Source organism: Pseudomonas sp. G7(2022) (assembly GCF_052660475.1).
In genome coordinates this window covers 2,527,916-2,989,288 of record NZ_CP109659.1, presented here as the reverse complement: position 1 = coordinate 2,989,288, position 461,373 = coordinate 2,527,916, and the positions used below count along the sequence as shown (strand labels likewise).

Below are 461,373 nucleotides of genomic sequence, written 5' to 3'. Positions count from 1 at the left end.
GTACGTCTCTGGGAGAACCCGGCCAACCATGTGGAGCTGGCAGGTTCGCTCATGATCAGTAGTGGGTCTGATGCTTTTCTCTACACGCCTTCTCAAGGGTTGCAGCAGCTCGAGGACTATCGGGATCTGAAAGCGACCCTGCAAAGCAAATTCATCACCAAAGGCCACGAAGACGAACTCTATGCGCTGCTGAGCCTGGAGGAGCGCAGCCGCTTTCTGGGTTTCGATCAGCCTCAGGTTTCGGGGGACCGGGTAGCCGGCGAGGTGTTCGGGTTCCTGAGCGAGTCGATCATCACCAAGCAACGACAGAACCTCGAGTATGCCCTGCAAGTGTTTCGCCTCGCCGACGGAACGGTGAACCTTCACGCGCTGTTCGACAAAAGCCTGGATATCCGCTCGATGATTCACCAGCGCTTGCAACGACTCGATGTGCAGGGACGCTGGAGCACACAACCGCTCTGGTCCGGCAGTCAGCAGCCTTCGCTGCTCCTGGCCGACAAGGCCCGCGCAGCCATCAAGACGTTCCATGCCGTCGAATCTCCTCTTCTGGAGAAACTCGCGAAGCAGCCCATGACAACCCGCGATGCCCAGCGCGACTGGTTTGAAAATATCAAAGCGGATCTGGCGCACGCCTGGTTCGTCGGCGTGAATGGCGAAGCCCGGCTCAGGGCGTCGAGCGGCAGTCTGCCTGCGTGGGCCCGTGCCGTCGTCGAAACCGTCATCGATGCCGATCGGCCGAGCCGTACGGAACGTCAGGGAGTCGGAGGCTTTCGACCCGATGCCTACGCCCTGACGCTTGAGGCTCCCGACGGCAGGACAGTCTGGCGCCTGGCCCATTGTGTGTTCATGACCGAGCGCGGAGGCCTCGACGCCCATCATTCCGGGCGTACCGTGCTATGGACGCCAGCGCTGGGACTTGAGGTGTTCGATAACGTAGCCCGCGCCCGACAAGCACTGCGCCGGCGATTGCTCGACAACGTTGAAAGACTGTCACTGCTGGAAAACATCTCGCCCGCACAGTATCAACCGCATCAGCTCTATACCTTGGGACAGTTTCAGATCATCAATCGCAATGTGTTGCATGAGCGCATGCAGTCGGGGATCGAGCACTATCTGGCGTGCTGCGAACAAGTGCGTCAACGCATGGATGAAGGGGCGAAACGGGAAAAGGCACTTGCAGTACTGCGCCAGATACCGCCCGGAACCAATCTGCGTCTGGCGATTGAGCATGCCCGAGCCATCGAGAATCAACAGACTTTTCCAGCCTGGCTCAGCACGGCTCCGGTCCGTGATCAGAAACGACACATCGAGCTGCTGGAGCGGTGGAACCGCAATGTCATTGATGACAAGGATTACCTGACTGGCGTTACGCCGCTGGCCGATCATGTCGAACAAGCATTGAAGACTTCGCTCGACCTGCGTTTTCCGGGCGAGCATCTCGATCCCCGGCAGATCGAGATCATCCCCGATCTGGCATTGGCCGGCCCGCCCCTCGATCTGGTCGAGTTTGCCCTGAATCACGTCAACGTACTCCAGGGCACGGGGTACCGGGTGGTTTCGAAAACCGCCGAAACCTTGCCTCCCGGACTGGATCGCAACGCCGTCGATCAATTGTTGTTGTCGCTGGAGATTCCGGCTACCTACGGTCAAAAAGTGATGGCCGCCCTCTCGACGGATACGGTCGAAAGTCGTGAGCGCAAGCAGCGCTTTTTCCACCAGGTGCCCTGGCAACTGATGCAACACGCCCATGCGTTGAAACTGCAGCAGCACCTGTCTGCTGGCGCCTATACGCAAGTCTGCCAGGGACTGGACATGCCCGATGGCTACGCCCGAGCCACCGTTTCTGGTGCGCACGTCGTCGTCAGTCCGCTTTCGCTGATCAAGACCCCGGGGGCAAGTGCCGAGACCGCAGCAGGGCTTTATGTTTTTGCTCCGGGTCAGAATAACGTGGGGCCGCTGGTCCTTTACGCACCGTATGCTGAACAGGTGTTTCAGGAGTTCAAGAACGAAGAGGCGCTGATCGCCGCACTGAATACACCGGGGTCTCTACAGAATTTGCTGCTTCGGCGCTTGCCTGCCGGACGACGAGCCATCTTTCGCAATCTGCTGGCCGCCACGGCGGGTCAGACCAGCGAGATGACGCTGGCGAGCCGCCCGATCGAAGGCAACCTGTTGGAGCAGTTGTACAGCGATAACCTCAAGCTCTTGCAACAGCAGCTTGAATCACAGGTCGAGCGCGAAGCGCAGTCCGATTGGGATACGGCCAAAACGCTGTTCAGCGGTGGAATCAGGCTGGTGTCGAATACGCTGCAAGGCAAACTGGCCATCGTGCCGTTTCTCTGGCGCGCCTACGAAAACTTCAAGGATTCGGCCGAAGCCTTGCAGAACCATCACTGGAAACAGGCGTTGAAATCCTTTATTGCCGGTGGCGTGCAGATGGTCCAGATGGCGCTGTTGCCGCAAATATCGGCCGGGGCCGAGGTTGCCGAGCTGGAAACCGACGAGCTTGCGGGGTCCGATATTGGCGACGTCGAACCGGCCTCGCCGATGCGCACCCTGATGCAGTCATCAGAAGTCATCGACGTTCAACTCAAGGATCTTGCCTATGATTCGGCGGCGGGCACCTACCGGCAACCGGCCAGCCATCGAGATTATGCAGCCATCGATGGCAAGGTCTATCAGGTCACGAAGAGTGACGCGTCCTGGCAACTGGCAGGTGCAGGAAAATACAGCCCACTGTTTCAGAAAAAAGGGCTGGCCATGGTTCGTGTGCCGGCTCACCAGAGCGTTCACTACGGCCAGGCTTTCAGGAAACTGGCCGGCCGGCCCAGCCTCTCGAACCTGCGCCACTCAATGTTGAACGTCGAGGCGCGCGGGATGGATGAGATCCGCCTGAAGTACCCGGAAAAGGCCAGAGTGCTGGTGAACGCCATCGATCTCGCCCGACGCTACGCTTTCTACTGCCTGCATAACCTGACTCTCCTGCGCCACGGCACTGAGAATCTTCGGGTGAGCCGTTTTCTTGAAAGCTTCTTTGATGTACCTGCCATCGACACCGCAATGCTTGCCAAGATCAACAATGCGATCCTGCCGATCTGTCGGGCATTGGTGGATCCCGCCGACGAGTTGCTGGATACCGACCGTTTCGTCGTCGGCTCGAACAGGCTCATGAACGACGTGATTGCATTCGTGCTGGACGGTGACGCAAAAAAAATAGTGCATTTCACCGAACACTTTTTCGATCAGCAACTGGATCAGTACAAGATCTACCTGATGGAGCCGTTCGATATCGATGCCCATGCACAGGCATCAACGCTGATTCACGAATTTTCCCATCAGTTCAGCAAGGCGCTGGACATTGCTTCATTAAGAGCCCGGGAGCCGTTCAGCGACCTGATCTCGACCCTCACCGCTTCCGGAGCCCTGCTGTTTCAGGAACTGGTGTTCGATCAGGTATCGGCCTTGTCACTGAATACCCCTCGGGCTCAACTGTTCGCGGAATGGAATACCACACTCAAGTCCTGGATCAGCATCGACAACATCCCCGAAATGCAGCTCATCAGTGACGAAGTTCTAAGGTTGACGGGCAGCCAAACCATTGAGGAGGCGCGCAACGCCTTCCTCGATCCGCAGAGGCCGGACGTACGAATCGACGTCATCCTGCGCAATGCCGACTCCATCGCCCGCCTGATCTGTGAAATCGGCAGACAGCTCGATCCGGTTCAGTCTCCTTGAAACAGGCAGAGCGCGGGCTCGATGCCCGCGCATTCCTTGAGGGCGACCGCAAATGCGAAGAGTGCGCTTTTGATCAATTTTTCACTCGATTCATGAATACTGTTCTCAATACATCCTGTTTTGAGGAGGTATGACGGGGAAACCGGCCCCCATTGATGGGAAATCGCCATGACGGCGGTTCTCGCCACCTTCCCGTCAAGGTTAGAATGCAGTAAATCAGGACGAGTCAATGACCCAGAACACCCTATCCGAAGCTGAATACGATGCGATCACCGATGCCGCTGCGCATTGGTGCATGCGCCTGCACGCCGTCGACTGCACCGCCGAGGAACGGCGGGCGTTCGAACAATGGCGCAATGCGCACCCGCTTCATGCCTTCGAATACGAGGCCATGCTGGAAATCTGGGAGGTTGCCGAACATTTGCCGCGCCCCGAACCGGCGGCGGTCATATCGATCAGCCAACCACCCCGCACCTGGCGCCAATACGCGGCAGCAGCCTGCGTTTGCGCGCTGGCGCTGCCACTGACAGCCTGGGCCGGCTGGAACCTTGGCTGGCTGCCCGACAGCTATCAGCACTTCGCAGCCACCGACACGGTTCGCCATGTCACCCTTGGCGATGGCAGTCAGGTCGAGTTGAACCTCAACACCGATCTGACCTTCAGCAACTACAAGAACGAGCGTCGCGTCACGCTGAAAAAGGGTGAAGCCTTCTTTGAAGTCAGCCATGACCTGAGCCACCCGTTCATCGTCAAGGCGGCCGAAGGCAGGATTCGCGTCACCGGTACCCGTTTCAACGTCTGGATGTATGAAGACCAGGTCAAAGTGAACCTGGTCGAAGGTTCGGTGCTGGTCACCAGCAACACGCAGCTGTCGGGTGACGGTCTGCGCCTGGGTCCTGCGATGCAGGCGCGCTACAAGCATGGCGACGACATGCCGCAAATCAGCCAGACCTATGCGAGCGACACCTCATTGGCCTGGCGCAACGGCAAACTGGTGCTCGACAACCTGGCACTGAGCGAAGCCCTGCCGCTGATCAACCGTTATCTGGACAAACCGCTGATGCTGGCCGATAGCGCCACAGGCTCGATCCGGGTCGGCGGCATCTATAACGTCAAGGAGCTGAACAGCTTCGCCAACTCGATGCCCAAGGTCCTGCCGGTGTTCATCACCCGCAACCAGGAAGGCAATCCGGTGATCAATCCGATGCCTCAACAGCCACCAAAAAGCTGAGGCCGCTCCTGTGAGGGAGCGGCCTTCAGTGGTTGATGCAACATCGTGACGACTGATTACTGCGCCGCCACGTTCCCCGTTTTATCCGGTTCTTCACGCACGCTTTGCACCTGATACTGCGGATCCGCCTTGATCTGCTGCTCGGTGAACGGCAAGGCGCTCCACTGTTTTTTCGAGAAAGCCTCCGTCTGGTCTCTGGAATATTTCGACGCCGGATCGCTGGACAATGAAAACGCAAGCAGACCCTGAGCGTGCGGCCCCATGTCGTCGAACGTTACCACTTGCAGGTAACTGGTGCCGCTGACCACTTCCAGTTTGCCGTCTTCACGCGCAACGCTCTGGATCGCGTTATAGATACCCAACGTGCCCGGCCCGCCATGGATCGGCGTCTGCTGGCCGCCGCTGCTGGCCACCTGAACATCGCCCCAGCGGGTTTGCGCTGTCAGCCCCATCTTGTCGGCCGACTCGGCTGACGCCAGCATTGCCTCGCGCAGCGCGCCGGCCACTTCGGGCTTTTCGACCGCCAGACCGCGCGGGGTGTGTTGCGCGTCTTTCGGGTCGAACGGTACGCGCCAGACATCCGGCGACTCCTGCAAGGCTTGCATGATGGACTGGAAATGCACCAGTCCGATTCCCGAATCCAGGTTGGCTCGACCATCCCATGCCTTGAGACTGGCGCACACAAGCTTCAATGCCACTTCGGCCGCGCCAGGCGTACCACAGAACTGCAACAGATCCGGCAGCACCTGGCCGGCCAGGTACACCTGATCGTCCATCACCATATGCTGCAGATCCTGCACCGACACCGGCCCTTTTTTGCCCAGGCTCGCCAGACGATCCAATGCAAACCGCGAACGCAGGCCCAGTGGCTGGTCCTGCTGGCTGATCAGCGGAGAAAAACCGGTCAGCGGTTGTGCCGGGTTGGCCAGCCACGCCGAATCGTTGGAATGCTGGACAAAGTCCTTGCGCAGCAGTTGCGGCAATTGGCTGGCTGCAAAGATTCCCTTCTGTGCCGCTTGTGGATCGATGCCCCAGGCGCAGTCACTGTTGGAGCCGTCGAGCACGATCATTTGCAGGCCGATACGCGGGTCGCTGCATCTGGCGAGTTTGTCGGCACTGACGTTCGGCACCACCGACAGGTTCATGTAAAGCGTCTGGCCTTTGTCATCCACTGCCAGGGTATTGACCCACGGGATGCCCTGAATCCTGTGTACCGAATCCTGCAACTCCTTGAGGCTGGCGGCGTGGTTCATCGCGTACCACTGCGTCAGCACGCGGTCGTTGTCGAGGTTGGCATCGCGCAGGCTGTAGGCGTATTGATTGTCCCAGTCGAGCTTGCCCGGCCACTGCACGATCGGGCCGAATTGCGAGCTGTAGATGTCCCGCGAGACCGGCACGACCTGGCCATCGGCCTGTTTGACCTGAACGGTGACGGTCTGCTTGCTCAATGGCAGGGATTTCCCGTCCAGCATGTAGCGGGTCGGATCCTGCGGATCAAGTTGCAGGCGATACAGGGTGAAGTGTTTGGACGCGTCGACGGTATGGGTCCAGGCCAGGTGCTGGTTGAAGCCGATATTGATCATCGGCAGCCCCGGCAACGCCGCGCCCATCACATCCAGTTTGCCGGGAATGGTCAGGTGCATCTGATAGAAACGCATGCCGCCGCCCCACGGAAAATGCGGGTTCGCCAGCAGCATTCCACGGCCATTGAATGAGCGCTCGCTACCCACCGCCACCGCGTTGCTGCCCCGGTCCAGGGCAAAACGTTGCAGGCGTGTGGCAGCCAGTCGATAGGCCCGAACATCCTGTCCGACCTGAGCGCTGGCCTGCGGTGGCGCGGCGCCTGCCAGTGCTTCGGCGAACTGTCCGACGCCGCCCTCCACCAGCAGCCGGCGTGTCAGCTTCACCAGGTCTTGGGCGGTCATATCCCGCACCCACTCGCCCTGACACTGTTGTGGCAGCCCCTGCTGGCGACGCTCGGCCAGATAGCGGTTGTAGCCGGCGGCATAACCTTGCACCAGATCACGCACCTCGACCGGCTGTGCCTGCCAGAAGGCATTGACCGCCTGCGGGGTGTTGAGCCATTGGAAGAACACATCGCTGACGCGGTTCTCGCGCTCTTCGACCGTGAACTGCTCGGGTCCGAAATAACGTGAACGCTCGCCGTTGACTGTCACGATCTCGTTGGCCAGCAGGCACAGATTGTCCTGTGCATAGGCGTAACCGATGCCGAATCCGAGGCCACGCTCGTTCTGCGCACGGATATGCGGTACGCCAAACCCTGTGCGCCGAATGTCGGCCCCGGCCTGGGTGGCAGGACTGAACGCCTGCGCCGACAGGCTCAGCCCGAGAAACATGCCGGCAAGGGTCAGCCCGGTTAACTGCCTGGAAATAATCACGCTCGCTCCTGATCGAAATGCCTGAGAGCGGATCCTCGCGTATCGAACCTTTGAGGGGCGGCGGATCCGTTCTGGAAAACACCCACGCGTCCACGCGCAATGAGCCTGACCGGGAAACGAAACAGATGAAAAAAAATTTAGCGGATTTACCGTCCGCTCAAAGCCTTGATCACGCGGAAAAGACGAATCAACGACAAATTTTCTACATTTTTCGCTTCATGATTTGTCGGGCTGATACGTCTTGATTAGAGAGAGCACCAGAAACCCTTCCTGATCAGGCTCTGAAAAGGAGTAATCGCATGTACAACCTGCAACTACCATCGGACGGTAGCCAGGCACCACAAGGAGCTTCCATGGGTTCGCACGCCGGCGTACTCGGACAACGGGCCGAACGCCACGGCAATGAACGTATTCGTCTGCTGCTCAAGAGCTTCGGCCTGCGCACCAGTCTGATTCGCCTGAAAGTCATCGACGCCTTGCTGATCGCCGCCGAAAGCGACCGGAGTCTGGGCGTGCGCGGTGTCCACAGCCAATTGCTGGACCTGGGCATTCCGCTGTCGTTTCTCAGTGTGCGCGAAGTGTTGAAGCGCCTGTGCGCCGAAGGCGTGATCACCTTCAACGCCGACAAGAGCTACAGCCTGCATCCACAGGCTGCTGCCGTCCTCAACAGCCACTGAATTCCTTCTTGAGCGCCGTCAGGGTTTGACCTTGCGGCGCATCACGCCGTTGATCACCACCACGACCACCGCCACACCGATGGCGATGTACTGGAACATTTTTTCGCTGAGCATCCCGGCGTTCTGCATCCACGACAGGCCAAGCATGATTGCCAACACGCAGAGAGCGATCAGAATCGAGTATTTCAAACGTTGCGACTGGGTCATTACGGGTTCCTGAAATCCTGGAAATGTATCGGGTTTGTATCGGCGCTGATGCCATGCGCATACCGACTCACGGGGATGCGCCGCTGCAAACGAGGTCTCATGTTACAGCCGATAGAGCTTTGGCTCCATGCGGCGTCAACCATGAGGACTTTTGAAATGCTGCGTCGAATCACCTGGCTGATTCCAGTTCTGGCACTGCTCACACTGAGCGGCTGCATCATTTTCCCCCACGGCGGCTGGCATGGCGATCATCGCTACTATGGTGGAGGCCCTGGTTACTACCAGCATCGGTAAATCCGACCTTTGCAGAGCACCGACTACGCTCTCTTCAAATGAAACATTTAATTGAATACCATAAAAAATGCCCACGAGGATGTGGGCATTTTCCGTATATATCCCGGCTCAAAATGTCGGATGTTTCGCAATCCCGAGTAAGTAATCCGTCAACCGCAATACCCCGCAAACCTGCGACATACTGAGTAGTAGCTACGACGTAGGAACCTTGCTCCCCTCTCCCTACCCTTTGCGCTCCCTCTCTTGAAGGCATGGAAGCGTATGCAAAGAACCCTCATTGAACTCCCGCCGCTACAGATCCTTGGCTTTTGCCTGGCGATTTCACTGTTCGAAGGACTGACCTATATGGCCAGTGATCTGGTGATGCCTGCCATGCTCACGGTCACCCAGGACCTCGATGCCGACCCACGCCATATCCCCAATGCGTTCAATCTGTATCTGATCGGAGGCGTGTGCCTGCAATGGCTGATCGGGCCGCTGTCCGACCGGTTCGGCCGCCGCACGCTGCTGCTTGTCGGCTGCGCGCTGTTCGGGATGACCTGCGCAGCAGCGGTCGCGACACCCGGTATCGAAGTTTTCAACGCATTACGGCTGTTGCAAGGCATGGGCCTGGGATTCGTGGTGGCCGTCAGCTACCCCGCGCTTCAGGAAGTGTTCTGCGAGGCGGATGCCGTACGGCTCATGGCGCTGCTTGGCAACATCGCGTTGCTGTCGCCATTGCTCGGCCCGTTACTCGGCAGTCTGTTGCTGGAATGGCTGAGCTGGCGCGAGCTGTTTCTGGGTCTGAGTCTGGCCGCCGCCATCGCGTGGCTCGGGCTCTATGCCTGCATGCCTGAAACCGTCGGGATCGTCCGGCGCGATGGCAGGCAGCAGGCGCCGGTTCCACTGTCCTGGCACCAGACTCGCCTTCGATACGCGGCGCTCTTGCGCACCCCGATGTTCCTCGGTGCAAGCCTTGCACTCGGGCTGATGAGCCTGCCATTGATCGTCTGGATCGGTCTTTCCCCCCTGTTGTTGATCCAACTGCTGGGGCTGTCGACTCAAGAGTACGCCTTATGGCAGATCCCGATCTTCGCGGCGGTCATCGCCGGCAATCTGATCCTTGACCGTTTGCTGGCATCTCGCGAACTGCCGCAGCTGATTCATCTGGCGCTCTGGCCGTTCTGCCTGGGACTGCTGATTCTGCTGGCCGGCGCGCTGACCAGCGCCAGCCTTGGCCTGTTGATCTGCGGTCTGGTGCTGTACGCCGTGGGACTGGGCATGAGCAATGCCGCGCTCTATCGGTTGGCGCTGTTTTCCAGCGATGACAGCAAAGGCCTGGTGTCGGCGGCGATCGGCATGATCTCGATTGCAGTGATGGGCGCCGGCGGCTCGATCATCGCCGCGATCGGCGGGGGCTCCCGCCTTGAATCCTTCGCCTTGTGGGCCGCGCTGGGTGGTCTGCTGAGCCTTCCATTCCTGTACCGGTTTCTTCGGGCCTCCCGCCAGGAAACCGTCTCCTCGACACATCCATAAGGACATCCCATGTTCCATTTCCCTCACAGCGACGCGCTCTGTGCGTTGACGCAACCCTATTGCGCGCAATCCATGCCAGCGGGGTTGTTCGACCAGGCCATGGCCGAAATCTGCCGGTTTCACTGTGACCACACGCCCGGTTACGAACACTGGTTGAACGCCAACGGCCTCACCGTGGCCGACGTGGACAGCCTCGACGACTGGTCGCAACTGCCCCCGGTCTTCGCCAGTTACTTCAAACAGCAGCAACTGCTCAGCCCGACCGGTGCAGACGCTCTGGAGCTGACATCGTCAGGCACCAGCGGCCAGAAAAGCCGCATGCGCTATGACAAGCGCAGCCTTGAGGCCGCCCAGTTCATGGTCGAACGGATCTTTAACCACTATGGCTGGGACAACCCGCAGACACCGTGCAATTACTTGCTCCTGAGCTACGAGCCCGAGTCCGGCAGCCGCCTGGGTACGTCCTTCACCGATCAGTTTCTGTGCCGGTTCGCGCCCGTCAATCGCGTGGCCTATGCACTGCGCCACACAGGCGGCGGTCATGAGTTCGACGGCTTTGGCGTGATCGCCGCATTGCAGTCCTTCGCCGATGAAGGCTTGCCGGTGCGGATCTTCGGCTTCCCTGCCGTTCTTTGGCAGACCCTGCAACGGATGCGGGCCACCGGGGTGGCTGATCTGCAACTGGCAGAAGGCTCGCTGGCACTGTTTGGCGGCGGCTGGAAGACCCATGCGGCGCAAGAGATACCCCGTCAGCAATTGTACGAACGTATCCACCGCCAATTGGGCATCAAGATGTCCCGCTGCCGTGACGGTTACGGCGCGGTCGAGCATCCGGTGCCGTATCTCGAGTGCGCTCACCATCGTTTCCATGTTCCGGTCTATTCGAAGGTCTTCGTGCGCAATCCATCTGACTTCACGGTTCAGCCTTACGGCCGTCAGGGCTTGCTGAGTTTTGTCTCGCCTTACATTTCGTCGAGCCCGGCCCATGCCGTGGTCATGAGCGATCTCGCCACCCTGCATCCGGGCACCAGCTGTAGCTGCGGTCTGGCCACCGACTGGTTCGAACTGCATGGCCGCGCCGCGACCACGGCCGGCAGAAGCTGCGCCATGGCCGCCTCTGAATTGCTGGGGAAGCACTGACATGTACCTGATCAACGGACAGCTCCACACCGACTGCACCTTCGACGCCGCACTGCAACAACTTGAACTGGATTTGCCACAACGGTTGGCCAAGGCGCTGGACACGGCGATCGTCCTTGACGCAGCGGCCACCTTTGCCGCACGCCTGCAGAACCCGGATCTGGCATTGCCCCTCGACGCTGAACAACGCCAGTCGCTGATCGAGTTCTGCCAACCGGATGCGCTGCGGCAAAAGCTTTTGCGCGAACTCGGCGAACAACCGGGCAGCCTGCGCCGCTTCGATTATCGTCAGCCGCGCTTCGAGCGCTGGAGCCCACTGGGCCTGGTGGTTCACATCACCCCCGGCAATGCGCCGCTGCTGGCGTTCTGCGCCGTGATCGAAAGCCTGCTGGCCGGCAACGTCAACTGGTTGCGCCCCAGCAGCAGCGACCAGGGCCTGACGGCGCGATTGCTCCACGCTTTGACGCAGTGTGATGCGACCGGCCAGATCGCGGGGCATGTCGCGGTCGTTCCGGCAACCACCGCCCGGATCGGCCAACTCTGCCAACGCGCAAACGGCGTGTCGGCGTGGGGAGGCGAATCGGCGCTGCAAGCCATCCGCCAGCAACTGGCACCCGGATGTCGCTGGATCGACTGGGGCCACCGTATCAGCTTCGTCTACCTGACACCGGCAGCGGTCACACCGGCGGCCCTGGACGCCGTGGCCGATGAAGTCTGTCGCCTTGACCAGCAGGCCTGCTCCAGCCCGCAATGGCTGCTGGTGGACAGTGACGACGAAAGCACCCTGCGTTCCATCGGCGAAGGCCTGGCCGAGGCGTTCGAACGCCGCGCCCGACACTGGCCGGCCCTGTTGCCTTCGGTTCAGGAAGCCTCGGAAATCACCACCCGCACGGCGATGGCACGCCTGGCTTACAGCTTTGCCGGGGCCACCGGTCATGTCTGGCAGGCACCGGACTGGCGAGTCATCTGGACCCACGACCCGCAACTTGGCCCCTCCCCCCTGTTTCGCAGCCTGTTGCTCAAACCACTGCCACGCACGCAGCTCACGGACACACTGTTGCCTTGGCGAAACGTGCTGCAAAGCGCCGGTCTGATCTGCACTGAACACGACATCGCCGAGCTGGCCCAGACGCTGATTGCCGCAGGCGTCACACGGGTCACCCCGGTACACGCGATTCACGACGGCTACGAAGGCGAACCCCACGATGGCGTTTATGCCTTGCAACGCTTGAGCCGACGCGTGTCGGTCAGCCTGCCGGGCACCACGCTGGCAACCCGCGCCACGCTCGACCCTGTGCCGACGTCCCCCGGCGTGGCCGACTTGCCGATCATGAGCAAAGACGGTTTTGTCACCCGCCCGATCCACCCGGCGGCCCGGTTGTACTTCCGTTCCGGCGGCAGCAGCGGCACTCCTGCGCTGTCCGGCTACAGCTACCGGGATTTCGATCGGCAGATGCGCGCCAGCGCCGACGGCTTGTTCGCGGCCGGTCTCGACCCGAACCGGGACCGGGTGATGAACCTGTTCTTCAGCGGCGGGCTGTACGGTGGCTTCTTCAGTTTTTCCAAGGTGCTGGAACTGCTGGGTGTCACACACCTGCCGATGGGCGCACCGGCCGATGACGACTATCGCGACATCGCGCAGTTGATCATCGATCAGCGCGTCACCGTACTGGTTGGCATGCCCAGTACTCTGCATCGTTTGTTTCTAAACGAGCAGGCACGGCTGCGGGACTATGGCGGGATCGAAAAGGTATTTCTCGGTGGCGAACACCCTGGCGAACAAAGCCTTGCGCTGATGCGCGACTGTGGCGTCAGGCTCATCCGTTCGGCCATTTACGGCAGTGTCGATGCCGGGCCGCTCGGCCACGCCTGCCCGGCCACCGGCGATGGCGTGTTCCATTTGATGAGTGATATCCAGCATCTGGAAATTGTCGAATTCGACGCCGATCGACCAGTGACCGGTAGTGAAACCGGACGCCTGGTATTCACCTCCATCGAACGGGAGGGTCAGGACGTCCAGCGCTACGACGTCGGTGACAGCGGCCGCTGGCTACCCGGCAATTGTGACTGCGGCCTGCCCACTCCGCGCTTCGAACTGTTGCAGCGGCACGGCAGACTCGTGCGCATCGGTACGGACTTCATCTGCCTGTCGCAACTGGCAGAGCATCTGCAGAGCGATTTTCAGTTGATCCTCGAACATGCTCCGGACGGCCTGGAACGCATGCGGTTTCGCAGCCCACGGCAACCCGATGATGTGCAGCATCGCCTGTCGGGCTATCCGACGCTGGCCACGCTCATCCAGACAGGCCTGCTGACGGTAGAGGTGGAAGTCTGCGGCAGCACCGAATTCACCCGCAACAAACACAGCGGCAAGACGCCGCTGCTGATCGACAATCGGGGCATTGGTCCCGGCGCAAACAGGCAAGGAGCCAATGATGAACACACGATTTGAACTGGAAGAACTGGTGACGTTTGCGCGACAGCATTCAGACTTTTATGCACGCCATTTTGCCGGGCTTCCCCGGCAGATCCCATCGCTGGAAAAACTGCCGGTGATTGACCCCGTTCAATACTGGAAAGGCAGTCATGACCTCGACCAATGGCCTGTCCTGACCGCGCCGCTGAATGACGCGCTGATCTTCAAAACGGGAGGAAGCACCAGTGCCGGGAAGTTTTCACTGTTCCGGCGCGAGGAGTGGCGAACACTGGTGACGGACTTCGGTCGCAGCCTCGACGCGCAGTTGAGCACCGGGGACCGGGTCGCCAACCTGTTTTTTGTCGGGGATCTGTATGCCAGTTTTATCTTCACTCACGATGCGCTGACGCATATGGAAATCGAGGTCGTCGAGTTTCCGTTCACCGGCCATGTCGCCTCGGGCGCCCTGGCCGATGCGATTGCCCGGCACCGGATCAACGTGCTGGCAGGTGTGCCCGCCCATCTGCTGACCTTCGCAGCCTGGCTCGAGCAACAAGGTCAAGTCCTCGAAGGCGTCACCACCCTGCTCTACGCCGGCGAAAGCCTGTTTGACGCACAGTTGCAACGACTCAGGCAGGTGCTTCCCAATGCCCGTGCAGCCTCTATCGGCTACGCCAGCGTGGACGCCGGGTTCATCGGAGCCAGCCATCGTGACTGCGACCTGGGAGAACATCGGGTCCCCGAACGCCACGCTGTGCTGGAAATTCTCGATGAGCAGACCGGCGAAGTGATCGAGGAATGCGACCGTGTCGGACGCCTGGTGATAACCAACCTGACGCGCCGGTTGATGCCTCTGATCCGCTACCCGGTCGGCGACCGGGCCTGCTGGCGAGAGCCGAGCGGGACATCCCGGCGCAAGTTCGCGCTGATGGGTCGTTGCGCCGACAGCCAGCGAATACGGGTGGGTATTCTGACCCTGCTGCCGCAGGCGATCGGCGAGACCGTGCGGCGGGTCACCGGGAGCGATGATTGGCAACTGGTGATCGAGCAGGATGAGGCGATGGATATCCTGCGCCTGCACTGGGCACCGAACGCCATGACTCCGGCAATGGCTGAAACCGACCTGACGCTGCACCGTGCATTGATCGAAGACTATCCGTTGATCGAGCAACTGAGCGCCGATCACTTGCTGGCGTTGCAGGTTCGCTGCTGCCCGGTTCAGGAACTGGTACGTCATCCACGCTCCGGCAAACGTCAGCGCGTGCTGGACCGGCGCGACTATAACGCCTCTGGCAAGGAGCGTTGCTGATGGAGTCGATTACCCTGCGAGGTTACCGCGCCAGTGACGCCGCCGCCGTGAGTCGTCTGTTCAGAAAGATCTATGGCGATCATTACGCCCAGCCGCATGTCTATCTGCCCCGCATGATCAGTCAGAACCATGCCGACGGCCACTGGCACTCGTTGGTGGCGGTGACGAAGGATCAGGTGGCGGGACATGCCACGTTGATTCTCGACCAGGGATCGTCCGTCGCCGAACTGGCGCTGAGCGTGGTCGATGAACAGTTCCGTGGTCGGAACATCGCTACGCGACTGAGCCGACATTTGCTGATCCATGCGCAGGCGCTCGGTTATCAGGGGGTCACGATCAAGCAGATGACCCATCACCCCTACACGCAGAAAATGGCCACCAGTCTTGGTTTTCACAACACCGGTCTCCTGCCCGATCATGCTCCGTCGCCCTTTGGCGCGGCCGGGACGGAATCGCTCGTTTTGGGTTACGCCCCCGTCGATGGCTATCGGCGCCCGCTGCCGGCGTTGACGTGGCCGCGGGAATGCCGTGAGTTCATGCAGCAGATGTGCGAGGTGTTCGGAACGCGGTTGAACGTTTCGCCCTGGATCGGCGCGCCGGCGCAGCTGAAACAACAATGGGGGCGTTATGACGGAGTCTTCAGTGAAGTCGACGACAGTTTGCTCAAGCAATTGCAGCAACTGCCCGCCCATTGGCTGATATCGATCAGGCTCAGGCTCGCACAGGGTTTCGACAATGCCTGGCGCCGGCTTTCGGCGATCGGGTTCGTGTTCACCGGAATGGCGCCCGATGGCCGGGGTGAGGGATGGCTGGCGCTGTTTCATCGCGGATTCCAACCCAGGCCCCTGACCCTGCATTGCCCACAGATGCAGCGCTTGCATGACGACATGCAGCACCGGCAACTGACCGCTCCATAAAATGAAAAGGCCCGCTCCGTTCCCGGGCGGGCCTTTTTTCATGCCTTGGCTTTGACACCTTGATCGGTTGGAGGCTTGCGTTCCCCACCCTGACCGTAAGTCTTCAAGTTCTGCAGCACATAGATGGCTTTCTTGTACTCGGGGATCAACGTATTCGCGTACTTGTTACCTTTGAGATTGTTGTTCTGGATGGTTTCCAGCTGCGTCGCGAAATACTCCAGCGCATTGAACTTGGCGTCCGGATCCTTCTGTACGCCGAAGCGATCAAACTTGTCGCCGGCGTTGAGCAACGTCATGGACGTGATCTCGGAAATCAGGCCCCGGCTGCGCAACATTGCACTCAGGCTGCCCAACTGCTTGGCTGAAACACTGGTGGGATCGAAACCCTTGATGTTCTTGTGCAGCCCCTGCTTGTCCATCTCCGCCGTATTGATCGCGGTGGGGTCGTTACCGACCAGCGCCAGCATCTGCTTGACCTTCAGGCTTTGAGAAACCGGTTTGCTTGAACTTGCGGTATCTCGAACCAGCAAACCCGCCTTGGGTTGCCAGGCGCCGGTATAACCAACGGTCATGAGCGTGCTCCTTGCGAAAAGAACATGAAAAATATCCTTGTGGAACGTCTTGAATTGCCCGGAGTATCGGCCGGCAAACGAATGCCACCAACCCATTTTTCACTTTTTTACAATTTATGTACATTTCCGATACAAATGAATGCAAGCCCCAGATTTACTGATCCGAAGCCCTTTTCCCGGCTTCAATAAAATCGACTTTTTACTCTAACAAACGGGCTGGTTAGTTTTAATGTGTCGAGCCTGTTACTGGCCGATCAACGTTCCGGGAATCTTTTAGTACGCCAGTACCTAAAGCTTCCTCGCGTCGCGACGATATGTAAGGGATACCCCTACTGTTTTGCTCCCATCCCCTAATAAGAACGTTGCTCAAGGACCGGTCTCCATGCCCGCATTCCGTACCATTCAGGCTCGCTATACGTTGTTTCTGGTTCTGTTCATCCTGTTGCTGTCGGTCCTGACCGTGGTGGGCATCAGCCAACTGGTCGCCCCCAAACTGCGCCATACCGAAGAGCAAGTCGTGCTCAACCGCATCGCCGAGGTCGCCCAGCAGATCCAGGGCGAACTGAACAAGGTTCAGTCGCAGCAACGCAGCATCACCCAGACCATTCCCCTGCTCGACAGCGCCGCCATCGATACCGTGCTGCCGGGGCTGGTGGATCAGTACGGCGAATTGAAGGTGTTCGGCGGTGGTATCTGGCCGTTGCCCGGTCAGCGTGAGGCGGGACGCAACAAGTTCAGTACCTTCTGGCACCGTGACAGCTCCGGCAAGCTCGCCGTGAACACCTTCTGGAACAGCGACGCGGCCCCCAACTACTACGACCAGAGCTGGTACAAGGGCGGCATGCAGACCCCGCGCGGGCAATGCGCCTGGGCCGCTGCCTATAAAGATGATGCGAGCGCCGAGCCGCGCACCAACTGCGCCATGGCCATCCAGAAAAACGGCAGCGCCTGGGGCGTATCGACCATCGATGTGACCCTGGGCTTCTTCAACGACCTGGTGGCGCGCAAGGAAAAAGACCTCAACGCCGAAATGCTGATCGTCGAGGCCGACGGCAAGATCATCAGCAACAGCTCGCGTATCAGCGGCCCGATCGTGTTGAAGAACATCAGCGAACTGGCCGCCGGTTCTACCTTCGCCAGCCAGGTCAAGGCTGGCCTGCAGAATCGCGATCAGGCGCAGCGTGTCGAATTCGACAACAACGGTGAAGCCAGCACCTTCTTCATGCGCCCGATCGAAGGCACACCGTGGTTCCTCGCCACTGCACTGCCGACCAAAATGCTCACCGCGCAACGTGACGACGTACTCAGCAGCCTCAGCCTGTTGCAGATTCCGCTGGTGATCCTGCTGGTGCTGCTGCAGGTCTACGCCATTCGCCAACTGGTTTCGCGCATGAAAGCGCTCAAGGCCAACATCGATTCGCTGTCCAGCGGCGATGCCGACCTGACCCGCCGCATCACCATCCGTGCCGAAGACGAACTCGGTGCCATTGGCCATTCGGTCAACACCTTCATCGCCTATCTGCAAAACATGATCGGCGAGGTCACCCAGGCTACCGGCGCCATGGCTTCGAGCCTCGACAACCTGCAGCGCACCTCGGCACACACCAGCCAGATCCTGCTGCGCCACGCCTCGGAAACCGACCAGACCGTTACCGCCATCAACGAGATGAGCTCCACTGCCGAAAGCGTCGCGCAAAACGCTGCCGAAACCGCGGCGTTTACCCAACGGGCCAACGAAAATGCCGACCGCTCTCGGGTCGTGGTGGGCGAAGCCACCAGCAGCGTCGTCGCGCTGATCGATGAAGTGGCCAGTGCGACGCACAAAGTCGAAAACATGCAGCAGGACGCCCAGCGCATTACCGAGATTCTGGGGGTGATCGGTGCGATCGCCGGGCAGACCAACCTGCTGGCGCTCAACGCCGCCATCGAGGCTGCCCGCGCCGGCGAACAGGGGCGCGGTTTCGCCGTGGTCGCCGATGAGGTACGTGCCCTCGCTGCCCGGACCCAGGCCAGTACCTCGGAAATCAACGAAATGCTGACCCGCCTGACCCAGGGCGTAAGTTCCTCGGTCAGCGCCATGGAAAACACCCAGGCCAGTTGCCAGTCCGCTGCCGACGCCACCGCCCGGGTCACCAGCGGGCTCGACGACATGGCCGGCTCCGTCAGCCATATCAACAGCCTCAGTGCCCAGATCGCCACGGCCGCCGAACAGCAAAGCGCCGTCACCGAAGAAATCAATCGCAGCATGGTGCAGATCCGCCACATGGTGGATGAGCTGGTGCAAAGCGGCCAGGCCAGTGAAACCAATACCCGCCAGCTCCTGGAGGCCAACGGTCGGGTGAGCGCAATCATGGGCCGGTTCAAGGTCAGCTGACGGATTTGTCATCTCGCACTCAGGAGGCTGTCAGCTTTGATCTACGATCATGCTGACAGCCTGCCTTGTATCAACTGGAAACACTCCGTTGATGCCGGGTCGGAAAAACCGGTCAAAATGCGTTCTTTTTGACCGTCACCCGAGTCGAGAACCCTGCATGAAAAACCCTCTGCGTCTGGCCGCCCTGAGCGCCCTGCTCCTTTCCTCCCTGGCGCAAGCCGCCGACCTCATCCCGATCGAAGTCCATCGCGACGCCAACTGCGGTTGCTGCAAGAAGTGGATCAGCCACCTGGAGGCGAATGGCTTCAAGGTCGAGGATCACGTCGAGGCGGACATGAGCTCCTTCAAGCAACAACACGGCGTACCGCCACGCCTGGCCTCGTGCCATACGGCGATCATCAACGGCAAATTCGTCGAAGGCCATGTGCCCGCCGAACAGGTGCTGGCGCTGAGCAAGCGTGACGACCTGCTGGGCGTAGCCGCACCGGGCATGCCGATGGGCTCGCCGGGCATGGAGATGGACGGCATGAGCGATGCCTATCAGGTGATCGGCCTCAAGAAGGACGGTGCCGATGTGGTGGTGGCGGATTACCCGGCCCATTGATGACGGCGGGTTATCTCGGGCTGTTCCTGGCCGCGTTTGGCGCGGCGACGCTGCTGCCGCTGCAATCGGAAGCCGTGCTGGTCGGGCTGCTGGTCAGCGATCGTTACTGGCTGTGGGGGCTGTTGGCCGTGGCGACACTGGGCAATGTCCTCGGTTCGCTGGTCAACTGGTGGCTGGGGCGCGGGCTGGAACGGTTTCAGGACCGCCGCTGGTTTCCGGTCGGCCCGAAGCACATGGCCCGCGCCCGTGTTCACTATCAGCGTTATGGTCACTGGTCGCTGCTGCTCAGCTGGCTGCCGGTCATCGGCGATCCCCTGACGCTGATCGCCGGGGTCATGCGTGAACCCCTCGGGCGCTTTCTGCTGATCGTCACCCTCGCCAAAGGCGCTCGCTACGGGGTGCTGGCGATGCTCACCCTCGGCTGGCTCGGTTGAACGTTCTGCGGTGGACGTTGCCTGTGTTTAACGTCGCCCTAATCCGGCCGTTCCAGCATCGGCCGATTTCCTGTGGAGTTGTCCCATGTCTGTGTCGCTGACCCGCTGGCTGCCCGGCCTGTTGCTGACCGCTGCCTTGCCCCTTTTCGCCCATGCCGAAGGCCCGCAGTACGGCCCGCAATTGCAAGGTTTCGAGTATCCCTACACCCTCAAGCACTTTGCCTTTCAGTCCCAGGGCCAGTCTCTGCAGATGGGTTACATGGACGTCGCCGCCCACGGCAAGGCCAACGGGCGCACCGTGGTGCTGATGCACGGCAAGAATTTTTGCGGCGCGACCTGGGACAGTTCGATCAAGGCCCTGAGCGAGGCCGGTTACCGGGTGGTGGCTCCGGACCAGATCGGTTTCTGCACCTCCAGCAAACCCGAACATTATCAATACAGCTTCCAGCAACTGGCGGCCAATACCCAGCAAATGCTCAAGGCGCTGGGCATTCAGAAAGCCACCCTGCTCGGCCACTCCACCGGCGGCATGCTCGCCACCCGATACGCCCTGCAATACCCGGATCAGGTCGAGCAACTGGCGCTGGTCAACCCGATCGGCCTGGAGGACTGGAAAGCCCTCGGCGTGCCGTGGCGCAGCGTCGATCAGTGGTATCAGCGCGAACTGAAAGTCACCGCCCAGGGTATTCGCGACTACGAGCGCAGCACTTATTACGACGGTCGCTGGAAGCCGGAATTCGACCGCTGGGTGGACATGCTCGCCGGCCTGAGCAACGGGCCGGGCAAGACTCAGGTCGCATGGAACTCGGCGCTGATCTACGACATGATCTTTACCCAGCCGGTGTACTACGAGTTCAAGGATCTGAAGATGCCGACCCTGTTGCTGATCGGCACGTCTGACACAACGGCCATCGGCAAGGACATCGCACCGCCCGAAGTGAAGGCGAAAATCGGTCACTACGAGGTGCTGGGCAAGCAGGTGGCGAAGCTGATCCCGCAATCCACACTGGTGGAATTCCCCGGCCTGGGCCACGCGCCGCAAATGGAAGAACCGACGCAGTTCCACCAGGCGCTGCTCGACTGGCTGAACAAAACCAATCCCGTTCGTTGAGGAGTCAAGGCTGATGGCGGTGCAGATTGCAGTAATCGATGACTGGCAGGACGTGGCGCGGGACGTGGTCGACTGGTCGGTGCTGGACAGTCTCGGTGAAGTGACCTTTGTCCATGAGTACCCGGCGGACAACGCCACACTGGCCGAACGACTGGGCCGGTTCGAGGTGATTTGCGTGATGCGCGAACGCACGCGCTTCGATGAGGACCTGCTCAAGCGTTTGCCGAACCTGAAACTGCTGGTCACGGGCGGCATGCGCAACGCAGCGCTGGACATGCCGGCCGCGGCCCGACTCGGAATCAGGGTCTGCGGCACCGACAGCTACAAACACGCCGCACCGGAACTGACCTGGGCGTTGATCATGGCCGCCACCCGCAATCTGGTGAACGAGGCCAATGCCCTGCGTGCCGGACAATGGCAGCAAGGTCTGGGCGGCGACCTGCACGGCAAGACCCTCGGTATTCTGGGGCTCGGCAGTATCGGCCAACGGGTCGCGCAGTTCGGGCAGGTGTTCGGCATGCGCGTCATTGCGTGGAGCGAAAACCTTACCGCCGAGCGCGCCGAACAGGCCGGCGTCACTTATGTCAGCAAGCAGCAATTGTTCGAACAGGCTGACGTGCTGTCGGTGCATCTGGTGCTCAGCGACCGCAGCCGTGGTCTCGTCGATGCCCAGGCGCTGGGCTGGATGAAGCCGACCGCCCTGCTGGTCAACACGGCACGCGGGCCCATTGTCGACGAAGCCGAGCTGATCAAGGCCTTGCAGAAACAACGCATCGCCGGGGCGGCTCTGGATGTATTCGATCAGGAGCCTTTGCCGGCACTGCACCCGTTTCGCACGCTGGACAATGTACTGGCCACGCCTCATGTCGGGTACGTCAGCCGACAGAACTATCAGCAGTTCTTTTCGCAGATGATCGAGGACATTCAGGCCTGGTCGGCGGGAGATCCGCTTCGCCTGCTGAACTGACCTTCGTCCCATTCGCGGGCAACCCCTGCCCGCGAAGCAGCACCCACTGACCGCACGCCAACATTCCTGCACGCACCGCAACAGTGCGCACACACTTTTCTCGCGCCCGAAAACGTGACTGACCGGTCACCAATTTGCATCATCGATGCCGCCAGACATGCACTTCGTCGGGGCGCGTCTCGTCCCCAAGCCACGGTTTTTGCGACCTCGCAAAAGATTGTCGAACAATTCGTCCGATTGCCCTGGCCCGCTCTAGGATCTGGCCTAGACTGGTTTTCGCGAGGCGAAACCGACCGGTCACAACGCGGAAATTTTGTCGAAACTTTTGCTGATCGCGACGGGTCATCTGAAAGACAGGGCCAAAGCGACTGGTTCATTCCTTGCAACGGCCCCTTCACCCATTCTGCTTGCGCGTGTTGGGTAGCGTTTGCTCACCGATGCGTGGCGCGTTTGCGCCCGGCCACAGGACCTGGCCGTGGACATCGCTTGTTCAAGACAAGAATCAGATCAAAAAAGACGGGAGATTCATATGATCAGTGCGGCATTGGAAATTCAGGGAGAACGGGCTCATCAGCCGATGGGTGAATCGAGCACCGTAAGCGTTCCCGGCAGCCGGTCGATCAACGTCCCGAGCACCAAGACGCTGACGCCAGTGGCCAGTCAGAACCCCAACAAGAAGAAAGTGTTGTTCGTGACCTCGGAAATCGCCGATCTGGTGAAGACCGGCGGTCTGGGAGACGTTTCTGCCGCCCTGCCCCGCGCCATGGCGCATCTGCATGATGTCCGGGTGTTGATCCCCGGTTATCCGCAAGTGATGAACAGCGAGAATCCGATCCACATCATCGGTGAACTGGGTGGCCACGCCGCGCTGCCGCCTTGCAAGATCGGGCGCATGGACATGCCTGACGGTCTGGTCATTTATGTGTTGATCTGCCCTGAACTGTATGCCCGCGACGGCGGCCCTTACGGTGCCAACAACGGTCGCGACTGGCCGGACAACCACATCCGTTTCGCCCGACTGGGTCTGGCCGCCGCCGATATCGCCGCCAACCTCGCGCAAATCCACTGGTGCCCGGATCTGGTGCACGCCCACGACTGGCCGGCCGGGCTGGCGCCTGCCTATATGCACTGGCGCGGGCAACGCACGCCGACCCTGTTCACCATTCACAACCTCGCTTATCAAGGCGTGACCAGCCTGGGCTCGTGCCCGGAACTCGGGATCCCCGCCCATGCCCTGCAACAGGAAGGCATGGAGTTCTACGGCAAAATGTCGTTCCTCAAGGCCGGCATGGCCTATTCGAGCCACATCACCACGGTCAGCGCCACCTACGCGCAGGAAATCACCACCCCGGATTTCGGCTGCGGTCTCGACGGTTTTCTCGCCGCCAAGACCCAGCAAGGCTTGCTCAGCGGCATCCCCAACGGTATCGACGAGAGCTGGGACGCCGCCACCGACCCGCACCTGTTTGCGCCATTTGCCATCGGCGACTGGGAAGGCAAAGCCGTCAACGCCGCCCACGTGCGCGAATTGTTTGGCCTGCAAGACTCCAAAGGCCCGCTGTTTGCCGTGGTCTCGCGTCTGGTCTATCAAAAAGGCCTGGACCTGACCGAAGCCGTGTCGGAATACATCGTCCAGAACGGTGGCCAGATCGCGATCATCGGCCGTGGCGAGCCGGAAGAAGAACAGGCCATGCGCGAACTGGCGCTGCGCTTCCCCGGCCAGATCGGCGTGCGCATCGGCTTCAACGAAACCGACGCCCGACGCATGTTCGCCGGCAGCGATTTTCTGCTGATGCCTTCGCGATACGAGCCTTGCGGTCTGAGTCAGATGTACGCCCAACGCTTCGGCTCGCTGCCGGTAGCGCGCAACACTGGCGGGCTGGCGGACACCATCGAAAACGGTGTCACCGGTTTCCTCTTCAACGAATCGACAGCGGACAGCTACCGCGAAGCCCTGAGCCGCGCGTTCAAGGTCTTTGCCTTTCCCGAACTGCTCAACGCCATGCGTTGCCGGGCGATGGCGGCACCGTTCAACTGGTGCAAGGCCGTCGAACCCTACGCCGAACTCTACGAACAACTGGTGGCCAAGGCGCTGGGCAAAACGCACCACAAATAACCAGGGAGGTTTTCAACGATGCCGTCACGGACACCTGAAAGCTGGCCCCACGGCGCGATCATGCTGGATGCCGACCACACACAATTCGCGCTGTGGGCGCCGGATGCATTTTACGTCAGCGTCGAGCTGGACAACGGCCAGTCCCTGCCCATGCTGCCCCAGGGCGAGGGCTGGTTTGTCATCAAGACCCGCTGCCCTGCCGGCAGCCGCTACCGTTTCAACATTGATGGCGAACTGGAGGTGCCCGACCCGGCCTCCAGGGCGCAGGACGGTGACCTGGACCGTCACAGCGTGGTGGTCGATCCGCACCTCTATTCCTGGCGCAACACCACGTGGCAAGGCCGCCCCTGGAATGAAGCGGTCATTTATGAACTGCATGTCGGTGCGCTCGGCGGGTTTGCCGAAGTCGAGCAGCATCTGTCACGCCTTGCCGGGCTCGGTATCACCGCCATTGAACTGATGCCGATCGCGCAGTTTCCCGGCGATCGCAACTGGGGCTACGACGGCGTGCTGCACTATGCGCCTCAAGCCAGTTACGGCACGCCGGAACAACTCAAACACCTGATCGACAGCGCCCACGGTTATGGTCTGGCGGTGATCCTCGACGTGGTCTACAACCACTTCGGCCCCGACGGCAATTACCTGCATCGCTACGCCAAGGGCTTTTTTCGCGAAGACAAACATACCCCGTGGGGCGCGGCCATCGATTTCCGTCGTCGTGAAGTGCGGGACTTCTTCGTCGAAAACGCACTGATGTGGCTGCTGGAATACCGTTTCGACGGCTTGCGCCTGGATGCGGTGCATGCCATCGAAAGCCCCGACTTCCTGCCGGAACTCGCACGTCGCATACGTCAGCAGATCGACCCGTCCCGGCATGTCTGGCTGACCATCGAGAACGAACTCAACCAGTCAAGCCTGCTTGAGGAAAATTACGACGCACAGTGGAACGACGACGGCCACAACGCCCTGCATGTATTACTCACCGGTGAAACCGACGCCTATTACGCGGACTATGCACTGCAACCCACCGAGCAACTGGCCCGCTGTCTGAGCCAGGGTTTCGTGTTTCAGGGTCATATCACTCGCCACGGCGAACCCCGTGGCGAGCCAAGCGAGCATCTGCCCTCCACCGCCTTCGTGCTGTTCCTGCAGAATCATGACCAGATCGGCAACCGCGCCTTCGGCGAGCGCTTGCATCAATTGGCCGACCCGCGCGCAGTGGATGCTGCGACAGCGATGTTGTTGCTGTCGCCGATGATTCCCCTGATGTTCATGGGCGATGAATACGCGGCCCAACAGCCATTCCTGTTCTTCACCAGCCACCATGGCGAACTGGCGAAGCGGGTGCGCGAAGGTCGACGCAATGAGTTTGCGGCATTCAGTGCCTTCTCGGATCCGCACAAGCGCGAGCAGATTCCCGACCCCAACGCCGAGCAGACCTTTCACGCCTCACAACCGCGTCTGATGGGTAACGGCACACCTCGGCAACAGACAACACTGGCGCTGTATCGCCGGCTGCTGCAATTGCGCCATCAATACATCATTCCAAACCTGTCCGGCACTCAAGCACTCGGCGCCCAAGTGCTGGGGCCTGGCGCCGTCAGCGCACGCTGGCGACTGGGTGATGGCAGCGAGCTGCGAATCGACCTGAACCTCAGCGACACGCCAGTGGTCAACCTTCCACAGACCGAATCGGTGTGGCTGTTTCGCCAGCCATCCGACGCCGGCCTGTCGGATGAGGGGCAACTGCCCCCGTATTGCGCGCTCGTCAGCCTCACGGCCGCAACCCCTTTGCTACCCCTGGATGGAGAGCGCCTATGAGCGATGCGCAACTGGAAATTCTCGCCAGCCGAGCCGGCCTTGCCGTCGACTGGATCGACGCCAACGGGCGAGCGCAAAAAGTCGCCCCGGCGGTGCTGCGCAATGTGCTGATCGGCCTCGGTCACCCGGCCGGAACGGCCCAGGAAATCGACGCCAGCCTGCTCGAACTGCAACAGGTACAGGAAAATCGCCAGCTACCGCCGCTGCTCACTGCCGATGTCGGCGTGGGCGTGGATCTGGTCCGCTATTTCGAACCCGAGACCCCATGCGAGATTCACCTTGAGGACGGCTCGCGACTGAGCCTCAAGCTGGATGCCCGGGCCGTGCTGCCCGGCGAGATTCCGGTCGGCTACCAGCAAGTGCACATCGCCGATCAGCAATTCACTCTCGCCGTGGCACCGCAACGCTGCTTCAGCGTGGGTGACGCGGTGGACAACCCGATCCCTCGCGTGTGGGGGTTGAGCGTGCAGCTTTATGGCTTGCGCCGCCCCGGCGATGGCGGTTTCGGCGACACTCAGGCCCTGGAAGAACTGGCCCGGGTGGCCGGCGAGCGCGGCGCCGATGCCTTGGCGATCAGCCCGCTGCACGCGATGTTCAGCGCCGATACCGGGCGCTACAGCCCTTACTCGCCGTCCAGTCGGCTGTTTCTCAATCCGCTCTACGCGGCGCCGGGTGCCATTCTCGGTGAGCGTGCGCTGCGCGATGCGATTGAGGCGGCCGGCCTGGCCGATCAATTCAAGCAGCTTGAAGAGCTGCCCCTGACCGACTGGCCGAAAGCGGCCGATGCCAAACTGAAACTGCTGCAAGCCCTGTATGACGGTTTCATCAGCGGCGAACATCCGCTGCATGCCGATTTCTCCAGCTTCCGCGATGCCGGCGGTGAAGCGCTGGAAAACCACTGCCGCTTCGAAGCTATTCAGGAAATGCGCGCCGCCCGTGGCGAAAGTCTCGACTGGCGCCAATGGCCGGAACACTGGCACGACCCGCGCGGCGCCGCACTTGGCGCGTTTGCCGAAGAATACGCCGAGCGCATCAGCTATTTCGCGTTCTGCCAATGGCTGATCCACCGTTGCCTGGAGCGCGCCCAGACCGCCGCCCGCAGCGCCGGCATGGGCATCGGTCTGATTGCCGACCTGGCCGTGGGTGCCGACGGCGCCGGCAGCCAGGCCTGGAGTTTTCAGGATGAACTGTTGGCGTCGCTGACCGTCGGTGCACCACCGGACATTCTCAATCGCTCCGGCCAGGGTTGGGGTATCTCGGCGTTCTCCCCGGAAGGTCTGGTACGCAATGGCTTTCGAGCCTTCATCGACATGCTGCGCGCCAACTTCGCTCATGCGGGTGGTTTGCGCATCGACCATGTCATGGGCCTGCAACGGCTGTGGGTGATTCCCAACGGTTCAGCGCCGGCGGACGGCGCGTATCTGTATTACCCGGTGGACGACCTGCTGCGCTTGCTGACCCTCGAATCCCACCGCCATCAGGCGATTGTGCTGGGCGAAGACCTCGGCACCGTGCCCGATGGCCTGCGGGAAAAGCTGATCGCCCGGGCCATGCTCGGCATGCGCGTGCTGTTGTTCGAACAGGACAACACCCATTTCAAACCGATCCTCGACTGGCCGGACAACGCTTTGGCCACCACCAGCACCCACGATCTGCCGACGCTCAATGGCTGGTGGCATGGCCGGGATATCGACTGGAATTCGCGACTCGGGCTGATCGACGCCAACGGCGAAATCGACTGGCGCCGCTACCGCGAACGCGAGCGTGAAGGCCTGCGCGGCGCCTTGAGTCAGGACCCGCAAAACTTTCGCGAGGAATCCCACGAGGCCGATCAGGTAGTCGACGCCGCTGTGCGTTTCCTCGGCCACACCCGCGCGCCGCTGGTGCTGCTGCCACTGGAAGACGCGCTGGGCCTGGACGAACAGGCCAACCTGCCCGGCACCATCGACACTCATCCGAACTGGTCGCGACGCTTGCCCGGCAACAGCGAAACGCTGCTCGATGGCGTCGATGCTGCGCGACGCCTCGAGCTGCTGGCCTGTGCCCGCCTGCAAGCCGCCGAGCGTGACCAATGAGTGCAGTACAAAACCAGACCTTGAGAGCCACGGTGCGCCTGCAGTTTCACAAGGGCTTCACCCTCGATGAGGCGGTGCCGCTGGTGCCGTACTTTGCCCGGCTCGGCATCAGCCATATTTACGCCTCGCCGCTGCTCGCTGCCCGCGCCGGCTCCATGCACGGCTACGACGTGGTCGACCCGACCCGGGTCAATCCCGAACTGGGTGGCGAACCGGCGCTGCGCCGACTGGTCGCGGCCTTGCGCGAACACGAAATGGGGCTGATCCTCGACATCGTCTCCAATCACATGGCAGTGGGCGGCGGTGACAATCCTTGGTGGCTCGATCTGCTGGAATGGGGCCGGCTCAGCCCCTATGGCGAGTTCTTCGACATTCAATGGCACTCGCCCGACCCGTTGATGGAAGGCCAGTTGCTGCTGCCTTTCCTCGGCACCGATTACGGCATTGCGTTGCAGGACGGCACACTGCCGCTGGTGTTCAACGCCGAATCCGGCACCTTCCACGTCGAGCATTACGAGCATCACTTCCCGATCTGCCCCGGCGATTACGGCGAACTGCTCAAGCCCGATGAGCCGGCAAACGAAGCCCTCAAGTCGCTGGCGGACCGCTTCAGCAGCCTCAGCTACCAGACCGATGCCCGCTCGCTGTCAATATCGCTCAAGGAAGAACTCCAGCAACTGGCCAGCGACCCGCACATCCTGCAAGCCATTGAGCACCATCTCACGCGCTACGACTCCAAGACCGAAGACGGCTTCCAGCGCCTGCATCAATTGCTGGAGCGGCAAAGCTATCGTCTGGCGAGCTGGCGCACGGCGGCGGACGACATCAACTGGCGGCGCTTCTTCGACATCAACGAACTCGGCGGCCTGCGGGTCGAGCGGCCTGCGGTATTCGAAGCGACCCACGGCAAGATCTTCCAGTTGATCGAAGAAGGCCTGATCGACGGTTTACGCATCGACCACGTCGACGGCCTCGCTGATCCACGGGGTTACTGCCGCAAGTTACGGCGACGCCTCGATTTTCTGGCACCCGGGCGACACTTGCCGATCTACGTCGAGAAAATTCTCGGGGCTGGCGAAACCCTGCACGCCGACTGGGCGGTGGATGGCAGCACCGGTTACGAGTTCATGAACCAGCTGTCGCTGCTGCAACACGACCCGGACGGCGAACACGTGCTCGGTGACTTGTGGCAACGCCGCACCGAGCGCCCCGCCGCGTTCATCGAAGATGCCCAACTGGCGCGCCAGCAAATCCTCAACGGTTCGCTGGCCAGCGACTGCGAAAGCGTTGCCCAGGCGCTGCTGCAAGTGGCGCGGGACGACCTGATGACCCGTGACCTCACGCTCGGTTCGATCCGCCGGGTGTTGCAGGCGCTGATCGTGCACTTCCCGGTGTATCGCACCTACATCAGTGCGATGGGTCGTACGACGCAGGACGACGTGTTTTTCCAGCAAGCCATGGACGGTGCGCGTCAGGCGCTGAGCGAAAGCGACTGGCCGGTGCTTGAGTCTGTGGCCGGCTGGCTCGGCGGCCAGCCATGGCGGCGCAAACCCCGTGGGCGTTCGCGCAAGCTCCTGCGCCACGCCTGCGTGCGCTTTCAGCAACTCACCTCGCCCGCTGCCGCCAAGGCCGTGGAAGACACCGCGCTGTATCGCTCGGCAGTGCTGCTGTCGCGCAATGACGTGGGCTACAACACCGAACAGTTCAGCGCCCCGGTCAGCGACTTTCATGCGACAAACCAGCAACGCCTGGCGACATTCCCCGACAACCTGCTGGCCACCGCCACCCACGATCACAAACGCGGCGAAGACACTCGCGCACGATTGGCCGTGCTCAGCGAGCGCAGCCACTGGTATGCCGAACAGGTCGAGCTGTGGCGCGCCCTCGCCCGGCCGCTGCGCAATGACGATCAGATGCCGTCGGCCGCTGACGAGTTGATCCTTTATCAAGCGTTGCTCGGCAGTTGGCCGCTGCAATTGCGCGGCGATGACCACGGTGGATTCGCTGAGTACGCCGGACGCATCTGGCAATGGCAGCAAAAGGCTCTGCGCGAAGCCAAGTTGCAAAGCAGTTGGAGTGCGCCGAACGAGGCTTACGAAAACGCCGCCCAGTCATTCACCGAGCGGCTGTTGCTCGCGCCCGAAGGCGAGCTGCTGCGCGGGGCGCTGGCCAAGAGCGCCAACAGCATCGCCGCTGCCGGCGCCCTCAACAGTCTGGCGCAAACCTTGCTGCACATGACCGTGCCGGGGGTGCCGGATCTGTATCAGGGCAATGAACGCTGGGACTTCAGCCTGGTGGATCCGGACAACCGTCGGCCAGTGGACTATGCCGCCAGGCAGCAGGCGCTGCAGGCACCAGGGCCGGTTCAGGAACTGCTGGTGAACTGGCGCGACGGACGAGTCAAGCAAGCATTGATCGCCGAGGTGCTGCGCCTGCGCGCCGACTACGCCCAGTTGTTTCGTCAGGGTTCGTACCAGGCCCTCGAGGTGCTGGGCAGCCAGGCGCACAACGTGCTCGCGTTTGCCCGCGAGCACGAGGGGCAACGGGCCATCGTCATCGTGCCGATCCGTTGCGCAACCCTGCTGGAAAACGGTGCCGTACCGCAGGTCGATGCGCTGCGCTGGGGCGATACGTGGGTTGAATTACCGTTCGCCGCCTCCGACGAAAATCTGAAGGGACTTTTTTCGAGCACCGCAGTCACAAAAAACAGGGAGCTGGAGGTCAGCGCTGCGCTGGGGGACTTCCCGGTCAATCTGTTTATCCAACACTTCTAGAAGCATGAGTTCAGTTCAGGAGCATTGCGATGAGTACCGACGATAAACGCATCCGCGAATTCGCCTATCAGATCTGGGAATCCGAAGGTAAACCCGAGGGTCAGGACGCCCGCCACTGGGAGATGGCGCGCAAACTGGCCGAAGCCGAGGCATTGGCGCCCAAGAAATCGCCGAAAGCCGCCGGCAGTAAAACCGCTGGCAAGACCGCCACCAGCAAAGCCGTCGATGGCAAGGCACCCGCTGCCAAACCCAAGGCCACGACGGCCAAGGCCAAGCCTGCCGGTGTCGCCAAAGTGATTCCCCCGGGCGAAAAAGCCACCGAGAAAAAGCCCCGCGCGCCGCGCAAGCCGCCTGCGGTCTGACGCTCCCCGAACCATTGATTTGAGTAACCGTGTGGCGAGTTCGCTCGCCACCGAGGGCTGACTCGTCCTCGAAAAAAACCACCCCCGATTTTTTTGCAGGAGCACCTATGACCCGTCCAAAGAAAGCCGAGCCCGCCGCGCACCCCGAACCCTCGCGAATCCGTGAAGGTCTGCCCTTCCCGCTCGGCGCAACCTGGGATGGTCTGGGGGTGAACTTTGCGCTGTTTTCCGCCAACGCCACCCGGGTCGAACTGTGCATTTTCGACGATGCCGGCGAGGTCGAACTCGAACGCATCGAGCTGCCGGAATACACCGACGAGATTTACCACGGCTACCTGCCCGATGCGCATCCGGGGCTGATCTACGGCTACCGGGTCTACGGTCCGTACGACCCGGCCAACGGACATCGCTTCAATCACAACAAGTTGCTGATCGACCCGTACGCCAAACAACTGGTGGGCGAGTTGAAATGGTCCGAAGCGCTGTTCGGCTACACCATCGGCCACCCGGATGCCGACCTCAGTTTCGATGAACGCGACAGCGCGCCCTACGTGCCCAAATGCAAGGTCATCGACCCGGCGCACACCTGGGGCAACGACCATCGCGTCAGCGTGCCTTGGGACAAGACGATCATTTACGAGACCCACGTGCGCGGCATCAGCATGCGCCACCCGTCGGTGCCGGAAAATGTGCGTGGGACGTTTGCCGGGCTGATGGTCGACGACGTGCTCGAACACATCCGCAAACTGGGTGTGTCTACCGTCGAACTGTTGCCAATCCACGCTTTCGTCAACGACCAGCACCTGCTGCACAAAGGCATGACCAATTACTGGGGCTACAACAGCATTGCGTTCTTCGCCCCGGACCCGCGCTACCTGGCCAGCGGCAAGATTGCAGAATTCAAGGAGATGGTCGCGCACCTGCACGAAGCCAATCTCGAAGTCATCCTCGACGTGGTCTACAACCACACTGCCGAAGGCAACGAACAAGGCCCGACCCTGTCGATGCGCGGGATCGACAACGCCTCGTACTATCGATTGATGCCGGACGACAAGCGCTTTTACATCAACGATTCCGGTACCGGTAACACCCTCGACCTCAGCCATCCGTGTGTGCTGCAAATGGTCACCGACTCGCTGCGCTATTGGGCCAGCGAAATGCACGTCGACGGCTTCCGTTTCGACCTGGCGACCATTCTCGGTCGCTATCACGACGGTTTCGATGAACGTCACAGTTTCCTCGTGGCCTGCCGCCAGGATCCGGTACTGCGTCAGGTGAAAATGATCGCCGAGCCTTGGGATTGTGGTCCGGGCGGTTATCAGGTTGGTAACTTCCCGCCAGGCTGGGTCGAATGGAACGACAAGTTCCGCGACACCGTGCGCGCCTTCTGGAAAGGTGACGACGGCCAGCTCGCCGACTTCGCCAGCCGCATGACGGCCTCCGGGGAAATGTTCAACCAGCGTGGTCGGCGGCCTTACTCATCGGTGAATTTCGTCACCGCCCACGACGGTTTCACCCTCAACGATCTGGTGTCCTACAACGACAAGCACAACGAGGCCAACGACGAAAACAATCAGGACGGCAGCAACAACAACCTGTCCTGGAACCACGGCGTCGAAGGCCCCACCGACGATCCGGAAATCAATGCGCTGCGCCACCGGCAGATGCGCAACTTCTTCGCCACGCTGCTTTTGGCCCAAGGCACGCCGATGCTGGTGGCCGGCGACGAATTCGCCCGCACCCAGGATGGCAATAACAACGCCTACTGCCAGGACAGCGAGATTGGCTGGGTCAACTGGGACCTGAGCGAAGACGGCAAGGCGCTGCTGAAATTCGTCAAGCGCCTGATCAAGTTGCGCCTGGCGTATCCGATCCTGCGCCGCGGGCGTTTTCTGGTCGGCGAATACAACGAAGATATCGGGGTCAAGGACGTGACCTGGCTGGCACCGGACGCCACGGAGATGACCACCGAGCACTGGCACGATGCGCACAACCGTTGTCTCGGCATGCTGCTCGATGGCCGTGCCCAGGAAACCGGCATCCGCCGCAAGGGCGCCGACGCGACGTTGCTGCTGGTGGTCAACGCCCATCACGACATCGTCAACTTCACTTTGCCGGAAGTGCCTGAGGGCAGTTTCTGGACCTGCATGGTCGACACCAATCAACCTTCGATTCGTGGCCAGGAACGCTTCGAATTCGGCCACGAGTACTCGGTCACCGGGCGCTCGCTGTTGTTGTTCGAGCTGCAACGGGAAGAGGAAGACTGACATGGAGCTGTCTGACTATCTGGCACTGCGTACTCTGGACTATGGCGATACCGCCGCCCTTGGACGCTGCCTGCGGGAGATGGTCGAGGCGGGACTGGATCGTCTGCCGTTGCCCGGCAGCGGTCGCACGCTGGAACGCTGGCAACGGCTGGCCGAGGTCGGCGGCCATGATTTGGGGTTGTGCAAACTCTACGAAGGCCATACCGATGCGCTGGCCATCATCGAACAACTGGGCGGTTCACCAACCCCCGGCAGCACGTGGGGCATGTGGGCCGCCGAACCACCGCAGGCACGGGTCCGGGTCACGCCTTCGGGGCATATGGTGCGATTGCACGGGCGCAAGGCGTGGTGTTCCGGTGCGGCAGTGCTCAGCCATGCGCTGCTCACCGCCTGGGATGACGACGATCGCCAGCAACTGGTAGCGGTGGCGCTCGATCAACCGGGTGTGACCGTCACCGACCAAGGCTGGCAAGCCATCGGCATGGCGGCCACCGGCAGCGTCGAGGTGCTGTTCGACAATGTCGAGGCGCAGGCCATCGGCAACCCCGGGGACTACCTGCAACGACCGGGGTTCTGGCACGGCGGCATCGGCATCGCCGCCTGCTGGTACGGTGCCGCGCGGGAAATTGCCGAACGCCTGCACCGGCATTGCGCCAGACGCGAAGAGCCCTACGCACTGGCCAGTCTGGGTGCGGTCGACGCCGCGTTGCAGGCCGCTGCCCAGGTCCTGCGCGTCAGTGCGCTGGACATTGACTGTCACCCTCAGGCCAACGCCGAATTGCTGGCGCGGCGGGTCCGTGCGGTGGTCGAGCAAGCTGCCGAACAGATCATCCATGATACCGGGCACGCGCTGGGGGCCGGGCCGTTTTGCAAGGATCGACATTTCGCGCAACTGATCGCCGACCTCCCGGTGTATCTGCGCCAGAGCCATGCCGAACGCGACCTCGCCTCACTCGGCCAACTGATCGCCCTGCAACCGGCTGAGGCATGGGCGTTATGAAAAACAATCCGATCGTCGGCAAGGGTACGAGTCTGGAGCAATGGCAAGCGTCCCGTCAGTTGGCGGCGCTGGACAGCATCGACATTCTTGATCTCGTACCACCGGGCTCGCGGGCCGTGGTCATCGCGCCTCATCCAGATGACGAAGTGCTGGGCTGCGGCGGTCTCCTGCAACGGCTCGCCGCTGCAGGGCGTGTGCTGCAACTGATTTCGGTCACGGACGGCAGCGCCAGTCATCCCGGATCTGCACGCTGGCCCGTGGAACGCTTGAGCGTGGTACGTCCGCAGGAATCCGCCGAGGCCTTGCGCCGCCTCGGCCTGCCGATGCATCAGTTGCAATGGCTTCGCGGCGGCTTCCCCGACACCCAAGTGGCGGCCCGCGAGTCTTCACTCTGCGACTATCTGACAGGCTATCTGCAAGCCGGCGACGTGGTCTTCACCACTTGGCGCGAGGACGGCCACAGCGACCACGAAGCCGTCGGCCGTGCCAGCGTCGAAGCGGCCCGGCACGTGGGGGCGATTTGCCACGAACTGCCGGTCTGGACCTGGCACTGGGCAGACCCGGAAGACGCCAAAGTGCCTTGGGAGCGGGCGCGAAAAATCGCCCTGACAAAAATGCAGGTGGCGCGCAAACGTCATGCCGTGCACGCCTTCGCCAGTCAGCTGGAAGGCGATCCCGACGCGTGCCTGGCGCCGGTTCTCCCGCCGCATGTGCTCGACCGACTGCTGCAACCGTTTGAAGTGGTGTTTCTGTGAGCGTCGAGGATCGTTACTTCGAGGGGTTGTTCGCCGACAACAATGACCCTTGGGGCTTTCGTCAGCGCTGGTACGAGCAACGCAAACGTCTGGCCACCCTGGCAGCCCTGCCCCGGCCGCGCTATCGGGCAATCTTCGAACCGGGTTGCGCCAACGGCGAACTGAGCGCAGCCCTGGCCGAGCGCTGCGACCGGCTGTTGTGCTGCGACACCAGTGGCGCGGCGGTGAATCTGGCACGCACCCGGTTGAGCCTGTACGAACATACCGAAGTCCGGCAATGTCGTCTGCCGGGGGACTGGCCCGATGAGCAGTTCGACCTGATCGTTTTCAGCGAAATCGGCTATTACCTGGATCGGCAGGATCTGACCGTCGTGATCCGCCGGATCAATGACTCCCTGACCGCCGACGGGCAGTTGCTGGCCTGTCATTGGCGGCCGGCCATCGAGGGCTGCCCGCTCAATGCGCGCCAGGTGCACGACCTGATCCACGAACAGTTGCACCTGCCGCGACTGGTGCTGCATCAGGAAGCGGATTTCCTGCTGGAAGTGTGGAGTCGCGATCCCCGTTCAGTGGCCACGCTGGAGGGCCTGCGATGATCGGTATCCTGATCCCTGCGCACAACGAGGAGGAACGGCTCGATGACTGCCTGCGGGCGGCCCTGCGCGCTGCCGCCCATACCCTGCTGGGTGGCGAGCCGGTCGAGGTGCTGGTGGTGCTCGACAGTTGCACCGACCGCTCGGCAGAGGTCGTCAGTCAGTACCCGGTCCTGACGCTGAGCATCGACGCGCGCAATGTCGGCAAGGCGCGAGCCTGCGGCGCACAACACCTGCTTGAGCGGGGTGCGCGCTGGATCTCCTGTTCGGACGCGGACAGTCGTGTCGCCGACGACTGGCTGGTGGCACAGCTTGGACTGGGGGTCGACGCGGTATGCGGCACCGTGACGGTCGAGCACTGGCAGGATTCCCTGGATGACGCGGCGCAGATTCATTATCACCGCCACTACCAGGCCCGCGATGGGCACCGGCACATCCATGGCGCCAACCTGGGAGTCAGCGCGCAGGCCTACCGGCGCGCCGGCGGGTTCGAGCCCCTGGCCTGCGACGAAGACGTGCAACTGGTGCGTCAACTGGAACGTTGCGGGGCCAGCATCGCCTGGAGTCATCGGCCGCAAGTCGTCACCAGCGCCCGTCTCGACAGTCGCGCACGCGGTGGCTTCGGCGACTATCTGCGACAGCTGGCACAGACTGAATAAAAAAAAGCGGATCAGATTGATCGGCGGCGCGACGAATCGCCGGTCTTGAGCAATACTCTGCATCGCGGCAATCCAGGGTTCGGAGCGCTGCCGGGTTATCAACCAGCCTTCAAGGGTCAAGCACGCGTGGCCGTGCGCGACGGAAGGCCCGACACCACAAGGATGTCCTGCCCCATGAAACCGTTATCCCTCAATGAAAGCGGCCTGCCTGCACAAATCTGGAACAGGGCGGCGCAACTCGACAACATTCCCGTCATCAGCACCCATAATCTGGTCCCGGCCGGCGCCCGCGCCGTGGTCATCGCCCCTCACCCCGGCGACGAAGTGGTCACCTGCGGCGGCCTGCTGCAACTGCTGTGCAGTCTGGGTCATCCCCTGCAATTGCTGTCGATCACCGATGGCAGCGCCAGCCATCCCGGTTCGCGTCAGTGGTCGGAGAAACGCCTGAGCGTATTTCGCCCTCAGGAAAGCGTCGAGGCCTTGCGTCGCCTGGGCTTGCCGATGCACAGCCTGAAATGGGTCCGCGGCGGCTTCACCGACAATGCCCTGCTCGACCAGGAAGCCCTGTTGACCGGGTTCATCTCCCGTTACCTGCGCCCCGGCGACGTGGTGTTCAGCACCTGGCGCGAAGACGGCACCGACGATCATGAAGTGGTCGGCCGGGCCAGCGCCGAGGCTGCCCGCCAGGTCGGCGCGGCCTACCACGATGTGCCGGTCTGGGCATGGCACTGGCCGGAGCGCGATCAGGCACAGATTCCCTGGCACCGCGCACGCAAGCTGCGCCTCGACACCTGGACCGTCGCGCGCAAGAGCCACGCCACTCATGCCTACGCCAGTCAGCTCAATGGCGAACCGGCGATCGGCATTGCGCCGCTGTTGCCCAAGGCTATTCTGGAGCGCATGCGTTTGCCCTATGAGATCGTTTTCGTAGAGTGATCAACGGCCGCGGGCGCCTCACTCAAAGTGAACTGCCCGCCCTCCCGGCCAGTCGCATGAACAGGCAGTCATGATTCAGAGGAGTGACCGTGTCCAGCGACCCCAAGCGTCATGCCATCGACGCACAACCCTTGAACCCCTCCGTCATCCATCGCCTGCGCGTGCTGACGGTCAATACACACAAGGGTTTCACCGCACTCAATCGGCGTTTCATTCTTCCCGAGCTGCGTGAGGCCGTGCGCAGTACCCGTGCCGACCTGGTGTTCCTTCAGGAAGTGGTGGGCGAACACGAGCGGCATTCCAGTCGCTACAACGAATGGCCGCAGACCTCGCAGTACGAATTCCTCGCCGACAGCATGTGGAGCGATTTTGCCTACGGCCGTAATGCGGTCTATCCCGATGGGCATCATGGCAACGCCTTGTTGTCGAAATATCCGATCCGCGAATATCGCAATCTCGACGTCTCGATCACCGGCCCGGAACGACGCGGGTTGTTGCACTGCATACTGGATGTGCCGGGACATGCCGAAGTGCATGCCATCTGCGTGCACCTGAGCCTGCTCGAAAGCCATCGGCAATTGCAGTTGCAGCTGCTCTGTCAGTTGCTCGAATCCCTGCCAGACGATGCGCCAGTGATCATCGCCGGCGATTTCAACGACTGGCAAATGCAGGGCAACGTCGCCCTCGCCCGTCGCGACTACCTGCATGAAGCCTTCGAACGTCATCACGGCCGGCCGGCCAAGACCTACCCCGCACGCTTTCCGCTGTTGCGACTGGACCGGGTCTACCTGCGCAATGCCAGCAGTCACGATCCGCAGATTCTCGGCAGCAAACCCTGGACGCATCTCTCCGATCACCTGCCGCTGGCCGTCGAGGTGCATTTGTAAGCGCACTATTGACAGCCCGGTGGCGTTTCGATGGAGCGGGCACGTCAAAGCGCCCCCGTGACAGACCGACTGTCGGCTGCTGTCGGCCTCACTCGAACGGCTGAGGCAGCGATTCACCCTACAAACAAGAGCTTATATAAATACGTAAAAACAAAAGCTTGCGACTTCCGTTTGAGATCGACGACTCATCGTTCATTTTCTTGACGCAGTGTCAGCGGTCTTCTTAGCTCTACCTTACTACCCCCGGAAACACTACCCGGGGCGAGCCCCGGAGATTCGTGAAAACGAGCCCCCAAGGTTCGCCTCGCTCCATTCGGTCGCCCCTCATTCGGGTAGGAGAGACGCCAAGGCGAGACACCGCATGCGATAGCAAGGCAGACGTTCATGAAAACCTCACTCACTTCACAAGAGATAAAAATCACCTTCTGCACCGTTTCAAGCTCCCTCCTGCTGTGTTCGTCCATGGAGGCGCAGGCCGGCCCTGCGGCGGACGAAACCTCGCCCTGGTATCGGCAGGACGTCACCGTCCTGACCCTGCCTGAAACCATCATCACCCCCGATCCGCCGCGTACAAGCCCGCGCCCCGACCTGCGCGGCTCGAACCTGATGACCGAGGATCCGGCACCCTCGGCCTGGGATCAGCTTTACGGACAATCTGATCGTCAGGCACAACCCGACGCCCTCGGCCCGGGATTTACGGCTTCCGGTTCCACAGCAATCAAAGGGCCACCGGTCTTGACTCTGCAAGGCAGCGGCGGGCCGACCCAGCGGTTCGGGTTGATCGGTGGCACCACGCGGATTCTGGCAAATGGCAGCGGGCTGATCGTCAACAGCGCTCTCGCCGACCCGACCACCGATATCCTCAACCTGCAAGGCCAGAGCCTCGGCGCCTATTACAGCCTGACCGGGTCCGAAGGCTGGCACGTCGACCTGTCAGCCAGCGGTGGCCGGGTCAGCGGGTTCAGTCGCAATGAACAAGGCGCGCGCCTGGCCACCGAAGGCAGCGCGCTGACGTTCTCCGTGGAAGGCGGCTTCCCGATCGGCCTGGGCGAAAACTGGGTGGTTGAACCGCAGGCGCAATTGATCAATCAGCGAATTACCCTCGACACGCCTTACGCCGGCTCAGGCCATGCATCGTCCAGCGATCTTTCGTCCTGGAGCGGCCGGGTCGGAGCGCGCCTCAAAGGCAGTTACGACCTCAGCGGCCTGCCCGTGGAACCCTACGTGCGCACCAACCTCTGGCACACGGTGTACACCGGCAACACGGTGACCCTCGATCAAGTGGACAAGATCAGCAGCAGTCGCAAGTCATCGACGGTGGAATTGGGCTTGGGTCTGGTGGCAAAGGTCACGCCGACCGTGAGCCTGTACGTCAGCGCCGACTACAGCAGTGATGTGGATGACAATGATCTGAACGGGTTGATCGGCAGTCTGGGGGTGCGGATGCGCTGGTGATATCCGGATCATGAAGGACCTTGTGGGAGCTGCGTATCGACGACTCGACTGGCCAGCCGAATCGCCGAACCGCAGCGGGGTTAACGGTGTCTGGCCTACCCCTCCGGCTTGAGGATCAACACCGCCAGCGGCGGCAGATTCAGCTCCAGCGACAACGCCTGGCCGTGGCTGGGCACCTCTTCGGCATACGCCCCGCCACCGTTGCCATAGTTGGAACCCGCATAGGTGTCGGCATCACTGTTGAGCAACTCCTTCCAGCGTCCGGCAAACGGCACACCCACCCGATACGACTGACGCGGCACCGGCGTGAAGTTGGCCACCACCAGCACCGGCGTCCCCGCCTTGCTCCAGCGCAGCCACGCATAGACGCTGTTGATCGCATCGTCACCGATCAACCACTGGAACCCTTGCGGTGCATCGTCCTGCTCATGCAGCGCCGGTTCTTCGCGGTACAAACGATTCAGGTCGCCAACCAGTTTCTGCACGCCTTTGTGCTCGGAATACTGCAGCAGATACCAATCCAGCTGCTGATCGTGATTCCACTCGCGCCACTGGCCGAACTCGCAGCCCATGAACAACAGTTTCTTGCCCGGATGGGTCCACATGAAGCTCAGATAGGCGCGCAGGTTGGCGAACTTCTGCCAGCGGTCGCCGGGCATCTTGTCGATCAGCGAGTGCTTGCCGTGTACCACTTCATCGTGGGAGATCGGCAGGATGAAACGCTCGGACCAGGCGTACACCAGACCGAAACTCAACTCGTTGTGATGATGGGCGCGGTACACCGGATCCTGCTGGATGTAATGCAGCGAATCGTGCATCCAGCCCATGTTCCACTTGTAGGCAAAACCGAGCCCGCCCTGTTGGGTACTCTGGCTGACACCCGGCCACGCCGTGGATTCCTCGGCAATCACCAGCGCTCCCGGTGCCTCCAGCGCCACCACATCGTTCAGATGACGAAGGAAGTCGATGGCCTCCAGGTTCTCCCGGCCGCCATGACGATTGGGCACCCACTCGCCGGCCTTGCGCGAATAGTCGCGGTAGAGCATCGACGCCACTGCATCGACCCGCAGGCCGTCGATGTGGAAATGCTTCAGCCAGTGCAGTGCCGACGCCAGCATGTAGCCATGCACTTCGGTGCGACCCAGGTTGTAGATCAGCGTGTCCCAGTCCTGATGAAAGCCTTCCAGCGGGTTGCCGTATTCGTACAGCGCGGTGCCGTCGAACTGCGCCAGACCATGGGTATCGGTCGGAAAATGCGCCGGCACCCAGTCGAGAATCACCCCGATGTCAGCCTGATGGCAGGCGTTGATGAACGCCGCGAATTCGTCCGGCGTGCCGTAACGAGCGCTCGGCGCGAATTGCGACAGCAGCTGATAGCCCCAGGAACCACCGAACGGGTGCTCCATGATCGGCATCAGTTCGATGTGGGTGAAACCCAGTTCCTTCACGTAGGGAATCAGCCGCTCGGCCAGCTCCGGCCAGGTGTACTGACGGGCAACTTCTCCCAGATCGTCCAGCTCGCATTGCCAGGATCCGGCATGCAGCTCATAGATCGACAGCGGCGCATTGTGTTGCTGGCGCTCGCGGCGGCCGGTCATCCAGTCCTGATCCTGCCAGTCGATCTGCAACGGCGAGGCGACTTTGGACGCGGTATCCGGCGGCAGGCTGGTGGCCAGTGCCATCGGGTCGGCCTTCAGCGGCAGGATGCCGTGGGCGCCGAGGATTTCGTACTTGTACAGCTCCCCCGCTTGCAGGCGCGGAATGAACAGCTCCCAGACCCCGGACGGATGCCGCAGACGCATCGGATGACGTCGCCCGTCCCAGACGTTGAAGTCGCCGACCACCGACACCCGCCGGGCATTCGGTGCCCACACGGCAAACCGCACGCCATCGACGCCATCTATGGTTTTCAACTGTGCGCCGAGGCAACTGCTGAGATCGCGATGGTTGCCTTCGGCGAACAGATACAAGTCCATTTCACCGAGCAACTGGCCAAAGCTGTAGGGATCTTCGGCGACCTGTTCGCCACCGGCCCAGCGGGTGCGCAACAGGTAAGGCCGTACGCCCTCGAAATGCCCGACGAACAGCCCCGGCGTTTCGGTGGCGTCCAGCGGACCAATCTCTTCGCCAGTGTTTTTGTCCAGCACCGAAACGCTCAACGCGCCGGGCAGATACGCCCGGATAAACTGCCCCCCGGCGCCATCGCCGTGGGGGCCAAGAATGGAAAACGGGTCTTGATGTTCTGCGCGCACCAATGCATCGATATCTTTTGCAGTGGGCAGCAATCTTTCTTTAGCGTGACCCTGTTCCCTGTTCGAGAAACTCATGACTACTCTCCATCAAGATCGGAAAAGGGTTCCAGCCCCGTCAATAACCCATACAGGCCGTGCAACGGCACGGGCAGCCAGGTGGGGCGATTTTCGGCTTCATAGGCCACTTCGTAGGCCGCTTTCTCCAGACCGAACAACGCCAGTGCGGCGTCGGCACCTTCAGGATCTTGCCAGGCATGATCAAGACTAGCTGCCGCTTGGCGATATGCCTGGAGAAATGCTTCCCGGGCTTCGCGCAGGTAACGCTCCGTGACCCGCCGACGCGCGGCTTCGGCCTCGGGGCTGTTGTCGACGTTGTGCACATTCAGGGCCATGGCGGCGGCATAGTCGAAGGAACGCAGCACCCCGCTGACATCCTTGTACGGACTGTGCTTGCCTCGGCGCTCGGCCAGTGGCCGTGCCGGCTCACCTTCGAAATCGATCAGATAGGCGTCGCCCTTGATCACCAGCACCTGCCCCAAATGCAGGTCGCCATGCACGCGAATCCGCAGGCCGCCAGCCGACTGCTTCGCCAGTTCCTGCACATGGGCCAAGATGGTTTTCTTGTGGTCGAGCAAGCGACCGACCAGCTTCTGATCCGTCGCGTCGAGTTCACCCTGATGTTGCTTGAGCAGCTTCAGCGCGTGCTCGACCTGAGCCGCGACATCCTTGCCGGTCGCCTGCGCGTCCTTGGTCAAACTGACTTGCGGTGCGAAGTCCTTGTTGTCGCTCGGCGCTGCCAGCACCTGATGCATTTCCCCCAGACGCTGGCCGAGCATGCCGGCGAAATCCTTCAACTCACCCAAGGCATTGTAGTGTTGCGCCTGTTCGGAAACGGCGTCGGCCAGTTCATCGCGCAGCGCCCGTTCGAGGTTGTTCTGTGTCCATTCCCAGGCGTCGCCCTGATTGCTCAAGTAGCCCTGCGCAATCATCAGCAGGTTGTCTTCGCCCTTCCCGTCGCGGCGAATCACCGAACCCAGCAGCGGAGAGATATTGGCAAATCCGGCCGCGGTCAGGTAAGCGCTCATCTCCAGTTCCGGGTGTACGCCAGAAGCGACTTTGCGGATCAGCTTGAGCACCAGACTGTTGCCGATCACCACCGAACTGTTGGATTGCTCGGCGGACAGATAACGCACTTCGGATTCCGCGCCGAGACCGAGTTTTTCCAGCTCAGGCGTTGCCTCGAAACGGATCTCGCCATCGCTGGATTCCAGCACCGTCCCGGACTGCATGCCTTGCAGCACTGCGCGAATAAAGGCTTCGAGGCTGAATGCATCGGTAATCAGCCCGACCTGACGCACCCGACGCACCCGCGCCAGGGCCAATTGCTGCGGCAACGCCGGCCCGACCTGATCTTCGGAAATAAAGCCGAACGGCAATTGATAACGACTGGACTGCCCGCCGCTCTGCACTTCGATTTCGCTGAGCAGCACCGGATGCTGCGCATCGCCGAAGCGCACGCCGTAGGCCAGCTTCACGTGTTCGATGGCAGCATCCTTGCCGGCGAACCAGCGGCGATTCTGCAGCCAGTTTGGCAGGATGCCCTGTTCGAGGGTGGCTCGTGATGGCGCTTCGAGCAGTTCTTCCATGCGTTTTTTCAGCACCAGCGTGGTGAAGTCCGGCAGACTCTGCGCGGGCTCGACGTGCCAGCTCGGCATCTGGTTTTCCGCCGCCAGGCCGAACCAGTAGAAGCCGTAAGGCGCCAGGGTCAGCAGAAAGTTGAGCTGGCCGATGGGCGGAAATGCGTTACCACCGAGCATCTCCACCGGCACCATGCCGACGTAGGCCGACAGGTCCAGCTCCACCGCCTGGGCACTGCGCGAGACGTTGGCCACGCACAGGATGATTTCGTGTTTGCCATCCGGGCCGGTGTATTCGCGGGTGTAGGCCAGCACGCGACGGTTGGCCGGCGAGAGCATTTTCAGCGTGCCACGACCGAATGCCTTGGATTGCTTGCGCACGGCCAGCAGACGGCGAGTCCAGTTCAGCAGCGAATGCGGGTCACCGGCCTGGGTTTCGACGTTGACCGACTGATAGCCGTATTGCGGGTCCATGATCGGCGGCAGGACCAGACTGGCCGGATCGGCGCGGGAGAACCCGCCGTTGCGGTCGATCGACCATTGCATCGGCGTGCGCACGCCGTCGCGGTCGCCGAGGTAGATGTTGTCACCCATGCCGATCTCATCGCCGTAATACAGGGTGGGCGTGCCGGGCATCGACAGCAGCAAACTGTTGAGCAGCTCGATGCGGCGACGGTCGCGCTCCATCAGCGGCGCCAGACGTCGGCGGATGCCGAGGTTGATCCGTGCGCGGCGGTCGGCGGCGTAGTAATTCCAGAGGTAGTCGCGCTCCTTGTCGGTGACCATCTCCAGCGTCAGTTCATCGTGGTTGCGCAGGAAGATCGCCCATTGGCAATTGGCCGGGATCTCCGGAGTCTGGCGCAGGATATCGGTGATCGGGAAGCGATCTTCCTGGGCCAGCGCCATGTACATGCGCGGCATCAGCGGGAAGTGGAACGCCATGTGGCATTCGTCGCCATTCACGCCCTCGGCGTCGGTGTCACCAAAATACAGCTGGGTGTCTTCCGGCCATTGGTTGGCTTCGGCCAGCAGCATGCGATCCGGATAGTTGGCGTCGATTTCGGCGCGGATCTGCTTGAGGACGTCGTGGGTTTCCGGCAGGTTTTCGTTGTTGGTGCCGTCGCGCTCGATCAGGTACGGAATGGCATCCAGGCGCAGGCCGTCGATGCCCATGTCCAGCCAGTAGCGCATCACCGACAGCACGGCTTTCATGACTTGCGGGTTGTCGAAATTCAGATCGGGCTGGTGCGAATAGAAACGGTGCCAGAAGTACTGCCCGGCCACCGGGTCCCAGGTCCAGTTGGACTTTTCGGTGTCGAGAAAAATGATCCGCGTGCCGTCGTATTTCTGATCATCATCCGACCATACATAGAAGTCGCGAGCGGCCGAACCGGGTTTGGCCTTGCGGGCCCGCTGGAACCACGGGTGCTGGTCGGAAGTGTGGTTGATGACCAGCTCGGTGATGACACGCAAACCACGCTTGTGGGCCTCGGCGATGAACCGCCTGGCGTCAGCCATCGTCCCGTAATCGCTGTGCACACCCCGGTATTCGGCGATGTCGTAGCCATCATCGCGCCGTGGCGACGGGTAGAACGGCAGCAGCCAGATGGTGTTGACGCCAAGGTCGGCGATGTAATCGAGTTTGGCGATCAGGCCGGGAAAGTCGCCGATTCCGTCGTTGTTGGAGTCGAAAAAGGATTTGACGTGAACTTGATAGATGACCGCGTCCTTGTACCAGAGCGGGTCCTTGATGAAGGTGGCAGCCTTGGGTTTCTTCGCCATATGAAACTCCTGTTGAATTCTGTTGGGGCGCCCACGATCAGGAAGCAGTAATGCGCCAGATTCCAAACGGCTGATACGCCGGGTCGATCCGCATGAACTGGTACTTGCCGTGCCAGTCCCAGCGATGGCCGTTCATCAAATCTTCGCCGTGGGTGGTGGCATCATCCGCCAGGCCCATTTCCCACAGCGGCAGCTCGAAATTCGCCTCCTGCACGTTATGCGGATCGAGGCTGACGGCCACCAGAATGAAATTGCTGCCGTCCGCGCTGCGCTTGCCGAAATACAGAATGTTGTCGTTCCAGGCGTTGTAGACCTTCAGGCCCAGATGGCTGTGCAACGCCGGGTTCTGCCGGCGGATGCGGTTGAGCTGGGCGATCTCGGCAATGATGTTGCCGGGCTGGTTGAAGTCGCGGACGCGGATTTCGTACTTCTCCGAATCGAGGTATTCCTCCTTGCCCGGCACCGGTGCCGATTCGCACAGTTCAAACCCCGAATACATGCCCCACAGGCCCGAACCCATGGTCGCCAGCGCCGCACGGATGAGAAACCCGGGACGCCCCGACTCATGCAGGAACGCCGGGTTGATGTCCGGGGTGTTGACGAAGAAATTCGGCCGATAGCACTCGCGCCAAGGTGATTCATTGAGTTCGCTGAAGTAAGTCGCCAGTTCGGCCTTGGTGTTGCGCCAGGTGAAATAGGTGTAGCTCTGGGTGTAACCGACCTTGCCCAGTCGCGCCATCATCGCCGGCGTGGTGAACGCTTCAGCGAGGAAGATCACCTCCGGGTGCAGTGCGCGCACATCGGCGATCAGCCATTGCCAGAACGGCAGCGGCTTGGTGTGCGGATTGTCGACGCGAAAGATCTTCACGCCCTCCTGCACCCAGCCGACCACGATGTCGCGCAGCTCGACCCACAGGCTCGGAATCGCTTCCGGCGCATAGAAGTCGACGTTGACGATGTCCTGGTATTTCTTCGGCGGGTTCTCCGCGTATTTGATCGTGCCGTCCGGCCGCCAGTTGAACCAGCCCGGATGCTGCTTGAGCCAAGGGTGGTCCTGGGAACACTGGATCGCAAAGTCGAGGGCGATTTCCAGACCGTGCTCGGCAGCGGCAGTCACCAGTCGACGAAAATCCTCACGGGTGCCGAGCTGCGAGTGAATCGCTTCATGCCCGCCCTCTTCACTGCCGATCGCATACGGGCTGCCGGGGTCGTCGGGGCCGGCGGTCAGGGAATTGTTGCGGCCCTTGCGGTGGCTGCGGCCAATCGGGTGGATCGGCGTGAAATACAACACGTCGAAACCCATGTCCTGAATCATTGGCAGACGCGCGTGTACGTCATTGAAGGTGCCGTGGCGGGCGGGATCGTCGGTGATCGAGCGGGGAAACAACTCGTACCAACTGGCGAACTCGGCGAGTTCACGCTCCACGTCCACCGGGAATTCACTGCTGATGCTCAAATAAGGGCGGTGATCGGCCTCGGCCATCAACTGCGCACTTTGCGGGTGCAGAAACAGCGCGACCTGCTCGGTTTCGAGCAGGCCGGACAATTCGTGGTGCAAGGCTGCCAGTTGTTCGCTCAGCTGACCTTCGCTGCGCTCGGCGGCTTGCTGCACCATGGTGCGTCCTTCTTGCAGCTCAAGGCTGACCGGAACGGCGGCGGTGTGCTTCTTCTCCAGCTCGTATTGAAAACTGGCGAACTGGTCGATCCAGGCTTCGATCAGGAACAAGTACCGGCCCATGCGCTGCGGCTGGAACACTCCGCGCCAGCCGTTGTTACCCTGATCGCTCATGACTTCGGTTTGCCAGGTTTCATCGCCCTCTTCGCGCCAGCGGATACGCACCGCCAGTTTGTCGTGGCCGTCGGCGAACACCTTGCTGGTGACCACGATCTTGCGGCCTGCGATTGCCTTGACGGCAAACTGTCCGCCGTCGAGGGTCGGCGCGGTGTTTTCTATGACGATACGCGGCAGCAGCAAGGCCTGCGACAACGGTATATGCGGGTTGTAGCTCTGTTCTGAGGGTTTTTCAGCAGTCATTGAGCATCTCTCCTTAACGCCCCAAGGACGCTCGTTTGCCTGTTTGGCGATCACGGCCGGGCCTGCGCCCGATGATGAACTCTCTCAGGTTCCGAGCGACTCACGCCGGGAAAAGTTCACAGGGATTTGCCCCGCCACAAAATCGGATCGATTTCGCAGTGAAGTGGTCAATCCACTTAAGCACTTCCCACGCCAAGTGCCACACGGAGGTTCACCCGATGACTATCCCGATTCCAGCCGAAACACCCGATCCGAACATCGATAAACCGACCCTGCCCGAGACCGAGCCGCAACCGATTCCCGAACAGAAACCGCCAGGCTCCACGCCACCGCCCAAGGAAGAACCGCCGACGACCATGCCGCCGGTAATCGTCTGATCAGCGCGGGTCGTTGTGGTCTTTCTCGATGCGGTCTTTCTCGACGTGATCGTTTTCGAAGACTCTGACGATCCGTGGCATGACACTGAAGATCCCCCAAGCGAGCAATGTACTGAGCAGCGCCGTCGCCTCGCGGCCCAGACCGGCCGCGACGCCGATGGCGGCGGTCATCCACAGGCCCGCAGCGGTGGTCAGGCCTTTGACGTGCCCTTCATCGCCTTCGTGATTTTTCAGAATGGTGCCGGCCCCCAGAAAGCCGATACCGGCAATCACGCCTTGTACCACCCGGCTCATCGCGTCGGCCTGCGATCCGGACAATTGCGGCACCAGTACAAACAGCGCCGCGCCGAGGGCCACCAGCATGTGCGTTCGCACCCCGGCGGCCTTGCCCTTGTGCTCGCGCTCGAACCCGAGAATCCCGCCCAATATTGCCGCCATCAGCAGACGCACGGTGATCCGGGTCAGTTGCGACGCATCGCCGATATCGGCGAATTCCGCTTGCAGGGTTTCCCACACTTCATGCCACCAGGCGTTCATCGTGCAGTCCTTTTAATGCGTTGATAGTGGATGGACAGCGCCGACCATTAATCGGTTGCGTCGAACGATCTGCAGAACCTCGCACCCTAACGTTTCAGACTCCCGTGAAAAAAGGACAACGCCATGCCCCTTCGTATCGATGAAAGCAATCCGGAATCGAAAGTCTGTTTTTTCACCGTTGAAAATGGTGAGGAAATCCGGATCTGCGACACGCTGGAAGTCAGGACAGATAGCGAAAAAGCCATGTCGTTCGTCGAAGTGGAAGGACGGCGCATCTACGTCACCGAAGCCGAAGCTGACGCCTTGACCGTCGCAGGCGCCAGGGACGGACGCAAACACCTGAAGGCTGACGACAGTGATTCGGTGATTTGACTGACCCCGGTCAAGAACTGGCGCAGACGTCTGGGATAGGCCTCTGCGCCATAGCCTGCGGGCTGCTTCAAGTTGTCGCAGGCGTGGGTGCAAATCCCATCTGATACGCTTTTTATTGAAATACCTGAGTCTGTTATGCAAACAGATCGGCGCTCATAGTTCACTGGCCTGATGGAGGCTGATGAGCGAACGACCATGAGCGAACGAATCCCCGTCCGAACCGTAGAAGCATCTCCCCAGATAAAAAAAGTACCGGCGCGCCCAATGAAGGCGAAACACGCCACCAGCGACAACCAGATTTTCACCCGCAGCTTCACCGGCCTGTTCCGCACCTTGCGCATGAGCGGCGCGGGGTTTCTGTTTCTGCTGTTCTTCGGCACCGTGTGGCTGAACTGGGGTGGGCGTCAGGCGGTGCTCTGGGACCTTTCCGAAAGCAAATTCCACATCTTTGGCGCGACCTTCTGGCCACAGGATTTCATTCTGCTGTCGGCGCTGCTGATCATTGCCGCGTTCGGCCTGTTCGCCATTACCGTGTTCGCCGGCCGGGTCTGGTGCGGTTACACCTGCCCGCAGAGTTCGTGGACGTGGATTTTCATGTGGTGCGAGAAGATCACCGAGGGTGAGCGCAACCAGCGGATCAAACTGCAAGCTGCGCCCTGGAGCCTCAACAAACTGGCGCGGCGTGCGGCCAAGCACACGTTGTGGCTGGCGATCAGCGTGCTCACCGGCCTGACCTTCGTCGGCTACTTCACCCCGATCCGCCCGTTGGCCGAAGAACTGCTGACCCTGCAGATTGGCGGGGTCAGCCTGTTCTGGGTGCTGTTCTTCACCGCCGCCACCTACATCAACGCCGGCTGGCTGCGCGAAGCCGTGTGCATGCACATGTGCCCGTATGCGCGGTTCCAGAGCGTGATGTTCGACAAGGACACACTGACGATTTCCTACGACGCAGCTCGCGGCGAAAACCGCGGCCCGCGCAAACGCGAGGTGAAACCGGCCGAAGCCGGCCTCGGCGATTGCATCGACTGCCAGTTGTGCGTGCAGGTCTGCCCGACCGGCATCGACATCCGTGACGGCCTGCAAATGGAATGCATCGGTTGCGCAGCGTGCATCGACGCCTGCGACTCGATCATGGACAAGATGAATTACGCCCGTGGCCTGATTCGCTACACCTCCGAGCGCGAGTTGCAGGGCGGCAAGACGCACTTGCTGCGCCCGAGATTGATTGGCTACGTCGCGGTGCTGGTGGTGATGATCGGCGCCCTCGCCCTGGCACTGGTCGAACGGCCGATGGTGTCGCTGGACGTGACCAAGGACCGGGGCCTGTTCCGTGAAAACGGTCAGGGCCAGATCGAAAACATCTACACCCTCAAGGTCATCAACAAGACCCAGCAACGCCAGGATTACAAGCTGACGCTGTTGGACGGCGACGGCTTCCAGCTGCAAGGCAAGACCGAGCTGAGCCTGGCGCCGGGCGAGATCGTCGATGTACCGGTGTCGGTGGCGATGACCACGGAACGTGCGGCCAGCAGCTCGCAGACCTTGAGCTTCAAGATTGCCGACAGCGATGAGCCCGCGATTTATAGCGTGGCGAAGAGCCGGTTTGTTGCGCCGATGAATCGGTGAGGCTTTAAGATGGCGGCGGTTTCGGGGGGGGGTTGTAGTGTGTCAGTGCGATTGGCCCTCACCCCAGCCCTCTCCCGGAGGGAGAGGGAGCCGGCTGCGATGTCTCGCGCTACACATCGACCTGAAAAACCGGGTCGATTATGGATTCACAGCAGAACGTTCAGGTCGGCGTAACTCTGAAGCATCCCGCAATCAGTCCCCTCTCCCTCCGGGAGAGGGCTAGGGTGAGGGGCTTTTCCCTGACACTCTACACATTCAACCAGCACCAAGGCCCCCGATGAAACGCTACGAAAAATTCGCCGATGACATCGCTGAACTGATCCGCTCCGGCGTCCTCGGCCCCGGCCAGCGGGTGCCGTCGGTGCGCTACGCGAGCCAGACCTACGGCGTCAGCCCGTCCACGGTGTTCCAGGCCTACTACCTGCTGGAGCGTCGCGGCCTGATCCGCGCCCGGCCGCGCTCGGGTTACTTCGTCAATACCCATGCCCCGAGCCCGTTCTCGGAGCCGGTGATCAGCAGCCAGGTCAACGAGTCCACCGAGGTCGACGTCAGCGAACTGGTGTTCTCGGTGCTGGAATCGATCAAGGACCCGAGCACCGTGCCGTTCGGCTCGGCCTTTCCCAGCCCCGAACTGTTCCCGCTGCAACGTCTGTCACGCTCGCTGGCCAGCGCCGCACGGGAGATGGACCCGCGGATGGTGGTCACCGACATGTCGCCGGGTAACCCGCAACTGCGCCGGCAGATCGCCCTGCGCTACATGGTCGGCGGCCTGATGCTGCCGATGGAAGAATTGCTGATCACCAACGGCGCCCTCGAAGCGCTGAACCTGTGCCTGCAGGCGGTGACAGAACCCGGCGATCTGGTGGCCATCGAAGCCCCGGCGTTCTATGCCAGCCTGCAAGTGCTGGAGCGGCTGAAACTCAAGGCTGTGGAAATCCCCGTACACCCGCGCGACGGTATCGACCTCGGCGTGCTGGCCCAGACCCTGGAACGACACCCGATCAAGGCCTGCTGGTGCATGACCAGTTTCCAGAACCCGATGGGCGCGACCATGCCCGAGACCAAGAAACAGGAACTGGTGGAACTGCTGAAACAGCATCAAGTGCCGCTGATCGAAGACGACGTCTACGCCGAACTCTATTACGGCCAGCAGGCACCCAAACCGGCCAAGGCCTTCGACACCGAGGGTCTGGTGATGCATTGCGGTTCATTTGCCAAGAGCCTGGCCCCCGGCTACCGCATCGGCTGGGTCGCCGCCGGACGCTACGCACAGAAAATCGAACGCCTGAAACTGATGACTTCGTTGTGCGCCTCGATGCCGGCGCAAGCAGCCATCGCGGACTACCTGCAACATGGTGGCTATGACCGCCACCTGCGCAAACTGCGCTACGCCCTGGAAGAACAGCAAAGCGCCATGCTCGCGGCCATCGCCCGCTACTTCCCGGCGCAGACCCGCGTGAGCCAACCCGCCGGCGGGTATTTCCTGTGGCTGGAACTGCCGCCGCAAATGGACTCGTTGAAGTTGTTTCAGATGGCGTTGGCGCAGGGGATCAGCATTGCGCCGGGGCCGATTTTCTCGCCGACTCAACGATTCAGGAATTGCATCCGGTTGAATTACGGCAGCCCGTGGACCGAGAGTTCAGAGAAGGCGATGGAGACGCTGGGGCGGATTGTACGGTCGTTCTGACGGATTGTTGTTGCCACGGGTATCGCCTGATGATCGTTCCCATGCTCTGCGTGGGAACGATCATTGGAATACTTAACGGCCGCCGCCAAGATCGACGAAAGTTCCGGTGGCATATGAAGCCTTGTCCGACAGCAACCAGACAATCGCCTCCGCCACCTCATCCGGCCGCCCGCCACGGGCCATCGGAATGGCCGATTCCAGTTTGCTGACCCGATCCGGATCGCCGCTCAACGCGTGGAAATCGGTGTAGATGTACCCCGGACGCACCGCGTTGACCCGAATCCCCTCTCCCGCCACTTCCTTGGACAGGCCGATGGTGAACGTGTCGAGGGCCCCCTTGGACGCGGCATAGTCGACGTACTCGTTCGGCGAGCCCAGGCGTGCGGCGACCGAAGAGACGTTGACGATGCTGCCACCCTGCCCGCCGTGTCTGGGCGACATGCGCAGGATCGCGTGCTTGGCGCAGAGGATCGGCGCCAGGACGTTGGTTTTCATGATTTTGAGGATGCGGAATTCCGACATTTCCTCGACCCGGGATTTATGCCCGACTGTGCCGGCGTTATTCACCAGTGCAGTGACCCGGCCCAGCTCGGTGTCGACCCGGTGAAACAGGCCGATCACTTCGTCTTCAATGCTGACGTCGGCGCGTACCGCGATGGCCGTGGCGCCACGCGCGCGTACCTGATCGAGTACGTGGTGAGCCGCCTGCTCGTCAGACTGATAATTGATGCAGATCCGATAGCCTTGCTCGGCAGCCAACAGCGCGGTGGCGGCTCCGATTCCGCGCCCGCCACCGGTGATCACTATGACTTTATCCATGCTGGCCTTCCCCCCCGATGTACACGTAACAGTCGGGGCAAGAATAACCGTCATTGCAGGGTTTTGCATGGCCTGCGTCAGCCGTTCAGCTCGCCGCCAATTGTTTGCCGCGTGCAATGTCCTGCAGGAAGCGGTCGGCCGGCATCGGGTGGCCGAGCAGGTAACCCTGCAGCGAATCGCAGCCCAGTTGCGTCAGGAAGTCCTGCTGCACACCGGTCTCCACGCCCTCGGCGACAATGCGCAGACCCAGTGCCTGACCGAGCGCGACGATCGCCGAAACGATGGCCGCGTCATCGCTGTCGTGCTCCAGGTCGCGGACAAAACCGCGATCAATCTTCAGCTCGTTGGCCGGCAGGCGCTTGAGGTACATCAGGCTCGAATAACCGGTGCCGAAGTCATCGATGGACAGGTCAACGCCCATGTCCGACAGTTCCTGCAACACTGTCATGCTCGCGTCGGCGTCGCTCATGGCGGTGGTCTCGGTGATTTCCAAGGTCAGGCTGTTGGCCGGCAAATGGTGCGTGGCCAGCGCCTTGGCCACGCTGCGCACCAATCCGGCGTGACAGAACTGCAGAGCGGACAGATTCACCGCGATCCGCCAGTCGGTGTAGCCCAGCACGTACCACTCGCGCATCTGCCGGCAGGCTTCATTGAGTACCCATTCGCCGATCGGAATGATCAACCCGGTTTTCTCGGCCAGATCGATGAACTTGTCCGGCATCAGCATGCCGTGAACCGGATGTTCCCAGCGCAACAGTGCTTCGGCACCGACCGGGTGGCCATCGGCGGCATGGAACTTGGGTTGGTAATGCAGGCTGAACTGGCTGTGCTCCAACGCCGCGCGCAGATCCTGCAGCAGTTGCAGTTGCTTGCGGGCGTTACTGTTCATCGAGACGTCGAAGAAGCTGTAGCCGTTCTTGCCGCCGCCCTTGGCGTGGTACATCGCAGCGTCGGCGTTCATCAGCAGTTCCTGGGCGCTCTGGCCATTGCCCGGATACAGGGCGATGCCGACGCTGGCGGAAATCTGCAGGTCATGTTCGGCGACCCGGAACGACTGCGCGATCAGGCCCACCTGACGTGCTGCCAGACCCAGCGCGTCGTCAGGCTCGGCCAGGCGCACCAGCAGCACAAACTCATCGCCGCCAATCCGCGCCAGCGTGTCGAGGCTGCGCAAATCTTCACGCAGGCGCACCGCCACTTCGCGCAGCAACTGGTCGCCCATGTGGTGACCGAAAGCGTCGTTGACGGGTTTGAAGCCGTCCAGATCGATGAACATCAGCGCAAAACAGCCGCCCTGTTCGTTGACCTTTTTCATCGCCTGATTGATCCGGTCGTCCAGCAACATCCGGTTCGGCAGCCCGGTCAGGGTGTCGTGCAAAGCCAGCTGGGTGAGTTCGCGGTTGGCCACGGTCAACGAATGGGCCAGATCAGCGGTGCGGGCTTCGAGGCGCGCGTCGAGAATCGAGGTCAGCAGCGCGATGGCCAGCACCGCCAGCGTGGTGATCAGCACCAGGTTGTCCAGGCCATTGCCATTCAGACCGCTGAGCACCGCGCCGCAGAAACTGCCTTCGGGAAACCGCGCCGCCGCCATACCGGTGTAGTGCATGCCGACAATCGCCACGCCCATGACAATCGCCGCCCCGGCACGGAACAGCCGCACATAGGGCGAATGCTGACGCAGGCGAAAGGCGATCCACAGCGCTGCCGCCGACGCGCCGACGGCGATCAGCAGCGAGGCGCCGAACATTGTCGGATCGTAGTCGATGCCCGGTTGCATGCGCATCGCGGCCATGCCGGTGTAATGCATCGCGCTGATGCCGGCGCCCATGATCAACGCGCCAAAGGCCAGTTGCCAGGCCGGCAGTTTCGGCTGGCTGACCAGCCACAGGGCAAAACCGCAGGACAGCACGGCGATCAGCAATGAAAGCGCCGTGATCGAAATGTCGTAGCCGAGGCTGATCGGCAGCGTGAACGCCAGCATTCCGATGAAGTGCATCGACCAGACGCCGACGCCCATGGCAAACGCCCCGCCGGCCGTCCATATATGCACGGCGCGTCCCTTGGCGGTGGCAATGCGCCCGGTGAGATCGAGCGCGGTGTAGGAAGCGAGGATCGCCACACACAGCGAAATGAAAACCAGGGTGAAGGAATAGCTACCGATGAGCATGAGAATTCTCGTGACCACCCCACCGTACTGCTTCCGTTCTCGGCGGGGCCAAATGCGCCGATTGTACTGATTGCAAAAAAGAATTCACTGACAAAGTAATCAAATGGCCATCAACCCGATGAAACGCTTGTTTGATCGTCTGACAAGGCTCTAATTCAGGGTCTTGAGAAGATCGTCCGCCTCGCCGGCAGATCATTCCCACGCTCCGCTTGGGAATGATCATGGCCTCACGTCAGCGGTTATCAGTGGTTTCCAACTGCCCGTCCCAGCCACCGCCCAGCGCCGCGATCAACTGCACGCTGGCAATCAAGCGGCTCTGCAGGATATTCAGGACAGTGCGCTCGTTGCTCAACGCCGTGGCCTGCACGGTCACCACATCGAGATAAGCAATCACCCCGGCCTTGTACTGGTTTTCGGTCAGACGCAGGGAATCCCGTGCCGCATCGAGGGCTTCCTGGCGCACGGCCGCTTCGTCTTCGTACACCTTCAACTGCACCAGGTAATTTTCCACCTCGCGGAAGCCGTCGAGCACGGTCTGGCGGTATTTGGCCACGGTCTGGTCATACACGGCTTCGGTACGGTCCACTTCCGCCGAGCGTCGGCCACCGTCGAACAGCGGCAGACTCATTTTCGGCCCAACCGACCAGAAACGGTTCGGCAGACTGATCAGATCCCGCGAAGTACTGCTGCTGTAGCCGCCGCTCATGCTCAGGGTGAAGTCCGGGTAGTACGCGGCCTTGGCTACGCCAATATTGGCATTCGCTGCAATTACCGAGCGTTCCGCCGAGGCGATGTCCGGGCGCCGTTCCAGCAGTTGCGACGGCAGGCTCAACGGAATCTGCGGCAGCTTCGGAATGTCCTGGGTTTCGGCGAGCTTGAACTGCGCCGGCGGCTGGCCGGTCAGTACCGCAATGGCGTTTTCGAACTGCGCCCGCTGCCAGATCAGGTCCACCAGATCGCCCTGGGTGGATTTGAGTTGCGTCTGTGCCTGGGCCACGGCATCACGCCCGGAGATTCCGGCGTTGTATTGGTTCTGGGTCATTTTCAGCGAACGTTCGTAGGCTTCCACCGTCGACTCGAGCAAACGCTTCTGCTGATCGATCACACGCAACTGCAGGTAGTTCTGCACCAGTTCCGACTGCTGGCTCAGGCGCATCGCCGCCAGATCGGCGAAGCTGGCCTGCGCGCTGGCCTCGTCGGCCTCCAGCCCCCGGCGCAACTTGCCCCAGACATCGGCTTCCCAACTGACGCCCAACTGGGCGTTGTAGGTATCACGAATACCGCTGGACGAACTGCTCAGGCTCGAACTGCTGCTGCCGGTGCCCTGGCTGGAGCGGGTCTTGCCTAGGCTCAGGTCGAGCGTCGGGTAAAACGCTCCACGGGCATCGCGCACCAAGGCCTGGGCCTGACGGTACTGCGCCTCGGACTGGGCGACGGTCTGGTTGGAACGGTTGAGCTTTTCCACCAGCTCATTGAGCTGACGGTCGCCATACAACTCCCACCAGGCGCCCCGGGCCAGGGAATCCGAGGGACTGGCCTGACGCCAGCCCTTGGCCTCTTTGTACTGGGCGACTTCGGCGGTCTGCGGGCGCTGGTAGTCCGGGCCGACGGCGCACGCACTGAGCATCGCCACGCACAGTGACAGGCTCAGCAGACGCGAGCCGCGGACACTGGCCAGTTGGATAAGCGAACGGTCATTCATAGCGGAGTTTCCAGTGCGGCATCGGTACGTACGCCACGCCACTTGTTGAAGCGGTGACGGGCCTTGTCGAGATAGAGGTAAACCACAGGTGTGGTGTAAAGGGTCAGAATCTGGCTGAAAATCAGACCACCGATAATGGTCAGGCCCAGTGGCTGGCGCATTTCCGCGCCTTCGGCACGGCTGAGCAACAACGGCAACGCGCCGAGGATCGCCGCCAGCGTGGTCATCAGGATCGGCCGCAGGCGTTGCAGACAGGCACTGCGAATCGATTCCAATGGCGCCATGCCCTGATGACGCTCCAGTTGCAGCGCCAGGTCGATCATCAGGATCGCGTTCTTCTTCACCACACCGATCAGCAGGAACAACCCGAGCAGCGAAATCAGGCTGAACTCGCCGCCCAGCACGTAGATCGACAACAGCGCGCCAACCCCGGCCGACGGCAGTGTCGACAGGATCGTCAGCGGATGAATGTAGCTTTCATACAACACGCCCAGCACCAGATACACCGCCAGCAGCGCACCGAGGATCATGAACGGCTGGCTCTTCTGGGTGGCCGCGAAGGCGTCGGCGGTGCCGGCCATTTTCGCGATCACGTCTTCCGGCAGGCCAACCTTGGCAATCGCCCGCTCGATGGCCGCACTGCCCTTCTCTACCGTCACGCCTTCGGCCATGTCGAACGCGATGCTTTCGGAGGCGAACTGGCCTTCGTGGCTGACCCGGTCGTCTTCCAGGCTGCTTTCGTAATGGGCAATGGTCGACAACGGAATCCGCGCGCCATCGGCAGTGATCACCTGCACCTGATTGAGCGTGACTGGGTCCTGGGCGTATTTCGGATTGACCTCCATCACCACCTGATACTGGTTGAGACTGTCGTAGATCGTCGAAATCTGCCGCTGGCTGTAAGCGTTGTTGAGCACGGCGGTGACCATGTTCATGTCCACACCCAGGCGCTTGGCCTGATCGCGGTCGACGATCAGCGTCACCTGCTGCGCACCGCGCCCTTCACGGGCGTCGATGGCGGTCAGTTCCGGCAAGGCGCGCAATGCGGTGACCACTTTCGGGTACCACTCGCGCAGGGCCCCAAGATCGCCGCTTTGCAGGATGTAGCTGTATTGCGAGGTGGTCTGCTCACGGCCACCGCCGAACTGCAGGTCCTGGTCGGCCATCAGCATCAATTGCGCGCCGGGCACCTTGGGCATTTCCTTGCGCAGGCGCTCGATGACTTTCTGCGCCGAGATATTGCGCTCCTTGATCGGCTTCAGGCGCACCAGCATGAACGCGTTATTGGTTCCGTTGGTGCCACCGATGAAACCGGCAACGCTCTCGACCGCTTCGTCCTTGAGCACGGCGCGGCGGAAGGTTTCCATTTTCGGCTGCATCACGCTGAACGACAGGCCGTCGTCACCGCGCACGAAACCGATCAACTGGCCGGTGTCCTGTTGCGGCAGGAAGGTCTTGGGCACCACTACATACAACGCGACGTTCACGCCGACCGTGATGATCAGGCTCAACAGTGTCAGACGTCGGTGACGCAACACCCAGTCGAGGCTGGTGGCGTATTTGCCGACCATCCAGTCGTTGGTGCGCCGGCTCCAGCGTTGCAGACGGTTTTCCTGGCCCGGCGTGTGCGGCTTGAGCCAGCGGGCACAGAGCATCGGTGTCAGGGTCAGGGAAACCACCAGCGACACCACGATGGCGGCGGCCAGGGTGATGGAGAATTCACGGAACAGGCTCTCGATGATCCCGCCCATGAACAGGATCGACAGGAACACCGCCACCAGCGACACGTTCATCGACAGCAGGGTGAACCCGACTTCCTTGGCCCCCAGATACGCGGCCTTCATCGGCTTGACGCCTTCGTCGATGTGCCGGGAAATGTTTTCCAGCACCACAATGGCATCGTCCACCACCAGCCCGGTGGCGAGAATCAGCGCCATCAGCGACAGGTTGTTCAGCGAGAATCCGTAGAGGTACATCACGGCAAAAGTGCCGACCAGCGACACCGGCACCGCCAGAGTCGGGATCAGCGAAGCACGGAAATTGCCGAGGAACAGGAACACCACCAGGATCACCAGCGCCACGGCGATCAGCAAGGTCATCTCGGCTTCGTGCAGCGTGGCCTTGATCACCGGCGAACGATCCATCGCCAGATTCAGCTTCACGCTGGCCGGCAACACGGCCTGTAATGCCGGCAACTGCGCCTTGATCTCGTTGACCGTCTCGATGATGTTGGCGCCGGCCTGCCGGTTGATCACCAGCAACACCGCCGCATCGTCATTGAAGAAACCGCTGTTATAGCGGTCTTCCACGCCATCGCTGACCTTGGCCACGTCCTTCAGACGAAGCGCGGCACCGCCGTTGTAGTGGATGATCAGCGATTCGTAGTCCTTGGCCTTCTCCAGTTGATCGTTGGCCTGGATCTGCCACAGGCGCTGGTCGTCCTCGACCGAGCCCTTCGGCCGGCGCACGTTGGCGCCGGCGATGGTCTTGCGCACATCGTCCAGCGCCACGCCGTACTGGTTCAGGGCCTGGGGTTCGAGTTCGATGCGTACCGCCGGCAGGGAGCTGCCGCCGATCTGCACCTCGCCCACGCCCTGCACCTGGGACAGGCTCTGGGACAGGATGGTCGAGGCCAGGTCGTAGAGCTGGCCTTTTTCCAGCACATCCGAGGTCAGCGACAACACCATGATCGGCGCCTGTGACGGGTTGACCTTCTTGTAGGTCGGCATGCTGCGCATCCCGCTCGGCAGCAGGTTGCGCGAAGCGTTGATTGCCGCCTGCACTTCCCGCGCCGCGCCATTGATGTCGCGGTCGAGGTCGAATTGCAGAATGACCCGTGTCGAACCCTGGCTGGAACGGCTGCTCATGGTATTGACGCCGGCGATGGCGCCGAACGAACGCTCCAGCGGCGTAGCAACCGTGGACGCCATGACTTCCGGGCTCGCGCCGGGCAGACTCGCCTGCACCACGATCACCGGGAAGTCCATTTGCGGCAGCGGCGACACCGGCAGCAGGCCGAAGCTCACACCGCCCAGCAGCATGATCGCCAGGCTCAGGAGCATGGTCGCCACCGGGCGCTTGATGAAGGGACCGGACAGGTTCATGGCTGTTCTACCGGCTCCACGGCCGAAGGCGCACGGCCAAAACGCCGGCCGAGACGATCGAAATACAGGTAGATCACTGGTGTCGTGAACAGCGTCAGGATCTGGCTCACCAGCAATCCGCCGACCATCACCAGACCCAGCGGCTGACGCAATTCAGCACCCGAACCGGTGGCCAGCATCAACGGCACCGCGCCGAACAACGCGGCCAGCGTCGTCATCAGGATCGGCCGGAACCGCAGCAGCGCCGCCTGATAGATCGCCTGCTCCGGCGCCATGCCTTGAGTACGCTCGGCGTCGAGGGCGAAGTCGATCATCATGATCGCGTTCTTCTTGACGATACCGATCAGCAGGATGATGCCGATGATCGCGATCATGCCCAGGTCATTGCCGCTGAGCAGCAGCGCCAGCAACGCACCGACCGCCGCCGAAGGCAAGGTCGACAGAATCGTGATGGGGTGGATGTAGCTCTCGTAGAGCACGCCGAGCACGATGTACATGGTCACCACCGCCGCCAGAATCAGCAGCAAGGTGCTCGACAGCGAGGCCTGAAACGCTTCGGCTGCACCCTGGAACTGGGTCTGCACGCCGATCGGCATGCCGATGTCTTTCTGCACCTGCTCGATGATGTCCACCGCATGCCCCAGCGCCACACCGTGGGCAAGGTTGAAGGACATCATCACCGCCGGGAACTGGCCGATGTGAGTGATCGCCAATTGCGCCTGACGCTCCTCGACATGGGCCAGGCTCGACAACCGCACCTGACCGCCATCGGTGGTCTTGACGTGAATCTGATCCAACGCCTGCGGGCCGATCTTCTCCCCGGCCTGAGCCTGCAGAACCACGCGGTACTGGCTGGCCTGGGTGTAAATGGTCGAGATCTGCCGCTGGCCAAAGGCGTCATACAGCGCATCGGTGATGTTCGCCACCGACACGCCAAGGCGCGAGGCTGCATCGCGGTCGATCACCAGGAACACTTGCAAACCCTTGTCCTGCAAATCACTGGCGACGTCGGTCAGCTCCGAACGCTGGGCCAATGCCTCGACCAGCCGGCCGCTCCAGAGGCTGAGCAGTTCGGCGTCCGGCGACGACATGCTGAACTGGTACTGGGTGCGGCTGACGCGGTCTTCGATGGTCAGGTCCTGCACCGGCTGCATGAACAGGCGGATGCCGACAAGCTTGTCCAGCTGCGGTTGCAGGCGGGCAATCACTTCGGTCGCCGTCAGATCACGCTGGCCATGGGGTTTGAGGTTGATCAGCAGGCGACCGCTGTTGAGCGTGGCGTTGTCGCCGTCGACGCCGATGTAGGACGACAGGCTTTCCACCGCCGGGTCTTCGAGAATCACCTTGGCCAACGCCTGTTGACGCTCACCCATGGCAGCAAAGGAAATCGACTGCGGCGCCTCGGAGATGCCCTGGATCACCCCGGTGTCCTGCACCGGGAAGAAGCCCTTGGGCACCACCATATAAAGGAACACGGTCAGGGCCAGGGTGCCGATGGCCACCAGCAGTGTCAGCGGCTGGTGCTTGAGCACCCACTGCAACTTGCGCCCGTAAGCGGCAATCATCCAGTCGATGAACGCACCGCTGGCTCGGTAGAAACGGCCCTGTTCATGTTCTTGCGGCTCACGCTTGAGCAGGCGCGCGCACATCATCGGCGTCAGGGTCAGCGAGACCACCAGGGAAATCAGGATCGCCACCGCCAGGGTAATGGCGAATTCGCGGAACAACCGCCCCACTACGTCGGCCATGAACAGCAGTGGAATCAGCACCGCGATCAACGACAGGGTCAGGGAAATCAGGGTGAAGCCGATCTGCTTCGCGCCCTTGAGCGCGGCCTGCATCGGGCTGTCACCCTCTTCAATGAAACGGGCGATGTTCTCCAGCATCACGATGGCATCATCGACCACGAAACCGGTGGCGATGGTCAGTGCCATCAGGGTCAGGTTGTTGACCGAGAATCCGGCCAGGTACATCACGCCAAACGTACCGATCAGCGACAGCGGAACCGCTACTGACGGAATGATGGTCGCACTGGCGCGACGCAGGAACAGGAACGTCACCATCACCACCAGCGCGATGGCGATCAGCAGCTCGTGCTGCACGTCGGTGACCGAGGCGCGGATGGTCTGGGTGCGGTCGGTCAGCACGGTCACTTCGAGGCCCGCCGGCAGGTTGTCGGTGATGCTCGGCAGCAGCGCCTTGATCCGGTCGACCACCTCGATCACGTTGGCGCCCGGCTGGCGCTGGATATTCAGCAACACTGCCTGATTCTGGTTGGCCCACGCCGCCAGACGCTCGTTTTCGGCGCCGTCGACGATCTGCGCGACATCCTTGAGCCGCAGCGGTGCGCCGTTCTTGTAGGCCAGGATCAGGTTGGCGTAGTCCTTGGGCGAAGTCAGCTGGTCGTTGGCATCGAGCATCGACACCCGCGTCGGGCCGTCGAAGTTACCCTTGGGCTGGTTGACGTTGGACGCACCGATCAGCGTGCGCACGTCCGACAGGTTCAGGCCGTTGGCCGCCAGTGCCTCCGGATTGACCTTGATCCGCACCGCCTGACGCTGACCGCCGGCGATGCTGACCATGCCGACGCCGCTGATCTGGGCGATCTTCTGCGCCATGCGCGTGTCGACCAGATCGTTGAGCTTGGGCAGCAGCATGGTTTTCGAGGTAATCGCCAGGGTCAGCACCGGGGTGTCCGCCGGATTGACCTTGTTGTACACCGGCGGCGCCGGCAGATCGGTCGGCAACAGGTTGGTTGCGGCGTTGATCGCCGCCTGCACCTGCTGTTCGGCGACGTCCATGTTGATGTCGAGGCTGAAACGCAGGGTCAGCACCGAGGCTCCGCCGGAACTGGTCGAAGCCATTTGCGTCAGGCCCGGCATTTGCCCGAACTGACGTTCAAGCGGCGCGGTGACGGCGCTGGTCATCACGTCCGGACTGGCGCCCGGGTACAACGTCATGACCCGGATGGTCGGGTAATCCACCTGCGGCAAGGCCGAAACCGGCAGCAAGCGATAGGCGATCAGACCGGCCAGTACGATGGCCAGCATGCTCAGCGTGGTGGCGACCGGGCGGAGGATGAACAGACGCGAAATGTTCATGCGCCCTTCTTGGCCTTGTCGGTGACGGCAGCATCAGGAGCGCTGGCGGCGGACTTGCCTTGCAGGTGTCCGGTCGGCGTGGTCGGCACATCCTGACTGTCGTTGACCACTTCCACTTCACTGCCTTCCTTCAAGCGGTCTGTGCCTTCCAGCACCACGCGGTCGCCGGCGGCCAGGCCTTCGGTGACCACGGTGTTCTGCCCGTCGCTGGCGCCGATCTTCAACTGGCGGATGGTCACTTTCCTGTCGCCGTCCAGCGCGTAGACGAAGGTGCCGTTGGTACCGAACTGGATCGCGGCCGATGGCGCCAGCAGCACGCCCTTGAGGGTGTCGGCCAGCAGGTGAACGTTGACGAACTGGTTGGGGAACAGCGATTGATCGCGGTTTTCGTAGCGCGCCTTGAACTTCAGGGTGCCGGTCGTCACGTCGATCTGGTTGTCGAGGCTTTGCAGCACGCCAGTGGCTTGCAGTTTGGTATCGCCACGGTCCCAGGCTTCAGCGGGCAGTTTGGCGCCGCTGCGGTAGCGGGAGAGCACGGTTTCCAGGCTGTTTTCCGGCAGGGTGAACGCTACACTGATCGGCTGGGTCTGGGTAATGACGGCGAGGAACGTGGTGTCATTCGCGGCCACCAGGTTGCCGACGTCGAGTTGGCGCAGACCGACGCGACCGGCAATCGGCGCGCGGATCTTGGTGAATTCGAGGTTGAGCTTGGCGTCGTTGACCGCCGCCTGGTTGGTTTTCACGGTGCCGAGGTATTGGCCGACCAGTGCTTCAGCGGTGTCCAGGGTCTGCTTGGCGATGCTGTCTTCCTTGTAAAGACCGCGATAGCGCTCGACATCAACCTGGGCGTTTTTCAATTGCGCCTGATTCTGCAGCAAGGTGCCTTCAGCCTGAAGCAAGGCGTTCTGGTACGGACGCGGGTCGATCTCCGCCAGCAGGTCGCCGGCCTTGACCATCTGCCCCTCTTCGAAATAGATCTTCACCAGTTCGCCGCCGACCCGGCTGCGCACGTTGATGGTGTTCAGCGCGGTCACGGTGCCCAGCGCCTTGTAGTACAGCGGGAAATCACCGGTGACCACGGGCGCCACGCGCACCGGGATCGGACCCGCCGCCCCGCCGAAGCCCGGACGCATCATCCCCGAACGACCGGTGTGGCCGGCTTGCGCCTTCTCGCCGCCCTCCTTGTGGGCCGATCCGGCAGGCCAGAATTTCCAGCACAGGCCGGCGATGACCAGCAGGACCAGCAGACTGAGCAGCCAGCGACGAGAGTTTCGGGAAGACGATTGCATGGAGTGATTAACCATTGGGCGCGTGGGCTTCTTTTACGGAAGGCTGAACGATAAGCACTGGTGGGGGTAAAGCAAAGCGGCTTTACCGGCAATTTACCTTCAACTTACGTTTCAAGGTGTGAGCCAAAACACTGATACACAAATGAAAACGGCCTGGACAGGGCCAGGCCGTTAACAATTGTAAAGCGCTTGTTTCAGAACACTTATTTCAATACAGCCAGCGCTGCATCGTAGTTCGGCTCTTCAGCGATTTCCTTGACCAGCTCGCTGTGCAGCACGTTGTCGTTTTCGTCCAGCACAACCACCGCACGGGCGGTCAGGCCTTTCAGCGGGCCGTCAGCGATGGCCACGCCGTAGTTCTCGATGAACTCGGCGCCACGCAGGGTCGACAGGTTCTGTACGTTTTCCAGACCTTCGGCGCCGCAGAAGCGGGCCTGGGCGAATGGCAGGTCAGCCGAGATGCACAACACCACGGTGTTGGCCAGGTCGTTGGCCTGGGCGTTGAACTTGCGCACGGAAGTGGCGCAGGTCGGGGTGTCGACGCTTGGGAAGATGTTCAGCACTTTGCGCTTGCCGGCGAAGTCTTTCAGGGTGACGTCGGACAGATTGCCGGCTACCAGGGAAAAGGCTGGCGCCTTGGAACCGGCTTGTGGCAGTTGGCCGTTGACTTGAACCGGGTTGCCTTTGAGAGTGACTTGAGCCATGAACGGAGTCCTTCTTAACGTTGTTGGGAAAGCATGCAAGAGGCGGAAGTTAACCACGAAATTGTCCGACGACCTATGCCTGAACCGAAATTGGTCGGTGTAGAGCGTACCGCCCTCACCCGCCGCCACCGTCTGCATCTTTTATTTAACGGGCTGTCGATTCAAGCCCTAGCCGTTCGACAAAGCAGTGAATCCCTCACTTTCCAGCGGAGAAACACCATGCGCTTCATGATCATTGTCAAAGCCAGCCAGGATTCCGAAGCCGGCGTGATGCCAAGCGAGCAATTGCTCACCGATATGGGCAACTACAACGAGGAACTGGCCAAGGCCGGCATCCTGGTCTCGGCCGATGGCCTGCATCCAAGCAGCAAGGGTGCCCGCGTACGTTTCAGCGGGGAAACACGCAGCGTGATCGACGGCCCTTTCGCCGAAACCAAGGAGCTGATCGCCGGTTACTGGATCTGGGACGTGAAATCGAAGGAAGAAGCCATCGAATGGGTCAAGCGCTGCCCTAATCCCATGCCGGGCACCGAGGCCGAAATCGAGATTCGCCAGATATTCTGCCCGGAAGATTTTGGCGCCGAATTCACTCCGCAACTGCGCGAGCAGGAAGAACGGATTCGCGAACAGGCCAAAAAGCACTGACAGTCCACTCTGCTCCCGACCGGCCTCCACGACTCACGCCGTGGAGGTCATCAGGCCCGCCTTATCTGGACTTCATTTTCAGATAGGACTGGTGCATGTCCGACGCCCAGCCATCGATCACGGCTTTAACGTCATCGGCCTTCATTACCTGAGAATCGTTTTCCAGAGGTTTACCGGTGCCCTTGCGCACGACCTGCGCCACCACCTTGTTGTTGCCGCCATCGATGAACACTGCTTCGGTGGCCAGGGTGGTTTCCTGATCGCGACTGCCGCTGGCAGTGGTGACCGCTGCCGCCACCAAAGCAATCGGGATCACTTCATAGGCACGCAGGCCTTCGGTCTTGCTGTTGACGGCGGTGATGGCCGCGCGCACAACGATCACACCCGGGCCGGGCCCGCTGGCCAACGGCAGAGACTTGCCCACTTCACGCTTGAGCGCCTGATCATAGTAAGCAGTGATACCATTGAGGGTCTGTTGCGGGATTTTTGCCGTTGGCTGAGGCTTGGGATACAGCTGGGTCGGTTCGATGTAGACGCTGGTGTACTTGTTGATATCGAGTTTGGGATCGACCCAGCGCATCACCTCGGCACCGGACGGTGACTTGGCCTCCTTGAGCTGGCTGTAGTCCTTGAGGAAGCCTGAATACTCATCCGGAGCGACGGTTTTGCTGGAGCAACCCACCACGCCAAGCGAGGCAATGCATAGGGTGCTCATCATTAAGGCTAGCTTCATGCTGTAACTCCTGTCAGAAGGCCTGATTTATTGCATGGGGAGTTACAGGTATAGCTAAAACCACAGGCTTTGCGCTTTGCCGGACGGGAAATGAATCCCGCCCCCGGACTGAAGCACGATAAAACCCGATTCAGATCAGATTCACCAGGTCGACGTTTCCCCGCTGCGCAACGCCATCTCCCGCCGGCTGTTGAGCCGCATCGCCTTGATCAGCGACACGGTGCCCACCAGCAACAGCGCCGCGCCGAACAGGAAGTCGATGTTGTACAGCTGGAAATCCTGCACCGGCCCCACCAGCACTGTGCGCACCACGCCGATTCCAACCAGCGTGGCCAGGAAGTCGATTCCCGGCTCGTCGCGGTAGAACACCAGCAACAACGGCAGGCACAACACCAGCAACATCAGCAGCACCACCACCTTGAACGAACCTTTACGCTCGACGCTGAACGCGCACTCGTGGTGGCCGTAGGCTTTGTAGTCTTCGTCGCGGACCACCGAGTTTTTCTCGTTGATGTAGTCGGCGCGGTTGTACTTCTGGATCGGCGTGAAGGTGTTGGACATCTCCATCAGCGTGGTGATGTTCTTGAAGCGCAGGTCGATGCGCTCGTTACCCTTGAGGTAATACAGCACCGGTTTGTAGCCGTAGCGATAGGTGTCGAAAGGGAACTCGGTGACCCGGCCGTGAACGCCGATCGGGCGCGATTCGAGCTGGGCGAAGGCGCTTTTGTCGGTCGAAGCGAGGTTGCGGCTCAGGGGCAGGACTTTCACTTGCTCAAGGAAGATCGGCGTGACGCCGTACGTCCACTGCAACGGTTCCAGGCGCAGACGCAGTTCGTTGCGACCCAGGTCATAGCGGTTGAAGGTGCGCTCGGACACCACCACCGCACCGCTGAGCATGAATTCGCCGCGCAGGTTGTTGGTGATGCGCAGGGTCAGTTGATCCTTGCCCAGCAGCGCCGCTTCCGTGTTCGGCGGCGTGCCGCACCATGCGGTGCTTTCGCCGACACCGCCAAGCTGGCCGCCGCGGTTTTCGTTGAACACATAGATGTAACCGGCCCACAGCGTCAGCATCAACAGCAACGCGGTGAGGCCCAGAATCTTTTTGCCCGGACCCACTGATCAGACTCCCTTCTTCGTTCCGTCGTCCAGCCGAAAACCCGCTGGCGACGGGGACTCTACCAAAAGGCCAGCATCGACCCAAGGAAAAATCCCCGATTCATCAGGGTTCTAAGGGTTTCCCCTGCGTCACCTGCGCCGAAACAACGGCCGCGGCTCGATCACCGAGCGCCCGTACAACACGCTCATTCCCGCCAGTCCCTTGAGCGCATCCTCGGCGGATTTGTCCTCGCGCACCGCAAAGCTGTCAAAACCGCACTGGCGCATGTGGCTCAACTGATCACGCAGCACATCGCCAATGGCCCGCAACTCGCCTTTCCAGCCGAAACGACTGCGCAACAGGTAGGCCTGGCTGTAAGCGCGGCCGTCGCGAAAGCTCGGGAAGTCGAGGGCGATCAGCGGCAGCGATGCCAGCCACGGCAACAGGCTTTCAACGCCGTCGTCCGGGCCCAGCCAGACCGCATGGCGCGAGGGGGATTCGAGCCAGTGGGCCAGCGGCAGAATCAACATTCCGGCGCCGGACTCTATTTCAGGCGAGCGGATCAGCGTCCACGGATCATCCAGCACAATCCGCGCCCCGCACTCCTCCATCCGCAGCAGATTGTTCATGCCGATACCTCCAGGGCTTTCGGGTAAACCCGCTCCTTGAATGGCTCCAGCCCGATGCGCGCCACGGTATCGACGAACAGCTCTTCCGCCTCGCGATAACGCACGAAAGTGCCAATGATCCGCTCGATCACCTGTGGCACCTCGTCGGCGCTGAACGACGGGCCGATGACTTTGCCCAGTGCACTGTTTTTGCCCTGGGCGCCGCCGAGGGTGATCTGGTACCACTCGCTGCCGTTTTTATCGACGCCCAGGATCCCGATGTTGCCGATGTGATGATGGCCGCAGGCGTTCATGCAGCCGGAGATGTTCAGGCTGATGTCGCCCAGATCATGCAGGTAATCGAGGTTGTCGAAACGCGCCTGAATCGCCTGGGCAATCGGGATCGACTTGGCATTGGCCAGCGCACAGAAATCGCCGCCGGGGCAGGCAATGATGTCGGTCAACAGGCCGACGTTGGCGGCGCCCAGGCCCTGCTCTTTCGCCAGTTGCCACAGCGCGAACAGCTCGGACTTGGGCACATCCGGCAGTACGATGTTCTGCTCGTGGGCGATGCGAATCTCGCCGAAACCGAAACGCTCGGACCAGTCGGCCACCGCCAGCATCTGCAAACCGGTCACATCCCCCGGCGGTGAAGCCAGGCCCGGTTTGGTCGACAGCACCACGCTGGTGTAGCCCGGCATTTTATGCGGTTGCACGTTGCGCGCGACCCAGCGGGCGAACGCCGGGTTGTCGGCCAGGTGCGTGCCGAAATCCAGATCGGTACCCGCCAGCGTGCGATAGTTCGGCGGCACAAAAGCACTGGCAACCCGCAGGTATTCATCCTCGGTCAGTTGCGCCGGGCCGTCCTTGAGGTGTTGCCATTCTTCTTCGACTTCTTTGGCAAACGCTTCAATTCCCAGCGCCTTGACCAGAATCTTGATCCGCGCCTTGTACTTGTTGTCGCGCCGGCCGTGGCGGTTGTAGACCCGCAACACCGCCTCGACGTAGGACAGCAAGTGCTGCCAAGGCAGGCCGTCGCGGATCTGCAGACCGAGGATCGGCGTACGCCCCAGCCCCCCGCCGACAATCACTCGCAGCAACATCTGCCCGTCATGACCGGGGTAAAGGTACAGGCCGATGTCATGCATCATGATCGCCGCGCGATCCTGCTTCGCCGAGCAGATGGCGATCTTGAACTTGCGCGGCAGGAACAGGAATTCCGGGTTGATCGTCGACCATTGCCGCAGGATCTCGGCCAGCGGACGCGGGTCGATCATCTCGTCTGCCGCCACTCCGGCGAAGGCTTCGGTGGTGATGTTGCGCACACAGTTGCCCGAGGTCTGGATCGCATGCATGTTGACCTGCGCCAGACGTTCGAGAATGTCCGGCACTTCGTGCAGTTCGATCCAGTTGAACTGCATGTTCTGCCGGGTGGTGAAGTGGCCATAGCCACGATCGTAGTCACTGGCAATGCTCGCCAGGGTGCGCATTTGTTCGGCACTCAGGGTGCCGTAGGGAATCGCCACCCGCAGCATGTAGGCGTGTTTTTGCATATACAGGCCGTTTTGCAGGCGCAGCGGCAGAAATTCTTCTTCGCTCAACTCCCCGGCCATGAAGCGCTCGACCTGATCGCGAAACTGCGCAACGCGCTCGAACACCAGCGCCCGGTCGTAATCATCGTATTGATACATCGGCCTACTACCTCGTCAGGAATTTCCTGTGGGAGCGAGCCTGCTCGCTCCCACAGTTTTGTAAAAGCACTATGACGTTGCAGCGCAGCCTGTTACAGATTCACCTGAACGCATAAAAACCGTATCAGGGCGCGGCAGATGGCCGCAGGCAGCGCCTGGATCTGATCCGCATAAATGAACAATTCCTGAGCCTGTTTTGTTTCCGGTGGGGTTTCTACAGTGCAGCTCGTGCCAGACCGGGTGGCCTGGCAAGACTTTGCAACCGTGGATGAACTGACCATGAGCACAGCAACAATCGGACAGGCTTATAACTACAAGGTCGTCCGCCAATTCGTCATCGCGACTGTTTTCTGGGGTGTCGTGGGCATGGCGATGGGGGTATGGATCGCCTCGCAACTGGTATGGCCGGACATGAATCTGGACTTGCCGTGGACCACCTTCGGCCGCTTGCGACCGTTGCACACCAGCCTGGTGATTTTTGGTTTCGCCGGCAGTGCGCAATTCGCGGCCAGTTACTACGCGGTACAGCGTACCTGCCAGGTGCGGCTGTACTCGGACAAACTCGCCGCGTTCACCTTCTGGGGCTGGCAATCGGTGATCGTGATCATGCTGGTCACCCTGCCGATGGGCTACACCACCACCAAGGAATACGCCGAGATCGAGTTTTCCGGCGCAGTGTGGATGGCGGTGGTCTGGGTTGCATACGCCATCGTGTTCTTCACCACGGTGGTGCAACGCAAGACCAAACACATCTACGTCGGCAACTGGTTCTTCGGTGCGTTCATCCTGGTGATTGCCATGCTGCACGTGGTCAATCACCTGTCGATTCCGGTGGACTGGTTCAAGTCCTATCCGGTGTATTCCGGCGCCACCGACGCCATGGTGCAATGGTGGTACGGGCACAACGCGGTGGGTTTCTTCCTGACCACCGGGTTCCTCGGGATGATGTATTACTTCGTGCCCAAGCAAGTGAATCGGCCGGTGTACTCGTACCGGTTGTCGATCGTGCACTTCTGGGCGCTGATCACCCTGTACATCTGGGCCGGCCCGCACCATTTGCACTACACCGCGCTGCCGGACTGGGCGCAGTCGCTGGGCATGGCGATGTCGCTGATCCTGCTGGCCCCGAGCTGGGGCGGGATGATCAACGGGATGATGACCCTCTCGGGCGCCTGGCATCAGTTGCGCACTGACCCGATCCTGCGCTTCCTCGTCCTGTCGCTGGCGTTCTACGGCATGTCGACCTTCGAAGGTCCGATGATGGCGATCAAGACGGTCAACGCCCTCTCCCACTACACCGACTGGACCATCGGCCACGTGCATGCCGGTGCGTTGGGCTGGGTGGCGATGATCACCTTCGGCGCCACCTATCACATGGTGCCCAAAGTCTTTGGCCGCGAGCGCATGCACAGCACGCCGCTGATCAACCTGCACTTCTGGCTGGCGACCATTGGCACGGTGTTGTACATCGCGTCGATGTGGGTCAACGGGATTACCCAGGGCCTGATGTGGCGGGCGATCAACGAGGACGGCACGTTGACCTACTCGTTCGTTGAAGCGCTGCAGGCCAGCCATCCGGGGTTTGTCGTACGGTTTGCCGGCGGGGTGTTCTTCCTGACGGGCATGTTGCTGATGGCCTACAACGTATGGCGCACGGTGCGGGTGGCGGATGTTGCGATTGCCCACCGTGAAGCGCAGATCGCCTGATCAAGGGAGCTGGTCATGTTCGATATTGTCTTGAATGTATTGGGCGTGCTGTTTCTGTGGCTGTCAGTGGAGTACTGCCTGCGCCACGAAACGGCTGAAAGCCTGGATGATGCGAGTCTCACGCCGTTTGCCGATGATCCGGAGGTGGCGCGGCGGGTTGAGTTGGCCACTGGCAAGACTGTGAAGGCAGTGGCGCCGGAGGTGGCGCAGCCGGGGTGGGTCAATCTTGAGATGTGAAGTGTGTCAGGGGCAGCCCCCCTCACCCTAGCCCTCTCCCGGAGGGAGAGGGGACTGACCGAGTTGTTTACTCGAAATACACCGACCTGAAATATCGAAGGTGAATGCAATATCAACAACGACGAAGATCTGCTCCCTTTCCCCCTCGCCCCCTTGGGGGAGAGGGCTGGGGTGAGGGGGTAAGCTTTTGATCTTAGGTGCGGTCTCGGGGAATCAGGCTCTGCAATTGCTGCGCGAGAAAATTCGCATCGAAAACAAAGGTATCCGGGTCTTTCAACCCGTTGGTCTTACGCCACTGCCACTCCCCGCCCGGCAACCCCACCAACGAAACACTCCCGTACCGCGCCGCCGTCAGCCCCATCACCGCCAGCGAAATCTGCCCGCCACTGCCCATCACATCCGGCACGAACTCCACCGATTTGCCGGCGATCACGATGCTCAGTTTTTCAGTCTTGAAGGTTGAGGTCTCAACCGGAATGCTCGGCCCGAACGCCACATAAGCCTCCCGACCCACCTCCAGCAAACCCGGCGCCTGCACCGGCTCCAGCCATTGCTGAATCTGCCCGAACAATTCGGTAATCCGTGAGGCCCAGGTCGCCGATTGCGTCTCGAACAGTTGCTTCTTGTGCGCTTCGCTGTCGGCATAGTGGCGAAGCATTTCGCCCAGCTGCTGTACGTCGTCCATTGCGGTGTTCCTTCAAGGAAGCAGTGCTGCGGACGTCGAGCATGGCAGATGCCGAGGTCGACCGTGCAAGTCATTTGCCTGCACGATCGCCACTTCGGCCATGGACTGACAAAAGGTCAGCGCTTGCGCAACCGCGCCATGCTCAGGGTGTCGACCCATTGCCCGTCACGCACCGCATAATCGCGGAACAGGCCTTCGGTTTCGAAGCCGAACTTGCGATAGAGACCAATGGCCGCTTCGTTGTCGGCGTACACCGAAAGCTCGACCCGGTGCAGGTTCATCCAGTTGTCCGCAATCTCCAGCGCCGCCGCCAACAACGTCGAACCGACACCCTTGCCCTGCCACGCCACCGCGACGGCCATGCCGACACTGCCGGCATGGCTGCGGCGAATCCGCGAAAAAGCCTCCAGCCCGAGATGCCCGATCACCGCACCTTGATGCAGCGCCACCAGCTTCACCATCCGTTCGTTTTCGGGCATCAGCCGTTGGCGCCAGATCTCGGCAGACTGAAACGGCATCTGCAACACCTGCCGGGTCACGGCCGGGTCGTTGTAAAGCGCGGTGACGCCTTCGACGTGGGACTCGCTGAAGCGTTCGAGGTGAATGGCGGGGTTGTGCTCAGGCATGATAGATCCCTCCTGGATCAGTGCGTGGCCGGTCACTGTAAACCGGCGCAACTGATCCAGGCGAGACTTACTCGAACCACTCCTGCCGCTCATTGAAAGTGCGTTGAATCAACTCCACCAAGGTCTGCACCTCCCCGACATTCTGCGACTCACTGTTCACCGCCAACCACGCCTGCAACCGCATCGCCTCCCCAAACAACCCCGGCAACGCCACCAGCCCGCGATCAAACCGGCTCATGTACATCGGCAGCAACCCGATGCACGCGCTGCAACGAATCATCTCCAGCATCAGCTCGTAAGACTGCATCTGCACCACCCCGGCCAACCGCTGTTCGACCAGCTCATTCCACGGCCGGAAGCTGTCGATCTGCCGGTCATGCTGCCATTGCACCAGCATGAAATCGGCGAGGTCATCCGGACTTTCTGGCCGTGCAGTGACACGGGAATAGCGTTTGGCGATGTGCGGCTGGTATTCCAGTTGCGCGAGGCGTTGCGGTTCGCTGGTGGCGAAGGTCGGGCCCGGATGCGGGTTGTCGCCGTGGGCGAGCCAGAGCACGATGTCGGCGCTGACCGCATGCAGGGCCAGTTCGCTGTCGAGGGCGATGATTTCCAGGCGCACGCTGGCGTTGCGGCGCAACAGTGCGATGAGGTCGCGGCCGAGGATGTCGTGCAGGATCGATTCGGCGACGGCCAGTCTTATCAGGGGTTGCTCGATCACCGGAAGTTTGCGCTCGTGAGCCAGGGCGATCAGTTGCGCCTGCAATTGCTGGCCTTCGCGGGTCAGCGTCAAGGCACTGCCCTGAAAGCTGAACAGCGCGCATTGCAGTTGCTGTTCGAGCTGCGCCAGTTGTTTGCGCAGCAAGGTCGAGCGCACGTTGAGGCTGCGGGCGGCTTGCATGAAGCAGCCGCAACGGGCGCTGACCAGAAAGTATTGCGCGACGTCGCCGTCGAGGGTCGCGGCTTGCGCCAGCCAGGGTTCTTCCTTGTCCTGTGGCCAGCGGAAATCGGCGCTGCTCTGTCGTGCTGCGGGTTCGGTGAATGACATCGATGACTCCCTGTCGATCTTTGTATTTTTGGAAAACGTCACGGCTCTAATGTGGGAGCGGGCTTGCTCCGGGCGGCGTTCCGACGAAAGCGGTGTGTCATTCAACGAATAAGTTGTCTGGCATGGCCCCTTCGCGAGCAAGCCCGCTCCCACAAGGTTCAGAGGTGGACCTGAATTACAGTTTTTCCTCCAGCACCTTATTGAGCTCGGCCCCGTCAATGCTCAGCGTCGCGGTGTTGAGCATGCCGTCCAGATAGGCCTGGGCGATCTGTTCCTGACGCTGTGCCCGCAAGGCCAGGGTCAGTTGATCGCGCAACTCGTCGAGGGTCGCGGTGCGGGCCGGTTGTTGTTCGGTGAGTTTGATCACGTGGAAACCGGCGCTGCTTTGAACGGGATCGGAGACCGCGCCAACCTTGAGTCGCGCCACCGCACCACGCACTTCCGGCACCAGTTGCTGCAACGGTTGAAGGCCAGTATCGCCCCCGCGTTCGGCAGTCAGGCGATCCTGAGAAAACTCCTTGGCCAGTGCTGCAAAGTCCGCCGGGGTTGCCTGGGCTTTCTTGCTCAACTCCGTTGCCTGCTTGCGCACGGCCTCAAGGTTCTGCGGCTCATTCACCCCAAGGAAGATCTGGCTGACCCGATACAGCGCCGGCGTCTGCCAGTTGGCCTTGCCCGCGTCATACGCCTGCTGCAACTCGGCGGCGCTCGGATAGTCCGCCGGCACTTTGCTCACCGACTGCAAATAGTCGCGAAACACGATCTGTTCGGTGGCGGCGCGGGTCTGCCGAAGCACGTCCGGACGCTGCGCCCAGCCTTGGGCATCGGCCTGTTCGAGCACGGCTTTTTCGGCCAGGCGTGAACGAATCCAGCGCTCCAGCGCCTCACGATTACCGCGCAGTTGCTCGCGGGTCTGTGGCGGTACGGCGGCCAGCAGCGCCTGCAATTCCTCCGGCGACACCTGCTGATTGCCCAACCGCGCCACCGCAGGCCCACTGTTCGCCGTAATGACCGGCGCCGGTTGCTGGGCGGCGACCGGGTCATTGCCCGGCCGCACCACCAGCGCCACGGCCGCCACCAACAGCGCCACCGCAGCGGCGCTGATTACCATGGCAGGTTTGGTCACAGCGCGACTTCCTCTTGCTCAACCTTTGGAGCCTGGGCGGCAGCAGCGTTCTGGGTGAAATCACGCAGGTACACGATGAATTCCTGAAGCAGGCGATCCCACAATTCCAGGTTGCCGCGCAGGTAATCGCTGCTCACGCCCGCGGCCAACACCACGTCCATTTCCATCACCAGAAACTCGCCCTGCAACGACAACCGGGCAAACCGGCGGGTTGCGTTCCACTGCTCGGCCACACCGGCCGGCAACTCACCCTGTACGCGCAAGGCGCAGCTGAAGGTGAAGTCGACATAGCTGCCCTGCTCCGCCACCGCCGGGTTGCCGAAACGCACGGCGTAACCGATGCCCTGACTGGCGCTGAGCAACTGGACGATGCCGTTCTGTTCGGTCTGGTTGACGCGGTAACCGGCGGCTTGGAGCACTTCGGTCAGGGATTGCGGGGAGACATGGGAGATCAATTGAGTCATGACTTCTTCCTTGTTTATGAGTCTTTTAATCAGTGCGCGATCGCAGCTTGCGGCGCATCGAATTGAGTCTTGTACAGTTCATCGCCGAAGCCCTGAGCCAATTCATCGAACTTGACCCGGGCGCTGCCGGCGAAGGGCTGGCGGATCTTCATCACCTCGGCCACATCGATGTTTTCGTAGGCGGCGAGAATCTGCTTGGCCACGCCGTACATCTGCTGATTCTTGACCGAACATTGCTGCACTTGTGTGTCACGTTCAGTCAATTGCGCTTGAAGCTTAGACCGTTCTGCCTCTTTGGCACGGGCCATGACCAACAGCTCGTCGTAGGCTTTCTTGAATTTGCCGGTCTGCTCGTTGCTGGCCGCCACCTGCGCCTGAGCCTGGCTGTGCAGGCTTTGCTGCTGCCCGGCCAACTGCTCGGCCAGGCCTTTGGCCTTGGCCAGTTCGGCGGTCAATTGCTTGATTTGCGCCTGGGCTGCCTTGGCTTCGTTCTGCGCCGCCAGTTGCGCGGCGCTGGCCTGGGCCTGCTGGCTTTGCAGGGTTTGCAGTTGCTGGGTGGTGCTGCGCAACTGGGTGCGCAGACGCTCCTCCATGCCTTCGGCACTGGCCCCGCTGGCGACCAGCAATCCAAGTCCGAGCAAAAAGTACCGAGTGTTCATATCCCTCTCCCGGCGCCTTAGAAGCGCGTGTTGATCTCGAGCTGCAAGACGTCGATGTCGAACGGCGCGCCATACACCGCTTCGGTGCTCATCCAGCGACCGGTGGCGTAGACGTTCTTCGCCAGACCGTAGTTGCCACCGAGTATGTAGCCTTTGGCGTTAGTGCCGCCGAGGTGGAACGACGAGTCGTTGAAGCCGTCCGGCAAGGCGTCAGGCTGGATGTACTTGTAGCCGGCGAACAGGTTCCAGTCGCCCTGCTTCTTCAGGTCCAGCGCATTGCCGAGGGTGAACTGCACCATCCACGCATTGGCACCGCTTTCGATGTTGCCGTTGCTGTCGAGGTTGTTGACCAGTTGCCCGGCCGACCGCTTGCGCATATCGCCTTCGTCGTAGCCGAGGTTGTGGATGTAGTTGCCCTGGCTGCGCAGTTTGAAGTCTTCCGGCAGGTCGGCATCCCAGACCAGGTTCAGGTCCAGCAGGTTGAACTCGGAAGCGAGGCCAACGAATTGCGGCTGCGGCGTGGTCGTCGGGTTAAGCGGGTTCGGCGTGATGTCGCGCAGCAGGAACACACTGTTGCCCTTCTGCATGAACGCCGCACGCGTGCCGTCGCTGTCGCAACCCGGTGCGCCGGCCCAGGGTTCGCAGGGGCTGGAGCGCTCACCCTGGATGTCCTGGAAGCGGTAATAGGCCAATGCGCCTTTCAAGCGGTTGTTGCTGTTGATCGCCCACTTGGCGCCGACCTGTGCGCCGTACAGCCATTTGTTGTCGCTTTCTTCCTTGTCGAAGCCGTTGCTGGTGGTGGTGTCGTTGGTGTAATCCACCGGGAACGCGCCGACGGTACCGAACACACCCCAGTCGCGGCTCAGCTTGTGGTCGAAAATCGCCGCCACGCCATCGAAGTTCAGGTCGTTGGAATACAGCATGTCGGTAGACATGAACGGGTTGGCGAAGCGGCCACCGGTCAGGGTCAGTTCATCCGACGGTTTCCAGGTCAGGTAACCCTGATCGAGCCAGATGTCTTTCTTGGCAAAACCGCCGCCGAGGTTTTGGGTGGTCGACACCGGGTTGTTGTCCGAGCCGGTGCCGATGCGGATGCCGGCGGTCCATTGCGGCGAAATGTCCGCTTTCATGCCCAGCCGCGCGCGCAGGCGAAACAGGTTGGTGCGGTCTTCACGGGTGTTGAGCAACGGCGGCAACGCGGTGCTGCTGTTGGGGTTCACGTCGTACGGGCCGTTGTTGTTGAGCCTGGCGAAGTCGACGATTTCGTTGCTGTTGCTGCCCGAGTAGTAGCGCGATTCGTCACGCAGGCGAATGTCGCCGTCGAAGCTGATGCGCGACGCCCAGTCCGGGAAGGTGTTGGGCGCGGCCCAGTTTTCCTGCTTGGCGGTCGCCATGACTTCAGCCTTGACCTGATCACGGATCTGATCGCGCACCGCAGCCGGCACGTATTGCACCCGCACATCGCCCGGTGCGGCGACCGGCCCGGCGGCCACAGCGGTGGACGCCGCGGCCTGCTTGGCCTGGGCCGCTTCGTTCTGGGCCTGGGCGATCAGTGCGTCGGCCTTGTCCTGTTTCAGAATGCCCTGCTCGACCAGCAAGCGGATCAGATTGATCGTGGCGTTCTCCGAGGGCGCTGGCGCTGCCGCGGCCTGACCGACCAGGGTCGCGATGACCATGCCGACCGCCAGGGACAATCGATTCACGTTGGAAATCATCTGCACACAACTCCTTTTCATACAGCTTTATGAATTCGGTTAACCCGGACGCCGCCCTTGCAGGGACATGCGCACAGGCAAGGTGATGGAGGCCGGTGGCCGTTCGCTTAAAGCAGGCGCATTGCGCAGCGCGGCGAGCACTTGCGTATCGATTTCGGGATTGCCGCTGGACTTGACCAGCTCGACCCGGGTGATCTCGCCGACGCTGCTCAGCCACACATCGGCCTGCAGCGAAAACGCGAGGTTGCGCAGGTCGGGGTTCTCGCGCAGCAGCTTCTGGAAGGTGAACGCGAGGAACTGGCTGTACGTGCCGTTGCCCAGTCGCCCACCGCCGGACCCGGCCATGCCGCCGCCCTTGCCCGCGCCGATGTTGAAGGCGTCGCTGCCGCTCTGGGCGTCGCCGTCAATCTGCATCGGGTTGGCCAGGTCGTCCGCCGGCGATGGCGGCGCTTCTTCCTCGGGTTTCACTTCCTGTGGCTCGGGTGTCGGCTCCGGCTCGACGACTTTTTCTTCCACCGGGGTTTCCGGTTCCGGCGGTTTTTCCGGCGGCGGAGGTGGTGGTGGCGGCAACGGAATGATCGTCGGCACCTTCGGCGCTTCCCGGCGGATGCCGCTCATGTCATTGGCCCACTGCCACAACAGGAATGCCGCAATGGCGCCCAGCAGCAGTCCGGCGCCCCACTTCACGTAACGCAGTGGCGACTTCTTCACCGGCAAAGGCTCGATTGGCATCTGTGCGGTCATGACTCAGCCCTGCGTCGGTTTGCCGGTGACGAGACCGACCTGGGACAGTTCGAGCCGGCGCAACAGATCCAGCACTTCGATAACCTTCTGGTACTGCACCGTGGCGTCGCCGCGCACGATCACCGGGAAGTCCGGGTTCTGCGCCTTCTCGATGCGCAGGCGCTCTTCCAGTTCAGGCAACGTCACCGGGTAGGAGTCGAGGAACACCTGGCCGCCGTCGTTGACCGAAATCGCCTTGGTCTTGGCCTCGGACAGCGACACGGCGGCGCTGGCCTTGGGCAGGTTGATCTGGATCCCGGAGACCTGCGCGGTGGCGGTGAGGATGAACATCACCAGCACCACCATCAGCACGTCCACCAGTGGCGTGATGTTGATGCTGTCCACTGCGGCATCTTCGTCATCGTCGTGGGAGGCATTTACGGACGCCATGTCAGTGCTCCTCAGGCCGGTACGGAGTGGTTGGCGTGATGGCCGCGCTGATGCGCCGCTTCACTGGACTGGCCTTCGCCGTGCATCTCCGCCAGCCGGGTGATGAACTCGTCGACGAACACGCGCATGTCGGCGCTGACTTCCTTGTTGCGGGTGATCAGGCGGTTGTAGCCAAACAGCGCCGGGATCGCGACGAACAGACCCATGGCGGTGGCCAGCAACGCGGCCGCCATACCCGGCGCGATGGCGTTGATGTTGACGTCGCCGGCCATGGCCGTGCCGAGGAACACCACCATGATCCCCAGCACGGTGCCGAGCAGACCGATATATGGGCCGCCAGCGATGGCGTTGGACAGGGTCGAGAGTTTCGAGCTCAGTTGCTGGTTTTCCCGGGTGCGCACGCCGTCCATCGAGCAGCGGATCGCTTCGATGGTCGCCGCCGAAACCGACGAGGTGTCGGCGCCCTGCTCGCGGCGGGTGCGGATCTCTTTCACTGCCACTTGATACAGGCGCCACAGCGGCGAATGCTGCAAACGCTGGGCGAGTTGCGTGTCGTTGGCGAACATCTCCAGTCGTGTGCCGACCTTGGCGAATTGCACGCGGAAGTCTTCGTTGGCGGCAGTGACGCGGCTGAGGGTGCGGTTCTTGCGCAGCATGATGATCCACGACTGGAACATCATCAGCACCAGCACCGCGATGATCACCCATGCGTCTACCGGTACCGCGTTGAGCAGGAAGCCGAGGCTGCCGAAACCGAAGCCGGACTGTTCTTCATCGACGCCATAGGCGACCAGTTTCGACTCGGCGCCCTGGGAAGTGGCGTCGGCCAGCAACAGCGGTGCCGGACGGGCGACTTTCGACAGGCGCAGTTCGTCGATGGCGCCCACGAACGGCTGGAAAGGACCCTCGTGCAGATCCGCTCCGATAGCCATGACCGAGTTGAACGCCGGCATCGCCTGGGCCAGTGCCGCGCCTTCGCGACCGTTGATGTACAGCGTCACTTTTGCGCCTTCGGCGGTCAGGGCGACGTGCTGCCATTGGCCCGGATTCAGCGGCTGGGTGGCGACAGCGCGCTGGCCGTCGATCTCCACGAACGGCACGCCCTGACTCACACCGACCAGCAGGCTGTTGGCGCCTTCGCGGCGGGCCAGAATCAGTTGTTCGCCGTTGGCCTGATCCAGTCGCAGCCAGGCACTGAAGGTGAACGCGCTGCCGGCGTTGTGCTGCAACGACGGACTGGCCGGCAACAGCAACGGCTGACCGCTGAACTGCAAGGCACGCCCTACCACGCCGTCAATCGCGGCGCCGGTCGCACTCTGCGCGGTGTTGCCATAGGCGGTGGTGTCTTTGGCCGGGGTGCCGGTGGCGCCGTCGAAGTGGTAGAGCGCGGTGTAATTCGGATCGAACGTCAGTTGGCCATTGCCGGTGGCCGGGGCCTTCTGGTTGCCGTAATACATCCAGATGTCCTGACGCTGACCGCCCTCGACATTCGGCACATCGACCCAGATCAGCGCCATGCCCATCAGCGCGTCGAAGCTTTCGATCTGGTGGTTGAGCACGGTCTTGTCGTCGGCGGCGACGAAGCGCAGGTCCGAGCCGTCCTCTTTCACGCCGTCGAAGGTGAAGTTGCCGGTATGCAGGCGCACCAGCAGCGCGGTACGGCCGAGGGCCTGATTGATCGCGGCGCCTTGCGGCGTGGTGTCGACGGCGATCTGTTTGCGGTAGTGCCAGTCGTCCTGCCACCAGGCCTGGGCCGTGGCCGGGAGCACAAAGCCCAGGCAGATCAACAACGAAAGGAAAAGGCGCTGCATGGAAGTGCTCCTTGTTAGAAAGTGGCCTGAAGGTTGAAGTGCAGGCGCGATTCCTGTTTCGAGGTGTTCGGCCCTTCGAGTAACGGGTAGCCCCAGTCGAGGCTGCCGGACAGCCATTTGCTCAGGCTGGCGCGGGTGCCGAGGCCGACACTGGCCAGGGCGTAACTGGCGTCCTGGTCCGGCAGTTCGTCGCGCAGGTACAGTTGCGCGCCTTCGGCAAAGGCGTAGAAACGCCAGTCCTGCATCCAGGTGCCGGTGTACTTGGCCAGCGACGGTGTACGGACTTCCTGACTGAACAACACACCGTCATCACCGGTGCGCTCGGCGGCCAGATAACCGCGTACCGAAGTCGCGCCGCCGGCAGAGAATTGTTCGTTGGAGACCAGCGGCCCCGACGCCAGCTGGAACGCGGCTTTGCTCGCGCTCTGCCAGTCGCTGTCGAAGGTCCAGGTGAAACTGGTGTCGCCCTTGAGCACGGCGAAACTCGGTTTGGCGCGGTAGCGCTTGTAGTCGAACTCTTCGTCGGAGCTGCCGTAACCGAAGAGGCTGCGGGTGGCCGCGACCAGGCTCAGCCCCAGGCCTAACTGGCTTTTTTCGCTGTAGCGAAAGCCGTTGTAAGCGAAGGTGAACGGCGCGTACTTGAGCGGCACCTGGTCGCTCTCGCCGGACAGGGTCAGACGTTCGTCGAAGTCCTTGAAGTCGATGCCGGCCGACAGCGAGTTCGACCAGTTGCCGCTGGACGGGATCGTGTAGATCGCCGCTACGCCATAGGAATGGCCCTTGCCGAGCACGTTGCTGCCGCCGATGGTGGCGACGTTGCTGTCGGACTGATAACCGGAGAACTGCACGCTCCAGCGGTCGGTCAGCGGCGCGCTGTAGGAGCCGGACCAGACCTTGGCGTTGTCGGTGTCCTGCGGCGCGGTGAAGTAAGTCAGGTTGATGCTGTGGCCGAGTTGCCAGAGGTTGTTGTAACCGAGGCTGGTGACGGCACGAAGCTTTTCGGTGTCGGCGCTGTAGTCGTTGTTCAGCCCCACGCTGGCGGTCCATGGGTTCTGGTCTTCGACCTGCAAGTCCACGTCCATGGTGCCGGGGCGCTGACCTTCGCGAACCAGCGGCATCACCTGCCGGCCCGGGGTCTTGTTGAGCTGCGCCAGTTCACCCTGAACCTTGGCGAAGTCCGGCACCTCGCCTTCCTTCAGCGCCGGAACGTTGTCGCGGATGTCCAGCGGCGAATAGTGTTTGGCGCCGACCACCCGCACCCGGCCGACCTTGGTTTCGCTGACTTGCAGGTAGACGATGCCATCAGCCACCGCCTGCTCCGGCAATTCGACGAACACCGATTGGTAGCCGCGTTCCTGATAGGCCTTCTGCAACGCATCGCGGGCGCCTTCAATGTCGCTCAAGGCTTTTTGCGGGCCGAGGAACGGGTACACCGCTTCCTCGATCGCCCGCGCATCGAGCACGGTATTGCCACGCACAAAGTATTCGTTGACGTCCACCAGACGCTGCGCCGCTGCGTTTTCGGCCTCATCGGCGAACACCGGCTGCACGCCGGCCGTCACCAGCAGCCAGCCCCACAGCGCCAGCCGTGACGTGAAAATCTGCTCCACACTACCCCCTGAAATTCGCGATGAACCTGTTGGCGTCTCTGTTGCGTCAATTGCTGGTCGCTGTTAATTGCTGACTTGCGGGGCGCAGGCGTGCTTGCCCAGCCAGGTGTGCAGCAGCGCGAAGTTCAACGAGAACTCGGGCATTTGCAGCAGCGCGCCGCAGAACACTTCGCCGATGATTTTCTGGATGAGCTGCACCGCACGCGGCTCGTTGAGCAGCGTGGCGATGTCGCGACTGAGGACGTTGAAGCTCCAGACTTTCTGGTTTAGGCCCAGGCCAACGAACCAGCGGAACAGCAGGTTGTAATTGAGTTGTTCGTAGAGCTGCTGCTCGCTGGGCACCGAATACAGCAGTTGCAGGAGCAGAATATGCATCACCGTTTGCGCCGGGATCAGCATGCCGGGTTGGGCATTGAGGTCGTGCAGGAGGTCGCCGTGAGCGTCGAACAGGTCATCGATCTGCGGGCGCAACAGCACCAGCGAATGACCCGACGGAATGTAGCTGGAGACCTCTTTCAAGGCACCCTGCCAGTCATCCTGCGACACGATCCAGACCCACGGCGCGCCGTAGCGATACACCGAAACCGGCTTCTTGCGCGCGGCTTCGACGATCTTCGACAGGCGTTGATCGAGTTCCTGCATGCCCACTTTCGAGTAGCGTTCCATAGTCCCCATTGCCTCACTCCCGGCGTCCCGCCTCGGCTTGTGAAAAGCGCCCAAAGGGCCCCTCAAGCGCGTTACATAGGCATGACCGGACTGGCGATGTGCTACCGAACTTTTGTCATAAAAGCTTCATTACAGAAATTGATCGGGGAATTGCAGACACCACAAAACCTTGTGGGAGCGGGCTTGCTCCGGGCGGCGCTCCGACGAAAGCGGTGTGTCTGTCACTTAGAGAGTGGCTGACGGGACGCCTTCGCGAGCAAGCCCGCTCCCACAGGGTTATGGGTTTTTTTCAGAAAAACATTCCGTCAGGTGTAGACGGGCCAAATGTCGACGATCTTGCCACCACGCACCGCCAGCAAGTCACCGAATTGCAGGAGGACGGCCTCGGTCTGGGTCGGGCGCAGGAACACCTGATCCTCCACGGTCAAGCCAACGGCATTCGAACCATTGACCATCTCCTGATTCGAGCTACGGCCGTAAACACCATTGCTCTGCAATCCCGGCGGCGATTCGAACTCGGCCATCCAGTTGCCGCCGTAGATGAAGAAGGTCTGGCGCTGGTTGGTGTCCCACCACGAGAACAGCTTGGACTTGTTGTCCAGCGCCGGGATGTTCACCGCTCCCGTGCTTTTCAATACTGGCGTCGCGATGTAAGTGGCTGGTACGTGTTCAACCAGTGACGGCAGATCGTAATGAGTCGGCTTGAGCATCGCCGTCCCCACCGACACTTCGCTGCTCAGGCTCTCGTTTTCATGCATGCGGTAACTCGGACTCCCCGCAGTGTTCAGGCACAGGCCGTCATGCCACAACGCCGGGTACTGTTGCCGGGTGAAGTCGACACAACGCTGATAAATCACCATCACTTTGGCGAACAGTTCTTCGGGCGAACCAAGAATCCCCGGCACGCCCATGCCCACGAACGGGTCGTAGCCCATGAACCCGGCAAACTCCAGGTGCTGCGGGTTGGCGGCGATCAGCGCGAGCATCTGCCCGAGCACGTTAAGGTCACTGACGCCGCCCCGGTGCAGGCCGACGTCCAGCTCGATATTGATCCGCATCCGCGTGCCCAATCCCTGAGCCAGTGCAAAGTATTGCTGCAGACGTTCGGGGCCGTCGAGCAGCCATTGCAGTTGTTTCGCGGGATCGAACGGACCTTTGTGGGTTTGATAGAACAGCTCTGCCGAGCGCACCGGCAGTGGCTTGCCGAGCAGGATGTCCGACTGCGGGAAGGTGACCGCATCGTGGTTGAGAAATGGCTGATGAAACGACATCAGTCGCTGCGTCCCGGCGCGCTGGCCGATGTAGCTGAGCAGGCCCGGTGACGGCAGAGATTTTTCCACCAGCCGCAGTTGCTTGCCGCCACGTTTGACCGAGCGCATGACCACATCAATGTTGTGATCGAGGCGATCCAGGTCGATCAGCAACACCGGCCGCATCGGGCCTTTGGTCTTGAGTTCATTGTTCAGCGCCCGGAAATATTCGCTGTAAGGCCCGCCGCGATCCCCCGGTCGCAGCCATGCGCCAACCCCCACCAGCAAAGCGCCAACACCCAAAGTCCCGAGCACGAAATTACGTCGATTGACCGCCATCAGCTCACCCCCAGAATCGACGACAGATGCCCGTTGAGAAACTTGCCGCTGGGGTCTAGCGCCTGGCGTACCTGAATGAATTCCTGCCAGCGCGGATAGAGCGTTTGCAACGTGCGGGCATTGAGCGTGTGCAACTTGCCCCAGTGCGGGCGGCCGTTGTACTTCCAGAAGATCGGCTCGACGGCGGCGAAGAAGTTGTGATGGTCCATCTGGTAATGCTGGTGGACCGAGATCGAACAGCTGTCGCGGCCCTCGAACATGCTCAGCGGAATATCGTCGGCCTTGACGTAGCGGTACTCGATGGGAAACCAGGTGCGCAGGTCCTTGTCGCGGATCAGTTTGAGAATCTCGCGCAGACACGCCGGGCCGTGTTCGGCGGGCACCGAATATTCCATTTCGTTGAAGCGCACGGTGCGCACGTTGGCGTAGATGTCGAACGAGTCGCCGATCCGATCCTCGAAACTCGCCAGATGCCGCAGGTTGTTGAGCAGCGAACTGCGCAGGCTCGGGAAGTCGCTGCCGTATTTGTCGATCTTCTCGATCAGCGTCACGAACTCGTTGCCGCCCTCCTCTTCGGGCGGGATCGGCGGTGTGGCTGGATCGGTGGTTTCGTTGAGGGCGATGGACAGGGCGTAGTCGGAATGGGTGACAACGAGCATTTCCCAGTGTTGGTTTTCGCTTGTGTTCTTGTCCAGGTCTTCCAGCAGCTCTTCGGTTTTGGCGATCCACTGGGTTTCTCGCAGGCGATAGGCCGGGCGGTTTTGCAGGCGAATTCTCGTCGCCACGCCCAGCGCGCCGAGGGATACCCGGGCGGCGTTGAACACTTCGGGATGGCGTTGGCTGTCGCAGTCCAACACCTCGCCGCTGGCGGTCACCAGTTGCATCCCGCAGACGTGAGCCGAGTAGGACTGGAAGGTTTTGCCGGTGCCGTGGGTTGAGGTGGAAATGGCCCCGGCGAGGGTTTGATAGTCGATGTCGGCCATGTTTTGCAGAGCCTGGCCGACGTCCTTGAGCGGCCTGCCCATGCGCGACATCGGCGTGCCGGCGGCGAATTCGGCTTGCAGGGTTTTCGGGTCGTGATCGAGCAGACCGTTGAAGTAGCTCAGCGACAGCAGCGTGCCGTCGGTGGGTACCAGCGCGCTGAAGGAATGCGCCGAGCCGACCGGGCGAATTTTGCCGGGGGCCTGTTGGATGACTGCGGTCAATTCATCCAGATTCTTCGGTGCCACCCGCGCCGCCGGCAGGCAACTTTGCCCGCCCGACCAGTTGCGCCAGGGAATCAGCCGCGGTGCGCGCATCAACTGGCCCAGCGCCGGATTGGAAGCCAGCGCGCTGAACGCCCCGACGATGCTTGCCCGTTGCAACAACTGCCGGCGTGTCAGATCTATCGGCATGCCAGGATCCTTATTGTGGAAGCGGCTGGTCGGCCATGAAGCCGATCAACTGAAGGAATTGTTCTTCCGAACACTCGACGCACTGGCCCATCGGCGGCATGCCGTTGTAGCCATTGATGGCGTGGTCGAGCAGCGTATCGGTGCCCTGCCGGATGCGCGGTTCCCAGGCCTTGCGGTCACCGGTCAGCGGCGCATTCGCGGCGGGGTTGGCGTGGCAGAGCTGGCAGCTGTTGGCGTAGATCTGCGCCAGCGCCGGGTCGGATGGCATGGCGCTACGGGCGGTGCCGGATGAGGTCGGGGGTTTGGCATCTTCGCCGCAACCGGCCAGTGCAACGGCCAGCATCAGCAGCCAGGTGAATCGGAATGCCCGCATAAAGATCCTCGCGTGAGGTGCTGCGTATTGTTGTGATCACACCATAAGGCAGCGACGGCCGCGGGTTGAGGGCATTGCGGGACAGTGAGGGGGGCATCCGGGGCCAGTCAGGGCTCATGCCCGCGTGACATTCCCGTGACATTTGCGGGTTTAAATTTCAGTGAATTCAGGCGTATAACCTGTAAAGCCTTTTCCAATCGGCCCGCCGACATCTTCTACGGGGTAGCGACATGACCACAGCAAACATCCTTGGCAATCTGTTCCCTTCTGTCAGCGACATCCCGGAAAAATACCGCCTCGACGGTCAGATCGAGCAACGCGAATATCTGGTCGACGGCGAGTTGCGCCGCTGGGACGGCCCGCTCGCCACCGTGCGCAGTCCGGTCTATCTGCACGGCGACAACGGCGACGAACAAGTGATCCTCGGCAGTACGCCGCTGCTGGACGCCGACACCGCCCTCACCGCCCTCGACGCCGCCGTGCGTGCCTACGACCGTGGCCAGGGCCTCTGGCCGACCCTGCGCGTGGCCGAGCGCATCCAGCACGTCGAAGCCTTCCTCGGGCGCATGCGCCAACAGCGCGACGCCGTGGTGAAACTGCTGATGTGGGAAATCGGCAAGAACCTCAAGGACTCGGAGAAAGAGTTCGACCGCACCTGCGACTACATCGTCGATACCATCAACGCACTGAAAGAACTCGACCGCCGCTCCAGCCGCTTCGAGCTGGAACAGGACACCCTCGGCCAGATCCGCCGCGTACCGCTCGGCGTGGCGCTGTGCATGGGGCCTTACAACTATCCGCTGAACGAAACCTTCACCACGCTGATTCCAGCGCTGATCATGGGCAACACCGTGGTGTTCAAACCGGCCAAGCTCGGCGTGCTGCTGATCCGTCCACTGCTCGAAGCCTTCCGCGACAGCTTCCCCACCGGCGTGATCAACGTGATCTACGGCAGCGGCCGCGAGACCGTCAGCGCGCTGATGGCCAGCGGCAAGATCGACATCTTCGCCTTCATCGGCACCAACAAGGCCGCCAGCGACCTGAAAAAACTGCACCCGAAACCGCACCGCCTGCGTGCAGCATTGGGGCTGGATGCGAAGAACCCCGGCATCGTCCTGCCCGAGGTGGATCTGGATAACGCGGTCAGCGAAGCGGTCACCGGTTCGCTGTCGTTCAACGGCCAGCGCTGCACTGCGTTGAAGATCCTTTTTGTGCATGAAGACGTGGTCGAAAGCTTCATCGAGAAATTCAACGCGAAACTGGCCAGCCTCAAACCGGGCATGCCGTGGGACAGCGGGGTTTCGCTGACGCCGCTGCCGGAATCGGGCAAGGTCGATTATCTGCACAGTCTGGTGGCTGACGCGCACAGCAAAGGCGCCCAGGTGGTCAACCCGAATGGCGGTGAAGCACGGGCCTCGTTCTTCTACCCGGCAGTGCTGTACCCGGTGACGCCGCAGATGCGTGTCTATCAGGAAGAACAATTTGGCCCGGTGGTGCCAATCGTGCCGTACCGTCATCTCGATACCGTGATCGACTATGTTCTGGAATCGGACTTCGGCCAGCAACTGAGCATCTTCGGCACCAATCCGGTGGCCGTCGGCCGACTGGTCGACACCTTCGCCAACCAGGTCGGGCGGATCAACCTGAATGCCCAGTGCCAGCGGGGCCCGGACACCTACCCGTTCAACGGGCGCAAGAACTCCGCCGAAGGCACGCTGTCGGTACACGATGCGCTGCGGGTGTTTTCGATCCGCACCCTGGTGGCGACCAAGTTCCAGGAGCCCAACAAGGACCTGATCAGCGAGATTATTCGCGGGCGGGATTCGAACTTCATCGCCACCGATTACATCTTCTGAGGAGGAATAAACGCTGAGCACTTTCAGCCCCCACCGCTGGCCGCCGCTGTTGCGGCGGATCCTGCGGCCGCTGCTGGACCCCTACCGTCGCTACCGACACGCACGGTTGATTCACGCGGTGCGGGTGGCGCTGGGGTTGCTGGCGACCATCCTGCTGACCACCGGCATCAACCTGCCCCACGGCGAATGGGCGTCGGTGACCATGCTCGTGGTCATCGGCGGCTTGCAGCACCACGGCAACATCGGCAAGAAAGCCGCCGAACGCGCCACCGGCACCTTGATCGGCGCCGGCGTCGGTCTGTTGCTGGTGGCGCAACAGGCGTGGCTGGGCATGCCGTGGCTGACCTATTTTGCAATGGCGGTGGTGTGCGGATTCTTCTCGTATCACGCCATCGGCAAGGGCGGCTACACCGCCCTGCTCTCGGCCATCACCGTTTTCATTGTCGCCGGGCATGGCGACAATCCAATCACCGACGGGCTGTGGCGCGGGGTCGATATCCTGATCGGTATCGCCCTGGCCCTGGCCTTTTCCTTCGCCCTGCCGCTGTACGCGGTGTATTCGTGGCGCTACAACCTGGCCGATGCCTTGCGCGATTGCGCCACGGTGTACGGGCGGATCATCAGCGGTGAACCGGTTTCGGCCGATGAACATCTGAAACTGATGGGCCGGTTGAACACCGTGATGGTGCAACTGCGCTCGTTGATGCCGTCAGTGTCCAAGGAAGTGAAGGTTTCGATGACCGAACTGGACGCGATCCAGCGCAACCTGCGCATGTGCATCAGCACGCTTGAAATCCTCGGCAATACCCGGCCGGACACCAGCGATCCTGAAGCGATGGCCCACCTGCAATCGGCCTTGAAGGCCGAGCACCGGCAGATCCGTGTGCAACTGATCGGCATGGCCCGGGCCTTGAAAACCGGTGCGACCCAGCGCCTTGGGCGCCCGCTGGAGTTGCCGGACGCCAGCCTCGACGCGCCGGTCTACAGCCCGCTCGACGGTTACCGTCTGCTGACCCGGCAACTGGCGTCCAACATCGGCGAGATGCGCCAGCGCCTGGCGAAAACCGCACCGCGCTGGAACATCTGAGCGTTACTGCGCCGCCAGACGCCGCGACTTGAAGCCCCAGCCCTGTTGCATCCCGGCGGCGGCCAGCAGGATCGCCGCCACGCCGATCCATTGCAGGGTCTGCAGTTGATGGCCGAAGGCGAACCAGTCGACGAAAATCGCCGCAATCGGATAGATGAACGACAGTGCGCCGGTCAGTGCCGTCGGCAGTTTCTGGATCGCGCCGTAGAGCAATACATACATCAGACCGGTGTGAACGATGCCCAACGTCACCAGGCTGGCCCAGGCAATGGGCGCCTGCGGCAGCGCTGAAAAATGTGCGAACGGCGCGAGCAGCAGCACGCCGGTGCAGACCTGGATCAACGCAATCAAGTGCGGGGGAGTGCCGGTCAGGTGCTTGATGATCAACGCGGCAATGGCGTACAGAAACGCCGCCCCCAGCGCCAGCGCGATCCCCATCAGGTAATCATTCCCGCCCTCGCCTTGCCCGCCATGGGCACTGACGATGGCCAGCATTCCCATAAATGAAATCCCCAGCCAGAACAGCTTTTGCAGGGTGATTTTCTCGCCGAGAAACAGGGTGGCCAGTCCCACCAGCATGAACGGCTGCACGTTGTACACCGCCGTGCCAATGGCGATCGAAGCCCGGGAATACGAGGCGAACAACAGCACCCAGTTGCCAACAATCGCCATGCCGCTGAGCACCGCCAACAGAAACGTGGTGCGGGTCAGAATGCCCGGGCGCAAGAAACCGAAAGCGGCGCAAATCAGCAGCAAAGTGCCGGAACCGAATACACAGCGCCAGAACACCACATCGAGTACCGGTTGACCGGACACCAGCACGAACCAGCCGATCGTCCCGGATATCAGCATGGCAGCGGTCATTTCGAATGAGCCGCGCCGGATTGTTTTTTCCATCATCAATCTCCTTAATGTGTGGCAAAAGTATGCCAAGCGAGATCGGGGCTTCTCCAGCGCAAAAGGCAGGCTAAACTCGATTTCTGCCTTTTTTATCAAGGGTGGTTTTCGCCATTCACCTAATGCGGGAGTTTTTTTTGCATGACCGACGATATCGACCAGATTCTGATCGGAGCCTTGATGGAAGACTCCCGACGCTCGCTCAAGGCCCTGGCACAAATCAGCGGATTGTCGTCACCGAGCGTGGCCGAGCGCTTGCGCCGGCTGGAGGAGCGCGGCGTGCTCAAGGGCTACACTGTGGAGATCGACCCGAAATGCTTCGGCTACCAGTTGCAGGCCATCGTCCGGGTGCGCCCGTTACCCGGGCAATTGCAGGAGGTGGAACGGCAGATCCTGTCGATTCCCGAGTTCACCGAGTGCGACAAGGTCACCGGCGAGGACTGCTTCATTGCCCGTCTGCATGTGCGGTCGATGGAGCAACTGGACACCCTGCTCGACCGCCTCAATACCCTGGCCGAGACCAATACGGCCATCGTCAAGAAAACACCGGTCAAGCGACGGTTGCCGCCGATGGCCTGAATACTTTTCAAGCATGTACGGTGTAAATTGTGGTTTTTCCGGCTAAGGAACGGCGATATGAAAACGCAGGCAATGATGCTGACAGCACTGATGCTCGCGGGGTGCGGGACGGTGCAGACCGTGGCGTTCAGCGACAGGGTCTCCGTGAATCAACTGAAGAACCAGAAAACCTACTGTGGTGCCGTCCCGCGCATCTACAGCGGCGCGACTTACGATTTTTGCATGCTGCACGCAGAAAAACCGGATGACGTCGATGCGTTCAACTACAAGAACGCTTCTCCCGGCCTGCTGGTCGATGCGGCGGTCTCGGGGGTGCTCGATACCTTGCTGCTGCCCTACACGATCTACAAGCAACACACCGATGGCAGCATGATCATCAATTGATCGTCTGATCACGTTTTTGCAGGCAACAAAAAACCCGCTTTCGCGGGTTTTTCGTTAACGCCGATTCAGTCGATCAGTCGTCGCGGCTCATGATGCCGAAGATCTGCAACAAGCTGATGAACAGGTTGTAGATCGATACATACAGGCTGATGGTCGCCATGATGTAGTTGCGTTCGCCGCCGTGGATGATGGCGCTGGTCTGGAACAGAATGCACACCGACGAGAACAGCACGAAACCTGCGCTGATCGCCAGTTGCAGGCCGCTGATCTGGAAGAACATGCTCGCCAGCGTCGCACCCAGCAACACGAAGAAACCGGCGGTGATGAAGCCACCGAGGAAGCTCATGTCCTTGCGGGTGATCAGCACGTAGGCCGACAGACCACCGAATACCAGTGCCGTCATCGCGAAGGCGGAGCTGACCACTTCAGCACCGCCCTGCATGCCCAGGTAACGGTTGAGGATCGGGCCGAGCAGGAACCCCATGAAACCGGTCAGGGCAAACGCCGACACCAGGCCCCAGGCCGAATCACGAAGCTTGTTGGTGAGGAAGAACAGACCGTAAAAGCCGATCAGCACCACGAAAATGTTCGGGTAACCGACGCGCATCTGCTGGGCCACGAAAGCCATCACACCGCTGAATGCGAGGGTGAGTGCCAGTAGGCCATAAGTGTTGCGCAGGACGCGGCTAACCTCTAGCTGCTCAGCCTGCACGCTGTTGTGAACTGCGTAATCCTGTTCGCGCATGGCGACACTCCTGTTGGTTTGAAACGTTCAGTCGCAAAGATCATAACAGACGCTCTGTAACAAGCCATGCACAGAGTTTGACAGTGTGTTTCATTCAGGTATTATGGCGCCCGCAACGCAACGGAGGTGTGGCCGAGTGGTTTAAGGCAACGGTCTTGAAAACCGTCGACTGTAACAGGTCCATGAGTTCGAATCCCATCGCCTCCGCCATCTTATGTATGACAAAGCCCTGATTATTCAGGGCTTTGTCGTTTCTGGGGGCTCAGATTTTTGGGGCTTTTTTCGAAGCGTTACAAAACTTTTTGCAACGCGTTACAAAACTTTCCCCTCTCCGGCATCCTGCCGATCGTTAAAACACTCTTCATGTAACACGATGCTACGCTGGTTCTTTGGCTATCAAGGAAACCAAAATGCCCAACTCAGACCTACTCCCTTCCCTACTCTTCAAGATCAACGAAAACCAACTCGCCCCCGAAGCCGCCATCATGGAGCTATCGAATTGGGTAGAGCAGCGCGGGTCGGCCGATGTCGCCGATAACGTCCGCGGGGCCCTCTGGGCGATCGACAAGAACGAAGAGTTCATCAAGATGACCTTGGCAGTTCTAATGACGCCCGACTGACAGCTCGTCGCCTCCACCTCGCCCACCTGCTCCATCTTGATTACTGTGCATAAATACAGCACTTGTACAGCGAACCCCGCAGCATGAATTTCGACGAAGCAAAAACCCTACGGCTCCAAAGATGGCGCGCGACCCTCGACGGTCACGACTTCCGTCTACAGAACCCAGAGGGTCATCGGGAAACCCTCCACGAGATGACAGCGACGCTCCTCGGTGAGGGCTTGATCGACCGGCTTGAGCAGTTCGACATGAACGAAATGGCAGACGCCGCTTACTGGCACGCCGTCGAGGAGATGCAGAACTCGCTCGGACACTACCGTGGCGCATCGACCTATGATGTCGTTCAGATCGATAACGGCAATCTGCTGGGCACTATCAGCCGGTCAATCTTCAACTTCAAAAGTGATGAGCCGCGCGGCGCTTCCTCCGCCTACGACGGAAAGGTCTACTCTGACGCCGATGGTGTGAGGCTAACCTTGGGACTTTCCCGAAAGATTGGACGGATTACAGGCTTGGTGCTGGAAATGAATGGGCGCCAGTATCAGTTGGTCGAGACCGAACGAATGATCGCCGGCATCACCTACCACTCTCTCTCTGACGCTGACGCCTATCGAGCGCTTATAGATGCTGCGCAAGTCGCGCAGGAGGAACGAGATCTGCGCGCTTCGAAAAGGTGCGGCCTCACATTGAGTCGGCAGCTTTCCGCATTTGCACTGCCTGCCTTGATCGCTTTGATGCGCGCGATGATTGCCAGGCCTGCGCCGGAAAAGGTTTTGTGACGAAGACAGCGCCATTAGGTCTACGCTGATAGATCGATGCGAGAAACGGGCAATGTGCGGACGACTCTCCCAGTGTAGCGGCATTCACGACATCGTTGCAGCGCTGAGCATGCCGAACGCCCTGATCAACTCGACCGGGGAGCAATCCTTTGAACGGTACAACGCAGCGCCGACTTTCTAGCTCGCTCTTTCAAATAAAGAATGCTAGTTCCTGCACGCCGATACGGTCCGCCAGGGATGGCCCCGCACTGACCAAGGATTGCACAAAGTTTTTTCGATGCCGTAGAAAGGTGGGCAGACCGACACCTTTGGAAGATTAAAATCGTTGAGCACGTAAAAACGGATGAAGTGTTAGGTCTTTTTAGATCATTAAATCTCATGATAGGCTCCGACTTGAAAGACTGTTACGCTCTCAAATTGATGCTACAACCCACAACGCCTAAACATGAGCACATAACATGTCACAGAAGATGATTTTCCTCTCACACATACACGAAGAAAAAGCACTTGCACTTATCATACAGCAAGCGATAGTAGAAGAGTTCAGCGGCTTTGTTGATGTTTTTGTTTCATCAGATGGAACCAGCATTCCAGCTGGTGCAAACTTTCTAAAAAAAATAGAAAATGGATTAACCAACTGCGTAGCAGCAATATATTTAATAAGTAACACATCCGTTAAGCGAAACTGGATAAACTTTGAGCTCGGAGCGATATGGATAAGAAACCTGATTAACATAAACGAAGAAAAAAATGAAATCCCTTTGCTTCCGATATGCCATTCAGGAGCTTCACCAAGCACTCTGCCTTCACCTCTGAATAATCTAAATGCCATATCGGGCAATCAAGCGAGCCAGCTTGAATTCGCATTCAAATCACTACAATCTGCGGTAGGCGGTAGAGGAAAACTAAAAACAGATTTCAACAAACTGGCAGAAAAGCTAATTGATTTTGAGTATACACACAACCTAGGTGCAAATATAGCAACAGCGATTAAGCTTTTACTCCCAGCAAAAGAGCTAAAAGGACTAATTGAAAGTTGCGAACGCTTAGATCCAACGAGGCAAGAGCTCTGCTTGAAATTAGAAAACATTGAAAACTCGATTATCAAGAAAGTACGGGCAATGGCTAATAACGAACTACATTCAATTATAAGAATCGAGTCAATATCGTCAGGTTTTGGGTTTGGGCCGAATGGCTCCGTCAGCATGGAGTCAATTAATATGTATTTGTCACCAAAACTTATTGTCGATGCAAAAAAACTGATACTTGACATTTAATAATCTCCAACTCCGACCACTCGGCGGTTTCGGCACATCGCAAATCAACAGCTTTTGAGTTGAGGCCCTACTGCCGACTCAATGCGTTGATGTAGTCCTGACACGCATGCAGCGCGATCAATCCCCGGTCGCCGGTGTCGGTGATGGCGATAATTCTTTGAGCATGCGCTGGGTCAAGTCGGGCGCGTACTGCTGCATGATCCACGCCGCCGGCGCCGGAGGCGGCTGGCATCCCAAAGCCTTTGGTTGCGTCGAGGAGGACTGACAGGCGGACATCAGCAGTGGCAAGGCGATTGCGCAGGTGATCTTGGTCACGTTGGGCATCAGTCATTTTCCTAAAGTAGGTTTGCTCGCTGGCCGACAGCCGCTGCTCGAGCGCCAGCCGCTTAACTTGCTCAGCCTGCTGCGTGGCGGCGGCGGCCTGAGTCAGTTGATTGAGGGTTTCGGCGTTCAACCGCGCCTGCTCGGCCAGTTGCCGCCCGTACCGCCAGTCCTGAAACTGCCAGGCACTGCCAGCGCCGATCAGTACCAGCGCCAGCACAACAACTGTTTTCCACGGGACGGCGATCACACCAGCACCGCCTGCGCACGCGACCAAATCTCCAGTCGATCCTGTAAACCATTCAGACCGCCATTAATACGGCGAGTGATGGTGTTGAACTGGTCTCGGTCAGCCAGATCGTTCAGCCCATTCTGCTTCCAGAACCACGCTGCTGACATGGCGGCATACTGGGGCAGTTCCAGCAGCTCCGGCTGAGTGATCAGGTTAAGGCCCAACGCCTCGCCACAAGCGGCATAGTTCGCCCGGCCGGTAATCTGGATCAGACCCCGGCCACGATATTTCGAACCATCACCGGGTTGGGTATTGCCCAGATCTGCGCGCCCCTCGTATTTCGCTTGAGCCGGGGTCGGTCCCCAGATCTCACGAACGTAGCGCAGCTGTCCAGATTCATGGCCGAGCTGGGCGATGAACGCGGCAACACGCTTTCTACCGACGATTTGGTAGCGTTGCATTGCTGTATTCAGGACAGGTACAAAAACGCCCGCGACTGGGCGGGCGTTGGGGAGGATCTGCAGCAACTGCTGCTGACTGATAGCCATACAAACTCCAGACATAAAAAAGCCGCACTAAGGCGGCGATGGGATGTGGTTACTGCTTCTCGATGTTCACAACCTTGAGTGGTGGTTTTGGCCCTTTCTTTTTCTTGCCCTTGGATTTACCGGCTTTGCCGGCATTGCATTCGACCGTGGTGGACCAGCCGGACTGGGTGAATACCTGCTCAACCGAATCCGCCAGGTATTCGCCATCAAGCCCGACCTTGAAACCCTGAGCGATGATCGGACGCTCGGCGAAGATGTCCGTCCGGCCGGGCATTTCAAGCCGCACATCGGCGGTCGAGCGGTTGAACGCTGACAAACGGGCCTTGGCCGCCGCTTCAGCAGCGCCCTTGTCTGGGTAGATATGGCGGTCGGTATGCACTGCCGGCAATCCGTCCGGAGCGTCATCGTTGTCGATGGTAACCACCGCGAGCTTGCCGTTCTTTTTGTCCTGATGCTTGGTGGCCACCGCCTTGTGCGAATTGCGATCGCCGAGACTGAATTGCCAGCGGCTAAGGTCACTGCGGGTCAGCGTGATAGCGCCAAATGCTTTGCCGCTGGCCGTCTGGCCACCTTGGCGCGGCATCACCAACAGCTTGCCGTCGGCAACCTTGGCCGTGCAGTCGTATTGCTTGGCTAGACGGGTGATGAAATTAAAATCGGACTCGTTGAGCTGGTCGACCCGGGCGACCTTGGTCGACACCGGACACACCGGCGTCCAGCCATTGCGCGCGGCCACGTCAGCCACGATCTTCGACAACGGCACGCCTTCCCAGCTTCCGCTACGAATGGTCTTGCCACTGCCACGTACGTCGCTGGCCTTGCCCTTGATCACGATCGTGTCCGGCGGGCCTGACACCTCGACCGTGTCGACGGTGTAACTGCCCATACGCGTCAAGGTCGTTTCGGCATAGCCCAGGTAGATCTCGATTGAGCTGCCACGCCGTGGCAATTGCACTTGCCCATCACGGTCGTCGATACGCAACTCAAACTCGTCGGACTCCATGCCCGGCTTGTCAGAGGTGCGCAGCAACAACAGCCGATCATTGATCTTCGCCGTGACGTCGGCCCCATCGGCGACAATTCGAAACATCGGAGTCATGGTTTTTTCCAATAAAAAACCCGCACAAGGCGGGCCAGAAAAACAAGGTGGCGTTACGCGTAACGCGACGCGGCGCCGGCGAAGGCATCGCCCCAGGTCAATCCCACAAACTAACGCCTTCATTGGTCGGACTGGGCAGATCCGGCAGGACGATGATCACGCCCAACCGGAAAGGCTGAGGCTCATCGGCCAGCCCCTGATTGGCATCGAACACGGCCTCCACGCTGCCATTCAGATGGCCGTAAACGTCGTTGCAAATGACATCGAGCATGTCGCCGTCAGACGTCCTGCATATCGTCGCCATAACGCTCAAACTCCAAAGTAAAACCCTGTTTGCGGGCAATCCCGCCGTGCAGCAGTGCGGACTGTTCCTCGTTGATGTTTTTCAGGCACCACGTCCCGATCACCTCGCCATAGCCCGTAGTCAGGGTCAGCGGCTGCAGCCTGGCCCCGATGGAACGCAGCGTGTCGAGCTGCTTTAAACCGCCTTTGAAGCCCGGATAGATGGTGCCCTTGAGCGTCAACTTTTCATCGCCCATACCGATGGCCTGCTTCGCCGGCCGGCGCGTCAGCCGCTCCTGCGAAGCCCAGCGGAATTCGGTCGAACGGCTCAGCTCGTCGAAAGCTGCCGTGTCCAGATTGAAGTAATACGGCTCAATCTTCGGATCGCGCGGCTGAATGATCATCAGATGTGGGAACGGCTTCACCGCCTCCGGTGCCGGCGTGGCCTCCACGGCAAAGGAACTGGTGGGCACGATGTTGGCCAGCGACGGACTGACCTTGCCGGCGACGTTGTTGATCGCCGTGGCTGCCTTGCCGGCCTGCTCCTTCAACGTGCCCAGCCGATCCTGCACTTCAGCCGCCGCCCGGGTGGCGCGGCCGTAGACCGCGACCACTTGACCAACCTTGGCCTGGGCTGCGTCGACGCCGCGCATCACCCGCTGAAGTTTGGCGCCGATGGCCGGACCAACAAACGGGATGTTCTCCAGCTCGGACGCGGCGCCGGTCAGTTCGCGGATCGCACCGTTGACCGGGGTCAACATGCCGTCAGCACTGCGCCGTCCGGTTTCCGCTGCCTCGACCAGGTACTTCAGGCTCGATTGCATCTGCTCCATGTAAGCCATGAAACCTCCTTAGACATGGGGTTCGTCGTACAGCTTGGCGGCGTTACTCTTTGCCGCATCCGCCATCATTCGCTGCATGTGCGGCATCAGGTCCTGCGCCAAGGTTTGCGGGTCCTTGACATCACCCTGCACCGTGACCGGCATGCTCAGCGAGTACTGAAACTGCTGGTCCACCTTGGCCGGCACCGGTTTTTCTGGCTCCTTGGGCTGGATCGCCGCCGCCGATTTGAGCGGCGCCGTCACCGCCATAGAGCGCGCGACATCCCCCAGCGCCGGTCCTTGCTGGCCCGCTGACGCCATCATGAGCGGCGTGGTTGGCACCGGTGCCTTTGCCGTCTGTTCGGGCTTTTCATCCTCGCCACCGAACAGCGATTTACCCAGGGATCCGCCCAGCGCCGCGCCGCCCTGACTGCCGAGGTAAGCACCAATCAGGCCACCAATAGCCGTGCCGATGATGGGCACCACCGAACCAATGGCGGCACCAGCTGCTGCACCGGCCATGGTGCCGGCCAGATTGCCGGCGGCCGCACCGTAGCCTTCGGCTTTTTCGTCCTTGGTCTTGGCGTTTTGAAAGGTTTCAAAAGCCATCGCACCGGACTCCAGCAGCGTGCCGCCAGGAATGACCTTGGCCGCCTTGCCGACCTTACCGACGGATTCTGCAACGACGCCGAGCTTTGACAGCACCCCACTTGGAACGGCAGGGGCTGATGGCGTCGGGATCGAAACAGGTGGACGCGGAGCCGGAACAGATGGACGTGAAACCGGAACAGGTGGACGAGGCACAGACGGGCGAGGCCCTCTCGAACTCGGCAACGACCGACGCCGAGCGCTGCGCCTTGACCCACGTCCACGTCGGCGCGATTCGCCCGACACATCCACACCGCCACCCATAGCACCGGCATTGACGACGAAAACCTTTTTGACGCCGTCGTTACCTGCGCCAGTTTCAGTGCCAAGGCCGCCGCCCGTTGCCGCTTCCTTCACCCGCGAAACAACATCCAGGCCAGTCGCTACCAGATCAAGTTCTCCGGGCTTTTGATTGCCGGCGTCTCTTTCTCTACTGCCACCGCGCGAACCGCGTGCAAGGTTAAGTAGCCCCTTGCTGATTTTGATCGTGCTGAAGATACCTTTTAAGGCGATCAGCCCCGCCCCGACCGTGGCGATACCGGCAACTACCCCGGGCGCGCTATCCGTCAGCGACGTAATGCCTTTAGTAACCTTGGTCAACGACTCGGCCACAGTGTCCGTCACCGGGCGCAGCGCATCACCGATGCTACGCATGGCGTCATCCATCGACTGGGCCATTTCCGCCCATTTCTGCGATGACGACTCACGCCGCTCGGCGAGGTTCTTGTCGAGGATCCCGGTCGCTTCACGCGAATCGTTTTTGAGCTGGCTGTATAGCGCCTTGTTCTGCATGTAGGCCGACAGAGCGGCCTTGACCTGCATGTCGGCGAACAGGTCGCCGGTGCGCAAGGATTCTTCCAGCGAGGCCATCATGGCCTTGGCCTTTTCAGGATCGGCTTGCTCGCTGATTTTTGCCGTGGCCTCGGCCATTTTCGCCGCACGCTTCGGATCGGTCGCCTGAATGTATTTCTGAGCCAGCGCCATACTGGTCTCAAGCGTCGACATGCCGTTCTGCAAACCGGTCTGCATCGACCCCTTGTAGTCGATACCGGCCTTTTCGTAAGCCTTGACCGTATCGCCCGAGCCGATTTTGCCCATCCAGTTTTTCAGGTTGTTGGCCGCTTCATCCGAACTGCCGGCCTGCTTCATCTGCACCTGCAACATGGCACCCAGTTGCGTCACCGCATCCAGGCCGGTGATACCGTTGCTGGCCATGTTGGCCAACAGTTCGGGAAACCACTTGGCCATATCAGCCGCTTCAAAGCTGCCCGCCTGCCCTTGGTAAGCGATCGCCTCCAGCGCCTGCTGCATCTGCTTGGGGTCGGTGATCTTGGCGTTCTGCCCCAGGGCGTTGATCATCTTCGCCGTGTCGACACCGCTGGATCCCTGCCCCACGACAAACTTGGCCGCGACAGGCGCGTATTCCAGCGCCTTGCTCAAGTCCATACCGGCGCCGACCAACTGATTGACCACGTCGGCCACATCGTTGCGCGCCATGCCGGTGTCGCGTGAAGTGTCGATGATCTTGCGCGACATCTCCTGCTCTTGCGGCTTGTTGGCAATGCCGGCCTTGATCGCGATATCACGCACAATCGCGCCGAAATCAGCGCTGACCTTGGTCGGTACCGCCATGGCACCGACGCCGACCACCGCCGCACCGACGGCGCCTTTCATGCCCTGTACGCCAGAATCAATTTGCTGATGCCCTTTGGCTTTCAGCTCGGCTTTGTTGGCCGTCTGCCCCATCGAGCGATAGGCTTTTTCCAGTCGCCCGACCTCGATCCCCTGCTTTTTCAAGCTGTCGAGGTTCGAGTTCAAACGGTTGAGTAATTTGGACGCGCCGGCAGCGCCGGTGTCGTGAGCCTTTTTCCATTCCTCGCGCAGGCGGATGGTGTCGCCAATCGTGCGCTGCAGCACCCGCGCTTTGTTGCCTTCTGCCTCGAGGCGCTTGATGCGCCCGGTCACGTCCTTGAACGCGGCGCCGACCGTGGAACTGACGGCACCGCCGATCACCAGCCCGAGGGCGAGTTTGTTTGCCATGTCATGGCCCTCATGTGCCCAGCACTACCGGTGGCGGCTCAATCCGTGAGCCACCACACCATATCCGCGAACGGCATCGACTGGATCTCGGCGGCGGAAAATCCGGTTTCCGCCGCCAGACGTTTCGCCGCCGACTTGATAACGCTGGGGTTAAAGCCCGTCGTCGTTGTCCATGCGAAAATAGCCGGCCTGCAAGCGGTTAAAATCCACCAGCTTCAGCCCCTCCAGATCCGCGACAGGCGCACCGGACAACGCAGCAAACAACACCAGCTCGCGCTGCTCATCGTCGCCACCCACTTCACGGTTGGCCGCCCGCACGTCGCCCACGGTCGGCGAACGCAAGGCCAGCTTGTCGACGGTCACGCCGTTGATTTCACTCGGACACGACAGCGTCACCAGCACCTGATCGGTGGTCAGCGACAACCATGCCGGCATCGAATCCGAATAATCGGTTTTCGGCACCAGGTGCGAATACGCCGTCTGCACGCGGCGATAGTCGGTCAGTTTGAGGCCTTCCAGATCCTTCAGTCCGACCTCAGCCAGCCCGGCAAACAGCATCAGTTCGCGCTGTTCGTCGTCGCCGTTGGCGGCACGGTCGGCCGCCCGCACCTCACGCACGGTCGGGTTGCGCAGGTTCAACGTCTCGACGTCGATGCTATTGGCTTGGCTTGGACGGGTCAGCGTTACGACGGCACCGACTGCACTGAGCGACAGCCAGGCCGGCAGGTTTTTAGCGATTGCTTGAGTCATCTGAAACTTCCTTACAGGCCGAGCGCGTTGCGCACTTCGAGCAGTTGGTCTTTGCCGTCGATCATCTGGACGCCGGCGACCATGTCGATTTCGTACATCAGGCGTCCGTCGATTTCGAGCTTGTAGTAGGTGACCGCAATCGCGTGTTTGATCTCGGCCGCATCACCGGCTTTCCAGTCACCGAGATCGACCTCTTTGAGGCGACCGCGCAGAGTGGCAACGACCGCTGTCACCGCGCCCTTTTGGCCCTTGAAGGCACCTCGGAACGTGGCGTTGAACGCCGTGCCGTCAGCCAGGCCGAAGTACTTCAGCGACTCGCGGCGCACGCCCTTGGTGACAAACGAGGCTTCCATTTTCTCAAGCCCCTGATCCATATCGATGGGGCCGGCCATGCCGCCGCCACGGTATTCGTCAGTTTTGGTGGTCAACTTGGGCAGCGTCATGCTCGGCACTTCGCCGGCAAAATTTACGCCGTCGACGAACATGTTCGTGTTGTACAAAGTTTGAGGAATCATTTGCTACGCCCCCTTAGGCTGCTTCAAGCACTTCGGTCATCCACTGTTCGGTGACTTCGAAAAGGAAATTCGGGTTTTCTGCCGGCGGCACATCGGTGAAACGGATACGCCAATACACCTTGCCTTGGGCGATCTGGCTGGCCGTGTTCAATTCGGTGTCGGGAAACACTTCAAAGTTGATGATTGCGCCCTGGGCTTTCAGGTCGCGCATGAACGCATCCAGACCGTTGGTGACATCGGTCACGTAGGTCTTGGTGATTGAGCGGTCAACCGCCCACTTGTGCCCGGCCTGCACCGCGTCCATGAGGATGAACAGCGTGCGAACGCGGGTAACGAACGCCCACTTCGGATCGCTCGACAGCGTGCGGTTACCCCACAGGCGATAACCGTCGTCGCGAATGATCGTGGTGATATTGGCGTTGTTGAGCAGGTTGGCCCGGCAGGTCTCGTCGCCGTCCAGGTACTCGACCGCGCGACCGGTACCGGTGATGCCGGTCAACTCCTTGTTCGACGGCGAAGCCCAGAAACCGTATTCAGCATCCGTCCAGGCAAACAGGCCTGCTGCCCAAGCCGAGCCGGGCGCATCGACCGTCGAACTGGTGACGGTGTCCCAATACTTGACGCCCGGGTCGACCATGAACAGGTTGCGACTGCCGAAGTTATCGGCGTAGGCCATGGCGGCCTCATCGGTGGTGCCCGGGCCGTCGATGATGCCGATAGCGCGCAGTTTCTGCGCCACGCTGTCGATGGCCGTGGCCACCGCCTGATTCGCCGTATGGCCCGGCGCGATTAACAGACGCGGTTGGGCGTTGAACAGGCTTTTGCCATCAAGCAGCGCCTGCAGGCCGGTACGCTGACCCGAGGCCAGGACACCGCCGATGATCGCTGAGGTTTGCAGCGCGGCGTCTTCCAGCTTTGGCACGCCGATAGCGACGATCACCGCCTTGGCTTTGACGTAGATCGCCTGACAGGCCTTGGTGATGGCCGAGTCGGCACCGAACGCGGCAATGGCTTCGCGCTCGGTGGTGATCAACTTCAGTTCGCCGGCCTTGGCCGTACCGCCGCCGAGTTGGCCCGGGGTAAAGGTGTCGCACAGGCCGATAATCGACGACGACGGCAGCGAGATGGTGCGCGCCCCCGTCTTGACATCAGTGGTCGTGACGCCGTGAAAGAAACTCATAAAGTCCAATCTCCAGAAACGAAAAAGCCCCGCATAAGCGAGGCTGTGAGGGTGTGCGTTACGCGTAACGGAAAAGAAAACGCCCCGTCAGTGCGGGGCGTCTATTGAAGCTGGCCGGTCATCCACAGCGGTGCGCTCGGTCGATGCTCGGAGAGCGGGAATTGCGAGCCTTGCGGCCAGTCGCGCAACTGCCGGCGATAGGCCTGAAGCTCAGCGTATTGCTCGGCCGTGAGCGAAGTTGCGCCGCTTTCTTCCAGCTCGTCGCGATGCCGGGAAACCAGCGGATCGGACAGGGCCAACTGCGCGTCACGCCAAGCCCGCTCGACCGCCGCCAGTTCGTCAGCAGCGAGCGGCGGCGGATCGATCAGCACAGGCTGACCATCGGGTCGTGACGACATTTTCTTGGGGCTGACCGACAACTCATCGAGCAGCGCCTGCCAAACACTTTCCGACACCTCGACCACGTCCGCCGGCATGTCTGCACCGTGGATCTCGGGGCGATAAGCCCCACAGATGGACGGACTGAAAAATACAACTCTGCTCATCTCTAGTTCCCTATAGCCCGCCAATAGACCTGCCAACCCGCTTGAGCCGCCCCCGACTGATTCTGTACGCGCAACGTACAGCCGGACGCCACCAGATTCGCCCCCATAACTGCGTGCATCAAACACAATGACCCGACGTGCATTGGCGTAATGTTGCGCGGCGCGTTAGGGAACGGAATAGGGAACGTGACATATACATACCCGTTTGCATCCGTAACGCCCGATCCCCACTGCTCAATAAGGCCGTTGGCATTTTTGGCCCACCCCGAGCCGGAAATGCTCGATGCAAACTCCGTGGAGTATTTCAGGGCGGCGGGCCCCTCCTCAAACACCCAATTGGTTTCACCGCACACCAGAACACCAGCCGACCCCGCCGGGATAATGACGCTGTTCACGGTCTTGGCGAGGGCGACGATAATATCCGTCCCTTGCCGGTTAACCACGATGTCGCCACTCGACGAATTCTGAATGTAAAACTTCGACCCGACAGGACTGGCGGTCAACAGCGGAAGCGTCCAGGTTCCAGCCAGAGCGCCGACAATGCGGCGCCCAGCCAATGCAGGCGTTAGCGTAGTGGCCGACGTGGTAATGGTCGTTTGCCCGCTAAAATTCCCCTGCGCTCGCTGCACAAATTCAGTCGTAGCCAACGCCTTGCCGTTATCGAACTGCGGTTGCGTGGTGAAGTGCGCGCCGCCCATCGTGCCCGCAAAGCGAAACATCACCGAGCCGCCAACCAGGCGCCACTGGTCTTGCAGGCGGATGAATTCGGCCGTGTCGCCCAAGGCCAGCACCAACGGGCCGGCCACGCCGGTCGACGTATAGACAACGTCACTCCCCGAACCCACGATTTTCAACCCGCCCGGACCGGCACTGGCCAGCGTGATCGTGGCGCCCTGCGCTACACCCGCTGTCGGTGGCAAGGTCGCCGTGAGCTGCGTAGCGCTGGAGAAACTGTGCAGGCCGCCGACGTGCGACGACGAAAGCACAAGGCTCGCATCGCTGGTCGTGAAGCCCGAGTACTCGAAACCACGACGCTTTAGAAATTCAGTTGTCGCCAGCGACTTGCTGCTATCGAACTGCGCCGGCGTGGGGGCCGTTGGATTGCCGGAGAACGTCGGCGAGAACAACCGGGCGAAACCGTCCGTGATGTTCTTGAACGTCAGCGCGGTGGTGCCTACGACAATCGTGCCATCCGTCACCAGTTGCCAGATCGTGTCGGCCTGAGTAGCGCCGACCTCGACCGCCACCGTCAGGTTCGGCGTCACCTTGGTGCTGTTATCCGCATCCTTGGCCCGCACCCACGCACCCACCGCCACCACATACGGGCCGTTGTCCTTGGCCGCTATTTGGTCTTTCACCAGCACCCGGTCGCCGGCGTTCAGCGAAACCCCGTCCACCACCTGCAAACCGACCAGATTGATATTGGCCGTGGTGGCAGCGCGCACCGACTGCTTGATGTCGAGCTTGCTTAATTCCTCCAGAATCTGCGCTAGCACCCACTCACGGGTCGCCAGCACCACCGCCGGATCAATCTTGAGCGTGATGTTGCCCGTGCTGCTGACCACGAAGTTCATCCGCACTACTTGCGTGCGGCCGGAGCCTTGCGACAGCAGCGGCTTGAAGCTCGGCGCACAGTTGGCCACCGCCACCAGATCCCCGTCAGCGTCGTAGAGGCCGATTTCGCGGATCCACTTACCGCCCTCGTCGGCCGGAATGATTTGCTCGGCGATGATCACCGCCGAGTTGACAGGGTCAACCCGTAGCTGATTCAACGGCTTGCGCCGCCACTCGTTGAGCAGCTTGGTCTGATCGGCCGACGGGATCGGATTCGGCGGATCGGCCAACCCGCCCGGGTTGGCATCTCCAACGCCCATTTCCGTGAGCTTCCAGGCAATGCCAAGCGCGTCAGCATTCGCCTGCTTGGCTCTCCCCACGTTCGTGAGGATCGCAAAAAACTGCGAATTCGCATCAATCATAATAAACGTCCAGGGTGTCTATGGTGTGTTCGCGGCCGACCACGCCAAAGCTGCCGGTGACCTCGATGTCACGCATGACGGGTGGGTAAACGTCGATTTCATCGCCGTCGTAGAGGGATACGGCAATGTCTAAATTGCCTTGGGTTTCCAAACTGATCGCCAACCCGACCAACTGGCGACTGACGGGCTTGGCGTCGTCAATCAGGCGATCAAGCTCCTGATACATTTCCTCGGTGATGCCGGTGTCCAGCACGCCAACCTTCAGCGCGAAGGTACCCGGCACACCTTCGGGCACGGTCTGGAACCACTCGACAATCTCGATCAGGTAACCCAGTGGCTCGACCACGCGACGGATCGCCCCGATCGTGCCCTTGTGTTTGTGGATGTAGAACGACGCCTTGATGGCCGCGCGCTTGGTCGCCTCAGACCACCGGTAATCCCAGCGATCGACCGACCACGCCCACGCCAAATGTGGCAGCAGATGCGCCGGGCAGGTGTCGGGGTTGTAGAGGTCGCGCAGTGGGACAATCGTCTTTTCGAAAAACGCGGCCTCCATGGCCCGTTCCAGTTGCGTGCTGTTGAGCGGCAGTAGACTTTTCATATCAGCCCGCCAGCCTCACGTTGTAGCGCGTGCAGAACGCCGCTTGAGCCTTGGTCGGGGCCAAGTCCTGCCACCCGACCAACTCGACCCGGGCAACGCCGGCAACGTGCAACTGAGCGTCAACAGCAGAGCGTGCGACCTCGACGCCCAGCCGCTTACGTGGATTGATCCAGGCTGCCAAGCGGCTCTTGGCCTCGGCCAAACTGGCATCCGCTTCCGGGCCGGCGCCGGCCATATGCAAGATGGCGTCAATCTCGTAGCGGATCACCTGCGCACTCTGCACGGTCACCCGATCACCGACCGGGCGAACGTTTTCGTCATTCAGCGCCGCGTTCACCGTCGCCAACAGCTCCGGCGGCGCTTCGCCCTCCCCGTCCAACCCCAGCACCGTTACCGTAACGTAGCAAGGCTTCGGGCTTTCGGCCGTGGCATCTGCCACCAGCCCCGAGGCGTTACGCGCATGCAGGATGTAGCTGTTACGCGGGCCGGCCGTGGTCAACCCCTCATAGGCCAACTGGATACGCTCGCGAAACGGGTCGTCGTCTTCCATGACCTCGGGCACCGGTGGCACCGCTTGCAGATCCGCCACCTGAATCACCAGGCGTTTCAAATTGACGTTCGCACCCAGGTGATCGAGGTCACCGCCAATGGCATGCGCCAGTAATAACGCCTTGCCGGCGTCATTGACCCGGGCGCGGTTGCCGACCTTGATATAAGCCCCGACCTCAAGCGTCTTGACCACTGGATCGCTTTCCAGCGCGGCCGTCCAGTTGCCGCCCATGTAACCGCGAAACACGCCCAGCCCGTCCTGATAAACCTCTTCAAAGTCCAAAGGCTCCAACACGGTCGGTGCCGGCAACGACGACAGATCAACGGTACTCATGCGGCCACCTCCAACGTGACACTGTCGCCCAGGTACGTCCCGACGATTTGCAGATTGATTTGCCCGCCAATGACGGAGAGGACACGCACCTGGTCGAGCTTCAAACGTGGCTCCCAGCGCCCCAAAGCGCGGGCGACCTCAGCCTGCACGGCGCTTTTCCAGCCCTCGTTAACGGGCAAATCGACAAACCGCCGCAGCTTGCTGCCGTACTCCATGCGGTGTCGGCGACTGCCCAGCGGCGTGCTCAAGATGTCAGCAATGGATTGCCGCAGATGCTTGATGCCGGAGATGGGTTGGCCGGTGTGGCGATCCATTCCGATCATCTATGTCACTCCTTGAACGGCTCGTATTCTTCGCTGGCTTTCAGGAACTTGACCGCCTCGATGTCAGAGGCCGGCACCACGACCGTCGCCTTCTCCACCGGATAGGAACGGTCAGTACCGGGCACGATCACCAGTCGCGACGTGTAGAGCTTGTCGCGGAATTTCAAGAATTCGGGCGATGAGTAAGTTAGGGATGACAATGCCGGTTCCGAGGACGTTTGCGCATCGGTTGAGGTCGTATCGATCTTGGCCATGTGGTTCTCCAGGCATGAAAAAGCCCGCACTGGGCGGGCTGTGGTGAATGAATTAATGCGTGTGGTGGTTGCTGTTGCCGGTGGCGTCGATGATTGCGCCGGCACTGGTGATGCCCTTGGTGACATGCAACGCGCCGTCGATCATCACCGCCGCTTTCAGGTTGATGTTGCCGGTGGTCACGCTCACGGCGGCATCGGTGACGACCGCTTCCGTGCTGGCCACTTTAATGCTGACCGTACCGCTCGGCAGGGTGATGGTGTAGCTCTTGGCCTGCCAGTCGTAGATCAGCGAGCCGCCATCATCAAAACGCCAGACCTCGACATGGTCGCGGTTGTCTGGCGGGGGTCCGGCATTGCCATACAGGCCCGGGACAAACGTGCCTTGTGACACGTCACCGCTGGGACTGATCAAACTGCCCTGCTCGCCCAAAGACGGCGCCCGCCAGTGCCTAGCCTTGCCGGCGGCGATGCTGTGCCAGCGCACCCAAGCGCTGACCCAATCACTGCCATCCGACACGCGACATACCGGCGGCGAAGCGGACAGATCCACCGCTACCACGTAGCAAGCCTTTACCGCCCCGGCGATCATGCGGTCATGCTGGGCGCTCGCGTAGCTGCTCACACATCCTCCGCAGGGACAAAGTCCTCTTTGGCGTCGTTGTTGAATCCGATGAGCAACATGCCCGGCGGCTCGTCAGGCCAGAGCCATTCCTCCGGGCCGAGATAGACTTGCTGCGTCCACTCCACCAGCCACACGGTGTATCCATCCAGGTGCGGCTGGGTCCAGTCCTGCAGCGATTGCACAAACTCGGCGGGTTCAACTGGCAACCCCCACGTCTGCGAACGCAGCAGCACCGCCAACTGCGTCGCCAATTGCACGGCCTGTTGATGATGGTGCGCCTTGATCGGGTCAACGATGATTCGCGCCTCGAACTTGCAGACCAGCGAGGTTTCGCCGGTGCCGATATCGGTACCCGGCTCAATCTCGGCCACTTCCAGAAACACCGCCGGCAGCGACACGCGATCCTTAATGTCTGGCCAAGCGGTGACGGTCTGCACGCCCGGCAAGTGGGTACGCAGATGCTGTTCTACCGCCCGATAAAGCTGGTCCAGGCTGAACGGTTCGTCAGACATTGCCGATCCTCTTGAGGTATTTCTGCAGCTCAAAGTTGAGTTCTTGTTTGAGAATCGCCAACAGGATCTCGTCTGCCTTTTTGACCCAGCTGTCGAAATGCGGCCGGGCTTGCTCAAGCGACACCTTGGCTTTGGCCAGCGGGAAACGACTACCGTTTTCAGCGACCCAACCCGAACTCGGCCCGCGACCGGGTGACACCGTGCTGTCCGGGTAGTCGTCCGCGTTGAAATGCTTGCTGGCCGTGCGGATCCAGATGTCGGGCTTGTTGCCGTAGACCTTCTTGAGAAAGGCACCTTCGTAACGCCGCCCCGCCACCGACACACCACTGCCGGTCTGCCGCGCCCGGCCGATCCGGCTGGATTCGATGGTGTTCAACCCGAACCACAGTTTGCCGCTCGCGGCCGCCCCGGAAACTGGATAGCTGCGCAACCGCTGACGCACCGCCGCTACGGCAATGCGCTCTGACCGGCTGACGGCTCGGGCGATGTGCGTGCGCAACCTACCCAACGTCTTGTTGATCGCGCGCCGATGCGCCGCCGCAGCCGCTTTCGGCACCACCTTGGCAAAGTCCTGAAACGCCTGAAAGTCTGCGGCCGAGGACTGGATGGAGATCATCCCGCCCCCGGCCGAGGGTTTGAAATAGCTGCCGACGCTCATGGCCGTAACCTCAGAATCAGGGCGACCAGCCCGTCACCGCTCGGTTCGAGCTGGATCAGGTCGTAGTCACCGCCGCCGTCCAAGGCAGGCAGGTCAACGCTGACCCGCATTCCCTGTTCCAGACCATGCGAATCGCTGACGCGAATCTCGAAGCGAGGCTCACGCAACCCGGTGTTGAGCTTGCCGAACTTGGGTTGCAGCCAGGGCGCGGCAAACATGCCGAGCACTGGCTCTTCGCGACCCTCGATCCGTGCGGTGTCGCCCAGCGTTTCGAACACCACCGCGTCGACCTCGGCGATCAGATCGCGAAAGCCCACGGTCAGAGTTCCAGCAGGATCTGGGCACGCGGTCGAGTGCACAGGTGCAGTGGGTTGGACTGCGCTTCACCGGCCATGCCTTTGTTGAAGGGTAGCGGCTCGATCATGCTGTAGTACGGAATGCCCTGAGTGTTGACCGTTTCCATGTAGTCGGCCGGTGCAAACACCGAGATGTACAGATCGGGCACGCCTTCGGGAACCAGCAGCGCCTTATCGTCGTGGACGAAAGACACGCCGGCCACCTTGCCACGGTAGCGCTCCCAGATGATGCCGCCGAACTCGAAGCTTTCCCGGGCGTCGCCACGCAGCGCTGCCGCTTGCTGACTGTTGAGGTAGGTCTCTTTGACCGACTTGTGAACAATCAGCTTGTTCCAGAAGTTCTTGCCGCAGAAAGCGCGCGAACCGGTACTGGTCACGCTGCCCAGCGCATCCTCCTGCATGTCCAGCGCCTCACCGCACTTGACCCGCAGCTCGGTACCGGCTTCAGTCAGCCCCATGGACATCTTCTGACGTTGCACACCGAAGCGCTCAAACAAGTCCAGCAGCACCGTCGAACCATCAGCGTCGAGGATCTGGCCGTTGAGTGCGCCCATGCGCTGGAATTCGTGGGTGGCGTCCAACTGACGACGCGCCTTAGCCAGCCGCGCATTGACCACGTCCTGCACCGCCTGCAGCTCAGTGCGAGTGCCGAAGGCGCGGATGCCTTGGATCTCATCCGCCTTGATGGTGAAACGCTCCGGCAGGTGCACGGTGTTGAACGGGATCAGGTTGCGCTTGCTCGCAGCAACCACCAGGCCAGAACCACCGCGCTCACCGGCCGGCACCAGTGCCAGGGTGTCACCGTCCTTTTCAATCTGCACGGTCAGGGTGGTAATGCCTTCCTCGCGGAACAGGCCCAAGGCGCTGATGCGGCCCGGCAGGTAGGGTTGATCATTGAGTGCAGCGGTCAGCGAGGTAACGGTAAACGCTTCGTCTTCAAAAATGGCGATATCGGCCATGGGTACTCTCCAGAAACGAAAAATCCCGCACGCGGCGGGATGCATATAAAGAAGGAAACGTCTTAGCGGACGATCAGGAAATGAGCCGCCAGATCTTTTTCGGCTTCAGGGTCCAGCCCTGTCAGGTGCGCTTCGCTGACCTCAGCCATGCGTGCCACCGCGCGACCACGGCGCACGATGTCCGACTCACCCAACGGCCCGTAAAGGATCGCGATAGCAGATTGGGTGCCGTCTTCGGCGGCCGGATCATACGGCGCAAACTCGCCCGTGGCCGTCACCAGCCCGAGGACTTGGCCCGAATTCAGTGCCGGGCCAGCGGCGACATTGATCGTTTCCCGCGAAATGTTTCCGGCGCCTTCGGACAGCAGGAATTCACCTGCGTGCATCGGTTCCCGTTTGATGTTCATGCTCATGCTCCTTTCGCGCCGCGCGCGGTTCCAGTTTGAGCCGCTTGGCGAGCAGCCCAAATCGAGTTGGGGTCAGGTTGTTTGGCCAGCACCTTGGGCGCCAGGTCGTCCGCCAGCGGCAGACTGTTGTCGATTTCAAAGCCCTTACCGCTGGTGACAATCTTGTCGAACAGACGCGCCCGCACCGCCGGGGCATCCAGACCTGCCGCGACATACTCGGCGCTGAATTCCGGCAGCCGCGCGGCCACGCAGAGGTCGTTAATCGCCTTGGCGCGCTCCAGACCCGCCAAAACGATCTCTTCACTTTCAAGCTGGGTGGACTTGAGCAGCGGCTCGATCAGGTTGCTGATGCCCGCCGCCGTGCAGCGCTGAGTGACCATCAATGCCAACTTGGCCGAGGCCACAACGGGCGGCACCGGCGGCGGATCGACAGGATCAAGATCCGGATCCGGCTCGGGTGCCTCGTCGAGCTGGGCCAGCAAATCAGCCGGTGCGTTCTGGAATCGTTGCAGCACCGCGCCTTGACCGAGGCACGCTTTGACTTTGATGCCGTCGCCGACTTCATCAGCCAGACCGAGGGCCAATGCTTCATTGGCAGTCAGCCAGGTTTCTGCATTAACCATTCGCCGCAGTTCCGCGTCGTCGATGTTGGGCGCCTTGGCCTTATAGGCCGCAATGATCGCCTCCAAGGTTTGATCCAGCACATCAGCGACCCGGCGAAAGTCCTCAGCGTCCCCGCCTGTATAGGTGTAGGGGTTATGAATCATCAGCATGGCGTTCGCCGCGATGACTACGCGGTGTGCACCGCACACGGCCACACTGGCCGCACTGGCGGCCAGTGCATCGATCCGGCCGGTGCAGCGCTCGCCCAGCCGCGACAGCGCGTTGTGCATGGCCAGACCATCGAACAGATCGCCACCGATGCTGTTGAACGCGGCGACTACCGGCGACACACCGTCATCCAGAGCGCGCAGATCCTGCACGAACTGATTGGCAGTGATACCCCACGCGCCGATCTCGCCATAGACGAAAACTTCGATCACTCGATCGGCCGCTTCGCCGCTGGCATTAACGGCATACCAGGTCTTGTCCTTGACCTCGACGCGTTTGCCGGCGCGGTTGTAAATACGCGGTTTCGCGCTCTTGCTCATGGTTGCTCCTTGTCGTCGGTGTCTTCGACGGCATCCAGGGTGTTGTAGTTGAGGCCCAATGCGGTGGCCCGCGCCAGATCGGCAGCGTTTTCCAGATCGACCGTTTCGGCGTCGTAGCCGGTACGCAAGACCATCTCGCTGCGCGACGAAAAACCGGCTCTCACCTCCATCGCTCGCGCCTGCACGTCCTGCACCGGCTGGATGTAGGCCCAGCCTTGCGGTACCCAGCGAGTGCGCAGGTACTGGCGGCGCTTCTGTGCGTAATCGTCCAGCACCAGAACACCCGAAAGCACCGCCATGTCCATCCACGCGGCCCGCACCGGACGGCAAAGTTGATGGACGTACACGCTGAATTGGAGTTGTTCCAGGCGGCGCCGAAACTCGTTGAGTACAACCCGCAGCGCTCGGTCGTTGATTCCGCGCATGTCGCCGGTGAGGATCTCGTAAGGCGTACCGCTACCCGCCGCTGCAGCCATCAACTGCTGACGCATGAAGTCCGGGTAGTTGTTGCCCGCATCCGGCGGTTTGGAAAATTCCACCTCTTCGCCCGGACCGAGTTCCTGCATGGTGCCGGGTTCGAGCGCAACCATGGGCGTGAAGCCGTCGCGGTCCAGATCCAATAACGCACCAGTGACCGGATCGCGTGGAGCCGGACCCGCGTCCGGCGGCGGGCGCGTGATGAAACCGGCGAACAGGTTGGCCACCTCCTGACGGAACAGCACCGCGTCGTCGTAGTTGTCCAGACTGCGTAGCCGTTTCAGAACCGGCGACAATCGCGGCACACCGCGCAACTGGCCAGGTTCGACCGGTTCGAAGATGTGCAGCACCTGCGCGGCCGGGACGCGCACTAGCTGGTTGTAGCCGGCGTTCAACGAGGCCGCATCACGCGGGTGCGACAGGTACATCCAATACGCTACCCGCTTGCCGCCGGGCGTGAACTCGATGCCGGCGCGGATGACGTTGCCGTTCTTGGTGCTCTCGAATTTGTCGTGCGGCACGAACTCCGGCGCCAGAATCTGCAACTGCAGCGGAACCGCCAAGCCTTCGTCCCGACTGCGAGGACGCAAGCGAACAAAGCATTCACCCGATGTTTCCACCGTGCGCGCCACCAGCGCCTGCTGGCCGTAAAAGTCGGTGCGGTCATCCGCATCAGATTCATCAACCCAATCGCTCCACAACTCCTGCAGCAGCTTGCGCAGGGCATCATCATCGGTCGCTGGCCGAGGGGTGATGCCGGTGCCGATCAGGTTGCTGACGCGCTTGTCGATGACGTTGAAGGCATACGGGTCATTGCGAACAGCTGCCCGGGAGCGCGACCGCAAATTGCGCAGTGCCGGGGTGTTGATGCTGTTGATCCCGTTGTCGGGAGCATCCCAGTTAGCGGATCGGCGGCCTTCACCAGCGCCTTCGTAACTGGCCTTGATGTTGGACGGCAGCACAAAGCCGTTACGGGTCAACGTCGGAAAATGTCGGGCCATTAAAGTCCCTTGCCCCCGTGATAAAGGCGGACCACGCGCGAACGTGGCCCGGCGTCGCGTGCCAGCGACGAGCGTATTTCCGCGCGCGCCGCGAGCAGTTCATCGACCGTGCGGTATTCCACGGTACGGTCGGTGTAGCGCACAGTTTTCTCACCGCGAGCAATGGCCGCCTCAACCGCGTCGAGGTGCTTTTTCGTAAATGACATATCAGCGTCTCTTCAGGTAGCCACTGGTGGAGCTGCGGCGTTGTGGGGGGGCCGTTGTCGGACGTGGTTTCACGGCGGGTTGCGGCGCCTGTGGTGCTGCCGGTGTTTCGACTGGCCGGCTGAGCCGCTCGCTCTGAACGGGTTGGCCACTATCGCCCGAAGCCGACTGGATGACCGCCTGCCGAATCCTCGCCCAATCGTGATCTTGGTAGCGATTGATGCCGAGGTAATGGGCCATGGCCAGGTTGTAAACCAACAGGTCGAGCGCTTCGTTGCGCTCGGACTTGCCCTTGGTCCATTCAATGCGTTTATGCCCCCTGACGTAACGGGTAACTTTGCGCTCAGCCACACACTGGGCGAAAAAGTCATCCGGCAGGTCGTTGGCAAAGTGCAGCGCTCCCGGGCCGGTGTCGAATGCATAGCGGTTGTAGATCCAGTCCTTCGCCGTGTCGGTACCGACAATCCATAGCTCGGCGCCATGCCGTTCAGTCAGTCCCTTCCATGTCACGTCGACCATCGAAGGTCGCTGCGCGATCACCGGCCGGCCCCGCTTGCTCGCCCCCTTGATGGCGAACACGCTGCGCCAGCGGCGCATACGACAGAACTGATAGACCTCATCCGTATGGTTACCACCGGAGTCGACCGCAGTCGCCATGATCATCAGCTCAGCACCACAAGGGTGTCGGTAACGGGCCTTGAGTAACTCATCCAGCGCCACCCAGGTGCGCTCATCGGCAGGGTCGCCGGAGATCACTTGAAAGTCGACCACCCAGCGCTCCATGCCAGCACCCCAACCCATCACCATCAGTTCCAGGCGGTTGGCTTGGGTGTCAACAGAAGCGGTCAGCATCAACACGCCGTCGGGCATTGAGCCAAGCCCGTAGCTTTCCAGCCGCGCCCGATCCTTCAGCACATCGGCCGAGGTTTGCTCCTGAGCGCTATCCCAGACCTTGGCCAGACGAGTGTTATAAAACACCTGCATCGGCTCCAGATCGCCTTTGGCCTGAGCCTTTTTAGCCTTCTCGAATTGCTTGGCCAACGAGGCCCAACCGGTCCATCCGGGCGGCGAGTACAACGCATTCAAGTTAAAACCAATGGTTTCGCCATCGCCTTGGGTGTGTGCTCGCCACTCCCCTTTCGCCAGCATTTCGCCCTTATAGCGCTCCTCGATCAGTACGTCGCAGTCGGGGCCGGCACACTGGTAATGCACAACCTGAAAATCCGCCGAGTAATGCAAACGCTCCCACTCCAGAACCTGCATGTGTTCACAGGTTGGGCACGGCACGTAGTAGTAACGCTGATCGCTGACCTCAAACAGATCAGCGATCCGGGACGCCCCCCTGACCGTCGGCGAACTGGAAAAGTAAAATTTTGCGTTACGGCCGAACGTACTGCCGCGAGTCTCGGCCAGTTCGACCGGGTCGCCCTCTTCGCCCACGTCGACACTCCAGCGATCAACCTCGTCGCCGTAGATGTAGCGTGCGGAAAGCTCCGCCAGGTTGGCCGCAGAACCGGCCGTGGTGATGTACAGCGAACCACCCTCGAACTCCTTCGTGTCCATGGTGTTGCGCGCATCTCGCGAGCGGTTGGACGCCACGCGCTCACGAAGCACCGGCGTCGCCTTGATGGTTTTACCAATCCGCGACGATACCCGCTTGGCCAACCCCAGGCTGGGCAACAACGTGAGGATGTTGGACGGTGCCATATGGATCAGCCCGCCGATCCAGTTCAAGGCGATCTGCGTTTTCATCAACTGCGAGGCCACCATGGTCACCACGCGCTTGCACGGGTGGGCAGGTGACAGACAGCGCATCGGCTCACGCGCATAAGGGGTGCGCGAAGTGTGGTATTGACCAGGCTCGGCCGCACCCGTGTCGCGCGGAATGCGCATGTACTCGTCGGCCCACTGATCAATCCAGACATCTGGCTCTGGTCGCTGCCCACGGAAATACGCTTCGCGGTACACCGTCGCACCGTTCGACATTTCTAAGGACATAGGTTTAGCTCGGGGTAATGGCTTGTTGTAGATCTGCTGCTGACAGCCGCTCAGCATCTTCCAGTGTTTGTCGTAAAGCCGACGTCAGACGCTTTTCGATTTGCCATGGATCAGACAGCGAGGCCAGCTCAGGCGCGAGCTGCGGAGCCATTCCAAGCAAAAGATCGCGCAGTAAGCGACCGGCGTTATAGGCCGCATCTTCGACCGCTTTGCGCTCTACCAAGGTGCCTTGGGCTTTAAGGAAGTTGTTTTTTTCCTGAAGCGACAGGTAGTGCTCACGAAGCGCGCGTGACTTTTGAAAGTCGGGTACCCCACCAGAGGGGTCATCTACAAAGTCTGCGATGACTATTTCCAGAGGTGGCTGATCATCCCGTTTCGGACGATTGCGCTCATGTCGAGCGGCGACGCCGGCCTTGCTCGGGTCGCTCGTCATGGCCAGAAGCCGCTCGCTGGCCTCTACATCAATCTTCCCGGCAGCATTCAGAACCAGTCGTTGACTCTTGACCAGCTTGCCAACGTACTGCCGAGACCACCCCTTCAGCTCGCAGTACTCCTTGCGAGTTACAAAAGCCATGCGGCCTCCATCGTCGTGGCTTGTTAAGCCTGTCAACTAACCCGGCTTAGTTGACAAGCCTTCTGACCATTGCGCCGGGGCTGCTGTTTAAGAAAATGAACAGTCATGAAAAAGCCTACAGCCCAATAGAACCGGGGGGGACTTCACTAAAAAACACTGTTTGGAACATGCGAACTCTGTCGCTGGAAACACAGAATTTCTTGTCAACCTGTCAACCGCTGTCAACTAACTTTCCAGCCCTGTGGCTAACGCTTTCCCGCGGGTTTCCGACCCCGTACCCTTCAGATAACCTCAGGGTCCCCGGCGATGTCAGCGCCAGGTCAGGTCGGGTCTCACTTTTGACAGACAACTCCTTCCCGTCATCGCCTATCACGCGGACCTGCATTGACCGATCTCCCTGGAGTATTTGATCGTCAGCGACCTACTCGTCGACTTGAATACCTGCCTTCTTTGCCAAGAACCGGGTGTACAAACCACCGGCTACATCGGCACCAATCACCGCAATGACGATGCCCAATCCAGCAGCCAGGTAGAGGTTGTTCCAGAGCGCCATCGCTAGCAGCAACGTCGCCATACCCAGCAGACCAGATGCGAGAAATCGCAAAGCCACTCGTTGCAGGATTTGCCGAAGAGCAAGGTCGCTTCCTGACGCCCTCAGCATTTCCCCCGACAGGCCCGCCATGCTCAGCAGGATCAAAAGCCAAAGGGGCACATCCGCGAGAGCTTGTTGCTCGGTGCTCATCTGTAGTCCTCGAATAGGTTCGGCCTCCATGTCACTGTCATCCGCGCAGGGCAAAGAGGCAGGCATGGGGCCGAAAACGATAAAGCCCCGCTCAATGGCGGGGCTTGTAAGTAGGTATAAAGAACCCGACTCATTGGCCGGGTTTCGAAAGCGTCTCGCTGCGTTCACAGCAGTTCACGCTGCTATAAAAACAAACCTATTCCGTGCGGAAAAGTGTTTTTTGTCTTCTTATCCGTATAAATCTCGATGGCAACAGAAGATTTTGTACCGCGAGGCGGATAGGCAAGCAAAAAACCACCTATAGGCTATCGTTGACTCCTGCATCGCACTTTTCTGTTTCCGTTTTGGCATGGAGGCAATATGAAAATCGTAAGCGTTAAAATTGAAAATTTCAGATCTATTGAAAATGCGCATTTGACCCTCTCCGACTTCAATATTTTGATAGGCCAAAACAACACAGGAAAAACCAATTTTTTTGAGGCAATAGCTTGGTTTTATACCGGCTCCGGTCTTACTAGCGATATGAAGTACCAGCGAGAGGCAGGGAGAGAGATCATTGTGAGCTTAGAGTTCTCAGGCGCTCAACATGGCGCCGAGAACATGATAAACGAAGCCAATCGGACAAAAATCCAGAACTTCCTATCTGGCGCAGATAACATAGTCGTTACAAGACAAAGTTCAGAGCCAAAAAAACGCGTAGTGGAAATCAATGGTGAAATCAAAAAAAACCCCACCGGATTTGACCCAGCCCTCAATGATTTCCTCCCTAAGTTTGAGTACATCCACACCCGCCAATATTATGAAGAATTCACAAAATATAACCAAAAAAGCGCTGTTGGAATTATGCTCTCATCTGTCATAGAAGAAATATTAAATGACGACCCAAAATACAAAATGTTTCGCAACACCTTCGACGACCTATTTAACGCCGAAGATTCTGCCGTTAATGCTCATTTCAAGGCTTTGGGACACTCCGTAAAAAGCCATCTCGAAAAGCAGTTCTCCGAGTGCTCCAAGGTTTACTTTGAAGTTCTATCCCCGGAGTTTAGCGATCTATTGAAGAAGTTCGAAACAGTTGTCGATGATGGGATCGAGACCTACGCAAGTGAAAAAGGAGACGGGATGCAGCGAGCATTGATGCTCGCAATCATCCAGGCATATGCCGACTATCGCAAAGCGAGAGAGGACGCGGGAAAATCCTTTTTATTCTTCATTGATGAAGCAGAATTGCACCTCCACCCCACGGCCCAAAGAAAGCTAAAAGATGTTTTATTAGAGCTGAGTTCAACCCTTGATCAAGTTGTGATCAGTACACACTCATCGGTCTTCGTCGCCGACTCAAGCAGTCGCGAGTCAGTATTCAAGACAGAAAAGCATGATTGCAAAACGGAAATCTTTAAAACAGACGAGAATGATAAGCCTTATATAATCTACGAATTACTCGGGGGCAGCCCCGCCGATCTGTTACTACCAAGAAATTTTCTGATTGTAGAAGGACCGAGTGAACTTGAACTTTTGACCCGTGTAATAAAGCGCCACTATAATAATCAACCTTCGATACAGATCATTTCTGCCGAAGGCGATACGCACCAAGCAAAACGTTCCATAAATGCAATATCAAAAGCTTACTCTCCAATGGGCACAAGCATTTACAACGAACGTACGATTATCTTATGCGACCAACCTACTGAAAAAGCAAGACCCGGATTTGAACAATTCATTGAGGGTCATATTGACTTACACCGCAGAAATCAAATAGTTGTACTTCCTTTTGGCAGCCTCGAAGAATGCTACCCCGATGAGCAGGGATGGAAACGAAGTGAAGAGCAAACCAAAGGAATGTCCGGCCACCAGAAAAAGCAACTCGCGAAGACTGTTGGCGATGAAATTTCCAAAGAGTCCTTTGAATCTAATATGCCTGCCTTGTTAGATGCTTTAACGAAGGCGTGGAACAACGCCTTTTAAGCACTCAGCCAGGGGGACTCAGAGTCCTCCTGGCATCGCGAAAATCTCAGGCTGCTGTACGCATTTCACCCACGGCACAATCCACCCAAGCCGCCCCTGCCCTAGCCAGCTCCCTCGCCTTACCCTCACTGATCCCATAATGCTTACCGACTTTTACCATTGCCCATTTGGCGCCGTAATAAAGCCAGATGATATCGCCCATTTGTTGATCCCGATGTGCGAGCCTGGCAACTGCATTGTCGATAGCAATCGCCCAGTCATCCGTGATGCAGTAGTTCTTGCTCGCAGACGGCTGGGCTACCGCTTGTCGCATCAGCGCTAAAGTCGGTGACGTGTAACCAGGAACACCCATTCCATCCATCCTCCACCAGCCCCACTGCTCAAGTAGGTATTCGGTGTCCCCCAATGGTCGGCCTGCTGGCTTACGAATCATCATTCTTTCAATCCCCTGTGTAATTTGTTCCGCCCGCTCCCAGGCGGTTCGATTGTTCGTATTGGCTCTGTGGTCCAGCCATGGGTGGCGAAACTTTCAGCGCGGAAATTTCACGCTGAGCGTGCTGCAGTTTGAAACTTAACTGAGTGACTAACTCGTCCGAAGAAAGCACCAGTTTGCTACCCCAAACAACCCAACCTGAGCCGTTGCAATCAGCACAAACCAGCTCATGAAATAGTCCTTTTACAACCGCTTTTCCCTTGCAGATCGAGCAAGGCTCGAGCTCGATCCGTTCCCGCTTAAAGCTAGACACTGGCCTTTTCTGCATGTTTTGAAACCTCGCCTATGGTTGTTTCTTCAGTGGCCTTGCGGGCCTTATGTTCTGTGGCTTGCAGCGAATTACCGGAATCTTCAAATCTAAAGCCGGTCAATCCGTGAATCGCTGCAAAGCCTTTCTGATCTAGATGCGCGTGCCACTGCTCGAGGGCATCACGCTTGCGGCTCATCACGTCCGACTGGATGTAAACCTTCACGTTGTGGCCCATCGCGTGGTTGATCAGCAGCTCACCAATCAGGTGATCGATGCCAAGGTCTGCCCAACCGGTGCGCGCCACCTTGCGCAGGTCGTGGCTGGTCCAATCGCCCTGCCCCAGTCGACGAAACACGGCGCAGCCCTGAGCCTCGCCCAGCGCCTTGCCATTACGTGCCGGGAACAGGCACTGGCCCTCATAGCCTCGAGCGTATTGGCCTTCTCGATACCGGGTCAGCAGCGTGCATACTTGCTCGGTCAGGGGCAGGTGATGCTCGACACCGGTTTTCGTATTCTCGGCCGGGATGAACCATTCGCGTTCGGCCAGGCTGATGTGCGACCAGCGCGCCATCCGGGTTTCACCGATCCGCGTGCCATGGCAGAGCATCATCAGTGCGAGCATCGAATCCAGCGGCGCGGTGCTCATGACTTCGGCCAGTTGCCCGAGCAGGCCTTCCAACTGAACGCCGCGCAGACGGGACGGCTTGATGCCGACCTTTGCCTTAGAGAAGTCGTTGAACCGGATCGCTGCCATCGGGTTGGGCGTGATCATCCCCAGCTTGGCCGCCTGCCGGAATGACAAGGCCAACAGCTGAAACGCGGAACGCACGTAGTCGATGGAAACCGTCTCCTGCAGCGGCCACATCAGCAGGGTGTCGAGAGCGGCCTTGTCGATGCCGATCAGGGGCAGCTCGCCGAGGCGCGGTTTCAGGTGGCACTTGATGATCGAGGCGCCGGTGTTTTTGCGTTTGGTCGACAGATTGCGATCGCGCGACATGCGATCAGCGAACCAGTCCAGCAGTTCGCCAACAGCGGTCCACTTCGACAGGCTCGCACCCTCCCCGGCGGCCAGACGCAGCCGAAGCGACGGCAGCGCCGCTACAACCTGTTTGTGAGTCAGCTCGGGGAACGTGCCGATGGGATTCCACTTGCCCTTCAACACCAGGTACCACGAGCCACCGGTTCGAGCCTTATTGAAGCGCAGGTACAGGCCCTTATTCTCGATGTCGCGTACGTCCTGTACGGTGCCGGCCACTTGGCGCTTGATCTCAGCTTCGGTGATCTTCACCGCGGCGGTACTCATGCGGCCCCCTTAACGGTGAGAATTCCAGTCCTGATCAGGGCTTCGTAGGTTTCGGCGATGGCGCGCGGCACGTCCTGCCAGTCGATCTCGCCGGCGGCGCGGCCGTCGATCACGTCGTGGCAAGCGGAGCACGCGTACACCGCCACGATGTCAAAGCCTTTCATGCCCATGCCCTTCCGCCCGCAAGGCAAATGCGCAAGGACGGTCGTTTCTGGATTGTGATTGCAGATGCCTGGCATCCGGACGGTGCACTCTTGGCCATTTGCCGAGGCGCGAAGCTTCTTCGAGCTCACTCGCATGAAGGCTTCCCCGTCACGACGTCAACGACTTCATAGGTCCCCGGCCACATCCACGAGCCATAACGCTTGGCCATGGCCTCGTCGGCAAACAGCGCCAGCGCGTGATCAGGTGGCGAACTCAAATCGACCTTGAACGAGCAGCAGAACACTGCGAAGCGATAGGTATCGATTTCGGGTACAGCAAGGCGACGGTCACACACGTTCTACCCTCCCCGCACGCATCGCGCGCAAGTTGGCCAAAGCGGTGTTACCCACTTCGGGGTTGCGATCAGGCTTAGGCGCAGCAAGTTCAGCAATAGGGATAGAGCCTAGGGGTTCACCCTTCCAGATCTTCCTGCACTGGGCCAAGTAGTGACGCTCGAAGCTCGCCAAACCAAGTTCACGCGAGAGCAATGGCAGGCCATGAAAACCAGCGGCCGCAGTAGCGTGGTAGACCGCAGCGTGCATCCACTTGGCCGAATCACGCATAGCGGGATGGCAGTTGCGAAGACCCTGGGCGTACGCCTTTTCGACGCTCGGCAATCCCAGCCCTTCAGGGGCAAAGCACCAGCTGACGAAAACCCCGGGCGCCGGAACAAATGCAGACTTACTCGCACTCAGGACGCGCATGCCGTGGTCGATTTGCTCCATCCGGTTGATCCCGGAGCGCATGAACTCGCCGAGCCATTCAAGCTTCGAGGCGTTCATCACGGCCTCAGTCGGCCAAGACTGGCGCCATGCGCCACAGGCACCGCGAAGACGCAGGAACAAATCGTCGATGACAGCTTTGGTCGATGGATCAACCTCGGCCACTACTGGGTCGGACGTCGGCTTGTAGGTAGGGTCGGTTCGCCGTTCGGCAATAAGATCGCGTGCAGATTTCATACCCGAACCCCCTTGGCAGTCCAGTCACCGGTCGCATCCATCTCTTCCTCAATGTCGCCGGACTTCACTGCGCGATCACGCTTGATCCACTTGGCAAGGCGGTGGCACCAGCCGGCGGCGTTGTCACGGGTATCGGGTTTGGCGATGAAGAAACCTTTGAACGAGTTAATCAACTCATCGGTAGCCGATGAGATCGGCAAGCACATCAGGCGAAGCTGGTCTTCCAACTGTTTAGCGCTGAACTCCCAGTCGGCAAACATCGAAAAGCGCTGGCGAGGATCTTCGAGAGCATCGAGAGCTTGTCGATCCTGATCATCGACCACGCCAGAAAACTCGCGCTGCAGCTGCTGTTCGGTTACCTGATGGTTAATTGACGTATTGGGTGCAGCCGCTGCACCCCGCTCTGTCGTAGATTGCACCCCGTTCTGTTGTGGATTGCACCCCGTGCCGTCATTTGCACCCCGTTCCGAACGGGGTGCAGCATTTGCACCCCGCAATATTTGAAGGTCGTAAACGACTGGGCGTCGGTCATGGCGATCAATGTGAACAGCAGCAATCGCCTGATTGCCCTGCTTGATCAGTCCCGACTTCTCCAAGTCATCTAACTTGTAACGCACGGTGCGCTCGGATAGACCGGTGTCCTGAGCCAGAGTGGAAGCTGACGGAAACGCGCCAGTGCCGTTCGATCCGGCATAGTTGGCCAGGCACAGCAGAACGTGCCGTGCGCTAGCATCCTTGAGAACTTGCGTGGGCAAAGACAGCGCCCATGACATTGCTTGAACGCTCACAGCGAGGCTCCGATATTCAATTCGGCAAAACGAGATAACGTGTGTCGCGACACTTTTTGCGATTGACCAAAACGTGTCGCAGGAATGGGGGGATTGCCGGGGGTGACGTTCGTGTTCATAATGTCCCTTCAAGTGTTTTATCGTTTTGAAAGAGCCGGGTTGCAGCCCGGCTTTTTTGTGCCTGCGATTCAGGCGTTATGGGTGTCCAGTGCATCCGTGGTAGCTTTTTTTTCCACACGAAAAGGTCCAAGGAGACCGGACATATGAAGCTGAAAACACTCAACTACCACTCCATCTGGTGGGATTTGGTAGAGCGATTCGAAAACGTTCTGCGTGAAAAGCCAGAAACCCGATGGCAAGGAATGAACAACTACGGCCAGCACTTTCGGCAGGCTTTTCAAAGTTTCAAGCTTTACTGCCTCGCCGAACGAATCGCGACCGACCCAAAATGCCCTTGGGGTCCCTTGTCGCACACAGATGCATTGCGGCTCGCTGTGCTTAACAAGCATCACTGGACTCTTGCTCAGGTTCGTGCTCTAGAAGCGGAAGAGGATTTTCTTTTTCTTCTTCAGCAGGAATTGATTGATCTAGTGCTGGAAGGCGAAGAAGAAGACCCGGTTCTGGAGCTGGTTCAGCAGAGAGGGGCTCTGAAGGATGACTTTGCGCCTCACTTGAAGTCCTTGAATCAATAAGCTGTCGTTGGCGGTTTGCTTGGTCCTGCCAGTCAGCCGCCTGTTGTTGATGCCAGGCAGCTTTCGCCTGATAAGTAATAAAGTCTCCCGACCAAATCACCACCGGGATATGTTCTCCATCGAGTACGGCGATGGCAGCGAGCAGATCCGAGGCCATCGCGCGTGGCGAGCCCGTTACTTGGCGACCGATAGCCTCAATCGCAATCTCTCTCTCGCGTACCGAAAGGGTCGGCCTTGAATATGTAGTGGTCTTTTCAATCATTGCTCTCTCCTCGCTCAGAAACTGACACTTGTGCCTGAGATTCAGGCCACCTTCAGCGATTCGCGCAGAACCTGCAGCGCATCGATTGCCTCAAGGATTGCTTTCTCGCCCTGGGCTTTTTCGTGCTGGCTGATGTGGTTGTCCGCCGCCGCATCGAAAATCAATCGACCAACATCGCCGCACTCGGCGGACAGGAGGCCCAGCGCAGCCATCAACGGCTTGGCAGCCGGCTTCTCACGAGCCACTAGGTCAAAACCGAATTGATCAGCGAGCGCTATCAGTGGGCGCATATCGCCGGTGTGCAGCAAAATCCCGAAAAGATGTTCAATGGTCAGGTGATGCGCCGCGTTGTCCGGGTTCGAGCGCTGGAGCAAGCTCACGTGTGCCATGCACATCTTCCCGGCCAACTCCTCTGCCCCACTTTCCTTGACGGTGGTGTGGCAAGCCCTCAAGAAATCCTCCATTCGTAAAACCTCAAATTTGTTTCCGTGGATGTCTGGCAGTGGCTCGGCGATCATTCGTTCAAGAGATCAACACCAGGATGATTTATGCTGCCGAATGCTTTTTGTCGGCCTTCAATTGGCCATTCGTTACCAGTTCAAGCTGGTACTGACGAAGCTCGGGAATTTCATCACCCCATTGCCTGACTGCCTCGTATGTAATTCCGAGCGCTTTGGCCAAAGGGGCAATCCCTTTAAAATGATTGATTGCGTCGGCACGGTTCATGGCTGACTCCTTTAGGTGCACGCCAATTCAAGCATGCTTGTGTTTACTAAGCAAGCATGCTTGGCAAGCTAACTTGTAGATTGCTCGCATGAAAATTACTGATCGGATTACGAAGCTCGTACTTTCGCGAAAGCCGGAAGTTGGAGCGCGTGGCTTCAAAAGGGATATAGCTAGCACCTGCGGTGTGAGCTATGAGGCTGTTCGTCAGTGGTTTGCAGGCGACACAGGCAACATCAAGAATGAAAACCTAATTGCTATTGCTGAGGGTTACGACACCACAGTGGACTGGCTTCTGTCCGGCAAGGGGGAGCCTCCAAGTCGGAAAGATATGGTTCCATCGAAGGTCGATAGCAAATCATCCGCCGACCTCGTCAGGCAGATGCTCGCGAAACATGGCAACGGGCTGTCTGAAGACGCCCGCCAACGCATAGCTGATGCAGTTGAAGAAACCGCAATAGAGTCGAAGTCAACGAATGTGGTTACCGGGGACTTTTCTCGTCCCGGCCTAGTCGGTGACGAGGTGTGGATTGCGCATTACGACATCCGCGCAGCAATGGGTGGTGGCCAGATCGCTCACGACTTTCCGGAAACATTCCAAGACGTCCGAGTCAGCCCCAAGCACTTACGCGAGCTCGGGGTTGAATTTGCTGAGCACTTCCACCTTAAGATGGTGACCGGCTGGGGTCAGTCGATGGAGCCGACGATCAAACACCGCGATCCGCTGATCGTCGACGTCAGCATTCGGGAATTCGTTGGTGATGGGATCTACCTGTTTTCGTGGGATGACCACATTTACATCAAACGGCTGCAAGTCGCCGATGAGGATCACTTCGAAATGATTTCCGATAACACCAGGCACAAGGATCGAATGATCAGACGTGACTTGACTTTCATCCAGGCGCGCGTGCTTCTCGTTTGGAACGCTAACTTAGTTTGAATCTCTCAACGGGATTCTAACTTCCTAACAGTATCGTGAAAGCTAATATTAATGGGGACTAGTGACATGGATGTTTACATGGTAGCGAGCTCCGACTTGAGGCAAACTAGGGGCATCCGATGGACGATAAAGTAGTCACAGAATTTACAATATCCTACGACGCTAAGGGTCAGTTAGCTCATCACCAAATAAGTGCTAAGGACTTAGGAAGCGCCATCCTTGGCATGGACGAACTAATTACAAAATCGGCAAAAATTGTGAGCAACGGCTCTTCCGAAGCAAATCTGAGTGTAGTAGCACCCGCAAAAAAAGGGTCCCTAGAGATTATTTACTCTATATTTGCAGACCCTCTTACAACTAATACTGTATTAAAATCCATAGGCATAATCGGCGGCGCGGCTGTTGCAGCTAGCGCATCGGCAATCGGAATAATCGATCGCATAAAAGATAAAAAAATTGAAAAAGTCGTTATTAATGCGAGAAAGAAGACAGCTGTCATCACCGTCGATGGAAAAGAAATCGAAACGTCAAGCGATGTGGCACAGCTAGTTTCAAGTAAAGAGATCCGTCAGGCGCTTCACAAGGTTATCCAAGGTCCATTGCAAGGTAAAGACAGCCCAAAGGTTTCTTTCAGGGCTCAAGGTAGCATTACCACTTTACAAGAAGCTGAAATAGTCAATTTTAAACCTATAAAAGCTGACCTGACCGAAAAAGTAAACGTAGATAGCTTTAGAAAAAACATACAGTTCACAAAACTGAATTTCAAAGGTAAACGCGGCTGGAGTATCGCAAGCAAGGATGGCTTTGAGGCTACTGTAACTATCCAAGACGAAGAATTCATGTTGAAGGTCGCCGATAACGAGGAGGCATTCCTTAAAGATAAATTCTACATGGTGAAAATAGAGAAAAAAGAGATCGTTGACCTTAGTGGCACAAGGACGACTTATGCTATAGTTAAAGTTTACGGCGAAGTTAACTAGCCCTCCGAGGTCAGCCTATGTGGACTTATGATTTAATATTACAGGCGCTCGGATGGATCATCTTGATCTCTGGCTTTCCGCTGATATTCATTTATGTCCGAAAAATAACTAGACACTTTTCATATCTTCTTTTTCCGAGAGATATGCTAATCCAATACATTTCAGAAGACGACGAGGTTGAGAGTTATTTACTGAAGCAGTCGATCATCAGAAAAAAACGACTAATCAGGCTCACACAAAAGCAAGCGGAATCTTTAGGGGGCAGCCTGTGAAAAACAATATGTTCATGGCTTTAGCCACTAGCCTCCTCAATGCACTGGCATTGGTTTTGACGCCGATCATAACCACAGTGGAAGCGAAACAAGGTTTAATGGCACTTACAGGGATACTCAGCCCCTTCGTTTCAATCTGGCTACTTAAAATTTATATAAGAGCAGATGACCCCCCAGAGCTAACTCGTAAAATAGCAGCACTCAAAGCGTCGATCAAAATCTGTAAAGAACATCTGAAAGATACAGAAGCAAACGATGCGTTTAAAAAACGTACGCGTTCGCAAATGGAAAAACTCCAATACGCACTTCAAACCGTGCGGAATGACCATGGCAAGTCTCAAGATTACTCGCTTAGCGAGATTCAGCCACCCACGTCGGATAGGTAATAGCTGAGGCCCGCTAAAAAATTCAAAGCCCGCCATCAGCGGGCTTTTTATTGCCTGATCAGAAAGGAGCCAGCTCCTCAAGTTCTTCTGTAACCGCCACTGGCCGATTTTCCACGGCGTTCGCCTCCCAATTCAATGTCACCGATTCATCGTCGTTGAACGTCATGTCGATGCCGTCGGTTTCCAATATCAACCTCATTACCTCCTCCCACTCGCGATCTCCGTCAGTATCCAGGCGATGGATGGTCACCCATCGCTGAAGCTGGGCGATGGGGTGGTTGATCATTTCGGAAACTCGAATTCCTAGCCTCTCTAGTCCTCTCGCCTCTTGACGTACTCCGTTAGCCGAACCTTCATTCCCTTTCGCCATGCTGCCCTCCAAACGAATACTGTATATGCATACAGTACAAAAAATTAGCACAAGCTTGCTTGCATTCAAATGACAAGCATGCTTTTATTTATGCAAGCCGACTTGTACCTCGAACACTAGTGCAACAGGCAGGACGAAAATTCCAATGCTCTTTAACAAACCGCGCAACAAATAACAGACCGTATTGCCTCTACCGGCGACCGGCGAGCAGACAGGCCCGAAAGCCTGCCAACGACAGGAACAACCTGGACGGCTGCTCGATGGTGAAACGCCTTAACCGTGTGAGTGACCCGGCATGCAATGCGCCCCGCCCTTTCCGGCGGTAATAGGACGGACAGCATCACTGAGCAGCCTTCTCGCGAGGGCTGCTTGGGATGACAACCGACAGGTAATCAACCATGAAGCACGCAACAGCAATTGCTCAGGCCGAAATGCACCCTCTGATGCAACAGCGCGTCGATGTTCTGCGCGTCCTGATGATTCGTACCCAGGCAGCACGCGAGACGTTTGCACGACTCGCAGGCCTGGTGATGCCGGAGAAGAAGGTGCGCTTCCAGGTGAGGGTGGTCGGCAAGGCCTTCCATGTCGTCAACCTCTCAACCGGCAAGACCGCGGCGTTTCGCTGGACCTACAAAGCGGCGCTCGACATGGCGATTCAGTTCGAAGAAAAAGCCAACCGGCCAGCAGGAGGTCAGCAGTGATCGGCGTACCCCAACCCAACCCCCGCGACTGCATCGTCGCAAGCCTGAACGAGCAGCTCGATCAGTTCTTTGGCGCCGGCGGCAAGGCCCAGCAAATCCCCAGCGGAGTCACTGGTGATCCAAAGCTGGCATCCACACCGCATCACGACCGTCTGCGAGTCGAGCGCAACAAGATCGCGCCGAAGGTTCGCGAACTGGCCGAAGCCGGCAAGACCATCAGCGAGACGGCCAAGACACTGCACATGCACGTCAAGCGGGTTGCGCTGATCGCCAGCGAGAACGGATTCAAGTTCGACTCATAAAACGCATCAGTAACCGGGCGACGACACGCCGCCGACAGACCTGGCTGGACTTGCCGGCCAGCGGAATTGAAGAGGTAGGCCATGGCCGAGGAAAAGGAATTGACGGAGGAAGCCAAGAAGCAGCGCAGGAAGCGCGAGAAGGCAGCAGCAAGGGACGCTGCGTTGGGCGTCGAGAAGTTTACGGTTGAAGTGGCCGGGGTGTTCAAGCCTGACCTCAAGCGGGTCATGGCAGCGCACGGCATTAACAACCGGCAGGAGGTTTACCACTGCTGCTGATGAACCTGATCGCTGCCGACTTCGAGACTCAGGCCAAGATGCTGCGATGTGTCACGACACCTTTTGTCATAACCGAAAAGGTGTCGCGACTGATCGAGGCAGCCGAAATGAAGTCGCTTGCCGATGATCCGCCTGAGTTGGAAGACGAAATCGCTAACCCGGCATGGCTAGATTAGCCATGCTCGAGGTCAATTGGCCCTGTTTTAATTACCCAATCATTACCTAAGCGAAGTGGTTTGGGCAGAGCATTTTCCCAAAAATTTTGATGCGGGAACAAAAGATATCCTTGCCCATTCGCCATCGGATCAATGTGCACAATGAACTGGGCAACATCTGCAGCGCTCCAGCCGATTTCGGCAGCAATCTTGGCGTGATTTTCAGCGTTACGAATGACCATCGCGAAATCCTTTCGTGAAGTTGAGCCTGGAGCGTAGCTCAGTCAAATAGGAACACACACCCTACTCGATGCATCCAGCAACCGCACGACTCTCCTGAATTTAGTTAGGAATTATGCCTACTAATATTAGTATGGTTAAATTCAAACATAAGATCGTAGCTTAGGGCGGTCTAATTTTTTCCCAGCGCATGCAACATAAAGAATATCGAGCGCATCTACAGCCTCCCTTAAAATTCCCAAAGCATATTCAGGAAACGTGTGAACATATTCATTTAATGATTCATCTTCACAGAGACGTACAATCGAATTTCGAATATGCCTTGCCTCTGCAAGGCATTCGTAGGCGATTTTTGATTTTTCAAAAAGCTTCTTATCGATTACCGCCAAGTCTACGACAGCCTTATCAAATATGGATGAATACACGTTCCATAGCGGACCATACCCGCCCTGCCGGCCCACATGAACAGCAATCTGTTCAGATCCGGATGACGTTCGCCTGTAAGAAATACCAGTGAAATGCTCATCACCGATAGCATGGCAAATGCTAGTCAAATAATTCAATGTCCAGAGGTTTTTTTCGAGTTCCTCAGATAGAAGAATTTTGTACGCTGATATCTTTCTTTTCCGCTCTGAGGACCGCTTAAAAAACTCAACAACTTCTTTAACGATGAACAACACCACTGCGGCCAAAACACTAACAGGTAGTATCGAGTCGATTTTGCTCTGCAATTCAATCATAGAACCCCGGCTATCCGGCCCCATGCCGGCCACCTGTAATACCCCAACCCAAACCAAATTGCCACCGCCGGTCACGGAGGGCGGCGCCTGACTGGAGACATCCCATGCAAGCAGTCATCTACGCGGGCCTGCGAAATGGCGCCCGCGACCAACAAATCTTCGATGCCCTCAACTACAAATATGTGATCGAAGTCGCCAAGGATTTCCAGCTTGCTCCCGGGACTGTGAGGGCGGCGGCGAAGCGCATCTCAAATGTAACCGTCTTCGAGTTGACGCTACTTGGAGGGGGGCAGCCCGATGGCAATCGGCAAAGTCGCTGCCAATTCGTTCCGAAAGGTCGCGCTCTGCGCCTATCGCAACTATCACGGCACCTTCCGCAACCTTGAGCTGCCCTGATGAGTGATCACTGACGGGCACCAGAGTGTCGAGGTAATGGAACTCCGTAGGATCGATATTGGCGAAGTTTCCCTTTAGCGCGCTCTCACCTGATGACTCAGCTTTTGCTAAGGCGCCCTGTAAGGTATTGAAGACTTGATAATATCAATATCATGTAGATAATTATTATCCTTTGTGAATCGATCAAGATTTAACTTTGTCACAAAAGACTTAAGAGAGATATATGCGAGTTCCTGGTCGGCCATTGGGCCAATGTGAATAGCTCGAATACTTTTAGACGGAGCGCTAAGTTCAACGAAGGGAATTAGCATGTTCCCTCGAGTCCTAAAGCTCACTTCTAAGCCGTCCTCTATCTCTGGATCAAGATCATGACCAGCAACAATTCTTACTTCCTGCTCTTCCGAGAAGCTTTGATGTTTGAAAGTCGCGGCCAAGCCAACTAAATTAGAAAATGCCTCATAGCCGTCGCTATCAAGATAGCCGTCATTTTTTAGCATGGAGTCAGAGATAGTCATCAGGCTAGCAAGTGCTACGGTTGATGCCTGAGAGAGTTTTTCAAAATCGTCATATACGCACGCCGAAAGCGCATGCGGAATAGCCTCGGATGAAAACTCAATTGCATAGGAGCCATACGCTCGCCACTGACTCAATAAATCACCAGCCTGGCTGAATGAGCAGATAAAAACAGGCCTATTTTCTATCCCGTAACCTGCTTTCCCGACAAGACCGGCCTCCACATATTCTGCAGCAACACCCAGGAGTTCATGGCGATCTGGAAAAGTCTTAACTTGATGTTTTATATAATCAATCAGAGCGTGAATACCGTTATGCAGCTCTTCTGAATCATTCAGAAAGCGCACATCGGTCAGCCACAGCTTTTCGTTTTCAAGAATCGATTTAACTGCATTTATGTCCGTGTAGTGGAAGAGCTGCATGGCTTGTCCTAAAAAATTCACCCACACGCAATATACCGTCGAGGCCCTCCTATGTCCGCACAACAGATCGACGAAAAGAAACTCGAGCGCGCGATACGCAAGATCAAGCACTGCCTGGCACTGGCCCAGAGCGCCAACGAGAACGAGGCCGCGACTGCACTTCGTCAGGCACAGGCGCTGATGCGCGAGTACCGTCTGACCGAAATGGATGTGAAGTTGAGCGACGTCGGCGAAGTCGAGTCGGACCTTCACCGCGCCAAGCGTCGGCCGGCATGGGATCAGCAGCTGAGCATCGCCGTAGCTGATGCATTCAACTGCACGACCTTGCGGCGTCGGAAGTGGAGCCCTTCGAAAGAGCAAGTCATCGAATGCGCGACATTCGTCGGCGTAGCTCCCGCTCAGAACATCGCCCTGTATGCGTATGAGTCGCTGCACAGAAAGCTCACCCAGGCGCGCAAGGAGTACTGCTCGGCAGTCAGGTCTGGGGTTCGGCGCAGTGCGTATTCAGCTGAAACTGCCGGCGATCACTTCGCTTTGGCATGGGTCTGGGAGGTTCAGTCGAAGCTGAAAGCGCTCGTGCCTCAAGATGATGATGCAGCCGGGCAGCCCGGCAGTGGGCAAGGGCTGGTAGCGATTCAAGCGCAAGACAAGGCGTTGATCAGCGAATTCCTCGCCACCCAGGACATCAAAGAGTCACGGAAAAGAAAGGGCGTCGAGCTGGACATGAACGCCCACATTGCCGGGATGCTCGCTGGCAGCAAAGTAGAGCTGCACGCCGGCCTCGCGCGCGGGGGCGACGAGATTCTGGCCCTATCCGCAAGCGCCTGATCCCACAACCCTCCACCGCCCGGGCATGCCCCGGCATAGGATGCCCATGTCCACAGAAAAAGATGGACATCTCTCGATGTGGTCCGATGGAGCTTACAATTGCTCAAACCTCAGACCTGGATATCTATCATCTGGTAACACCGTGATGTTAAACATGCATACTCCAGGAGTGAAATCCGCATCAAGATACGTCACCGTAAGCTTATCCCCAACTCCGTCCCCGCGCCCTTCAACGTTCAACTTAAAGCGTGCAATATCTTTATTTTCCATCAAGTGCCTGGTCTGACCAATAAATACAAATTGATCAGAGAAATCGAAATTTACACTTGTAACTGGAGAACCCAAATTTTGAACAGAAAATTCTAACTCATGAGTTGACCCCATGTGAGAACCGCCATTGCCAGAAATAACAAAAAGCGGCCGAATTGATTTCGCCCGTTGCTCGCGAGCACTTTGAATACTTTCAATCTCGGTCTTAACTTGCTCACGTGAGATGGCGACAAGTTCTTTCTGTTGTTCAACAGAATTCTGGAGCTCTTGAGCCTGTAACTGTAAAGCAGCTGAGCTTAGTTTTAATTCGCGCCCTTGCTGGATGTAGCCTAAGACCAACCACAAGAACGCTACCGGTCCAAACACGCCAGCAGCGAGATCTCCTATTTCATTCAGTTTCAACGCGATCAGCTCATCAAATTTTGCCCCCATGATGGTGATCGCACCACCGATATACAACGCAGTCAGGTGCGCTGCCCACCACTCCAAGCTTCGGCTGCACCACCATTTCGCCTGATCTGTCCAATACGTTCGAAAACGACCCACGATTTCTTCCTTAAAAAATTTATAACACCATTTTAGCAAGGAAAGGCCACGTAAGGCCTGAACACGATAGCTCCCTCCCCCTTCAAAGTCAGCCGCTATAGCGGCAAGGACGAAGTCATGTCTGAAGAAAACCAAATTCGCCTCAACAGCGCAGCGCGGGACGTCATGGCCGAACGGCAACGCCAAGTGTCCCTCGAGGGCTTTTCGCTGTATCGCGATGACCTTTACGTCAATGGCGAACTTGCCGAAGCGGCGTCCACCTATGCAAGCCTCGCCGGTAAGCCGCGTAGCCTGAGCACGGCCTGGCCCCGTGTAGTCGGAGAGTTCAAGCCGAGTGCAGATCGGCGCCGCGACCTTGTGAAGGCGGCAGCCCTGCTGCTTGCAGAGATTGAGCGCGTCGATCGCGTTGGACTTATCAAACACTGGCCGGTAAAGCGGGATGAAAACGGCATGTTCTGGCATCCGGATCTGCCGTCTTTCGATGAGGGTGACGGCGACAAGTGCAAGAAATGGCTCGACGAACAGGGTTTAGTTGTGAAGATGTCCAGCATTGAAGACGCCCCGGACGAGATATCGGAGCGCTACTTTGACTCCCAAAATCCAGACTGCGGCTATTGGGAACCGGATCGTCCAAATGGCGAAGGCTGGTTCTGCCTTTCGATTCACGACACTGATGATGGCCCGGTCTGTTGGTGGGCGCGACGCGAGGTGACGCCATGATCTTCGCCCCGCTCTACATGGCCTCCCTGATCTGCAGGGGGCTGTGGCGATGAAGGTTGTCCCACACACCGGCTGGGTTAGGCGTCGGCTCGAATCCGCAATCATCCTCTTAGCAGCCTGGATCATCGACGGTCGCAACGTTAAGCGATCGGGCGTCGTCTCCCGCCGCGATAACAATGACATGCGGTACATGGCGGAAAAGCTCGAAGGCATCGCCGATCGCATAAAACGCCAGTACCCGTAATCGCTCCCCCAACTCAACAGCCTGCCAGTGTATGGCGGGCGAGGAATCCTCATGCCCGAATTAACGTACGACCAGAAGCTGGTGGATTACGCAACGGCACCGAAAGCATCGGCCGGCACCATCTGTCAGATCGAGAACGGCGATTTCGTGAAGCACTGGTGCGGGAAGCTGCGCGGCAAGTTCATTCAGGTCGGCCCCACCTGGAAGGCCGCGACAAAGCAGCAAGCAATCGAAAAGGCTCGGGAGTTTCGCGAGCAGTGCCGGGCAGAAGCAAAAGCGAAAGGTTTGTTGCCCGCATAACCCATCACCAACTTCTAACGCCAGGCGCGGCATGGAGCATCACAATGGAAACTGAAATTCTCTCCGACGAGGAACTGGCCGCACTCACCGGCTACAAGGCCCGGGCCTACCAGCGCCGCTGGCTGATTGATCGCCAGTGGGTGTTCGTCGAAAGCCGTGGCAAGCGTCCGCTGGTGGGCCGCATGTATGCCCGCATGAAGCTGGGCATGATCAGCCCTACGATCGCCGATACGAACCCGCCGCCGGCTGCACCGGTATGGACACCAGACTACTCGCGAGTGAACTGATATGCGCCCCCGCAAGGCCGACACACGCAGCTTGCCGCCTCGGATGTACAAGTGGACACGAACACGAAAAAGCGGAAAGGTTTGGATCGCCTATTACTATCTGGATATGACAGGTAAGGCGATCCCGCTGGGCAAGGATCTGGACTTGGCCAGGGTCAAATGGGCGGAGCTGGAGGCGAAGGAAAAGCCGCTTGATCTGCGCACTATGAAAGGCATCTTCGACCGATATATCCGCGACATCGTATCGAAGAAAGCGGCACGGACGCAGAAGGACAATTTGTCGGAGATCAAGCAGCTTCGGCCGATGTTCGACAGCGCTCCCATCGACTCAATCACCCCAGCAACTATCGCAGGGTACCGCGACGCGCGGACCGCCAAAGTTCGGGCGAATCGCGAGATTGCCACCCTCTCCCACGTTTTCAACATTGCTCGAGAATGGGGACTGACGACCAAAGAAAATCCCTGCCAAGGCGTGCGAAAAAACAAAGAAACACCGAGGGACTATTACGCAAATGATACGGTTTGGGATGCTGTTTACATGAAGGCAGCTCAAGAGCTGAAAGACGCGATGGACTTAGCCTATCTGACCGGGCAAAGACCGGCAGATGTCCTGGTCATGAGGAAGGACGATGTCGAGGGAAATTACTTGGGTGTGCAGCAGAACAAGACACACAAAAAGCTGCGTATCCAGATGACTGACGGTGATGAGCCAAACAGTCTAGGCCTGTTGATCGGGAAAATGGCTGAGCGCAATGCTCAGCACATTTGCAGCTATTTGATCGTGAGCGCACGCGGCAAGCGGATGACCGCGAAGATGCTTCGCGATCGATGGGACGACGCCAGAGAAAGGGCCAAGAACGAAGCTGAAGAAAAAGGCGATGTTCAGCTGGCTGAGAAAATCGGAGGCTTCCAGTTCAGAGACATCAGGCCGAAAGCGGCGTCGGAAATCCTCGACGTCGGCGATGCGAGCCTACTCTTGGGGCACACCAAAGGAGACATTACCGAGCGCGTCTATCGACGAATTGGCGCCATTGCCAAGCCATCGAAATAGCCCCAAAAACCGTTACAAAACTCAAAATCTGCCCCTTGTAGAATGCGGGCTGTAGAGGTGTCAAAAAATAAACGTATCGTAACGAAAAGCGGCTACAGGCCCCGGTTTCATTGGCTTTGCATATCGGTCTTGAAAACCGTCGACTGTAACAGGTCCATGAGTTCGAATCCCATCGCCTCCGCCATATTTGATACGACAAAGCCCTGATTATTCAGGGCTTTGTCGTTTCTGGAACTCGCGTTTTTTGGACCTCCCTTTCTGGATCGTTTCCACATCTTTTCGGCTATTTCCGCAACCCTCCCGTTCCATTCCAGCGTTCCAGCCTGGATCAAGAAACTCAGAACTCATCCACAATGGGTATTCGGTGACGTCCGTAGGCAGCTTACGGCCAGAAGCGGATCAGCGTGAATGTCTGCCACGGCCAATACGCACGTTCGGATAAACGACAAAACTGTCAGTGATCCTGCCAGCCGTGACCAGTCAAAAGATGAGTAGTAAGGGGGGCAAAGAGGCACGACAAAGCGGGCCTCGATTTCAAGCTTTTATACCTGTGTCGGATTTATTTTTTCAGTTTGCCCCTTATGGTCAGGACGGATCTTGAACCAGATCGAGTACATCGCGGGCAGGAACACCAGCGTCATGATGGTGCCGACGAGCGTGCCGCCAATCAGGGTATAGGCCAGCGTCCCCCAGAACACCGAGTGTGTCAGGGGAATAAACGCCAGGATTGCCGCCAGGGCCGTCAACAGTACCGGTCGTGCACGTTGCACCGTGGCTTCGACGACAGCGTGAAACGGATCCAGCCCTTCTTGCGCGTTGTGATGAATCTGACCGATCAGAATCAGCGTATTGCGCATCAGGATCCCCGACAGTGCAATCAACCCGACCAGCGCATTGATGCCAAACGGCTGACTGAAGATGAGCAGTGTCGGCACCACACCAATCAACCCTAACGGCGAGGTAAGGAACACCATGATCATCGCCGAGATCGAACGGACCTGCACAATGATGATGACCAGGGTCATGGCAATCATGATCGGCAACAACGGCAGGATCGCCTTGCCGGCCTTGCCGGACTCTTCGATCGCGCCCGCCTGCTCGATCCGGTAACCGGAAGGCAGCTTCTCGATGATCGGCTGCAGTTGCTTCAGCAGCGCACTGGAAACATCCGGTGGCTGCAAGTCCTCGGCAATGTCGCCGCGCACGGTGATGGTCGGGGTGCGATCACGCCGGCGCAGGATCGGATCTTCCATGCGCACATCGACCTCGCCTATCTGCGACAAGGGGATTCGCTGTCCCGACGCACCGACTAAAGTGAAGCCTTCGATTTGTTGCGGATCGAGCCGTATATCCCCCGCTGCCCGCCCCATGACCTGCACTGAACGAATATCTTCACGCACCGCCGTGATCGGTACTCCGCTGAGCAGAAATTGCAATTGCTGTGCAACCGCAGTCGATGTCAGCCCCACTGCCTGCAGACGGTCCTGATCCAGGTTGAAATGCAACGACGGAGTCAGCGGCCCCCAATCAGTGTTCACGGTTCTCATCATCGGGCTGTCTTGCATCACGCCCCGCACCTGCTCGGCGATCACGCGCAACTTGGCCGGATCAGGCCCCATCACCCGGTAAGCCACTGGAAATGGCGAATAAGGACCAAACACAATCTGCGATGCCCTGAGGCGCGCCTCAGGGGCGAGCCCTTGAGCGACCGCGTCACGAAAACGCAATTTGAGGGTTTCCCGTGCCTCCTGACTGTCGGTCAGCACCACGATCTTGGCGAACGACGGATCGGGCAGTTCCGGCGCCATCGCCAGAAAGAAACGCGGCGCCCCTTGGCCAATATAAGCCGTGACGATTTTTGCCTCGTCTTGCTGGCGCAGCCAGGCTTCGACTTTGGCAGCCGTGGCGCTGGTCTGCTCGATGGAAGTGCCGTAGGGCATTTGCACCTCGATCATGACTTCGGGACGGTCAGAGGTCGGGAAGAATTGTTTCTTCACCAGCCCCATGCCCGCCGCCGCCACGAAGAACAGCGCGGTAACCATGCCCGCGACCCACCATTTGCACGCGATGACCCGGGTCAGAACCCGGCGGAAGCGGTTGTATCGCGGCGTGTTGTAGATCGCCGCGTGTCCACCTTCGACTGCCTTGATGTCCGGCAACAGTTTCACGCCCAGATAAGGGGTAAACGCCACGGCCACGACCCACGAAGCGATGAGAGCGATGCCCACGATCCAGAACATGTTGCTGGTGTATTCGCCGGCGGTTGACTGAGCGAAACCGTTCGGCAAAAAACCGATCGCCGTCACCAGGGTTCCGGACAGCATCGGCGCCGCCGTGTGGCTCCAGGCATAGGCAGACGCCTTGATGCGATCGTAGCCCTCCTCCATTTTCACCACCATCATTTCAATGGCAATGATCGCGTCATCGACCAGCAGCCCCAGCGCCAGGATCAACGACCCGAGGGTAATACGGTCGAAGTTCTTGCCGGTGGCTGCCATCACCACAAACACGATCGCCAGGGTCAAAGGTACGGCGGCGGCGACCACCGCGCCGACACGCCAGCCCATGCTGAGAAAGCAGACGAGCATGACCACCAGCAGCGCGACGAAGAATTTGACCATGAACTCGCCGACGGCAGAGTCGATGTTCACAGCCTGGTCGGTGACCTTCGAGAGGCTCATGCCCAGTGGCATTTCCTCATTGATCCTTGCGGTCTCGGCTTCCAGCGCCTTGCCCAGATCAAGACCATTCCAGCCCTCGCGCATCACTACGCCGAGCAACAGCGCATCTTCGCCGTTATTGCGCACCAGAAAGGTGGCCGGGTCTTCATAACCGCGTTCGACCGTCGCCACATCAGACAGCTTGAGTGTCCGCCCTTGCACGACCACAGGGGTGTCGCGGATTTTCTGCAGTTTGTCGAACGCACCATCGAGACGCAGAAAAATCTGTGGCCCGCTGGTTTCGATTGATCCGGACGGGGTCAGCGCGTTCTGACTGTTCAGCGCGGCGAAGATGTCCTGCGGTGACAAGCCCAGGGTCGCCAACCGGTCATGAGAGAACGAAACAAATATCCGTTCGGCTTGTTCGCCGATGATGTTGACCTTCTTCACCCCCGGCACATGCAACAGGCGCTGGCGCATCGACTCAGCATCGCGGACCAGCAAGCGCTGGGGCTCGCCTTTGGCTTTCAGGGCGAACAGCGCAAAGGTCACGTCCGAATACTCATCATTGACCATTGGCCCGATGACGCCCGCCGGCAACTTGATGGCTTCATCTTCGAGTTTTTTACGCGCCTGATAGAACTCCTCCTGCACTTGCGCAGGGGGCGTGCTATCGAGCAACGAGACCATCGTGAAAGCGAGCCCCGGCCGCGTATAGGTTTCCGAGCGGTCGTACCACTTGAGCTCTTGCAGGCGTTTTTCCAGGGGTTCTGCGACCTGATCCTGCATCTCTTGTGCGGTCGCCCCCGGCCACGCCGTGATGACGGTCAACTGCTTGACTGTAAAAGGAGGGTCTTCGGCACGCCCCAACTGGAAGAACGCCAGGATGCCGGCAACGGCAATCAGGAAAATCAGAAAGACTGTAATCGCCCGCTCGCGAACGGCGATGGCGGAAATGTTGAATCGTCCTTCGCTCATGGACGACTCCCGGCAACGGTGGCCGCATCAGGCACAGGCATTCTTACTGACTCACCTTCGCGCAACAGGTGAGCGCCCAGCGCAACGATTTGCTCGCCAACGCGAAGGTCGCCGGCCACTCGGGCCGATTCGTCGCTCAACCCCAGCACCTGAACCGGTCGCCAGGTCACGGTTGGCGGGGTGCCGCCGATAACCCACACTCCAGGGCCTTTACCGGCGTCGTAAAGCGCGGCAATGGGCACTTGCAACGACGCGGCAGGTGTCGAGCCCTCCGCTATTCTGAGAGTGACTGTCGAACCTATCGGTGCATTGGCCAGCGCACCTTCCAGTACATAGCGGGCCTCGAACGTACGCGTCGTGCGGTCCGCCGAATCCGAAAGCAACCTCAGTTTCGCGGTAACAGCCCCCGAAACGTCGCCGTAGCGCGTGGCTTGAGCGGTGGATCCTGCTGCGGGACGCAACGTCTCGGGCAAGTGCACGATGGCCTCGCGTTGCCCTGCCCGCGCCAGTCGAACCACCGGTTGTCCCGGGCTGACGACTTGTCCGGGTTCGGCGAGTGTTTCCACCACAACGCCATCGGCATCGGCGACCAGCACCGCATAACCGGAAGCGTTGCGTGCAACGTCCGCTTGAGCTTCAGCGGCGCTTAGTTGCGCCTTGGCGGTATCTGCGGCGGCTTTGATCTGATCGTAGGCCGATGCGGAAATGGCGCCGGCGCTGACCAGGGTGCGATAGCGGGCTTCGTCATCGGCTGTCTGCCTGGCGCGGGCCCGTGCGGCGATGACCGTCTCCTGCTGCGCGCGCGCCTGCAACCCCAAGTCGATGGGATCAAGCCGCATCAACGGCTGACCGCGCTTGACGGTCTGCCCCGTGTCAACCAGACGCTCAAGCACCTTGCCCGATACGCGAAAGCCCAGGTCGCCCTGAATGCGCGCCGTCACCACCCCCGTAAAAGATCGGGAACCGTCGGCCGCTGCCTGAACGGCGGTGGCCCGGACCAAAGGCGCTTGAGTACGCGGGTCGACTACGGAGGAAGAATCACCGCACGCTACCAGGGCGAGTGGCAACAGGCATGCGGCGATGGGGAAAATTCGGAGCCGGCGCATAGGTTCCCTTACTAGAAATAGGATGATCATCATATTCTCGACCTTGTGACCATTATCGTCAACAGTCACTGCTCATGAAGTATCCGACGCCTCAGCTTTATCAAACCTGCCTAAAATACCCGTTTAATAGGCAATACGTTCACTCGCCCTTGATTGACACGTTGTGACCAATACGTATTATGGTCACATACCTCGTTAAGGAACGCCGATGCCTCCCCTCCGTACGATTACTCTTTTGGTTACCGCCAGCTTCGTGGCAGGTTGTGCGGTGGGTCCGGATTACCGTCGTCCAGACGCCCCGCTTTCGGACCATTACCTGGGGCAGCCCGCTGTCGAACCGCAATCCGGATTGACACCGGACGGTCTCGCCGCCTGGTGGAAAAACTTTAATGATCCGCTGCTGACCGACTTCATCAACCAGGCACTGCAGCAGAATCTGGATCTGGCACAAGCGTCGGCGCGCGTCACCCAGGCAAGGGCCGGCCTGGGAGCCGCAAACGCAGCACTGCTGCCCTCGGCAAACATCAACGCACAGGCGGCACGCGCTTATCAGTCCGTCGAGACGCCACTGGGCCAGGTGTTGAATTCAACACCTGGCTATGACCGTTATGGCAATTCTTACGAGGCCAACCTCGAGGCGGGCTGGGAAGTCGATGTCTTTGGTGGGCTGCGCCGTGGACGTGAGGCAGCACTGGCCGAGTACCAGGCCTCAGCAGCGGGCTTCACCGCTACACGGCTGGCGATCGCCGCGCAAACGGCCGATATCTACATCACCCTGCGCGGATTACAGGCACGGCTGGATATTGCAAACCGGCAAGTCGACACCCGACACGCGTTGCTGGAGAAAGTCCGGTTGCTTTACGGCAAGGGCCTGGCCGCGGAGTACCAGGTGCGTCAGGCCGAGGGTGAATTGTCGCAAGTCCAGGCGACCGTTCCGGTACTGCAAAGCGGTCTGGAAGCAGCCATGAATGCGATGGACGTGCTGCTCGGCACGCCTCCCGGCTCTCACCGCACGCAACTGGCACGTGAGGGCGAAATTCCCGATGTGCCGTCGTTGACTGCGCTGGGCACACCGGCAGATCTGCTGCGGCGCAGACCGGATCTGATCGTGGCCGAACGCCGTCTTGCGGCCTCCAACGCGCGCATCGGTGAAGCCATTGCCGAGTACTACCCGAAATTTTCACTCAGCGCCTTGCTCGGCAGCGCGACAGCCGTATCCGGTGGCAATCTTTTCACCGGCGGCGCAAGCCAGTCGGCGGGTGTGCTGGGTTTGCGCTGGAGGCTATTCGACTTCGCACGCATCAACGCCCAGATCGATCAGGCCAAAGGTCAGGAATCTGAAGCATTGGCGGCCTATCGCCAGTCGGTACTGCGCGCCACCGAAGATGTAGAGAACGCGCTGTCCTCACTGGTGAATCGGCAAGCCCAGACCACTACCCTTACCGGCGGCGAAGCGGCGCTGACTCAAGCTCGCCAGTCCTCGTTCACCGCCTATGAAAGAGGCACCGCCAGCCTGATCGATGTCCTGCACGCCGACGAAACATTGTTGCAGGCCTCCGACGCCAGAGCGCAGGCGCGGACTGAATCGGCCCGTGCGGCGGTGGCGGTATTCAAGTCGCTCGGTGGAGGATGGCAACCCGTTGAGCCGGGTTCTGTAGCGGCGCGCTGAGCAGCAACCCCAGATCGTTTCAAGAGTCGGGAGACACGTGTACTCCCGATCCGCATTTGGCTTGATAGCGCTCAACTAGAAGCGGTAACTGACCGACGTTCCGAACCCGCTGGCACTGTTCTTGTACTTGGCACTGTAGGCACCTCTCGCTGCCGAGGTGTCGTTGACCTCCACGCTTTCCTCCCAAAGATAGGAATACGCGAGATCGATCGTGACATTGTCCACGGGTGTCCAGCCGGCGCCGATGCTGACAACCTTACGGTCGCCCGTCGGAATGCGCGGCCCCCGATTGGTGTTGTTGGCGGGTGACTGATCGACCGAAAACCCGCCACGCAGCACCCATTGGCTGTTCAATTGATAGGCCGCACCGATCGCGTGAGCCCAGGTGTCATGCCAGTTCTGCTCTTCGCTGATCGTCCCCAATTGACCGCTGAGCAAGGGCGGCAAGCCGCTGTTCTCAATCGTCAGCTCCTTGAAGCGGCTCCAGCGCGCCCAGGTACTGCCCACATAAAGCGTCCAGTCGTTGTTGAATTGATGCGTCAGCGAAAAGTCCACCGACTCCGGCGTGTCGACATCCAGCGATGCGTCGTAACTACGGCCGCTGACGCCCAGTACGCTGAAGATCCCATCGGTGACCTTGGTTTTGGCATCCAGGTGGTAACTGACTTTGGAGTGATACGTCAGGCCCAGGCGGGTCTGTTCGGTCGCCTGCACCAGCACGCCAGCATTGAAGCCCAGTGCGGTGTCATCGCCGGTGCTTTTGAGCTTGCCGTCATTGCGCCCCGGGCTGAGTGGATTGGGCACCATGCCCGATATCTCTCCGCCGATACGATTGATGGTCGGCCCGAATCCGATCGACACCTTTTCGTTAAAGGCGTAGCTGATGGTCGGCTGGAAGGTCAGCGTGGTGACTTCACTTTTGTTGGCGTAATAGCGTCCGGCAAAACCACTGCCGTAGTCGGTGATCAGCCCGAAAGGCACATAGAACCCGACACCGAATGCCCAATGTTCATCGATCGGTTTGACGTAATACCCCATCGGTACTGTGGTGGTGGGCACCATGTCGCCGTCTTCCTTTCCCCCAAACGTACTGCGTGTCTGGCTGATGTCCGATTTGGCGAACAGCGTCGCCGCCCCCACGCTCACCTGCTCTCGTTTAAGCCGCGCCATGCCTGCCGGATTGCCGTAGATCGTACTGGCGTCTTCGGCTGAAGAAGATCGCCCGGCAAAACCGGACCCCATCCCGCTGATGCTTTGTTCGTTGAGGGCAAAACCACCGGCCAACACATTGGAGGACACCAGCGCAACGGCCAGGCCGAGGGGGTTCTTGAGCATTATTTTTTTCATTATCTGGACTCTATGGGATCACTGAAAAACAACATCGAGAAAGACAGCGAAGCCATACTATCCAAGTGACCATTTCAGTCAATGGTCACATGAAGCAGAATTCAAAGCCGTACCGGCACGCATGTGCCGGTAACAGGAAATCCGGTTGGGGGATGTCGCGCTCTGGCTCAGCTCACCTGAACTGGTGATCCGAGTTAGCTCAGGGCATCAGGCTACGCAGAATGAGGTTGGAGGTCAGCGTGGGCGCTACCTCGATAAAATCCAGATTGTGCTGCAGCAGCAACGGGTTGACGAAGGGGCGCAAGGCCAGATGAATCGCCTCGACGGTCTCGTCCAGTGGGGTCTTGCGCTCGAACTCTCCGAGCTCCCGCCCTTCACGCACGATGTCGAAGATAAAGCGCTTGATCTGGTCTTCATACATCTGGGCACTGGGCCAGCGCTCCCCGGCGGAAAATGCAGCGATGTCGTAGAGTTTGCGATCATTGAAGAACAGGTCCACACCCGTTGCTATCACGGTTTTCACCAGGCGGCGGAAACGCTCGGTCGGCGAAATCGCCTCTGCGTTAACAGCCTGTTCTACCGCTGCAACGATTTGGCCCAGACAGTTTGAGCAGATCGCTTCGCCGATCGCCTGTTTGGAATCAAAGAACTTATAGATGTACGCCTTGGAAAAACCGATGGCCCTGGCCAGATCGGAAACCGTGGTTTTGCCATAGCCGTATTGGCTGAAGTGTTCATTGGCTGCCGCGACAATCTGATCACGAATGTCGTGATCGACTGGGCCACGAGGGCCGGGCGAAGATAGGGATGGCTGATTCATGGGCGTAGCTTACTCACCCTCTCGAGGACTTACAAATCGTGACCAATGAAACATATAGTCACTAATCGAACATTCGCATACCCTCAGCTCTGTGACAGCGGCACACGACGGTCCTGCAAAGACTCGACAGATCGAGCAATACGCCTACGGCAGCCACCTTGATGTCGCCAAGGTCAACTCTGAAGACCCGGTGCCGGATGTTTGTGCAGTCGTACCGACGCACATGACCTACCAGGATTTCAATCGATAAGCTCTTTGGCCGTGGCTGCCAGCAGACTGCCAACCCGATCCTTCAACGTGTCGATAAAGCGCGTGATTTTTGCATCGACGAACTGCCGGGAGGTATAGACGGCGTAAACGTTGCGCTCATAGGTGTGGTAGTCAGGCAGAACCCGCACAAGCTTCCCGGAACGCAAATCCTCGATGGCCGTGAACCCGGCCAGCAAACCAATCCCCGCCCCCTCTCGAATGGCATGTGCCATCGCATCCATATCGTTGACGCTGAAACTTGGCCCTGTCGGGACAAACGTCGCGTCCCCCGCCTTGCTCCTGAGCTGCCACTCATCCCGCACATAATCCACGGTGCCCAACAGCAGACACTGGTGATCACGCAGGTCTTCAGGCGTCTCGGGAGCCGCATGTCGGGCCAGGTAGTCAGGTGACGCCACCAGCACACAATGGCTGACACCGATCTTTTGGCTGACGTACGCCGAATCGGGTAGCGCTCGAGCAATCAGAATCGAGACATCCAGTTGGTCTTCCAACAGGTTCGGCATGCGTTGCGAGAGCAATAAATCCACCGTCACCTCCGGGAACTGCCGGCGGTACTCCAGCACCGCCCCCGTGACCAGATGCCGAGCCAGCCCGGGGACGCAATGCACACGCATTGTTCCCCGAGGCTCCAGCGCGGCATTGCTGGCTTCGGCTTCGGCACTCTCCAGATCAGCCAGAATTTTCGTGCAGCGCTCATAGAATCGTCGCCCCGCATCGGTGACCGAGAGGCGTCGGGTCGAGCGTTGCAACAGGCGCGCATCGAGCACGTTTTCAAGCGCGGAGACAGCACGCGATACGTTACCCACCGTTGAGTCCAGATGATTGGCCACGGCCGTGAAACTGCCCATCTCGACAACCTTTATGTACACCGACATGTTCGAAAGCTTATCCATCGCGACCTTCCTGTAGATCTGACGCTCACCGTGACAACCCGCTTTTTTCCGGATGCTACACGTTCGGCCCGCGGCTCGATATTACCTCTGCCGACAACAATGATTCCCTTTGGCCCGTCTAAATCGATGGGCTCTCCTTCCATAGACTGGGTTGCACAGGCCGCCCGATCAGGCGCCGGGTTTCATACGAATCTCTGACAACCAACTGAAGGACACAGCATGAAGACTTCCTACGATCCGCTTTATCTTTTCATCGGTGGTGAATGGATCAGTGCCGAAGGGCGCGATACTGCCGCCGTCGTCAATCCGGCAACCAGTCGGGAAATCGGACGCGTCCCACTCGCCACCGCAGACGACCTTGATCACGCCCTTGAAGTGACTCGCCTGTGCTTCGAACAATGGCGTCAGACTGTGCCTGACAAACGCGCCAAGATCCTCAAGCGTGCCGCTGACCTGATCCTCGAACGTGCGCCGCAGATTGCCGCGCAGATGACCTTGGAGGAAGGCAAGCCGCTGAATGAAAGCCTGGATGAAGTGACCCGCGCGGCGGAGTATTTCGAATGGTTCGCCGAAAGCGCCCGGCGTATCGATGGCCGTGTGGTCCCGTCCAATCGTCCAGGCGTATTGCAACTGGTCAAACGCCAGGCCATCGGCCCGGTGGCCGCATTCACACCGTGGAATTTCCCGGCCATCACCCCGGCACGCAAGCTCTCGGCAGCACTGGCCGCCGGTTGCAGCGTCATTCTCAAACCAGGTGAAGAAAGCCCCTCTACAGCGCTGGCCCTGGCGCGTGCACTCGACGATGCAGGATTGCCCAAGGGTGTGTTGCAAGTGGTCTTTGGCGTACCGGATCAAGTGTCCAGCCATCTGATCGCTTCGCCGATCATTCGCAAAGTGACCTTCACCGGTTCGGTGCCGATCGGGCGCCTGCTGTCTGCACGCGCTGCCGAAGGCGTGAAACCCATCACCCTTGAACTGGGTGGGCACGGACCGGTGCTGGTCTTCGAGGATGCCGACATTGAAAAAGCTGCCGTTGAGGGCGTCGCCAACCGGTTTCGCGGCACCGGGCAGGTATGTATTTCATCCACCCGGTTTCTGATCCAGCGTGGCGCCTATCAAGCCTTTGTCGATCAGTTTGTCGCTGCGACCCAAGCGCTGAGAATCGGTGACGGCCTGCATCCGGACACACAAGTCGGACCGTTGGCCAACCCAAGACAGCTGGCCAAGATGGAAGAGCTGGTCGCCGATGCCGTTGAGAAAGGTGCACGGGTATTGGTCGGTGGTGAAGCCTTGTCAGGCGAAGGCTACTTCTTCCAGCCCACGGTTCTGGCGGATGTGCCGATGAACGCCCGCGTCATGCACGAAGAACCCTTCGGCCCCATCGCCGTACTGATGCCGTTCGATGAACTGGCCGATGGACTGCAAGAAGCCAACCGCCTGCCCTACGGACTCTCCGCTTACGCGTTCACCTCCAGCGCGCGCACGGCCATTGACGTTGCCGACGGATTGGAGGCCGGGATGATCGGGATCAACCAATATCGCATCGTCGCGACCGAGCTCCCGTTCGGCGGCATGAAAGAAAGCGGTCACGGCTCCGAAGGCGGCATTGAAGGCATCGAGCACTATCTCACCCACAAATTCATCAGCCAGGTTTAAGGAACTCGCCCATGTCCAAGCTCAATTTCAAAAGTCCTCGGGAAGCCGCGCGCGCGTTCACGCCAAAGCTGTCGCAATTCGTCGACTCAACGCTTTATCCGCACATCTGGAGCGATCCGGCGCTGTCCCCGCGCGACCGTAGCCTGATCACCGTGGCGGCATTGATTGCCGGTGGTCACTCGGAGGAGTTGCCTGCTCACTTACGCCGGGCGGCTGGCAACGGTGTGACCCAAGACGAAATGGCGGCGGCGATCACGCACCTGGCGTTCTATGTAGGCTTCCCTGGCGCCATCACCGCATCGGCTATCGCCAACGCCACGTTCAACGAAACGGAGAACAACTGAATGAAAGCCATCAACATCAAAGAGTTTGGTGCGCCAGACGTCCTGGAACTCGTAGAGGTTGCCAATCCTGAAGTCCGTCCGGACGACCTGCTGGTGCGTGTCTATGCCGCCGGGGTGAACCGTGCAGATCTGACTCACCGGACCGGTGGGTACGGGCATCCGAATTTTGGCGACTCGCTGATCATCGGTCTGGAAATCGCCGGCGAAGTGATCGGCAGAGGGAGCTCGGTGACGGGGTTCGAGGTGGGAGATCGAGTCATGGGCGTGGTCGGCGGCGGTGCCTACGCCGAGTTGGCGCGCATCGATTACCGCATGGCCATGCACATCCCGGCACAGCTTGATTATGTACAGGCGGCGGCCATTCCCGAGGTCTTCGTCACAGCCCATGAAGCAATGATGCATCTGGCTCGGCTCAAGGCTGGCGATTCGGTGTTGATTCACGCGGCCGCTGGCGGCGTCGGCTCCGCCGCTGTGCAGTTGGCTTACACCACAGGTGCCACGGTGTATGCGACGACCGATCGCAGCAAGTTGGCGCGTGTCGAGCATTTGGGCGCTGATGTGGCGATCGACTACAAGACGCAGGATTTCGCTGAGGTGATCACCGACAAAACCCAGGGTCGCGGTGTCGATGTGATCATCGACTTTATCGGTGAGCCCTACTTCGCCCGCAACATCGCGTCCCTTGCACACGGCGGTCGCCTGATTCAGGTGGGCATCCTTGGCGGAGGCGGCAACATGACGGTGGCGCTGGAGGACATTCTTTACCGCCACTTGCAAATCATCGGCACGGTCATGAAGTCCCGCACGCAACCGGAGAAGCACGCCATGATCAAGCGTTTCCGCGAGCACTGGCTTGATCGCTTCGAGGGTGCCGGCAGCCTTGAGCCAGTCGTCGATAGCACGTTTGCGTTATCACGGGCTGCAGATGCTCACCGTCGAATGGAGTCTTCTGAAAACGTCGGAAAAATCATTCTGACGATGCAGCCCGAAGACCTGCTTTGAGCCTGGCCATGATCCATCTGTGCCATAAGCCGGGGATCGCCAGACTGCCCGTTACGCCTCGCTGCTCCGTGCCTGCTGGTTAGTATTGAGAACCGCCCTGCGGTCAAACTCGGCCGTGCGGCTGTTGTCCTCTTATCCGGGGCCAATGACGAAAATGGCATACTCCCCTGAAACTGATCATTTCGGAGACCACTATGCTTCGCGTGTTTGAACGCAGGCTCGACCCTTTCCCACCCGACGAGGCACCGCCACCGCCCGCAGGCCTGTTGCGTTTTCTGTGGGCCTGCACCCGGGGTGCCCGGGGTTATGTCCTTGCGCTGGCGCTGCTCAGTGCCGGCGTGTCGATCTACGAGGCCTGGCTGTTTTCGTTTCTCGGGCAAGTCGTGGACCTGCTCTCGGCCTGGCAGGCCGGTGGCGCCCAGAGTGCGCAGGAGCGTCGGGTGTTGTGGGGCATCGCCATTGTGTTGCTGACCAGCATCGGTCTGGTGGCGTTGCGCACGATGGTGCAGCACCAGATATTGGCGATCAATCTACCGCTGCGGCTGCGCTGGGACTTCCATCGCCTGATGCTGCGACAAAGCCTTTCGTTCTTCTCGGACGAATTCTCCGGCCGGGTCACGACCAAAGTGATGCAGACCGCGCTGGCGGTGCGCGAAGTGCTGTTCACCGTCATCGAAATTGCCCCCGGCATCGGTGTTTACTTCATTGCGATCATCGCACTGGCCGGTGGTTTTGCCCTGAAACTCATGCTGCCCTTTCTTGCCTGGGTCGCGCTGTTCGGGTTGGCGATGCTGTATTTCGTGCCGCGTCTGGGACAGGTCGGGCAGGAACAGGCCCATGCACGCTCCTCGATGACGGGGCGGATTTCCGACGCTTACACCAACATCACCACGGTGAAATTGTTCTCGCACTCCAACCGTGAAGCGCATTTCGCGCGCGCAGCGATGGAGGATTTCAAGCACACCGGTTTTCGCCAGATGCGTCTGGTCAGCCAGTTCGAGATCGTCAATCAGGCACTGGTGGTCGGGCTGATTCTTGGCGCCGGTGGTTATGCGCTCTGGCTCTGGCACCAGGGCCAGGTCGGCGCGGGTGCGGTGGCGGCAATCACCGCCATGGCGTTGCGGATCAATGGCATGTCCCACTGGATCATGTGGCAGATGACGTCGCTGTTCGAAAACATCGGCACCGTGCAGGACGGCATGGAAACCCTGACCCGGGGCCCGAAAGTGCAGGACGCGCCGAACGCCGGCGTGCTGGTGCCTTCCGGCGGCGCCGTGACCTTCGACAACGTGCACTTCAACTACAACGGTGAGCGCCAGGTGCTCGACGGCTTGAGCCTGCACATCCGCGCCGGGGAAAAAATCGGTCTGGTGGGTCGTTCCGGTGCCGGCAAATCAACGCTGATCAACCTGCTGCTGCGCTTCTATGACGTGGACAGCGGTACGATTCGCATCGACGGGCAAAACATCGCGCAAGTAACCCAGGACAGTCTGCGCAGCGCCATCGGCATGGTCACGCAGGATACGTCGCTGCTGCACCGCTCGATTCGCGACAACATCGCCTACGGTCGCCCGGACGCCACCGATGCGCAGGTCCGCAGCGCGGCGATCAGCGCCCAGGCAGACGGTTTCATCAGCCAATTGAGCGACCGCCAGGGACACACCGGATACGACACGCTGGTGGGCGAACGCGGCATCAAGCTGTCCGGCGGTCAGCGGCAACGTATCGCCATCGCCCGGGTGATGCTCAAGAACGCGCCGATCCTGCTGCTCGACGAGGCCACCAGTGCCCTGGACTCCGAAGTCGAAGTCGCCATCCAGGAAAGCCTCGATGACATGATGCAGGGCAAGACCGTCATCGCCATCGCCCATCGTTTGTCGACGATTGCGGCCATGGACCGACTGATCGTCATGGACGAGGGCCGCATCATCGAACAAGGCACCCACGCCGAGCTGCTGGAACGAAACGGCACTTACGCACGCCTCTGGCAACATCAAAGCGGTGGGTTTCTGGGTGAAGAACAAGGGCTGGACGAAGCAATGGACCGGGCGTAAGCCCTCCTGCTTCCCTTCCCTGCAGAACGCTGCTGAAAGCCCTCGACTTGCCTGCGGCGCGAGCCGCGACCGGTTGATCGTCACCCGCGGCCGGCGCGGCGTTTTTCTCTCAGTTGATTTTAATCAAACACGCCTGCGCGTTTCTCGCCGAGATTAATCCTCGAGGTCCGCATGACCGCGTCCGCGGCCAATGCCGACCATCCTGTCTCGTGGAGGCGCGTCATGGCTACTCAACTGCAAGACGTTCAACCGGGCGCTACCCCCGCCCAGCATTCGCCACTGACCGGCAGTTTGCGCAAGAGCGAGCCCAGGCGCCTGACGCTGAGCCTGCTGGTGGCGCTGGTGGTGGGTTCGATGATCGGCAGTGGCATTTTCAGCCTGCCGCAGAACATGGCCGCCAGCGCCGGGGCCGGGGCGATCCTGATCGGCTGGCTGATCACCGGGGTCGGCATGCTGTCCCTGGCTCTGGTCTATCAGAGTTTGTCCAACCGCCAGCCGGCACTGGATAACGGTGTGTTCGCCTACGCCCGGGCACTGGGCGGTGACTTTCTCAGTTTCAACTCTGCCTGGGGCTACTGGATCAGTGCCTGGATCGGCAACGTCAGCTATCTGGTGATTCTGTTTGCCGCGCTGAGTTACTTCTTTCCGGCATTTGGCGACGGCAATAACAAGGCAGCGATTGCCGGTGCGTCGGTCGTGCTCTGGTCGTTGCACTGGATGATCCTGCGGGGCATGCGCACGGCGGCCCGTGCCAACGCCCTGAGCACCGCGGCCAAGATCGTGCCGCTGCTGTTGTTCATCGGTTTTGTGATCGCGGCGTTCCGGCGCGACACGTTCACCATGGACTTCTGGGGCGCACCGGCGCTGGGCAGCACCCTCGACCAGGTCAAAAGCACGATGCTGGTGACGGTCTGGGTGTTTATCGGCATCGAAGGCGCCAATGTGTTTTCTGCCCGCGCCGCAGAACGCGCCGATGTCGGACGCGCCACGGTCATCGGTTTTGTCATCACCCTGTTGCTGCTGATTGCGGTATCCCTGTTGTCACTGGGCATTCTCAAACAACCGGAACTGGCCGCCCTGAAAAACCCTTCGATGGCCGGCGTACTGCAGGCCGCCGCAGGGCCATGGGGTGCCGTGCTGATCAGCATCGGCCTGATTGTTTCGGTCGGTGGCGCCCTGCTCGCCTGGACGCTTCTGGCAGCCGAATCGGTGTTCACACCGGCGAAGGAAAAGGTCATGCCACTGTCGCTCGGCGTGGAGTCCACCCGTGGCGTACCGGTCCACGCCTTGTGGCTGACCAACGGATGCATCCAGCTGTTTCTGCTGCTGACGCTGTATTCGAGCGCCAGTTACCTGGCACTGATTTCCCTTGCCACCTCGATGATCCTGCTGCCCTACCTGCTCAGCAGTCTGTATGCACTGAAAATGACCTGGCAGGGCGAAACCTACGCCGGTCATCGCGCCCTGCAAGTGCGAGACCTGACCATCGCGCTGGTCGCCACGCTGTATTGCGTCTGGCTGCTGTACGCCGCCGGCCCCAAATACATGCTGCTCAGCGCCTTGCTCTACGCCCCCGGCTCACTGATCTACCTGGGCACGCTGAAATCCCGTGAGGGTCAGCCCCTTGGTGGTCCCGAGACAGGTCTGCTGATCATCATCTGGGCCGCAGCGGCCTACGCCGGCTGGATGCTGTGGTCCGGGACGTTGACGTTGTAAGGAGTTCGTTCAGTCCGCGCGGTTCGCCGACAGGACGTCCGGCGCTGCGCCTTCCATCCGAGAGGAGTACCGAAAATGAGCAATTCCGTGAAAAAAATGCAGGAACATGCGGACGCAAAATCGAACAAGGTGCCCGTGACGACCGATCTCTGGCACCCATTGGAGAAGCTGCGGCAACAGGTTGACCACCTGTTCGAGGACTTTAACCGCGGGTCATTGATATCGCCCTTCAGTCGTGGTCTGTTCGATGTCGAGCCGTTCTTCTCGCGTGACTTGTTCTCCCGCAGCATGCCCGCGGTGGACATCACCGAAAAGGATAAAAGCTTCGAGATCACCGCCGAACTGCCCGGCATGGATCAGAAGAACATCGAGATCAAACTGTCCAACGGCAGCCTGATCATCAAGGGCGAGAAGAAGGAGGACAAGGAAGAAAAACGCAAGGGCTATCACTTGAGCGAGCGTCACTACGGTTCCTTCGAGCGGGTGTTCAACCTGCCCAAAGGGGTCGACGCCGAAAAGATCGATGCGCACTTCAGCAAAGGCGTATTGAGCATCTCGCTGCCGAAAAAACCCGAAGCGATGAAAGCGGACAAGGTCGTGCCGATCAAGGGCGAATGAATCCGCAGACGTATGCCCCTTGCCGGGAAACCGGCAAGGGGCTTTTTCTTGGGCCTCAGCCTCTGAAAATGTCGAACGGCTCGATCTTCAGCACCTTGCGAATGCCCAGGTAGCTGGAAAACCCGGCAATCAACAGCACCAGACCAAACGCCAGTCCCAGATTCCAGAAAGTGACGATCGCAGCGTAGTTGGGAAGACAGGTTCGTGCGATGACGATCATCAGAGTCACCAGTCCGATGCCCAGACCATAACCGGTCATCGCGGTGAACATGGCCATGAAGAAGATCATGTAGACCATCTCCCGGTTCTTGGCGCCGATGGCTTTCAAAGCGGCAAACTTATCCAGGTTTTCCAGAATGAAACTGTAGAACGTCTGACCGGAAATCGACAGGCCGACCAGAAAACTGATGATTGTCATCATCAGAATATTGGTCCCGACACCGGTCTGATAGATGTAGAAGTCGGCAATACGCCGGTTGAACTCATCCCTGGTCAGGGCGATGTAGCCCAACCGCGCCACTTGCTGCTTGATGGCTGCCTCACCTTGCCGGCTTCTGGGCTTGAGCAAGATGTATGACACGGTGAAGCGTGTCGTAGGGATGTATTCGATGGCACGCCGGTAGGTTGTGTAAAGCGTCGGCACTCCGGTCAATCCACCGACCAGAACCCTGGCGATGCCGACGATGATGCCCCGGTGGTCGTTGAGCTCGAACGAGGTACCGATGGCAGGGTTGCCCAGTTTTGCGAATTCAGCATCGTGAACCACGATGAACGCGTTTTCGGCGTAGATATCCTCGATGGCGCCCTGCTCCAGGGCCGGACGACCGAGCAGGCTGGTGTCGTCCAGACCAATCACGCTAACCCCTTGATATGTGCCATTTTCCAGGCGCACCTGGGCGCTGCCAATGAATACCGGGACGGCGTATTCCACCTGCTGCATGCTGCGCACTGCGTCCAGCAGGTAGTCCGGCAACGGGATGGCAATCGTCGGGGTGTTGACCGCCGGATCGATGATCCACATCGGTGCTCCGACATTGGTGACCGTCGAATAGGCGCGGTTCAGGATGCCAGCGAACATGGCGGTCATTTGCATCATCAGGAACACCGAGAAGGTGATACCCACCAGTAACGCCGAGAATTTGGCGCGATCATTGACTAGGAGTTTGTACCCGATGCGCAGAATTCCACTGTATTTCATGCCTAGTTTCCGCTAATGCCAGTATCGGGCCGGTTCCACCAGCCACCGCCCAGCGCCACGAACAACGCAACCGTGTCCTGATGCCGCTGCGCCAATGCTTGAAGGTAAGCAATATCGACCTGATGCAACTGCACGTCGGCCACGAGCAGATCCAGATAGGTCACCAACCCCGAGCGATGGTTGGCCTGCAATAATCTCAAGGCCTCTCGGGCAGCGGCCTGCGCCTCGGCCTGCTTCTGTAACGTTTGCGCATCGAGCTCTATTGCCCTGAGCACATCCGCCACCTGCGCGAAAGACTCCAGCACCACTTGTCGGTAGTTCGCCGCTGCTTGCTGATAGACGTCAATTGCCGACTGGCGGCTGTACCACAGGCGCCCTCCCTGAAACAGCGGAATATCGATCGACGGCCCGAAGTTCCAGAATCGTCCGGCACCGGCAAACAGTGAACCGGTGTACGACCCAGCCGCCCCGTAGGTACCGCTCAAGCTGAAGCTGGGAAACATAGCCGCCGTGGCGACACCGATTTGCGCGCTGGCCTGATGCAATTGCGCCTCGGCGGTGAGGATATCCGGACGCTGGCGCACTAGGTCGGAAGGCAGACTGACCGGCAGATCGTGCGGTAACGAAAGTGCTGTCAACCGAATGTCGGGAAGTTTGAGTTCTGCAGGCATCACGCCTTCGAGCGTGGCCAGCAAGTGCTCGCTTTGACTGACTTTCTGTTTCAGCGCCGGTAACGAGGCCTCGTTAGTCGCGATCAGGCTCTGCAGGCTCAATGTCGCCGAATAAGGCACCGTTCCGCTGCGCACCTGAACTTGGGTGGATTGCAGCTGCTGGCGCTGCAAACCGATCAATTGTTCCGTGGCCTCGATCTGCGCGGTATAGGCTGCCCGGGCAATGGCCGTATTGACGACATTGGCCGTTAGCGTGAGATAGGCCGCCTGAGTCAGCCAGGTCTGGCGATCGACCTGGGCCTGCAAGCCCTCCACGGCACGTCGCTCGCCGCCAAAGACATCGAGGGTGTAGCTGATCGTGCCACTGAATATCATCACGTTAAAGATCGAGCCTGCCGTCGTCAGCCCTTGCTGGACCGGCGCGCTGCGCTCACGACTCGCGCTGAAGCGGGCATCGAGCTGCGGATAGAAGACCCCGTGACCGGCTCTGAGCGCGTTCTGGCTTTGACGCAAACTGGCCTCGGCCGCCTGCAAGGTCATGTTATGGGTGATCGCCTGGCGCACCAGTGCATCAAGCGCCGTCGAGTGGAAAAAGCGCCACCAGTCCGGTGTGACCTCACCGCCGGGCACGAACTGTTGAGCCTGGCCCTGCGCAGCAACAGTCCCCGACAGCGGCTCGTTCAGATAGCGCTCTGACACAGGCGTGGCCGGAGGCGAAAAATCCGGGCCGACCGTGCATCCGCTGCCCAGCAACAGGTTCAGTGCAAGGTAGAAGCGCCCAGTGCGGCGTAACCGGTCTACCCTTTCCATTACTTCTGACCTATGAACACATCCACCAACTGCCCCGGGTAGACGTTCGGCAGATCTTTCTTCTCGAAGCGAAAAATCACCGCCAGCACCCTCAGGTCGACTTTTTCCCGGCGCTGGTTGGACAGCTCGATTTTCGGCGATACGTAAGGCTGCACCCGCACGAAGGCCAGCGGCACACGGATGTCCGTGCCGTGAATCAGCATCTGCGCCTGCATGTGCTCGGGCGCTGGTAAACGGGCGATCAGAATCTCGTCCACATAACAGCGCACAGCCAGATGCGCCTGATCGGCGCTCATGACCAGCAGCGGCGCGAACCCTTGGGTGTAAACGTCATAGGCCCCCTGGGGCGATACATAACTGCCCACTGCGCTGTTAACAGTCATCACCACACCGTCCGCTGGCGCCTTGATGAGGTATTGCGCCAGCAACGCCGCCGACGCCTTGAGGGCAGCCTGCGCCTGGGTCACGGAATTGCGCGCGGTGTCCAGGGTATCTTTGCTGATCGATTTCGGATCAATGTTGTAAGACGCCAAGCGCTTGTTGTACTGGTCGCGGGCGGTGGCCAGACTGGCCTGGGCCAGTTCGAAATTGGCGCGTGGCACCGCGTCGTCAAGTGTGACCAGCGGCTCCCCGCGGTTGACGGTCTGCCCCTCCTGCACCCACACCCGAGTTACCGGCGCGGCCACCTGCGGATAGATCACGATATTGCTGCCACCGGGCTGCTCGCCCTCGATGATGCCATTGGCATAGATCGCGCTGGCATCGTTGCTGCTCGCTGGTGCGAAGGCGGGCGGCAGCGGCTGCGGTGTCCGCCCGAGCAGATAGGCGGCGATCAGCCCCCCGAGAACACCGACTACCGCCAGCGTAAACAGCAGGGACTTTTTCACGATATGGCATGCCCGGTTTCGCTGATTCGGCCGTCAGCCATGTAGATGATACGGTCGGCGTACTCGTTGATCCGTGCATCGTGAGTGACAATAAGGATGCAGCGTTGCTGATTGAGTACTCTCTCCTTGACGAACGCGATGATCATTTTTCCCGTGTCCCCATCCAGAGATGCCGTGGGCTCGTCCATTATCAAGATTTGCGGCTCCCCCACGATGGCTCTGGCAATGGCAACGCGCTGTTGCTCCCCTCCGGAAAGCTTCATGGGCAAGATGTTCCCCCGATCCTTCAGGCCCACCACCTCCAGACTCTGGCGGGCCTTCGAAAGCGCATCGTTCCATTTTTGATGCCGAAGGATCAGGGGGATGGCGACGTTCTCGGCCGCCGTCAACCGCGAAAACAAGTGATAGTCCTGGAACACGAACCCGATGTGATCCAGGCGCAGCTCGGCCAATCTGTCGCTGTTCAGGCTCCAGATGTCCAGGCCATTAATCAGCACCGTTCCTGAGTCGGGTCGCAGGATGCCGGAGAGGATGCTCAATAATGTGGTCTTGCCGCTACCCGAGGGGCCGATGACAAACACCATTTCGCCGAACTGCGCGACCAGCGCCACCTGGTCAACCGCTTTCATGCGCGTACTGCCTTTGCCAAACCACTTACACAACCCGCTCGCAACGATGGCCGGGCGGGGGGGCATTATTTGCGACTCGCCTTTTCAAGCATTCGGCTGGCGCGTTCATTGGCCTCATCGGCGGTGCGTTGTGCCTGACTGGCCGCGGCCTGCGCCTGTTCCGCTTTTGAATACGCGGCATCGGCTCTGGATTGCGCAACAGCGGCAGCGCTTTGTGCCGAATCGATACGAGCATTCATTTCTTGCACATGCTTATGACTGCACCCAGCCGTCATCGCCAGAAGGACGCTCAGCACAACAACAGATAAACGCTTGTTCATGGTGGTTCTCCTCAGTTGAGTGAGCCGGGAACACGCCGGCACCCTTCAAAGTATCGGCCCCCCCTGCGCCGGCACTGTGATTTTTGTCAATGAATGGCCAACCCGGCGTGCCGGTTAATCACTCGTCGCAATAATGTGCGCGTGCCCGCTCATCCGGATGAATGCTCAGCGGTGCATCAACCAATCCAGCGAATCTCTGGTGCCTGATGGGCAACAGGCGCCGGCGCGGCTTTCGGATGGCCGACGATGATCGGTGCTACCGGAACCCACGCCTGTGGAAGATTCAGCATTTGCTTGCCCTGTTGAGTATTGAGATACCGCTGGGCAAAACCGATCCAGCAAGTGCCCAGTCCTTCTGCACAGGCACTGAGCATCAGGTTCTGGGCGGCCAGCGCACAGTCTTCGACCCCCCATTGCCCAGGTGCGTCAGCCGAGATCAGGATCAGTACCGGTGCGTGATAGAAAATCTGAAAGTGCTCGTCATCGAGCAACGCGTGAAAGCGCTCTGATTGTGATCCCGGTGCCAGCGTCTTGAGCATGCAGGCTTTCGCCTCGCGTGAAATTCGATCCAGCAACGCTTGGTCGCGAACCACGGTGAATCGCCAGGGTTGTTGGTTCATCGCACTTGGCGCCAAGGTGGCGGCACCGATCAAGCGCAAAATGACCTCTTCATCGACAGCCTGCGCGGTGTATTCACGTGTCGAATGACGGCCAGAAATGGCCTGGTCAATGTTCATAAGCATTCCTCCTACAGGGACCTCCGGCGCGGTGCTACACAGCCAGAACGTTGCAAGGGACCTGATACAGAATGTGTTCGGTGGTACTGCCGAGCAGCTTGTCCAGACCGTGGAATTGCACGCGCCCCATGACGATTACATCCACCTGATGCTCGTCTGTGAACTCGCTGAGCGCTGCAACGGGGTGCCCCACCGCAAAATGCCGGCGATCAGCCGGTACGCCATGCTGACTGGCCCAGTCGAGGTAGGTCTTTTCAAACTCACGGCGCAAGCCTTTAGTCAGTTCGGCGATTTTCAGGCCATCGCCCAGTTCTGCCAGGTATTCCTGCGAAACGTCATAGGCATACAACAGATGCAATTCGGCATCACACTGGATAGCCAGCGCAGTGGCCTGCAGGATGATGCGCTCGTTCAACCGATTATTTTCCAAGCCGTTCGTAGAGACGTCGACCGCGGCTACAACCTTGCACGGTAATGCATGGGCCGCGCCGCCAAGCAGGTACACCGGCACTTGGCATTGGCGCAAAAGATACCAGTCCAGTGGGGTGAAGAATGCACGTTTGAGCAGTGACTCGTGTTGCACTTCCTTAATAAGCAAGTCGGGATTCAACTCTGTAACGTGATCAGAAATCTCCTGTTTTATGTCGTCCGCCCAAGCGACTTCGCAGGTCACTGCTACGCCTCGGCCAGACAGTTTCTCCGCCTGGGACTTCAACCAGTCGCGTTGGTTCTGAAGATAGCTTTCCCGAACCTGTTTCCTGCTGCCCTCGTCAAGTAGCCACAGAATGTCCAGCGTCTTGACGAGGGCGACGATGTGCAATGTCGCACCACTGGCCCTGGCCAGCGCGCCGGCATGGTTGATTGCCGGAGAGCGACGCAGGAGCGGGTTGATGATCAGCAAAAGGCGTTGATATTGGCTCATGATCTGTCTCCCGTCAGGCAGGTCGTGAGACCGGCCTTGCTCAAACGCCCGGCGACACTGCCGGACCTCATTCGCTGAACCCTGGCGGGATCGGCGACTCTTTCTCCGGAATATCCGTCAATATTGCCTCGGTCAGCAGCAGGATGCTGGCCACCGACACTGCATTTTCAAGGGCGATCCGCACCACTTTGGATGGGTCGATGATTCCGGCCTCGTAAAGATCGACGTAGCGATTGACCGACGCGTCGAAGCCAATGTTGCCAGGCTCAGCCAACATCCTCGCGACAACGACGCCGGCATCGACTGCCGAGTTTTCAGCGATGACCCTGGCCGGCGCCTCCAAAGCGCGCCGCATGATTTGCAGACCCGTGCGGGCATCCCCTTCATACTGCATCTCCTCGGCGGCAATCTTCGGGACGGCCTTGAGCAAAGACATGCCGGCACCTGGCACAATGCCTTCGGCGATGGCTGCACGAGTGGCGGAAATGGCGTCATCCAACGCATCCTTGCGGGTTTTCATCTCGGCTTCCGAAGGCGCTCCGACCCGGACCACCGCGACGCCGCCCGAGAGCCTGGCCAAGCGTTCCTGTAGCTTTTCACGGTCGTAGTCGCTGGTGGTTGTCTCCATTTGTGCGCGGATTTGCTGCATCCGCGCCTCGATGGCCTCGCGATTGCCAGCCCCCCCGATCAACGCCGAACTGTCCCTTTGCACCACCACCCGATGCGCCCGGCCCAATTGACTCAACTCGATCTGTTCGAGGGCAAAGCCCAGGTCATTGGAAATCACCGTTCCTGCGGTCAGAACGGCCATGTCCTGCAGCATCTCCTTGCGCCGGTCACCGAAGCCCGGAGCTTTGATCGCCACCGCTCGCAGCACACCGCGTATCTGATTGACCACCAGCGTGGTCAACGCCTCCCCTTCTATGTCATCCGCGATCAACACCAGGGGCTGGCCGCTCTTGGCCACGAGCTCCATCAGGGGCAGCAACTCCTTGAGATTCAGAATCTTGTGGTCGCAAAACAACAGGTAAGCGTCATCGAGTTCCACCTGCATCTTTTCGGTATCGGTGACGAAATATGGCGAGACATAACCTCGGTCGAAGCGCATGCCTTCCATGACCTCGACCACCGTTTCAGTGGTTTTTGACTCCTCGACGCTGACCACTCCTTCAATACCAACCTTCTCCAGGGCATCGGCTACCAGTTGGCCAATGACCGCATCGTTATGCGCGGATAGCGTCGCGACCTGGACCTTTTCCCTGGGCGTACTCACTGGTCGCGACAGCGTCCTCAGCGACTCCACAACCAAAGCGAGTCCGCGATCGAGCCCGCGTTTGAGGTCGATCGCACTGGCACCCGCCACCACATTGCGGATACCGTCCGCGAGGATGGCCTGGGCCAGCACCGTTGCAGTGCTGGTACCGTCCCCCACCGCGTCACCGGTGCGCTCGGCAGCCTGACGCAACATTTGCGCACCGAGATTTTCTTCCGGATCCAGCAGGTCGATGCGCCTGGCGATGGTTACACCATCATTGCAGACTGTTGGATTGCCCCATTTATTCTGAATCAGCACCGACTTGGACTTGGGGCCCAGCGTCACGCGCACGGCATCCGCCAACTGAGTGGCACCGCTGAGAATCCTCTCGCGGGCGGCGCCGCGAAATACCAGCTTGCTGTGAGCCATCGGATCGCTCTCCTGACAATTCCACGTTCAAGCAGGGTCTATTAACCACTCCCGGCGACGTTGACTTTTATCAACAAAGCCCTGAGCAGCCCGGTCCTCCTGTCGCCTCATGCATAAACGCGGACCATTGGCTCGAGCCGCCTCCAGCGCTTGCATCGCAGTTGATAAAAATCAACCTGCTGGAACCCGGATCGCGTCGAAATGAGCGGGTGCGCTTCAGCAAGCGTCAGTTGTTCTGATCATCTCTGGAGAAACATCATGGACAAGTTTCAGCAAAGCCAAAAAAACAAACTGTTCAAGAACGTCTCGCATGACCCTTATAGCGCCCCACGCACGGAGGGCCCTGCCGTTTGCCCGAAATGCGAGGCCGTGTATGCCGCAGGAACCTGGAGCTGGAAACGCCAGGAAAACACCGTGGTTCACGGTGCGCAAACAACGATCTGTCCAGCCTGCCGGCGCATAGAAGACAACAGGCCTGCAGGTATCCTGACCCTGTCCGGCGGCTACGTGCACCAGCACCGTGGGGAAATCGTCCAGTTGATTAAACACACTGAGGAAAAGGAAAAGGCCGAGCATCCCCTTGAGCGCATCATCAAGCTCGATGACGCAGCCGATGAGCTGGTCGTGACCACTACTGGCATTCACCTTGCCAATCGTCTGGGGCACGCCCTGAAAGGTGCTTTCAAAGGCAACTCTGAATACCACTACAGCGATAGCGAATATGGCATGAGCGTGCGCTGGTCCCGTGAGGAATAACCCGGACAGCGGAGTTGTTGTACATCCCCGACTCGACTAACTGCCTGCTCAAGGTCAACGGCCATGCCCATCAATGAATCAACGAACCCTTATGTGGCCAACAGCGACGCCATCAAACACTGCCAGGCACTGTTTCTTGAAGCTGATCGTCTCAGCGATCAAGCCTACTCCGTTCTGGATGAACCCTTTTCCTCCCAGACCATGCTCAAGTTCTCGCTCGCCAAAAAATGTGCAGATGAGAAATATCGGCAGGCTTGGCAAGCATGGCTGCTCGCAAGAGAAAACGCTCAATAGGCTGCTTGATCTGCACGAAGCCTGGCGGTCGCGGCATTGTTTTCAGCGGACTTCAGTCGGGGGGCGAACGCCTGGGACTGACGATGACCGCAGCTGGCAGTCATCGCCAGTTCCCAGATTCTGAAAGGCTGAAGCTCTCGGGACTTGATATAAATCAAACGTCACCCTCGGCGAACACGCGCAATAGAACACTCAGGCCGCGTGCCGAGAGGTGTCTGCCACTCATTTATTCAAACGTTGCGATCCATCTCGAAACAAATCAGCGAATGCAGCCAGCTGAGCCTCAGCGGCTTCAAGCGCGCGTGATGAGCCTTTGAGCCAGGTCTTGTGCAAGGGGCGCAAATCAACTTCAACGAGCGCTTGTTGGCACCATTGATATTGATCGTGCCACTCGCCTAAGGCGAACTGTAATGACTTAAGCGCTCCGGCGGCTTCGCAGGACAAAGGAGAAAACTGCGGAAAGGACTCGGTCAGATAACGAACGCGCTTGACCATCGCCCTGAGCTGATGGCGATCAAACTCTGCATCCTCTAACGCAGCGAGCAAGCGTTTCAATTGCCGGTTAAGGGTTCTCCTGATTCGGGTGGTCAAATACTTCGACCCCTTGTCTATCTCCACGCTACGAAATGCAGAGGGCCAGCAATCCAGCTGGTTCAATAAATTCGCAACGGCGGTGCTTCGAATAATCGTGGAGTAGTGAGATTTCAACCTTGCTTCTCTCAAATTCGCTTGCGAGTGAAAACCACGGTTTTTTAGTTCCTCAATCATTACTTCCAGATCACGTACTGGCGTGGTCAACGCTCCAACCTGTTTTGCAGCATCGATCAAACACAGCACTTCTGGAATGGCGCGAAATGGACGCATCAAGCTTCTGATACGTCGCACAGCAATACGCAGATCATGCAACGCCTCATGATCGGTTCGCGCCTCCAGTCGTGCCATGGCCTGATAGATCCTTACTTGCAAGGTCAGTACCTGCGCGACGATGTCGTCTACAGCTGACATAAGCTTTGATCCCTTTCTGTGTGCCCGCCCCCGCCCCCGTGCAAAAACGACTTGAGCGCTGGAAGTGACCTTGTGTTTAAAACGTTGTGGGATTCCAGCCAGGCTCGACGTGCCTGTGCGACCCCAAAACGCAAATGGGAGAAATCAGCTGCTTGATGCGCATCCGAATTGATGCTGACCAGTACCCCCTGATCCTTGACGTATTGGCATTGCAGATCGGACAGGTCCATGCGTTGCGGTTGCGAATTGAGTTCCAGACAGCAACCTCGTTCAGCGGCGGCCTTGATGATGGCTGAGAGGTCCAGGTTTATGGGGGCGCGCTCATTGATCAACCGACACAGCGGGTGCGCCAGAATCGTGAAATGACGATGGTTTATCGCTCTGAGCAAGCGGCGGGTTTGCTGGCGCCGAGTCAGATTGAAATGGCTGTGGACAGCACCCACCACCAGATCAAGGCGCCCCAGAATATCGTCCGACAAATCCAGGCTACCGTCTTCGAGGATGTCGACCTCGACGCCCTTGAGCAAGGTTATGCCCTGCAATCGATCATTGAGCGCATCGATCTGGTCCATCTGCTTCAGTAACCGGTCCCCGTCCAGACCATGGGCTACCCTGAGGGACTGGGAATGATCGGTGATTGCCAAATATTGCAACCCCGCTGCCTGCGCGGCGAGCGCCATATCTTCCAGGCTGTTGACGCCATCTGATTCAGAGGTATGGGCATGCAAGTCACCTTTGAGATCGCATGACTCGATCAGTCTGGGCAAGCGATTGGAAAGCGCCGCTTCGACTTCACCGCGATTTTCGCGAAGCTCAGGCACTATCCAGGGCAGATCCAGCGCCCGATAAACATCGGTTTCAGTGCTACTGGCTAACCGTTGACCACCTTTGAATACTCCATACTCACTGAGTTTGAGCCCCTTGTTCTGTGCTCTTTGGCGAATAGCGATGTTATGCGCCTTGCTGCCAGTGAAGTACACCAGGGCCGCCCCATACACAGCCGGGTCAACGACCCGTAAATCGACTTGCATGCCTGAACCCAGAACAACGCTGGTACGTGTCTGTCCCTGAACCAGCACAGTGGCAACATCCGGGTGTTTGATGAATTGCTGGCAGACATCAACGCGAGCAGCAACAAGAATATCTATATCGCCGACGGTGTCCCTCATGCGTCGCAGGCTTCCGGCCACGGTCGCTTGTTCGACACCCGAGATCTGCTTCAAATAGCGCGCCAACCGTTCTGCCAATGGCTCGACATGTGCGAGCGGAACACGGCGATCTTTGCCGATTCCTTTCTGCGCTGCACTCAATAACCGGGCCTCCAACTTTTCACCGAAGCCTGGAAGATGGCGAATGCGCCCCTTTTCAGCGGCCTGGCATAACTGTTGTACGGTTTCGATACCAAGATCGTGATAGAGGTGCCTGACCCGCTTCGGTCCCAAACCGGCAATAGATAGCAACTGGGCCAGTCCTTTCGGCGAAGTACTCTGCAACCGTGAAAGCAACGCACAATCGCCAGTGGTAACGATTTCGTTGATCTTGCCCGCCAGGTCGACACCGATCCCAGCCAGTTTTGGCAACGGCTCACCACGCGCGATGATCTTCGCCAGATCGATTGTCAACGCCCTCAGCGTTCGCGAAGCATTACGATAGGCCCTGATCCGGAAAGGGTTGGCATCGTCCAACTCCAGCAAATCGGCAATATCGTCGAAAACCCTGGCAATCTGTTCATTCACTGTGCCCTGGCCGAGCGATGAAGACGGCAGGGTTGCCAATGGCGCGTGTGAGACTCTGTCCGACCGGGGCATGGAAAATCCCGCTGGTGTGGCTATCGATGTCGACAGTGTTGCCAATCCCGATGTGAGTTCGTTGATGTAGATCAGATACGCCCAATGAACGGTCGGACGGCCGGATGTCCGGTTGAGGCCAGGCTGTTTTCATGGTGCAAACGTTTGTAAATTGGCGTTGGGGGCTGCCTGCCTTTCAATGATTAAAGAACTGCAGCCTTTCATTCAACGGGCAAGCGCCTGGCCCATTCAGCATCATGCTTCCACAGAGCATTGATGCAGGCTTCTGCATCTTGCTTTGTTACGGGCTCAAGTGACTGCGGAGCCAGTAAGTGGCTGTCGACCAAGGCAAGTCGCACAACTCCGTTTTTTTTGAGCAGCGCTTTTGCCTGACATTCGCACAAGGATCGCGATAGAACTTCGAGCGAAGGCTCTACTTCGGCCTGTTCGAAATCTACTTCAAAACGCGCGGTACAAAAGTTTACCAACTCCCTCAACGTATGGGCAGCAAAGTGATACGCAGTGAAGTATCCAACCGGCAACAGCAGCAAGATTATCAACAGGTGGGTTGCGTCACGTTTCCAATGCCCTTTGCCCGGTTGGCGCAGATTTCCTGCTGTTGCTCCCCTGCTCCGCCGCCAGTCTTGCACCGCGTGAATCCCTATTGGTTTGTTGGTGTTCATGACCCGGCGCCAATCTCCGCATGTGACCAGAGCATGGAACCGATGACAGGCTGCCCATTGATTTAGATCAACCTGATGCATGCAGCTTACTCATGTTCAGTAATCTGCAGGCTTAAGCACTTCGGGTTATTAATAACAAAAGAAACATGTGCTTTTGATCAATCAAAGCAACGCTGTTGAACAACTGTGGTTGCACGCGTATGGGGCCCGACGTCAATCAGCAAACGCTCGACTTAAAATTGATAAAAATCAATGTTGGCCCCAATAAGTTGCCTCTCAATACAGTCGAGGAGTCGGTCGATAGTCTGTTCCAGTTGTCTTCCTTTGCACTCAATTGAGTCTGATGGGGATCGAGCATGCACTTCCTTGCCTTGGCAGTAGACTACGACGGGACCATTGCCGAAAACGGTAGCGTTCCTGCTCAAGTCTGCGCATCGCTCAGCGAGGTGAAAAAAAGCGGTCGCAAGTTATTGCTGATTTCAGGCCGGGAATTGCAAGCGCTCAAGCATCATTTTCCGCATCTGGATCTTTTTGACAGGGTGGTTGCGGAAAATGGCGCGCTCTTGTACGACCCGAGTACTGATACCGAGGAGCTTATTGCAGATCCCGCCTCAACCGAGCTGGTTGGTCACCTGCGCGCCAAAGGGGTGTCACCGTTGTCGATCGGACAGTCGGTCATCGCTACTTGGCAGCCATTCGAAAATGAAGTGATCAGTAGCATTCACGAGTTGGGTCTTGAACTGCAGATAACCTTCAACAAGGACGCCATCATGATCCTGCCGCCTGGCGTGAACAAAGCGTCCGGCCTTGTTGCAGCGTTACGAGATTTAGGCATATGCGAATTGAACGTGGTCGGAGTGGGCGATGCGGAAAACGACCACTCCTTTCTGTCGATCTGCGGCTGTGCCGCAGCGGTCAGCAATGCCATAGCCTCCATAAAATCCAGCGCTGACCTATGCCTGACGCGTGACCATGGTCAAGGGGTGTGCGAGCTGGTCGAGATGCTTCTGGAAAAAGATGCCGCACTGGTTGGCGTCGAACGCATCGGGGTTCAGTTGGGGCAGTCCACCGATGGGCACCCGTTATGGCTGCCTCCAGAATCGGTGATGTTGGTTATTGGCAATTCCGGGGCCGGAAAATCCAGTTACATCACTTGGCTGACAGAAAGAATGGTCCAGGCTCATCAGGGATTCTGCATCATCGATCCAGAGGGCGACTACCTCACGCTGGAAGACGCGGTGACCATCGGCGGCCTCACTGCGCCCCCGACGACAGAAGATTCCGTGCACTATCTTTTGCAGGCGCAGCTCAATGTGGTGGTCAATGCCCTTGCCCTGGATCTCTCGGCGCGCGTGCAGTTGTTTGGCGACCTGCTGCCTTTTCTTCAGCATTTGCGCAGCACTTCAGGTCGCCCCTACTGGTTGATCGTCGACGAAGCGCATTACATGCTTCCCCACTGTTCAAGTTGGCCGCCCGGCTTTCTCAAGGACATCGGTGCAATCATCGTAGCCCTCGACTTCGACCAGGTCTGCCCGGAGCTACTTGATGGGGTCGACGTGCTGGTGACGCTTGGCAGCACTGCTCGGGAACTGGTCGAGCAATTCGCCAAGCGCATGCAGCGAACTTCCCCTCGGTTTCCAGAGCGAACGCCAGGTCTGGAGCATGCCTGTCTCTGGAGTTTGCACGGAGACGACGAGGTATACCTGATCGAACAGATGCAGCCGCATCAAAAGCACCATCGTCACAGCGGCAAGTACGTTGCGGGAGACGTCGGTGCATGGCGATCATTCTACTTTCCTGCGCTTGGCCGGAGTGCCGCCAACCTGACTGAGTTTTTATCCTGTTTAACGCAAATTGAAGAACCCGGCCTTCGCGAGCATCTCGATGCCGGGGATTTCTCCAATTGGTTTCGCAAAGTGATCCGGGACGATGTGCTTGCCAATAAGACCCGCCTTATCGAAATGGACAAAAGCATGGTCCCCAAAAAGGCGATGGATCAGATCAGACGCATCGTCCAATCGCGCTATCACCTCTGAATCGGCCGGAGTCAGACGCTCAGCCGGTATGCACAACGTTCGTTCAGCGTGCGTCAAGGAAACGGAACAGCTCCTCCTCTTGGTCAAAGTGCAAGCGCACCAGGGTATCGAGCCTGATCAATTGATGCTGAATTTCGTCGGCATCGGCCCTGGCCGGTTCGGCATTGAAGTCACGACTCATGCGCGCCAGCAAATGGATCAGGCGAAAGATCTCTCGGTGGGCGTGACTCATGGCCGACATAGGGTCCTCGCCTGGCAACCGTTGCGTTAAAAGCGGGTAAAGCAGCTGTTCATCATCATGCTCGTGGTGCGCCAATGAGGTTTGTAACTTGTCGACCAGCTCCTGCAGTTCGGTTCGTGCCTGTACAACCGGGCGCCGGGCGAAGTCAGCGGCCAGGTGGTGCAGGTCACTCAGCACGCTGGACAGTTGCCGGTGTTCATCCTGCAGCCGATCAATATGCTCTGCAGTCAGCATGCCCTTTCGACGCCCCCACAGTGGCCCCAATGCCCGCAACGCATTGAGGATAATCAGCACATCAATGCCCTCCTGCACCACAGCGCCGATGAGTGGCGCAAGAAAGCCGAGCGCCGCCGCGACCATGGCCAGCAACGATAGGCCCATGCCGGCCAGCACACCGACGACAGCGATATGACGGGTTCGCTGAGCGATGTCCAGGGCCTCGACCAGACGATCCAGGCGATCGACCAGCAGAACGACGTCCGCGGCTTGTGCCGAAGCGGTTGCACCGCTGGCCCCCATTGCCACACCAACGTTAGCCGCCGCCAATGCGGGCGCATCATTGATGCCGTCACCGACCATCAGCGTGGGGCTGCGCAAACAGCCCTCCTGCACAGCCCGCACCTTATCCTCGGGTGTCAAACCCGCGCGCAGCTCGTCGATTCCGGCAGACATTGCGATCATCTCGGCAGTTTCCGGGCGATCACCGGTGAGCATGACGATTCTCTCGATCCCTTTGCAGCGTAACCGGCGCAGCGTTTGTGGAGTTTCGCGCCGAACAGTGTCAGCGAGGACCAAAAGGCCCGCCAGTTTCCCATCCACTTCGATAAAGCTTCCGCTACAGGCCAGATAATCCATGTGGCGAAGCATGGCGACAGCCCAATCGGTTTCGTAAGCGTCCTGATGAGCAAAAGACAGTGTGCCCAATCGCACCTGCTTACCGTCGATGAGCCCGCAAAGCCCCTCGCCCGGACTCTCCTGCACCTCGGTTGGCAGGCTGAGGGACACCCTGCGCTGTTGCGCTGCCTCGACAATGGCCTGAGAGATGGGATGCGTCGAAGCCTGTGCGAGCGAGGCCGCCAGGCCAAGCAATTGCTGCGGATCGGCCAGTCCATTGACTTCGATCGACTGCAGGCGCGCGTGTCCACTGGTCAGCGTGCCGGTTTTGTCGAAAAACACTTGTTTGATCCCGGCCAGCGCTTCCAGGGTGGCGCCATCCTTGATCAATATTCCGCGCCGCGCGGCTCGGGATATACCCGACATGATCGAAATGGGCACTGCCAGAATCAGAGGACAAGGCGTGGCCACCACCAGCACCGCCAACGCTCGCAAGGGGTCGCCGCTCAGATGCCACGCCAGCGCCGCCACCAACAAAGTCAACGGGATAAAAAACAGTGCATAGCGGTCAGCCAAGCGCACAAAAGGAGCGCGTGAACGGCGCGCCGCCTCGGCCAGCCGCACGATGGCAGCGTAGGTGCTTTGCGCAACCGTTCGCGTAGCGACCAGCAGAATGGGGGCGCCAACGTTGGAGACTCCGCTGGGCAACTGCTCACCTTCTCTTCGGGTCACGGGCAAGGATTCACCGCTGAGTGCCGACTCGTCCAGAATCGCTGTCGGGCTGAGCAAGCGACCATCGACCGGTACAACCTCTCCTAGCCGTACCAGCAATGTCTGATCTGGATGAATCTGTTCAACGGGAATCTGGCGTAAGCCCCCCTTCTCCTGCAACCAGGCAAAACGCGGTGCCCGATCGATAAGCGCACGCAGTTCACGCTCGGCTCGTTGACGGGTAAAGAATTCCAGCGTGCGACCGGTCGCCAGCATCAGAGCGATCACTGCTGCGACCAAAGCCTGCTCGAAAAACAGGGCGGCGCTGATCGACAACAGTGCGATCAAATCCACTCCTGCCTCACGTCGGGCCAATCGCCCGGCAATCTCGACGAGCAGAACCAATGCCATCGTCAGGCTGCCTGCGGCCCAGCAATACGATGCCCAATCATTCTCTTGCGCATGATGTGCAACGACACCAGCCAGCAATGCCAGCGTTGTAAGCAGCAAAAGCATGGGGTCCAGCCATTTACTGAACATTGCTCTTCACGCCTCTGAACCGAATGTAGCCCCGGCTGTTACCGGAGCTCTGCACCCGGGAGTTGTGGTCTTTTTGATTTAGCTCAATGTCTTTCTATCGCTCCAGCGTAGAAAAAAGACATGGGCTTTGCCGGCCCATGCATTTCAGTCACCTGGAAGAGGACAAGATCATGAGCGACATCACCCTGCGCAATACCATTTTGGATGAGCTTGACTTTCAACCCGACATCGATGCCGCCCACATTGGCGTCAGCGTGGAAAATGGCATCGTCACACTGTCCGGCCACGTGAAAAGCTACGCTCAAAAAATCAGCGCCGAGCGCGCGGTCAAGGCGATCAAAGGAGTACGTGCCGTGGCTGAAGAAATACAGGTTCGCCTGGATAAGGGTGCAGGTACGGACGATGACACCATCGCAAACCGTGCCGTCAATATCATCTCGTGGCGTTCCGACACACCCGCCGGCGACATCAAGGTCGTCGTGCAAAAAGGCTGGGTAACCCTGGAAGGCCAGGTGGACTGGCAGTATCAGAAAGAAGTCGCTGAAAGTGCGGTGCGCAAATTGTCAGGCGTTGTCGGGGTGGATAACCGAATCACCCTGCGCCCGAGAGTGAAGGTCGTCGATATCCAACAAAGTATCGAAGAAGCCCTCAAGCGCAATGCCGAAGTTGATGCCAAGGGCATACGGATCAAGGTCGATGGCAGTGTTGTAAAACTCGAAGGCAAAGTGCACTTCTGGCGTGAGCGTGAAATCGCCGAACGAGCAGCGTGGTCGGTGCCGGGCGTCAGCAAAGTGGAAGACCAACTATTGATAGCCTGAATCATGGCCCCGTAAATTCCCTGAATATCCGGGGCTGTCCATGCTACTCCGCCTCCATCGGGGAATCGTGTGTGATCACGACATGCTGATGCTGCCGGGCAACATGAATGAGGAAATTGGCATCTACGTGGACCTGTTTTTTGAGTCCATATGCAGATCAAGTCCGGTGACGGCCAACAGCGCAAGAAAGAACTTGAGCGTTTGGGATTTTTTCGCGTCAAGTGACCGCCGGATGGAGGGCTGAACGGTGAACGCCCCTGAAAATTCCTGGATTGATATTCTCAGCAACGGCCGCCCGGTGTTGATCAGATATGTCACGCAAGCAGATCAAGTTCGTGAATACGCTCTGGTCCGGCATTCGGCGCCTGAGTCCCGGCATGCGCTTTTACTCAGGCAGCAGCACGCCCCCCACCAGACCCAAGCCTGCATCGCGCTGGCCCACGAGAATGGCCGCTTGGTCGAAATTGGCGCCAGTCGCTATGCCGCGATGGGCAAATACCAGTGCGAATGCGCCGTGACCATCGCATCTGGCTGGAAACGCCTCGGTCTGGGAACGTTATTGTTGGAGTACTTGATCGACGCTGCCCGCAGCAATGGCGTCCACCACTTGTACTCAGTCAGCACCTCCAGCAACGCGCCCTTTCGTGAGTTGGCCAGATGTCTGGGTTTTGAAACCCACGACGATCCTTTCGACCCCCATAAGGTCATTCATCGCCTGTACCTGTAACGCCTGTGCAAAGTTTCAAGCCGACGCATCAACTTCTGGTATGACCCGAGCGCCTTGCCGCCACCAGTTGCTCGCCATTCGGAGGACGACACTCATGAACTCTCATACGCACACATTGCTGGACAAATTAATCGGCCAGCGACACTTCCATGACACATCGCACATACCGCCAGTGTTGCGTCAATACGCCGAGCCGCTACCAGACCTGGACTCCCCCGCTTTCGGGGACCTGTTTGATCGCTACGCTGACGCGCGGGTGGTGATGATTGGCGAAGCAAGCCATGGAACCGCCGACTTCTATCGAGCCCGGGCAGTCATAACCCAAAGCCTGATCGAGCGACACGGTTTTAATATCGTCGCAGTGGAAGCCGATTGGCCGGACGCCGGCCACGTAGATCAGTATGTCCGAGGTCTGGCGCACACGGCGTGGACACGCCACATTTTCAGCCGTTTCCCCACCTGGATGTGGCGAAACGGCGAAGTAAAAGCCTTCGCCCACTGGCTGCATCAATTCAACCATCGGCAGAGCCCTGAACATCGCGTCGAGTTTCGCGGCCTGGATGTCTACAGCTTGCGCAACTCCATCCATGAGGTACTGAGTTATCTGGATCGGAATGACCCGAAATTGGCCCAAGAAGCGCGTCGGCGCTATGGGTGTCTGACCCCATGGCAGGATGATCCTTCTTTGTACGGTCATTTCGTCGAGCGTGGCGGCGTGATGCCCTGTGAGCAACCGGTGATCGAGCAGCTCAGTGCCATGCTGGCTGACCAACTGACGGGGCTTGTCCAAAACAACGAAGCATTCTTCAATGCGACGCAGAATGCCCGCGTAGTGATAGCGGCCGAGCAATATTACCGCGCGATCTATCGGGGTTCGGCAGCCTCCTGGAACCTGCGAGACCGGCACATGTTCGATACGTTGCGCGCAGTACTGGAACATCGGGGTCCGCAGGCCAAGGCTGTGGTCTGGGCCCACAACTCCCATATCGGCAATGCCGCCGCCACGGAAATGGGCTGGAAGGGGCAGTTCAATATCGGCCAACTGTGCCGCAATGCCTTTGGACGTGATGTGGTCCTGATTGGTATGGCTACCGACCGTGGTCAGGTCGCAGCGGCCGATGACTGGGACGGCGAGATGTTGATCAAGGACATTCGCCCTTCTCGACCAGACAGCTGGGAACATCAATTTCTCAAGGCCGGGGTTGCAGCATCATTGACGGACTGGCGTGCTCCGCAGCAAAAGGAGCTTCGCAGTGCTCTGTCCGCGGTCTTGCTGGGACGCGCCATCGGGGTGATTTACCGTCCCCAGACTGAACGCTTCAGTCACTACTTCGAGTCAATGCTGGCGGAGCAATTCGATGCCATGATCTGGTTCGAGCAAACCAGGCCGATCACCGCGCTGCCGCTGCCGAAAAACCAGCGACTGGAAGCAGAAGATGAAACCTATCCGTTTGGCGTGTGATGAACCTGAAACGATGTCCAGCGTTATGGTTGACGACTATCGCGAGCAATTGAGTGTTGGCAATCTGCTGCGATAGTAAGAACGACCCACTACGTCGTCCGCAGGTGCTGCTCAAACCAGTCGCCGGCGAGCCTGGCGACTTCTTCCAGCGTGCCAGGCTCTTCAAAAAGATGCGTGGCACCCTCCACGACTTCCATCCGTTGCTCACACCGCAGGATTTGTGAGCTCCGGCGATTCAAGGCCAGTGTCATAGGGTCTTGTGCGCCAACGATCTGCAACGTTGGCGCCTTCACTCGGGCCAGGGCCGGCCCGGCCAGATCGGTTCGCCCACCCCGGCTGACCACTGCCCCTACCACCGACGCCCGCTCGGCGGCAGCCACCATTGCTGCCGCCGCACCGGTACTGGCGCCGAACAGACCAATGAGCAAAGAACACAACTCACGGTCCCGCCCGACCCAATCGATCACATCGATCAACCGTCTAGCCAGCAGGGAAACATCGAAGCGCAGGACCCCGCTAAGATTATCCAGGCGCTGCTCCGGTTCCGTCAGCAAGTCGAAGAGCAGCGAGGCCAAGCCCCGAAGGGCTAATACATCGGCCACGTATTGATTGCGCGGGCTCAATCGACCACTCCCGCTGCCGTGTACGAAGATGACCAGGGCGCGCGCGTTCTCCGGCAAACGCAAATCGGCGGACAATTCAACGCCAGGCAGATCCAGGCATCTAAATTCAGCTTCAGGCATCGCGATGTTCCGTGCAGGAAACGCTCGGCAATTTTCGCTCCCAAGCGCGTTGCAAGAGATCGATGACTTCTTCGTCCGAGGTCTGGGGAAAATCCAGATACCAGTAGCCGATCGACATCATCCAGTCAGGAATGAGCGGACAGATCACTTCGTCCACTTGCATCGATAAATCCTCGACTGTTTCCCGAGGAGCAACCGGTACCGCAACGATGACGCGCTCCGGCGCCTGCATCTTTACCGCCTGGATCGCAGCCATCATCGAAGAACCTGTGGCAAGACCGTCGTCGATCAGGATGACCACCTGGCCCTTTACTTTCGGTGGCGGGCGGGTTCCCCGATACGCTTTTTCACGTCGCGACAGCTCCTGCGCTTCCCTGGCGACCACCGCCTCGAAACCGGCTCGATCGATCGGGTGCGCCCGCAGCGCATCCTCGTTGAGGATTTGTACACCGCCACTGGCTATGGCGCCCATGGCGTATTCGGGGTGCGAAGGGACGCCGAGCTTGCGTACCAGTATCAGGTCCAGCCGCACACGCAGGGCGATGGCGACTTCATAAGCCACTGGGACACCGCCACGGGGCAAGGCCAGGATGATTACCTCAGGCCTGTCAGCGTATTTGAGCAAGGGTTCGACCAAGCGCCGACCGGCTTCGGCGCGGTTAGGCAAGGTCGTTTGCAGTGAGGGACTGTGGATCACGTTAACCTCCTGGGAAGTTGAAGAAGGAAGCTGAACAATGGCGATTCATGACCGCGCTAAACGGCCAGGATGCTGCACGTCACCTGGTACAGGACATGCTCGGTGGTGCTGCCCAACAGTTTGTCCATGCCGTGGCGCTCGACTCTGCCCATCACAATCACGTCCATCTCTCGCTCATCGGCGAACGCTTGCAGCACGGCCACGGGATGCCCCTCGATGAAATGCCGGCGGTCAGCCGGCACGCCATACCGACCAGCCAGGTCGAGGAAGGATTTTTCATGGCCTTGGCGCAACTGACTGTAGAGATCCGGGAGGGTCAGGCCCCCGCCGCCCATATCCCCCAGGAACAGCGCAGATGCGTCGCAGGCATACACCAGGTGCAACTCGGCCTGACACTGGATAGCCAAGCTGGACGCCTGCTGGATGATTCGCTCATTGAGCCCGTCCTCCTGTTCCAGGGTGTCGGCCACATCGACCGCTGCCACTACCTTGCGCGGCAAAGGATGATCACCTTCGCCAGGCAGGTACACCGGTACCGGACAATGACGCAACAGACGCCAGTCCAGTGGGGTAAAGAAACCGCGCTTGAGCGCGGGCTCGCGTTGCACCTGCTTGATCAACAGGTCGGGCTGCATTTCCGCGACATAATCGAGAATGTCTTGCTGCAGGTCATCGGCCCATTTCGCCTCCGCCGTTACCTCAAGCCCCCAGCTGCGCAGGTGACCGGTGTGGTATTCGAGCCAGTTGCGCTGGTCTTGCAGGTACTCTTTGCGTGCTTTTTCCCGATCGCCTTCTTCGAGTAGCGACAAGAGCTTCCAGGTTGGGATCAAGGCGGCGACGTGCAGGCTGGCACCACTGGCCTTGGCCAGCGCGGCGGCATGATCCAGGGCTTTGGACTGGCGCAGGGCCGGGTTGATGATCAGCAATAATCGTTGATACTGGCTCATGATCGGACTCCACGAAGCTTGCTTGTCGCTGCCCGCCACCCTGAACGAACCGCTTGCTGTCCGGTGACCAGGCACCTGTATGGATTTCAGAATCCACCGTGAAGGCGGCCTTGACGTTGATTTATGTCAAGTGCCTGTACCAGCAGGCGACTCGTGGTCAAGCGCTACACCGACAACCTGCAAGTTACCGCTTCAGACGGTGTCGAATGCAATGTGCCGCCCTTCGAGTCGGTAGAGGTCGTGCGCCACGGTGCCACTCGCTGACGGCGATGACGTCAACGCTGGCGGATCGAGGTGCACACCCAAAGGTGCTCACGAGCTTCAATCTGCAGGGGTCAACCGATGACCGCACCGCCCCTCGCGCAGCGCTGTGGTGATCGTTGGCGGTGATAGAACACACGCTTCGCGCCTTCGGCGCATATCGTGTACAGCAGACTGATCGCCAGCACTGATGCCAGGATCGGCAACGGCAAGGGCGCCAACCCCAGCGAAGCGGCCATCGGACTGTACGGCAGTCCGATGGCCAGCAGCCCCACCGCCAAGGCACTGACCATCAGTAGCGTCGCCGGGCGACTGCGATAGAACGGTTTGTAGGTGCGCACAATGAAAATCGTCAGCAGCTGGGTCAGCAGCGACTCCACGAACCAGCCGCTGCGAAAAACCTCGGGCACCATCTGTGACAGCAGGTACAAAGCCGCGAACGTCATGAGGTCGAACAACGAGCTCACCAGCCCGAAGACCACCATGAAATTGCGGATCTGATTGATGTCCCAGCGATGCGGGGTACTTTGCCATTCCCGGTCAACGTTATCGCTGGCGATACCCATGGAGGGGATGTCCGCCAGGAAGTTGTTGAGCAGGATCTGCTTGGCGAGCAGCGGCAGAAAGGGCAACGCCAGCGATGCGAGGGCCATGCTGATCATGTTGCCGAAGTTGGCGCTGGAAACGATGGAAATGTACTTCAAGGTGTTGGCAAACGTGTGCCGCCCCTCTTCGATGCCCTCACGCAGCACGTCCAGATCATGTTCCAGCAGCACGAAGTCGGCGGCCTGCTTGGCCACGTCGGCAGCGTTGTCCACGGAGATCCCGATGTCCGCCACTTGCAGCGCCGGGGCATCGTTGATTCCGTCGCCCATGTACCCCACCACATGACCGGTCTTCTGCAGAGCGCGGATGATGCGCTCCTTCTGATTGGGGTCGACTTCGGCGAACAGGGTCGTGCGCGCTGCCAGGTGCATCAGCGCCTCATCCTTCATCGCCGCCAGCTCGGCGCCGGTCATGATGCGCTCCACAGGCAGACCGACAGCCCGGCCGACATGCCGCACCACCAGGTGGTTGTCGCCGCTGATGATTTTCACCTGCACGCCGAGCCTGTCGAGGGTGGCGATGGTTTCCGTGACGCCCGGTTCCGGCGGATCAAAGAACAACAGGAAACCGCGAAAGCTCATGTCTCGCTCATCCTCGCGGCCATAGTGCATCTGTTCCGGCAGCTCACGCGTGGCAAGTCCCAGGACGCGGAAGCCCTGCTCGCTCCACTCGCCGAAGCGTTGCGCGATCAGTGCCCGTTCAGCGCTGTCCAGTGCCAGGCTCTGGCCCCCACGCCGCACATGGGTACAGACTTGCAACACGTTGTCCAACGCTCCCTTGGTGATCATCAAGCGGGGAGCCGGCGACTTCTGGCTGACCACCACACTCAGGCGCTTGCGCACGAAGTCATAAGGGATTTCATCGATTTTCCGCACCCCGTCGTCCGTCCCCAGGTCTTTGCCCGCCAGGGTGATGGCATCGTCCATGGCATTGCGCATGCCGGTCTGCAGGCTCGCGTTGAGCACTGCCAGTTGCAGAACGCTCGGTGCCGCGATGCCTTCGACATCCATCGCTGCGTCCAGAACAACCACCCCACGGGTCAGGGTTCCGGTCTTGTCGGTACACAGAATGTCGATGGTCCCGAGATTTTCAATGGCATTGAGGTGACGCACGATCACGCCCTTGCCGGCCATGCGCTGCGCACCTTTGGCCAGGGTGATACTGAGGATCGCCGGCAACAGTTCCGGCGACAGTCCGATGGACAGAGCAATCGCAAACATCAGCGTGTCGAGGGGTGGACGATGCAGCAGGATGTTGATGCCGAACACCACGATGGTGATCACCAGCATCACGCGCAGCAGCAGGCCGCCAAAGTGCCGCAGGCCTCGCTCGAACTCCGTTTCCGGAGGGCGTAACGCCAGGGTTCTGGCGATATGACCGATCTCACTGTCCTGGCCGTAGCGGGTCACCAGGACTTCGGCCGAACCGCTGCGCACCGAGGTGCCCATGAACACACAGTTGTGACGCTGCGCGAGGGTGGCTTCCGGGGCGCAGTCCCCCGGTGCTTTCTCCACCGGGTAGGTTTCGCCGGTCAGCAGGCTCTCGCCGATGAAACAATCGAGTGCCTGCAGGATACGACCGTCGGCCGCGATCAGGCTGCCGGCGCTGAGCACCAGAATGTCCCCGGGCACCACATCGCTGGCGGCCACATCCAGCAAGTGACCTTCTCGCCGCACGGTCGCGCGCAAGGCAATCTTGCTGCGCAACTGCTCAACCGCCCGGCTGGCACGATTCTCGTACCAGGCACTGAGCACCGCGCTGATCAGCACAATGCACCCGACGATTGCCGCATCCAGCCAGTCCCCCACCCACACGGCAATACCGGCGCCGGCGATCAGAATCAATACCAACGGCGTGCGCATCTGCTCCAGTACCAGCCTGCCCAGTCCTTGGGGTCGATCCTTGATTGGGGTCGGGGCTCGACGCCGTCGTGCCCTGGCTTGAGCGTGACTCAATCCTGCCGGCCCACTGTGCAAGGTACTGAACAATTGACTGACCGCCGGACTCCAGTAATCCGTGTTGGCCGCAGGGCCGTGCCCGTGGGCGGAGGAATGCCATTCCCGGTGCGCCAGCCAAAGACCGGGAAGCATCGGCAACCAGAACGTCAGGCCGCGAAACAGCAAGGTCGCAGAAAGCGCCACCGCTACATCGATACCGGCCCAGTGCATGGTGACGACGGCAGCCGCCTCGAACGCCCCAAGGCCTCCCGGCACGATGCCGATACTGCGCAAGACGCTGGCGAGCATGAAGCCTGCAAACAGGCCCAGAGGCGGTGCCGAAACACCCAGCGAGCGCACCAGAACCCACAGGGTTGTGCTGTCCAGAAGGATGATTGCCAGTTCCAGCAAGGTGATGCGCAACAGCAGAAGGTGGTTGCGCACCAGGCGCCGGTCCGCGCCGGTCAGCAAGGCAAGGCTTCTGGCAACGATCGCCAACCGTTGGCCGGGCACATGTGTCGTCAGTCGTGCATTACCCGCCAGACCCGGAGTGACAATCGCCAGCAGCAGGCTGAATGCGACGAAGATCACGCAGGTGGTCAGCACGGCCGTCGTGCCGTGCCCCTGAACAATGATGACCGGCAACGCCAGGCCCACTGACAAGGCATAGGCCAGAAAATACCCCGACAGGTCCAGTACCAGACACGCCAGCACCACCGGCCTGGCAAAGCCCAGACGAACAAACGAGGCCACGACAGCGAACGCCCCGCTGATCCCGGAGGATGGCAGCGCCTGGTCGACAAACAGCTTCATCACGCTGAGCTTGCCCGCGACCCACAGGGACAGGTCCTGGCCTGCGGCCTTGAGCACTACGCGAAACACCTGGCCCTGGGCAACGTATGTCAGGGCCTGCAGAACGAAAGCAACGATGAGCCATTGCGGCTGCGCCTGCGTCAGCAAGCGGCTGAAGGACTCGACATCGGTAAAATGCAGAGCAACCGCTACCACCGTCGCAAACATCGCGGCGCCCAGCAGCCAGGTCAGCCACAGGGCCGACCGGCTGTAATGCCGGTCAAGTTCCAGTGCAGGCCGCCGGTGGATCTCTGAAACGGGCGGTTTTAACGCCATGCCGTGCCCCTGCGCATTCATTCGCGTAACGGTTTCGTCTGCCCGTCAGGCCTTGTCTGGCGTATCACCGACAGCGGCCAGTTCGACGCTGTCGCGGTACTCCGGCACCGACACCGACCAGCCCAGCTCCAGACTGATGCGCCGGCGCAGTACGTCCGATGCATTGGGTTCGCCGTGTACCACGAAGGTGTGTTTCGGCGGGCGCTTGAAGCCGCGCAGCCATTGCATGATTTCATCGGCATCGGCATGCGCCGACAGGGTCTGCATCGGCACCACCTCGGCACGGATCGGGACCTCCTGGCCGTGAATGCGCACCGAAGGGGCTCCTGCCACGATCTGTGCACCACGGGTACCACCCGCCTGAAAGCCCGGCATCAGCAGCGAGTTCGACGGGTTGGGTGCCAACGCCTTGAGGTGGTGCAGCACCCGCCCGCCCGTGGCCATGCCGCTGGCAGCGATGATCACCGCCGGCGTGCGCTGCCTGTCCAGTTCGATCGACTCGTCGGTCGAACGCACAAAATGCGTCCCGCTGCACATCCCTTCGCAGCTTTGCGGCGACAACCGGTGTTCGCTGCGAAAGCGCTGGTACAAACGCGTGACATCCGTAGCCATCGGGCTGTTGAGATAGATCGGCAGATCGGGGATCGCATGCTGCTGCTTGAGGCGGTACAAGTGGTACATCAACAATTGCGCCCGGCCCACCGCAAATGAAGGCACCAGGGTAATACCGTGACGCAGCGCCGTACGATTGATCACGTCGGCTAATTGGTGCTCCGGGTCCTCGTCTGGATGCTTGCGATCACCGTAGGTCGATTCCACCAGCAGATAATCCGCCTGCTCGATGGTTTCAGGGGCAAACATCAACGGGTCTTCAGGGCGCCCGAGATCGCCGGAACACACCAGTGTCACCCCGTCAGCGACCACTTCCACGGTGCTGGCCCCCAGAATATGACCGGCCCCGCGCAACAGGACGCTCAGGCCAGGGACGATTTCGACCCGATGGTGCCACTCGATCGGGTGCAACAGTTTCAACGTCTGCTCGGCGTCCTGCTCGGTGTACAGCGGCAATGCCGGCGAGTGTTTGGAGAAACCGTGCCGATTGGCGAAACCGGCCTCCTCTTCCTGCAGGCGGCCGCTGTCAAGCAAGAGGATTTTCACCAGCTCACAGGTCGCCTCTGTCGCATAGATCGGCCCTCGATAGCCGTTGCGCACCAGTACCGGCAGGTAGCCGCTGTGATCGAGATGGGCATGGGTCAGGACAATCGCGTCCAGATCCTGCACAGGTAACTGAAAAGGGTCCCGGTTGTGCAGACGCAATTGCTTGTAGCCCTGAAACAGGCCGCAGTCGATCAATACATGCCGATCCCTGTGATCCAGCAGATACTTGCTACCGGTGACGGTGCCGGCCGCACCCAGAAAAGTGATTCGCATGGCCAATTCCCCAGCCTCGACAAGAGCGTCATTGATCGCTCTTTTTGCCTCGCTGCCCTTTGATTTTTATCAACTGCTCCCCTGACTGGCGCTGCCATCAGTCGAAACCGGACGTGGGTTTGACGATCATCAGGCTGCACGGTGCCCGGTTCGTCAACGTTTCGACCGTACTGCCGACAGAACCATCGACATCGCGGTGATAGGCCGAACCCAGCACCAGCATGTCGAAAGCGTTCTGGCGGGCGAACAGTTCGATCACCTTGTGGGGAATGCCGGTCAGTTGATGCCGGCACGGTTTGCCGATGGCGTAGCGTTCGGCAAGCGCATCGAATGCCTCTTGCTGGGTATCGGTGATCGCCTCGCACAAGCTGTGGTCCAGACTCAATGTCGGCACACTCATCGCAGCGTCCCCCAGCACCGACCAGTTACAGACATTCAACAGGTGCAACGTCGCCCCGGTTGCGTCCGCCAGGGTGGTAGCCAGATCGAGAATCCGGTCATTGAGGCCCTGGGTCAGCTCTTCCAGATGAGAAAGGTCGACGGCTGCCAGTATTTTCGCAGGCATGGAGTTCGCGTTTTCGCTCACCAGGTGCAGATGAGCCGGGCAATCGCGCAGCAATACCCAGTCCAGCGGCCGGTGAAAGGCACGCTCGAGTGCCGGCACATAGTGCATGTCCTTGATCACCAGATCGGCATGGAAGTCATTGATGTATTCGAGCACATGGGCGGGCGTGGTCCTGGCCCACACCACTTCGGTGCTGACGGGCAGTCGGGCGCTGCGCTGAAATCGCGCTTGCTGTTCCAGCCACTGCCGATGCACTTGCAGGTAGCCCTCCCGTGCCTGCGCCATCGCATTCGGGTCAAAGAGCCCCGCCACCGCCAGCGCCTGGACATAATCGAATGCCACGATGTGCAAAAGCGCTCCGGTTGCCCTGGCCAGCGCCTGAGCCCGCTCGAAGGCCGGTGAACGGTTCATCTCGGGGGGAGCAATCAACAAAATACGTTTGAGTTTGAGCATCACTTTCTCCGGCAATGCCTGGCCGGTCCCTGCCAGCCTCACGTCCCTGTTCCGACTCACGGATGATCTCGATTACTTGCGTGCCGCTTTTTCGGCTATGCGTCTTGCGCGCTCATACGCCTCTTGCGCCGCTCGCTGCGCCTGCTCTGCCTTGAGCAACGCCTCATCGGCCCGAAGCCTGGCGGTTGCGGCATTGTCCTCGGCGGACTCCAGTCGAGCGTCGAACTCTTCGGTCTGGCGATGACCGCAACCGCCAGTCGCCGCCACCAGCACACCGAGCACGACAATGACCAAGCGCCTGTTCATGGTTTTCTCCTCGATGGATCAATGCTGAAGATCGTGTCGGTTTGAGTATCTGGCGTTGGCCGCCGCCGGCTCTGATCTTTGTCAAACAAATCGCTCGCTTGCGGCCGCTGCAGCCCGAACAGCCATTGTTGATATTCCTCAACGAAATTTTGTCGCTCAGGCGTAGAAAAAAAACACTGGGCACCTGTTCCCTGCCCTCTCACATCGCCACGAGGAGACCGTCATGAACGACTTGAGCCTGCGCAAATGCATTCTGGAGGAACTCGAATTCCAGCCTGAAATCGACGCTGCCAACATTGGTGTGTCCGTGGAGGATGGCGTGGTCACGTTGACGGGGCATGTCAAAAGCTACGCTCAGAAAGTCAGCGCAGAACGTGCGGTAAAACGGGTCAGGGGCGTACGTGCGCTGGCCGAAGAAATCGAAGTCAGGCTCGAGAGAAATGCCGGTACCGCAGACGACACCATCGCCAGCCGCGCGTTGAAAATCATCCACTGGAGTTCCGACGTACCCGAGGGCGATATCAAGGTCATCGTGCAGGGCGGGCGGATCACGCTGGAAGGCGAAGTCGACTGGCAATACCAGAAGGAAACCGTCGAGCGCTCGGTACGCAAGCTCACGGGCGTCACCGCCGTGAACAATTGCCTGACCCTGCGTCCGCGACTGGACGTCTTCGATATCCAGCAACGCATCGAAGCCGCGCTCAAACGCAATGCCGAAGTCGAAGCCAAGGATATTCGCGTCAAGGTCGAAGGCGATGTGGTGACGCTTGAAGGCCGGGTTCACCTGTGGCGTGAACGGCAGATCGCCGAGCGCGCCGCCTGGTCGGTGCCCGGCGTCAGTCGGGTCGAGGACCATCTGCTGCTGGCATAAACCTCCTCGTCGAGCCATGACCATGAAAAACAATCACCCGTGGAACCTGTCGTATTTCCTGATCGCTTTTGTGGTGCTGGCCCTTGTGCAGTTTCTGTTCGCCGAACGCCATGCCGTGCAAAACATTCCGTACAGTCAGTTCCTGCAGTTGGTGAACGAGCAAAAGGTCAGTGATCTGCGGGTCGAGAAAGACCAGATCAGCGGCAAGTTGCGCGAACCCGTCGATGGCCGTGAACTGTTCACCACGGTGCGGGTGGATTCGACGCTGGCCACGGACCTGGTGCATTCGGGGGTGACGTTCAGCGGCGTCAATGAGAACACCCTGCTCAGCGGGCTGCTGGGCTGGTTGATGCCACTGATCCTGATCATGGTGGTCTGGCACTTTGCGTTGCGCGGTTTCGCTGAAAAACAGGGGCTGGGCGGCCTGATGAATATCGGAAAATCCCGGGCCAAAGTGTTTGTCGAGCGGGATACCGGCGTCACCTTCGCCGACGTTGCCGGGATCGAGGAAGCCAAGCTCGAACTGATGGAGATCGTTTCGTTCCTGAAGGACAAGGCCCGTTATGCCCGCCTCGGCGCGCACGTTCCCAAGGGTACGCTGCTGGTCGGTCCACCCGGTACCGGCAAGACGCTGGTGGCCAAAGCCATTGCCGGCGAGGCTGGCGTACCGTTTTTCTCGATCTCCGGTTCTGAGTTCGTGGAGATGTTCGTCGGCGTCGGTGCCGCGCGGGTCCACGATCTGTTCGAGCAGGCACGCCAGGCCGCGCCGTGCATCATCTTCATCGATGAACTGGATGCGCTGGGCAAGATGCGCGGCGCCGGTGCGTTCGGTGGCAATGACGAAAAGGAGCAGACCCTCAATCAACTGCTCTCGGAGCTGGATGGTTTCGATCCTCGGGAAGGCGTGGTGCTTCTGGCTGCAACCAATCGGCCGGAGGTTCTCGATCCGGCGCTGTTGCGCGCAGGGCGAATCGACCGGCAAGTGCTGATCGACCGCCCGGACCGCAAGGGCCGACAGGCGATTCTCAAGGTACACCTGCAGAAAATCACCGTGGCACCGAACATCGATAGCGAGCGTATCGCCGACATCACCACCGGTTTCACCGGCGCGGATCTGGCAAACCTGGTGAACGAGGCGGCCATTGTCGCGACGCGGCGCGGCGCCGACGAGGTCGACATCGTCGACTTCACCGCCGCCGTGGAACGGCTGATTGCCGGCGTCGAGCGCAAAAGCAGTGTGCTGCGCCCTGAGGAACGCCGGGTAGTGGCTTATCACGAAATGGGCCACGCGCTGGCCGCCAGCCATTTGCCGGCCATGGATCCGGTACACAAAGTCTCGATCGTGCCACGCGCTATCGGCTCACTCGGGTATACCTTGCAGCGACCGACCGAAGACCGCTTTCTGATCAGTTGCCAGATGCTCAAGGACCGCATGGTCGTGCTGATGGCAGGACGGGCTGCGGAATTCCTCGTGATCGGGGAGATTTCCACCGGCGCCGCCGATGACCTGACCCACGCCACGGACATCGCCCGGCAGTTGGTCACCCGCTTTGGCATGAGCCGCGAACTCGGCCAGGCCGTTCTGGAGCGGCGCAACGCGACCTGGCTCGGCGAACGCGTGCCGGGGCCCGGCGAAAAAGACTATTCGGAACAGACCGCGCGGGAAATCGACTTGGCCATTCGCGCCCTGCTGGACGAAGCCTGGCAGCGCGCCAAAGCGCTGCTCGAAAGGTTGCGGCCCGACCTGGATGCCGGCGCCCGCCTCTTGCTGCAAAAGGAAACCCTGACCCCCGAGGAATTCGCCCCGCTACGGCCCCTGCAGCCGGTTGCGCAACCTGTGCGGACTGACACGGCACCGTCCTGAACCGGGAGGCTGGTCAATGCTGGCAGTCACGCTGATCAACACGCTGGTGGTGATCGTCGCCGTAGTCATTCACTACGAATGCTTGCTGCGTCTGAACGATTGGTTGCCGCGCCTGAAACTGTGGCGCCGATTCAGGATTGTCGTCGGCGTGTTTGGCAGCCTGCTGGCCCATGCCATTGAAGTCTGGGCATTTGCCCTGGCGTATTACCTGATGGCGCATTCCGGTAAATGGGGCTATCTGACAGGCAACTTCGACGGCACCTTCATGGACTGCGTGTACTTCTCCTTCACCACCTACACGACCATCGGTTTCGGTGACATTTCCCCGGTCGGCCACCTCAAATACCTGACCGGCCTGGAGGCGCTGACCGGTCTGGTCCTCATTACCTGGACCGCCTCGTTTCTGTTCCTCGAAATGCAGAAATACTGGAAGAGCAAGTAGCCGCTCACGGGGATGACGGAGGCGTCCACTGCCAGTTACGCACCTCGGGCAGGTCCTCGCCATGCTCGATGAGATAGAGCTTGTGCCGCTCCATTTGCGACCAGTAGCGCGCCCGTGCTTCATGTACCTGGTCCTGCAACCGCGGCACGCGCTCGAACACATCGAGCATCAACCGATAGCGATCCAGACTGTTGATCACGGCCATGTCGAACGGGGTGGTGGTCGCGCCCTCCTCCTTGAAGCCACGGACATGGAAATTGTCATGACTGGCACGTTTATAGAGCAACCGGTGAACCAGTGCCGGGTAACCGTGGAAGGCGAAGATCACCGGTTTGTCGACGGTAAACAACGTGTCGAATGCACTGTCCGACAAGCCGTGAGGATGCTGATACGACGGTTGCAGCACCATCAGGTCCACGACATTGATCACCCGCACCCGCAGGTCCGGCACGCAGTCGCGCAACAGGGTCACCGCGGCCAGGGTTTCCAGGGTCGGTACGTCTCCGGCGCAGGCCATGACCACGTCCGGTGCCTGGTCGTCGCGGCAGGCCCAGGCCCAGCGACCGATACCGGCCTGGCAATGGCGTTGCGCCGCGTCGATGTCCAGCCACTGCCATTCCGGTTGTTTGCCGGCCACTATGACGTTGATGTAATGGCGGCTGCGCAGGCAATGGTCGGCCACCGACAGCAGGCAATTGGCGTCCGGCGGCAGGTAGATCCGCGCGATGTCGGACTTTTTGTTCGCCAGCAGATCGATGAACCCCGGGTCCTGATGCGAAAAACCGTTGTGGTCCTGGCGCCACACATGGGAGGTGAGCAGATAGTTGAGCGACGCCACCGGTTTGCGCCACGGTACTTCGGCAGCGGTCTTGAGCCACTTGGCGTGCTGATTGACCATCGAATCGACGATATGGATGAACGCCTCATAGCAGGACAGCAAGCCGTGGCGGCCGGTCAGCAGATAACCCTCCAGCCAGCCCTCGCACACCTGCTCGCTGAGTATTTCCATGACCCGGCCATCGGCACTCAGGTTCAAATCGTCAGGCTCCAGCGGATCAAGCCAGGTCTTGCCGGTGACTTCGTACACCGCATCGAGACGATTGGAGGCGGTTTCATCTGGGCCGAACAAGCGAAAATTGCGGGTCGCCAGGCTGTTCTTCATCACCTCGCGCAGGTACGTCCCCAGTACCCGCGTGGCCTCGGCACGTACACTGCCGGGGGTGTCGAGCGGTACGGCGAAGTCGGCAAACCGGGGCAAATCCAGTGGCCGCAGCAACAGCCCGCCATTCCCGTGGGGATTGGCGCTCATGCGCCGATGGCCCGTGGGCGCGAGCGCCGCGATCTCCGGCATCAGCGTCCCCTGGGCGTCAAACAGCTCTTCGGGACGATAACTGCTCAACCACGCTTCCAGCTGTTGCAGGTGAACCGGCTGGCTGAAGTCGGCCAGCGGCACCTGATGCGCACGCCAGGTGCCTTCGACGCGGTGACCATCGACAAACTGTGGCCCGGTCCAGCCCTTGGGCGTGCGCAATATCAGCACCGGCCAGACGGGTCTGTGCGCCACGGCATGGGCCGGCCGCCGACGCGCGTCACGCTGGATCCGGCGAATCTTCAGCAGCATCGTATCCAGGGTCTGCGCCAGCACCTGATGCACCTGCATCGGATCATCGCCTTCGACGAAGTACGGATCGTAGCCATAGCCGCGCATCAGCGCCGACAGTTCGTCCTCGGGGATTCGGGACAGCACCGTGGGGTTGGCGATCTTGTAGCCATTGAGGTGCAGGATCGGCAGCACCGCCCCGTCACGCACCGGGTTGAGAAACTTGTTTGAATGCCAGCTGGCGGCCAGCGTACCGGTTTCAGCTTCGCCGTCGCCGATCACGCACGCGACGATCAGATCAGGGTTGTCGAACGCTGCACCATAGGCGTGCGCCAGGCTGTAACCGAGTTCACCGCCTTCGTGGATGGAACCGGGAATCTGCGCCGACACATGGCTGGAGAGGCCATACGGCCAGGAAAACTGCCGAAACAGACGCAACAGGCCATTGGCATTGCGCTCGACCGTCGGACAGACCTCGGTGTAAGTGCCTTCCAGATACGTCTGCGCCACCACCGCCGGCCCGCCATGACCGGGGCCGGCAACGAACAGCATGTTCAGGTCATAGGTGGTGATCAACCGGTTGAGATGGGTGTAGATCAGGTTCAGCCCCGGTGTCGTCCCCCAGTGTCCCAACAAACGCGGCTTGATATGGCTGCGACGCAGCGGCATCGCGAGCAACGGGTTGTCCTTGAGGTAAATCTGCCCGACGGCCAGGTAATTACTCGCCCGCCAGTAAGCGTCCAGACCTTCCACTTGCTCTGCACTGAGAAACTCGCTCATGAGATTGCCCGCCGTGGCCGTTCAACAACTGTTCATCGATTCTGGAGACCTGAAACCCGCAAGACTTGATCTAGATCAAGCGTCGCCCTCTGCGAAAACGGTCATTGGGTCACCTGTCCGCAAGCGCTGTAGATGATGGGTGACATATTCCATTGGTCGTTTTTTACCTTTGCCGACGCCGGTTTGAGTGCCGACGAGAGCCTGGCGACTATGCTTACAACACAACGTGATGGGGATCACATTCATGCCCGATACAAAACCACTGCAATTTCGTCAGCTCAAGTCTGCCTGCTCCAACTGCAGTGTGTTGGAACTGTGTTTGCCGATCGGCCTGTCCGGGCAAGAGGTAGAGCGGCTGGATGCGCTGATCGTGCAGCGTTTCAAGGTCAGGAAAGGCGCGGCACTTTATCGCGAGGGTGATCCGCTGCGATCCCTGTATGCCGTTCGCCTGGGGTCATTCAAGACCAACGTGCTGTCCGTCGACGGGCGCGAACAGGTCACCGGGTTTCAAATGCCGGGAGAAATGCTCGGCCTGGACGCCATCAGCACTGACGCGCACGCCTGTAACGCCTTCGCGCTGGAAGACAGCGAAGTCTGCCCGATCCATTTCACCCATCTGGAAAAACTGGCGCAGCAACTGCCCTCGCTGCAGCACAACCTGACCAAGCTGCTGAGCCGGGAAATCGTGCGCGACCACGACATGCTCATGTTGCTCGGTACGATGAACTCCGACGAACGCCTCGCGGCCTTCCTGCTGAACCTGTCGCAACGCTTGAACCAGCGCGGCTACTCGGCGAAAAACTTCGTACTGAAAATGCGCCGCGAGGAAATCGGCTCGTACCTGGGATTGCGCCTGGAAACCATCTGCCGGGGCATCGCGCACCTGCGCGATCAGGGCCTGGTGGAAATCTCCGGGCGCGACGTGAAAATCCACAATCTGGAAGGGCTAAAACAGATGATCGCCGGTTGCCATCGCCCTACCTTGTGCTGATCCCGTCAAATCTGGAGCCTGCCTGTGCGCGCCATGGTTCTGCATTCGCCCGGACAGCCGCTGCAACGGGAAGATCGTCCGGTCCCGGTGCCCGGCGCACGGCAACTGCTGATCAAAGTCCTGGCCTGCGGCGTGTGCCGCACTGATTTGCACCTGCTCGACGGCGAACTGCCGCAAGCGGTGTTGCCACGGGTGCCAGGGCACGAAATCGTCGGTGAAGTCACCGCCGTGGGCGGCGACGTCGCCCCGGAGTGGATCGGGCGACGGGTCGGTGTTCCCTGGCTGGGCTGGACCTGTGGCGAATGCTCGTTCTGTCGCTCGGGCCGGGAAAACCTCTGCGATCAGGCGCAGTTCACCGGCTGTCAACTGGACGGCGGCTACGCCGAGTACACCGTTGCCGACTCGCGATTCTGCTTCCCGATTCCCGATACACTGAGCGACCAGCAGGCCGCGCCACTGCTGTGTGCCGGGCTGATCGGCTTTCGTGCGTTGCAAATGGCCCGTGACGCCCGACACCTGGGGCTGTACGGGTTTGGCGCGGCAGCCCACCTGGCGATCCAGATCGCCCGGGGTCGCCACCAACAGGTGTACGCCTTCACCCGGCCCGAGGATCACGAAAGCCAGGCCTATGCCCGCACGCTGGGGGCCGTATGGGCCGGTGGTTCGGATCAACTGCCGCCCCATCCGCTGGATGCCGGCCTGATTTTCGCCCCGGTCGGTGCGCTGGTGCCTATGGCGCTCTCGGCAACGGTCAAGGGAGGCTGCGTGATCTGCGCCGGTATCCACATGAGCGACATTCCCGCCTTCCCCTATCGTCTGCTCTGGGGCGAACGCAGCCTGCGCTCGGTAGCCAACCTGACCCGTGAGGACGGCACCGCGTTTTTCACCGAACTGCAACACACGCCGGTGCACTGCGACATCACCCGGTTTGCGCTGGATGACGCCAATCAGGCCCTGGCCTGTTTGCGCAGCGGCCGGTTCAACGGCGCCATCGTGCTCACCCCCTGATGCTTTGCCGCACCGCGAGAATACTGCCCGGCACGCTGTACAGCGCCCGCTCGGTGTTGCTGCCGATCAAGCGGTCGATACCCACCCGGTGCACGGTGCCCATCACCACCACATCGGCCTGATACTGTTCGACAAACTCGCTGATCACCGGCACCGGCAACCCCATGACAAAGTGCCGGCGCTCCGGGGGCACGCCATAACGGTCGGCCAGACTGACGAAAGCCATGTGCAACGCCTGGCGCAACTCTTCGGCAAAATCCACGCCCCAGCCGCCACCGACCAGCGGCGCGTCGCCGTTGAACGCAGCCGACAAATCGTAGGCATACAGCAGGTGCAGCGGCGCATCGCACTGCAAGGCCAGGGCATTGGCAGTTTGAATGATGGTGTCGTTCAGGCCGCTGATCTGCGTGGCCGGATCAAACGGATCGACCGCGGCCACCACACGGTGCGGCACCCCGTAACGCGCCTGATTCACCAGGTGCACCGGCACCGCGCACTCGCGCAGCAAGTGGCAATCGAGCGGCGTGATGAACACGCGCTTGAGCGCCGGTTCCAGGGTGACGTCCTTGATCAGCAGATCCGGCTTGAGGTCTTCGACGGCGCGCAGGATGTCCGCCAGCGGGTGCGTGGTGAACACGACCTCGACGGTGGCCTCGATGCCCAGGTCGCCCAGACGCTGTTCTTCATCCGCGACCCAGCGGCGATAGCGACGCAAATAGCGCTGGTAGCTGGCGTCGTCGGTTTTCTCTTCCCACACATGCACCACCGGCACGGGATCGGCAAACGCTCGCACATGCAATACCGCGCCACACGTCTTGGCCAGCGCCACGGCGCGTGTCATCGCCGCAGACGGATGCAGGTTCGGGTCGGCGATCAGTAATAAACGTTGATATTGGCCCATCACACACCTCGGTTCGGACATATTCACCCATGCCAATGAGCCAAGACTGCGCCTGCCATGCCCATGGCCGGGTTGATTTACATCAGAAAGGCGCAAATCAGCGCCACACATCGACGGTCTCTGATCCAGATCAGATTCCGGTCGCGCCAGCGGCGTAGAAAGGACTCAACCGCGAGGTGCATCACCCCGCGCCAACCTGAGAAAAAGCGCCAGGAGGACCACCCCATGCTCACTGTCAAAGACCACAACGAACGCGCTGCTGCGGCCTATGCCGCGGTGTCCGGGCAATACTGGATCGAAGCACTCAAGGATGGTCGCCACATTCTGATCCGCCCATTGGCGCAAAAGGATCGCGAGCGCGAATACGCCTTCATCAAGCGGCTCTCTCCCGAGTCACGGCACATGCGTTTTCTCGCGCAGATCAACGAGCCGGGCAAGGCGATGCTCGACCAGTTGATGGACACCGATAACAAAAAGCGCATGGCTTACATCGCTCTGGTGCACGAAAACGGCCAACTCATCGAAATCGGCGTCAGCCGCTATGCCGCCACTGACGAACACGAATGTGAATGCGCCGTGACCGTCGCCGATGAATGGCAGCACCTGGGGCTGGGGACCTTGTTGATGGAACACCTGATCAAGGCTGCCCGCCGCAACGGTTTTCATCGGATGTATTCGGTGGACGCGTCCAGCAATGCACCCATGCGCGACCTGGCCAGAGAGCTGGGTTTCGAGACGCACCATGACCCCGAAAGCAGCAGTCAGGTGATCCATAGTCTCCACCTGTAAAAAATCACCCCGCGATGTTCAGGCCAACGGTTCATCGCGGGGTGATCCAGCTTCAGCTCTGCGACTGCCCGCCCGGCTTGATCGCAAACACACTGCAGGGTGCGCGATGCAGGAGTTGCTCGGCGGTCGTGCCCAATAACTTGTTCAAGCCATTGTGCTGCACGGTGCCCATGACGATCACGTCCGTGTCATGTTGGCTGGCGAACTCGCAAATGTTCGGCACTGGCGCGCCCTCGATGAAATGGCGCCGCTGCACCTCAACCCCGTGACGCTCCGCCAGCGCGGCGAAGGCTTCATGTTGAGCCGTACCCAAGGATTCATAGAGCCCGGTCGCCAAGGGCAAGGCGCCCACACCCATGTCCGTTGCGTACACCGCAGCCCAGTCATACACATGGACCAGATCCAGGTCGGCGCCACACTGCTCGGCCAGCTTCACCGCCGCATCGATGATCTGATCGTTGAACACCAGATCCTGCTCCTCGCTGCGCAGCACATCGACGATGACCATGATATGGCGCGGCCGAGGGTGGCGGTCATTGGTCACCAGATGCACCGGCACCGGACAATCGCGCAGTAACTGCCAGTCCAGCGGGGTGAAGAACACGCGCTTGAGGGCCGACTCTTCCTGCGCATCCTTGATGATCAGCGCCAACGACTGTTCATGGACGAAATGCAGGATTTCCTCATAAGGGCGCTGCACCCAGAGCACCTCGCTGGTGACCTCGATACCATGCTTGCCCAAGTGTGCAGCCTGCTCCGCGAGCCAATCGCGATGGCGCTGCAGATAACTTTCCCGGGCCACGCTGATTTCTTCGGCGGCAAACAGCCCCGCCACTGCCAGCGCCTGCAAGTAATCGAACGCGACAATATGCAACGGCAACTGCATGACCTGCGCCAGTGCGCCGGCGCGTTCGAACGCCGGTGTGCGCGTCATGGCGGGGGGAGCGACCAACAATAAACGCTGAGTCTGTGACATGGGACACCTCGGCATGCAGCCATCTGAAAGAACACCAGTACAGATTGAGCCATGCAGCCGCAAGCCATTTGATCTTTGTCAGCTTTGGCTGTTCTGCCGGGCAAACCCGTAGATTCCAGACACGCTTCAATGCAGCAAGGTGCCCGCCCACATGGCCAGCGTCAGCAAAAGCTGGCCGGGAATGACATACGCAGCAAACCGCCGGCCGCCGCTGACCCAGGCCACCAGGCACTTGCTCAACGAATTGCTGCTGAAGGCAATCAGCGCTGGCGGGACGATGGCATCGACGGGCAACAGCCCGGCCCTGGCCAGAGACGCGATGGACGCGATGGACGAATGCGCGTCGGCAAAACCGCTGAAGGCTGCGGTCAGCATCACCCCGACCTGGCCAAGGTAGTTGAGCATTACCGATGACACGAGCGTGATGGCGGTCATGGTCAACGTCACGACCACGGCGAGCTTGAGATTGAACGCCCCCCCGCCCTCAAGGGGTTCGTCGGCACCTCCTTGCGACCCGGGAAACATCAGGCATGCGCCATACAACGCGGTGGTCGCCAGCCCGCAGCCCAGCGGTACCCACAGGCTGCGCAACAGCGAGGGGTCCACGGTACCGACAATCAGCGCCATCTGAATCACCGTGGCCAGGTTGGACACGATGGCGGCCGCCGCGAAGGTTCGCACCTGCCCGGGCGCCCTGGCGACGCGCTGCCCCATGGACGCGATGGTGACGGTACTGGAAACAAAACCGGAGGCAATGGCACTGATGGCATAGCCATAACGACTGCCCAGAATTCGCACGGCGATGTGCCCGATGGCCCCCACCAGCATCAGCAATACCGTCAGTGTGCAGAGGGTCCGCAGGTTGATCGCGTGATAAGGCCCGATGTAGCGGTCCGGCGCCAGCGGCAGGATGACCAGTGCCGCCACCAGCAGGACCAGACCGTCGCGCATTTCGGTCTCGGTCAACTGGCTGTTGGCAAAGTCATGCAGTTTTTCCCGGTACGCCAGCAACCCCGCCACCACCACGCCTGTCGCCACCGCCAACCCTGTAGCAGAACCGCACCAGGCGCCGAGCAGCAATACCGTGAGCAAAGCCACTTCGCTGGTGACGCCCGGGTCGTCGCTCAGGCTTCGCCAGTACGCCACGGTGATCAGCGCGGTCAGGCCGAGCGCCACAATCCCCAGCAGCAACGCGCCACCGACCTGCATCGCCACATACCCCAGCAACGCGGTGATGGCGAAAGTCCGCATGCCTGCAAAATCGCGGGTACTGTCGGTACCTTTGTGCCGCTCGCGCTCCAGTCCGATGAGCATACCGATGCCCAGCGCGGCCGCCGCGCCCGCCAGGTCGAGGGATTCATTCACGCTCTGCCCGCCTCTGCTGGCCGCAACCAGTCAACGCTTGCCGCCAACGGCCGCGCGGCGTCCATCGGGACGCCAGCCTTGCACCACCGGCTGCGGCCAGGGATGTGGTGCGTCGATTCGGGCCTGGAGCTGGTCGACGAATGCCCGGGCCTGCTCCAGGCTGTTGAAGCGCACTTGCAGCCGATCCATGTGCACCACCCAGCCATCGGGGCTGTGTCTCTGGATAATCTCGATTTTCATGGACGTCTCCGCAAACCGGACATTCAAGGCGTGATCGCGACTTTCATCACGCCGTTGCGCTGATGGGCAAACAGCTCGTAGGCGGCCTCGATGTCGTCGAGTTTGAAACGATGTGTGACCAGCGGCGACAGATCCACCGCCCCGCTCTGCACCACCGCCATCAACCGGCGCATCCGTTCCTTGCCGCCCGGACACAGGGTGGACACGATGCTGTAATCGCCGAGGCCGGCGGCAAAGGCGTCGAGCGGAATGCGCAGGTCGCTGGAATACACCCCGAGGCTGGACAACCGCCCGCCGGGCCGCAGCACCCGCAACGCCGATTCGAAAGTGCCCTGGGTGCCCAGGGCCTCGATGGACACATCGACGCCACGCCCGTCGGTCAGCGCCATGATCTGCTCGACCACGTTGCCGTCCTTGAAGTTGATCACGTCGGTTGCCCCCAGCCGACGAGCGACATCCATTCGCTGCGGCACGGCGTCAACGCCAATGATTCGCGTAGCGCCCTTGAGGCGCGCGCCTGCCACGGCACACAGGCCGATAGGCCCCAGCGCGAACACCGCGACGGTATCGCCAATATTGATCTCGCCGCGCTCGGCCCCGGAAAATCCGGTGGACATGATGTCCGGGCACATCAGCACCTGCTCGTCCGTCAGGCCCTCGGGAATCGGACACAGATTGGCCAGCGCGTCCGGCACCAGCACGTACTCGGCCTGGCAGCCGTCAAGCGTGTTGCCGAACTTCCAGCCGCCGATGGCCTTGAAGCCGTGCCGGGTGTCCGGGCCGTCCTGGGAGCCGCAGCCGCACAAGCAGGCGTAACTTTGCCCACTCGGCGTGATTGCCCCGGCAATCACCCGTTGCCCTTCGACGAAACCGCGCACCTGCGAACCCAGCCGCTCGATGATGCCCACCGGTTCATGGCCGATCGTCAGCCCTTTGGCCACGGGGTACTCACCGCGCAGGATATGCACGTCGGTGCCGCAGATGGTCGTGGTGGTGATGCGGATCAGAGCGTCCAGCGGGCCGACCTCGGGGATCGGCTTGTCTTCGAGCACGATACGGTTCTTTTCAACGAAAACTGCAGCTTTCATGGTCGCCATCGTCGATCCTCCGGGCCAGCCGTGAACGTGGGGTCAGCATTGAAAGCAGACTGCGCCCGAGGGACACGGCAAAGATTGATAATGGTCAACAATCGGTGGATCAGTCCGCCCCTGACCGCCGATCCGGCCAGATCGGCGGCCACTCACCGGGTTGACAAAAATCAAGGCCCTCCCCACCAGCGTCGGCAGGATAGGCACTAAGCGGTACAGCCCGAGTGCGCGGTCGCTCTCGAGTCCAGACGTTCCTGCATTTGCCTACGGGAGATCTGCCATGTCTGAGCAATCACGCTTCATGCTCGTCGTCTCACCCCTGATGGAAAACAGCCCGGCGTTCGACCGTGCGGCGGCACTGGCCAAAGCCGCGGATGCCGCGCTGCACATCGTGGCATTCGATTATCTGGAGGGCCTGGCAACTGCCGGTCTGGTCAATGAACAGGCGCTGGAACAGATGCGCGTGGGCTATGTCGAGCGGCATCGGCAATGGCTGGAGGATCAGGCCCGCCCTTTGCGCAAACTCGGCGTGCACGTGACGACGGAAGTCGTGTGGGTGGCAAACCCGCTTAAGGAGATCCTCATTCACCTCAAGGAGCAGCCGATGGCGGCCATGATCAAGGCGCTGGAGCACGAATCAGCATTGTCGCGCCTGATGTTCACTCCCCTTGACGTCCACCTGCTGCGCGAATGCCCGGTGCCGCTGCACTTCGTCAGCCACGTACTGCACGCTCTGCCGCGCCGTATCGTCGCGGCGGTCGATCCGTTCCATCGCGATGACCGCTATGTGGGGCTCAATGACCGGATTCTGCGCGAAGCGGCCAAACTGGCGAGCATCTGCAACGCTCAACTCGATGTGATCTACGCCCACGACCTGTCCTCGATAGGCGCAGCAGAATTCGGCTTCGATAACGCCTCGGCGTTCTTTTCCTCGAATGCCGCCAAAAAGCTGTTCGATGCCCAGGGTGAGGCCTTCCGTGATCTGGCTGAACGCAATGACATTCCCGCCGAGAATCAACACATGATCCTCGGCGACCCGGCCAAGGTTCTGTCCAGTTATGCCGATGCGTACGACGTCGATCTCATCGTCATGGGTCGTGTGGCCCACCGGGGAATCGGCCGGCTGGTCGGCAGCACCGTCGAGCACCTGCTCTACAAAATGCCATGCAGCGTGTGGGTGGTAGCCCCGGAAAGCCAGGAGGGCTGAGCCCTCGCCGTTGCACGCAGTGCAGTCCTCAACGTTCGGGACTGCACTGCGGCCCGGACGCCCGCAGTCGTACATGGTTGGGACATGCCGCTCAATGCGATCAACCCACGCGTGGGCGTCGGAATTCTGCTGACGCGCTCTCAGCGATCAGGCTGAACTGCATTGCTACACAGCGATACATAACCCCCCGTTGCACGACACATCCCCGGTACATGCCAATGCAAAAGTGTGGGCCATCGGAGCCTTACCTCCGACTCCACCACTCACACAGGCAGGCATTCTCATGATCAATCAAATCGACACCGTGCTGTACACCGGCAAGACCCGCACCACCGGCGGACGCGATGGCGCCTCGCGCAGTTCCGACGGCAACCTGGACGTCAAACTGTCGCCACCGGGCTCCAATGGCAGAGGCACCAACCCGGAACAACTGCTGGCGGCTGGCTGGTCAGCCTGCTTCATCGGCGCCATGGGCAAGGCGGCAGCTGCGCTGAAGATCAGGCTACCGGCGGATGTGGCGGTGGAAACCGAAATCGATCTGGGCAAGACCGGCGACGCGTTTTTCCTGCAGGCACGCTTGAATGTCAGCCTGCCGGGGCTGGAACCTTCGGTCGCCCAGTCGCTGGTGGAGGCCGCGCACCAGACCTGCCCTTACTCCAAGGCCACGCGCGGCAACATCGACGTGACCCTGCGCCTGATCTGAATCCCGATCCTTCCTATACGCCCGAGGCACTGCCTCGGGCGTTTTGTTTGACTGGGACAGAAGAACTCGCCTGCCCATGCTGACGCGTGGTCACCAGCCCGATAAAGGAAATCGCCAGCGCCAGGCCAATGGTCGAAGTTACTTCCAGACGATGCTCCGGCGTCAGCATCATCACCGCGAGGGCGGCGCAGATGAAGGCCATCACCAGATACGTGAGCCACGGAAACAGCCACATGCGCAAGGTCAGCTCGACATTCTGCCGAAGCAGCATCCGGCGCATACGCAGTTGAGAAACCGCGATCACCAGGTACACCAGCAGCGCAATGGCCCCGGAACTGGCGAGCAGGAATTGAAACAGGCCGGCGGGCATGAAGTAGCTGAGCAGTGTCACCCCGGCGCCGATGACGCTGCTGGCAATCACCGCCGCCCTCGGCACGCCTGCGCCAGAAGTCACTTTCAAGGCCTGCGGTGCATCGCCGCGAAGCCCCAGTGAAAACAGCATGCGCGAAGCGATATAGATCGACGAGTTCATGCAACTGGCCACGGCGATCAGCACCACCACATCGACCATGAATTTGGCGTGGGGAACGTTCATCAGTTCCAGTGCGCGCTGATAGGAACCGACGGACGCCAAAAGCGGATCGTTCCACGGCACCACGGAAATCACCACGAAGATCGACAGCAGATAAAACACGCCGATGCGCCAGATCACCGAACGCGTGGCTTTGGCGATGTTCTGTGCCGGGTTGTCCGATTCGGCAGCGGCGATGGTCACCGCCTCGGTGCCGATGAAACTGAACATGATGGTGATGAACGCGCCGACCACCGCCGACAAACCATTGGGAGCGAACCCGCCATGTTCCTCCATCAAGCGGCTGAGGCCGCTGACTTCACGCTCGGGAATCCAGCCCATCAGCACGGCAAAACCCACACCGATGAAACCGATGATCGCCACGACCTTGGCCATGGCGAACCAGAATTCGAACTCGCCGTATTTGGCGACACTGAACAGGTTGGTGATCACCAGCAGGATGATCGACACCAGCGCAAACAACCACGCATCGACGTGGGGAAACCACTGATTCAAGACATGCCCGGCGGCCAGCGCCTCGATGGGAATGACCAGCACCCAGAACCACCAGTAGAGCCAGCCGATGGTGAAGCCGGCCCAGCGGCCGATGGCCTGATCGGCATAGGTGGAAAACGATCCGGTGTCCGGTCGGGCCACCGCCATTTCCCCCAGCATGCGCATGACCAGCACCACCAACAGGCCGGAAAACAGATACGCCAACAAAACCGCCGGCCCCGCCGCTGCGATGGCGTGTCCGGAACCCACGAACAACCCCGCGCCGATGATTCCCGCAATTGACAACATGGTCACGTGGCGAGGCTTGAATCCCTGCGCCAACTGACCGCTCGATTCCTTCGAATTCAGGCTGTTCATTGTTTTCTTGTTCTCTGATGGACGCTTCACCTTACGTGGCTGAAGTTGAACGCAAATAGCTCGTGTGCGGCATGCCGATGCCTGATTTCGACATGCCCGGTTGACCGTCAGCGAGAAAAACGAGCCTTAGAACTGCTCACGAACGCGGAGCCGATCCCGGGCCTCCCGTAGCACAATCGAAGCGACCGAGGATGAACATACGTTCACCAAAAACATCGTCGGATGCGTCTAGTCTGGGGGTTCCAACATAGTGACTACAGGAGTAACCCACCATGTTCTCGCACGAAAGCATCCCGCTGATCATCCTCTTCATCATCCTGCTGCTTGGCGTGCTGACGGCCGTTCTGCATCCGGTGCATGCGTTTTTCAGTTGGCTCAAGAGGCGCAAGCAAAGGGCATCTGCCGGGGTTGTGAAAGAGGTGGATGTGCGCTGAAGTTCTTTCAGTCTGAGTCGGGCGGCATCGGCCTGCATTGAATCCGCCGACAGCAAAAAAGGCCTGCCACATTGGCAGGCCTTTTCAGTATCCCGGGAGTTATTGCTTGAGGATCAACAACGGCTCACCTTTCTTGACGATGTAAGTCGCCAGTTCCGAACCCTTGTCATTGCCGACGTTCTTCGCGATGTGCGCCACGCCTTCGGGGATGAACAGGGAATCGCCGGCCTTGAGCGTCACCGGCGCACGGCCTTCGAGCTGGTATTCGAAGGTGCCGCTGATGACGTAGGCGACTTCAACGCCCGGATGGGCGTGGCGTGGCGAGGTGATGCCCGGTTCGAAATCGACCCGCGCCTGGATCACTTCGCGGTCCGCAGCACCCAGGTCCTGATGGACCAGATCCGTGCGGCTCAGGCCTTGTTGCCAGTTCTTGGCGGGAGCCGCAGGCTGGGTGTCGGCGGCGTGTGCGAGGCCGGTCATTGAAACCAGTACGGCGGCTGCGGTCATCAGGAGTGTGCGGCGCATGGTGTTGCCCTCTTGCAAGTAGTGAAGTGACGCCTCTACTTTGAAGAGGGCGTGTACCGGGAATGTGTCCCGATACCGGCGCTTGTTGGCTCACTGTGTACGAGGGCGGGATTGATACACGCTCATACAACTCTCACCACCTGCGACAGCCACTGCCTGAACGCCACGACTTTTTTCGATTCGGCGTTCTCATGGGGGGTGACGAAGTAGAAACCCGAGTCGGACTTGAGCCGCAAATCAAACGGCGCCACCAGCCTCCCCGCGCGCAAATCGTCCTCGACGTAGGTCGAACGACCGATGCACACGCCCTGCCCGTCAATCGCCGCCTGCACCGCCATCATGGCCAGATCGAAGGTCAGGCGCGGGCCTTTGGCCGAGGGTGGCGGTTGACCTGCAGCGTTCAGCCAGGCGCTCCAGTCATCGGCAGTCTGCCCGCTGACGTGCAACAAGGTGTGCCGGGCCAGATCGGCCGGCGCTTTGATCGGATCCGGTCCGGCGAGCAGGCGCGGGCTGCACACCGGGAAAATCTCGTCGGCCATCAGCCAGTCGGCGCGCAGTCCCGGCCAGTTTCCGTTGCCGTAGCGGATCGCTGCATCGATACCCCCCTTGCGAAAGTCCACCAGCTCGGTGGATGCACTGATGCGCACATCGATTGCGGGAAACGCCTCGCGAAAGGACGGCAGGCGCGGCAACAGCCATTTGGACGCCACCGACACCAGCGTACTGATCGTCAGGACGCTTTGATTGTTCGCCTCCAGCAAGCGCTCGGTCGAGTGGCGCAGTTCCATGAACGCCGAACGAATACCCGGCAAATAAACATTGCCCTCCTCGGTCAACGCCAATCCGTCCTTCAAACGCATGAACAGGCGAACGCCGAGTTCATCTTCAAGGCGACGGATCTGATGGCTGATTGCGGTTTGGGTGACATTCAGTTCTTCAGCAGCGCGGGTGAAGCTCATGTGGCGGGCCGCGCATTCGAAGGCTCGCAATCCGTTGAGCGACGGCAGTCGGGTGAGCATAGGGCCTCTTCAATCCATGAGATTTTGTCATACGCTAGCACCGCAGATGTCCTTTGCGAAGCGCCGCCACAATGCCGGATTCTGGGCTCTCATTTGAAGGAGATCCCATGAAACTGTACTTCGCCCCCATGACCTGCTCGCTGGCCCCGCATATTGTGCTTCGAGAACTGGCGCTGCCGTTCGAACTGATCCGGGTCAACAACCAGACCAAGCGCACCGCCGACGGCCGGGACTTTCACGAGATCAATCCGAAAGGCTACGTGGCGGCGCTGATGCTCGATAACGGCGAGGTACTGACCGAAGGCCCGGCCATTTTGCAGTACCTCGCCGACCTTTTGCCCGGTCAAACGCTGGCCCCGGCCAATGGCACCTGGGAGCGCTCGCGTTTGCAGGAATACCTGAATTTCATCAGTTCGGAAATTCATGGGGGCAGCGCGCCGCTGTTCAGCCGCGAAATCCCGGAATCCACCAAAACGATCTTCAAACACAAACTCTTCAAACGACTGGATTACCTGAACCGCCTCCTTGCGACCCAGCCGTTTCTGATGCAGGCGTTCGGCGTGGCGGATGCCTATTTGTTCACGGTGCTGAAGTGGTTGCCGACATTCAGTATCGCCATCGAAGACTGGCCGGCGCTGGCGAACTACATGACGCGCATCGCCGAGCGGCCCGGTGTGAAGGCTGCGATAGCGGAAGAGGAAGCCACGCAACCGGTCTGAACGCCCGGTTGCGTGGTCGCTGTCCGGGGCCAGATTCGGCGCGGTGCAGCGGCAGATCAAAGGTGCATTTCGGGATGTGACAGTTGTCGGATGCCCCAACGCGCCTATATTGAAGAAGGTTCAGCCCTCCTTCCCTCGAGCGCCCCATGGCCACGACTGATCACCTGATCATCTGCGAGCATTGCGATTGCGTGTACGAAAAAGCCACGCTCGCCCGCTACCAGAAATCCCTCTGCGCTCGCTGTGGCGGCGTGCTCCAGCGCCACAACAACCTGAGCGTGGAGCAACGTCTGGCCCTGAGTTTCACTGCCGCCATGCTATGGCTGTTCGCCAATTTCTATCCGGTGATGAGCATCAGCATGAAGGGCCTGAAAAACAGCGCGACCCTGTGGGATTCGGTGCTGGCCCTGAGTCAGGGGCCGATTACTTTCATGGCCATGGTCGCGGCGATCTCGATCATCATCGCCCCGGCCTTTCAATTGGTTTTGCTCATCTGGGTATTGAGCTTCGCCCTCGCCTCGCGCCGCTGTCCGGCCTTCAAAGTGTGCATGCGCTGGCTGGAAACGTTACGGCCGTGGAGCATGCTTGAGGTTTGCCTGCTCGGCGCCATGGTCGCGGTGTTCAAACTGGCGGGCATGCTCGATGTGATCCCCGGCATCGGCCTGTTCGCCCTCGCTGTATTGAGCCTGTTGCTGATCCGCATTGCCGGGCGCGACATACGTGACTTGTGGGACATCCTGTGAAACGACCACCGACCGCCAGCGAACTCAATCTCTGCCTGTGCCACAGCTGCGGACTGGCCTGCGACATGACCGACGAGCCGCACCAATGCCCACGCTGCGACGCACCGCTGCACCGGCGCAAGACCAACTCGCTGGCCCGCACCTGGGCCTACATGTTCGCCGCCCTGGCGCTTTACGTACCGGCGAATCTGCTGCCGGTAATGAACACCACCCTGCTCGGCAACGGCGCCGACAGCACCATCATGAGTGGCGTGCTGGAGTTCTGGGACCACGGCGCGTGGGACATTGCGCTGATCATCTTCATCGCCAGCATTGCGGTGCCGGGAGTGAAATTCGTCGCGTTGACGCTGCTGCTGGTCACCGTGCAACGGGACAGTCACTGGGCGCGCCGGGAACGTTCGAAGCTGTATCGATTCGTCGAGCTGATCGGCTATTGGTCGATGCTCGACGTGCTGGTGGTCGCGCTGGTGGCGGCACTGGTGAAGTTCCAGGCGCTGGGAGATATCGAGCCGCGACCGGGAATTCTGTTTTTCGGCCTGGTGGTGGTATTCACCATGCTCTCGGCCATGAGCTTCGATCCGCGCCTGATCTGGGACAAGGCACCGGCCGAAGAAACGGATGAAACAGACGAGCCCCGGCACTCGAATGAACAAGTGCCGGGGCATTGACTGACGCCAGTCAGATCTGCGCGGTGCCGCCGTCGACGAACAATTCGATGCCGTTGACGAAGCTGCTGTCATCCGAAGCGAGGAACAACGCTGCCTTGGCAATCTCGTTCGGCTCACCCAGACGCCCGATCGGCACCACCGACGCCAACTGGTCGAACAGCCCCTGAGCGTGTTCGGCTGGCACCAGCCCCGCCAGACCTGGCGTGCGCACCGGACCTGGGCTGATGGCGTTGACGCGGATGCGCCGAGGTTTCAAATCCAGCAGCCACGACCGGGCGAAGTTGCGCACGGCGGCTTTACTCGCGCTGTAGACACTGAAGTTTTCCGTGCCTTGCACTGAAGTGGTCGATGAGGTCAGCAGGATCGATGCGCCATCGCGCAGCAGCGGCAGTGCCTTTTGCACCGTGAACAACGTGCCTTTCACGTTGGCGCCGAAAATCCGGTCGAAGTGCTCTTCGGTAATCGAGCCCAGCGGCAGCATGTCGCCGCCACCGGCATTGGCGAACAGGATGTCGAGGTGGCCGGCCTTTTCGGCGATTTCGCGGTAGATGCGATCCAGATCGTCCAGTTTTGCCACGTCGCCCTGAATACCGATGGCCCGTGGGCCGATGGCGGCGACGGCTTTGTCCAGCTCGGCCTGACGCCGGCCGGTGATGAACACCGTGGCGCCCTGGGCGACGAATTCCTGCGCCGAGGCCAGGCCGATGCCGGTGGTGCCGCCAGTGATCAGGGCGATTTTGCCTTCAAGTCTGTTGCTCATGATGAATCTCCAGTGACTGTTTCAAGGAAGGTGACGGGTCGCAGGTGAGCCGTTGGAAGCGACTTTAGGCCGATGGATTGATTTGAAAAATCCGCAAAATCGGTTTTGTTTGTACACAGACATGCACAATACTCAGCCCTGTCTTCGATCCATGAGTGCAGCCTGATGAATCAGTTACTGGCGATCCGCGTCTTTGCCCGCGTCGTGGAAAGCGGCTCGTTCACTAAAGCCGCCGACTCGTTGAACCAGCCGAAAACCACGGTCAGCAAACTGATCGGGCAACTGGAAAGTCATCTCGGCGTGCGCCTGCTGCAACGCACCACCCGGCGCCTGACCGTGACGGCCGACGGCGCTTCCTACTACCAATTGACCCAGCAACTGCTGCATCAACTGGACGACATCGATCAGGGTTTCAGTCAGGCCCAGGGACTGCCGCGTGGCAGGATTCGCGTGGACATCGGCGGTTCCACCGCGACCATGCTGGTGATTCCCGAACTGCCGAAGTTCTTCGAGCGCTACCCGGACATTCAGGTCGATCTGGGCGTCAGCGACCGCCCGGTGGACTTGATCAGCGAGCGGGTCGACTGCGTCATTCGCGGCGGCCCGCTGACCGAACAGGCCCTCGCCGTGCGCCGCCTCGGCGAAGTGTCCTGGACCACCTGCGCCACGCCCGATTATTTGCAGCGCCACGGCACGCCGATGCACCCGCTGGAGCTGGCCCGACATCAGATGATCGCTTACCGCTCGGCCTCCACCGGGCGTATCCTGCCGTCGAACTTCCAGCGCAACGGCGAACGCCATCAGATCGAAGGCAAAGGCCTGGTCAGCGTCAACGAAAGCAACGCGCATCTGGCGGCCGGTCTGGCGGGGCTGGGGATCATTCACACATTCAGCTACACAGTCAGGGCGGCCATCGAACGCGGCGAACTGGTGCCGATCCTCACCGACTGGCGTCCGCCGGCGTACCCGTTCCACCTGCTGTATCCGCCGAACCGGCACCTGAGCAACCGCGTGCGGGTGTTCATCGACTGGCTGGTGGAGCGCTTCGCGCAGGTGGACTGAGCCTCGCTGTCGCGCCGATTCGTCTAACCTGACGTTGCAGCCGACGACGTTTTTCCGCAGGCTACGCACCGATCCTGACGCCCATGAAACGGAGATTCCCATGCTCAAACGCACCCTGGCACTGACTGCAGGTCTGGCCCTGTCCTTTTCCACCCTGCTGGCCCAGGCCGCCGACGTGTTGAAAGTCAGCGCGATTCCCGACGAGGCCCCGACCGAACTGCTGCGCAAGTTCGAACCGCTGGGGGCTTATCTGGAGCAGCAATTGGGCATGAAGGTGCAGTTCGTTCCCGTGGCCGATTACCCGGCGGTGGTCGAAGCGCTGGCCACCGACCGCCTCGACATGGCATGGCTGGGCGGTTTCACCTTCGTCCAGGCACGGCTGAAAACCGATGCCACCACTCCGGTGATCCCGCTGGTGCAGCGTGAGCAGGACGCGCAATTCACCAGCAAATTCATCACCGCCGACCCGAACGTGAAAAGCCTCGCCGACCTCAAGGGCAAGACCTTCGCCTTTGGCTCCGTGTCGTCCACCTCCGGCAGCCTGATGCCGCGCTACTTCATGCTCAAGGACGGCATCAAACCGGAAACCTATTTCAGCCGCGTCGGCTACTCCGGTGCCCACGACGCCACCGTTGCCTGGGTCCAGGCCGGCAAGGTCGATGCCGGTGTGCTGAACGCCAGCGTCTGGCAGAAACTGGTGGACGCCGGCAAGGTCGACACCAACAAGGTCAAGGTCTTCGCCACCACCCCGGCCTACTTCGATTACAACTGGACCGTGCGCGGCACCCTCGACCCGGCGCTGGCGGCGAAGATCAAAAAAGCCTTCCTCGCCCTCGACCCGGCCAACCCCGAGCAGAAGAAAATCCTCGACCTGCAAGCTGCCAGCCGCTTCATCGAAACCAGCCCGGACAACTACAAAGGCATCGAGGAAGCCGCCCGCGCCGCCGAACTGCTGAAATGACCCTGAGCCTCAAGCAAGTCTTTCTGCACCACGCCAACGGCGTCGAAGCCCTGCGTGGTGTGGATTTGCAGATCAACAGCGGCGAGCAGGTGGCGATCATCGGCCCGTCCGGCGCCGGTAAATCCAGCCTGCTCAACCTGCTGGCCACCGCGATTCGGCCCAGCAGCGGCGACATCGAAGTGCTGGGCCAGCGGGCCTGGCACTTGTCCGCCCGCCAGCGCCAACGCCTGCGCGCAAAAATCGGCCTGGTGCATCAGGCACCGCCCCTGCCGCCCCGGCAACGGGTGGTGACGGCGGTGCTGGCCGGCAAACTCGGGCAATGGAGCCTGGGCAAAAGCCTCATCAATCTGCTGTATCCGCTGGACATCCCCGGCGCCCGCGCCGCTCTGGCTCGGCTGGATCTGGCAGAAAAACTCTTCAGCCAATGCCAGCAACTGTCCGGCGGCCAATTGCAGCGGGTCGGCATCGCTCGCGTGCTGTATCAGGCGCCGGAGGTGTTGCTGGCCGATGAACCGGTGTCGGCCATGGACCCGGTTCTCGCCGGGCACACCCTGACGGTCCTGTCGCGCCACGCCCGGGAGCACAACGTCACGCTGGTGGCGAGCCTGCACGCGGTGGAACTGGCACTCGCCCACTTCCCGCGCATCATCGGCTTGCGCGAGGGGCAGATCCTGTTCGATTGCCCGTCCGATCAAGTCAGCCACGACATGCTCGACACCCTGTACGCCAACGAACAACTGCATTCCCCGGCGCCGGCCCTGACGCCACTGATTGTGCAGATTCCACGATGCTGACCGCCGACACCCGCGACCCCGCCGCGCTGCCACGGTTGCTGCTGACACTGCTGGCGATTGCCTTGCTGTGGCCGGGCATTCAGCTCAGCGAACTCGACCTCGGCGTATTGCTGCACGCCGACAGCCAGAGCGAAATGGGCCGCTTCGTCTCGACCTTCTGGCCGCCGGCCCATGATCGAGACTTTCTGCAACTGCTGCTCAAGGCCACCCTGCAAACCCTGGCCATCGCCACGGCCGGCATGGCGTTGGCGCTGGTATTGGCGGTACCGGCCGGCCTGCTCGCCAGCCGCGCCTTGTCGTTGTCCGCCGCTTCCCACGGTGGTCGTCCGAGCCTGTTGGGCCGACTGCTGCGCTGGCCGGTGCGCGGGCTGCTGATCTTCCTGCGCAGCGTGCCGGAGATCGTCTGGGCGCTGCTGTTCGTGCGCGCCGTCGGCCTCGGCCCGGCGGCGGGCGTGCTGGCGATCGCCATCACCTACAGCGGCATGCTCGGCAAGGTCTACGCGGAAATCTTCGAATCCACCGACCAACGCCCGGCCCACGCCTTGCTCCAGGCCGGCAGCGGACGCCTCGCGAGCTTCGCCTACGGCGTACTGCCCAACGTCGCGGCCGAACTGCTCTCCTACACCGTCTACCGCTGGGAATGCGCCATCCGCGCCTCAGTGGTGATGGGCTTCGTCGGCGCCGGCGGCCTCGGCCAACAGATCGACCTGTCGATCCGCATGTTCGCCGGCGGCGAAGTCGCCAGCATGCTCCTCACCTTCCTGCTGCTCGTCCTCGGCGCCGACCAACTCAGCCGCCTGCTGCGCTGGAGGCTGACATGAAGCGTCTGATCAACCCGTTGCTGATTGTCGCGATCATCGCCGCTGTCATCGCCTCATTCGCCTACCTGGGCCTCGACCTCGAAGAACTCGGCAGCGCCACCAGCCTGAAACAAATGGGCTCGTATGTGGGCCGCTTCCTGAGCCCTGACTTCAGCGCCGGTTACCTCAACGCCATCCTCCACGGCGCCATGGAAACCTTGGCCATGTCCGCCCTCGGCACCCTCCTCGCCACGGTCCTGGGACTGTTATTGGCACTCCCCGCCGCCGGCCGCTTCGGCTGGTTTTTTCAGAGCGCCGCCCGCCTGCTGCTCAACGGTTTGCGTGCCATCCCCGAACTCGTCTGGGCCGCCCTCATGGTCTTCGCCGCCGGCCTTGGGCCTAACGCTGGCACCCTCGCCCTCGCCCTGCACACCACGGGCGTACTGGGGCGCTTGTTTGCGGAAGCGCTGGAAAACACGCCACCGGAACCGGCGGAGGCGATTCGGTTGCAGGGCGGGAATCCGGTTTTGGCGTTCTGCTACGGCACGCTGCCGAACCTGGCGCCGCAGTTGCTGGCGTACTGTTTGTATCGGTGGGAGAACAATATTCGGATGGCCAGCGTGTTGGGGTTTGTCGGGGCTGGGGGGTTGGGGCAGATGTTGTATGTGAGCTTGAGTTTGTTTCAGGAGGCGCAGGCGGGGACGGTGATATTGGCTATGCTGATTTTGGTGTGGGGGGTGGATTGGTTGAGTGGTTGGGGTCGGGGGCGGTGGGTTAAGGCTTAGACTCAGGTGACTCCCACGTCGGAGGGTCAAGTGCCATTTTTCATTGATTGCTGCAGCCAGCTGCTACATTTGATTGCAAACTGACATTCCTCAGGTTTTCAGGGACGACCCATGCGCATTCAGCACGTAGAGATATCTAACTTCCGAAAACTGCTTTCTGTGCGAATTGACTTCGCTAATGAGACCACTCTACTTGTAGGTGCAAACAATAGCGGTAAGTCCTCGGCCATGCTGGCACTCCGAAGATTTTTGGTATCGAAGGCATCCACATTTCGACTACAAGATCTGACTCTTTGTCATCTCGCCAAGCTGGACGAGATTGGTAAGGTGTGGGAGAAACCACCAGCAAATTTTGAGATTCCTACAGCCAACGAATGGGCCGATTGGCTCCCTACTCTGGATATCTGGGTATCGGCGGATCAAGGAGAGTTTCACTTCATCCGCGATCTCATACCCAGTTTTGCATGGCGCGGCGGGCTTGTAGGAATGCGTTTCCTGCTTGAACCAGATGATATGAACGTTTTGTACACGGACTATCGCAAGGAGCGCGCAAGGGTTGCAGAGCTTGAAGATGCCATAGGGAAAGAAGATCCACCTGGTAAACCGCTGAAGCTATGGCCTCAAAGCCTTCATGACTATTTGAACCGTCGCTTGGGAAGCAAATTTAAGGTTCGTTGGTATCGCCTAGATCCAGAACAACTTAAGAACCCTGATAAGTCGACTCGAATGGCTCTGATGCAGAAATTGAGTGCGACTACTCTGCCTCTGGAAAGTAATCCTCTCAGCGGACTAATTCGAGTGCACGAGATCAACGCACAGCGGGGCTTCGGAGACTATTCGGAAGACAATCAAAGCGATAACACTAGACCCAGCGGCGCTCAAAAACTTTCGGAACAACTCAGATCCTATTACTCCCAACACCTTGATCCTGGTGACAGCCCAGATATCTCAGATCTAGAAGCATTACGAGCGATAGAAGCAGCCCAATCGGCGTTTGATATTAGGTTAAGTAGCAGCTTCGAACCTGCTATCAGGGAGGTCGAGGGATTGGGCTACCCTGGCCGCAATGACCCACGTATCAAAGTCTCAAGTCGTCTAGCAACAACTGATGGTATGAATCATGAAGCAGCCGTCCTTTTTGAGTTGGATTCTGTTCAGGGCGCCCCTGGAGCTCCTCCTCTACACTTACCAGAGACAGCAAACGGGCTGGGATACCAAAACTTAATATCTATGATTTTTCGGCTAATGGGTTTTAGAGATAAGTGGCTAAGAAAAACCAGGGCAGCTACCACCGAAACAATAGACCGCATTGAACCCATTCACCTTGTACTCATTGAGGAACCTGAAGCCCATCTCCATGTTCAAGTGCAACAGGTGTTCGTGCGGCACGCCTACCAAGTTTTATGTCGAGACGGATTACTTGAACGCTACCCAAATCTAAAGACCCAGCTCTTAGTGAGCACGCACTCCAGCCATGTAACTCATGAAGTGGAGTACCAAAATCTTAGGTATTTCAGACGACTCCCTGCTGGGATGTATGACATCCGTGTACCGGTGTCGACAGTCAGTAACCTCTCAAACGTGTTCGGTGACGGAACAAGAACGAAGGAGTTCGTGACTAGATATTTGCGGGCACAGCATGCAGACATTTTTTTTGCCGATGCCGTAATACTGGTAGAGGGTTCAGCAGAGCGAATGATGCTACCGCATTTTTTGCGGAACAAGTTCCCATTCCTTGACCGCTGCTACATCACAACTCTTGATATCGGTGGTAGTCACGCCCATCGATTAAGGCCGTTAATTGACGCTCTCGGCATTCTTACCCTAGTTATCACAGACCTCGATGCTGGACTCGATAAGGCTGCGAAACCGGTGCAAAGAAACGCAGACCAAAACACGAACAATCCGACATTGCGGAACTGGATGAAGCTGATGCAATTGGGCAGCACAGTGGATGAACTTCTTGAACTTCCAGCTAGCCAAAAAGTGCATCAGATCGATGACCTATACTCGGTACGCATAGCCTATCAAACACCTATTCCCCTTCGCCTACCCACTACTGGCGAAGGGATAGAAACACTTCCAAATACCTTCGAAGACAGCTTTGTGCTTAGCAACGTTGAACATTTTGCAAAAAGAACAGACAAGGCTGGCCTTATGAAAGCTTTCGTAAAAATCTTAAATGAAGCGCAAACAGCCGCAGCCATTGGGGAACGTTTTTTCAACGAATTGCGAGAAGGGAAGAAAGCAGAATTTGTGTTGCTAGTGTTGAGTGACGAAAATTTTCCCGATCTCGAAATCCCTAAATACATAAGTGAAGGTCTCGAGTGGTTGGAGTACGGATTGCGAAGTAAGCAAAAGGAGCTGCTCGTAATTCCTCCTGAAAGTACGGGGGTGACTCATGATTAATGCTGCTGTCGCAGATGCCGACACCATCATGCAGACATGTCTAAACTTGAAAGACCCGAAAAGCTTTTTTCTTTACGCCGGTGCTGGCTCAGGAAAAACGCACTCTCTCGTCGAGGCTATACGTGAACTTAAGCACCGTGAGCGTGAACGCCTGACGTTTGAGGGTCGACGAGTTGCAGTGATCACATACACAAACGCGGCCTGCGACGAAATTCTTCGAAGGTTAGAGTTTGATCCACTCGTAGAAGTCTCGACAATTCACGCGTTCGCTTGGCGTCTAATTCAAGGTTTCGACAACGAAATTAGAGAGTGGCTTAGGATCAAACTTGCTCAGGACATTGAGAAGATCGAAGGTGAACTGGCACGCTCGAGAGGCGACAATAAAACCTCTAGAGGGAATAGACGCAAATTACAAAGCAAAATAAGCAGACTTGAGTCGCTCGACGAGATTACGAAATTCATCTACAGCCCTACCGGTGACAACAGAGAGCGGCAAGCACTCAATCACGATGAAGTTATCAAGTTAACTGCCGCATTCGCGCCTACCCCCCCTTTGCTTGATGTTCTAGTAGATCGCTATCCAGTTGTATTGATCGACGAAAGTCAAGACACCCACGCTCCCGTTATGGAGGCCTTTCTAAAAATCCAGCAGTCCACAGAGTCACGTTTCTGCCTGGGACTATTGGGCGATACGATGCAACAGATTTACGGCCATGGAATAACACGCCTCGACAAAGCGATACCGGATGATTGGGCTAAACCCGAAAAGATAGTTAATCGCCGATGTTCTCGTAGGGTAGTAGAACTTATTAACGTGATTCGAAGCACTGCCGACACTCATCAGCAGACCCCAAAACCCGATGCCCTTGAAGGTGTAGTACGCATGTACTGCATCAGTCAAAACCAAGAGCAAGCACCGAACCTTGAGGAAGACATCGCTCATTCGATGGCTGCAATTACCGGCGACAGCGAGTGGGATACTGGTCCTGAGGGCCGGAAAACTTTGATCCTGGAACATAAGATGGCTGGACGCCGGATGGGGTTCGAGAAGCTGTTCAGCCCCCTGTACTCGGTCGAGCACCTTCAGACAGGCCTACTGGACGGCACACTGCCCGCACTTCGTGTTTTCAGCGAAGGTGTTCTTCCCATCATCTCCGCAAAAAACGATCACTTCCTTCTACTTGAAGCCGTACGCTCTCGCTCTCCCTTACTCAGTAAGGATTTTATGCAATCAATAGGGGATCAATCCGCCCACTTGCAGCGCGTAGAGGACGCGACATATTCCCTACTCTCTCTTTTCGATGACAACGATCCAACGCTGATCGAGGTAGCTGCGCTTCTGTTGCAAACTCAATTACTTGATGTTCCTGAAAACCTGTTGGGAGCAATGGTGTTGGAAGTACCTGATGAGGTTCCAGATCCTGAAGATACGAACGCGTTCACCAACTACGCATACCGGTTATTCCTTGAGCGTCCATTTTCGGAGCTAGCAGCCTTTGCGAGTTATACAGATGGTCTTTCACCGTACGGTACACATCAAGGTGTTAAGGGACTGGAGTTTCCACGTGTCATGGTAGTTATTAATGATGAGGAGGCCGGCGGCTTCTTATTCAGCTACGACAAATTATTAGGTGTAAAAGAACCAACAAAAACGGACCGGGACAACGAGCGTGACGGTAAAGACAACGCACTAGCACGTACTCGCAGGCTCCTTTACGTGACTTGCAGTCGAGCCGAAAAAAGCCTGGCGATTGTCGTATACACGCCTCAACCGGCATTGGCCAAGCGGAACGTTGTTGCTGCTGGCTGGCTTCAGGAAAGCGAGGTAGAGATTCTGTAAGGCGCTTTGCTCAGAAAAATGGACGAAACAGCTAAGGGACAGATTTATTTTGAAGAAATAATATCCACCCCCTTTCTCTATCGGATGTCTTGTATTTACTAAAAATCAAGAGTTCTAAAATATGGTATTAACCGACGCATCTTTAGAATTTGCACGCAATCATATAACGTCATTTTACGACACCGATTTTTATCCAAAACCATTTGAGTTTCATGCATTGTGGCATTCGTGGTCTGAAGTCAAAAGCTACCTCCTAGGGACACCGCTCGCCAGCGCACATACAACAAATCCTAGAGTGCTCCCTTGGGCTAAAGCTCGCGGAGGATATAGAATTGTTCATCAGCTAGAACCATTAGACTCATTAATCTACACCGCACTTGTTTACCTAGTGGCTGAACAGGTAGAAGCTGCACGAATGCTGCCATCTATCGCCTGTTCTTACCGAATTGAGGTTGATGACAATAGCTATTTCTCAAAGGGCTCTGGTTTTCCTGCATACAGAGAAAGTTGTGAAAATCTTGGAGACGTGTACGAATACGTACTTTCTACAGACATTAGTGACTTTTACAACCAAATCTATCTTCATCGAGTTGGTAACGTTATTGATTCAGTTGGCGGGCCGGACAACACAGGACGGGAAATAGAAAACTTCCTATCTCGCTTGAACAACAAAGCATCGCAAGGAATACCAATAGGGCCAGCAGCTTCAATTATTTTGGCAGAAGCAATCTTGCTTGACGTAGATCAATTCATTTCAAATCATCATGTCGAACACGTTCGCTACGTTGATGACATTCGAATTTTTTCAGACTCAGAAGAGCAACTATCGGAGATTCTTGAGGATCTTGTTGTTTATCTTCACGACCAACATCGACTTGGATTAGTTTCAGAAAAAACCTCCATCAGGTCATCTGCTCAATTTCTTCAAGAGGAGCTTCAGAATCAGTTTCAAATGGAAAAGCTTGATATATTGAACGAAATAGAGGCTGGCAATCAGTATGGGGCCTACGAGCCTGAACGAGACGATTACGATGATGACTATCAAGAATACGATGAATATGAGAGCTATCCTGAATTGGATGCTCAAGAGGATGATGACGAGGGCGAAAATTTAGGGGCATCTCTTTTAGATGCTCTTATAAGAGCACGCAATTTCGGATATTTAGACTTAGCCGTTTTAAGAGCCATTATCAGAAGAGCTAAGCATGGCCAAATAGCAGAAATCGCAGAAACTATACTCGAGGATATTGAGTTTTACATACCAGTAATTAACGACATCTGTTTATATCTTGTGTCGCTACCTCCACCATCAATAAGAAAAATAATTCCGCAACTATCTTCACTATGTCAAGAAAACAGAATTAATAAACGAAGCGTTCGAGTCTGGATGGAGTGGCTTTTTACTCGAGATACATTATTTTTAGCCGATCAACATATTCGCCGGTATGTTTATCAAGGCGCAACTGCATCCGCTGCCGCTGCCGCATTACTGGAAGGAAACATCGCTTGGTCAAAAGAAGCCAAGCAAAAAGTCTTGACGTCAGCGTCGTGGGACAGAAGAGCCTACATTTATTCGCTCAGAGTCCTTTCAAGGGACGAAGCTGAGAAATATCTAAATTTTGTTAAAAAAAATCCATCTTTAACGCATACCGACAAATGGGTATGCAATTGGGTGCTAGCCGGATGCCCGACATAATAAATACGTCGGCTTGGACAAAATAGAGGACAGGTTTTTTGCAGATAAAGAGGCTCCCTTTTCTTGGTCAGCGAAGGCATTGTGATGGCACGCTTGCGCCTCCCCCCGGAGAGGGGGATTTTTTCTACATTCCGCAAGGAATATGCCCCGTGAAAGACTTCGTCATCAGCGTCAACAACACCGTCCTGTATCTCTCCCTGGCATTCATCTGGCTGGTCGCTATCGTCGCGATTTTCACCAGCGGGTTCTTGCCGGCGCTGGGTATCTTCGTGGCCGGCACCCTGTGCTGGTGCATCATTTCCGGCTTCTGGTTCGTCCAGTCGGCGACCTACGAAGAACTGCGCAAGCTGAACGCTAGCAAAAACTGAAACATCAGGGTGGAACCGCAAGTGCCCCGCCCTACCCTGAGCGCTTGGTTCCGTGCCAAGCGCTCTCGCCCACTGCGAATGGCTCGCATAAATTCCGCATTCTCAGAAGTCCTGAAAATCCCGCCATTCCTTTTTTGCCAATAAAGCCCAGTACTATCTTTCAAGAAATATCCCCGTCTCTTGTCCTCATCCACTGAGTGACTAACTAAAGGAGTTTTGGTTTTGGGACATCTTCTGAATGAGCCGCAGCTGACTGACGTCAGAGCTGCACTCTCCTGGCCTTTCAACGATTTGCCGGTCGAATACGATTATTTAGCGGCGGAGGTCAGAGGCATCGATCCCGATGTGCTCTACGAAATCCTTTATTCAGAGGTCGCACCGGTGTGCTTCACCAACCTTGTGGCCGCTGTGCCTCCAGTATGGACTGGCTTTGATCCAGACTCGCTCAGGGTAATGATCGAGGAAAGACTGGCTGCGAGGGAGAACAGCTGGTTTCGAAGGCAGTTTGATAAGGCGTTGGTTCGTTGGCTGCAATACAACTACGGCTACATCTGGAACGAGATTTCTTCCAGGCTTTGAGTGCTTAAACAGGTTCGTTTAAAGCAACCCGCCGTAACCTCCCCAAGGCTACAACGCCTTGCGTCATTGCCTACGACTACGCCAGAATCCGCCGGCTTGTGCGTCTACGACGCGGGTCTTATTGTTTCCTGGTCACTGAAAAATCAGTGACGGGGTTTGGTAGCCCCGGATTATCGTAGGTTGCATAAGCATCATGATGTGCAGTGTCTGAAAGACTCCGCGTTATGGTGGTCATGCACAGGGCGTCTTCGGGCGCGCCGGTTTCCTATGTCCCGGTCTACCAACCTGAGCATGGCCGCCACCCATCGTTTGGTAGCGAACGTGACGGCTCCCATTGATGACGTAGGAGTTACACCATGATCAAACCAACACCCAACCCACCCGAAACCGACCCAACCTCCCCTTACGAATTTCCCGATTCGAAGAAATTCCACGACGCCGCCGAGCGTGCTCTGGATCACTACCTCTCCCCGTCTTCCCGGGTGATGTCGTGCTGTGTCGATCCCGAGCCGATGTTCCGGGCCAATCCCAAGTACAACACTGAATCCCTGTTGGCCAACGCCAGCGAATCCCTGGGTTCGGCCACCGAGATGTTGAATAACTTTGCGTCCACGCTCGAACCCTCGCATCGCAAGACGGCGTTGGGGATTGCGCAGGTGGTGATGGTCGCCGGGTTGGCGGTGAATCAGGCGCTGGATCACGTCGAAGTGGCGTAAGCGGCTGTCGCTAAAAACAGCCTTGAGCACCTGGCATCGCGCCAGGTGCTTTCCTTCAGGGCCAATGACCCGCCCCCTGCCCTACAGCGCCCGCACCGGAATGCAGATGTCACAGCTCATTTCACCGGTGCGCGGATCGAAAACGGTGGACGCCGTAAACCGCTCGAAGAATGGGCGGTCGTCGCATTGCAGGCCGCTGGACGGCATCCATTCGCGGATCAGCCATGTCCACGCGTTGGCCATGCCTTCGGCTTTCCCTTTGAAACTGGCGACGGCATACCACCCACCCGGCAGCGCTTGCGTATCCACCTGGCCGCTGGCGACGAAATCCGCCGGCACTTCGACGCAGGCGTCATAGCGGCATTTGTCGGGTGGCGTGATCGAGGGGTCGTCATGACCGATGCCGTAACAGGTCCGGTCACCGAGGCCATGGGAATACATCCATGGCGTGATGGTGCTGCGCCAGAATTCGCCGATGGCCGGCCCGTAAGGCCCGATCAAACGTTGATACGCGACGCGTGCTTTGGGTAATTCAATAATGCGTACTTCCATGGCATTGCCTTCCGATAGCCGATTAGAACCGTCAGCTTCGGCGAACGGCCACTCGGCCGCCTGATGGCGATTGCCGAAGACCTGATCAGGATTGCTCTCCCGGCTGCCCGATGGCTGCCTGATCGCGGCCGCCTGAGCCTTCAGCCGCTGAGGCGTCGTGGCGCGCCAGGCCGAGGGCGTGCAGCCGAACTTGAGTTTGAAGGCCCGCGCAAAGGCCTCGCCCGACTGAAAGCCTGTGGCCAACGCGATTTCAAGCACGGTTTCCCGAGTGCCACAGGACAGCCGCAACGCTGCCTTCTCAAGCCGTCGACGCTGCGCATAACTGCCCAGCGTTTCTCCCATCCATGCGGCGAAAATGCGATGAAAGTGAAAACGCGAGAAATTGGCGATGTCGGCCAGATGCGCGCCGTCCAAAGGTTCATCAATGTGCGCGTCGATGTAGTTCAGTACACGATTGATCCGCCGCGCATACTCGGCGCGGGAGGCTTGCGCAGAGGGTTGGTTGGTCATTCCCGAGGCACCGTCCATGTGGCTGTTGAGCCATTGAGTTTCTGCGGCAATCCCGCACCGCCATCCACACTGGATTTACTACGCCGACAACGCTCCGAGCAGTAGCGCACGTCCTCCCAGCAGCGAGCCCATTTCTTCCTCCATGTGAATGGAAGGCCGCAGGTCGCGCAGGTTTTGATGGGGAGCTCGCTTTTTTTCACAGCGACTCCCCATCGTCCAATTGCTTGAGCAACCACTCGCCGCGTTGCCAAAGCGCCTGTTGTCTGGATTCAGGCATGCGGTCGAGGTTTTTGTAGATGATGCTCATGCGTTGGTTGCCGCGCAGTCGGTCGCCATGACGCATTAGAAAGTGCCAGTAGAGCGAGTTGAACGGGCAAGCGTCGTCTGTGGTGCTTTCGCTCACTTTGTAGGCGCAGCCACGGCAATAGTCGGACATGCGCTTGATGTATTGGCCGCTCGCACAATAGGGTTTGGAACCGAGATAGCCGCCATCGGCGTGCATGACCATGCCCAGCGTATTGGGTAGTTCCACCCAGTCGAAGGCGTCCATGTAGATCGCCAGATACCACTCACATATTTCACTCGGTGCGATACCGGCGAGCAGTGCGAAGTTGCCGGTCACCATCAATCGTTGGATGTGGTGCGCGTAGGCATGTTCCAGGCTCTGGCTGATGGCCTGGCGCATGCAGTTCATCTGCGTTTTACTTGTCCAGTAGAACTCTGGAAGCGACCGCGTATTACCAAAGGCATTTCCCTGGGCATAGTCCGGCATCTTCAGCCAGTAGACCCCTCGGACATACTCACGCCAGCCGATCAGTTGTCGAATAAAGCCTTCGGCGGCGTTGAGTGCAATGCTGCCGGACCAATACGCAGACTCCACATCACTGCAAAGCTGGCGAAGATCCAGCAAGCCGATATTAAGTGCCGCGCTTATACGAGCATGAAACAGAAACGGCTCATCGCTGGCCATGGCGTCTTGATAGTCGCCGAAGGCTGCCAGGCCCCAATCGAGAAAGTAATCCCACAGGGTCTGAGCTTCGGCGTGGGTGACCGGATAGTCGAACGTGTCGAGGGCGCCATAGTGACCGGAGAAGTGTTTGGCAACTAACGCCAGCACATCCCGGGTGATTGCGTCTGGCGTAAAACGGGCCGGCGAAGGCGGCCTGACGCCCTTGGGCAAGGCTTTGCGGTTTTCCGCATCAAAGTTCCAGGCGCCTCCGACCGGGGTGCCGTCACCATTGAGTAACAACTTGCTCTTGCGGCGCATCTCTCGATAAAAGTACTCCATGCGCAGCTGTTTTTTGCCCTGCGCCCAGTGAGCAAAATCGGCACGTGAGCAAAGAAAGCGACGATCGGAATGCCACTTGATCGCCAAGCCACAGTCCCTGATTGAATGCTCCAACCGCCAGTCACCGCACTCCGTGATGTGCAGTTCATCCGGTTGCAGGCGTGACTGCCAGCGGCGTAATTCGCTCGGCACGGAGCCGGTATTTTCCGGATCATCGAGCGTTACGTACTGCACCCTGATTCCCCTCTGCCGCAACGCTTCGGCGAAATGACGCATAGCGCTGAAAATCAGCACAATCTTTTGCGGATGATGAGGAACATGGCTGGCCTCTTCCATCACCTCGACCAGAAGCACCGTATCGCGCTCTTGATCCAGCCCCTGCAGAGAGGCGAGGTCGAAAGATAATTGGTCGCCCAGGACGAGGCACAATCGGCGAGTCGTATTCATCAATCAGGTTCCAGTTGATGGGGGCGTACAGGCCCAATGACTGCGTAGATGTGATCCACAGAACGGCTTTCAAGAAGTGAGGGCTTGAATTCTTATACAAGAAATCAGAAATGTACAATTTTATTGCAGAGTATCGACTGCGACACGCCAAGCGCTTCACCAAAACCAATACGGCAAAAACTTCGGCGTAGGCTCGATCATGAGTTCCAGGTGGTAGGTGATGGGGTTGAAGAAGAACATATCCAGTATCAGAAACGCCCCTACCCCAAACGACAGTGTCATGAACTCACGGTAGCGATGCCCGGCGAAGTACTCGCGCCTGGCATGGTAAAAGCTCAACAGCGCAAACAGCCCTGAGCCTGCACCCAGGTAGTTGGGCTGCAATGGGACTTGGGCGAAGTTGTTGTATACCAGCACCGACAACAGCAGGCCCAAACCCAACACTGGCAACTTGAGACAAAACTGCATCAAGCCGTTTTTGGCGCGTACGAATGTCGCTTCATGGCTGACAAAGAGGTAGGCCGCCAACAGGGAAATGGCCGGTGTGATTGCCAGTATGTAGCGTGCTTTCTTGGAGCTTGGGATCGTGAACAGTACGAGCAGTACCAACAGCCACCCCGTTAAATAGAGCAGCAGGTCGATGTCTTTATCGCGGGTCGAGCGGAAGAACAGTTTGTACTTCTTCAGCATCACGTTGATGGCGTAAAACACCGTAATGCCATAGGTAAACAAGCCTGCGGAGAAGTAGAAGTAATAGCGCGGCGCGTGGTCGGAACCGAAGCGTCCGATGCCCTGCATGTTCAGCACTTCTTCCAGGAACGATGGCCCCCCTTGTGCGTAGGCTGCCCATGCCAGCAGCACAACGCCAACGGCAAGAATCAGGCCCGATAAAAATGAAAACAGCAGCAACATGCGCCATTGGCGGCTCAGAACGTAGTAGGCGCCAATCACACTTGCCGGCCCGATCAAACCGATCGGCCCACGAAACGCAAAACCCAACGCCAGGCCCACGAACAGAAACGCCAGGCGCCGCGGGTCTTTTTTTATTTCGGCCGAATAGGCCACGTAGAAGCACATCACCGTAAACAGCGCCGGATAGATATCCAGTGCCAGCGAGTTCACGCCATCGAGAAAGGCCCAGGTCAACAGGCTGAAAAGTACGCCGTAGGCGCCCCACTTCTTGCTGTGCAGCGCCCCCAAACGATAGGTGAACACCAGCATCAGCGACGCGGCCACACAGGACGGAAATCCCATTGAAAGAATGGACACCCGGCCGAACGGCAAGGAAACCAGATAGACCAACAAGGTATTGAGGACGGTGTAGTCGGGATAAGGCTTGAGGTCGTCGGCAATGGGGAACAGCGTGACGCCGTGCAGCAACATGTACTCGGCAAAGTCGACAAAACGTGTGGTGTAGTTGAGAACAGCCGGTTTGTACTGCAACACCATGAACATGGCCAGTGTCATGAAAAAAATGCTCAGGCATGGATTTCTTGCAATCAATCCTTTCAACATGCCTGCCCGCCAAGTGCGCTCTACAACAAGCGGGGCATCATATCGATCCATCGTTAACCCTTTAGTGAAGTTGTTCTTTTTGGCCAGAATCCTGAAGTTCCGATAACGCAGATATTGAAGTTATGTTTTCCGGAAAGTTGAATTTGAGCCTAGCCCACGGCGGGGACTATTCAAGCATGACGCGCCCCAACACTCCCTGAACAAGACGGATGAAAGTCAATAAAAAGCCCGGCCAGACACCTTCGTCATTGACGAAGAGTATCCAGCCGGGCTTTTGGCTGTTCAGTTACTGGTTATTGACGGTGATGTAGGGGTCCCAGGTGTGGTCCGGGCCAATCTGGTTAAGGTCACGGTCGTACAGGGCAAACTCGATGGTGTACCAGAGTTTGCCTGGACTCAGAGCAGTGGCTTGCCACATGGAATACGTTACATCGGTTTTGGAAATGCCGCCGGGAGCCCCCTTGTTCAGATAGATCACCACACCCGGTACGTTGAAAGAGACCGGTGACGAGATGGTGCCTTTGTAATCGCCGCCCTGATGAGGATCGCCGGGCTGGACGTTCTTGATCTGGGCGATGCGGTCGAAGTTGCGCGACAGCGTAGTGGCACGCCAGCGGATGTTGTCGCCGGTTTTGACATCGATCCACAACTCGTTGCCGCCTTCGCCGGTGTTGCCACTGGCATGGGGATCGACGGCATCGCGCGTTACCAGCATGGAAATCGCACCGCCGACGTCACCGGGATGGGCAATCAGGTAATCGGCATCGATATTGACGAGCACGTCGTAAGTATTGGTCGCACTGGACATTTTGCTGCTCCTTGTTGGAATGGCAGAAACGACCGCGCCCGTAAAGGCTGTCCGGCTCATCCGGTCCCTGGATGCGGTCTGCGGAGAACGATAGGAGATGGCTTTGTGATGTCAACGTGCGATCAGTTGACGCGGGGAAAACGCAGCGAAACACGCCGTGACCAAAGTGTTGATCCAGGGCTGCCCGGGGCGATCCCCTCATCGACTACAAGGCAATTTCTGACAGATTGAACTGCAGAAGACGTACAGACTTTGCTGGCGTTTGCCGGGCAACAGTTCCCTTCAGCCTTCATCAGCCTTTTTTGTCGCTGCCTTTTATGTTTTCAATCAGGTCAACCACATAGTCCTGGTTGAAACCCGCGACAAATGACCAGAACAGCAACTTGGCGTAGGCCGCGTACCCTTCTGCATGTTGGCAAAAGATGTCATTGAAGATTTGCTTCAGACATTGTGGATCCTCATCCGGAACGATCACCGGAAACAGATCGCCCCGGATAACGCCGGAAAGGAACAAGAGGTACAACAGCCCCGCCAGTATCCCGCCTATGAACGAAGGCAGGATCAGCGCGAACCATGATCGGGAGAGGTTTTCGATTTCCGGGTCGGTGAGTATCGACAGTCGTCGGTGAAACCCTACATAGCCTCCAACGTTCCCGGCGATACAAACGATAAAAGGCACTTTGTAGTCGGGCAGACTGTAAGTGACGGCAATCGCCAGCACCAACAGGGCGATGAAAATCCAGAATATGCGCTTCCAGATAACGTTGAGGTCTTCCTGACGATTCATGATCAGCTCCCTGATCCTGGCCGTGTACTGATTTTCTAGACGATAGACGAATCCTGTCGCGCACAGGGGGGGGATCAAACCGGAAAATGCCTCGAAGGCCCGCTTCCGAAGCCAGACGCACCCTCGCGGGAGGCCCGATAAAGCAGTCGATATGCCGTCACCAATTGATCCTGATTGAACGCCAGATTGCGGCCGCTGGGGTTGGGCAGGATCCACACATTTGCTCCGCCGAACGTCCTGTCCTGCGCGCCCCATCCAAACGTTTTTTTCCCGGACAAACCGGCATAGGCAGCCTTGCCGAGAAACGCCACATAACGCGGCGCATAACGTTTGATCTTGCGCTCAAAGTCCCCCGCCGCTGCGGTGAATTCCTGCGCCGACAGTTGATCCGCCCGTGCCGTCGGCCGCTCGACCACGGCCGTCAGCCCGCAGTGAAACTGCAGGATCGAGCGATCGTCCTGCGGGCTGAGCTCGTGGGGCGTGAAACCGGCCAGGTGCAAGGTGCGCCAGAAGCGGTTGCTGCGTCCGGCGAAGTGATGTCCCTGCTCTGCCGCCAATAACCCCGGATTGATTCCGCAGAACACCACGGACAGGCCTTCGGTCAGGATGTCCTCAAGCCCGTTCAACCGCAGATCACCTTCACCGCATCGCGCGCCTGACCCGCCAGTTCTTCGCGGGATTTACCGGCGCGGGCGCGGATCGAGATGCTGTGCAGCAGCGATGATGCGAGCATGGCCCGCGCCGCTGCATCGACATCGCCGGTCAGTTCACCGGATTCGATCGCCCGTTGCAGACGGGCTTCAAGATCGGCATCGAGCTGGCTAAGGCGGCGGGACAGCACGTTGCGGATTTCCGGGTCTTCGACCGCTTCGGTGGTGGCTGTGCCGATGGCGAAACAGCCGCGTGGCTGGCCGTCGCCGGAAAAGTAGATCGCCAGTTGCCCTTCGTAAAATGCGATGAGTGCCTGTTCCAGGGTCAGGCTGCTGTCGTTCAGCGCAGCCTGCATGGCGGCGTGGGCGGAGGCCCAGTATTGGTCGAGCGCCTTGATGTAGAGCGCGTGTTTGTCGCCGAACGCGGCGTACAGGCTGGGACGGTTCATGCCGGCGGCGCTGGCGATGCTGTCCAGTGAAGCGCCGGAATAGCCGGTGTTCCAGAACACGCCAAGGGCCTGCTGCAGCGCGGTTTGCGGGTCATAGGCCCGTGGCCGGCCACGGCCTTTTCCTTCTGTCGGTTTATTTTGTGCCATGTCGTACAAATTCCTTGCGGGGAAATGAAGTCGCTCATATTCTTACACCATCGCACAAAATTAAGGAATCAGAAATTCCTTGATCGGCAGGTTTGTTGTAACAGCGCTCGAACCGGGTCCGGCGACGACGAAAACAGCGGCACGGAGTGATCCTCCCCCGCCGCGAATGGATTTGATGACTCACGCATTCAATGCCGTCCAGGCGCCCAGCCTTTTGGAGAGCCGTTCATGACTCAGCAATTCGATCTCACCGCAGAACAAGCCCGCGCTCACCCCATCGACGCGCCGCCGAAAATACCGCTCAAGCAGAGACTGCGTCCGGTCTTCATGTGGGGCCTCCCCGCGCTTTGCGCCGCGATTGGCTACGGCCAGTACGTGGCCAACGAGCCCTTCGTCTCCACCGATAACGCCTACGCCCGCGTGGCCAAGGCCTCGATCAACGCACGGATTTCCGGGCAAGTGGTCGAGATCGCCGTGGACGACAACCAGCCAGTACGCAAAGGCCAGGTGCTGTTTCGCATTGACCCCAAGCCGTTGCAGATCGCCGTCGACCGGGCCGAAGCGCAACTGGCCAACGCACGCCTGCGCATCGACGGGCTCAAGGCCAGTTATCGCCAGCAGCAAGCCGAGCTGCAATCGGCGAAAGCCTCGGCGGATTACGACCAGAAGGAGTTCGCCCGCAAGAAAGCCTTGATCGCCACCGAATTCGTGTCGAAGGCGCTTTTCGAGCGCGCCGAAACTGACCTGAAAGTCTCGCGTCAGCGCATCGCGTCCATCGAGCAACAGATCGCCAACACCGTCGTCGCGTTGAACGGCAACCCGGACATCGCCCTCGACAATCACCCGACCGTGCGCGAAGCCAAGGCTCAGCTCGATGAAGCGCAGTTGTATCTGTCCTACGCCACGGTGACGGCGCCGGACGACGGCATCGTCGCCAAGGTCGATGATTTGCAGGTGGGCAACTACGTCAACAACGGCGCGCCGGCGTTTGCGCTGATTTCCGACCGGGAAATCTGGGTCGAGGCCAACTTTCGCGAGACCCAGTTGACGCACATGCGCCCCGGTCAGACCGCGACCGTCACCCTCGACACCTACCCGGATCTTCCGCTCAAGGCGCACGTGATCAGCATGAGCCCCGGCGCCGGTGCGGACTTCGCGCTGCTGCCGCCGGAGAACGCCACCGGCAACTGGGTGAAAGTGGTGCAGCGGGTGCCGGTGCGTCTGGAACTGGACGAGGCCGACTCTGCCCTGCCGCTGTTCTCCGGCACCAGCGCCACGGTCAAAGTCGACACCGGGCATCGCTCGCCCTGGTGGCATCCGCTCAAGTCGTTGTTGTCTGCGGGTAATTCGTGATGAACAGCTCAACAGCCGATGCGCGGGCACTGCGGTTTGTCGTCCTGCTCGCCACCTATATGCAGTCAGCCAACCTGCCGCTGCCGAACGCCGCGCTGCGCTTGATTCAGGGCAGTCTGTCGATGACCGACGATCAGGCCGGGTGGATTTTCACGTCTTATCTGGCCGCGAGCGCGATCACGATGCCGGTCGCGCAATGGCTGGCCGGACGCTTCGGTTTGAAACGGGTTTACCAGGCCTCACTGCTGCTGTTCGCCCTGGGTCTGTGGCTCGGCACATTGGCCGGCACGCCGCTTGAATTCATCGCTGCCCGCATCCTGCAAGGTCTGGCCAGCGGCGTGATTGCGCCGTTGTCGATGGCCATCGCCCTGGAGACATTGCCAGCAGAAAAGCGCCCTGCGTTCGGGCCGAAATGGACGGCACTGGTGCTGTTCGGCATCGTCAGCGGTCCGAGCATTGGCGGTCTGATCTGCGAGTATTTCGACTGGCGGCCGATGTTCTACCTCAGCCTGCCGCTGACGGCGTACATCTTCATGGTGGTGACTTTGTTGCTCGCCGAGAAGAAAACGGACCAGCGCCCGACGTTCGACTTTTTCGGTTTCGCCAGCTTCACCGCCGGCATGATCGGCCTGCAGATGCTGCTTGATCGCGGCGAACGGCTGGACTGGTTCGACTCGCCGGAAATCTGGATCGAAGCACTGACCTGCGCACTCGGCCTGTACCTGTTCGTCGTCCATACGCTGACCCGCAAGACGCACTTCCTCAGCAAAGGCTTGTTCGGCGACCGCAACTTCATGCTCTCGACTGTGATGTTCTTCGCCTTGGGCTTCGTGCTGTTGTCGACCATGGCCCTGACCTCGCCGATGCTCGATGAAATCCTCGGTTATCCGCCGGACACCACCGGGTTGCTGACCGTCCCCCGTGGCATCGGACTGGTGGGGGCGTTTCTGCTGATGATGCGCGCGCCGGCGTGGATCGATGCCCGGTTATTCGTCGCGGCCGGCATCGCACTGGTGGTGTACGCCAACTGGCTGATGCTCGGTTACTCGCCGCTGATGGACTGGACGCCCGTGGCGGTCAACGGGTTTATCCAGGGCGTCGGTCTCGGCATCCTGATGCCGGCGCTCAGCAAGACCGCGTTCAGCACCATCGACCCCAACTGCGCCCGGAAGCCACCGGTTTCTTCAACCTGATGCGCGTCTACGGCAGCACCCTCGGCGTGGCCGTGGTGCAGATCTTTTTCTTCAACAACACCCAGACGGTGCACTCGGCGCTGGTCAGTCAGCTGACGCCTTATCGCGTGGCCCTGCCGACGTCGTTGCCGGCGCTCGAAGGCCTCAACCATCTGGTCACCCACCAGGCGGCGTTCGTCGCGGTGATGGGCCAATTCAAGATTCTGATGCTGGCGATGCTCGTCGTGAGTCCGCTGGTGATGTTCCTGCGCAAGCCTGTTGCGGCCAACTGATGACGTGGAGTCTGAACCATGAAAGCTTCTATGCGCTTCACCCCGCTGGCAATGCTGGTGATGTTGTCCGCCTGCACCGTCGGCCCTGATTTTCAGCGGCCTGCCGAGAGCCCGTCGCAGCATTACGATCAAGCGGCCGAACAGCATTTCGCCATGGGCCAGCGGATCAACGGCGACTGGTGGGCGGCATTCCGTTCGCCAAAACTCGATCAAGTGGTACGCCGCGCCATCAACGGCAACCTCGAACTGGCGGCAGCCGATGCCACCCTTCGCCAGGCCGCCGCTTCGGTCGCGGCGGCGGAAGGTGCGTTGTATCCGCAGGTGGATTTCGCTGCTTCTGCCGGGCGCCAGCGCACCCACAATGGGCCCGAGCCGGTGGTCTCCAATTTCTACGGGATCGGGCCACGGGTCGCGTTCGATCTGGACGTCTTTGGTGGCAACAAACGCGCGGTCGAGCAACAACAAGCGCTGACCGATCTGCAAAAGCATCGCTACGAAGCAGCCTGGCTGACCTTGACCGGCGACGTTGCCAGTCAGGCACTCGTGCTGGCGTCGGCCAACGCGCAGATCCAGGCCGTGGAAACCCTGCTGGCCAACGACGCGAAAAACCTCGATCTGGTGCGCAGGGCTCAAACGAGCGGCACCACCACCCAAATCGACGTGTCGCTGGCCGAAACCCGCCTTGCACAGGATCGCACGCTGTTGCCGCCCCTCGCCCAACAGCGCGATGCGGCCCGTCACGCATTGTCGATTCTGACCGGCAAAGGCCCGGCGGACTGGATCGCGCCGGACTTCAGCCTCGATGAGTTCGCCTTGCCGTCGAACATCCCGGTCAGCCTGCCATCGGCCATGGCTCGTACCCGGCCGGACATTCTCCAGGCTGAATCCGAACTGCACATCGCCAGCGCGGCGGTGGGCGTCGCGACTGCCAATCTGTACCCGCATGTCGAGCTGTCAGCCTCGCTGATGCAAGCCGCGTCGGGTAATGGCGGCGCCGCACTCTGGGGATTTGCCGCCGGTCTGACGGCGCCGATCTTCAATGGCGGCACGCTCAAGGCTGAACGCGAAGGCGCCGTCGAGGGCTACAACGCGTCGCTCGCCCGCTATCAACAGACGGTGATTCAGTCCTTCGGCCAGGTCGCGGACACCTTGCAGGCGCTCAACCACGGCGCCGAACAAAACCTGGCGCAGGACGACGCCTTGCGTGCCGCCGACACCAGCCTGCGCCTCAATCGCCAGGCCTACGCCCAAGGCGAAACCAGCCTGCTGCAAGTGCTGGAAGCCGAACGCGCCTATCAACAGGCGCTGCTCGGGCAGATTCAGGTGAAGACCGCGCGTTATCTCGACTCGGTGCGCCTGTTCGTTGCGCTGGGTGGCAACTCGGTGGGTGTGCTCGATCAGAAGCTCGCCGCCCGCAAAACCTCAACACTTCTTTAACGGCAGATACCGGAGACGCAACATGACTTACGAAGCTTTCCACGATGAACTTCGCGACACCCGCATGCCGTTGAACAACGGCGCAGGCTCGATGCCGGCCGTGGGATTCGGCACGCTGTTTCGCGACTTGAGCACCACCACCGAAGCGGTCAAATGCGCGCTGGAAGTGGGCTTCCGCCACTTCGACTGCGCCGAGCGCTATCGCAACGAAACGCAGATTGGCGAGGCTTTTGCGCAAGTGTTTTCGGTGGGCGAGATCCGCCGCGAAGACGTGTTCATCACCACCAAACTGTGGAACACCAACCATCGCCCCGAGCGGGTGAAACCGGCGTTCGAAGCCAGTTGCCAGCGGTTGCAGGTCGACTACCTCGACTGCTACCTGATCCACACGCCGTTTGCCTTTCAGCCCGGTGACGATCAGGATCCGCGGGATGTATTCGGGCACGTGATCTACGATGGCGAAACCCGTTTGATCGACACTTGGCGTGCACTCGAAGCGCTGGTGGATGAAGGCCGCTGCAAATCCATCGGCCTTTCCGACATCACCCTCGATGCGCTGAAGGACATTGTCGCCGCCGCGCGGATCAAGCCGGCGGTGGTGCAGATCGAATCCCATCCGTACCTGCCCGAGTGGGAGATGCTGGAATTCTGCAAGGAGCACGGCATTATCCTGCTCGCCTTCGCCCCACTGGGGCATGGCATGGAGCCGAATGTGCTCGAGGATTCCGTACTCACCGGGATTGCCCGGCACGTACGCAAAACCCCGGCGCAAGTGGCCCTGGCCTGGGCGGTGCAGCGGGGTACGGCATTCCTGACGACCTCGGCCAACCCGAGCCGGATTCAGGAAAACTTCGATATCGCGACCTTGCCGCATCGGGCGATGCGCGAGATCAAGGAAGAGATCACGACGCGAATCCGCTTCAACTCGGTGGTCGAGACGGGCGTACCCGGTTTTATCCCCCGCAAAAAGTGACACATGGCAAAGGGGCGGCCTCCTGCAAGGCCGCCCCTATACTCTTTCCACTCTGACTGTTGAGACGACACCGATGGACGTCTTCCAAAGCATGCGCTTCTTCATCGCCGTCGCCCAAAGCGGCAGCTTCACCGCCGCTGCCGAGCTGCTGGACACCAACACCACCAACGTCTCCAAAGCCATCTCGGCTCTCGAAGCACGCCTGCACACCCGGCTGATCAACCGCACCACCCGCCGTCTGGCCCTGACCGAAGCCGGTGTGCGCTATCTGGAACGCTGCGAAAAAATCCTCGATGACGTGCGCGAAGCCGATGAAGAAGCCGGCACCGCCCGGACCCTGCCCGTCGGCCGCTTGAAGATTCACACCATGTCGGCCATCGGCAACCACTACGTGATCGACGCCATCGCTCGCTATCGTGACATCCACCCCACGGTGATGTTCGACCTGACCCTGACCAACCGCGTCCCGGATCTGCTCGAAGAGGGCTTCGACATGTCCATCGTGCTGGCCCGTGATCTGCCGGATTCCGGCTTCGTCGCGCAACGCCTGGGCATCACCTACAGCGTCCTCTGCGCATTGCCTGCCTACGTGGCAAAGCGCGGCCTGCCGCAAACACCCGGCGAACTCTGCGAACACGAGTGTCTGCGCATCGTCAACACGGTGATGCCGGTAGAAAACTGGACGTTCGAAGGCCCCGAAGGCATGGAAACCATCACCATTCCCGTGTCGCCCTTTCACATCAACACCGCCGACGGCATGACCATCGCGATCAGAAAAGGCATGGGCATCGGCATTCAGCCGATTGCTTCGGCCGTGGACGGTTTGAGGGCGGGAACACTGGTGAGGATATTGCCGGAGTACCGGCTGGAGGAGTTGAACCTGTTTGCAATCTATCCGTCGCGCAAGTTCGTCGATGCGAAGATCAAGACCTGGGTGGAATTTCTGAAGCAGTCGATCCCGCAATTGCTGGCATCGGATGAAGACGTCGTTGGAACGAAAGCATTCTGAGCGTGGCTGGCATGGAGTGTCGACCCTCCATCCCTTGCACCGGGCTCAACTGGAACAGCCAGTGCCCATCACTTGATATTGCAGAACGTGGCGCTCGCCATGGGAGTCTTCGTAGGTCATCTGCACCGGCACCGGGGCGCATTCGTTGGCCGGTTCAGTGATGGAAATGACGTGTTCGATGTCCAGATTTGTCGAAGAGCTGTAGGTCTCGACCGGGAGATTCGCCGCGTCCGCGTTATCGGCGTAAGCGTGTGCACCGAAGCTGCCAAGCATTAAGACCAGCGCGATTTTCTTGAGGCTCATGATGTTCACCGTCTCGTTGAGGACCGTGTTTGTTCACGGATTGGAGACGATGCTAAGGGTTGGAGTGGTGCTGAAAAATCGGCTGGCTGGACAAACACTGTTGCTGGATTTCGTATGAATCAGCGTTACGAATGCTCTTGGCGCTTCAGCACTTAAACACCAACGTTTAAAAATCTGAAATTCGATACTTGAGCCTACAAACCCTTGCGCAAGTACCTACAAATTTGCCAGAAAGCGCCGGCTTTCAGAGTTCGCCCTCAAACCGTATGCTTTTTCCGTCACTGCCCATCGACTGAACGCAGAAGACATTCAGGATCGAAGGTTATCCCTTGATCGACTCAAAGAGTGAACGGTTGACGCCATCGTCATCGCTCCCTAATCTGCCCACATCCCGCCCAAGGCAGTAAGCCGTCCTAATCATCCAGGACGTGCCAAACCCTTGGGCGTTTTTGTTTTCAGGAAGAACGCATGCCCACAGCAGTTTTGGTTGACGGCGCCTACTTCATCAAGCGATTTCGAAGGATCGAGCCCCACAATGCATTCAATGCTGAACGGGCCGCTGATCTCGTCCACCGATGGGCGACGGCGCATCTGATAACCAGGATGCCATCTCGCCCAAACTGCCCGGCTTCAAGGCTGCAACAGCCCTCCAGAAAAGACCTTTACAGAATATTCTTTTACGACTGCCCTCCTCTGGACACCAAGCAACACAACCCCATCACAAAAAAACTCGTCGATTTCTCCAAATCAAGAGAAGCCGTGTTTCGAAAAGAGCTGCACATTCGGTTGCGAAGCAAACGAAAACTGGCATTGCGTCTGGGACACCTTTCCAAAGATGTGAAATGGACAATCAAACCTTCGAGGATTGCCGAGCTACTTAAGGGAAAAATCCAGATAGCAGACCTCACCGAAACCGACGTCAGCATCGAGACCCGACAAAAAGGTGTTGATATGAGAATTGGTGTCGATGTCGCATCACTTTCTTTCAAACAACAGGTCGATCAAATCGTCCTGATTGCAGGTGATGCGGATTTTGTACCTGCGGCGAAGATGGCTCGGCGCGAAGGTGTTGATTTCATACTCGACCCGATGTGGCAGAGCATTCCAGATAGCTTGATGGAGCATATAGATGGACTGCGTTCAACATGCCCCAAGCCCGCGCTTCGACCGGTATCAAACGATAACACTGCAGCTTTGAGTTCATCCGAGTGATCCATCCTCTGGCGGGTGGCCAAGGGGATGAAGCTGTTTTGGCCAGGGGGCAGCGGCTACCTTTCCTGAAGCGGTTGCCAAATTCCAGTCTACAAACCGACCTGTGCCCATTTTTCACACTTCAGCGACAACAAATCCGTCTACGCTCCAGCCACCCCCTCTGGAGTGAACGCCATGATCCGCGCCCTGCTCACCGCTTCCCTGCTGCTGGCTATGAGTGTTCCGGCCCATGCGGACGTGACGCCCTTCCCCGCCTCGTTCCGCACTCAGGACATCGCCGTCGACGGTGCGAAAATCCACACGCGCATCGGCGGCAAAGGCCCGGCGGTGGTGCTGTTGCACGGTTTCGGCGACACCGGTGATATGTGGGCGCCGCTGGCGGCGGATCTGGCGAAGGATCACACCGTGGTGGTGCCGGATTTGCGGGGCATGGGCCTGTCGTCGATCCCCGCCGATGGCTACGACAAGAAGACTCAGGCCGGTGATATCCGCGCGGTGCTGGCTTCGCTGGGCATCGAGCATTCGGTGGTGGTCGGCCACGACATCGGCACCATGGTCGCCTTCGCCTACGCCTCGCGGTATCCGCAGCAGACCGATCGCCTGGTGGTGATGGATGCGCCCGTTCCGGGGATTCCGCCGTGGAACGAGATCGTTCGCTCGCCGATGCTCTGGCATTTCGACTTCGGCGGCCCGGACGCAGAAAGACTGGTGGCAGGGCGTGAGCGTATCTACCTCGACCGCTTCTGGAACGAGTTCGCCGGCGACCCGAAAAAAGTCGACGAAGCCACCCGCCAACACTACGCCAAACTCTACGCCCGCCCCGGCGCCATGCACGCGGCGTTCGCCCAGTTCCGCGCGATCCGCCAGGACGCGGTGGACAACGAAGCATCGATGAAGACCAAACTGAAAATGCCGGTGCTGGCGGTCGGCGGTGAGAAATCCTTCGGCAACAACGAAGCCATCGTGATGCGTAATGCCGCCGACAACGTCACCGAACTGGTGATCGCCGGTGCGGGTCATTGGCTGATGGAGGAAGCGCCGGTGGAAACCACTCAAGCGATTCGCAGGTTTATTGCGCAGTGACTGGCAAGCGAATTGGTGTCATCGGTGCGGTTCAGCGCATCTCAGGCCACCGAGTTCAATTATTGACTGCATCAATAACAACCATTAACTCAATGAAGTTCTCATATCGAATCCAAAGCGTAGGATCTGCTCCATACCAACCCACTGCACACGGAGTACAGAACCATGAAACGCCAAACCCTCCTCGGTATCGCCTTCTCGCTCTTCGCCCTGAATGCTTTTGCGGCGACTGAAACCGATCCACTGTTCAGCGATGCTGTTGCCTCTGCGACTCAGACTGATCCACTGTTCAGTGACGCCGTTGCCGCGACTGAAACTGATTCACTGTTCAGCGATGCCGTAGCCGCGACCGAAACCGATCCGCTGTTCAGCGATGCCGTAGCCGCGACCGAAACTGATCCGCTGTTCAGCGATGCGGTTGCCGAAGGTGGTTCTGACCGTCTGATCGAACGTCGTAACGTCTGAATGCAGCGTTTTACAGCAGTACTCGACAAAAGCCCGGCCTTATCCGCCGGGCTTTTTCATGTCTGATGGGTATCTCCCTGTCCTTTGTGGCTATGCAGCTTTCACTCCACGCATTTTTTGGGGGTGATGCGAATCACCTCCGCCAGGTTATCAGCAGGCTGCGAACCGGTACTCAACACCACATCCCGGCGTGCACTCAACTCGATAGGGTATGGCCCGCCCTGCGAGAGCGCCGACCGCGTCCTGGCGGTAAACGCTTCATCGTTTTGCGCATAGAAAATCCACTCCCGCTGGTGTCCACCCGTCACCGTGCAGACCCACTTCGCCAGTCCCTTGTCCTCTACCGCCGGCACTATCAACTTCTCCATTTCAGCCATGCGGATGGCGTCCCGACGCTCCGGTATCACGCCTGTCGATGTGTACTTCCAGACGATCCTGATTTTGAAAGGCAACGCTCGTTTCTCAGTCAGCGATATCGAGTCCAGCCCCTTGTAGATCATGGGTGCGGGGGACTCTGGAAAATCGGATGGCTGATACTTGCTTTCAGAGGCCTCGACAATTTGCTGCTGTGGGGGTTAAACGAATTTGTCGTCGAGAAGCGCTTCGAGCGCCGCCCTGCTTTTGCGTTCTCGATTCGCTACACAATTATCGTAATCAACACTTTTGGCCGGACCAGCCGCCAGGCACGCGTCACGCTCGACCGGAGGCGGCGATTTGGAGCTGGAGCAGCCAGCGACGACTACGCTGACTATCGCCAGCAAGCGGAAGCGGTTTGTGGCGTGCATTACGCCAAAACCGGACCTCATCAGAGAGCGCCCGGTTTTATCAATGACCATGAATAGCTTTTCCTTTAAACCTTGACCTGCTGCTGCAAACCAGCCCAACTGTCACTCATAAAACTTTCCAGCGAACAGAATCGCTGCACAGCGCTGCCATACATTCGATTGGGCATTATCGTCCAAATGAGATCGGTTGCTGGCATGCGCCCATGCAGCTGCCGCATCGAGAAACGCATCAACCGTTCCGTTTTCCCATTCCTGACTATCTGATCGATCTATTGATGAGGGAGCGTTATGTTCCAACAAACGTTCACTGGCAAAATCAGCCCCCAGCGCCTCGACAAATCGAATGAACGACTGCTCATCTCTGACAAGCGCTAACAATTCATCAAGATCTGCAGGCGTGTGCATAGGTTTTCCGGGTAAGGCGTTTTGAGTGAATGCATGCTGCGACAGGGAAACGCGAACGGTCAACTCACCGTCGGACGTTACGGCACAGTTCCTCCGGCAGAAAGGTCTGCACTTTTGCTACGCTGGCGCACCGCTTGCCCCAGGACCCATGGCACATGGAAATTGCCCCGCACTTCATTCTTCATGAAACCGAGTACTGGATCATCAACCACCATCTGGCCAGTGCACTTCCCGGCTATCTGATGCTGGGGACCAAAATCCAAACCAATTCACTGGCCGAGCTGTCGACAGAGGCACTGGCGGAGCTTGGAGGGCTGCTCGCAAGAACTCAGCAAATCATTGAGCGCCATCTGAAGCCCAAGCGCCTTTATATCGGCCGCTTCGGTCATGAACCCGGTCTTCCCCTCCACTTCCATTTCATACCGGTCTATGACTGGGTCGAAGACTTGTTCTGGAAAGACTCCCGCTATCGCTTGCTCGAATCTTTTGCCTACGCCGAGAATCCCTTGCCATCGACCGATGGCGCAGAACTGACGCTGTTCGTTTGGCGAGAATTTGCCGAGACCCCCACACCGCCAGCGATTCAGGGGCGCTCTGTTGAAGAGGTGATTGAGGAACTGCGCAGCGCCTTCAAATGATCAGCTCATCGAGTCGCCCGCTGCGCGGATGACTCAATCGAAGGCGCCATTCAGCACTTCATAAATCAGCCCTGTAGCCAGCGCGACCAGGATCAGATCGGTACCGACCTGCTGCCATTCGTAGCCGTCGTAGTGCGGCAGTCTGCCAACCAGTCGACCATCGAGTTTCTTAGCTATCCCGGGCGGCAGTGGCTTGCCCCGGGCCAGGTTTTTCTGGATGCCGGGCGGCAACGCGGGGCCCGGGGTCCAGTAGCCGCGATACCCGTCAACAATCCCGATCACCCCGGCGTGGTCGATACTCGGGCCATGCCCCTGATAACCGCCTCCGCCTTTTTTCCCCTGATTGCCATGATCCTGGCTGTTATGCGGATTGCCTTTGCCCTGCCCCTTTCCGTTGCCTGGATCGGCCAGCGCGGTCACCGAACTGCTCAGCAGCGCAATACAGGTCGTGGTCGCAATCAACGTGCGTAAACCGGACATGGGTCGCTCCTTGAATGAATGGGTGTCTGTGGATTCTAGTCAGTTTTTTTTACAGGCATGGAGAGATGGCCCTGTCATCGCGGTTTGTGACGATTTTCGATGCGTGCAGCTTTCGGTGCTCCCCGATTCGCGCTTACCATGCGCCCGACTCGTATTATCGCGGGGAAGAAGTCTGGCGCCGCCCCGACTTCAACGAAAAGGAATTCACCCCATGTTCGAACGGAACAAACTGGTTCCAGAATTGATGGTCACGGATCTGCAGGCCAGCCTCGCGTTTTGGGTCTCCTGCCTGGGCTTCAACATCGCTTATCAACGCCCGGAAGATGGCTTCGCCTACCTCGACCTGAATGGCGCTCAAGTCATGCTCGAGCAGGTTGATCCGTATGCAGGCCAATGGCTGACGGCGGAACTGAGCAAGCCCTTCGGAAGAGGCGTCAATCTGCAGATCGACGTTGAGGCGGTTGCCCCCATCATCGAAAGACTGGGCACCGCTCAGGTCCCACTCTATAAAACCTGCAAAGACACCTGGTACCGCGCTGACGCTGTCGAAGTCGGCCAGCGTGAATTTCTCGTTCAGGATCCGGACGGTTATCTCGTAAGACTGGTAGAACGTCTGGGCGAACGTCCCGTTTGCCCGATTTGATCAAGGACGATAAAAACAATGAAAAACGGCAATTTGGCACGGCCTCGAAGGGGCGAATTGCAGTCGCCGGCCATTCCCCTGCTCGAAGAGGATTCGCCCGGCGACGGCATCATCTGTGCGGACAGCGGCGCTCGCTCGCGAGAGGTGATCCAGCAACAGGTGGTGGCGTTGATCGACGGGTTTCTGAGCCGGTCGGCGCAGAACTGATCGCAGTCTTGCCTGCGTATCGTTCATCCGTCAGGATCCCTCCCTTTTTTGACTGGCAGGAGCAATCGTGGAACGTCTTTTCGTTTATGGAACCCTGGGCCCTGGCCGACCGAATGAGCATGTGATGCTGAACATCGGCGGCACGTGGCAGGCCGCTTCGCTGAAGGGGCGTCTGTCGCAGGCCGGATGGGGCGCGGCGATGGGTTTTCCCGGCCTGGTGATTGCCGAGGATGGCGATGTGATCGAAGGCTACGTGTTCGCTTCCGAGAATTTCCACGAACACTGGGCGGCACTGGATGAGTTTGAAGGGGCTGAGTATCAGCGCGTGTTGACCAAGGTGACGCTGGATGATGGGACGGCAATGGATGCCTATGTCTACGCGCTCAAATAGTCGACCTTCGGCCATTTCTCGACGGATGAAAATCCTCCTGGCCGGGCTAGTGTTTTGTGTTGGACTATGGGGTGTTTCCGAGTGGTGGGAGAAGGCGTTGGCGAAGCCTGACTACGCAGCTCATATCAGCCCCGATGGCTGCTTCAGGGTGCAAACTTTCAGACCTTTCTGGTTACTGCCCAACTTCCTTCATCCGCAGGCGCCTCCGGACGACGCCTTCGAAACCCAATGGTTCGTCCGCTGGGAATCTCCCGCGTTTTTCCGTTTGTACGACAATCGCGATGATCAGCTACTTGGCGAAAGCGAAATCTACGATCTGGTGAGTTACGGGAACCGATTGTCTTGGGGGTACGGCAGCGATACCGAGGTTCGCGTCGGCTTGATCACGATCGGCAATACTCGCCCTGATTGTAAAAAGGGAGACTGATGAAGCCATGACGAGCCGCGAACTACTCCATAGCAAAGGCTACACACTGCTCTTTGGAGCGGTTCCGACCATGTGGCTGGCCGCCCTTCGCATCGCATTCGATACCGGCATCAAACCCTCAAACGAATGGCCCGTGCCCCGCGGCATCGACTGGCGCCATTCGCAACTGGACACTGACCCGGTTGTTCAGGCCCTCTGCCGATTGCCACCATTGCTGGCGGTGGTGGGCGAGTTGATCGGCGAACGCTTCTTCCTCTCTCAGGTCGAGGGCCGCGAACCGCTCATCAATGGCGGCCACCAACAGCTGCACCGCGACTTGTCGGCGCAACGCCCCGGCGACACTGTCAACGCGCTGGTGTATCTCGACGACTACGGCCCGGAAAACGGTGCAACCCGCATCGTCCCCGGCAGCCACCGACCTGCACCGGGCGAGCTTGCGTTCGACTTCACTGACGAGTCCCGATCCGTGCAACTGACGGGCAGCGCGGGCGACATCCTGATCTTCGATGCCGACCTGATCCACGCCGGCAGCCTGAACTCCAGCGGTGCACGCCGGCGCACCCTGTTGATCACCTGGTTTTCCGAAGCGCTCTACTCAACGCATCTGGAAACGGTGGGCCTGCGCAACATACAAATGGACACGACTGAGCGGTTCGATCCGGCTGATTTTGCATTCGGGATCGTGACATCATTCATTTGACTTGCTTGCTTCAGGCAACTATATAGTTGCCTGAAGCAAACATATGGGTACCACGCCATGTCCACGATCACCGACCGCGCCGACAGCGTCCGGCAGTTCAACCGCTTCTACACCCATCAGATCGGCGTGTTGCAGGAACACTTGCTGCAAAGCGACTACTCGCTCACCGAGCTGCGCATCCTCTACGAACTCGCGTCCCGGGGCGATCTGACCAGCACCGACCTGCGCCAGATGCTCGGCCTCGACGCGGGCTACATGAGCCGCCTCATCAGCGGCTTCGACAAAAAAGGCCTGATCCAGAAAGTCCCCTGCGCCACCGACGCACGCGCCAGTCAATTGCACATCACCGACCTCGGCCGCGAGATCCTTGCCCCACTGGAACAGGCATCACGACAAGAAGTCATCACCCTGCTCGAACGCCTGTCCGAACCGCAGCAACTGCAACTGATCGCGTCGATGAACCAGATCCAGACGCTACTCGAGGGCGGCCAGTCGACGACCTACCTGCTGCGCGACCCGCAACCCGGTGACATGGGTCTGGTGGTGCATCAGCAGACCGCGATCTACAGCCGCGAGTACGGCTGGAATTCAGAGTTCGAAGCGCTGGTGTCCGAGGTCGTCGCGAAATACCTGCGCGAATTCGACCCCACGGGCGAGCGCTGCTGGATCGCGGAAAAGGACGGCAAGGTGGTGGGCTCAGTGTTCGTCATCCGCCACGACGAAACCACCGCCAAATTGCGCATGCTCTACGTGGATGCCAGTGCGCGGGGCCTGGGGATCGGCAATCGGCTGGTCGAGGAATGCCTGCGTTTTGCCCGGGATGTCGGCTACAAAAAGATGATTCTGTGGACCACCAGCAATCTGGTGGATGCCCGCCGGTTGTATCAGCGGGCGGGGTTTGAGCTGGTTGAGGAAGAGCCGATTCACAGCTTCGGCAAGGAACTGGTGAGTCAGACGTGGGCGATTGAGTTGTGAGGTCTACGCCCAGTCGTTGTCAGGCAGGACGGGACACAAACCACGGGGGATTGCGCCCGGCACGGCTCAGTGCGGACTGGCTGTCGGACGAACCACAATCTCACTCACATCGACATCGTCAGGCTGCTCGATGGCATAGGCAAGCGATCGCGCGATAGCGTCTGCATTGAGCGCCACACGCCGGAAGGCTTTCATTTCCTCGCGGGCCACATCATCCGAAATCGTATCCGCCAACTCGGACTCGACGACCCCCGGGCACACCACGGTGACCCGGATCTTGTCCGTTTCCTGGCGCAGGCCATCCGAGATAGCCCTGACCGCAAATTTGGTCGCACAGTACACCGCCGCTGTCGGAGAAACCGCGAGTCCACCAATGGACGAGATATTGATGACCTGACCAAAACCCTGCGCCTGCATGTCCGGCAAGACAGCGGCAATACCGTGCAGTACGCCACGAACGTTGACATCGAGCATCTGGTTCCACTCGTTGACCTTCAACGAGGCCAGGGGAGACAACGGCATCACGCCCGCGTTGTTGATGATCACATCGACCTTGCCATGTTGCGTCTTGGCGAATGCCACGAATGCGTGCATCGATTGCAGATCCGTAACGTCCAGTGCGCAGGCACTTGCGGAACCACCTACGGCCTGGATCTCGCTGACCAGTTTGTCCAGACGCTCGGTACGGCGGGCACCGAGGACCACATGCGCGCCTTTGGCGGCGATCAACCTGGCCGCCGCTTCGCCAATACCACTGCTTGCACCGGTAATCAGGACGACTTTGTTTTGAATGTTCGACATATCCGTAGCTCCTGCTGTCTGCATTGAGGTTCAGCACCGACCGCTGAAGACGCGTTCGTTGCTGCGGGGTACGTCGAAAAGATTAAGGGCGCGGGCCTCGTCGGCGCGTGCCGAAACCTGCGCCACTTTTGCCTATTCGTGTCTGTGTGCATCGCCTGCAAATTTGTAGCGTAGGGGCGCTCAGGCCCCACGGAACTCGCTGGGCGTTACGCCCACTTCACGCCGGAATACTTGAGAGAAGTGGCTGGGGCTTGAGTAGCCGACCTCCAGCCCGACGTCGATGACGCTGAGGCGGGTTTCCAATAGCAGGTGCCTCGCACGAACCATGCGCAAGCGAATGAAGTACTGCGACGGCGAAAGCCCCGTCGCACGCTTGAACAGGCGACTGAAGTGGTACTCGCTCAGCTCGGCAAGACCGGCCAGTGTTGCCAGGCTGAATTCAGCGCTCAGATGCGCGTTCATGGCGTCGGTGACTTTGCGCAGCTTGTAGGCTTGCAAGGTGTTGACTCGACGCCCGGGCTGGCTTTCAGCGAGATAGCTGCGCACCAGATGCACGGCCAGCGCCTGCGCCAGAGAACGGGCGAAAAGCGCGCTGGGCGAGCGTTCCAGAACCAGTTCAGTGCGCAACTGCTCCATGACAAACGCGACGCGTGCGTCCCGTGCCCCCGAAACATCGCGCAAACGCACAAGCCCGGCGTGCTGACCCGACAGCTCTCGAGACGCTTGCTCGATCAGCGGCAGCCCGAGATAAAGGTGCATGACTTCGAAGGTATCGCCTCCGCGCGTCTGCCAGCGCATTTCATACGGATCTTCGGAACTGGTGAGGAAAAAATCGCCGGCACTGACCTCGGCAGCTTCCCACTCGCCCCCCAATGCGCGCTCCTCTACCGTCGCCGCCCCGGCCAGAACCAGAACGAGCAGCGGTTCCACCACTGCAGGCACGAGAATGGGCTCAGTAACGCTGCGATGGGTGAACAGCTGAATCACGACGTCCGTGATTTCCGAGCGCGAGGGTAACGCCTGGGGTTCACCTGGCAGAAACTCACCCATCGACTCGCCGGTGATGCGCAAGTCTCGAGAAGATGTCGACATCGGTTCCTGGGAGGTGCGCCCGGTATTTGCCATGAACTTGTCCGTTTCAGATTCGGCTGTGCAACGCCAGACAGGACTCGGATGCTTGCCCGCACGCCGCGTCACGCAGACCGGTCGATGATATCGGGCTTTTCCCGTTGGTTGAATCGAGCGCCGAACCTCCCTCACTGACATTCAGCGCAAAACCCCGACAGCGTGGGCAATCTCACGAAAGCCGCGTTCGCCTCGCTGCGAGACAGTAGGCCCGTCGCCGATGACAGCGCCTCCCGGGCGCCAACACGGCTTGTCCCTACTTGATCAAATCGCTGGAGAACATCATGACCGACTTCAAGAACAGCACCCCAAACGAAGTGGCCGGTAAAGTCGCGCTGGTCACTGGCGCGGCCAGTGGCATCGGCAAGGCCATCGCACTGTTGCTGCATGCCCGCGGCGCCCAGGTCATTGCTGAAGATATAAACCCTGAGGTGGAAGCACTGGCCCGCCCCGGCCTGGTCCCCCTGGTGGCCGACATCACTCAGGACGGCGCAGCCGAACGCGCGGTCGCCCTGGCCGTCGAGCAATTCGGACGGCTGGACATTCTGGTCAACAACGCCGGCATCATCATCAACAAACTGGTGATCGACATGACCCGCGAAGACTGGGAACGCATTCAGGCGGTCAACGCCACGGCGGCCTTTTTGCATAGCCGGGAGGCGGTCAAAGCGATGATGCCCAACAAGTCCGGATCGATCGTCAACATCGCGTCCTACGCCTCCTATTTCGCCTTCCCCACCATTGCCGCCTACACCGCCTCCAAAGGCGCGCTGGCCCAACTGACGCGCACCCTGGCACTTGAGGTCATTGGCCACGGCATCCGCGTCAATGCTGTCGGTGTCGGCGATGTGGTGACCAATATCCTCAACAATGTGGTCGATGATGGCCCTGCCTTTCTCGCCCAGCATGGCGAAGCCGCGCCGATCGGCCGCGCCGCCCAACCGGAAGAAATCGCCGAAGTGGTCGCGTTCATCGCCTCGGATCGGGCCAGCTTCATGGTCGGTTCGGTGGTCATGGCCGACGGCGGGATGACCGTCACGGCCGGCTGAGCCGCAACACAACGGCGCCGCACGACAGGCTCGAGCAGGCCGAGAGGATCAGGCAAATCTGCGGCAGTTTCGTCCTAACACCGCTGAGCTCGGCTACGTAATCTGAAAGCACGCAACGGATGCACACAGGCCACGGCAGGCCGCTCAGATGAACAACGTCAATGAGGACTGAACAATGAAAAACGCAAAACGGCTTTCCCTTTCACTGGTGATCAGCGCGGTGGTGGCCTGCGCGATCAACCTTTCCTCGACCAGCCTGTACCTGGCCGCTGAGGGTGCTGATCGAACTCCCGGCATGCGCGTAAGTGAAGGTGGCAGTGATCGTACCCCCGGATTCCGCGTTGCCGCAGATGGCTCGGACCGCACGCCCGGCATGCGCGTAGCTGAAGGCGGCAGTGACCGCACACCGGGTTTTCGCGTTGCCGAAGACGGCTCTGACCGCACGGCTTTGGGTCGTATCTGCTGAGCCGGACAATCGCGGAGAAAAGTGATGAAAGATGCCAAAAAAACCACTCAGGACCATCGTTACGCAGGCATGTGGGTCACCGCAGATGGATTCATCCGTCATGAGCTTCTGACGACTGGTCGTTACGACGAGGCCCGTGGTAAAAACAAGAGCGCCTATCAGGGCCGCTACCAACTGGTCGGTGATTACATCCAGTACTGGGACGACACCGGCTTCACCGCGGATGGCCACTTTCATGACGACGTGTTGTATCACGCCGGAATGATCCTCTATCGGCAATGAGTACTTTGATGATGTCGGGTGAATATCGTCTGCCCGGGCAGTTCCGGGCAGACGCTCATGAACACTTGTGAGAGCCTTGAAATGGAACAAAGCGATGCTTTCATCCTTCAGAACACGGCCATCTACCGTGACGAACTGGTTCGCCTGCTGACGCAACGGTTTACCACACCCGGGATCTATGAGACCGCCATAGCCCCCCTGCATGTGATTCGTTTCGATGCGCCTTCGGAGCTGATCCATACCGTGCACAAACCGGCACTTTGCCTGATCGTGCAAGGACAAAAGGAAATCGGCCTGGGTGACGACCACTACCTGTACGACCCCCTCAGCTACCTGGTGGTGTCGGTCACCCTTCCGGTGTCCGGCCGCGTACTGATGGCCAGCCCGGAGGCGCCCTACCTGTGTATCCGGTTTGATTTCGAGGCCACGGAAATCGCTCAGGTCATCGCCGACGCTCCGCCGGCGGGCATACCGGACGAGCCGGAGCTTGGCCTTTTTCTTGAGAAAGTCGATGTGCCCCTGCTGGAAACAATGCTGCGGCTGGTCCGGCTGCTGGAAACACCGAAAGACATCGGCATGCTGGCACCGCTCGCCCTTCGCGAGTTGTATTACCGCCTCCTGCGGGGTGCGCATGGACGTCGTCTGTACGAGCTTGCCCTCGGCGACTCGCAAACACGGCGAGTAACACGGGCCATCGATTGGTTGAACAACCACTACACCCAACCCTTGCGCATCGAAGAACTCGCCCGGGTCGCCAATTTGGGCAACTCCACATTGCATCATCGCTTCAAGGCAGTGACCGCCATGAGTCCGCTGCAGTATCAGAAACAACTGCGCCTGCAGGAAGCCCGCCGCCTGTTGCTTGGCGAGGGGCTGGATGTGGCAAGCGCCTGTTATCGAGTGGGCTACGAAAGTCCTTCGCAATTCAGCCGGGAATACAGTCGCCAGTTCGGATGCCCGCCCTCCAGAGATGCCAGCCGGGTTCGGCATCCTGCGTGATCGCCTGGCCGGCGGCCTACGGCTGATTTTGAGTCCTCGCGGCCAGAAATATCTCTTCGAAATCACTGTCGGGCAGCGGTCGGAGGCTTAAGTTTCTCCCGGACAAAACGGGTTGCCAGTTGAAGTCGTGCCCTGGGGCTGATTGCCTCCTCGGTTTACCGTTTCTCTGAAGCGTGTTGGCACAAGACAAATATGGATGCGCCAGGCGTATCCACAGGAAAAGCCCGGCATTAAGCCGGGCTTTTGATTGCACCGCAGGTTCGTCTGTCTATTTGTTCAGGCCGCCATATTCGACCCGTTGAGGCTTTTCTTCAGTGAAGCTTTCATCACTTCCATTTCCTTGCCCAACGCCTCGAGCTTCGCATTGCCCAAAAGCTTTTTGGCCTGGGGAAACATCTCGGTTTCCTCTTCCTCGATATGATGTTCCAGAAGCTCTTTGACCACCTTCACGCGGCCGGCGAATTCGGGTGTAGAAGGATCGGTGGATTTCAGGTCAGGCAATACCAGTGAATCCACGGTGCGATGCTCTTCTTTCGCCTCGTAGTACATTTCATCCTGTTCCTTACCGCCTGCTTCCTTGAAAGCCGGATACAGAATCTGTTCCTCGAGCTGGGTATGAATGGTAATTTCCAGTTCAAGCTTTTCGAGCAACTCCGCACGTTTTTTTAATGCGCGATCAGTGGATTCACTGAGTTGATTCAGAATGCCCTTAACTTTTTCGTGGTCAGTTTTCAGAAGGTCGATGGCGTTCATTTGAGGCCTCTATCACGGATTATTGTTCGCCGATCCAGGTCGGCAATTTTCGCGTAATTCCAGACAGACCTCGCATATTGTGTGCCAGCCCCTCAGATTTTAGAGGTCATTAAACATCAACGGGTTGCGCAAGGTGATGGCCAAATATAGGCATGCACTCTGCATGAATGGGGGTTGAGGTTCTTGCAAATAGCGGAAGCGGCCCCGCCCCTCATCGTTTCAAGCTGCCGGTCACGCTGGCGATTTCGACCCCCGCCTCATCTCCCTGCTGGATCCCCCCGCCTGAAACCGCTACCGTTCCCCATCCAGAACAGGAAACCCACGCGCCATGTCCATCGCCGACAACCTCCTGGCCTTCACCCTCGCCGCCACACTGCTGACCCTGACACCCGGCCTCGACACCGCGCTGGTCCTGCGCACCGCCACCGTCGAAGGCAAGCAACAGGCCTTGCGCGCGGCGTTGGGCATCAATGCCGGTTGTCTGTTGTGGGGCGCGGCGGTGGCGTTTGGGTTGGGGGCATTGATTGCGGTGTCGGAGCTGGCCTACAACCTGTTGCAGTACTGCGGCGCGGCGTATCTGGCGTGGCTGGGGTTGAACATGCTGCTGCGCCCTCGCCGCTCGCTGGCGCCCGCCGAAGTCAATGGCAAGCCGAGGGGCAGCTGGTTCTTGAAGGGCATGCTGGGCAACGTGCTCAATCCCAAGGTGGGGATTTTCTACGTGTCGTTTCTGCCGCAGTTTATTCCTCAAGGGCAGCCGCTGGTGCCGTGGACGTTCGGACTGGTGAGCATTCATGTGATGCTCGGGTTGATCTGGTCGCTGGTGCTGATCGGCGCAACACAGCCGCTGTCCGGTTTCCTGCGGCGCGAGAAGGTGATTCGCTGGATGGATCGCACCACCGGGATGATTTTCGTGCTGTTTGCGGCGCGGTTGGCTTTCAGCAAGCGCTGAATCGCCCGAACTTACAGTCAAAAAACAAAAGGGGGATTTTGAATGCTTATTCAAAATCCCCCTCTTCGTTCAATGGCTGAAAGCACGGTACTTCACAGCCATCGCGTCAATTTTGTCAGTGCACACGCTTACCAACGACTTCACCGGTCGCCGCATCTTCCAGCCAAACCTCCAGCCGGTTGAGACCCACATATTGCGAGCGGGCGATGATCTTTTGACCGGGTTTGCCTTCGAACTCCAGATCGGCGAACAGGAAGTGCAACGGCAGATTGTATTCCAGTTGAATCGTGTATTTCCCCGGGATCAGCACTGCACGCTGGGGGGAATCATTCTTGTAGTAGTAAGTGGAAAACGGAATATTCCCCACTTTCTTGTCGTTGATTCTAATGATGTTCAGGTTTGGCTCGCCGTCCCCCCAGGAGCGCTGGGGCCTTCCTGCATAGGTATCGGTTTCGATGACGGTGTAACGGGATTCGTCGCTCGGCTCACCGGACTTTACGTTCGAATACGCAGGCATTTCTGCACAACCCTGCAGGCACAGCAACAGGACGAGCGTCGGTATCGCAATCTTGATCATGGGTAAATCTGCACTGATTGAAAATAAAAAACTGAGGCGCTGAAAGGCAATCAAGCCAAAGCGTTGCTGGTTTCGCCGCGCAAATAAGCAATGAAGCCAGCCCAATCGTGCTGCTGGTATTTTTCCAGCATGCGTTTGGGCAGTTTTATCTGAGACAGGCGCCAATCAATGGATTGCGCCCACTCGGATTCGGCCAGAATTTGCTGGCCCGTGAAGTAGCGAACTTCATCGGCGGTGGTGTTGTAGATCAGAAAGATCCGCTCGGGATTCATGCTGACCGCTGCGCGACTGAGTCCCCGCTGGTTGTTCCAGTTCACGCCGCTTTTGACTTGCACTTCGAAGTATCGGCCGTTGTGCCCGACGATTCCGTCAATGCCTTTATCGTCGACCAGGGATGGGAAAACGTCGAAGCCGGCTTCCAGTAGATAACCCCAGATGGCGAACTCATTGCGTTTGCCGATGGCCAGTTTGTTCTTCATGCCTTGTATCCTTGCACGCTGTCCGAGGAGGCTGTTTGCCAGCCTCACCTCCATGAAGGCCACATGCTATCACTCGCCTCAGAAAAATTCAGACCTTGCCCAGCACATACGGAAATCCGTATATTCGGCTTTCCACATATATAACGGCACTCCCATGCTTGACCCTACCTCCGTTTTCAAATGCCTCGCCGACGAAACCCGCGCCCGGGCCACGCTGCTGATCACCCGTGAGGGTGAGTTATGTGTCTGCGAACTGGTCTGCGCGCTGGACGACAGTCAGCCGAAAATCTCCCGCCATCTCGCGCAGCTGCGCACCTGTGGTCTGTTGCTGGATCGTCGCCAGGGCCAGTGGGTTTATTACCGGCTCAACCCTGACCTGCCCACCTGGATCCGCACCCTGCTTGAAACCACATTGGCCGCCAACACCGCCTGGCTGGAAGCAAACAGCGCGCGTCTGGCCACCATGGGCGACCGCCCGCTCAATACATCTGCCTGCTGCTGAGGACCGATCATGCGCGTTCTATTCATGTGTACCGCCAACAGCTGCCGCAGCATTCTGTCCGAAGCGATGTTCAATCACCTGGCACCCCAAGGTTTCGAAGCGGTCAGCGCCGGCAGTTTTCCCAAGGGCCAGGTGCTGCCGCGCAGCCTGACCACGTTGCAGGAGGCCGGCATTTCCACCGCCGGGTTGAGCAGCAAGGGCAACGAAGCCTTCGAAGACAACCCGCCGGACATCGTCATCACCGTGTGCGACAAGGCCGCCGGTGAAGCCTGCCCGGTGTACTTCGGCCCGGCCCTGAAAGCCCATTGGGGACTGGAGGATCCGTCGGAAATCCGCGGCGACGAGGCTGCCATCCACGCAGCCTTTCACGCCACCCTCGCCCGGATCGAAACCCGCTGCCGCGCCTTCCTCGCCCTGCCCTTCGCCGAACTTGACCGCGATGCCCTCAAGCGCGAGCTCGACCGCATCAGCACGCTGTAACCGGAGCCGACATGACCGACCTGCCCAATCTCGACACAACACTGATTCAGAAAACCGCCCGCAGCGACGCGCACAAACCACGCATTCTGTTGCTCTACGGCTCGACCCGCCCGCGTTCCTTCAGCCGTTTACTGGTGGAAGAAGCCGCACGACTGCTGGAGCACTTTGGCGCCGAGACACGAATCTTCAATCCTTCGGGTCTGCCGCTGCCGGACGACGCACCCGGCGATCACCCGAAAGTCCAGGAACTGCTCGAGCTGATGCAATGGTCCGAAGGCCAGGTCTGGTGTTCGCCCGAACGTCACGGCGCGATGTCGGCGGTGTTCAAGGCGCAGATCGACTGGGTGCCGCTGGCCCTCGGTGCGGTGCGTCCGACCCAGGGCAAGACCCTGGCGGTGATGCAGGTCTGCGGAGGTTCGCAATCGTTCAACGTGGTCAATCAACTGCGCGTGCTGGGCCGCTGGATGCGCATGTTCACCATCCCCAATCAATCGTCGGTACCCAAGGCCTATCTGGAATTCGACGAAGGTAATCGCATGAAACCCTCGGCGCTGTACGACCGGGTGGTCGACGTGATGGAAGAGCTGGTGAAATTCACGCTGTTGCTGCGTGATCGCCCGGACCTGGTGGATCGCTATTCCGAGCGCAAGGAATCGGCTGAGGAATTGATGCAGCGGGTCAATCAGCGGTCGATCTGAATAACCGCAACACCGCGAACGGTGGCCCGTCGCCCGGGTCACCGAAACTTTTCCGCGCCCTCCGGCCCCATCACCTAACCTCAATGTTTGTGTGATCAACCGGACTCGCCCATTCTCATGCGTAATGCATTGAAGTTATTGATGTTCATCACCCTGACGCTGCTCTGTCCGGGTGTCTCGATGGTGTCGGCCGCCGACCTGCCCGGCACGCCCGATGTCGGCGCCCCGCTCCCCGGCGTCACCCAGAATGATCTGCAAGCGTTGCAGCAACGCCTTGACGGCCTCAAGCAGCAAATCTCGTCCGCCAACAATTACAACCAGCTCGAAGGCCCCCAGGATCGGGTGCAGGCGTTCATTCTGGACATCGACCGGTTGTCGACCTCGCTGTTGCCACAACAGGCGCAGCTGACGGTACAACTGGGCGTGCTGGGCGCAGCGCCGACGGAAACGGTAGCCGCCGAACAGGCCGATATCGCCGAACAGCGGGCGGCGCTGATCGAGCAGAAGAACAAGGTCGATACCGCACTGAAAAATCTGGCCACGCTCAAGCAGAACGCCACGGACCTGATCACCCAGATCGCCGGCATTCGCCGCACGTTGCTGGAAAGCGAACTGACCCTGCGCACCGACAGCGTGCTCAGCCCTGATTTCTGGTCGCCGATGATCGATCCCGATCCTGCCGATCGCCAACGCTTGCAGATGTTCGTTGACCAGATCAAGGAAACCGGTACCGAGGCCTGGCAGCCGGAGCAACGGTTCTACACCGGCGTGCTGGTGGTGCTGTCCTTCATTGTCTGGACCCTGGGCCGACGTCTCGCCGACCGTTGGCTGGCGTGGGTGTGCATCCATCGCATGCCCGAAGGCCGGTTGCGCCGCAGCTCGCTGGCCTTCGCCTCGGCGCTGGCGACACTGGCGACCACCGCGATAGCCCTGGAACTGCTGTATTACGCCTGCACCCGGCATGTGCCGCTGCCACCGATGCTGGCGACGTTCTCCGACGAATTCCAGAAAGTCGTGTACGCCTGCGTGATGATTACCGGCCTGAGCCGGGCGTTGCTGTCGACCGAGCACCCGTCGTGGCGGCTGCCGGTGATTGCCGAACCGGTGGCCCTCACGCTCAAGCCTTTCGCCAGAATCCTCGCCGCGACGCTGCTGGTGCTGGTGACGGCGGTGCAGGTCGGCAATGCGTCCGGTATGAGCAGCCAGATCGTGATCACCGGCCGCGGTGTGATCGCATTGGTGGTGTTGGGCATCATCACGGTGCTGCTGATGCGCGTCGGCGAGGTGCGCAAGGAGTTGGCGGCGACAGGAGATGCGCAGGCGACGGGCAATACCCTCGCCGGGGTGATTTACACCGTGACCACGCTGGCGATGGTCATTTCACTCGGCACGTTGTTGACAGGCTACGTATCGCTGGCGCGGTTCATCACCTATGAGTTGGTGTGGGCGTTTATCGTGCTTTCCGGTTTCTACCTGCTGATGCAGTTGCTCAAGGACAGCTGCGAATACTTCTTCTCGCCCCGCCACTCCAGCGGCAAGGCCTTGAAGCAGCTGCTGGGTGTCGGCGACCGGCGACTTGAGCAGGCCTCGACCCTGCTGGCCGGCGTGGGCCGGGCGGCGTTGCTGTTGCTGGCTGTGATCACGCTGTTCGTCGGCGGCATCGGCACCACGCTGGGTCAATTGGCAAACAACATCGGCACCATTCTCGGCGGTGCCGGCCTGCGCAAGCTGAACATCGTCCCCGGTCACTTGCTCAACGCGGTGCTGGCCCTGTTGATCGGTATCTACCTGATTCGCGCCCTGCGCCGCTGGCTCGACAACGAGTTCCTGCCCAAGACCGACATGGACCCGGGCATGTGCGCGTCACTCAGCACGCTGTTTTCCAACATCGGCTACGCCGTGGTGATTCTGTTGACGCTGTCGTCGCTGGGCGTGCAATGGACCAACCTGGCGTGGATCGTCAGCGCCCTGTCGGTGGGCATCGGTTTCGGTCTGCAGGAGATCGTGAAGAACTTCGTTTCCGGGCTGATCCTGCTGACCGAACGCCCGGTCAAGGTCGGCGACCTGATCAGCATCAGCGGCGTCGAGGGCGACATTCGCCGGATCAACGTGCGTGCCACCGAGATCCAGCTCAGCGACCGCTCCATCGTGATCGTGCCCAACTCGCAACTGATTTCGCAGAACCTGCGCAACGTCACCCTCGGCGGCAGCGCCCAGGGCGTGGCGACGCTGGAACTGATGTTCCCGCTGGACATCGACCCCGAGCAAGTCAAAAGCCTGCTGCTCGACACCTACAAAGAGCACGAAACCATCCTCGGCAAACCGGCGCCGTTCGTGCGTTTCAGCAAACTTTCACCCGATGGCATCACGCTGACCGTGACGGGTTATGTCGACAGCCCAAGGATTGTCGGCAAGACCAAGAGTGATCTGTTGTTCGAGATACTCAAGCGGCTGGGGGCGGCGGGGATCGAATTGGCCAAGCCACCGCAGCCGGGCGGTTGAGGCCCTTGAGCCCAATGAGCCGATACCCTCTATAGTCAAATCGCGCACCTCATGGGGATTCGTCAGAAGTTTGCTGTTGGCCGTGTTCGATCAGAACGCCAGTTCCCCTGACAACCCAAGTGAAAATGGAGAAAGTCATGGCCTTGGTCGATCCGCGGAACAACGAATACGACGTGAACAAACTTGGCACTGCCAGCATTGTCGGGCACGTAAGCACTGACAGTGCTCGAATCTGGATTCGCGTCTATAAGGCAGGAGAATGGGCGCTGGTCTGGTCCGAAAAGGCGTTGGTCGGGGACCTGTTCACGCTTGACGACAAACCCATTGAACTGTTCCTCAAAAACCAGGGGGGCGACCCGAAAAACATACTGTCGTACAAGTTCAGTGAAGACTCGGACCTGACCAACACCTTTGATATAGCCAATCTGAAACCGAACACCACCTACTACTATTACTTGATGAGTCAGAAGCCAACGTCCAAGAGCATGTGGCGCAGAACAGAAATCGGATATCAAAAGCTCTACTCCTTTACCACCATGGCGCAATCCATGCCTGACTTCAGCTTTGGATTCTATAGCTGCCATGACCCGTTCAACGCCAATAACAGCAATGGTGCGTGGCCATTGTTTCTCAGCAGGGCCAATAACGCGAAAGTCAGATTTGTCATTGGCGGTGGCGACCAGGTCTATGTGGACTGCCAGGAAAACAAATACTTTCCAGACATCTGGGAATGGCTGCAGAACAACAAGGACGATCTGATCACGGCATTCACAAAAGACGGAAAACTGCTCACCGCTGGTCTTGATGCCTACCTTCTGAGCCTTTACCGCTGGTATTACCGTGTGTACTGGAATTTCCCTCAAATGCAGGAGATCTTTTCGAAAACGCCTCAATACATGATTTGGGATGACCATGAAATCATGGATGGCTGGGGATCGCGAACCAACAAGGAGCGTCTGGAAATTCTTTCAAGGTACTTCAAGAAAGACGACCCAGACATTGACCAGCAACTTATAAACTCGATGTGGAATGCCGCAAGAACAGCCTATTTTGAATATGGCCACAGTCACAACCCTCCCACCAACATTGTCAGGTCGTTATTGAAAACACCCGAAAAATGCGTCTGGGACTATAACTTCATGAAGGGGACAACCCCCTTCTATGTGCTCGACCTGCGCGGGCATCATGATGTTGAAAGGGCCAAAAACAGGCTGCTTGGAGATGATCAGGTTGACCGCTTTCTAGGCTGGCTGGATACGCCGCCCGTCAAAAAATCAAAAATCGTGTTTGTGGTCAGTTCCGTTCCAGTCGTTCACTGGCGATCCATCGTCCTGACGGCAGGGTCCTTGATTAACAGTCTCAAGGACGACTTCATGGATGAATGGGATCATCCCTCCAACCATGTTGAAAGAAACCTTCTGCTGGAAAAGATATTCGCCGCCTTCGATGCCGAAGGCCGGACCCTGGTGTTTTTAAGCGGCGATGTGCATTGTGCTGCCGCCTTCAGGTTGCAGCACCAGATCTATCGCAGGGCCAACGTTTACCAGATTACCTCGAGTGCCATTTCGCGAATGCCCGCCGGGCAGACTGTTTCTGGCGCAATAGCCAAATCCGGTACGCTGAGTGGTAATGACAATGTCCAGTTCGAGCACCTGTTCAGCCATTCGGAAGACAAGAACTTCGCCATTTTCCACGTGAAAAACAGTGATTCGATCACCGTCGATCTGTGCTGGCCTGGCGGCACCGAAGGCGAAGCCGTCATCAAGACCCTCGAGTTGAAATAGACCAAAAAAGGGGCCAGCCGAAACGGTGCTTTGATTCAGGAGGGACTACTGCTCTGGGCACTCGGCTCGATTTCGGTACACGTCGTCGCCTCGCTCGCAATGACTGCGGCGGGGCTGTTGTCCCATCAATTGATTGGCACGCGTCAAGGAGACAAAACCGTACGATGCGGGCGCTTTGTATCTGCTGCGTTAACCTGCATCACTCTTCAGTGGAAAGGCTCGGCGCCTGGCTGGCTTCAGCTTCCATCTTCAAGCGGTCAGCCTTGCTGATGTACTTGGGTTTGTTGCTTTTCGGCGCCAGTTTGGCGTTGGCCTTTCTGGATTTTTCCTTGAAGAGTTGTTGCAGTTTCTTCTGACGGTTCATGGTGTCTTGCCTGGCTTGAAAGTGGATGAATGATATCAGCGTTGGGGCTGTCTCACCCCAGCACGTCATTGATCCAGCGCACCTGCCGCACCAGATCCTGCACCTTGTGCTCGCACACCCCGTGCCGCGCCCGCCCGAAGTGGTTCAGGGTCTGCTGCTTGTGTCGCAACCGGTGCTGCCACTTTGTGACAAACGCAGGGCTGCGCGCCTGCAATTGATGCGGGCCGAAGTACAGTTCTTCTTCGGTGTAGGTCACCGGGTCGCCGCGCTCGGCGACGATGATTTCGTAGTCGAAGCGATTTTCCCGCAGGACTTCTTCGCAGAGGATTCGGTAGTCGTTGTCCATCAGCCATTGCCGCAGGGGTTGCTCGCCGCCGTTGGGTTGCAGGATCAGGCGTTCGTGACCGCTGAGGCGCACCTTGCCGGCCTCGAGGATGTCGCGGATGGTCTCGCCGCCCATGCCACAAATGCTGATCGCGGTGATTGCGTCTTGGGGCTCGATGGCCGTCAGGCCATCGGCCAGGCGCACGGTGATCTTTTGACTCAGATCGTTCTCACGCACAGTGCGCTCGGCCGAGCGAAACGGCGTCAACGCCATCTCCCCCGCCACCGCCGCCTCGATGGCGCCGCGACGCATCAACGCCACCGGCAGGTAGCCGTGATCCGAGCCGATATCGGCCAGGCGCGCACCGGCGGGTACGTGCGCAGCTACACGCTCCAGGCGCATGGACAATGTCTGTTCGTTCAACCGCAACCCCTTTCACTCTGAACGCCCGGCGTTGGTGGCCGGATCGGGGCGCGATTCTGGGGGGCAACGGCGGAGATTTCAAATCCGTGTGGTCGGATTCGTCGCTCGGCCCCGGATCAACGCACTCGACGCGTCAACCACGCACCCCAGAACAGACTGCTGAAAAACCGGGTGGCCTCGCCGAACCCGGCTTCATGCAACAGCTTTTGAACCGCCGCTTCGGAATGCGGAGGATCGGCGCCCTGAAGAATTTTCCCCAGTTTGGCCTTCACCTCATCGGCGCTGGCCCCGTTCTGGCGCCAACGCTGTCCCCACGCTTCCAGTAGCAACGGTTGGCTGGCATACGCGTAGTGATTGCCGGCCACGATCAGCGGAGCACCCGGCTTCAAACGAGCCCGAATGGATTGCAAAAGCGCTCGCTTGGCCTCATCGCCTTCCAGATGATGCAGAACCCCGATCACCGTGGCGGCGTCGTATGACTCATCGGCAGGCAAATCATCGACCGGCCCGAGATGCAGATCCGTTCGCGCCAGCAAGTCGTGTGTCCGCAACTGCTCGGTCGCCGCCGCCAACATCGGCTCGGAAGGATCAACCGCCATGAATCGCCAGCCAGGCTCCAGACCTCCCATGGCGATGATTTCCTGAGCCGTCCCGCCGGCGCCCACCGCCAGAATCCGCGCCGAACCGGCATTACCGAGGCTGGCCGCCAGCATGCACGCGGCAAGGTCATGGCAAGCGTCATAACCCGCCAGCGCAATACGGCTTTGCTTGCCGTATTCATTGGCGCGGGAGGTGTCGAATTTTCCAGTAGAGCAAGATTTCAAGGCAGTTTCTCCGTGTCCTTGAATCACCCTACGTCACGAGCATCGATAATAGAAATTCATTGATTTTATGCGGTGCATTCCTGCCAGGAATGTGGAAGGTATCTCCTGCACTGTCTGCGCGGTTCCCACGCCGAGCCCGAGCGAATCGACAGTTACGCCTGCGACCGAAAAATCAGTAAAGTGGCCACCCTGCACCCGGACAACGACAGAAAGGATCATTGCGTGACATCTCCAAAGGACTGGTGGGACCGGCTGAGGAACAAACCCATGACCGAGCCCACATGGGCGGAGTATCGGCGCAACGAAGCACTGGAACTGCTCGCAAATGCCAATGGCAGCGCTACATGGATTGAACTCAGCACTCACCACAACGGCTTCGTCCGGGAAGTTGCGGTGAGAGAACTCAGTCGCGATTGCTCCCCGCAGGCGCTTGTAGCCCTGATAGAACGGCTCAACGATTGGGTGCCACAGATTCGCGATCTGGCGTTGTCCGGGATGAACAACTACCTGAATCCCGCTCAGGCGCCTGCTTTGCTGTATGCGCTGAACTCGATCATGGCGCTGGTGGCGCGGCAGCGGGTTGACCATGCCCCCACCTACACCGCCGCACGCACTGTTCTTCAATCACCGGAAATCCGCGATGAAGTCTTCGCAGACTTTCTCGTGCGACAAGGCAAAGCCGCGCGCTACCTGTTCATGTTGCTGCTGGAAACGGATTTCGACTCGCAAAGACTTTTGCGTAGCGCCTTGGCTCATAGAGAGCTGACCGTAAGACTGGCTGCCGTGTCGGTCTGTCAGGATCTACCGCCAGCGCAGGCCTCGCCTTTACTGCTTGAGGCCCTGTCGCGTCCGGGTGCCAAGGTTCGTGTCAACATACTCCGCGCGCTCCTTCCCTTGTCCGATGATCCAGGCCAACTGTTGCCGATGGCTTTGCTCGATCCTTCGCCCGCGATTCGCAGCCTGGCGCGTTGGGCTGCGCCACGTTACGGGATCGATGCAACTAAGGTACTGGCACAGCGACTCAGCCAGGATTTCCCCACCCGCAAACGCGAATGGCTTGGCGTACTGGGTCTGGCAGCCGAGCTTGAAATCGGGCTCCAGAAGCATTGGCTGACTGAAGCGCTGAGCTCCATCTACCCCTCCGTGCGGCAGGCTGCTGTTCGCGTGCTGGGCGATGAAGATCTGTCGCTGATGCTCGGGGCGTTGAGTGATCCTTCGGAAAAAGTGTACCTCGCAGCCTACGCGCTATCAGACAAGCAGCCTTGGGCCGTGCTGAATACCAGGGTCGCCGCGAAACTGGATTACGAATGGCATGACCTGCCCCCGCAACGCAGCCGGGCGATCTTGCGTTTGATGTCGAGTTGGCAGCAGGTCGCCTATCTGCTGAAACGGCTGGAAGCAGAACCCGTGGTCGAGACATTCTGGCTGCGGCAGGTGGATCTCTGGTGCGATCGCCAGTATCAGGTAGTCGACCCGATCACCTCAAAAGACCAGCGCAACGCGTTGGTACAACGGCTCAGAGCGCTGGCCGCCAGCCGCCTTATCCAGAGTGACAGGGTTGCGCTGTTTACCAACTGAAGTCTGAACCTAGACCAACACCGCCAACCAAGCCGACAGCAACAACAAAAACGCCAGCCCGGCATTCATGCGCCTGAATGCCCGTGGCGATCCAAAGAACCGCGCGCTGCCCACGCCCAGCAGCGCCCACGCCGTCATGCACGGCAGGCAGACCAGCAGAAACACAAAGGCCAGCAACAGCATCCGCATCTGTTCATCGCCGTTTCCGCCAAACACGCTGACCACCGCCACCGCCATCATCCACACCTTGGGGTTGATCAATTGCAGGCCCACGGCGCCGAATACGCTGAAGCCGTCATCCGCCGCTGTCGCCGAGTCCAGCGACGGCGGTGTGCTGCGAAAGATCTGCCACGCCAGCCAGCTCAGCCACAGCACCCCGACCCAGGCCATCGTCTGCTGCACACGGGGATAGCGCAACAGCGTTTCGCCGACGCCGAGCCCGACCACCAGCACCACCAGTGCCGCCGACAGACAAGCACCGAAGATGATCGGCAGCGTGGCCACCATTCCGCGTCGCGAACTGTGGCTCATCACCAGAATATTGGTCGGCCCCGGGGTGATCGAGGCGACGAAGGAAAACAGCAGAAAAGGCAACAACGATTCCATGGCATGGACTCCGGATCAGAACAGGAGTCCATGGTCGCGGTTGCATGGGGTTCAGTCTGGAAGGTTTGAGCAGCGTTTGCGGTAGTCGGCTGGCGTGAGGTGATAGGCCCGACGAAACCAGCGACCCAAGTGACTTTGATCGGCAAAGCCCAGCGCACTGGCGACGTCGGCAGGCGTTTCGCCTCGCGCCAGCAATTGCCGGGCCCGAGCCAGCCGCAACTGGATCAAGTAACCATGGGGCGCCAGCCCGAAGGCCGACTTGAAGGCCCGGGTCAGCCGAAAACGATCCACCCCACAGGCCCGGGCCAGATCATCCAGTCCGATGTCTTCGAAGGCGTGGGCATGCAAATAGTCCCGCGCCACCTGCGCCACGCGGGGCAAGCGTGGATCGAACGCCTGACGCTTGCGCCAGTCGAGGTGGGACGTCAATGCACCCAGCAAGTGGTCGACAGCGCTCTGCCGGACGATGCGCAGGTCGCCGTGATGCAAGGCCTGAAAGGCCTGATTGATGGAAGTGGCCAGACGCGAATCCTGGCTCAGGGTATCGGTGAACCCGAGCTGGCTGTTGTCGGGTGCGTGCTCGAACAGCACGCGCAATTCGCGCTCCAGCCAATGCGGATCGAGGTAGAGCATGGAATAGGTGAAGCCCTCCTCCGTCGGCGCGTGCCCGTCGTGGATCTCCCCCGGCTCCAGCATGAAAATCTTGCCCGGCGTACTCAGATGGCGCACGCGCCGGCAATGAAACTGCTGCACGCCCTGCTCGGTGACACCCACCAGAAAGCTGTCATGCCAGTGCGGATCGTAGGCATGGCCCTGGAAATGGGCACGAATCGACTCGATCCCGGTGTCGGCATCCTGGGACAGGTCGATCCAGTTGCGTTTGTCCACGCAAGGCTCCGAAGGCAGTGTTGGTCGTTGAGGACGTCTACGTTACCGCGACTTTGCCGATCGGTTTAGAACATTTGTGCACGTGGGCCACGCAGGTCATCAAGCAAATTTAATGAACCCTGAGTGGCATGCCGCGCCTAACCCAATGACCATCAGGAGGTAGCCCATGCAACTTGAAACCACGTGGATCGTACTGGCCGTCGTTCTTTTGCTCATCGAATTGTGGGCGATCAACCGGGTGCGCAAGAGTGAGGGGAAAGCCAGCAACAAAGGCGTCTGGATCGTATTGATCGTGTTTGTGCCGCTGTTCGGGCTGATCGCCTGGGCACTGGCCGGACCCAAGCACGTCACTCAGGCCTGAAACCCAAGGCAAGCAAAAGCCCCGAACATTCGGGGCTTTTTGTTGGCCGCAGGTTTGTATCGCAGTGTGTACGAACACCTCCCGGATACATCCCTGCGCATCAGCCAACGAAAACGGAAACAGCGCAGATACGTGGCCAGCCTTTAATAGACTGCAGATTCGAAGGGTTCAGCCAGAACCCGGCCCTCGCCGATCATAAGGAGACTTGCCATGAAGCACGCACCACACGCCACTGTCACCACCGGGAAAAACCGTCGCCGCCTGCTGGGCCTGTCGATTCTAGCCACCGCGCTGCTGCAATTCGGCGCCTTCGCCCAGGCACAAACCGCAGCCCCCGCGCCGGTCAAGACCGCAGCCGCCAGCGTCAAGGCCGATCTGCCCTTCGGCCCGCTGAAACACGTGAAGGCTGGCCTGCTGGACGTGGCCTACGCCGAAACCGGCCCGGCCAATGGCCCGGTGGTAATTCTGCTGCACGGCTGGCCGTATGACATTCACAGCTACGACGACGTCGCGCCGCTGCTGGCGGCCAAGGGTTATCGGGTGTTGATGCCATACGCTCGGGGTTATGGCGACACGCATTTCCTGTCCGACAAGACCGTGCGTAATGGTCAGCCGGCGGCGCTGGCCAGTGACGTGATCGATTTCATGGATGCGCTGAAGATCAAACAAGCCGTGCTCGGCGGCTACGACTGGGGCGCGCGTTCGGCGGACATCGTTTCGGCGCTGTGGCCGGAGCGGGTCAAGGCGCTGGTGTCGGTCAGCGGTTACCTGATCGGCAATCAGGCCGCCGGCAAGAATCCGCTGCCGCCCAAGGCCGAGCTGCAATGGTGGTATCAGTTCTACTTCGCCACCGACCGCGGTGAGGCCGGTTACGCCAAGAACACCCATGATTTCGCCAAGCTGATCTGGCAACTGGCGTCACCGAAATGGGCCTTCGACGATGCCACCTTCGACCGCAGCGCCAAGGCGTTGCAGAACCCGGATCACGTCGCGATCACCGTATTCAACTACCGCTGGCGCCTGGGCCTGGTGCAGGGTGAAAGCCAGTACGATGCGCTGGAACAGAAACTCGCCACCGCACCGTCGATCAGCGTGCCGACCATTACCATGGAAGGCGATGCCAACGGCGCACCGCACCCGGCACCCGAGGACTACGCCAAACGTTTTACCGGCAAATACCAGTTCCGCCTGATCAACGGCGGCATCGGCCACAACCTGCCGCAGGAAGACCCGAAAGCCTTCGCTCAGGCGATCATCGACGCCGATCACCTCTGAAGCAGCACGCCGAACGGCTCGTCATTTGACGAGCCGTTTTTCTTTGGACGGCCGATAACCGAAATAGGCGCTGTAGCACTTGCTGAAATGACTCGGCGACACGAATCCGCACGCCACCAGCACGTCCACCTGGGACAGCTCGGTGTGTTGCAGCAGACGCCGGGCCTCGGTGATGCGCAGCTCCATGTAATAACGCTGCGGCGTGGTGCCCAGTTGTTCCTTGAACAGCCGTTCCAGCTGACGCCGGGAACGCCCGGCATAGACCGCCAGTTGCTCCAGCTCCAAGGGCTCTTCAAGGTTGGCATCCATCAGCTTCACCACTTCACGCAGCGGCGCGCTGACGCAGAGGTTCTCGGTCGGTTTGATCCGTCGGTAACGCGATTCCTCGAACGCCAGAATGTCTTCGATGCCTTCGACCAGCGCCTTGTCGTGCAGGCCCTTGATCCAGTCCAGGGCCATGTGGAAAGCGCCGGACGGACTGGATGCGGTCAACCGGTCGCGGTCGATCACGTAAGGTTCGCTGCTGACCTGGGTCGCCTTGGAAATCTCCGCCAGCGCCGGCCGATGCTCCGGGTGAATCGCACAGCGGTAGCCTTCCAGCACCCCTGCCCGACCCAGGAACCACGCGCCGTTCCACAACCCGGCCAGTATCACACCAGCCTCTGCGGCCATTTTCAGCAGATTGATAAACTCGTCGCTCGCCTTCAGTTCCGTGCGGTAACCGCCGCAGATCACCAGCAGATCCAGCTCCTGCAACACGCTGGTTTCCAGACGCGAGTCCGGGCGGATCACCAGCCCCAGATCGCTGATCACTTCGCCGTCGCTGAGGCCGAAAGTTCGCGTGGAAAACAGTCCGGGGCGCAGCAGATTGGCGGTGACAAGGGTGTCCAGCGCCTGGGTGAAGGCCGGCAGGGAAAAATGCTCCAGCAGCACGAACCCGGTGCGGGTCATGCGTCCCGGCCCGCTGGCGGGCTCGTTCAGGTAGCGAAGGTTCTTGCCCTTCATGCCACCGCTGAATTGGCGTCGTTCGATCAAGGTGTGGTCCATCGGTTTCATTGTTGTAGCGCCATGCTAACCGCCGGGGCGGCAAAATACTCGGGAATGAACGCAATTCGCCCCAACCGGTACGCGCGTACCGATCGGGGCGAAAAAGGCCTGCGAAAAACCGCGATGAATCAGGACGCGTCGATCCAGATGGTTTTCAGCTCGGTGTACTGGTCATGGGCCCAGATCGACTTGTCACGCCCACCGAAACCCGATTCCTTGTAGCCGCCGAAAGGCGTTGAAGCATCGCCCTCGCCGAAGCAGTTCACGGTGACGATACCGGCGCGGATCCCACGCGAGAGTTTCAGCGCATGGCGCAGGCTGCCGGTGTACGCCGACGCGGCCAGACCGTAAGCCGTGTCGTTGGCCAGGCTGATCGCTTCGTCGACGGAGGTGAACGTGGTCACGCTCAGCACCGGGCGGAAGATTTCTTCCTGGAACAGACGGCTGTCACGGCTGACGCCATCGACGATGGTCGGCTCGACGAAGATGTTGTCGGCCGTGTTGCCCCCCGCCAGCACCGAAAGATTCTCATCCCGGGCATGGTCGAGGTACGAACGGACCTTCTCGAAATGCGCCTTGCTGATCATCGAGCCCAGACGGTTTTCCGGGTCCAGCGGATCGCCCATTTTCCAGTCGGCCAGGTGCACCTGCACGCGCTGGAGCAATTCGTCCTTGATGTCCGAATGCACGATCAGCCGCGACGAGGCCGAACAGTTTTCGCCCATGTTCCAGAACGCGCCGTTGACCACGTGCTGGGCGACCAGATCGACGTCTTCGACATCGTTCATCACCACCGCCGGGTTCTTGCCGCCGCACTCCAGCACGATGCGTTTCAGGTTGGATTCGCTGGAATACTTGAGGAACAACCGCCCGGTATCAGTCGAACCGGTGAAGCTGACCATCGCAACGTCCGGGTGTCGGCCCAGCGGTTCGCCCGCCTCCTTGCCGCCGCCGGGCACCACGTTGAACACACCGGCCGGAATCCCCGCCTGGTGCGCCAGCTCGGCTACGCGCAGGGTGCTCAGGGTGGTTTCCTTCGCCGGTTTGACCACAATCGAGCAACCAGCGGCCAGCGACGGGCCGATCTTCCACGCGAGCATCAGCAGCGGGAAATTCCATGGCAACACCAGACCGACCACGCCGATCGGCTCACGCACCACCATGGTCACCGCGCCGTTACCGGTCGGTGCGGTCGAGTCGTAGATCTTGTCGATCAGCTCGGCGTGCCAGCGCAGGGTATGAATCGTTTCGGGCACGTCGATGTTCTGGCATTCGCGGATCGGTTTGCCGCTGTCTAGGCTTTCCAGCACCGCCAGTTCATGGGAGCGGTCTTCCAGCAACTGGGCGAATCGCAGCAACACCGACTTGCGTGCCGACGGCGCCAGCCCTTGCCAGCGTCCGTCCTCGAACGCCTCCTTGGCTGCGGCGACAGCGGCGTCCACGTCCTGGGCACCGCACGCAGTAATCTCGGTCAACACCGCTTCAGTGGCCGGGTTGGTCGTGGTGAACGTCTTGCCGGACAGCGCGCTGCGAAACTCGCCGTTGATGAACGCCTGATTGCGAAACTCGAGCCTCGCCGCCAGTTCGCGGTATTGCGCTTGACTCAGAAGATCGGCCATTTCAAACCTCCGCGACGATGCGCGCCACATTCTGCTTGAGGGTCTTGATCACGCTTTCCAGCACTTCCTTCTCGGACGCTTCGAGCGGCTGCATCGGCTTGCGCACACCGCCGGCCCGCAGGCCGACCAGTTCGCTGCCGTGCTTGATCGACTGAACGAACTTGCCGCTTTCCAGCACGTCCATCAGCGGCAACAGCGCCGACATGATCCGCCGGCCCTTGTCGAAGTTCTTCTCCAGAACGCAGGCTTCGTACAGCGCAATGTGCTCGGCCGGAATGAAGTTCGAACCGGCGCAGACCCAGCTGCGCGCGCCCCACGCGAAGAACTCCAGGGCCATGTCGTCCCAGCCGCAGGACAGCTGGATCGAAGGGTGCGAATGTGCCAGACGATGCAATTGAGCGGTGTCGCCGGAGCTTTCCTTGATCGCGACGATATTCTTGCAACCGGCAATCGCCTCGAAGAATTCCGGGCCCATCGCTACGCCCATCCGCGCCGGGTAGTTGTAGAGCATGATCGGCAGGCCGGCGGCCTTGTCCACGGCCAGCACGTGTTCGGCGATTTCCTTTTGCGTCGGCAAGGCATAGGGCGGCGAGCCCACCAGAATCGCGTCGGCCTCGATCGACTTGGCGTGCTCGGCGAAGGCCACCGCATCTTCGGTGCGGATCCCGCCCGTGCCGATCACCAGCGGGATGCGGCCGTTGATCACTTCCTTGGCGCGCTCGGCCACTTTCAGCCGCTCGGCGGTGGTGTGGGCGTAGTACTCGCCGGTCGAACCACCGATGACGATGCCGTGAACCCGCGACTCGATCAGATATTCGACCACTTCGGCAAACGCCGAATAGTCGATCTGGCCATCGGCGGACAAAGGCGTAATGGCAGGGGTAAAGATGCCGTCAAAGTTCATAGGTTTTTCTCCAGTGATTGCAGTGTTCAATTCGTTGGCCCGACGCCGTTAAGGCTCGGGCAAGGTTCAGTTCAGCGAGGCAGCCTGTTGCAGGTTGAGCGATCGGGTTTCCGGCGCGAGCACCCACGACAGCACCAGGCCGACCAGGGTGACGGCCGCTGCGATGTACATAGTCTGGGCGATGCCCAGCGTGCTCAGGGAAACCGGCACCAGATAAGTCCCCGCTGCGGCGCCGATGCGCGACAGAGAGGTGCCGACACCGACCGCGAAGGCGCGGATTTCCGTGGGGAACAGTTCATTGGGGTACACCAGCGTCAGCACCTGGGCGCCACCGATGAACAAGGCGTAAACGGCAAAGAAGGCGAGCACCAGCGCATTGGGCCCGGCATGACCGACGGCCAGCCCGAGCAGCGCAAGGCCCGAGCAGAGAAAGCTGTAGATCAACAGATTGCGTCGGCCGACACGGTTGATGATCCGGGTCGAAATCACGCAGCCGATGACAAAGAACAAGGTAATCGCCACCGATCCCAGGGATGACCAGTCGCCCTGCAGATTGAGTGCGGCCAGCACCTTCGGCGCAAAGGCATACACGGCGAACAGCGGCACCACCGAACAGGTCCAGAACACCACGACAAACAGCATGCGTTTGCCGTAGCCGGAGTGCAGCAGGTTGAAGATCGTCAGCTTCTCGCCCACCCGGTGCTCGGGGAGATTGGCCAGGGAGAAGTCGTTGCCGTAGACCTGTTTGATGATCGCTTCGGCTTCAGCGGCGCGGCCCTTGCTCAGCAGCCAGCGCGGCGATTCGGGTGTGCCGATGCGCACCAGAAACAGCATGGCGCCGATGATCGCCGCGCTGGCCAGCACCAGCCGCCAGGCATCGGAGCCCCACAGCTTGAACATCAGCTCGCCCACGACATACGCCGTTGCAGCCCCGGCGAACCACATGATTGTCAGCGTCGCCAGACGCGGGCCGCGATATTTGCGCGGCATGAACTCGACCAGCAGCGAAGTCGCCACCGGGTACTCGATGCCCACCGCCACTCCCAGCAGCAGCCGCAGAAAAAACAGCGCCACCGCCGAATCGACCCACAGCTGCGCCAGCGAGGCCACGATGAACAGGGTCGGCCCGACAAACAGCAGACGTTTGCGCCCCAGCACATCGGTCAGCCAGCCGCCGAGAAAACCGCCGAAGAAAATGCCGATCAGCGCCGAGGCGGCGATCATGCCTTCCCAGAAATCGTCCAGTGCCAGAGACCTGGACATGTGCACCAGCGCCACACCGATGATGCTCAGAACATACCCGTCGACAAAGGAGCCACCGGCCGAACGGATCGTCAGCAGACGATGAAAACCATTGAGCGGTACGTCCTCGATTGATACAGCAACGTTGTTCATTTCTTGTCCTTGTATTCAGTGCATCGCTACTTCAGTTCATCGCGCAGTTCGGGCGATGAGCGTTCAACTTTCGCGGCCGGCGCGGTATTGCCCCCACTTCAGGTTCATGTTCACGCCCAACGAGAGAAACGGTTCGGGCGGGTTGCCCGTCGGCCCCGGGGCCTGCAACAGAAAATCGATCAAGCCGTCGCGCTCCCCGGCCAGCCAGTCGGCCAGCAACTTGCCGGTGACCGTGCCACGGGTGACGCCCAGGCCATTGCAGCCCAGCGCGCCGTAAACGTTCGGCGCCAGTTCGCCGAAGAAGCCGTTGTGGTTCCTCGACATGGCCAGCGCCCCGCCCCAGGTGTATTCGAACTTCACCCCCGGCAGCATCGGGAAGCGCTGATCGAATGACGCGCGGTGCCGGCGCACGAAGCGCTCGTTGTATTTGCTGTTGCTGCGGCCATCGGGGTTGAAGCTGAAGCTGTTGCGGATCAGCAAACGGTTGTCGGGCGTGCGCCGCACCGTAGTGCCGAACGGGTCGGCCGGAATCGCGCCCCAGAACGGTTTGCCACCGAGACGCGCCTGCTCTTCATCGGTCAGCGGGCGGGTGATGCTGGCGTAGGTGTAGATCGGCAACATGCGGCCCTGCAGAAAACCGAAGCGCATGCCGAACGAGTTGTTGGCCAGGATCAGTTTGTCGGCGGTGATGCTGCCGTGAGCGTGCTTGAGCAAAGTCTTGGCGCCGTATTCCACTTCCAGAATCGGCGTGCGCTCGTAGAGGGTGACGTTGGCCGGCAAACTGTCCGCCAGGCCCTTCACCAGCGCCGACGGCTGAACCAGCACCGCGCCGGGGGTGAACAACGCCTTGCGGTAGAAACGGGTGCCCAGATGCTCGGGCAATTCTTCGGCCTCGATCATCTGATACGGCTGACCGAGCTTGTCGAGACCCCGGCGATAAGCTTCCAGCACCGCGATGCCGCGTTCTTCCACGGCGGCCTGATACTTGCCGCAGGCTTTCATCTGGCAATCGATACCGAACTGATCGACCAGATTGCGCAGGATCGACTGGCCCTCCAGGTTCAGCTTCAGACTGATCCGGGCCAGATCGATATCACCGATATAGTCCTCGGCCCCGATGTCATGGGGCAGATCGATCGCAAAACCGGCATTGCGACCGGACGGCCCCAACCCTACTTCCTGCGCTTCGATCAGCACCACTTCATCGTCCGGGAAGTTCAGCGCGAGCTGGCGTGCCGCCGCCAGCCCGGTGAAGCCGGCACCCACGACGACCCAACGCGCCGAACGGTGGCCGCGATGGCCAGGCTCGGGACTGCGCGGCCGGCTCAGGTGGAACCAGCCACAGCTGTCATCATCGGCGGGCAGCGAACTGACTTTCATAGTGTTGAACCGTTTATTGTTGAAATGACAAATCGAACCCGACACGAAGCAAACGCGCGGAATCGCGTTGAATGAAAACAGCCATCAAAGTTGCGTTACTTGAATCTACTCAATCGCTCAGAAGTTGGCGGCGAGCGCATATCGCCCGGCACCGTAATCGTTCGCGTAGTAGTAATCCCGGAAGGTCATGGGCGGCAGTCCGAACAGATCCTTGAAGCGTTTATAGAAGTGCGGATAGCTGACAAACCCGGTTGCCAACGCCACATCCGTCAATGAACGATCACTTTGCACAATCAACTGCCGGGCCCGGGTCAGCCGCAACTCCAGGTAATAGCGGTTGGGAGCGGCATTCAGATACCTCGCGAATCGTCTTTCCAGTTGGCGGCGGGAAACACCGACGTGACTGGCGATCTCGTCAATTTCCAGCGGCTCCTCGATGTGTTGTTCCATCAGCGAAAGCGCCATGTTCAACGGCTTGGGAATGGCTGCCGGCCGGACATCTTCGGTGCGCAGCGTTTCCCGGCTTTTCGGCTGGTGCACTCGTCTGATCTCACCCACCAATGACGCATCGCTGCGCGAACCCAGTTCCTGCATCAGCGCCAGTGTCATGTCCAGCGCCGAGCAGGCATTGGCGCACGTCCCGCGACGCTGGCCAAAGGCGAAGTCCCGAGTGCACGCCTTCAATTGCGGGAAATACTCGCCGATCAGTGCGCGACTATCGCCATGGCAGGCGAACTCCTGCCCCTCCAGCAATCCCGCATCCGCCAGGTAGAACGCAGCGTTCCAGCAACCCGCCACGACGCCTTTGGCGCAAGCCACTTTTTTCAGAACCCGACGCAACATCGGGCTGGACGACAGCCGGACCCGCTGACCACCCACAACGATCACCGCATCCTGATTGAAGCCTTCCGCCGCCAGCCGTTGCGAGGAAATCGGCACGCCGACATCACTGTCGACCAGACCGCCTTGCAACGAATAAGTCGAAATCCTGTAAACCGTATCGCCGTTGATCAGGTTGCCGGTGGCCAGCGCGTCCATGGCTGTCGAAAGGGTCGTCAGCGAGAAGTGATCGAGCAGGATGAACGCCACCCGCACGACGCGTTCATGCTCGACCAGATCCGTGGTCTGGCGAAACCCGATGTTCTGCAGTTTCAATGTGCTTTGGAAAGTGTCCATGCTGCGCCACCCGATACCGTCATTTGACAAGGAACAACCCGCTTACTTGGCCGCCGCCCGCGCATCATTCAGCCAACCGTCATAACTTTGCTGGTGGGCCTTGATCCACTCGGCGGCGTGGCGCTTGATGTCGGCCAGGGACTTCTCGCCCTGCTGCATCTTCAGGTTCTGCGCGCTTTCGTCGGCGGTGCTGATGCTGACTTCGGAGAGGAACTTGCGGGCCACCGGGTTCTTCTCGGCGAACTCCTTGTTCATGACAACGTTGACCGTATCCACCGGGAAGCCGAGGTTCTTGCCTTCATAGAAGGTGTCCTTGCTTTCCTTGCCGTCAGGCAGATCGGTGTATGGCACCGGCAGCCAGACCACGTCGCGCCCTTCGACCAGCACGCTGGAAATCCACTGTGGCACCCAGGTGAAGAACAGCACGGGTTTGCCTTGCTGGTAGCGGGCGATGGTGTCGGCCATCAGCGCGAAGTACGAGCCGCGGTTGTCGACGACGGTCGGCTCCAGGCCGTAAGCCTTCATGTGGTGCTCGACCATGACTTCGCAGCCCCAGCCCGGGTTGCAACCGGTCAGGTCGGCCTTGCCGTCACCGTTGCTGTCGAACAGCTTGGCGATCTCCGGTTTCTTCAAATCCGACAGATCCTTGATGTGATAGGCGTCTGCGGTTTTCTTGTCGATCAGGTAACCCTGTAGCACGCCTTTCATGATCTGCCCGACCTTGACCATCACGTCATCGCCGCCGGCCTTTTCATAAAAGGCTTCGTGCAGGTGCTCCCACTCATGCACGGTGAAATCCGCGTCGCCGTAGGACAGCGCCAGGAACATCGCCGGGTAATCGGTCTCTTTGGGCTGCTTGACGTCGTAGCCCAACTCCTTGAGCCCGGCCACGACCACTTCACCGCGAAAACGCTCTTCGGCGATGGTCGGGAAAATCGGAGTGATCGACACACCGGCGCCAGGTTTGCTGGCGTCCGCCGCGAACGCTGCTGAACACAGGATCGTGCCCATGACTGAAGCAACCACACCCGCCACAACGCTTTTCTTGAGATTTGCCAGTTTCATGTTTCACCACGCTTTGGAGTTTTAATCGGTGAGCAGAAAGGTTCAGTTAATAACCGCACGAGCAACGTTCTTCTTTTTCTTCAACTTCATGACCAGGCCGACCGGCCCGCTCTCATACCAGCGCTGCCCGGTGGCCAGATCGGCGCTGCGTTCACCCATGGCCTGGGTCAGGCGATCGAGGAACACCGCCAGCAACACCAGCCCTGCTCCGCCGACACTGGCCAGGCCCATATCGAGGCGACCGATGCCGCTGAGCACCATCAGCCCCAGCCCGCCGACCGAAATCATCGAGGCGACCACCACCATCGACAGCGACAGCATCAAGGTCTGGTTCAAGCCGGCCATCATGGTTGGCGCGGCCAGCGGCAATTGAACCTTCATCAGCATCTGCATCGGTGTGCAGCCAAAGGCCCGCGCCGCCTCGACCTTGTCCGCCGGCACCTGACGAATGCCGAGGTTGGTCAGCCGCACCAGCGGCGCGACGGAGAAGATGATCGTGACAATCACACCCGGCACGTTGCCGATGCCGAACAGCATCACCACCGGCACCAGGTAGACGAACGCCGGCAGGGTCTGCATGGCATCGAGCACCGGGCGGATGACCATTTCGGTGCGGTCGCTGCGGGCACAGAGAATGCCCAGCGGAATCCCGATCACCGCGCAGAACAACAGCGAGGTCAGCACCAGTGCCAGGGTGACCATGGCGTCGTTCCACACGCCGATCAGCCCGAGCCCGGTCAGGGTTGCCACGCTGAAGATCGCGATGCGTTTGCCGCCGATCTGCCAGCTGATCAGCCCGGCGATGATGATGAACACCGTCGGCGGCAGCGAAAGCAGCCCCCACTGGACGCCGTCGAGCACCTGATCGACCGGCCAGCGAATCGAGCGGAAGACATCCCGAAAGTTATGCACCAGGTATTTAAGGGCGGTTTCAACCCACGACCCCAGCGGAATATTCAAACTCTGGAAGGGATCCAGAAAGTTAAAGTCGGACATGACGCTACCTCGCACTTGCGTACTGCGTGATCATTCTTGTTTAACAGAAGCTCAGCTATTACCCAGGCAACTTAAAAGATGCCCCTGCGAGATCGAACCTTTATAAAGTCCAACTTCATCGACTACCGGCATTGGCGTAGATGAAGCCGCAACAAGGTGAAATATCTCGCGCAAGGAAGCGTCGGCCTTTATCGGAGTTTGGCGACCCGGTTCATAAACAATGCCCGAATCGGTTTGTGCGATATCGCCGGCGCGCAATATCCGGCTGGTGTCGAAACCGTTGAAGAAGTCCCGTACATACTTGTTCACCGGATTGCACAGCAGCTCACGGGGGGTGCCGATCTGCACCACGCGCCCGCCCTCCATGATCGCGATGCGGTGACCGATGCGAACGGCTTCTTCAATGTCGTGGGAGATGAAAATGATGGTGCGATCCTGCTCGGCCTGAAGCTTGATCAGCTCGCCCTGCATCTCGCTGCGGATCATCGGATCAAGCGCGGAGAACGCTTCGTCCATCAGCAGGATGGCCGGGTCATTAGCCAAGGCGCGGGCCAGGCCGACTCGCTGTTGCATGCCGCCGGAGAGCTGGTGAGGAAAGCACATTTCCTGCCCGGAAAGCCCGACTTGCTCAAGGGCGCCCATGGCCCGGCAGTAGCGTTCCTTTTCGCTGACACCGCTGATTTCCAGGCCGAAGCTGACGTTGTCGATGACGCTCATGTGCGGCATCAGGGCAAACGACTGGAAGACCATGCCCATGTCTTTGCGGCGCACCTGCAACAAGTCCTTGTCGCCCAGGCCGGTGATTTCCCGGCCATTCAGAAAGATGCTGCCGGAGGTCGGCTCGATCAGGCGATTGAACAGTCGGACCATGGTCGATTTGCCCGAACCGGACAAACCCATGATGACAAAGATCTCGCCGCGTTTGACCGAGAAGTTGGCATCGAATACACCGATGGCCTGCCCGGTCTTTTTGAAAACTTCCGCTTTCGATGCGCCTTCTTCGATCAACTTCATGGCCAGTGCTGGCTGAGTACCGAAGACTTTATAAACATTCTTTACGCAAATTATTTCGTCGGAGCGAGTCATACCTTGCCTCCATCGCGTAGTGCATATTCGGGTTCAAACAATATGCAATCGAGCGAAACTGGTTTTGAGCGGCAGCGGTAATAGTTATATGTCGTCACGACGGGTTTCCTTTTATTATTTTTGGGACCCCAGGAACGAGGGACGTTTCAAATTTATTAGCATCCCCCTGCTTAATCCAACGACATTTACAGGGACATGTTGATAACGTCGGGTTATGGATCTTGCGAGCGTCGATGTGACGGGCCAGACATCGCTCATCCGCGACCGGGACTATCCTTGCAGCGACGCTGGCGTATCCCTACCCGCAGGCTTCCGCTACCCTCGTCGCGCTTCGCCCGCAAGCCGCAATATCAGGAGGCTGTACGAATGACCAAGCATGTCGATCCCGACACCATCTTGCTGAAGATGCCGTCCTTAAGGGCTGTGAAGGCATTTGTCGCGGCCGCGAAGTACCAGAGTTTCACCCGTGCCGCCGAAGCATTGTGTGTTTCCCAGGCCGCGATCAGCCGGCAGATCCGCGAGCTGGAAAGCTATCTGGGGGCGCAGTTGTTCACCCGCGTCGGGCGGGCCGTCGAACTCACGTCGGCGGGCGCGCTGTTCTTCGATGCCGCGCAGCTGTCGTTCGTCAACATCGCCCAGGCCGCCGAGCGCATTCGCAGCAGCCAGTCCGGCAAGAAAGTGCTGACCATCTGCTGTTCCCCGGCGTTCTCTGCATTGTGGCTGTCGAATCATCTGCCCGAGTTTTTCGCCCAGAGCGAAGGCATCGAGCTGAACCTGATCACCACCCAGAACTTCCTGACCATGGAGCCCGGTGTCCAGCCCGACGTGTTCATCACCAAGATTTCGCGTGTCCGCGAAGGCTACCGCAGCTACCCGCTGTGCCATGACCTGATCTACCCGGTGTGCACGCCGCAGTATCTGGAGAAGCATCCGGAAATCTCGACCATCGAGGGTGTGCGCGATTCGGCCCTGCTCAATCTCAGCCCCTATGGGCGCTCGCAAGTGGCCGAGCATGTCGACTGGGGCGTGTGGCTGGCATTTCAGGCCATCGATATCGATGATCGTCCGGCAACCAGTCCGCAGATTTTCAATGCCAATGACTACAACCTGCTGATCAGCATGGTGCTCACCCATCAAGGCATCGCGCTGGGCTGGAATCATCTGGTGGCACCGCTGGTGCAACAGGGATTGCTGGTGCGCCCGATTGAACAGGAAGTCCAGCTGCGCAACAGTTGGCACTACCTGGCCTGCCGGGAAAATGCGGACAACGAAGACGCATTGCGCCGGTTTCGCGAATGGATCCTGTCGAAGTTTCCCCGCCGCTAGCCATCGATTTGGTTATCAATTGCCCGACGAAAATGTCGTTGGAGCCGCACAACCTTCCTGACTCATTGTGGAGCGGCGCCGGTCGGGATCTGGCCGGTTCCCCTCACAGGAAGGAATTGTTGAATGTCACTCTACGAATTCTGCCGCGACTTTGACTTCATCCAGGCCCCGGCCAAGACCCGGGAGATTTTGCAAAACAGCCTGCTGGATATCGTCGGCGTCATGGCCGGTGCTGCGTCCAATGACACAAGTGTGGCGCTGCGCCGTTTTGCTGTTTCCCACTATCCCACCGGCGAATACGGCAGTCGTCTGCTGTTCGACGGTCAGCGCGTGAGCCTGCTGGGCGCGGGTTGGGCTGGCGGCTTTTCCGCCGACAGCCTCGATGCCCACGAAGGCCACTTCCGATCCAAGGGGCACGCTGGCGCGACCGTGGTGCCGGCCCTGCTCGCCCTCGCCGATGCGCTGCATCACCAAGGCAAGGAAGTCAGCGGACATGAGCTGTTGAGCGCGCTGTGCCTCGGCTATGAAACCGGACTTCGCGCCGGAACAGCGCTGATGGCAACCTCCCCGACGTACCACGCATCCGGCGGCTTTTCGGCGATTGGCGTGGTCTGCGCCGGCGCCCGCTTGCTCGGTTTTGACGAGCCGACCTTTCGCAATGCCTTGGGCATCGCCGAATACTTCAGCGCCCGTTGCCCGATGATGCGCCTGATCGCGTTTCCGACCATGTTGCGTGACGCCCACGGCAGCGGCGCCTTTGTCGGTTTGAATGCGCTGCTGATGGCCAAGGAAGGCGTGACCGGTGCGCCAGCGGAAACCGTCGAGGACGCCTCGGTCGCCGAGCACTGGCTCGACCTCGGTCAGCGCTGGGAAATCGACAGCCAGTATTTCAAACCCTGGCCGGTGTGCCGTTGGGCGCAACCGGCGCTGACCGCGATGCTGCAACTGCAACAGGAGAACGCCGGGCTCAACGCTGACGCGATCGAAACGATCCGCGTCGAGACTTTCTACGAATCGATGTGCCTGCAAGGTCACACCCCGGCGGATGCCGATCAGGCGCAATACGCCCTGGCCTTTCCGCTGGCGGCGCTGATCGTCAGGGGCAAACTCGGCCCGGACGAAGTCACCGGCGAATCCATACACGCCGCCGACATCCGCGCCTTGAGCGCACGCATCGAGATCGTTGAAGCCGCCGATATTTCGGCGCGATTCCCCAATGAAATCCTCTCGCGCGTCACCGTCACCCTGAAAAACGGCAACGTGCTCGTCAGCCCGATCACCGCCGCGCGCGGCGATCCCGAAACGGCCCTGAGTCGCGAAGAACTGGAGCAGAAGTTCGACCTGTTCGCCTCAAGCCTCGGCCATGAACGCAGCCTCGCGGTGAAACAGGCGATTCGCAATCTGGACCAGTCTGCGTCGGCCATCGCCACGCTTGAGCCGATCTTCAGACGCCCTCACCCATAACCGCAACGCATCGATTACCCGCAGGAAATGTCGTTTGTGACGGCTTTCCCGGCACAGATAGGCTGGACCTGTTCCGGCCCTACGCGCATGACGAGGAAAACAATGAACAATAAAGACACCGTGTTTGACCTGATCGCCCAGCGCAAACCCTGGCACTCGCTGCCGGGCGTCCTCTACAAGGATGAAAACGTCTATCGCCAGGATCTCGAGCAGATCTGGCACAAGGACTGGATATTCGCCGGGCACACCTTCGAAATTTCCAAACCCGGCCAGTACTTCACCCTGCAGATCGGTGATTACCCGGTCGCCGTGGTGCGCGGCAAGGATGGCGAGATCCGGGCGTTTCATAACGCCTGCCGCCATCGCGGCGCCAAGATCTGCGAACACGAACACGGCAAGGTCGCGAAAATGGTCTGCCCTTATCACAAGTGGACCTACGAGCTGGACGGCAACTTGCTGTACGCCGGCAACATGGGCCAGGATTTCGACAAGGCCCAGTACAACCTGAAGTCCGTGCATTGCGAGATCGTGCACAGCTACATCTATGTCTGCGTCGCCACCAAGGCGCCGGACTTCGAAGGTTTTCGCAAAGCCGTCAGCCCGTTCATCGCCCCGCATTATCTGGACAACTGCAAAGTGGCGTTCGAGTCGACCATCATCGAACAAGGCAACTGGAAGCTGGTGTTCGAGAACAACCGCGAGTGCTACCACTGCGACGGTTCCCACCCGGAGTTGTTGAAATCCTTCGTCGACAACCTGTCGGTGGGCGGCCTCAGCGGCGAAGACGACCCACAGTTGTCGGCGTACTGGAACACCTGCGAGCAGGCCGGTTTGCCGAGCCGTCTGGTGATGGACATCAACGGTCAGTACCGCATGACCCGCATTCCGCTGTCGTCCGGGGCCGTCAGCTACACCATGGACGGCAAGCCGGCAGTGAACGGGCGTCTGGACAAAACCGCCGAGCCGGACATCGGCGCCCTGCTCTATTTCCATTACCCGTCCACCTGGAACCACTTCCTCGGCGACCATGCCCTGAGCTTCCGCGTATTACCGATCAGCGCCACACAAACCATGGTCACCACCAAATGGCTGGTGCCGGACACGGCAGTGGAAGGCGTGGACTACGACCTCGAACGCCTGACCAAAGTCTGGATCGCCACCAACGATCAGGACCGCACGCTGGTCGAGGGCACCCAGCGCGGCGTGACCTCCCCGTCCTATGAACCGGGGCCGTACTCGGAAACGGCGGAAACCGGCGTCTGCCAGTTCGATGACTGGTATTGCGCCACGATGATGGACCGGCTCAAGGGGCCGATTCCGTTGAAGTCCGTGGGCTGACGGGCATGCGCGGCAACGCCGTTTTTTCAGGAGAACTGACGTTGCCGCGTCGCTTGCCAGCAGATCAGCGAACCCACGGTCACCAGCACCGCGCCCTGCCAGAACTGCATCTGCAAACTGACACCCAGCCACAGCGCGGCGAACGCTGACGACAAAACCGGCGCGCCATAGGATGCGGTCGCCAGCAAAGTCAGGTTGCCGCGCAGGATGCCGATATTCCACAACGCATAACCGCCGGCCATGGCGATGCCGGTGGCGATCAGTTCGAGGGAATTGCCCACTGTGAATGCAGAAATCCGTTCACTGCTGAAGCCCCACTTCACCCACAAAACAATCGCCGTCAGCACGAAAAACAGCACTACCAGACTCTGCCCGTTGGCGTAGCGGCGCGTGACGTTGCAATACAGCGCAAACGTGATCGCGCAGGCCAGCGCCAGGCTGTAACTCAGCGGGTTGGAATTGACGTTGGCATTGATCCCCGGCAACGACAGGCCCTGACCGCTGACCACCCAGAGAATGCCAAACAGTGCGAGCGCACTGCCGGGAACGATGAACCAGCGGGTTTTCTGCCCGTTCATGAAAATCGCCAGCACCACGGTCAGGCATGGCCAAAGGTAATTGACCACACCCAGTTCGATCGCCTGTTGCCGGTCACTGGCAAACCCCAGCGCCAAAGACAGGCACACCTCATACGCAACGAACAACCCACTGCCGAGCAGGAGATAGAGTGTTGACGTGGAACGAAGACGCGGTCGCCCGAGAAACATCACCAGCAGGATCGCCCCCAGGGTGTAAATCATCGCGGCCCCGCCCAGAGGGCCGAAATGTTCACTGACGCCCCTGATCAAACCGGCGGCGGTGCTCCACAACACAATCGCCAACAGCCCGCACGCCGTGGCGGCACGCTCGCCTCTTATTTGCATCATTGCCTCTGGATCAAAATCGCGATTCGACCGCACAGGCTAACGAGGGAAACCGGATCGATACAGCGACTTTTCATCCGGGCAATGAATGCGCTGGGGTTATCGATCAAGCTCGGGACGCTCCGCGTCCCTTCCAACGGCGGACGCAGAGCGTCCATGGAGGCATTCCCACGCGGAGCGTGGGAACGATCGGCGTGATCAGTGCTGAAACGGACGAGCCTGCGTCCCAACGTCGCAGGTCCGGCACCTTGGCAAACGCCACACAAGGCTTAAAATCGCGCCTCCTCTTGCAGTCGCCCGAACGGCGCCTGCCCGCAGCCATGACAACCCTCAGGTTTGAACAGCCGGCCACTTTCACAAAGTGCGCCAGGCTCAATCGTCCTGCCCGTTCGGCGGTCGTTTGTCTTCAACACACTTCGGCTTGGCACTCGCATGCGCAGAGGCGCACGTTCCGCTGTTCGATCACTTGAGGTTTTTATGACACCGCGTTTGCTGGCCATGGCGCTGGCGCCCCTGCTCGGGCTGTTCATTGTTGCGCTGGGCAACGGCTTTCTGTCTTCTTTGACCACTCTGCGCCTGGGCGCGGCCGGCGAATCGGCGACGATGATTGGCATCGTGTCCTCGGCCTATTTCATCGGCCTTACCTTGGGCGCGATTTTCAATGACCGGTTGATCCTGCGCATCGGCCACATCCGCGCCTACAGCAGCTTCGCCTCGCTGATCGCCGCGACCATCCTGCTGCAAGGGCTGTTTTATGACACCTGGGGCTGGGTCGTTCTGCGCCTGATCAACGGCTGGGCCACGGTCGGCGTGTTTCTGGTGATCGAGAGCTGGCTGCTGCTGGCCGGTGACGCGAAGATTCGCGGGCGCCTGCTGGCGCTGTACATGATCGTCCTCTACGGCGCCGGCGTGCTGGGTCAGGCGTTTTTGGGGAAAATCACCGGGCTGGGCGACACGGCGCCGTTCATGGTCGCCGGCATGCTCGCAACCCTGTCGGTGCTGCCGATCGTGATCCTGCCGCGGGTTTCACCGCTGCTGGAACAGGTCGAACCGCTCAAGCCACGGGCACTGCTGGGCGTGTCGCCCACCGGGCTGGTCGGCTGCTTCGGCTCCGGCGTGACCATCGCGGCGATCTACACCCTGCTGCCGCTGTACCTGCAACGCATCGGCCTGAACGTCGGCGAAGTCGGCAGCATGATGGCCTGGACGATCCTCGGCGCGATGCTCCTGCAATACCCGGTCGGGCGCTGGTCCGACCGCAAGGATCGCCTGCAAGTGCTGACCGTGCTGTGCGCCGCGTGCACCGTGCTGTCGCTGGTGATCGTGCTGGTGCCGCTGTCCTCGGCCATGCTCGCAGCGATGCTGTTCCTGCTGGGTGGCGGCGTGTTCGCGCTGTACCCGGTTGCGGTCAGCCATGCCGCCGACCGTGCGCCGGTTGAAACCCTGGTGCCGATGATTCAAGGCATGCTGCTGATCAACTCCCTGGGCTCGGCGATGAGCCCGCTGCTGATCTCGCCGGCAATGAACGCCCACGGCGAAACCGGCCTGTTCTGGGCCTTCGCGCTGGTCAACCTGAGCATGGTGACGTTCTTCTTCTGGCGTCGCGGCAAGCGTCCGGTGCCGGCCAACCCGGCGCCGTTTGCGGCGGCTGCGACCTTCTCGCCGACTGGCGCCGAGCTGCGGGTGACCGAAGACTTGCGTCAGGCAGCGCAGGAGCATCCGCCGATGGTCGATGCGTTGAGTGGCGAAGCGGCACCACCAACGGCATCGCGCTACGAAGCCAGTTGAGTTTCTGGCAGGCATAAAAAAACCGGTGACTTGCGTCACCGGTTTTTTATTGCCCTTGAATCAGTGCGGTGCCCGAGGAATGGTCTTCATCAGGTCTTCAGGGCTGATATGCCCCACCACACTGCCCGGCTGCGGCAGATTCAGGATGTGGCCCTTCATCTTGCCGATCACGTGCATCTCGCACGGTTTGCAGTCGAACTTCAGGGTCAGCACTTCGTCGCCGTGAATCAGCTGCATCGGCGCGACTTTGGTTTTCACGCCAGTCACGCCTTTGGCCTGTTTCGGGCACAGGTTGAAGGAGAACCGCAGGCAGTGCTTGGTGATCATCACCGGCACTTCGCCCGCCTCTTCGTGGGCCTCGTACGCCGCGTCGATCAGCTTCACGCCGTGACGGTGGTAGAAGTCGCGAGCCTTCTGGTTGTAGACGTTGGCCAGGAACGACAGATGCGCTTCCGGGTACACCGGCGGTGGCGTGGTCTCGGCCTTGCGCGAACCGCGCGGATGGGCGGCAACGCGGGCGGCGGTCAGCGCTTCGATCACTTCACGACGCAACGACTTGAGCTGCGAGTTCGGGATGAAGAACGCTTGCGGCGCATCCAGCTTGATCGAGGTCGCGTGGTACTCGGTGGTGCCGAGCTGACCGAGCAGGTCGTGCAGAGTCTCCAGCGCCTGTTCCGGTTTGTTGGCGACACCGAACGGGCCTTCCAGCGCGACGCTGGCGCTGATGCCCTCTTCGCTGGTCACGGTCAGTTCCAGACGCTCTTCGCGAAGCTTCGCCAGCCAGCTCACGCCGATACGACGCTCGGCGGAGGTCTTGAGCAAGGCCTGCTGCCAGTTGTGGTCGAGGTTGCGGTTCAGCGGGTGGTTCGGGCGCAGCTTGTACAGGCCTTCCGGCATCTCGTTCGGCTCGACGCGGTAGCGATAGCGCTTCTCGCCTTCTTCCTCGAACTCGCCCTTGGCTTCGGCGATGTTGGCGCGGAACCCCACCACTTCGCGCTTGACCAGCACATTGAGGCCGTCGCCGTTGGACAGTGGCTCGTGGGTGATGACCTGCATGTCACGCTTGCCGACTTTCTCGACCACGCCCACCGCCAGACCGGTGAAGGTCGGCGAATCGAACGCGCCGATATCGATCTTGCGCTCGCTGACGAAGTAGTCGGTGCTGCCACGGTGGAAGGTCTTTTCCGGGTCCGGCATGAAGAAATGCGCGGTGCGGCCGCTGGAAGCGCGGGCCAGGTCCGGGCGGTCTTCGAGCACGTCGTCGAGGCGCTGGCGGTAATAGGCGGTGATGTTCTTCACATAGCCCATGTCCTTGTAGCGACCTTCGATCTTGAACGAACGCACACCGGCCTCGACCAGTGCGCGGATGTTGGCGCTCTGGTTGTTGTCCTTCATCGACAGCAGGTGTTTTTCGTAGGCGATCACGCCACCCTTTTCGTCTTTCAGGGTGTACGGCAGACGGCAGGCCTGGGAGCAGTCGCCCCGGTTGGCACTGCGCCCGGTCTGCGCGTGGGAAATGTTGCACTGACCGGAAAACGCCACGCACAACGCGCCGTGGATGAAGAACTCGATGGCGGCATCGGTTTCATCGGCGATTGCGCGGATTTCCTTGAGGTTCAGTTCACGGGCCAGTACCAGTTGCGAGAAACCGGCCTGATCGAGGAACTTGGCCCGCTCAAGGGTGCGGATGTCGGTCTGGGTGCTGGCGTGCAGCTCGATGGGTGGAATGTCCAGCTCCATCACGCCCAGGTCCTGGACGATCAGCGCATCGACGCCGGCGTCGTACAACTGATGGATCAGCTTGCGCGCCGGCTCCAGTTCGTTGTCGTGCAGGATGGTGTTGATGGTGGTGAAGATGCGCGCGTGATAGCGACGGGCAAATTCCACCAGTTCGGCGATTTCGCTCACCTCGTTGCACGCGTTATGACGCGCACCGAAGCTCGGGCCGCCGATGTATACCGCGTCGGCGCCATGCAGGATGGCCTCGCGGGCAATGGCCACGTCACGGGCGGGGCTGAGCAGTTCCAGGTGATGTTTGGGCAAGGACATATGTTTTTTTAGTCAGGCTGTCACGGTTGAGGCGCGCATTGTAGCCGCGAAACGCGTGGGCGGCACGTCTGTGCTGCCGGGTGGCTGCTATAAATCCGGCTACAGAATCTTGCGCCGTTACCTACAACTACACCGGAATGCGCCGACTGGAGAGTTTAGAGCGAGTTCCTTACCGTTCCTGACCACAGAAAAGAACTGATCGATTTATCGAGTGCGTACTGGTTTGCGGTACCCCCGTTCGAGCAGTTGCTTACACATAAAGGGTCGCAAGTGAACTGGTTCAGTTACTACTTAAAAACTTTCAAGATCATATCGAAGAACTATCGAGGATTCGTGACGGGTTTCATCGGGGTCTCCACGATATTCATTGCATGCAGCTCCTTGAGTTCGGCCCTCCCCATTTTGTTGAAAAATGCAGCCAACGCTATTAATGAAATACAGAGCGCACAGACTCAATTCCTTGTTTTTGCCAGTGCCTATGCAATCCTGTGGACAGCATCACAGATTCTCTCCAATGTTCGCGGGGTATTTTCAGCGTGGATATTGGCCAAATGCGATGCAACCCTTTACGAAGAAATAGTTTCCAGGATTTTTAGATACTCCCATCGAAAGCAGCAGCCCCTTGACCCTGGATACATTGTCGCCGATATAAACAGATCAGCAGGCAGTTTCAGCATGGTCACCATAGGCATCTTTTGGACAATCGTTCCCATCGCGCTTGAAATGATTATTGCCATGAGCGTTCTTTTTACGACCATGGGTTATTTCTATGCAATCCTGTTTTTTGTTTTTTGCATTGGTTTGATTTTGATAGCCGTCCACGTAGCCAAATCGAGCTCACATATTCACAAGTCCATATTTGAGGCTGACAATGAGCTTTCCAGCTACACCATTCAAAGGCTCGGAAGAATTTATGACATAAGGCTCAACAACAGCCTCCCCAAAGAACTTCTTTCGGGGCGATCCTTCTTCGACAAATACGTGAAGACAATCAGAAAAGCAAATCTTCACATGGGAATGCGCCTCGGCTTGCAGGGGCTGGCGATCGGCACCACACTAACCTTTTTTGTCATACTTTCGGGGATGAGCGACCCTACTCGCCTTACCGCCGGTGACTTTGTCATGATTGTGGGCTACATCACCATGTTCACCATGCAGTTACATATATTGGCCGGAACGTTAATCAATCTTCAGGCAAATCTCGTATCTTTGAACATTGGAATAAAATACATCGAAGAGAATATCAATAAACCGTATTACCCCAAAAAACACAAAGACACACATCTATTCTCCCTGCATGGTGTATCACTCACCAAAGACAACAAAATCATCCTAAGCAGCGTCAGTTATAAATTTGGTCCAGGCATACACATAATATCTGGCCGATCCGGCACTGGAAAAACGACACTCATAAACACCCTGCTAGGATTTGAAGACAGCTATAAAGGTACAGCCCACTATAAAGGACACCCCATAGATGAATCATTAAGTGAGTACATACTGTCCGAAGTTTCTGTTGCACCACAGAATCCGGTGCTATTACCCGGAACGCTAAAAGACAATCTGCTTTATGGAACTGAAAGTGCCAGCCCACAAAAATTGGCTTTGATTCTTGAACTTTTAGGATTCTCTAGAGACAACGCTGACATTGAAGCTTTGCTATCCACCGCCATAGACATTTCAGGAGGAGGACTTAGCGGCGGAGAACGACAAAGAATTGCCATAGGGCGAGCGATTTTAAGAGAGAAAACAACAATAATCCTGGATGAACCCACCTCGGCACTGGACAGAATAACGGCCAAAAGAATTATGGACTGGCTGATTGCCAACATCCCTTGTTTGATTATTGTTACTCACGATGAGCTTCTGAAGAAAAAATACGGAGTTGCCATAGAACTTTAGAGCATCTATTTAATTCGCAAAAACTGAATCTCAAATCTGAATTTCAAATGGCGGCCCGAGTCGTTTGATTGATACTCAATGCCGCCATGCTGTTATCTGAAATAGCCGCTGACGCGTAAATCAGGCCTTGGCAGCCATCGCAGTCACTTCCACCTTCATCCCTTCAACCGCCAGCGCCGCCACACCCACCGCCGCTCGCACCGGCCAAGGCTTGGCGAAGTAGCGCTTGTACACCTCGTTGAACGCAGCGCGATCAGCCATGTCGGTCAGGTAAATGGTCAGGTGCAGCACGCGATCCATCGAACTGCCGGCCTTTTCCAGCGCCACTTTCAGCGCCTGCAGGGTGCATTCGCTTTGCGCAGTGACATCGCCCAGTTCCAGGCTGCCATCGGCACGGGTCGGAATCTGGGTCGACATCAGGATGCCGTTGAATTCGGTCACGTCCGAAGAGATCGAGTCTGCATCCGGATCCGGGGTGTAGGTGATGTCTTGGTTGGCCATGGGAAAGTCCTTCGCTGGCAGTGAGGACGGCGCGATCGCGCGCCGTTTCGGGCGGCCAGTTTACAGACACAACGGCGGGTTTGAAGCCATGGCGGCTTTCAGGGTGGATTCTGACGGATGTTTCAGTGTGTTTTGTGGGCCGCTAAACACGTTTCGATGCGTGTGTTTAAAGACACTTTGAGTTACGCGCAATTGCCCACAAATCCTTGCGCCAGCGCCTACGGCTACGCCAGAATCCGCCGGCTTGTGCGCCCTGGGGTCGGCCGGTAACTTGGATCGGGTCACTGATTCGCAGTGATCGGGTTTAGCAGCCCGTTGAGTCAAGCCGTACAAGCCTCTATCAAATCAGGTATCTCTGAGCTTGATGGTGGCTGTGCGCAGGGCACCTTCGGGTGCGCCGATTGCTTGGCTCATCGGTCTGCTAACCTGCGCGCAGCTGCCACCCTAATTCGTTTAGCAGCGAGATGGTTGCAGCCTCACTCCTTAGAGAGGTTAGAGCCAATGTTCAAAGTAACTCCGAATCCCCCGGTCACCGAACCGGCCAGCATCACCGACCCAACTTCCCCCTACGAATGCCCTGATTCGAAGAAATTCAACGAAGCTGCCAACCGCGCCCTCGACTACCACCTCGGCCCGATGACAGCCCACATGATGGCCGCGCCCTACTCACCCAACCGCCTCTACCAGACCAACCCGGCCAGCAGCAACGAATCCCTGCTGGTCGACGCCGCCGAAACCCTCGGCTCGGCCAACGTCATGCTCAACAACTTCGCCGACCTCCTCCAGGGCCCCCACCGCAAGACTGCGCAAGGTATTGCGCAGGTGGTGATGTTGGCGGAACTGGCGGTGAATCAGGTTCTGGATAAGGTCGTACCGACCGAGTAATACCTAGCGGCGGGGTCTCCCCCGCCGTCACTGAGTTGTTTGATAACTCTTCGCAACTGGATATCCCCCCAAACCCAATTATGCTCAATAGAACCTCGCCCAATCCGCGAGGCCGTCAGTCTGTCCGCGCTCCCCCCACCCGGTGAAGCGCAACACCCCCAGGCCACGGGTACAGCAACACTGATAGGTGCTCCGGCCTACAAAAACAAGCACAACGGAGAACACCCATGGCCGTACTCGACAGCATGTCCACCGGCAGTGCCCCGCACCACAGTGTCAGCCGTGAGGAGCGCAAGGTCATCTTCGCCTCGTCCCTCGGCACGGTGTTCGAGTGGTACGACTTTTACCTTTACGGCTCCCTTGCCGCGATCATCGCCAAGCACTTCTTTGCCGGGGTCAACGAGACCACCTCGTTCATCTTCGCCCTGCTCGCCTTCGCCGCCGGTTTTGCGGTGCGGCCGTTTGGGGCGGTGGTGTTCGGGCGGCTGGGGGACATGATCGGGCGCAAGCACACGTTTCTGATCACGATTGTGATCATGGGTGTGTCGACGGCGATTGTGGGCTTCCTGCCCGGTTACGCGACCATCGGAGTCGCGGCGCCGATCATTCTGATTACCCTGCGCCTGCTGCAAGGTCTGGCGCTGGGCGGTGAATACGGCGGCGCGGCGACCTATGTCGCCGAGCATGCGCCGAAGGGCAAACGCGGGTATTTCACCTCGTGGATTCAGACCACCGCGACGCTGGGGCTGTTTCTGTCGCTGCTGGTGATTCTGGCTTGCCGCACGGCGCTGGGCACCGAGGCGTTCGAGGCCTGGGGCTGGCGGATTCCGTTCCTGCTGTCGATCCTGCTGCTGGCGGTCTCGGTATACATCCGGCTGCAACTGAACGAGTCGCCGGTGTTCAAGAAAATGAAGGAAGAAGGCAAATCCTCGAAAGCCCCGCTGACCGAGTCTTTTGCCCGTTGGGACAACCTGAAAATCGTGATCATGGCCCTGCTCGGCGGCACCGCCGGCCAAGCGGTGGTCTGGTACACCGGGCAGTTCTACGCGCTGTTTTTCCTCCTGCAAACACTGAAGATCGACCCGCAGACCGCCAACCTGCTGATCGCCGGTTCGCTGCTGATCGGCACGCCGTTCTTCGTGATTTTCGGCAGCCTGTCCGACCGCATCGGGCGCAAGGGCATCATCATGGCCGGGTGCATTCTGGCGGCGGTGACCTACTTCCCGATCTTCCATGCGCTGACCCAGTACGGTAACCCTGATGTCTTCGTCGCTCAGGAGAAGAACCCGGTCAAAGTGGTCGCCAGCCCTGACCAGTGCTCGTTCCAGTTCGATCCGGTGGGCAAGGCCAAATTCACCAGCTCCTGCGACCTGGCGAAAACCCTCCTGGCCAAACGGGCGATCCCGTACGAAAACGTGGTGGCGGAACCGGGCACCGTGGCCCAGGTGCGCATTGGTGACAAAGTCATCGAAAGTTTCGAAGGCACCGCCCTGCCGGCCGCCGACTTCAAAGCCCGCAACGACGCCTTTACCGCCAGCCTCAGCACCGCGTTGAAAGAGGCCGGCTACCCGGAAAAGGCTGACCCGGCCAAGACCAATTACCCGATGGTCCTGATCCTGCTGACCGTACTGGTGATCTACGTGACCATGGTTTACGGCCCGATTGCGGCGTGGCTGGTCGAGTTGTTCCCGGCGCGCATCCGCTACACCTCGATGTCGCTGCCCTACCACATCGGCAACGGCTGGTTTGGCGGGTTCCTGCCGACCGTGGCGTTTGCGATGGTCGCGGCCACCGGGGATATCTACTACGGCTTGTGGTACCCGATTGTCATCGCGGTAATGACGGCGATTCTCGGGATCTTCTTCATGCCGGAAACCAAGGATCGCGACATCCATCACACCTGAAACCGGGGCGGCCCTCTTTCATCGAGAGAGGGCCGTCAACGCACGTTGCGATACAGCATCAACCGTGCGCTTTCGTGCAGCCCCCGCGTCAGCTCGACCAGTCGTTGAAACTCCTCAGGATGCGCATCAGCCACATTCTCCAGCGGTGTCGCCGATTTCAAGTCATGCAGCGTCGGCGCGCTGCCGTCGTGTTGCATTTGCAGCAGATGGTCCTTGGTCACCCCGCCAATCAGCGGAAACGTCCCCTCGCGCAACACCAGCGGCACCACTCGCTCGCCTTCGGGTGCCGGTTGCTGCAGGTCGCGACCCATGGCGCGGTTCTCGAAAGCCACGCCGGCCATGCCCGCCACCGTCGGCAACAGATCGGCAAGCCCCACCGCTTCTTCGATCACCTTGGGTTTGAGCAGGCCCGGCGCATGAATCAGCATCGGTACATGGTTGCTCTCCAGCCCCAGTTGTTCGAAGGCTGGCGGCATGTGCGGGATGCGGCTGATGCGGGTGTTGTGGTCACCGAAGAACACGAAAATCGTGTTGTCGTAATAGCCGCCGGCCTTGGCCAGTTCCATCAGGCGACCGATGTTGAAATCCAGCAGCCGCACGGCGTTGTATTGCTCGACGCTGCGTGAACCGGCGTTTTGCACCTGTTCCAGCGACAGGTTGCTGACCTCGAAGCCGTCGTTGTCTCTGGGAATGGTGAAAGGCCGGTGATTGCCCGACGTTTGCACGTAGGCGAAGAACGGTTTGTCCTTGGGCAGTGCGCGCAGGATCTCATCGCCTTCCTTGAACAGGTCCAGATCGGAAATCCCCCACACATCCACACGTGGCGAACGCCAGTCGCGCTCCTCGTACAGACGCACGCCGTCGATGCTTTGCTGGATCAGCGCATTGATGTTGGCCCAACCGGCGTTGCCGCCGATCATGTAGAGCTTCTGGTAATCGGTGAACGCATTGATCAGCGTGTGCTGGTTGGTGATCAGCGGATGACGGGTGGCGGTCTCCTGCCGGGTGACGTCGGGAACGCCGGTGATGCTCGCCCACACGGTTTTTGCAGTGCCGGTGACCGGGACGTAGAAGTGTTTGAAGAACCAGCTCTCACCTGCCAGACGATCAAGGTTGGGCGTGGGGTTTAACGGGTTGCCATACGCCCCCACCGCGCTGGTGCCCAGGGATTCGAGCATGACGAACATCACGTTAGGTGCCCGCTCGGCCGCGACGCTGTAGGGCTGTACGGCTTGCCGGCGCTCGAATGCAAGGCTTTGCGCATCCGCTCGATCCACTCCCAGATACCTGGAAATGACCGGGTAATGCGCCCGCACTTGCGCCTCGTCGAATTGCGCCTGGCCGGCCTTGAGCGTGTCGTAGAGGAACAGCACCGGATTCAGGCCCACGGCGGCGATCTGTCCGTTGCCGGAAAAGAACGCATCGCTCCAACGCAGCGGTACCGGATTTTCCAGGTTGAGTTTGTCGACCCGGCCCAACAGCGCCAGCAGCACAGCCACCAATCCGAGCCCCGCGCCCACGGCGACTGAGCTGCGGCGGATCACTTGAGGTTCACGGGCCAGCGTCAACCGTTCCAGTCGCACAAACCCGTAGAACCACAGCGCCAGAACCGCGAGCCAGCCCAGCGCAATCCACAGCACCGGATAGGTTTCCCGGACCATCTGCTGCGAGATCTGCGCATCGTCCAGATAACGCAATACCGTGGCGTTGATCCGCACGCCGAGGTAGGCGTAATGGCCAAAATCGATGATGTAGACCAGTCCGATCACCCCCAACGCCAGCAGCAGATAAACCCGGGCCACGCCGCGCAGTAACGGCACTGTGGTCAGGTTCCAGCGCGGCAGCCACGCCAGCACCGCCAATGGCAGCACCAGCAACAGCGCCAGCCTCAAGTCGAAACGAAACCCGATGCCCAGGGTTTGCAACCATTGCGGGTCGGCAAACAACTGCGCGACATCCACCCCGGAAAACCCCATCAAGAACACCAGCCGCAGCAAGGCAAACAGCAGAAACGCCAAACCTGTCGCGCCCACGCCATAGCGCAGGCGGCGCGATTGCAACCACCCCATCATTTACCTCTGTGTCGTTCGTTCGGATTGCAGGTGTTGCCACGCTGCTTTGGCGAGAAATGCGAAACCGGCAATCAGGCAATAACCCGCCAGCAAAGGGTCGATCAGGTAATCCCAATAGTTTTCCGAAGGTTTGAGTCGCAGCGCGAACGCCAGAGTTGCCAGCGCCAACATCGCCACGCCGAGCGTATTGCGCAGTCGCAAGAGCACCAGTGTCGCCAGCCCGACAACCACGATCATCGGTCGGGGATTGAAGCCCCAACGGTAAGGATCGACATACGTCAGGCCCATCGTCGCCGGGTACAGCAGCACCGTCAGTACCACGAACAACCCCAAAACCTGCGCCCGCGCCAGCGGTTTGAGTGGGTGAACCACACCGAGGCGCAACAACGCGGCCCAGCCAAGAAACACCAGCGTGGTGATCGCCAGGTCATCGGTAAAACTGCGCACATATGCCGCCAGCGGCAGGCCATTGAGCGGAATGAAGCTGACCAGCGCCAACGCCGGCAACAGCCACGGCCGCCAGCGCCGGGTAAATTGCAGGGAGCCCAGCAGGACAAAACCGAGCAGGATGAAACTCAAATGGGCTTGCCAGAGAAACAGCATCACAGGCGCTCCGCCAGCCAGGCATCGTTGAAGCTGACATGTTTGATGAAGGTGTTGTTCCAGGAATACACCAGGTGATAGAGGCCATCGCTGCCACGACTGAAGTACGGGTATTCGTACTCGAACTCACAGCCTTCGGGTTTGCACACGCGGTAGTCGAGGTTGCTCAGAAAGCGTTGCTCCAGCGGCAGACGCTGCGCCCCGCTCGATGCCCGAAAGCCTTCGCCGATGATTGCCTTGTAGGCCTCGGGCGAAAACGGCTGGCCGAGGGGATCGGGGGACTGGTCGAGTTCGATCACGTTGCGCCAGTCGTTGAGATTCGCATCGGTGCCGTACAGGCTGAGCTTGAAGCGACCGTCACGCAGGTCATTGAGCGCCACCAGCAAACCGTCATCGGCGGTGCCCACCGCCGCCAGCGACGAGTTGGGGTTGGCCGGTTCCAGCGGATACGGCTCGCTCCAGGTCTGCCCGGCGTCTTCGGTACGGCTGGCCAGCACCTTGTGATGGGTTTCACCGGCATAACGCAGCATCGCCACGGCGCGGCGTTCGTCCTGCGGCACGATGGTCGGTTGCAGCGAATGCTTGCCGCGACTGATGCGGAATTTGTCGATCACCGCGCCATCCGCACTCAGGTACAGGTACTCGGCGAACTTGCCCATGAACTCGTGATACACCGGCAGGCCAATCGAGCCGTCGGCATGGAACACCGGCGCGGCGCGCACCAGGGTGCTGATGTTGAAGAACGGCGAGGTGATCAGCTGTCGCGGCGCCGTCCAGTTGCGCCCCAGGTCATCGGAGACCATCACGTTGATCGCGCTGGTAGCCCAGCCGCCGACGGACACCGACACGTAGAACATCCACAAGCGCTGGTCAGGCGCCAGGGCGATCACCGGGTTGCCAAGCTTGCGGATATAGCGCTGGGTGCCGGCGACGGTGGATTCGCGAGTGGCCAGCACCTGTTCGGCGCCCCACTCTGCGGTCTTGGCGTTGAAGCGCGCGGTGCGGATCTGCACATCGGCGGCGCCCTCCCGGGAGCCGGCAAACCACACGGCCATCAAGTCGCCGCCGGGCAGCGCGGTGACCGAAGACGAGTGCACGAAATCATCCAGTTCCGAGGACACGAAACGGCTGCTGTACATCGGCTCGGCCGGATTTGCCGAAGCCTGGGCGACAGGCGTTTCAACCGCGAACGGCGCCAGCACGTGCTCAGGGTGACTGCGCCACGCGGCGATAAAAATCAGGCTCACGACGAGCGCGGCGACAACGAATCTCAAACGAAAGGACAAGGCACGCATAGGCAGCTCATGGCAGTTACGAGATGGCAAACCATCGAAAGAACCTCCCTGTCACGGGCCCGGATCGTCCGGCAAGCGACGCCGGCGTCCGGTGAGCATCGACAACGGCAGGTTGTCGCGCACCTGAACACTTTCAAACAGCGCGGCCGCGATGTGCACGATGACCAGCGCCAGCAAAACATCGGCGGCCGTTTCGTGGACTTGCAGCGGCCAGTCGGCGCCCCACAGGACGTCGATTTCTTCCATGGCCCAGCCACTGACGCCGACAGTCAGCATCGCCAGCAGCATCGCAAGCATCACCAGCGCGCCGATCGGCGAATGCCCGAGACGATGTTCGGGGCGCCCGGCGATCAGCGACCGGGCATGGGCCGCGAGCCGTGACGGCGTCGGCCAGAAGTCCGACCAACGCGCACTGCGCGGCCCGACGAATCCCCACACCAGACGCACCAACAGCCAGCCCATGGCGTAATAACCGAGCCAGACATGCCAGTCGTCGCCGGCCTCATTGAAGAAGTAGTTGGCGGCAAAGACCCCGGCGATGGACAGGTGAAACACCCGTACCACCGGGTCCCAGAGGCGCAGGGACTCGCGTGGCATCAGCCCTTGATCTCGGTTTTCACCGCTTTGCCGCTGACCGGGTCGTGGTAGATCTCGACCTTGCGTTTGTCCTTGTCGAAGCCGTAGATCTCGTAGCAGTTGCCGTCGGTGACCTTGAACTTGCTGATTTCATACCCCTGGGATTTCAGCTGTTCCTGAAACGCTTTCTGGTCCTGCCACTGCGAACGTTCGGCCGTGGTGCATTGCGGGCCGGCGACGGCCAGGGGGCTGGCGACAATCAGGGACAACAGCACAAGTTTGCGCATGGAAGCACTCTCGCTGGATGGGAAAGGCTTCACTGTGCAAAACCAAGCTTAGCGAAAGCTTAGTTGGCAACGAGCCGTTACATCTTCGCCGCCACAAGGGCTGCCAAGGCAGCAAGGCGAGCGGCATGATGCCGCCGATCACGCGCCCGATTTCCTACAGAGAAAATGCCATGCGCCTACTTCTGGTTGAAGATGACCGTGCCCTCGGTCAGGGCATCCGCGTCGCCCTGAGCAACGAGGGTTACACCCTTGACTGGCTGCAGGACGGCGTCAGTGCGCTGCACGCGTTGCGCAGCGAAAGCTTCGATCTGTTGTTGCTCGACCTCGGCCTGCCAAGGCTCGACGGGCTGACGCTGCTGCAACAATTGCGGGCCACGCAACATGATTTGCCGGTGCTGATCCTCACCGCCCGCGACGGCACCGCCGAACGCATCGCCGGGCTGGATGCCGGCGCCGACGACTATCTGGTCAAGCCATTCGATGTCGACGAACTCAAGGCGCGTATCCGCGCTTTGCTGCGACGCAGTCAGGGGCGTGCGCAACCGGTGCTGGAACACGCCGGCGTCTGCCTCGACCCGAGCAGCCAGCAAGTCACCTGGCAAGGCAGCACGGTGGTGGTCACACCGATGGAATATCAGCTGTTGCACCAACTGATGGCCCGTCCCGGCAAGGTTGTTACCCGCGAACGCCTGTCGCGCACGCTGTACGGCTGGCAGGAACGGGTCGAAAGCAACACGCTGGAAGTGCTGATCCATAACCTGCGCAAGAAACTTTCGACCGAACTGATCCGCACCGTGCGCGGCGTGGGTTACGTCGTGGAGCTCAAGCCATGAACTCGATACGCGCACGGATTCTGCTACCGGTGCTGATTCTGGTATTGCTCGGCGATGTGCTGATCAGTTGGGCGGTGTTGCGCTACAGCCATCATGAGGTCGAAGAAATCTACGACGCCCAATTGGCGCAGAGTGCGCGTTTGCTGCAAGCCGTGCTCGCGCAACGCGCACCCGGTGACAACGATTGGGAGCGTCTGCACCAGGCCTTCGATGAAGCAATGAGTCGGGTCGGCGATGGCGAGGCGGCGCATCCCTACGAGACGCGGCTGACCTTTCAGGTCTGGCGCAATGACGGCCAGTTACTGATGCGCTCGGCCGAAGCCCCGATTCTGGATGCACCACCCGCCACCCTCGGCGCCCATGACTTGTTGGAGAACGGCCGCGACTGGTGCGCCTTTCTGCTCAAGGACCCGCGACAGGACTTGTTGATCTGGGTCGGCGAACGCGACGACATCCGCCAGGACCTGATCACCCGCATCGTCGGCCATACCCTGTGGCCGAGCCTGATCGGCGTGCCGCTGCTGACTATCCTGATCTGGCTGGCCATCGGCTGGGGCTTGCAGCCGTTGCGCGCCATGGCCCGGTCGATTCGCGGCCGCGACACCGACACCCTGAAACCGCTGCACCTGAGCCCCCTGCCCCAGGACCTGGAGCCGATGCAGACTGCGCTCAACCGCTTGCTGCAACAGATCGACAACCTGCTGGCCCGGGAGCGACGCTTTATCGCCGACGCCGCTCACGAGCTGCGTACGCCACTGGCGATCCTGCGGATTCATGCACAGAACGCGCAGTTGGCGGGCACCGCGCAACAACGCGAAGAAGCACTGGAGTTTTTGGTCAGTGCCGTGGACCGCGCCACGCGCATCGCCAGCCAATTGCTGACCATGGCGCGCATCGAACCGCGTCTGGCATCCCCGGAGAACACCCATGTCGAACTGACCGCCCTGGTGCGCGAGGAACTGGCTGAACTGACACCGCTGGCCCTGGAAAAAGACGTCGACCTGATCCTCGACAGCGACCATCACTGCCCGGTCGATACCGATCCGGTGGCGTTGGCCATCGCTCTGCAAAATCTGGTAACCAATGCGCTGAACTTCGCCCCGCGCGGCAGCGAGGTGCGGATTCAGGTGCAGCCACAGGCCTGCGGTTCAGTGTCGATCAGCGTCGAAGATGCCGGCCCTGGCATCGATGAGCAGCAATATGCGCGGTTGTTCGAACGTTTCTACAGCGAGGGCCACGCCAATGGCGCGGGTCTGGGGCTGGCCATCGTGCAGATGATCGTCAGCAAGATCGGCAGCACCTTGCAGCTGTACAACCGGCCTGAAGGCGGGTTGTGCGCCGAGCTGCGAATCCCTGCAGGATCAACCGAACCTGCGCCGGGCATTTAACGAAACTTTCATGTTTGCCTGCCCATGATCCGGGCCTTCGTTGGGGAGTAACCTGCTTCCGAGCCCCTCGGAAGCGTTCGTATCAACATATTCGGCAACATGCCGTGGTGCGAACACCTTCTGGTTGGTGAGACCGACGACACATCCATGCCGAAAGTCGGGCGTGTGGTTGTGTCGTTGACTCATGGCCCGACTGGAAGTATTGCCCGTGAATCCTGTTTCCCTGATTTTCCTCGCACTCGCCATGTCCACGGATGCCTTCGCGGCCGCCATCGGCGTGATGCTGGGCCGGGTGCTCGGCACCGTGGTCGGCAAGCGTGCGGAAATCGTCGGTGGCGGCGCGATTTGTCCGGCCGGCGCGCGTTCTGTCCGTCAGGCAGGCTAAATCCCTGTCGAACTTTGACGTTTTTTTTGCAAGAGGCAGGGTAAAGTGCCCTCTCCGGCCATCCTGGAAGCAGTCAATGAACCTCCAAAGCCCTCAAGACGCCGACGATGAAATCCTCAATCAGGCGGCGCACTGGTGCCTGCGCCTGCAAGACGAAACCTGTACACCTGACGAGCGCCAGGCCTTCCAGCAATGGATTCAGAGCAGCCCGCGCCATGCCTTCGAGTACGCAAAGATGCTTGAGGTCTGGGAGTTGAGCGATCAATTGCCCGACGAGCACGACGCATCGAAAAAACGCAAAGCCACGAGCCTGCCCTGCAGCTTTGAAGAGTTTCAACGCAATCTGGCGCAGCGCAATTAGCATCGTGCGGGTATCGACGCCAACAGCGGCAGGCGTCACTCGAGGCAACGCCTTGTCCTTGATTCAGGGTTAGAATCCCCCGGTTTGGCTAACCCGTTTAAGGATGATCCCGGCATGTCCCCTCTCGACACCTCCCTGCAAGACTCCGCCGCCCCCGACGGCGTCTGCTTCGGCTGCGGCAGCAGCAACCCGCACGGCTTGCACATCAAGAGTTTCTGGCATGAGGACGGCGTGCACGTCATGGCCGAGCACGTGCCCGAAGCCAAATACTGCGGCTGGCCGGAGCTGGTCTACGGCGGCCTGATCGCGATGCTGGTGGATTGCCATTCCAACTGGACCGCAATGGCTTATCACTACCGCGCCGAAGGGCGCGAAGCCGAGAGCTTGCCGCGCATCAACTGCGTCACCGGCAACCTCGGCATCAAATTCATCAAGCCGACGCCGATGGGCGTACCGCTGACGTTGAAGGCAAAAGTCGAGGGTGAAGTCGGGCGCAAGAGCCGGGTGATCTGCGAGGTGTACGCCGGGGATGTGCTGACGGCGGTGGGTGACTCAGTGTTCGTTCGGGTGGATACCGAGCAGTTGGCGGCGGCCGCGCACGGTCGCTGAAATCCGTCATTGAAGGAAAACACGATGCCCGATCGCGAAATCATCATCCCCGAATCCATGAAACCCATCGTCGAACGCGCCGGTTACGCCCCGGCGGTTCTGGTCGGCAATACGCTTTACTGCGCCGGTCAGGTGGGCCGGACAGCTGATTTGAAAGTCATCGAGGACCCCGAGCAGCAATTCATCCGCGCCTGGGAAAACCTCGACGAGGTGTTGAAGGCTGGCGGTTGCAGCTTCGACGATGTAGTGGAGATGACCACCTATCACGTCGACATGAGCCGGCACATGCCAGTGTTTCGCGAGGTGAAGAATCGCGTTTTCCCCAAAGGCTTCTGCGCCTGGACCTGCGTCGGCGTCAGCGAACTGGCCCATCCGGGGCTGCTGGTGGAAATCAAATGCGTGGCCGTGCGCAGGCGGGCTATACCTGAGTAACGCCATTTCCCCTCATCGAGGTGTTGAACGATGGACTTGACCCTCTATTACCACCCGTTGTCGTCCTACTGCCACAAAGCGCTGATCGCCCTCTACGAACACGGCGTCGCCTTCGAAAAACGCTTGATCGACCTCTCCAGCGAAGCCGAACGGGCCGAGCTGCAGGCGTTGTGGCCGCTGGTCAAATTCCCGGTGCTGCGTGATCACGCCCGCCAGCGCACAGTGCCGGAGTCGAGCGTGATCATCGAGTACCTGGATCATCAACCGGGACAGTCAAAGCGACTGATTCCCGAAGACTGGGAGACCGCGCTGGACGTGCGTCTGTGGGACCGCTTCTGCGACCATTACGTGATGACGCCGATGCAGCAGATCGTCGCCGACCGCATCCAGTCCGCCCAGGGCGACCTGAGCAGTCAGCGGGCAATGCTGGCCACGGCGTACGGCATGCTCGAACAACAACTGGCCGACCGCGAATGGATCGCCAGCGCGGATTTCAGCCTGGCCGATTGTTCCGCCGCACCGGCCCTGTTCTACGCCAGCACGCTGGTGCCGTTTGCCGCCGACCACCCTCGCCTGAGCGACTATTTCGAGCGGCTGGTTCAGCGTCCGTCGTTCAATCGGGTCATCGAAGAAGCCAAACCGTGGTTTGACTTCTATCCCTTTGCCGAAGCCCTGCCTCAACGTTTCCGCTGAGGCATAGCCTTGCGTGCTCAGGTCTGGGGATCGCGCTGGTCAGCCAGTTGCTCAGCCGCAAGGCCCGGGCCGACGGGCTGTTGCAGCCTTTGGTGGATGACACCATTCGCGGCCCGAACTGGGCACTGCTGGCCCACCGCAACAGCGAAAACGATCCGATGGCCCGCAGTTTTATCGAGTGGTTGCTGGCGAACCTGAGCGATCCATGACCGGTGCGTGGCGGGCCATCACCTCGGCGATCCAGTCGATGAACACCCGCAACTTGCGGCTGATGTGGCGGTTCGGCGGGTACGCGACGTAAAGCGGCATCGGATCGAGGCACCAGTCTTCGAACAGCGGCACCAGCTCCCCGTTGGCCTCTCGGGCCCTGGACATGTACTTGGGCAACCACAACACGCCCAGCCCCGCGAGGCCCGCCGCCAGGTAAGCATTGCCGTCATCCACCGCCAGCACGTGGCGGCCCTTGATCTGCAAGTCTTCGTGTTCGTTGTGCAGGGCGTACGGCACCGGTTTGCCGGTGCGCGCCCAGAGGAAACCGACTACCCGGTGATGGGAATCTTCCAGCTCACGGGGGTGCGCCGGGGTGCCGGAACGGGCCAGATAGCTCGGCGCGGCATACACGCCGAGCTGAAGATCCGCCACCTTCCGGGCCATCAGTGACTGATCCCGCAGCTCGCCCCCGCGCACCACGCAATCGACGTTTTCATCAATGATGTCGACGATCCGATCGCTGACGCCCATGTCGATCTGGATCTGCGGATAACGTGCGTAGAACTCCGGCAGCGCCGGCACCAGAATCAGATTGGCCAAAGGGCTAGGCACATCGACCCGCAAGCGGCCCTTGGGCTGCGCTGCCGCGCCGGGAAGACTGGTCTCGGCATCGTCCATGTCCGCCAGCAACTTGATCACCCGCTCGTAATAGGCCGCGCCGTCCGCCGTGACGTTGACCTTGCGCGTGGTGCGGTTGAGCAACTTCACTCGCAGCCGTGCCTCCAGTTGCTGGATGAGCTGGGTCACGGTGGTCTTGCTCATGTGCAGGGTCTCGGCGGCCTTGGTGAAACTGCCCGCCTCCACCACCCGGGCGAAGGCTTGCATCGCGTCAAAACGGTCCATATTCCCCCCCTGAAAGCGGCTCGATTGTTTGGGATTTACAAACAGTGATCGCCAAGGTTGCGCGTTTATCGCGCAGAGGCAAGTCCCTAGAGTTTCTCCATCAGAAGTTTTCACCCCATTGAAGGAGACACCCCATGACTGATGCCCAGCCAAAACGCGACGTGGTTTTCCCGCCCGGACGCCATGCGCTTTACGAGCGCAATCGTTATTCCCCGGCGGTTCGTTCCAACGGTTTTCTGTTTGTCTCAGGCCAGGTCGGCAGCCTCGAGGACGGCTCACCGGAACCGGATCTGAAACAACAGGTGCGCCTGGCCTTCACCAACCTCAATGCGATTCTCGGCGCAGCCGGCGGTAGCTTCGATGACGTGGTGGACGTGACCGTGTTCATGGTCGACCCGCAATCGACCTTCGAAACCATCTGGGAAGTGGTGCCGGAGTTCTGGGGCGAGGCGCCGCATCCGACCATTACGGCGGTCGGCGTGACGTGGCTGTATGGGTTTCAGTTCGAGATCAAGGTGATTGCCAAAGTGCCGGAGGAAACGCAGGCGAAAATCTGAGGCAATTGCTCACAATCCGTGTTCAACGGCTTCACTGAAGTGCTCTTGATGGCGTTTCGGCGATCAATGACTCTGTCCGAACGTTGTTTTTACACGGACAGAACAGAGCCGACACCATGCCCAGCCCGAGAACGCTGTACCAGAAGCACATCGACAGTCACACCGTCTGCGATCTCGACGATCAGGGCCACGTGCTGCTCTACATCGACCGTCAGGTCGCCAACGAATACACCAGCCCCCAGGCCTTCAGCGGTTTGCGCGACGCCGGACGCAAGGTCTGGCGTCCGGCTGCGACGCTGGCGGTGGTCGATCATGTGAACCCCACGGCGCCGATGCGCATTGCGACCATGCCTGACGCCGGGGGCGCGCGTCAGGTGTCGTACTTCGAAGAAAACTGCCGCGACTTCGGCATCGAGCTGTTCGATGTGCTGGACAAACGCCAGGGCATCGAACACGTCGTAGCGCCGGAACAGGGGTTCATTCTGCCGGGCATGGTGGTCGCGGCCGGTGACAGCCACACCACCACTTACGGCGCACTGGGTGCCTTCGGTTTCGGCATTGGCACCTCGGAAATCGAACACCTGCTGGCGACGCAGACCCTGGTCTACAAGCGCCTGAAAACCATGCGGGTGACGGTGAACGGCAAGCTCGGTGCGGGCATCACGTCGAAAGACATCATCATGGCCCTGATCGAAAGAATCGGTGCTTCGGGAGCAACCGGTTATGCCATCGAATTCACCGGCCCGGCGATCAGCGAGCTCAGCGTCGAAGCGCGCATGACCATCTGCAACATGGCGGTGGAAGCCGGCGCCCGTGGGGCGTTCATGGCGCCGGACGACAAGGTTTTCGCCTATCTGCAACTCAAGCCACGTGCGCCGAAAGGCGAACTCTGGGCGCTGGCGGTCGAGCGCTGGAAAGGCCTGCACAGCGACCAGGGTGCGGTGTTCGACAGTGAAGTCAGCCTGGATGTCTCGGCTCTGGAACCGATGGTCACTTGGGGCACCAGCCCGGATCAGGCCTCCCCGGTCGGCGGACGAGTGCCGGACCCGGCCAGCCAGCCCAATCCGATTCTGCGTCAGGGCCTGCAACGCGCCCTCGATTACATGGGCCTGACACCCGGCACGCCGTTGAGCGAAGTGGTGATCAGCCACGCCTTCATTGGGTCCTGCACCAATGCGCGGATCGAAGACTTGCGAGATGTGGCGCGTGTGGTGCGCGGCAGACACGTGGCGCCCCACGTACGGGCGATGATCGTGCCCGGCTCGACGCGGGTTCGCGATCAGGCGGAAGACGAAGGGCTGGCGCAGATCTTTCGCGACGCCGGTTTCGAATGGCGGCAATCCGGCTGCTCGATGTGTCTGGCGATGAACGACGACGTCCTCGCGCCGGGGGATCGCTGCGCGTCCAGCACCAATCGCAACTTCGAAGGTCGTCAGGGCGCGGGGGCGCGCACCCACCTGATGAGCCCGGCAATGGTCGCCGCAGCCGCCATCACCGGCCACTTGACTGACGTGCGCACCTTCGCGCCGGGAGTTTGAACCATGCAAGCGTTCACCACTATCAGCGGCAGCGCCGCGCCGTTTCTGGCGGCCAACATCGACACCGACGTGATCATGCCCAAGCAGTTCCTCAAGGGCATTGATCGTCAGGGGCTGGATCGGGGGTTGTTCTTCGATCTGCGCTTTCTGGCCTCGGGCGAGCCCAATCCCGGGTTCGTGCTCAATCAGCCCGCCTGGCAGGACGCAGCATTTCTGGTGACCGGCCCCAACTTCGGTTGCGGTTCCAGCCGTGAGCACGCAGTGTGGGGCCTGAAGCAGGTCGGAATCCGGGCGCTGATCGGCACCACGTTTGCCGGAATTTTCTACGACAACTGTCAGCGCAACGGCGTGTTGGCGATTCAGCTCGATGCCGCGCAGTTCAAACAGGTCGCCGAAGTCATCAGCGTTCAGGCGACCGCGTATATCCGCGTGAACCTGCCCGAGCAAACCATCGAACTGGCGGACGGAACACTGATCGGGTTCGAGATTGATGAGCTGCGCAAACAGTCACTGCTGCTGGGGCTGGACGCCATCGGCACGACGCTGCAACGGACCGAGCAGATTCGCGCCTTTGAAGCGCGTCATCTGGCGGAAAATCCCTGGTTGGGCTGAAAGCAAAAAACCGGGTGGCTCACTGAACCACCCGGTTTTTCATTGAACAGACAAGTCGCGAAAATACTCTTCGAGAAACTCTACACACACCCGCAACTTGGCCGACTCGCTGAGCCGCGTCGGGTACACCGCCCAGACGTTGGCGCTCTGGGTGTAATCCGCCAGTACCTGCACCAACCGCCCCTGTTCGAGCATCGGTTTGACGTCCCACATCGAGCGCAACAGAATCCCGCCGCCACTGAGCGCCCACTCCATCACGATTTCGCCGCTGTTGGAGGACAACGGGCCGCTGACCCGCACCGATTCCTGCTGCCCGTCCTTGGTGAGCTCCCAAATGCCGAACGCATTGTTGCGTTCCTTCAGCACCAGGCAATCATGGTCTTTCAGATCCTCGAGCGAATGCGGCGTCCCCCGGCGCTCAAGGTACTGCGGCGTGGCGCAAAGCACCCGTCGATTACTGACCAGTTTGCGCGCCAGGTGCTGGCCCGGCAGATCATCGCCGACAAGGATTTCCAGATCGAAGCCCTCGCCCACCAGATCGACCACGCGGTCGAACACGTCCAGGCGAATATCGAGCTTCGGGCAAGTCCGGGATAACTGGCTGATCGCCGGTGCGACGTGATTGCGACCGAAGCCGAAGCTGCTGCAAATGTGCAGCGACCCGGCTGGCTGGTGCCGGGCCTGGGCCATTTCGCCGAGAAAGTCATCGAAATCCCCCAGCAGCTTTTCCGCCCAGATGCGTACCCGCTCGCCATCGTCGGTCAGCGCGATGCGCCGGGTGGTGCGGTGCAACAGTTTTGTCGAGAGCGTGGTTTCGAGCATCGCGATGCGTTTGCTGACGTAGGCCGGCGAATAGCCCAACTCGTCGGCGGCGCTGGCAAAGCTGTTCTTGCGGATGACCGTCAGGAATACCTTGAGGTCTTCGGGCAAGGGAAACTGGTCACGATTCGTGTTCATACAGCGCGCTCCCCCACTGCTTGCTTCATGATTGGCGCAGGATAGCAGCGGCCATGACCGTTCGGCGCTTTTTCTGGCAGCCGCGAACAAACAGGGCTAGGGTTGCGTAGCTGGCGATATGCTGGCCACTTGGCAAACATCTTCGATGAGCGCCATCAGCAGCACTGGAAGATAAATCAGGGATGGTTTTTTGTGCTTGCGGGTTAATGCACTCTTGATGAGTGAGCGACCTATCCCTGTGTTTCGTTGCTTTCTATCAAGGACAGAAAGATGACCAACGTACAGGCGAACTTTTCCCCTTTGCCGCTCCGGCAAACCTCATTACTGACGCCCGATGCCAGGCCTGACGGTTTTGGCTGACGACGCCTGCGCGTGAGTCGGGACAGCCCCCTCACTCCCGCGCCACTCAACTGATCACTTCACCGGATCCGGACGGATCAGGCATTACCTCGCCAGTGATTCCTGGCGCTGGCTGTCGCCTGCCTGTCAGGGAAGGCGCCCCTTGCCTGAAGGGGACGTTTGGCAACCACCACGAGGAGACCCTCGATATGACTGGCTCAAAACACAACATGCCGCCTTACGGCGTCGCCATCCAGAGCGCCATCACTGGAGGCGATCTGCAACAGATGAAGAATTTGTTGAAGCAGCGCGATTCGACGAAGCCGGAAGCGAAGGAGCTGCAAACCGCGTACGAAAAACTGGCCAAGGAAGTTTCCCGCCTGGAAAAACACTAAGGCCATTTCCCACATTGCAATGGAGGCAATTCACATGTCTGGTTCAGTTCAGCAACAAAATGTCGGCTTGTTCCCCGTGAGCTACCGGATCGGTACGGGTCAGCCGGGGGCGCAAAGCCTTGCGCTCAACCTGCTGGTTTCCACACCACAGCATGAAGTCAGTGGCACCTCCGCCATCACTCAGGCAACCAACCCACCACTGGACATCGATTCGGATGTCTGGGGCGAATATACCTACCTGACGGTCATGAAGCCCGGTGTCAGTAAAATCCTGATTACCGCCGAGGGCAATGAAGGCGGCCCCGGCTCCAACTCCATCGTGAACTTCAAGATTCAACTGGTGGTCGGCACCGACTGGCGTGAAGGCGTGGCCAATTACGAGTATTTCGACGGACAACGCTGGCACGAACTGAACAACGTGCCGGCGCATCTGGTCGAGGCGCCCTCGAATGTCTTCCAGCCGTTCCATCCCGGTCCGGTGATTCTTCCGCATCCGCCGATCCTGCCGCTGTATGCCGCGCCGATCCAGAGCGCCATCGCCAGTGGCGACCTGGCCCAGATGAAAAACCTGGCGAAGCTCGCCCAGCAGCAACTGGATCAGCAACCCCAACTGCAGAAGGCACTGGACGCCGCCAAAAGCGAAATCAGCAAGCTGCAGGCCCGCTGATTCGACCACTGAGTCCGCCATTCACTTAAGGGAGTAAGCACCATGTCGATTGGACTTTTTCATACCCGCCTCATCGCCAGTAATTCACTGCTTGGCGCACCGGTCCTGACCCTCGACCTCGTGGTCGATACCGTGCGTAAAAAAGTCAGCGGCGCTGCGAGCGTCTTTCAAAGCACCTGGCCACCGGTCAACTTCCATGCACGGGTCTGGGGCGATTATTCCGAGGCACGGCTGACCCCATCGACCGAGAATTACATCATTCTCACCCTCGATGGCAGCCCGAGCGGTCCGCTGAGTCAGATTGCGCAGACCTTCAGCCTCAAGGGCATTCTCAACGACTGGACCAGCGGCTTTGTCGATTACCGTTACAACGAGGGAGGTCAGTGGCATTACGTGAGGCACGTTGCTGTGCATCAGGCGCCGACCATCGAGCCGCAACCGCAAGAGCATCACTTCCAGCCGCTGTATGCCGTGGCCGTGCAGCAAGCGCAAATCAGTGGCGATCTGGTGCAGCTGAAAACCGTGGTGCAACAGGGCGAACAGCAACTGGCCCACCAGGGCGCATTGCGCAGTGCCCTTGAGCAACTGAACGCGGAGATTGCCCGACTGGAAGCACGCTAAAAGCGCACGAACCGGGCGAGGTCACTGCTGGCCTCGCCCGGTCTTGCAGCGAATCGAGATCAGTCCAATCGTGCCGCGCACAGGACCGTGCGCAAGGATCTCCCATGACAGACATCCGCCCTGCCCGCTACCTCAGTGACACCGACCTCAAACGCTACGTGCCGGTGCATGTGGTCTGGGAAATTACCCTGGCCTGCGACCTCAAATGCCTGCATTGCGGCTCGCGCGCGGGGCATCGACGCCCCGACGAACTGAACACCCGTGAATGCCTCGAGGTGATCGACTCCCTCGCCGCCCTCGGCACCCGCGAGATCACCCTGATCGGCGGCGAAGCCTATTTGCGCAAGGACTGGACGCAACTGATCCAGGCCATCCACGACCACGGCATGTACTGCGCGATCCAGACCGGCGGGCGCAACCTGACGCCGGCGAAGATGCAGGCAGCGGTTGATGCGGGCCTCAACGGGGTCGGGATTTCTCTGGACGGGCTCGCACCGTTGCACGACAAAGTGCGTAACGTGCCCGGTTCGTTCGACAAGGCGGTCGACACCCTGCGCCGGGCCAAGGCGTCCGGGCTGGCGGTGAGCGTCAACACTCAGATCGGCGCAGCGACCCTGCCCGATTTGCCGCAGCTGATGGACACGATCATTGAACTGGGCGCCACCCATTGGCAGATCCAGATCACCGTGGCCATGGGCAATGCGGTGGATCACCCGGAACTGCTGCTGCAACCCTATCAATTGCTGGAAGTGATGCCGCTGCTCGCGCGCCTCTACCGCGAAGGCGTGGATCGCGGCCTGCTGATGAACGTCGGCAACAACATCGGCTACTACGGTCCTTACGAACATTTGTGGCGTGGGTTCGGTGACGAACGCGTGCACTGGAGCGGCTGCGCGGCCGGTCAGACTGTGTTGGCGCTTGAGGCGGACGGCACAGTGAAAGGCTGCCCGTCGCTGGCCACCGTCGGTTTTTCCGGCGGCAATGTGCGCAACATGAGCCTGCACGACATCTGGCACTACAGCGAAGGCATGCACTTCGGCCGTTTGCGCTCGGTCGACGATCTTTGGGGTTATTGCCGCAGTTGCTATTACAACGACGTCTGCCGGGGCGGCTGCACCTGGACATCGCACTCGCTGCTGGGCAAACCCGGCAACAATCCTTACTGCCACTACCGAACCCTGGAATTGCAGAAACAGGGTTTGCGCGAGCGCATCGTCAAAGTCGAGGACGCCGCCCAGCGCTCGTTTGCGGTCGGACGTTTTGACCTGATCACCGAACGCATCGACACCGGCGAAAAAGTCAGCAGCGTCAGCGACAGCGGACAAGTGATCAAACTGGCGTGGGTCAATCAGGGCCACAAATCGCCGGAAGAAGGACGCATCCCCGTGCAACTGGCGCTGTGCCGCAGCTGCCTGCAGTACATTCATCCCCACGAATCGATCTGCCCGCACTGCCACGCCGACGTCGCGGCCGCCGAGGCCAGGCACCAGACGGACCGCGCCCGTCAGCAGGCGATCATGAACACGTTGACGGGGTTGCTGGGGGTGGCACCGAGTACCCTGGTGTGAAATCGGGTCCAGGCGCCCGCAGGATTCGGGCGCCTGGACCGCTCAGGCATCTTGAAAATCCGGCCGATTCAACCACCCCGGAAAATAAGTAGCTGTTTTCCATGAAATTTATTTGCCTCGGGGGTTCCCAGAACGCAAGAGCGCTGGTAAAGTGCCGCCCACTGTTGCAGAGGTCCTCCCGGGACTGAACACAATAGCTACAGGGGCGTCGCCAAGCGGTAAGGCAGCAGGTTTTGATCCTGCCATGCGTTGGTTCGAATCCAGCCGCCCCTGCCATTTTTTCCTCGTTTCACCCTCCTCCGCTTCACCTCTGCCTCAACGGCAAATCACTTTTTCGAATTCAACGTAATCGCCGAACGCACCAGCGCTTTCAGTGCCTTTGCATCTATTTTGTCGTTTTCGTGAACATCAATCGCCCGCCGGGTATTGCCCTCCAGACTGGCATTGAACAGCCCCGTCGGATCCTCCAGTGCCGCGCCTTTGGCAAACGTCATTTTCACCACGGCCTTGTAGGTTTCCCCGGTGCAGATGATGCCGTTGTGTGACCAGACCGGAACGCCCCGCCACTTCCACTCCTCAACAACCTCAGGATCGGCCTCGTGAATGATCGCGCGGATCTCGGCCAGCTTCTGGCCGCGCCAGTCGTTCAATTCCTTGATTCTCGCGTCGATCAGCACAGAGGGATTCTCAGTCGCCGCGCCGCTGCTGTCCTTCTTCATCTTCTTGTTCTCCCGAAAAAGCCTTATTCGCTATCCAGCGTAGCGCCGACTGCACCAAACGCCGGGCAAAAAAAAGCCCCGTAATATGCGGGGCAAAGAAATTGGTTGGTTGCGGCCAACCAAAGGAGCATCGTCAAAAGCGTTAACCGTCAGCCGTCACAGGCACTCCTGGGCAGCCCGTTCAAAACTCGATGGCATGAAACTCGACGCCAGCAAATGGCGTTCATATAAAAAGACCTTGCCGCCATCCTGTGCCTTGTAGGCTTCCAGCACGTTGTCCGCCGCCACCTTGCTCGGCACCACGATCCGGTAGCTGCGCTGGGTCTGCGACACGGTCGGGTTCAGCGCACTGCCCTGCAGTTTCGGCACGACGCATTCGGCGTACTGGGCAGGCGTCTTGTGCGTCTGCAGGGTCAGCGTCGGGTCGTTCGGCGCAGAGGCGCAGGCGGTCAGCAGTAAAGTGGCAGAAGCCATGGCAGGGATAAAAAAGGCACGCATGGATAAAATCCTGAAAATAAAAGGTTCGGTTCTCAAGCAACGTTCAGCGTCACGGCCGCTGGCGTCGCGATTTTTGATCTGGGTGCTCAGCCTGCACTCACCAGGGCTTTGAGCGAGTCATCGAACTGCTTCAAGGCGCTGAATTGCAGGTCGCGTTGTTTTTCGATCTGGGCTGCAATCTCGGGTGCTGCCTTGTTGTGTACCCACACCGAAGGCAGTTGCTTCTCCACCGCGCCTTCGGCCTTGCCGATGTATTGCAGGTTGGCGTCGTAGAAGCGTGCGGCGAAGCGCGCTTCGACCTGACTGTTGCGTTGGGTCAGCAGACGGTTGTGGGTGTCGAGCATCACCACCACGTCGGGATGGGCCTGCACCAGCGCATCGAGGCTGTCGTAGACCGTCACCGAGAGAAACTGCTGTTGCAGCGAACTCATCAACCAGTCGATAGCCAGTTCCGGATCGGAGCTGTTGACGAAGGCGTCGCGGATCCGCGCATCGAGTGCGTCCTTGGCACCGTTGACCGCCACATCGTGGTAACGCTCGAGGTATTGCAGGTTTTCGAGGGTGTTTTCGCTGTACAGCACACCCACGGTTTGCGAGTGCTGCAGTGCACTGCCGGTACCGCCGATGGGAAGAAAATGGCACGAACCGGCGTCGGCTGCGTAAGTCGGTGCAGTGGTGGCTACCCCGCCCATCAGCAGGGCGACCAAAGCCAGTCGGGTCAAAGTCTTCATCGCGCAAATTCCTTGAGCTGCGTTTCGATGGAGGCGATTTTCCGCCTGTCGGCCACAAAGCAGAACTTGCGTTTCTTGATGATCACTATTACTTGAACCAATAGTTGCGCTGCGTGCAGACTGCTGCACACTCGATCACAACGAAAACAAATGAGGATTTTCCGTGCGAACCTTTGATTTGATCCGCGATGCCGTCCTGCCCGAATTCCGCGACCGGGTGGCCGAATACCTTGTCGAATACGAAACCGTGCTGGGCCGGTCAGCGGATGATTCGGAGTCGGTACGGGCCGTGGCCAATCAGTTGCGCGGCTATCTGCGCGGCCTCAACACCACGCGAGTGCTGGGCATGGCGGACTGGGAAGAGCTCGACCGGCGCGTGCTGGACACTTGGCTAGCGCCCGCTTGATGACACGCTAGACTCTTCAGGCTGCGCCCGCAGCGCCAGACCTGGAGGTGTCCGCCGATGAGCCATAACACCGAACCCACAACGATCCCGGCCCGCCGGGGGACGAAGACATCGAAGTCAGCAATGAAAGGCGCATGAGTTAACAGCTCATGCGCCTTTTTTGTTCCCGGACATTCCGCTGCTTCAAGGCTTTTTCGGCTGAACTCCTTATTGCGAAAATCAAGCAGATGACCATTTTTAATCTTTCATCGCGATTAGTGATGCCGCTTATGATGGCTCCTGTTTTGGTATTAGTTTAGGCCCGGTACAGCCGTGCATGTCCGCGAGACTGGAGCGGGTGCACTCAAGCAATCACTCCGGCAACCCCGCCAGTCGAAGCCCTTCAATGAACCTCGAAAAATCTTCGGGGCGCTGAATCGGCAGCCAGTCCTTGAGATGCCCCAGACGCAGCGCCGGGCTCAGCGTCTGCAGGCGCTGCATCGCCCAGCGGGCTTTCTCCGGGCGCCCGCCCAGCGCATGACTGGCCGCCACCAGCGCCGCCGCCACCAACAACGTGGGCAGGTTGCCCAAGGCTTTTTCGGCGAAGTCTGCCGAGGCCTCGAAGTCCCCGGCGAAGTAATGCGCCAAAGCCATGCCGACGTGCATTCTGAACATTTCCGGATCCAGCGGGCTCAAGCGAGCGGCATGGTTCAAGTCCTTGATGGCGGGCGCGGTTTCTCCGCGAAGCGCACGCAGGATCCCGCCGAGAAACCACGCAGGTGCGAGATTGGGATTGAGCAGACGTGCGCGGTCGAGCAACGCAATGCCGGCATCCACATCACCCGCCAGGTGCGCAAGCGCATGTCCGCCGCGCGTCAACGCCACGGCGTCATCGCGTCCCAGCGCGACCGCCAGACGCGCCAGGCGTATACCTTCAGCGATCTCGGCCGGGCGATCCGTCATCCAGCCATTGAGCTTGCGCCAGAAGTGACACCAGGCGGCCATGCCATAGGCCGATGCGAATTCCGGATCGAGTTCGAGGGTCTTGTAGAACATCGGCAGCGCTTGCTCGATGGCCTCTTGAGCGCCGCTGTGCAGCTTTGCCATGGCGCGCAGGTAGTAATCGTAGGCGTCGAGGCTCTCCGTCGGTTTGCGTTTGGCGCGCTCGATCTCCGCGCGCTCCAGTTGTGGCGCTATGGCCCCGACGACGCTTTCGGTGATTTGATCCTGCAGCTTGAAGATGTCGTCGAGGGTGCCTTCGAAACGCTCGGCCCAGATGTGTGCTCCGCTCGTGGCGTCGATCAGTTGCCCGGTGATGCGCACCCGGTTTCCACATTTGCGCACACTGCCTTCCAGCACATAGCGCACGCCCAGTTCCTGCCCGACCCCTTGGGCATCTACCGTGCGCCCCTTGAACGTGAAACTCGAATTGCGTGCGATGACGAACAACCAGCGCAGACGCGACAACGCCGCGATGATGTCCTCCACGATACCGTCGGCAAAGTAGTCCTGTTCGGGATCGCCGCTCAGATTGTAGAAAGGCAGGACGGTGATCGAGGGTTTGTCCGGCAGCACCAGTACCCGGGGAGCTGCAGTTGAGCCCTCGTCGGTGTGAGGCACCGGCTCGGTCATATCGGAGACCCGGCCAATGAAACGATAGCCTTTGCGGGCGACCGTGCGCAGCAGACGCTGTTCCTCGCCGGTATCACCGATGGCCTTGCGTACGGCGTTGATGTGGCTGGTGATCGTTGATTCGGAAACGATGCGCCCGCTCCATACCGTGCCGAGCAATTCGTCCTTGCTCAACACGCGGTCGGGGTTGTTGAGGAACAGCAGCAACAGATCGAACACCTGCGGGCCGACGGATACAACCTGCCCGCGCAAGGTCAGCTCACGACGCTCCTGATCCAGTACATAGTCTTCAAACGTGAATGGCACAGCGAACGTCCCTTTGCGACGCGCCTTCAACTCCGTGTCCCGGGCGGCAGATGGTGAGAAGTCGAGAACGATAATACGCCTGACTTGAACACGCCACTGCGTCCATTCCGGGGCGCTGGCTGGACAAAAATGCAAGGTTTCGACAAGACAAACCTAAGGTCGCCGCAAGGACTTCCCTCATTCGTACCGGCAGTCTCTATCCCACTGACGCCAATGGTTGGCGTCATCAAGGAGAGAGACCCATGAAGATCGTCGTTATCGGAGGCTCCGGCCTCATCGGCTCGAAACTGGTGAACCTTCTTCGCGAGCGCGGCCATGACGTGCTCGCCGCCAGCCCCGGCACGGGCGTCAACAGCATCACCCGCGAAGGTCTGGCGGCCGCCATGGACGGCACCGATGTCGTGGTCGACGTGGCCAATGCTCCGTCGTGGGAGGATCAGGCCGTCCTCGACTTCTTCGAAACCTCCAGCCGTAACCTGCTGGCGGCCGAAGCGGCGGCCGGGGTGCGTCATCACGTAGCGCTGTCGATTGTCGGGTGTGAACGGTTGCCCGAGGCCGGCTATATGCGCGCCAAGGTGGCCCAGGAAAACCTGATCAAGGCATCCGGCATGCCTTACTCGATCCTGCGGGCCACGCAGTTTTTCGAATTTGTCGGCGGTATCGCTGAATCCTTTGCTGTCGCCGATGAACTTCGCGTGCCGCCAGCGCTGATTCAGCCGATTGCATCTGACGACGTGGTGGCGGCGCTGGTAGACGTCGTCCTGGCCGCTCCGCTCAACGGCTCAGTGGATGTCGGCGGGCCTGAGGCGTTGCCGCTGGACGAACTGGTCCGACGCTTTCTGCAGGCGCGCCAGGACAACCGCAAGGTCGTACCGGACGTGCACGCACGCTACTTCGGAACGCTGCTCGACGATCAATCGCTGGTCACCGGCAAGCACTCACGCCTGGGTGCCATCCGTTTTGAAAACTGGATCGCTCAGTCGGCAGCCCGATAGTCATTCGCGCCATTCCCTTCCCTGTCAACCAAGGAGACATCTCATGGTTATCCGATTGCTGTTGGCCGCCATTGTCGCAACCCTTTCGATCAACGCCGTATCAGCCGCCGAGCCACCCGCCGGCAAGGTTTCGGTAGTATTTGATCGCCCGATTCCCAACATCCCCGGCAAAAGCATGAGGGGTGTGGTCGTCGAATACGGGCCGGGAGCTGCTTCGCCGTCCCATACCCATCCGAAAACCGCCTTCATCTACGCCACGGTTCTGGAAGGCTCGTTGCGCATCAAAGTCAAAGGCCAGCCGGAAAAGATCTACCACGTCGGCGAAAACTTCGTCGAGGAACCGGGTTCCGTGCATCTGGTGAGCGCCAACGCCAGCGACACAGAGCCTGCGCGACTGCTGGCGGTGTTCGTCCTCGATACTGACGAAACGGCGCTCGTCACGCCCCTCAAAAAGTGAGCCTGCAACCGACCTTCAACGTCGATGAGCCAGCGATCGCACCAGCCGATCGCCCAGGCTCTGCACGCCCTGAACGAGGATGACCAGCACCACGACGGTGGCGACCATCACTTCGTTGTTGAACCGCTGATAGCCGTAGCGGATCGCCAGGTCGCCCAGTCCCCCGCCACCGATGACCCCGGCCATGGAGGAAAAACCGATCAGCATCACCAGCGTCAAGGTGACGCCTGCCAGCAGGGCCGGCAGCGCTTCGGGCAACAGCACTTTGAAAATCACATGACGGATGTCGCCGCCCATGGCGAGGATCGCTTCGATCCGGCCCTTTTCAACTTCGTCCAGGGCGTTTTCGACGATCCGCGCAAAAAACGGAAAGGCGCCGATGGTGATCGGTACGACGGCGGCGGTGCTGCCCAGGGTGGTGCCGACCACCAGCCGGGTCAGCGGGATCAGGGCAATCAGCATCACCACGAACGGCAGCGAACGTCCCAGATTGATGATCGCGCCCAAGGCTTGATTGAGCCTCGGCAACGGGTACAACCCCTGACGACGACTGATGAACAGCAACACCCCCAGCGGCAAGCCAATCAGCAACGTGAACAGACCGGCGAGCAGCACCATGTAAAGGGTTTCGCCGGTGGCGTTGAGCACCAGCTGCAGGATTTCATTCCAGTCGATCACGCGGTTCATGAGTGGGCCGCCCGTACGCCGTATTGCCGCAAAAAACTCAAACCGGGCGCGTCATGCCCCAGCGGCAAGCCGCAACTGGGTCGTAGCGAAGCGCCAAGGGCCGACTTTGGATCGGCGAGCAAACGAGCGACCGGCCCCGCCTCCACCAGTTTTCCGTTGGCCATGGACGCGGCGTGATCGCAGATCGACTTGACCACGTCCAGTTCGTGGGTGATCAGCACGACAGTCAAACCAAGCTGCCGATTGATGTCGCGCAACAGCTCCAGAATCGACGCGGTGGTTTCCGGGTCGAGGGCGCTGGTGGCTTCGTCCGACAGCAGATACGCCGGCCGCGCCGCCAATGCCCGGGCGATGCCCACCCGCTGCTTCTGCCCGCCGGACAGTTGCGATGGAAAGGCTTCGGCCTTGTCGCCCAGGCCCACCAGATCCAGCAGCTCGCGAACCCGTTCATGGCGTTGTGGTTTGGCGATTTTGGCGATTTCCAGCGGCACCGCGACGTTGTCGAACACGTTGCGCGAATGCAGCAGATTGAAGCCCTGGAAGATCATGCCGATGCGCTGACGCTGGCGGCGCAGTTCGCTATCGGACAGCGCGGTGAGATCCTCGCCATCCAGCAGAATCCGCCCCGAATCCGGGCGTTCGAGCAGATTGAGGCAACGCAGCAACGTCGACTTGCCCGCACCGCTGCGCCCGAGAATCCCGTAGATCGCACCATCGGGAATGCTCAGCGATACCTGATCCAGCGCCGGGGTCGACGCTGACGGATAGGTCTTGCTCAACTGCTCGACGACGATCATAGCGTGGCATCCGCCACCGGGATCACCGACCCCTTGAAGTTCTCGGCGATGTACTTGGCGACTTGCGGCGAGGTCAGGTCCTTGGCCAGCTGCTGAATGCGCGGATCGTTTTCCAGTTTCGGCGTGGTCACCAGAATGTTGGCGTAAGGATTGTGCTCGGCCTTCTCCAGCCCCAGCGCATCCTTGGCCGGCACCAGACCCGCTTCCAGCGCGTAGTTGCCGTTGATCACCGCCAGATCCACGTCATCCAGCGCACGAGGCAATTGCGGCGATTCGATTTCGAGGATCTTCAGGTGTTTCGGGTTTTCGGCGATGTCCTTGGGCGTTGCCTGATCCGCCGCCGGGTCGTTGAAACCGGGCTTGAGCTTGATCAGGCCGTTGTCCTGCAACAGGTACAACGCACGGCTCAGGTTGGTGACGTTGTTCGGCACTGCAACCGTGCCTTTGTCCGGCACCTGGGCGAAGGCTTTGTGGCGATGGGAATAGATGCCCAGCGGTTCGATGTGCACCGTGGCGGCCACCGCCAGTTTTTCGCCGAGGGCCTTTTCCTGAGATTGCAGATACGGCAGATGCTGGAAGTAGTTGGCGTCCACATCACCGTGCACCAGCAGCTCGTTGGAGTTCACGCCCTGCGGGATTTCGATCACCTTGAGGTTCAGTTGCGGATCGATTTTCTGAATGTAGGCCAGGATCTGTGCGTGGGGCACCGGGTCGGCGGCAACACGCAACGGTTCCAGCGCCTGAGCGCCAAACGAAGTCACCAGCGCGCCGAGGACGGCCAGGGTCAAGCCTGCTTTTTTCAACATGGGAAGAGTCCTTTTGCGAGTGATGGATCAGGCGTTGGCGGTCTTGCGAAGCGGTGTCTGAGTGTTCGACGCATCGGCATAGAAGCGCTGCGCGACATCGGGATGCGAACGCAGTCGGCCCTTCAGATAATTCCAGCCGACATCGCGAAACAACGGATTGAGCGGATCACTCGCCGGCCCCTTAGCTTCGCGCAGCAACACCGCCGGCAACGGGTACAGCGGCACGACCGCGTCGAGTTGCGCGCCCAGGAAAAACGCGATGGACAAGCGCTCACTGCCCGCTGGCGGCGAAACCACGCGATGCACCGTGGCGCGCAGATAACCGTTGGTGGCCAGTTCCAGCAATTCGCCGATGTTGACCACCAGGGTGTTGTCCCGAGGTAACGCATCGATCCAGCGCCCCTCTTCGATTTCCACTTGCAGTCCGGCCTGCTGGTCTTGCAGCAGAAAGCTGAGAAAACCCGAATCCTTGTGCGCGCCGACGCCCTGATTGCTCGCCGTCGAGGACTGCCCCGGATAGCGCATCAGCTTGATGTGTTCGTTGGGTTTGTCGCCGTGCAAGCGGTCGAAGGCATCTTCCGGCAGCGACAGTGACTGGGCGAAAGCGCGCAGCAGACGCAGCGACATTTGGGTCATCGCCTGCTGCCAGTCGAGCAGCAGCGGCTTGAGTTGCGGCAACGCTTCAGGCCATTGATTCGGCCCTTGCAGCCGTGCCCACAACGGACTGTCGACGTTCAATGGCAAGGCGTCGCGCTCGGCGCCCAGATCGAACTGTTCACGCTGATCGGGCTGCCCGCGAGTAATCTCGGACGCGGCGCGGTTGTAGCCGCGAAAATGCGGCGAATTGATCATGCCGACGGCTGTTTTCTCGCTGTCGGGCAAGGCGAAAAATTGCCGGGCGTGGTCTTGAACTTGATTGAGCAGGCCGGCGTCGATGCCATGGCCGGTCAGGTAGAAGAACCCGACATCGCGAGCAGCGTGACGCAAATCATCGAGAAAGGCCTGGCGTTGCGACGGCGTACCGTCGAGCAGGGACAAGTCCAGGGTGGGTAATGCGGTGATAGCTGAGGTGTGCGGCATGATTCACTCCCGTGTGAATCAAACCTGAAGAGCCTGTGATCGATTCAGCGTGTGCCGTCATGGCAATCGGGGGCCTGTCGGTTTGATGCTTTGATTCGTCTGTGAATCAAAACTAAACGATATTAAAAAAACCGAACAAATATCTTTTTTGCATTAGCTTAGTTCGGTCTATCGAGCGGCTCGACTGACCTCAGGACCGACCACGGCAATCGGCTTGGCGTTAACGTCGGCCCTGAATCAACTGACGGCTACAGACCGACGCGCTTCAACCCTTCGCGCATGCCCTGATCCGCCTGCTCGCACCATTGCTTGAGCGTGAGGTTCGGTGGCAGGTTGCTTTCCAGGCTCTTGTATTCCCCCTCCGTGAACACTTCGCCCTTGCGGCCAAACTGTTCGTTCTTGTCGCCGTCACGCTTGTCGAAATCACCCGGCATGTTGCTAACGAATGCAGCCATCTTGTTGGCGTTCTCGGTGCTGTCCGCTTTCAGGAACCCCTTGTCGACACAGCTTTTGATCAGGCCTGACATGTTGCGACCGTTGTCGTATATCCCTTTCAAAGTGGCGGCGTCTTGCCCTTCGGCGTAGGCAAGCGTGCTGGTGCCAAACGCGGCTGCCATGGCGAGAATCAAAGAAGCGGTCTTCATATTTATTCCTTTAAATGTTGGAGCGTTTTGAGCTCTTTTTGAGGTGAAGCATGTTTTGGGTGAAGCATGTCTTGTTCAAATAACGCGCCGAAAAGGCCGCGTCATGGAGACGGCAATTACAAATATCGATTTAGCTGACAACGGCCCCTTTGGGCCCGCTGGCAATCAGCGCCGCCCCACAGGCTGTTTTCATACCGTCCAGCGCAATGGGTGTGCCATCGACGGTGTAGGTGCTGCTGCCCTCGGCAATCGGGAATACCCCTTTGCACAATGGGCAACTGACCTTGTGACCGACCCCGGCAATCGGCTTGCCGTTGAGGTTGGTTTGGGAGAAGGCTTCGAGGACCTTGCCACCGTGGGTGGTGGAGTCGCCGAGGCGGATTGCGTCTTTCATGTTGTCACTCCTTTGACCTGACTTCTGGCATGCCAAATGGGGCCGTCGAACCCATCAAACGTGAAAACGGCGGGCCTTGAGTCGTATCAGGGGAAGTAGCTTTCGATCTCCGGATACTCATCCAGGAACTCATCACTTCGAATAAAGGCGTCAAGATCCGGGGACTTCTTCGCAGCCGCGACAATCGCCTTGATCTTCTCTGCGTTGTCCGAGTTCACGACACGACCGATCAGAATAAGAGGCCATTCCTTGCCACTTGCCTGTCTTTGCAACGTTGAGAAGTTCACCGCAAGCCTTTCAGCAAAAACGCCCGCTTCAGCATGATCAAGAACACCCACCACGCGCTCTTGCACACCGTAGTCGTCTTCATCGCAAAAGGTCGACAGTAGTGCATCAATGGTTTTTGCATCGAGTTCGTCGCGGACACTGCTCACGAGCGCCGAGAACTCACGAGCATCTTCCGGGTTCTCGTAGCGATCCAATGAAACCAGTTTATCTCGCCACACTTTGAACGCTTGATCATTCATGGTTTCTCTCACTTATCCAGAAATTTACGGCACTTGGCATACGCCAGCATTTCTTGCATTGCTTCATTGTACTTTCTGGGTTGTCCGACCTGAGTGGCTACACGGCGCACATCTCTGATCTCCATCGCCATTGCACCTCTCATGTCTCCCACTTCGATTTTTGACTGAACCTGAGCTCGATAGGCTTTTCCGGGATTACCCTGGTGGCCGTGACTCATTGTTTGGCTATGGTCATAGGGCTCCATTTGTATTGCTGGCCCCTGGCTTCTCTTAATCGGACTGGTGCTGTCTGCCGGCATGTGATGCGACTCGATCCCCGAGGCCGTGGTGCCTCCGTAAGATCCACCTCTGAATGGCCCGGTTCCTTCAGGGTTGCCTTTCTTCAGATCGGCACACGGACATCTTGCCAAGCCTAGCGGGTCAATCCAGCCCAGTGGACTCGGCGCATATACAAAGAGGTTCAACCCACCGTCATAACCGATGGGATCTTTGCTGATGAAGCGTCCAATCAACGGATCGTAATAACGATAACGATTGTAATGCAGCCCCGTTTCATGATCGTGATATTGCCCCTGGAAGCGAATCGGGTTGCCAATACCCTGTTGCTGCGCCATTGGCGAACGCTGCTCAGACACGCTCCCCCATGCCTTGTACTGAGCGCTCCAGGCTATTTCGCCATTCTGGTCGGTCAACTCCAGAGGCGCCCCCATTCGGTCGCATTGATACCAACTCAACACGTCGATTGGCAGTGCCACAGGTACGTGATTCCACACCGGGTCGTCCTCCAATTGATACTCGCCGCTGAAGTCAGGCTGCCCCATCAGAATGATTGGTTGGTGTCGCAAAGCTTGCGCAACCGGAATGTAAGTACCCGGCTCATAGATGTAATGCACTGTGCGTCCGGGATCACCATCCAGCAGAGCCGGACTGCTCTCCCAGGCCAGCGTATCGCCGTCCCAGCCATACAATGTGAAACCACAACCCGACTCTCGCTGCTTGCGGACAAACTCATTGTCGTTCCACTGTGAGCCGGCTTCAGGCCGTCGCTTGAAATGCGCAGTCGAGTTCTTGTAAAGGCGGCGTCCCAATACATCGTAGGCATACTCGACTTCCAGTCGGGCATCATCAAAGTGAACCAAACGGTCGAACAAATCCCAGCGCATTCTGGCGATACTGCCGTTGTGCCAACGCTGTATCAGATTGCCTCGATCATCGTATTCATAGTGGGTACCCGAGTACTCGCGCAGCAGGTTATCCACCCGCTTGCTACGCATCGGGTCCTGATCCAGAGGTCGGCGCATCTGTTCAACCGGCTCATCAAGCAAGTTACCGGCAGGATCAAAGGCGAAAGTTTCCACACCCTGTCGACTCGCCGCCTTGATCAGGCGCCCCACCGGATCGTACTGATACGTCAGCGGCCCGCGTCGCGTGTCGTTGAGAAGGATCAGTTGGCCCGCAGGATCATATTGATATTCACGCTTGAGCAACGTGCGCTTGTCATCGCTGCGACCCAACAATTGCTCCTGCAACTGCCCAGCCGGGTCCCACTTCTGCGTCTGCAATAAATGGTTGCCCTGATGACGGGCGATTTCGCGATGCAGATCATCACGCTCCCAGGCCAGCAACTCGTGGTCATCCACTTTCAATCCCAGCAAGTGCCCGCTGCCGTAGGTCATCCAACTGACTCTTTGGCCATCCGGACGCACAGTCGCTACCCGCTGATTCAGGGCATCGTATTCATGTTGCCAGACTGCGATCCGAGGCTGCTCCAGACTCAGATAATGCTGATGTTCACGCAGCAGGTTGCCCGCCGGATCGTGGAACCACTGCAAGCGACTGTGATCATTTTCAGCCAGTGTCATATTGCCGTTGCCATCGTAGGCAAATGTTTCACTTTGTACCTGTTCGCCCAGACTCGCACGGCGCTCTATCAGGCGGCCCATCAGGTCGAATTGGAAAGCCACTCGCCGCTCGCCATCAAGCTTGCTACTCAAACGACCTGATTCAGTGTCGTACTGGTAGCGCGTAATATGGCCGTCGAAACCTGTTTCCTCCAATAACCGCCCCATCGGATCGTAGTGAAAATGGGCGCTACGCTCATTTTCGTTCTCCAAAGCGGTCAAACGACCGAGACGGTCCCAGCGATAGCGCAATGTTTGCTCAGCCGCATCCACTCGCTCGGCGATAAGGCCGGCGGCGCTGTAGTTCCAGGTGGTGCAGCGGTTCAGGCCGTCGACATGGGCCAACAGTCGCCCTTCGGCATCGCGACTGAAACGCTCCTCAGACTTGTCCGGATGCCTGATCAACACCAGTTGACCTGCCACATACTCATACTCGGTGCTTTGCCCTGCCGCATCGGTAAAGCAAATCAACTGACCCAGGCCGTTGTACTCCCAGGTACTGGTTTTGCCGGAACAATCGGTGTACCCGGTCAACTGACCGGCATCGTTGTATTCGAATTTCTTCTCTGCTCCGTTAGCATCCTTGACGGTCTCCGGATAGCCGGCAGATGTGTAGGTGTACTCCGTCTTGTTACCCAGAGGATCGACAGCTTCCACAAGATTGCCGCTGTCGTCATAAGCTCTGGTCCACTGTCCGCCCTCTGCATCACTAACCTTGATCAGTTGGTCCAGATCATCGTATGCGTAATGCACTACGGTGTTATCGGCACGGATGTGTTCGAGAAGATTGCCACGCTCGTCGTAGCTGAACCGATCAACGCTTCCATCGGTGTGGACATGTCGCACGACATTTTTGGCCTCATCGCGGAACAACCATTCCGAACGCTCATCCGGATGACGGATACGGTACGTGTAGCCAAGAATGTCGTAGTAGTGCCAGGTCTCATTGCCGTGAGCGTCAGTGACGTAGGTCAGACGAATGTTTTCGTCCCACTCAAGTCGAGTATCGAAGCTTCCATCATCCGCCCATTCACGAATCGCTTTGGCATCGGAGCCGTCCCCCTGCCATTGCAAATTCATGCCCCGCCCGGTCCGGTCGGTGTATCGCGTGATCAGATGGCTGCGGAATTCATAATTCCAGGCATAACCGTTTTCATCCCGTGCCTGAACCAGATCGCCCAACGCATCATAGTGATAGGCACACAGTTGGCGCTGAGGAATGCCATCGGCGATCTCCCACAAACCTGTCAGACGTCCGTGGTCATCGATCAGTGTTCCGAGTTGTAGATGAACCTTTGTAACGTCCCCCTGATAGGTGAGCAGGTCAGAGAGCACCGGTTCATTACCATGCATGTGCTCATAGTGCAGCATGATTCCAGCACCGCTGCGCAGCTCGATGCCGGCGAGCAGAAAGCGTGCCCCACGACGCACGTAGGTCTCCTTTCTCTCGACACCGCGGCACAGCAGCAATTGATTTTCACCTGAGCGAATCAGAGTCAGGTTTTCAATCGGGTCATGATGGGCATCGCCGACTTTGGGCAACGCATACTCATGACTTCGGCCATCGGCCGCATGAAAGACCAACCCGTCATCCACATAATCGAAACGAGTGGTGAACTCGTTGATCCAGCGAGCACCTAGGCTGCCTTTGTCGTAGGCCTCCAGATTCGAGTAATAAGTACGGTTCCAGACGACGGGAAACGGGCCCGGCAAACGGAAATCCGTGTGGGTGATGGTTTCCGTGCCGCGTGCAAAGCTGATGTTTCTTTTCGTGCCTGTCGGGACGCGATTCTTGCAATCACTGGCATCAGAACGGGCTCGAACCTGGCTTTGCTGCAACTCCAGTTGGCCTTTGCCGGCGCGTTGTTCTGCCTTGCTCGTGGCCCCCGGTTTGACACTGGCGGCCTGACCATGAGAGCGACGTTTGCGCCAAGTTACTACCGAGCCCGCCAACATCTGCAACAGCCAGCCGATGGAATGCTGAACGCCCGGGTCACCAAGCTTTTTCATCTGGGATTGCAGCTCCACCCCCAGCGTGCGAAGCATCGATGTGTTGCTCAGTACCAGAGCCTTGGCTTTCTCCGGCAGCAAGTTCTTGGCGGCACTGTTGGCAACGCCTTTGCCTGCAGCCTTGTAGGCACTGAAAGCGGCACCGAAAATGTTGCTGATAGCCGCCTTGGGGTCATGCAACAACTGACCGCGCGCCGCCGTGATTTTCGAACCGGCCGCATTGAGGTCTCCCTTCGCATCGAGCTTGCCATTGACCACCTTTTCCAGGCCCTTGGCGATCTCGTTCACCGCGCTTTGACCCAGTTTTCCAGCGTCGTCGAGAATGCCCGCCAGTTTGGGTTGTGCCTGTTTGACGAAGTCATCGATGGTGCCGACGATGGTCGCGTTCAGATGCCCGATCAACACTTCAATCAGAGAGTCCCCCAGCAGCATCTTGGCGCTGTTACGCAGCTCCTGACGCACCAACCCCAGGGTCGGGCGTAGTGTCATGCGCGCAGAAGCCATGGTCGGTGGCGCAGGCAATACACCAATCAGGTTGATACCCAGGCTGACCCAATCCAGCACTTGACGCTGTTTGCTTTTGGCCAGGGTGACGATGTCTCCAAGGGCATCAACCAACGCCATGATGTTGCCCACGACAGGAAGAGCACCCGCGACGTTCTTGACCCGATCGAGTGTGACGACACCGCCGCTGATGGACTGCAACCAGGCATCGAATTTGGCAGCGCCGCGTCCGACATCCTGAATATCGATCGTGTTGAGTGGCACCACCGCGACTTGCGGCTCACGCGTTTTCGCACCATCGGATCCAGTCGTCATGACAACACCTCTCCCGCCAGCAGGCCCGGGGTTTTCAAGGAAGCTTTTGGCAGGGCTGGAGCCGGAAGCGTTGGCAACTTGCCCGCTTTGCTCGCCGCCCCGAGAATCCCCGACGCACTCGGCATCGCCGCACTCGCCAGTTTCGGCAGTCCGGCCACCCCGCCCTGCACTGCCCCTTTCACCTGCTGCGCCGTTTGCATCGCACCTTGCGCGGTCTGCATTGCACCCATCCCTGTCTGTGCCAATTCCTTGCCCTTTTCCAACATGTCCCAGTTCTTGCTCGGCAACGCCTGCGCCACCATGGCTTGCACTTGGCTCGGAATGTCTTCCGCACCCGGCGGATTCAACGGCCATTCTGGCTTGCCGATGTAGCTGCCTTCACTCCAGGTGTCCGCAGGATCCTTGCCGAACAGCACCCGCGCTGGCCCCGGTGCGGCGCCGGCGACGCTGGCGAACCCCTTCGCGTCGAGCTTGCCCTTGATGCTTTTGCCCAGCGCATCGATGACTTCGTAATCGCCGTCCTTGATGCCCTGTCGCCCGGCGTACTGGTTGAACAGCTCCAGATTGCCCTTGCCCGGTTTCGGCGGTTCCGGGAACACCCCGGCCAGGGATTTCGCCCCGGTGTAGGCGAAGTTCGCCGCGTGGGCGGTGTACGGGCCGCTGGTGGCGTGGGTGATGCCGCCGGCGTTGTAGGTGGTGGCGCTGCCGCCGCCCTGGATCACCAGTTCGGTCTTGGCGGTGATGGTGATGCGGTCGGCGTTGGCGGTGATGTTGAGTTTGGCCAGCAGGTTGATGCTGTCCTTGAGCGCCTTGACGTCGATGTCGCCGGAGGCCGCCACCAGCCGCCACCCCATGCTCTGCACGAACAGGCGCATGCCGCGGCTGGCACTGGCCAGCAGGCGTTTGCCGATGGAAAAACTGGTGTGCCCGGTGCTGCTCAGCGCCAGGTGTTCGCCGGTGGCGATGTGGCTGGAGCGCGGTGTGGTCAGGGCGATGCCGGCCGGGCTGGCGAGCACCAGATGCGGCTCGGTGAACTCGGGAAATTCGTTGGCGGTGAGGTTCGCCGGTCCCGAGCCAAGCACGCCCTGGTGCTGCGCGTGCAAGGCCTTGGCCACGTCGTCCTGATCGCCGGCTTCCTGGGCTTGAAGTTCCTTGGCCTGCGTGGCGAAACCGTCCTGTTGATCGCTGGCGGTGGCCAGGCGTTCGGCGGTTTCCGGCAGGTCCTTGTGGTGTTTGGATTCGTTCGGGCGCGGTTCGGTGGTGATCAACAGACCGGCGCCAGCACGCACGGCGCCGTGGCGGTCGGTGCGCAACTCAAAACCTTCGCCGCGCGGCTGCCCACCTGAAGGACGCGGATGGGTCAGGTAACCCAGGTTGATCGCGCTCGCGCCGTGATCGCTGCGCAGCGCGATGCTGATCTCGCTGGTGGTGTCGTCGATGCGCAGTTCGTTGGCGCGGCTGCCCTTGTATTCCTTGCTCTTGACCGTGGCCAGGGTCTTGAAGTCCGGCAGTTTGTACGGCGGCAGGTTGGCGCCGTGGTACAGGCAACCGGTGATCAGCGGCTGATCGGGGTCGCCTTCGAGGAAGGTGATCAGCACTTCCATGCCGACCCGCGGAATGTTGATCGAGCCAAAGGTTTCAGCGGCCCAACTGGAGGCCACGCGCATCCAGCAGGTGGTCTTGTCGTCGTGCTGGCCTTCACGGTCCCAGAAGAACTGCACCTTCACCCGGCCGTATTGGTCGCAGAAAATTTCTTCGCCTTCGGGACCGGTGACCACGGCGCTTTGCGAACCGAGGACTTTGGGTTTCGGGTGATCCAGCGGCGGGCGGTACGGCACGTCCCACGGGATCGCGTTGAAGCGGTTGCGATAACCCTGATGGAAATCGTCTTTGTTGTCGGTGGTGTCGCTGGTCACCGACTCTTCCAGCACTTGCGGCTGTTTACCTTCGTGGAAGATTTCCGTGAGCAGCCAGAGGTCGTTCCACGTCGGGTTGGCGTGGTCGGTCAGGGCCAGAAAATGCCCGGTGACCAGAATCGGCTGGTCGCTGTTGCCCTCGGCCAGGCGATAGTCGCTGCGGTGGCGTTCGAGGTTGCGGTTGGCCAGGTGCTTGCCGCGCTCGCGGTCCACGAAGCGGCCCGGGTAATCGTAGTCTTCCAGGTCCGGTTGGGCGCTGCTCTTGGCGTCGCTTTCCAGCTCGATCTTCGGTTTGACGAAGTCGTAATCGCGCCGCGTGGTGCGGCTGGTGCGGGTGGCCAGACGCAGGCCGAAACGCTTGACCACCGGCTTGTCCGCCACCAGCCCGGAGTCCTGCTGATAGGCCACGGGCGCGAGTTTCGGGAACACCGTCTGGTCATCGCCGAAGGTCAGTTTGTGGCCGCTGGACGTGTGCTGGAAGTGGTAGTGAATCCCCTCCTCCTCGCACAGGCGCTGGACGAAATGCAGGTCGCTCTCATCGTACTGCGTGCAGTAGACGCGCTCGGGATACACCGCGCTCAGCTGGAAGTGGTAGTCGCTGGCCAGAATGCCGTGTTCTTCCAGCACCTGACTGATGATCTGCTGCACCGTCATCTGCTGAAAAATGCGCTGGTTGAAGCGGTGTGCGAGGTAGGAAAGCTGCGGTCGCAGCGAGATCCTGTAGCGGGTCAGGCGCTTGCCCGCCTCGCCCTGGGCGATGCTGTAGATCAGCCCGTGAATCCCGGTGCCGCTCGGCGAGAGCTGAAGAAACGCCAGTTTGTGCAGCAGGCTTTCGAGGTTGATCGAGGCCTTTTCACTGACCAGTTCCAGCTCGAATTCGAAGGGCGTGTTGAGGGCTTCTCGACCGGTGAACGACAGCACCTGAAAGTCGCTGTCCGCGCCATCGATGGTCAGATTGAAATGGGGCTGGTTGGCCGGTGAGAACATTCCCTTGTCCCTCGCACAGTGCTGCGATGCCGCCAGATCGATAAGGATCGGGTGGCAAAAATTCTTTGAGTAGTGAAGGTGCCTCGACCGGCGAAACCGGCCGAGGCGATACAACCATCAGTCGCGATTAAACGACCGGAGCACGCCAGTCATCGGAACCCGAAGTACCGGAGACTTCGTGGGTCCAGGTGATTTTGCGGTAGGTGAACTGCACTTCTTCCAGATGAGTGAAGTGGGCGTTCGCCGGGTCCTGGCAGTTGTGCATTTTGTTGTTGATGGCGACGATGATCGCGTCTTCCAGTTTGGTGGTGTAGTAGTGCTCCTGGGTGCCTTGCGCCGAGGTGCGGTACCACTGGATGACGATTTCGCTCATGCGCTCGCCGGAAGTCAGAGCTGCTTGCAGCAGCGGCGAAGCCTTGTCGTAGACCTTGGTGATCACAACTGGCTTGTGCACGCGCTGACCGGTTGGCTGACCGGATTGCGGGTCACGCGGGATGATCACGTCGTGGGTGAACGCCTGAACCATGACCTGGTCTTCGTGGCCTTCCTGGTAGGTGTTGCCAACGGAGTCGGCGGTGAACGCGCCGGCAGTGATCAGGCCTTGTTTTTCGCCGGTAACCGACATGTACGCGGGTGTTGCCATGGGGTGTGCTCCTTGCTCGATAGACAGAACCGGACGGCGTGATTGCCTGCCCAGGTAGCGAAGGAGTTATCAAAAGTCGTGCCAGCCATCACTTGGCCATTACCCATCAAGGGTTTACGAAGCTCTCGTGGGAATTTTCCAACTTTTTCTGTAGGAAACAGCGAAAAAGTGCGCAAGAAGTTGCGCAGTGCTGTGCAACTTCTTGCGCACTTGGCTGCAGGCCTTTAAAGACAAGGCCTCCAGCGGTTTTCACCGTGCTTTTATTACGAACAACTGCGCAACTTTTTGCGCAGTTCAGCCAATCCGAAGAGAGCTCCGGAATCAGCAGTCCTGCAACGCCCTTGGCCGTTGACTGCGCTGCTGCGCCGCCGCATCCGGCGCCTGCTGCAACTGAAAGTCGAACTTCAATTCAGCGCGACGTCCCGCTGCATCTTCCAAAAACTCGACTTCCCCGACCAACCCTTCACGGGTCGCATACGCAAAGTCATCCCACAGGTATTTGTCCCCCGACAAATTGATCTGCGTGGTCAGGTGCCGATGCCCCGGTGCGGAAATGAAGAAGTGAATATGAGCCGGGCGCTGGCCGTGGCGGCCAAGCAGGTTCAGGCATTCCTGGGTCGGGCCTTGCGGGTCGCAGCCATAGCCGGACGGCACGATGCTGCGGGCGCGGTAGCGACCTTCGGCGTCGGTGATAATCCGGCGGCGCAAGTTGTACTCGGACTGGCTCTGATCGAAAAACGAATAAGTGCCTTTGGTGTTGGCGTGCCACAGGTCGACCGTGGCACCCGCTAACGGCTGACCTTGCGGATCGAACACCTGGCCTTCCAGGAGCATCACCGTGGCGACGCCCTCCTCACTGCCGTCATCCATCCGGCATTCGCCTTCGTACAGCGGCGCGCCGGCCACGTACAACGGGCCTTCGATGGTGCGCGGCGTGCCGCCGGTCAAGCCGATCTGCGCATCCTTGGCGTCCTGCAACAGGTCGAGGAAATGCTCGAGGCCGAGGCCCGCCACCAGCAACCCGGCTTCGGAGCGGCCGCCCAGACGGTTGAGGTAATCGACGGCTTTCCAGAATTCGTTTTCGCTGATCTCAAGGTCTTCGATGATCCGGGCGGTGTCCTGCAACATCCGCAGGACGATGGTTTTCAGACGCGAGCTGCCGCCATCGTTGGCAAAACCGGCGGCTTCTTCGAAGAACGTTTGCAGTTCGGCAGTATGGGCAATCTTCACGGTCATGGTGTTCACCTCATCTTGTTGTTGTGGGGTCGGTTCCGCGGTCAGCGGTCGTCGGCGTGAATCGACGAAGGGTGGCGACAGAGACCGTCGATCTCGATGTCCATGTAGGGAAACAGCGGCAACAGCATCAGGGTGTCGTGCAGCGCTTCGACGCTGGGCACATCGAACACGCTGTAATTGGCGTAGTGCCCGGCGATGCGCCAGAGATGGCGCCACTGGCCTTCGCGCTGCAGGCGCTGGGCGAGCTCCTTCTCGTCGGCCTTGAGCTTTGTGGCAACGGCCGGAGCCATATCGGCGGGCAATTTCACGGTCATTTTTACGTGGAACAACATGGCGTTCTCCTTAGGGGTCAGTGCCGGCGAAAACGCGCCAGACGCTGTTCATCCAGCGTCAGGCCCAGGCCCGGGGTGCGTGGAATGTGCAGGTGAAAGTCGCGGTATTGCGGGCGCTCGGTGACGATGTCTTCGGTCAGCAACAGCGGACCGAACAGCTCGGTGTCCCAGGTCAGTTGCCTGAGCGTGAGGAACGCATGGGCCGAGGCCAGGGTGCCGACGGAGCCTTCGAGCATGGTGCCGCCATACACAGCGATGCCGGCGGCTTCGGCGATTTGCGCGGTGCGCAACACGGCGCGCGGGCCGCCGTTCTTGGCGATCTTCAAGGCGAACACGCTGGCGGCGCCGTCGGCAGCAAGGCTGAAGGCGTCCTCGACGCTTTCGATCGATTCGTCGGCCATGATCGGCGCCGGGCTGCGCTGGTTCAGGCGAATCTGCCCGGAGCGGTTGACCCGCGAGATCGGCTGCTCAATCAGGTCGATACCGTTGTCGCCGAGCACCTGGCAGCCGCGAATTGCCTGGGACTCGTCCCAATACTGGTTGACGTCGACCCGAACGCTGGCGCGCTCGCCCAAAGCTTTTTTGATCGCCACTACGTGTTTCAGATCTTGCTCCAGCGGGTTGGCGCCGATCTTCAGTTTGAAGATCCGGTGCCGCCGCGCTTCCAGCATCTGTTCGGCCTCGGCGATGTCCCGAGCGGTGTCGCCGCTGGCCAGGGTCCAGGCCACTTCGAGGCTGTCGCGGACCCGGCCGCCGAGCAATTCGCTCACGGGCAAACCAAGGCGTTTGCCTTGGGCGTCGAGCAATGCGCTCTCGATGCCGGACTTGGCGAAGGTGTTGCCCTTGGCGATCTTGTCGAGCTTCTGCATCGCGGCGTTGATGTTGTCCGCGTCCATGCCGATCAGCGCCGGCGCCAGGTGTGCATCGATGTTGGCCTTGATGCTTTCGGGACTTTCATAGCCGTAGGCCAGGCCGCCAATGGTGGTGGCTTCGCCGATGCCTTCGATACCGTCGCTGCAACGCAGGCGCAGGATCACCAGCGTCTGGTTCTGCATCGTGTGCATCGCCAGTTTGTGCGGGCGGATGGTCGGCAGGTCGACGATGACCGCCGACAGGTTTTCAATCAGGATCCGGTTCATTTCAGTGTCCATTCAAGCGTGATCAACCGAGGTCACCGCCACCGACCGGCAGGGTCACACCGGTGATGTAGGAGGCGTCGTCCGAGGCGAGAAACAGGATCGCGCCGACCTGTTCGTCTAGGGTTCCGTAGCGTTTCATCAGGCTGCTATCGAGGGTTTGCGCGACGATTTCCTGATACCAGGCCTGCTCCTGCGCGGACTGTTCGCCGCTGTTGCGCGGAATGCGTCGTGCTGGCGCTTCGGTGCCGCCGGGCGCGGTGGCGTTGACCCGGATCCCGCGCTCGGCATTCTCGAAAGCCAGGCAGGCAGTCAGCGCATTGATCCCGCCCTTCGCCGCGCCGTAGGGAACGCGGTTCAGACTGCGGGTCGCAATCGATGACACATTGACGATCGCCCCGCCGCCCTGTTTGAGCATGTACGGCAATGCGGCGTGGCAGCACCACAGCGTCGGGAACAGCGAGCGGCGCACCTCGGCCTCGATCTGCTCGACTTCGTAATGCTCGAAGGGCTTGGCCCAAATGGTGCCGCCGACGTTGTTGACCAGCACGTCCAGGCGCCCGAAAGCATCGATCGCGGCGGTCATCACCCGAGCGCAATCGGCGTATTGCTCAAGGTCGGCGGTCAGCGACAGCACGCCCTCGCCTTGCAGTTCGTGAACCAGTCCGGAGCGGTCGACGGCGATCACTTGCGCGCCCTCCTCCAGCAAGCGCTCGCACACCCGACGACCGATGCCCTGTGCCGCGCCGGTGACCAGCGCGACCTTGTTGGCGAATCTGTTGTTCATGACAACCTCGCAATTCAGAAAAAAGACTCAAGCCGCCGCGAATTTCTCGTAGTAGAAGTTCGCCGGCGTGATGCCCTGTTCGCGGATGTACTGGCTGACCGCCTCGACCATCGGCGGCGGGCCGCACAGGTACACGTCGACATCGCCTTCGTTGAGGTGACGCGGTTCGATGTGCTGGGTGACGTAGCCCTTGAGCGGGTGCCGGCTCTGCGGATTGGCCACACAAGCGCCGAAGCTGAAGTTCGGGATACGCGCGGCGAAGGCTTCGAGGCGGTCAAGCTCCACCAGATCGAAGTCGTTGGTCACGCCGTAGATCAGGTGAACCGGATGCTCGCTGCCCTGCTCGGCGATTTTCTCCAGCATCGCGGTAAACGGCGCCAGCCCGGTGCCACCCGCCAACAGCAACAACGGCCGCTTGATCTCGCGCAGGTAAAAACTGCCCAGCGGCCCGGCCAGATTCAGGCTGTCGCCGGCCTTGGCCAGCCCGGTGAGGAAGCTGCTCATCAGGCCGCCGGGGACATTGCGGATCAGGAAACTGACCTCGCCGTTCTTCTGCAACGAGCTGAAGGAATAGGCACGGGATTGCTCGCTGCCCGGTACTTGCAGGTTGACGTATTGCCCCGGCAGGAACGCCAGTTTGCTCAAGGATTCACCCTTGAGCGACAGCGCGATGGTGCTTTCGGAGAGCTGCCGGACATCGCTGATCGACGCCTGATAACTCGCCTGTTCGGTCTTGCACACCTGGGAGCCGACCGGCACCCGCACCACGCAGTCGCTTTCGGCGCGCATCTGGCAGGTCAGGACGTAACCCTGGGCCAGTTCGTCTTCACTCAGGGCGTCTTCGATGAAGTTGTCGCCCATGTCGTAACGCCCGGCTTCGGCGAAACACTTGCAGGTGCCGCAGGCGCCGTCGCGGCAGTCCAGCGGGATGTTGATGCCCTGACGGTAGGCCGCGTCGGCAACGGTCTCGTGGCCCGAGGCCTCGATGAAACGGGTGACCCCGTCTTCGAAATTCAGTGCGATCTGGAAACTCATGGTGCACCTCGCTCACAGCGTCGAGCCCGGCTCGCCGCCGTCTCGATCAGATGTGGTAGATGTCGATGACCTGACGGACGTAATCGTTCTTCAGCACGACTTTCTTGGCCTTGATCAACGGCTGGTCGCCGCGCAGGTCGAGGGTGTAGAAGCTGGTGCCGAAATAACTGTCGGTGACCTGATAGCGAAAGCTCAGGGTGTGCCAGTTGAAGCGCACCTGGCATTGCCCTTCGCCCTGCTCGACGATCTCGATGTTGCTGAGGTTGTGCGAGGTGCGGGTGTCGGGAATGGTCGCGCTGGAGCGCTCGGTCTTGATCCGGAACACCCGGTCTTCGAGGCCGCCACGGTTGCCGTACCAGATCAGCGAGATTTCGCTTTGCGGGTCTTCGGTCAGGGTGTCGTGGTCGTCCCAGGCCGGCATCCAGAAACTGGCGTCGGCGGCGTAGAGTTCCAGCCATTGATCCCACTGGCCGTCGTCCAGATAGCGCGCTTCGCGGTAGAGGAAATCGCGCACGGTGTCGTAGAGGTTGTTCATTGCACGGCCTCCACGGGGATCAGGTTTTTATCGGAGGAAACAGCCTTGAGCATGGTTTCCTGCCAGTACTTGTGTTGCAGCACGAACAGGCCTTCGTCTTCGGTGCGCAGGCCGGACAGCAAGGGCTTGAGGTCGATTTCCTTGGCCGCCGCGTCCGCGCCTTCGACCCAATGGGTCGCGCCACGGGACATGTCGTTCCAGCCGCGCCCGGCGCCGTAGCCGGTCTGGCACGAGCGGAATTCTTCGAGGTCATCCGGGGTGGCCATGCCGCTGACGTTGAAGAAGTCTTCGTATTGGCGGATGCGTTTGGCTCGGGCTTCCGCGCTTTCGCCTTTGGGCGCGATGCAATAGATGGTGATCTCGGTCTTGTCGACGGAGATCGGCCGGGCGATGCGGATCTGCGAGCTGAACTGATCCATCAGGTACACGTTGGGGTACAGACACAGGTTGCGCGAGTTCTCGATCATCCAGTCGGCGCGGGCCTGGCCGAAGTCCCGGGCCAGTTCATCGCGACGCTCGTAGGCCGGGCGGTCCTCGGGGTTGGCCCAGCGGGTCCACAGCAGCAAGTGGCCGTGATCGAACGAGTAGAAACCGCCGCCCTTCTTCGCCCAGCTGCCGGCGCTCATGGTCTTGATTTCTTCGCCAGCGTCGCGCTGCTGACGCTGATTCTGGGTGGCGGCGTAGTTCCAGTGCACGGAGCTGACGTGATAACCGTCAGCGCCATTTTCGGCGGTGAGTTTCCAGTTGCCTTCATAGATGTAGGAACTGGAACCGCGCAGCACTTCAAGGCCTTCGGGTGACTGATCGACGATCATGTCGATGATCCTGGCTGACTCGCCCAAGTGCTCGGCGAGGGATTTCACATCGGCGTTCAGGCTGCCGAACAGAAAGCCGCGATAGGATTCGAAACGCGCGACTTTGGTCAGGTCGTGGGAGCCTTCGCAATTGAAGCCTTCGGGGTAGCCGGCTTCGCTCGGGTCCTTGACCTTGAGCAGTTTGCCGCTGTTGTTGAACGTCCAGCCGTGGAACGGACAGGTGTAGCTGGAACGGTTGCCGGACTTGTGCCGGCAGAGCATGGCACCGCGATGGCTGCACGCATTGAGAAAGGCATTGAGTTCACCAGCCTTGTTGCGGGCGATGAAGACGGGTTGGCGGCCCATGGTGGTGGTCAGAAAGTCATTGACGTTGGGGATCTGGCTTTCATGGGCGAGGTAGATCCAGTTGCCTTCGAAGATGTGCGTCATCTCCAGTTCGAACAGCCGCGGATCGGTGAACATCTCCCGCTTGCAGCGGTAGGCACCCTTCTCGGGGTCCTCTTCAAGCATGGCATTGAGGTAGTCGATTCCCAGGGACATGGCCGGGGCCTCCATTGTTATTGTTCAGGCCAGGTCAGATTAGGGAGGCAACGCGGGCGGCAATATCCGAATCCTGCAGAGCGCTATCCGTTTTGTGCAGGACGGCGCGGCAGGTGCTTCAGATTGTTTCGGGGCGGGAATTCAGTGGCGGCGTTTGAAGGTCACGGACGGCAATTCGCCGAACTGCTGGCGATAGCTTTCGGAGAAACGCCCCAGGTGCAGGAAGCCGTAGTCCAGCGCCAGTTCGGTGAGGTTGCGCACCGGGCAGCTCGGATCACTGAGGCAGGCATGAATGCGCTCGAGCTTGCGCTGGCGGATGTATTGCATCGGGGTCACGCCGAGCTGGCGTTCGAACAGCGCGTACAGTGAACGCGGGCTCATGTTCGCCTGGGCCGCCAGGTGTTCGGCGGGTAGATCCAATTTCAGATTGCGATCAATGTAGTCGAGGATCCGCTCGAAACTGACGCTCGGCGAACTCAGGCATTCACGGCTGACGTTGGTGTTCATCAGCGAAATCAGTTTGCTGCCGACGATCTGCGCGTAGTGCTCCTGTACCCGCAACAACGGATCGCTGGCTTCGGCTTCCTGGCAGATCATGCCCAGCAGGTGGGTAAACCCTTCCAGCTCGTCGAGCCGGTAATGATTGCGCAGGAACCGGATGCCTCCGGCAGGATGCAGCCAGCGCTGTTCGTCGCACACCGATTCCAGCACGCTGACCGGCACCTTGAGGATGAACTTCTCGCAATCGTCGGAATAAGTCAGGTCGACCGGATCGTCCGGGTTGATCAGCAGCAATTCGCCCGGCACCAGATGATGCTCACGCTTGTGCCCGCGCCACAGGCAGTTGCCTTGCAGCAGGACTTGCAGGTGATAGACCGTTTCCAGTGCAAGCGACGTGACGCGAACGCTGCCGCCATAGCTGATGCGGCACAGATCGAGGTCGGCGAGTTTGCGGTGGTTGAGGCTGGCTTGCGGGTGGGTGGTTTTGGACAGGCCGATGAAATGCTGACCGACGTGCTGGTTCACATAGTCGGAGACGGCATACGGGTCAGCGTGGCGAAACACGCTGCTGCGGTCGCTCAGCAGGCGGCTGTCCATGGGCAGGGCACTCGATCTTGTCGTTATGGTGATGGTCACGGTTTACGCCATCACCGGTCACAGTACGCCGGCAAGCAGGATCGGGCAATTGGACGAAGGTTTGGCTGTCCGGTGATCGAACGGTTTCAATCACCGTTCTGTCGTGAGATCAAAGCAGACTCCACGACACCCCGACGTACATCGCCATCCCCTCACCCGGCGTGGAGCGTGCGGCGTCCAGTCCTTTATCGTCATAGCCCGGCGTAACTGTAGCGGCGTAGTGTTTGTCGGTCAGGTTGCGCATGTCCAGCCAGGTCTGCCAGTCGCCTTTCGGCGCGTTGTAACCGAGGGTCGCGCCGAAGGTGGCGTAAGGATCGGCGTAGTAGCTGTTGGCGTAATCCACCGCGACTTTCGATACCAGTTGCGTGTTGACGGCGGCGAAGAACCCCTGCGGGAAGTCGTAGCGCAATTCGCCCTGGTAGTAATGCATCGGCAGGCCCGGCAGGCGGTTGTCGCCGAAGCGGTCGTCATCGCGGTAATGGAAGTCGCTGAAGGTGTAGGCCTGGCGCAGGCTCAACTTGCCGCCATCGTTCGCTGACCACAGGTTGCTGAGCAGGCTGGCTTCCACGCCTGGATGCACCGTCGGGCTGGCATTGAGTTCGTAAGGCGTGGTGGCGTTGGCGTCCGGCAATACCGAGAGCAATTCGTGGCGCACCTGGGCGTAGTACCAGGCCAGGCTCCATTCGCCGAGCGCGCTGTCGCCACGGCCGCCGAGTTCCAGGGTGGTCGCGGTCTGGTTCTGCAGTTTGATGGGGTCGCGCTGAGTGCCGGTGGCCGCACCGCTGCCGGCCGGAAAGCGGACGTTGGAGCTGTAGATCAGCGACCACGGATGCGGCGCTTCGACGGAGCGGCTGAGGTTGCCGAACAGTTGCAGGTCCGGCGTCACCTGATAACGCAAGCCCAGGCGTGGGGCGTAATCCCAGTCGCCGAGGCTGGTTTTGCCGCCACCTTCCGGGTAGGTCACGGCGCTTTCGCGGCGGGTGTAGATCGCGGCGAGGCCGGTGGTCAGCCACAGGTCGTTGGCAATCTCCAGGTCATTGCCAAAGTGCAGAACGGTGTCCGAGCCTTGATAAGTGAAGTTGCGCATGTGCGTGCCCGGCGCATAACCGGCGGTGTTGCCGGTGGGAATCCGAACCAACTCAGTGGCACCGTCGTTGGGCAGGTGTTTGGTCACCCGCAGGCCAACCGTGCTGCGGCTTTCGAGACCCCAGAGCGTGTCGCGGCGCTTGTAGTCGAACGTGCCGCTGACATCGGTGTACGCCACCTTCAGGCGGTTGGGTCCTTCGCGCAGGTCCATCGGGTAATCGTGATAAACGAGGCCGGTCTGGATGCTCGAATCGTCGTCGATGTAGTACGTGGTCTTGTTGCCGATGAAGGTGCTGCCCGGCTGATCGCGGCTGTCGTTGCGCGTCACGTAGGCCGGGTTGGCCGCGCGCGGATCGTGTTCGATGGAGTGTTTGGTCACTCGCCCGGCGAGGTCGTTGTCGGTCTCGCGGTGACGAATGTAGAAGCGGGTTTCCAGATTCGGATTGAAGCGATAACCGAAGTTGGCGATCACGCCCTGGCTCTTGCTGGCGGTGTGATCCTGATAGCCGTCGGAGTGCGCATCGGTCATCGACAGGTAGTAATCGAAATCGCCGAGCACCTGGCCCGAGCTGACTTGCCGTTGCGCATAGCCGTGGCTGCCCATGACGTAGCGCACATTCAGCAGTGGCGCGTTGTAGCCGGTGTGGCTGACGTAATCGACCGCCCCGCCAAGGGCCAGCGCACCACGATCGAAACCGTTGGCACCACGCAATACTTCCACATGATCGAGCCACAGCGGCTCCAGCAACTCGTAAGGCGTACCGCCGGGACCGGTCAGCGGCAGGCCGTCGAGCATCGTGTACAGCCCCGACGCGTGAGCACCGGGAGCCCGATTGATGCCCGAACCACGAATCGAGATTTTCACCCCCTCGTTGCCCGCCGACTGGGCATAGACCCCCGGCTGGTACGCCAGCACATCCTGATTGCTCGCCACCCGCCCCTGCATCGGGCGGCGCATATCGACCACGTTGGTGCCACCGGGCACCTGTGCCAACCGGGCCTTGGCCTCCTCCAGCGAAAGGTCTTCGCCGCTCTGGTCTTCAGCCCCGATCAGCACTTGCCCCAACTCCATGCCCTGAGACTCGGCTTCCACCGGACAAGCAAGGGCCAGCCCCAGCAATGCAGCGGGCAATGTTTTGAGCGAGGGCATCGAGAGAACTCCAGACAGAAACGGGCAGTGAGAACTGCGACGTATGAATGAACGAAGTAAACACATGGTGATTTTGTTTTTTGTCAGGTAAACAGGCGGCTGAAATGCTGAATTGTGATTTGAACGAGGGAGATGCAGGGATGGCCGAAGCAGTATTGAAGACGAAACTGGTCAATTTTCTGGCCCCCGGCGGACTCTGGGTTGGCGGGAAGGTAACGGTGACCCACTCCACGATTTTCATGAACGCCAATGCCATGAACCGTATGGTTCAGGACGGGGCTCTGGATATTGAAATCCCCATGGCATCGATTCGAAAGGTCAGCCTGGAATGGGGGTTCATGACCAAGATTGTGTGCCTGGAAACCGACTACGGCTGCTTTTACTTCCGTTGTTTCGGGGCGAAAGAGATGGTGTCAATGATTACCAAAATGTACGTGTCGCGAGCCTTGCAACGCACCTAGTGAACGGAGCTTGATTTAAATGCGCTTGAGCCCTCGGACCTCTCTGATCGGCATCAAGGGCTCCGGGGCCAATCTCAGGCAGCGCCCGCAAAGTCAGCGTCCATCGCGGGCCGGTCGTAATCGAGGAGATACGCTTGATGGCGGTGATACAGCCTTGAAAGCAGCGCCTTGTTGGGCCCGACCACGTCCATCCCTCGGTCGTCGTAAGGGAAAACCATCACTTCGGCCTTCAAATTGAACAGGTAGACCGCGCAGCGTGGATTCGGCGCAATGGCGCCAAAGTCCGTGGCCAGTGCGCACCAGAGCAATGCTTGAAGCGACCTTGCGGGCGCTTCGAATGCGAGGTTGATCCAGTACTCGGGTTCGCTTTCGCAGAACCAGTTATCCGGATCAGTGCGTTCACTCCAGATCGAGCGTTCTGCAGGTATCTCGATGCCAGCCGACCGAAGGGACTGAAGTAACGCTCGATGGGTAAATCGCTGGCCGCCGGAGTGAAAGCGCAGACAGGTCACGAGCGTGGGCTCGCCACTGAAAATGTCGGTGCAGATTTCGGTCGATTTTCGCAAGGCCAACAGGAACTGTTCGATCATCCCTCCCGTTTCGGAGAGTTCGAAACGCAGTCCTCCCGGGCAGGAATAAAACAGCGGCCTTGCGAAGGCCTGGTCGGTAAAAATCCGCTCGATTTCAAGATGAAGGTTCACTGAAGTCCTTTCCGGTCACTATGGCTCGGGCGGCTATCGCGCCTTATCAATTCTTGCACTTGGCCAACACCACCTGACAGGTACCGGGCGTACCGCCCGAGCGGCCGGCGTAGCGCATGCAGTTATCCATGGATTTTTTCTGTGCCTGGCCCAGGGTCGATCCCCACGCCAGGCCACCCTCGCCCATCGTCGGCACCGCTTTGGCATAGCAGCGATCACCGGTGGTCGCGTAGTGAGCCTTGCTCGAACAGGACGCCGTCAGCGTCAGCAGGATCGCGCACAGGCCATACGAGCATCGGCGTACCCAGAATTCGCTCATCTCGTTTCACCTGCAGCAAGTGGGGCTGACAGGGTCAGTCTAGCCGCTATGACCCGCGAGCCGCTCATTGCTCCGTCGCCTGTCGATACTGACGCGGGGTGAACCCGGTCGAAGCCTTGAACTGCCGGGTGAAGGCGCTGTGATCGGTGTAGCCGCATTGCAGCGCCACCTCGGTAATCGGCAGTTCGGTGTGCAACAGGCGATGGGCATGTTCCAGCCGTACCTTCTGGATCATCTGCCTCGGCGTCAGGTGGAAGACCCGTTTGCAGTAGCGCTCCAGTTGCGCCACCGAAATACCGGCAATCCGGGTCAATTCACCCAGTGTCACCCGCCGATTGAAATGCGCGCGGATGTGTTCATCGACGGCCGCCAGGCGCTGAAACGCCGGATGGGTTTCGCTGGCCGATTGCAGGTCCACCGAAATCCCGGCGAGGCCGATGATCTCGCCGTCGCGGTTGTACAGCGGGCGTTTGTGCGTCAGGCACCAACCCGGTTCGCGGCTGCCGTACAGATGCAGTTCCAGTTGATCCTCCAGCACGAACCCCTCTTCCAGCACCCGACGATCCTGCTCGGTATAACCGGGCCCGAGTTGCGCCGGAAACACCTGCGCACTGGTTTTCCCAAGTAGCGGTTTAAGGTCTTTCAGACCGCAGCGCTGCACCAGCGTACGGTTGGCCAGGACGTACCGCGCCTGCACATCCTTGATGAAAATGACCGCGTTCGGAATCACGTCCAGCATCGGCAACAGCGGCGCCACGCCGGCCAGCAGCGCGTCGAGGGTATGGGGACGCTGGCGCTCATCGCCCTGACAAAGGATCGCAAACGCGTTCTGCATGTGAAGGTCTTCCCCGGTGAATGGATCGGCCTGAGGTGTTCGCGTGCAGATTGCAGCAACGTTCGAAGCGTGTCGAGCGCCGCTGTCTTTCTTCGCAACTGTGCCGAATTCGTCATCCAGAGCTGCGCAAAACATCAATCGCCCGACGCCCGATGAGTTCACTGTTTAGCCGTTCAAGTGACTCACACCTGCCTATCCAATAACTCACAAGAAGGCGATGCCATGTCAGGCCAAGGCAAGTTCAAAAAACAACTTTCATTGATCGACCTCACCTTTATCGGTCTGGGGGCGATCTTCGGTTCCGGCTGGTTGTTCGCGGCCAGTCACGTCTCTGCGATTGCCGGGCCGGCGGGGATATTTTCCTGGCTGCTGGGCGGCTTCGCCGTGTTGCTGCTGGGCATCGTCTATTGCGAACTGGGCGCGGCATTGCCCCGCGCTGGCGGTGTGGTGCGCTACCCGGTTTACAGCCACGGGCCGCTGCTCGGTTATCTGATGGGTTTCATCACGCTGATCGCGTTTTCCAGTCTGGTGGCAATCGAGGTGGTTGCATCGCGCCAATACGCGGCGGCCTGGTTTCCGAGCCTGACCAAGGCCGGCAGCGGTGATCCGACCCTGCTCGGCTGGCTGGTGCAGTTCGGCCTGCTCTGCGTGTTCTTCCTCCTCAACTACCGCAGCGTGAAGACCTTCGCCAAGGCCAACAACCTGGTCAGCGTGTTCAAGTTCATCGTGCCGCTGCTGGTGATCGGCGTGCTGTTCACCTTCTTCAAACCGGAAAACTTTCAGGTTCAGGGCTTCGCCCCCTTCGGGCTCTCGGGCATCGAAATGGCGGTTTCCGCCGGCGGCGTGATCTTCGCCTACCTCGGCCTGACCCCGATCATCTCGGTGGCCAGCGAAGTGAAAAATCCCCAGCGCACCATCCCGATTGCGCTGATCCTGTCGGTGCTGCTCTCCACTGCAATCTACGTGCTGCTGCAAACGGCTTTCCTCGGCGGCATCCCCACCGAATTACTCGCCAATGGCTGGGCCGGGGTTTCCAAGGAATTCGCCCTGCCGTACCGCGACATCGCCCTGGCGCTGGGCGTGGGCTGGCTGGCGTATCTGGTGGTGGCGGACGCGGTGATCTCTCCCAGCGGCTGCGGCAACATCTACATGAACGCCACGCCTCGGGTGATCTACGGCTGGGCGCAGACCGGCACGTTCTTCAAGGTCTTCACCCACATCGACGAGAAGTCCGGGATCCCGCGTCCGGCGCTGTGGCTGACCTTCGCCCTGTCGGTGTTCTGGACCCTGCCATTCCCTTCCTGGGAAGCGCTGATCAACGTGGTCTCCGCCGCGCTGGTGCTGAGTTACGCAGTGGCTCCAGTGACCGTCGCCGCGCTGCGGCGCAATGCACCCGACATGCCGCGCCCGTTCCGGGTCAAGAGCATGGGCGTGCTGGGGCCGGTGTCGTTCATCATCGCGGCGCTGATCGTTTACTGGTCGGGCTGGAACACCGTGTCCTGGCTGCTCGGCCTGCAAATCCTGATGTTCGTCGTCTACCTGCTTTGCGGCCGCTTCGTGCCGACCGCCCACCTCAGCCTATCCCGGCAAGTGCGCTCGTCGGCGTGGCTGATCGCCTTCTACGCGGTGACCATCGTCCTGTCGAAACTCGGCACCTTCGGCGGCCTGGGCATCCTCACTCATCCGTTCGACACCCTGGTCGTCGCGGCCTGTGCGATGGGCATCTATTACTGGGGCGCCGCCACCGGCGTACCGGCGCACCTGCTGCGCCTGGAATCGGAAGAGGATGAAAGCGAAGTCGCTTCGCTGTCCCCTGCCTCCAACGCCAATCCTCGCGCTGCCGGCGCTTACTGAAATCACTCAACGGGACCTGTCCATGAAACGAGTACACGTCATTGATTCCCACACCGGCGGCGAACCCACGCGTCTGGTGATGAAGGGTTTTCCCGATCTGCCCGGCAACACCATGGCCGAAAAGCGCGACGCCCTGCGCCAGCAGCATGACCAGTGGCGCCGCGCCTGCCTGCTGGAACCGCGCGGCAACGATGTGCTGGTGGGCGCGCTGTATTGCGAGCCAGTGTCGCCGGACGCCACCTGCGGCGTGATCTTCTTCAACAACGCCGGCTACCTCGGCATGTGCGGCCACGGCACCATCGGCCTCGTTGCTTCGCTGCAACATCTGGGGCTGATCACACCGGGCGTGCACAAGATCGACACGCCGGTCGGCCCGGTCAGTGCAACGCTGCATGAAGACGGCGCCGTGACCCTGGGCAACGTGCCCGCCTATCGCTCACGCAAACAGGTGGCGGTGCAAGTGCCGGGATACGGCCGTTTCCTTGGTGATGTGGCCTACGGCGGCAACTGGTTTTTCCTGGTCAGCGAACACGGCCAGACGTTGACGATGGACAACGTCGAAACCCTGACCGACTTCACCTGGAAAATGCTCAAGGCCCTGGAGGACCAAGGCATTCATGGCAAGGACGGCGCGGTCATCGACCACATCGAACTGTTCGCCGATGACGCCGAGGCCGACAGCCGCAACTTCGTCATGTGCCCCGGCAAGGCCTACGACCGCTCCCCTTGCGGCACCGGCACCAGCGCCAAACTGGCGTGCCTGGCCGCCGACGAAAAACTCGCGCCGGGCGAGCGCTGGGTGCAGGCGAGCATCACCGGCAGCCAGTTCGAAGGCCGCTTTGAATGGGAAGGCGAGCGCATTCGCCCCTACATCACCGGCCGCGCCCACATGACCGCCGACAGCACGCTGCTGATCGACGAAACAGATCCGTTCGCGTGGGGCATCTGAGCCGCTGCGCTGCTTTTCCAAACCTATCTGAATGACCGTTCCAAGGAGAACAATAATGAGCGACAACATCTTCACCGGCTGCATGCCCGCCCTGATGACCCCGTGCACCGCCGCACGCACACCGGACTTCGATGCGCTGGTGGCCAAGGGTCGCGAGCTGATCGATATCGGCATGAGCGCGGTCGTGTATTGCGGCTCCATGGGCGACTGGCCGCTGCTCACCGAAGCCGAGCGTCAGGAAGGCGTGGCGCGGCTGGTGGGTGCCGGGATTCCGACCATCGTCGGTACTGGCGCCATCAACACTCGTGAAGCAGTGTCCCATGCTGCCCATGCGGCAAAAGTCGGTGCTCAGGGTTTGATGGTCATTCCCCGGGTGCTGTCCCGAGGCGCTTCGCTCGCCGCACAGAAGGCGCACTTCTCCGCGATTCTGCACGCCGCGCCGAACTTGCCGGCGGTGATCTACAACAGCCCTTACTACGGCTTCGCGACTCGCGCCGACCTGTTCTTCGAACTGCGCCGTGAATACCCGAACCTGATCGGCTTCAAGGAATTCGGCGGTGGTGCCGACCTGCGCTACGCCGCTGAAAACATCACCTCCAAGGATGATGACGTGACCCTGATGGTCGGTGTCGACACCCAGGTCGTGCACGGTTTCGTCAACTGCAACGCCACCGGCGCCATCACCGGCATCGGCAACGCGCTGCCCCGCGAAGTGCTGCAACTGGTGGCGCTGAGCAAGCAGGCGGCCAAGGGTGATGCCAACGCCCGGCGACAGGCACGGGAGCTGGAATCGGCGCTGGCGGTGCTGTCGTCCTTCGATGAAGGCACGGATCTGGTGCTGTATTACAAACACCTGATGGTGCTCAACGGCGACAAGGAATACACCCTGCATTTCAACGAGACCGACGCCCTCAGTGACTCTCAGCGTCGGTACGCGGAAGCCCAGTACGCGCTGTTCCGTCACTGGTACGAAAACTGGTCGGCGCAGCAGAACTTCGCCTGACCTGCCGCCCCGCTCAAGCCCGCCGCCCCACGGCGGCGGGCCTTATTCGTGACCTGCTTTGATAAGGAATGCGCCATGACCCTGACGGGCCAACTGCTGATCGGTCAGCAAACCCTCACCGGCGACCGCGACGTCATCCACGGAATCAATCCCGCCACCAACACCCCGTTGGAACCGGCCTACGCCGGCGGCTCTGCCGAACATGTCGAGCAGGCCTGCGCACTGGCCTGGGCGGCGCTCGACCGTTATCGCGAGACATCGCTCGAGGCACGGGCCGAATTCATTGAAACCATCGCCCGCGAAATCGAAGACCTCGGCGACGAACTGATCGACCGCGCCCTGGCCGAAACCGGCCTGCCGCGCCCGCGCCTTGTGGGTGAGCGGGGCCGTACCTGCCAGCAACTACGGCTGTTTGCCCGCACCGTGCGGACCGGTGAATGGCTGGATGTGCGAGTCGATACCGCGCAACCGCAGCGCCAGCCAATGCCGCGTTCGGATCTGCGTCAGCGGCAGATTCCGCTGGGGCCGGTGGCCGTGTTCGGTGCGAGTAACTTTCCACTGGCGTTCTCGGTGGCGGGCGGCGATACCGCTTCGGCCCTGGCCGCCGGTTGCCCGGTGATCGTCAAGGCCCATGGCGCCCATCCCGGCACTAGCGAACTGGTTGGCCGTGCCGTTGCGCGGGCGGTTAAGGCCTGTGATTTGCCGGAAGGTGTGTTCTCGTTGTTGTACGGCTCAGGCCGTGAAGTCGGAATCGCGCTGGTCAGCGATCCACGGATCAAGGCCGTCGGCTTCACCGGTTCGCGCAGTGGCGGGCTCGCGCTGATCAAAGCGGCTCAGGCACGGACCGAGCCGATTCCGGTGTACGCGGAAATGAGTTCGATCAACCCGGTGTTGCTGTTCCCGGCAGCGTTGCAGAATCGCGCCGAGGCGTTGGCCCAAGGTTTTGTCGCTTCGCTGACGCTGGGTGCCGGTCAGTTCTGTACCAATCCCGGTCTGGTGATCGCCCGCAAGGGGCCGGCGCTGGACGCCTTCATCGGCGCCGCCAGCGAATTCATCCAACGCAGCCCCGCGCAGACCATGCTCACGCCGGGGATCTTCAATGCTTACGAATCCAGCGTGAGTGCCCTCACGGAAAATACCCGGGCGCGTATTGCCGCCGTCGGCCAGCGAGCAACGGATCCGAATCAGGGCCAGGCCCATCTATTCGTCACCGATGCCGCCGAATTTCTTGCCGATCACACCTTGCAGGACGAAGCCTTTGGCGCCGCGTCCTTGATCGTGCAATGCGCCAGCGATGCGGAAATCCGCCAGGTGCTCGAACAGCTGGAAGGCCAACTGACCGCCACGCTGCACTTGGATGACGAGGATCTGCAACAGGCCCGCACATTGCTGCCAACCCTGGAACGCAAGGCCGGGCGGTTGCTGGTCAATGGCTGGCCGACCGGCGTTGAAGTCTGTGATGCGATGGTGCATGGCGGACCGTTCCCGGCGACTTCCGATTCGCGCACCACGTCGGTGGGTACGGCGGCGATCCTGCGTTTCCTGCGCCCGGTCTGCTATCAGGATTTTCCCGACAGCCTGCTGCCAACCGCGCTCAAGCAGTCCAATCCACTGTCATTGCGTCGCTTGCTCGATGGCCAAAGGGAAACCGTGAAAAATGCCGAATAACCCGTACGACATCGCCGTGGTCGGCGCCGGCATCATCGGCGTCGCCAGTGCCCTGCGCCTGGCCCGTCAGGGCTTGCGGGTGGTGGTGATCGACCCGCAGGAACCCGGTCACGGCGCATCGTTCGGCAACGCCGGGCACCTGGCGACCGAGCAGGTGTTTCCGATTGCCGACAGCTCGATTATCAAACGCTTGCCGGCCATGCTCATGGACCCGATGGGCCCGCTGCGCCTGGACTGGAAATACCTGCCCCGCGCCCTGCCCTGGTTTGCGCGGCTGTTGCTGAACCTGCGCTCGGCGCCGTTTCAGCGCACTGTTGCCGGTTTGCGCGCGCTGAATGAAAGCTCGCTCGACGCCTGGCAGCGCTTGCTCAAAGACATCCAGCGCCCCGAGCTGCTGAAGATGGAAGGTTCGCTGCTGGTGTTCGAACGCCCCGACTCACGCACGGCGCTCGAAGCATTGCAGCAACGCCTGCAACAGCAACAGGTGCCGGTCGACTGGTGGCAGGCCGGCGCGGTACGCGAGACCGCGCCGCAACTGAGCGAACGGATTCAGGGCGGACTGTTTTTCCCGAACACCGGGCATTTCATCGATCCCCACCGTGTCGTGCGTGAGTTGGTGGAAGCAGCGAAAGCCAGCGGCGTGCAGTTTGTGAAGCAGCAGGTTCAGGGCGGACAACTGAACGAGCATAGCGTCAGCCTGATGACCGGAACCGGCACCCTGTCCGCCCGCCAGGTACTGATCGCGTGCGGCGCCCACTCGGCAAAACTTACGGCCGCACTGACCGGTAAAAACGTCCCGCTGGATACCGAGCGCGGCTACCACCTGATGCTGCCCCACGAACACAACCGACTGCCCTTCCCCGTCACCTCGCTGGAACGCAAATTCATCATGACCCCGATGTCCGAAGGGCTGCGCCTGGCCGGCACCGTCGAATTCGCCGGCCTCGAAGCCCCGCCGACCATGGCTCGCGCCTGGCAACTGCATCGGTTGAGCAAAGGGTTGTTTAGTGAGGAACTGAGTGTCGAGGCGGCCACACCGTGGATGGGGTTTCGACCGTCGCTGCCGGACTCGCTGCCGGTGATCGATCGGGTGTGTGACGGGAGGGTGTTGCTCGCATTCGGGCATCAGCATCTGGGGCTGACGCAGGCGGCGGTGACGGCGGAGATGGTTGGGGGAATGGTGTTGCCATCGACGCAGGACACCGCTCGTATTCTGCCGGTGCGCGAGCCCTATCGACTGGATCGCTTTTGAGTGGCCGTCTATCGGGCGCCCTGCTGATATTCACGGGGCGTACACCCGAACTCTCGGCGAAACACCGTGTGCAGGTACTGGGCGGATTTGAAACCGCACGTGCGGGCAACGTCTGCAATCGCCGTGTCGGTTTTTTCCAGCCCGCGGGTGGCCGCCGCCAGTTTGAAACGCAGAATCTCGTCATGCACGCTGCAGCCTCGCACCGTGCGAAAGTGCGACTCCAGCGAGGAGCGCGACACGCCGACATAAGCCGCCACTTGCGCGGTCTTGATGCCCTGGCAGGCATATTGGCGGATGAACAGCAGCGCCTGCATGACGTAAGGGTTACCCAACGGTTGATGCAAGCTCGACATCTGGACGTTTATCGCTTCAGGCGGGATCAGGACATGCTCGCCCGTTGACGGCTTGCCGTGCAGCATCTGGTGCAGCAGTTGCGCGGCGGTGCGGCCCATGGTTTCGGTGCCCTGGATCACCGAACTCAGGGGGACCCGGGTCAGGCTGCGGGTCAGCGGGTCGTTGTCGATGCCAATCAACGCCACCTGCTCCGGAACGGCGATGCCGGCGGTCAGGCACGCTTGCAGCAACTGCCGGGCGCGGGCGTCACTGACCGCGATGATGCCAATGGGCTTGGGCAGGCTTTGCAGCCAGGCGATTAGTTGTTCGACGGCGCTGTCCCACAGCGGTGCACTGGTGCCCATGCCGCGATAGACCTCGGCGCGCAACCCGTCCCGGTGCATCAATCGCAGAAAGGCCTTTTCGCGCTCCTGAGCCCATCGGTTCGCCTGCGCCTCAGGCAGGCTGAAGCAGGCGAACCGTTGCAGCCCGGCCTCGATCAAGTGCTCATAAGCCATTTTGATCAGCGCGTTATTGTCGGTCGCGACGTACGGGACCCCTTTGGGGTAGGCCCGCTCATCCTGATAAGAACCTCCCACCGCCACCACGGGCAATTTGATGTCGGCCAGCGCCTCGCCAATCAGCGGGTCGTCGAAGTCAGCAATGATGCCGTCGCCCTGCCAGCGCTCGATGCCCTTCAACCGGCAGAGAAAATCCTCTTCCAGGAACAGATCCCAGGACGCGCGCGTGCTGCTCAGGTAGTTGCCGATGCCGCTGATGATGCCGCGGTCATAGATCTTGCTGCCGTTGAACAACAGGGCGATGCGGTGAACAGGCGGTACGGTTTTCATTGTTTTTTATGCTGTTCCGGGCCCCTTGCCGTAGAGGCGGTCTGCACAGACTAGGCGCGCAGAGGGCGAATCTCAATACGCAAAATCGCACTGCGTGTTGGTGATTTTCGTAATCGGCAGGCACAGGGCCGTTGCTAGTATCGGGACACGCCCAAGAACAACAACCAAGAACAACAAGGACATTGCCAATGCCGTACTTCCCCGATGTCGAGCGGATTCGCTACGAAGGTCCTGCCAGCGACTCTCCCCTTGCCTTCCGTCACTACGACGCCGACAAAATCATCCTCGGCAAACCCATGCGCGAACACCTGCGCATGGCCGCCTGTTATTGGCACACCTTTGTCTGGCCGGGCTCCGACGTGTTCGGCGCCGGGACGTTCAAGCGCCCGTGGCAACACGCCGGTGACCCGATGCAGCTGGCCATCGGCAAGGCGGAAGCCGCGTTCGAGTTTTTCTCCAAACTGGGTATCGACTACTACTGCTTTCACGACACGGATGTCGCCCCCGAAGGCCACTCGCTGAAGGAGTACCGCAACCACTTCGCCCAAATGGTCGATCACCTGGAACGCCATCAGGAAGAAAGCGGAATCAAGCTGCTGTGGGGCACCGCCAACTGTTTCAGCAATCCGCGCTTTGCCGCCGGCGCCGCCAGCAACCCGGACCCTGAAGTGTTCGCCTGCGCCGCTGCCCAGGTCTTCAGCGCCATGAACGCGACTCAACGCCTCAAGGGCTCCAATTATGTGTTGTGGGGCGGCCGAGAAGGTTACGAAACCTTGCTCAACACTGACTTGAAGCGCGAGCGCGAGCAACTGGGGCGCTTCATGCGCATGGTGGTCGAGCACAAGTACAAGATCGGTTTCAAAGGCGACCTGCTGATCGAACCCAAACCGCAGGAACCGACCAAGCACCAATACGATTACGACAGCGCCACGGTGTTCGGTTTTCTCCAGCAGTTCGGTCTGGAAAAGGAAATCAAGGTCAACATCGAGGCCAACCACGCGACCCTGGCCGGTCATAGTTTTCATCACGAGGTAGCGACGGCCGTCTCGCTGGGGATTTTTGGCAGCATCGACGCCAACCGGGGCGACCCGCAAAACGGCTGGGACACCGATCAGTTTCCCAACAGCGTCGAGGAAATGACCCTGGTCACCTATGAAATCCTCAAGGCCGGCGGTTTCGGCAATGGCGGGTTCAACTTCGACTCCAAGGTACGCCGCCAGAGCCTCGACGAGGTCGATCTGTTTCACGGTCACGTCGGCGCCATGGACGTCCTCGCCCTGTCGCTCGAGCGGGCCGCCGCCATGGTGCAGAACGATCAGCTTCAGCGACTCAAGGATCAACGCTACGCCGGCTGGCAGCAGCCGTTCGGCCAGTCGGTGCTGACGGGTGAGTTCAATCTCCAGTCACTGGCCGAGCACGCCTTCGCCCACGAACTGAACCCGCAGGCCGTCAGCGGCCGCCAGGAAATGCTCGAGAACGTCGTCAACCGGTTTATCTATCGCTGATCGCCAACGGGGATTGCAGGCGCTGTGACATTTGCGCGACAAATCTGTAGTCCGTTGCGTCTGCTGATTCTCTACAGTTCCACCAGCCCGATATTCATCGTCAGGCCGTGTCTTTCAAACAAAAATAAAAGGACGCCCCACCATGAAGAATGTAAAACGCACGCTGCTGGCCAGCGCCCTGGCCCTGTTGTCGCTGCCGGTGATGGCCGATGCGGCCCATCCGAAAATCGGTTTTTCCATTGATGATCTGCGGCTGGAACGCTGGTCACGGGACCGTGACTACTTCGTAGCAGCAGCGGAGAAAATGGACGCCAAGGTCTTCGTGCAGTCGGCCGATGCCAACGAGCAAAAGCAGATTTCGCAAATCGAAAACCTCATTTCCCGTGGCGTCGATGTCATCGTCATCGTGCCGTTCAACGCCACCGTGCTGACCAATGCGGTGGCCGAAGCGAAGAAAGCCGGCATCAAGGTCGTCTCCTATGACCGTCTGATCCTCAACGCCGATATCGACGCCTACATCTCCTTCGATAACGAAAAGGTCGGCGAAATGCAGGCCAGCGGCGTGCTGCACGCAGCGCCCAAGGGCAATTACTTCCTGCTGGGTGGCGCGCCCACTGACAACAACGCGAAAGTGTTGCGCGAAGGTCAGATGAAGGTGCTGCAACCGGCCATCGACAAGGGCGATATCAAGATCGTCGGCCAGCAATGGGTGAAGGAATGGAACCCTACCGAGGCGCTGAGCATTGTTGAAAACGCCCTGACCCGCAACGACAACAAAATCGACGGCATCGTCGCCTCCAACGACGCCACGGCCGGCGGTGCCATTCAGGCCCTGGCCGCTCAGCAACTGGCCGGCAAGGTGCCGATCTCCGGGCAGGACGCGGACCTGGCAGCGGTCAAGCGGGTGATCGCCGGCACTCAAACCATGACGGTTTACAAACCGCTGAAACTCATTGCCTCCGAAGCCGCCAAACTCTCGGTGCAACTGGCGCGCAACGAGAAACCCGCCTACAGCTCGCAGTACGACAATGGCAGCAAAAAAGTCGACACCATCCTGCTCACCCCGACTCCGTTGACCAAGGACAACATCGACCTGCTGGAACAGGATGGCTTCTACACCAAGGCGCAGATCGCCGGACAGTAACCAAGGCCTCAATCCCTGGTTATGCGAAAACCCTTGTGGGAGCGAGCCTGCTCGCGAAGACGGTGGTTCAGCCTGCATCACGATTGGATCTGCTGACGCCTTCGCGAGCAGGCTCGCTCCCACAAAGATCAGTGCCATGTGAGTCTTTGCTATGCGAGCCCTCTCCATGTCCGACTATCTGCTGCAAATGAACGGCATCGTCAAAACCTTCGGCGGTGTCAAAGCACTCAACGGTATCGACCTCAAGGTCCGGCCGGGCGAGTGCGTCGGGCTGTGCGGCGAGAATGGTGCCGGCAAGTCCACGCTGATGAAAATCCTGTCTGCGGTTTATCCCCATGGCACCTGGGACGGTGAAATCCTGTGGGACGGTCAACCGCTCAAGGCGCAATCGATCAGCGAAACGGAAGCCGCCGGCATCGTGATCATTCACCAGGAACTGACGCTGGTTCCCGACCTCTCGGTGGCCGAGAACATTTTCATGGGCCATGAGCTGACGTTGCCGGGTGGGCGGATGAATTACCCGGCGATGATCCACCGCGCCGAAGCCCTGATGCGTGAGCTGAAAGTGCCGGACATGAACGTGTCGCTGCCGGTTTCGCAGTACGGCGGCGGCTATCAGCAACTGGTGGAAATCGCCAAGGCCCTGAACAAACAGGCACGCCTGCTGATCCTCGACGAGCCGTCTTCGGCCCTGACCCGTTCGGAAATCGAGGTGTTGCTGGACATCATCCGCGATCTCAAGGCCAAAGGTGTCGCCTGCGTCTACATCTCCCACAAGCTCGATGAAGTGGCCGCCGTGTGTGACACCATTTCGGTGATCCGCGACGGCAAACACATCGCCACGACTGCCATGGCGGATATGGATATTCCACAGATCATCACCCAGATGGTCGGTCGGGAAATGAGCAACCTCTACCCCACCGAACCACACGACATCGGCGAGGTGATTTTCGAGGCGCGCCACATCACCTGCTACGACGTCGACAACCCCAAGCGCAAACGGGTCGACGATGTTTCGTTCAGCCTCAAACGCGGGGAAATCCTCGGCATCGCCGGGCTGGTCGGTGCCGGCCGTACGGAGCTGGTGACCGCGCTGTTCGGTGCCTACCCCGGTCACCACGAAGGTGAAGTCTGGCTGGACGGCCAACCCATCGACACCCGCACGCCGCTCAAGTCAATCCGCGCCGGCGTATGCCTGGTACCCGAGGATCGCAAACGCCAGGGAATCATTCCCGATCTGGGCGTCGGTCAGAACATCACCCTGGCGGTGCTGGACAGTTACTCGAAACTGACCCGCATCGACGCCGAAGCTGAACTGAGCAGCATCGATCGGGAAATTTCGCGCCTGCACCTCAAGACCGCGAGCCCGTTTCTGCCGATCACCAGCCTGTCCGGGGGCAATCAACAAAAAGCCGTGTTGGCGAAGATGCTGCTGACCAGGCCCCGGGTGCTGATTCTCGACGAGCCAACCCGAGGGGTGGATGTCGGCGCCAAGTACGAGATCTACAAACTGATGGGGATGCTGGCTGCCGAAGGTGTGTCGATCATCATGGTGTCTTCGGAGCTGGCCGAAGTGCTCGGCGTTTCCGACCGCGTCCTGGTAATCGGCGAAGGTCAACTGCGGGGTGACTTCATCAACCATGAACTCACCCAGGAACAGGTGCTCGCCGCGGCGCTCAGCCAGCCCGACAGCCATAACAATAAAGCTCGGAAATCCGCGTAAATGAATCAGGTCAAACAACTCTTCACCCGCTACAAGATGCTCGCACTGGTGTTCGCCGTGGCGTTGATCTGGCTGTTCTTCAGCTGGCAGACCGAGGGCGGATTCCTGACACCGCGCAACCTCTCCAACCTGCTGCGTCAGATGTCGATTACCGGGATTCTCGCTTGCGGCATGGTGCTGGTGATCATCAGCGGTGAGATCGATCTGTCGGTCGGCTCATTGCTGGGTCTGCTCGGTGGCGTGGCAGCCATTCTCGATGTTGTCTATCACGTACCGTTGCTGGCGAACCTGAGCCTTGTGGTGGTGTGCGGCCTGCTGATCGGCCTCGCCAATGGCTACATGGCGGCCTACCTGCGCATTCCGTCGTTCATCGTCGGGCTGGGCGGCATGCTGGCGTTCCGCGGGATTTTACTGGGGATCACCGGCGGCACGACCATTGCGCCGGTGTCGCCGGAACTCGTCTACATTGGCCAGGGTTATCTGCCACATGCGATCGGCACCGGCCTGGGCGTCCTGCTGTTCGCACTGACGTTGTTCCTGACCTGGAAGCAACGGCGCAATCGGGCCCTTCACGGCCTCGCGCCACATTCACTGGTGCGTGACGTGGCACGGGTGTTGTTGATCGGCGCGGTACTGGCAGGTTTCGTCCAGACCCTCAACAGCTATGACGGCATTCCCGTACCGGTCCTGCTTTTGCTGATCCTGCTGGGCGGCTTCAGTTACGTAACCAGCCAGACCGTGTTCGGCCGACGCGTCTATTCCGTGGGCAGCAACATGGAAGCGACGCGCCTGTCCGGTATCAATGTGCAGGCCGTGAAGCTCTGGATTTTCGGCATCATGGGCGTGATGTGTGCCCTCGCCGGCGTGGTCAACACTGCGCGCCTGGCCGCCGGCTCGCCTTCGGCCGGCAGCATGGGCGAACTCGACGCCATCGCCGCCTGCTTCATCGGCGGCACCTCGATGCGCGGCGGTTCCGGCACAGTCTATGGCGCCCTCCTCGGCGCACTGGTCATCACCAGCCTGGACAATGGCATGTCCATGCTCGACGTCGACAGTTACTGGCAGATGATCGTCAAAGGCAGCATTCTGGTGCTGGCTGTCTGGGTGGACGTGAGTACGCGGACCGGGCGGCGTTGACAGGCTGCAAGTGAAGGTTTCGTAGGCACTTGAGCTACAAATGAAGGCATCTCTGAAAATGCGAAAAGCCTGCTTTTGAAGGCAGGCTTTTCGTTACGCCGGGAGCTTTCCGATATCTAGGAAGGCATTAGCCAGTGCCGTTCAGTGGTCCACCCCAGAAAAACCTTACTTCCCTCACGCTCTTGGTGAGCCGAAGTCAACCGACACCCAGATACCGCCATGCGCAAGCCGATCATGGCGGGAAGAAATCGCCCCTGAAATGCGCTGGATTGAGCCGCAAAATGCACTTCAATGTTTCCAAGCACACTCTCCAATCGAGACTGATCCAGCATCGACAGATAAAACATCATCTGGCGCCACGCATACGCTGTGTTTTTCAACATAACCAGACGTGCATGGTAGAACTTGATCTGCATCTGCTGCCGACCGCAGATCCATTTGAAACATGCCTCGGCCATTGAACCCAAGCGATCATGTAACAGCGTCTTCAGGTCCAAATCATCAAACAGGATTGCCAGGTTTTGCGTGGTCAATATCTGTTGCTGTTCGATGATTGTGCCGTTGTTCGCCGGACTCCTTCTTCCGATATCGGCGTTCGCCCGCCGCGCGCACAAACCAGCCAGCACACCACTGTTGCTTCGTGAATTCCGCTGCTTGGGTAGTGCAGCCAACTGATCCATATCGATATCGTAATAGCGTGCGTAAAGAGATCCGGCCATTAACCGCACTGAACGCTTGGCAGCCTTCACGAACTTGCCGGAGAAAGTGCCCATGAAAATATCAGCCGCGATCTCCTCTACGAATGGAAGATCCAGCTTGGCCGATTCGGCAAGCGAGGAAAATTCCTGAAGCAACTTGTTTGGCAGAATGGCCTGAGGAAATGCAACAAGAGTCAACGCGGACGCTTCGATCAGAGCCTGCCTAGCACCTTCAACCGCAAGAGCATCCGCCTCGTATTCGGTTTCCAGGGCTTTCACCCAAGGCAAGTCATCGACTTTCACCTGACGCTGCATGTTCAGCAGCAATAGAGAGCGTCGACGCCTGAAAGCACGATAGGTAGCGACAGACAGTGCCCGCAACGTTACATCTCGATATCCGGCGCTACAGATTTGCGCCGTCATCGCCGGCAGCACTTTCGCCACTGTATCTGCAGATGTAATGACACCATGGTCAATCAACTCTGCAACCGTTCCCTTTCGGCAACGTTCGAGGCGTCGACGAATCGAAGAAGGAATGGTCTCCCCCTCCGTCAATGAATAAACCTTTGCCTCTTCGTTTGTGATCGGCTGCAGTAACGGTGCGAAATCAGAAATGCCTTCCGAGCCGGGGTATCTCGCCAGACGCTCGGAAGCAGCCTTGGCAATCAGATAATGTGCCGAGGCTGATACGTGAAGACGCTGCTGTGCACGCTTGCTGGAATGGGCTTCGGAATCAGGATGTCCATGCTTGGCTACAAAGTCATCGACGATTCTGCGAATGCGCCCAACCTGACGCCCCGTTAACGATGCTGGATCAATGGCGCATTGCTTGAGCAATGCCAGCAATTCCGCCACCCGATCACTGGAATTTCCTGTGTGGCGGGGATCAGCCTCAGTGGCGGTATCAAATTCTGTACCAAGCACCGAAGCGCGCTCGAACCAGCCTGCAGGGTAATACCTGCAAGGCCAACCATCGTTGTACGTCAGCAGGAAAAGCGAGACCGCGGCGTCGTAGAGAGGCAACCTGCGTTCAACAACATGCTTTTGAACGGTAAGACGAGGCTGGGGTAAGAGGACAGACAGGCGCAGGCTGATTTGAGCAGCATTGAAAACTTCAACTTCAGCCATCGAGAGCGGGCGCTCGTTGGCTGCCGCCGGAAAAAAACGCACTCGCTCGAAGAAAGGCGCGATCTGCTCGATCAACGTCCTGGCTTCTTCGGCGCGTTGTTGTCCCAGAAACCAGGCCACTGTCAGCAACGCAGCCTCTTCCGGTACATCGATCCGATAGTCTTGCTTCGTCAATCGATCTTGCAGTGTTCTGACGCCTTCGTCTGAAAGATGCCACCTATTCAAATCGAGTCGTTCGTAACCCGCTCGAATGCCGGGAATCGATGACGCCAACTGGCGCTCATGAGCGGTCAACTCGCCACCGGCCAGAAGGTTGCCCGTTGCAAAGCCGCCAGTGGCTACTTCCAGCGTTATCCATTCTGGCAGGTCGGCGAACGGTGTCCGCGAGCCATACAGGGCACGGCCAAGCATCAGGTTCTCGAGAACCTTTTGCCAGCGTTCGAGCCGCGCAAGTGCTTTCGGACTGGCGTCGTTGTCGCGTGCTGCGAGCGCACGAGACAGTTGAAAGTGCGCATAACAGGCGTTTATTCCGCCGAGCGCACCCGATTCATCCTCAGGCCTGGACATACTTCCTTGTGACCTACTATGTAGTGGGTCCGGGGGCTGGATTCGAACCAGCGCCCACCCGGTTAAGAGCCGAGTATTCTACCGCTGAACTACCCCGGAACAGAGCGCGCATTGTCGATGAGTCGCGAAAGTATGTGAAGCTCGGATTCAGGGATTTTGTTGCGACAAATCTCTGATCGTTAAGCCTTCATCACTCAATGCAGCTCTTATCCGAACGCCCCCTCACGAAATCGATAAAGCTGCGCAGTTTGGGTGTCAGCCTCGGGTCCGGCGCATACAACAGATTCATCGGCGAAACCGGCACCTTGTACTGCGGCAACAGACTCACCAGCGTGCCGCTTCGCAGCGAATCCTTGACCAGTTCCAGCGGCAACATCACTACCCCCAGCCCCGCCACCGCTCCGGACAGCAACGGATCGCCCTGATTAATCGTCAATCGGCTTTTAATCGGTACGTCGATGCAGCCGTCCGGGCCTTCGAATCGCAGGTGTGAGCGGCCGTCCGAATAGGCGAACGCCAGACATTCATGTTCCTGAAGATCCCAAGGTGTGGTGATGGGTGGACGACGGGCGAGGTAGGACGGCGCTGCGCAAAGCACCATTTGATAAGGCATCAGCGGCAGCGCCTTCAGGCCGCAGTCGGCGAGTTCGCCGATGCGGAACACCGCGTCGTATCCGCCGTCCACCAGGTCGACCAGTTCGTTCGAGAGCGTCAGGTCCACCGACACTTGCGGATAACGAACCATGTACTCCAGCAGCTTCGGCGACAGCGTGCTGACGCCGAACGTGACGGGCGCATTGATCCGCAATCGGCCGCTGGGCACGCCCCGGGTCACGGCGGCCATTTCTTCGGCGGCGTCCATGTCGGCCAGAATCAGCTTGGCCCGCTGATAGAAGGTGCGGCCGAAATCCGTGAGGCTCTGCTTGCGGGTGGTGCGGTTGAGCAGCGAAACGCCCAGATGCTGCTCAAGCATCTTTACCTGTTTGCCAACCATCTGCGGGGACAGATTGAGCTCATCCGCCACCGCGCTGAAGGAGCCCAGTTCAACCGCTTTGACGAACGTGGACATGAGTGTGAGGCGATCCATTGGAAACTCGTTGTTTCTAGTGTTGCGCCATCCTAGGCCTTTATCCGAAGCAGGCCAAAGACTAAATTGGCGTCCAAGGCACCGGATCATGCAGGTGCAATTTATCGTTAACCGAGGAAGTACACATGGCACGCATTGTCAGGATTCATGAATACGGTGACGCGAGCGTTCTCAAACTGGAAAACGTCGACGTCCCGGCACCCGCAGCGGACGAAGTGCAGATCGAGGTCAAAGCTTTCGGCCTGAATCGCGCTGAAGTGATGTTCCGCAATCACGCCTATCTGCAGGAAGCGGAGTTTCCCAGCCGTCTCGGTTATGAAGCAGCCGGCATCGTGGTCGCGGTCGGTCACAGTGTCAGCGAATTCAAGGCTGGCGATGCTGTGAGCGTGATTCCACCGCTGGACATCGCGCGCTGGGGCACCTACGGCGAACTGGCCAACGTACCGGCAAGCCTCACCGTCAAGCATCCCTCGAACCTGTCCTTCGAACAGGCTGCTGCATCCTGGATGCAATACGTCACCGCCTGGGGAGCACTGATCGAACAAGCGAAACTTCAGAAAAACGACTTCGTGATCGTCACTGCCGCCTCCAGCAGTGTCGGGCTCGCGGCCTTCCAGATCGCCCGGATGGTCGGCGCCACTTCGATTGCCGTGACCCGAACCCGTGCCAAGAAACAGGCATTGCTGGATGCCGGCGCGGCGCACGTGATCGTCAGCGACGAAGAAGATATGGTGGCAGCGGTCATGGCGTTGACCGATGGCAAAGGCGCGCGGGTGGTGTTCGATCCAGTGGGCGGCCCCTCGTTCGAGCCCCTGACCCAAAGCATGGCTCGCGGCGGCATCTTGCTGGAGTACGGTGCATTGAGTCCCGAACCCACGCCGTTCCCGTTGTTCACCGTGCTGGGTAAATGCCTGACCCTCAAGGGTTACCTCTATTCGGAAATCGTGTCGGACCCCGCCACACTGGCCCGCGCAAAAGCCTTCATTGTCGACGGTCTGGCATCGGGCGCTCTGCAACCGGTCATCGCCAGGACATTTGTGATGGACGACATTCAGGATGCGCATCGCTTCCTTGAGGCCAATCAGCAAGTCGGGAAAGTAGTCGTCACCGTCTTAAGCCCTACCCTCCGGCTCTCGCAGTAAACGACGAAAGCCTGCTTTTCAGGGCAGGCTTTCGTGGTTCGGCATGACCTTATTTCTGCTGGGCCGTCAGCGCCGCATAGCCATTCATCAGGTTGCGATAGTTTGGAATCCGCTGGGACAGCAGATTGCCCAAGCCTTCGATGTCGTTGCGCCAGTCGCGGTGCAACTCACAGGCCACCGAGAACCAGTTCATCATTTGTGCGCCAGCCTGGGTCATGCGGTTCCATGCGGCTTGCTGCACGGTGGTGTTGAAGGTGCCGGAGGCGTCGGTCACCACAAACACGTCAAACCCTTCCGCCAGTGCCGACAGCGTCGGGAACGCCACGCACACGTCGGTCACGACACCGGCGATGATGATCTGCTTGCGACCGGTGGCCTTGATTGCCTTGACGAAGTCTTCGTTATCCCAGGCATTGATCTGGCCAGGGCGAGCGATGTACGGCGCATCCGGGAACATTTCCTTGAGTTCCGGTACCAGCGGGCCGTTCGGGCCTTGTTCGAAGCTGGTGGTGAGGATGGTTGGCAATTCGAAGAACTTCGCCAGATCGGCCAAGGCCAGCACGTTGTTCTTGAACTCGTTCGGCGAGAAGTCCTGGACCAGGGAAATCAGGCCGGTCTGGTGGTCGACCAGCAGAACGACGGCATCGTCTTTGTTCAGGCGGTTGTAGGTTGCAGTGCTCATGTTGAATCCCTTTTTAGTTGTGCAAGTTCGGTTGCGTTCAAGATGGGCACAGATTAATGACTTGGTTGAACGGGATAAATCGCCTGTAAAGGGTTTAACCGTCAACTGTAAGGAGACAATAAATTCAAAGTGATGCGCAGATCACACTGCCGTCCCGAACGTGATGCCGATCCTTGTCATAATGTTTGTCAGCACTACGCTCAGAACGACACTCAAGGAAAAGTTGATGCTCGGACGCAATTCTCAAGAGCCAACTGCAAACGCCACACGGCGCACTAAAACAATGAAGGCTGGCTCAACCTTTCGGCTGACTGTCAGCTTCATGGTGGTGGTGGTCGTGGCCTTTCTGGCAGTCGAGAGCTGGCGAACGTGGCGGGATTATCGTTCGGTATTTGCCTCCGCTCGGGATTCGGTGACCAACCTCGCTCGCGCCACGGCTCAGCACGCCGAAGACACCATTCGCCAAGTCGACGTGCTCACCGTCGGACTGGCGGAACGCGTCGAGGGTGACGGCCTGCAAAACCTCGACGTGGCGCGCATTCACAAGCTGCTGGTGCAGCAATCGAAGATCATGCCGCAGTTACATGGCCTGTTCATTTATGGCCCGGATGGCCACTGGATCGTGACCGACAAGGAAGTCACGCCGGAAATGGCCAACAACGCCGACCGCGATTACTTCCAGTACCACCGCACCCACGAGGATCGGCAAGTACGCATCGGTCAGGTGGTCGAGAGTCGCTCCACTCATGACTTGATCATTCCTATTTCCCGCCGCTTGAACAATCCTGACGGCTCGTTCGCGGGCGTGCTGCTGGGGACGGTCAAAGTCAGCTATTTCGTCGACTATTACGGTGACTTCCGCATCGATGACAAAGGCGCGCTGGTGCTGGCCATGCGCGATGGCACGATCCTGGTCCGCCGTCCCTTTATCGCATCGGTCGTGGGCAAGAGTCTGGCAAACAGCGAGATCTTCAAGACCTACCTGCCCAGCTCCAACGAGGGTATAGCCCAGATCCGGGCGGTAGTGGATGACACCGAGCGCTTGTACGGCTATCGCGCCTTGACCACCTATCCGCTGGTGGTCGAAGCGGGGTTATCCAAGGACTCGATCACCGCGCCATGGCGTCGGGATCTGCTGAAAAACGGCTTTGTGTTGATTTTTCTGATCCTGGTACTCGCCGGTTTCGGGCTGATTGTCCTGAGCCAGTTACGTCAGCGAATCGCGATGGAGCGGGAAATCCGCTCCGCTCATCAGGCTATGCGCGACATGGCACTGACCGACAGCCTCACAGGTCTCGGCAATCGCCGACGCCTGGATGCCGCGCTCGCGGATGAAATCCGTCTGGCCCGGCGTCAGGGTTCGCCGTTGTCATTGATCATGCTCGATGTCGATCACTTCAAACGCTACAACGACCGCTATGGACACGCCGCTGGCGACGATTGCCTCAACGCGGTCGGGCGCGCGCTACAGCAGGCGGTCAAACGCCCGGGAGACCTTGTTGTACGCTACGGCGGAGAGGAGTTCACCGTGTTGTTACCCAACACCCACAACGCTGGCGCCATACAGGTCGCCGAGGACATTCTTCAAACCATCCGCTCGCTGGAACTGGAACACACCGGGCATCCCTTGGGGTATGTGACTGCGAGCGCAGGGATTACCACACGCCACCCGGTTGACGACTCAGTGACGTCGGCCATGCTGTTGAAGTCGGCTGATACATGCCTTTATCAAGCGAAACGGCTGGGGCGAAATCGCTGGAGCTCCAAGGATGAGCCTGCGTGATGCAGGAGACTCAACCCATAACGTACGCGAGCGCATCACCTTTAACTGCTGCCATCGCGACAGTCAGCACCCCGCATCGAGCACTTTCCTGCGGGCAAAACAAAACCCCAACTGCTTTCGCAATTGGGGTTTCGGAATTTAATCTTGACGATGACCTACTCTCACATGGGGAAACCCCACACTACCATCGGCGATGCATCGTTTCACTTCTGAGTTCGGGATGGGATCAGGTGGTTCCAACGCTCTATGGTCGTCAAGAAATTCGGGTACTGACTCGTGACCTGATGGCCTCGCTTCAGCAAATTGGGTATGGGATAGTTTTCGGTGCTTTGTGAGCGTCGAACTTTCGGTTCGTTTCGTCTTCACACACCGCAATCTGGTTGCTCTGGTTTAGAGAGCCGACGCAAATTGCTTGGGTGTTATATGGTCAAGCCTCACGGGCAATTAGTATTGGTTAGCTCAACGCCTCACAGCGCTTACACACCCAACCTATCAACGTCGTAGTCTTCGACGGCCCTTCAGGGAACTCAAGGTTCCAGTGAGATCTCATCTTGAGGCAAGTTTCCCGCTTAGATGCTTTCAGCGGTTATCTTTTCCGAACATAGCTACCCGGCAATGCCACTGGCGTGACAACCGGAACACCAGAGGTTCGTCCACTCCGGTCCTCTCGTACTAGGAGCAGCCCCTCTCAAATCTCAAACGTCCACGGCAGATAGGGACCGAACTGTCTCACGACGTTCTAAACCCAGCTCGCGTACCACTTTAAATGGCGAACAGCCATACCCTTGGGACCGGCTTCAGCCCCAGGATGTGATGAGCCGACATCGAGGTGCCAAACACCGCCGTCGATATGAACTCTTGGGCGGTATCAGCCTGTTATCCCCGGAGTACCTTTTATCCGTTGAGCGATGGCCCTTCCATACAGAACCACCGGATCACTAAGACCTACTTTCGTACCTGCTCGACGTGTCTGTCTCGCAGTCAAGCGCGCTTTTGCCTTTATACTCTACGACCGATTTCCGACCGGTCTGAGCGCACCTTCGTACTCCTCCGTTACTCTTTAGGAGGAGACCGCCCCAGTCAAACTACCCACCATACACTGTCCTCGATCCGGATAACGGACCTGAGTTAGAACCTCAAAGTTGCCAGGGTGGTATTTCAAGGATGGCTCCACGCGAACTGGCGTCCACGCTTCAAAGCCTCCCACCTATCCTACACAAGCAAATTCAAAGTCCAGTGCAAAGCTATAGTAAAGGTTCACGGGGTCTTTCCGTCTAGCCGCGGATACACTGCATCTTCACAGCGATTTCAATTTCACTGAGTCTCGGGTGGAGACAGCGCCGCCATCGTTACGCCATTCGTGCAGGTCGGAACTTACCCGACAAGGAATTTCGCTACCTTAGGACCGTTATAGTTACGGCCGCCGTTTACCGGGGCTTCGATCAAGAGCTTCGCGTTAGCTAACCCCATCAATTAACCTTCCGGCACCGGGCAGGCGTCACACCCTATACGTCCACTTTCGTGTTTGCAGAGTGCTGTGTTTTAATAAACAGTCGCAGCGGCCTGGTATCTTCGACCGGCATGAGCTTACGGAGCAAGTCCTTCACCCTCACCGGCGCACCTTCTCCCGAAGTTACGGTGCCATTTTGCCTAGTTCCTTCACCCGAGTTCTCTCAAGCGCCTTGGTATTCTCTACCCAACCACCTGTGTCGGTTTGGGGTACGGTTCCTGGTTATCTGAAGCTTAGAAGCTTTTCTTGGAAGCATGGCATCAACCACTTCGTGTTCTAAAAGAACACTCGTCATCAGCTCTCGGCCTTAAGATCCCGGATTTACCTAAGATCTCAGCCTACCACCTTAAACTTGGACAACCAACGCCAAGCTGGCCTAGCCTTCTCCGTCCCTCCATCGCAATAACCAGAAGTACAGGAATATTAACCTGTTTTCCATCGACTACGCTTTTCAGCCTCGCCTTAGGGACCGACTAACCCTGCGTCGATTAACGTTGCGCAGGAAACCTTGGTCTTTCGGCGTGGGTGTTTTTCACACCCATTGTCGTTACTCATGTCAGCATTCGCACTTCTGATACCTCCAGCAAGCTTCTCAACTCACCTTCACAGGCTTACAGAACGCTCCTCTACCGCATCACTTGCGTGATACCCGTAGCTTCGGTGTATGGTTTGAGCCCCGTTACATCTTCCGCGCAGGCCGACTCGACTAGTGAGCTATTACGCTTTCTTTAAAGGGTGGCTGCTTCTAAGCCAACCTCCTAGCTGTCTAAGCCTTCCCACATCGTTTCCCACTTAACCATAACTTTGGGACCTTAGCTGACGGTCTGGGTTGTTTCCCTTTTCACGACGGACGTTAGCACCCGCCGTGTGTCTCCCATGCTCGGCACTTGTAGGTATTCGGAGTTTGCATCGGTTTGGTAAGTCGGGATGACCCCCTAGCCGAAACAGTGCTCTACCCCCTACAGTGATACATGAGGCGCTACCTAAATAGCTTTCGAGGAGAACCAGCTATCTCCGAGCTTGATTAGCCTTTCACTCCGATCCACAGGTCATCCGCTAACTTTTCAACGGTAGTCGGTTCGGTCCTCCAGTCAGTGTTACCTAACCTTCAACCTGCCCATGGATAGATCGCCCGGTTTCGGGTCTATTCCCAGCGACTAGACGCCCTATTAAGACTCGCTTTCGCTACGCCTCCCCTATTCGGTTAAGCTCGCCACTGAAAATAAGTCGCTGACCCATTATACAAAAGGTACGCAGTCACAGAACAAAGTCTGCTCCCACTGCTTGTACGCATACGGTTTCAGGATCTATTTCACTCCCCTCTCCGGGGTTCTTTTCGCCTTTCCCTCACGGTACTAGTTCACTATCGGTCAGTCAGTAGTATTTAGCCTTGGAGGATGGTCCCCCCATATTCAGACAAAGTTTCTCGTGCTCCGTCCTACTCGATTTCATGACTAAGAGATTTTCGCGTACAGGGCTATCACCCACTATGGCCGCACTTTCCAGAGCGTTCCGCTAATCTCAAAGCCACTTAAGGGCTAGTCCCCGTTCGCTCGCCACTACTAAGGGAATCTCGGTTGATTTCTTTTCCTCAGGGTACTTAGATGTTTCAGTTCCCCTGGTTCGCCTCTTGCACCTATGTATTCAGTACAAGATAACCATCTTGTGATGGCTGGGTTCCCCCATTCAGACATCTCCGGATCAAAGTCTGTTTGCCGACTCCCCGAAGCTTTTCGCAGGCTACCACGTCTTTCATCGCCTCTGACTGCCAAGGCATCCACCGTATGCGCTTCTTCACTTGACCATATAACCCCAAGCAATCTGGTTATACTGTGAAGACGACATTCGCCGAAAATTCGAATTTCTCAACTAAGAGAACTCACAAATTTTACCTTAGCCTGATCCGTTACCAGTGAAAGTAACGTTCAGTCTATCTTTCTATCACATACCCAAATTTTTAAAGAACGATCTAGTTAAAGACTAGAAATCAATATTCAGTTTTGAATACTCATTTCTTATCTCTAAAGAGACATACAAGCCCGTAGAGACTCATCGTCTTCTTCAATGAATCAAGCAATTCGTGTGGGAACTTATGGAGCAGCTGATGTCGTCGATTAAGGAGGTGATCCAGCCGCAGGTTCCCCTACGGCTACCTTGTTACGACTTCACCCCAGTCATGAATCACACCGTGGTAACCGTCCTCCCGAAGGTTAGACTAGCTACTTCTGGTGCAACCCACTCCCATGGTGTGACGGGCGGTGTGTACAAGGCCCGGGAACGTATTCACCGCGACATTCTGATTCGCGATTACTAGCGATTCCGACTTCACGCAGTCGAGTTGCAGACTGCGATCCGGACTACGATCGGTTTTATGGGATTAGCTCCACCTCGCGGCTTGGCAACCCTTTGTACCGACCATTGTAGCACGTGTGTAGCCCAGGCCGTAAGGGCCATGATGACTTGACGTCATCCCCACCTTCCTCCGGTTTGTCACCGGCAGTCTCCTTAGAGTGCCCACCATTACGTGCTGGTAACTAAGGACAAGGGTTGCGCTCGTTACGGGACTTAACCCAACATCTCACGACACGAGCTGACGACAGCCATGCAGCACCTGTCTCAATGTTCCCGAAGGCACCAATCCATCTCTGGAAAGTTCATTGGATGTCAAGGCCTGGTAAGGTTCTTCGCGTTGCTTCGAATTAAACCACATGCTCCACCGCTTGTGCGGGCCCCCGTCAATTCATTTGAGTTTTAACCTTGCGGCCGTACTCCCCAGGCGGTCAACTTAATGCGTTAGCTGCGCCACTAAGAGCTCAAGGCTCCCAACGGCTAGTTGACATCGTTTACGGCGTGGACTACCAGGGTATCTAATCCTGTTTGCTCCCCACGCTTTCGCACCTCAGTGTCAGTATCAGTCCAGGTGGTCGCCTTCGCCACTGGTGTTCCTTCCTATATCTACGCATTTCACCGCTACACAGGAAATTCCACCACCCTCTACCATACTCTAGCTCGCCAGTTTTGGATGCAGTTCCCAGGTTGAGCCCGGGGATTTCACATCCAACTTAACGAACCACCTACGCGCGCTTTACGCCCAGTAATTCCGATTAACGCTTGCACCCTCTGTATTACCGCGGCTGCTGGCACAGAGTTAGCCGGTGCTTATTCTGTCGGTAACGTCAAAATTGCAGAGTATTAATCTACAACCCTTCCTCCCAACTTAAAGTGCTTTACAATCCGAAGACCTTCTTCACACACGCGGCATGGCTGGATCAGGCTTTCGCCCATTGTCCAATATTCCCCACTGCTGCCTCCCGTAGGAGTCTGGACCGTGTCTCAGTTCCAGTGTGACTGATCATCCTCTCAGACCAGTTACGGATCGTCGCCTTGGTGAGCCATTACCTCACCAACTAGCTAATCCGACCTAGGCTCATCTGATAGCGCAAGGCCCGAAGGTCCCCTGCTTTCTCCCGTAGGACGTATGCGGTATTAGCGTTCCTTTCGAAACGTTGTCCCCCACTACCAGGCAGATTCCTAGGCATTACTCACCCGTCCGCCGCTGAATCCAGGAGCAAGCTCCCTTCATCCGCTCGACTTGCATGTGTTAGGCCTGCCGCCAGCGTTCAATCTGAGCCATGATCAAACTCTTCAGTTCAAACATCTTTGGGTTTTTAAGAAACCCTAAACTTGACTCAGCAATCGTTGGTTACATCTTTGATTTCTCGCGGAGTAACTTGTGATGCTGATAATCTTGCTGACTACCAGTCTGACTCCACAAGCACCCACACGAATTGCTTGATTCAGTTGTTAAAGAGCGATTGGTTAAGAGCTTTCGTCTCAACCGAGGCGCGCATTCTACAGCAGCCTCATTTGCTGTCAAGTGATTATTTTCAGAAGCTTTAAAATTTCTTCAATCAAATCAACCACTTGCGCTAGCAGCGACATCAAGTTGCTCGCTAGCGGGAGGCGAATAATACAGGATTAAAACAGGTGGTCAACCCTCTCCTGAAAATTGTTTTCGCAGCGTTCCTGTCGTCGCATCGGTACGCAGTCAATGCTTTTAGCTGAAGGGTGTTACGCACAAAAAGGGGAAGCGAAATGGCCCTCGGTCAACGCCCGGATGAGGAACCCCACTGCCCGCCTCTCCACCCACGTCAACTCGCCCGGCCCGATCAGTCACGACTGCCGAAACCACGAATGAACGCTTCCCGCATAGGTCGGCGGTCACGAAAGCCGGACTCGCTGGCAATGACATCCAGTGAGTGCCGGCTCTGTTCGATCCTCAAGCGGGCCGTCTCCAGACGCAGTCCCTCGATGGCCTTGTCGGGAGAGTGACCGGTTCTGCTGTGAACACACGGGTGAACTGGCGAGAGCTCAAGTGTGCCACCCCGGCCAGCTGCTCCTCGACGCCGAGCGGTCGGCTCATAATGGCGCAGCTACATCTCAGCCGCGCTTTGGCAGCTTCCAGTTCGGACGGATGAAGTGACAGGTGTAACCATTCGGAATGCGCTCCAGGTAATCCTGGTGTTCCGGCTCCGCTTCCCAGAATGGCCCCGCCGGTTCGATTTCGGTGACTACCCGGCCTGGCCAAAGGCGCGAAGCGTCGACGTCAGCGGCGGTGTCCTCGGCAATGTCGCGTTGTTGTTCGCTGAGGTAATAGATCGCCGAACGGTAACTGGGGCCCAGGTCGTTGCCCTGACGGTTGGGCGTGGTCGGGTCGTGTATCTGGAAGAAGAACTCGAGGATCTGCCGATAGCTGATCACGGCCGGGTCGAAAACGATCTCGATGGCTTCAGCGTGATTGCCATGGTTGCGGTAGGTGGCATTCGGTACATCGCCACCGCTATAACCGACACGGGTTTTCAGCACCCCGGGGTAGCGTCGCAGCAAGTCTTGCATGCCCCAGAAGCAGCCACCGGCGAGGATGGCAGTTTCGGTCTGGCTGGTCATGGTCTGTCCTTCCCCTCAGGGATGTTGGAGGTAGCCATTGTTATGAGGGCGTGTTGGCCGATTCCAAGCCCCCCAAAGGGGCCCCATTAAAAAGCTCACGTAAACGCAGACGCGATGAACGCCTCCAGCGCCTGCTCTTCGAGAATCTCGATGGAGAAATGCCCGAAGCGCTTGGGCAGCCAGATGATGCGTGTGCCAGACGGTGATTGCAGGTTGGCGCGTTCCAGTGGCTGGCCGTTTTCGTCTTCGGGCTGCACGCCGGCGACCACCAGTTCGTCGTAGGCCTTCTCGATGTCCGGTGTCGAATAGCAGTGGCGATAGATCATCCCCTCCCCCGACGAGTCCAGCAGTTCCCTGAGGTTGCCCGCCAACGGCTGGACCAGCATGAAGCGCTCCTGACCGATCAACGCAACCGCGTAGCGAACATGCAGGCCACCCCGCTCCCAGACGAGGGTTCTGGAGATTCTGGCTTTCAGGATCTGCGCATAGTAGGCGCAGGCCTCTTCGAGGTTGTTGACCAGTACATCGACGTGACTGAACTTCAGATCCATTGCAAAGCTCCTTCTGGCAGGCGCCCATCTTAAAAACAAAAAAGCACCCGAAGGTGCTTTTTTTTGTCGCCGCTGTCAGCGCTACGAAGTCTTCACGCTGGCCCGGGCCGCGTGCAGTTTCTTGTAGCTGTCGATCAGTCGCAGATGGCGATCGAGGCCTTCCAGTTTCACGCTGGTCGGCGTCAAACCGTAGAAGCGCACGCTGCCGTCAACGGAACCGATCGCCGCGTCCATCCGTTCGTTGCCGAACATGCGGCGGAAGTTGGCTTCGTAATCCGCCAGCTCCAGGTCTTCGTCCAGTTGCATCTCCAGCACCCCGTTGACCGCCTGATAAAACAGACCACGTTCAACGGTGTTGTCGTTGTACTGAAGGAACATCTCCACCGCTTCTTTAGCCTCCTCGATTTGTCCCAAGGCGAGCCAGATCAGCAGCTTCAGTTCCAGAATCGTCAGTTGCCCCCACACGGTGTTGTCATCGAATTCGATGCCGATCAGCGTGGTGATATCGGTGTAATCGTCCAGTTCGCTTTCCACCAGGCGCTCGACCAGCGACTGGAGTTCGTCTTCGTTCAAGCGATGCAGGTTCAGGATGTCTTCACGGAAGAACAGCGCCTTGTTGGTGTTATCCCAGATCAGGTCGTCCACCGGGTAGATTTCCGAGTAATCCGGCACCAGGATGCGGCAAGCGGTGGCGCCGATATGCTCGTACACCGCCATGTACACTTCCTTGCCCATGCCCTTGAGGATGGCGAACAGGGTTTCGGCTTCTTCGACATTGGAGTTTTCACCATGGCCGGTGAAATCCCACTCCACGAACTCGTATTCCGCCTGGGCGCTGAAGAAGCGCCACGACACCACACCGCTGGAGTCGATGAAGTGCTCGACGAAGTTGTTCGGTTCGGTGACCGCCTGCCCCTCAAAGGTCGGCTGCGGCAGGTCGTTAAGACCTTCGAAACTGCGGCCCTGCAGCAGTTCAGTCAGGCTGCGCTCCAGCGCCACTTCGAAGCTCGGGTGCGCGCCGAACGAAGCGAACACACCGCCCGTACGCGGGTTCATCAGCGTGACGCACATCACCGGGAACTCCCCACCCAGCGACGCATCCTTCACCAGCACCGGGAAGCCCTGGGCTTCCAGGCCCTGAATACCGGCCATGATGGCCGGGTATTTCGCCAACACTTCCTGCGGTACGTCCGGCAATGCGAATTCGCCTTCGATGATTTCGCGCTTCACCGCACGCTCGAAGATTTCCGACAGGCACTGCACCTGGGCTTCGGCCAAGGTGTTGCCGGCGCTCATGCCGTTGCTCAGGTACAGGTTTTCGATCAGGTTCGACGGGAAGTACACCACCTCGCCATCCGATTGACGAACGAACGGCAGCGAAACGATGCCGCGCTGTTCATTGCCCGAGTTGGTGTCGATCAGGTGCGAGCCGCGCAGCTCGCCGTCGCGGTTGTAGATCTTCAGGCAGTACGGGTCGAGGATTTCGCTCGGCAACTCGTCATTGCTGCCCGGCTTGAACCAGCGCTCGTCCGGGTAGTGCACGAACGGCGCATTGGCCAGGTCCAGACCCCAGAACTGATCGTTGTAGAAGAAGTTGCAGTTCAGGCGCTCGATGAATTCGCCCAGTGCCGACGCCAACGCACCTTCCTTGGTCGAGCCCTTGCCGTTGGTGAAGCACATCGGCGAGTGCGCGTCGCGAATGTGCAGCGACCACACGTTGGGCACGATGTTGCGCCACGAAGCGATTTCGATCTTCATGCCGAGGTCGGCGAGAATGCCCGACATGTTGGCGATGGTCTGCTCCAGCGGCAGGTCCTTGCCCGGAATGTAGGTGCTGGCGCTGGAGTTCGCACCCGGCATCAGCAATGCCTGGGCGTCGGCGTCGAGGTTTTCGACTTCTTCGATGACGAACTCGGGGCCGGCCTGCACGACTTTCTTTACCGTGCAGCGGTCGATGGAACGCAGGATGCCCTGGCGGTCCTTGTCGGAGATGTCCGCCGGCAACTCGACCTGAATCTTGAAGATCTGGTTGTAGCGGTTCTCCGGGTCAACAATATTGTTCTGCGACAGGCGGATGTTATCGGTCGGGATATTGCGGGTTTCGCAATACAGCTTCACGAAGTACGCCGCACACAGCGCCGACGAAGCCAGGAAGTAGTCGAACGGACCCGGTGCCGAGCCATCGCCCTTGTAGCGGATCGGTTGGTCGGCCACCACCGTGAAGTCGTCGAACTTGGCTTCAAGTCGAAGGTTGTCGAGAAAGTTGACCTTGATTTCCATGGGGGACTACCAGAATAGCGAGCTGAACAGAATGGCCGCCATTATCCGGTTTTTGAGCGGGAAGTCTTGTGCTTTGGCGTTTCGGCCGCCGACCGGAGCGCCGATCAAGTCGAGACGTTGCGTTGCGTCATCTCGGTGACAATGGCGTCGATCACACAGCGGGCGGTCGGTGACTGGCTTCTGTTGGGCAGGCTGACGACGCCGATTTCGGAATGCAGCCCGGGTCTGTCCACGACCTGCAGTTCGATCAGGTTACCGATGCGCAGGTCTTCAGCCACGGCGCCGTGAATCACGCCGAGGATGGTATCGGTCGAACAGGCCACCGTCCTGAGCAACGCCACATCGTCGCACTCCAGTGCAAGCGGCAAGGCCTGGCGCGTGGAAATGCCCAGGGTATGCGCAGTCTCTTCCTTCACCACGGCCGGCAGGCGCGTCGTTGCGATGCCGTAAGTCTCCAGGTCTCTCATCGTCACCCGATGGCCGGCCAGCGGATGTTGTGGCCGGACGAAAAAACCCGCCGAGGCCTGACCCAGTGAGCGGATCAGCAGATCGGTGTCGGCCGAGAAATTGCGAATGTCCGCGACGAAGAATTCGATCGCTTCATCTCGCAGCCGTGCTTCGAGTATCTGCCAGTTGTTGATCTCTACCCGCAGAGTGACTTGCGGATATTCCCGGCGCAATCGCGGCACGACCTGATGCATCAACATGGCCGCCGGAAACGGCCCGACGCCGAACGCGAGGTTGCCGAGCCGGCCATCGCCGTAAAGCGCCAGATCACGCTCCAGCGAACGTGCATCGAACAGCAGCCGTCGCGCCCGCTCGATCAGAAACTCCCCTGCCGGCGTCGGGCGCACGTCACCGCCGTCCCGATCGAACAGGCGTTGGCCGGTCTCGCTTTCGAGCGCCTGAATACTGCGGCTCAGGGCCGGCTGGCTGAGGTGCACACGTTCGGCGGCGCGGCCGAAATGGCGTTCATCGGCAAGGGCCAGCAGATGTGTCAGTCGTTTAAGATCCATCTGGCCGATGCTAGCTACGCATTGTCTGGATATAAACAATGCATTGGATACATCGCGCCAGCCTCCCTACTCTCTGATGAATCGTCCATCGGAGAACAACAAGAATGAGACCGACCCTCCACACCCTGATCGCCCTGACGCTGATTTCCCTCGCCGGCTGCGACAAACCGCCAAGCGTTGCCAGCGGCGAAGCGACGCCTGCCACGGCTGCGGTGATAGAAGCATCAATCAAGGGCCTGGACCTCAACGACACCCGCGACATGGCCGACGCCCAGCGCGGTTTTATCGCCCGGCCGAGCGGACAGATCCTCGGTTCCGACGGCTCGGTGCTGATCGATTTCGATGCGTTCAGATTCGTCGAAGGCAAGGCCCCCGCCACGGTCAATCCGAGCCTGTGGCGCCACGCAATGCTCAACGCCCAGATCGGTCTGTTCAAAGTCACCGACGGCATCTACCAGTTGCGCGGCTTCGACATCGCCAACATGACGCTGATCGAAGGCCAGACCGGGTGGATCGTGGTCGATCCGCTGACCTCGAAAGAAACTGCCGCCGCTGCCTTGGCATTCGCCCGCGCACAACTGGGCGACAAACCCGTGACCGCCATCATCTTCACCCACGACCATGCCGACCACTTCGGCGGCGTGCTGGGCATTACCTCGGTCGCGGAAGTGGCCGAGCGCAAGATTCCCGTGGTAGCCCCTGTCGGTTTCATGGAGGAAGCCACCAGCGAAAACGTGTTGGCGGGACCTGCGATGTCACGTCGTTCGATGTATCAGTTCGGCAAGAATCTGGCGCCGGGCGCAACCGGCATGGTGGATACCGGACTGGGCAAAAACGTCGCCTACGGCAGCATCGGCATTCTGCCGCCCACGCAGATCATCGATCAGTCGACGCAAACGCTGATGATCGACGGCGTGACCTTCGTGTTCCACAACATTCCGGGGGCTGAGGCTCCGGCCGAGCTGACCTTTTCCATCCCCGAACGCAAGGCCTACGGCGGCGCCGAGCTGCTGGCGCAGACCATGCACAATCTGCTGCCGATCCGCGGCGCCAAGGTGCGCGACGCGTTGCTCTGGTCCGATTACGCCCAGATCGCCCTCGATGAACTGGGCGACACCGAGGTCTATTTCGGCCAGCACAACTGGCCAATCTGGGGCAATGAGCGCATCCGCGAATTCATCACCAAGCACCGCGACGTCTACAAATACATGCACGACCAGACCGTGCGACTGATGAATGCCGGCTACACGCCCAACGAGATCGCCGACAAAATCCAGTTGCCCGACTCACTGGCGTCGTACTTCGGCACCCGTGGTTATTACGGCGATGTACGACACAACGTCAAAGCGATCTATCAGATGTACCTGGGCGCTTACGATGGCAACCCGGCGCACTTGAATCCGCTGGTGCCCAAAGAGTCCGCCAGGCGCTACGTCGAACTGATGGGCGGCAACGCCAAAGTGGTCGAAGCCGCGCGCGTGGCCTATGACAAAGGCGAATACCGCTGGGTCGCCGAGCTGTTGGATCAAGCGGTCCTCGATAAACCCGATGACAAGGCCGCCAAGGCACTGCTGGCCCAGACCTATGAACAGCTGGGCTACCAGTCTGAATCCGCGACATGGCGCAACAGCTACCTGACCGCCGCCCAGGAACTGCGCAACGGCCCGCCGGCCAAAGGCGTGAGGCGTTCGGATCTGATCGAGCTGATGAAACAGACGCCGACCGAACGCTTCCTCGAAGCCATGGCCGCGAGTCTCGACGGCCCGGCCGCCGACGGCAAGAACTGGACCTTCAATCTGGTGCTGACCGACACCCGCGAGTCCTTTGTGCTGTGGATCGAGAACGCCGTACTGCACTACCGAAAAGGCCCGTCAGCAACAAATGCCAACGCAACGCTGACTGTCACCAAAGACCTGTTCGTGCAACTGCTGGGCGGCACGGCGGGGTTCAAGGATGCCCTCACCTCAAAAGACTTGAAAGTCGATGGCAGCACGGTGGATCTGGTGAGATTCCTTGGATTACTGGAGAAAGCCCCCGGCAACTTTGCAATCGTCGCCCAGGCGCGCGATTGATTCGTGCAGGGTCGATCGGATGTAATGCCTGAAGAGGTCTATCCCTGAGCAAGTCCGGCTAGGTATCTGTACGCCGCTTTCGACGATTCTAGGGACCGACCGTTACTCCAGGAGCTTCACGCCGTGCCAGACGCACCGACGCAAACTGCCTACGCAAAGCGCTTCACCGTCGTACTCGCCTACATCGACGCCAACCTAGAAGGGGACCTGTCGGTGAAAGCGCTGAGCCAGGTGGCGAACTTCTCCGAGTTCCACTTTCACCGGCAGTTCACGGCATACGTCGGCGTACCCGTCTCGCGCTATGTGCAGCTGATGCGCCTGCGCCGTGCCGCGCACCGCTTGAGCACCCTGCCCGACCATTCGGTGATGGAAGCTACGCTCGACGCCGGGTTCGAAAGTCCCGAAGCGTTTTCAAGGGCATTCAAGCGAGCCTTCGGCACCTCGCCGGGGGCATTTCGCAAGGCTCCGGACTGGAGCGTCTGGCACACGGTCTTCGCCATACCTCACTTTTCAAGGAGCATTGCCATGCAGGTACGAATCGTCGACTTCCCCGGAATCCAGGTCGCTGCACTCGATCACCGAGGGCCACCAGGCCTTGTCAATCAAAGCGTGCAACGCTTCATCCAGTGGCGCCAACAGAGCGGGCAGTCGCCGGTGGCATCAAGCCGCACCTTCGGGATTCCTTACGGCAATCCCGACACGACGCCGCCGGAGGATTTTCATTTCGCGATCTGCGGCGAAATCCGTGAAGCGGTGGCGCCGAATGACTTCAACGTCCGCGAGCTGGGCATTCCTGCCGGCCGCTGCGCCGTGGTGCGTCACACAGGCTCCACCGATCACATTGGTGAAACCATCTACCCGGTCTACCGCGACTGGCTGCCCGCCAGCGGCGAAGAACTGCGCGATCACCCGCTGTTTTTCGAGTACTTGAGCATCAGTCCCGAGACCCCGAAGGAGCAGTGGCAAACGGATATTTACGTGCCGCTGTGCTAACAATCGCCTGCCCCTCAGGTTCAGCTGGATACCTACTCTCCTGCGCACATTCAGCGCTGCTCAGGAGAGGCTATCCACCCATGAAGCCCGCCATAGCCGACTGGCTCAACAAAGTGCCGGAAGTGACGCTGTCCTTCTGGGTGATCAAGATCCTGTCCACGACCGTGGGTGAAACCGGTGCCGACTTTCTGGCCGTGGACGCCGGTTTCGGCGCGGGCCCGACCAGCCTCGGCATGGCCGCGCTGCGGCGAGCGCATCGTCGTCGCCCAGGAAACCGGTGTGCGCGACAAGGAGGCCCGCGAAAGCGCCTGGCACAGCCTGTTGCCGTTTCTGATTCTGTTTCCGGTGCTGTTGCTGGTGGTTGGCGATCTGGTGCGCAAGATGTTCCGCCCGATTGCCACGCTCTCGGCCGACATCGACCAGCGTGACGAACAAGCCCTGCACCCGAAACCGGTGTGCGCGACAAGGAGGCCCGCGAAAGCGCCTGGCACAGCCTGTTGCCGTTTCTGATTCTGTTTCCGGTGCTGTTGCTGGTGGTTGGCGATCTGGTGCGCAAGATGTTCCGCCCGATTGCCACGCTCTCGGCCGACATCGACCAGCGTGACGAACAAGCCCTGCACCCGATCGACGAAAGCCATGTGCCGAGCGAGATCCGGCCGTTTGTGGTGGCCAGCAACCGCCTGCTCGGCCGGGTTGCACAGTCCGTGGACAACCAGCGGCGTTTCGTCGCCGATGCCGCCCATGAGCTGCGCTCGCCCATGACCGCCCTGTCCCTGCAGGCCGAACGACTGGCCGCCACGGAAATGCCGGCCGCCGCCCGCGAACGCCTGCTGCCGCTATCCCGAGGCATAGAGCGCAGTCGAAACCTGATCGATCAATTACTGAGCCTGGCTGCCGCGCAGTCAAATTTCAGTGCGGCGCCAACCAGCGTTTCAGTCCTGCACATTTACCGACGGATTCTGGAAGACCTGCTGCCGCTGGCGGACCGCAAGAATATCGATATCGGCGTCGAGAGCAGCGAGGACGTGCAGGTCAGCATCAACGAAACCGACCTGCTGATCCTGATCCGCAATCTGGTGGACAACGCCATCCGCTACACCCCACCCGGCGGACGCATCGACCTCTCGGTCAAGCGGGTACAAGCAGCGATCGTCCTGCAAGTCAGCGACACCGCCCCGGGATTACCGTGGAAGAACAGGCGCGCGTCTTCGACCCGTTCTACCGCAGCCTGGGCACCGATGAGTCGGGCTCGGGGCTGGGTCTGTCCATCGTCAAGGCGATTGCCGATCGCACGGGGCTCAAGGTTGATCTGGGGTTTACCGACGTCATCGGGCGCAGCGGTCTGTGTGTCACCGTGAGCATCGAGCAACCCTGAGCCGCACCCCGTCCTTACATTTCGACCTGCGTCCCCAGCTCGATCACCCTGTTCAGCGGCAACTTGAAGTACTTCAGGTTGCTGTTGGCATTTTTGAGCAGGAATGCGAACAGGTACTCGCGCCACTTGGCCATGCCGATGCGTTTGGTCGGGATGACCGTTTCACGACTCAGGAAGTACGTGGTGCGCATCGGGCTGAAATCCAGTTCGGCCAAGTGACAGAGGCTCAGCGCCATTGGCACATCCGGTTCCTCGGTAAAACCGAAATGCAGGTTCACCCGGAAGAAGCCGTCGCCATAGGACTCGACTTCGAAGCGACGGTCCACCGGCACTCGCGGGCTGTCTTCGGATACCACGGTCAGCAGCACGACCTGCTCATGCAGTACCTGGTTATGCAACAGGTTGTGCAGCAGCGCGTGGGGAACCGCGTCGGCCCGCGCCGTCAGGAACACCGCCGTGCCCTGCACCCGATGAGGTGGTTGCGCACGGATGCTGCTGATGAACAGCGGCAGCGGCAACGCGGTTTCATCCAGCCGCTCGACGATGATCTTGCGTCCGCGCTTCCAGGTGGTCATCAGGATGAACAAGCCGATGCCGGCGATCACCGGGAACGCACCGCCCTGCAGGATCTTCGGTGCGTTGGCCGCGAAGTACAGGCTGTCCACCAACAGAAAACCGGACAGCATCGGGATCGCCAGCCAGCGCGGCGTCTTCCACAGCAACAACACCACGGCGGCGGACAGCAGCGTAGTGATCAACATGGTGCCCGTCACCGCCACGCCATACGCGGCAGCCAGGGCGCTGGAGGATTCGAAACCGATCACCAGCAGCACCACACCGACCATCAACGCCCAGTTGACCGTGCCGATGTAGATCTGGCCCTGCTCCTGGCTTGAGGTGTGCTGGATGAACATGCGCGGGACGTAGCCCAGCTGGATGGCCTGGCGCGTCAGGGAGAACGCACCGGAAATCACTGCTTGCGAAGCAATGATCGTCGCCAGCGTCGACAGCGCCACCATCGGCAGCAGCGCCCATTCCGGGGCCAGCAGATAGAACGGGTTGCGTACCGCTTCCGGGTTGCCGAGGATCAACGCACCCTGGCCAAAATAATTCAGGACCAGACCGGGCAGGACCAGCATGAACCAGGCACGGGCAATCGGTTTGCGACCGAAGTGGCCCATGTCGGCGTACAACGCTTCCGCACCGGTCAGCGAAAGGACGACCGCGCCGAGAATCGCCACGCCCATGCCCGGATGGGCCGTAAAGAAGCGCACCGCCCAGATCGGGTTCAGGGCCTGCAACACCTCGGGGCGCTGCACAATACCGTAGACCCCGAGCGCGCCCAACACCACGAACCACAACACCATGACCGGGCCGAACAGAATGCCGATCCGCGCCGTGCCGTGTTTCTGGATCAGAAACAGAGCCACCAGCACCACCACCGACAGCGGCACTACCCAGTGCTCGATGCCGTCGAACGCCAGCTCCAGCCCTTCTACCGCCGAGAGCACCGAGATTGCGGGGGTAATCATGCTGTCGCCGTAGAACAGCGCCGCACCGAACAGACCGAGCAACACCAGCACTTTGCTCAGGTGCGGATAAGGTGCCGACGCACGACGGGCCAATGCCGTCAACGCCATGATGCCGCCCTCACCCTGGTTGTTCGCCCGCAGGATGAAGAGCACGTACTTGATTGAGACCACCCAGATCAGCGACCAGAAAATCAACGACAGAATGCCTAGCACACCGTCGTGGTTGAGCTGCACGCCGTAGTGGCCGGAAAAGACTTCTTTGAGGGTGTAGAGGGGGCTGGTGCCGATATCCCCGTAAACCACACCGACAGCCGCAACCAGCATGGCTGCGCCTGAGGATTTTGACGGGGAATTTTCGTTGTTTTTACTCAAGGGTCGCGGCTCTCGAACGGCGGGAAGTAGTGGCATGCCATCCTTGGGCAATACGCTGACCGGGGCCTTCAGAAATACAAGGCTCAGGTGCGGTCAAAAAAACGCGGCCAGTATCGATGCGAACAAAATCCTCCACCGTAAAGAATGCGTAAAAAATCGATCCGCCCCAGACAAACCCGCATGCTTTTATGGTCGGCTGATTGTTATGGCTGATGGCATAATCGCCAGCAGTTCATAACAGGGGCGCATCAATGTCCGTTGAAAGCTACGACCTGCTCGCGATCTTTTCGGCGGTAGCGCAAGAGCGCAGCTTCACCCGTGCGGCGGCGAAACTGGGCATGTCGCAACCGGCCCTGAGCCGGGCGATGCGTCAACTGGAGGAGCGTCTGGGCGTGCGTTTGCTCGCACGCACCACCCGCAGTGTTTCCCCGACCCAGGCCGGAGAGCATCTGTTGCGCGTGATCGCGCCCCGGTTCGAGGAGATCGATCACGAGTTGGCTTTGCTCAGCGAGTTTCGCGACAAGCCGGCCGGCAAGTTGCGCATTACCGCTGGCGAACATTCAGCGATCACGATTCTGCAACCCGTCCTCGCACAGTTGTTGCCCGACAACCCCGACCTGAATGTCGAGATCATCGTCGACTACGGCCTGACCGATATCGTCGCCGAAGGCTTTGACGCCGGTGTGCGGCTGGGCGAACAGGTGGCCAAGGACATGATCGCGATGCGCATCGGACCGGACATGCGCATGGCGGTCGTCGGCTCCCCGGCCTACTTCGCCCGCCACCGCAAACCGCTGATTCCTCCCGACCTTATGGAACACAACTGCATCACCCTGCGCATGCCGACCCACGGCAGCCTGCTGCTGTGGGAGTTCGAGAAGGACGGGCAAGCCCTGAATGTGCGAGTCGAAGGGCAACTGGTGTTCAACACCATTGCCATGCGCCTGCAGTCCGTGCTCCAGGGGCTGGGGCTGGCCTACATGCCGGAAGACCTGGTGCAGGAGCATGTCGCGCAGGGCCGGTTGATCCGTGTGCTCGCCGACTGGTGCGAGCCGTTTTCCGGCTATCACCTCTACTACCCCAGTCGGCGCCAGAATTCACCCGCCTTCACTTTGCTGCGCGATGCGTTGCGCTATGGCGGCTGACGCTGCTCAAGGCTGGGCCAGGTGTTTTTCCAGTGCTTCGCTGGCGCGCGCCGCCGCTTCGACTTCTCCGTGCCGGGTCAACACCTGCGTCAACTGACGCAATTGTGCTGCGCTCAAGCCCACCCGCAGGCTGGCCGCGACATGCGAACGCAGCTGCGATTCGGCGCCGGGCGTAGCGGCCAGGGCTGAAACCGTGGCCAGTTCGCGGCTTTGCCAGTCCAAGTTGTCGCGTTCGAAAATATCGCCGAACAGGTGCGTCTGCAGGAACTGGTTGATGACCGGTGCGAAGTCGAACAACGGCCCCTGAACCGGCGCCCCGGCGATACGGGTCTGATTGGCCTTGCCCACAGCCAGCAAGGCGTCGCCCGTGACAACCGCGTGACCCGGTTCGCGCCCGGGCTCATCGTGAATGCCCCGTTGCTTGCGCGCCTCGACCACATTCATCAACTCGCCGAGCGCATTGAGGCTGCGTGGAAAACCGGCGTAGGCATAAAGTTGCACCAGGATTTCCTTTGCCTCGCTGACGGTCAGCCCGGCATCCAGCCCTTCGTTCAAAGCGCTGTTGAGACGCGGCATGTTGCTGCTGGCCATGGCCGCGCCAATCGGCACAATCGCCTGCTGCCTCGCGGACAACACTTCTGAGACGGCGGCTGCTTCTGCCGGTGCTGTCGGCGGCAGCGGCCGGTCTTCGGCGACTTTCTCCAGCCACTCCACATTCTTGCCGTTCACCGAACCGGTCACCGCCAGATGGGTCATGGTGCTGTTCGGTGCGGCGCCGTGCCAATGCTTGACGCCCGGCGGGCAGACGATCACATCGCCGGGGTGAATCTCCTGCACAGGCTTGCCCCATTCCTGGGTTTGCCCGACACCGGAAATCACTACCAGCCGCTGTCCGGCAGGATGGGTGTGCCAGGCCGAGCGGGCGCCCGACTCGAAGGTCACGTAAGCGCCGGACGCGTTGATTTCGCCCGTATCATTGAACAGCGGATCGACCCGCACCCGCCCGGAGAAATAGTCCTCTGGCCCCACGAATGAAGCCTGGGACCCCGCACGACGGATCTGCTGGGTGCTCGAGGGCTCACTGCCGCCGCCCGCGACTTCGGCAGCGCTGGCAAAAGGGGTGGCCGCGCACATGGCGAGGCCCAACAAGGTTTTGTTCATGGGGATGGCTTCCTTCGAATCGCGCCCTGATAGGCCGCGTCTGATGTGATGGTGATGTTGACCTTGCCCGGCTCATTACGGGTAATCGCACCGCCGCAGGTCAGGGTGAACGGACTCGGCCGGTCATCGGCTGCCTCTACCTCGGCGCCTGGCAATCCGATCATCGCGGCCAGTTCGCGCCATTTGCGTTCTCCTTCCCGTCAATTCGGTATGGAGATGCAAGCTACCCTTCTACGATTGATTGATAAATGGCACTAATTGGATAGCGCTGATATCAGAATCACATAAATATGGACTAGCGACGCTGGCCCGCAGTCGTGCGGGCCAGCGCCGATCCTCTTAACTTGCCCTCTGCCCTACCCACCGATGCCGATAAGCCAGCCCCGCCTGCAAGCCGAACGCGAGCACCACCGTCGCCGGCGCAGAAAAACTGCCGGGAACACCGCCCGTCCACATCAGCAACAACCCCAGCGCCGTGGCAGCGAACCATGCCATCAGACCGACCGGATTGAACGCCGGGCTGCGTTCAAGTGCACCTGCGTCATTGCTGCCATAGACAATCTGCGCCAATGCCACACCGACCCAGGCGACCACAAAAATGCCCTGATACGCCAATGCCTTGAGCAAGTAGGAAAACACGTCAGCGAGCATCAAGCCGTACACGATCACCCCGACCACCAATGCCCACAGCAGATAAGAACCGCGTACGCCGAAACGGCCGAAGAATGCCTGCATGTTGAGGGTCGCCAGATAGTAGTTGGCGGTGTTGATCCGGGTTTGCGTGGCCCAGACGAACAGCAGGCCCCACAGCCCCATCAACTGCAGAATTGCCATCACCACAGAGACTTCGTTCAGCGCACCTTCATGGGGAATACTGCTGACCAGATAGATGCCTGCCGCGCCGTTGAGCAGAAAAGTCACGGCATAGAACGGCATGCCGAAGTTCCAGCGCCCATGATACTGAGCGTCCTGCGGCTTGCCGAAACGGGCGTAGTCGAAGGTGAACAGCATCAGGATCCAGACGCCCATGTAGGCAACAAAGCAATCCCACCAGCCGAAGGTCGCAGGTGTTGCCGGACCGAAATCGAGCCATTGCGGCTGGTAATCATATCGGCTGATCGACAGCCCGACCGCCACCAGCAAACCGCCCAGGTACACCGGCAACAACACGCCGTTGAGCTTGTCCAGCCAGTGCTGCACGCTACCCAGAATCATCGGCACGCTGTACAGCACCACCAGCAGGGCAGCCAGTGGATAGACCAGTTCCGGGTACAAGTGATTGAGCGCCACGGCGATCACCGATCCTTCGAACACGGCGTAGTAAATCGCCGTCGAAAAGAAAATCAGCGTGGCCAGGCATGCTCCGGTCCGGCCAAACAACACGCTTGAAAACAACGCGACCGACCATCCGCTGCGCATGGCGAAACGGCTGAGAACACTGTTGACCAGCCCATAACTGATCACCGACAGCACCATCCCGATCAGCGCATTGCGTGCACCGAAAGACAAGGCCAACGAAGCACCGACCACGATGTAGAACATGGCGCTGCATACGGCCCACCAGGCCATGGTCAGAGACAGTCGGCCCATGCGGGCCTCGGCGGAAACGGGATGATGGGCCGGATCTTGCCCGGTTTGACTCGATTGCGATAAAGCAGCCATATGCGTGTACTCCAGAACCAGTCAAAGGTTGAAACGCGGGCAGCCTTCACCGCACCGAAGCGCGGCGTTGGCCTGCGTATGGCAGAGCCCGCGCGGTGCGGCGGGCAGAGTCAGGAAGGGAAAAGCTTGCTCAGGCAGCTGAGTTTTTTCTTGTAGGAGCGCCGTGCGTCCAGGGCCTCGTCGAGGCTGACCGCTACAAAGCGAGCCTTCTGGTTGGGCTGCATCTGGCCGATCAGATCCAGATCGGCACTGATGACGGTGCCGATCATGGCGTAACCACCACCCGATACGGCATCGCGATGCAGCACGATGGGCTCGAGGCCGGCGGGTACCTGAATCGAGCCGATCGGGTAGCAGCTGTCAACGATGTTCGACGGATCGGAGCCTGCACCAAATGGTTGCTCTCGCGGCTGGAAGTCCAGCGCGCTGCCGCCCTTGAAGCGATAGCCAATGCGGTCCGCTTCTGATCCGACTGTCCACGGCTCGGCGAAAAAGCTCTTCGCTGCCGCGTCGGTCAGGCGATCGTAATAAAGCCCCGGCACCACGCGCAGAGTGATCTCCCCGCCCAGTGACTGGCGCAGCGCCATGGGCAGACTGGCCCCGGCACGCCCCTTGCCGCTGGCTTTACCCACCGGCAATTCGTCTCCGGCGATCAAGCGTCGTCCGGCAAACCCGCCCAACGCCCCGAGCGCATAAGTCGATCGACTGCCCAACACAAGCGGCACGTCGATTCCGCCTGCCACCGCCAGATAAGCCCGCGCACCCGCCTTGGGAAAATCGAAACGCAGAACCTGGCCGGCCTTCACCGCGAACGCGGTGGCGTGATGCATTTCCACACCATCGAGTCGAGGCGCCATGTGCGCGCCGCACACCGCGACCAGTGCGTCTTGCTGAAACGCCAGCTCAGGGCCCAGCAACGTACACTCCAGCGCGGCGCAATCCGCCGCGTTGCCGACCAGATGATTGGCCGCTCTCAGCGCATATTGATCGAGCGCGCCGGACGGCGGGATGCCGAGGTGGTAGTAACCTTCGCGGCCCAGATCCTGAACCGACGTGGCGAGACCGGGTTTGAGTACCTTGATCATGCCAACACCTCCTGCAGCGACACGGGATAGCCGACCGGATCGGCGAGAAACGCATCCAGTGAAAACTCCACCGGCCGGATCCGTAAATCGAAATGCCCGGCCTCCACGTCTGCAACGGCCTGGTCATACGCTGCACGATCCATTGGCTTGAACTGCACGATGTCACCCGGACGGAAAAACACCATATGGTCCTTCAGGTACGCCAGCGATTGCTGCGGGTCGTAGATGGGAGCCGGTGTGACACCGAACATCTGATAGCCCCCGGCGCCACGCACCGAGTAGATGCACCCGAAGCAGCCACCGTGACCCAGTGTCAATTTCGGCGTGTCGGTACGTGGACGCAGATACTTGGGTACCTGCAACTGACGTTCGCGTTCGACCATCTGGAACATGAAGGGCAAACCGGCGACGAACCCCACCATCGAGACAAACCATGGCGCTGCGCTATGAGCTGCAATGAACGCATCGACATCCGCCAGGCCATTGATGCGCGCGGCGTATTCCAGATCCGTGGCGCCCGGGTCCTGGTGCCGGTCGCGAAAACGCATCAGCGTTTCGTGGGTCCAGGGATCGTTGTACAGCACCGGAATCTCAATGATCCGGGTCTGCAATGTGCGTTCGGCAACGGCGTCAGCCTCGGCGCCCTGCACCGCTTCGAGCAAGGCCTGCGGCGCAATTCGATCCGGGTCGAAGCGGATCTGGAAGGATGCGTTGGCCAGACACACATCGAGTACGCCATCGAGTTTCAGCCGCTCCACGGCGCGGGTGACCGCCATGCCCTTGAAAAATGCCTCGAGGGACATGCTTTCACTGACTTCGGCAAACAGATGCTCATCGGCACCAAAGCTGTAGCGGATCGGACGAGTCATGCTTCACCTCCGCTGCGGCGTGCGGACAGCCAGTTCTCCAGCGTCCCGGTATGAAAGTCGGCAGTTTGCAACCACGGTTGTTGCAGCAGTTCAGCGTGCAGCGACAAGGTGCTGGCCATGCCGGTCAGCAAGGTTTGCGCCACCGCTGTCCGGGCACGCGCAAGGGCTGTGGAGCGATCCGGCCCATGCACAATGAGCTTGGCCAACAGCGAGTCATAGTACGGTGGCACCCGATAACCTTCATACAGGTGCGAGTCCACACGAACGCCTTCGCCTTGCGGCCAGACCAACGATTCGACCAGACCGGGGCTTGGGAAAAAATCCCGGTCCGGGTCTTCGGCATTCAAGCGCATTTGCAGGGCTGCGCCATTCAGACGGATGTCACTCTGCTTCAGGCCCAGTGGTTCACCACCGGCAATTCGCAGCATCGCCTGTACCAGATCGATACCGGTGACCAGTTCGGTGACCGGGTGTTCCACCTGGATTCGGGTGTTCATCTCGATAAAAAAGAACTCGCCGCAGACATCGTCATACAGGTACTCCAGCGTGCCCGCTCCCTTGTAGCCGAGGGATTCGGTCAAACGTACGGCGCTGGCGCAGAGTGCCTCCCGCTGCTGCGCGTCGAGTACCGGTGATGGTGCTTCTTCAAAGATTTTCTGACGCCGACGCTGTAGCGAACACTCGCGCTCGAACAAGTGCACGGCGTTTTTCCCGTCGCCCAGAACCTGTACTTCGATGTGCCGGGCCTTGCCGATAAAACGCTCCAGATACACCGCACCATTACCGAAAGCGGCCTGAGCCTCGCGCTGCGAACGGGGAAACTCTTCACTCAATTGCGCGGCATTTTCTGCCAGACGAATACCCCGCCCACCACCGCCGGCCGAGGCTTTGATCAGCAACGGGTAACCGACCGATTCCGCCGCCCGAAGCGCCGACTCGACATCAAACAGCTCGCCTGGCGAACCCGGCACCACGGGAACACCTGCCGCCTGGGCAGTACGCCGCGCCTCGGCCTTGTCCCCCATGCGCCGGATGGTGTCCGGGGCCGGCCCGACGAAAATCGCGCCGCTGGCAACCACGGCTTCGGCAAACCCGGCGTTCTCTGACAGAAAACCGTATCCAGGGTGAACCGCATTGGCGCCCGTCGCTCGCAGGGCACCCAGCAACGCCTCGATGTTCAGATAGCTTTTATCGGCACGGGCCGGCCCCAGAAGATGCACTTCATCGGCCAGGCGTGCGGCCTGAGAGTCGATATCGGCCTCGCTGCACGCGGCAACGGTTGGAATACCCAGGGCCTTGGCCGCACGGATAATCCGCACGGCAATTTCGCCACGGTTGGCGACCAGCAATTTACGAATAGGTTGAGTCATGTTCACGCCCTCACTCGCTATCAAGCGTAGCGACGACCTGACCCGGCTCCACCGGATCACCGTCTTCAACCTGAAAAGCACTGAGGCGCCCCGCCATCCCGGCGGTCAGTTCGGAAAACTGCTTCATGACTTCGATCAGACCGATCACCGTGTCGGCGCTGACAGAATCGCCGACCTCGACGTAATTCGCCGAATCCGGTGTGGCCTTTCGGTAGAAAGTCCCGGGTAATGGGGTGATGACAGTGTGTTCAGCCATGTCTGTTCCTCTTGGAATAGTTGTAGAAAGGCAGGCAAAAAATGATTGAACCCCGGCGTCTGTTGGCCGGGTGTCGCGTAGTGATTCAGCGAGGTCGACGCACCTCGATCCCGGCGGCATCGAGCGCACCACGGGTGGCCTCGACCAGCGCCAAAGCGCCCGGCGTATCGCTGTGCAGACAGATGGAATCGAACTCGATCGCCAGATCCTCACCCTCGACGGTACGCACCACGCCCTCCTGGCAAGCGCGCAGCACACGGGTGGCAACGAATCCAGGATCGTATGCGCGAACATTGCGGGTGAAGACGATGGAGCCACTCAAGTCGTATTCGCGGTCTGCATAGAATTCGCGAACGACCGGTTGGCCGAGCTCTTTGGCGACACGCCAGATAACCGAATCCGGCATGCAATACAGCAACAGTTCGGGTTCCAGGCGTTGCAGGTTTTCCACCAGCAGACGCGCTGCTTCTTCATCCCGGGCCAGATGCATGTAGAGCGCGCCGTGAGGCTTGATGTGTTGCAGCGCGACGCCCTGCACCCGTGCCAGTTCACGCAGTGCGCCCAGTTGATAAAGGATGTCGTCGACCAGTTCCTGGGCCGGTGCATTGATGTGCCGGCGACCGAACCCCACCAGATCCCGGAACCCCGGGTGGGCACCGATGGCGACGTTCAGGCGCTTGGCCTGCTCGACGGTGCGACGCATGGTGCCGGGGTCGCCGGCATGGAAACCGGTGGCGATGTTGGCGGAACTGATGAACACCATCAGTTCGTCGTCGACACCATCGCCGATGGTCCACGGGCCGAAGCCTTCGCCCATGTCCGAGTTGAAATCTACTGCCTGCATAACCCTTGCTCCTGACCCTTGTGACTTCATGCAGGCCACGTTAAATTCCCGCCAACCCCTTGGGAAGATCTATTAACAGATAGCGTATCTTCTGAAAAACAGATACCTGAAAAGCAGGAACATCCATGTCGTTGACCTTGCGTCAGATTCGCTACTTCGTTGCCACCGCGGAGATCGGGCAGATATCTCAGGCAGCGATCCATTTGAATATCTCCCAGTCGGCGGTGACCACGGCGATCAAGGAACTGGAAGGTTTGCTCGGCACGTTGCTGTTCCAGCGCTCGGCACAAGGCATGAGTCTGACGGATGCCGGTCGACACTTTCTGAACCGCGCCTATGTGATTTTGCGCAGCGTCGACGACGCGCTGAACAGCCCGCTACCCGACATACGCGCCAGTGGCCTGATTCGCCTTGCCGCGAGCTACACGGTGATCGGCTATTTTCTGCCGCATCATCTGCAACGGCTGGAACATTGGCACCCGGACGTTGCCATCGAAGTCCACGAGCAGGAACGGCAGGCCATCGAACAGGGATTGCTGGAAGGAAAATTCGATATGGCGGTGGTGCTTACCGCGAACCTCACGCACCCCGACATCGTTTCGGAAACCCTGTTCAACTCCGAACGCCGTCTGTGGCTGCCCAGCCACCATCCACTCTGTGAGCGGTCGGCCGTCAGCCTCGCGGATGTCGCGCTGGAACCCTACATTCTGCTGACCGTGGATGAAGCTGAACAAAGTGCCATGCGCTATTGGGAAAACGCCCGCCAACAACCCAACGTGCGGGTGCGTACCAGTTCTGTAGAGGCCGTGCGCAGCATGGTCGCCAATGGCAGCGGCGTGGCGATTCTCTCGGACCTGGTGCACCGCCCCTGGTCGCTGGAAGGCAAGCGCATCGAGACCCTGACCATCACCGACAAGGTGACCCCGATGAGTGTCGGCCTGGCCTGGCACCGAGAGCGCGAATTCAGCCCCGCGATGCAGGCCTTGCGCAATTACTTCCACGATGCGTTTCTGGCCCCGCAGCAGCTTTCAGCGCGGCGCTGACACACAGGATCAGGCAAGCATTCGATAGAAATGCACTAACAAACCGTTGGCGCAGAGCGGGAAGATGACAGTCCGACAGATCCATCGAGGACGCTCCCATGCTTGTACAAGCCTACGGTGCCCACGCGGGCGACAAACCCCTTGAGCCTATCCAGATCAATCGCCGCGCCGCTGCGGCCCATGACGTCCAGATCGACATCGCCTTCTGCGGCATCTGCCACTCCGACCTGCATCAGGTGCGCTCCGAGTGGGCCGGCACCCAGTTCCCGTGCGTCCCGGGACACGAAATCGTCGGCCGCGTATCGGCGGTCGGTGCCCATGTATCCGAATACAAGGTCGGCGATCTGGTCGGCGTCGGTTGCATCGTCGACAGCTGCAAACACTGTGAAGACTGCGAAACCGGCCTGGAAAACTACTGCGACGGCATGATCGGCACCTACAACTTTCCGACTCCGGACGCCCCCGGCTGGACCCTCGGCGGCTACTCGCAAAATATCGTGGTGCATGAGCGCTACGTGCTGCGCATCCGCCACCCCGAAGCACAACTGGCCGCCGTCGCGCCGCTGCTGTGTGCGGGCATCACCACTTACTCGCCACTGCGTCAGTGGAACGCCGGGCCGGGCAAGAAAATCGGCGTGGTCGGTATCGGTGGCCTGGGTCACATGGGCATCAAACTGGCTCATGCGATGGGTGCGCACGTGGTGGCGTTCACCACGTCGGAATCCAAGCGCGAAGCGGCGAAAGCCCTGGGCGCCGATGAGGTCGTGGTATCGCGCAATCCGGAAGAAATGGCCGCGCACACCAAGAGCTTCGACTTCATCCTCAACACCGTCGCCGCCCCTCACGATCTCGATGCGTTCCTGGTGCTGCTCAAACGCGACGGCGCACTGACTCTCGTGGGCGCACCCGCCTCGCCGCACCCATCGCCAAACGTGTTCAACCTGATCATGAAACGCCGAACCATCGCAGGCTCGATGATCGGCGGCATTCCAGAGACCCAGGAGATGCTGGATTTCTGCGCCGAACACGGCATTGTTTCGGACATCGAACTGATTCGCGCGGATCAGATCAATGAGTCTTATGAGCGGATGCTCAAGGGCGACGTGAAGTATCGGTTTGTGATTGATAACGCGACGTTGGCTTGAGCATTTAGTCTCACCCTTACGCGGACTGTCAGGCCAAGCAGAGCAGTGCCACCTTCCCACTCCCGCCCTACACGATCTATCGAATCGCCTGCCTCGCCGCCATCGGCTTGGCAGGATCCATTCCATTCGTGCAGTTGGTTCAATACTCTTGTGCGTGTTGACAGCAGTGGCTCATCGATCCGTGATTGTTGGATACTCAACATCACCTCAAATCATAAAGGTCAACAATGAATACTCCCATTGCGATCGTCGACGCAGGGCTCGGTGGTTTGACCGTCGCTCGAGTCCTGCACCTCCATGGCATCGCCGCGACGGTTTACGAAGCGGAGTCTTCAGCCAATGCGCGGACACAAGGTGGCTTGCTCGACATTCACGAATACAACGGACAACTTGCACTCAAGGCGGCTGGCCTTTTTGAACGGTTCCTGGACATTGTCATCGACGGCGCGGACGCGAAACGAGTGTGCGACCGGCACGGTAATGTCCTGCTGGATTGGCCCACCCCGCAGAACGGCGGTCGTCCCGAGGTGGAGCGTGGTGAACTGCGCAGAATTCTGCTCGAGTCGCTGCCTGCCGATACCATCCGCTGGGCACACAAAGTCGTCTCGGTGTCTTCGCTGGGAGAGGGTCGGCATGAGTTGAACTTCGCCAACGGTGCAAGCGTGACAACCGATCTTTTGGTGGGCGCCGACGGTGAGTGGTCAAGGATTCGTCCGCTGCTGACCGATCTGAAACCGGCGTATACCTGCCTCTCATTTGTCGATACCTTCCTGTACGACGCTCATCGTAGACACCCGCTCAGTGCTGAAGTGATCGGTGAAGGTACCTTGATGGCGGTTGTACCGAACTAGGGAATCCTTGCCCACCGTCATGCGAACGGTACTTTGCAAGCGTACATTGCACTGAACAGGCCTGAAGACTGGTTCGCTCGGCTGGATTTCTCCGATCCGGCCAAGGCCATCGTCACCCTCGTTGCGGAGTTCAAGGATTGGGCACCCGCACTGACCGCATTCATCACCGACTCGGATACCCCGCCCCCTACTTCGCCCGATCCACGCCCTCCCTGCCGACCTTCAATGGAGCCGTGTAGCTGGCGTTACACTACTGGGCGACCCGACACACCTGATGTCTCCGTTTGCGGGTGAAGGTGCCAATCTTGCGATGTACGACGGAGCACTGCTCGCAGAATCGATCATTGCCCACCCCTGCGATATCGAAGCTGCACTGATTGCGTATGAAAAGGAACTCTTCCCCCGCAGCAGGCAAACGGCGGAGGAAACGGACAACAATCTGAAACTGTTCTTCGATGAAAACGCGCCACACAGCCTTATCGAGTTGTTTAACCGCTACCAGGCAGGGGCATGAAAGTCACAGCTTTGCAGCGTGCTAGCCACAGAGGCGCTGGTGCCTGTCATCTGTCGATCGGCGGCCACAGAAAAGTCGGTGTCGACTATTCCTGGCAGCGCGCATTAACATTATCGTCCTGCGACAGGCACACATGTCGCCGCAGGCTTTGACCTACCGGAAGTTTTCACACAAAGGAATTGAAATTGAACAGCAATCAAAAGACCGAACCGACAATAAACGGGAAAACAGCAAGAGAGCTCGCACTCATCAAATTCAAATCCGGCTACGAAGACGGAACAATCATTGCCCAGCAACAGCATATGTGCTCAGCACTGGGAGCCATCTCTTTTGCATTTTTCCTGGCACTGTTTAGCGCCACGACAGACGCCCTGTCAAAGCCTGCCCTTATCGCCTCGGAAATTTTTTTCTCGGTCAGCCTGGTTTCCAACATTCTTCTCTTCTTTTTTTACAAGACCGCTTCCGGAGAGGATGGGCGAGAGTATGTCTGGGATATTGAAAACACGACCTACGCAGGCATATTCAAATTGATCGCTTTAGGCACGCCGATACTTGGCACATTTTCCTTGATTTTTCACTATTCAGTGCCTGCTTTCATTTTTTCAGTTGCAATCGCCTTCTTCGGCCTTGTTACCTTTTTGATGGCTCACAAACAAATAATTTCGCGACAGTCAAAAATCGGCGCCTATCAAAGCTCTCTCCTCTACGCCGAGCGCGATGAGGACTACTTCGAATCAACAAAACACAAATTCAAAACAAGGCCTTCGGCGGAAGAATTTTGTATAAACAAACATGATTACTGCCTTCGAAATCAAAAAAAACAGCTGATTGGATTCATCTCCTTGAATCATCAAGCCGCTGTGGGTGACATCATCGAGACCGAAAAATCCAAATCGTTTTCGATCCTGCGCATAATCCACAGCGAGGACACAAGCACTTTGATTTGTGGAGAATTCACGGAAAACCTCTGCGAGGTCGACTGACGGCGTACCAGTGAAAACTCGCCACCTCATTGATCTTTCCCCCCACACCCAGTAAAAAACCCCTCTCCCTTTTCCACCCTCGCAAGGAGCAGCGGATGCTCGAGCTCACCACGCAACGACTGGACCTGCGCACGATGGTCGAGTCCGACTGGCCGTTGTTTCTCAGGCTGCATTCCGAGCCGCAGACCATGCAGTACGTGTTCGGCGAGATTGCCGAGGAACAGGTTCGCCAAGGCTTCGAGCACCGGCTCCCGGCATGGGGGCCGCAGTCGGAGCACTGGCTGTGCCTGGTGGTGACCGACAAGGCCAGCGGGCATGAACTGGGCGTGACCGGTTTTCGCATTCTGTCGCCGGGGCATGCCGAAGTGGGATGCCTGCTGTTGCCGGAGCATCAGGGCAAGGGCTTCGGCACCGAGTCGCGAAAGGCAATCATCGATTACGCCGAGGCCATCGGGCTGAACTCGCTGGAATCGACCGTGACCGACGGCAATATCGCGTCCTGCAAGGTGTTGGAGAAATGCGGCTTTGTGTTCGCACGTCGTGTGCCGCAGGCCTACCAGATCGGTGATCGGTGGTTCGACGATCTGATCTACCACTATCAAATCCGCTGAGCCTTGTGCTCAACGACTCGCCAAGGAGGCCTCCCGTCGTGAATCCCTATCAATATCTGCCCCCCCGCTCCTTCTGGCGTACGGCCGTGGCTGACAAATCCGCGCCGGACATCGACCAACTGTGGACGCCGCAATTCGAGATCGGCAACAAGGATGCAATCGTCACCGCCGGCTCCTGTTTCGCCCAGCACATCGGCCGTGCGCTGGTGGCGCGCGGCATGAACTGGCTGGACGCGGAACCCGCCCCGCAAGCGTTGCCTGAGGCCGACTGGAAGGCCCACAACTATGGCGTGTTTTCCTTTCGCACCGGCAACCTCTACACCCCGGCCATGCTGTGCCAATGGCTCGAATGGGCGCTGGGCGTAAGCGCTCCGCCCGAAGATACCTGGGCTCATGACGGGCGTTTCTTCGACCCGTTCCGCCCTGCCGTGGAGCCTGACGGATTTGCCAGCGAGCAGGCCCTGTTCGAGTCGCGCGAGGCGACCCTGGACGCCATCCGCGAAGCGCTGCGCCGGGCCAAAGTGTTCGTCTTTACTCTCGGCCTGACCGAAGCCTGGCAACATCGGCAGACCGGTCTGGTATATCCCGTGTGCCCCGGCACTGTTCGCGGCACCTTCGATCCGCAACTCCACCGGTTCTGCAACTTCGGTTTCATGGACACCTATGGCGACATGGTCAGGGCACTGGAGCTGATGCGTTCGATCAACCCGCAACTGCGTCTGCTGCTGACCGTTTCACCGGTGCCCCTCACGGCAACGGCCACCGGGCAACATGTGCTGAGCGCCACGACCTACTCCAAATCGGTCCTGCGCGCCGTCGCCGGGCAGTTGTGTGAAGACCTGCCCGACGTCGACTATTTCCCGTCCTACGAAATCATCACCGGCACGCCGTTCAAGGGCGCCTTCTACCAGCCCAACCAGCGGGAAGTCACGCCAGAGGGCGTGGCGTTCGTGATGCAGCAATTCTTTGCCGGACTTGAAGCCGTCCAATCGGTGCAGGCGCCGACTCCTTCCACCCGCGTGTCCAGCGAGGATCTTGTCTGTGAAGACGCCGTACTCGATTACTACGCCTAGGTTTCTGCTGCTGGGCGACTCCCATGCCGGCGTCATCGGCAAGGCGGCGCAGGCTCGCGAAATATCGTTCGGTGGTGGCCCGCTGGGCACCGGCCGGGATTTCGCGGTCGATTTCTTCAGCCTGACCCGACATGACGTGGTCTTTCGGGATGCCGAAATGGATCGGCTGTATCGCCAGGCCCTCGACACGCTCGAAGTGCCGCAACTGGCGCAGGTCGGCGTGCCGCTGGTGAGCACCATCGGCCTGAGCCTGCACTACCTCGCCACTGCGCCGAACTGGACCTGCTACCAGAATGCGCACGGTGAATTCGACGACGGTTTTCTCGCCGGGCCGTTGTTCGAGGCCGTCATCGACACCCTGTCCCGACCCGCAATGGCCTTCTATGAACAGGCCCTGGCGCTGGACCTCAAGGTGTTCGCCGTGCTGCCGCCGCAACGGGTGCCGGCGCTGTCCGACCCGCGCGTATTCATGGCGGCGCAGTCATTGCTGATCGAACACCTGCAAGGGCTTGGCGTGGAGCTGATCGACGTGCGCGAGGCGGCGAACGATGAGCTGGGGTTTCAGCGTGAAGCGTTCTGCGAAGTGGATGACCCGCTGCACGGCAATCTGGCGTTCGGTGAGTTGATCGTCGAGCAACTGATCCGGCGCGGCGTCTAGAACCTGTGGGAGCCATTGGCTCCCACAGGTTTTTCAGCACCATCAGGCCTTGGGCTGCGTCCCGAGGATCGTCACCCGCTCGCCATAACGCGAATGCGGGAAATAATCCCAGATCGCATGGTGCTGGGTGCAGCGGTTGTCCCAGAACACCAGCGTGTTCGGCGCCCAGCGAACGCGGCAGCTGAGGGACGGTTCCCGTGCCACCAGGTCGAACAGCATGTTGAGCAGCAACTGACTCTCGCCCCCGGACAATTGCACGATGTGCGACGTGAATCCGGAATTGACGAACAACGACTTGCGCCCGGTTTGCGGGTGACGAACCACCACCGGGTGTTCGGTTTTTGGCAGGTTGGCGGGCGCCTCATAGCCCTTCCACGGAATTGCACCGTCGTGAATCGCAGTCAGTTCGCCGAGAAACTGCTGCATCGTCGGCGACAGCATTTCCAGCGCCAGATGCATGTTGGCGAACAGCGTATCGCCGCCCGTGCCGATGGCCGGGGTTTCCTTGACGTACAGCATCGAGCCCATGGACGGCGCCAGATCAGCGGTGCCGTCGGTGTGCCAGGTTTCGCCGGCCACATAGCGCGATTGCGCATTGGCGCGGATCACCACCAGTTCCGGGTCATCGCCGTCGATGTCTTCCACCGGCAACGCCCGCAGTTCGCCGAACAACCGGCCAAACGCCTTGTGCTCCTCCACCGTCAGATGTTGATCGCGGAACACCAGCACGTGGTTCTCCAGAAAGGCCCGACGGATTTCCGCGAGCTGATCATCCTCCAGCGGTTGCGAAAGATCGACGCCGCCGATTTCGGCACCGATGATCGGTGTGATCCGGTCGACCGTGATGTGGTGATACGGCGCACGTTTTTCTGCGGCGATGCGCTCGATTGCCTTGAGTGCCAACTGATCCATGTTCCCTCACCTTTTTATTGGAACGACACCGATGACTGCTCGCGCAGAGAACGCGGGCGCATGTCAATCCAGTGCTCGTTGATGTAATCCAGACAGACCTGACGTTCGCCACGCATCCCGGCCGCGTTCCAGCCGCTGGCCATCGGCTTGCCCGCCGGCCACAGGGAATACTGACCCTGAGCGTTGATCACCACATCGAATTGCTGCTGTGCGTCATTCATGTCGTCTCTCCTGTTGAACGGGATTGCAGGGTTGTCAGATGCACGACCAACCCTTCGGCAAACTGGTGGAACAGCGCACGCCGCTGCTCGTCGGTCTGAGCGCAAGCCCAGACAAACACCCGCACCGACGTACCGCAGACCTGCGCGTACGTGTCAGCATCGTCAGCCGCAAAGGCCCGGGCGGAGATTTCAGCATTGGCGGCGGCATGAGCCTGGGCGAACGCCGTGGCACTGGCCTCGGTATTCAATTGCGCGTAATACGCTGCGAACGCCTCGGCATCGCCGAAGTGCTCGGCGATCATGGCGGTGTTGCTCGGCGCGAGACCGTAAGTCATCGCGCTGGCATGGGCCTGGGCGTATGCCGCGTCGTAGGCATAGGCCCGTCGATACAGCGCCAGCAAAACCGGTTTGAGCGTGGCGCGCCACTCGCCCAGGCGTGCGCCCACGCCAAGTGCCGCCCGATGATGCAGGCTTTGCAAAGCGAGCAGCGCTGGCCGATGCTCCGACAGCGCCTCGCACAGCACCGGCAGAACCACCTCGGCTTGCCAACGATGAATCAGCCGAAGCGACGGCATTTCGTCGAGCCTGCAAATCCGCTTGCACAAGACCTCGGGCTGGCCGTCGCACAGCACCTGCGACAAGGCAGGCAACCAGTCAGGCATCGAAATCATTTCCTTCATATCGACGCCTCCTGCGCGCCGATCACCTCGGCCAGCATCCGCGCCCAGTGCCCCGCCACGATGCCGTAGTGATCGGTGTCCAGCCGTTGCCAGCTCTGCAACTGCGGGAGCAGTGCCCGCCAGTGGCGTTGCAGGTCGTCCAGACTCCAGGCATCGCCCAGACCATAGGGGTTGGCGCGTCCGGCGATAAACATCCGCACCGGTGTAGCCGCCAATGCTGGCGGCTGGAAGTCGACCATGCTGCTCATGTTGTTGCGACAGCACACCGTCAGCCGTTGCAGGTAAGCCTGACGGTCTTCGGACATCGCCTGCCCTTCGACGTCGGGCCAGCGCTGGGCGAACTCTCGCTGGAACACCTGCTCGATGGTCCGCTCGTCGATACCGGCCAGTTCCGCTCCGGCATCCGGTGCGGGCGGGTCGATCAGGTACAGCAGCGGTTGCCTGAAGCCTTCAGCCTGCGCCTGCTGACACAGCGCCTGCGCCACCCAGGCCCCGAACGACCAGCCCGCCAGGCGCCAGGCGCAACCGTCCGGGAGGTGGGCCTTGATCGCCTGCAGATACCACCGGGCCCGCTCGACAATGCTGATGTTCGGTAGCGCCGGCAGACGCAACGCAGGGTCCGCAATCACGCACACCCCCAGATCTGCAGGCAGCGCTGAAACCAGTTCCCGATAGGCCTGAACATCTCCGCCCACCGGGTGAATCAGGTACAGCCAGTCGCGGCCGACGCCGGCATGCCACTGATCGACCCGCACCGCGTCGTTCCAGTCGTGCGGCGCGTGCGCTGAAGCCTCTGCCGTGGAATCTGCCACCAGCCCCAACACCTCGCTCAGACTGACCTTGTGGCTGAACTGCGACAACTGAAACACCTCACCCGTGGCCGCTTGCAGCTCGTCGATCAGGTCCAGCAACGTCAGCGAATCAGCACCCAGGTCGTACAGCGAATCATCGTCTTCCAGATCCGTCACACCGAGCCATTTGCACAGGCACTCACGCAAGCGCACGGAAAGATCCACGCCTTGGGGCACTGCAACCGCCGCGGCCACGACGCCATGGCGAACCGGATAGAAGCGCCGCGCCGTGTCGATACCGGTGGTGGAAACCAGCAATTGCGGCAATTGCGTCGCCATCGCCAGATCGAACACCCGCCCCCCCTCTTCGGCCGACAAGCCGACCGTCAGATGCTCCTGATGCGCAGCGTCCCCGCCATTGTGGGTCGTGGCCATGCCGATGTCGCGCCAGATGTCCCAGTTGATCCCCAGACGCAGGCAAGCATTGGCCGTGTCCGGACGGTAGTGCGCGAAGCCGTCGAGTACACCGCTGGCCGCTGAGTAATCCAGATGCCCCGCGCCGCCGAACAGCGCCGACATAGATGAGCAGTACAGGACGAAACCCGGCGAAAGCTGTTCGATCAGGCTTTCGACCGCGAGCATGCCGCGAGTCTTGGCAGCCATCGCCTCGGCCATCTGCCGGGCGTCGCGATGGCGAATCAGACCGCCTGCACCGACACCTGCTGCGTGGATCACCCCGCTCAGGCAACCGTAGCGTCGGGCCAGTTGATCGAGTACCTGCGGCCAGCGCGACAGGTCAGCGATGTCCGCCTGAACACAGTCGATTCGCGGCGCATAAGCCGTGAGAGTTGCAGGCAACTGTCCCTGACGCGAGAGCAACACCACACGCCGCCCAGGCGCTTGCAGCAGGTGTTCGCACAGGGTGCGACCGATCCCGCCGGTGCCGCCCAGCACCAGAAACGTGCCGTCCTCCGGCAACAGGCTGGGCGTCGTGGTCGGGCCCGGTAATGGGTGAGCGATCAACCGTGGCTGCCACAGGTAACCGTCGCGCACCGCCATCCGCCGAGGCAACTCGGCCGCATCACCAAGCAGCGCCGCCAGTTCCTCGGCCTGACTATCAAGGTGCGGCGACGGCCAGTCCAGCCAGTGGCAACGCACCGGGTATTCCTGGGGCACCACTTCGCAGACCCCGGCCAGTGCCGCCAGCTCGGGACGCCGTACTTCGCCGTCCACCGGACACGCCTGCCACGACATCAACCACAACCGCAGGCGTGTCGTGCGTGCGATGTGCCCCCAGGCCTGCATCAGCGCGCTGATCGTGTCCAGACAGGCCCACTGCGCCAGATCCAGCGACTGCTCGTTGACCGCGCCTGACACAGCCAGCGGCAAGGTGTGCAGCCAGTCGAGCTCGCCGAGGGACGCTTCGGCCACTTCACCGAGTAATCGGCTCAGGGCTTCGGTATCCAGCGGATCCAGCTCGAAACGGTCCGCACCGAGTTGCTTGAAGCCATTGCCCGCGCGCACTTGAACCACACGTCGATAAACCGTTCGCAGATGTTCCAGCAATGCCGCGCCGGGCACTTCATGACTGCAAAGGATGACCGTTTCTCGTGCGCCGCTCAGTGTCTTTGCGTTCAGGCGTTGGGCACGCATCCACTGCCGCTGGTGAAACCACTGCGCCAGCGGTTGGCGCTCGATATCTGCCGAAACGGGGGCAACGATTTCGGCAGTGGGTTGAAAGCGATAGGTCTGAAGATCGAACGACGCTGGCGGCAAGTCCCAGGGTGGCGGTGCCGAGCGCTGCGGCCAGTGGATATGGGCGCCTTCGTACCAGGCCTCCAGCAATGCCTGCGGTGAATGATCACGGGCGATCAGTTGTACACCCGGCGTGGTGATTTCCTTGACCGTTGTCGGCTGCAAAGGAATGTCGTCACCCGGCTGGCAAACCATCGCAAAGCGCCAGCGCAATTGGCGTCGACCTGACTGCAAGTGCCGCAGCAACGCGGTGCGCTGCTCCGGATGCGCTTGCAGGTGTTCGCGAATCGCCGCGATATCGCGCAGCAATTCAGATCGGCTTTGGGCCGAAACCATCAACAGTGGCAGCGTTTCCTCGGCTGTTTCCTGCACCGTCGGTGCGGCGCCGACAATCACATGGGCATTAGTCCCTCCGATCCCGAAGCTGCTGACACCCGCCAGACGTCGCCGTCCTTGCGGCCATGGCCTGGACGTGGTGGGCACGTAGAACGGCGAATGCTCCAGATCGATCTGCGGATTGATCCGGCCAAACCCGAGGTTCGGTGGCAGCACGCCGTGGAATACCGCGAGACTGGCGCGAATCAGCCCGACCACCCCCGCCGCCGCGCCCAAGTGGCCGATCTGGCTCTTCACCGAAGCCAATGCGCAATGGCCGGCCGGCGCATCGCCGAAGGCCTGGGTCAGCGCCGCGACTTCGATCGGGTCCCCCAACAAGGTGCCGGTGCCGTGGGCCTCGATGTAGCCGATGTCGGCACCGGTCAACCCGGCCCGGTTCAAGGCATCGCGGATGACCGCGCTTTGCCCGGCCACCGACGGCGCGGTGTAACTCATCTTGGCCCGGCCATCGTTGTTCAGTGCCGAGCCTTCGAGCAACGCATAGATCCGGTCACCATCGGCCCGCGCCCTGGCCAATGGCTTGAGCACCACCACGCCATAACCACTGGCGCCGATGGTCCCGCTGGCATCATCGCTGAACGGGCGGCACAAACCATCGGCGGAAAAGATGTGCTGCGAACGGTGACGATAGCCATCGGTCAGGGTCGGGTCGATCAGCACACCCGCCGCGAGCATCACGTCACTGTCGCCCTGACGCAGCATCGAACTGGCCAGGTGTACCGCGATCAGCGAGCTGCCGCACGCCGCCTGCACACTCAGGGCCGGGCCATTGAGGTCCAGGTGATACGCCGCCTTGGTCGCCAGAAAGTCCTTGTCGTGATGCAGCGCCATCTGGAAACCGTCCGGCAGATCGCCTTGCGCGGTGTCGTGCAGCATCTGCTGGAAGTACGTGGTTTCGCCGCAACTGGCGATCAGGCCGATGCGCGGGCCATCCGCCGACGGGACGATGGCCGCGTGTTGCAGGGCCTGCACACAGCCCATGAGTAGATGCCGCTGTTGCGGGTCCATCAGGCGCGCTTCCTGGCGGCTGATGCCGAAGTACTCGGGATCGAAGTCGAGCATGCCGGCCAGTTGGCTGCGGGCGCCGACCAGACCTTCTTCGGCGGTAAAGTGCTCGATGCCCAGCCCATTGCCTTGCACCATCGCCCAGAACTCGGACAGGTTCCGCGCCCCGGCCACATTGACCGACATGCCGATGATTGCCATCGGCTGGTAACCTGAATCGGTTTGCCTTACGCGCTCCGCCGCTGCCACCGGCGCTGTCGACAGATGCGCCGCCAGGCGCCGAATCGTGACGTGTTCGAACAGATCGGCCATCGTCACCTTGTGCGGCAGCTCTTCGGCGTAACGGCCATGCAAACGCATCAGGCCGAGGCTGGTGGCGCCGGCCTCGAAGAAGGTCTGCTCCGGCTCGATGTCGCGGCCGATCACGGCCTGGAACAACTCGCTCAGTTGCCGTTCCAGTGCGGTCAATTGCACGACCGGCCGGGGCGTGCTGCGCCGTTCCAGCGCCTCGCCCAGAGCCGGCAAGGCCTTGCGGTCGATCTTGCCGCTGGGGGTGCGTGGCCAGACATCGATCCGCCGATATTCATCGATCCGCACATGGGCCGGCAGCAGCCGCGCGACCTGACGATCCAGCAGTTGCGAGGTCGCAGGCTCGCCTTCGAGTTGCAGCCACGCTGTCAGTCGCGGTGGCTCAGCCTGAACCGCCACCACCGCGCTGACCACCTCAGGCACCTGCATCAGCGCCGCCTCGATCTGCCCCAGTTCCAGACGATGACCGCTGAGTTTGATCTGCTGGTCGTCACGTCCCAGGTAATGCAGACAGCCGTGAGCGTCGGCCCACGCCAGATCGCCGGTGCGGTAATACAAACAGCCGTCTGCCAGCTCGATAAACCGCGTAGCGTTCAGCGCAGGATCAGCCAGGTAGCAACGGGCAACCATCGGTCCGGCCACCAGCAGATAGCCGCGACTGCCGACCGGCACCGGGCGATCGTGTTCATCGACCAGCAGCAATCGGGCGCTGCCGACGGCATGGCCGATCGGCGCGCGCAACGGCCAGTCCCGCGCCACGGGCGGCAGGCGCAAGGCGCTGACCACGTGGGTTTCGGTCGGGCCGTAGTGATTGAACAATGAAGCTTGCGGCATGCCGCCGAACCAGTTGCGCAATGCCTCGGTACAAAGCAGCTGTTCCCCGGCGGTGATCACTTCGCGCAATGCCGACGGGTAGATTCCGCGAGCCACAGCGGTTTGCGCCAGATACTGCAACGCCACGTACGGCAGGAACAGGCGCTCGACCCGAACCTCGACCATATAGCCCAGCAACGCCTCGGCATCCTGACGCCAGCGCGGTGTGATCAGGTGATAACAACCGCCGCCACACAGGGTGCTGAAAATCTCCTGAAACGACACATCAAACGACAGCATGGAGAATTGCAAGGTCACCGCTTTCGCCGGCAACTGCCCCTCGGTGCGCTGCCATTGCAGCAGATTGCACAGGGTCCGTTCCGACACTTGTACCCCTTTCGGTGTGCCGGTCGAGCCAGAGGTGAACAGCGTGTACAGCGGCCGCTCACCAGCGTGGCGTGGACGCTCGAATGTCCCTGCATCGGCGCGCAGGTCAACACGGTGCATGGCGAATCGCCCCGCGTTCAGCTCATCCAGCGCCGCTTCGGTCGCATCGCTGAACAGCACACAATGCGGTTGCGCCTGTTCCAGCACCTGACGCTGGATCGCCACCGGATAAGCGGGATCCAGCGGCACGGCAGTCAGGTTGAGTTTGGCCAGCGCCAGCAAGGCAACGATATGTTCCACCGAGGCATCGAGGAACAGCACCACATGCAGCGGCGCGCTTGCGGCCGGCAACGGATGACGCGCGATCAGATTTGCCGCCAGAGCATTGGCCAGCGCATTCAGTTCGCTGTAGGTGAGGCGCTGCTGGCCTTGAACCAGCGCCACCGCCTCCGGCGTGCAATGCACCTGATGCTCGAACCCGTCCGCCAGTGTGTTGAACGGCAACGCGATCCGAGGGCCCTCGCTGGCCGGTGGCAGGCTGCGTCGATACGGCCCCAGCAAATCGTTGAGGTTCGCCGCCGGGGTTTCCAACAGCAGGTCAAGGCCTCGGCGAAACAGTGCGTTCACCGCCCGTACCTGTTCGGCATCGAAATAGCTGCACTGATATTCCCACCAGCACTCCAGCTGCGAACCACTGCCCACCATCAGCAAGGTCAGCGGGCACTTGGCGTGCAAGAGTTCGTTGAATTCCAGCGTGGCGCGCAGGCTCGATTCCGCCAGTGCCGCGTAATCAGTGTTTTCCAGCACGAACATGAAATCGAACAGCAAGGGGCTCGACGACAGTCGCAGGTCTTCCACCAGATCCGCCAGTGCCACGTCCTGCAACGCCAGCACTTCGCGCACGGTGGCGGTCTGCTTGCGCATCTGCTCGCTCAGGGTCAATGCCTGTTCGACGGCGGTGGGGATCAGCACAGTGTTGGCAAACATGCCGACCGTGTCTTCGAACTCCGCCAGCGGCCGGTTGGACACCGGGCTGGCGATCCGTGGCCGCTCGCATCCGGTCAGGGCGTACAGGCTCCAGGCGAAGACACTGAACAGCACTTCGAAACGGGTCAGTCGCTGTTGCGTGCAAAAGCGTTCGAGGGCAGCGCTGCGCAGGGTGCCCAAGGGTTCTCGGTGCAACCGGGCGTCCGGGCTGATTTCGCGCATTGGCATCAGTGCGGGCGACGGTTCTTCCTGGCGGCGGTGCAACTCGGCCAAGGCCCGGCGCTGGTCGCGATAATGCGGATCGACGCTCCACTGGCGCTGCCACTGGCCAAACTCCAGCGTCGTCAATCGGCCCGCCGGTTGCGGGCTGTCACAGCCTTGCAGGACATCGGTGTAAAGCTGATTCAGGTCGGCGAACAGCAGGTTCACCGACCAGCCATCGACGATGATGTGATGCAGGTTCAGCAACAGCCGGCAGCGGCCATCGGCGAACGGCAACAGCCAGGCCTGAAACAGGTTGGGGGTGGTCAGGTCGAACGGCGCGGCGAACACCAGCTCGGCGAAGGCCTGCCAGTTGTCCTCGTTGAAATGCCCGACCGCGAAGGTTCGACAGACCGGACCCTGCTCGGCGATTACCTGATCGAGTCCATCACCACCGGTTGCAAAAGCCGTGCGCAACCCCGGATGTCGTAGCACCAGACGCCCCACGGCCTCGGCCAGTGCCGCGACATCGACACCTGCCGCCAGATGCAGAATCAGCGGCACGCTGTAAGCGGTCGAGGTCGGCGAACGTTGCTGCAACAGCCACAGGCGGCGCTGTTCGGCGGTGGCTGGCAAGCGTTTTGCGCGACTGATCGGAGGTGCAGGTGGGTAGATCGACTCGCAGTTCGTTTCACCGGTCAGTTGCTCGGCCAACGACAAGAACGACTCGTTGAGCAACGTGTCGAGCGCGATCTCGCGCTGCCAGCGAACACGGATCGCCGAACGCAGGCGCATGGCCTTGAGCGAATCACCGCCGCTGCCCAGCCAGTCATCCTGGGCACTGAGGGACGGTTGGCCGAGCAGCGAACGGGCCTGACCCAACAACCAGTCCAGCGCCGGCGAAGCGTTGTCGTTTTCCATCGTCGCCAAGACTGGATGCCACGGATTCAGCGGTTGGGCCAGCAAGCTGTCGCGATCGATCTTGCCATTGGCCGTCAGCGGCAGACGCTCCAGCAGGAACAGTTGATGCGGGCGCATATACGACGCCAGTTGCGCCCGCAGATGGGTTTCGAGTGCGTGATAGTCGAGGTTCCCGCGAGGCACGATGAATGCCAGCAGTTGATGATCCTCCGCCGCCTGACGCCGGGTGCAGACGTACACCTGCGCCACGCCCGGATGCTCCAGCATCCGTTGCTCCACCTCCCCCGGCTCGATCCGGAAACCACGGATCTTCACCTGCCGGTCGACCCGCCCCAGGTACTCGATCAAGCCTTCGGCGTTGCGCCGCACCAGATCACCGGTGCGGTAATGCACCGACGCGCCACCGTCGAAGTCGGGCAAACGGACGAACTGACGGGCGGTTTCTTCGGGCCGGTTGCGATAGCCACGGGCGACACCGCTGCCGCTCAAATACAGTTCGCCCACTTCGCCCGCCGGTACCGGCCGTTGCTGCTCGTCCAACACCTGCACGCCAGTGTCCGGCAGCGGTCGGCCAATGGGCACCGAGTCGCCGACAAAGTCGCGACTGATCGGCCAGCACAGGGCAAACGTGGTGCATTCGGTGGGCCCATAGACATTGAAGATCCGGCAGCGGCTCTCGGGGTTGGCCCGGTACCACGCACGCACGGCTGCGGCGCTGATCTGCTCGCCGCCGATCAGCACCTGACGCACGCTGGCAAAGCACGACGGCCATTCGGCGATCAAGGTGTTGAACAGCGACACCGTCATGAACAGGTTGTCGACCTGCGTCCGTTCCAGCACCTCGGCCAGCCGACGCGCATCCAACACGTCCTCGTCGGCGATCATCACGCAGCAGCCGCCATTGAGCAGCGGCGCCCACAGCTCGAAACTGCACGCGTCGAACGCCGGATTGGACAGGCAGGCAAACCGGTCCGCCGGACGAATCTCGATATAACCATCGGTGTGCGCCAGACGCAGCAAGCCGCGCTCGCCGACCTCGACTGCTTTCGGCATGCCGGTGGTGCCCGAGGTGTAGAACAGGAACATCACCTCGGCACAATCTTCGGCCAGTGTTTGCGGCGGAGCATCCGGTTGATCGAGCAAATCCTCGACACGGGTTTGCCACAATGAAGACGACCACAGCGGCTCTTCGCCCAAGGTAACAAGGCCGACACACGCCGCATCTGCCAACATCAATTCGCGGCGTTTACGCGGGCTGGCCCGATCCAGCGGCACCACCACCGCGCCGACTTTCAGCGCGCCAAGGATCGCCGCCAGCCATTGCCATGAACGCGGCATGCACAACGCCAGCGACTGGCCGGGCTCAATGCCACGCGCCAGCAACCCTCGGGCGATGCGCTCGCTGGCGCTGGCCAGTTCCGTGTAACTCAGGGTTACCGATCCGTCGATGACAGCCGCAGCCTTCGGATCACGCTGCACTTGCTCGGCAAAGCGTGCGAGCAAAGTCAGGTCATTGGACGCACTCATCATTTCGCCTCCTGCGCGGTGAAGCGTTGCAGCTCCCGACGGATGATCTGCGAAACCCGATGGATTTCCGCGCTTTCGAGCATGTCCCAGTGCCCGCCGCTGACCAGTTTCGCCAGATAGCCGCTACCCGCGCGTCGACGCCAGAATCCGCGCAGTTCATGCAACTGATGGCGGCTGAAGTCTTCCCGTGCCTGAATCAGCACAACACGCCCGGCTCGCGGCGCGCACTCATAAGCGGCCATGGCCAGTCGGTTGTGGTTGTAGATGTTGAAGTAGCGTTCGACCTGCTCGTCTTCAATGCCGGGGTACATGCCATTGAAGCGCACCAGTTTGTCGCGGAACTCGGCCATGTCCACGGTGCCGATCTGCTCGCGGAAACCCGGATCGTCGCTGCCCTGGGTGTCGAGCAGCACCACCGTCACCTGACGATGCCCCGCCGCCGTCAATCGCCGCGCCATTTCATAGGCCACCAGACCACCGAACGACAGCCCGGTGAGGATCAGCGGTTGCCGTGTCAGCGGTTCGATCTGGCGCAAGTAGGCTTCGGCCATTGCTTCTACCGTTGGCTCGGTGCTTTCCCCCGGATTCAGCCCCGGCGATTGCACCCCGTAGACGCCGGCTTCATCCGGCAACACCTTGGCCAGCGACAGGTAACAGAACGCCGTGCCGCCCGCCGGGTGGATGCACACCACGTTGCTGTACCCCTCACCTCGACGGAACTCGATCAGATTGCCCTGCGCAACCGCAGGGTTGGCCCCGACCCGCAGCCAACCGCCCAGCGCCTCGATGGTCGGGTAGCTGAGCACCACGCGCACCGGCATTTCAACCGCGAACACCTGGCTGATTTCATGGGCCATCTTGATCGCGGCGATGGAGGTACCGCCAACATTGAAGAAGTTGTCGCGGATGCCGATCTGCGGCACCAGCAACAGGCGTTTCCAGATCTGGTACAGCGTCAGTTCAATGTGATCGCGCGGGCTGCTCAGATTGACCTGACGATTGACCATTTCCTCGTCCGCCAGCGCTGTCAGCGCGGCACGGTCGACCTTGCCATTGGCGGTCAGCGGCAAGGCGTCGAGCCACAGATAACTGCCGGGAACGACCGCACGGGGCAGCGTCGTCGCCAGATGGGCTTGTACCGCCGCCTGGTCCATCGATTCGGCGACCACACAACAGGCCACCAGTCGCTGATCCTGCGCCGCTTCGCCGACCATCAACACCACGGCGCTGCGGATACCGGGAAACGCTTCGAGCCGGGCTTCAATCTCGCCCAGCTCCAGGCGCACACCGCGCAACTTGACCTGAAAGTCGTTGCGACCCAGAAATTCCAGTTGACCGTCCGGGCGATAACGCGCCAGATCGCCGCTGCGATAGAGCCGGTCTCCCGCGACAAACGGGTTGTCGATAAAGCGCTCGGCGCTGAGCTGCGCCAGCCCCAGATACCCCCGGGCCACGCCCACGCCGCCAATGTGCAGATGCCCGGTCACGCCCACCGGCACCGGCTCATCGCGGTCATCGAGCACGTAAAAACGGTTGTTGGAAATCGGCCGACCGATCGGCAGTTGCCGGGCCGGCACCTCGGCGCCGGGCTCCAGGGTCCAGATGCTGTTGATCACCGTGGTTTCGGTCGGGCCGTAGACGTTGTGCAGCCGCGCATGGGGCAGGCGCTCCTGAAAGCGCCGGGCCAGGGCCGGCGGCAGTTCACCGCCGCCGCTGAACACATCGGTCAGCGAAGCGCACTGACTGACCTCCTCGACCTCCAGAAACAGCTGCAACATCGCCGGCACGAACACCAGCGCCGTGACCTTCTGCGCGCGCACCTCGCGGGCCAGATACGCCGGCTCGTAATGCCCACCGGGCTTCGCAATCACCAGCCTTCCGCCGGTTGCCAGCGGCCAGAACGTCTCCCACGCCGAAGCATCGAAACCGAACGGGATCTTGTGCAGCATCGCTCCCGCTTCACCGCAGACCTGCGAGCACCACAACAGCAGGTTGCTCAGCCCACGGTGGGCCACCATCGCACCCTTGGGCAAACCGGTGGTGCCCGAGGTGTAGATCACGTAGGCGAGATGGTCAGGGGTGACACCCACACTGCGCGGATCTAGGTTGTCCGCCGGCAACGACGCCCAGCTCGCGGCATCTTTTTCGAGGTCGAGAATCGGCGCTTCCCAGGTCGAGTCTTGCACGGCCTGCCGCAAAATCCCGTGCGCCGAACCGAGGGTCAGCAGCACCGCCGGTGTGCTGTCGCCGAGCATATGGCTCAGGCGTCCCAGCGGGTAATCCGGATCCAGCGGCACGTAGGCGCCGCCGGCCTTGAGCACCGCCAGCAGCGCCACCGGCAACTCCAGCGAACGCTCGATACACACCGCCACGCTTACATCCGGGCCGACGCCCAAGGTGCGCAAATGCCGCGCCAGTCGGTTGGCCCGGGCATTGAGTTCGGCGTAGCTCAGGGACTCACCCTCGAACACCACCGCGCAGGCCTGAGGGTTGCTCGCGGCCTGCGCTTCGACCAGTTGATGCACACAGGGCGCCGCTTGCGTCAGCGGCGCGGCGCGGTTGAAGTCCACAAGCACTTGCTGACGCTCGGCCTCATTCATCAACGGCAAGGCATTGATCGGTTGCTTGGCATCAGCGGCGATCTGCTCAAGCAGATGGCGGTAGTGCCCGCTCAGGCGTTCGATGGTCTCGACGTCATAGAGGTCGGTGTTGTATTCCACCAACAGGGACAGCCGCCCTTCCCGTTCGACCCACTCGAACGCCAGATCGAACTTGGCCGTGGCATTGCTGGTGCCATACGGCGCCATTTCCAGACCGGGCATCTGCACCGCGTTGCCCGGCGTGTTCTGCAACACCAGCATCACCTGGAACAACGGCGAATGACCGGGATCGCGCTGCGGGTTGACAGCTTCGACCACGCGGTCGAACGGCACGTCCTGATGGGCGTGGACGTCGAGCATCTGCCCGCGTACTTCGCGCAGCAATTCGGCGAAGGTCTGTTGTGGATTCAGGCGCTGGCGCAGCACCAGCGTGTTGACGAAATGGCCGATCAGCGGCTCGACTTCCGGACGATTACGGTTGGCGAACGGTGTGCCGATGCACAGATCCTGCTGACCGCTGTGGCGCCACAGCAGCACCGCCAAAGCGCCGAGCAGTACGTTGAACAGCGTGCCCTGAGTTTGCCGGGCCAGCGCCGTGAGTTCACGCAAAGTGTCGCCATCGACGGAGGAACTGAACGTGGCGCCGACATAACGCTGCACCAGCGGCCGCGGCCGGTCGGCGGGCAAGGTCGACAACAGCGGCGCGTCTTCCAGGGTCAGACGCCAGTAATCGAGCTGAGCGTCCAGCACCGCACCGCCCATTCGCTGTTGCTGCCAGCAGGCGTAGTCGGCGTATTGCACCGGCAACGGCGCCAGGGTCGGCGCTTCTCCGCGCAGATAATCGCCATACAGCGTCGCGACTTCATGCAGGATCACGCCCATCGACCAGCCGTCGGCGATGATGTGGTGCACGCTGTACAGCCACAGGTATTCGTCGTCGGCCAGGCGCAGTAACGACGCGCGAAGCAACGGCCCGGTGGCCAGGTCGAACGGTGCCCGGGCGTCCTGTTCGACGGCGAATCGCACTTGTTGCCCACGCTCATCGACTGACAACTGGCGCAGATCCGTTACCGACAACGACAGCGGCATCGACGGGTGCACCACCTGACGCGGTTCTCCGTCCACGCTGCAAAACGTCGTGCGCAGGACTTCATGGCGGGCAACCAATTCGTTGAGCGCCCGCTCCAGCAGCGCCACGTCCAGCCGTCCCTTGAGCATCACCGCCGTGGGCACGTTGTAGAACGGGTTGCCGGGTTCCAGTTGATCGAGAAACCACAATTGCCGCTGCGAGAATGACAACGGCCAGGATGCGTGCTCGCCGGCGCGGCGGGGAATCACCGCGTCATCGTGCCTGCCGAGCAAGGCGATCAGTTCCTGTTTGTGACGCTTGAGCGCCTGGGTCAGTTCTTCGGTGAGAAACCCGCGCGGCGCCTTGCAGCGCAGCCTGTCACCGTCCACTTCGAGCATCACGCCATGGCGAGCGAACAACGCCAGCAATTGATCGGCATTCATACTTCGAACTCCTCCATGTCTTCGTCGTCCAGGCTGGCGGACGCAGGCTCGATGGCAAACGCCTCGACCGGCGCGCGGTGTTGTTCATCGGCCGTACGCAGCCCGCCGATCATCGAGTAGATCAATTCATGGTCCGGCCCGAGGTCGAACAGCGTCTTCAGTTGCTGTTCCTCGACCGAGCCGATGCCGCACAGACCCAGGCCGTGCTCGACGGCGGTCATGCTCAGCAACTGCGCCATGGCCCCGCTTTCGATGTGGCAGAAGTCGCGGCTGCGCTCGCCATACAGCGGGCGGATCGCGGCCATGTCGGCGATGAAGAACAGCGAGAACGCAGCGTTCTCGTACACCGGACGGTTGACGAAATAGTCGTAAGTGTCCGGGTCGAGCGCTCCGCTCTGGAGCGCCAGCAAACGGTGCTGACGGGGATCGTAGTAATACGCGCCACCGGGTACGCCGAGCACGCGATCCGCTTTGATGTAGAGGTACGCCTGAATCGGGTACAGCCCGCCCGCCGACGGGAACTGGTACTTCACCTCTCCGTCGAGTTGCCCCTGGGCCAGCGCCGCCAGTACGTGCGCAAAGGCCTGGGTGGCGATCGGTTGCAGAGCGTATTGGCGCACCGAGCGGTAATCGCTCAGACGCCGGACAAAGGCCGGATCTTGCGGCAGGTCCAGCGCCAGCGCCGGCAGGGTTTCCGCGAACGCGCGGCGACCGCGTTGCTGAGCCTTGAACTGCGCCCGTTGCTGTGGATCTTCGATGATGTCCTGCACGGGCTCCGGAACCTGCTGAACATTGCCGAGCAGATCCTGCCGCGCCCGGTTCTGGCGGTACATGCCAAGCAGATGCAGCAACGTCGGCTGGGCCAGCAGTTGTGCCACGTGCGGACGGAACTGCAAGGCGCCGGACAATGCATTGCTGATCCGGACGATATCGATAGATGTTGCGCCAAGGTTCAGCAGGTTGGCGTTGGCGGCGATGGATTCGCGCTTGAGCACACCCTGCACGATTTCCACCAGCCGCTGTTCCTGCGGGCCTTCGACTTCCAGCGCCGGTCCTTGCTCCTCGATTTGCTCCGGTTCCGGCAGACGCTTCTTGTCGACCTTGCCGTTGGACGACAACGGCCACGCCTCGACGAACGTGAACGACGCCGGAATCATGTAGGCCGGTAGCTTGTCGCTCAGGTACGCGCTGAAATCGCTGGCCTGCAACGCCGGGTCGGCCTTGAGCACGTAGCCTGCCAGACGCTTTTCGCCCAGCGTGCTGCCCAAAATCCGCACCACCGCGCTCTGTACCCCGGGATGGCGGTTGAGCGCGGCTTCGATTTCGCCCAGCTCGATGCGATAACCCTGAACCTTGACCTGATTGTCTTCGCGGCCGAGGAATTCGATATTGCCGTCCGGCAGCAAACGCCCCAGGTCACCGGTGCGATACAGCCGTTCGCCGGTCAATGGATGGTCAAAAAAGCTGCCCGCGCTGAGTGTTTCATCGCGCCAGTAACCTTTCGCCAGACCGATGCCGCCGATGTACAACTGCCCCGCGACCCAGGCTGGTCGCACTTGCAGTGCTTCGTCCAACACGTAGAAGCGCTGATGATCGAGAGCCTTGCCGTAGGGAATGCTGCGCCACGCCGGGTCGACGTGCTGCACCGGATAGCAGATCGACCAGATCGACGCTTCGGTGGCGCCGCCCAGGCTGATCAACTGCAAGTCCGGCTGCAAGGCCCAGGCCCGCTCGGGCAAGGTCAATGGAATCCAGTCGCCGGACAACATCGCTACCCGCAGGCTGACAGGCAACGCACCGCCCTCGCCCTCCACGTATTCGACCAGCATGCCGAGCAGCGCCGGCACCGAGTTCCACAGGCTGACCCGATGACGTTCGATCAACGCCAGCCAGTGCGCAGGATCGAGGGTCAGTTGCGGGTCGAGGATGACCACTGCCGCGCCCACCGCCAACGTGCCGAAGAAGTCGTAGACCGACAGGTCGAAACTCAGCGAGGAGATCGCCAATACGCGGTCGTTCGGGCCGACGGCAAAGCGCCGGTTGATGTCGAGCAGCGTGTTGACCGCTCCGCGATGGTCGATCACCACGCCTTTCGGCTGGCCGGTGGAGCCGGAGGTGTAGATCACGTAAGCGAGGTCGCTTTCGTTCACCTGCACCGGTTGCAGTGGCAGTCCATCGTTTGAGATTTCATCGGTCACCGCGATGGCCGTGACCTGTGCCGGCCATTCGATCTTGTCGAGCAGCACCGGTTGGGTCAGGGCCAGACCCGCCTCCGCCCGTTCCAGAATATGCCGCAGCCGCTCCGCCGGCTGGGTGGGCTCGATGGGCAGATAAGCGCCACCGGCATACAGAATCGCCAGGGTCGCGACCACTTGCTCCCAACCGCGCTCCATCACCACCGCGACCAAGCGGTTCGGCAGTACGCCCTGCGCTTGCAGTCGGGCGCCGAGTTGCCGGGCCTCTTTGCGCAACTGGGCGTACGTCAGCTGTCGCGTGCCGATCACCGCCAGTGCATCCGGCGTGGCGAGGGCCTGACGTTCGAACAGTTCGTGCATCAACGGCAGCGTTTGCTGATGGTCGACCGGCGCCGGCAACCGCGCCTGCGGCAGCAGTTGTGGGGTGTTCGCGCCCCAGGCTGTCGGCTCGCAGAGACTGTCGAGCAGCGTGTTATAGGCGACGAACATTTGCTCGATCATGCCTTGCGGGAACAGCTCGTCGATGCTGTCCCAGTTGAACAACAGGCGCCCTTCCAGCTCCAGCAACGTGTGGTCGAGCCACACCTGCGGGGTCTGGGTGATGCTGTGCATGTGCCGGGCGTTCAACGCGTCGGCCAGGTTGAATTCAGCCAGTTCCGGCGCCGCTTCCGACAGCGTACTGTTGAACACGATCGGCATCGCCGTCTGCTGCACGCCCTGGGCCTGGGACAATTCGCGCAGTACCCGCACCCCGCTGACCACCGAATGGTCGATGTCACGCCACAGTTGCGCCTGCACCGCTCGGGCCTTGTCGGTGAAGCTCTGTGAACCGTCGATGCCGACTTCCAGCAGTACCAGCGAGGTGAAGTCGCCGATGATTTCGTCGACATCCGGGTGCAACGGCATGCGGTTGAACAGCGGCAGGCTCAGGGTGAAACGCGGGGTGCGGCTCCACAGCGCCAGCACTTCACTGAACGCGGTCAGAAGCATCACCGACGGCGTCACCGCAAACTGTTTGGCCACGGCTTTGAGTTGCGCCCACTGCGCCGCCGACATGTCGCGGTCACGGCGGGTGAAGTGCGGGTTGGCGATGCTTTCGGGTTGGCGCACCAGCGGAAGATCCGGCGCGGGGGCCAGAGTAGTCACTCGTTCGCGCCAGTAACCCAGCGCCTGCTCGTAGCGGCCGCCGTTGCGCAGTTGCTGTTCGGCCAGCACGTAGTCGCGGAAAGTCAGGCCCGGTTCCGCCAACTCCAGGGTCGGATCGGCGTAGAACGCCATCAGTTCGCGGGCGAGAATCTGCGTGCTCGCAGCGTCGACAATCAGCGCATCGAGGCTGATGTGCAAATGAGTGATGCCGTCATCAAGCAACGACAGGCTGAACTCGAACAGCGGCCAGCGACTGGCGTCCAGCACCTGATGGGACTGGCGTTCGCGGGTTGCCTCAAGGGTGCGTTGCGCCTCTTCGGCGGGCAACCCGCGCAGGTCGCTGCGGGGCATGCGATAGGTCGGCACCTGCGCCAGCACCTGTTGGGTGCCGTCGCTGAGGAACACCACGCGCAGCATGTCGTGGCGCTGGATCATGCGATTCAAGGCTTGTTCGAAACGTTCGGCGTCGAACCCGGGAATGCGCAGTTCTTCGTAGCCGTGGGCGCTGACGCCGCCGAGGCTGACCGTAGCTTCGCGACCGAACCAGTAGGCCTGCTGGATATCGGTCAGGGGGAATGGTTCATGCCGATTGCCGCGATCCGGCTCGATCTGGATGAACGCCGGTTCAACACTTTGATCATCACGCAACACCTGCGCCGCCAGATCCAGCAACACCGGCGTCTGGAACAGGCTGCTCAGGGACAGTTGCGCGCCCATGCGCTGGTTGATCGCGTAGATCATCCGTGTAGCCAGCAGCGAGTGGCCGCCGAGGTCGAAGAAGTTGTCGTGAATGCCGACCCGCTCGCACTTGAGCACTTCGGCCCAGATCTCGGCCATTTGCCGTTCGGTGTCGTTGCGCGGCGCCTCGTAAGTCGCCCCGGCGCTGCGTTCCGGTGCCGGCAGCGCCTGGCGATCGAGCTTGCCGTTGCGGGTCAGCGGCAATTGCGAGAGCCGGACCCAGGCGCTCGGGATCATGTGTTCGGGTAACTGGCGTTGCAGTTCGGCACGCAGGGATTCGCTGGTCGCGGAGCCGACCACATAGGCCACCAGGCGCTTGTCCCCGACCACGTCTTCACGCAGCAGCACGGCGGCTTCCTGCACGCCGGGTTGTTGATGCAACAGGCTGTCGATCTCGCCGAGTTCGATGCGGAAACCGCGCAGTTTGACCTGTTGGTCGATGCGTCCCAGGTACTGCACGTTGCCGTCGGCCTGGAATTTCGCGAGGTCGCCGCTGCGGTACATCCGCGCGCCCGGCTCGGCACTGAACGGGTCCGGCAGGAAGCGTTCGGCGGTCAGGTCCGGGCGGTTCAGGTACCCCCGGGCCAGACAGGCGCCAGCGATGTACAACTCACCCGCCACGCCGACCGGCACCGGATTCAGATGCTCGTCCAGCACGTAGAGCCGCGCGTTGGCGATGGGACGGCCGATGGGCGGCGCGTCCGGCCAGGATTCGGCCTCGTTGCAGTCAAGGCTGAACTGGCTGACCACATGGGTTTCGGTCGGACCGTATTGGTTATGCAACCGCGCACCGCCGAGCCCGCGGACAAACCCGCGCAGCTCGTCATTGATCTGCAGGGCTTCACCGGCGGTGATGATCTCGCAACCACCGGCCGGCATCGGGGCACCGACCTCGGTCAGACCGGCGAGTTGCTGCAACACCGCAAACGGCAGGAATGCCCGCTGCACGCCTTCGGCCACCAGGGTCGGGCGCAGCGCGGCGAGGTCCTTGCGGCTGTCTTCGGTCATCAGCAACAGGCTGCCGCCCTGGCAGAGGGTGCTGCAGATTTCCTGGAACGAGACGTCGAAGTTCAGCGAGGCAAATTGCAGCACGCGCAGTGGTGTCGTCGATTGATCGAGTTGCCAGGCAATCAGGTTATCCAGCGCACGATGGTTGTGGGCCACGCCTTTGGGGCGTCCGGTGGAGCCGGAGGTGTAGAGCACGTAGCCGAGGCTTTCCGGGCTCACCGGGACCTGCGGATCATCCGTTGGGTGTTGCGCCCATTGCGCTGCGTCAGTGTCCAGGCAGCAGATTTTCGCCTCGTTGGCCGGCAGCCCGGCCAACAGGCTCGACTGGGTCAGCAGCATGGTCGGCGCGGCATCGCTGAACATGAACGCCAGGCGTTCACTCGGGTAAGCCGGGTCGAACGGCACGTACGCCGCGCCAGCCTTGAGAATCGCCAACAGGCCGATGACCATTTGCGGCGAACGCTCCAGGCACAAACCGACGCGATGCTCGGGGCCGACGCCTTGCTCGATCAGGTAATGCGCGAGGCGGTTGGCTGCGCGATTCAGTTCGCCGTAGCTCAGTTGCTCACGGTCCGCGAGCAGCGCCACGGCGTCGGGCGATTGCCGAGCAAGGGATTCGAAACGCGCCACGCATCCGGGCAACGACGCGGTATCCCGCTCGGTACGGTTCCAGTCATGAACGATCTCTTGGTGTTGCTCAGTGCTCAGCAGCGTGATCCTCGCCAGCGACTGTTGGCTGTCCTCGACCATCTGCGCCAGCACCCGGCGCAGGTACTCGCCGAACTGCTCGACGGTACCGCGTTCGAACAGGCCCGAGGCGTATTCCAGACCACCGACGATCTGCCCGTCGCGCTCACTGAGCGCCAGTTGCAGATCGAACTTGGCCACGTGATGGCTGCTCTCGACCGGCGTAACGTCGAGCCCGCTCAGCAGCAGGTCGGAATCCTGATCCTGCTCCCAGGCAAACAACACTTGAAACAGCGGACTGTGGGACAGACTGCGCGGCGGGTTGAGCAATTCCACCACTTGCTCGAACGGCAGGTCCTGATGCTCCTGAGCCTCCAGCGCCACTCGCCGCGCCTGTTGCAGCCATTGCGCCACCGAAGGCATACCCGACTGAGTCATGCGCAGCGCGAGGGTGTTGACGAAGAAACCGATCAGCCCTTCCAGTTCCTGCTGCGGACGGTTAGCCGATGGCACGCCGATCACCACGTCACTTTGCCCCGACAGGCGCGACAGCAGCAGCGAAAAACCGGCCAGCAGATTCATGAACAGCGTGGTGCCTTGCTGCATGCCCAAGGCTTTCAGGCGTGCGGTCAGGACGGCGTCGAAGACCAGCGGGACAAAACCGCCGAGGTAATCCTGCACGGGTGGACGCTTGTGATCGGTCGGCAGTTCCAGCAGAACCGGCGCGCCCATCAGGGTTTCGCGCCAGTAACGGCTTTGCTGCTCCAGCACGTCGCCGGACAGCCATTGTTTCTGCCACACGGCGTAATCCACGTACTGCACGGGCAATGGCGGTAGCGGATCGTCGCGATCCAGCAACGCCGCTTCGTACAGCTGCCCCAGTTCCCGGGTCAGCACGCCCATCGACCAGCCATCGGAGATGATGTGATGCTGGGTCAGCAGCAACACATGGTCATCCGCCGCCAGCCGCACCAGACTGACGCGCATCAACGGGCCGCGGCTCAGGTCAAACGGTCTGGCACCTTCCTCGTCGATCAACCGGCTCAGGCGCTCTTGCGCATCGTGCCCCTGCACGTCAGTCACCGTCAGCCGGATGCTGTGCGCCGGCGGCGAAACCCGTTGACGCCCTTCCCCTTCAACGGCGATGAACGTGGTGCGCAGCGCTGCATGGCGTGCCACCAGTTGATTGAAGCTGCGTTCTAGCGCCGCCACGTCCAGCGAACCGCGCAAACGCAGGTTCAACGGCATGTGATACGCCGCGTTGCCACCCTCCATTTGCGCCAGAAACCACAGGCGCTGCTGAGCAGACGACAACGTTTGCGCGCCCGAGCGTTCAAGGGTTGTGATGGCTGGACGAGCCGCCGCCTGACTGGCTTGCAGCCGTTCGGCGAACGCTGCCAGCACCGGCGCGGCGAACAGCGTCGAAGGCGCGACTTCAAGCTTCAGCGTATGGCGAACCTGCGCCAGCACGCGCATCACCAGCAGCGAGTGACCGCCGAGGGCGAAGAACTGATCCTGACGCCCGACCCGCTCGACGCCGAGCACATCGGCCCAGATCGCGGCGAGCGCGGTTTCCAGCGGGCCCTGTGGCGCCTGGTATTGCTGCTGATCGAATGCCTCGACATTCGGAGCAGGCAGATTCGGGCGATCGACCTTGCCGTTGGGGGTCAGCGGCAGCGCATCCAGACGCACAAATGCCGTCGGCACCATGTAATCCGGCAGGCTGGTTTGCAGTTGTTCTCGCAGTGCGCGCGGGCTCAAAGTCGCGCCTGGTTTTTCGCAGTAATACGCGACCAGTCGAGGTCCACCGAGGCCGTCCTGACGCAGCAGCACCGCGCTTTCACGCACGCCGGCAATGTCCGCCAGCCGGGTTTCGATTTCCCCCAGTTCCAGACGCAGCCCGCGCAACTTGGCCTGGGAGTCGTTGCGGCCGAGGAACTCCAGTTGGCCGTCGGCCCGGTAACGCGCCAGATCCCCGGTTCGATACAAGCGCTCCCCCGCCACGAACGGGTTGTCGATGAAGCGTTCGGCAGTGAGTTGCGGCAGGTTCAGATATCCCCGCGCCACCCCGACGCCACCGATGTACAACTCGCCCGCGACACCTTCGGCAACGGGCTCGCCTTGCTCGTCGAGCAGGTAAATCCGGGTGTTGGGCAGTGCCCGGCCAATGGGCAACACCGAGTCGACCTGACCGCTTTCGGTGAATTCGAAACAGGTGCTGTCAATGCTCGCTTCGGTCACGCCATAGGCCTGGACGATCTGCACCCGCTCACCACAGAGCCTGCGCAATTGCCGTGCGCTGTGGGCGGTCCAGATGTCGGAGCCGCAGACCACGGTGCGCAGGAACGACAAATCCTGGCCGGTCTCTTCGACCCAGGCCAGCAAGGGATTGAGCAACGCCGGAACGAAGTCGGCAAAGCCTATCTGAGCGTCCCGCATCAGGCGATACAGGGCCGGCGGGTCCATCAAAGTGTCCCGGGGGCACAGCACCAGCGTGCCGCCAAACCCCAGCGCACGAATCAGGTCGGCGCTGAACACGTCGAAGGAAAAACCGGCCATTTGCAGGTGGTTGATCGGCTCGCCCAACTCGTAAAGCCGGGCCCAGTCGACGCTCACGGCGACCAGTCCGCGATGCTCGACCATGACCCCTTTCGGCGTGCCGGTGGAGCCGGAGGTGTAGATCACGTAGGCCAGGTGACGGGGTGTCAGGCCGATCGCCTGAGGGGCGGGGTTGTCTGCCGAGCACGAAGCCCAGTCATGGGCCTCGGCCAGATCCAGCACCGTCGGTACGGTCGCCGACTGTTCGAGCGCCGCCCGCAACACATCGCGCGCCAGACCATGGCTCAGCACCACCGGCGGCGCGCTGTCGGACAGCATGTGCGCCAGCCGCGCCTGCGGATACGCCGGGTCCAGCGGCACATAGGCGCCACCGGCCTTGAGCACCGCGAGCACACCGACCAGCATCTCCAGCGAACGCTCCAGACACAGCCCGACCCGCACGTCCGGCCCGACGCCGAGGCTGCGCAGGTGATGGGCCAAGCGGTTGGCGCGGGTGTTGAGATCGCGGTAATTGAGCGCCTCTTCCTGCCAACGCACGGCAATGGCCTCGGGGTTGCGCAGCACCTGCGCTTCAAACAGACCGTGCACACACAGATCGGTGTCGAACGGAATCGAGGATGAAACGTCGGGCTGCGCGGGATTCGTCCCACGCAAGGAAGTGTTGTCGAGCATCGGAGGCTACCGTCCATGACTACATTGTTTTTGTGATCAGGCAGGGACAGCACGCACCCTGCCAGTCAGGCCCCGGTATCAGGTACCGGTTCGGTCATTCGAATTCAGGAAGATGGCGCGGCACGCGCGTGCAGACTTGCGTCGCACACCGGCACACACAGGAAACCGGGGGGAGAAAGGCTGGCGAAGAACACCGCGGCGCGGTCCGCGCAGGCAGCTGGGGAGATGACAGAATCGTTGACGACATCCGTCGCCCTGTCCATTGCATCGTCGATTGCAAACCGCGTGATCAATTGAAACCTCGACTTCCATTTGAGGGTCAACGACGAGGAACAACCTGCGCGGTGGATGACAGCGCCAGGGTGGTCCCGATCGGCTGCGACTGCCGGGCCTGTGGGCACACGGCAATCTTCTGGCGCCGGGTTTGTGACCCGAAGCGCCGGCGGATAATAACCACGTTTTTTGTTAGGGAGGCAAACAAAATGTAGGAATTTTGCGAAATAAATATCGGACGTTTCCTACATGGTTGTGACGATGGCAAAGGGACAGAGATGCTGTGTGTGCGTGAGGTCTATGAACCTGGCGCAAGAATCTCCTCAAGAAAATCAATGAACACATTGATTCGGCTCGAACCCCGGTGATTGGGCAAATACAACACGTTGATGCAACTGCTCGCACTGCCGGGATTGACTTCATAACGTGCCAACAACCGTGTCAGCCGGCCAGCCGCAACATCGTCGCGCACCAGCCAGTCGGCCAGCAATGTCACCCCGCCGCCCGCCACTGCCGCTTCTCGCAGGATGTCGGCATTGTTGCTTTGCAGGCGACCGTGCACGTTGAGCTGGATGGTTTCCTCATCGCCCTGGAACGTCCAGTTCTGGTGAGACCCCGCGTAATCGAAGCGCAGGCAGGCGTGCTCGAGCAAGTCACGGGGATGACACGGCACCGAGTGACGACTCAGGTAATCCGGACTGGCCACCACCCAGCGTTCGAAAGCGCCGACCCGCTTGCTGACGATGTCTTCACTGACCACTGACGACCCTAGACGCACCGACACATCGATCTGTTCGCTCAGCAGGTCGCTGACCTGATCGCTCAACGCAATGCTTAATTCCAGTCCCGGATGTCGCTCGAGCAACCGGCCCAGATGGGGGGCGATGATCCTTCGACCAAACTCCACCGGAACGCTGATGCGCAAGCGCCCTTGCGCCTCGCTTCCACGGTCCGCGACGATCGCGTCTGCCTCGTCGATGGCATCAAGAATGGCCACAGCCTTCTCGAAATAGTTTTGCCCGGCGACGGTCACGCTGGTGTTGCGTGTCGTGCGGTTGAGAAGGCTGGCACCCAGCTCGTGTTCCAGCCCCGCCACCTGGCGAGTCACCGATGAAGTCGAAATACCGAGCTTGCGCGCCGCAGAGGAGTAGCCGCCGCAACGCACGGTTTCAACAAACATCTTCAATGCCAGTAACTTGTCCATAAGCGCGACCCGGTCAAAAAGGAACGGGGCTGATTGTGCATCACCAAACGCCAGGCGTCTTGTATGACCGTGCCCCATCGCCCCCCGCGATTCCAGTGCCTCAGGCATTTGCCTTGTGCCCCAGGAACATCGCCAGGGCCAGCGCCGGCAGCAATGCCACGCTGACGGCAGACAGCTGCCAGCCGAAATGCTCGTAGAGAGGGCTCGCCACCAGCGATCCCAACGCCCCGCCCACGAAAATGCTGGTCATGTACACCGCATTGAGGCGCGCACGGCTGTGCGGATCGATGGCGTACACCTCACGCTGGCCCAGCACCATGTTCAGTTGCACGGCGAAGTCCAGCAGCACCGCACAGACGACCAGCCAGATGTAACCGCTGCCGGGCAATGCAGCAATCAGCAAGGAGACCGGCGCCAGCAGCAGTGCAACGAGTGTCCCGCGCCGGGTATGCCCGGCATCGGCCAGGCGTCCGGCAATTGGCGCTGCGACTGCACCGACGGCGCCGACCAAAGCAAAAATCGCAACCTGCACCTGGCTGAAACCGTGGTGACGCATCAGCTCGATGGGCGCAAGGGTCCAGAACAGACTGAAACTGGCAAACAACAATCCCTGATACAAGGAACGCTGGCGCAGAACCGGATAACGACGAGCCAGCGCAAACACCGAGCCGATCAACGCCACGTAAGTCGCCTGATGTGACGGAACACGTCGCGGCAGCACAATCGCAGTGATCAGGGCGATGAAGGCCATCAGTGCCGCCGCGCTGAAAAACACCCCGCGCCAGCCAAATACGTCCACCAACAGGCTCGACAGCGGACGCGACAGCAGAATACCCAGCAACAGGCCACTCATGATGTTACCCACCACGCGGCCACGGGTTGCTTCAGGCGCCAGATGCGCGGCCAGTGGCACCAGAATCTGCACCGCTACCGAAGTCAGACCGATCAGCAACGACAGAACGAGGAACATCGATGGCGAATGCGTGAGGCCGGCACCCATCAGGGTCGCGCTCGCCGCGAGAGTGAATCCCACCACCAGACGTCGGTTTTCCATGAGATCGGCCAGCGGCACCAGCAACAGCAGTCCCAACGCATAACCCAACTGCGTGAGCGAAACGATCAGGCTGGCATTGGCGCTGGACAGGCCGATCTGCGGCGCGATCAGTTCGACAATGGGTTGCGCGTAATAGAGATTGGCCACGACCGCGCCGCAGCAAAACGCAAGGAAGGCGACCATCAGGCCGGAGAGAGAAGCGGATTGTTCGGCCTTGGCTGCAGCGGCCGGGTTACCCGTGAGCATGGTGACACCTCATCTGATTTGCGAAAGTGATGGCAAGGCTAAGGACTCCGGTCGCCCCCGAGAATCCATCCTTCGGGCAATTGAGTGATGCGTCATCCGCAACGAACGGCACGTTGCTGTTGACGCAATACTCTGTTGCGTGCTCCGGCAATACCCGAACGCCGACATCCTCTCTACCCTTGAGTACTTGGCACAGGGCTCCCCATCGGCGCCCCTTCCCGGTCGCCCAAGGAGCTCTTCATGGTCTCGAATCCGTCATTGATGCCCGCCCCGCGTCTCTCGCAGGTCACGTCCTCATGAAAGGTCAGTTCTTGAGATCCAAGCCTCTGTGGATCAGCGCAGCAGTCGTCGCTTCACTCGGTGCAATCGGGGCTGTCGTACTGATGTGGCGCCCGGCGATCGAGCCCGTCGAACGTCCGCGAACATTCAGTTCCGAGCAACTGCAGCGCGGTGCGCGAGTGGTCGAGGCCGGTGACTGTGCCGTGTGCCATACACGTCCCGGCGGCCAACACCTGGCGGGGGGACTGCCCCTGGTGACGCCGTTCGGCACGCTCTACAGCACCAACATCACACCCGATCCGCAGACCGGCATCGGGCAATGGTCGCTGCCGGCGTTCGAACGGGCGATGCGTGAAGGAATCTCCCGCGACGGCCACTTCCTGTACCCGGCCTTTCCGTACGTTCACTACCGGCGCATGACCGCAGAGGACATCGCCGATGCCTATGCCTATTTGATGAGCGGCCCGGCCGTGAACTCGCCGCCGCGGGAAAACCGCATGAATTTCCCGATGAACATCCGCCCGCTGGTGTCGTTCTGGAATCTGCTGTTCTTGCATGCAAAACCACTGACGCCAATGGCGCAGCAATCTGATACATGGAATCGCGGGCGCTATCTCGTCGAAGGGCCCGGGCACTGCGCAGGCTGTCATTCTCCGTTGAACCTGATCGGTGCCGAGAAGTCCGGTGAAAGCCTGTCGGGCGGTGTCGTGGACGGCTGGGAAGCACCGTCGCTGCTCGGCATGGCTCACCGTGCAAAAGCGTGGAGCAACGATCAGTTGGTGAGCTATCTGCGGGCCGACGTGGTGGACGGACACGGCACGGCGGCCGGCCCGATGCGCCCGGTCAGCCTCGGTCTGGCCGCCTTGCCGGTCGGTGATGCACAGGCGATTGCCGAGTATCTGCTGAGCCTGCCGGCAAACAAAGCGATCACCGAAACGCAAGATGCAACGGCGAACGCAGGCCTCTCCGATCAGTCCACGGGCGCCCTGCTGTTCGCCAGCGCCTGCGCCGGCTGCCATGCCGCCGCGGCACCTATGCGCGAAATCGACGGGCGTCCGTCACTGGATCGCACGTCAGCGCTGCAAGCCTTACACCCGCGCAATTTCCTGAAAACCGTGCTCGAAGGCATCCCGGTAACGCCGGGCTTGCCCGGACCGGTGATGCCGCCGTTTGCCGCCAGCCTCGACAACGATCAACTCACAGCCCTGGCGACATACCTGCGTCGACAAGCCAGACCCGACCAGCCCTGGACAGACCTTTCTGCCACTCTCGAAGCGCTACGTCAGGAGACGAAATGACCCACCTCACACTCAACGTCAACGGCTCCGCCCAGACTCTGGAGCTGGAACCTGACATGCCGCTGCTCTACGCGCTGCGCAATCATCTGGGATTGAACGGCGCCAAGTACGGGTGCGGTCTGGGGCAATGCGGCGCTTGCACCGTCATCGTCGATGACCAGCCCGTTTTTTCCTGCCTGACACCCTGCGCGGGCCTTGATGGCAAAAAAGTCAGAACGGTCGAAAGCCTCGGCACCGCCGAACATCCCGGCCCTTTGCAACAAGCCTTTATCGACAAACAGGCGGCTCAGTGCGGTTACTGCATTGCCGGCATGTTGATGCGCGCGCAGGCATTGCTGGAAAGCAACCCACACCCGGACGAAGAGACCATTCGCGAGCACATGGCAGGCAACCTGTGTCGCTGCGGCACTCACTTGCGGATTATCGAAGCGATCAGCCTGGTGGCCGGGCAAAACGGGAGCGCACCATGACAAGGATCAAAGAGGTCGATCACGGTCGCCGCGCATTCTTGCGTGGAGGCGCCTTGCTGGTAGCGTTTACCCTGCTGCCCGCAACGCGGCGTGCCTGGGCGGACACCGAAGTCGATACGCTTGGCACCGTGGTGCTGGCGCCTGACCTCCCCGGCAGCCTGCGTACCAACCCCTGGCTTGATGCCTGGATCCGCGTCGGCCCTGAAGGCATCACCGTCTACACCGGCAAGGTTGAACTGGGCACCGGCGTCAAAACAGCCTTGCTGCAAATTGCCGCTGAACGTCTGGAGGTGTCCCCGACAGCGATCAACCTGCTGACCGCCGACACCGCACTGACACCCAACGAGGGCTATACCGCCGGCAGCCACAGCATTTTCGACAGCGGAACCGCGCTGTTCAATGCGGCGGCACAGGTGCGAGAGCTGCTGTTGGCGTCAGCCGGGCGAAGCTGGGAGATAGCGCCTGCCCGGCTGACGACCCGGGAAGGCATCATTCACGGCCCCACCGGACAAACAATGTCCTATGCCGATGCCGTCAAAAACGTCGATCTGCACCTCTACGCCAAAGCCGAATCGCCGAGCGTGTCCGCGACATCATTCAAGGTGATCGGCCATTCGCTGCAGCGGCTGGATATTCCGGCCAAAGTCAGCGGCGGCGCCGCGTTTGTTCAGGACATACGTCTGCCGGGCATGCTGCACGCCCGGGTCATACGCCCGCCTCGGCCAGGCTGCACACTGGAAACCTTCGACGCGCAATCGATCGAAACGCTGCCCGGTGTGGTGCAGGTGATTCGCGACGGCAACTATCTGGCCGTGGTGGCGCGTGACGAGTGGCAAGCCATCAAAGCCATGCGCAGCGGCTACGAATCGGCGCGCTGGACTGGCGGACAGGCGATACCCGAGGCGCAAGACATCCATGGGTTGCTGGAGACCCTCCCCTCACGCCGCTACCCCATCAGCCAGGAGGGCACGCCGCGGGGCACGACCGACCACAGCTATCGCGCACGCGTGACCAAGCAGTATCTGATGCACGGCTCCATCGGCCCGTCATGCGCCGTGGCCTGGTTCAAGGACGGCACCCTCACCGTCTGGACCCACACTCAGGGCGTGTATCCCCTGCGTGCCGGGATCGCCGAAATGGTGCGATTACCCCCAGAGCGCGTTCGTTGTATTCATACCGAAGGCTCCGGCTGCTACGGCCACAACGGCGCAGACGACGCGGCGGCCGACGCAGCGTTGATTGCGATGCAACTGCCGGGCACGCCGGTGCGAGTGCAATGGATGCGCGAACAGGAGAACCTCTGGGAGCCCTACAGTTCAGCGATGGTCACCGAAGTGCAAGCCAACCTCGATGCACACGCAAGACTGCAGGACTGGAATTATGAACTGTGGACAACACCGCACAACGAACGCATCGTCAATGCCGGACGATTGCTTCCGGCGCGACTTCTGGCTCGCCCCTTCGTCTCCGCGCCGTCGGTGCCGATCGCACAACCTGAAGGCGACGGGGATCGCAATGCGGTGCCGCTGTACACATTGGCCTCCAAGCGCATCAACATGAATTTCGTCACCGAGATGCCGTTTCGCACCTCGGCCATGCGCTCGCTCGGCGCGCACATCAACATCTTCGCGATTGAAGCGTGCCTGGACGAGCTGGCCGCCAGTGCCGGGGCTGATCCGGTTGCCTTGCGCCTTGCGCACCTGACGGATCCCCGGGCACGGGCCGTGGTGGAGCAGGTTCGCGACGCTGTCGACTGGCCGCAAAAAAGCAGCGAGCCTGGCGCGGGCCTCGGCTTCGCATTCGCTCGCTACAAAAACATCATGGGCTATTGCGCCATCGCCGTGCGTCTTCGGGTGCATCCGCAGACCGGCGAAGTGCAGATCGATCATGTCGTCACGGCAGTGGACGTGGGACAGATCGTCAATCCCGACGGGCTGCGCAATCAGGTCGAAGGCGGGATTGTCCAGTCCACCAGTTGGACGCTGTATGAAAAAGTCGCCTATGACGCCGGCGGCATACGCAGCTACGACTGGAGTGGCTACCCGATCCTGCGCTTTACGCAGGTACCGAAAAAGGTCGACGTTCATCTGCTCGACCAGCCCGGACAGCCGTTTCTGGGGGCTGCCGAAATCGTCCAGGGCCCCATGGCGGCGGCCATCGGCAATGCCGTGACGAACGCCACCGGCCGGCGCTGGTTGAACCTTCCTCTGACTCGCTCGGAACAACCGTCCTGAACGTCGCAGCGTTGCATTCCACGCAATGCAGCGTAGCGACACGCATGGATTATCAAGCGCAGAGCATCCGCTTAACGTAAGGCCATCCGGTGCCAGACCCAGCGTCCGACACCCTCTGCCGACGCTTTACAAAGACTGGAGAACTCTCATGACGCAGCACCTGTTCCGCCCTATCGCCCTGGGCCCCTACACACTCCCCCATCGGGTGGCGATGGCGCCGCTGACCCGCTCACGCGCCGGACAACCCGGCGACATCCCGACGGCCATGAACGCCGAGTACTACCGCCAACGCGCAAGTGCCGCGTTGATCATCACCGAAGCAACGCAGATTTCCCGCCAGGGCCAGGGCTATGCCTGGACGCCTGGAATCTATAGCGATGAACAGGTGCAGGCCTGGCGCGAAGTCAGCCGCCAGATACATGAGGCTGGCGGGTTGATCTTCATGCAGCTTTGGCACGTGGGTCGCGTATCCCACCCCAGCTTTCAACCCGACAACGCATTGCCGGTGGCCCCGAGCGCATTGCCCGTCCCGGGCAAGACCTTCATCGTCGATGCGGATGGCAACGGGATCTGGGGAGATGTGCCGGTGCCGCGCGCACTGCAGACGTCGGAAATTGCCGATGTCATCAGCGACTACCGCCGAGCCGCGCGCAATGCGCTGAACGCCGGGATGGATGGCGTGGAAATTCACGCGGGCAATGGTTATCTGCTCGATCAATTCATCAACAGCAACAGTAACCAGCGCGAAGATTCGTACGGTGGCAACCTGGAAAATCGTGCACGCCTGTTGCTGGAAGTGGTCGCCGCTGTGGTCGACGAAATCGGTGAAGAGCGCGTGAGCGTTCGTCTGACGCCGATGGGGCGCTTCATGGGCATGGGCGATGAAACGCCTGAAGCGACGTTCGGCTATATCGTACGTTCGTTGAATCGCTGGAAACTGGCCTACCTGCATCTGGTCGAGCCCGCCGTCGTAGGCACCGTCAAGGATGAAAACTACGATCCGCGTTGGGACGCCATCATCAGTCAGCTGCGTGCGGACTGGCACGGCGTGCTGATGATCGCCGGAGGCTACGACCCCGAGACGGCGGAACAGGCCCTGATTGATGGCCGCGCGGACATCATCGCGTTCGGCCGACCGTTTCTGGCCAACCCCGATCTGCCAAGGCGAATTCGCGACGGGTTGTCGCTCAATACCCCAGACCCGAGCACGTTCTTCGGTGGCGACCAGCGTGGCTATGTGGATTACCCGGTTCACTCCTGATTATCCATGACAACCTGTGCGCCCATTGGGATCCCTGTCTGCCTGGCAGGAGCGGCGCGCCAACGGGAAAAGGGGACGGATTTATTTTCAGAAAATAAATCCGTCCCCTTTTTTGAAATATCCCATATCTGATTTATTTATCGCCGAGTGGTCCGACGCTTCGGAAGCCCTGGGGCGATGAAACTTTTGGGCAGTTGAGCAACGTTCAAGCCGATCCTGAGATAAAAGAGAAAAGTGAACCAAAGGGGGCGTCTAGCTTTGAGTGGTGTTGACCCTTTTCATTGATATCTGGCTCGGTTGTCTGCAAGCGCCTTAAGTCGTTCAAAGATAAAATCAATGTCTAGAATCGAGTAACGCTTTTGCACCGTCCAAACCCCAGAGGTGACCTCTTGCTTAACCTCGATATAGTCGAGACCGAGTACTTTGGCAGCATTCCCAGCATTCGTCGGGTGCAGGGAACACCCGGTTACTGCCTCGAAACGTTCGACAATTTCAGTAGCGCTAAGGGTTTCTTCATGCGATTTGATTGAGCGAAATGCAGGAGTTTTCTGTGTCATGGCCCCAATCCTTATAATTCGGCCCTGACGGGCCATGAGCGCTATACCAATAATGAAAGCTAAAAAATCGGGACAGATTTGAATGGCACTTACTTGGCAGCTAACCACTTGAGCTGAAGGCAAAAAATGAAGAAGGGCGGGTTTTGGTCCCCATTTTTGTGTCCCATTTTGGGTCGTTGCTGCATAGGGTCGATGACCCGTTGCAGGTCAGCCTCACGGCCGATCAGTTTGGCCCGGGGCGGCGCCGGTTACAGACCACCGGCGCAGGCCCTTTGCATCATAGAAGTTTTGCACGGTCGTTCAAGCACGGCACGGGCAGAGTGCGAACCTCACCCCTTTATTTCCCCCTTGCGAATGGCAATCTTGATGGCCTGAGCGGTAGTGGCCACGCCAAGATGCCGACGAGCCGAACGCAGGTGATTTTCCACCGTGCGCCCGGACAAACCGAGCGTGGCGGCGATGTCCGACTGACGTCGACCGGCGGCGACCCACGCCAGCACTTCGCGCTCACGGTTCGACAGTTTGCCGGTCGTCTCCTCCAGCGGTGCTTCGAGCAATCGCCGGGCGGAGTAAAACGCCACCGAGGCGAGCATGCCGAGCGCCAGACGAATCCGCGCAGAGGCATCGATCTGTTCGCCCCCCAGGCTCATGGCACCTTCAAGCCCTTGCGGGCCGAAGACCGGAATCTGTAATCCGTGCACACCAGGGCCACTCGGCACGCGAACCATCCGATAAAGTTCGCCGTTCTCCTCCTGCACTTTGCTCCAGAAGAAGGATTCGCGGGCGTCCAACAGATGGCGTGTCACGGGGCAGCGTTGAACGTAGGTCTCGGCGTCGACGCCAATACCGTCGCCAAACCAGTCGCCTTCCACCCAGTAAATGCGCTCGACCACGTCCTCCGACGCCGAGGTGGCGGAGAACAGGACGAATCGATCGTAACCATACGCCCCGGCGAAACCACGGACGACCTTCTGGATCGTCGCCAGCGTGGGCGCCGCCTCGATGTCGAGGGCGGCGCGCAAGAGTGCCTCGGCAGGTGCGGGACTCACCCCGGCGTGACCTCTTTCAGAAGCGCGGCCGCCGCCAGCTTGCCCAGTGCGTTACCCGCCAGCGGACTGTCACCGGTCAGCAGTTTGCGATCCTGAAGCGTGGCCCCGGAAATGTCCTGGTTAGTGATTTCCACACCGAGCGCCTGCAACTGCTCGCCGAACTTCCAGGTCAGGTGGCCGGGCATGTAACCGATGTCGGGGGTCGTCGCATCCAGGGCATCAGGAAAGGCGCAAATCCGGTAACCGTTGAAGATGCACGAGTCTTTTGTTTCACCGAGGCCGGCCGCCAGCAACGCCGCCGGGCCGTGGCACAGAGTAATGACGAATTTGTCCTTGGCGACGGCCCATTGCAGGATCTTTTTCACGTCCTCGCTTTCCGGCAGGCCGATCAGCGCGCCGTGCCCGCCGGGAATGAACGCACCGATATAATCCGAGTCCTCGCCCAGCGCTTCCTCGATCACTTGGGACAGCTTGAGTGGACGCTTGAACTTGTCGCGGTATTGCTCGTAGAAGCCCTTCACTTCGGCGTCTTCGGAGGGCATGGCCCAGAATTCGAACTTGACCGGATTGCCCGACAGCGTCGCGACATCGAAGCCGAAACCGGCCTTGTCGAGGTGATACATCGGCAGCAGCGTTTCAACCGGGTGATTGCCCGTGGAGAACATCGTGCCGTTGTCGGTCAGCAGATAGCGCTCGTCCGCGCCGATCATCAGAATCTTCCAGCGCCCGCCCTTGTAACGGTTCGGGTACTCGGCATCACTGAGATCGGATTTGGGCGAAGTGAACTGGCTGAGGGAATACGGCGAGGGGAAAAACGCATTGTCCTCGGCCGGATCGGGGGTTGGGCGCTTGTCATCAGTCTGCGTGGTAGCCATGCTGCTCTCCATCGAGTGGGTCAATGTCGGAGTTCATGCTAGTAAGGCGTCAGCGTTACAACAATGAGGGTTTTCCCTCAAAAGATCATGCACTGAACCTGCGGCCCCTCAATGTGATCGATAAGTGGCAGAATCCCCCGTTACCTCTAACATGGCGACTCATTCCCCCTTAGATTTATTTTTGCCAGCCATGACAATGCCGACAAACAAGAAAAGAATAATGATCGGCGGAAAAGCCACGCACAGAGCAATTGCACCAAGTAATAACACTCCCCCAATTACCACACCTATCATCTCCCCCAAAAGAGGAAGCAACATCTTAAAAACAACGATAGCCAAAACAATTGCAGCAATCACGACAATAACCATATGCAACCCCACACAACGCAACGCGTTTTAAATCACACTGATGCAAAGGTCCGCTTCAAGCGACCTGCTCCGTTTTATGTCAAAGGTCATTTATTTTAACGATCCTGACAAACCAACAACCCTGAGAGCAGGATTACTTAAAAATATATCTATCCTGCCTCACTCGGATAGATCGGCACTTTAGAAACGCAAACCCCAGCGGTACAAAAGATCGCTACATTTACTACATAGAAAAAGTATGGGGCTTGGTATGAATACACTCATGATGATTTCTTTTTGAGCACCAGCTTACCGCTTTCATATGAAATCTCTTCATAGTCCTTAAACAAGGCAATTATGAGTGCTAATCCAATCGACGCAGCTGCAATAATGGCGGCGATTTCAAGCCCGGTCAGCGCGGCGACCGGGGCTGCGGCGAAAAATGAGAGGCCTCCGGTCAATGGCGTGGCAACAAGCGCTGCTCCCAAAGCGGCGAGAGTGATCGAACTAGCAAAAGCAATCTTCTTTCCACGCTTGACCTTGTCGGCGAGTTCCCCCTGAACAACAATCTGCTCCACACCCGACTTTCTAGCTGTAGCCAGTTCGTCCTTTGTTCTAACAGTCACGACGTTCATATACATCCTTATGCAGCCGATATAGATCCTGGGCATCGCATGAAGCTCCAGGGCTCGGCAGATGATGGCATCTTGCCTGCAAAGCGGCAATGCAGCTGAGCAATCGGCTATTCAAGCAGGCATGATTGAGCGCACACGTGCATCGCCAAGACGGGTGGCACACAGATCACATTTCAGCTATCGGCAATAGGCGGTCGACAGGGTAGCGGCCCACTAGCCGGACTTGTATTCGTGGCGTGAACCGCTCTTGGAAATCTGCGCCGCCTTCCCCATCAGCAATCCGATGCCGCCGCTACTGAAGCAAGCCCTTCAGCTATTGGAAGAACACGGCTGTGTCCGGACACGTCGCGATGGCATGCGCTACATGACCCTGCATCCGGAACCTGAAAACAGCGATATTGCCACGACAACCTTCTATGTCCCGGATCCTGCCCTTACTGCGCTATGGACCCGAAGTGACGATCCCGAAATGAATCACCGACTAACGATATGCTTGAGAACCGGTGGTGACGGTTTGTGGGCCGGACTGTGGCGAGACGACAACGGACAGCAACGAATTGTCCATCCAGGTTCCGGGTCAGGATCAGACATGCTCTGTGTCTTAACCGACAACGTGCAGGACCTATTGCGCCTGCTGGCTATCGGGTACGACGAACTCTGCTGGCCAGAGCAGTTCCAGCTGGCGCCTGAAGAAGTGCGTGAAAAAGAATACGGCGATGACGATTACCCGCCACCGCCGCTTCTGTTACGGGCCCATGTAGAGCGAACGCTTGGGTTGAGCATTCCGGTGAGAGCATCGGAGCTTGTTCGCGATACTGAAAGTATGGATGCGCAGGAATCGGGCGATCCGTTTTGGAATTGGCTGAAGCGGGTTGGTGGGGAGTAATCGTTTTTGTTCGGGCGTCAGCTTTCCGCCAAAAGCTGCCGTTTATGTTCATGAGCGCGTTGCGTTGAATCAGAATTCTGAACGATCGATCAGTGAGCCGTTTACTCACGAAAATTAACGGTTTGCAGCCCTGAGTCATAGAGCCGAAAGTACGCCCTGATACAGCACCGGACCAGTCGGCTGTCCTGTTGGCGATCCACCCTCGGGTTCAAGACTGATGGCCAACGTGATGGACTCACCAATAAGCGCTTTCTGCGCACTGCCCAACTTGATCTCCCCGTCTCCGCCTGGGGGTATCACCCCTAGCGAAACAGGCTTTCCATCTGAAGGAATAACCCACATTTCCAAGCTACGATTTTTTTCTATCTTCGCCAAAGCCAGGGGTTTGATTTTTAGATAATTCTCGTGCGCTTCAATGCTCATCCACGACTGTGCGTCGGCACTACGCAACGTTGCACTGTAGCGAACTTCGTCACGGTTATAGATAACGCTCAGTGTTACTGCTGCAACCAGTGAACATGTTGCAATCGTCACCCGGAGCCAGCTCCAGAATGGTCGCTTCACAGGCAACTGCATTGTTTGCGGATCTATACGCGCCGTAACTCCGCGCCATACACGATCCGGTACAGGTGATTCAGGCAGAGACTGGGTAAGGCTCGCAAGGCTTTCCCGCCATTGCGAAAGTTCTGCGCGAAGTTCCGAGTCCTCCAGTAAAAGCTGCTCAAAGCGCCGGCGTGCAGCTGGTGGCATTAACCCAATGGCATAATCTGCGGCAAGTGCGCGACGAAGACTTGGAGTTTGGTAGTTCATGACTCGAGGCACCTGCGCAACCGCTCCATGCCTCGGCGGATCCAAGACTTTACTGACCCGAGCGGTGCCGACAGGTGCTCGGCCAGCTCTGAACAGGAAAGCCCTTCAAAATAAGCAATGGTGATTGATTGACGTTGCATCCCTTCGAGCTCATCTAGGCACCGATTCAATGAAGTGGTCTCACGGGAGCTGTTCAATTGTTCATGTGCCGAGGGGCTGTCGTCTACCAGCATCTGCGCGTCGAGATCACTCAGCGGACGTTCGCGACGCTTTCGCAATTGGTCGATGGCCTGATTTCGCGTGATATTGATCATCCAGGTCATCGGCGCCGACAGTTGCGATTGGTAGCGTGAAGCATTGTTCCAGATACGCACAAAACTTTCCTGTAGCACCTCCTCAGCCAGATCTGGGCGTCCCATGAACCGCAGCGCCACGCCATGCAGACGCGGACTCACGCTACGATACAGCGCTTCAAAAGCGCGTCGGTCACCCAGAGAACACTGGGCTAGAAGGTGTTTGAGTTGGTCAGTGTCGGCGATGGGAATAGCCTTTCTCCAAACGATTGGGTCGTGAGGTCCTACAAGTCGATTGCAGCCAGAGGTTAGCCCACGGCGCGCGGTTGTTCCATTCACGGGTGGGCTCCTCGGAAGACTCGCCGGTCATGCTGAAATCGACCGGCGACGCCGGTCAACTTTTCGGCATCAGGACTTTGTCGATGACCTGTATCACACCGTTCGACTGGTATACGTCATAAGTACTGATGTCGGCGACGTCGCCCTTCTCATCTTTGATGGTGATGTTGTGCGGACCATTCATCATTGCCCACAGTTTTCCGCCCGAGACGGTGGTCAGTTCGGTCTTGCCACCTCCGGCCTTGATCTTTTCGGCAAGGGTGGCCATGTCCAGTTTGCCGCTCACGACGTGGTAGGTAAGGATCTTGGTGAGGGTTGCCTTGTTTTCTGGCTTGAGCAACATATCGACCGTTCCTGCGGGCAAAGCAGTAAAGGCTGAATTGACCGGTGCAAACACAGTAAAGGGCCCTTTTCCCTTGAGGGTGTCGACAAGACCGGCAGCTTTCACAGCGGCGACCAGGGTGGTGTGATCGGCCGAGTTCACTGCGTTGTCGACGATGTCCTTGTTCGGCAACATGCTTTGACCGCCGACCATGACGCTGTCGTGACTCATCGATGCAGCATGCGCAGCGTTGAACACTAATCCGCTACCTGCCGCCAAGGTCAGAAGGCCCGCAATCAATTGCGTTTTGATCGAAATGCGTTTCATCGTGATGATCCTTTGTGAGGAAAATCGGCCAGGAGATTCTGTCCGTGCTTGATATACGCGGCGGCGTTCGGATTGGATGCAGTAGCACTCTTTTTTTCGCAGAAATTGCGAGTGAGCGATCCAGTGACCACCACTCGTTAGGCAAGGTGGCTATAACCCCGGCTGACTAAATCTGGAAATAAATCAGTCCCCTTTTTGTTGATGAGAATCCGTCAACGCCACCCACACGTATCCATTTGGGTTTCAGACTGGGACGTTACCATCTACGGTTTTTGCTGGAGTCGCTTGAGGAAATCGGCGTGGACCACGTCATTCTCAATCTCAAATATGGCAAGCGCCCTGCGGCGGAGGTTATCGAGGAATTGGGTACGCACATCGTTGCGCAGTTCGGAGTGCAGCCGCGTCCGGCAGCGCATTGAACATCGGTCACTGCTACGCCGACGAATGCTCACTTGACGAAACCATAAGGTGTCACGGCGCGGATGACCTCCGGTTCTATATCAATGATGGAGATCTTCGCGCCATGAGCGACCGGTGCCCGGCAAACAATCTACCCTACCCAGCCTAAACCCGTGATGAGCACATTGCCTTGCAGATTCTGTGCGGCTTCCACGCCGTCCATGGACTCGATTTGCGCGCGTATCCTTTCACTTATACCGAGCGCGCGAGCATGGCATGAATCCTGGACACGGCACTTTAGCCATGACATTTATCTTCAATACAGGTGTTTTGATTGATCACCGCCCGGAACAGCAGCAGGCCCAGGCTATCCTGATTTTCACCAAATACATCGTGGGCCTCCCAGTACTGACTGGAGCTTCCTATGGGGTTTGCTTAGCCGGGTAGCTTGGCCGCAAGGACGTCAACCTTCTCGATTGATGGCGGTTCGGCAAACAGCTCGGCAGCGTTTGCCATAAGCGCCGCCGCGACCTTGCCCGAAAGATGAGCCTGCCGGCCCGCTTCATCCGGGAATGCGTCAAAGATGCCAAAGGTAGACGGCCCCAAGCGGATTCCAAACCAGGCTGTAGTGGCTGGCTCCTCCTCCACTAAAGGAAGGCCGCTCAAGAGAAAGCGCTCCACCTCTTTCTCTTTCCCAGGTTTTGCTTCCAGACGAACGAACAGCGCTACTTTGACCATGACGTGGCTCCTGTTGTTACGATGCGGCTGGTGCTATCTGGTCGCAATAGCTAAAAGGGGCATCCGGCTATTAACTATGGTCGACGACACCAGGATTACAAACCCAAAGAGACCAAGGGTAGCGTCGCATGTCGCTCGGACACTGAGAATGACGTAGTAGGCAGCGCGCAAACCGCAGACCAGCCGCGTGATCACTTTTCCCGAGCTGTGGCCTGATAATCAAGACTCAACGATATCTGAAATTTAGGAGAACATAACAGATCATGGTGACTGTCAAGCCGACCAATATGTACTCGACACGCGGTAGAAATATAACTAACCCACCTAAAGAAAACACGATCAAGGTGTTTTGCAGTATTTATTTCCTTATTCGACTCACAGCTATGAAATAGCCATATTGCTTCCCCAGGAAAAACAAGGCCATGCCGGTGATCGACATAATCTGAAAATCGCGTATCGCAATGTCGTTCAGGATCGCATGCCTAATCAAATTTGCCAGAAGTGCCAGCCCCATAAAAAGAAAAAGGTGCGAGTAGATCAAGGCGTGCCCACTCATACTGCTTTGATGTTTGTTCAATAAGTAAAAACTATCAAAATAGATCCACCAGACACTGCAAATCATGATAAATCCGGTGATGGCCGCCATCACATTATAATAACCCCATTGAATGTTAGATAAGCCTCCGGAAAGGCTAATAATTGACTCCCCCAATAAGATTAGGGTGAGTAGACCTATGCGCTCAACCAAGTGTTCCGTGTGTGCTGGCAACGGTTTTAGTTTAGTCCAGAAAAATACAGGAAACAGAATATCAAGAACAATCCCAATATAAGCAACAAGGTAACGCAAGGGCGGGTCAAAAATAACGGATGAAAGGCTAACAACTGCGCTAACTAATAGGGCGAAACCAAGCCTTGAGGAAAGTTCGCCGCGAGAATCGAGTTTACTAATGGATGAAATGTACATAACACTGATGATCGCTCGTATTCCAAAATAGCAGGCAATAATAAGCGGGTAGTTCACTTCCAGGTCTTCTCCGATCCGTGCCGATAGCACAATGAGCAGGAGCATTATAAATAATGTTGCCAAACGGTGAAGATTGCTGTCTGTATCGAACCTGTTGGAGTAAATCGTGTGACTGGACCAGATCCACCACAACGGTACAAAAAGCAGTAAGAATGTCCATAATTGTTTATGTTCAAAGTGCCCGTCATGAACATGTCCGAGAGTGTGCGTAACCTGGCCTATCGTAACAACGAAAGTCAGGTCAAAAAACAACTCCAACCATGTGGCGTGCCGATTTTCTTCATAATACTTCAAAGATTTCATTAGTTGCCGGCTCCGTGTCCACCTCTTTAATGTAAAAGGAAGTTAACGTTGGTTTTTCCTCGGCTCCGATGTGGGTGATGCCAAGCCGATTTGGCTCTCTAGCGATTTCGTCCACGCACTAACAAAAGCTCAATCATCTGACTCATCCCGATAAACTCTGGAACTCCGTCATAGCGAAGCCCGTCAATGTAAAACGCTGGGGTGCCATTCACGCCACTGCGTACACCTCCATTGAAATCGGCTTGTATTTTGGGAATGTAAGTATCCTCTTGCATTGCAAGATCGAATTCCTCCCTGGAAAGGCCGTGTTTGAGAACGATGGCGCGATACAGCGGCAGGCCCAATCGATCCTGATTTTCGTACAATTCGTCGTGGGCCTCCCAGAAGAATCCTCGACTCCCGGCATACTCAGCGGTGACCGCTGCACCCAATGCATGGGGGTGAGCGGTGGTCAGAGGGAAATTACGGAACACAAACAGCAAGTCATCGCGAAAATGCTGTTGCAGATTCTTGACCATCCAATAAGCTTCACCGCAATAGGGACATTCATAGTCGCCAAATTCGACCAAGGTGACCTTGGCATGCGCACTTCCCTGGCGATGGTCGTTGGCACTTACCGGGACTTTGAGAGTGGCCATGTAATCACCTGTTAATTTTTGATTGGCGTGCCTTGTGGCGAATTCGCCAGAGCATCCAGCGCATCCAGAATGCCGTCCGCCCCAGGGTTGATTGCCATTGGTGAGACGTAGCTCCAGGCGACCACCCCCTCCTTGTCAATCACGAACAGTGCCCTCTTACAAACTCCGAGCTGGGACTCGTACGCTCCATACTGTCGTGCCACCGCCCCTTTGGGCTCGAAATCGGCCAGCAGGCTGAAGTGAAAATTCCTATCTTTGGCAAAGGCCTGATGACACCAGGCGCTGTCAACCGAGATACCCAATAGCACCGCACCGTATTCTCTGAAGGTGGGTAACAACTGGTTGTACAAGGTCAGTTGGTCACCACACACCGAAGTCCAGTCAGCGGGATAAAACGCCAGTATCACGGGGTTCCCCTTTAACTCGCGCAGCGACAACTGTTGATCTGGGGTTGCGTGAAGAGTGAAGTCGGGCGCGACAGTGCCGGCCGGCAGCGGACCCTGAACCAGGTCGCCATTGGTTTTTTGTGCATCATCGAACTCTAAAGTATTCATTGCTTGAACCTTGATAGATGGGTGGTTGGGACGTGCTCAGTGGGATGCGACGTGCCCGGCGGGATAACTCCATCCACCATCAAGGGGTTCAAAAAAAGACAACGCTGCCTCGATCTCAGCCTGAGCCTGAGTGATTTCGGCAGCGAAACGTTCACGTTCCGCATCAAGGAACACAAGAAGATCCGCCGTGTAATCGCGGAATTGGATTAGGCCAGGTTGGCAGGGGAATGGTCAGATTCGCTCTGGCTCACCAATGACTATAGTCGTTGATGACGCTTACCGTAGTAGCTGAACGATTTTTCGCTACCCTCCAGTGCCAACAACACTCGCGCGCTTATCTTGCTGCCATTTCAGGCGGCGTTTTAACACGATGATTTTGGCAGCTATTTCGCCACTTCAGACGAATCTACATCTGCTTTCTGGACGACAACTGCTGCCCATTACGACAAGCAGAAATCGACCAGAGGCAGACACTGAAACCGCCTTCAGGTCGACAGAATGAAGGTTGATATGGGAAATGCTCTGGACAAACGAGTCGTTGTCATTAGTGCCGGCATCGTGGGCGCTTCGCTGGCGTATCACCTGGCTGATAAAGGCGCGAATATCACCTTGGTTGAGGCTGAAGGTAATCAAAGATGCGGCTCGTGCAGCGATGGTGCTGTACCTAACGAATAGTCGAGATCGGTCTTCGGGAAGCTGAGCGGTAGCCTTTGCGAATATTGTCATTGACCGCTTTTGGCCGATAGCGGACATTTATGAGCGCCCGAAATCGGCCTCACCCCTCAACAACCCGCCCCGCAACCCACTCCCGACTATACCCAAGCACCCTCCCCGCCAACCCCAACGGAAAATGAATCACCCCATGCGCCGTTTCCGGCAACAAATGCACTTCAACCTCAGCCGCCCTACCCCAACGCTCAGCCAACTCAAGCGTGTCATCCCTGAGCGGATCCAGTTCCGCCGCAAACATCAACGCAGGTGGAAACCCGGTGAAGTCACCGTACAACGGAGACAACGGCGCCTGCCGGCGTTCTTCATCGCTCAATCCCAGCGTAAGCATTTGCAGCGCTTCAACCATGCCAGGCCCATCCAGCAGCAAGGTCTCGGGCCCGGCGTTGCGTACGCTGGGGGTTCCGGTCAGGTCGTAGACGCCGTAGTACAGCAGCGCCCCGCTCACCCGTTTGAGCAAGTCCGGCCATTGTTTGAGTTGCAGCAGGGTCGCGGCGGCGAGGTGGCCGCCGGCCGACTCGCCCACGACGATGACGGGCAGGTTCGCAAACTCGCGGCAGTCATCGCTCAGCAGCCAGCGTGCCGCCGTGAGGCAGTCCTGCATGACGCCTTCGATCGGTGTCGAGACCACAAGCCGATAATCGACGGAGACCACGGCCACGTCGCAGGCTTTCACCATGGCGATGTTGAGGGGATCGTTCATCTGCGCGTTGCCGATGACCCAACCACCGCCATGAAAATCCAGCACCACGCCTTTGGCCTTTGTCTTTGGCCGAATGATCCGCACCGGCACTGATGCGCCGTCGACGCCCACCACTTTGCGTTCGGCCTCGAGCCCGTGCTTGAGCAACTTTCTTGCGCCGCCCAATTGGCTGAGGCGCAGCAGCAACTGAATCACTCGCGGCGTGATGCGATTGCGGATGCGAAAGCGCGGCAGACGGGCGAGTTTCCTGTTGAATGCGCGCAATTGCGCCAGCTCGTTTTCGTCTGCGGGCCAGTCCATTGATGTCTTCATTTCGTCCTTTTTATTCGCGGTTGTTGCGCAGAATGGAAAAATTCAACGCCGCCGCGACACACAGCCATGCCAGATAAGGGAACAGGATCAATCCGGTAATCACGTCCAGGCGCAAGGCCAACACCACCATCGCGGCGACCACCAGCCACAGCAGCGTGATGATCAGCATGCCGGCGAAGAGTCGATGTGCGCCGAAGAACACGGGTGTCCACAGGGTGTTCAATGCAATTTGCGCCGCCCACAAGGCGAGTACCGTTTCGCTGCCGGGCGTCAGGGTCAGACGATAGCCGACCCACGCGAGCAAAAGGTAGATCGTTGTCCAGGCAACGGGAAATACCCAGTTGGGGGGTGTGAAGCGTGGTTTGATCAGCGATTCGTACCATGGGCCCGGTTGGAAAATCATCCCGGTGCTCGCTGCCGCACCGCAGGCCAACAGGAAAATTAGAAAGGTCATCGTCTGTCCTTGGCTGATATCAGCGCATTGGGTCTGTTCCTGCTTGGATGCCCGGAGCCACGTAAAAAGTTCATCGGCCGTTATCTCGCATCGCTGATAGGAATAGGCAATGCTCAAAGACTAACCGACATAGGTGGGCGCTTGTTCGATGGATACCATGGGCTGAAACCCATTCACCGGAGCCTGTCATGACCACCACCAAGACCCTTTTCATTACCGGCGTCAGCAGCGGCTTCGGCCATGCGCTGGCCAAGGAAGCACTCGCGGCCGGCCACCGCGTCATTGGCACCGTGCGCAAGGAAGCCGACTTGCACGCCTTTCAATCACTCTCCGTGGATAACGCTTACGGGGTGATGCTGGATGTCACGGACTTCGACCGGATCGATGAAGTCATCGCGCAGGTTGAAGCGACGCATGGCCCGGTCGATGTGTTGATCAACAATGCCGGTTACGGTCACGAAGGCCTCTTCGAAGAGTCGCCGCTGGAAGACATGCGCCGCCAGTTCGACGTGAACGTGTTCGGCGCCGTTGCCGTGATCAAGGCGTTCCTGCCCTTCTTTCGCAAGCGGCGGGCGGGCCACATCATCAATATCACCTCGATGGGCGGCACGATCACGATGCCGGGAATCGCTTACTACTGCGGCAGCAAGTTTGCGCTTGAAGGCATCTCCGATACGCTGAGCAAAGAACTGGAGCCCTTCAATATCTTCGTGACTGCCGTCGCACCGGGTTCATTTCGAACCGACTGGGCCGGTCGCTCGATGCAGCGCACACCGCGCAGCATTGCCGACTACGACGCCAGTTTCGATCCGGTGCGCAAGGCGCGTGCAGAAAAGAGCGGCAAGCAACTCGGCGACCCGCAAAAAGCAGCCCTAGCGATGTTGCAGATCATCGCCAGTCCGACCCCACCGGCACACGTGCTCCTGGGCAGTGACGCGTTGAGCCTTGTGCGTGAAAAGCTCAAACACGCAGGCGACGAGATCGATCAGTGGGAAGCCTTGACCCGCTCCACCGACCACTGAGCGGCCAATAGAGAGAACGCAATGAAGCAGGCCGACGCAGACACCTCGCGCATGGTGCAGCTCATGGAAACCCTCGCACCAGTCGAGGGTTATAACCTCAGTGCGCTTGAGGGCGTGCGTTTCCTGCGTTCGAACCGGCCACTGACCCGCACACCGGTGCTGTACGACCCGGGCATCGTGATCCTCTGTCAGGGCCAGAAACGCGGTTATCGGGGCGATGACGTCTACGTTTACGACGCCCAACATTATCTGGTGGTGTCCGTGCCCATCCCCTTCACCATGGAAACCGATGCCACCGAGGCCGAGCCGATGCTCGCGATCTACATGCACCTCGACTTCCGTTTGGCCAGCGAGTTGATGCAGCAAGTGGATGACCTTCACGGCCCCAACGACGCGCAGCCCAAAGGCATGTACGCCTCACCGATGGACGACAAGCTCCGCGCTTCGACGTTGCGTTTTCTCGAAGCGATGAGTATTCCGAGGGACGCGCAGATACTGGGGCCATCGCTGCTGCGGGAAATCTACTACCGCATTCTGACGGGCGAACAAGGCGGCTCGATGCGTGCCGCGCTCAATCGACAGGGTCATTTCGGCAAGGTGACCCGGGCGATCCGCAAGATCCACAGCTGTTATCAGGAACGGCTAGACGTCGAGCAACTCGCCCACGAAGCCAGTATGAGCGTGCCCAACTTTCACCTGCACTTTCGCAGCGTGACGGATACCTCTCCGATGCAATATCTGAAGTCGACACGTCTGCATCAGGCGCGGCTGTTGATGCTGCGCAACGCCATGACCGCTTCGGCAGCGGCGTTCAACGTGGGTTATGAAAGCGCCTCGCAATTCAGTCGCGAGTTCAAACGCTTCTTTGGCAGAACGCCGCAAGCGGAGATTGAGTGGATGAAGGCGACGTACGCCTTGCCTGCGCCGACTACGCCCTCGGAGTATGTTTCGTCGCATTAGCTGGCAGGCTTTCCACGCTCGCCAGCCTTGCGCCGGCATACTTTCGCAAGCGTTCCAGATTCCAGCTCGCAACCGCAAATGGGTCAACCGGCTCGACACGGCAAGGGGCACGACGTAAAACGTTCAGACGCCCAGCAATCGCCGGGTGGTCGTCATCGCTGTGTCCAGCGACTGCCCCGTCCGTTGCAACTTGTTCAACAGGCTGGCCCCCAGCCAAAGCTGATACAGGGTTTCCGCCAGTTGCCGGGCATCGCCGTCGGGCAGGCTTTGATCGGCCTGGCCCTGTTCGATGCAAAAGGTGATGCGCGCCACCACGCGCTCGGCGCCATCACGCAAGGTCAGGCGCATGGCCTCGGACAGATCGGCCACCTCGGCACTGAGCTTCACCACCAGACACTCGTCACCGTGCCCTTCCAGCGTGCAGCGATCCTGCCAGCCCTGCCAGTAATCCATCAGTCGCTCGCGGGCACTCAGGCCGGGCAGTGTCAGGCGTCGCTCCATGTCGGCCAGGTAACAGACGAAGTAATCCTCGAGCAACGCCTGTCCGTACAGCTCTTTGGATTTGAAGTAGTGATAGAACGAGCCCTTGGGCACACCGGCGGTTTGCAGGATCTCGTTCAGGCCGACACTGGTGAAGCCCTTCTCGGCCATCATCCGGTGGCCGGTGTCGAGCAGGTGTTGGCGGGTGTCGTCGTAGGTCGGTTTCATCGGGGCGCAGATTACCAGGCAATAGACCAGTCGTTTAACTCGAAGGAACGGGAGTTTGCCACACCGGTCCATGAAAAACATGCGGATAAAAAATTACTAGACGACTGGTCTAATTGGAAACTATGCTGCGCCCCGACAAACCTTTTCCCCGGTGTCGATCGTGTGCGAATCCCTCGCACAGCCACGACACCCGTCCCACCCAAGGTGCTCTATGAAAATCTTGATGGTTCTGACTTCCCACGATCAACTCGGCAACACCGGCAAGAAAACCGGCTTCTGGCTCGAAGAGTTCGCCGCCCCCTACTACGCCTTCAAGGACGCCGGCGCCGATATCACGCTGGTCTCGCCCGCCGGCGGCCAGCCACCGCTTGATCCGAAAAGCGACGAACCCGACGCCCAGACCGCCGAAACCGATCGATTCCGCAAGGATCCGGCGGCGCAACACGCGCTGGCGAACACCGGGCGCCTGGCCGATGTCAGCGCCGAAGATTTCGATGCGGTGTTTTATCCAGGTGGCCACGGCCCGCTCTGGGATCTGGCCGAAGACAAGCATTCCATCGCCCTGATCGAGGCCTTCGCCCGCAGCAACAAACCTCATGGTTTCGTCTGCCACGCCCCGGGTGTACTGCGGCATGTGCTCGGCGCCGAGGGCAAACCCTTGGTCAAGGACCGTGACGTCACCGGTTTCACCAATTCCGAAGAAGCAGCGGTCGGTCTGACGGATGTGGTGCCGTTCCTGGTCGAAAACGAGTTCCAGCGCCTCGGCGCCCGTTATTCCAAAGTCGCCGACTGGCAGGTGCACGTAGTGACTGACGGAAAACTGGTCACCGGTCAAAACCCAGCCAGCTCCGCCGCTGTCGCCGAAAAACTGTTGAAGCTGCTCGGCTGACTTTTCAGCCGTCATCAATCCGGACGCCGTGCGCGTTTTGCACGGCGTCTTTTTTGGCCCGACAACTAGTCGACTGGTCTAATAAACCCCAATCAAGGTACTTCCATGAATCACAGCAGTTTCTTCAAACCCGGCACTTTGGGTCGTCACACCCTGAAAAACCGCATCGTGCTGCCGCCCCTGACCCGCCAGCGCAGCACCCAACCGGGCAACATCGCCAACGCGTTGATGGCCGAGTATTACCAGCAACGCGCGGGCGCCGGTCTGCTGGTGACGGAAGGCACGCAGATCGAGCCGCGAGGCCAGGGTTACGCCTGGACGCCGGGCATTCATACCCCTGAGCAGATCGCCGGATGGCGCAAGGTCACCGAGGCCGTCCATGCCAGAGAGGGCGTGATCTTCGCCCAGCTCTGGCATGTGGGGCGCGTGTCCCATACAGCCCTGCAACCCGACGGTGCCGCACCGGTTTCAGCCTCTGCGGTGGCCACTGACCGGGTCAGCGTGTTCATCGAAACCGCACCCGGCGCCGGCGCCCTGGTGCCACCGTCCGCCCCTCGCGCACTGACCACCGATGAAGTGCAGGAACTGGTTCAGCTGTACATCCAGGCCGCGCGCAATGCCATGGAGGCAGGTTTTGACGGGATCGAACTGCACTGCGCCAACGGCTATCTGGTGAACCAGTTCATCTCGGCTCACAGTAATCTGCGCACCGACCAGTACGGCGGCTCGCTGCACAATCGCCTGCGCTTTTTGCGTGAAGTGGTGGCCGGGGTTGCCGAGTGCATCGGCCGAGAAAAAGTCGGTGTGCGTTTCGCCCCGCTGTTCACCACCACCGATGAAGCACGCACCTACCTGGGCATGGTCGAGGAAGATCCGCATACTACTTACATCGAAGCGATCAAGGTGCTGCAGGACGTGGGCATTGCCTATCTGTCCATCGCCGAGGCCGACTGGGACGATGCGCCGGCGATGCCACTCACGTTCCGCCAGGCAGTGCGCGACACCTTCAGCGGCGCGATCATTTACGCCGGGCGCTACACCGCAGAATCCGGTGCGCAGTTGCTCGATTCCGGGCTGGCGGATTTCGTGGCTTTTGGTCGCCCGTTCATGGCCAACCCGGACCTGCCGGCGCGCATCGCCAATGACTGGCCGCTGAATTCACTGAATCCGGCCACGGTCTACGGTGGCAATGCCGAAGGGTATGTGGACTACCCCGAGTACGCGTGATGATTGGCCACGACCGGTAAGACGCAACATCCGCCCGTTCAGCACCGCTCAAACTGGCTGTGTTGAACGGGCGCTGTCGCCGGGAACTATCCTTGCCATCCGGTTCCGCCCTGTGCTCTTCGCCTGGTACAGCGCCTGATCTGCCATCTCGATCAGAGCTTGCGCCACGCCCAGTTGCGGACCGGTCGCCGCGGTGACGCCAATACTGACCGTCACCCGACCGAACGGGCTCGCCGGATGAGCAATGTGCGCTCGCGTCAGTCGCTCCAGAATCAGTTGCGCCACGACCGTCGCTCCCTCGCCATCGGTGTCGGGCAGGATGATCGCCAACTCTTCTCCGCCATAACGTGCCACCAGATCCGACGGTCGCCGCACACATGCCTCAAGTACTTTCCCCACCTGGTGCAGGCAGGCGTCGCCGGCAACATGCCCCTGGGAATCGTTGAACAACTTGAAGTAGTCGATATCGATCATCAGCAAGGCCAGCGAAGCCCCGTCCCGTTGCGCCCGGCGCGCTTCCATGGCCAATGTTTCATCGAAACAGCGGCGATTGGCCAGGCCCGTCAGCGCATCCTTCATCGCCAACAATTCCAGCTGCCGGTTTGAACCGAGCAACTGCTGTTGAGTGAGCCGCAACTCCCCTTCCACTTGGGTACGCCGACGTATATCGAGAATGAGAAACCAGCCGATCACGCCAGTGAGCCCCAGCAACGACGCGACCACCACCATCGACAGAAGCGCCTCCAGTCGCCACGCCGCCAATGCTTCGCGCTTGCCGAGCGCGACCGTGGTGATCAGCGGCAGCTTCTCACTCTTGCGAAACGCGTAGAGCCGCTCCACCCCGTCTAGGCTGGAAGTGTAGGACGCGGTGCCCACCGATTGGTCCACCAGGTACTTCGCATAAATGGGCGACTTGGAGAAATTGCGCCCCATGTCCTGTTCGCGGAAGGGATAGCGCACCAGCAGCGTTCCGTCGGTATAGGACAGACCGATGGCGCCTTCCTGCCCCACGTCGAGCTTGCCGAACAGTCGCAGAAAGTTTTCGACCCCCAGGGTGACCGCTACCACACCGGCGAATTCTCCGCTCGCGTCATTGAAGCGGCGGCTGACGGTAATCACCCACTCCTGATTCGAGCGGCTACGGATGGGCGGGCCGATGAAGGGCTCGCGAGAGGGATCGTCACGGTGATGAATGAAATAGCCCCGGTCACGGCTGTTGACCCCGGCCGGAATCGGTCGGTTGGAGGACATCAGCCAGCGGCCGCGACTATCGTAGATGGTGATGCCACTGAGCTGCGGCATCAGCGGCAGCTGACGGTTGACCAGCGCATTCAATCGTTCGATCTGCGCAGGGCCGCTGCCCTCGGTTTCCAGACGCTCGACGAGCCCGAGCAAGAGCAGCGAGCTTTGCCGGACGATGCCTTCGGCATAGGTTGCCAGCGCCTGAGTCAGGTTCAACCCGTGGACGTTCACCTCGTCCAGGGCGCGCTCCCGAGAGCCCAGCACCTTCCAGATGGTCAGCGACGCCAGAGAGCAGCCGATGATAAACAGCAACAGCATCACGAGGTGGGTATCACGCTTCACATCATTACCTTTTGGAAAGTCCGTTTTCCGTCACGGCCGTTGTCGGACCGCGGCAACAACAGCGACCGTATGTACAGGGCCGCGCAGGATACAAGCAGTCCATCGAAGGCGCAGCAACGGCGTGTCAGGCCCTCGATGAACTGTTCGCTGATCGGCCGGTTCGATGAAAAACCGGACCCAACAAGACTTTTTTGCCGCTAGACGATTTTCAACGCCTTGAGAACGATCAGCGAACGCTCGGCAAACGCCTCGGCCTGTTCGGTCAGTTCGGCAATGTTTTCTTCAGCGGTGGTCAGCGCCTTGCCGTCCTTGAGCAAGCCCTCTCCCTGACCGCCGATGATGCCCCACGCCAGCAGTGCCCAGTCGGCCGGACGGGTCTTGCCTTGCTTGATCGAAATCAGGAACAACTGCTGGAAACGGCTGACCGTCACGCCACCGCCGGTGACCGGGCTGGCCAGCACCTGAATCTTGTGGTCGAACAGCGAGCGTCTGCACAGTTGCAGATTGAGGGTGGTGCAGCGTGCCTGCACCTGTTGCTCGGCCGCTTCGCTCTGGCACGGTGCCACGGCGCCCATCCCGATCAACACGTTAAGAGCCTGCTCCACATCGCCATAACTCAACGACGGCGAGGCCTCCAGCAAATGGCGCAGGGTTTTCGGCACATAGGCATCGTCCGCGAGCGCGTCCAGCACCGGACCGTAAATCTCGGCCTGCAACGTGGCCGAGCCCGCCGGACCGGTGACGCTGACCGCGACGCTGTCTGCCATTTGCAAAAGTACGAAACGGGTACTGAGCATGCGCTCGCGGTGTTCGAAGGCGGACAACCGGTTGGCGCCGCGCACGTAAAGGTCCCGACGGAAGTTCTGGTTAACGAAGTAATCACGCGCCTGCTCACGCATGACCGGATGCTCGATGCCTTCCAGAAATTCCATGCCTTCGGCGCTCAGGTTAAGCAGGTCTACCGAGTCCAGCGGCACAGCCGTCGTGGCGTAGTCGAGTTTGGCAGGAGCCAGGGCATCGACCACGTCGGTGAAGTACATGCAATTCCAGTCGCGGTTGAAGTATTCATGGGCGACGTACTGGCGATTCTGGCCCTTGATGCTCTGGAGCTTGGCATCCAGATTCGGTGCCGAATTGGCGTAGTTGGGGTTGGCGGCCAGCAAGGCTTCGGAGAACTGCAGCGCGGCGTCGATACGCTGGTCCGGCCGGGCCGAGGCTTGCGAAGCAAAACGGTCATGCAGACTGAACAACTGACGCAGTGGCGCCAGCGGCGACCAGCCCGGGAAGCAGTTGTAGCTGATGTACACATGACCGCCCGGCTTGAGGTGACGACGGACAAACTCGACGATCAGCTTGTGATTGTCACGGCTGACCCAGGTCCAGATGCCGTGCAGGCTGATGCTGTCGAACTGCGGCAGGTCATGGCGGGCCAACAGTTGCTCGAAACTGTCGTCATACAGCCGCGCATCGCTGCCCCAGTCTTTCGCAAGCCCGATGGCATGGGCCGCCTGGCCCGGATGGAAATCGGTGCCGATGTAGCTCCCCGGATTGCCCGCCGCGTGAATGTTGATCGACACACCCTGACCGAAACCCAGTTCGCAGTGATAACCGTCGGTATTCTCCAGCGTGGCAAAACCCCGCAGCAACAAACAATAGCGCTGGAAAACCGGATTGATCTCGCGGCTATAGCCGTAGGTGTAGCCTTCGTCCGTGAAATAACCTTCGTTCCAGGCATTGCTCATGCGTGACACCCTTTTTATATCGAAAGTGAAAGTCGATCTTATAAGGGGTAGCCAGGACCAATCACAAGCGGAAAAGCGACACCCCGCAGCCAAGCTGCGTCTATCAGCCGATCACTCGTGCATACACCGCCCGGTCGATGTTGCCCCCGGACAAAATCACCCCCACCCTTTTGCCCTGCATCCTGTCCCGCTCCTGCATCAACGCCGCCAGTGCCGCGGCGCCGGCGCCTTCTGCGAGGTTGTGGGTGTCGGTGTAATACACGCGCATGGCTTCGGCGATTTCGTCCTCGCTGACCGCGACGATCCTTGTTGCGCCGGCGCCGTAGACATCGAACGCCTCGGCAATCGGCTTGCGCACGGCCAGCCCGTCGGCAAAGGTATTGGCGGAGGCGGTCTCGCAGATCGTTTTCGCCTCGAAGGACAACTTGGCAGCTGCCGCTTCCGTGGAGACCACCCCCACGACCTGGGTATCCAGACCCAGTGCATCACGAGCGGCGATCACGCCACAAATGCCCGAGCCGCAACCGATCGGCACGTAGAGGGTGTGCAGATCCGGCGCCGCGTTGAGCAGTTCCAGCGCATAGGTCGCTACCCCTTTGACCAGCTCGGTGTGGAAGGGCGGTACCAGGTAGAGCCCATGTTCCAGCGCCAGGCGCGCCGCTTCCTCACGGGCCTCATCGAAATCGCGCCCGAACTCGACCACCTCGCCACCGAATCCGCGCATGGCGTTGTTCTTCTCCAGCGAATTGCCCTTCGGCACCACGATCAACGCCCTCAATCCGACGGCACTGGCCGCCAGTGCCAGGCTCTGCCCGTGATTGCCGCGCGTGGCCGAGACGATGCCCTTGACGTTCGGGTGTTCGCGGCGCAGCCAGTGCATGAAGGTAATGCCGCCGCGCACCTTGAACGCGCCGGTGGGTGTGTGGTTTTCGTGCTTGACCCACACCGTGCAGCCCAGCCGTTCGGTCAGCAGCGGCCAGCGATACTGGGCGGTGGCCGGCATCACCTGGTAAACCTGGCGGGCAGCCTGTTCGATGTCTTCGCGAGTGAGGGTGTGCATGGAACGTCTCCTTGGGCTTTGCTCCAGTCTAGGCACGTGTCCTGCCAGTCGGCTTTCAAAAAACTGACCTGACTTTTGCGTCGGCTCTTCACTACTATGGCGTTCATGAGCCCTCGCAACCGCCCACCATCACCCGTCGCCCCGGAACCGGTCCGTCGTATCGAGGCTGGCCCGTGGGCGATCGAATTGCTGCCCGGCGCCGCCTACGCAACCCGTTATGTGGCGGCGCAGTCGGCAATCGGTTTTGCCTTCGACAGCCAACGCGGCGTGCACGCCATCGGCAGCGACCGGGTGCGCCCCTTCGATGCCATGCCCAATAGTCTGGCGTTCGTCCCCGTCGACTGTGATGTGATGTCCGAGTCACCCATGGGCGGTGAATACCTGCGGGTCATCCGCACCGACGGCACCACGCTGTCGGGCGAGCAGGTGTTCAACAATCGCATCGACCCGCAGGCCATTCACCTCGCCTCACGAATGCGCCGCGCCTTTTTGAAAGCCTCAGTGGACGATGACTGGGAAACCTGGGCGCTCGCCTTGGCCGAGCGCACCGAAGGCAAAGACACGCCGTCGCCCCAAGGCTCGATGACCGGCAGCCGAATGCGCCTGCTCGACGAGTTCATCGACGCCGGCCTCGACGGTCCGCTCGGCATTCACACCATGGCGCAAATGCTTGAACTGTCCGAAGGCTATTTCATGCGCGCCTTCAAGCAGGCCACTGGCAAAAGTCCCCATAGCTATCTTATTGATCGACGCCTGGCCCGGGCCCGTGCATTGATGCGCGACTCCCGCGCCAGCCTGTCGGAAATCGCCCTCGCCTGCGGTTTCAACTCCCAGGCGCACATGACCAGCGCGTTCAAGCAGCGACTGGGCGTGAGTCCGGCGCAATTGCGCAGATAGCGGACATCGATATAGCCTCAAGCAAGATCCATATTCTAAAAACGAAGTACAAACTATTTTTATAGTGCGTTTTAATCTATTCAGATTTTTTCTGACTGGAGCACCGCACGTGAAGACCCCGGCACTTTTGACCCTCGGCCTGGCGCTGGTCGCCAGTTGTTCTGTCGCTTTCGCGGGGCCCATTCTTGATCGCGTCACGCAAAAGGGTGAGCTGACCGGCGTCCTGATGGAAAGCTACCCGCCCTTCTCTTTTCTCAATGACCAGAACCAACTCGACGGCTTCGATGTGGATGTCGCCAAGGCTGTCGCCGAACGTCTCGGGGTCAAGCTGAAACTCGAAACCCCGTCCTGGGACGTGATTGCCGCCGGGCACTGGAACGGTCGCTACGACATCTGCGTGTGCTCGATGACACCGAGCAAGGCGCGGGCTGAAGTGTTCGACTTCCCCGTGGAGTATTACCAGTCACCGGCAGTGATCGTGGTCAATGCAAAGGACAAGGACATCGTCACGGGCAAGGACTTGTCCGGCAAAAAAGTCGGCGTGATCAGTGCGTCGACTTATGAGGCCTACCTGAACAAGAATCTGGTCATCGAAGGCGCCGAGGACAAGCCCTTGAGCTATCCGTTCGACAGTGTCCAGATCGCGCCGTATGACAACGAAACCGTCGCCTTCCAGGATCTGGCACTGGGCACCGGCGTGCGCCTGGATGCCATGGTCACCAACCTCATCACCGCCCGTGAACGCATCGCCCAGGACCCGCGCTTCAAGATTGCCGGAGATCCACTGTATGCCGAGCCGAACGTGGTAGCGGTCGAAAAAGGCGATCAGCAATGGAATGCGAAAGTCACCGAGGTCATCGCGCAACTCAAGACTGACGGCACGTTGAGCAAAATATCCAGGAAGTGGATCGGTTCCGATATCAGCCAATGACAGCTCTCAATCCTCATCCGGCCAAAACCACTGTCACCCCGGAAAAACAGCCACAACTGATACGTCAGCTGTTCGGCTTTCGCACTCGCCTGTATCTGACGTGGGCGGTGCTGTTCGGCTTGTGCGTGCTGTTTTTCATGCGCTTCGATCTGAAGTTTTCGATCATTCTGGAAAAGTGGCCGAACCTCGTCGGCCTGCATCTGGGGCCGAACGGCTTTTTGCAGGGCGCCGCGCTGACGATTTTCCTGTGCTTGTGCTCGATCTGGTTTTCGTTGCTGCTGGGTTTCGTCACGGCGCTTGCGCGCCTGTCGCGCAGCGCTGTGGCGTTCGGTATCGCGAGTTTCTACGCCTCGTTCTTTCGCGGTACGCCGCTGCTGATTCAGATCCTGTTGATCTACCTGGGCCTGCCGCAACTGGGGATCGTGCCGGGCGCCATCAGTGCCGGGATCATTGCCCTCTCGCTCAACTACGGTGCGTATCTCAGCGAAATCTTTCGCGCCGGCATCCTCGCGGTTGCACCGGGGCAGCGTGAAGCGGCAGCTGCGCTGGGTCTGAGACCGGCAGCGACATTCGTGCACATCATTCTGCCGCAAGCCATGCGCACGATCATTCCACCGACCACCAGCCAGTTCATTTCGATGCTCAAGGATTCATCGTTGATCTCGGTCATGGGCGTTTGGGAAGTGATGTTCCTGGCGCAGTCGTACGGGCGCTCGTCCTACCGCTACATCGAAATGCTCACCACCGCAGCGGTCATCTATTGGCTGTTGTCCATCGGTCTCGAACTGATCCAGCATCGCCTGGAACGCCATTACGGCAGAGGCTTCAAGCATCAGCGATGAGCTATTCCGTTCAATGATTTCTTGCAGGAACCAAGATGTCCGATCCTAAACCTCTGCTGTTTGCGCTCTATGAACAAGCCAGTGTCGGGTGCGGCGGTGCGCCGAGCCTCTGGACGCACCCGGCTGACGAACGACTGGCGATCAACTCGCTGGGCTATTGGTCGAACCTGGCCCGGATTGCCGATCAGGCTCACCTCGACATGCTGTTCTTTGGTGATGTGCTGGGCTTCTACGATGTGTTCGGCGGCAATGCCGATGCGGCCATGAAATGGGCCGTGGAAGCGCCGGCCAACGATCCGCTGATGATCATTCCGGCGCTGGCTGCCGTGACGGAAAACCTCGCGTTTGGCGTCACCGTGACCACCAGCTATGAACATCCGTTTACCCATGCACGGCGCTTCAGCACACTGGATCACCTGACCAATGGCCGGGTCGGCTGGAATATTGTCACGTCTTACCTGTCGAGTGCGGCGCGCAATTTCGGGCTGGAACAAATGATCAGACACGATGATCGCTACGAGCGCGCCGAAGAGTTTCTCGATGTGGCCTACAAGCTCTGGGAAGGCAGTTGGGCCGACGACGCCGTGGTCGCCGACAAGGCCCGCCAGCTCTATGCCAGAGGCGACCGGGTGCGCCCGATCAATCACGAAGGCACGCATTATCGGGTGGCCGGCCCGCATTTGACCTCTCCCTCGCCACAACGCACGCCGTTGCTGATCCAGGCGGGCTGGTCGGGGCGCGGTCGCGAGTTTGCGGCCAAGCATGCCGAGCTGATCTTCATTGCCAAATCCAACCCTCAGGAAATCCGTCAGGGCCTGGAAGATATCTGGGCCAAGGCCCAGGCACGCGGCCGTCAGCGTGAAGATGTGAAGTCACTGACGGTGTTGCGCATCGTCACCGCCAAAACCGAAATCGAGGCCCAGCGCAAATACGACGAGTTGCAAAGCAACTACCACTTGCAGGCACAACTGGTCAGCTACGCCGGTGACACCGGCATCGATATCAGCCGCTACGCCGACGGCGATGCGCTGTCGACACACACCGAAGGCCTGACCTCTTACGTGATGCGCCCCGATGGCAGCGGCAAGCCGCTGACCGCGGGCGACGTCAAACAGCGCTTCGCCAGCGTCACTCGCGGCACTGACCTGATTCTGGTCGGCACACCGCAGCAGGTCGCTGATCGCATCGAAAAACACGCGCGGATTTCCGGCACCAGCGGCTATATGCTTAATCCGCTGATCAGCCCTGGCAGCCTTGAAGACTTCGTCGAACTGATCATTCCCGAGTTGCAGAAGCGCGGTTTGTATCGCACCGAACCTCAGCGCGGAACGTTCCGTTCAAGGCTGCGCGACGATGGCTCGAGTCACTTGCCGGCCTCGGCCTATGGGGCATCGTTTCGTTTCGACCGAGCGCTGTAACCACTTTCGCCATCGGTAAAAAACGAAATCAGTGGTGAATTTTTTCGTGTCCACTTGTATCTGATCTGGAAGAAGCCGTGCCATCAAAGAGATGGCATCGACCAAGGTGAACCGCTCTGGCCCTTGCCTCTTCGGGCCTTGCGGTTTGCACAAAGACAGATCAGATGCAGAGTGAATCCCATGGAATCAAAGGAAAGCGTCAGCCCGATCGGACTGAAAGACATCACCATTGTCGACGACGCCAAGATGCGCAAAGCCATCACGGCTGCGGCGCTGGGCAACGCGATGGAGTGGTTCGACTTCGGCGTCTACGGCTTCGTTGCCTATGTGCTGGGCAAGGTTTTCTTCCCCGGCGCCGATCCCGGCGTGCAGATGATCGCGGCACTGGCGACATTCTCGGTACCGTTCCTGATCCGGCCGCTGGGCGGGCTGTTCTTCGGTGCGCTGGGGGACAAGTACGGACGACAGAAAGTCCTCGCAGCGACCATCGTGATCATGTCGCTCAGCACCTTTGCCATCGGGCTGATTCCGTCCTATGCCTCGATCGGCATCTGGGCGCCGATACTCCTGCTGCTGGCGAAAATGGCCCAGGGCTTTTCGGTCGGAGGCGAGTACACCGGCGCTTCGATCTTCGTCGCCGAATACGCGCCGGATCGCAAACGCGGCTTCCTTGGCAGTTGGCTGGACTTCGGTTCCATCGCCGGTTTCGTCCTCGGCGCCGGCGTGGTGGTACTGATTTCCGCGATCATCGGTGAAGAAAAATTCCAGGAATGGGGCTGGCGCCTGCCTTTCTTCCTCGCCCTGCCGTTGGGCATGATCGGGCTTTACCTGCGCCATGCGCTCGAAGAGACGCCGGCGTTTCAGCAGCATGTCGAGAAGCTTGAACAAGGTGACCGTGAAGGTCTGGCCGGCGGCCCGAAAGTGTCGTTCAAGGAAGTCGCAACCAAACACTGGCGCAGCCTGATGACCTGCATCGGCGTGGTGGCCGCCACCAACGTCACCTATTACATGCTGTTGACCTATATGCCGAGTTACCTCTCGCACAACCTGCATTACAGCGAAAATCGCGGGGTGCTGATCATCATCGCGATCATGGTCGGCATGCTGTTCGTGCAACCTGCCATCGGTTTCATCAGCGACAAGATCGGCCGTCGCCCCTTCATCATCTTCGGCAGCATCGGTCTGTTCATCCTTGCCATTCCAGCGTTCATGCTGATCAACAGCGGCAAGATCGGCCTGATCTTTTCCGGCCTGCTGATATTGGCCGTGGTGCTCAACTTTTTCATTGGCGTCATGGCCTCTACGCTGCCGGCAATGTTTCCGACTCACATCCGCTACAGCGCGCTGGCCAGTGCGTTCAACGTCTCGGTGCTGATCGCCGGTGTGACGCCGACCGTCGTGGCCTGGCTGGTGGAGAGTACCCAGAATCTGTACATGCCGGCCTATTACCTGATGGTGACTGCCGTCGTTGGGCTGATCACCGGTGTGACCATGAAAGAAACCGCCAACAAACCGCTACGCGGTGCAGCCCCTGCAGCCTCCGATATCGAGGAAGCCAAGGAGCTGCTGCAAGAACATCACGACAACATCGAACAGAAGATCGAAGACATCGACGCCGAAATCGCCGAACTGGAAGCCAAGCGCGAATACCTGGTGCAGCAGCATCCGCGGATCGAATAACGATATGAAGAGTTGATGTGACAACAGGGTGGAATTCAAACGCCCTTCTGTGGTGTTCTGTTCGGCAGGAACCGGTAGCTTGCTACCGGCTCACATCCATTGAGCAACCTGACGACGAGGTCCGTTTCATGAGCAAGGCGCCTTACGTACCACCCAAGGTCTGGAAACACAGCGCTCCGTCCGGCGGCCAGTTCGCCAACATCAACCGCCCGATCGCCGGGCCGACCCATGACAAGACCCTGCCCGTCGGCAAGCATCCGTTGCAACTGTATTCGCTGGCCACGCCCAATGGCGTCAAGGTCACCATCCTGCTCGAAGAGTTGCTGGCGCTCGGGCACACTGGGGCCGAATACGACGCCTGGCTGATTCGCATCGGTGAAGGCGATCAGTTCTCCAGCGGCTTTGTCGAGATCAACCCGAACTCCAAGATCCCTGCACTGCTCGATCGAAGTGTCGAGCCGGCGATCCGGGTGTTCGAGTCAGGTTCGATCCTGCTTTACCTCGCCGAGAAATTCGGCGCCTTCCTGCCCACCGACCTCGCCGGTCGTACCGAAACCCTGAACTGGCTGTTCTGGCAGATGGGCTCAGCTCCGTATCTGGGTGGCGGTTTCGGGCATTTTTATGCCTATGCGCCGGAGAAACTCCAATACCCGATCGACCGCTTCACCATGGAAGCCAAACGTCAGCTGGATGTGCTCGATCGACGCCTGGCCGAGAGCCCTTACCTTGCCGGCGACCATTACACCATCGCCGACATTGCGGTCTGGCCGTGGTATGGACAACTGGTGCGCAACAACGTGTACGGCGCGGCCGAATTTCTCTCGGCTCACGAATACACCCATGTACAGCGCTGGGCCGAGGACATCGCCAAACGGCCGGCGGTCATTCGTGGGCAGCGCGTCAACCGCACCTGGGGTGATGAAGCGAGCCAGGTGCCGGAACGGCATGAGGCGGCTGATCTGGACTGATCGCTCGCACCCGATAACAAAAACCAGGGGGCGCCCGCATGAACATTCTCTACGACGAACAGATCGACGGCGCCCTGCCGGACGTCGACAAGGCTGCGCTGTTGCAGGCGCTGCAAAACCGGTGGCCCGCACTGGAAATCCTGCATCAGCGCGAGGATCTCAAGCCGTACGAATGCGACGGTTTGTCGGCCTACCGCACCACGCCGTTACTGGTTGTGCTGCCCCGGCATCTCGATGAGGTGCAGGGCGTTTTGCGAATCTGTCATGAGAGAAACGTGCCGGTGGTGGCCCGGGGTGCCGGCACCGGGTTGTCCGGCGGTGCGTTGCCTCTGGAGAAAGGTGTGCTGCTGGTGATGGCACGCTTCAACAATATCCTGCACATCGATCCGGGCGCCCGCACCGCACGGGTTCAGCCCGGGGTGCGCAATCTGGCGATTTCCCAGGCGGCCTCCCCGTTCGGCCTGTATTACGCGCCGGATCCGTCCTCGCAGATTGCCTGCTCCATCGGCGGCAACGTGGCGGAAAATGCGGGTGGCGTGCATTGCCTCAAGTACGGTCTGACCGTGCACAACCTGCTCAAGGTCGAGATCCTGACCGTCGAGGGCGAACACCTCACGCTCGGCGCCGATGCGCTCGATTCCCCCGGTTTCGACTTGCTGGCGCTGTTCACCGGCTCCGAAGGCCTGCTGGGTGTGATCACCGAAGTCACGGTCAAGTTGCTACCCAAACCACAGACCGCCAAAGTCCTGTTGGCTGCGTTCGATTCCGTGGAGAACGCCGGCCGAGCCGTGGCTGACATCATCGCCGCCGGGATCATTCCCGGTGGCCTGGAAATGATGGACAACCTGGCGATCCGCGCCGCCGAGGCCTTCATCCACGCCGGCTACCCGGTGGACGCCGAAGCGATCCTGCTGTGCGAACTCGATGGCGTCGAAGCCGACGTCCACGCCGACTGCATTCGCGTGCGCCAGGTGCTGGAGAATGCTGGCGCGACGCAAGTGCGTCAGGCCAGGGACGAGGCTGAGCGCGTGCGATTCTGGGCCGGACGCAAAAATGCCTTCCCGGCCGTGGGCCGCTTGTCCCCGGATTATTACTGCATGGACGGCACCATCCCGCGCCGCGAACTGCCTGGCGTGCTGCAAGCCATCGCGCAGTTATCCGCCGAATACGGCCTGCGGGTGGCCAACGTGTTCCATGCCGGCGACGGCAATATGCACCCGTTGATTCTGTTCGACGCCAATCAGCCCGGCGAGCTGGAACGCGCCGAAACGCTGGGAGGGAAAATCCTCGAATTGTGCGTGAAGGTCGGCGGCAGCATCACCGGCGAGCACGGTGTGGGGCGGGAGAAAATCAATCAGATGTGCGCGCAGTTCAACAACGATGAGCTGACCCTGTTCCACGCCGTCAAAGCCGCGTTCGACCCCGGCGGGCTGCTCAATCCGGGCAAAAACATTCCGACCCTGCACCGCTGCGCCGAATTCGGCGCCATGCATGTTCATGCCGGGCAACTGCCTTTCCCCGAGCTGGAGCGTTTCTGATGGTCCGAGAAAAGGATGTCGATGACAGCGCCGCGCTGCTCGATCAGGTGAATCAGGCGTTGCAAGACGCCACGCCTCTGCGGATTCAGGGCGCCAACAGCAAGGCATTTCTGGGCCGCATCGTCGCCGGAGAAATCCTCGACACCCGCACTCATCGCGGCATCGTCAGCTACGACCCGACGGAACTGGTGATCACCGCACGTTGTGGTACTCCAGTGGCCGAACTGCTGGCGGTGCTGGACGCTTCACAACAGATGTTGCCGTGCGAACCACCGGCCTTCGCCGATGAGGCGACGGTGGGCGGGATGATCGCCAGCGGGCTGTCGGGGCCGCGCCGTCCGTGGTCGGGGTCGGTTCGGGATTTCGTGCTGGGTACACGGATCATCACCGGCCATGGCAAGCACTTGCGTTTTGGCGGTGAGGTCATGAAAAACGTCGCCGGTTATGACCTGTCGCGGCTGATGGTTGGCAGTTATGGTTCGCTGGGGGTGATCACCGAAGTCTCGCTCAAGGTCCTGCCCAAACCACGCGAGTGCCTGAGCATCAGCCTGGAAATGGACAGTGAACGAGCCTTGCAGCGTATGGCCGAGTGGGGTCAACAACCGCTGCCGATCAGCGCCGCCTGCCACGATGGCCAGCGTCTGCACTTGCGTCTGGAGGGTGGTGAAGGCTCGGTGGCGGCGGCCCGTGATCGCCTCGGTGGCGAACTGCTCGATGGATCGTTCTGGGCCGACCTGAATGAACAGCGTCTGGGCTTTTTCGACGAAGACCAGCCTCTGTGGCGCCTTTCGGTGCCGAACAACACCCCGCCGCTGGCCTTGGCCGGCCTGCAAATGCTCGACTGGGGCGGCGCCCAGCGTTGGCTCAAGTCAGGGGCGCAAGCGGCACTGATTCGCCAGGTGGTTTCGGCTGTTGGCGGGCATGCAACCTGCTACAGCCATGGTTTGATCGATGCGCCCTTCCACCCGCTGCCACCCGCCCTCCTGCACTATCACCGTCGCCTCAAGCAACAACTCGACCCTCAGGGCATTTTCAACCCCTGTCGCCTGTACGCGGAGCTTTGAGCCATGCAAACCACTCTCAGCGAAAAGGCCCGACGACTGCCCCGGGCCGAAGAAGCCGAAAGCATCCTGCGCACCTGCGTGCACTGTGGCTTCTGCAACGCGACCTGCCCGACCTATCAGTTGCTCGGCGATGAACTGGACGGCCCACGGGGCCGCATCTATCTGATCAAACAGGTGCTGGAAGGCAATGAAGTCACCCGCAAGACCCAACTGCATCTGGATCGTTGCCTGTCCTGCCGCAATTGCGAAACCACCTGCCCCTCGGGTGTGGACTATCACAATCTGCTCGACATTGGCCGCGCCGTGGTTGATGCCGCCGTGCCGCGTCCCATCGGTCAACGCTTGTTGCGTGGAGGTTTGCGTGGCGTGGCGTCGAATCCCGGAGTGTTCAAAGGATTGGTCAGCGCCGGCCAGATCTTCCGTGTGCTGCTGCCTGATACCCTGCAAGCCAAATTGCCGCGCCGCCCCTCTGCAATCGCGCCCCGCCCGGTAACGCGGCATGCCCGTCAGGTGCTGATGCTCGAAGGCTGCGTGCAACCGGGTTTGTCGCCCAACACAAACGCGGCGGCAGCACGAGTGCTGGATCGACTGGGGATCAGCATTACTCCGGCGCGAAATGCCGGCTGTTGCGGCGCCGTGGACTATCACCTCGACGCCCAGGGCACGGGACTTGACCGCGCCCGCCAGAACATCGACGCCTGGTGGCCGGCCATCGAACAAGGCGCCGAAGCGATCGTGCAGACCGCCAGCGGTTGCGGCGCGTTCATCAAGGATTACGGGCACCTGCTGTGCACCGATCCGGCCTATGCCGAGAAGGCGAAAGCCGTAAGTGCACTGGCGAAAGATCTGGTGGAAGTGCTGCGTGAGGAACCGCTCGAGTCCCTTGGTATTCATGCCGACCCGCGCTTGGCGTTCCACTGCCCCTGTACCTTGCAACACGCACAGAAACTCGGCGGCGCAGTTGAGTCGGTGCTGACCCGATTGGGCTTCAACCTCACGACCGTGCCGGACGCCCACCTGTGCTGCGGCTCGGCGGGCACTTATTCGATAACCCAACCCGCGCTGGCCCGGCAACTGCGCGACCAAAAGCTCAATGCACTGGAAAGCGGTCATCCGGAGATCATCGCCACCGCCAATATCGGCTGCCAGGCCCACCTCGACGGCGCGGGACGCACGCCGGTCAGGCACTGGGTCGAGCTGGTGGATGCCGGGTTGCCCGTGGTGAGCGAGGCCTAGGTTTGCTGGCGGTGGTCGAACGATGGGCGAAAAAAAACCGCCTTTGCGGGGCGGTTTTTCGACAAGCCTCAGTTTGCGGCTGGGGCTTTGTGTCTCACGGACAACATTGACGTGCGGGAATACTATTAATCTTTGGTATTCGTTGCAACGTTATTTTGTGTGTTGAACGACGTCACGCAATGACAAGGTCAGCCCTGACGAGGCTGAAAAAAGACTGACAGAAACAACGAATTACAAAACTCATCGAGTCTTTATCCAGGCCCCTCAGAATCACGCCACAAGACAGGTTAATATGCCGACGCTCACTCGCCAGTGCGTCCATGAGGTTTGGCTGGAACCATAACGGTTTCATGCCCTTCGACACGGTTTTGCACCCGTGCCGGAATGATGGCTCGGAGGGATCACAACCGGCCGCCTCATGGACAACATTGACGTGCATGTCCAAAGGCACACATGGTCCGGTAAGTTCGCTGGAGGTTTGGCCCCCGAGCTGGAGGCCAAAACGTATGAAGCTTTTGCTGCGTACGCTGAGCCTCGTATGGAGATCGTTTCAAGCGTTTCGCTTTTACGAGTTCCTGCGAGACCATTTTGACAACCTGAAGTAACGGTTGTCGAAGCGGGAAAAAGCCCGTTTTGGCTTCGGCTGAAACGGGCTTTTTTTTGCGCCATGATACTGTCACTTGTAGGACTTTTTATAAAATTGGCCCTGTTCAGCTGTAAGGCATTTCCATGACATCTGTCATCCCGACATCCCCCTCACCGTCAGTTATGAGCTAATAGCCCCTTCATTAAACCGTCGCTGAAACGTTGTACTAGGATAGGATCCAATTTCCTGATGCGCTGTCGCCGGGCACGGAGCTTCTTTCCGGTGGGCCAGGAATACGAGTACCACACTGCAACTCATGGATGAACGACATGAACTCACAGCTGTTTCCTCACATTGGCAAGGTCATTGCCAGCACTGGCAGCCGACATTTCCCACGGATGCTGCATGACCTGATCCTGACCCAACTGGCGGTGGACGCCACGCACATCCGGCAGATGCGCGTGGAACCGGTGGGACGCTCACAACCGCGCGTCGAACCCGAATGCATCAAGGAAGTGCCCTTGCCGGCTGAAACGGTGTATTCCGAGTTGAGCACGCAGCCGAATGCCAATGATTTGCCCACTCCCGAACCCTCGACGGTCACCGACGCTTCGCAATTGCACCTGACCCGGCGCAAGGACGGTTACCGCTATGTGATCTCTGTCTACCGTTGCGGTCCGTCAAAACGCTTTTCTGCCCATGAGCGCAGTTTGTTGCAGGATATTTCTCCAGTCCTGCTGCCGATGGTCGAGAAACACATCAACGCCCTGCAACCGGCAAACACTGACGTCCAGGGACAAACCCGGGAGCAGTCGGCTTCCACCCTGCTGGGCCTGGAAACCCTGCGCCTGCGCTTTTGCGAGCGTGTGGAGCAACTGGGGCTGAGCCTGTCGAACCGTGAGATGGAAGTCTGTGTCGGCCTGCTCGCCGGGCGCACGGCACCGGAACTGGCCGAACAGTTGCAACTGAAGGTCAATACCGTGGAGAGCTATCTCAAACGCGCAGCCATCAAACTGGGCATCAGCGGACGTCACTCGCTGATGCGCTGGATGTATTCGCCGAAAGACTGCCCGGCAGCCTGCGGTCCGTCGAACGCAGCCTGACCATTCACACACCCGAAACGAAACCGCCCTCCTGCAAAGGACGGCGGTTTTCTCATGCCGGCGTCAATCCCGGGCCAATGCCTCGATCGGATCGAGCCGCGACGCATTGCGCGCCGGCACGAAGCCGAACACGATGCCGATCAGGGTCGAGCAGAACACCGCCGTCAGCACCGAGCTCAGCGAGAACACCATCTCCCACTCCTTGATGAATAGCGAAAACAAGTGGCCGATGGCGTAACTCAACGAAATTCCAATCGCCCCACCCAGCAGACAGACCATCACCGCCTCCACCAGAAATTGCTGACGAATGTCCGACTGCCGCGCCCCGACCGCCATGCGGATACCGATCTCGCGGGTACGTTCGGTGACCGACACCAGCATGATGTTCATCACCCCGATACCGCCGACCACCAGGGAAATCACCGCAATCAGCGACAGCAACAGCGCCAGTGAGCGGCTGGTTTTCTGCACGGTCTGCATCACACTGTCGAGGTTATTGGTGAAGAAATCCTTGGTGCCGTGGCGCTGCAGCATCAGTTTGTTGACGTTGTCTTCCACGATCTTGCTCGGCTGACCGTCCTTGATCCGCACGCTGATGCTGTCCAGGTAACGCTGGCCCAAAAGCCGTCCGGCTGCGGTTTCATAGGGCACCCAGACATTGAGCGACTTGCTCGACGAGAAGATGTTTTTGTTCTCTGCCGCCACACCGATCACAGTGCACGGCAGGTTGCCGATCAGTATCACCTGCCCCAGCGGATCGACTCCCTCACCGAACAACCGATGGCGGGTGTTGTGATCGATCACCGCCACCTGCGCCTGGCGCCGGGCATCGCTTTCGCTGAACGCGATACCCGCCTCCATCTTGATTCCGCGTACCTGGAAATACAGATCGCTGACGCCGTTGACCTGCGCATCGAGGTCGATATTGCGGTAGCGCAGCAGCAGATTTCGCCCGACCACCGGCGTCGCGCTGTCGACGTAATACAACTGATTGAGCGCCGCGACGTCGGCCGGCACCAGGGTTTCGATGGCCGCCGAGCGACTGTCACCGAAACTGGTGCCGGAATAGATATCGATGGTGTTGCTGCCGATGGCCTGAATATCTTTCAGAACGTAGCGCTTGGCCCCCTCACCGATGGCCGAAATCGATACCACCGAGGTGATGCCGATGACGATCCCGAGCATGGTCAGCAGGGTGCGCATCCGATGGGAGATCAGCGCGACCCAGGCCATGTTGAACGCCTCCTTGAACAACCCGAGGCTGGCCACCAGACGCCGCGCCGCCGTCGACTTGGGCACCGCGTCCTCGTTGCTCAATGCCGTGCTGTCACGCTCGTTGCGGCGGTCGCTGAGGATTTCGCCGTCACTGACTTCAATGATGCGCTCGGCATTGGCGGCAACCTTGGGGTCGTGAGTCACCAGAATCACCGTGTGCCCGGCCGCGTGCAGCTCCAGCAGAATGCGCATCACCTCCTTGCCGCTGGTGGTGTCGAGGGCGCCTGTCGGCTCATCCGCGAGGATCACTTCGCCGCCGTTCATCAAGGCCCGGGCGATACTCACCCGCTGCTGCTGACCGCCCGAGAGTTGGCTTGGGCGATGGGTCAGGTGCCCTTCCAGCCCAAGGCGCGCCAACAACTCACGGGCCCGCGCATGCCGTTGTGGCTCCGGCGTGCCGGCGTAAATCGCCGGCATCTCGACGTTGTGCATCGCGCTCAGATGCGGCAGCAAGTGGTAGCGCTGAAAGATGAAACCGAAGTAGTCGCGGCGCAGTTCGGCCAGCGCCTGATTGTCCAGATCCCGGGTTTCCCGGCCGTTGATTTTGTAGCTGCCACCCGTGGCGTAATCGAGGCAGCCGAGGATGTTCATCAGGGTCGACTTACCCGAACCGGAGGCCCCGATGATGGCGACCATTTCCCCGGCGTTGATCGTCAGGTCGATGTTTTTCAGCGCCAGAAACTCGCGGTCGCCAGCGGTGAAACTGCGGGTGATGCCGGTCAGTTGCAGCAGAGGTTCGCTCATGCTCATGTCCCTGCCACTTTCGACACCGGATCACCGATCACCACGCGGTCACCTTCGGCGAGTCCTTCGTTGACCTGTACCTTGACGTTGTTGTTGATCCCGGTCCGCACATTGCGCGATTGCGCTTGCCCCTTCGTATCCAGAACTCGTACCGGGAAACTGCCATCGTTGTTGCGCGGCCCCAGTGCCGCCACCGGAATCGTCAGCACCGATTTGGCGGTGTCGAGTACCACCCGCACCTGAGCGGTCATGGAGATCCGCAAACGGTGGTCGGGATTCGGCACCTCGAACAACGCGTTGTAGAACACCGCCGTATTCTGCTTCGGCGTGCCTGCAGGCGGGGTTTCCAGGAAGTTCTGCGGCGCAGGCTCGGTGCCGCGCAGCTTGCCGTAATAACGCTTGTCCTCGCCCAGAATGGTGAAGTACACCTCCTGCCCCGGCGCGATGTGAATGACATCCGCCTCCGACACCTGAGCCTTGACGGTCATGGTGTCCAGGTCCGCGAGTTTCAGCAGGATCGGCGCCAGTTGGTTGGCAATCACGGTCTGGCCTTCCTGAGTCACGATGCCCACCACGTCGCCGTCGATGGGCGCGACGATCCGCGTGTAGGCCAGATTGACCTTGGCGGTGTCGATCTGGATATGCGCGCTCTTGATCTGCGCATCCAGCGACAACAGATTGGCCTGCTGCACCTCGTAATTCGATTGCGCGGTCTCGAAATCCTGCCGCGAAATCGAGGCGTCCTCCTGCAGGTTCTGATAACGCTCATAGAGCGCCTTGGTCTGCCGTAACTGAGCCTGGGTCGCCCGGCGCTGGGCTTGTAGGTTTTCCTCATCGACCTGTGCCTGACGCAGGGTGTTCTGCAGCACCAGCGGGTCGATTTCCGCCAGCCACTGGCCCTTCTTGACCTTGTCGCCGACCTTGACCTTCAGCGACTTCAATTGCCCCGAAACCTGGGCACCGACGTCCACCTGCTTGATCCCCTCCAGCAGACCGGTGGCCAGCACTGCGTTTTCAATGTCAGCGCGTTCGACCGTGGCGGTCAGGTATTGCGGTGCTTCGGCCGGCGCCTGCACCGTGTAGAACACCAACCCGGCCACCAGCGTCAAGGCGATTCCCAGACCGACTTTGCGCAACTTCGACTGTTCCATAAATGACCACAATTCCGTTCAGGGTTGAGCCCGGCCAGCGGCCGGGTTCCAGGATAAAAGCTTCAATCAGGACAACACTTGACCCGCCGCCACCGTCAGCCCGTCATGCCACCACGCCGCAAGACTGAAGACGTTGGGCGCCTTGAGGATCGTGAAATGGTTGCCCGGGCCGTACCACACCGCCAGATCCCTGGCCTCGCGCTGCCAGCCTTCGAGCATCGCCGTCTGTTCGCGCCGGTTGCCCGAGGCGTCCAGGGTCGGGTCGTCCACCAGCGCCAGACGCACCGGCCCGGTATAGGCCAGCGCCGGTCGATAGACCGTACGCAGCGCCGTGGCGAAGGTGCGTACCGGCCCCTGCATCGCATCGACTGACGCACGTTCGGACAGCACACCCGCGCGCACCATCCCGTCATGCAGCAGGCGCATTTGCGTGCTGTCGTCGGCCTCGGCGAAGGCCAGCGCATCGATGCCCAGAGACTTGCCGCTGGACAACTGCAGCGACTCGATCAGCCGCAACATCGCCGCCGTCGTGGTATATGGCTTGCCCACCACACTGTTGCCGCCAGGTGATTCGCTGTCGATCAGGGTCAGGGACGCCACTTCGCGCCCCGCCGCCTGCAACTGCGCCGCCATGGCGTAAGCCACCCAGCCACCAAACGAATGCCCGATCAGATGCACCGGTCCCTGCGGGTACAACTGCTCAAGCGCCCGCAGGTAGAACGTGGCGGCGCTTTCGACCCTGCTGTGCGGCACGGTCGCGCCGTCGAGGCCTCGGGGTTGCAGCCCATGAATCGGCCACTCCGGCCCCAGCGCCTCGGTCAGGTGGATGAACCCGGTGACAGTGTCCCCGGCCCCCGGCACGCAGAAAATCGGTGCATGCCCGGTGTGACCGGTCTGAATCGTCAGGATCGGCTGATAAGCCGTTGGCGCTGGCGCGGTTGCCGTTTCCAGCGCCTGAGTCAGGGCCTGCCCCAGCGCCTGAACGTGCGGTGCTTTCATCATGCTCTGGTGATCGCCCGGAACATCAATGCAGTTCAGCTCCACACCTGGCAGTTCTTCAGCCCAACCGCACGTGGGGCTGAGTCGTGACATTGGCGCCGAACGCTCCCTGGCACGCAGCAGATGCAACGGCAGACCGATCGGGTTGATCCGGTAATGGGCCAACGCATGTCCGTGGGCCACCTCCCGGTCGAGGTAATGCCAGGCATCCGCCGACGCGACAGCTGCCAGCTCGGGTCTGAGCAGCTGTTGTTCGTGACAATGGTTGAACAAATCGGCGAACGCCCACTGCTCAAGTTCGGTCTGCAACACGGCCAGACGCGCCAGTGCTTGCTGCCCCTGGGTCTCACGCCCGGCCCAATGCGCCGTGCAATGCAAAAGCAATTGGCGCTTGTGCACATGTGCATCGTTCCACTGCGCCTTGTTCGGATCGGCCAGGCGCGGCACGTAGGTGTCGATCAGCCCGACGAACGCCACTGCCTCGTCCAACCCGAGCAGTTGCGACGCGATTTCATAAGCCAGCACACCACCGAACGACCAACCGGCAAGCCGATAGGGGCCGTGGGGTTGTCTGGCGCGGATCACCTCGACCAGCCGGGCTGCCAGGCACTCCATGGTGCGCAGTTGCGCGCTACCGGGATCGATACCCGGCAAGCCGTAAATCGGAAACTCGCCGCCGATGTGCATGCCCAGCGCCGGGAAATACAGGTCCTGACCACTGAACTCATGCACCAGGAACAACGGCGTGCCCCGGTCGCTTGCACGCACCACGATCACGCCGTCATGACGCCGCACAGCGTCATTGCGCTGGCACAACAGCGTGGCAGTAGCCTCGACAGTTGGATGCTGGAACAGCTCGGCCAACGAAACCGGCATGTCGGCCTTTTGCATCAGGTCGACGAGCCGCACCGCCAGCAGCGAATGCCCGCCCAGTTCGAAGAAGTTGTCATGGCGTCCTACCCGTCCGACTTGCAACACTTCAGCCCAGAGCCCGGCCAGAGACGCCTCAAGAGGATTGGCCGGCGCTTCGTAGTCACGAATGAGCAGCGCCTGATGTGTCGGTGCCGGCAACGCTTTACGATCGACCTTGCCGTTATTGTTCAGCGGCAGGCTCTCCAGCGCCACCCAGGCGGTCGGCACCATGTACTCCGGTAACCTGGCTTGCAGCAGTGCGCGCAGAGTAGCGCTCTGCAGTTCCGAATCGTGCGCGGTGTAATAGGCCACCAGCCGCGTTGGCTCCTGTTCGTCGCGTCGGGCCAGGACCACCGCTTCCTTGACGCCCGGACAGCTCAACAGGCGGTTTTCGATTTCCCCGAGCTCAATGCGGAAGCCGCGAATCTTCACCTGGTCATCGTTGCGGCCGATGCATTCCAGTCGCCCCGGCGCCTGCCAGCGCACCAGGTCGCCCGTGCGATACATCAAGGCTTGCGGATTGTCGCTGAACGGATCCCGGAGGAATTTCTCGGCACTGAGTTGAGGCCGATTCAAATAGCCCAGTGCAACCCCCTGACCGCCGATGTACAACTCGCCAGTGACGCCGAACGGCACCGGTTGTTGCCGGTCATCCAACACATATACGCGGGTATTGCCGATGGGGCCGCCAATCGAAACGCTGTCCGCATCCGGCGCCACCTCACGCACTTCGAAGGTGGTGGCGTACGTTGTGGTTTCGGTCGGGCCATAACAATGCACCAGGCGCAGGTCCGGCGCTTCGGCGAGCAGCTTTCGAAACGCCGCCGGATCACCACGCTCGCCACCGCACAGCAGGATGCGCAGCCCTTTGAGCGCCTCGGGAATCAATTGCACGTACTGATTGAACAACGCGGTGGTGACGAAGAGGATCGTCGCCCCGCAGCGCTCCAGTTCCCGACCGAATGCCTGCGGGTCGAGCAAGATCCCATGATCGATCACGGCCACCTGTCCACCGTTGAGCAAGGCGCCCCAGATGTCCATGGTGCTCGCGTCGAACGCCGGGTTCGACGCGAATGCCACCCGGTCACGCGGGTTGAAATCGGCATAGCCGCAATCGATCACAAGGCGTGTAATGCCTCGATGCGGCACCATGACCCCCTTCGGGGTGCCCGTGGAGCCCGAGGTGTACATGATGTACGCCAACGCCTCCGAGGACTGAGGCAGATCCGGGTTGTGCGAAGGACTCCCGGCAAGCGCCAGGGTATCCAGATCCATTCGCCGGACCGGGTAATCGATGGTCTGATCGCTGCCGGTCAACAGTGCGACCGCCTGACAATCCTGCACCATGAATGCCTGACGCTCGGCGGGTGCGTTGATGTCCACCGGCACATAGGCCGCCGCACACTTGATGATCGCCAACTGTGCGACCAGCAGCTCCAGAGAGCGTGGCAACAGAATCGCCACATGATCACCGGGCCGCACACCTTGAGCGATGAGATGATGAGCCAGGCAATTGGCGCTGTGGTTCAATTCTGCGTAACTCAACACCTGCGTCCCATGCACCGCAGCGACGGCTTGCGGATGCTCGGCGGCCTGCATCTCGAAGACCCGGTGCACGGTCAACACTTGCGGACAATCCCGCGCGGTGGCGTTGAATTCGTCGAGCAACTGCGTGCGTTCCTGATCCTCGATTATCTGCACGTGTTCCAGCACTGCCTGGTCGTTGTTGACCATGGCCTGCAACAAACGCTGGAAGTAACCGATATAGCGCCGCGCCGTTGCCTCATCGAAGAGCGCTGTGGCGTACTCCATCCAGCCATTTATCCCGTTGGGCGATTCACCCAGGGTCAGGGTCAGGTCGAACTTGGCGAAGTGACTCGGCTCGGCCACCGCTTCCAGGGTCAGATCCCCCAGCGCCAATACCGGCCCGTCGCTGTTGCGCCAGTTGAACATGGTCTGGAACAGCGGACTGTGGGCCAGGCTGCGGGCCGGTCGGGCGATTTCCACCACGTGCTCGAAGGGCAGGTCCTGATGGTCCTGGGCCTGCAAGGTCAGCGCCTTGACCCGTGCCAGCAACGCTTCGACGCTCAGCTCACCGGAGGTATCGATGCGTAACGCCAGGGTATTGACGAACAACCCGATCAGTCCCTCGATTTCGGCCCGCAAACGGTTGGCCACCGGTGAGCCGACCACGACGTCCGATTGCCCGGACAAACGACTGAGCAGCATCGCCCACGCGCACAGCATCGTCATGTACAGCGTCACGCCATGGCGCTGGCTCAAGGCTTTGAGCCCGGCGCTCAAGCGCTCGTCCAGGCATACTTCGACGCTGCTGCCGGCGTAATCCTGTTGCGGTGGTCGCGGTCGGTCGGCAGGCAACGTCAGCAAGACTGGCGCATCGGCCAGCGTGCGTTGCCAGTAGTCGCTCTGGCGCTGCAATACTTCCCCGCTCAGCCAGCGTCGCTGCCAGACGGCATAGTCGGTGTATTGCAATGTCAGCGGCGGCAAAGGGTCCTCCAGCCCTTGACTGAAAGCCTGATACAACGCCATCAGCTCGCGGGTCAGCACCTCCATCGACCAACCGTCGGAGATGATGTGATGCAAGGTGATCAGCAGCACATGGTGATCGTCGGCCAGACGCACCAGTCGCCCGCGAATCAACGGATCGTCCTGCAGGTCGAACGGGCCTGAAGCTTCCCCCTGAATCAGCGCCTGCAAGGCTTTGTCGGCCTGCGGGTGCTGGCGCAAGTCCTCGACACGCAGCAGCACGCCGCTGTCGGGCGGGGTAATCAGCACCTGGGCGTCGCCATTGCAGGGGGCGAAGCGGCTGCGCAGGCTTTCGTGCCGGGCGACAATCCGGGCCAGCGCCCGCTGTAGCGCATCGGCGTCGAGCACACCGCGCAGACGCAGGCCGATCGGAATGTTGTAAGCCGTGTTGGCACCTTCCATCTGTGCCAGAAACCAGAATCGCTGCTGGGAAAACGACAGCGGCAATACGCCTTCCCGTGGCACCGGCAGGATCGGCGGCTGCGTCGAGCGTCCGGCCCGGGCGAGCGACTGCGCCACCGACGTCAGGTCGGCATTGGCGAACAACTCGCCGAGCGCAAGCTCCACGCCCAGCCGCTGGCGCACTTGCGCAACCATGCGCATGGCCAGCAACGAATGTCCGCCCAACTCAAAGAAATGATCCTGACGCCCTATCCGCTCGACCTGCAGAACCTCGGCCCAGATCTGCGCCAGCGTGCATTCCAATTCGCCTTGCGGCGCCTCGTACTCGCGTGTGAGCAGCGCCGTGCGCTCCGGCAACGGCAGGGCCTTGCGATCGAGTTTGCCATTGGCGGTCAGCGGCAGGCTGTCGAGTCTGACGAACGCGACCGGCACCATGTACTCGGGCAACTGGCCCAGCAGATGCTCGCGCAGTTGCGCCACAGCCAGTGGCTGCACCTGGGCCTGCTCGGTGAAATAGGCCACCAGCCGTGGTTGTCCGGGCTCGTCTTCACGGGCCAGCAGCACCACTTCCTGAATGCCGGGGAGCTGCTGCAGACGGCTTTCGATTTCCCCCAGTTCGATGCGCATGCCGCGGATTTTCACTTGGTCATCGTTGCGCCCCAGGTATTCGATCGTCCCGTCCCGGCGCCAGCGGGCAAGGTCGCCGGTGCGATACATACGCGCATTCGGGCGTTGACTGAACGGGTCCGGCAGGAAGCGTTCAGCGGTCAGTTGCGCACGGTTCAAATAGCCGCGCGCTACGCCTCTGCCACCGATATACAGCTCGCCGGACACACCGATCGGCACCGGGCGCTGTTGGTCGTCGAGCAGATACACCGAGGTATTGCTCACCGGTTTACCGATGTGCAGCACCTCCCCCGCCTCGATCCGTCCGGACGTGGCAACGACGGTGGCTTCGGTCGGGCCATAGTTGTTGATCACATCGAAATGCTGATTGCGCGAAAACTGACGCAAGCGGTCGCCGCCGATCAGCAAGGTGCGCAATGTCGGGTGCTCGAGATGCCGACTGAAGGCGTATTCGGCGACGGGCGTCGGCAGGAAACTCACATCCAGCGGTTGCGCGCACCACCAGGCCAGCAGCCCGTCGACGTCTTCGCCGCCATCCTGAGCGGGCGCCAGGTGCAGGGTCGCGCCAACGGACAGAGCTGGCCAGACTTCCCAGGCCATCGCGTCGAAGCCGAACCCGGCCAGACTCGACGTATGGCGACCGGCGCACAGGTCAAAGGCGTTGCTGTGCCAGTCGACCAGATTGGCCAGTGTCTGATGTTCGACCATTACGCCCTTGGGCAAACCGGTGGAGCCCGAGGTGTAGATCACATAAGCCAGGTTCGCTTCGGACAGTCCCGGCACCAGCGGATTGGTGTCATTGCCTGAGCGCCAGGTGCAAGGGTCGAGATCGAGCACCGGCCGCTCCTGCGTCGGCAGCCGTGCGAGCAGGTCACGTGAGGTCAGGATCACCACCGGTGCGCAGTCACCCAGCAGATAATTCAAGCGTTCGGCCGGATGCGCGGGGTCGATCGGTACATACCCGGCGCCGGCCTTGAGGACTGCGAGCATTCCGGCCAGGGTGTCCAGTCCTCGACGGGCGACGATGGCTACCCGGTCATCCGGTCGCACGCCCAGATCGATCAAGCGATGCGCCAGAAGGTTGGCCTGGCGATTCAGTTCGTCGAACGTCAGTTGCTTGTCCAGGTGCACCGCCGCCAACGCTTGCGGTCGCGCGACGACCTGCGCCTCGAAGCGTTGATGAATCGTCTGTCCGCGAACGTATTCGACATTGCTGGCGTTGAACCCCGTCAACAGCTGTTCGCGCTCCGGGGCGGGCAACACCGACAGTTGGCTCAACGGCGTATCCGCCGCTTGCTCCAGCGTCTGCAACAGGTTTTCCATGGCACACAACATATAGCCGCAGATCCGCTGCGCCTCGACTTCACGGGTGGCCAGCAGCGTCAGGCTGAAGTGATCGCCAAAGTCATCGATGCTCAAGGTCAGCGGGTAATTGGTGCGTTCTTGCGCATGCAGGACGCTGATCCCCTCCCAGGCCGAGAGCGCTTCGGCACTGGCATTGGCACTCGAGGTGCTGTGCCGATAATTGAGCAGCGAATTGAACAGCGGCGATGACCCGACCACCCCGCTGCAGCGCTGGGCCAGCACCAGCGGGGCGTGCTCATGGCGCATCAGGCTGGTCAGACGTGCATGGGTGGCCTTCACCGACTCGCTTGCTGCCAGCGCGCTGACCTCGACCCGTAGCGGCAAGGTGTTGATGAAAATGCCCAGCGCGCGGTCGGTCGCCTCCGCCCCTTGCATCCGACCCATCAACACGGTACCGAACACAACAGCCGACTTTCCGGTGAGTGCATTGAGGACCTGCCCCCAGCCGAGATGGAACAGACTCGCGACACTCACACCGAGCGACCGGGCACTGGCTCGCAGGCGCTGCCCCAGCAGCGGGTCAAGTGGCACACCACATTCTTCGATGTCACTGCCATCGCCATGCACGCCTTGCAGACCGAACGGTAACGTCGGCTCGTCGATATCACCGAGCATCTCGCGGAAAAATGCCTCGTGCTCCGACTCGCTGATGCCTAGTCGCGCCTGGGCGACATAATTGCGAAACGGTACGGGCGGTCCCAGTCTGGCGCTCTGCCCTGACAGGCAAGCCTGCATTTCCTCGCTGACCACAGCGAGCGCCGAGTGATCCATCGCCATGTGGTGAAACAGCAATATGGCGACGATACGCCCGGCCTCTGCATCCCAGGCATGGGCCAGGCGCAATAGCGGCGCGCGAGTCACGTCGAGGCGAAAGTGCCGGGCGTCAAATCGCGCATGCAACTGTTCCAGGACATCGCCTTCAGCCGCATCGAGCTGCATTGCTTCCAAAGGCAACCCGACATTTCGCAGGACCACTTGCACCGGCGTGTCCAGTCCTTCCCAGACGATGGCGGTGCGCAGAATGTCGTGGCGCTGGATGACGGTCTGCAACGCCTGGACGAATGCCTCGAACCGCTCGAGTCCGCTGAACGCGAATTTCGCCTGCATCACATACGGATCACCCTGTGCAGCGCTCGCGTGGTGGTAGAGGATGCCCTCCTGCAACGGCGTCAGCGGATAGATGTCCTGGACATTGGCGCCGCCGCCAGGGATCTGCGCGACAATTTGATCGAGGGTGTCTTGGCTAAGGTCAACCAGCGTCAGCATCGCCGGGGTGATCCGTGTGGTGCCCGGTGAAATTGCATTGGCCGGCACTTCAACCTGCCCTTCCCGTGCGGCCGAGTAATCGCCCGCCTCGATCAGCTCGATCAATGCCGGCTTGTGCTCGCGCAACGCGGCCAGCAAACCCGGCTCACTCAGGGCCTGCTTGTTGCCATTGACCCGTAATTGCCCGTCCGTGATTGCCAACTGGATGTCTTTTGTCTTCAGTGTCGCCAACAGTTCATTCAGGTTCACAGGACGATCTCCATTCTTTCCGTGATGGCTGCATAACCAGCCAGAGTCGGTTGCTCGAACAACGTCCGGACATCGGCTTCGATACCTTCCTGTTGCAGACGCCCGATCAGATTGACTGCCAGCAACGAATGCCCACCCAGCTCAAAGAAATGGTCTTGCCGCCCGACGCGTTCGACTTTGAGCAATTCGCACCACAGTCGCGCAAGGAGGATTTCCATCTCGCCGACCGGCGCCTCGTATTCGCGGCGACTGACCGCAGCCTGATCCGGTGCCGGCAGCGCCTTGCGATCCACCTTGCCGTTGGGGCTCAGCGGCAGGCTGTCGAGCGCGACGAATGCCGACGGCACCATGTAATCGGGCAAGCGTGCCAGCAAGTGCTCGCGCAATGCCTCGATCCCCGGCTGAC

The 461,373-nt window shown here is 59.8% G+C and carries 409 protein-coding genes, 3 tRNA genes, 3 rRNA genes, 12 pseudogenes and 1 riboswitch (2 of these 428 only partly in view); of the genes and pseudogenes, 195 read left to right on the top strand and 232 right to left on the bottom strand.

The window, feature by feature from the left end:
• Both NE357_RS13490 and NE357_RS13485 read left to right on the top strand, forming a co-directional pair.
• Window positions 1-3,735: the 3' portion of a dermonecrotic toxin domain-containing protein gene (locus tag NE357_RS13490; RefSeq protein WP_169430277.1), read on the top strand. The gene continues 1,056 nt to the left of window position 1, outside the view; only the last 3,735 of its 4,791 coding nucleotides appear in the window; its start codon lies beyond the left edge, outside the window; the stop codon is at window positions 3,733-3,735.
• A gap of 229 nt (window positions 3,736-3,964) precedes the next feature.
• On the top strand, window positions 3,965-4,966 hold the full coding sequence (locus tag NE357_RS13485; RefSeq protein ID WP_169430276.1) for a FecR family protein: 1,002 nt from the start codon (window positions 3,965-3,967) through the stop codon (window positions 4,964-4,966).
• Window positions 4,967-5,022: 56 nt separating this feature from the next.
• Here NE357_RS13485 and pvdQ read toward each other — a convergent pair whose 3' ends face one another.
• Window positions 5,023-7,365 carry a bifunctional acylase PvdQ gene (pvdQ, locus tag NE357_RS13480; protein ID WP_169430275.1) on the bottom strand — a complete coding sequence of 781 codons (2,343 nt, stop codon included), beginning with the start codon at window positions 7,363-7,365 and terminating at the stop codon, window positions 5,023-5,025.
• A 299-nt stretch (window positions 7,366-7,664) separates the two neighbouring features.
• Here pvdQ and NE357_RS13475 point away from each other — a divergent pair, with 299 nt between their 5' ends.
• Window positions 7,665-8,042 (top strand): fe2+ zn2+ uptake regulation protein, encoded by a 378-nt coding sequence (locus NE357_RS13475; protein ID WP_169430274.1) that lies wholly within the window; start codon window positions 7,665-7,667, stop codon window positions 8,040-8,042.
• Window positions 8,043-8,060: 18 nt separating this feature from the next.
• On the opposite strand, the gene NE357_RS13470 is transcribed toward NE357_RS13475, so the two are convergent.
• Window positions 8,061-8,249, bottom strand: coding sequence for a hypothetical protein (locus NE357_RS13470; protein WP_169430273.1), 189 nt, complete (start codon window positions 8,247-8,249; stop codon window positions 8,061-8,063).
• Window positions 8,250-8,405: 156 nt separating this feature from the next.
• Between NE357_RS13470 and NE357_RS13465 the strand changes: the two genes are divergently transcribed.
• From NE357_RS13465 to NE357_RS13440, 6 genes are all read left to right on the top strand, one after another.
• A complete protein-coding gene (locus NE357_RS13465; RefSeq protein WP_167443772.1) occupies window positions 8,406-8,543 on the top strand; it encodes a hypothetical protein in 138 nt (45 codons plus the stop codon).
• Between the two features lie 261 nt (window positions 8,544-8,804).
• Complete coding sequence (locus NE357_RS13460; protein ID WP_169430272.1) at window positions 8,805-10,058, top strand: MFS transporter; 1,254 nt, start codon at window positions 8,805-8,807, stop codon at window positions 10,056-10,058.
• A gap of 9 nt (window positions 10,059-10,067) precedes the next feature.
• The gene (locus NE357_RS13455; protein ID WP_169430271.1) at window positions 10,068-11,198 is read left to right on the top strand and encodes a LuxE/PaaK family acyltransferase; all 1,131 of its coding nucleotides are present in this window, start codon (window positions 10,068-10,070) and stop codon (window positions 11,196-11,198) included.
• 1 nt (window position 11,199) lies between these two features.
• Window positions 11,200-13,650 (top strand): aldehyde dehydrogenase family protein, encoded by a 2,451-nt coding sequence (locus NE357_RS13450; RefSeq protein WP_169430270.1) that lies wholly within the window; start codon window positions 11,200-11,202, stop codon window positions 13,648-13,650.
• Window positions 13,634-14,923: a phenylacetate--CoA ligase family protein gene (locus NE357_RS13445; RefSeq protein ID WP_169430269.1), complete on the top strand. Its 1,290-nt coding sequence runs from the start codon at window positions 13,634-13,636 to the stop codon at window positions 14,921-14,923. The genes NE357_RS13450 and NE357_RS13445 overlap by 17 nt, the downstream gene beginning before the upstream one ends.
• Window positions 14,923-15,840 (top strand): GNAT family N-acetyltransferase, encoded by a 918-nt coding sequence (locus NE357_RS13440; RefSeq protein WP_169430268.1) that lies wholly within the window; start codon window positions 14,923-14,925, stop codon window positions 15,838-15,840. Before NE357_RS13445 ends, NE357_RS13440 begins: the two co-directional genes overlap by 1 nt.
• Before the next feature lie 38 nt (window positions 15,841-15,878).
• On the opposite strand, the gene NE357_RS13435 is transcribed toward NE357_RS13440, so the two are convergent.
• Window positions 15,879-16,412 carry a hypothetical protein gene (locus NE357_RS13435; RefSeq protein WP_169430267.1) on the bottom strand — a complete coding sequence of 178 codons (534 nt, stop codon included), beginning with the start codon at window positions 16,410-16,412 and terminating at the stop codon, window positions 15,879-15,881.
• Window positions 16,413-16,794: 382 nt separating this feature from the next.
• Here NE357_RS13435 and NE357_RS13430 point away from each other — a divergent pair, with 382 nt between their 5' ends.
• From NE357_RS13430 to NE357_RS13345, 18 genes are all read left to right on the top strand, one after another.
• Complete coding sequence (locus NE357_RS13430; RefSeq protein ID WP_169430266.1) at window positions 16,795-18,786, top strand: methyl-accepting chemotaxis protein; 1,992 nt, start codon at window positions 16,795-16,797, stop codon at window positions 18,784-18,786.
• Between the two features lie 157 nt (window positions 18,787-18,943).
• A complete protein-coding gene (locus NE357_RS13425) occupies window positions 18,944-19,390 on the top strand; it encodes a DUF411 domain-containing protein (protein WP_169430265.1) in 447 nt (148 codons plus the stop codon).
• Window positions 19,390-19,824 carry a YqaA family protein gene (locus NE357_RS13420; RefSeq protein ID WP_169430264.1) on the top strand — a complete coding sequence of 145 codons (435 nt, stop codon included), beginning with the start codon at window positions 19,390-19,392 and terminating at the stop codon, window positions 19,822-19,824. Before NE357_RS13425 ends, NE357_RS13420 begins: the two co-directional genes overlap by 1 nt.
• 85 nt (window positions 19,825-19,909) lie before the next feature.
• Complete coding sequence (locus tag NE357_RS13415) at window positions 19,910-20,935, top strand: alpha/beta fold hydrolase (RefSeq protein ID WP_169430263.1); 1,026 nt, start codon at window positions 19,910-19,912, stop codon at window positions 20,933-20,935.
• Window positions 20,936-20,948: 13 nt separating this feature from the next.
• Complete coding sequence (locus NE357_RS13410) at window positions 20,949-21,902, top strand: D-2-hydroxyacid dehydrogenase family protein (protein WP_169430262.1); 954 nt, start codon at window positions 20,949-20,951, stop codon at window positions 21,900-21,902.
• 529 nt (window positions 21,903-22,431) lie between these two features.
• On the top strand, window positions 22,432-24,018 hold the full coding sequence (gene glgA, locus NE357_RS13405; protein ID WP_169430261.1) for a glycogen synthase GlgA: 1,587 nt from the start codon (window positions 22,432-22,434) through the stop codon (window positions 24,016-24,018).
• Window positions 24,019-24,036: 18 nt separating this feature from the next.
• A complete protein-coding gene (gene treZ, locus NE357_RS13400; protein WP_169430260.1) occupies window positions 24,037-25,839 on the top strand; it encodes a malto-oligosyltrehalose trehalohydrolase in 1,803 nt (600 codons plus the stop codon).
• A complete protein-coding gene (malQ, locus tag NE357_RS13395; RefSeq protein WP_169430259.1) occupies window positions 25,836-27,914 on the top strand; it encodes a 4-alpha-glucanotransferase in 2,079 nt (692 codons plus the stop codon). Before treZ ends, malQ begins: the two co-directional genes overlap by 4 nt.
• Complete coding sequence (locus tag NE357_RS13390) at window positions 27,911-30,688, top strand: malto-oligosyltrehalose synthase (RefSeq protein WP_169430258.1); 2,778 nt, start codon at window positions 27,911-27,913, stop codon at window positions 30,686-30,688. Before malQ ends, NE357_RS13390 begins: the two co-directional genes overlap by 4 nt.
• 29 nt (window positions 30,689-30,717) lie before the next feature.
• On the top strand, window positions 30,718-31,050 hold the full coding sequence (locus tag NE357_RS13385; RefSeq protein ID WP_169430257.1) for a DUF2934 domain-containing protein: 333 nt from the start codon (window positions 30,718-30,720) through the stop codon (window positions 31,048-31,050).
• Window positions 31,051-31,157: 107 nt separating this feature from the next.
• The gene (glgX, locus tag NE357_RS13380; protein WP_169430256.1) at window positions 31,158-33,317 is read left to right on the top strand and encodes a glycogen debranching protein GlgX; all 2,160 of its coding nucleotides are present in this window, start codon (window positions 31,158-31,160) and stop codon (window positions 33,315-33,317) included.
• A gap of 1 nt (window position 33,318) precedes the next feature.
• Window positions 33,319-34,317, top strand: a complete 999-nt coding sequence (locus NE357_RS13375) for an acyl-CoA dehydrogenase family protein (RefSeq protein ID WP_169430255.1) — start codon at window positions 33,319-33,321, stop codon at window positions 34,315-34,317.
• The gene (locus NE357_RS13370; protein ID WP_169430254.1) at window positions 34,314-35,072 is read left to right on the top strand and encodes a PIG-L deacetylase family protein; all 759 of its coding nucleotides are present in this window, start codon (window positions 34,314-34,316) and stop codon (window positions 35,070-35,072) included. The genes NE357_RS13375 and NE357_RS13370 overlap by 4 nt, the downstream gene beginning before the upstream one ends.
• The gene (locus NE357_RS13365; RefSeq protein ID WP_169430253.1) at window positions 35,069-35,668 is read left to right on the top strand and encodes an SAM-dependent methyltransferase; all 600 of its coding nucleotides are present in this window, start codon (window positions 35,069-35,071) and stop codon (window positions 35,666-35,668) included. Before NE357_RS13370 ends, NE357_RS13365 begins: the two co-directional genes overlap by 4 nt.
• On the top strand, window positions 35,665-36,324 hold the full coding sequence (locus NE357_RS13360) for a glycosyltransferase (RefSeq protein WP_169430252.1): 660 nt from the start codon (window positions 35,665-35,667) through the stop codon (window positions 36,322-36,324). The genes NE357_RS13365 and NE357_RS13360 overlap by 4 nt, the downstream gene beginning before the upstream one ends.
• A gap of 174 nt (window positions 36,325-36,498) precedes the next feature.
• Window positions 36,499-37,260, top strand: coding sequence for a PIG-L deacetylase family protein (locus NE357_RS13355; protein WP_169430251.1), 762 nt, complete (start codon window positions 36,499-36,501; stop codon window positions 37,258-37,260).
• An 89-nt stretch (window positions 37,261-37,349) separates the two neighbouring features.
• Window positions 37,350-38,147 (top strand): endonuclease/exonuclease/phosphatase family protein, encoded by a 798-nt coding sequence (locus NE357_RS13350; protein ID WP_169430250.1) that lies wholly within the window; start codon window positions 37,350-37,352, stop codon window positions 38,145-38,147.
• A gap of 384 nt (window positions 38,148-38,531) precedes the next feature.
• Window positions 38,532-39,602 carry an autotransporter outer membrane beta-barrel domain-containing protein gene (locus NE357_RS13345; RefSeq protein ID WP_169430249.1) on the top strand — a complete coding sequence of 357 codons (1,071 nt, stop codon included), beginning with the start codon at window positions 38,532-38,534 and terminating at the stop codon, window positions 39,600-39,602.
• A 95-nt stretch (window positions 39,603-39,697) separates the two neighbouring features.
• Here the strand turns inward: NE357_RS13345 and glgB are convergent, their stop codons facing one another.
• Genes glgB through NE357_RS13330 form a run of 3 tightly spaced genes read right to left on the bottom strand, consistent with a single transcriptional unit; the run spans window position 39,698 to window position 47,308 of the window.
• A complete protein-coding gene (gene glgB, locus NE357_RS13340) occupies window positions 39,698-41,929 on the bottom strand; it encodes a 1,4-alpha-glucan branching protein GlgB (protein ID WP_169430248.1) in 2,232 nt (743 codons plus the stop codon).
• Window positions 41,930-41,931: 2 nt separating this feature from the next.
• A complete protein-coding gene (gene treS / locus NE357_RS13335; RefSeq protein WP_169430247.1) occupies window positions 41,932-45,273 on the bottom strand; it encodes a maltose alpha-D-glucosyltransferase in 3,342 nt (1,113 codons plus the stop codon).
• 37 nt (window positions 45,274-45,310) lie between these two features.
• Window positions 45,311-47,308, bottom strand: coding sequence for an alpha-1,4-glucan--maltose-1-phosphate maltosyltransferase (locus NE357_RS13330; protein ID WP_169430246.1), 1,998 nt, complete (start codon window positions 47,306-47,308; stop codon window positions 45,311-45,313).
• Between the two features lie 218 nt (window positions 47,309-47,526).
• On the opposite strand from NE357_RS13330, the gene NE357_RS13325 reads away from it, so the two are divergent.
• A complete protein-coding gene (locus NE357_RS13325) occupies window positions 47,527-47,685 on the top strand; it encodes a hypothetical protein (RefSeq protein ID WP_169430245.1) in 159 nt (52 codons plus the stop codon).
• Here the strand turns inward: NE357_RS13325 and NE357_RS13320 are convergent, their stop codons facing one another.
• The gene (locus NE357_RS13320) at window positions 47,686-48,222 is read right to left on the bottom strand and encodes an MgtC/SapB family protein (protein WP_169430244.1); all 537 of its coding nucleotides are present in this window, start codon (window positions 48,220-48,222) and stop codon (window positions 47,686-47,688) included.
• Window positions 48,223-48,345: 123 nt separating this feature from the next.
• On the opposite strand from NE357_RS13320, the gene NE357_RS13315 reads away from it, so the two are divergent.
• The 3 genes from NE357_RS13315 to mapR all read left to right on the top strand — a co-directional run bounded on the left by NE357_RS13315 (window position 48,346) and on the right by mapR (window position 51,907).
• Window positions 48,346-48,594: a DUF3203 family protein gene (locus NE357_RS13315; RefSeq protein WP_007952135.1), complete on the top strand. Its 249-nt coding sequence runs from the start codon at window positions 48,346-48,348 to the stop codon at window positions 48,592-48,594.
• A gap of 195 nt (window positions 48,595-48,789) precedes the next feature.
• Window positions 48,790-50,220, top strand: coding sequence for a cytochrome c oxidase accessory protein CcoG (gene ccoG, locus NE357_RS13310; RefSeq protein ID WP_169430243.1), 1,431 nt, complete (start codon window positions 48,790-48,792; stop codon window positions 50,218-50,220).
• A gap of 277 nt (window positions 50,221-50,497) precedes the next feature.
• On the top strand, window positions 50,498-51,907 hold the full coding sequence (gene mapR / locus NE357_RS13305; protein ID WP_169430242.1) for a GntR family transcriptional regulator MpaR: 1,410 nt from the start codon (window positions 50,498-50,500) through the stop codon (window positions 51,905-51,907).
• A gap of 72 nt (window positions 51,908-51,979) precedes the next feature.
• Here mapR and NE357_RS13300 read toward each other — a convergent pair whose 3' ends face one another.
• The 7 genes from NE357_RS13300 to tpx form a co-directional block, all read right to left on the bottom strand.
• A complete protein-coding gene (locus NE357_RS13300) occupies window positions 51,980-52,726 on the bottom strand; it encodes an SDR family oxidoreductase (protein ID WP_169430241.1) in 747 nt (248 codons plus the stop codon).
• 85 nt (window positions 52,727-52,811) lie between these two features.
• Window positions 52,812-54,893: a putative bifunctional diguanylate cyclase/phosphodiesterase gene (locus tag NE357_RS13295; RefSeq protein WP_169430240.1), complete on the bottom strand. Its 2,082-nt coding sequence runs from the start codon at window positions 54,891-54,893 to the stop codon at window positions 52,812-52,814.
• 232 nt (window positions 54,894-55,125) lie between these two features.
• Complete coding sequence (locus tag NE357_RS13290) at window positions 55,126-56,595, bottom strand: efflux transporter outer membrane subunit (protein WP_169430239.1); 1,470 nt, start codon at window positions 56,593-56,595, stop codon at window positions 55,126-55,128.
• On the bottom strand, window positions 56,592-59,699 hold the full coding sequence (locus NE357_RS13285; RefSeq protein ID WP_169430238.1) for an efflux RND transporter permease subunit: 3,108 nt from the start codon (window positions 59,697-59,699) through the stop codon (window positions 56,592-56,594). The genes NE357_RS13290 and NE357_RS13285 overlap by 4 nt, the downstream gene beginning before the upstream one ends.
• A complete protein-coding gene (locus tag NE357_RS13280; protein ID WP_169430237.1) occupies window positions 59,696-62,800 on the bottom strand; it encodes an MdtB/MuxB family multidrug efflux RND transporter permease subunit in 3,105 nt (1,034 codons plus the stop codon). The genes NE357_RS13285 and NE357_RS13280 overlap by 4 nt, the downstream gene beginning before the upstream one ends.
• The gene (locus tag NE357_RS13275; protein ID WP_169430236.1) at window positions 62,797-64,104 is read right to left on the bottom strand and encodes an MdtA/MuxA family multidrug efflux RND transporter periplasmic adaptor subunit; all 1,308 of its coding nucleotides are present in this window, start codon (window positions 64,102-64,104) and stop codon (window positions 62,797-62,799) included. The genes NE357_RS13280 and NE357_RS13275 overlap by 4 nt, the downstream gene beginning before the upstream one ends.
• 188 nt (window positions 64,105-64,292) lie before the next feature.
• On the bottom strand, window positions 64,293-64,793 hold the full coding sequence (tpx, locus tag NE357_RS13270) for a thiol peroxidase (RefSeq protein ID WP_169430235.1): 501 nt from the start codon (window positions 64,791-64,793) through the stop codon (window positions 64,293-64,295).
• Between the two features lie 219 nt (window positions 64,794-65,012).
• Here tpx and NE357_RS13265 point away from each other — a divergent pair, with 219 nt between their 5' ends.
• The gene (locus NE357_RS13265) at window positions 65,013-65,438 is read left to right on the top strand and encodes a YciI family protein (protein ID WP_169430234.1); all 426 of its coding nucleotides are present in this window, start codon (window positions 65,013-65,015) and stop codon (window positions 65,436-65,438) included.
• 61 nt (window positions 65,439-65,499) lie between these two features.
• Here NE357_RS13265 and NE357_RS13260 read toward each other — a convergent pair whose 3' ends face one another.
• From NE357_RS13260 to NE357_RS13245, 4 genes are all read right to left on the bottom strand, one after another.
• Window positions 65,500-66,171, bottom strand: coding sequence for a DUF3313 domain-containing protein (locus NE357_RS13260; protein WP_169430233.1), 672 nt, complete (start codon window positions 66,169-66,171; stop codon window positions 65,500-65,502).
• A gap of 141 nt (window positions 66,172-66,312) precedes the next feature.
• Window positions 66,313-67,287 carry a hypothetical protein gene (locus tag NE357_RS13255; RefSeq protein ID WP_169430232.1) on the bottom strand — a complete coding sequence of 325 codons (975 nt, stop codon included), beginning with the start codon at window positions 67,285-67,287 and terminating at the stop codon, window positions 66,313-66,315.
• A 129-nt stretch (window positions 67,288-67,416) separates the two neighbouring features.
• Window positions 67,417-67,896 carry a DUF934 domain-containing protein gene (locus NE357_RS13250; RefSeq protein WP_169430231.1) on the bottom strand — a complete coding sequence of 160 codons (480 nt, stop codon included), beginning with the start codon at window positions 67,894-67,896 and terminating at the stop codon, window positions 67,417-67,419.
• Window positions 67,893-69,566, bottom strand: coding sequence for a nitrite/sulfite reductase (locus NE357_RS13245; RefSeq protein ID WP_169430230.1), 1,674 nt, complete (start codon window positions 69,564-69,566; stop codon window positions 67,893-67,895). Before NE357_RS13245 ends, NE357_RS13250 begins: the two co-directional genes overlap by 4 nt.
• Before the next feature lie 279 nt (window positions 69,567-69,845).
• Here NE357_RS13245 and ccoN point away from each other — a divergent pair, with 279 nt between their 5' ends.
• Together ccoN and NE357_RS13235 are read left to right on the top strand one after the other, a co-directional pair.
• Window positions 69,846-71,273, top strand: a complete 1,428-nt coding sequence (gene ccoN / locus NE357_RS13240) for a cytochrome-c oxidase, cbb3-type subunit I (RefSeq protein WP_134826679.1) — start codon at window positions 69,846-69,848, stop codon at window positions 71,271-71,273.
• A gap of 15 nt (window positions 71,274-71,288) precedes the next feature.
• Entirely contained in the window at window positions 71,289-71,510 is a 222-nt protein-coding gene (locus NE357_RS13235; RefSeq protein ID WP_169430229.1) for a cbb3-type cytochrome c oxidase subunit 3, read from the top strand.
• Window positions 71,511-71,703: 193 nt separating this feature from the next.
• On the opposite strand, the gene NE357_RS13230 is transcribed toward NE357_RS13235, so the two are convergent.
• From NE357_RS13230 to NE357_RS13160, 15 genes are all read right to left on the bottom strand, one after another.
• Window positions 71,704-72,195 carry a hypothetical protein gene (locus NE357_RS13230; protein ID WP_445576632.1) on the bottom strand — a complete coding sequence of 164 codons (492 nt, stop codon included), beginning with the start codon at window positions 72,193-72,195 and terminating at the stop codon, window positions 71,704-71,706.
• Window positions 72,196-72,311: 116 nt separating this feature from the next.
• A complete protein-coding gene (locus NE357_RS13225; protein ID WP_169430228.1) occupies window positions 72,312-72,821 on the bottom strand; it encodes a GNAT family N-acetyltransferase in 510 nt (169 codons plus the stop codon).
• A 67-nt stretch (window positions 72,822-72,888) separates the two neighbouring features.
• Complete coding sequence (locus NE357_RS13220) at window positions 72,889-73,866, bottom strand: LysR family transcriptional regulator (protein ID WP_169430227.1); 978 nt, start codon at window positions 73,864-73,866, stop codon at window positions 72,889-72,891.
• Window positions 73,867-74,041: 175 nt separating this feature from the next.
• Complete coding sequence (locus NE357_RS13215) at window positions 74,042-74,974, bottom strand: peptidylprolyl isomerase (protein ID WP_432760328.1); 933 nt, start codon at window positions 74,972-74,974, stop codon at window positions 74,042-74,044.
• An 11-nt stretch (window positions 74,975-74,985) separates the two neighbouring features.
• Entirely contained in the window at window positions 74,986-75,453 is a 468-nt protein-coding gene (locus tag NE357_RS13210) for a YbjN domain-containing protein (protein WP_169430225.1), read from the bottom strand.
• Window positions 75,454-75,482: 29 nt separating this feature from the next.
• Complete coding sequence (locus NE357_RS13205; RefSeq protein ID WP_169430224.1) at window positions 75,483-76,112, bottom strand: DNA repair protein; 630 nt, start codon at window positions 76,110-76,112, stop codon at window positions 75,483-75,485.
• 17 nt (window positions 76,113-76,129) lie between these two features.
• Window positions 76,130-77,827 carry a putative porin gene (locus NE357_RS13200; protein ID WP_169430223.1) on the bottom strand — a complete coding sequence of 566 codons (1,698 nt, stop codon included), beginning with the start codon at window positions 77,825-77,827 and terminating at the stop codon, window positions 76,130-76,132.
• A gap of 39 nt (window positions 77,828-77,866) precedes the next feature.
• Window positions 77,867-78,571, bottom strand: coding sequence for an energy transducer TonB family protein (locus NE357_RS13195; RefSeq protein WP_169430222.1), 705 nt, complete (start codon window positions 78,569-78,571; stop codon window positions 77,867-77,869).
• Between the two features lie 3 nt (window positions 78,572-78,574).
• A complete protein-coding gene (locus tag NE357_RS13190) occupies window positions 78,575-79,000 on the bottom strand; it encodes an ExbD/TolR family protein (RefSeq protein WP_169430221.1) in 426 nt (141 codons plus the stop codon).
• Window positions 79,001-79,011: 11 nt separating this feature from the next.
• On the bottom strand, window positions 79,012-80,811 hold the full coding sequence (locus NE357_RS13185; protein ID WP_169430220.1) for a DUF2341 domain-containing protein: 1,800 nt from the start codon (window positions 80,809-80,811) through the stop codon (window positions 79,012-79,014).
• A 14-nt stretch (window positions 80,812-80,825) separates the two neighbouring features.
• Window positions 80,826-82,421 carry a ShlB/FhaC/HecB family hemolysin secretion/activation protein gene (locus NE357_RS13180; protein ID WP_169430219.1) on the bottom strand — a complete coding sequence of 532 codons (1,596 nt, stop codon included), beginning with the start codon at window positions 82,419-82,421 and terminating at the stop codon, window positions 80,826-80,828.
• Between the two features lie 63 nt (window positions 82,422-82,484).
• Window positions 82,485-83,096, bottom strand: coding sequence for a transposase (locus NE357_RS13175; protein WP_169430218.1), 612 nt, complete (start codon window positions 83,094-83,096; stop codon window positions 82,485-82,487).
• Between the two features lie 296 nt (window positions 83,097-83,392).
• Window positions 83,393-84,601 (bottom strand): DSD1 family PLP-dependent enzyme, encoded by a 1,209-nt coding sequence (locus NE357_RS13170; protein ID WP_169432636.1) that lies wholly within the window; start codon window positions 84,599-84,601, stop codon window positions 83,393-83,395.
• A gap of 74 nt (window positions 84,602-84,675) precedes the next feature.
• Window positions 84,676-86,004 (bottom strand): D-arabinono-1,4-lactone oxidase, encoded by a 1,329-nt coding sequence (locus NE357_RS13165; RefSeq protein ID WP_169432635.1) that lies wholly within the window; start codon window positions 86,002-86,004, stop codon window positions 84,676-84,678.
• Window positions 86,005-86,080: 76 nt separating this feature from the next.
• Window positions 86,081-86,443 carry a c-type cytochrome gene (locus NE357_RS13160; protein ID WP_169430217.1) on the bottom strand — a complete coding sequence of 121 codons (363 nt, stop codon included), beginning with the start codon at window positions 86,441-86,443 and terminating at the stop codon, window positions 86,081-86,083.
• A 230-nt stretch (window positions 86,444-86,673) separates the two neighbouring features.
• Here NE357_RS13160 and NE357_RS13155 point away from each other — a divergent pair, with 230 nt between their 5' ends.
• Together NE357_RS13155 and NE357_RS13150 are read left to right on the top strand one after the other, a co-directional pair.
• Window positions 86,674-88,299: an NADP-dependent glyceraldehyde-3-phosphate dehydrogenase gene (locus NE357_RS13155; RefSeq protein WP_169430216.1), complete on the top strand. Its 1,626-nt coding sequence runs from the start codon at window positions 86,674-86,676 to the stop codon at window positions 88,297-88,299.
• A gap of 46 nt (window positions 88,300-88,345) precedes the next feature.
• Window positions 88,346-89,386 carry an FUSC family protein gene (locus NE357_RS13150; RefSeq protein ID WP_169432634.1) on the top strand — a complete coding sequence of 347 codons (1,041 nt, stop codon included), beginning with the start codon at window positions 88,346-88,348 and terminating at the stop codon, window positions 89,384-89,386.
• Between the two features lie 3 nt (window positions 89,387-89,389).
• Here NE357_RS13150 and NE357_RS13145 read toward each other — a convergent pair whose 3' ends face one another.
• The gene (locus NE357_RS13145) at window positions 89,390-90,283 is read right to left on the bottom strand and encodes a DMT family transporter (RefSeq protein WP_169430215.1); all 894 of its coding nucleotides are present in this window, start codon (window positions 90,281-90,283) and stop codon (window positions 89,390-89,392) included.
• Window positions 90,284-90,424: 141 nt separating this feature from the next.
• Here NE357_RS13145 and NE357_RS13140 point away from each other — a divergent pair, with 141 nt between their 5' ends.
• Together NE357_RS13140 and NE357_RS13135 are read left to right on the top strand one after the other, a co-directional pair.
• Window positions 90,425-90,862: an Lrp/AsnC family transcriptional regulator gene (locus NE357_RS13140; protein WP_064381847.1), complete on the top strand. Its 438-nt coding sequence runs from the start codon at window positions 90,425-90,427 to the stop codon at window positions 90,860-90,862.
• A gap of 57 nt (window positions 90,863-90,919) precedes the next feature.
• On the top strand, window positions 90,920-91,246 hold the full coding sequence (locus tag NE357_RS13135) for a YceK/YidQ family lipoprotein (RefSeq protein WP_169430214.1): 327 nt from the start codon (window positions 90,920-90,922) through the stop codon (window positions 91,244-91,246).
• A 73-nt stretch (window positions 91,247-91,319) separates the two neighbouring features.
• Here the strand turns inward: NE357_RS13135 and NE357_RS13130 are convergent, their stop codons facing one another.
• Window positions 91,320-91,991, bottom strand: coding sequence for a Bax inhibitor-1/YccA family protein (locus NE357_RS13130; protein WP_027613775.1), 672 nt, complete (start codon window positions 91,989-91,991; stop codon window positions 91,320-91,322).
• Between the two features lie 122 nt (window positions 91,992-92,113).
• Here NE357_RS13130 and NE357_RS13125 point away from each other — a divergent pair.
• The 4 genes from NE357_RS13125 (at window position 92,114) to NE357_RS13110 (ending at window position 94,667) form a co-directional block, all read left to right on the top strand.
• Window positions 92,114-92,201 (top strand) — tRNA-Ser (locus NE357_RS13125).
• Between the two features lie 200 nt (window positions 92,202-92,401).
• Entirely contained in the window at window positions 92,402-92,611 is a 210-nt protein-coding gene (locus tag NE357_RS13120) for a hypothetical protein (protein WP_169430213.1), read from the top strand.
• An 83-nt stretch (window positions 92,612-92,694) separates the two neighbouring features.
• Complete coding sequence (locus NE357_RS13115) at window positions 92,695-93,390, top strand: hypothetical protein (protein WP_249314422.1); 696 nt, start codon at window positions 92,695-92,697, stop codon at window positions 93,388-93,390.
• Between the two features lie 458 nt (window positions 93,391-93,848).
• Window positions 93,849-94,667: a toll/interleukin-1 receptor domain-containing protein gene (locus NE357_RS13110; RefSeq protein ID WP_169430212.1), complete on the top strand. Its 819-nt coding sequence runs from the start codon at window positions 93,849-93,851 to the stop codon at window positions 94,665-94,667.
• A 67-nt stretch (window positions 94,668-94,734) separates the two neighbouring features.
• Here NE357_RS13110 and NE357_RS13105 read toward each other — a convergent pair whose 3' ends face one another.
• The 27 genes from NE357_RS13105 to NE357_RS12975 all read right to left on the bottom strand — a co-directional run bounded on the left by NE357_RS13105 (window position 94,735) and on the right by NE357_RS12975 (window position 117,346).
• Window positions 94,735-95,235, bottom strand: coding sequence for a lysis system i-spanin subunit Rz (locus tag NE357_RS13105; RefSeq protein WP_169432633.1), 501 nt, complete (start codon window positions 95,233-95,235; stop codon window positions 94,735-94,737).
• Entirely contained in the window at window positions 95,235-95,768 is a 534-nt protein-coding gene (locus tag NE357_RS13100) for a glycoside hydrolase family 19 protein (protein ID WP_169430211.1), read from the bottom strand. Before NE357_RS13100 ends, NE357_RS13105 begins: the two co-directional genes overlap by 1 nt.
• 49 nt (window positions 95,769-95,817) lie before the next feature.
• Entirely contained in the window at window positions 95,818-96,867 is a 1,050-nt protein-coding gene (locus NE357_RS13095) for a phage late control D family protein (RefSeq protein ID WP_123377009.1), read from the bottom strand.
• Between the two features lie 97 nt (window positions 96,868-96,964).
• A complete protein-coding gene (locus NE357_RS13090) occupies window positions 96,965-97,171 on the bottom strand; it encodes a tail protein X (protein WP_169430210.1) in 207 nt (68 codons plus the stop codon).
• Window positions 97,146-97,991: a phage tail protein gene (locus tag NE357_RS13085; protein WP_108225745.1), complete on the bottom strand. Its 846-nt coding sequence runs from the start codon at window positions 97,989-97,991 to the stop codon at window positions 97,146-97,148. The genes NE357_RS13090 and NE357_RS13085 overlap by 26 nt, the downstream gene beginning before the upstream one ends.
• Window positions 97,992-98,000: 9 nt before the next feature.
• On the bottom strand, window positions 98,001-100,658 hold the full coding sequence (locus NE357_RS13080; RefSeq protein ID WP_169430209.1) for a phage tail tape measure protein: 2,658 nt from the start codon (window positions 100,656-100,658) through the stop codon (window positions 98,001-98,003).
• A gap of 150 nt (window positions 100,659-100,808) precedes the next feature.
• The gene (locus NE357_RS13075; protein ID WP_142579942.1) at window positions 100,809-101,408 is read right to left on the bottom strand and encodes a phage tail assembly protein; all 600 of its coding nucleotides are present in this window, start codon (window positions 101,406-101,408) and stop codon (window positions 100,809-100,811) included.
• Between the two features lie 11 nt (window positions 101,409-101,419).
• Window positions 101,420-101,923, bottom strand: coding sequence for a phage major tail tube protein (locus NE357_RS13070; protein WP_169430208.1), 504 nt, complete (start codon window positions 101,921-101,923; stop codon window positions 101,420-101,422).
• Between the two features lie 13 nt (window positions 101,924-101,936).
• Window positions 101,937-103,103, bottom strand: coding sequence for a phage tail sheath subtilisin-like domain-containing protein (locus NE357_RS13065; RefSeq protein ID WP_169430207.1), 1,167 nt, complete (start codon window positions 103,101-103,103; stop codon window positions 101,937-101,939).
• A gap of 101 nt (window positions 103,104-103,204) precedes the next feature.
• Entirely contained in the window at window positions 103,205-103,648 is a 444-nt protein-coding gene (locus tag NE357_RS13060; RefSeq protein ID WP_169430206.1) for a phage tail assembly chaperone, read from the bottom strand.
• A 2-nt stretch (window positions 103,649-103,650) separates the two neighbouring features.
• The gene (locus NE357_RS13055) at window positions 103,651-105,624 is read right to left on the bottom strand and encodes a phage tail protein (RefSeq protein WP_169430205.1); all 1,974 of its coding nucleotides are present in this window, start codon (window positions 105,622-105,624) and stop codon (window positions 103,651-103,653) included.
• Complete coding sequence (locus NE357_RS13050) at window positions 105,617-106,225, bottom strand: phage tail protein I (protein ID WP_169430204.1); 609 nt, start codon at window positions 106,223-106,225, stop codon at window positions 105,617-105,619. The genes NE357_RS13055 and NE357_RS13050 overlap by 8 nt, the downstream gene beginning before the upstream one ends.
• Window position 106,226: 1 nt before the next feature.
• Window positions 106,227-107,108, bottom strand: a complete 882-nt coding sequence (locus NE357_RS13045; RefSeq protein ID WP_169430203.1) for a baseplate assembly protein — start codon at window positions 107,106-107,108, stop codon at window positions 106,227-106,229.
• A complete protein-coding gene (locus NE357_RS13040) occupies window positions 107,105-107,431 on the bottom strand; it encodes a GPW/gp25 family protein (RefSeq protein ID WP_169430202.1) in 327 nt (108 codons plus the stop codon). Before NE357_RS13040 ends, NE357_RS13045 begins: the two co-directional genes overlap by 4 nt.
• Before the next feature lie 5 nt (window positions 107,432-107,436).
• Complete coding sequence (locus tag NE357_RS13035) at window positions 107,437-107,685, bottom strand: hypothetical protein (RefSeq protein ID WP_169430201.1); 249 nt, start codon at window positions 107,683-107,685, stop codon at window positions 107,437-107,439.
• 52 nt (window positions 107,686-107,737) lie between these two features.
• On the bottom strand, window positions 107,738-108,274 hold the full coding sequence (locus NE357_RS13030) for a phage baseplate assembly protein V (RefSeq protein WP_169432632.1): 537 nt from the start codon (window positions 108,272-108,274) through the stop codon (window positions 107,738-107,740).
• 29 nt (window positions 108,275-108,303) lie between these two features.
• Window positions 108,304-108,819 carry a hypothetical protein gene (locus tag NE357_RS13025; RefSeq protein ID WP_169430200.1) on the bottom strand — a complete coding sequence of 172 codons (516 nt, stop codon included), beginning with the start codon at window positions 108,817-108,819 and terminating at the stop codon, window positions 108,304-108,306.
• The gene (locus NE357_RS13020; protein ID WP_169430199.1) at window positions 108,812-109,477 is read right to left on the bottom strand and encodes a hypothetical protein; all 666 of its coding nucleotides are present in this window, start codon (window positions 109,475-109,477) and stop codon (window positions 108,812-108,814) included. Before NE357_RS13020 ends, NE357_RS13025 begins: the two co-directional genes overlap by 8 nt.
• A complete protein-coding gene (locus NE357_RS13015) occupies window positions 109,474-109,794 on the bottom strand; it encodes a head-tail joining protein (RefSeq protein WP_169430198.1) in 321 nt (106 codons plus the stop codon). The genes NE357_RS13020 and NE357_RS13015 overlap by 4 nt, the downstream gene beginning before the upstream one ends.
• Before the next feature lie 2 nt (window positions 109,795-109,796).
• Complete coding sequence (locus NE357_RS13010) at window positions 109,797-110,792, bottom strand: major capsid protein (RefSeq protein ID WP_169430197.1); 996 nt, start codon at window positions 110,790-110,792, stop codon at window positions 109,797-109,799.
• Between the two features lie 62 nt (window positions 110,793-110,854).
• Window positions 110,855-111,199, bottom strand: coding sequence for a head decoration protein (locus NE357_RS13005; RefSeq protein WP_169430196.1), 345 nt, complete (start codon window positions 111,197-111,199; stop codon window positions 110,855-110,857).
• A 2-nt stretch (window positions 111,200-111,201) separates the two neighbouring features.
• A complete protein-coding gene (locus tag NE357_RS13000) occupies window positions 111,202-112,350 on the bottom strand; it encodes a head maturation protease, ClpP-related (protein WP_169430195.1) in 1,149 nt (382 codons plus the stop codon).
• Window positions 112,347-113,828, bottom strand: coding sequence for a phage portal protein (locus NE357_RS12995; RefSeq protein WP_169430194.1), 1,482 nt, complete (start codon window positions 113,826-113,828; stop codon window positions 112,347-112,349). The genes NE357_RS13000 and NE357_RS12995 overlap by 4 nt, the downstream gene beginning before the upstream one ends.
• Entirely contained in the window at window positions 113,828-114,034 is a 207-nt protein-coding gene (locus NE357_RS12990) for a phage head-tail joining protein (RefSeq protein WP_064596156.1), read from the bottom strand. Before NE357_RS12990 ends, NE357_RS12995 begins: the two co-directional genes overlap by 1 nt.
• 1 nt (window position 114,035) lies before the next feature.
• On the bottom strand, window positions 114,036-116,030 hold the full coding sequence (locus tag NE357_RS12985; RefSeq protein ID WP_169430193.1) for a phage terminase large subunit family protein: 1,995 nt from the start codon (window positions 116,028-116,030) through the stop codon (window positions 114,036-114,038).
• 4 nt (window positions 116,031-116,034) lie between these two features.
• A complete protein-coding gene (locus NE357_RS12980) occupies window positions 116,035-116,604 on the bottom strand; it encodes a terminase small subunit (protein WP_169430192.1) in 570 nt (189 codons plus the stop codon).
• 421 nt (window positions 116,605-117,025) lie between these two features.
• Window positions 117,026-117,346: a phage holin family protein gene (locus NE357_RS12975; protein WP_169430191.1), complete on the bottom strand. Its 321-nt coding sequence runs from the start codon at window positions 117,344-117,346 to the stop codon at window positions 117,026-117,028.
• A 360-nt stretch (window positions 117,347-117,706) separates the two neighbouring features.
• Between NE357_RS12975 and NE357_RS12970 the strand changes: the two genes are divergently transcribed.
• A complete protein-coding gene (locus NE357_RS12970) occupies window positions 117,707-119,311 on the top strand; it encodes an ATP-dependent nuclease (protein ID WP_169430190.1) in 1,605 nt (534 codons plus the stop codon).
• A gap of 46 nt (window positions 119,312-119,357) precedes the next feature.
• On the opposite strand, the gene NE357_RS12965 is transcribed toward NE357_RS12970, so the two are convergent.
• From NE357_RS12965 to NE357_RS12920, 10 genes are all read right to left on the bottom strand, one after another.
• Window positions 119,358-119,747, bottom strand: coding sequence for an antiterminator Q family protein (locus NE357_RS12965; RefSeq protein WP_169430189.1), 390 nt, complete (start codon window positions 119,745-119,747; stop codon window positions 119,358-119,360).
• A gap of 302 nt (window positions 119,748-120,049) precedes the next feature.
• Window positions 120,050-121,357, bottom strand: a complete 1,308-nt coding sequence (locus NE357_RS12960) for a tyrosine-type recombinase/integrase (protein ID WP_169430188.1) — start codon at window positions 121,355-121,357, stop codon at window positions 120,050-120,052.
• Entirely contained in the window at window positions 121,354-121,656 is a 303-nt protein-coding gene (locus tag NE357_RS12955; RefSeq protein ID WP_169430187.1) for a nuclease domain-containing protein, read from the bottom strand. Before NE357_RS12955 ends, NE357_RS12960 begins: the two co-directional genes overlap by 4 nt.
• On the bottom strand, window positions 121,647-121,856 hold the full coding sequence (locus tag NE357_RS12950) for a hypothetical protein (RefSeq protein ID WP_150775389.1): 210 nt from the start codon (window positions 121,854-121,856) through the stop codon (window positions 121,647-121,649). The genes NE357_RS12955 and NE357_RS12950 overlap by 10 nt, the downstream gene beginning before the upstream one ends.
• On the bottom strand, window positions 121,849-122,520 hold the full coding sequence (locus tag NE357_RS12945; protein ID WP_169430186.1) for a replication protein P: 672 nt from the start codon (window positions 122,518-122,520) through the stop codon (window positions 121,849-121,851). Before NE357_RS12945 ends, NE357_RS12950 begins: the two co-directional genes overlap by 8 nt.
• Window positions 122,517-123,293, bottom strand: coding sequence for a helix-turn-helix domain-containing protein (locus tag NE357_RS12940; RefSeq protein ID WP_169432631.1), 777 nt, complete (start codon window positions 123,291-123,293; stop codon window positions 122,517-122,519). Before NE357_RS12940 ends, NE357_RS12945 begins: the two co-directional genes overlap by 4 nt.
• Window positions 123,294-123,496: 203 nt before the next feature.
• Window positions 123,497-123,817, bottom strand: coding sequence for a hypothetical protein (locus NE357_RS12935; RefSeq protein WP_169430185.1), 321 nt, complete (start codon window positions 123,815-123,817; stop codon window positions 123,497-123,499).
• Entirely contained in the window at window positions 123,807-124,262 is a 456-nt protein-coding gene (locus tag NE357_RS12930; protein ID WP_169430184.1) for a hypothetical protein, read from the bottom strand. The genes NE357_RS12935 and NE357_RS12930 overlap by 11 nt, the downstream gene beginning before the upstream one ends.
• A gap of 41 nt (window positions 124,263-124,303) precedes the next feature.
• The gene (locus NE357_RS12925) at window positions 124,304-124,726 is read right to left on the bottom strand and encodes a phage regulatory CII family protein (protein WP_169430183.1); all 423 of its coding nucleotides are present in this window, start codon (window positions 124,724-124,726) and stop codon (window positions 124,304-124,306) included.
• 82 nt (window positions 124,727-124,808) lie between these two features.
• Entirely contained in the window at window positions 124,809-124,988 is a 180-nt protein-coding gene (locus NE357_RS12920) for a Cro/CI family transcriptional regulator (RefSeq protein WP_169430182.1), read from the bottom strand.
• Window positions 124,989-125,076: 88 nt separating this feature from the next.
• Here NE357_RS12920 and NE357_RS12915 point away from each other — a divergent pair, with 88 nt between their 5' ends.
• From NE357_RS12915 to NE357_RS12905, 3 genes are all read left to right on the top strand, one after another.
• Complete coding sequence (locus NE357_RS12915; RefSeq protein WP_150775393.1) at window positions 125,077-125,925, top strand: S24 family peptidase; 849 nt, start codon at window positions 125,077-125,079, stop codon at window positions 125,923-125,925.
• A 119-nt stretch (window positions 125,926-126,044) separates the two neighbouring features.
• Window positions 126,045-126,905, top strand: a complete 861-nt coding sequence (locus tag NE357_RS12910; RefSeq protein ID WP_169430181.1) for a hypothetical protein — start codon at window positions 126,045-126,047, stop codon at window positions 126,903-126,905.
• A 268-nt stretch (window positions 126,906-127,173) separates the two neighbouring features.
• The gene (locus NE357_RS12905) at window positions 127,174-127,563 is read left to right on the top strand and encodes a hypothetical protein (RefSeq protein WP_169430180.1); all 390 of its coding nucleotides are present in this window, start codon (window positions 127,174-127,176) and stop codon (window positions 127,561-127,563) included.
• 58 nt (window positions 127,564-127,621) lie between these two features.
• Here the strand turns inward: NE357_RS12905 and NE357_RS12900 are convergent, their stop codons facing one another.
• A complete protein-coding gene (locus NE357_RS12900) occupies window positions 127,622-127,933 on the bottom strand; it encodes a DUF1654 domain-containing protein (protein ID WP_169430179.1) in 312 nt (103 codons plus the stop codon).
• Window positions 127,934-128,331: 398 nt separating this feature from the next.
• Here NE357_RS12900 and NE357_RS12895 point away from each other — a divergent pair, with 398 nt between their 5' ends.
• From NE357_RS12895 to NE357_RS12885, 3 genes and pseudogenes are all read left to right on the top strand, one after another.
• Window positions 128,332-128,634: a hypothetical protein gene (locus NE357_RS12895; protein ID WP_249314418.1), complete on the top strand. Its 303-nt coding sequence runs from the start codon at window positions 128,332-128,334 to the stop codon at window positions 128,632-128,634.
• The gene (locus tag NE357_RS12890) at window positions 128,631-128,936 is read left to right on the top strand and encodes a hypothetical protein (protein WP_169430178.1); all 306 of its coding nucleotides are present in this window, start codon (window positions 128,631-128,633) and stop codon (window positions 128,934-128,936) included. Before NE357_RS12895 ends, NE357_RS12890 begins: the two co-directional genes overlap by 4 nt.
• An 81-nt stretch (window positions 128,937-129,017) precedes the next feature.
• Window positions 129,018-129,388, top strand: a pseudogene (locus tag NE357_RS12885) (hypothetical protein).
• Here the strand turns inward: NE357_RS12885 and NE357_RS12880 are convergent.
• Both NE357_RS12880 and NE357_RS12875 read right to left on the bottom strand, forming a co-directional pair.
• Entirely contained in the window at window positions 129,385-129,609 is a 225-nt protein-coding gene (locus tag NE357_RS12880) for a hypothetical protein (protein ID WP_169430177.1), read from the bottom strand. The pseudogene NE357_RS12885 and the gene NE357_RS12880 overlap by 4 nt on opposite strands.
• A 141-nt stretch (window positions 129,610-129,750) precedes the next feature.
• Window positions 129,751-130,422: a hypothetical protein gene (locus NE357_RS12875; RefSeq protein WP_169430176.1), complete on the bottom strand. Its 672-nt coding sequence runs from the start codon at window positions 130,420-130,422 to the stop codon at window positions 129,751-129,753.
• 29 nt (window positions 130,423-130,451) lie between these two features.
• Here NE357_RS12875 and NE357_RS12870 point away from each other — a divergent pair, with 29 nt between their 5' ends.
• Window positions 130,452-130,733 carry a hypothetical protein gene (locus tag NE357_RS12870; protein ID WP_169430175.1) on the top strand — a complete coding sequence of 94 codons (282 nt, stop codon included), beginning with the start codon at window positions 130,452-130,454 and terminating at the stop codon, window positions 130,731-130,733.
• Window positions 130,734-130,850: 117 nt separating this feature from the next.
• On the opposite strand, the gene NE357_RS12865 is transcribed toward NE357_RS12870, so the two are convergent.
• A complete protein-coding gene (locus tag NE357_RS12865; RefSeq protein WP_169430174.1) occupies window positions 130,851-131,678 on the bottom strand; it encodes a DUF2971 domain-containing protein in 828 nt (275 codons plus the stop codon).
• A 51-nt stretch (window positions 131,679-131,729) separates the two neighbouring features.
• On the opposite strand from NE357_RS12865, the gene NE357_RS12860 reads away from it, so the two are divergent.
• On the top strand, window positions 131,730-132,506 hold the full coding sequence (locus tag NE357_RS12860; RefSeq protein WP_169430173.1) for a DUF2786 domain-containing protein: 777 nt from the start codon (window positions 131,730-131,732) through the stop codon (window positions 132,504-132,506).
• Between the two features lie 93 nt (window positions 132,507-132,599).
• Here NE357_RS12860 and NE357_RS12855 read toward each other — a convergent pair whose 3' ends face one another.
• Window positions 132,600-133,322 carry a hypothetical protein gene (locus NE357_RS12855; RefSeq protein WP_169430172.1) on the bottom strand — a complete coding sequence of 241 codons (723 nt, stop codon included), beginning with the start codon at window positions 133,320-133,322 and terminating at the stop codon, window positions 132,600-132,602.
• A gap of 450 nt (window positions 133,323-133,772) precedes the next feature.
• Here NE357_RS12855 and NE357_RS12850 point away from each other — a divergent pair, with 450 nt between their 5' ends.
• Genes NE357_RS12850 through NE357_RS12830 form a run of 5 tightly spaced genes read left to right on the top strand, consistent with a single transcriptional unit; the run spans window position 133,773 to window position 135,924 of the window.
• Window positions 133,773-134,042 (top strand): hypothetical protein, encoded by a 270-nt coding sequence (locus NE357_RS12850; RefSeq protein WP_169432629.1) that lies wholly within the window; start codon window positions 133,773-133,775, stop codon window positions 134,040-134,042.
• A gap of 49 nt (window positions 134,043-134,091) precedes the next feature.
• Entirely contained in the window at window positions 134,092-134,286 is a 195-nt protein-coding gene (locus tag NE357_RS12845) for a hypothetical protein (protein WP_249122239.1), read from the top strand.
• Between the two features lie 51 nt (window positions 134,287-134,337).
• Window positions 134,338-134,586: a hypothetical protein gene (locus NE357_RS12840; protein ID WP_127928178.1), complete on the top strand. Its 249-nt coding sequence runs from the start codon at window positions 134,338-134,340 to the stop codon at window positions 134,584-134,586.
• A gap of 44 nt (window positions 134,587-134,630) precedes the next feature.
• Window positions 134,631-134,873, top strand: coding sequence for a DUF4224 domain-containing protein (locus tag NE357_RS12835; protein WP_169430171.1), 243 nt, complete (start codon window positions 134,631-134,633; stop codon window positions 134,871-134,873).
• A gap of 1 nt (window position 134,874) precedes the next feature.
• Window positions 134,875-135,924 (top strand): tyrosine-type recombinase/integrase, encoded by a 1,050-nt coding sequence (locus NE357_RS12830; RefSeq protein WP_169430170.1) that lies wholly within the window; start codon window positions 134,875-134,877, stop codon window positions 135,922-135,924.
• A gap of 542 nt (window positions 135,925-136,466) precedes the next feature.
• Here NE357_RS12830 and NE357_RS12825 read toward each other — a convergent pair.
• A complete protein-coding gene (locus tag NE357_RS12825) occupies window positions 136,467-139,562 on the bottom strand; it encodes an efflux RND transporter permease subunit (protein ID WP_169430169.1) in 3,096 nt (1,031 codons plus the stop codon).
• Window positions 139,559-140,668, bottom strand: coding sequence for an efflux RND transporter periplasmic adaptor subunit (locus NE357_RS12820; protein WP_169430168.1), 1,110 nt, complete (start codon window positions 140,666-140,668; stop codon window positions 139,559-139,561). Before NE357_RS12820 ends, NE357_RS12825 begins: the two co-directional genes overlap by 4 nt.
• A 208-nt stretch (window positions 140,669-140,876) precedes the next feature.
• Here NE357_RS12820 and NE357_RS12815 point away from each other — a divergent pair, with 208 nt between their 5' ends.
• A complete protein-coding gene (locus NE357_RS12815; protein WP_169430167.1) occupies window positions 140,877-142,337 on the top strand; it encodes an efflux transporter outer membrane subunit in 1,461 nt (486 codons plus the stop codon).
• Window positions 142,338-142,412: 75 nt separating this feature from the next.
• On the opposite strand, the gene NE357_RS12810 is transcribed toward NE357_RS12815, so the two are convergent.
• The gene (locus NE357_RS12810; RefSeq protein ID WP_169430166.1) at window positions 142,413-143,684 is read right to left on the bottom strand and encodes an OmpP1/FadL family transporter; all 1,272 of its coding nucleotides are present in this window, start codon (window positions 143,682-143,684) and stop codon (window positions 142,413-142,415) included.
• 199 nt (window positions 143,685-143,883) lie between these two features.
• A complete protein-coding gene (locus NE357_RS12805; protein WP_169430165.1) occupies window positions 143,884-144,504 on the bottom strand; it encodes a TetR/AcrR family transcriptional regulator in 621 nt (206 codons plus the stop codon).
• Between the two features lie 91 nt (window positions 144,505-144,595).
• On the opposite strand from NE357_RS12805, the gene NE357_RS12800 reads away from it, so the two are divergent.
• The gene (locus NE357_RS12800; protein ID WP_249314416.1) at window positions 144,596-144,754 is read left to right on the top strand and encodes a DUF2790 domain-containing protein; all 159 of its coding nucleotides are present in this window, start codon (window positions 144,596-144,598) and stop codon (window positions 144,752-144,754) included.
• On the opposite strand, the gene NE357_RS12795 is transcribed toward NE357_RS12800, so the two are convergent.
• Window positions 144,744-145,670: a LysR family transcriptional regulator gene (locus NE357_RS12795; protein WP_169430164.1), complete on the bottom strand. Its 927-nt coding sequence runs from the start codon at window positions 145,668-145,670 to the stop codon at window positions 144,744-144,746. The two genes, NE357_RS12800 and NE357_RS12795, sit on opposite strands and share 11 nt — an antisense overlap.
• A 219-nt stretch (window positions 145,671-145,889) precedes the next feature.
• On the opposite strand from NE357_RS12795, the gene NE357_RS12790 reads away from it, so the two are divergent.
• The 6 genes from NE357_RS12790 to NE357_RS12765 all read left to right on the top strand — a co-directional run bounded on the left by NE357_RS12790 (window position 145,890) and on the right by NE357_RS12765 (window position 153,060).
• Window positions 145,890-147,326, top strand: coding sequence for an NAD-dependent succinate-semialdehyde dehydrogenase (locus tag NE357_RS12790; protein ID WP_169430163.1), 1,437 nt, complete (start codon window positions 145,890-145,892; stop codon window positions 147,324-147,326).
• An 11-nt stretch (window positions 147,327-147,337) separates the two neighbouring features.
• Window positions 147,338-147,670: a carboxymuconolactone decarboxylase family protein gene (locus tag NE357_RS12785; protein ID WP_169430162.1), complete on the top strand. Its 333-nt coding sequence runs from the start codon at window positions 147,338-147,340 to the stop codon at window positions 147,668-147,670.
• The gene (locus tag NE357_RS12780; protein WP_169430161.1) at window positions 147,671-148,672 is read left to right on the top strand and encodes an NAD(P)H-quinone oxidoreductase; all 1,002 of its coding nucleotides are present in this window, start codon (window positions 147,671-147,673) and stop codon (window positions 148,670-148,672) included.
• A gap of 194 nt (window positions 148,673-148,866) precedes the next feature.
• Window positions 148,867-150,726, top strand: coding sequence for an ABC transporter ATP-binding protein (locus NE357_RS12775; protein ID WP_169430160.1), 1,860 nt, complete (start codon window positions 148,867-148,869; stop codon window positions 150,724-150,726).
• A gap of 222 nt (window positions 150,727-150,948) precedes the next feature.
• Complete coding sequence (locus NE357_RS12770) at window positions 150,949-152,442, top strand: basic amino acid/polyamine antiporter (RefSeq protein WP_169430159.1); 1,494 nt, start codon at window positions 150,949-150,951, stop codon at window positions 152,440-152,442.
• 75 nt (window positions 152,443-152,517) lie between these two features.
• Window positions 152,518-153,060, top strand: a complete 543-nt coding sequence (locus tag NE357_RS12765) for an Hsp20/alpha crystallin family protein (RefSeq protein ID WP_169430158.1) — start codon at window positions 152,518-152,520, stop codon at window positions 153,058-153,060.
• Between the two features lie 55 nt (window positions 153,061-153,115).
• Here NE357_RS12765 and NE357_RS12760 read toward each other — a convergent pair whose 3' ends face one another.
• The 8 genes from NE357_RS12760 to groL form a co-directional block, all read right to left on the bottom strand.
• Window positions 153,116-154,258: an ABC transporter permease gene (locus NE357_RS12760; RefSeq protein ID WP_169430157.1), complete on the bottom strand. Its 1,143-nt coding sequence runs from the start codon at window positions 154,256-154,258 to the stop codon at window positions 153,116-153,118.
• 2 nt (window positions 154,259-154,260) lie between these two features.
• On the bottom strand, window positions 154,261-155,739 hold the full coding sequence (locus NE357_RS12755; RefSeq protein ID WP_169430156.1) for an efflux transporter outer membrane subunit: 1,479 nt from the start codon (window positions 155,737-155,739) through the stop codon (window positions 154,261-154,263).
• Complete coding sequence (locus NE357_RS12750; RefSeq protein ID WP_169430155.1) at window positions 155,739-156,626, bottom strand: efflux RND transporter periplasmic adaptor subunit; 888 nt, start codon at window positions 156,624-156,626, stop codon at window positions 155,739-155,741. Before NE357_RS12750 ends, NE357_RS12755 begins: the two co-directional genes overlap by 1 nt.
• On the bottom strand, window positions 156,623-157,255 hold the full coding sequence (locus tag NE357_RS12745; RefSeq protein WP_249314414.1) for an ABC transporter ATP-binding protein: 633 nt from the start codon (window positions 157,253-157,255) through the stop codon (window positions 156,623-156,625). Before NE357_RS12745 ends, NE357_RS12750 begins: the two co-directional genes overlap by 4 nt.
• Window positions 157,256-157,320: 65 nt before the next feature.
• Window positions 157,321-157,575, bottom strand: a complete 255-nt coding sequence (locus NE357_RS12740) for an Lpp/OprI family alanine-zipper lipoprotein (protein ID WP_169430153.1) — start codon at window positions 157,573-157,575, stop codon at window positions 157,321-157,323.
• A 176-nt stretch (window positions 157,576-157,751) separates the two neighbouring features.
• The gene (locus NE357_RS12735; RefSeq protein ID WP_169430152.1) at window positions 157,752-158,312 is read right to left on the bottom strand and encodes a nitroreductase family protein; all 561 of its coding nucleotides are present in this window, start codon (window positions 158,310-158,312) and stop codon (window positions 157,752-157,754) included.
• A gap of 34 nt (window positions 158,313-158,346) precedes the next feature.
• Window positions 158,347-159,234 (bottom strand): universal stress protein, encoded by an 888-nt coding sequence (locus NE357_RS12730; RefSeq protein WP_169430151.1) that lies wholly within the window; start codon window positions 159,232-159,234, stop codon window positions 158,347-158,349.
• A 67-nt stretch (window positions 159,235-159,301) separates the two neighbouring features.
• Window positions 159,302-160,918, bottom strand: a complete 1,617-nt coding sequence (groL, locus tag NE357_RS12725) for a chaperonin GroEL (protein WP_085702069.1) — start codon at window positions 160,916-160,918, stop codon at window positions 159,302-159,304.
• A 258-nt stretch (window positions 160,919-161,176) separates the two neighbouring features.
• On the opposite strand from groL, the gene NE357_RS12720 reads away from it, so the two are divergent.
• Together NE357_RS12720 and NE357_RS12715 are read left to right on the top strand one after the other, a co-directional pair.
• The gene (locus NE357_RS12720; protein ID WP_169430150.1) at window positions 161,177-161,674 is read left to right on the top strand and encodes a BCAM0308 family protein; all 498 of its coding nucleotides are present in this window, start codon (window positions 161,177-161,179) and stop codon (window positions 161,672-161,674) included.
• A 63-nt stretch (window positions 161,675-161,737) separates the two neighbouring features.
• Entirely contained in the window at window positions 161,738-161,968 is a 231-nt protein-coding gene (locus NE357_RS12715; protein ID WP_169430149.1) for a hypothetical protein, read from the top strand.
• Window positions 161,969-162,190: 222 nt separating this feature from the next.
• On the opposite strand, the gene NE357_RS12710 is transcribed toward NE357_RS12715, so the two are convergent.
• From NE357_RS12710 to NE357_RS12700, 3 genes are all read right to left on the bottom strand, one after another.
• Entirely contained in the window at window positions 162,191-162,973 is a 783-nt protein-coding gene (locus tag NE357_RS12710) for a CHAD domain-containing protein (protein ID WP_169430148.1), read from the bottom strand.
• Window positions 162,961-164,709, bottom strand: coding sequence for a DNA polymerase/3'-5' exonuclease PolX (gene polX, locus NE357_RS12705; RefSeq protein WP_249314412.1), 1,749 nt, complete (start codon window positions 164,707-164,709; stop codon window positions 162,961-162,963). The genes NE357_RS12710 and polX overlap by 13 nt, the downstream gene beginning before the upstream one ends.
• Window positions 164,710-164,981: 272 nt before the next feature.
• On the bottom strand, window positions 164,982-165,443 hold the full coding sequence (locus NE357_RS12700) for a hypothetical protein (protein WP_169430146.1): 462 nt from the start codon (window positions 165,441-165,443) through the stop codon (window positions 164,982-164,984).
• 356 nt (window positions 165,444-165,799) lie between these two features.
• Here NE357_RS12700 and NE357_RS12695 point away from each other — a divergent pair, with 356 nt between their 5' ends.
• Window positions 165,800-167,479, top strand: coding sequence for an HAD family hydrolase (locus NE357_RS12695; RefSeq protein ID WP_169430145.1), 1,680 nt, complete (start codon window positions 165,800-165,802; stop codon window positions 167,477-167,479).
• 43 nt (window positions 167,480-167,522) lie between these two features.
• Here the strand turns inward: NE357_RS12695 and NE357_RS12690 are convergent, their stop codons facing one another.
• A complete protein-coding gene (locus NE357_RS12690) occupies window positions 167,523-169,805 on the bottom strand; it encodes a heavy metal translocating P-type ATPase (RefSeq protein WP_169430144.1) in 2,283 nt (760 codons plus the stop codon).
• A 170-nt stretch (window positions 169,806-169,975) separates the two neighbouring features.
• Here NE357_RS12690 and NE357_RS12685 point away from each other — a divergent pair, with 170 nt between their 5' ends.
• From NE357_RS12685 to NE357_RS12675, 3 genes are all read left to right on the top strand, one after another.
• A complete protein-coding gene (locus NE357_RS12685; protein ID WP_085696450.1) occupies window positions 169,976-170,623 on the top strand; it encodes a BON domain-containing protein in 648 nt (215 codons plus the stop codon).
• A gap of 247 nt (window positions 170,624-170,870) precedes the next feature.
• The gene (locus tag NE357_RS12680; RefSeq protein WP_169430143.1) at window positions 170,871-171,350 is read left to right on the top strand and encodes a GNAT family N-acetyltransferase; all 480 of its coding nucleotides are present in this window, start codon (window positions 170,871-170,873) and stop codon (window positions 171,348-171,350) included.
• 94 nt (window positions 171,351-171,444) lie between these two features.
• The gene (locus NE357_RS12675; RefSeq protein ID WP_169430142.1) at window positions 171,445-172,812 is read left to right on the top strand and encodes an erythromycin esterase family protein; all 1,368 of its coding nucleotides are present in this window, start codon (window positions 171,445-171,447) and stop codon (window positions 172,810-172,812) included.
• Between the two features lie 89 nt (window positions 172,813-172,901).
• On the opposite strand, the gene NE357_RS12670 is transcribed toward NE357_RS12675, so the two are convergent.
• The 7 genes from NE357_RS12670 to NE357_RS12640 form a co-directional block, all read right to left on the bottom strand.
• The gene (locus NE357_RS12670; RefSeq protein WP_169430141.1) at window positions 172,902-173,555 is read right to left on the bottom strand and encodes a dienelactone hydrolase family protein; all 654 of its coding nucleotides are present in this window, start codon (window positions 173,553-173,555) and stop codon (window positions 172,902-172,904) included.
• A complete protein-coding gene (locus NE357_RS12665) occupies window positions 173,548-174,252 on the bottom strand; it encodes a phosphoribosyltransferase (protein WP_169430140.1) in 705 nt (234 codons plus the stop codon). Before NE357_RS12665 ends, NE357_RS12670 begins: the two co-directional genes overlap by 8 nt.
• A gap of 56 nt (window positions 174,253-174,308) precedes the next feature.
• Window positions 174,309-175,199, bottom strand: coding sequence for a universal stress protein (locus NE357_RS12660; protein ID WP_169430139.1), 891 nt, complete (start codon window positions 175,197-175,199; stop codon window positions 174,309-174,311).
• Window positions 175,200-175,534: 335 nt separating this feature from the next.
• Window positions 175,535-179,131 (bottom strand): magnesium-translocating P-type ATPase, encoded by a 3,597-nt coding sequence (gene mgtA, locus NE357_RS12655; protein WP_169430138.1) that lies wholly within the window; start codon window positions 179,129-179,131, stop codon window positions 175,535-175,537.
• A 45-nt stretch (window positions 179,132-179,176) separates the two neighbouring features.
• Entirely contained in the window at window positions 179,177-180,562 is a 1,386-nt protein-coding gene (locus NE357_RS12650) for an MBL fold metallo-hydrolase RNA specificity domain-containing protein (protein ID WP_169430137.1), read from the bottom strand.
• Window positions 180,563-180,659: 97 nt separating this feature from the next.
• The gene (locus tag NE357_RS12645) at window positions 180,660-181,580 is read right to left on the bottom strand and encodes a universal stress protein (RefSeq protein ID WP_169432627.1); all 921 of its coding nucleotides are present in this window, start codon (window positions 181,578-181,580) and stop codon (window positions 180,660-180,662) included.
• Window positions 181,581-181,652: 72 nt separating this feature from the next.
• Window positions 181,653-181,886, bottom strand: a complete 234-nt coding sequence (locus tag NE357_RS12640) for an Lpp/OprI family alanine-zipper lipoprotein (RefSeq protein WP_169430136.1) — start codon at window positions 181,884-181,886, stop codon at window positions 181,653-181,655.
• Window positions 181,887-182,109: 223 nt separating this feature from the next.
• Here NE357_RS12640 and NE357_RS12635 point away from each other — a divergent pair, with 223 nt between their 5' ends.
• The 3 genes from NE357_RS12635 to NE357_RS12625 are packed head-to-tail and all read left to right on the top strand — an operon-like array spanning window position 182,110 to window position 185,063.
• Window positions 182,110-182,757, top strand: coding sequence for a BON domain-containing protein (locus NE357_RS12635; RefSeq protein WP_169430135.1), 648 nt, complete (start codon window positions 182,110-182,112; stop codon window positions 182,755-182,757).
• A 22-nt stretch (window positions 182,758-182,779) separates the two neighbouring features.
• Window positions 182,780-184,621: an ATP-dependent zinc metalloprotease FtsH gene (ftsH, locus tag NE357_RS12630; protein WP_169430134.1), complete on the top strand. Its 1,842-nt coding sequence runs from the start codon at window positions 182,780-182,782 to the stop codon at window positions 184,619-184,621.
• Between the two features lie 16 nt (window positions 184,622-184,637).
• A complete protein-coding gene (locus NE357_RS12625) occupies window positions 184,638-185,063 on the top strand; it encodes a potassium channel family protein (RefSeq protein WP_169430133.1) in 426 nt (141 codons plus the stop codon).
• A gap of 4 nt (window positions 185,064-185,067) precedes the next feature.
• On the opposite strand, the gene NE357_RS12620 is transcribed toward NE357_RS12625, so the two are convergent.
• Complete coding sequence (locus NE357_RS12620; protein WP_169430132.1) at window positions 185,068-187,443, bottom strand: phosphoketolase family protein; 2,376 nt, start codon at window positions 187,441-187,443, stop codon at window positions 185,068-185,070.
• 244 nt (window positions 187,444-187,687) lie between these two features.
• Here NE357_RS12620 and fnr point away from each other — a divergent pair, with 244 nt between their 5' ends.
• Both fnr and NE357_RS12610 read left to right on the top strand, forming a co-directional pair.
• The gene (gene fnr, locus NE357_RS12615) at window positions 187,688-188,434 is read left to right on the top strand and encodes a fumarate/nitrate reduction transcriptional regulator Fnr (RefSeq protein ID WP_169430131.1); all 747 of its coding nucleotides are present in this window, start codon (window positions 187,688-187,690) and stop codon (window positions 188,432-188,434) included.
• 24 nt (window positions 188,435-188,458) lie between these two features.
• Window positions 188,459-189,442: a zinc-dependent alcohol dehydrogenase family protein gene (locus NE357_RS12610; protein ID WP_169430130.1), complete on the top strand. Its 984-nt coding sequence runs from the start codon at window positions 188,459-188,461 to the stop codon at window positions 189,440-189,442.
• Here NE357_RS12610 and NE357_RS12605 read toward each other — a convergent pair.
• The gene (locus tag NE357_RS12605; RefSeq protein ID WP_169430129.1) at window positions 189,432-190,343 is read right to left on the bottom strand and encodes a universal stress protein; all 912 of its coding nucleotides are present in this window, start codon (window positions 190,341-190,343) and stop codon (window positions 189,432-189,434) included. The genes NE357_RS12610 and NE357_RS12605 overlap by 11 nt on opposite strands.
• A gap of 225 nt (window positions 190,344-190,568) precedes the next feature.
• On the opposite strand from NE357_RS12605, the gene NE357_RS12600 reads away from it, so the two are divergent.
• Window positions 190,569-191,132 (top strand): GNAT family N-acetyltransferase, encoded by a 564-nt coding sequence (locus tag NE357_RS12600; protein WP_169430128.1) that lies wholly within the window; start codon window positions 190,569-190,571, stop codon window positions 191,130-191,132.
• Window positions 191,133-191,184: 52 nt separating this feature from the next.
• On the opposite strand, the gene NE357_RS12595 is transcribed toward NE357_RS12600, so the two are convergent.
• From NE357_RS12595 to NE357_RS12580, 4 genes are all read right to left on the bottom strand, one after another.
• On the bottom strand, window positions 191,185-192,108 hold the full coding sequence (locus NE357_RS12595) for a universal stress protein (protein ID WP_169430127.1): 924 nt from the start codon (window positions 192,106-192,108) through the stop codon (window positions 191,185-191,187).
• A gap of 126 nt (window positions 192,109-192,234) precedes the next feature.
• Window positions 192,235-193,473, bottom strand: coding sequence for an MgtC/SapB family protein (locus tag NE357_RS12590; protein WP_169430126.1), 1,239 nt, complete (start codon window positions 193,471-193,473; stop codon window positions 192,235-192,237).
• Between the two features lie 30 nt (window positions 193,474-193,503).
• The gene (locus NE357_RS12585) at window positions 193,504-193,713 is read right to left on the bottom strand and encodes a hypothetical protein (protein ID WP_169430125.1); all 210 of its coding nucleotides are present in this window, start codon (window positions 193,711-193,713) and stop codon (window positions 193,504-193,506) included.
• 23 nt (window positions 193,714-193,736) lie between these two features.
• On the bottom strand, window positions 193,737-194,810 hold the full coding sequence (locus NE357_RS12580; RefSeq protein WP_169430124.1) for an NAD(P)-dependent alcohol dehydrogenase: 1,074 nt from the start codon (window positions 194,808-194,810) through the stop codon (window positions 193,737-193,739).
• Between the two features lie 271 nt (window positions 194,811-195,081).
• Here NE357_RS12580 and NE357_RS12575 point away from each other — a divergent pair, with 271 nt between their 5' ends.
• On the top strand, window positions 195,082-196,008 hold the full coding sequence (locus tag NE357_RS12575) for a universal stress protein (protein WP_169430123.1): 927 nt from the start codon (window positions 195,082-195,084) through the stop codon (window positions 196,006-196,008).
• Window positions 196,009-196,291: 283 nt separating this feature from the next.
• Entirely contained in the window at window positions 196,292-196,711 is a 420-nt protein-coding gene (locus tag NE357_RS12570) for an organic hydroperoxide resistance protein (RefSeq protein WP_169430122.1), read from the top strand.
• A 13-nt stretch (window positions 196,712-196,724) separates the two neighbouring features.
• Here NE357_RS12570 and gabP read toward each other — a convergent pair whose 3' ends face one another.
• Complete coding sequence (gene gabP, locus NE357_RS12565) at window positions 196,725-198,155, bottom strand: GABA permease (RefSeq protein ID WP_169430121.1); 1,431 nt, start codon at window positions 198,153-198,155, stop codon at window positions 196,725-196,727.
• Between the two features lie 272 nt (window positions 198,156-198,427).
• Here gabP and NE357_RS12560 point away from each other — a divergent pair, with 272 nt between their 5' ends.
• Complete coding sequence (locus NE357_RS12560) at window positions 198,428-198,589, top strand: hypothetical protein (protein ID WP_169430120.1); 162 nt, start codon at window positions 198,428-198,430, stop codon at window positions 198,587-198,589.
• A 99-nt stretch (window positions 198,590-198,688) separates the two neighbouring features.
• On the opposite strand, the gene NE357_RS12555 is transcribed toward NE357_RS12560, so the two are convergent.
• Window positions 198,689-199,114 (bottom strand): cupin domain-containing protein, encoded by a 426-nt coding sequence (locus NE357_RS12555; protein ID WP_169430119.1) that lies wholly within the window; start codon window positions 199,112-199,114, stop codon window positions 198,689-198,691.
• A 122-nt stretch (window positions 199,115-199,236) separates the two neighbouring features.
• The gene (locus NE357_RS12550; RefSeq protein WP_169430118.1) at window positions 199,237-200,133 is read right to left on the bottom strand and encodes a transcriptional regulator GcvA; all 897 of its coding nucleotides are present in this window, start codon (window positions 200,131-200,133) and stop codon (window positions 199,237-199,239) included.
• A gap of 107 nt (window positions 200,134-200,240) precedes the next feature.
• On the opposite strand from NE357_RS12550, the gene gstA reads away from it, so the two are divergent.
• The 3 genes from gstA (at window position 200,241) to NE357_RS12535 (ending at window position 202,263) form a co-directional block, all read left to right on the top strand.
• Window positions 200,241-200,852 carry a glutathione transferase GstA gene (gstA, locus tag NE357_RS12545; RefSeq protein WP_169430117.1) on the top strand — a complete coding sequence of 204 codons (612 nt, stop codon included), beginning with the start codon at window positions 200,241-200,243 and terminating at the stop codon, window positions 200,850-200,852.
• A gap of 146 nt (window positions 200,853-200,998) precedes the next feature.
• Window positions 200,999-201,595, top strand: coding sequence for a paraquat-inducible protein A (locus NE357_RS12540; protein WP_169430116.1), 597 nt, complete (start codon window positions 200,999-201,001; stop codon window positions 201,593-201,595).
• Window positions 201,592-202,263 (top strand): paraquat-inducible protein A, encoded by a 672-nt coding sequence (locus NE357_RS12535; RefSeq protein WP_169430115.1) that lies wholly within the window; start codon window positions 201,592-201,594, stop codon window positions 202,261-202,263. Before NE357_RS12540 ends, NE357_RS12535 begins: the two co-directional genes overlap by 4 nt.
• Window positions 202,264-202,273: 10 nt before the next feature.
• Here NE357_RS12535 and NE357_RS12530 read toward each other — a convergent pair whose 3' ends face one another.
• Window positions 202,274-203,023, bottom strand: a complete 750-nt coding sequence (locus NE357_RS12530) for an SDR family NAD(P)-dependent oxidoreductase (RefSeq protein ID WP_169430114.1) — start codon at window positions 203,021-203,023, stop codon at window positions 202,274-202,276.
• Between the two features lie 165 nt (window positions 203,024-203,188).
• Between NE357_RS12530 and NE357_RS12525 the strand changes: the two genes are divergently transcribed.
• The 11 genes from NE357_RS12525 (at window position 203,189) to NE357_RS12475 (ending at window position 215,033) form a co-directional block, all read left to right on the top strand.
• On the top strand, window positions 203,189-204,085 hold the full coding sequence (locus tag NE357_RS12525; protein WP_085709857.1) for a LysR family transcriptional regulator: 897 nt from the start codon (window positions 203,189-203,191) through the stop codon (window positions 204,083-204,085).
• A gap of 100 nt (window positions 204,086-204,185) precedes the next feature.
• Entirely contained in the window at window positions 204,186-205,046 is an 861-nt protein-coding gene (locus NE357_RS12520; protein WP_169430113.1) for a putative selenate ABC transporter substrate-binding protein, read from the top strand.
• A complete protein-coding gene (locus tag NE357_RS12515; protein WP_169430112.1) occupies window positions 205,043-205,840 on the top strand; it encodes a phosphonate ABC transporter ATP-binding protein in 798 nt (265 codons plus the stop codon). The genes NE357_RS12520 and NE357_RS12515 overlap by 4 nt, the downstream gene beginning before the upstream one ends.
• Window positions 205,834-206,661, top strand: a complete 828-nt coding sequence (locus tag NE357_RS12510) for a PhnE/PtxC family ABC transporter permease (protein WP_169430111.1) — start codon at window positions 205,834-205,836, stop codon at window positions 206,659-206,661. The genes NE357_RS12515 and NE357_RS12510 overlap by 7 nt, the downstream gene beginning before the upstream one ends.
• Window positions 206,658-207,425 carry a phosphonate ABC transporter, permease protein PhnE gene (gene phnE / locus NE357_RS12505; protein ID WP_445576631.1) on the top strand — a complete coding sequence of 256 codons (768 nt, stop codon included), beginning with the start codon at window positions 206,658-206,660 and terminating at the stop codon, window positions 207,423-207,425. Before NE357_RS12510 ends, phnE begins: the two co-directional genes overlap by 4 nt.
• Window positions 207,426-207,536: 111 nt before the next feature.
• On the top strand, window positions 207,537-209,834 hold the full coding sequence (locus tag NE357_RS12500; protein WP_169430110.1) for an AAA family ATPase: 2,298 nt from the start codon (window positions 207,537-207,539) through the stop codon (window positions 209,832-209,834).
• Window positions 209,827-211,674 carry a UvrD-helicase domain-containing protein gene (locus NE357_RS12495; protein ID WP_169430109.1) on the top strand — a complete coding sequence of 616 codons (1,848 nt, stop codon included), beginning with the start codon at window positions 209,827-209,829 and terminating at the stop codon, window positions 211,672-211,674. Before NE357_RS12500 ends, NE357_RS12495 begins: the two co-directional genes overlap by 8 nt.
• A 121-nt stretch (window positions 211,675-211,795) precedes the next feature.
• The gene (locus NE357_RS12490) at window positions 211,796-213,370 is read left to right on the top strand and encodes an RNA-directed DNA polymerase (protein WP_169430108.1); all 1,575 of its coding nucleotides are present in this window, start codon (window positions 211,796-211,798) and stop codon (window positions 213,368-213,370) included.
• 149 nt (window positions 213,371-213,519) lie between these two features.
• A complete protein-coding gene (locus tag NE357_RS12485; RefSeq protein ID WP_011333849.1) occupies window positions 213,520-213,738 on the top strand; it encodes a hypothetical protein in 219 nt (72 codons plus the stop codon).
• A gap of 222 nt (window positions 213,739-213,960) precedes the next feature.
• Entirely contained in the window at window positions 213,961-214,317 is a 357-nt protein-coding gene (locus tag NE357_RS12480) for a DUF7079 family protein (RefSeq protein WP_169430107.1), read from the top strand.
• A 356-nt stretch (window positions 214,318-214,673) separates the two neighbouring features.
• Entirely contained in the window at window positions 214,674-215,033 is a 360-nt protein-coding gene (locus NE357_RS12475; RefSeq protein WP_085709846.1) for a DUF6124 family protein, read from the top strand.
• An 81-nt stretch (window positions 215,034-215,114) separates the two neighbouring features.
• Here the strand turns inward: NE357_RS12475 and NE357_RS12470 are convergent, their stop codons facing one another.
• From NE357_RS12470 to NE357_RS12435, 8 genes and pseudogenes are all read right to left on the bottom strand, one after another.
• Window positions 215,115-216,113, bottom strand: a complete 999-nt coding sequence (locus tag NE357_RS12470; RefSeq protein ID WP_249314411.1) for an AraC family transcriptional regulator — start codon at window positions 216,111-216,113, stop codon at window positions 215,115-215,117.
• A gap of 41 nt (window positions 216,114-216,154) precedes the next feature.
• Window positions 216,155-216,295 (bottom strand): annotated as a pseudogene (locus NE357_RS12465) (DUF2256 domain-containing protein); the annotation flags it as partial.
• The gene (locus NE357_RS12460; RefSeq protein ID WP_169430106.1) at window positions 216,292-217,830 is read right to left on the bottom strand and encodes a cryptochrome/photolyase family protein; all 1,539 of its coding nucleotides are present in this window, start codon (window positions 217,828-217,830) and stop codon (window positions 216,292-216,294) included. The gene NE357_RS12460 and the pseudogene NE357_RS12465, both read right to left, overlap by 4 nt.
• A gap of 156 nt (window positions 217,831-217,986) precedes the next feature.
• Window positions 217,987-219,297 (bottom strand): ArnT family glycosyltransferase, encoded by a 1,311-nt coding sequence (locus NE357_RS12455; RefSeq protein WP_169432625.1) that lies wholly within the window; start codon window positions 219,295-219,297, stop codon window positions 217,987-217,989.
• 334 nt (window positions 219,298-219,631) lie between these two features.
• The gene (locus NE357_RS12450) at window positions 219,632-220,153 is read right to left on the bottom strand and encodes an AidA/PixA family protein (RefSeq protein WP_169430105.1); all 522 of its coding nucleotides are present in this window, start codon (window positions 220,151-220,153) and stop codon (window positions 219,632-219,634) included.
• Between the two features lie 292 nt (window positions 220,154-220,445).
• On the bottom strand, window positions 220,446-220,940 hold the full coding sequence (locus NE357_RS12445) for a hypothetical protein (protein WP_169430104.1): 495 nt from the start codon (window positions 220,938-220,940) through the stop codon (window positions 220,446-220,448).
• A gap of 74 nt (window positions 220,941-221,014) precedes the next feature.
• A complete protein-coding gene (mug, locus tag NE357_RS12440; RefSeq protein WP_169430103.1) occupies window positions 221,015-221,566 on the bottom strand; it encodes a G/U mismatch-specific DNA glycosylase in 552 nt (183 codons plus the stop codon).
• Window positions 221,563-222,186 (bottom strand): TetR/AcrR family transcriptional regulator, encoded by a 624-nt coding sequence (locus NE357_RS12435; RefSeq protein WP_169430102.1) that lies wholly within the window; start codon window positions 222,184-222,186, stop codon window positions 221,563-221,565. The genes mug and NE357_RS12435 overlap by 4 nt, the downstream gene beginning before the upstream one ends.
• 228 nt (window positions 222,187-222,414) lie before the next feature.
• Here NE357_RS12435 and NE357_RS12430 point away from each other — a divergent pair, with 228 nt between their 5' ends.
• The 5 genes and pseudogenes from NE357_RS12430 (at window position 222,415) to NE357_RS12410 (ending at window position 228,423) form a co-directional block, all read left to right on the top strand.
• Window positions 222,415-223,539 (top strand): HlyD family secretion protein, encoded by a 1,125-nt coding sequence (locus NE357_RS12430; protein WP_169430101.1) that lies wholly within the window; start codon window positions 222,415-222,417, stop codon window positions 223,537-223,539.
• Window positions 223,539-225,004: pseudogene (locus NE357_RS12425) on the top strand (DHA2 family efflux MFS transporter permease subunit). Before NE357_RS12430 ends, NE357_RS12425 begins: the two are co-directional and overlap by 1 nt.
• Before the next feature lie 18 nt (window positions 225,005-225,022).
• Complete coding sequence (locus tag NE357_RS12420; protein ID WP_169430100.1) at window positions 225,023-226,441, top strand: efflux transporter outer membrane subunit; 1,419 nt, start codon at window positions 225,023-225,025, stop codon at window positions 226,439-226,441.
• Window positions 226,442-226,463: 22 nt separating this feature from the next.
• A complete protein-coding gene (locus NE357_RS12415) occupies window positions 226,464-227,414 on the top strand; it encodes an aldo/keto reductase (RefSeq protein WP_169430099.1) in 951 nt (316 codons plus the stop codon).
• A gap of 73 nt (window positions 227,415-227,487) precedes the next feature.
• Complete coding sequence (locus NE357_RS12410; RefSeq protein ID WP_169430098.1) at window positions 227,488-228,423, top strand: LysR family transcriptional regulator; 936 nt, start codon at window positions 227,488-227,490, stop codon at window positions 228,421-228,423.
• A gap of 45 nt (window positions 228,424-228,468) precedes the next feature.
• Here NE357_RS12410 and NE357_RS12405 read toward each other — a convergent pair whose 3' ends face one another.
• On the bottom strand, window positions 228,469-228,726 hold the full coding sequence (locus NE357_RS12405; RefSeq protein WP_169430097.1) for a DUF2790 domain-containing protein: 258 nt from the start codon (window positions 228,724-228,726) through the stop codon (window positions 228,469-228,471).
• Between the two features lie 468 nt (window positions 228,727-229,194).
• Between NE357_RS12405 and NE357_RS12400 the strand changes: the two genes are divergently transcribed.
• The 3 genes from NE357_RS12400 to NE357_RS12390 all read left to right on the top strand — a co-directional run bounded on the left by NE357_RS12400 (window position 229,195) and on the right by NE357_RS12390 (window position 231,486).
• Entirely contained in the window at window positions 229,195-229,938 is a 744-nt protein-coding gene (locus tag NE357_RS12400) for an NYN domain-containing protein (protein WP_169430096.1), read from the top strand.
• 174 nt (window positions 229,939-230,112) lie between these two features.
• A complete protein-coding gene (locus tag NE357_RS12395) occupies window positions 230,113-231,021 on the top strand; it encodes an alpha/beta fold hydrolase (protein ID WP_169430095.1) in 909 nt (302 codons plus the stop codon).
• Between the two features lie 165 nt (window positions 231,022-231,186).
• The gene (locus tag NE357_RS12390; RefSeq protein WP_169430094.1) at window positions 231,187-231,486 is read left to right on the top strand and encodes a hypothetical protein; all 300 of its coding nucleotides are present in this window, start codon (window positions 231,187-231,189) and stop codon (window positions 231,484-231,486) included.
• Between the two features lie 101 nt (window positions 231,487-231,587).
• Here NE357_RS12390 and NE357_RS12385 read toward each other — a convergent pair whose 3' ends face one another.
• The 3 genes from NE357_RS12385 to NE357_RS12375 form a co-directional block, all read right to left on the bottom strand.
• A complete protein-coding gene (locus tag NE357_RS12385) occupies window positions 231,588-231,986 on the bottom strand; it encodes a DUF695 domain-containing protein (RefSeq protein WP_169430093.1) in 399 nt (132 codons plus the stop codon).
• Window positions 231,987-232,061: 75 nt separating this feature from the next.
• The gene (locus tag NE357_RS12380) at window positions 232,062-232,322 is read right to left on the bottom strand and encodes a hypothetical protein (protein ID WP_169430092.1); all 261 of its coding nucleotides are present in this window, start codon (window positions 232,320-232,322) and stop codon (window positions 232,062-232,064) included.
• A 51-nt stretch (window positions 232,323-232,373) separates the two neighbouring features.
• The gene (locus NE357_RS12375; RefSeq protein WP_169430091.1) at window positions 232,374-232,676 is read right to left on the bottom strand and encodes a DUF7660 family protein; all 303 of its coding nucleotides are present in this window, start codon (window positions 232,674-232,676) and stop codon (window positions 232,374-232,376) included.
• Window positions 232,677-232,831: 155 nt separating this feature from the next.
• Between NE357_RS12375 and NE357_RS12370 the strand changes: the two genes are divergently transcribed.
• Complete coding sequence (locus NE357_RS12370; RefSeq protein WP_169430090.1) at window positions 232,832-233,314, top strand: HIT family protein; 483 nt, start codon at window positions 232,832-232,834, stop codon at window positions 233,312-233,314.
• Between the two features lie 33 nt (window positions 233,315-233,347).
• On the opposite strand, the gene NE357_RS12365 is transcribed toward NE357_RS12370, so the two are convergent.
• On the bottom strand, window positions 233,348-233,794 hold the full coding sequence (locus NE357_RS12365) for an anti-virulence regulator CigR family protein (protein WP_169430089.1): 447 nt from the start codon (window positions 233,792-233,794) through the stop codon (window positions 233,348-233,350).
• 211 nt (window positions 233,795-234,005) lie between these two features.
• Between NE357_RS12365 and NE357_RS12360 the strand changes: the two genes are divergently transcribed.
• From NE357_RS12360 to NE357_RS12335, 6 genes are all read left to right on the top strand, one after another.
• Window positions 234,006-234,437 (top strand): bleomycin resistance protein, encoded by a 432-nt coding sequence (locus tag NE357_RS12360; RefSeq protein ID WP_169430088.1) that lies wholly within the window; start codon window positions 234,006-234,008, stop codon window positions 234,435-234,437.
• Window positions 234,438-234,455: 18 nt separating this feature from the next.
• Complete coding sequence (locus NE357_RS12355) at window positions 234,456-234,644, top strand: hypothetical protein (protein WP_432760322.1); 189 nt, start codon at window positions 234,456-234,458, stop codon at window positions 234,642-234,644.
• 67 nt (window positions 234,645-234,711) lie between these two features.
• Entirely contained in the window at window positions 234,712-235,035 is a 324-nt protein-coding gene (locus NE357_RS12350; protein ID WP_102686752.1) for a gamma-glutamylcyclotransferase family protein, read from the top strand.
• 97 nt (window positions 235,036-235,132) lie between these two features.
• On the top strand, window positions 235,133-235,462 hold the full coding sequence (locus NE357_RS12345) for a hypothetical protein (RefSeq protein ID WP_249314408.1): 330 nt from the start codon (window positions 235,133-235,135) through the stop codon (window positions 235,460-235,462).
• Window positions 235,463-235,469: 7 nt separating this feature from the next.
• Window positions 235,470-236,162 (top strand): phytanoyl-CoA dioxygenase family protein, encoded by a 693-nt coding sequence (locus tag NE357_RS12340; RefSeq protein WP_169430086.1) that lies wholly within the window; start codon window positions 235,470-235,472, stop codon window positions 236,160-236,162.
• 57 nt (window positions 236,163-236,219) lie between these two features.
• The gene (locus NE357_RS12335; RefSeq protein WP_169430085.1) at window positions 236,220-237,137 is read left to right on the top strand and encodes a bifunctional helix-turn-helix transcriptional regulator/GNAT family N-acetyltransferase; all 918 of its coding nucleotides are present in this window, start codon (window positions 236,220-236,222) and stop codon (window positions 237,135-237,137) included.
• Window positions 237,138-237,203: 66 nt separating this feature from the next.
• Here the strand turns inward: NE357_RS12335 and NE357_RS12330 are convergent, their stop codons facing one another.
• Together NE357_RS12330 and NE357_RS12325 are read right to left on the bottom strand one after the other, a co-directional pair.
• Window positions 237,204-237,938, bottom strand: coding sequence for an SDR family oxidoreductase (locus NE357_RS12330; RefSeq protein WP_169430084.1), 735 nt, complete (start codon window positions 237,936-237,938; stop codon window positions 237,204-237,206).
• Window positions 237,939-238,118: 180 nt separating this feature from the next.
• Window positions 238,119-239,063, bottom strand: coding sequence for a helix-turn-helix domain-containing protein (locus NE357_RS12325; protein ID WP_169430083.1), 945 nt, complete (start codon window positions 239,061-239,063; stop codon window positions 238,119-238,121).
• Window positions 239,064-239,347: 284 nt separating this feature from the next.
• Here NE357_RS12325 and NE357_RS12320 point away from each other — a divergent pair, with 284 nt between their 5' ends.
• From NE357_RS12320 to NE357_RS12305, 4 genes are all read left to right on the top strand, one after another.
• Window positions 239,348-240,112, top strand: a complete 765-nt coding sequence (locus tag NE357_RS12320; RefSeq protein ID WP_011333890.1) for an SDR family NAD(P)-dependent oxidoreductase — start codon at window positions 239,348-239,350, stop codon at window positions 240,110-240,112.
• 175 nt (window positions 240,113-240,287) lie between these two features.
• A complete protein-coding gene (locus tag NE357_RS12315) occupies window positions 240,288-240,578 on the top strand; it encodes a hypothetical protein (RefSeq protein ID WP_169430082.1) in 291 nt (96 codons plus the stop codon).
• A 24-nt stretch (window positions 240,579-240,602) separates the two neighbouring features.
• Window positions 240,603-240,860, top strand: coding sequence for an Atu4866 domain-containing protein (locus NE357_RS12310; RefSeq protein WP_169430081.1), 258 nt, complete (start codon window positions 240,603-240,605; stop codon window positions 240,858-240,860).
• 81 nt (window positions 240,861-240,941) lie between these two features.
• Window positions 240,942-241,859 carry an AraC family transcriptional regulator gene (locus tag NE357_RS12305; RefSeq protein WP_169432624.1) on the top strand — a complete coding sequence of 306 codons (918 nt, stop codon included), beginning with the start codon at window positions 240,942-240,944 and terminating at the stop codon, window positions 241,857-241,859.
• A 276-nt stretch (window positions 241,860-242,135) separates the two neighbouring features.
• On the opposite strand, the gene NE357_RS12300 is transcribed toward NE357_RS12305, so the two are convergent.
• Window positions 242,136-242,612, bottom strand: a complete 477-nt coding sequence (locus NE357_RS12300; protein ID WP_169430080.1) for a hemerythrin domain-containing protein — start codon at window positions 242,610-242,612, stop codon at window positions 242,136-242,138.
• Between the two features lie 328 nt (window positions 242,613-242,940).
• Here NE357_RS12300 and NE357_RS12295 point away from each other — a divergent pair, with 328 nt between their 5' ends.
• The gene (locus NE357_RS12295; RefSeq protein WP_169430079.1) at window positions 242,941-243,561 is read left to right on the top strand and encodes a LysE family translocator; all 621 of its coding nucleotides are present in this window, start codon (window positions 242,941-242,943) and stop codon (window positions 243,559-243,561) included.
• 115 nt (window positions 243,562-243,676) lie between these two features.
• Here NE357_RS12295 and NE357_RS12290 read toward each other — a convergent pair whose 3' ends face one another.
• Together NE357_RS12290 and NE357_RS12285 are read right to left on the bottom strand one after the other, a co-directional pair.
• The gene (locus tag NE357_RS12290; RefSeq protein ID WP_169430078.1) at window positions 243,677-244,138 is read right to left on the bottom strand and encodes a hypothetical protein; all 462 of its coding nucleotides are present in this window, start codon (window positions 244,136-244,138) and stop codon (window positions 243,677-243,679) included.
• 50 nt (window positions 244,139-244,188) lie between these two features.
• Window positions 244,189-244,617, bottom strand: coding sequence for a hypothetical protein (locus tag NE357_RS12285; RefSeq protein WP_169430077.1), 429 nt, complete (start codon window positions 244,615-244,617; stop codon window positions 244,189-244,191).
• Between the two features lie 154 nt (window positions 244,618-244,771).
• Here NE357_RS12285 and NE357_RS12280 point away from each other — a divergent pair, with 154 nt between their 5' ends.
• The 6 genes and pseudogenes from NE357_RS12280 to NE357_RS12255 all read left to right on the top strand — a co-directional run.
• Window positions 244,772-245,119: a metalloregulator ArsR/SmtB family transcription factor gene (locus NE357_RS12280; RefSeq protein WP_169430076.1), complete on the top strand. Its 348-nt coding sequence runs from the start codon at window positions 244,772-244,774 to the stop codon at window positions 245,117-245,119.
• A gap of 9 nt (window positions 245,120-245,128) precedes the next feature.
• Window positions 245,129-245,599, top strand: coding sequence for an arsenate reductase ArsC (locus tag NE357_RS12275; RefSeq protein ID WP_169430075.1), 471 nt, complete (start codon window positions 245,129-245,131; stop codon window positions 245,597-245,599).
• Between the two features lie 11 nt (window positions 245,600-245,610).
• On the top strand, window positions 245,611-246,297 hold the full coding sequence (arsH, locus tag NE357_RS12270) for an arsenical resistance protein ArsH (protein WP_169430074.1): 687 nt from the start codon (window positions 245,611-245,613) through the stop codon (window positions 246,295-246,297).
• 117 nt (window positions 246,298-246,414) lie between these two features.
• Entirely contained in the window at window positions 246,415-248,799 is a 2,385-nt protein-coding gene (locus tag NE357_RS12265) for a DUF3772 domain-containing protein (protein WP_169430073.1), read from the top strand.
• Between the two features lie 137 nt (window positions 248,800-248,936).
• Window positions 248,937-250,583: an alkaline phosphatase D family protein gene (locus tag NE357_RS12260; RefSeq protein ID WP_169430072.1), complete on the top strand. Its 1,647-nt coding sequence runs from the start codon at window positions 248,937-248,939 to the stop codon at window positions 250,581-250,583.
• Between the two features lie 27 nt (window positions 250,584-250,610).
• Window positions 250,611-250,727: pseudogene (locus NE357_RS12255) on the top strand (fluoride efflux transporter CrcB); the annotation flags it as partial.
• Between the two features lie 55 nt (window positions 250,728-250,782).
• On the opposite strand, the gene NE357_RS12250 reads toward NE357_RS12255, so the two are convergent.
• The 3 genes from NE357_RS12250 to NE357_RS12240 form a co-directional block, all read right to left on the bottom strand.
• Window positions 250,783-250,947: a DUF2986 domain-containing protein gene (locus tag NE357_RS12250; protein ID WP_169430071.1), complete on the bottom strand. Its 165-nt coding sequence runs from the start codon at window positions 250,945-250,947 to the stop codon at window positions 250,783-250,785.
• Window positions 250,948-250,999: 52 nt separating this feature from the next.
• Complete coding sequence (locus NE357_RS12245; RefSeq protein ID WP_169430070.1) at window positions 251,000-251,695, bottom strand: tRNA (adenine(22)-N(1))-methyltransferase; 696 nt, start codon at window positions 251,693-251,695, stop codon at window positions 251,000-251,002.
• Between the two features lie 116 nt (window positions 251,696-251,811).
• A complete protein-coding gene (locus NE357_RS12240; protein ID WP_169430069.1) occupies window positions 251,812-252,519 on the bottom strand; it encodes a class I SAM-dependent methyltransferase in 708 nt (235 codons plus the stop codon).
• Window positions 252,520-252,786: 267 nt separating this feature from the next.
• Here NE357_RS12240 and NE357_RS12235 point away from each other — a divergent pair, with 267 nt between their 5' ends.
• Complete coding sequence (locus NE357_RS12235) at window positions 252,787-254,097, top strand: PBS lyase (protein ID WP_169430068.1); 1,311 nt, start codon at window positions 252,787-252,789, stop codon at window positions 254,095-254,097.
• 9 nt (window positions 254,098-254,106) lie between these two features.
• On the opposite strand, the gene NE357_RS12230 is transcribed toward NE357_RS12235, so the two are convergent.
• Both NE357_RS12230 and NE357_RS12225 read right to left on the bottom strand, forming a co-directional pair.
• Complete coding sequence (locus NE357_RS12230) at window positions 254,107-254,703, bottom strand: LysE family translocator (protein ID WP_169430067.1); 597 nt, start codon at window positions 254,701-254,703, stop codon at window positions 254,107-254,109.
• Window positions 254,704-254,754: 51 nt separating this feature from the next.
• Window positions 254,755-255,591, bottom strand: coding sequence for an AraC family transcriptional regulator (locus NE357_RS12225; protein ID WP_169430066.1), 837 nt, complete (start codon window positions 255,589-255,591; stop codon window positions 254,755-254,757).
• Window positions 255,592-255,757: 166 nt separating this feature from the next.
• On the opposite strand from NE357_RS12225, the gene NE357_RS12220 reads away from it, so the two are divergent.
• Window positions 255,758-255,952 (top strand): PLDc N-terminal domain-containing protein, encoded by a 195-nt coding sequence (locus NE357_RS12220; protein ID WP_007955366.1) that lies wholly within the window; start codon window positions 255,758-255,760, stop codon window positions 255,950-255,952.
• A gap of 210 nt (window positions 255,953-256,162) precedes the next feature.
• Window positions 256,163-257,227: an alpha/beta fold hydrolase gene (locus tag NE357_RS12215; RefSeq protein WP_169430065.1), complete on the top strand. Its 1,065-nt coding sequence runs from the start codon at window positions 256,163-256,165 to the stop codon at window positions 257,225-257,227.
• A 21-nt stretch (window positions 257,228-257,248) separates the two neighbouring features.
• Here NE357_RS12215 and NE357_RS12210 read toward each other — a convergent pair whose 3' ends face one another.
• The 9 genes from NE357_RS12210 to NE357_RS12170 form a co-directional block, all read right to left on the bottom strand.
• A complete protein-coding gene (locus NE357_RS12210) occupies window positions 257,249-258,274 on the bottom strand; it encodes a GlxA family transcriptional regulator (RefSeq protein WP_169432623.1) in 1,026 nt (341 codons plus the stop codon).
• 128 nt (window positions 258,275-258,402) lie between these two features.
• Complete coding sequence (locus NE357_RS12205; protein WP_169430064.1) at window positions 258,403-259,893, bottom strand: aldehyde dehydrogenase; 1,491 nt, start codon at window positions 259,891-259,893, stop codon at window positions 258,403-258,405.
• 1 nt (window position 259,894) lies between these two features.
• Window positions 259,895-260,797 carry a dihydrodipicolinate synthase family protein gene (locus NE357_RS12200; RefSeq protein ID WP_169430063.1) on the bottom strand — a complete coding sequence of 301 codons (903 nt, stop codon included), beginning with the start codon at window positions 260,795-260,797 and terminating at the stop codon, window positions 259,895-259,897.
• Between the two features lie 66 nt (window positions 260,798-260,863).
• The gene (locus NE357_RS12195) at window positions 260,864-262,192 is read right to left on the bottom strand and encodes an MFS transporter (protein WP_169430062.1); all 1,329 of its coding nucleotides are present in this window, start codon (window positions 262,190-262,192) and stop codon (window positions 260,864-260,866) included.
• A 63-nt stretch (window positions 262,193-262,255) separates the two neighbouring features.
• Entirely contained in the window at window positions 262,256-263,572 is a 1,317-nt protein-coding gene (locus NE357_RS12190; RefSeq protein WP_007955396.1) for an NAD(P)/FAD-dependent oxidoreductase, read from the bottom strand.
• Window positions 263,573-263,689: 117 nt separating this feature from the next.
• Entirely contained in the window at window positions 263,690-264,748 is a 1,059-nt protein-coding gene (locus NE357_RS12185) for a GlxA family transcriptional regulator (protein ID WP_169430061.1), read from the bottom strand.
• A gap of 42 nt (window positions 264,749-264,790) precedes the next feature.
• Window positions 264,791-265,813 carry a glycine betaine/L-proline ABC transporter substrate-binding protein ProX gene (proX, locus tag NE357_RS12180; RefSeq protein WP_169430060.1) on the bottom strand — a complete coding sequence of 341 codons (1,023 nt, stop codon included), beginning with the start codon at window positions 265,811-265,813 and terminating at the stop codon, window positions 264,791-264,793.
• Window positions 265,814-265,855: 42 nt separating this feature from the next.
• Window positions 265,856-266,809: a glycine betaine/L-proline ABC transporter permease ProW gene (gene proW / locus NE357_RS12175; RefSeq protein ID WP_169430059.1), complete on the bottom strand. Its 954-nt coding sequence runs from the start codon at window positions 266,807-266,809 to the stop codon at window positions 265,856-265,858.
• Between the two features lie 51 nt (window positions 266,810-266,860).
• A complete protein-coding gene (locus NE357_RS12170; RefSeq protein ID WP_169430058.1) occupies window positions 266,861-267,895 on the bottom strand; it encodes a quaternary amine ABC transporter ATP-binding protein in 1,035 nt (344 codons plus the stop codon).
• A 366-nt stretch (window positions 267,896-268,261) separates the two neighbouring features.
• On the opposite strand from NE357_RS12170, the gene NE357_RS12165 reads away from it, so the two are divergent.
• The 3 genes from NE357_RS12165 (at window position 268,262) to NE357_RS12155 (ending at window position 272,023) form a co-directional block, all read left to right on the top strand.
• On the top strand, window positions 268,262-269,221 hold the full coding sequence (locus NE357_RS12165; RefSeq protein ID WP_007955405.1) for a LysR family transcriptional regulator: 960 nt from the start codon (window positions 268,262-268,264) through the stop codon (window positions 269,219-269,221).
• Window positions 269,222-269,344: 123 nt separating this feature from the next.
• Complete coding sequence (locus tag NE357_RS12160) at window positions 269,345-270,685, top strand: MmgE/PrpD family protein (RefSeq protein ID WP_169430057.1); 1,341 nt, start codon at window positions 269,345-269,347, stop codon at window positions 270,683-270,685.
• Between the two features lie 102 nt (window positions 270,686-270,787).
• A complete protein-coding gene (locus NE357_RS12155) occupies window positions 270,788-272,023 on the top strand; it encodes an aromatic ring-hydroxylating oxygenase subunit alpha (RefSeq protein WP_169430056.1) in 1,236 nt (411 codons plus the stop codon).
• A gap of 26 nt (window positions 272,024-272,049) precedes the next feature.
• Here the strand turns inward: NE357_RS12155 and yddG are convergent, their stop codons facing one another.
• Window positions 272,050-272,946, bottom strand: a complete 897-nt coding sequence (yddG, locus tag NE357_RS12150) for an aromatic amino acid DMT transporter YddG (protein ID WP_169430055.1) — start codon at window positions 272,944-272,946, stop codon at window positions 272,050-272,052.
• 477 nt (window positions 272,947-273,423) lie between these two features.
• Between yddG and NE357_RS12145 the strand changes: the two genes are divergently transcribed.
• Window positions 273,424-274,734 carry an MFS transporter gene (locus tag NE357_RS12145; RefSeq protein ID WP_169430054.1) on the top strand — a complete coding sequence of 437 codons (1,311 nt, stop codon included), beginning with the start codon at window positions 273,424-273,426 and terminating at the stop codon, window positions 274,732-274,734.
• 60 nt (window positions 274,735-274,794) lie between these two features.
• On the opposite strand, the gene NE357_RS12140 is transcribed toward NE357_RS12145, so the two are convergent.
• Window positions 274,795-276,783 (bottom strand): peptidase U32 family protein, encoded by a 1,989-nt coding sequence (locus NE357_RS12140; RefSeq protein ID WP_169430053.1) that lies wholly within the window; start codon window positions 276,781-276,783, stop codon window positions 274,795-274,797.
• Window positions 276,784-277,116: 333 nt separating this feature from the next.
• On the opposite strand from NE357_RS12140, the gene NE357_RS12135 reads away from it, so the two are divergent.
• The gene (locus NE357_RS12135; RefSeq protein ID WP_169430052.1) at window positions 277,117-278,685 is read left to right on the top strand and encodes an ATP-binding cassette domain-containing protein; all 1,569 of its coding nucleotides are present in this window, start codon (window positions 277,117-277,119) and stop codon (window positions 278,683-278,685) included.
• Window positions 278,686-278,805: 120 nt separating this feature from the next.
• On the opposite strand, the gene NE357_RS12130 is transcribed toward NE357_RS12135, so the two are convergent.
• Window positions 278,806-279,186 (bottom strand): RidA family protein, encoded by a 381-nt coding sequence (locus tag NE357_RS12130; RefSeq protein WP_007955413.1) that lies wholly within the window; start codon window positions 279,184-279,186, stop codon window positions 278,806-278,808.
• 501 nt (window positions 279,187-279,687) lie between these two features.
• Between NE357_RS12130 and NE357_RS12125 the strand changes: the two genes are divergently transcribed.
• Both NE357_RS12125 and NE357_RS12120 read left to right on the top strand, forming a co-directional pair.
• Window positions 279,688-280,071, top strand: a complete 384-nt coding sequence (locus tag NE357_RS12125; protein WP_169430051.1) for a DUF6124 family protein — start codon at window positions 279,688-279,690, stop codon at window positions 280,069-280,071.
• A 227-nt stretch (window positions 280,072-280,298) separates the two neighbouring features.
• The gene (locus NE357_RS12120) at window positions 280,299-281,975 is read left to right on the top strand and encodes an MFS transporter (protein ID WP_169430050.1); all 1,677 of its coding nucleotides are present in this window, start codon (window positions 280,299-280,301) and stop codon (window positions 281,973-281,975) included.
• Window positions 281,976-282,010: 35 nt separating this feature from the next.
• On the opposite strand, the gene NE357_RS12115 is transcribed toward NE357_RS12120, so the two are convergent.
• The 5 genes from NE357_RS12115 to NE357_RS12095 are packed head-to-tail and all read right to left on the bottom strand — an operon-like array spanning window position 282,011 to window position 286,808.
• Window positions 282,011-284,044, bottom strand: a complete 2,034-nt coding sequence (locus NE357_RS12115; protein ID WP_169430049.1) for an LTA synthase family protein — start codon at window positions 284,042-284,044, stop codon at window positions 282,011-282,013.
• 3 nt (window positions 284,045-284,047) lie between these two features.
• Window positions 284,048-284,650, bottom strand: a complete 603-nt coding sequence (locus NE357_RS12110; protein WP_169430048.1) for a hypothetical protein — start codon at window positions 284,648-284,650, stop codon at window positions 284,048-284,050.
• Window positions 284,650-285,945 carry a sialidase family protein gene (locus NE357_RS12105; RefSeq protein WP_169430047.1) on the bottom strand — a complete coding sequence of 432 codons (1,296 nt, stop codon included), beginning with the start codon at window positions 285,943-285,945 and terminating at the stop codon, window positions 284,650-284,652. Before NE357_RS12105 ends, NE357_RS12110 begins: the two co-directional genes overlap by 1 nt.
• Before the next feature lie 51 nt (window positions 285,946-285,996).
• Window positions 285,997-286,542 (bottom strand): cytochrome b/b6 domain-containing protein, encoded by a 546-nt coding sequence (locus tag NE357_RS12100; protein ID WP_169430046.1) that lies wholly within the window; start codon window positions 286,540-286,542, stop codon window positions 285,997-285,999.
• Entirely contained in the window at window positions 286,542-286,808 is a 267-nt protein-coding gene (locus tag NE357_RS12095) for a PepSY domain-containing protein (RefSeq protein ID WP_114882494.1), read from the bottom strand. The genes NE357_RS12100 and NE357_RS12095 overlap by 1 nt, the downstream gene beginning before the upstream one ends.
• 170 nt (window positions 286,809-286,978) lie before the next feature.
• On the opposite strand from NE357_RS12095, the gene NE357_RS12090 reads away from it, so the two are divergent.
• The 8 genes and pseudogenes from NE357_RS12090 to NE357_RS12055 all read left to right on the top strand — a co-directional run.
• Window positions 286,979-287,641: a response regulator gene (locus tag NE357_RS12090; protein ID WP_169430045.1), complete on the top strand. Its 663-nt coding sequence runs from the start codon at window positions 286,979-286,981 to the stop codon at window positions 287,639-287,641.
• Window positions 287,638-289,029: an ATP-binding protein gene (locus NE357_RS12085; protein WP_169430044.1), complete on the top strand. Its 1,392-nt coding sequence runs from the start codon at window positions 287,638-287,640 to the stop codon at window positions 289,027-289,029. Before NE357_RS12090 ends, NE357_RS12085 begins: the two co-directional genes overlap by 4 nt.
• Before the next feature lie 29 nt (window positions 289,030-289,058).
• Window positions 289,059-289,230: riboswitch (yybP-ykoY riboswitch) on the top strand.
• 7 nt (window positions 289,231-289,237) lie between these two features.
• A pseudogene (locus tag NE357_RS12080) lies at window positions 289,238-289,306 on the top strand (hypothetical protein); the annotation flags it as partial.
• 184 nt (window positions 289,307-289,490) lie between these two features.
• Complete coding sequence (locus NE357_RS12075) at window positions 289,491-289,775, top strand: FecR/PupR family sigma factor regulator (RefSeq protein ID WP_169430042.1); 285 nt, start codon at window positions 289,491-289,493, stop codon at window positions 289,773-289,775.
• 114 nt (window positions 289,776-289,889) lie between these two features.
• The gene (locus NE357_RS12070) at window positions 289,890-290,384 is read left to right on the top strand and encodes a PaaI family thioesterase (RefSeq protein WP_169430041.1); all 495 of its coding nucleotides are present in this window, start codon (window positions 289,890-289,892) and stop codon (window positions 290,382-290,384) included.
• Window positions 290,385-290,408: 24 nt separating this feature from the next.
• Window positions 290,409-290,816, top strand: a complete 408-nt coding sequence (locus NE357_RS12065) for a RidA family protein (RefSeq protein ID WP_169430040.1) — start codon at window positions 290,409-290,411, stop codon at window positions 290,814-290,816.
• A gap of 30 nt (window positions 290,817-290,846) precedes the next feature.
• Window positions 290,847-291,509 carry a glutathione S-transferase family protein gene (locus NE357_RS12060; protein ID WP_169430039.1) on the top strand — a complete coding sequence of 221 codons (663 nt, stop codon included), beginning with the start codon at window positions 290,847-290,849 and terminating at the stop codon, window positions 291,507-291,509.
• An 11-nt stretch (window positions 291,510-291,520) separates the two neighbouring features.
• Window positions 291,521-291,718 (top strand): annotated as a pseudogene (locus NE357_RS12055) (LysR substrate-binding domain-containing protein); the annotation flags it as partial.
• Here NE357_RS12055 and NE357_RS12050 read toward each other — a convergent pair.
• Window positions 291,681-292,622, bottom strand: coding sequence for a LysR family transcriptional regulator (locus tag NE357_RS12050; RefSeq protein WP_169430038.1), 942 nt, complete (start codon window positions 292,620-292,622; stop codon window positions 291,681-291,683). The pseudogene NE357_RS12055 and the gene NE357_RS12050 overlap by 38 nt on opposite strands.
• 134 nt (window positions 292,623-292,756) lie before the next feature.
• Here NE357_RS12050 and NE357_RS12045 point away from each other — a divergent pair, with 134 nt between their 5' ends.
• The 3 genes from NE357_RS12045 (at window position 292,757) to leuD (ending at window position 295,329) form a co-directional block, all read left to right on the top strand.
• Window positions 292,757-293,179, top strand: a complete 423-nt coding sequence (locus NE357_RS12045) for a RidA family protein (protein WP_169430037.1) — start codon at window positions 292,757-292,759, stop codon at window positions 293,177-293,179.
• A 116-nt stretch (window positions 293,180-293,295) separates the two neighbouring features.
• The gene (gene leuC / locus NE357_RS12040; protein ID WP_169430036.1) at window positions 293,296-294,717 is read left to right on the top strand and encodes a 3-isopropylmalate dehydratase large subunit; all 1,422 of its coding nucleotides are present in this window, start codon (window positions 293,296-293,298) and stop codon (window positions 294,715-294,717) included.
• 3 nt (window positions 294,718-294,720) lie between these two features.
• Window positions 294,721-295,329, top strand: a complete 609-nt coding sequence (leuD, locus tag NE357_RS12035) for a 3-isopropylmalate dehydratase small subunit (protein WP_169430035.1) — start codon at window positions 294,721-294,723, stop codon at window positions 295,327-295,329.
• A 39-nt stretch (window positions 295,330-295,368) separates the two neighbouring features.
• Here the strand turns inward: leuD and NE357_RS12030 are convergent, their stop codons facing one another.
• Complete coding sequence (locus NE357_RS12030; protein ID WP_169430034.1) at window positions 295,369-296,286, bottom strand: LysR substrate-binding domain-containing protein; 918 nt, start codon at window positions 296,284-296,286, stop codon at window positions 295,369-295,371.
• A gap of 548 nt (window positions 296,287-296,834) precedes the next feature.
• On the opposite strand from NE357_RS12030, the gene NE357_RS12025 reads away from it, so the two are divergent.
• The 5 genes from NE357_RS12025 to NE357_RS12005 all read left to right on the top strand — a co-directional run bounded on the left by NE357_RS12025 (window position 296,835) and on the right by NE357_RS12005 (window position 300,152).
• The gene (locus tag NE357_RS12025) at window positions 296,835-297,020 is read left to right on the top strand and encodes a DUF1843 domain-containing protein (RefSeq protein WP_169430033.1); all 186 of its coding nucleotides are present in this window, start codon (window positions 296,835-296,837) and stop codon (window positions 297,018-297,020) included.
• Window positions 297,021-297,054: 34 nt separating this feature from the next.
• Complete coding sequence (locus NE357_RS12020; RefSeq protein ID WP_169430032.1) at window positions 297,055-297,687, top strand: DUF1842 domain-containing protein; 633 nt, start codon at window positions 297,055-297,057, stop codon at window positions 297,685-297,687.
• A gap of 42 nt (window positions 297,688-297,729) precedes the next feature.
• Window positions 297,730-298,308: a DUF1842 domain-containing protein gene (locus NE357_RS12015; protein WP_169430031.1), complete on the top strand. Its 579-nt coding sequence runs from the start codon at window positions 297,730-297,732 to the stop codon at window positions 298,306-298,308.
• Between the two features lie 104 nt (window positions 298,309-298,412).
• Window positions 298,413-299,876: a GDL motif peptide-associated radical SAM/SPASM maturase gene (locus NE357_RS12010; RefSeq protein WP_169430030.1), complete on the top strand. Its 1,464-nt coding sequence runs from the start codon at window positions 298,413-298,415 to the stop codon at window positions 299,874-299,876.
• Window positions 299,877-300,077: 201 nt separating this feature from the next.
• Window positions 300,078-300,152: transfer RNA gene (locus NE357_RS12005), tRNA-Gln, on the top strand.
• 50 nt (window positions 300,153-300,202) lie between these two features.
• Here NE357_RS12005 and NE357_RS12000 read toward each other — a convergent pair.
• From NE357_RS12000 to NE357_RS11990, 3 genes are all read right to left on the bottom strand, one after another.
• Window positions 300,203-300,595, bottom strand: a complete 393-nt coding sequence (locus tag NE357_RS12000; RefSeq protein WP_169430029.1) for a DUF1801 domain-containing protein — start codon at window positions 300,593-300,595, stop codon at window positions 300,203-300,205.
• 156 nt (window positions 300,596-300,751) lie between these two features.
• Window positions 300,752-301,093 carry a hypothetical protein gene (locus NE357_RS11995; RefSeq protein WP_115077529.1) on the bottom strand — a complete coding sequence of 114 codons (342 nt, stop codon included), beginning with the start codon at window positions 301,091-301,093 and terminating at the stop codon, window positions 300,752-300,754.
• 86 nt (window positions 301,094-301,179) lie between these two features.
• Window positions 301,180-301,824 carry an ATPase gene (locus NE357_RS11990; protein WP_169430028.1) on the bottom strand — a complete coding sequence of 215 codons (645 nt, stop codon included), beginning with the start codon at window positions 301,822-301,824 and terminating at the stop codon, window positions 301,180-301,182.
• A 163-nt stretch (window positions 301,825-301,987) separates the two neighbouring features.
• On the opposite strand from NE357_RS11990, the gene NE357_RS11985 reads away from it, so the two are divergent.
• Window positions 301,988-302,230: a hypothetical protein gene (locus NE357_RS11985; RefSeq protein ID WP_169430027.1), complete on the top strand. Its 243-nt coding sequence runs from the start codon at window positions 301,988-301,990 to the stop codon at window positions 302,228-302,230.
• Window positions 302,231-302,581: 351 nt separating this feature from the next.
• Here the strand turns inward: NE357_RS11985 and NE357_RS11980 are convergent, their stop codons facing one another.
• Window positions 302,582-304,147 carry a winged helix-turn-helix domain-containing tetratricopeptide repeat protein gene (locus NE357_RS11980; protein ID WP_169430026.1) on the bottom strand — a complete coding sequence of 522 codons (1,566 nt, stop codon included), beginning with the start codon at window positions 304,145-304,147 and terminating at the stop codon, window positions 302,582-302,584.
• Between the two features lie 242 nt (window positions 304,148-304,389).
• Here NE357_RS11980 and NE357_RS11975 point away from each other — a divergent pair, with 242 nt between their 5' ends.
• Window positions 304,390-305,142 (top strand): SDR family oxidoreductase, encoded by a 753-nt coding sequence (locus tag NE357_RS11975; protein ID WP_169430025.1) that lies wholly within the window; start codon window positions 304,390-304,392, stop codon window positions 305,140-305,142.
• Between the two features lie 43 nt (window positions 305,143-305,185).
• On the top strand, window positions 305,186-305,599 hold the full coding sequence (locus NE357_RS11970) for a cupin domain-containing protein (protein ID WP_169430024.1): 414 nt from the start codon (window positions 305,186-305,188) through the stop codon (window positions 305,597-305,599).
• 15 nt (window positions 305,600-305,614) lie between these two features.
• Here the strand turns inward: NE357_RS11970 and NE357_RS11965 are convergent, their stop codons facing one another.
• The 19 genes from NE357_RS11965 to NE357_RS11875 form a co-directional block, all read right to left on the bottom strand.
• Window positions 305,615-306,286: a methionine ABC transporter permease gene (locus NE357_RS11965; RefSeq protein WP_011333762.1), complete on the bottom strand. Its 672-nt coding sequence runs from the start codon at window positions 306,284-306,286 to the stop codon at window positions 305,615-305,617.
• A complete protein-coding gene (locus NE357_RS11960; protein WP_169430023.1) occupies window positions 306,283-307,083 on the bottom strand; it encodes a methionine ABC transporter ATP-binding protein in 801 nt (266 codons plus the stop codon). The genes NE357_RS11965 and NE357_RS11960 overlap by 4 nt, the downstream gene beginning before the upstream one ends.
• The gene (locus tag NE357_RS11955) at window positions 307,080-307,889 is read right to left on the bottom strand and encodes a MetQ/NlpA family ABC transporter substrate-binding protein (protein WP_169430022.1); all 810 of its coding nucleotides are present in this window, start codon (window positions 307,887-307,889) and stop codon (window positions 307,080-307,082) included. The genes NE357_RS11960 and NE357_RS11955 overlap by 4 nt, the downstream gene beginning before the upstream one ends.
• Window positions 307,890-307,916: 27 nt before the next feature.
• On the bottom strand, window positions 307,917-308,969 hold the full coding sequence (locus NE357_RS11950; protein ID WP_169430021.1) for an isopenicillin N synthase family dioxygenase: 1,053 nt from the start codon (window positions 308,967-308,969) through the stop codon (window positions 307,917-307,919).
• Window positions 308,970-309,217: 248 nt separating this feature from the next.
• Complete coding sequence (locus NE357_RS11945) at window positions 309,218-309,613, bottom strand: hypothetical protein (protein ID WP_169430020.1); 396 nt, start codon at window positions 309,611-309,613, stop codon at window positions 309,218-309,220.
• Window positions 309,614-309,743: 130 nt separating this feature from the next.
• On the bottom strand, window positions 309,744-310,007 hold the full coding sequence (locus NE357_RS11940; protein ID WP_169430019.1) for a PAAR domain-containing protein: 264 nt from the start codon (window positions 310,005-310,007) through the stop codon (window positions 309,744-309,746).
• An 86-nt stretch (window positions 310,008-310,093) separates the two neighbouring features.
• Window positions 310,094-310,534 carry a hypothetical protein gene (locus tag NE357_RS11935; RefSeq protein ID WP_169430018.1) on the bottom strand — a complete coding sequence of 147 codons (441 nt, stop codon included), beginning with the start codon at window positions 310,532-310,534 and terminating at the stop codon, window positions 310,094-310,096.
• Window positions 310,535-310,542: 8 nt separating this feature from the next.
• Window positions 310,543-315,264 carry an RHS repeat-associated core domain-containing protein gene (locus tag NE357_RS11930; RefSeq protein ID WP_169430017.1) on the bottom strand — a complete coding sequence of 1,574 codons (4,722 nt, stop codon included), beginning with the start codon at window positions 315,262-315,264 and terminating at the stop codon, window positions 310,543-310,545.
• Window positions 315,261-318,167, bottom strand: a complete 2,907-nt coding sequence (locus NE357_RS11925) for a type VI secretion system Vgr family protein (RefSeq protein ID WP_207867787.1) — start codon at window positions 318,165-318,167, stop codon at window positions 315,261-315,263. The genes NE357_RS11930 and NE357_RS11925 overlap by 4 nt, the downstream gene beginning before the upstream one ends.
• A 127-nt stretch (window positions 318,168-318,294) precedes the next feature.
• Window positions 318,295-318,810, bottom strand: a complete 516-nt coding sequence (locus NE357_RS11920) for an Hcp family type VI secretion system effector (RefSeq protein WP_169430015.1) — start codon at window positions 318,808-318,810, stop codon at window positions 318,295-318,297.
• A gap of 321 nt (window positions 318,811-319,131) precedes the next feature.
• Window positions 319,132-320,046 (bottom strand): catechol 1,2-dioxygenase, encoded by a 915-nt coding sequence (gene catA, locus NE357_RS11915; protein ID WP_169430014.1) that lies wholly within the window; start codon window positions 320,044-320,046, stop codon window positions 319,132-319,134.
• Window positions 320,047-320,087: 41 nt separating this feature from the next.
• Entirely contained in the window at window positions 320,088-320,378 is a 291-nt protein-coding gene (gene catC, locus NE357_RS11910) for a muconolactone Delta-isomerase (RefSeq protein WP_169430013.1), read from the bottom strand.
• A gap of 17 nt (window positions 320,379-320,395) precedes the next feature.
• Window positions 320,396-321,517, bottom strand: a complete 1,122-nt coding sequence (locus NE357_RS11905) for a muconate cycloisomerase family protein (RefSeq protein WP_169430012.1) — start codon at window positions 321,515-321,517, stop codon at window positions 320,396-320,398.
• A 22-nt stretch (window positions 321,518-321,539) separates the two neighbouring features.
• Entirely contained in the window at window positions 321,540-322,301 is a 762-nt protein-coding gene (locus NE357_RS11900) for a 1,6-dihydroxycyclohexa-2,4-diene-1-carboxylate dehydrogenase (protein ID WP_169430011.1), read from the bottom strand.
• Between the two features lie 27 nt (window positions 322,302-322,328).
• Window positions 322,329-323,336, bottom strand: coding sequence for a benzoate 1,2-dioxygenase electron transfer component BenC (gene benC, locus NE357_RS11895; protein WP_169430010.1), 1,008 nt, complete (start codon window positions 323,334-323,336; stop codon window positions 322,329-322,331).
• Window positions 323,337-323,382: 46 nt separating this feature from the next.
• Window positions 323,383-323,871, bottom strand: a complete 489-nt coding sequence (gene benB, locus NE357_RS11890; RefSeq protein WP_169430009.1) for a benzoate 1,2-dioxygenase small subunit — start codon at window positions 323,869-323,871, stop codon at window positions 323,383-323,385.
• Window positions 323,868-325,226, bottom strand: a complete 1,359-nt coding sequence (gene benA, locus NE357_RS11885; protein WP_169430008.1) for a benzoate 1,2-dioxygenase large subunit — start codon at window positions 325,224-325,226, stop codon at window positions 323,868-323,870. The genes benB and benA overlap by 4 nt, the downstream gene beginning before the upstream one ends.
• A 141-nt stretch (window positions 325,227-325,367) precedes the next feature.
• On the bottom strand, window positions 325,368-326,324 hold the full coding sequence (locus tag NE357_RS11880; protein ID WP_169430007.1) for an AraC family transcriptional regulator: 957 nt from the start codon (window positions 326,322-326,324) through the stop codon (window positions 325,368-325,370).
• Between the two features lie 148 nt (window positions 326,325-326,472).
• Window positions 326,473-328,599, bottom strand: coding sequence for a TonB-dependent receptor family protein (locus tag NE357_RS11875; RefSeq protein ID WP_169430006.1), 2,127 nt, complete (start codon window positions 328,597-328,599; stop codon window positions 326,473-326,475).
• Between the two features lie 140 nt (window positions 328,600-328,739).
• Between NE357_RS11875 and NE357_RS11870 the strand changes: the two genes are divergently transcribed.
• Complete coding sequence (locus NE357_RS11870) at window positions 328,740-329,060, top strand: hypothetical protein (protein WP_169430005.1); 321 nt, start codon at window positions 328,740-328,742, stop codon at window positions 329,058-329,060.
• 74 nt (window positions 329,061-329,134) lie between these two features.
• On the opposite strand, the gene NE357_RS11865 is transcribed toward NE357_RS11870, so the two are convergent.
• The 3 genes from NE357_RS11865 to NE357_RS11855 all read right to left on the bottom strand — a co-directional run bounded on the left by NE357_RS11865 (window position 329,135) and on the right by NE357_RS11855 (window position 330,915).
• The gene (locus NE357_RS11865) at window positions 329,135-329,761 is read right to left on the bottom strand and encodes a DUF3885 domain-containing protein (RefSeq protein ID WP_169430004.1); all 627 of its coding nucleotides are present in this window, start codon (window positions 329,759-329,761) and stop codon (window positions 329,135-329,137) included.
• Between the two features lie 46 nt (window positions 329,762-329,807).
• Complete coding sequence (locus tag NE357_RS11860) at window positions 329,808-330,080, bottom strand: hypothetical protein (RefSeq protein WP_169430003.1); 273 nt, start codon at window positions 330,078-330,080, stop codon at window positions 329,808-329,810.
• Between the two features lie 64 nt (window positions 330,081-330,144).
• Window positions 330,145-330,915 (bottom strand): AraC family transcriptional regulator, encoded by a 771-nt coding sequence (locus NE357_RS11855; protein WP_169430002.1) that lies wholly within the window; start codon window positions 330,913-330,915, stop codon window positions 330,145-330,147.
• Between the two features lie 222 nt (window positions 330,916-331,137).
• Here NE357_RS11855 and NE357_RS11850 point away from each other — a divergent pair, with 222 nt between their 5' ends.
• The 5 genes from NE357_RS11850 to NE357_RS11830 all read left to right on the top strand — a co-directional run bounded on the left by NE357_RS11850 (window position 331,138) and on the right by NE357_RS11830 (window position 337,641).
• Window positions 331,138-332,769 (top strand): APC family permease, encoded by a 1,632-nt coding sequence (locus NE357_RS11850; protein ID WP_169430001.1) that lies wholly within the window; start codon window positions 331,138-331,140, stop codon window positions 332,767-332,769.
• 22 nt (window positions 332,770-332,791) lie between these two features.
• Entirely contained in the window at window positions 332,792-333,718 is a 927-nt protein-coding gene (locus NE357_RS11845; protein WP_169430000.1) for a 4-hydroxyproline epimerase, read from the top strand.
• 55 nt (window positions 333,719-333,773) lie between these two features.
• Entirely contained in the window at window positions 333,774-334,721 is a 948-nt protein-coding gene (locus NE357_RS11840) for a dihydrodipicolinate synthase family protein (RefSeq protein ID WP_169429999.1), read from the top strand.
• Between the two features lie 75 nt (window positions 334,722-334,796).
• A complete protein-coding gene (locus tag NE357_RS11835; protein ID WP_169429998.1) occupies window positions 334,797-336,389 on the top strand; it encodes an aldehyde dehydrogenase (NADP(+)) in 1,593 nt (530 codons plus the stop codon).
• Window positions 336,379-337,641, top strand: a complete 1,263-nt coding sequence (locus NE357_RS11830; RefSeq protein WP_169429997.1) for an NAD(P)/FAD-dependent oxidoreductase — start codon at window positions 336,379-336,381, stop codon at window positions 337,639-337,641. The genes NE357_RS11835 and NE357_RS11830 overlap by 11 nt, the downstream gene beginning before the upstream one ends.
• 8 nt (window positions 337,642-337,649) lie before the next feature.
• Here NE357_RS11830 and NE357_RS11825 read toward each other — a convergent pair whose 3' ends face one another.
• The gene (locus NE357_RS11825; protein WP_169429996.1) at window positions 337,650-338,825 is read right to left on the bottom strand and encodes a XylR family transcriptional regulator; all 1,176 of its coding nucleotides are present in this window, start codon (window positions 338,823-338,825) and stop codon (window positions 337,650-337,652) included.
• A gap of 188 nt (window positions 338,826-339,013) precedes the next feature.
• Here NE357_RS11825 and xylA point away from each other — a divergent pair, with 188 nt between their 5' ends.
• The 4 genes from xylA to NE357_RS11805 all read left to right on the top strand — a co-directional run bounded on the left by xylA (window position 339,014) and on the right by NE357_RS11805 (window position 344,334).
• The gene (gene xylA / locus NE357_RS11820; protein ID WP_169429995.1) at window positions 339,014-340,330 is read left to right on the top strand and encodes a xylose isomerase; all 1,317 of its coding nucleotides are present in this window, start codon (window positions 339,014-339,016) and stop codon (window positions 340,328-340,330) included.
• 142 nt (window positions 340,331-340,472) lie between these two features.
• A complete protein-coding gene (xylF, locus tag NE357_RS11815; RefSeq protein ID WP_169429994.1) occupies window positions 340,473-341,474 on the top strand; it encodes a D-xylose ABC transporter substrate-binding protein in 1,002 nt (333 codons plus the stop codon).
• Window positions 341,475-341,640: 166 nt separating this feature from the next.
• Window positions 341,641-343,197, top strand: coding sequence for a D-xylose ABC transporter ATP-binding protein (xylG, locus tag NE357_RS11810; RefSeq protein ID WP_169429993.1), 1,557 nt, complete (start codon window positions 341,641-341,643; stop codon window positions 343,195-343,197).
• The gene (locus NE357_RS11805) at window positions 343,198-344,334 is read left to right on the top strand and encodes a sugar ABC transporter permease (RefSeq protein ID WP_169429992.1); all 1,137 of its coding nucleotides are present in this window, start codon (window positions 343,198-343,200) and stop codon (window positions 344,332-344,334) included.
• 116 nt (window positions 344,335-344,450) lie between these two features.
• Here the strand turns inward: NE357_RS11805 and NE357_RS11800 are convergent, their stop codons facing one another.
• From NE357_RS11800 to NE357_RS11790, 3 genes are all read right to left on the bottom strand, one after another.
• A complete protein-coding gene (locus NE357_RS11800; RefSeq protein WP_169429991.1) occupies window positions 344,451-346,727 on the bottom strand; it encodes a hypothetical protein in 2,277 nt (758 codons plus the stop codon).
• A 24-nt stretch (window positions 346,728-346,751) separates the two neighbouring features.
• Window positions 346,752-346,826: transfer RNA gene (locus tag NE357_RS11795), tRNA-Lys, on the bottom strand.
• A gap of 91 nt (window positions 346,827-346,917) precedes the next feature.
• Window positions 346,918-347,814: a LysR family transcriptional regulator gene (locus NE357_RS11790; RefSeq protein WP_169429990.1), complete on the bottom strand. Its 897-nt coding sequence runs from the start codon at window positions 347,812-347,814 to the stop codon at window positions 346,918-346,920.
• A gap of 125 nt (window positions 347,815-347,939) precedes the next feature.
• Between NE357_RS11790 and NE357_RS11785 the strand changes: the two genes are divergently transcribed.
• Complete coding sequence (locus tag NE357_RS11785; RefSeq protein WP_169429989.1) at window positions 347,940-348,956, top strand: zinc-dependent alcohol dehydrogenase family protein; 1,017 nt, start codon at window positions 347,940-347,942, stop codon at window positions 348,954-348,956.
• Between the two features lie 49 nt (window positions 348,957-349,005).
• Here the strand turns inward: NE357_RS11785 and ycaC are convergent, their stop codons facing one another.
• Window positions 349,006-349,638 (bottom strand): isochorismate family cysteine hydrolase YcaC, encoded by a 633-nt coding sequence (ycaC, locus tag NE357_RS11780; RefSeq protein ID WP_169429988.1) that lies wholly within the window; start codon window positions 349,636-349,638, stop codon window positions 349,006-349,008.
• A gap of 226 nt (window positions 349,639-349,864) precedes the next feature.
• Between ycaC and NE357_RS11775 the strand changes: the two genes are divergently transcribed.
• Window positions 349,865-351,421 carry a sensor domain-containing diguanylate cyclase gene (locus NE357_RS11775; protein ID WP_169429987.1) on the top strand — a complete coding sequence of 519 codons (1,557 nt, stop codon included), beginning with the start codon at window positions 349,865-349,867 and terminating at the stop codon, window positions 351,419-351,421.
• A gap of 142 nt (window positions 351,422-351,563) precedes the next feature.
• On the opposite strand, the gene rrf is transcribed toward NE357_RS11775, so the two are convergent.
• The 8 genes from rrf to NE357_RS11735 all read right to left on the bottom strand — a co-directional run bounded on the left by rrf (window position 351,564) and on the right by NE357_RS11735 (window position 361,725).
• Window positions 351,564-351,679, bottom strand: a 5S ribosomal RNA gene (gene rrf / locus NE357_RS11770).
• A 165-nt stretch (window positions 351,680-351,844) separates the two neighbouring features.
• A 23S ribosomal RNA gene (locus tag NE357_RS11765) occupies window positions 351,845-354,735 on the bottom strand.
• A 311-nt stretch (window positions 354,736-355,046) separates the two neighbouring features.
• Window positions 355,047-356,583 (bottom strand): 16S ribosomal RNA (locus NE357_RS11760).
• The 16S, 23S and 5S rRNA genes sit together here, the layout of an rRNA operon.
• Window positions 356,584-357,100: 517 nt before the next feature.
• Window positions 357,101-357,229 (bottom strand): hypothetical protein, encoded by a 129-nt coding sequence (locus tag NE357_RS11755; protein ID WP_432760327.1) that lies wholly within the window; start codon window positions 357,227-357,229, stop codon window positions 357,101-357,103.
• Between the two features lie 142 nt (window positions 357,230-357,371).
• On the bottom strand, window positions 357,372-357,878 hold the full coding sequence (gene msrA, locus NE357_RS11750) for a peptide-methionine (S)-S-oxide reductase MsrA (protein ID WP_169429986.1): 507 nt from the start codon (window positions 357,876-357,878) through the stop codon (window positions 357,372-357,374).
• Window positions 357,879-357,973: 95 nt separating this feature from the next.
• On the bottom strand, window positions 357,974-358,429 hold the full coding sequence (locus NE357_RS11745) for a VOC family protein (protein WP_169429985.1): 456 nt from the start codon (window positions 358,427-358,429) through the stop codon (window positions 357,974-357,976).
• A gap of 81 nt (window positions 358,430-358,510) precedes the next feature.
• Complete coding sequence (locus NE357_RS11740; protein ID WP_169429984.1) at window positions 358,511-360,709, bottom strand: OsmC domain/YcaO domain-containing protein; 2,199 nt, start codon at window positions 360,707-360,709, stop codon at window positions 358,511-358,513.
• A gap of 104 nt (window positions 360,710-360,813) precedes the next feature.
• A complete protein-coding gene (locus NE357_RS11735) occupies window positions 360,814-361,725 on the bottom strand; it encodes a LysR family transcriptional regulator (protein ID WP_169429983.1) in 912 nt (303 codons plus the stop codon).
• Between the two features lie 104 nt (window positions 361,726-361,829).
• Between NE357_RS11735 and NE357_RS11730 the strand changes: the two genes are divergently transcribed.
• The 5 genes and pseudogenes from NE357_RS11730 to NE357_RS11710 all read left to right on the top strand — a co-directional run bounded on the left by NE357_RS11730 (window position 361,830) and on the right by NE357_RS11710 (window position 366,165).
• On the top strand, window positions 361,830-363,797 hold the full coding sequence (locus tag NE357_RS11730; RefSeq protein WP_169429982.1) for an alkyl/aryl-sulfatase: 1,968 nt from the start codon (window positions 361,830-361,832) through the stop codon (window positions 363,795-363,797).
• A gap of 123 nt (window positions 363,798-363,920) precedes the next feature.
• Window positions 363,921-364,790, top strand: coding sequence for an AraC family transcriptional regulator (locus NE357_RS11725; protein WP_169429981.1), 870 nt, complete (start codon window positions 363,921-363,923; stop codon window positions 364,788-364,790).
• 80 nt (window positions 364,791-364,870) lie between these two features.
• Window positions 364,871-365,035 (top strand): annotated as a pseudogene (locus NE357_RS11720) (hypothetical protein); the annotation flags it as partial.
• Entirely contained in the window at window positions 364,968-365,300 is a 333-nt protein-coding gene (locus NE357_RS11715; RefSeq protein WP_169428211.1) for a hypothetical protein, read from the top strand. The pseudogene NE357_RS11720 and the gene NE357_RS11715, both read left to right, overlap by 68 nt.
• A 47-nt stretch (window positions 365,301-365,347) precedes the next feature.
• Window positions 365,348-366,165: pseudogene (locus tag NE357_RS11710) on the top strand (ATP-binding protein).
• 14 nt (window positions 366,166-366,179) lie between these two features.
• On the opposite strand, the gene NE357_RS11705 reads toward NE357_RS11710, so the two are convergent.
• Complete coding sequence (locus NE357_RS11705; protein ID WP_432760321.1) at window positions 366,180-368,105, bottom strand: potassium transporter Kup; 1,926 nt, start codon at window positions 368,103-368,105, stop codon at window positions 366,180-366,182.
• 215 nt (window positions 368,106-368,320) lie between these two features.
• Here NE357_RS11705 and NE357_RS11700 point away from each other — a divergent pair, with 215 nt between their 5' ends.
• The gene (locus NE357_RS11700; RefSeq protein ID WP_169429979.1) at window positions 368,321-369,214 is read left to right on the top strand and encodes a LysR family transcriptional regulator; all 894 of its coding nucleotides are present in this window, start codon (window positions 368,321-368,323) and stop codon (window positions 369,212-369,214) included.
• Window positions 369,215-369,220: 6 nt separating this feature from the next.
• Here the strand turns inward: NE357_RS11700 and NE357_RS11695 are convergent, their stop codons facing one another.
• The 8 genes and pseudogenes from NE357_RS11695 to NE357_RS11660 form a co-directional block, all read right to left on the bottom strand.
• Window positions 369,221-370,375 (bottom strand): (R)-mandelonitrile lyase, encoded by a 1,155-nt coding sequence (locus NE357_RS11695; protein WP_169429978.1) that lies wholly within the window; start codon window positions 370,373-370,375, stop codon window positions 369,221-369,223.
• A 53-nt stretch (window positions 370,376-370,428) separates the two neighbouring features.
• A pseudogene (locus NE357_RS11690) lies at window positions 370,429-370,539 on the bottom strand (alpha/beta hydrolase); the annotation flags it as partial.
• Between the two features lie 175 nt (window positions 370,540-370,714).
• Window positions 370,715-371,965 (bottom strand): purine-cytosine permease family protein, encoded by a 1,251-nt coding sequence (locus NE357_RS11685; protein WP_249314402.1) that lies wholly within the window; start codon window positions 371,963-371,965, stop codon window positions 370,715-370,717.
• Window positions 371,966-372,147: 182 nt separating this feature from the next.
• Window positions 372,148-373,122, bottom strand: coding sequence for a 5-oxoprolinase subunit C family protein (locus tag NE357_RS11680; RefSeq protein ID WP_169429976.1), 975 nt, complete (start codon window positions 373,120-373,122; stop codon window positions 372,148-372,150).
• Window positions 373,119-373,991: a 5-oxoprolinase subunit B family protein gene (locus tag NE357_RS11675; RefSeq protein WP_169429975.1), complete on the bottom strand. Its 873-nt coding sequence runs from the start codon at window positions 373,989-373,991 to the stop codon at window positions 373,119-373,121. Before NE357_RS11675 ends, NE357_RS11680 begins: the two co-directional genes overlap by 4 nt.
• Entirely contained in the window at window positions 373,988-375,361 is a 1,374-nt protein-coding gene (locus NE357_RS11670) for an acetyl-CoA carboxylase biotin carboxylase subunit (RefSeq protein WP_169429974.1), read from the bottom strand. Before NE357_RS11670 ends, NE357_RS11675 begins: the two co-directional genes overlap by 4 nt.
• 10 nt (window positions 375,362-375,371) lie before the next feature.
• Window positions 375,372-375,617, bottom strand: a complete 246-nt coding sequence (locus NE357_RS11665; RefSeq protein ID WP_169429973.1) for an acetyl-CoA carboxylase — start codon at window positions 375,615-375,617, stop codon at window positions 375,372-375,374.
• Between the two features lie 85 nt (window positions 375,618-375,702).
• On the bottom strand, window positions 375,703-376,461 hold the full coding sequence (locus NE357_RS11660; protein ID WP_169429972.1) for a 5-oxoprolinase subunit PxpA: 759 nt from the start codon (window positions 376,459-376,461) through the stop codon (window positions 375,703-375,705).
• Window positions 376,462-376,586: 125 nt separating this feature from the next.
• On the opposite strand from NE357_RS11660, the gene NE357_RS11655 reads away from it, so the two are divergent.
• From NE357_RS11655 to NE357_RS11620, 8 genes are all read left to right on the top strand, one after another.
• Window positions 376,587-377,504: a LysR family transcriptional regulator gene (locus NE357_RS11655; RefSeq protein WP_169429971.1), complete on the top strand. Its 918-nt coding sequence runs from the start codon at window positions 376,587-376,589 to the stop codon at window positions 377,502-377,504.
• Window positions 377,505-377,602: 98 nt separating this feature from the next.
• A complete protein-coding gene (locus NE357_RS11650; RefSeq protein ID WP_169429970.1) occupies window positions 377,603-378,649 on the top strand; it encodes an NAD(P)-dependent alcohol dehydrogenase in 1,047 nt (348 codons plus the stop codon).
• A 227-nt stretch (window positions 378,650-378,876) separates the two neighbouring features.
• Window positions 378,877-379,500, top strand: coding sequence for an FAD-dependent oxidoreductase (locus tag NE357_RS11645; RefSeq protein WP_249314400.1), 624 nt, complete (start codon window positions 378,877-378,879; stop codon window positions 379,498-379,500).
• 274 nt (window positions 379,501-379,774) lie between these two features.
• Window positions 379,775-380,014, top strand: coding sequence for an FAD-dependent oxidoreductase (locus tag NE357_RS11640; RefSeq protein ID WP_249314398.1), 240 nt, complete (start codon window positions 379,775-379,777; stop codon window positions 380,012-380,014).
• Window positions 380,015-380,199: 185 nt separating this feature from the next.
• Window positions 380,200-380,997 (top strand): hypothetical protein, encoded by a 798-nt coding sequence (locus NE357_RS11635; protein WP_169429969.1) that lies wholly within the window; start codon window positions 380,200-380,202, stop codon window positions 380,995-380,997.
• Window positions 380,998-381,092: 95 nt separating this feature from the next.
• Entirely contained in the window at window positions 381,093-381,608 is a 516-nt protein-coding gene (locus tag NE357_RS11630; protein WP_169429968.1) for a GNAT family N-acetyltransferase, read from the top strand.
• Between the two features lie 86 nt (window positions 381,609-381,694).
• Window positions 381,695-382,681 (top strand): GSCFA domain-containing protein, encoded by a 987-nt coding sequence (locus tag NE357_RS11625; protein ID WP_249314396.1) that lies wholly within the window; start codon window positions 381,695-381,697, stop codon window positions 382,679-382,681.
• Complete coding sequence (locus NE357_RS11620) at window positions 382,650-383,339, top strand: hypothetical protein (RefSeq protein ID WP_169429966.1); 690 nt, start codon at window positions 382,650-382,652, stop codon at window positions 383,337-383,339. Before NE357_RS11625 ends, NE357_RS11620 begins: the two co-directional genes overlap by 32 nt.
• A 42-nt stretch (window positions 383,340-383,381) precedes the next feature.
• Here the strand turns inward: NE357_RS11620 and NE357_RS11615 are convergent, their stop codons facing one another.
• From NE357_RS11615 to NE357_RS11580, 8 genes are all read right to left on the bottom strand, one after another.
• Window positions 383,382-384,251 (bottom strand): TauD/TfdA dioxygenase family protein, encoded by an 870-nt coding sequence (locus NE357_RS11615; protein WP_169429965.1) that lies wholly within the window; start codon window positions 384,249-384,251, stop codon window positions 383,382-383,384.
• Between the two features lie 14 nt (window positions 384,252-384,265).
• Complete coding sequence (locus NE357_RS11610) at window positions 384,266-384,472, bottom strand: MbtH family protein (protein WP_119429213.1); 207 nt, start codon at window positions 384,470-384,472, stop codon at window positions 384,266-384,268.
• Window positions 384,469-385,152 carry a hypothetical protein gene (locus NE357_RS11605; RefSeq protein ID WP_249314394.1) on the bottom strand — a complete coding sequence of 228 codons (684 nt, stop codon included), beginning with the start codon at window positions 385,150-385,152 and terminating at the stop codon, window positions 384,469-384,471. Before NE357_RS11605 ends, NE357_RS11610 begins: the two co-directional genes overlap by 4 nt.
• Window positions 385,149-394,247, bottom strand: coding sequence for a non-ribosomal peptide synthetase (locus tag NE357_RS11600; protein WP_169429964.1), 9,099 nt, complete (start codon window positions 394,245-394,247; stop codon window positions 385,149-385,151). The genes NE357_RS11605 and NE357_RS11600 overlap by 4 nt, the downstream gene beginning before the upstream one ends.
• Window positions 394,244-398,356 (bottom strand): non-ribosomal peptide synthetase, encoded by a 4,113-nt coding sequence (locus tag NE357_RS11595; RefSeq protein ID WP_169429963.1) that lies wholly within the window; start codon window positions 398,354-398,356, stop codon window positions 394,244-394,246. Before NE357_RS11595 ends, NE357_RS11600 begins: the two co-directional genes overlap by 4 nt.
• Window positions 398,353-407,361: a non-ribosomal peptide synthetase gene (locus NE357_RS11590; RefSeq protein ID WP_169429962.1), complete on the bottom strand. Its 9,009-nt coding sequence runs from the start codon at window positions 407,359-407,361 to the stop codon at window positions 398,353-398,355. Before NE357_RS11590 ends, NE357_RS11595 begins: the two co-directional genes overlap by 4 nt.
• A gap of 571 nt (window positions 407,362-407,932) precedes the next feature.
• Window positions 407,933-408,838, bottom strand: a complete 906-nt coding sequence (locus tag NE357_RS11585) for a LysR family transcriptional regulator (RefSeq protein WP_169429961.1) — start codon at window positions 408,836-408,838, stop codon at window positions 407,933-407,935.
• 100 nt (window positions 408,839-408,938) lie between these two features.
• A complete protein-coding gene (locus NE357_RS11580) occupies window positions 408,939-410,138 on the bottom strand; it encodes an MFS transporter (protein WP_169429960.1) in 1,200 nt (399 codons plus the stop codon).
• Between the two features lie 311 nt (window positions 410,139-410,449).
• Here NE357_RS11580 and NE357_RS11575 point away from each other — a divergent pair, with 311 nt between their 5' ends.
• The 4 genes from NE357_RS11575 to NE357_RS11560 all read left to right on the top strand — a co-directional run bounded on the left by NE357_RS11575 (window position 410,450) and on the right by NE357_RS11560 (window position 415,680).
• On the top strand, window positions 410,450-411,715 hold the full coding sequence (locus NE357_RS11575; RefSeq protein ID WP_432760320.1) for a cytochrome c: 1,266 nt from the start codon (window positions 410,450-410,452) through the stop codon (window positions 411,713-411,715).
• Window positions 411,712-412,185, top strand: a complete 474-nt coding sequence (locus tag NE357_RS11570) for a (2Fe-2S)-binding protein (protein WP_169429958.1) — start codon at window positions 411,712-411,714, stop codon at window positions 412,183-412,185. Before NE357_RS11575 ends, NE357_RS11570 begins: the two co-directional genes overlap by 4 nt.
• On the top strand, window positions 412,182-414,419 hold the full coding sequence (locus tag NE357_RS11565; protein ID WP_169429957.1) for a xanthine dehydrogenase family protein molybdopterin-binding subunit: 2,238 nt from the start codon (window positions 412,182-412,184) through the stop codon (window positions 414,417-414,419). The genes NE357_RS11570 and NE357_RS11565 overlap by 4 nt, the downstream gene beginning before the upstream one ends.
• 148 nt (window positions 414,420-414,567) lie before the next feature.
• On the top strand, window positions 414,568-415,680 hold the full coding sequence (locus tag NE357_RS11560) for an alkene reductase (RefSeq protein WP_169429956.1): 1,113 nt from the start codon (window positions 414,568-414,570) through the stop codon (window positions 415,678-415,680).
• A gap of 278 nt (window positions 415,681-415,958) precedes the next feature.
• On the opposite strand, the gene NE357_RS11555 is transcribed toward NE357_RS11560, so the two are convergent.
• From NE357_RS11555 to NE357_RS11535, 5 genes are all read right to left on the bottom strand, one after another.
• The gene (locus NE357_RS11555; RefSeq protein WP_169429955.1) at window positions 415,959-416,237 is read right to left on the bottom strand and encodes a hypothetical protein; all 279 of its coding nucleotides are present in this window, start codon (window positions 416,235-416,237) and stop codon (window positions 415,959-415,961) included.
• Between the two features lie 329 nt (window positions 416,238-416,566).
• On the bottom strand, window positions 416,567-417,286 hold the full coding sequence (locus tag NE357_RS11550) for a PA1136 family autoinducer-binding transcriptional regulator (RefSeq protein ID WP_169429954.1): 720 nt from the start codon (window positions 417,284-417,286) through the stop codon (window positions 416,567-416,569).
• Window positions 417,283-418,161, bottom strand: a complete 879-nt coding sequence (hchA, locus tag NE357_RS11545; RefSeq protein WP_169429953.1) for a glyoxalase III HchA — start codon at window positions 418,159-418,161, stop codon at window positions 417,283-417,285. Before hchA ends, NE357_RS11550 begins: the two co-directional genes overlap by 4 nt.
• 159 nt (window positions 418,162-418,320) lie before the next feature.
• A complete protein-coding gene (locus tag NE357_RS11540; RefSeq protein ID WP_207867519.1) occupies window positions 418,321-418,530 on the bottom strand; it encodes a hypothetical protein in 210 nt (69 codons plus the stop codon).
• A gap of 260 nt (window positions 418,531-418,790) precedes the next feature.
• Window positions 418,791-419,144: a hypothetical protein gene (locus NE357_RS11535; protein ID WP_169429951.1), complete on the bottom strand. Its 354-nt coding sequence runs from the start codon at window positions 419,142-419,144 to the stop codon at window positions 418,791-418,793.
• A gap of 247 nt (window positions 419,145-419,391) precedes the next feature.
• Here NE357_RS11535 and NE357_RS11530 point away from each other — a divergent pair, with 247 nt between their 5' ends.
• A complete protein-coding gene (locus NE357_RS11530) occupies window positions 419,392-420,030 on the top strand; it encodes a hypothetical protein (RefSeq protein WP_169429950.1) in 639 nt (212 codons plus the stop codon).
• Between the two features lie 135 nt (window positions 420,031-420,165).
• On the opposite strand, the gene NE357_RS11525 is transcribed toward NE357_RS11530, so the two are convergent.
• Genes NE357_RS11525 through NE357_RS11515 form a run of 3 tightly spaced genes read right to left on the bottom strand, consistent with a single transcriptional unit; the run spans window position 420,166 to window position 422,121 of the window.
• Window positions 420,166-420,840: an anti-sigma factor gene (locus NE357_RS11525; RefSeq protein ID WP_169429949.1), complete on the bottom strand. Its 675-nt coding sequence runs from the start codon at window positions 420,838-420,840 to the stop codon at window positions 420,166-420,168.
• Window positions 420,837-421,472 carry a sigma-70 family RNA polymerase sigma factor gene (locus tag NE357_RS11520; RefSeq protein ID WP_169429948.1) on the bottom strand — a complete coding sequence of 212 codons (636 nt, stop codon included), beginning with the start codon at window positions 421,470-421,472 and terminating at the stop codon, window positions 420,837-420,839. Before NE357_RS11520 ends, NE357_RS11525 begins: the two co-directional genes overlap by 4 nt.
• A gap of 55 nt (window positions 421,473-421,527) precedes the next feature.
• On the bottom strand, window positions 421,528-422,121 hold the full coding sequence (locus NE357_RS11515; protein ID WP_169429947.1) for a fasciclin domain-containing protein: 594 nt from the start codon (window positions 422,119-422,121) through the stop codon (window positions 421,528-421,530).
• Window positions 422,122-422,318: 197 nt separating this feature from the next.
• Between NE357_RS11515 and NE357_RS11510 the strand changes: the two are divergent.
• Window positions 422,319-422,540, top strand: a pseudogene (locus tag NE357_RS11510) (LLM class flavin-dependent oxidoreductase); the annotation flags it as partial.
• Window positions 422,541-422,578: 38 nt separating this feature from the next.
• On the opposite strand, the pseudogene NE357_RS11505 reads toward NE357_RS11510, so the two are convergent.
• The 5 genes and pseudogenes from NE357_RS11505 to NE357_RS11485 all read right to left on the bottom strand — a co-directional run.
• Window positions 422,579-422,761 (bottom strand): annotated as a pseudogene (locus NE357_RS11505) (monovalent cation:proton antiporter-2 (CPA2) family protein); the annotation flags it as partial.
• Between the two features lie 194 nt (window positions 422,762-422,955).
• The gene (locus NE357_RS11500) at window positions 422,956-423,258 is read right to left on the bottom strand and encodes a putative quinol monooxygenase (RefSeq protein ID WP_025569629.1); all 303 of its coding nucleotides are present in this window, start codon (window positions 423,256-423,258) and stop codon (window positions 422,956-422,958) included.
• Between the two features lie 358 nt (window positions 423,259-423,616).
• Window positions 423,617-424,585 (bottom strand): low temperature requirement protein A, encoded by a 969-nt coding sequence (locus NE357_RS11495; protein ID WP_249314392.1) that lies wholly within the window; start codon window positions 424,583-424,585, stop codon window positions 423,617-423,619.
• A gap of 98 nt (window positions 424,586-424,683) precedes the next feature.
• Window positions 424,684-425,223 (bottom strand): DsbA family protein, encoded by a 540-nt coding sequence (locus tag NE357_RS11490; protein WP_070086726.1) that lies wholly within the window; start codon window positions 425,221-425,223, stop codon window positions 424,684-424,686.
• A gap of 11 nt (window positions 425,224-425,234) precedes the next feature.
• Window positions 425,235-425,777, bottom strand: a complete 543-nt coding sequence (locus tag NE357_RS11485) for a redoxin domain-containing protein (RefSeq protein WP_169429946.1) — start codon at window positions 425,775-425,777, stop codon at window positions 425,235-425,237.
• Window positions 425,778-426,287: 510 nt separating this feature from the next.
• Here NE357_RS11485 and NE357_RS11480 point away from each other — a divergent pair.
• A pseudogene (locus NE357_RS11480) lies at window positions 426,288-426,401 on the top strand (FAD-dependent oxidoreductase); the annotation flags it as partial.
• A 151-nt stretch (window positions 426,402-426,552) separates the two neighbouring features.
• On the opposite strand, the gene NE357_RS11475 reads toward NE357_RS11480, so the two are convergent.
• Together NE357_RS11475 and tspO are read right to left on the bottom strand one after the other, a co-directional pair.
• A complete protein-coding gene (locus NE357_RS11475; RefSeq protein WP_169429945.1) occupies window positions 426,553-427,521 on the bottom strand; it encodes an alpha/beta hydrolase in 969 nt (322 codons plus the stop codon).
• A gap of 10 nt (window positions 427,522-427,531) precedes the next feature.
• Complete coding sequence (tspO, locus tag NE357_RS11470) at window positions 427,532-427,975, bottom strand: tryptophan-rich sensory protein TspO (RefSeq protein ID WP_169429944.1); 444 nt, start codon at window positions 427,973-427,975, stop codon at window positions 427,532-427,534.
• Between the two features lie 188 nt (window positions 427,976-428,163).
• Between tspO and NE357_RS11465 the strand changes: the two genes are divergently transcribed.
• Window positions 428,164-428,997: an oxidoreductase gene (locus tag NE357_RS11465; protein ID WP_169429943.1), complete on the top strand. Its 834-nt coding sequence runs from the start codon at window positions 428,164-428,166 to the stop codon at window positions 428,995-428,997.
• A 21-nt stretch (window positions 428,998-429,018) separates the two neighbouring features.
• The gene (locus NE357_RS11460) at window positions 429,019-429,957 is read left to right on the top strand and encodes an AraC family transcriptional regulator (protein ID WP_169429942.1); all 939 of its coding nucleotides are present in this window, start codon (window positions 429,019-429,021) and stop codon (window positions 429,955-429,957) included.
• Between the two features lie 123 nt (window positions 429,958-430,080).
• Here the strand turns inward: NE357_RS11460 and NE357_RS11455 are convergent, their stop codons facing one another.
• Complete coding sequence (locus tag NE357_RS11455; RefSeq protein WP_169429941.1) at window positions 430,081-430,665, bottom strand: TetR/AcrR family transcriptional regulator; 585 nt, start codon at window positions 430,663-430,665, stop codon at window positions 430,081-430,083.
• 211 nt (window positions 430,666-430,876) lie between these two features.
• Here NE357_RS11455 and NE357_RS11450 point away from each other — a divergent pair, with 211 nt between their 5' ends.
• Together NE357_RS11450 and NE357_RS11445 are read left to right on the top strand one after the other, a co-directional pair.
• Complete coding sequence (locus NE357_RS11450) at window positions 430,877-431,554, top strand: type 1 glutamine amidotransferase domain-containing protein (protein WP_169429940.1); 678 nt, start codon at window positions 430,877-430,879, stop codon at window positions 431,552-431,554.
• Between the two features lie 105 nt (window positions 431,555-431,659).
• A complete protein-coding gene (locus NE357_RS11445; protein WP_169429939.1) occupies window positions 431,660-432,781 on the top strand; it encodes an alkene reductase in 1,122 nt (373 codons plus the stop codon).
• 48 nt (window positions 432,782-432,829) lie between these two features.
• On the opposite strand, the gene NE357_RS11440 is transcribed toward NE357_RS11445, so the two are convergent.
• The 3 genes from NE357_RS11440 to NE357_RS11430 all read right to left on the bottom strand — a co-directional run bounded on the left by NE357_RS11440 (window position 432,830) and on the right by NE357_RS11430 (window position 437,167).
• Complete coding sequence (locus NE357_RS11440; RefSeq protein ID WP_169429938.1) at window positions 432,830-434,365, bottom strand: sensor domain-containing diguanylate cyclase; 1,536 nt, start codon at window positions 434,363-434,365, stop codon at window positions 432,830-432,832.
• A gap of 197 nt (window positions 434,366-434,562) precedes the next feature.
• Window positions 434,563-436,107 (bottom strand): class I SAM-dependent methyltransferase, encoded by a 1,545-nt coding sequence (locus tag NE357_RS11435; RefSeq protein WP_169429937.1) that lies wholly within the window; start codon window positions 436,105-436,107, stop codon window positions 434,563-434,565.
• Window positions 436,108-436,210: 103 nt separating this feature from the next.
• Window positions 436,211-437,167 (bottom strand): threonine dehydratase, encoded by a 957-nt coding sequence (locus tag NE357_RS11430; protein WP_169429936.1) that lies wholly within the window; start codon window positions 437,165-437,167, stop codon window positions 436,211-436,213.
• A gap of 96 nt (window positions 437,168-437,263) precedes the next feature.
• Between NE357_RS11430 and NE357_RS11425 the strand changes: the two genes are divergently transcribed.
• The 10 genes from NE357_RS11425 to NE357_RS11380 all read left to right on the top strand — a co-directional run bounded on the left by NE357_RS11425 (window position 437,264) and on the right by NE357_RS11380 (window position 449,430).
• The gene (locus NE357_RS11425) at window positions 437,264-438,064 is read left to right on the top strand and encodes a helix-turn-helix transcriptional regulator (RefSeq protein WP_169429935.1); all 801 of its coding nucleotides are present in this window, start codon (window positions 437,264-437,266) and stop codon (window positions 438,062-438,064) included.
• 109 nt (window positions 438,065-438,173) lie between these two features.
• Complete coding sequence (locus NE357_RS11420) at window positions 438,174-438,995, top strand: ABC transporter substrate-binding protein (RefSeq protein WP_169429934.1); 822 nt, start codon at window positions 438,174-438,176, stop codon at window positions 438,993-438,995.
• Entirely contained in the window at window positions 438,992-439,837 is an 846-nt protein-coding gene (locus NE357_RS11415; RefSeq protein WP_169429933.1) for an amino acid ABC transporter permease, read from the top strand. Before NE357_RS11420 ends, NE357_RS11415 begins: the two co-directional genes overlap by 4 nt.
• 35 nt (window positions 439,838-439,872) lie before the next feature.
• Window positions 439,873-441,255, top strand: a complete 1,383-nt coding sequence (locus NE357_RS11410; protein ID WP_169429932.1) for an LLM class flavin-dependent oxidoreductase — start codon at window positions 439,873-439,875, stop codon at window positions 441,253-441,255.
• Window positions 441,256-441,435: 180 nt separating this feature from the next.
• Window positions 441,436-442,935: a glycine betaine/L-proline transporter ProP gene (gene proP / locus NE357_RS11405; protein ID WP_169429931.1), complete on the top strand. Its 1,500-nt coding sequence runs from the start codon at window positions 441,436-441,438 to the stop codon at window positions 442,933-442,935.
• Window positions 442,936-443,063: 128 nt separating this feature from the next.
• The gene (gene yghU / locus NE357_RS11400; RefSeq protein WP_169429930.1) at window positions 443,064-443,903 is read left to right on the top strand and encodes a glutathione-dependent disulfide-bond oxidoreductase; all 840 of its coding nucleotides are present in this window, start codon (window positions 443,064-443,066) and stop codon (window positions 443,901-443,903) included.
• Between the two features lie 38 nt (window positions 443,904-443,941).
• Window positions 443,942-445,441 (top strand): glycolate oxidase subunit GlcD, encoded by a 1,500-nt coding sequence (gene glcD / locus NE357_RS11395; RefSeq protein WP_169429929.1) that lies wholly within the window; start codon window positions 443,942-443,944, stop codon window positions 445,439-445,441.
• Entirely contained in the window at window positions 445,441-446,505 is a 1,065-nt protein-coding gene (gene glcE, locus NE357_RS11390; protein ID WP_169429928.1) for a glycolate oxidase subunit GlcE, read from the top strand. Before glcD ends, glcE begins: the two co-directional genes overlap by 1 nt.
• A 3-nt stretch (window positions 446,506-446,508) precedes the next feature.
• Window positions 446,509-447,741, top strand: coding sequence for a glycolate oxidase subunit GlcF (glcF, locus tag NE357_RS11385; RefSeq protein WP_169429927.1), 1,233 nt, complete (start codon window positions 446,509-446,511; stop codon window positions 447,739-447,741).
• Between the two features lie 915 nt (window positions 447,742-448,656).
• Window positions 448,657-449,430, top strand: coding sequence for a helix-turn-helix transcriptional regulator (locus NE357_RS11380; protein WP_169429926.1), 774 nt, complete (start codon window positions 448,657-448,659; stop codon window positions 449,428-449,430).
• A gap of 63 nt (window positions 449,431-449,493) precedes the next feature.
• On the opposite strand, the gene NE357_RS11375 is transcribed toward NE357_RS11380, so the two are convergent.
• The 4 genes from NE357_RS11375 to NE357_RS11360 all read right to left on the bottom strand — a co-directional run.
• Window positions 449,494-451,449: a MacB family efflux pump subunit gene (locus tag NE357_RS11375; RefSeq protein WP_169429925.1), complete on the bottom strand. Its 1,956-nt coding sequence runs from the start codon at window positions 451,447-451,449 to the stop codon at window positions 449,494-449,496.
• Between the two features lie 2 nt (window positions 451,450-451,451).
• Window positions 451,452-452,600 (bottom strand): macrolide transporter subunit MacA, encoded by a 1,149-nt coding sequence (macA, locus tag NE357_RS11370; RefSeq protein WP_169429924.1) that lies wholly within the window; start codon window positions 452,598-452,600, stop codon window positions 451,452-451,454.
• A gap of 66 nt (window positions 452,601-452,666) precedes the next feature.
• A complete protein-coding gene (locus NE357_RS11365) occupies window positions 452,667-460,967 on the bottom strand; it encodes a non-ribosomal peptide synthetase (protein ID WP_169429923.1) in 8,301 nt (2,766 codons plus the stop codon).
• Window positions 460,964-461,373: the 3' end of an amino acid adenylation domain-containing protein gene (locus NE357_RS11360; RefSeq protein WP_445576630.1), read on the bottom strand. It continues 12,589 nt past the right edge of the window; only the last 410 of its 12,999 coding nucleotides appear in the window; the start codon falls outside the window, past its right edge; the stop codon is at window positions 460,964-460,966. The genes NE357_RS11365 and NE357_RS11360 overlap by 4 nt, the downstream gene beginning before the upstream one ends.

Bases quoted from the DNA above. Each gene is read 5' to 3' on its own strand.
- NE357_RS13485 (WP_169430276.1), top strand. From the start codon at position 3,965: ATGACCCAGAACACCCTATCCGAAGCTGAATACGATGCGATCACCGAT.
- NE357_RS13475 (WP_169430274.1), top strand. From the start codon at position 7,665: ATGTACAACCTGCAACTACCATCGGACGGTAGCCAGGCACCACAAGGA.
- NE357_RS13470 (WP_169430273.1), bottom strand. From the start codon at position 8,249: ATGACCCAGTCGCAACGTTTGAAATACTCGATTCTGATCGCTCTCTGC.
- NE357_RS13465 (WP_167443772.1), top strand. From the start codon at position 8,406: ATGCTGCGTCGAATCACCTGGCTGATTCCAGTTCTGGCACTGCTCACA.
- NE357_RS13460 (WP_169430272.1), top strand. From the start codon at position 8,805: ATGCAAAGAACCCTCATTGAACTCCCGCCGCTACAGATCCTTGGCTTT.
- NE357_RS13455 (WP_169430271.1), top strand. From the start codon at position 10,068: ATGTTCCATTTCCCTCACAGCGACGCGCTCTGTGCGTTGACGCAACCC.
- NE357_RS13450 (WP_169430270.1), top strand. From the start codon at position 11,200: ATGTACCTGATCAACGGACAGCTCCACACCGACTGCACCTTCGACGCC.
- NE357_RS13445 (WP_169430269.1), top strand. From the start codon at position 13,634: ATGAACACACGATTTGAACTGGAAGAACTGGTGACGTTTGCGCGACAG.
- NE357_RS13440 (WP_169430268.1), top strand. From the start codon at position 14,923: ATGGAGTCGATTACCCTGCGAGGTTACCGCGCCAGTGACGCCGCCGCC.
- NE357_RS13435 (WP_169430267.1), bottom strand. From the start codon at position 16,412: ATGACCGTTGGTTATACCGGCGCCTGGCAACCCAAGGCGGGTTTGCTG.
- NE357_RS13430 (WP_169430266.1), top strand. From the start codon at position 16,795: ATGCCCGCATTCCGTACCATTCAGGCTCGCTATACGTTGTTTCTGGTT.
- NE357_RS13425 (WP_169430265.1), top strand. From the start codon at position 18,944: ATGAAAAACCCTCTGCGTCTGGCCGCCCTGAGCGCCCTGCTCCTTTCC.
- NE357_RS13420 (WP_169430264.1), top strand. From the start codon at position 19,390: ATGACGGCGGGTTATCTCGGGCTGTTCCTGGCCGCGTTTGGCGCGGCG.
- NE357_RS13415 (WP_169430263.1), top strand. From the start codon at position 19,910: ATGTCTGTGTCGCTGACCCGCTGGCTGCCCGGCCTGTTGCTGACCGCT.
- NE357_RS13410 (WP_169430262.1), top strand. From the start codon at position 20,949: ATGGCGGTGCAGATTGCAGTAATCGATGACTGGCAGGACGTGGCGCGG.
- glgA (WP_169430261.1), top strand. From the start codon at position 22,432: ATGATCAGTGCGGCATTGGAAATTCAGGGAGAACGGGCTCATCAGCCG.
- treZ (WP_169430260.1), top strand. From the start codon at position 24,037: ATGCCGTCACGGACACCTGAAAGCTGGCCCCACGGCGCGATCATGCTG.
- malQ (WP_169430259.1), top strand. From the start codon at position 25,836: ATGAGCGATGCGCAACTGGAAATTCTCGCCAGCCGAGCCGGCCTTGCC.
- NE357_RS13390 (WP_169430258.1), top strand. From the start codon at position 27,911: ATGAGTGCAGTACAAAACCAGACCTTGAGAGCCACGGTGCGCCTGCAG.
- NE357_RS13385 (WP_169430257.1), top strand. From the start codon at position 30,718: ATGAGTACCGACGATAAACGCATCCGCGAATTCGCCTATCAGATCTGG.
- glgX (WP_169430256.1), top strand. From the start codon at position 31,158: ATGACCCGTCCAAAGAAAGCCGAGCCCGCCGCGCACCCCGAACCCTCG.
- NE357_RS13375 (WP_169430255.1), top strand. From the start codon at position 33,319: ATGGAGCTGTCTGACTATCTGGCACTGCGTACTCTGGACTATGGCGAT.
- NE357_RS13370 (WP_169430254.1), top strand. From the start codon at position 34,314: ATGAAAAACAATCCGATCGTCGGCAAGGGTACGAGTCTGGAGCAATGG.
- NE357_RS13360 (WP_169430252.1), top strand. From the start codon at position 35,665: ATGATCGGTATCCTGATCCCTGCGCACAACGAGGAGGAACGGCTCGAT.
- NE357_RS13355 (WP_169430251.1), top strand. From the start codon at position 36,499: ATGAAACCGTTATCCCTCAATGAAAGCGGCCTGCCTGCACAAATCTGG.
- NE357_RS13345 (WP_169430249.1), top strand. From the start codon at position 38,532: ATGAAAACCTCACTCACTTCACAAGAGATAAAAATCACCTTCTGCACC.
- glgB (WP_169430248.1), bottom strand. From the start codon at position 41,929: ATGAGTTTCTCGAACAGGGAACAGGGTCACGCTAAAGAAAGATTGCTG.
- treS (WP_169430247.1), bottom strand. From the start codon at position 45,273: ATGGCGAAGAAACCCAAGGCTGCCACCTTCATCAAGGACCCGCTCTGG.
- NE357_RS13330 (WP_169430246.1), bottom strand. From the start codon at position 47,308: ATGACTGCTGAAAAACCCTCAGAACAGAGCTACAACCCGCATATACCG.
- NE357_RS13325 (WP_169430245.1), top strand. From the start codon at position 47,527: ATGACTATCCCGATTCCAGCCGAAACACCCGATCCGAACATCGATAAA.
- NE357_RS13320 (WP_169430244.1), bottom strand. From the start codon at position 48,222: ATGAACGCCTGGTGGCATGAAGTGTGGGAAACCCTGCAAGCGGAATTC.
- NE357_RS13315 (WP_007952135.1), top strand. From the start codon at position 48,346: ATGCCCCTTCGTATCGATGAAAGCAATCCGGAATCGAAAGTCTGTTTT.
- ccoG (WP_169430243.1), top strand. From the start codon at position 48,790: ATGAGCGAACGAATCCCCGTCCGAACCGTAGAAGCATCTCCCCAGATA.
- mapR (WP_169430242.1), top strand. From the start codon at position 50,498: ATGAAACGCTACGAAAAATTCGCCGATGACATCGCTGAACTGATCCGC.
- NE357_RS13300 (WP_169430241.1), bottom strand. From the start codon at position 52,726: ATGGATAAAGTCATAGTGATCACCGGTGGCGGGCGCGGAATCGGAGCC.
- NE357_RS13295 (WP_169430240.1), bottom strand. From the start codon at position 54,893: ATGCTCATCGGTAGCTATTCCTTCACCCTGGTTTTCATTTCGCTGTGT.
- NE357_RS13290 (WP_169430239.1), bottom strand. From the start codon at position 56,595: ATGAATGACCGTTCGCTTATCCAACTGGCCAGTGTCCGCGGCTCGCGT.
- NE357_RS13285 (WP_169430238.1), bottom strand. From the start codon at position 59,699: ATGAACCTGTCCGGTCCCTTCATCAAGCGCCCGGTGGCGACCATGCTC.
- NE357_RS13280 (WP_169430237.1), bottom strand. From the start codon at position 62,800: ATGAACATTTCGCGTCTGTTCATCCTCCGCCCGGTCGCCACCACGCTG.
- NE357_RS13275 (WP_169430236.1), bottom strand. From the start codon at position 64,104: ATGGTTAATCACTCCATGCAATCGTCTTCCCGAAACTCTCGTCGCTGG.
- tpx (WP_169430235.1), bottom strand. From the start codon at position 64,793: ATGGCTCAAGTCACTCTCAAAGGCAACCCGGTTCAAGTCAACGGCCAA.
- NE357_RS13265 (WP_169430234.1), top strand. From the start codon at position 65,013: ATGCGCTTCATGATCATTGTCAAAGCCAGCCAGGATTCCGAAGCCGGC.
- NE357_RS13260 (WP_169430233.1), bottom strand. From the start codon at position 66,171: ATGAAGCTAGCCTTAATGATGAGCACCCTATGCATTGCCTCGCTTGGC.
- NE357_RS13250 (WP_169430231.1), bottom strand. From the start codon at position 67,896: ATGAACAATCTGCTGCGGATGGAGGAGTGCGGGGCGCGGATTGTGCTG.
- NE357_RS13245 (WP_169430230.1), bottom strand. From the start codon at position 69,566: ATGTATCAATACGATGATTACGACCGGGCGCTGGTGTTCGAGCGCGTT.
- ccoN (WP_134826679.1), top strand. From the start codon at position 69,846: ATGAGCACAGCAACAATCGGACAGGCTTATAACTACAAGGTCGTCCGC.
- NE357_RS13235 (WP_169430229.1), top strand. From the start codon at position 71,289: ATGTTCGATATTGTCTTGAATGTATTGGGCGTGCTGTTTCTGTGGCTG.
- NE357_RS13230 (WP_445576632.1), bottom strand. From the start codon at position 72,195: ATGGACGACGTACAGCAGCTGGGCGAAATGCTTCGCCACTATGCCGAC.
- NE357_RS13225 (WP_169430228.1), bottom strand. From the start codon at position 72,821: ATGCCTGAGCACAACCCCGCCATTCACCTCGAACGCTTCAGCGAGTCC.
- NE357_RS13220 (WP_169430227.1), bottom strand. From the start codon at position 73,866: ATGTCATTCACCGAACCCGCAGCACGACAGAGCAGCGCCGATTTCCGC.
- NE357_RS13215 (WP_432760328.1), bottom strand. From the start codon at position 74,974: ATGGTAATCAGCGCCGCTGCGGTGGCGCTGTTGGTGGCGGCCGTGGCG.
- NE357_RS13210 (WP_169430225.1), bottom strand. From the start codon at position 75,453: ATGACTCAATTGATCTCCCATGTCTCCCCGCAATCCCTGACCGAAGTG.
- NE357_RS13205 (WP_169430224.1), bottom strand. From the start codon at position 76,112: ATGAACACTCGGTACTTTTTGCTCGGACTTGGATTGCTGGTCGCCAGC.
- NE357_RS13200 (WP_169430223.1), bottom strand. From the start codon at position 77,827: ATGATTTCCAACGTGAATCGATTGTCCCTGGCGGTCGGCATGGTCATC.
- NE357_RS13195 (WP_169430222.1), bottom strand. From the start codon at position 78,571: ATGACCGCACAGATGCCAATCGAGCCTTTGCCGGTGAAGAAGTCGCCA.
- NE357_RS13190 (WP_169430221.1), bottom strand. From the start codon at position 79,000: ATGGCGTCCGTAAATGCCTCCCACGACGATGACGAAGATGCCGCAGTG.
- NE357_RS13185 (WP_169430220.1), bottom strand. From the start codon at position 80,811: ATGCAGCGCCTTTTCCTTTCGTTGTTGATCTGCCTGGGCTTTGTGCTC.
- NE357_RS13175 (WP_169430218.1), bottom strand. From the start codon at position 83,096: ATGGGGACTATGGAACGCTACTCGAAAGTGGGCATGCAGGAACTCGAT.
- NE357_RS13160 (WP_169430217.1), bottom strand. From the start codon at position 86,443: ATGCGGGCATTCCGATTCACCTGGCTGCTGATGCTGGCCGTTGCACTG.
- NE357_RS13155 (WP_169430216.1), top strand. From the start codon at position 86,674: ATGACCACAGCAAACATCCTTGGCAATCTGTTCCCTTCTGTCAGCGAC.
- NE357_RS13145 (WP_169430215.1), bottom strand. From the start codon at position 90,283: ATGGAAAAAACAATCCGGCGCGGCTCATTCGAAATGACCGCTGCCATG.
- NE357_RS13140 (WP_064381847.1), top strand. From the start codon at position 90,425: ATGACCGACGATATCGACCAGATTCTGATCGGAGCCTTGATGGAAGAC.
- NE357_RS13135 (WP_169430214.1), top strand. From the start codon at position 90,920: ATGAAAACGCAGGCAATGATGCTGACAGCACTGATGCTCGCGGGGTGC.
- NE357_RS13130 (WP_027613775.1), bottom strand. From the start codon at position 91,991: ATGCGCGAACAGGATTACGCAGTTCACAACAGCGTGCAGGCTGAGCAG.
- NE357_RS13120 (WP_169430213.1), top strand. From the start codon at position 92,402: ATGCCCAACTCAGACCTACTCCCTTCCCTACTCTTCAAGATCAACGAA.
- NE357_RS13115 (WP_249314422.1), top strand. From the start codon at position 92,695: ATGAATTTCGACGAAGCAAAAACCCTACGGCTCCAAAGATGGCGCGCG.
- NE357_RS13110 (WP_169430212.1), top strand. From the start codon at position 93,849: ATGTCACAGAAGATGATTTTCCTCTCACACATACACGAAGAAAAAGCA.
- NE357_RS13100 (WP_169430211.1), bottom strand. From the start codon at position 95,768: ATGGCTATCAGTCAGCAGCAGTTGCTGCAGATCCTCCCCAACGCCCGC.
- NE357_RS13095 (WP_123377009.1), bottom strand. From the start codon at position 96,867: ATGACTCCGATGTTTCGAATTGTCGCCGATGGGGCCGACGTCACGGCG.
- NE357_RS13090 (WP_169430210.1), bottom strand. From the start codon at position 97,171: ATGGCGACGATATGCAGGACGTCTGACGGCGACATGCTCGATGTCATT.
- NE357_RS13085 (WP_108225745.1), bottom strand. From the start codon at position 97,991: ATGGCTTACATGGAGCAGATGCAATCGAGCCTGAAGTACCTGGTCGAG.
- NE357_RS13080 (WP_169430209.1), bottom strand. From the start codon at position 100,658: ATGGCAAACAAACTCGCCCTCGGGCTGGTGATCGGCGGTGCCGTCAGT.
- NE357_RS13075 (WP_142579942.1), bottom strand. From the start codon at position 101,408: ATGACTCAAGCAATCGCTAAAAACCTGCCGGCCTGGCTGTCGCTCAGT.
- NE357_RS13070 (WP_169430208.1), bottom strand. From the start codon at position 101,923: ATGATTCCTCAAACTTTGTACAACACGAACATGTTCGTCGACGGCGTA.
- NE357_RS13065 (WP_169430207.1), bottom strand. From the start codon at position 103,103: ATGAGTTTCTTTCACGGCGTCACGACCACTGATGTCAAGACGGGGGCG.
- NE357_RS13060 (WP_169430206.1), bottom strand. From the start codon at position 103,648: ATGAGCAGAGTTGTATTTTTCAGTCCGTCCATCTGTGGGGCTTATCGC.
- NE357_RS13055 (WP_169430205.1), bottom strand. From the start codon at position 105,624: ATGATTGATGCGAATTCGCAGTTTTTTGCGATCCTCACGAACGTGGGG.
- NE357_RS13050 (WP_169430204.1), bottom strand. From the start codon at position 106,225: ATGAAAAGTCTACTGCCGCTCAACAGCACGCAACTGGAACGGGCCATG.
- NE357_RS13045 (WP_169430203.1), bottom strand. From the start codon at position 107,108: ATGAGTACCGTTGATCTGTCGTCGTTGCCGGCACCGACCGTGTTGGAG.
- NE357_RS13040 (WP_169430202.1), bottom strand. From the start codon at position 107,431: ATGATCGGAATGGATCGCCACACCGGCCAACCCATCTCCGGCATCAAG.
- NE357_RS13035 (WP_169430201.1), bottom strand. From the start codon at position 107,685: ATGGCCAAGATCGATACGACCTCAACCGATGCGCAAACGTCCTCGGAA.
- NE357_RS13030 (WP_169432632.1), bottom strand. From the start codon at position 108,274: ATGATCGCCGGGGCGGTAAAGGCTTGCTACGTGGTAGCGGTGGATCTG.
- NE357_RS13025 (WP_169430200.1), bottom strand. From the start codon at position 108,819: ATGTCTGACGAACCGTTCAGCCTGGACCAGCTTTATCGGGCGGTAGAA.
- NE357_RS13020 (WP_169430199.1), bottom strand. From the start codon at position 109,477: ATGAGCGTCGGCAGCTATTTCAAACCCTCGGCCGGGGGCGGGATGATC.
- NE357_RS13010 (WP_169430197.1), bottom strand. From the start codon at position 110,792: ATGGCCGATATCGCCATTTTTGAAGACGAAGCGTTTACCGTTACCTCG.
- NE357_RS13005 (WP_169430196.1), bottom strand. From the start codon at position 111,199: ATGAACATCAAACGGGAACCGATGCACGCAGGTGAATTCCTGCTGTCC.
- NE357_RS13000 (WP_169430195.1), bottom strand. From the start codon at position 112,350: ATGAGCAAGAGCGCGAAACCGCGTATTTACAACCGCGCCGGCAAACGC.
- NE357_RS12995 (WP_169430194.1), bottom strand. From the start codon at position 113,828: ATGGCCCGACATTTTCCGACGTTGACCCGTAACGGCTTTGTGCTGCCG.
- NE357_RS12990 (WP_064596156.1), bottom strand. From the start codon at position 114,034: ATGTCATTTACGAAAAAGCACCTCGACGCGGTTGAGGCGGCCATTGCT.
- NE357_RS12985 (WP_169430193.1), bottom strand. From the start codon at position 116,030: ATGTCCTTAGAAATGTCGAACGGTGCGACGGTGTACCGCGAAGCGTAT.
- NE357_RS12980 (WP_169430192.1), bottom strand. From the start codon at position 116,604: ATGGCTTTTGTAACTCGCAAGGAGTACTGCGAGCTGAAGGGGTGGTCT.
- NE357_RS12975 (WP_169430191.1), bottom strand. From the start codon at position 117,346: ATGAGCACCGAGCAACAAGCTCTCGCGGATGTGCCCCTTTGGCTTTTG.
- NE357_RS12970 (WP_169430190.1), top strand. From the start codon at position 117,707: ATGAAAATCGTAAGCGTTAAAATTGAAAATTTCAGATCTATTGAAAAT.
- NE357_RS12965 (WP_169430189.1), bottom strand. From the start codon at position 119,747: ATGATGATTCGTAAGCCAGCAGGCCGACCATTGGGGGACACCGAATAC.
- NE357_RS12960 (WP_169430188.1), bottom strand. From the start codon at position 121,357: ATGAGTACCGCCGCGGTGAAGATCACCGAAGCTGAGATCAAGCGCCAA.
- NE357_RS12955 (WP_169430187.1), bottom strand. From the start codon at position 121,656: ATGCGAGTGAGCTCGAAGAAGCTTCGCGCCTCGGCAAATGGCCAAGAG.
- NE357_RS12945 (WP_169430186.1), bottom strand. From the start codon at position 122,520: ATGAAATCTGCACGCGATCTTATTGCCGAACGGCGAACCGACCCTACC.
- NE357_RS12940 (WP_169432631.1), bottom strand. From the start codon at position 123,293: ATGTCATGGGCGCTGTCTTTGCCCACGCAAGTTCTCAAGGATGCTAGC.
- NE357_RS12935 (WP_169430185.1), bottom strand. From the start codon at position 123,817: ATGCTTGTTAAGCACAGCGAGCCGCAATGCATCTGTGTGCGACAAGGG.
- NE357_RS12930 (WP_169430184.1), bottom strand. From the start codon at position 124,262: ATGATTGAAAAGACCACTACATATTCAAGGCCGACCCTTTCGGTACGC.
- NE357_RS12925 (WP_169430183.1), bottom strand. From the start codon at position 124,726: ATGGAGGATTTCTTGAGGGCTTGCCACACCACCGTCAAGGAAAGTGGG.
- NE357_RS12920 (WP_169430182.1), bottom strand. From the start codon at position 124,988: ATGAACCGTGCCGACGCAATCAATCATTTTAAAGGGATTGCCCCTTTG.
- NE357_RS12915 (WP_150775393.1), top strand. From the start codon at position 125,077: ATGAAAATTACTGATCGGATTACGAAGCTCGTACTTTCGCGAAAGCCG.
- NE357_RS12910 (WP_169430181.1), top strand. From the start codon at position 126,045: ATGGACGATAAAGTAGTCACAGAATTTACAATATCCTACGACGCTAAG.
- NE357_RS12900 (WP_169430179.1), bottom strand. From the start codon at position 127,933: ATGGCGAAAGGGAATGAAGGTTCGGCTAACGGAGTACGTCAAGAGGCG.
- NE357_RS12895 (WP_249314418.1), top strand. From the start codon at position 128,332: ATGAAGCACGCAACAGCAATTGCTCAGGCCGAAATGCACCCTCTGATG.
- NE357_RS12880 (WP_169430177.1), bottom strand. From the start codon at position 129,609: ATGGTCATTCGTAACGCTGAAAATCACGCCAAGATTGCTGCCGAAATC.
- NE357_RS12870 (WP_169430175.1), top strand. From the start codon at position 130,452: ATGCAAGCAGTCATCTACGCGGGCCTGCGAAATGGCGCCCGCGACCAA.
- NE357_RS12865 (WP_169430174.1), bottom strand. From the start codon at position 131,678: ATGCAGCTCTTCCACTACACGGACATAAATGCAGTTAAATCGATTCTT.
- NE357_RS12860 (WP_169430173.1), top strand. From the start codon at position 131,730: ATGTCCGCACAACAGATCGACGAAAAGAAACTCGAGCGCGCGATACGC.
- NE357_RS12850 (WP_169432629.1), top strand. From the start codon at position 133,773: ATGTTCTGGCATCCGGATCTGCCGTCTTTCGATGAGGGTGACGGCGAC.
- NE357_RS12845 (WP_249122239.1), top strand. From the start codon at position 134,092: ATGAAGGTTGTCCCACACACCGGCTGGGTTAGGCGTCGGCTCGAATCC.
- NE357_RS12840 (WP_127928178.1), top strand. From the start codon at position 134,338: ATGCCCGAATTAACGTACGACCAGAAGCTGGTGGATTACGCAACGGCA.
- NE357_RS12835 (WP_169430171.1), top strand. From the start codon at position 134,631: ATGGAAACTGAAATTCTCTCCGACGAGGAACTGGCCGCACTCACCGGC.
- NE357_RS12830 (WP_169430170.1), top strand. From the start codon at position 134,875: ATGCGCCCCCGCAAGGCCGACACACGCAGCTTGCCGCCTCGGATGTAC.
- NE357_RS12825 (WP_169430169.1), bottom strand. From the start codon at position 139,562: ATGAGCGAAGGACGATTCAACATTTCCGCCATCGCCGTTCGCGAGCGG.
- NE357_RS12820 (WP_169430168.1), bottom strand. From the start codon at position 140,668: ATGCGCCGGCTCCGAATTTTCCCCATCGCCGCATGCCTGTTGCCACTC.
- NE357_RS12815 (WP_169430167.1), top strand. From the start codon at position 140,877: ATGCCTCCCCTCCGTACGATTACTCTTTTGGTTACCGCCAGCTTCGTG.
- NE357_RS12810 (WP_169430166.1), bottom strand. From the start codon at position 143,684: ATGAAAAAAATAATGCTCAAGAACCCCCTCGGCCTGGCCGTTGCGCTG.
- NE357_RS12805 (WP_169430165.1), bottom strand. From the start codon at position 144,504: ATGAATCAGCCATCCCTATCTTCGCCCGGCCCTCGTGGCCCAGTCGAT.
- NE357_RS12795 (WP_169430164.1), bottom strand. From the start codon at position 145,670: ATGGATAAGCTTTCGAACATGTCGGTGTACATAAAGGTTGTCGAGATG.
- NE357_RS12790 (WP_169430163.1), top strand. From the start codon at position 145,890: ATGAAGACTTCCTACGATCCGCTTTATCTTTTCATCGGTGGTGAATGG.
- NE357_RS12785 (WP_169430162.1), top strand. From the start codon at position 147,338: ATGTCCAAGCTCAATTTCAAAAGTCCTCGGGAAGCCGCGCGCGCGTTC.
- NE357_RS12780 (WP_169430161.1), top strand. From the start codon at position 147,671: ATGAAAGCCATCAACATCAAAGAGTTTGGTGCGCCAGACGTCCTGGAA.
- NE357_RS12775 (WP_169430160.1), top strand. From the start codon at position 148,867: ATGCTTCGCGTGTTTGAACGCAGGCTCGACCCTTTCCCACCCGACGAG.
- NE357_RS12770 (WP_169430159.1), top strand. From the start codon at position 150,949: ATGGCTACTCAACTGCAAGACGTTCAACCGGGCGCTACCCCCGCCCAG.
- NE357_RS12765 (WP_169430158.1), top strand. From the start codon at position 152,518: ATGAGCAATTCCGTGAAAAAAATGCAGGAACATGCGGACGCAAAATCG.
- NE357_RS12760 (WP_169430157.1), bottom strand. From the start codon at position 154,258: ATGAAATACAGTGGAATTCTGCGCATCGGGTACAAACTCCTAGTCAAT.
- NE357_RS12755 (WP_169430156.1), bottom strand. From the start codon at position 155,739: ATGGAAAGGGTAGACCGGTTACGCCGCACTGGGCGCTTCTACCTTGCA.
- NE357_RS12745 (WP_249314414.1), bottom strand. From the start codon at position 157,255: ATGAAAGCGGTTGACCAGGTGGCGCTGGTCGCGCAGTTCGGCGAAATG.
- NE357_RS12740 (WP_169430153.1), bottom strand. From the start codon at position 157,575: ATGAACAAGCGTTTATCTGTTGTTGTGCTGAGCGTCCTTCTGGCGATG.
- NE357_RS12735 (WP_169430152.1), bottom strand. From the start codon at position 158,312: ATGAACATTGACCAGGCCATTTCTGGCCGTCATTCGACACGTGAATAC.
- NE357_RS12730 (WP_169430151.1), bottom strand. From the start codon at position 159,234: ATGAGCCAATATCAACGCCTTTTGCTGATCATCAACCCGCTCCTGCGT.
- groL (WP_085702069.1), bottom strand. From the start codon at position 160,918: ATGGCTCACAGCAAGCTGGTATTTCGCGGCGCCGCCCGCGAGAGGATT.
- NE357_RS12720 (WP_169430150.1), top strand. From the start codon at position 161,177: ATGGACAAGTTTCAGCAAAGCCAAAAAAACAAACTGTTCAAGAACGTC.
- NE357_RS12715 (WP_169430149.1), top strand. From the start codon at position 161,738: ATGCCCATCAATGAATCAACGAACCCTTATGTGGCCAACAGCGACGCC.
- NE357_RS12710 (WP_169430148.1), bottom strand. From the start codon at position 162,973: ATGTCAGCTGTAGACGACATCGTCGCGCAGGTACTGACCTTGCAAGTA.
- NE357_RS12700 (WP_169430146.1), bottom strand. From the start codon at position 165,443: ATGAACACCAACAAACCAATAGGGATTCACGCGGTGCAAGACTGGCGG.
- NE357_RS12695 (WP_169430145.1), top strand. From the start codon at position 165,800: ATGCACTTCCTTGCCTTGGCAGTAGACTACGACGGGACCATTGCCGAA.
- NE357_RS12690 (WP_169430144.1), bottom strand. From the start codon at position 169,805: ATGTTCAGTAAATGGCTGGACCCCATGCTTTTGCTGCTTACAACGCTG.
- NE357_RS12685 (WP_085696450.1), top strand. From the start codon at position 169,976: ATGAGCGACATCACCCTGCGCAATACCATTTTGGATGAGCTTGACTTT.
- NE357_RS12675 (WP_169430142.1), top strand. From the start codon at position 171,445: ATGAACTCTCATACGCACACATTGCTGGACAAATTAATCGGCCAGCGA.
- NE357_RS12670 (WP_169430141.1), bottom strand. From the start codon at position 173,555: ATGCCTGAAGCTGAATTTAGATGCCTGGATCTGCCTGGCGTTGAATTG.
- NE357_RS12660 (WP_169430139.1), bottom strand. From the start codon at position 175,199: ATGAGCCAGTATCAACGATTATTGCTGATCATCAACCCGGCCCTGCGC.
- mgtA (WP_169430138.1), bottom strand. From the start codon at position 179,131: ATGGCGTTAAAACCGCCCGTTTCAGAGATCCACCGGCGGCCTGCACTG.
- NE357_RS12650 (WP_169430137.1), bottom strand. From the start codon at position 180,562: ATGCGAATCACTTTTCTGGGTGCGGCCGGCACCGTCACCGGTAGCAAG.
- NE357_RS12645 (WP_169432627.1), bottom strand. From the start codon at position 181,580: ATGCTCAAACTCAAACGTATTTTGTTGATTGCTCCCCCCGAGATGAAC.
- NE357_RS12640 (WP_169430136.1), bottom strand. From the start codon at position 181,886: ATGAACAGGCGCTTGGTCATTGTCGTGCTCGGTGTGCTGGTGGCGGCG.
- NE357_RS12635 (WP_169430135.1), top strand. From the start codon at position 182,110: ATGAACGACTTGAGCCTGCGCAAATGCATTCTGGAGGAACTCGAATTC.
- ftsH (WP_169430134.1), top strand. From the start codon at position 182,780: ATGAAAAACAATCACCCGTGGAACCTGTCGTATTTCCTGATCGCTTTT.
- NE357_RS12625 (WP_169430133.1), top strand. From the start codon at position 184,638: ATGCTGGCAGTCACGCTGATCAACACGCTGGTGGTGATCGTCGCCGTA.
- NE357_RS12620 (WP_169430132.1), bottom strand. From the start codon at position 187,443: ATGAGCGAGTTTCTCAGTGCAGAGCAAGTGGAAGGTCTGGACGCTTAC.
- fnr (WP_169430131.1), top strand. From the start codon at position 187,688: ATGCCCGATACAAAACCACTGCAATTTCGTCAGCTCAAGTCTGCCTGC.
- NE357_RS12605 (WP_169430129.1), bottom strand. From the start codon at position 190,343: ATGGGCCAATATCAACGTTTATTACTGATCGCCGACCCGAACCTGCAT.
- NE357_RS12600 (WP_169430128.1), top strand. From the start codon at position 190,569: ATGCTCACTGTCAAAGACCACAACGAACGCGCTGCTGCGGCCTATGCC.
- NE357_RS12595 (WP_169430127.1), bottom strand. From the start codon at position 192,108: ATGTCACAGACTCAGCGTTTATTGTTGGTCGCTCCCCCCGCCATGACG.
- NE357_RS12585 (WP_169430125.1), bottom strand. From the start codon at position 193,713: ATGAAAATCGAGATTATCCAGAGACACAGCCCCGATGGCTGGGTGGTG.
- NE357_RS12580 (WP_169430124.1), bottom strand. From the start codon at position 194,810: ATGGCGACCATGAAAGCTGCAGTTTTCGTTGAAAAGAACCGTATCGTG.
- NE357_RS12575 (WP_169430123.1), top strand. From the start codon at position 195,082: ATGTCTGAGCAATCACGCTTCATGCTCGTCGTCTCACCCCTGATGGAA.
- NE357_RS12570 (WP_169430122.1), top strand. From the start codon at position 196,292: ATGATCAATCAAATCGACACCGTGCTGTACACCGGCAAGACCCGCACC.
- gabP (WP_169430121.1), bottom strand. From the start codon at position 198,155: ATGAACAGCCTGAATTCGAAGGAATCGAGCGGTCAGTTGGCGCAGGGA.
- NE357_RS12560 (WP_169430120.1), top strand. From the start codon at position 198,428: ATGTTCTCGCACGAAAGCATCCCGCTGATCATCCTCTTCATCATCCTG.
- NE357_RS12555 (WP_169430119.1), bottom strand. From the start codon at position 199,114: ATGCGCCGCACACTCCTGATGACCGCAGCCGCCGTACTGGTTTCAATG.
- NE357_RS12550 (WP_169430118.1), bottom strand. From the start codon at position 200,133: ATGCTCACCCGACTGCCGTCGCTCAACGGATTGCGAGCCTTCGAATGC.
- gstA (WP_169430117.1), top strand. From the start codon at position 200,241: ATGAAACTGTACTTCGCCCCCATGACCTGCTCGCTGGCCCCGCATATT.
- NE357_RS12540 (WP_169430116.1), top strand. From the start codon at position 200,999: ATGGCCACGACTGATCACCTGATCATCTGCGAGCATTGCGATTGCGTG.
- NE357_RS12530 (WP_169430114.1), bottom strand. From the start codon at position 203,023: ATGAGCAACAGACTTGAAGGCAAAATCGCCCTGATCACTGGCGGCACC.
- NE357_RS12525 (WP_085709857.1), top strand. From the start codon at position 203,189: ATGAATCAGTTACTGGCGATCCGCGTCTTTGCCCGCGTCGTGGAAAGC.
- NE357_RS12520 (WP_169430113.1), top strand. From the start codon at position 204,186: ATGCTCAAACGCACCCTGGCACTGACTGCAGGTCTGGCCCTGTCCTTT.
- NE357_RS12515 (WP_169430112.1), top strand. From the start codon at position 205,043: ATGACCCTGAGCCTCAAGCAAGTCTTTCTGCACCACGCCAACGGCGTC.
- NE357_RS12510 (WP_169430111.1), top strand. From the start codon at position 205,834: ATGCTGACCGCCGACACCCGCGACCCCGCCGCGCTGCCACGGTTGCTG.
- phnE (WP_445576631.1), top strand. From the start codon at position 206,658: ATGAAGCGTCTGATCAACCCGTTGCTGATTGTCGCGATCATCGCCGCT.
- NE357_RS12500 (WP_169430110.1), top strand. From the start codon at position 207,537: ATGCGCATTCAGCACGTAGAGATATCTAACTTCCGAAAACTGCTTTCT.
- NE357_RS12495 (WP_169430109.1), top strand. From the start codon at position 209,827: ATGATTAATGCTGCTGTCGCAGATGCCGACACCATCATGCAGACATGT.
- NE357_RS12490 (WP_169430108.1), top strand. From the start codon at position 211,796: ATGGTATTAACCGACGCATCTTTAGAATTTGCACGCAATCATATAACG.
- NE357_RS12475 (WP_085709846.1), top strand. From the start codon at position 214,674: ATGATCAAACCAACACCCAACCCACCCGAAACCGACCCAACCTCCCCT.
- NE357_RS12470 (WP_249314411.1), bottom strand. From the start codon at position 216,113: ATGGACGGTGCCTCGGGAATGACCAACCAACCCTCTGCGCAAGCCTCC.
- NE357_RS12460 (WP_169430106.1), bottom strand. From the start codon at position 217,830: ATGAATACGACTCGCCGATTGTGCCTCGTCCTGGGCGACCAATTATCT.
- NE357_RS12455 (WP_169432625.1), bottom strand. From the start codon at position 219,297: ATGACACTGGCCATGTTCATGGTGTTGCAGTACAAACCGGCTGTTCTC.
- NE357_RS12450 (WP_169430105.1), bottom strand. From the start codon at position 220,153: ATGTCCAGTGCGACCAATACTTACGACGTGCTCGTCAATATCGATGCC.
- NE357_RS12445 (WP_169430104.1), bottom strand. From the start codon at position 220,940: ATGAATCGTCAGGAAGACCTCAACGTTATCTGGAAGCGCATATTCTGG.
- NE357_RS12435 (WP_169430102.1), bottom strand. From the start codon at position 222,186: ATGGCACAAAATAAACCGACAGAAGGAAAAGGCCGTGGCCGGCCACGG.
- NE357_RS12430 (WP_169430101.1), top strand. From the start codon at position 222,415: ATGACTCAGCAATTCGATCTCACCGCAGAACAAGCCCGCGCTCACCCC.
- NE357_RS12420 (WP_169430100.1), top strand. From the start codon at position 225,023: ATGAAAGCTTCTATGCGCTTCACCCCGCTGGCAATGCTGGTGATGTTG.
- NE357_RS12415 (WP_169430099.1), top strand. From the start codon at position 226,464: ATGACTTACGAAGCTTTCCACGATGAACTTCGCGACACCCGCATGCCG.
- NE357_RS12410 (WP_169430098.1), top strand. From the start codon at position 227,488: ATGGACGTCTTCCAAAGCATGCGCTTCTTCATCGCCGTCGCCCAAAGC.
- NE357_RS12405 (WP_169430097.1), bottom strand. From the start codon at position 228,726: ATGAGCCTCAAGAAAATCGCGCTGGTCTTAATGCTTGGCAGCTTCGGT.
- NE357_RS12400 (WP_169430096.1), top strand. From the start codon at position 229,195: ATGCCCACAGCAGTTTTGGTTGACGGCGCCTACTTCATCAAGCGATTT.
- NE357_RS12395 (WP_169430095.1), top strand. From the start codon at position 230,113: ATGATCCGCGCCCTGCTCACCGCTTCCCTGCTGCTGGCTATGAGTGTT.
- NE357_RS12390 (WP_169430094.1), top strand. From the start codon at position 231,187: ATGAAACGCCAAACCCTCCTCGGTATCGCCTTCTCGCTCTTCGCCCTG.
- NE357_RS12385 (WP_169430093.1), bottom strand. From the start codon at position 231,986: ATGATCTACAAGGGGCTGGACTCGATATCGCTGACTGAGAAACGAGCG.
- NE357_RS12380 (WP_169430092.1), bottom strand. From the start codon at position 232,322: ATGGTCATTGATAAAACCGGGCGCTCTCTGATGAGGTCCGGTTTTGGC.
- NE357_RS12375 (WP_169430091.1), bottom strand. From the start codon at position 232,676: ATGCACACGCCTGCAGATCTTGATGAATTGTTAGCGCTTGTCAGAGAT.
- NE357_RS12370 (WP_169430090.1), top strand. From the start codon at position 232,832: ATGGAAATTGCCCCGCACTTCATTCTTCATGAAACCGAGTACTGGATC.
- NE357_RS12365 (WP_169430089.1), bottom strand. From the start codon at position 233,794: ATGTCCGGTTTACGCACGTTGATTGCGACCACGACCTGTATTGCGCTG.
- NE357_RS12360 (WP_169430088.1), top strand. From the start codon at position 234,006: ATGTTCGAACGGAACAAACTGGTTCCAGAATTGATGGTCACGGATCTG.
- NE357_RS12355 (WP_432760322.1), top strand. From the start codon at position 234,456: ATGAAAAACGGCAATTTGGCACGGCCTCGAAGGGGCGAATTGCAGTCG.
- NE357_RS12340 (WP_169430086.1), top strand. From the start codon at position 235,470: ATGACGAGCCGCGAACTACTCCATAGCAAAGGCTACACACTGCTCTTT.
- NE357_RS12335 (WP_169430085.1), top strand. From the start codon at position 236,220: ATGTCCACGATCACCGACCGCGCCGACAGCGTCCGGCAGTTCAACCGC.
- NE357_RS12330 (WP_169430084.1), bottom strand. From the start codon at position 237,938: ATGTCGAACATTCAAAACAAAGTCGTCCTGATTACCGGTGCAAGCAGT.
- NE357_RS12325 (WP_169430083.1), bottom strand. From the start codon at position 239,063: ATGGCAAATACCGGGCGCACCTCCCAGGAACCGATGTCGACATCTTCT.
- NE357_RS12320 (WP_011333890.1), top strand. From the start codon at position 239,348: ATGACCGACTTCAAGAACAGCACCCCAAACGAAGTGGCCGGTAAAGTC.
- NE357_RS12315 (WP_169430082.1), top strand. From the start codon at position 240,288: ATGAAAAACGCAAAACGGCTTTCCCTTTCACTGGTGATCAGCGCGGTG.
- NE357_RS12310 (WP_169430081.1), top strand. From the start codon at position 240,603: ATGAAAGATGCCAAAAAAACCACTCAGGACCATCGTTACGCAGGCATG.
- NE357_RS12305 (WP_169432624.1), top strand. From the start codon at position 240,942: ATGGAACAAAGCGATGCTTTCATCCTTCAGAACACGGCCATCTACCGT.
- NE357_RS12300 (WP_169430080.1), bottom strand. From the start codon at position 242,612: ATGAACGCCATCGACCTTCTGAAAACTGACCACGAAAAAGTTAAGGGC.
- NE357_RS12295 (WP_169430079.1), top strand. From the start codon at position 242,941: ATGTCCATCGCCGACAACCTCCTGGCCTTCACCCTCGCCGCCACACTG.
- NE357_RS12290 (WP_169430078.1), bottom strand. From the start codon at position 244,138: ATGATCAAGATTGCGATACCGACGCTCGTCCTGTTGCTGTGCCTGCAG.
- NE357_RS12285 (WP_169430077.1), bottom strand. From the start codon at position 244,617: ATGAAGAACAAACTGGCCATCGGCAAACGCAATGAGTTCGCCATCTGG.
- NE357_RS12280 (WP_169430076.1), top strand. From the start codon at position 244,772: ATGCTTGACCCTACCTCCGTTTTCAAATGCCTCGCCGACGAAACCCGC.
- NE357_RS12275 (WP_169430075.1), top strand. From the start codon at position 245,129: ATGCGCGTTCTATTCATGTGTACCGCCAACAGCTGCCGCAGCATTCTG.
- arsH (WP_169430074.1), top strand. From the start codon at position 245,611: ATGACCGACCTGCCCAATCTCGACACAACACTGATTCAGAAAACCGCC.
- NE357_RS12265 (WP_169430073.1), top strand. From the start codon at position 246,415: ATGCGTAATGCATTGAAGTTATTGATGTTCATCACCCTGACGCTGCTC.
- NE357_RS12260 (WP_169430072.1), top strand. From the start codon at position 248,937: ATGGCCTTGGTCGATCCGCGGAACAACGAATACGACGTGAACAAACTT.
- NE357_RS12250 (WP_169430071.1), bottom strand. From the start codon at position 250,947: ATGAACCGTCAGAAGAAACTGCAACAACTCTTCAAGGAAAAATCCAGA.
- NE357_RS12235 (WP_169430068.1), top strand. From the start codon at position 252,787: ATGACCGAGCCCACATGGGCGGAGTATCGGCGCAACGAAGCACTGGAA.
- NE357_RS12230 (WP_169430067.1), bottom strand. From the start codon at position 254,703: ATGGAATCGTTGTTGCCTTTTCTGCTGTTTTCCTTCGTCGCCTCGATC.
- NE357_RS12220 (WP_007955366.1), top strand. From the start codon at position 255,758: ATGCAACTTGAAACCACGTGGATCGTACTGGCCGTCGTTCTTTTGCTC.
- NE357_RS12215 (WP_169430065.1), top strand. From the start codon at position 256,163: ATGAAGCACGCACCACACGCCACTGTCACCACCGGGAAAAACCGTCGC.
- NE357_RS12210 (WP_169432623.1), bottom strand. From the start codon at position 258,274: ATGGACCACACCTTGATCGAACGACGCCAATTCAGCGGTGGCATGAAG.
- NE357_RS12205 (WP_169430064.1), bottom strand. From the start codon at position 259,893: ATGGCCGATCTTCTGAGTCAAGCGCAATACCGCGAACTGGCGGCGAGG.
- NE357_RS12200 (WP_169430063.1), bottom strand. From the start codon at position 260,797: ATGAACTTTGACGGCATCTTTACCCCTGCCATTACGCCTTTGTCCGCC.
- NE357_RS12195 (WP_169430062.1), bottom strand. From the start codon at position 262,192: ATGAACAACGTTGCTGTATCAATCGAGGACGTACCGCTCAATGGTTTT.
- NE357_RS12190 (WP_007955396.1), bottom strand. From the start codon at position 263,572: ATGAAAGTCAGTTCGCTGCCCGCCGATGATGACAGCTGTGGCTGGTTC.
- NE357_RS12185 (WP_169430061.1), bottom strand. From the start codon at position 264,748: ATGGACACTTTCCAAAGCACATTGAAACTGCAGAACATCGGGTTTCGC.
- proX (WP_169430060.1), bottom strand. From the start codon at position 265,813: ATGAAACTGGCAAATCTCAAGAAAAGCGTTGTGGCGGGTGTGGTTGCT.
- proW (WP_169430059.1), bottom strand. From the start codon at position 266,809: ATGTCCGACTTTAACTTTCTGGATCCCTTCCAGAGTTTGAATATTCCG.
- NE357_RS12170 (WP_169430058.1), bottom strand. From the start codon at position 267,895: ATGACTCGCTCCGACGAAATAATTTGCGTAAAGAATGTTTATAAAGTC.
- NE357_RS12165 (WP_007955405.1), top strand. From the start codon at position 268,262: ATGACCAAGCATGTCGATCCCGACACCATCTTGCTGAAGATGCCGTCC.
- NE357_RS12160 (WP_169430057.1), top strand. From the start codon at position 269,345: ATGTCACTCTACGAATTCTGCCGCGACTTTGACTTCATCCAGGCCCCG.
- NE357_RS12155 (WP_169430056.1), top strand. From the start codon at position 270,788: ATGAACAATAAAGACACCGTGTTTGACCTGATCGCCCAGCGCAAACCC.
- yddG (WP_169430055.1), bottom strand. From the start codon at position 272,946: ATGCAAATAAGAGGCGAGCGTGCCGCCACGGCGTGCGGGCTGTTGGCG.
- NE357_RS12145 (WP_169430054.1), top strand. From the start codon at position 273,424: ATGACACCGCGTTTGCTGGCCATGGCGCTGGCGCCCCTGCTCGGGCTG.
- NE357_RS12140 (WP_169430053.1), bottom strand. From the start codon at position 276,783: ATGTCCTTGCCCAAACATCACCTGGAACTGCTCAGCCCCGCCCGTGAC.
- NE357_RS12130 (WP_007955413.1), bottom strand. From the start codon at position 279,186: ATGGCCAACCAAGACATCACCTACACCCCGGATCCGGATGCAGACTCG.
- NE357_RS12125 (WP_169430051.1), top strand. From the start codon at position 279,688: ATGTTCAAAGTAACTCCGAATCCCCCGGTCACCGAACCGGCCAGCATC.
- NE357_RS12120 (WP_169430050.1), top strand. From the start codon at position 280,299: ATGGCCGTACTCGACAGCATGTCCACCGGCAGTGCCCCGCACCACAGT.
- NE357_RS12115 (WP_169430049.1), bottom strand. From the start codon at position 284,044: ATGGGGTGGTTGCAATCGCGCCGCCTGCGCTATGGCGTGGGCGCGACA.
- NE357_RS12110 (WP_169430048.1), bottom strand. From the start codon at position 284,650: ATGCTGTTTCTCTGGCAAGCCCATTTGAGTTTCATCCTGCTCGGTTTT.
- NE357_RS12105 (WP_169430047.1), bottom strand. From the start codon at position 285,945: ATGCGTGCCTTGTCCTTTCGTTTGAGATTCGTTGTCGCCGCGCTCGTC.
- NE357_RS12100 (WP_169430046.1), bottom strand. From the start codon at position 286,542: ATGCCACGCGAGTCCCTGCGCCTCTGGGACCCGGTGGTACGGGTGTTT.
- NE357_RS12095 (WP_114882494.1), bottom strand. From the start codon at position 286,808: ATGCGCAAACTTGTGCTGTTGTCCCTGATTGTCGCCAGCCCCCTGGCC.
- NE357_RS12090 (WP_169430045.1), top strand. From the start codon at position 286,979: ATGCGCCTACTTCTGGTTGAAGATGACCGTGCCCTCGGTCAGGGCATC.
- NE357_RS12085 (WP_169430044.1), top strand. From the start codon at position 287,638: ATGAACTCGATACGCGCACGGATTCTGCTACCGGTGCTGATTCTGGTA.
- NE357_RS12075 (WP_169430042.1), top strand. From the start codon at position 289,491: ATGAACCTCCAAAGCCCTCAAGACGCCGACGATGAAATCCTCAATCAG.
- NE357_RS12070 (WP_169430041.1), top strand. From the start codon at position 289,890: ATGTCCCCTCTCGACACCTCCCTGCAAGACTCCGCCGCCCCCGACGGC.
- NE357_RS12065 (WP_169430040.1), top strand. From the start codon at position 290,409: ATGCCCGATCGCGAAATCATCATCCCCGAATCCATGAAACCCATCGTC.
- NE357_RS12060 (WP_169430039.1), top strand. From the start codon at position 290,847: ATGGACTTGACCCTCTATTACCACCCGTTGTCGTCCTACTGCCACAAA.
- NE357_RS12050 (WP_169430038.1), bottom strand. From the start codon at position 292,622: ATGGACCGTTTTGACGCGATGCAAGCCTTCGCCCGGGTGGTGGAGGCG.
- NE357_RS12045 (WP_169430037.1), top strand. From the start codon at position 292,757: ATGACTGATGCCCAGCCAAAACGCGACGTGGTTTTCCCGCCCGGACGC.
- leuC (WP_169430036.1), top strand. From the start codon at position 293,296: ATGCCCAGCCCGAGAACGCTGTACCAGAAGCACATCGACAGTCACACC.
- leuD (WP_169430035.1), top strand. From the start codon at position 294,721: ATGCAAGCGTTCACCACTATCAGCGGCAGCGCCGCGCCGTTTCTGGCG.
- NE357_RS12030 (WP_169430034.1), bottom strand. From the start codon at position 296,286: ATGAACACGAATCGTGACCAGTTTCCCTTGCCCGAAGACCTCAAGGTA.
- NE357_RS12025 (WP_169430033.1), top strand. From the start codon at position 296,835: ATGACTGGCTCAAAACACAACATGCCGCCTTACGGCGTCGCCATCCAG.
- NE357_RS12020 (WP_169430032.1), top strand. From the start codon at position 297,055: ATGTCTGGTTCAGTTCAGCAACAAAATGTCGGCTTGTTCCCCGTGAGC.
- NE357_RS12015 (WP_169430031.1), top strand. From the start codon at position 297,730: ATGTCGATTGGACTTTTTCATACCCGCCTCATCGCCAGTAATTCACTG.
- NE357_RS12010 (WP_169430030.1), top strand. From the start codon at position 298,413: ATGACAGACATCCGCCCTGCCCGCTACCTCAGTGACACCGACCTCAAA.
- NE357_RS12000 (WP_169430029.1), bottom strand. From the start codon at position 300,595: ATGAAGAAGGACAGCAGCGGCGCGGCGACTGAGAATCCCTCTGTGCTG.
- NE357_RS11995 (WP_115077529.1), bottom strand. From the start codon at position 301,093: ATGCGTGCCTTTTTTATCCCTGCCATGGCTTCTGCCACTTTACTGCTG.
- NE357_RS11990 (WP_169430028.1), bottom strand. From the start codon at position 301,824: ATGAAGACTTTGACCCGACTGGCTTTGGTCGCCCTGCTGATGGGCGGG.
- NE357_RS11975 (WP_169430025.1), top strand. From the start codon at position 304,390: ATGAAGATCGTCGTTATCGGAGGCTCCGGCCTCATCGGCTCGAAACTG.
- NE357_RS11970 (WP_169430024.1), top strand. From the start codon at position 305,186: ATGGTTATCCGATTGCTGTTGGCCGCCATTGTCGCAACCCTTTCGATC.
- NE357_RS11965 (WP_011333762.1), bottom strand. From the start codon at position 306,286: ATGAACCGCGTGATCGACTGGAATGAAATCCTGCAGCTGGTGCTCAAC.
- NE357_RS11960 (WP_169430023.1), bottom strand. From the start codon at position 307,083: ATGATCGTCGTCGAGCAGTTGAGCAAGACCTATCCGTCAGCGTCGACC.
- NE357_RS11955 (WP_169430022.1), bottom strand. From the start codon at position 307,889: ATGTTGAAAAAAGCAGGCTTGACCCTGGCCGTCCTCGGCGCGCTGGTG.
- NE357_RS11950 (WP_169430021.1), bottom strand. From the start codon at position 308,969: ATGCCGCACACCTCAGCTATCACCGCATTACCCACCCTGGACTTGTCC.
- NE357_RS11945 (WP_169430020.1), bottom strand. From the start codon at position 309,613: ATGAAGACCGCTTCTTTGATTCTCGCCATGGCAGCCGCGTTTGGCACC.
- NE357_RS11940 (WP_169430019.1), bottom strand. From the start codon at position 310,007: ATGAAAGACGCAATCCGCCTCGGCGACTCCACCACCCACGGTGGCAAG.
- NE357_RS11935 (WP_169430018.1), bottom strand. From the start codon at position 310,534: ATGAATGATCAAGCGTTCAAAGTGTGGCGAGATAAACTGGTTTCATTG.
- NE357_RS11930 (WP_169430017.1), bottom strand. From the start codon at position 315,264: ATGACGACTGGATCCGATGGTGCGAAAACGCGTGAGCCGCAAGTCGCG.
- NE357_RS11925 (WP_207867787.1), bottom strand. From the start codon at position 318,167: ATGTTCTCACCGGCCAACCAGCCCCATTTCAATCTGACCATCGATGGC.
- NE357_RS11920 (WP_169430015.1), bottom strand. From the start codon at position 318,810: ATGGCAACACCCGCGTACATGTCGGTTACCGGCGAAAAACAAGGCCTG.
- catA (WP_169430014.1), bottom strand. From the start codon at position 320,046: ATGACCGTGAAGATTGCCCATACTGCCGAACTGCAAACGTTCTTCGAA.
- catC (WP_169430013.1), bottom strand. From the start codon at position 320,378: ATGTTGTTCCACGTAAAAATGACCGTGAAATTGCCCGCCGATATGGCT.
- NE357_RS11905 (WP_169430012.1), bottom strand. From the start codon at position 321,517: ATGAACCGGATCCTGATTGAAAACCTGTCGGCGGTCATCGTCGACCTG.
- NE357_RS11900 (WP_169430011.1), bottom strand. From the start codon at position 322,301: ATGAACAACAGATTCGCCAACAAGGTCGCGCTGGTCACCGGCGCGGCA.
- benC (WP_169430010.1), bottom strand. From the start codon at position 323,336: ATGAGTTTCCAGATCGCACTGAATTTCGAAGACGGGGTCACCCGTTTC.
- benB (WP_169430009.1), bottom strand. From the start codon at position 323,871: ATGAACAACCTCTACGACACCGTGCGCGATTTCCTCTACCGCGAAGCG.
- benA (WP_169430008.1), bottom strand. From the start codon at position 325,226: ATGTCCCTGGGAATCGACTACCTCAATGCCATGCTTGAAGAGGACCCC.
- NE357_RS11880 (WP_169430007.1), bottom strand. From the start codon at position 326,324: ATGGACAGCCGCCTGCTGAGCGACCGCAGCAGCGTGTTTCGCCACGCT.
- NE357_RS11875 (WP_169430006.1), bottom strand. From the start codon at position 328,599: ATGCCCTCGCTCAAAACATTGCCCGCTGCATTGCTGGGGCTGGCCCTT.
- NE357_RS11870 (WP_169430005.1), top strand. From the start codon at position 328,740: ATGGCCGAAGCAGTATTGAAGACGAAACTGGTCAATTTTCTGGCCCCC.
- NE357_RS11860 (WP_169430003.1), bottom strand. From the start codon at position 330,080: ATGAGCGAATTCTGGGTACGCCGATGCTCGTATGGCCTGTGCGCGATC.
- NE357_RS11855 (WP_169430002.1), bottom strand. From the start codon at position 330,915: ATGCAGAACGCGTTTGCGATCCTTTGTCAGGGCGATGAGCGCCAGCGT.
- NE357_RS11850 (WP_169430001.1), top strand. From the start codon at position 331,138: ATGTCAGGCCAAGGCAAGTTCAAAAAACAACTTTCATTGATCGACCTC.
- NE357_RS11845 (WP_169430000.1), top strand. From the start codon at position 332,792: ATGAAACGAGTACACGTCATTGATTCCCACACCGGCGGCGAACCCACG.
- NE357_RS11840 (WP_169429999.1), top strand. From the start codon at position 333,774: ATGAGCGACAACATCTTCACCGGCTGCATGCCCGCCCTGATGACCCCG.
- NE357_RS11835 (WP_169429998.1), top strand. From the start codon at position 334,797: ATGACCCTGACGGGCCAACTGCTGATCGGTCAGCAAACCCTCACCGGC.
- NE357_RS11830 (WP_169429997.1), top strand. From the start codon at position 336,379: ATGCCGAATAACCCGTACGACATCGCCGTGGTCGGCGCCGGCATCATC.
- NE357_RS11825 (WP_169429996.1), bottom strand. From the start codon at position 338,825: ATGAAAACCGTACCGCCTGTTCACCGCATCGCCCTGTTGTTCAACGGC.
- xylA (WP_169429995.1), top strand. From the start codon at position 339,014: ATGCCGTACTTCCCCGATGTCGAGCGGATTCGCTACGAAGGTCCTGCC.
- xylF (WP_169429994.1), top strand. From the start codon at position 340,473: ATGAAGAATGTAAAACGCACGCTGCTGGCCAGCGCCCTGGCCCTGTTG.
- xylG (WP_169429993.1), top strand. From the start codon at position 341,641: ATGTCCGACTATCTGCTGCAAATGAACGGCATCGTCAAAACCTTCGGC.
- NE357_RS11805 (WP_169429992.1), top strand. From the start codon at position 343,198: ATGAATCAGGTCAAACAACTCTTCACCCGCTACAAGATGCTCGCACTG.
- NE357_RS11800 (WP_169429991.1), bottom strand. From the start codon at position 346,727: ATGTCCAGGCCTGAGGATGAATCGGGTGCGCTCGGCGGAATAAACGCC.
- NE357_RS11790 (WP_169429990.1), bottom strand. From the start codon at position 347,814: ATGGATCGCCTCACACTCATGTCCACGTTCGTCAAAGCGGTTGAACTG.
- NE357_RS11785 (WP_169429989.1), top strand. From the start codon at position 347,940: ATGGCACGCATTGTCAGGATTCATGAATACGGTGACGCGAGCGTTCTC.
- ycaC (WP_169429988.1), bottom strand. From the start codon at position 349,638: ATGAGCACTGCAACCTACAACCGCCTGAACAAAGACGATGCCGTCGTT.
- NE357_RS11775 (WP_169429987.1), top strand. From the start codon at position 349,865: ATGCTCGGACGCAATTCTCAAGAGCCAACTGCAAACGCCACACGGCGC.
- msrA (WP_169429986.1), bottom strand. From the start codon at position 357,878: ATGACCAGCCAGACCGAAACTGCCATCCTCGCCGGTGGCTGCTTCTGG.
- NE357_RS11745 (WP_169429985.1), bottom strand. From the start codon at position 358,429: ATGGATCTGAAGTTCAGTCACGTCGATGTACTGGTCAACAACCTCGAA.
- NE357_RS11740 (WP_169429984.1), bottom strand. From the start codon at position 360,709: ATGGAAATCAAGGTCAACTTTCTCGACAACCTTCGACTTGAAGCCAAG.
- NE357_RS11735 (WP_169429983.1), bottom strand. From the start codon at position 361,725: ATGGATCTTAAACGACTGACACATCTGCTGGCCCTTGCCGATGAACGC.
- NE357_RS11730 (WP_169429982.1), top strand. From the start codon at position 361,830: ATGAGACCGACCCTCCACACCCTGATCGCCCTGACGCTGATTTCCCTC.
- NE357_RS11705 (WP_432760321.1), bottom strand. From the start codon at position 368,105: ATGCCACTACTTCCCGCCGTTCGAGAGCCGCGACCCTTGAGTAAAAAC.
- NE357_RS11700 (WP_169429979.1), top strand. From the start codon at position 368,321: ATGTCCGTTGAAAGCTACGACCTGCTCGCGATCTTTTCGGCGGTAGCG.
- NE357_RS11695 (WP_169429978.1), bottom strand. From the start codon at position 370,375: ATGAACAAAACCTTGTTGGGCCTCGCCATGTGCGCGGCCACCCCTTTT.
- NE357_RS11685 (WP_249314402.1), bottom strand. From the start codon at position 371,965: ATGGGCCGACTGTCTCTGACCATGGCCTGGTGGGCCGTATGCAGCGCC.
- NE357_RS11680 (WP_169429976.1), bottom strand. From the start codon at position 373,122: ATGATCAAGGTACTCAAACCCGGTCTCGCCACGTCGGTTCAGGATCTG.
- NE357_RS11675 (WP_169429975.1), bottom strand. From the start codon at position 373,991: ATGACTCGTCCGATCCGCTACAGCTTTGGTGCCGATGAGCATCTGTTT.
- NE357_RS11670 (WP_169429974.1), bottom strand. From the start codon at position 375,361: ATGACTCAACCTATTCGTAAATTGCTGGTCGCCAACCGTGGCGAAATT.
- NE357_RS11665 (WP_169429973.1), bottom strand. From the start codon at position 375,617: ATGGCTGAACACACTGTCATCACCCCATTACCCGGGACTTTCTACCGA.
- NE357_RS11660 (WP_169429972.1), bottom strand. From the start codon at position 376,461: ATGCAGGCAGTAGATTTCAACTCGGACATGGGCGAAGGCTTCGGCCCG.
- NE357_RS11655 (WP_169429971.1), top strand. From the start codon at position 376,587: ATGTCGTTGACCTTGCGTCAGATTCGCTACTTCGTTGCCACCGCGGAG.
- NE357_RS11650 (WP_169429970.1), top strand. From the start codon at position 377,603: ATGCTTGTACAAGCCTACGGTGCCCACGCGGGCGACAAACCCCTTGAG.
- NE357_RS11645 (WP_249314400.1), top strand. From the start codon at position 378,877: ATGAATACTCCCATTGCGATCGTCGACGCAGGGCTCGGTGGTTTGACC.
- NE357_RS11640 (WP_249314398.1), top strand. From the start codon at position 379,775: ATGTCTCCGTTTGCGGGTGAAGGTGCCAATCTTGCGATGTACGACGGA.
- NE357_RS11630 (WP_169429968.1), top strand. From the start codon at position 381,093: ATGCTCGAGCTCACCACGCAACGACTGGACCTGCGCACGATGGTCGAG.
- NE357_RS11615 (WP_169429965.1), bottom strand. From the start codon at position 384,251: ATGGATCAGTTGGCACTCAAGGCAATCGAGCGCATCGCCGCAGAAAAA.
- NE357_RS11610 (WP_119429213.1), bottom strand. From the start codon at position 384,472: ATGAATGACGCACAGCAGCAATTCGATGTGGTGATCAACGCTCAGGGT.
- NE357_RS11605 (WP_249314394.1), bottom strand. From the start codon at position 385,152: ATGAAGGAAATGATTTCGATGCCTGACTGGTTGCCTGCCTTGTCGCAG.
- NE357_RS11600 (WP_169429964.1), bottom strand. From the start codon at position 394,247: ATGATGAGTGCGTCCAATGACCTGACTTTGCTCGCACGCTTTGCCGAG.
- NE357_RS11595 (WP_169429963.1), bottom strand. From the start codon at position 398,356: ATGAATGCCGATCAATTGCTGGCGTTGTTCGCTCGCCATGGCGTGATG.
- NE357_RS11590 (WP_169429962.1), bottom strand. From the start codon at position 407,361: ATGCTCGACAACACTTCCTTGCGTGGGACGAATCCCGCGCAGCCCGAC.
- NE357_RS11585 (WP_169429961.1), bottom strand. From the start codon at position 408,838: ATGGACAAGTTACTGGCATTGAAGATGTTTGTTGAAACCGTGCGTTGC.
- NE357_RS11580 (WP_169429960.1), bottom strand. From the start codon at position 410,138: ATGCTCACGGGTAACCCGGCCGCTGCAGCCAAGGCCGAACAATCCGCT.
- NE357_RS11570 (WP_169429958.1), top strand. From the start codon at position 411,712: ATGACCCACCTCACACTCAACGTCAACGGCTCCGCCCAGACTCTGGAG.
- NE357_RS11565 (WP_169429957.1), top strand. From the start codon at position 412,182: ATGACAAGGATCAAAGAGGTCGATCACGGTCGCCGCGCATTCTTGCGT.
- NE357_RS11560 (WP_169429956.1), top strand. From the start codon at position 414,568: ATGACGCAGCACCTGTTCCGCCCTATCGCCCTGGGCCCCTACACACTC.
- NE357_RS11555 (WP_169429955.1), bottom strand. From the start codon at position 416,237: ATGACACAGAAAACTCCTGCATTTCGCTCAATCAAATCGCATGAAGAA.
- hchA (WP_169429953.1), bottom strand. From the start codon at position 418,161: ATGGCTACCACGCAGACTGATGACAAGCGCCCAACCCCCGATCCGGCC.
- NE357_RS11540 (WP_207867519.1), bottom strand. From the start codon at position 418,530: ATGGTTATTGTCGTGATTGCTGCAATTGTTTTGGCTATCGTTGTTTTT.
- NE357_RS11535 (WP_169429951.1), bottom strand. From the start codon at position 419,144: ATGAACGTCGTGACTGTTAGAACAAAGGACGAACTGGCTACAGCTAGA.
- NE357_RS11525 (WP_169429949.1), bottom strand. From the start codon at position 420,840: ATGAACTACCAAACTCCAAGTCTTCGTCGCGCACTTGCCGCAGATTAT.
- NE357_RS11515 (WP_169429947.1), bottom strand. From the start codon at position 422,121: ATGAAACGCATTTCGATCAAAACGCAATTGATTGCGGGCCTTCTGACC.
- NE357_RS11500 (WP_025569629.1), bottom strand. From the start codon at position 423,258: ATGGTCAAAGTAGCGCTGTTCGTTCGTCTGGAAGCAAAACCTGGGAAA.
- NE357_RS11495 (WP_249314392.1), bottom strand. From the start codon at position 424,585: ATGAAATCTTTGAAGTATTATGAAGAAAATCGGCACGCCACATGGTTG.
- NE357_RS11490 (WP_070086726.1), bottom strand. From the start codon at position 425,223: ATGGCCACTCTCAAAGTCCCGGTAAGTGCCAACGACCATCGCCAGGGA.
- NE357_RS11485 (WP_169429946.1), bottom strand. From the start codon at position 425,777: ATGAATACTTTAGAGTTCGATGATGCACAAAAAACCAATGGCGACCTG.
- NE357_RS11475 (WP_169429945.1), bottom strand. From the start codon at position 427,521: ATGAAGACATCAATGGACTGGCCCGCAGACGAAAACGAGCTGGCGCAA.
- tspO (WP_169429944.1), bottom strand. From the start codon at position 427,975: ATGACCTTTCTAATTTTCCTGTTGGCCTGCGGTGCGGCAGCGAGCACC.
- NE357_RS11465 (WP_169429943.1), top strand. From the start codon at position 428,164: ATGACCACCACCAAGACCCTTTTCATTACCGGCGTCAGCAGCGGCTTC.
- NE357_RS11460 (WP_169429942.1), top strand. From the start codon at position 429,019: ATGAAGCAGGCCGACGCAGACACCTCGCGCATGGTGCAGCTCATGGAA.
- NE357_RS11455 (WP_169429941.1), bottom strand. From the start codon at position 430,665: ATGAAACCGACCTACGACGACACCCGCCAACACCTGCTCGACACCGGC.
- NE357_RS11450 (WP_169429940.1), top strand. From the start codon at position 430,877: ATGAAAATCTTGATGGTTCTGACTTCCCACGATCAACTCGGCAACACC.
- NE357_RS11445 (WP_169429939.1), top strand. From the start codon at position 431,660: ATGAATCACAGCAGTTTCTTCAAACCCGGCACTTTGGGTCGTCACACC.
- NE357_RS11435 (WP_169429937.1), bottom strand. From the start codon at position 436,107: ATGAGCAATGCCTGGAACGAAGGTTATTTCACGGACGAAGGCTACACC.
- NE357_RS11430 (WP_169429936.1), bottom strand. From the start codon at position 437,167: ATGCACACCCTCACTCGCGAAGACATCGAACAGGCTGCCCGCCAGGTT.
- NE357_RS11425 (WP_169429935.1), top strand. From the start codon at position 437,264: ATGGCGTTCATGAGCCCTCGCAACCGCCCACCATCACCCGTCGCCCCG.
- NE357_RS11415 (WP_169429933.1), top strand. From the start codon at position 438,992: ATGACAGCTCTCAATCCTCATCCGGCCAAAACCACTGTCACCCCGGAA.
- NE357_RS11410 (WP_169429932.1), top strand. From the start codon at position 439,873: ATGTCCGATCCTAAACCTCTGCTGTTTGCGCTCTATGAACAAGCCAGT.
- proP (WP_169429931.1), top strand. From the start codon at position 441,436: ATGGAATCAAAGGAAAGCGTCAGCCCGATCGGACTGAAAGACATCACC.
- yghU (WP_169429930.1), top strand. From the start codon at position 443,064: ATGAGCAAGGCGCCTTACGTACCACCCAAGGTCTGGAAACACAGCGCT.
- glcD (WP_169429929.1), top strand. From the start codon at position 443,942: ATGAACATTCTCTACGACGAACAGATCGACGGCGCCCTGCCGGACGTC.
- glcE (WP_169429928.1), top strand. From the start codon at position 445,441: ATGGTCCGAGAAAAGGATGTCGATGACAGCGCCGCGCTGCTCGATCAG.
- glcF (WP_169429927.1), top strand. From the start codon at position 446,509: ATGCAAACCACTCTCAGCGAAAAGGCCCGACGACTGCCCCGGGCCGAA.
- NE357_RS11380 (WP_169429926.1), top strand. From the start codon at position 448,657: ATGAACTCACAGCTGTTTCCTCACATTGGCAAGGTCATTGCCAGCACT.
- NE357_RS11375 (WP_169429925.1), bottom strand. From the start codon at position 451,449: ATGAGCGAACCTCTGCTGCAACTGACCGGCATCACCCGCAGTTTCACC.
- macA (WP_169429924.1), bottom strand. From the start codon at position 452,600: ATGGAACAGTCGAAGTTGCGCAAAGTCGGTCTGGGAATCGCCTTGACG.